This window comes from Pannonibacter sp. SL95 (assembly GCF_026672425.1).
Classification (GTDB): Bacteria; Pseudomonadota; Alphaproteobacteria; order Rhizobiales; family Stappiaceae; genus Pannonibacter.
In genome coordinates this window covers 1,505,405-1,963,027 of the sequence record NZ_JAPPRC010000003.1, presented here as the reverse complement: position 1 = coordinate 1,963,027, position 457,623 = coordinate 1,505,405, and the positions used below count along the sequence as shown (strand labels likewise).

Sequence of the window (457,623 nt, the reverse complement as noted above, 5' to 3'; positions counted from 1 at the left end):
AGGAGGGCTTCACCGGCGAAATGCGCGGTGAGATTGTCGCGGACGAGTTTGCCCATGGCCTTGCGGGTCTCGATGGTCCCGCTGGCATGATGCGGCTGGAGGAGCACGTTCGACAGCGACAGAAAACGCGGATTGAGATTGGGCTCGCCTTCGAAGACATCGAGGGCTGCCGAGCCGAGCTTGCCGGTCTCCAGCGCGTTGAGCAGAGCGTCCTCGTCGATGTTCGAGGCGCGGCTGATGTTGATCAACATGCCCTCCGGCCCAAGCGCCTCAATCACCGTCTGACCGACGATATGACGGGTCGCAGCCGATGCCGCGAGCGTCACGAACAAGAAGTCGGAGCGTGCAGCCAGCGCCACAGGATCGGCAATGAACTCCCAATCAGGCGCATACTCTTTCGCCGCAACATCGCTATAGGCGATCTCCATGTCGAAGCCGGCAAGGCGCTTGGCCACCTCGAAGCCGATCCGCCCCAGACCGAGCACCCCTGCCCTGCGCCCCCAGACCCGCCGCTTGAGCGGATACAGCCCCTTGGCTCCCCAGGACCCGTCCTTGACCCAGGTTTCCGCGCCAATCATTCCGCGCGACTGGACCAGCATCATCGCGACACCCAGATCGGCGACGTCGTTGGTCAGGACGTCGGGTGTATTTGTCACCCGGATCCCCCGTGCCCGGCAGGCGGCAAGATCAACCGCATCGAAGCCGACCCCGTAAACAGAAATGACTTCGAGCCTGGGGCATGCCTCGATGATTGCTGCGTTGGCGCCCAGCTCACCGCGCGTGGCGATGCCGCGAATCCCTGGGCCGACCTCTGCCAGAAACGCAGCCTTGTCAGCCGCTTCGAAGTAGCGGTGCATGTGGAAGTTCTGCTCCAGCGGCACCTGGTCCCATTCGGGATAGGGTCCAATCTGCAGGATGTCGGGCTTGGTCATGATGCCTCCTCAACGGCGCTTGACATTCATTTGTTATCGATAACATATACAAATCATCTTGCGCTTGTCGAGAGCGAAACTGAAGGGAGCACACCGTGGCACTGAACCTGTTCGACCTGAGGGGCAAGCGCGCCCTGATCACGGGATCCTCGCAAGGAATCGGCTTTGCCCTGGCCGAAGGCCTCAAGGCCGCCGGTGCCGAGATTGTCCTGAACGGTCGGAACGAGGAAAAACTGAAAGGCGCAACCCTCCGGATCGAGGGCGCCGAGCAGCTCGTATTCGACGCGACCGATTCGTCAGCCGTCCGCGCCGCGGTCGATGCCTATGAGGCGTCCGGCAAGGCAATTGATATCCTGGTCAACAACGCCGGCATGCAGCATCGCGCGCCACTGGAAGATTTCCCTGCAGACGCGTTCGAAAGGCTGCTGCAGACCAACATCGCCAGCGTCTTTCATGTCGGTCAGGCCGTTGCCCGCCACATGATCGGCCGGGGTCGCGGCAAGATCATCAACATTGCGAGCGTACAGACCGCCCTCGCCCGCCCCTCGATTGCCCCGTACACCGCCACAAAGGGTGCCGTCGGCAACCTGACAAAGGGCATGGCCACCGACTGGGCCAAATACGGTCTGAACTGCAACGCGATCGCACCGGGCTACTTCGACACCCCGCTGAATGCCGCTCTCGTTGCCGACCCGGCCTTCTCGGCCTGGCTGGAAAAACGCACGCCTGCCGGCCGCTGGGGCAAGGTCGAGGAGCTTCAGGGCGCTTGCATCTTCCTCGCCTCTGACGCCTCCAGCTTCGTCAACGGACATATCCTCTATGTCGACGGCGGCATCACGGCATCGCTATGAGCATGCGTCTGGTCATCATGGGCGTGGCAGGCTGCGGCAAGTCCACGGTTGGCGCGGCCCTGTCCGAACAACTCCGCATTCCCTATCGGGACGGCGACGATCTTCACAGTGCCGATGCCGTCGGGAAGATGCGGGCCGGCATACCGCTAAACGATGACGACCGCTGGCCCTGGCTCGACCGGATAGCAGGAGTGCTGAACCGGGAAGCGCCACTGATCATCGGCTGCTCGGCGCTCAGGCGCGCCTACCGCGACCGGATCCGCTCTGCAGCCGGCGGCCCCGTGACCTTCATCCATCTGGCCGGCGACCGTGACCTCATCGCGGCCCGCATGGCATCACGCAGTGGTCACTACATGCCTTTGTCATTGCTCGACAGCCAGTTCGCGACGCTGGAACGTCCCGGCCCGGACGAGGCCATCGAAATCTCGATCGATCAACCGATGGACGCGGTTGTCGCGAAAATCCTGTCCAACCTCGGAGACGTAAGGCCATGAGTGACAAGATCGCCCTGATCGGGGCCGGCGCCATGGGCGGCGCTATCGGAGCCCGCCTCGTTTCGACCGGGACAGATCTCATCGTTTACGATCGCGATCCGGAAAAGATGGCCGCCCTCGTTGCCAGGGGAGCTTCGGCCGCCTCGTCTGCGGCTTACGCTGCGAGCGAGGCAAAGGCTGCGATCCTCTCGCTCAATTCGGCAGCCATCGTCCGCGCCGCCGTGCTCGGGCCGCAGGGCGTTGCCGAGGGCGCCAGACCGGGCACGCTGATCATCGACATGTCCTCGATCGACCCGGAAACGACAAAGGCACTCTCGGCGGAGTGCGCTGTGCGCGGGCTGCGCTGGGTGGACAGTCCGCTCTCCGGTGGTATCCCGAAGGCCGCCATTGGCCAGTTGACCCTGATGCAAGGCGGTGCGGCAGCCGACGTTGAGGACGCCCAGGCCATCCTGTCGGATCTTGCCGGCAACCAGACCCGCATGGGCGGCCCAGGCGCAGGCCAGACGACCAAGATGATCAATCAGGTGCTCTGCGGCCTTGGTTTTCTCGCAGTGGCCGAAGCGACTGCATTGGCGGAAGCCGCGGGCGTTGATGTGGACAAGATCCCGATGGCCCTCAAGGGCGGCCGCGCTGACAGCGCGCTGCTGCAGGAGTACATGCCGCGCTTTGCGGCCCGCGACTACCGGCGCACGGGACGCATCGACAACATGGTCAAGGATCTCAATGCCGCTCAGGACCTGGCGCGGCTGACCAACACCTCGATGCCGCTGACAGCGATTTGCGCCGAGGTCCACCGCATGCTGACGGCCGCAGGCCTCGGCGGCGAGGACCAGGCCGCATTGATGGAATTCTTCAAGGGACCCAACAAGGAGCTTGCCCCATGATTACCCGTTATGCCCTTTTCGAAGGCCAGATCCGCGATGGCCAGTCCGAGGCTTTCCGCGCGGCCGTCCTCGCCGAAATCCTGCCGAAGTGGCAGGCCTTTCCCGGCGCGCTCTCCGTCCGCGTCACCTTTGCCGAAAGCCGGGATGACGGTGCACCAGAATACCCGATGATCCTGGCGATCAACTACCCCGATCTCGCCAGCGTGGAGGCCGCCCTTGCTAGCCCCGCAAGAACCGAAGCACGCGCCGCGACCGAAGCTGTCCTGTCACGGTTCTTTACGGGCAAGATCCATCACCATGTGACGACCGCGCACGAGTACGGCGCGTCTTGAGTGCGTCTGCGCGAGACTGGATTCTTCCCCTGGATATCGATAACAATGGGGTATGAGCACCTCTCGTAAAGCCCCCACCATGGCCGACGTCGCGCGCGTTGCGGGCGTCTCGCCCATGACGGTGAGCCGCGCCTTCAAGCGGGATGCGTCCGTCAGCGACGCAACCCGCAGCGCGATCCTCGAAGCCGCCGATGCCCTCGGCTATGTCTTCGACAGCACGGCCTCGAACCTGCGTTCACAGCGCACGGATTTCGTGGCCGTGACCATTCCCTCGATCAACAACGCCAACTTCGCCGATACGGTCCGCGGCCTGTCAGAGGGACTGAAAGAGCGAGGACTGCAGATCCTGCTCGGCTACACGGACTACGATGTCAGGGAGGAAGAGCGGCTGGTCGAGCAACTGCTGCGCCGCCGTCCTGAAGCGATTGTCGTGACCGGTGGCCACCATACCCCGCGCACCCGCCGCCTGCTTGAGAACTCAGGCATTCCGGTCGTCGAAACCTGGGACCTGCCGGTTGCACCTGTCGGTCACGTCGTCGGCTTCTCCAACGCTGCCGCGGTCCATGCAATGGTGGATCACTTCGTTTCGCTGGCCATCACGCGGATCGCCTTCATCGGCGGCGACGCCGACCGCGACACCCGTGGCACGGACCGCCGCGCGGGTTTCATCTCGGCTATGCGCGCCCATGGCCTGGATGCTGGTCGGTTGATTGCTGCGGGCACACCGCCGATTTCGATGAAGGAAGGAGCCGACGCCATGGGCCGCCTCCTCGACACCATGCCGGATACACAGGCCGTCATCTGCGTGTCCGACCTGTCGGCGTTCGGCGCCCTTACGGAATGTCAGCGGCGCGGGGTCAGCGTCCCCGGCCAGATCGCTGTGGCAGGCTTCGGCAACTACGAAATTGCCGGGATTTGCGTTCCGTCTCTGACCACGATCAACCCGTTCCCAGACGAGATCGGCAAACGCACAGCCTCGCTGATCCTCGATGTGCTTGATGGCAAGCAGACTGGCTCCGCTGCCATTGCGATCAAGCCCGTCCTGATCCGGCGCCAATCCAGCCCGTAAATCAGTCGGATCGCGAAACCCCTGTGGCCTCCCGTGCGTCGCAGCGAGAAAACCCTCTGCACTCGCGACGCGTGAGATCATTCCGCCCGCTGGTTCCTGGCAACAGTCGGACCTTGCCAGACCTTGTCCAGTTTCAAGGATGCGGCGTGCCGGATGATCGCAGCCGTGCAGAATGCCTGTGCACCGCGTACCCGATCGGCTCCTTGCCGTTGCCCGGCAAATGTTCGTCAGCGCCCCATATGGCCTGATAGGTGTCGAACGCCCCCCGGCTCCGTTCCAGAACCCATGTCAGGACGAGCAGCGCCAGCCACCAGAGCCCCAAGACCAGCCACATCCATCGCGGTCCATTGGCCTGCCAAAGACCTGTCAGAACTGCAGGAACCGAGAGCCCGAGAGCCAGGAAGCCGCCAGTCTTGTGCACCGCTTCGAAGATCAGCCGGCGCGGCGTCATATCGAAGTGATCGCCTCTCAGGCTTCCATCTGCCGCCGGTGCGGTTGGTCCACCCTTGCTGCCGCGCAGCCAGGCGGACGAAAACTGTGTCACGCTGAGGCAAATGACGCTCCAGCCAAATGCATGGTGAAGCCATGCCAGGTGCGTCAGGCTGGCAACGGGGCCATCGACCGAAAGGATCAGCCAAAGACCGGCCAACATCAACAGTCCTGCCGACATGTGGGCAAGCCGATGGGCATGCCACCAGCGGCGATCATCCAGCTTGCGCGGCCAATCCTGACCGGGAAAGACCTTGAAGTAGCGAGCCGCCAGCACGCCGACGGGCACCAGCACACCCCATGCAACCACCATCGTGCGGGCATGCCACGACACATGCAGGCCCACGTCGTGGATGCGGGCTGGGTCGATGGGGCCAAGCAGCCATTCGATCATCCCTTTACCGCTCCCGCCGTCATGCCGGTAATGATCTGGCGGCTGGCGAGCAGCGTGAAGATGATGGGTGGCACGGCCAGCAACATCCCGGTTGCCATGATCACCCCCCAGTCGATGTCGTATTCCGTCAGGCGATTGACGATCGTCACCGGTACCGTTCGCGTGCTGCGATCCGTCAGTGCGTTGCCCAGCAAAAACTCATTCCAGGCGATGCGGAACGTGAAGATGGCAGCCGCAGCAAGGCCCGGCCGTATGAGCGGCAGCACCACCAGGAAGAAAATGGCGAAGGGCCCTGCCCCATCGATCCTGGCGGCCTCTTCCAGCTGCAAGGGCACCTGCCGGATGAAGCTTTGCAGGATCCAGATCACGAAGGGCAGGTTCATGGCCACGTAGACCAGCACAACGCCGGACAGCGTGCCATCGAGGCCGAACTGATAGGTCCAGATGCCGAACACGGGCACAAGCAGCACCGCCGGCGGGATCATGCGCAAGATCAGCGTGGAGAAGGACACGACATCGCGGCCGAAAAACCGGAAGCGGACCAGGGCATAGGCCGCCATGCAGCCGATCACCAGTGTCAGCGCGGTTGCCGTGATGGAGACAACCAGAGAGTTGCCCAAGGCACGGCCAAAGGTCTTGTCACACCGGCTGAGATGCTCGGGCGTATACCACAAAACATTGCAAAGCACGGTCTCGTAGTTGCGCAAGGTCGGCAGGAACAGGAGGCTGGAGGTCTCGGACATGATGTCGACATTCAGTCGCAAGGACGTGACCAGCATCAGCATGATCGGCCCTGTCGACATGAGGACCAGAATGACCAGCAGCACGAAAAAGGTCGGAGAAGTCTTGTCGCGGGTCATGCTGCCTGCCTCCGGTTACGCAGTTCCGTGATCTTCGAATAGACAAACATGATCGCCGTCAGGGCCATCAGCAGGACCAGGAGCAGGTTGGACATGGCTGCTGCCGCGCCGAGCTCCCGGAACTCGGAGGCCGTTCGGGAAATACGCAAGGCCAGGATTTCGGTCGACAGGCCCGGCCCGCCATTGGTCAGCACCAGGATCACTTCCAGCACCTTGAACGCATCGATCAGCCGCAGCAGGGCTGTCACGATCAGAACCGGCATCATCAGCGGCAGCTTGACATGGAGGATAGTTTGCCAGGGAGTCGCCCCGTCCACACGCGCCGCTTCCATGGTCGACGAGGGCAGAGACTGCAGGGCAGCCAGCGACAGGATGAAAATAAACGGAGTCCACTGCCAGACGTCTGCGATGACAACGGAAACGAACGCCCAACCGGGATCGGACAGCCAGGGGACCGGATCGAGACCGGCTGCCTTGAGGGTGCGATTAAAGATCCCAACTGTCGGGTGGTACATGTAGCGCCACATCAGGCCGACAACGATCGGCGCGATCATCATCGGCAGGATGAACAGGGTGCGCAGCACCGACATGCCACGGATGTTGCGGTCCAGCAGCATGGCAAGCCCCACCCCCAGAACCAGCTCGATGCTGACCACTGTCGCTGCAAAGGCCAGCGTCACCGCGAAGCTCTCGTGAAACTGCGCATCCGAGAAAAGCCGCACATAATTGGCAAGCCCGACGAATTCGGCATCGCCAATTCTCTGGCTGGGATTCCAGTTGAGAAAGCTCGCCCACACCATGTATCCGACCGGATAGATCAGCGCGACGCAGAGGATAAGGGCGGCAGGCAGCAGGAAAAGATAAGGCGTTGCCCTGTTTAAGGTACTGGCGTTCATGGAAGATCCCTTGCAACGCAACGTGGCGTCAATGCAGGTCCAGCGTTGTTCGCCGCTCCGCCCGCAAGCAGAGCGGCGAACAACTGCAGGTCATTCGGACCAGGTGTAGTAACCAGCATCTTTCATGATCGTGCGCGTGCGCTCGGCGACACCATCCAGTGCTTCCTTGGGATCAAGACCCTCGGTCAGCACCTTGGACAGCTGGGTTCCCAGATCAGCATTGATCTTGCCCCAGACCGGAATGATCGGGCGCCAGTCGGGATCCGCGTTCTGAACAGCGACGCCGAACTCGCCCATCCATGGCATCTTCGCAAAAACTTCCGAGTCGCTGTGCGTGGAGTAGCGGATCGGGTTTCCGCCAGCGAGGGCGATCTTCTTGTCCGTTGCCGCCGACGTCAGCCACTGCATCAGCAGGAACGCCGCCTCCTTGTTCTTGGCGTTTTTCGGAATGGCAATGCCGAAGCCGCCCGTCTGGCTGGCCTGGCGCACGCCGGCCGGATGCGGTGCCCACGCGACCTTGCCGACGACCTGGCTGCGCGATGGGTCATTCACCTGGCCGGCGATGGCCGTGGTGTCGAGATACATCGCCGACTTGCCCTGCAGGAAGGACGCCAGCGCCTCCGCCTGACCGAAGGACTTGGCGCCTTCCGGACCGCAATCGACGATCTTCTTCAACGTCTCGGCAGCCTTGATGCCTGCCTCGCTGTTCATGACCGGGTTCCAGGCATCGTCGAAGATCTTGCCGCCAAGCGGTGCAAGGTGCAGCAGGAAGGCGTGGCTGGCGTGCTGGCCGCTGGCCGCCCGGCTGGCAAGGCCGCCCATGCCCGGCTCAAGCTGGGGAATGAGACAGGCCAACTCGATCATGTCGTCATAGGTCTTGGGCACCGGAAGCCCGTGCTTTTCGAAAATATCGGTGCGATAGCCAAGTGCGGATGTCTCGGCCCCAAAAGGAAGTCCGAACAGGGAACCGGTCTTGCCGGGCAGATAGCCTTTCTCGCCGCCGGCAACACCGATATTCTGCATGTAACCGTCAATGATATCGGATGCATCCCATTTGGGATCAGCCAGCTTTGGGTTCATGAAGTACTTTGCGAGGTTTTCCAGCTGGTCCGCGAAAACGTAATCCGCCTTGGAAAAAACCACATAGGAAATCAGATCGTAGTCGCCCTCTGCTTTGGTCAGCTCAAGCGTCTGCTTTTCCCGCATCTTCAGGTATTCAAGCTGGTCGACTTCCACCTCGATCCCGGTCTCCTTCGTGAAGTCCGGAAGAACTTTCATCACGGCATCGTAGTGCGGATGCGCAGGAAAGTTCACCACAAGTGTGGTGCCTTCATAAGGCTTGTAAGGATTGGCGGCAGCCGCGGCGGCCGACAGCAGCAATGCGGCAATTGCTGCAGTTGTCTTTCTCATATGCTCCTCCCTGTGTGATCCCAAGTGGTATCAAGCCTCAATGCGCCTCCTCTCCGGCCCACCATGATGGTGGCCGGGGCGCATGAGCATTCCGGTGCTGTGATGCTGCGCGTCACCGCTGCCGCGAATTCAAAGTCGTTCGCCAGTGCCCCGGTCGAACAGCAGGACCTCTTCCGGTGCAACCTGCAGCGTCAGGTCTTCGCCAGCACTGAAGCGTCTGCCTGACGGCAATTCGGCCAGCACTTCCGTTCCGTCCTGCAGGCGGGTGGCCAGCACCGTCTGGGCACCAAGATATTCGGCGACCACCACGCGCACCTTGAGCGGAACTCCCCCTTCCCGCTGGACATGAATGGACGATGGACGCACGCCGATGATGATCTCCCGGCCCTTTGCAGCCGCGGCAATGGCCGCAGGCACCGGCACACGCAGCCCCTCGCAGACCGCGTGCACTGCTCCGCCGACGTCCTGCAGGTCTGCGGGGATGAAATTCATGGTCGGGCTTCCCATGAACCCGGCCACGAATAAATTGGCCGGCTTCTTGAACAGCTCCTCCGGCGTGCCCTGCTGCTGGATCCGGCCCTCGTTCATCACCACGATCCGGTCGCCAAGCGTCATGGCCTCGACCTGATCATGGGTGACGTAGACCATGTTCTTGCGAAGCTGGCCGCGCATTTCAGCCAGTTCCGTGCGCATCTTGCCGCGGAGTTTTGCATCGAGATTCGAGAGCGGTTCATCGAACAGGAACGTGGACGCATCGCGAACGAGTGCTCTCCCCATGGCAACGCGCTGGCGCTGTCCGCCCGACAATTCGGCAGGCTTTCGCTGCAGCAGATGACCGATGTTCAGCATCTGAGCCACCCGCTGCACCCGCGTCTCGATTTCTGCCGCAGGGACCTTCGCAAGACGCAGGGCAAAGGACATGTTGCGCGCAATGTTCATATGCGGGTAAAGCGCATAGTCCTGAAAGACCATGGCAATATCCCGGTCTCTTGGCTCAAGACGACTGACAGGACGACCGTCAAAATAGATCTCGCCGCCGCTTATTGACTCAAGGCCCGCCAGCATTCGCAAGGTTGTTGATTTGCCACATCCTGACGGCCCGACCAGAACCGTGAATTCTCCATCTTCCAGATGCAGATCCAGTGGCGGCACAACTTCAAGCGTACCATAGCGCTTGGTCACGCCATCAAGCGTAATCTTTGGCACCTGTATTCCTCCCCAATTCGTCTTCCAGTCTTAAGTGGAGACCGGGGTGGAGGTGAAGCCGGTTGGTGTGTAAAACTACGTTAGCGATAACGTTCCTTTTGGGAAAAATACCAGTGAGCCGAAGATCAGATCTCACGCGTCTGGAAGACATTGCCCGCCGTGCGGGCGTGTCCACGATGACGGTCAGCCGAGCCCTACGTGGCGTAGAAGGCGTGTCATCGGCCAAAAGGGCCGAGATAGAGGAAATTGCTAAGGCGCTGAAATACCTGCCCAATCTGCCTGCCAAGGCGATGGCCGAAGCAAACTCCGGCCTTGTCGGCATCTCTTTCCCGACGCTCTTCAACGAGGTGTTTGCGGACATGCTGCAGGGCATGCGCAGCGTGTTCGAGCGTCAGTCGATCGCAACCATCGTCAGCACGTCGGACTACAGCACCACGCAGGAGCTGGATTGGGCCGAGCGCCTGGTCGCCTGGCGCCCCGCCGGCATGGTGCTGACCGGCAGCCACCATGCAGACGAATTGATCGGTCTGTTGTCGGGAACCGGAATCCCCGTCGTCGAGATTTGGGACTGGAGGCCGGACCCGATCGACATGTGCGTCGGTCTCGATCACCAGGACATCGGGCTGACGCTGGGCCGCAAGCTGAAAGCTGCCGGCTATCGCGCACCCGGCTTTGTTGGCTGCCCTGAAGGACTGGATCCGCGCGCCGAAGCGCGCCTGAGAGGCCTGATGCAGGCCTTTGATCAGGAGATACCTGCCGGACGCTCGGCGTCGCGCAATGCATTCCAGCTGGGATATGACGGTTGCGCCGAACTGCTCTCCAGCAGTCCCGACATTGACCTCATTTTCGGTCTCAACGATCACGTGGCCTATGGTGCCTGGATGCATTTGCAATCACAGGGCATCAATGTGCCAGCACAGATCGGGCTTGTCGGCTTCAACGACCTGGGTTTGCTGAATGTGCTGCCGGTCAAACTCACGACCATGCGCACGCCGCGCGAACAGATTGGAGTCCTGGCCGCGAAGGCAATTGTTGCGCGATGCGCAGGCGTGACGTCACCCGTGAGGCTGAAGCTCGAGGCCGAGTTTGTTCAAGGTTCCACCACGCGATAGCGGCTGCGTGGGTCCCAGCAATCCCGCCCTGGCCGAAATGCTGCGCTTTCACCGATGACCTGAAAACAAAACGGCGGCCCACCAGGGGCCGCCGCCGACTTGCGCTCAAGGCAAGCGCGGTCATTCCCACTCGATGGTGCCCGGGGGCTTCGAGGTGATGTCGTAGGTCACGCGGTTGATGCCTTCGACCTCGTTGATGATGCGGGTCGCGGTCTCGCTGAGGAACTCGTGGCTGAAGGGGTAGTAGTCCGCCGTCATGCCATCGACCGAGGTCACGGCGCGGAGCGCGCAGGCGAAGTCATAGGTCCGCCCGTCGCCCATCACGCCGACCGTGCGCACCGGCAGGATCGCGACGAAAGCCTGCCAGATCTCGTCATAGAGACCGTGCTTGCGGATCTGGTCGATATAGACCGAATCCGCCTTGCGCAGGATGGCGAGCTTCTCGCGGGTGATCTCGCCCGGGCAGCGGATGGCAAGGCCCGGCCCCGGGAACGGGTGGCGGCCGATGAACTTCTCCGGCAGCCCCAGCTCGCGGCCGAGGGCGCGAACCTCGTCCTTGAACAGCTCGCGCAGCGGCTCGACCAGCTTCAGGCCCATCTTTTCCGGCAGGCCGCCGACATTGTGATGGCTCTTGATCGTCACCGACGGGCCGCCCGAGAAGCTGACGCTCTCGATGACGTCCGGGTAGAGCGTCCCTTGCGCCAGGAACTCGGCGCCATCAATCGAGTTGGCGTGCTTCTGGAACACGTCAATGAACAACTTGCCGATGGTCTTGCGCTTCACTTCCGGGTCGGACACGCCTTCCAGCGCGCCGAGGAACAGCTCCTGCTCATCCGCATGGATCAGGCGAATGTTGTAGTTGTCCCGGAACATGGTGACGACTTCTTCCGCCTCACCCTGGCGCAGAAGACCGTGATCGACGAAGACGCAAGTCAGCTGGTCGCCGATGGCCTCATGGATCAGCACGGCCGCAACCGAGCTGTCGACGCCGCCGGAGAGGCCGCAGATCACCTTTTTGTCGCCAACCTGGGCGCGGATCTTGGCAATCGCGTCCTCGCGGTAGGCGCCCATTGTCCAGTCGCCGGTGAAGCCGGCCAGACGGACGAAATTCTCGTAAAGCTTCTTACCATTCGGCGTGTGGTGAACTTCCGGATGGAACTGCACCGCATAGAAATTGCGCGAGGTATCGGCCGTGATGGCATAGGGCGCGTTCGGTGACACGCCATAGACCTCGAAGCCCGGCGCGATCTTGCTGACGTGATCGCCGTGGCTCATCCACACCTGCTCGCGCTCACCCTCGAACCAGCCATCAAGCAGCGGCAGCTTGTCGCCGGCCGGCGTGACAAAGGCACGGCCGAATTCTGCTGTCCCGCCACCGCCGGAGATCTTGCCGCCTTCGACCATACCGCCGAGGTCCTGCATCATGGTCTGCTGGCCATAGCAGATGCCGAGGATCGGCACACCGAGCGTGTAGACCGACTGCGGCGGACGGGGCGAGCCCGCGCGGGTGACGGAATCCGGCCCGCCCGAGAAGATCACTGCCTTCGGGGCGAACGCGGCGAGAAAGGCGTCGGTGACCTTCTGATACGGATGGATTTCGCAGTAGACATTCAGCTCGCGCAGACGCCGGGCGATGAGCTGCGTCACCTGGGAGCCAAAGTCGATGATGAGGAGGCGATCATGCTGTGTCATGGGCAGCTTCTACTCTGACATCTGACGGATTTGAACCGGATTCTTTGGGCGCAGCTGGTTCGTTTTGCGCTCGCATGCGACATCGCGGCGGGGTGACGCGGAAGCTGGATCAGGCACCGTCCTTGGTCTGCAGCGCTCCAAGCAGGCTGGCAAGGCGGATGCGGTCCGGAGCGCCAAGCCCCTTGAAGATCTCGGTCTCAAGCGGTCCAAGCCGGCCGCCGATGCCCTCGGCAAGATCGCGCCCGGCCTTCGTTGCCTTCAGCACCACAAGGCGGCGATCCTGCCGGTTCTCGGACTTCTTAAGCAGCTTGCGATCGGTGAGCCGCGTGGCCGCGCGGCTGATCGCCACCGCGTCCAGCCCGGTGCGCGCGCCAAGATCGCGCACGGAACCCTCGCCCGCCTCGATCAGCGCCGACAGCACCAGCCATTCCGGCAGCGCGATGCCGTGCTCGTTCTGCAGCGCCTTGACCAGCCGCCGCTCGACAAGCCGCGCGGCGGCCAGGATCTTCAGCGGCAGGAAGTTGTCGAGCCCGATCGCCGGCTCGCTGTCGAACAGGCTGACCTGTGCGGGAGCGGTTGCGGCTTGTGCCGCCTTGTTGCCTCTGGCTGCCATGGGTCTCTCCTGCCGTCCTGTGACGGCGCCGCAGGATCTTGGGGCCGTGTGCATCGCCAGTCATCCTGCCGGGTGACACATCGGACATGCCCCGTCATATCAATTTCACTTCAAGTGAAAAGATCGGCAGGCAAGGTTAAAGCCGCTCCTCCACAGGTTTCCGTTGCAGCCAGCCGCGTCACCACCCCGCGGCCGGCAGCGGCTTTTGACCCGGGCCCCCGGACTGGGTAAGCTTAACCCATGTTCGGCAAGGATGATTCGGATTGCATTTCAGTTGAAAGCATCCGCCAACCGGGGCTCGCAGCCGCATCACCGCCGCCAGCATCCGCGGATGTTGGCCGACAGGGCGGCAAGAGGCCCACGCAGAGGGGAAACGGTCCTCCGCCATGACGACGGCCGACGATACCATGTCTACACCGGCAACGGTCGCCGCAGCCGCAGCGGCCGCCCGAATGGATCTGTCACGCCCGGCAGGCTCGGGCGACACGCCGGCCGGTGATGCCGGCGCACCCTCTCTGATGCCGCCGGTGCCAAGCCTCGAGAACGCGCGCCGGTCGCAGGAGGAGGTGGAAGACGCCTTCGCGCAGGCGACCGCGGCAATGCGCGCGGGCCAACTTGAAGAGGCGGCCGCCCAGTTCCGGAAAATCCTGTTCACGCACCCCGACCACGGCCGGGCCAGGGCCAATCTCGGCAACTGCCAGTTCCTGCTGGGCGATCTGGCCAATGCGGAAAGCTCGTTCCGTGCCGTGCTCACCGACACGCCGGAGAACCACAACGCCCTTTACGGTCTTGCCTCGATCCTGATCCAGCAGGGCAACCTCGAAGAAGCGCAAGGCTTTGCCGGGCGGCTGTGTTCGCTGATGCCGGACAGCGCCCCGGCCCAGACCCTGCTGGGCGATGCCGCCTCTTCGGATCCGCGTCCAGGTACGGCGATTGCTGCCTATCGGGCGGCGCTGCGGATTGATCCCGCTTACGCCCCTGCCCTCATCGGCCTGTCCCGCCTCCTGCTGAAGCGCAATCGTCTGGATGAAGCGCGCGATCTGGCCGAACGGGCCCTTACTGAGGATGCGCAATCGGTCGCCGCCTTCGTCTGTCTTGGTGATGCCCTGGCCGCGCTGGGTGAGCTTTCCCCCGCGCGCGAGGCCTATGACGCCGCGCTTGGACTTAGCCCCGGCGACACGGACATCAAGGTCCGCCTGTCGCTGCTGGCGCGCAAGTCTGGCGACCTGAAGGCGGCGCTCCGCCACGCCGATGATGCATGGACCGAACGGGCTGACGACCGCGAGGCCGGCAATGCCATTGGCGCGGCCCTCGCCGCCCTCGGCGAACGGCTGGCCGCACGCGAGGTCCTCACTGCCATGGCCAACGGCCGCCCGGTTCCTGACTGGGTGCGCGACGTGATCGAGAAACATCGCACCGTGCCGATGCCCGACCTCGTCTGGTCGCCACATGCGCCGCTTCAATCGCCCTCAGCCCAGCCTGCCGCGATCCAGACCGCAGCGGACGCTGCGCTCGCCGGATCGGCTGAAGACAGTGATTACGCCACTGCAGAGGATCCGCAGACGCCCAATGACAGTGCTGATCAGCAACGCGTCTCCGGCGCTGAGCCCGAGAGCCAGATCGGCTGATCATCGTTTGCGAAAACAAAACACCGTGCGGTCTTGCGACAGCACGGTGTTTCAGTTTGCGGATTGTTCGTCCGTCAGGCGCGTCAGCTTACGCGGGTGACGACGGACAGGAAGAAGCCGTCGGTGTCCGTCGAGGCCGGGGTCAGCATCAGATGGCCTTCAGGGCTGACATGCACCGGCTTCGGCTTGCCCGGCAGGGCGGCCGCGAAGGCGTCTGCCGCCGACTTGCGGGCAAAGCGCGTGTCACGAGCCAGAAACGCTTCGATCTGGTCGCGGTTCTCGGCGTCAAGGATGGAGCACGTGGCATAGACAAGGCGTCCGCCGGGCTTCACGAAGCGCGCCGCTGCATCCAGCACCCGCGCCTGTTCCTCGATCCGGTCAGCCAGTGCCTTTTCGCTGAGCCGCCACTTGGAATCCGGCCGCCGCCGCCACACACCGGTGCCGGTGCAAGGCGCATCGACAAAGACCAGATCCATCTGCCCATCCAGATCCTCCAGCGATCCGGTCTGCGGATCACGCACCTGCACGTTGCGCGCGCCCGCACGCGCCAGGCGCTCGTGGATGGGCGCCAGCCGCAGCCGGTCGTTGTCATAGGCGTAGATCTGGCCACGGTTTTCCATCAGCGCGGCCAGAGCCAGCGTCTTGCCGCCGCCGCCAGCACAGTAATCGAGCACCTGTTCGCCCGGCTTTGCCCCGGCCACCAGGGCTGCGATCTGGCTTGCCTCGTCCTGCAGTTCGAACCAGCCCTTGCGATAGCCTTCCTCGGCCTGCACATGCGGCAGACGCGCCGCACCCGGCTTCGGCTCGACCCTGAGGCCGAAGGGCGACAGCGCCGTTTCCTTCAGCTCGATATGGGCGAGGCGCTTGAGGACCTTGTCACGCGACGCCTTGAGCGTGTTGGCGCGCATGTCGATGGGGGCCCGGCGTGCCAGTGCCTTGCCTTCGGCGACGGCGTTGCCGCCAAGCGCTGCGGCAAAGGCCGGCCAAAGCCATTCCGGGACGTCGGCGGCAATGGCATCGGGCGCCGCGTCCGCCCGCGGCGTGGTCAGCGCGGCCTTTTCGGCTTCGCTCAACGCCTCCGGCGCATGCCGGTCGTCAGCCATCACCTCTTCCAGCCGCGCCAGACCCTGCTGCCAGTTGAGCGCGTAGGTCGCCAGCGCCAGCGCACGGGCACTGCTGTCCTGCATCTGCCAGCCGAGGCTCTGCTTGTGCCGCAGGGCATCGAACACCAGGTTGCCGATGATCGTACGATCTCCGGACCCGGCAAAACGGTGGGCGTTGCCCCAGTCCTTCAGCGCGTCCTGCACCGGACGGCGGCGGCTTTCCACCTCGCCCAGCACTTCGATGGCCGCGGCGATCCGTCCACCATCTTTCATGTCATTGCTCCAGTGTTTCAGGCGGGCACCACGGCGCCCGACCCGGTCACCTGTGGCTCTACCCGTCAGATATTTGTCGGATAGTTCGGGCTTTCACGCGTGATTGTCACGTCATGGGCATGGCTTTCCCGCAGGCCAGCGCCGGAAATGCGCACGAACCGCGCCTTTTCCTGGAACTCGGGCAGCGTCTTTGCGCCCACATAGCCCATCGCCGCGCGCAGGCCACCGGCCAGCTGATGCAGCACGCTGGACAGCGGGCCCTTGTAGGGAACCTGACCCTCGATACCTTCGGGCACCAGCTTCAGCGAGTCACGCACTTCCGCCTGGAAGTAGCGGTCCGCCGAGCCACGGGCCATCGCACCAACCGAGCCCATGCCGCGGTAGGACTTGTAGGACCGGCCCTGGTGCAGATAAACCTCGCCCGGGCTTTCCTCGGTGCCAGCCAGCAGCGAGCCGATCATGGCACCGGCAGCGCCTGCCGCCAGCGCCTTCGCCAGATCGCCGGAATACTTGATCCCGCCATCGGCAATGATCGGCACGTCATGCTTGGCCGCCTCATCGCAGGCCTCGAGAATGGCAGTGAGCTGCGGCACGCCGACACCGGCGACGATACGGGTGGTGCAGATCGAGCCCGGCCCGATGCCGACCTTGACCGCGTCCGCGCCGGAATCGATCAACGCCTTGGTCGCCTCGCGCGTCGCGACGTTGCCGGCCAGCACCTGCACGGTGTTCGACATCTTCTTCACTTCGTTGACCATCGCCAGCACGCGGGCCGAATGGCCATGGGCGGTGTCAACGACCAGAAGGTCCACGCCGGCATCGATCAGGCGCTCGGCGCGCTGCATGCCTTCATCGCCCACCGAGGTGGCGGCGGCAACGCGCAGGCGGCCCTGGTCGTCCTTCGAGGCGTTCGGGTTCAGCTGTGCCTTTTCGATGTCCTTGACGGTGACGAGACCGACGCAGTTCAGCGCATCGTCCACCACCAGCAGCTTCTCGATGCGGTGCTGATGCAGCAGACGCTTGGCTTCGTCCTGGCTCACCGTGTCGCGCACCGTGATCAGGTTCTCGCGGGTCATCAGCTCATAGACGCGCTGATCCGGGTTAGTGGCAAAGCGCACGTCACGGTTGGTCAGAACCCCAACCAGACGGCCAGTCACCTGACCCCCGGCCCCGCCGTTTTCCACGACCGGAATGCCGGAAATGCCATAGGCCTTCATCAGGTCCAGCGCATCCTTCAAGGTCGCGTCCGGGCCGATGACGACCGGGTTCACCACCATGCCGCTTTCGAACTTCTTCACCTGGCGCACTTGCTCGGCCTGCTGGTCAAGGCTGAGGTTGCGGTGAATGACGCCAATGCCGCCGGCCTGCGCCATGGCAATGGCAAGGCGCGCCTCGGTGACGGTATCCATGGCGGAGGACAGGATCGGCAGGTTCAGCTCCAGCGAGCGCGTCACGCGGGTGCGCAGGTCGGTCTGGGCCGGCATCACCTCGGAATGACCGGGGATCAGCAGCACGTCGTCAAAGGTGAGCGCTTCAGCGCCGGTTGCCGGAACGAAAAAAGTGGCCATTGCCAATTCCCCTGTTGAGAAAGCCCGAAATCCGCCACCCCATGGCGGGGATGGCGGCGACGAATAGTGCTTCGGCGATGCCGGAGAAGTTGGCGCGGGTGAATAACACGCAGGTGACACCTTGAAAAGATCAAAGCGTCCACAGGCTGTTTTTGCAGTTAAGCCGGGGACAGCCCCTCACCGCCTCAGTCGTCGCTGTCGTGCGACTGGCCAAAGACGCTGCCCGGTGCCCGCCGGCCGCGAAATCCCTTCGCGACAACATAGAGTTCCGGGCTTTCCTTGCGGCTGGCCGGCGGCTTGATATGCGCCACCGACGTGAAATCCTGCTTGAGAAGCGACAGCAACTGGTTCTCCGTGCCGCCGCGAAACACCTTGGCCAGGAAAGCGCCGCCAGGGGCAAGGTTCTCCAGTGCGAACTGGATCGCCACCTCGAACAGGTGAGTCGTGCGCAGATGATCGGTCTGCCGGTGCCCCGTGGTGGGCGCCGCCATGTCCGACAGCACCACATCCGGCTTCTGGCCGCCAAGCGCGGCCAGCAGGGCATCCGGCGCGTCCTCGTCGAGGAAGTCCTTCTTCAGGAAGGTCACGCCGGGGATATGGTCCATGTCGAGATAGTCGATGCCGACCACGATCGGTTCATCCGGTGACGACCCGACCCGGTCGACCGCGATCTGGCACCAGCCACCCGGTGCCGCGCCAAGGTCAACGACGCGCGCGCCCGGCTTCAGCAGGCTCAGCTTGTCGTCGATCTCGATCAGCTTGTAGGCCGCGCGCGAGCGGTAGCCGTCCATCTTCGACCGGCGGACATAGGGGTCATTGAGGTGGCGCTCCAGCCAGCGCGTCGACGAGACCGTGCGCTTGGCCGCCGTCTTGACGCGCACATGCAGGCCGCGTTCACCCGATCCGCGTTTGCCCTCGCTCATGTCGTTCCTTTCTGTCCCCGCGGGGACCGGCTGCCGCGCGACCAGACGCCGTCCGCAGCCATCAGTTCTGTCAGAATACCTTCCCGCAGGCCCCGGTCCGCCACCCGCAGGCGCGAACAGGTCCAGCGGCGGCGGATCGCCTCGAGAATGGCGCAGCCCGCCAACACCAGATCGGCCCGGTCCGCCCCGATGCAGGGGTTGCCGATCCGCTCTTCGTAGGACATGCCGCGCAGCTTCTCGATCATCGCCGACACGTCCTCATCAGCCAGCCACGCACCGTCGACCCGGCGCCGGTCATAGCGCCGCAAGCCGAAATGCACGCCCGCCAGCGTCGTCACCGTGCCGGATGTGCCCAGCATATGCACCTGACCGGCCTCGATCGCCTCGCTCAGCGCCGTGCCGACCGCAAAACCGGCCAGATGTTCGGACACGTCATCGACCATGTCCTCGAAGATCTCGTGCGTCACATGCATGCCGCCGTGGCGTTCCGCCAGATTGACGACGCCCACCGGCAGCGATGTCCAGGCGCGGATGAACCGCGTCAGGGCGTAGCCACGCGCATTGCCCCGGTTGCGCAGGTCCAGCCAGACGATTTCGGAGGAGCCGCCGCCGATGTCGAACAGCAACACGCCTTCGGCATCCCGGTCGACCAGCGTCGCGCAGCCAGCAACCGCCAGCCGGGCTTCGGTCTCGCGGTTGACGATTTCCAGCGCCAGCCCGGTTTCCCGCTGCACCCGGTCGATGAAGTCCGGCCCGTTGCCCGCCGCCCGGCAGGCCTCGGTGGCAATGAGACGAAACCGCGACACGCCGCGCTCGACCAGCTTGCGCTGGCAATTGTCGAGCGCGTCGATCGCCCGGTCCATGGCCGCATCGGACAGCAGCCCGCTCGCCCCCACGCCTTCGCCGAGCCGGACGATGCGGGAAAACGCATCGACCACCTTGAAGCCGCGCTCTTCCGGCCGGGCGATCAGCAGGCGGCAATTGTTGGTGCCGAGGTCCAGCGCCGCATAGAGCTGATTGTCCGGCGCCCGCGCCGGCGCACCCGGAGCACGCGCCTCGCGCTGGGGCTGACGCTCGCCGCCGCGTCCATTTGCGTCACCTGCAACCGCTGACGCGGTCCGGCGGTCTGCGTGCCCCCGCGCGGCTGGCTCGGTTGCCGAACCGCCATCGCCCGGTCCACGTACGACTGAGCCATGGGCATGACCAGTATGCAGACCCGCGCCCTCTGCCGCCTTGCCAACGGCACCATCGGGTGCATCATTGCGAAAATGTCCGCTCGGTCGCCCGCGCGCCCGTCTGCGGCGGCCGCGGCTCGCAGAAGCACCGCCTGTCCCGTCACCATGACCGGCCGCGGTCCGCGTATCCCCGCTTCCCTCCCGCGCGGCAAGCCCCACACCAGATGCGGCCGCCAGATTTGCCGCATCAGAGGCCCCCTGCATCAAAGCCCGGTCACCGCTCCCGGCAGCCCCGCCTGCTCCAGCTCCCGCGCTGGCACTCGCACCGGCGCTCGCACTACCACTCGCACCGGCACTCGTACTGGCACCTTGGCTCGCGCTGCCTCCAAACGAAAACGCGCCGCCACGGCCCTTACCCTGGCGACGTCCCTTGCCCTTTCTGGGGGCGTGCTGATTGGGCCCTTGCAGCGCGCGTCCGCTTGCGCCGAAACCAGAGCCATTTGACTTGCCCGCATTGGCGAGACCGGAACCGGAGCTGCCTGCGCCGGTCCCGTCAGCTGCGGACGGGCCCGAACCGCTGTTCCCGGCCAGGGGCTCGCCCTGCATGTCGGCCCGGCGCTCAGCCCGGTTGGGGCGATTGCGCCGTTTGCCCTTCTTGTGCGCCGGACGCGGCGCCGAAGACGTTTCCGCCTGCGGTCTTGGTGCTTGCGCACCGGATTCGCCTCCCCGTCCACCGCCTGCCGGGCCCTTGCCCTGCCGGCGGCGTTTCTTGGTGCGCGGCCGCCCGATGGCAGCTGCGGGAGGCGACGCCGCGCCAGCCTGCCCCCGTGCTGTGCCGGGGGCGTTCTGACCCGAGTCGTCCACTTCGATGTCCTTTTCGCGCTGCCTCTGCGGCAAACCGCCGGGCGCGCCTGATCGTGATGTTGGACAAAGTGTATCAGGTTGCCCCCGCGCACGCAAAGGACACCTGTCGGCCTACCCGCCGCCGCCAAGGCGCCGGATCCCCTTGCATTCACGCCGCCTTCGAACACTGTCATCACGCAGTCATCCACAGGCGACAAAACTTTTTGCAAGAGCCTGTTGATCCCGCCCGAACCTGCAGCTATAAGCCCCTCACATCGCGGCGCGGACAGCAGCCGCAGCGTCTACTGGGGAATAGGTTAACGGTAGACCCACGGACTCTGACTCCGTTAGTCCTGGTTCGAATCCAGGTTCCCCAGCCAAAAACTTCCAAGCAAACACAGGCAGACGTACGGTACTCCCCCTTGGGGACGTCCCCACACTCAAATGTTCTGTTGCCCTAGCGCGTGTGCGGCGGGCATCCCGGCGATCCAAGCCGTCCCCGCATCAAATCATTGAAACTGCAGCCGCCCGCTCGGCAAAAGCTCCTCCCGCTCCGCCTGGCTCAGGCAGAGATCATCCGCAATGTGCTCGGCCACATCCGCCACACGGGTTTCTCCAACCGCCGCCAGCCGCAGCACCGGACGCATGGGGGACTCGTAATCGGGGCTGGTCATTCTCAGCTCCCAAGAAACGGTCAAATGTCCGGGTGATGCTCAACGTTTGCCGCGACATAGTACCAGTCGACATCGAGCTCGACGGCTCTTGCCCGGCAAGCTGCAATAGCGTGAGGCGTCATTCGTTCCTCTACCAAAGGAGCCGTATCAATCACCATCATGACTGGAATCATTTCACCGGATCTCGCTTTCACCTCGGCTCTATGCGCAGCAAGCTTGTCGATATCGGACCTGACTTCGCCGGGGCCAAGGCGGGATCGGGCCCGTTCGCTGGCCTTCACTTCGATGGCGGCGAGCATGTGCCGCAATGTCTGGCTGCAGTTGCGGCGACGCAAGTCTCCCCGGATGGCGTCAGTGAACAGCACGACATCGGGGATCGGCTCAAAGCCCCCTCGAAAGCCCTCCGCCTTGCGTTGATCGAGGGCCTGGAACAACCGGGAAACAGGATTGTCGACCCACTGCTTGACGTTCATGCCGAGTTGTCCGGCGGGAACACCAGCCAGACGAAAACAGTGATAAATCACGGCTTGGTAATGTAGCTCGCCAGCCAGAACACTTCGGCATTCCGACACGATCCAAGGCCACGCCGCGGCAATTGCCGCCCTCGCGTCCTCCAGTGTGCAGAGCCGAAGCGCGTCAGAGGTTCTAGCTATCACGATCTAGCCTGCCGCCCCCGCCGTGCCTTCGGTGCCTTGTCGCGCTCGGCACGGATGCGGGCGAGGAGGTGTTCGGCGGGTTCGTCGCTTTCGTCCTGGGGGACCAGTTCGCCGCGGAAGGCTTTGGCCAGGATCGCCTCGTCCAGCCGGCCCACCAGCTCCAGCGCGCGCTTTGCCTCTTTCGCCAATCGGTCGATCTTGGCGAAGGCGGATTCGATGCGGCGGACGATTTCGTGTTGTTCTTCGAGGGTGGGGAGCGCTAGCTTAATTGTGCGCACCATCGACACATTCAGCGTTTTCCTCGCAACCTCACGTGCATCGCCTGAAAAGCTTTCTTGGCAGTCACTTGCCTGCAAACGCAACGCAAGCCACTCTGGCCTCACGATGTTCTGATTTGGCCGGATTCGTGCGACTGCACGGGCAATATTAGTTGGCTCGGTCATTCCTTCAACAAGCGCGATGCGACCAATTGTTCCAACTACTGAAAGCAGAATATCTCCGTTCTGAATCCGGGCATTTGCAAATTGCTTATCGATTGAAGGCTCAATCTTGCGCAGTTGAGCCCAACTCACCCGGCTATCAATCAGATCACAGACTCTTACGAGAGGAACGCCTGCATCTCTAATCGTGCCCGGTTGAAGGACACCATATCTGATCGGTGCTTCTGGCGAGATCAGTTCGGCGAGTACTATCGTCCTACCTTTGGAATTTGCAAACGCCTTGCTGAGCACGGCCTGTTTGTAGCGGGAGACGAGGGTTTCGATGCGGGCGAATTCGGTGCGGGCGCGGGCGGAATTCGCGTTCAGCGCATCCAGCTTCGCCACGATGCGCTTTTGCTCGGCCAAGGGTGGGAGGGGAAAACCAAATCTTCCAAGATTGGCGGAGGAGAGATTGGGTTGTGCTACGCCGTTTGAATAGACTTCGATTGAGGACTTAACGAGCGGGCTTCGAAAATAGTAGTCGACGAACTTGCAGTCGGTAAGCTGGCTAGGCCTGACGATCACCAGTGATGAGGCAATAGCAGCAGCATCGATTTTCGGAACGAACGCATGTTTTCCGAGAGAACCCCGAAGACAAAACAGAAAATCTCCGCTTTTGACTTTCCCCGACCCCAAGCGGTCGTAGTTTGTCTGGGGAATGTAGTTCATTTCCTCCCAATCGATGTGGCCATTGTTAAGATGCCCGGCGCTTATGAACGGGACGCCACTTGCCACAAAGGTGCTTCGCCCGGAGTAATTCTTCCCGCGATCTCCGTTCTCGAAGTCACAGAAGTCGTCCAGCGTCGCTCCAACCCACCCCCTCGGCAGCGCACTCATTCCGCCGTCTCCGGTAGCTCGTCGCCCAGTTCCGCCATCAGCGCCTCGATCTCCAGCGTCGCGGCCTGCAGATGGCCCAAAATGGCGGCGGCGATGTCGTCGGGTTCGATGAGGCCTTCTTCCGCCTCTTCCTCTGCCTCGCGCAGCCAGGCGATATCGAGATTGTCGCCACGGGCGGCGATGGCCTCGCGTTTAAACTCCCGCCAGCGGCCGGCTTCGCCTTCGTCCGGCCCGCGCTCCTTCCCGTATGGGTCCTTGCCAAAGGCCAGTTCGAAGCCTTCGAAATGGGCTTCCGTCAGCGGCGTGGTCTTGCCGAATTTCGGCATCTGGGCGCGCAGGTCATAGATCCAGACGGATTTGGTATTGCCGCTCTCGGTCTTGGCCCTCGTCAGGAAGATGACATTGGTCTTGACGCCCTGCGCGTAGAAGATGCCGGTCGGCAGGCGCAGGATGGTGTGCAGGTCGCACCAGTCCATCATCATCCGGCGCAGTTCGCGCCCGCGCCCGTCTTCGAACAGGACATTATCCGGCACAACAATCGCCGCGCGGCCACCGGGCTGAAGTGCACGGATGCAGTGTTCGACAAAGGGAAGCTGGTAGGAGGAGACGTTTGCGGTGACCGAGAGGTCATCGCGGGTTGGCGCGCCGCCGGCCGGGCCAAAGGGCGGATTGGTGAGGATGAGATTGGCGCGGCCCAGACCCTTGCCCTTGTCGGAGAGCGTATCGCCGAGATCGACATGGTCGCCGTCGATATCGTGCAGATAAAGGTTCATCAGCAGCAGGCGCAGCGTGCCCGGCACGTTTTCCATGCCGTGGATGGCGCGGCGCTTCTGGAACTCCTGTTCCTTTTCGCCAAGCGCCAGATAGTCGTCGGTGCGCGCCTTCATGTAGCGATCGGCAGCAATCAGAAAGCCACCGGTGCCGGCGGCCGGATCCTGGATGACTTCGCCGGGCTTTGGCTGCATCAGGCGGACCAGAAGCTCGATCAGCACGCGGGGGGTAAAATACTGACCGGCGCCGCGCTTGGTTTCTTCCGCGTTCTTCTGCAGCAGGCCTTCATAGAGATCGCCGAACTGGTCGCGTTCTTCGGAAAACCAGTCGAGCTCGTCGATGGCAGTGACCAGCGTCGTCAGGTTCTGCGGCTCGCGCAGGAAGGTGGAGGCGTTGTCGAAGATCTTTTGCACCATCTCCGGCAGGGGTCGGGCATCGGCATAACGCCTGCGCTCTTCCGGGCTGGCGCCTTCGCCGGGGGGCGAGAGAAGACCATCGTCTTCGCCCAGGCGTGAGCTGGCGGCGCCGAGGGTGACGAGAACCTTGCGGTAATGTTCGAGCTTCGCCAGTCCGTTTGCCGCGACCAGATCTGCCCAGCGCATGCCCTTGGGCAGGCTGCCCGTCTCGCGGTTGCGCTCGGCCATCATCTTCAGAAACAGCAGATAGGTCAGCTCGGTGACATATTGCTGATAGGTGATGCCGTCCTTGCGCAGGACCGTGCAGAGGCGCCAGAGTTTCTGGACAATGGCATTGGCGTTCATGGCGTGATTCTCTGGCAATGCGGGATCATGTCTGCGCTTGTACCGGTCCGGGGGATGAGGTCAACGGCCCCTGCCCCCGCCTGTCCCCCGGGGCTCAGGCGGCGGGTGACGTCCAGATGGCCTCGTTGAAGGCATGCAGCACCTCGTCCAGCTCGCCGTCGAACTCCTGCGCGATGCGCTTGAAGCCGCCCTTGTCGGCAAAGGCGCCTTGGTCGAGCAGGGTCGGATCCGCCACAGGCTTGTCCTTCAGGGCGCGGCCGATGCGGCGCAGCCATTCCTTCTGCTTTTGCGTCCAGGGCCGCGAGGCCTCAATCTTGACGAGCGCGTTGTCAACGCGGGTGGCATAGGGGATGAGCGGATCGCCCAAAGCTGCCTGACGGACGAAGCCGATAATATGGGCGGCGATATCAGAGTTGCGGGCGCGGCCGTAAGCGGCGCGCAGCATGGCTTCGGAATAGTTCTTCTCGTCGAGCAGGCCTGCCAGTTCAGACAGTTCCTTGCGGGTCAGATCACGCGGGCGCTGGGTGACGGCAATCAGCGCCGGGACCTGGTTCATGTTCTCGCGGACGAAGCGTTCGAAGCCGGTGATGTAATCCTCCGGCGTCGTGTTCTTGCCAAAAATCTCCTCGATGCGCAGCAGCTCATCCTCATGGGTGGAGATGACCACGCCATCGTTCTTGCCCGTGAAGAGCGGGCGGCGCTCGAGCAGCTCGACGGCGCGGGGATGGGCGGCCAGCCACTCTTGCAACTCGGCACCGGGCCGGGTGGAGAGACGCTGCAGAGCCATGTCGGGGCTCTCGCCCGTGTGGCGTTCGAAACTTTCCCGGTTCTCGGCATCCATGCGCTTCACGAGACTTCGCATGCGCACGATGACCTGCGCTGCGACCCAGCTCTTGTCTTCGTCCGTTTCCGCATTTTGCAGATCCGTGACGAGCTGGCTGAGGGCGATATCCGGCTTGACCACGACCGGGCGCATGTCGCTCATCTCCTGCAGCTCGGCATAGAGATCGACGGCATCGAAGATGCGGAAATGCTCCTTGCCGATATCCGGGCAAAGCCGCGTGGCGCGACCGATCATCTGGTCATAGAGGATGCGGCTCTTGACCCGGCGGACGAAGACGAGATTGCAGATCGACGGCACGTCGACGCCTGTGGTGAGCAGGTCGACGGTGACGACATATTTCGGATAGGGGTCGTTCTTGAACTTCAGTATCAGGTCGTCGGCCTTGTCGACCGTGCCAGTGATCTTCGTCACCATGCCATGCGGCACAGCGTCAGCGCCGTATTCGTCCTGCAATGCCTCGATCAGCAGGCGCACGATGTCATCGGCATGGGCATCGCGCGCGGCGAAGATCAGCGTCTTTCCGGGTTTCGACGGCGGGATCTCGGTGGCAATCGCCCGGCAGACGACCCGGTTGAAGGGTTCCGAATAGACGCGTCGGTTGAAGTCGGCGAGGTCGTAATCAAGCGAGACTTCATCCGGCAATTCGAAGAGATCGATCTGGCCTGTCTTGCGGTCGATGATCTCGACCTCCTCGCCACCCTCAAAATGGATGCCGGCTTCCGACAGAGCTGTGGTGATGCGCTTCGGCGGCAGGTGATCATTGAGGTAACCTTCGACCACGGCCTGGCGATAGCCGTAATGGAAGACCGGGTGGCCGAAGATCTCACGGGTGTGGAGCGCGGGGGTCGCCGTCAGCGCCACCTTCACGGCGTCGAAGTAATCAAGGATCTGGCGATAGGCCGACTGGTAGTCATCGATGTTGCGGAAGCCGATATCGCTTTCGCGCAGCTCCGCATCCAGCGTATAGCCGCGATGGGCCTCATCCACGATGATGCAATCGAAGGTGCCGGGTGTCGGGCGCTTGGCCGGATCCGGCTCATTGAGGATGCGGGCGATCAGCGACTGGACGGTCGCAACCTGCACCTGGTCCTCGTCCTCCGGCAGTTTCTGCTCCAGCCCGGCAACCTTGTAGATCTGGGCGAAGTTCAGCATGCCCTCGATCTCGGTGGTTTCGAGCGCGTCGCTTGTCTGCCGGCCGAGCGCCTTGCGGTCAACGAGGAAGAGGATGCGACGGAAGCGCTTGTGTTTGAGCAAGCGATACATCAGCGCGATTGCCGTCCGTGTCTTGCCGGTGCCAGTCGCCATGGAAACCAGAATGTCGCGCTGCCCAGCAACCACGGCATTCTCGATCGCCGCAATCGCCTCTTCCTGATAAGGGCGCATTCGTCCCTTGCCGAAACTCTCTTCGGCCAGCCCCTGGGCGGCGGTGTCGGCATCGGTGGTGAGTTTATCAATCAGGTCCTTGGGCGAGAACCAGCTCGTCATCGGGACGGCGTGGTTGGTCTCGCGCCTGATATCACGGTACCAGATGCCGGATTTCGTCAGCCACTGGCGCACATAGGGCCGTCCATTGGTGCCAAAGACGAAAGGCACGCGGAAGGGCTCATCCAGACCGTGCTTCCAGGGGCCGTCAGGATGCGCCTCTTCCGGGCTGAGCTCAATGGTGCGGGCATAGCGCTCGGCCTGCTGGAGGGCGGAAGGCACATCGACGCTTTCGCGCTTGGCCTCGATGACACCAACGCAGGTGAGGCCGACGAAGAGGGCATAATCCGCCCGGCCACCTTCTGCGGGCCATTCGGCGATGGCCAGGTTGCGGCCTTCCTCCGGTCGGGCTCCCCTCTGATAGGTCAGGCGGTCGCTGTCGGCTTCCCATCCGGCATCGACAAGCTGCACGTCGATCAGCCGGCGGGTCTGGCGCTCATCGAGCTCCAGGCTGCTCGCCGCTTTCAGACCCGCCTGCTTGAACTCGATCTGCAACTGCTCAGGCTGGGCCTCCGCTGCCTTCTGCAGTTCGGCAAGCTTGCGAGCGAGTGCGGCCTGATTAGCCTCCATCTGGACGGCGGCCTGCTCCCAGACAGCACTGTTGGCTGACGCCTGGCGAGCGAGCTCTTCGGCAGCGGCGCGGGCCTTTGCGAGGTCTTCCGTCGAGGCATGGGCGGCTGCCAGTTCCAGCTCCGCCTCGCGCACCTTTGCGCGCAAGGCTGCCAATTCCTCCTGCGTCGCCTGATCGATATCGGCGGAGGATCGCGGCGGAACGAAGGGTCCCGGCTTGAAGTTTGGATCCCGGCCATAGGTGCGGCGGTACCAGACGCCCAGTGCGCGGCAGAACTTCAGCGCCGCCAGCGCCTCCGCCGGCGTCCCGGCAAGGCTGTGCGTCGCCTCGTTGCCGCTCTTGCGGACGGCGTGGAAGATGTCGGTGACTTCGCGCGGCAGGAGCTGTTGCGTGCTCAGCCGCCGCAGCAGGTCATGGGTCGTCTCCCGCGCCGCCGCGTCATGGACGCCAGACAGCGCGGCGATCTCCTTGACCATGTACTCGCCGAACTGCCGGCTCTTGATCAGCGAGGTATTGGCGTCCTCGGAGAAAAACCGCTCCGCCAAGGTACCCAGGCGATGCAACTCCGGGCTGAGCTGCTGCAGATGACCGAAATTTGCCGACACGTCCCCACCCGGATGTCCACCACACCACCGCGACCATGCCACACGTTATGGGAGCAGGCAAACACGGGATGCAAGCTGTGTTGCCCTGGTTGCTGCGCCCCTGAAGACCGCAACACCCGGCAACGGTTGCCACTGCCGCAAGAGACCATGCGGACCTGAGGGCTCGTGCCCGCGTTCAGGCCTTTTTCCATCAATGATCCGCAGACCAGACAGCCAGCGCGACCCGTCCTCCCGGCTCCGCCCGGACGCGCCCCACTGACTTGACAAGTGGTAAATCAAAATTTAAAACGTTTTAGAAACTTGCTTTGCAAACCTGAAACGTTTGCATTTCGAAAAACCGGTCAAGGACGACACGTCCACAGGCCTGGGGAGGATCGGACGTGCGTCGGCGCAGCACCTTGAAGGAGATCGCATCCGCGCTGGACCTGTCGATTGCGACCGTGTCCCGGTCTCTGGCTGGCTATGAGGACATTTCCGAGAAGACCCGCGAGCGCGTGCAGCAGAAGGCGCGCGAGATGGGCTACGTTCCGAATGTTGCCGGTCGCATGCTGGTGTCGGGCCGCAGCGGCTTTGTCGGTCTTGTCCTGAAGGTGCGCGGCCCGGACTTCGTCGACGCCTATCTGGGCGCGACCGTGACCGGGCTCTCCGAGGCGCTTGTCGCCAAGGGCACGGACCTGATGATTGCCACAGCCCCCGAGGGCCAGGACGAGCTGGAAGTCCTGCAGCGCCTGGTCCAGTCCGGACGGGTCGATGGCATCATCCTCACCCGCATCGCCGAGGACGACGCCCGCATCCGCTTCCTGCAGGAACGCAACCTGCCTTTCGTCGCGCTCGGACGGACACTCGCCCCCTTGCAACCCCATGCCTGGATCGATGTGGCAGGTGAGGACGCGTTCGGCGAAGCCTTCCAGCTTCTCTACGATCTCGGCCATCGCCACTTTGGCCTGGTCACCATCACTGACCAGATGACCTTCGCCCGCAACCGCGAGGCGGGCCTTGCCCGTGCAATGGCCGCAACCGGGGACCCATCCGTGCGCCTGACCAGCATCGCTGCGCCACGCTTCGATGCGGAGGGGCACCGCCGCGGCATTGCTGGGCTTCTGACGGGACCGGACCGCCCGACGGCGGTGATCGGCCTGTTCGATGAACTGGCGCTGGCGGTGGTGCAGGCCGCCTCGCATCTCGGGCTGTCGATCCCGGACGACCTGTCGCTGATCGGCTTCGACAACGTGCCGGCCGCCGCCTACGCGGTCCCGGGCCTAACCACCTTCGAACCGGGCAACCGGGACATCGGCCGCATCGCGGCCGCCACGCTTCTGGATCTCATCGAGGTCCGCCCCAAAGCCCCGCCCACCTTGCTGCGCAACGCCAGCCTGGTGCTGCGAGGCAGTCACGGCCCTGCGCCGCAAAAATAAGAACACGGCATTGCGAATTCATGGAACCGGGAGGAAAAACATGAGGACGTGGAAGACCTATCTCTTGCTGACAGCCGCACTGACGCTGGCAACAAGCCCCGCAAAGGCAGATCTCCTGTTCTGGTCGACCCAGGCCAAGCCGGTCGAGGAAACCCAGAAGATGCGCGACAACGTGCTCGGCGGCTTCGGCGAGACGGTTGACTATCAGGCCAGCGACGGCGGACCGTGGCTGACCCGCATCCAGGCCGAGACCCAGGCCGGCTCCGGCACCATTGCGGTTCTTGGCGGTCTGCACGGTGACTTCACCTCGATCAGCGCGAACCTTGCTGACCTTGGGGCCGTCGATCTGGGAGGAACGGCGGTCAACCCGAACTTCATGACGCTGGGCAAGCTCGGTTCAGGCGAACAGAAATACCTGCCGTGGATGCAGGCGACCTACATCATGGCCGCCAACAAGAAGGCCCTGCCCTATCTGCCGGCGGGGGCTGACCTGAATGCCCTGACCTACGATCAGCTGATCGCCTGGAGCAAGGCCGTTGCCGAGGCGACCGGAGGCCCGAAGTTCGGCTTTCCCGCCGGGCCGAAGGGCCTGAAGCACCGCTTTTTCCAGGGCTATCTCCTGCCCTCCTTCGCCGCCTCGACCGTGACCAAGTTCCGCTCGGCCGAAGCCGAACAGGCCTGGACCAAGTTCAAGGAACTGTGGAGCTACACCAACCCTGCATCGACCGGCTACGGCTTCCTGCAGGAACAGCTCCTGACCGAGGAAGTCTGGATCGCCTTTGACCACACGGCCCGGCTCGCCGACGCATTTAATCAGAAGCCGGATGACTTCGTCGCCTTCCCGGCGCCCGCCGGTCCCGCTGGCCGCGGCTTCATGCCCGTGGTTGCCGGCATTGCCATCCCCTCGACAGCGCCGGACATGGAAAAGGCCAAGGCCCTTGTTGCCTACATGCTGAAGCCGGAAACACAGATCGCAACGCTCCGGGCCACCAACTTTTTCCCCGTCGTGGACGTGACCCTTCCCGATGACATGCCGGCCTCGGTCAAGGCCTCCGGTGCCGCCATCGCAGCCATGACGGGTGCGGCGGACGCAAAACCAGCCCTGCTGCCGATGGGGCTTGGCGAAGCCGGTGGCAAGTTCAACCAGGTCTACGTGGACACGTTCGAGCGGATTGTCCTCGCCAACCAGGACGTCCGGACCGTGCTGGACAGCCAGGCCGAGGCGCTTCGGGCGATCATGAAGGAAACCGGGGCGCCCTGCTGGGCACCGGACAAGCCGTCCGAAGGCGCCTGCCCGGTCGACTGAGACATCGACGACGTCGGCTGCGTCCTCCGGCTTTCATCCCTGTCTTCAGCCGGGCCGCAAACCCATGCGGTCCGGCTGACAATCCCCTGCGGTGAAGGACCCTGACCATGGGCTCGACACGCCTGCCCTATCTCCTGTTGCTGCCCTCCGTGCTGTTCCTGGGGGTATTCTTCCTCTATCCGTTCCTGCTGGTTGCCTGGGAGGCCTTCAACCGGGACGGGACCCCGACGCTTGCCCATTTCCAGACCATGGCCAGCCACTGGAAATTCGGCACCGCCCTGACCAACACGCTGCTGCTGGCCGCTGTTGTCGTGCCGATCCAGCTCGGACTGGCGCTGGCCATGGCCGTGCTCGTCACCCGCATGACGCGCGGCCGTGACATGGCGCTCTATGTCTTCACCATCCCGCTTGGCATTTCGGACCTCGCAGCCGGCATCATCTGGCTCGCGATCTTCGAGCAGACCGGGTTCCTCAACTCGATGCTGCAGGCCGTCGGGGCTGTGGATGGACCGCGCATCTGGCTCGGCTACCAGGACAAGGCCACGATCTTCCTCGCCGTTGTCCTCGCCGAGGTCTGGCGCGCCACGGCGATCATGCTGGTGATCCTCGTCGCCGGAATGGGCCTCATCCCGAAGGAGTACAAGGAAGCGGCCGAAGTCTTTGGCGCCTCGCCGTGGCAGCGCTTCACCCGCGTCACCCTGCCTCTGCTGCGGCCCAGCCTGCAGACCGCGCTGATCCTGCGCACGATCCTCGCACTGGAAGTCTTTGCCGTGGTCTCGGCGCTCGGTGGCACCAACCTGCCGGTGCTGATGGGTGAGACCTATGTCTGGCAGTTTGATCTGCAGGACAGGCATGTGGCCGCTGCTTACGCCATGGTGATCCTCGGCATCTCGATTGCCTTCACGCTGATCATCCTGCGCGTCCTGCATGTCCCCAAGGAGGCCCGTACATGACAAGCGAACCGGCCCATCGCCGCCGCGCCCGGCAACTGACCATGGCTCTGGTGATCCTTCTGGGCGCCTGGGTTCTGGTGCCGATCTACCTGCTCGTGGTCAACTCGCTGTCCTCGCCCGCCGAGGTCAACGGGTTCCCCAAAAGCTTCTTCCCCTCGTTCGACACCGGCAGCCTCGGCTTCTTCCTGGGCTTTGCCGGCGTGACCCGGGCCCTGCTGAACTCGGTTCTGGTCGCCGCCCTCACCATGGTACTGTCGATCGGCCTTGGCGCGCCGGCGGGCTATGCCCTGTCGCGCTTCGAGTTCCCGGGCAAGAGCTCCTATCGCCTCCTGGTGCTGATGACGCGCGCGTTCCCGCTGCCGCTGCTGGCGCTGCCGCTGGCGGTGCTGTTTATCCGCACAGGCCTCGATGACAGCATCCTTGGCCTCGCCCTCGTGCACACGTCGCTGGCACTCCCCTTCGCGATCCTGATCACCTATTCCCTGTTCTCCGGCATCCCGCTCGAACTGGAAGAGGCAGCCTGGACGCTGGGCTGCACCCGGCTGCAGGCGTTTCGCAAGGTGATCCTGCCGCTGGTCCTGCCGGGGATCACGGCGTCAGCAATCTTTGCCTTCGTCATCTCCTGGAACGAGGTCTTTGCCGCGTCCGTGCTGACGATCCAGAACCGGACGTTGACCGCCTTCCTGCTGCAATCCCTCGACGTGTCGCCGATGCCCCTGAAGTTCGCAGGCGGCTTCGTCCTGGTGCTGCCGGCGCTCATCTTCATCTTCGCCGTTCGTCGCTACCTCTTCGCCATGTGGGGCATTGCCAACCGCTGAAGCCATTCCGGCAAAAGCGGAACGCCATTTGGGGCCCGGGTCGCGTGAAACCAATGAGTGAGATGTTACCGGCTGCAACGCCGGTCCCAGAAAAGGGTACAAATCGATGGCCGTCATCGAGATCAAATCTGTCGCCAAGTCCTTTGGCAGCTTCACCGCGCTGCACTCGGTCGATCTGGCCATCGCAGACCGCGAGTTCATGGTGCTGCTCGGCGCCTCGGGCTGTGGCAAGACCACCTTGCTGCGCATGATCGCCGGCCTCGAAACACCGAGCGAAGGCGAGATCTGGATTGGCGGCCGCCGCGTCGATCACCTGCCACCGCGCGAGCGCGGCATCGCCATGGTGTTCCAGAACTACGCCGTGTTTCCGCATCTGACGGTCTACGAGAACATCGCCTTCGGCCTGCGAATGAAGAAGCTGCCCCAGGCCGAAGTGGACCGCCGCGTCACGCGCACGGCCGAACTGATGCATATCGAGCAACTGTTGAAACACTACTCGGGACAGCTGTCCGGCGGCCAGCGCCAGCGTGTTGCAGTGGCCCGGGCGCTGGCCATGGAACCGGACGTCATCCTGATGGACGAGCCGTTGTCCAACCTTGATGCGCTCTTGCGGCTGGAGATGCGTGCAGAGCTGAAGGGTGTTCTGGCCGCCTCCAAGACCACGACCATCTATGTCACCCATGACCAGGTCGAGGCGATGAGCCTCGCCGACCGTATCTCCGTGATGCACCAGGGCCGCATCATCCAGTCCGCATCCCCGATTGAGGTGTATCGTGACCCGGCCGCCCGCTTCGTCGGCTCGTTCATCGGCAACCCGCCGATGAATTTCCTGCCCGCCCGGCGGGTGGGACCGGGCGACTGGCAGGTCGCCGGGCTTGCCCTGTCCGGGCCTTCGACCGACGCGGACGAGGCAGACTTCGCCATACGGCCGGAAGATCTGAGCCTGGCGGACGTGGGGCTGCCCGCCGAGGTGCGCGTCGTCGAGCCGCTTGGTCCCCATGTCCTGGTCACCTGCGACGTTGCCGGTCACGCCTTCCGTGCCATCCTCGACAACGAGACCCGGGCTGCCCCCGGCGACCGTCTGTCGCTTGCCCCGCTCCCCGGTCGCGCCCGCTGGTTCGATCGCACCACCCAACGCGCCCTGTCCGCCTGAGGCTCCCATGACCCCGAATGACATCCGCTCCGCCGCTGCCGAAATCCTGCGCGAGAACGACCGCGGCACCTACACGGTCCCGACAAAGGGGCTCTATCCGTTCCAGTGGAACTGGGACAGCTGCCTCACCGCCCTCGGGCTCGCCCAGCTCGACGAAGATCGGGCCTGGACCGAAATCGAGACGCTGTTTGCCCATCAGTGGCCGGACGGAATGGTGCCGCACATCGTCTTCCACGTGTACGACGACGGCTATTTCCCCGGCCCTGATGTCTGGGCCACCGGGCGGCCAACCCCGACCTCCGGCATCACCCAGCCGCCCGTCGCCGGATTTGCCCTGCGCCGCCTGTTGGAGACCGCAACCGACGGCGAGGCTGCCAAACGGCGCGCGCGCGCCCTGCTCGGCGCCGTTGATCGCTGGCATGCCTGGTTCTACGAAATGCGCGATCCGGCGGGCGAAGGCCTGGTGGCGATCATCCATCCCTGGGAATCAGGCCGTGACAACTCGATCGACTGGGACGACGCCTTCGAGCGGGTGCCCCGGGACGGCATCGCCCCCTACACACGCCGCGATACCCAGCATGCGGACCCGGAACATCGCCCGACCAATGCGCAGTACGACCGATACCTCTGGCTCGTCGAGCGCTTCCGGTCGCTCGGCTGGGACAACACGAAGCTGCACGACGCCTCGCCGTTCCAGGTGGTCGACCCCGGATTCAATGCCATCCTGATCCGCTCCTGTGCCGACCTTGCCTGGCTCGCCGACTGGCTCGATGAGCCCGAGATCGCCCGCGTGAACCGGGAGCGTGCCTCCCGCGGTCTTGCCGCACTCGAAGCCCTGTGGAGCACCGGACATGGCCAGTACGTGTGCCGCGACCGCCGCACCGGGGCGCTGATCGACAGCCCGTCCGTCGGCGGGCTGTTGCCAGCCTTTGCCCCGATATCACCAGCCCGGGCCAAGGCCATCGCGACCCGGATCGAGGCGCTCGCCGCCAGCACGCGGTATCTTGTTCCAAGCCATGATCCGGCCGATCCCCGGTTTTCAGCCAAGCGCTATTGGCGCGGCCCGACCTGGCTGATCGTCAACTACATGATCGCCGATGGCCTGACGCGCGCCGGCGAATGGGAGACCGCCAACGCGATCCGCAGTGCCTCCATCGACCTCATCACCACCGGCGGCTTTGCCGAATACTACGATCCACACACTGGCGAACCCTGCGGTGGTGGCCGTTTCACCTGGACTGCCGCCATGGTCCTTGAATTCCTCAAGTCGGCCGAGCCACAGCCATGACGTCCGAGCCCGCAACCACCAGCGCGCCGTTCCATGTGGCCGTGGTCATGGCCCATCCCGATGACGCGGAGATCTATCTCGGTGGCACCATCCTCGCATGGCGCCAGATGGGGGCACGCGTGCACATCATCATCGCGACCGACGGAGCCAAGGGCGGACAACTGCCCCCGGCAGACCTGGCGCGCCGTCGGGCCGACGAGGCGCGTGCCGGTGCAGATGTCCTTGGTGCGTCGCTGACCCTTGCCGGACATGGCGATGGCGGCCTGTCCAGCAACACTGTTCTGGTGGCGCATCTGCGCTCGATCCTGATCGATCTTGCGCCGGACCTTGTGGTCACCCATGCGGAGAATGACTACCACGCTGACCACCGCGCGCTGGCGTCGGCTATCCGCGCAGCCGCAAGCTTTTCAATGCCTGTGGCCTTCTGCGACACCATGATGGGCACCGGATTCGTGCCGACGCACTATGTCGATACCTCACGCTTCGCGGACGCAAAAAGCACCGCGATCCGTTGTCACGTGACGCAGGATCCAGACCGCTTCGTTGTCTCCACTGCCCTCCAGTCCCGCTTCCGCTCGGCTCAGTGTGGCCAGCCGGAAGGCCATGCAGAAGCCCTGCGCTTCGAGCCTGCCTATCCTTTCGCCGACATCCGCAACCTGCTGCCGCCCGCTCCCGGCCTCAAGCCCGTCCGGTCCCGCGGCCCCGTCTGAAAGCGTCGTTCTGTACGCTGCTGCTCCGTTGCATCAGCTGCCGGCACAATGAAATCACGTGCCGGCGATCGCCGTTCCGGCGTCACCCAAAGTTCATATGAAGGTCAAATAGAATTCATATGAAAATCCTACACCGTCCAAAGCGGTCCTGACCACCCGTTGCTGCAGCCCTGTGTCACTCGCCGGGCAGTCGCAAGGCACAAGGCTGGACCGATCAGATCCGGGTGATGGCGGGCGGATGTTTGGGCAACAACAGATGACAGGCCGACAGGCGGAAATCGTGGACCTCGTCAGGGCGAACGGTTTCGTGCCGGTCGAACGTCTTGCGAGCCAGTTCGCCGTCACAGCCCAGACCGTTCGCCGCGATATCAATCACCTGTGCAAGCTCGGCCTGTTGCGCCGGACCCATGGCGGCGTCGAGCCGCCGGTTGTGAATGGCAATGCGCATTACAGCGCCCGCCGCATTCTCAACCTGCCGGCCAAACGCGCAATTGCCAACATCGTGGCCGGTCTTGTCCCGGATGGCGCTTCACTGGCGTTCTCGATCGGAACCACCGCCGAGATCGTCATGCATGCGCTGGGCGGCCATGTCGGCCTGCGTGTCTTCACCAACAACCTCAACGTCGCCTATGCCGCGACCGACATGGCTGGCTGCGAAGTATCCGTCGCTGGCGGACGGTTGCGTCAGGGCGATCGTGACGTGCTTGGCCCGGCGGCGGAAGAGTTCTTCGCCAGCTACAAGGTCGACTTCGGCATCCTCGGGGTTGCGGGCATCGAGCATGATGGAACTGTCCTCGATTTCAGCGAAGACGAAGCCGGCGTCCGCCAGGCGATCATGGCGAACTGCCGCCATCCCATCCTTGTGCTTGATCACAGCAAGATCGGCCGCAGCGCCCATGTCCGGGGCGGGCATTTGCGTCAGGCGCACACGATTGTCTCCGACCGCCCTCTACCCGACACGCTGCTTGCCCTGCTCGACGGGAGCAGGACCGTAACGCTTTGCCCGACTTCGGAGGCAGCATGCCAGATGTGATGCCCCTTGCGGCACCCGGAACCAGTTCCCCGGCTCCGGCGGCGCGCGCAGCCGCATCCGGCGGCCAGTCGATCCGTCTTGCCGGTGTCACCAAGACCTGGGGCGCTACAACGGCCGTCGACAATATCGACCTCGACGTTCCTGCCGGGTCCTTCACCGTCCTGCTCGGCCCATCGGGCTGCGGCAAGTCCACCACCTTGCGCATGATCGCCGGGCTGGAGCCGATTGCGTCGGGACAGTTGCTGTTCGGCGTCCGCGACGTCACACGACTGCCGGCCGCTCAGCGCGACATTTCCATGGTGTTTCAATCCTACGCCCTGTTCCCGCATCTGAGCGTGGCGGAGAACATCACGTTCGGGCTGAAGGTACGCCGCGTTTCCCGCGCCGAGCGCGACGCGCGGCTGAAGCGCGTCGCCGCGCTCCTTGGCTTGTCGGGCCTCATCCACCGCAAGCCGTCGGAACTCTCCGGCGGACAGCAGCAGCGGGTGGCCCTTGGCCGCGCAATCATCGCCGAGCGACCGATCTGCCTGATGGACGAACCGCTGTCGAACCTCGATGCCAAGCTCCGGCACGAGATGCGCGTCGAGATCCGCGCCCTGCAGCAGCAACTCGGCTTCACCATGGTCTATGTCACCCATGACCAGGTCGAGGCCATCACCATGGCCGACCAGGTTGTGCTGATGAACAGCGGCCGGATCGAACAGGTTGCCAGCCCGCGCGAGATTTATGCCCGGCCGGCCAGCCCCTTCGCCGCCCGCTTCATCGGCACACCGCCAATGAACATTCTCGACCTGGATGCCATGACCGGCGGCATGGCGACGGGACTGCTGCTCGGCATCCGGCCGGAAGCTGTCGAACGCGCCAGCGCCGACCGGCCAGCAACCCTGAGCGGTACCGTTTCGGCAATCGAGTTTCTGGGGGCAGACACCCTGGTCGACTGCACGGTCGGGACGCAGACCCTGCAGCTCCGGCTCGCTGGCGGCGCCGATATCGAGCGCGGCGAACTGCTGGCTCTGCATCTGCCGCAGCATGAACTGCATCTCTTCGATGCAGCGACCGGACTTCGCCAGGACCACAGGCTTCACGAAATCGGGCCGCTTCTGCGGCTCTGACGCATGTCTCCTCAGGGAGGCTTCCTGACCCGGCGCCAGCCAGGCAGGTTCAATCAAGGGAAGGCAGCCATGTTCAAGACTTCGCTTCTGAAAGCCGTCGCCGCTGCGGCACTCACGATGAGCACCTGGGCTTCGGCACAGGCCGTCGAACTGCAGTTCTACTTTCCGGTCGCTGTGGGTGGTGGCGCCGCCGAGGTGATCCAGGGCCTCACCAATGAGTATGTCGCCGCCAATCCGGGCGTGAAGATCGATGCCGTCTATGCCGGCTCGTACCAGGACACCATCACCAAGGTGATCACCGCCTCGCGTGGTGGCAATGCCCCGCAGCTGTCGGTGGCCCTGTCTGCCGACATGTTCACCCTGATCGACGAGGAACTGATCGTTCCCTTCGACGACTACATCAAGACCGACGCCGACAAGGCATGGCTGAACGGCTTCTATCCCGCCTTCATGGAAAACAGCCAGACCGGCGGCAAGACCTACGGCATCCCCTTCCAGCGCTCCACGCCTGTGATGTACTGGAACAAGGAAGCCTTCAAGGAAGCCGGCCTGGATCCGGAAGTTGCTCCGGCGACCTGGGAAGAGCTGGTCTCCTTCGGCCAGAAGCTGACCAAGAAGGACGCCAACGGCAACGTCACCCAGTGGGGTGTGCGCATTCCGACCTCCGGTTTCCCCTACTGGCTGTTCCAGGGCCTGACCACCCCGAACGACGTCATCCTCGCCAACAGCGATGGCAACAAGACCAACTTCGACGACCCGAAGGTCATCGAAGCGGCCCAGTATCTCGTCGACCTGTCGACCAAGCATGGCGTGATGGAGCCGGGTATCGTTGAATGGGGCGCAACGCCGAAGGCCTTCTTCGAACGCCAGGCTGCCATCATGTGGACCACCACCGGCAACCTGACCAACGTCCGCAAGAACGCCCCGTTCGAGTTCGGCGTCGCCATGCTGCCGGCCAACAAGCGTCGCGGCGCACCGACCGGCGGCGGCAACTTCTACCTCTTCAAGGGCTCTTCCGACGAGCAGCTGGCCGCCGCGGTTGATTTCGTGAAGTGGATTTCGGCTCCGGAGCAGGCTGCAAAGTGGACGATTGCTACCGGCTACGTCGCCCCGCGTGCCGATGCCTGGGAAACCGCCGCCATGCAGGCCTATGCCGCCGACTTCCCGGCTGTGACGGTTGCCCGCGACCAGCTCGCCCACGCGGTGGCTGAACTGGCGACCTACCAGAACCAGCGCGTCACCGGCTTCCTCAACGACGCCCTGGCCGCTGCCATCACTGGCCAGAAGGATGTCGCGACCGCTCTGAAGGAAGCACAGGCCCAGGCCGACGCCGTCCTCGCAGACTACCGCTGATCACACAGGCGGCGGGGCCACAGCCCCGCCGCCACTTCACGCAACACCAATCTCGATCGACCGATCAGGACAGGATGACAGGGTGACAGCGCGCTTGCTTCAGACCCGCGAATGGATCCACGGCTGGCTGCTCGTGCTGCCGGCCATGGTGTTCCTGTTCGCCTTCACCCACATCCCGGCCATCGCCACGATCTGGCACAGCTTTTTCTCGACCCCGCGCGGCCGGCGCCCATCCCGTTTCATTGGCGTTGAAAATTACGAGAAGATGCTCGCCGATCCGGTGTTCTGGAAGGTACTCGGCAACAATCTGTGGTTTGCTCTTGGAACCATCCCGACATCGGTCGCCATCGCCCTGGTGATGGCGCTCTGGGTGAACGACAGGCTATCCGGCCGCTCCTTCGTCCGCATGGCGTATTTCACCCCGACAGTGCTGCCTCTGATTGCCGTCGCCAACATCTGGCTGTTTTTCTACACGCCCGGCTTCGGTCTGTTCGATCAGATCACTGGCGCCCTGTTCGGCTGGCCGCAAAGCAATCTGCTTGGCAGCCCGGCCTCGGCGCTCAATGCGGTCATTGTCGTCACGGTCTGGAAGGAAGCAGGCTTCTTCATGATCTTCTATCTGGCCGCGCTGCAGTCAATTCCGGTGTCGCTGCGCGAGGCGGCTCTGATCGAAGGGGCCTCACGCTGGACGATCTTCTGGCGCATCACCTTCCCGCTGCTGATGCCAACCACGCTGTTCGTGTCGATCAATGCGGTGATCAATTCCTTCCGCCTGATCGACCACATCTTCCTCCTCACAGATGGCGGACCGGATTACGCCTCGACCGTGCTGCTGTTCTACATCTACGAGACCGCTTTCGAATACTGGGAGACCGGGTACGGGGCGACGCTGACCGTTGCACTTCTCTTCATGATGGCACTCCTCGCCATCGGCCAGTTTTTCTTCCTCGACCGCCGGATCCACTACAAATGACAAGAGCGGGCTTCGATCTGGACCGGTTCCTCAACACAGTCGGCGCCTGGACGCTGGCGGTGGTGTGGGCGCTGCCACTTCTCTATGCCATCTGGACGGCGTTCCATCCCTCGGCCTACGAGGCCCGGTTCGACCTGTTTGCCCCCCTGACCCTGGAGAACTTTGCCAAGGCCTGGAGTGCAGCCCCGTTTGCCCGGTACTTCCTCAACACCTTCGTGCTTGTCACCCTGATCCTGACTGGCCAGTTGATCCTGTGCACGCTCGCCGCCTATGCCTTCGCCCGTTTCGCCTTTCCCGGGCGCTCGATCCTGTTCAGCCTGGTGTTGCTGCAGCTTCTGGTGATGCCGGACATCCTCATCGTCGAGAATTACAAGACAATGGGGCACCTGGGCCTCGTCGACACGATCACCGCCATCGCCCTGCCCTACATCGCGTCCGGTTTTGGCATTTTCCTGCTGCGCCAGACCTTCATGACCATCCCGCGCGAGCTGGATGATGCCGCAAGGATCGAGGGCGTCGGCGTGCTCGGCCTGCTGTGGCGGGTGTACGTGCCCCTCGCCAAGCCGACCTACCTGGCTTTCGGCCTCGTCTCCGTGTCCCACCACTGGAACAACTTCCTCTGGCCGCTGATCATCACCAATTCGGTCGAGACCCGTCCGGTAACCGTTGGCCTCAGCGTCTTCTCTGCCATCGATTCCGGCGTCGAATGGGCAACGATCAATGCCGCGACCCTGATGACCTCCGGCCCGCTTCTGATCGCCTTTCTCCTGTTCCAGCGCCAGTTCGTCCAGAGCTTCATGCGCGCCGGAATCAAATAATCCGCCGGCCTGCCAGCCAGCTGTGTCGGGAAGATTTAAGCATTTTTCGATAGCCTTGATCTCCTGAAGCAGCTGGAGCTGCGGAAAACAAGGTCAGGCTGGCGAAGGCTGCAGTCCCGTGTCTACTCCCCAGAACAGCCGCAGCATCAATCTCCTCCTTGGCAAGCTGGCTCCCTTCCTTAAACTGGGCGCGGCCTCCGGCGGGGCGGCCCTGCTTGCCTTCCTCACCCAGACGCTTCTGGCGCGAAGCCTCGGCCCGGATGACTTTGGCCGGTTTTCCGCCGGCCTCAGCCTGGTCACGATCATGGCGCCGCTCGCCTGTTTCGGCATCGGCAGCTTCTGGCTGTCCGTCTTCGGCAAGGAAGGCTGGGGGGCCGAGCGCTGGCTGGGCGCATCGCTGACTTATGTCCGCCTGTCAGCCGGGCTGGTGCTCGCCGCCCTCGCCGTCTGGGCGCTGTACGGCCCCCATGACAGCACCACGACGCTGGTCATCCTTGTGCTGCTGATCTTCGTCCTCAGCCAGATCGTGATGGAACTGGTGGGCGTCCTGTTCCAGCTGGAGGAAAACTATTCGGCTTTTGCGCTGTGGCAGGTGCTGCCCCATGCGATCCGCATCGGACTGCTCGCCCTTTTGCTGCTGCTGCCGGTGTTTGCCGCCGACCTTCACAGTGCGCTTGCGGCCTTCTTCCTCGCCGCCGCAGCGATCCTTGTTGTCGGCTTTGCACTCATGCGCCGCCGGCTCTCAGGTCAACTCGCGCTGAAGGGGCACGGCGAGCGCCCGTCGACCGCGTCGTTCGCACCGCTCAAGGCACGTCTCGCCGATGTGGTCCGCGCCTCGATGCCCTTCGGTCTCGGCGGCTTTGCCTATCTCGTCTACACCCAGCTCAACGTCGTGCTGGTCAAATATCTCGGGTCCGACGCCGATGCAGCCTATTACGCCATCGCCTTCATGGTCATGAATGCCTTCCTGCTGCTGCCCAACATGGCCTTCGAGAAGATCCTCGTGCCGCGCATCCACCGCTGGTACCATCAGGATCTGCCGCGGCTGAAACAGGTGCTGCGGCTCTCGGCTGGTCTGGTTCTGGTCACATCTGCGCTGGGAATCGCCGTGCTCTGGCTCAGCGCCGATCTCATCGCGCGATTTTTCTTTGGCGCCGGCTCCGCCCCGCTCGCCGGCGCGCTACTGATCCTGATGTGGTCGATCCCGCTGCGCTCGCTCAGCCTGTGTTTCGGCTCGGTGCTCTTCGTCGGCCGCTTCATCAAGTTGCGCCTCTGGATTGTGCTGATCACCCTGTTTGTCGATATCGCGCTCTGTATGGTATTGATCCCGAACGCTGCGACAAGCGATGGGGCGAGCGCAGCCGCCATGGCCATGGTGTGTGCAGAGGCGGTCATGTGCCTCCTCTTCCTGGCCGGCATGCGGTATGCGATCAGACACGGGGAACGGGCGGCTTGAGCACCAACGGGCACGGCAGGGTCAGCGTCATCATCCCCTGCTACAATTGCGCTGCAACAATCACGGCTGCCCTGGATTCCATTGTCAATCAGACGCTTGCTGCATTCGAGGTGCTTTGCATCGATGATTGCAGCAAGGATGACACGGTCGCGGTGATCACCCGCTATGCCGCCCGGCTGGCTGCTGAGAGGCCAGATGCCCCGCGCATTGTCCTGCACCGGATGGCACAGAACGGCGGCCCCAGTCCGGCCCGTAATGCCGGCTGGTCCATGGCCGCCGGCGACTATGTCGCCTTCCTTGATTCGGATGATGTCTGGCATCCGCGCAAGCTCGAAGCTCAGATGCAGGTGATGCTGGGCACTGGCTGTTTCGGCTCCTCGCACGCCCGCAAGGTCGACCTCGCCCCGGTGCAGGATTTGCAAACCAACGCGCGTCTGGCCGCGCTGCAGCCAGTCCCGATGACGCTCGGCAGCCTTCTCTATCGCAGCCGCATCATCACCTCCTCGGTGATCCTGCGCAACACGCCCGACTACCGCTTTCCCGAGGACATGCGCTACTGCGAGGACTTCAAGCTCTGGTGCCAGATCCTCTCGGACGAGCAGACGTTCATGCTTCTCGATGTGCCGCTCTCCGGCATCGTCGGCGGTCATGAGGCCACCCCCGGCCTCAGCGCCGCCGTGGTGAAGATGGAGAAGGGCAAGCTCTCGGTCTTTCGCGGGCTCTACCGGGACGGCCGGATCAGCTGGTTCCAGTTCGTCACGGCCATCGCCTTCTCGAACCTGAAATTCGTGATCCGGCGCCTCCAGAGCCTGTTCTGACCTCCGCTTTCCCCTTGCTAACCGCTCAGGCCGTCGGCTCGAACAGCTCCGTCAGTTCAAAGCGGGTCACATCGACCAGTCCCAGATCGGAAATCCTGAGCTCCGGGATCACCACCAGCGCCAGCAGCGAATGCTGCATGTAGGCGTTGTTGAGCTTGCAGCCGCAGACCGCCATCGCCTCCACCATCGCCGCCGCCTTAGCCGCCACCTCCATGGCAGGACGGTCCGACATCAGTCCCGCAATCGGCAGCTCCACCAGCGCCAGCTCCTTGCCGTCCTTCCACACCGTGATGCCGCCGCCGACCTCACCAAGACGATTGGCCGCCTTGGCCATCATCTCGCGGCTGGTGCCGACGACGATCATGTGGTGGCTGTCATGGGCAACGGTCGAGGCAATGGCCATGTCGCCCTGGTAGCCGAAGCCGGAGACGAAGCCGTTCACCACCTTGCCGGTCGCCTGATGCCGCTCGACCAGCGCGATCTGGCAGACACCGTTCTCACCCTCCACCAGCCCGCCGATCACGGGCAGCTCCGCCGTCAGCGCCTTGGTCGGCGCCTGGTTCTCGACCACGCCGATCACCTTGGCCTTGACCGCATTGGCGCCCTTGGGCGCGGCGATGGCAAAGTCGGACGCGGCCAGCACCTTGCCGAGGCGCACCGTTTCGCGTGCGGACTGCGGCCAGTCGTAATGCGGGCAGGCAACGAGCATTTCGCCGTGTTCGGCCACCAGCTGACCCCGCGCGTAGACCGCCTCGATCGGCAGCTCGGTGAGGCTCGAGGTCAGGATCACGTCGGCGCGGCGGCCCGGCGCGATGGAGCCCAGCTCCCGCTCCAGCCCGAAATGCGTCGCCGTGTTGATCGTCGCCATCTGCAGCGCGATCACCGGGTCGCAGCCGCAGGCAATCGCATGGCGGACCACCCGGTTCATGTGGCCCTCGTTCACCAGCGTGCCGGAATGGCAGTCGTCGGTGCACAGGATGAAATTGCGCGGATCGAGACCCTTCCGCGTCACCGCCGTGATCTGGCTTTCCACGTCATACCAGGCCGAGCCCAGCCGCATCATCGAGCGCATGCCCTGGCGCACGCGAGCCACCGCATCGCTCTCCGCCGTGCCCTCATGGTCATCGGCCGGGCCGCCGGCGACATAGGCATGGAACGGGATGCCCCGGTCCGGGCTGGCGTAGTGGCCGCCAACCGTCTTGCCTGCTGCCATGGTCGCGGCCATCTCGGCCAGCATCTGGGGATCGCCGTGGATGACGCCGGGATAATTCATCATCTCGCCGAGGCCGATGATGCCGGGCCAGGCCATTGCCTCGGCCACATCCGCAGCCGACACGGCAAAGCCGGTCGTCTCGAGCCCCGGAGCCGAGGGCGCGCAGGAGGGCATCTGGGTGTAGATGTTGATCGGCTGCAGCAGGGCCTCGTCATGCATCATGCGCACGCCCGCCAGCCCCAGCACGTTGGCAATCTCGTGCGGGTCGTGGAAGATCGTCGTCGTGCCATGCGGGGCGACGGCGGCGGCGAATTCTGCCGGTGTCAGCATGCCGCTCTCGATGTGCATGTGGCCGTCACACAGGCCGGGGATCAGGTAGCGCCCCTCCGCCTCGACGATCTTTGTCCCTTCACCGATGCAATGCGAGGCGTCCGGCCCGACATAGGCAAAGCGCCCCTCGGCAATCGCCACCTGCCAGCCGTCGAGGATCTCGCGGCTCTGCACATTGACGAGCCGCCCCCCGCGGATCACCAGATCTGCCGCCGCCCGGCCCGCCGCAACCGCGACAAGGCGCGGGGCAACTTCGGCCCAGGATTTCGTCCGGTTCTCGGCGGCGGCATGGGTCACGGCAACAGGCTCCAGTCTCGGGCACGAAGGGCAAAAATGATCGGGTAAGGTTTCCGACCAGCCCCGGACTGTCAAGCTCTTAACCTGCCGGCGCCTCGGCGGCGGGAGGAGCTCGCCGGGTGAGATGACCATAGATGGCCAACCCGAGCAAACTTGCCGCCCCGCATCCAACGCCAAGCAGCATCCATCCGGTACCGGAGTTGGCTCCGGAGGCAACCAGCGGCCCCATCGCCCCTCCCAACGCCCCGCCAAACCCCCAGGACATGTTGAACAGCGCGAAATAGGTCGCAACCGCACGCCCGTCCGCATGACGGCCGACCAGGATTTCCGATCCGGCCAGAACGGCAATTTCCGCGCAGGTGAACAAGCCGACCAGAACCAGCAACGCAATCAGACCCGGGATCACCCCAACCAGTGCCATGGCAGCTCCGCCAACGGCCAGCGACAACACCAGCAGTCCGAGCACCCCCGTAAAGCGCATCAGGGGCGGGACTGCAAACAGGATCAGAAATCCAAGCGCGCCATTGACCACCAGCACGGAACCGGCCCAGCCCGCAGAACCGCCGCGCAGGGTCGCCTCAAGCGGAAAGGCCGCGAACAGCTGCGCAAACAGTGCCCACCAGGGCATAAGCGCCAGGCACAGGACGAGGAAGGCACGATCACCAAAAACCGTCCGGTAGCTCCCGGCCACATCCTGCCGCGCATAACTGCGAAGTTCCTGAGCCCGCTCCAGCGCGGCCGCGCCAGCAAGAGCGATGAACAGCAGACCACTCAGAACCAGCGGCAGCGATAAATCAAGGACCGCAAGCCCGGCCCCGGCGAGCGGACCGGCGACACACCCCAGGTTGAGCGCCTGTGCATTCACGACAATCAGCCGGTCGCGCCGCTCGGCCGGCTGCGCGCCGATGATGCCGTAGGCGCCGGCCTCGTAGACTGAGGTCCCGAGCCCGAGTGCGACCGAGAAAACCATTGCCCCGGTTGCGCTTGGCGCAAAGGCAAGGCCCAGAAAGCCCAGACCGCGAAGCACCAGTCCGCCAACCACAGCCGGCCACAGGCCGAACCGGTCCGCCAGTGGCGCGACCACCACCGGCGTGACGCGTGCTGCAAGGAAGTACAGCGCGAGCACCGCGCCGACATCCGTCGGTGACATGCCAAGTGTCGTTGCGCAATGCAGGGCAAGCAGAGGCATGGCCATGAAATGCGAGGCGTTCATAAGCCCCTGCAGTCCGATCAGCCGCCAGAGCGCTGGCGTCAGAGCTGACAGATCAGATGGTTCTTTTCCCATTCCACTGTGCCTCCACGTGTCCTTCAGGCAGGCGCAAACGGTCTCCCGTCAGGCGGCGAGCCTCCTGGGGGCGGTCAGGGACAGGACCGCGTCGCTGATGCGCCGCGCCTCCACCAGACAGTCGGCAATCACCATGTACTCGAATGCCTGGTCCAGCGCCGGCTCGATGGTCAGCGGGATCGCGCCCGTTGCCATCCCCGGCCGAAGCAGAAGTCCTGCGTCCGACAGGACCGCGAACAGATCACAGCCCTCCTCGATCTTGCCCCGATTGTAGGTCTTGATGTGCTTCGAATGCAAAACCTGCGTCCCGAACAGTCGCTTGGCGATCTCGAAGACATGGCTGCATCCCCCGCAGCGACCGTTGAATTCATTGACGAATATCTGCCCCTCTGCCACGAGGCCGTCGACGTTCATGCGCCCGCGATGTCCCATCTGGGCGGCAAGCCGCACAAGGCGGGCACTTTCATCAAGAAACCGGATGCGGTGATGGGTTGCGTAGTCTCCGGGGATCTCAAATCCAACCCAGAGCGGCTCCATGTTCATGGTGCCATCATTGAGCAGAAAACACCGCCCTTGCGCGTCGATCAGATATTCGCTGTAGAGCACATGGTCTGTGTCGACATATCTTTCGACAACAGCGGGCTCATGGATGCGGCTTGCGACAGTCTCAAGGATCGCCTCTGCATCCTGTGCGTTGCCATAGCGCAGCACGGTCGATGAGCCCAGCGTCTTTCCACCGCTGCGAGGTCCATGAACGATCAGGTTCCCAAAACCGCCGGAGTGACGGTTGAGCTTGACGATGAAGTCGGCCCCCTGGGACACAAAGTGCCGCATTGCCCGTTTGAGATCGGTCTCGTTTTCGCAGACCCGTCCCTCCGGCAGCGATACACCAAGTCCGGCTGCGAGCTTCCGGAACGTCGTCTTCTCGTTCAGCAGGGTCGCGCCGCCCTCCCGGAAGAAAGCGTCCTCGAGGTCGACCCCGATGGCCTGAGCGAACTCGGCGACATAGTTGTCGGGAAAATAGGCGAGGACACTGCTTGGCTTGCGACCTTCTGGCAGTGCGGCAACAACCTTCCGGCAGGATGCGATGAAATCCGGCGCGAACAGGATATCCTGCCGCAGGAAAGCAAGGGGAGCGCCCGTTTTCGGCGTCAACACCGTGAGATCTTCCGCGCGGCAGCCGTTCAGTTCAGCCCAGTAGGCCTTGAGCTGTTCCGTCGGCTCGGATGGCAGAACCAGCACGTCGCCAGGATCTGCCAACCACATCATCCGCTGGTTGCACAGAATGATCTCCGATTGCTCATGCCGGGAGTACCCGGACACGTCAGCGACCTGATGCTCGCTGTCAACATTGGCAATAATCAGCTTCGGCATGGGAAAGCTCCTTCGGTGCAGGTTGATAAGGACATGAGGTCACAGGCAGGCGTCGCTCAGACGCTCCGGCGGGGCGGGCGCGTGGCAATCCAGATGGACGCAAGGACAAGGGCGATGCCGAGGATCTGCGCCGGCGAGAGCGCTTCCCCGAGCAGCAGATAGGCAAGCGGCGCGGCCACAATCGGCTGGATCAGAAGGACAATCGAGCTTGAGGTCACAGGCAGCGTCTTCAGCGCAACCGTCACCAGCCCCTGCCCCAGCACCTGCCCGACCAGCACCAGCACCACAAGCAAGCCGATGCTGCGGGCATCGGGTGGCACGATCTGCTCCTGCCACAGCAGTGTCGGCGCGAGGCAGACCGTGCTTCCGGCCGTAACGGCCACCATGATCTGCAAGGTCGATGCGCCTGCCTGCTTGAGGCGGCGGACGGTTACCAGATACGCGCCGTAAAGAAGGCCTGCGAGCAAGGCGATCGCATCACCGGCAACACTGCCCCCTCCCGAGACCACCGATAGCCCGACCAGAAGCACAGTTCCCGACAGGGCAACCGGCAGCGACCACCAGAAATTGGCTCCAGGGCGGTCAGACAGTCCAAGCAATCCGAACACACCGATGAAGAACGGCGCGCAGTTCGTGAAAAGGGTCGCAACGGACGCGTTGGTCAGACGGATTGCGGCATGCATCGCCAACAGATCCGCCGCAAAAAGGCCTGCCGCCAGCGCGTAAAGCCAGAGGGCCGGCCGGCCAGCCGCTTGCCGCGGCTGGCCGTGCACCTGAGAGGCACCACCCCCACCCGCCTCCGTCACCAGCATCAGGGCGGTGAAGATCGGAGCAGCCATTGCCACCCGGTAGAACGCCGAGACATCGGCCGGAAGCGGCAAGGCTTTGACCACAACAGGCGCCAGACCCAGGCAGATCCCGCCTGCGGCAAGCACCACATAGGCTTGCGGCACGCTAAAGGTGGGGCCGCCGGAAACGCTGGCAGTCACGGTCCAGGGTCTAGGCAAAGGGGTCATGGCGGTCTCGCTTGGCTTCGAAGCGGGCCAGAAAACGCCCCTTGTCAACGATGGCCCGGGTGTGTGTTCCCGATGCAATGACCCCCTCGCCGTCCCTCGCCTCGATTGAGAACGTGAGGATCTTGTCCTCGATGCGGATCAGCTCCGCTTCGAGCGTCACGTTCCAGCCCTTTGGCGTCGGGGCGAGGTGGCGCATGTCATGGCCGTAGCCAAGCGTCATCTGGCCGGCCTGCAACGTGCCCTCGATCGCACGCATCGCGGCCAGTTCCCCGAGCCACAACAGCACGGGGGTTGCCAGGACCGGGACATCGTTGCGCCAGTTCGTTGCCAGATCGCTGTCTTGCACCTGATGGACGAGAACGCCTTTGTTGCGCGACTTAAGCGGCACGAACGACATGGTAAACCTCCTCTGCGGAATGGGTCTGCTGCAGGCCGGACATCGCGTTCGCAAGTGCGCGCGCAAGTCGGTCGACCAACGTGTCGAGAACCGCCTTCGGGGTGTTGAACGGAGGAGCAACGAGGATGGCATCCCCCCGCGAGCCCGCTATGAGGCCGGACACCGGATAGACGATGAGATCCTCGGCGAAGGCGCTGCGCACAACAGCATCCGCCAGCCGGGTCTCGGCCGGCCAGGGATCAAAACTGATGTCATCACGCACCAGTTCCAGCCCCCACAGCATACCTTGGCCCCGCACCTCTGCGACGTAGGGCAAGTCCTCGGCCATGTCGCGCAACCGCTCGCCGAGATAGGCCCCCATCGTTGCCGCCCTCGGGACCAGCCCCTCGTCCTCCAGCACGTCAAGGACGGCATTGGCTGCGGCCGCGGCAACCGGATGGTTCGAGTGGGTCTGTCCAAGCGCGAAGCTTGCCCGCTTCGAGGTCAGAACACCTGCAATGCGCGCATTGGCAAGAATGCCTGAAATGGCCAGGTACCCGGCATTGAGGCCCTTTCCAAGGCACACGATGTCCGCTTTCACGCTGCCATGGTCCATGCCAAGCCAGCGCCCTGTCCGTCCGAGGCCGGTCAGGACCTCATCTCCAATCAGAAGGACATCGTGCCGGTCACAGATGGCACGCATGGCCGACAGATAGCCAGCCGGGGGAACGATTGCGCCGCCCGATGCGCCCACGATGGGTTCAAGGATAACAGCTGCGACATTGCTTGCTCCAAGGCGGAGAATCTCGTCCTCGACGGCCTGCGCGCAGGCAAGGCCATGCCCTTCTGCGTCCTGACCGGGACCGGCCCGCAGCGGATACGGCGTTGGCAGGGTCGGTTCACCAGGCAAGGCGCCCCCGGCCCGGCGGCGCGGCCAATGGCCGGACAGCGCCAGTGCGCCCGTCGTGGACCCGTGGTAGGAGATCTTGCGGCTCAGAATGCGCGTCTTGGACGGCTGGCCCGTCTCCCGCCAAAACTGCTGCGCCAGGCGAATGGCTGTCTCGACAGCTTCCGAACCGCTGTTGACGAAGAACGCCGCCGCATAGCCAAGCTTTGCGCAAAGCCGGTCCGCCAACTGCAAGGCGGGCGCATTGGCGAACTGGGTGCGGTACAGGAAGCTCGCCGTTTCCATTTGCCGCCGGACCGCATCGATGACATGCGGGTGACCGTGTCCGATCGAACAGGCAATTGCACCGGATGATCCGTCAATCCATTCACGGCCATGCGCATCCCGGATGAAGGGACCGCTGGCAGTCTGGGCAACCGGATAGGTTGCTCCGACCATGGGCATCAATAGCGTCATGACTTCCTCCCTCAGTTCCAATGGTGGATGGCAGCACCGGCGGTAAATCCGGCCCCGGCGGCGGCAAAAAGCACCCGGTCCCCGCGTGACAGCCGGTTCTGGCGGATCGCCTCGTGCAGGGCGATCGGGATGGTCGCACCAACGGTGTTGGCATAGCGGTCCATGGTCAGCTGGAAGCGGTCGAAGGGGATCCCGGACCGTTTCGCGATATCCGCCAGCAGGCTGCGCGAGGGCTGGTGCGGAACGACCACGTCGACATCGCTCGGCTCAAGACCATTCCGGCTGAGCACACGCCCGATGCAGGCCGGCACGGCTTCGGAGGCGGCCCTGTAGACGCCGGGGCCGTCCATTTCGAACCGGTCGGTCTGGCCCTTGATCGTGAACGCCTCCCGATCCCGTCCATCCGTGAACAACTCGGCATCGAACCCCGCATTCCGCCCGGCCGGTGCCGCCTCGATCAGCACGGCTCCCGCGCCGTCTCCGAAGAACACACAGTCCCTGCGCTGCCAGTCGGTGGCGCGCGAAAACACGTCAGCTCCGACCACCATCGCGCGCTTGAACGGCCCTGCGGCCAGCATCGCGGCCGCAGCCGTGAGCCCAAACAGGAAACCGGAACAGACAGCCGACACATCAAATGCCACGGCATTGGCAAGACCCGACTTCTGCTGGGCAAAGCAGGCCGTCGCCGGTGCCCGGCGATCCGGACTTGCCGTGGCAAGGATGAGAAGATCGACACTTCCCGCATCGACACCCGCCTCATCAAGCGACGATGCAACAGCTGCGGCAGCCAGGTCGGAGGTCTGGATCCCGTCACGGGCGATATGGCGGTGCCGGATCCCAAGGGTGTCCGCCACCCAGTCCGGATCAATGGCCGGATTGTACCTTTGCTGGATGTCTTCGTTGGAAACGATCAGATCGGGAAGGCAGATCCCGGTCGACAACACTCGAAAGCTCGGTTTCATCTCGCATCTCCCTGTAACGCTGTTCCGCTGCGGCAACGGCTTGCATCAATCCATCCTGAATTGTAACATCCGATCAATTGCACCCTTTAGGTTGCACCATTGTTGCGCCGCTGTTCGGGGGAACGGAAATGAGTTCGATTCATCGCTGCGATAAGCGGCCGTCATCGGGGATCGAAAATGGGCCTGGTAAATGTCGACGTAGACCTGCTGCGCACGCTGCTCGTCGTTGCGGACCTGAGGAACTTCACATCGGCCGGTGAGAAACTGCACCGGACACAATCCGCGATCAGTCTTCAGATCAAACGCCTCGAGCAGATCGTCGGGGAGCGGATTTTCGACCGGGGCAGTGGCAAGGACATCCGCCTCACCAAGACCGGCGAGCTGGTCCGGTCATACGCTGCCGAGATCCTCAGGCTGAACGACGCCCTGGTTCAGGAGATCCAGTCAGGTTCCCAGCCGACGGTCATGCGGATCGGCATGCCGGATGATTACGCGGATGTGCTTCTTCCGAAGGTAATCGCCGAACTGGCCCGTCGAAACGAAAAGATCGAGATGCAGATCATCACCGACCTCTCGACAAGGCTCGGGTCACTTGTTGACACCGGCCACCTCGATCTTGCCTTCATGACCCGGGACGCTGGCATTGCCGGGCTCAGCCTGCTCGAGGAGCGGCTCAGTTGGGTCTGCGCACCGCAGGCACGGCTGGCTGACGACAATCCGCTTCCCTTGGCCCTGTTTCCCGAAGGGTGCGGCGTGCGGCGCAACGCGCTTGATGCGCTCGATGCGGTCGGCAAGCGATGGCATATCGCCTACTGTTCGGCAAATTTCTCGACGCTGAAGACGGCAATCCTCGCCGAACAGGCCATTGGCGTCCTGCCGACCCGCGCAATTCCGGACACGATGATCCCCCTCGGGCCTGACGACGGCCTGCCGGAGCTGCGGAATTCGGAATTGCTTGTACAGGTCAGCTCACAGGCAACGCCAACGGTGCTGCGGCTGTCGTCACACCTGTTGCGCGCGTTCGAGGTCGAACTGACAACGGGCGAGGTCGCCCATGTGCCGATGCCCCGGCCGGAACAAGCCGCGCCCAACCGGCATTGACGCGGCTTATGCAGAGGCGAAGGAGAACTCATTTCTATCTCTGATGAGATTGCGACACCGTCATGGCCATCGGATCGGGAGCTTTCCAACCGGCCCCCGCCGCAACTCCGCAAAGGAAGGGACAGGCCATGCGGTTCGAGTTCAGCACGCAGCAGCAGATGATGTTCGACCGGTTCGCAGAGCTCGGTCGCCATGCAGCAGCTAGCGCCAGTCAGCACGACGCCGCCGGCAGTTTTGATCGTGGCACCTGGCAGCGTCTCGCCGACGCCGGGCTCTGGCGCATCCCCGTTCCCGTGGCACTTGGCGGACTGGGTGGCACCTGGGCCGACTGTGCCGCGGCCATGGAGGGCGTTGCGACCACGGCCGAAGACCTCGGGTTTCTGGTCACGATGCTTGGGCACATCGGGTCCCTTCGCATCATCCTTGAGGACGGCACTCCGGCCCAGCAGGCCCGCTGGCTCGAACCGATCATGCGCGGCGATGTCGGGGTCACCGCCATGACGGAGGCGACCGGCGGCTCGGACCTCGCCCGCATGCGGGTAGCCGCGACGCCGGATGGATCCGGTTGGCGGCTTGATGGCGAAAAAGTTCATATCACCAACGCGCCGATTGCGGCCCTCGGCATGATTGCCGGCCGCATCCCCTCCCTTGGCGCCAAGCGGGATATCACGCTTTTCTTCGTTGATCTGGATCAGGAGGGCATCACGATCGGCAAGACCGAGGACAATCTCGGGATCAGGACGAGCCCCACCGCCAACATCCGCTTCGACGGGGCAAGGCTTGATCCGATCAACATCGTCGGCAAGCCCGGTGATGGCCTGAGTGCCCTCTATCGCATCATCGCCTTCGAACGGGCACTCTATGGCATCATGGCAGCCGGTCTGATCGAGAACATGATTGCCAAGGCCATGGCGCGAGTTGAAGCACGCATGGCCTTCAACCGGCCACTGGCAGACTACCAGTATGTGCAAGGGCGGATTTCCGACATGAAGATCGCCTCGGTCGTCTGCCGCCTGCTGACCTATGCGGGCCTTGAGAAGCTCTCTGCCGGCAGCGAGGATGCCTCCATCGTCTGTTCGGTCGGCAAGTTCCTGGCTGGCGAGAAACTGCTTGAAGCAGCCGAGCACCTTGTGCAGCTGCATGGCCATCTGGGCTACATGAACAATGACCTGAGCCGTCATCTGCGCGATGCTGTCGGCATGCGCATTGCCGGGGGCACCAGCGACATTCAGCGGATCAACATCTTCAACCAGATGCGTCAGCAGCATGCGCGGCGGTGGGTCAATGATACCCCACAGACCGTTGCCGCGGAATGAGCGGTTGCGATGGGCCGGCCATCCAGCCTGTCGCCAACGCTGCCAGGCCGCATCGGCATCGCTGTGGCGTGAAGATCGGACAGGGACTTGATCTGGCGCAAGGCTAGAGCCGGACGCTCAAGCTAGCGTTCTGGTTGTCCGGCCTTGCGCACAACAGCAGGTCCAAAGGACACGCTCTTTCCTCGATCCAAGGAAGAAAGACAAATGTCAGCGACACCCAATCCGGTGACCATGAAGGCCGCCGTCGTGCGGGCCTTCGGCGCCCCGCTTGATGTCTGCGAGGTCGCCCGTCCCGTCGCTGTGCCCGGCAAGATCGTCGTCAAGGTGATGGCCAGCGGCGTCTGCCACACCGACCTTCACGCCGCCGACGGCGACTGGCCGGTGAAACCCAATCCTCCCTTCATTCCCGGCCATGAAGGCGTCGGCATCGTCTGCGAGGTCGGGGCCGGCGTGAAGGGCATCAAGGAAGGCGACCGGGTCGGCATGCCTTGGCTGCACTCCGCCTGCGGCCATTGCAAGCACTGCGTCGGCGGCTGGGAAACCCTCTGCAACGAGCAGCAGAACACCGGCTACAGCGTCAACGGCGGCTTTGCCGAGTATGTGCTGGCTGACCCCGGCTATGTCGGGCATCTGCCGGCCGGGCTCGATTTCGCGCCCGCTGCGCCCGTGCTCTGCGCCGGCGTGACCGTCTACAAGGGCCTGAAAGAAACCGACACGCGCCCGGGCGAGACCGTCGCCATCATTGGCATCGGCGGGCTTGGCCACATGGCCGTGCAATATGCCAAGGCCATGGGCCTGCATGTGGTCGCCGTCGACATCCACGAGGACAAGCTGACCCTTGCCCGCAATCTGGGTGCCGACCACACCATCAACGCCCTGACCACGGACCCGATTGCCGAGATGCAGAAACTGGGCGGGGCCGAGGGCGTGCTGGTCACAGCCGTCTCGACCAAGTCCTTTGCACAGGGCTTCGGCATGTTGGCCCGGCGCGGCACCATGAGCCTCGTCGGCCTGCCGCCCGGAGACTTCCCGCTGCCGATCTTCGACACGGTGCTCAACGCCAAGACCATTCGCGGCTCCATCGTCGGCACGCGCAATGACCTGACCGAAAGCCTCGCCTTTGCGGCCGAGGGCAAGGTCAAGGCGCATTTTTCCGAAGACCGGCTCGAGAACATCAACGCCATCTTTGACCGCATGCGCGCTGGCGCAATCGACGGCCGGGTGGTTCTCCGCATCAACTGATTTCATTGCAAAAGAAAAAGCGCGGCAGATCCCTGCCGCGCCTTTTTTATGTCCCGTGCAAACGCCTGATCCCCTAGATCCCCAGATACGCCTCACGGATGCGGGGATCTGCAATCAATTCGGCGGCCGGTCCCGACATGGTGATGCGGCCGGTCTCCATCACATAGCCCCGGTCGGCGATGGAGAGCGCGGCAAAAGCGTTCTGCTCCACCAGGAGCACCGTCACATCCAGGCTCTTCAGCGACTTCACCACCTCCAGGATCTGGTCGACCAGGATCGGGGCCAGCCCCATGCTGGGCTCATCCAGCAACACGCAGGTGGGACGTGCCATCAGCGCCCGGGCAATCGCCAGCATCTGCTGCTGGCCGCCGGACAGGCCGCCGGCCGAGAGATTGCGCTTTTCCTTCAGCACCGGGAACATGGCAAAGGCATCGGCCATGTCCTTGTCAACGCGCGCATCGGCGAACAGATAGGCGCCAAGCCGCAGGTTTTCCTCCACCGACAGGTTGGTGAAGATCTGCCGGCCCTCCGGCGACTGGGCGAGCCCCAGCCCGACGCGTCGGTGCGCCGGCAGTTTCGAGATGTCGTCGCCCCGGAACATGAGAGAGCCGCCCGATGCGGGCTGCACGCCCGAAAGGCAGCGCAACAGCGTCGTCTTGCCCGCGCCATTGGCCCCGATCACCGAGACGATCTCGCCGGATTTCACCTCCAGATCGACCCCGTGCAGCACCTCGATGCGCCCGTATTTGCTGCGCAGTCCTTCAACCGAGAGCATTGGCCGCCTCCTTGCCGCCATGGGCCCCAAGATAGGCCTCGATCACCTTGGGATCACGGGCCACCACCTCAGGCTTGCCTTCCGTGATCTTCACGCCGTGATCGAGCACGACGATGTGGTCGGAAATCTTCATCACCAGCTTCATGTCATGCTCGACCAGCAGGATGGCGACGCCCTCCTTCGCCACAGCCGCGATGAGATGATCGATTTCCTCGGTCTCGACCGCGTTGCACCCGGCGGCCGGCTCGTCCAGCAGCAGGAGGCGCGGCTTGCAGGCGAGCGCCCGGGCAATTTCCAGCCGCTTCAGCGCACCATAGGACAGCTGCGATGCGATCAGCTCCGCGCCGCGCTCCAGCCCGACCCGCGCCAGCAACTTGCGCGCAGCGGCTTCCGTCTCCCGGTTGCGCCGCAGGGAAGATGGCAGAGCCAGCATGTCGGCAACGAGATGGCGGCCTTCCGACAGGTGGAACCCGGCCATCACGTTGTCCAGCACGCTCATCTGCTGGAACACCTGCAGGTTCTGGAAGGTGCGGGACAGGCCGCGCGCGGCCAGCGCCTGCGGCGGCAGGCCGGTAACGGTTTCCCCTGCCAGCCGTACACTGCCACGAGCGGGCAGGTAGACGCCGGAGATCATGTTGAACAGCGTCGTCTTGCCCGCGCCATTGGGGCCAATCACGGAGACGATCTCGCCTTCCGCCACTGCGAAGCTCACCGCATCCACGGCCTTCACGCCGCCAAAGTCGATGCCGAGGCCTTCGATCTCAAGAAGTTTCATCCTTGCCTCCGGCTGAAGCGCTTGATCAGGCTCGGCACCAGACCTTCCCGCAGGAAGATCATCACCAGCATCATGATGAGGCCGAGCACGATGTGCTCGTAGTCATGGAACACGGTCAGGCCCTGCGGCAGGGCCGTAAGGATGGACGCGCCCGTGATCGCCCCGAACACCGACCCCGCACCGCCCAGCACCGTCATCGTGACCATCTGCACCGAATGCAGGAAGCCGGCGATGTCGGGCGAGACGAACTTGTTCATCATCGCCAGCAACGATCCAGAGATCGAGGCATAGACAGCGGAAATGACGAAGGCCATCAGCTTGAAATGGGCAACGTCCACCCCGACCGTCCGCGCGGCGATCTCGCTGTCATGCAGCGCCCGGAGCGCGCGGCCCGTCGAGCTGGTGTGCAGGTTCAGCGCCAGCAGTGCCCCCAGCAGCAGCACGAGCCCGGAGAACCAGTACCAGACCTGCGCTGCCGGAACGGACAGGCCAAGCGACTTCAGGAGGTCCCGCAAGCCGAGATCCTCGACCTGCATGCCATCCGGCCCGCCGGTCAGCCAGGATTCATTCGACAGCACCATGAAGATGAGAATGCCGAAGCCGAGGGTGGCGACTGCCAGATAATGCCCTTTCAGCCGCAGGATCGGACGGCCGACCAGATAGGCCAGTGCGCCGGAGATGATGGCCCCGAGCAGCATGGCGACGACCGGCGGCAGGCCCAGATGCACCGGCGCAAGGGCACAGGCATAGGCGCCGATGCCGCAGAAGCCGGCGTGTCCCAGGCTGATCTGGCCGGCATAGCCGATCAGGATGACGAGGCCGGTGACGGCCAGGCCATTGATGAACATCAGCGTCCCGACCCGGTAGTAGAACGAGGAGGGAAAGAACAGCGGTGCAACCAGCACCAGCGCCACCAGCGCCAGCAGCGTGATCGACTTGGGAGACAGGTTCTTCATGGCTCAGACCCGGTTGACCGCGGCCCGGCCGAACAGGCCACTGGGCATGACAAACAGCACCGCAAGGATGACGATGAAGGCCGCCGCATCCTTGTAGGTGGAGGAGATGTAGCCGGCGGTCAGCGCCTCGATCAGGCCGACGACAAGACCACCGACGAGGGCCCCGAACGGATTGCCCATGCCGCCGAGCATGGCTGCGGCAAAACCCTTGAGGGCCAGCGCAATGCCGATGTCGTAGCTCGTCAGCGTAATCGGCGTGACGAGCACGCCCGCCACAGCGCCGATGGCCGCAGACAGGGCGAAGCTCAGCGTCATGATGAAATTGGTGTTGATGCCGACGAGCCGCGCTGCCAGCCGGTTGTTGGCAGTCGCCAGCACCGCCTTGCCCGTCAGGGTGCGGGTGAAGAAGAGATAGAGACCGGTGAAGATCACCGCGGCGCCGAAGATCACCCAGACGCTCTGCGGCAGGATCGTCGCCCCCAGGATCTCGATGGGCACGTCGCCGGAGAAGCTCTCGAAGCGGTGCAGCTGCTTGTCGAAGACGATCTGGGCCACACCGCGCAGGAAGATCGATGCGCCGATGGTGATGATGATGATCGTCACAACGGAGGCGTTGCGCGCCGGCTCGATGGCGAACTTGTTCAGCGCCACGCCAACCAGCGCGGTGATCACCACGGCCAGGATGGCAGCGGCCGGCAGCGGCACGCCGGCAGCCGACAGGAACACGGTCGACATGCCGCCCAGCATGACGAACTCGCCTTGCGAGAAGTTCACCACGTCAGAGGCGTTGTAGATGATGGTGAAGCCGAGCGCGACCAGCGCATAGACTGCGCCGACCGTCAGGCCGGAAAAGACGAACTGCAGAAGATCGGACATGGATCGGTCCCGTCGGGCAGGCACAAGGGCCTGCCGCATGGTTCGGTGAACGCGGATCGAAAGATGGAAGCGAGCCCGGGGATCCGGCGGCCTTGCCAGATCCCCGCGGTCCTGATTACTCGACGATGGTCCAGTCGCCGTCCTTGATTTCCAGCATGCGGAACGCGGACAGGTCGAGGCCCATGTGGTCGTCAGCGGTCATGTTGACGATGCCGCCGGTGCCAACATAGCCCTTGGTCTTCTCGATCTCGTCGCGGATCGCCGCCGGCTCTGCCGAACCTGCCCGCTCGATGGCCTCAGTCAGGATCATGAAGGCGTCATAGGCATGGCCGCCAAAGGTGGAGACCTGCGCACCGGTGGCCTTCTGATAGGCATCGCGGTAGCCGACGACGACCGGCTTCTGCGGGTCATTGTCCGGCAGCTTGTCGGCCACCAGCAGCGCTGCGGCCGGGAGACGGACGCCTTCAGCGGCAGCCCCTGCCAGTTCAATGAAGCTCTTCGAAGCAACGCCATGCGACTGGTACAGCGGCACCTGGATGTTCAGCTGGCGGAAGTTGCGGGTGACGATGGCCGGGCCCTGGCCGAAGCCCGGGTTGACGACAGCCTGCAGCCCGGCGACGCCAGCGATCTTGGTCAGCTGCGGCGTCATGTCGGCGTCCTTCGGGCCGTAGCTTTCGTCCGCCACGATCTCCATGCCGAACTCCGGTGCCAGCTTCAGGCACTGTTCACGCATCGACATCTCGAAACCGCCGGTGCCGGAAATGAGGCCGATCTTGGTCAGGCCGCGCGCCTTCAGGTCGCCGAAGATCTTGGCGCAGGCCATCTTGTCGGTGTGCGGGGTCTTGAAAACCCACTTCTTTACCGGATCGATGATCACCACGGCGCCGGCCAGCGAGATGAACGGAACTTCCGCCTCTTCCATCACCGGGATCATCGACATGGTCGTGCCGGTCGTGGTGCCGCCGATGACGGCCACGACTTCATCGTCTTCAATGAGACGGGTCGCAAAGGTGCGGGCGTTGTTGGCGTCGCCCGCGTCATCATACATGACGAGCTCGATCTTCTCGCCCTTGATGCCGCCCTTGGCGTTGATCTCGTCGACCAGCATTTTCAGGGTCTTGGCTTCCGGATCGCCCAGGAAAGACGCCGGGCCGGTCTGGGACAGGGATGCGCCGATCTTGATGTCGGCAAGGGCCGGCGAACTCGCCAGACCTATAAGCGCCAGCGCAGCCGTCGCCTGCTTCAGGCTCGTCAGAAACGTCATGATTTTCCTCCCATCGCAATGTCGTCTAGGCAGATCCGAAAGGGCTGCTCCCCTGCCCGGCTCGTCCGGTCATCAGACCGGCACGCCGCCCTGGCCAGCACGTCCCGTGGCATGAAGCCACCGGGGCGGATCCGGTCCTCACTCCGGGCCCGCAGGCTGTCGTCTCTCTCCCCGTTCTTGCTGCGCCATCGGGCGCTTCAGTTATATTGACCGACCGGTTGGTTTATGCAACATCTTTCTTCAACGACCAAGGTCGCATTCCAGATGTTGCGGCACTTGGCGCTCAGACGGCCTGTTCCTGCTTGCCGGAAGGTCACAGGCACGTCAGCCTGCCGGGGGACCCATCCTGACCGGCAGTCCGAGGGAGGATCGACATGACAGGTGATGTTGCAGGCGAAACGCCTGTGCTGGTGGACCGCCGCGGCGGCGTCCTGGTGCTGACGCTGAACCGGCCCGACCGGCTCAATTCCTTCAACGAGGCCCAGCACCTCGCCCTGCGCGCCGGCTTCGAGACCGCGCGCGACGATGCGGATGTGCGGGCCGTGCTGCTCACCGGTGCCGGCCGCGGCTTCTGCGCCGGCCAGGATCTGGGTGACCGCGATCCGGCCAAGATGACCGGAGCACCGGATCTCGGCGAGACCATCGAACGCTTCTACAACCCGCTGATCCGGCTCATCCGCAGCCTTGAAAAGCCGGTCGTCTGCGCCGTCAACGGCGTGGCCGCAGGCGCTGGAGCCAACATCGCGCTGGCCTGCGATATCGTGCTGGCGGCCCGCTCGGCCAAGTTCATTCAGGCCTTCGCCAAGATCGGCCTCGTGCCCGATTCGGGCGGCACCTGGTCCCTGCCCCATCTCCTCGGCGAAGCCCGGGCCAAGGGCCTGGCGCTCACCGGCCAGCCGCTGCCGGCCGAGACGGCGCTGGCCTGGGGCCTGATCTGGCAGGTCTGCGATGATGATCAGCTGATGGGCGAAGCGATGGCACTGGCCGAGACGCTGGCTAGCGGCCCGACGGTCGGCCTTGGCCTGACCAAACAGGCCATCCAGGCAGCGGCCACCAACAGCCTCGACGCGCAGCTCGATCTGGAACGCGACCTGCAGCGGCAGGCAGGGCGTACCCCCGACTACGCGGAAGGCGTTGCCGCCTTCCTCGCCAAGCGTCCGCCCGTCTACAGCGGGAGGCGCTGAGATGACGGCCTCCCTGACGCCCCAGCAGCTGGCTGAAGCCAGTGCCGCCGCCATGTGGAACGGCGACAACGCCAGCGCCGGCCTCGGCATGGTCCTTACCCACATCGCCCCCGGCGAGGCCACGCTCAGCATGACGCTGACCGACGCCATGACCAACGGCCACAAGACCGGCCACGGCGGCTTCATCTTCGCGCTGGCCGATTCGGCCTTTGCCTTTGCCTGCAACAGCCACAACCAGCGCGCTGTCGCCCAGCACTGCTCGATCACCTACATCGCCCCGGCCTTTGCCGGCGACGTTCTGACGGCCACCGCCCGGGAGATCTCGCGCGCCGGCCGCTCCGGCATCTACGACGTGCAGGTCACGAACCAGACCGGCGCGATCCTGGCCGAATTCCGCGGCCATTCGCGGACGGTGAAGGGCACCCACGTGCCGCTCGCCGGGGAGACCGATACGGGCCTGGCCGGCTGAGACCCAGCCCAGACCGCCAGCCCAACAAGAACACTGTTTTCGGGAGGAAACACCATGGAAGACCTGAGCCCGCGCCCCGGGGATCTCGAGCCGATCGAAACCGCGTCCCGCGATGAAATCTCCGCGCTGCAGCTGACGCGTCTGAAGACGACGCTCGCCCATGCCTATGCCAATTCCCCGTTCTACCGGGCGAAGTTTGACGCCCATGGCGTGCATCCGGACGACCTGAAGACCCTCGCCGACCTGTCGAAGTTCCCCTTCACGGTGAAGACGGACCTGCGCGACACCTATCCCTTCGGCATGTTCGCCGTGCCGCAGAAGGACATCGTCCGCATCCACGCCTCCTCCGGCACCACCGGCAAGCCGACCGTCGTGGGCTACACCAAGAAGGACATCGACACCTGGGCCGGCGTCGTTGCCCGCTCGATCCGCGCCTCTGGCGGCCGACCCGGCGACATCGTGCATGTGGCCTATGGCTACGGCCTCTTCACCGGCGGTCTCGGCGCCCATTACGGTGCGGAAAAGCTCGGCTGCACCGTCGTGCCGATTTCCGGCGGCATGACCGAGCGCCAGATCACGCTGATCGAGGATTTCAAGCCGCGCATCATCATGGTGACGCCGTCCTACATGCTCTCGATCCTTGACGAGTTCCGCCGCGCCGGCATCGACCCGCGCGAGACCTCGCTCGCCGTCGGCATCTTCGGCGCCGAACCCTGGACCAACGCCATGCGTCAGGAAATCGAGCAGGCCTTCGACATGCACGCGGTCGACATCTACGGCCTGTCCGAGGTGATGGGACCGGGCGTTGCCAATGAATGCGTCGAGACCAAGGACGGGCTGCACATCTGGGAGGATCACTTCTATCCCGAGATCATCGACCCGGTGACCGGCGAGGTCCTGCCCGACGGCAGCGAGGGCGAGCTGGTGTTCACATCGCTCACCAAGGAAGCCCTGCCGATCATCCGCTATCGCACCCGCGACCTGACCCGCCTGCTGCCGGGCACCGCGCGCTCCATGCGGCGGATGGAAAAGATCACTGGCCGCTCCGACGACATGATCATCCTGCGCGGCGTCAACGTGTTCCCGACCCAGGTCGAGGAACAGATCCTGAAATGCAAGGGCCTCGCCCCGCATTTCCAGATCGAGCTGACGCGCTCCGGCCGCATGGACGCCATGACTGTGAAAGTCGAAGCCGCGCTGGACCACACCAGCAGCGAGGCCCGCGCTCACGCTGCCAAGGAACTGGCGCATCACATCAAGAGCGTGATCGGCGTCAGCACAAGGATCGATGTCGGCGATCCCGGCAGCGTCGAGCGCTCGGCCGGCAAGGCCCGCCGCGTCATCGACAACCGGCCGAAAGGCTGAAGCTCCCGCACTTTGTCCCCGCATGGACGCATTTGACCTTCCCCGGCAATGCGGCTATGCGGGGCCTCGTTGCACCGTGAAGGACAACCGGATATGGCACGCACCCGCGCCGCAGACTATGACGACAAACGCAAGGCGATCCTGGACCGCTCAGCCAGCCTGTTTGCGGAGATGGGCGTCGACCGGGCGTCGATGTCGGCCATCGCCAGCGCCTGCGGCGTGTCGAAGGCGCTGCTGTATCACTATTATTCCAGCAAGGAAGACATCCTGTTCGACGTGATCCATTCGCATCTGGAGGATCTCGACGAAACCCTGGCCGAAGCGGATGACACCACGCTGGCGCCGGAGGCGCGCCTGCGCGCGCTGGTGCACAAGACGCTGGAAGCCTACCGGGATGCCAACGACACCCACAAGGTCCAGCTTTCGGGCCTGCCCTTGCTGCCGCCCGACAAGGCTGACCGGATCAAGGAGCTGGAACGGCGGATCGTGCGGCGGTATTCGGACGCCCTGCTGGCAGTCAATCCGGATCTCAACACCGGCCGCCCGCTCCTGAAGCCGGTGACCATGTCCCTGCTTGGCATGCTGAACTGGGTCTACATGTGGTTCCGCCCCGGCGGCCCGGTTTCCCGCGAAGACTATGCCGATCTCGCCACAACGCTGATCCTGGAAGGCGTCAAGGCGGTCAAATAAGCGTCCATCCGCCCAACCAGCCAACGTCCCCCAACGCCGTCCAGCCCATCTCCCACGCCGTCCCGGCCTTGAGCCGGGACCAGTCAGGCTGGCATCGCGACATCCCACCAGGTCCCGGCTCAAGGCCGGGACAGCGCGGAGGATGTATCGAGCGCCCGTAGACGCTCGACCTGCCTATCAGGCGGCCATCGGCCAGACCTTCGCCACCATGGTCAGCACGTCATACTGGGCCACCACTTCGCTGCGCTGGTTGGTCACCGTGGTATCCCACCGCACCTCACCATAGTCAGCGCCCTCACGCGGGTTGATTTCCTTGCAGGTGAGCGAGACCTGCAGCGTGTCGCCCGGATAGACCGGGGTCAGGAAGCGCAGTGCGTCGACGCCGTAGTTGGCCAGCACCGGACCCGGATCGGGCTGCACGAACAGGCCCGCCGCCGCCGAGACGATGTAGTAGCCATGCGCGACGCGTCCTTCGAAGAACGGATTGGCCTTGGCCGCCGCCTCGTCCATGTGGGCGTAGAACGTATCACCGGTGAACTCGGCGAAATGCTCGATGTCCTCCAGCGTCACGGTGCGGGTGCCGGTCACAAGCGTGTCGCCGATCTCCAGTTCAGCCAGGGACTTGCGGAACGGATGCACGTTGCCCGTCCGCGTGGCGGATCCGCGCACCCACTTGCCCGCCACTGCGGTCAGCATGTCCGGAGACCCCTGCACCGCCGTGCGCTGCAGGTAATGATGCACGCCGCGCAGGCCGCCCATTTCCTCCCCGCCACCGGCGCGGCCGGGGCCGCCGTGGATCATCTGCGGCAACGGCGAGCCATGACCCGTCGAGGACTTGGCCGTGGTCCGGTTGCCGATCAGCACGCGGCCATGCCAGGGCGCCAGGCCCAGCACCGCCTCACGGGCGAAGTCGCCATCATTGGTGAAGACGGACGAGACCAGACTGCCCTCACCGCGCGCAGCCAGTTCGATGGCCTCATCGGTGCTGCGATAGGGCATCACAGTGGCCACCGGACCAAAGGCCTCGACGGAATGCAGGATGGCTGCGTCCAGGGGACGCCCGCAGTACAGCAGCACCGGCGACTGGAACGCGCCCTTGTCCGGGTCACCGGCAATCGGATCAACCGCGTCCGGTGTGCCATAGGCCAGCTCGGCCTCGCGGCAGAGATCCTTGACCCGGCCCCGCACTTCCTCGCGCTGCGACAGGCTGGCCAGCGGCCCCATGCGCACGCCCTCGGCGCGCGGATCGCCGATCGTGGTCTTGGCGAGCTTCTCGCCAATCGCCTTGATCACCGCTTCCGACAAGGCTTCCGGCACGATGACGCGGCGGATGGCCGTGCATTTCTGGCCCGACTTCACGGTCATCTCGCGCACGACCTCGCGCACGAACAGGTCGAACTCCTCCGTGCCCGGCACCGCATCCGGGCCAAGCACCGACGCGTTCAGACTGTCGGCCTCCATGGTGAAGCGCACCGAATTGGCGATGATCTCGGGATGCGACCGCAGCATCCGGCCGGTTGACGCCGAGCCGGTGAAGGTCACGACATCCTGCGCCGTGACATGGTCCAGCATCGAGCCGACCGAACCGGAGACCAGCTGCAACGCGCCTTCGGGCAGCAAGCCGCTGTCGATGATGCGCCGGACCATCAACTCGGTGAGGTAAGCGGTCTGGCTCGCCGGCTTGACGATGGCCGGCATGCCCGCAAGCCAGGTCGGTGCGAGCTTTTCCAGCATGCCCCAGCACGGGAAGTTGTAGGCGTTGATGTGCACCGCCACGCCCTCGAGCGGGCTGAGAATGTGCTGGCCAGCAAAGCTGCCGTCCTTGGACAGGACCTCTGGTTCGCCATCGATCAGCAGACGCGTGTTGGGCAGCTGGCGGCGGCCGATCGAGGAATAGGCAAACAGCGTGCCGATGCCGCCTTCGATGTCGACCCAGCCATCGGTCCGGGTGGCGCCGGTGGCGCTCGACAGGGCGTAGAACTCTTCCTTCACCTCCATGAGGTGCTTGGCGAGTTCTTTCAGAAGACCGGCGCGCTGGTGATAGGTCATTGCGCGCAGGGCCTTGCCACCGGTTTCCCGGCCGTAGGCCAGCATTGCAGCGGTATCGAGACCGGCGGCATCAATGACGGCCACCGGTGCCCCGGTCGAGGCATCGGCCAGCACCTGGCCCTTGCCGGTCCCGGACACCCAGGCGCCGCAAGCATAGCTTTGGAGGCGGCGCGGCGCATCGCTCATAAGGGTCATGTCGTCTCTCTCTTGCAATTCGATGGTCAATCGGCGGCCCGCGCCTGACCGAGGTCCGTGAACAGATCGGCCACGTCCTGCTGCCAGCGGGCCGCGAGCGCCTCGTTGGGGGTATGGCGCAGGCCAAGACGGGCCAGCGCCTCAAACCGGCTGGACCGCGCCGCACCAAAGCTGGCGGCGACGCGCGGGTGCCAATAGGCATAGGCCGTCTGGATCGCGGCCATTGCTCCGGGCTCTCCCGCCAGCGCCTTCAGCGCCGCAATGCCTGAGGTCGCGTGACGGGTCTCGATGGCCAGGATCTCCCGCATCACCTCGGCCAGCGGCTGGTAGGACGCGCGCGCCAGCTCCTCGATCTGCAGCAGGCTCGCCTTGCCCATCAGCACGTTCATGACGACGCTGTCGGTCCAGTCGGTGATCGGGGAGTGGAACACCGACAGGCGCATGTCGCCGCCCTGGCGGGTCTGTCCGATATCGGCATCGCGGGGCATGCGCGCGGCCCAGGGGTGCTGCGCGGCATAACGCCGGGTGTCGGCACCAAAGTCGCCCATGACTGCCAGAACCTTGGCCGCATTCTCGAATTTTTCCGCGACAATGCGCGCAGCCGCCGCCCGCTGGGACAGGCCCGGCGCCTCGTTGATCCGGTCGGCAAAGCCCGCAGCCCCCGCCAGCTCGCTGTCGACGAAGCTCGCCATCAACCGCATCAGCTCGGCCCGGTAGCGCGCAGGCACATTGGCCGGCGACGTCAGCTTGCCACCCTTGGCCAGATAATCGGCCAGTTCCATGTCTTCGCTCATGCTGCCCTCCTCCCGAGGTCCAAGGCCGGATCGCTCACTGGTCGTAATCCACGACCACATGGTCGCTGACGGGGTAGCACTGGCAGGTCAGCACGTAGCCGCGCCGCACCTCGTAGTCTTCCAGCGCATAGTTCGCCTCCATCTCCACCTCACCCTCGGTGACAAGGGCACGGCAGGTGGAGCAGACCCCCGCCTTGCAGGCGTAAGGCGCATCAAGGCTTGCCCCGAGTGCAGCATCGAGCAGGCTCTGGCCCTTGCGCGGCATTTCGATCACCCGCGTTGCGCCGTCGACGGTAATGGTGGCGTGGCAGATGTCACCGGCGGCGCGAGCAGCATCAGCTGCTTCCGCGCGCTGCTTCGCCCGTCCCGGCTGGCCGGAGGCAAACAGCTCGAACTTGATCCGGTCCTCAGGCAGCCCGTTCTCCTTAAGCGCGGCCGAGACAGCCAGCATCATCGGTTCGGGACCGCAGATGAAGGCCATGTCCGCCTTGGCCACGTTGACCCAGGTGCCGAACAGCGTCTTGCACTTCTGCGCATCCAGCCGGCCGGAAAACAGGTCGATGTCCTGCGACTCGCTCTCCAGGATATGGATGATGTTGAGCCGGCCAAGATAGGTGTTCTTGAGATCCTCAAGCTCCTCGCGGAACATGATCGCGTTGATCGACCGGTTGCCGTAAACGAGCGTGAAGTCCGACTTCGGCTCCTCCGCCAGCACCGTCTTCAGGATCCCCAGCACCGGCGTGATGCCCGAACCGCCGGCAAAGCCGAGATAGGATTTCGGCCGCGCGGGCTCGATCGGCGCATGGAACGTGCCCATCGGCGGCATGGCCTCAAGCACAGTTCCGGCCGTCAGCTCGTCATTGACCCAGGAGGAGAAGGCCCCGCCATCGACCCGCTTGATGCCAACCTTCAAGGCCCCCTCACCGCGCGCGGCGCAGATGGAATAGGAGCGGCGCAGCTCCTCCCCGTCAAAGTCGCGGCGGAAGGTGAGATATTGCCCGGCAAGGAAATCGAAGGCCGCGCGATCCTCCTCACGCGGCACCAGCGTCAGCACCACGGCGTCGCGCGTTTCGCGCCGCACCTCGGTCACGCTCAGGGGATAGAACTGCGCCATGTCGCGCTCCTCCTAAAGTCCGCTCGTCAGGCCTGTTGCACGGGGCCCGGCTGAGCCGGTCAGATGCACTTGAAGTAATCGAAGGGTTCCAGGCAGTCGCGGCAGCGGTATCCGGCCTTGCAGGGCGTGGAGCCGAAGCGGCTGACCATTTCCGTGTTGGACGAACCGCAGCGCGGGCAGCCAACGACCGGGTTCGACAGCACGCCGCCGCCACAGGACGAGCCTGCCACCGGCGGGGCAATGCCGTAATCCGTCAGCTTGGCCCGCCCCTCGGCGCTGATCCAGTCCGTGGTCCAGGCCGGGGACAGCTGGCGCTCGAGGCGGAGATCGGCGATGCCGTGATCGCGCAGCGCCCTCTCGATCTCGAAGTTGATGACGCTGGTCGCCGGGCAGCCCGAATAGGTCGGCGTCACCTTGACCACCAGCGTCCCGTCCTGCCAGCTGACATCGCGGATGATGCCGAGATCGACCAGCGAGATGACCGGGATTTCCGGATCCGGCACGTCAGACAGCCAGCTCCAGATCTCCTCGACAGCAGGATGAAACGGCGCTGTTGTCATCGCTGCCTCACCAGGTCGCGGTCGGATAGGCCCGCTGCAGGAACTGCATTTCGGCCAGGATGTAGCCCAGGTGTTCGCTGTGCAGCCCGCGCTTGCCGCCCTTGTGCATGTAGCCGGAGGCCGGCTTGGCAAGGGTTGCCTGCGTCAAGGTTGCCTCCACATGAGCGTGCCAGGCGGCCGAGACGGGTTCAAGGTCAGGGGCAAGCCCTGCCTCGCAAAGCGCGGCATCAACCTCGTCCACGATCAGCATCTCGCCCGTGTAAGGCCACAGGTCGTTCAGTGCGGCCTGCATGCGGGCATGGCTTTCCGGCGTGCCGTCGCCGAGCGAGATCACCAGATCGGCGCTGCGGGCGATGTGATAGGACACTTCCTTCAGCGCCTTTTCGGCAATCTCGGCCACGCGGCTGTCGCTGGAGGCGGTCAGCCCCTGCAGCATCGGATAGTGCCAGGCGTCGAACAAATACTGCCGCATCAGGGTGTGGCCGAAGTCGCCGTTCGGGCGTTCAGCAATCAGCAGGTTGCGATAGGCACCCTGATCACGGCGGTAGGCCAGTTCGTCAGCCGAACGGCCCTTGCCCTCAACCTCGGCGGCAAGGCCCAGCCAGAGCTGGGTCTGGCCAACCAGATCCAGCGCGATGTTGGCAAGGCCGATGTCCTCTTCCAGCACCGGCGCATGGCCGATCCATTCCGAGGTGCGCTGCGCCAGGACAAGGCAGGTGTCGCCCATCCTGAGGCACAGATCGAAAAGCGGCAGGTCGCTCATCACATCGCTCCGACTTCTTCGGGAATGTCAAAGAAGGTCGGGTGGCGATAGGCCTTGCTGTTCGAGGGATCGAACAGCGGGCCCTTGTCGCCCGGCGCGCTGGCGGCGATGTGGCGGGTTTCCACCACCCAGATGCTGACGCCCTCGTTGCGGCGGGTGTAGACGTCCCGCGCGGCCATGATCGCCTTTTCGGCGTCCGGCGCATGCAGGCTGCCGACGTGACGGTGCGACAGGCCATGCTGTCCGCGGATGAAGACTTCCCAGAGCGGCCATTCGTTCATGGACGTTTCTCCCTCGTATGCGCGTCGGTTCAGGCTGCGGCTTTTGCGGCATTCTTCTTGCGGGCATGGGCCAGCAGGCCTTCCCGGTACCAGGCACCGTCGTCCCAGGCCTTGACCCGGGCGGCGAGCCGTTCCTTGTTGCAAGGACCGTTGCCCTTGATCACTTCGTAAAATTCGGTCCAGTCGATCTCGCCGAAGTCGTAGCCGCCCTTTTCCTCGTTCCACTTCAGGTCCGGATCGGGGATCTTCAGGCCAAGGTATTCGGCCTGCGGCACGGTCTGGTCGACGAACTTCTGGCGCAGCTCATCATTGGAATTGATCTTGATCTTCCAGGCCATGGACTGGGCGGAATGCACCGAGTCCGCGTCGGACGGGCCGAACATCATCAGCGCCGGCCACCACCAGCGATTGATCGAATCCTGCGCCATTTCCAACTGTTCCGGCGTACCCTGCCGGCACATCTTCACCAGCGCGTCATAGCCCTGGCGCTGATGGAAGCTCTCTTCCTTGCAGATGCGGATCATCGCCCGGCTGTAGGGACCGAAGGAGCAGCGCTGCAGCGGCACCTGATTCATGATCGCCGCGCCATCCACCAGCCAGCCGATCATGCCGACATCGGCCCAGTTCAGCGTCGGATAGTTGAAGATCGAGGAATACTTGGCCTTGCCCGAATGCAGCTGCTCCAGCAGCTCGTCACGCGACACGCCAAGCGTCTCGGCAGCGCAGTAGAGATAGAGGCCATGACCGGCCTCGTCCTGCACCTTGGCCAGCAGGATCGCCTTGCGCTCCAACGTCGGCGCGCGGCTGATCCAGTTGGCTTCCGGCAGCTGGCCGACGATTTCCGAATGGGCATGCTGCGAGATCTGCCGGATCAGCGTCTTGCGGTAGCCTTCCGGCATCCATTCCTTCGGCTCGATCTTGATGCCCGCGTCGATCCGCTGCTGGAAGGCGCGCTCATTGGCGTCCATCTCATCCAGTGTCTTCACGCTGTTGGCGTCGGTCTTCACCATCTGTGCGTACATGTGCGTCCTCCAGAAGCCTGAATTGACCTTGCGGGGCCGGACTGGCCCCCTTTGCTCACACCCGTTCGAGGATCAGGGCGATGCCCTGCCCGACACCGATACACATGGTGCAGAGCGCATAGCGTCCCTGCACGCGCTGCAACTGATAGGCGGCCGTCGTCACCAGCCGCGCGCCGCTCATGCCGAGCGGATGGCCAAGCGCAATGGCCCCGCCATTCGGATTGACATCGGGCGCATCGTCGGCAAGTCCAAGCTGGCGCAGCACCGCCAGCGCCTGCGCCGCGAAGGCCTCATTCAGCTCGATCACGTCCATCTGGTCCAGCGTCAGACCCGCCTTGGCCAGAACCCGGCGCACCGCCGGCACCGGACCGATGCCCATGACACGCGGCTCGACACCGGCCGCAGCCATCGCGACAACCCGCGCCATCGGCGTCAGACCGTGACGGGCCACCGCTGCTTCGCTCGCCAGCATCAGCGCGGCGGCGCCATCATTGACGCCGGAGGCATTGCCCGCCGTCACGGTCAGCTCCGGACCATTGACGCCCTTGAGCTTGGCAAGCTGCTCGGCCGTCGTGCCCGGGCGCGGATGCTCATCAACGGCAACCATGACGGTCTCGCCCTTGCCCCGTTTCACCTCGACCGGCGCAATCTCCTGCGCAAAGAGCCCCTGATCCTGCGCACTGGCCCAGCGGGCCTGGCTGCGGGCCGCAAAAGCGTCCTGATCCACGCGGGCGATGTTGAAATCCGCCGCAACATTGTCCGCCGTTTCCGGCATGGAGTCGATGCCGTAAGCCGCCTTCATCTTCGGATTGACGAAGCGCCAGCCGATGGTGGTGTCGTAAATTGCGGAACTGCGGGAAAAGGCCGTGTCAGCCTTTGGCATCACGAAAGGCGCCCGCGACATGCTCTCGACGCCGCCAGCCAGCACGAAATCATAGTCGCCAGCCCGGATGCCACGCGCGGCCATGCCGACCGCATCCATGCCTGAGCCGCAGAGACGGTTGACCGTGGTGCCAGGCACCGACACCGGCAGCCCGGCCAGGAGCCCGGCCATGCGGGCAACGTTGCGATTGTCTTCGCCGGCCTGGTTGGCACAGCCGTAAATGATGTCCTCGACCGCACTCCAGTCGAGACCCGGGTGGCGCGACACAAGGGCGGCCAGCGGCGCGGCGGCCAGATCGTCGGCGCGGACGGACGACAGCGCCCCGCCATAGCGGCCAATCGGCGTGCGGACTGCGTCGCAGATAAAGGCGTCGGACATCCACTTCCTCCCTCAGAAGCGTCCCCAGAAACTGTCATGCGGGCCTGTTCAGACCGGCAGGCGTTCGAGAGCTGAGCCTCACCCCCAATTCATCGACCGCACGGTCACCATATGCATTCTCGCATCACACCGCAACAGCTATTTTCGGAATTCTTGTGACACGTTGCGGTATGACTGTGCTCCTTGAACGAAAAATCCGTACCGGCCTCCACCAAAGGCCCCCCTCCAAATGAACGAGGCCCGCAGACTTGAACCGGCCGTTCAGTCCACCCATCTTAAGCTTGTGGTTTCCAAGGTCAGAAACCTCCCGGACAGGCGATCCCGCTCCCCGCAACCCTCGGCGGGATTGCCTGCCTCCCTTTTCCCAAGTCTCGCTCTCAAGAAAAATACGCCGACGGCAACCCATGCCGACGCGCGTCGCGGCACGGCACGGCAGACCTGAATCAACCGGTCTTCACGTCAGGATGAGACGTCCGCAAGCCGCGCCTGCCGCTCCAGCACCTCAGGCGGTGTTGCCGTCAGCGCGCCGCCAAGGCCGGCAAAGCTGGCGACATGCGCATCAGCGGCGGCACTCAGCGCCAGATAGGTTCGGGCAAACAGGGCCCTCGCCCGCTCGCCGGCCCAGTCGTCCGGCAACGCAGGCCGTGCAAGCCCCGGATCACGCAAGGCCAGGGCACGGAAGCCATGCACCAGCAACAGCCTTGCCGACAGGGCACTCAGCCCGTCTGTCAGTCGCTCCCCTTGGGCGAGCAGCTGAGCCAGTGGCGAGAACCGGGCCATGAACGCTTCATATCCCGCTTCCAGCTCGCCAAGGTTCCAGACCCTGCGCACGGCCGCGCGCAGCGCCGCGCCATCCGTCAGATCACCTGGCGAAACCGCAAGCCGGGCCCATCCGGCGGGCACTGGTCGCTCCCCGATGGCCAGCGCCAGCCCGTCGCCCAGCCGAACGAAACCTGCCGCTTCCAGCCCGGCGTCGACAGCGGCGGCATCGCCTTCCCCACCGCGCAGGGCCAGCGTAAACCCGAGCTCACCTGCCCCTGCCGACAGCGTATAAAGCCGCGCGGCAGCGGCACTGAACTCGGCCCGCGCCGCATCGGTAAGGCCATAATAGCCAAGCCGCCCGACCCGGGTGCCCTCAAGCCGTCCGGTGGCGACAAGCCGCGAGGCGGCCGTGCGCACCAGCGTTTCACTGATCCCGACACGGGCGCAGGCCTCGATCACGTTGCCGACCCACAACGATCCACCGCGCGGCACCACCACATCGCCATACAGCGTGACGATGAAGGCCCCGGCGCGCAAAGGCCGCCGGCCGGCAAACTCCTCGACCAGACGGTCGACCGCGGCCACCGCCGAGCCCGGGGCGCCAGACGGGATTTGGGGCGTTGTGTTCATCTGCATCGGCTCGGGCATGGCAACGGAGATCCGGTCATTTGCCCTTTCCTAGCCGCAGTTGGCCTCCCCGTCCATGACCCCATCACGCGGAACATCCCGCTAACTTCGCCTTAAGACTTGTGGAACACAGTGAGAACGAGTAATCTGCGTTCATGATTTGTACCGCCTCCCGCCACGGGGATTCGCCATGCTGACCCGCAAGCAACACGAACTGCTCATGTTCATCCATGAGCGCCTGAAGGAAAGCGGCGTTCCGCCCTCCTTCGACGAGATGAAGGACGCGCTCGACCTCAGGTCGAAGTCGGGCATTCACCGGCTGATCACCGCGCTTGAGGAGCGTGGCTTCATCCGCCGCCTGCCCAACCGCGCCCGTGCCATGGAAGTGGTTCGCCTGCCGGACTCCATGTCTCCGGGCCTCGCCGCCCCGCGCGGCAAGGGCTTTGCCCCGTCCGTGATCGAGGGGTCGCTCGGCAAGACCCAGCCTCCCGCGCCCGCCCGTTCCGAGCCGGAGCCGGCCAGCGGCATCACCAGCATTCCGGTCATGGGCCGGATCGCGGCCGGTGTGCCGATCGAGGCGATCCAGACCCACAGCCACACGATTTCCGTACCCCAGGACATGCTGGGCCGCGGCGAGCATTTCGCGCTGGAAGTGCGCGGCGACTCGATGATCGAGGCCGGCATTCTCGACGGCGACACGGTGCTGATCCGGCGGACCGATGCGGCCGAGAGCGGTGACATTGTCGTCGCCCTGGTCGATGACGAGGAAGCCACCTTGAAGCGCCTGCGCAAGAAGGGCGCCTCCATCGCGCTGGAAGCGGCCAACCCGGCCTACGAGACCCGTATCTTCGGCCCCGGCCGTGTGCGGGTCCAGGGCAAGCTGGTGGCACTGTTCCGCCAGTACTGACAACCAGTACTGACCGAGAGGGGTTTGCGGCAAGGCGCAGGTGTTCTGTGCCTGCGTGAACTTGATGACAAACCTCTACCCTCCCGAAGTCATCCCGGCCAAGCGTAGCGCCGAGCCGGGACCGGAGATTCGGGGCCTTTATTCTTCAATGCGTTCCCCCCCGGAGAAACCTTGGCTCTCCGGTCCCGGATCTCCGCTTCGCTGCGTCCGGGATGACGATAAAGGGTTTGTCGGCAGTCTGGCGCAGGTGTTCTGCGCCGGTGCGTCTTCCGGCTCTACCCGTTACCTGACCCTGAACGGTTCCGGCCGTTCAGAACGGCTGATGCTTGCCCGGCGTGCTGGCAACCAGCTGATTGTTTTCCGGCTGACTTTGGCCAGCCAACCGACTTGTGTTCCGGCAGACGTTGCCTCCGTCCCCTCCAGCGCGCCACAGCTGGATTTCTGCCGGGCACCGGACGCTGAGAGGGAAGCGCAACCCCCGCCCCGCTTCCCTCTCAGCGTCTTCTTTCTTCGCCCTCCGGGGCATGGCTGATGGTCAGCGGCTGCTTTCGGCCAGCGGCTCTGCTGGGGCGTCCTCGGCTGTCTCTCCGGCAGCCTCTGCGGCAGTCTCTGCGGCCGCCGGTGCCAGCTGCCATGGGCGCTGACCCGGTGGACGGGTTGGCAAGGCGCGCGTGATGACCGTGCGGCCAGCCTGGTGGTCCAGCCACAGCGCAACACCACCGAACCCTCGCGCGCTGGCGTCATACACCCTTGCCGCCTTGCAGCCGGGCGGTGCCGCCAGTCCGGTCACGACGATATCGGCGCGCAGGCAATCGCTGTCGAGCCCGGTCCCCTTGCGGGTCAGGGCGATCTTCAGGGGGCGGATGGTGGGTTCCGCCGCGGGGCCTTCGCCCGGAGCCGGAGGTGGCGGATAGGCCGCAATCACACAGCCCTCGCCATCACAGCGCGTCTGGGCAGCGCTGTCCTTATGGCTGGCAAACTGCCGCTCCGGGATTCCCTCGGCGGTCAGCCAGAGCTCGGCTGCAAAGCCGATCCGCCCGCCGGAAATGCGCAGCACGCCGTCGGCGTCCCTTGCAGCCACCTGCGTGCCCTTGTCCCCCACATAGAGATCCGGCGGCCGGTACAGGCCCCAGACCATCAGCCCGGCCAGCGCCGGCACCACCGCCAGCCCGCGCCGCCAGCCCTCGGCGAGGAACAGCCAGAACACCGCCGCGCTCATCAGTGCCCCGGCGAGCGCAGGCACCTGACCTATGACGCCGTCGCTGTCGCTGAGCCCGGCCGTGAACCGGGCCGCCTCAAGCATCAGCCAGATGCCTTCGCCCATGACGATCAGCGCCGGGGCCGCAAGCCCCAGCGGCTGCAGCAAAAACGCGGCGACGCCTGCCGGCATGACGATCATGGACACAGCCGGCATCGCCAGAAGGTTGCCGAGCAATCCGTAGGGCGACAGCCGGTCGAAGTGATAGGCCGCGATCACCCCGGTCGCCAGGCCCGCCACCAGCGAGGTCGCCGAGACGCCCAGCACCCAGGCTCCGGCCGCCCGGCAGGCAGACATGACAAGCCCATGGTCCGGGCGCTTGCGGCGGCGGCTCAGCCGTTGCCGCGACCAGCGGCCATAATCATCATAGGCGGCGATCAGGCAGATGACGGCAGCAAAGGACATCTGGAACCCGGGCGCGAAGATTTCCTCCGGCCTCAGCGCGAGGAGCCCGAGCGCTGCCAGGGCCACACTGCGCAGGCTGAGGCCGCGCCGCCCGGTCATCAGCCCGATGAACACCATCGCGATCATCAGATAGGACCGTTGCGTCGGCACGCTTGCCCCCGACAGAAGCAGGTAGCATGTCGCCGCCAACAATGCCGCCGCCGCAGCAATGCGTGACAGCGGCAGGCGCAGGGCCAGAACCGGGAAGGCGGCAAGCACGGCCAGCACCAGCCAGTACATGCCGCCGGCAAACAGCACCATGTGCAGGCCGGAAATCGACAGCACATGCGACAGCCCGGCCTCGCGCAGGTCCGCATCTGCCTGTTCGGAAATCTCCCCGCGCAGCCCCACCAGAAGCGCTGCCGCTATGGCGCTTTCATCGCCAGCCCCCAGCGCCACATCGGCCTCGCGCGCCACCTCCAGCCGCAGCCGCTCCACCGCCGCCAGAAACGTCAGCCACGGCCCCGGCGGTCCGAGATCCACCCGTTCCGGCGCCCCGAACACGAACCCCGTCGCCCCGATGCCCCGGTAATAAGCCGCAAAGGCAAAGTCATAGCCGCCCGGTCGCAGCGGCCCGGACGGCGGGATCAGCCGCGCGCGCAGCCGCACCCCGTCCCCCGGCATCAGACCGGCGCCGCTTTCCCCCCGCAACGACAGGCGCACCCGCGCCGAGCATTGCCTGACGGCCAAGTCCTTCGGCATCCACAAGCCCCACAACCAGCTGGCTGCCCGTGCCCGTCGCCACCCGGTCCAGCACGCGGCCGGTCACCGTCACCGAGCGCGCCTCGGCGAGCACCGGCGCGGCAACGCTGGCCGTGCGCAGCGCACCCGCCGCCAGACCGCACAGTACTGCGGCGGTCAGCAACAGCGCCGCCGTCAGCCGCCCGCGCCAGTGCGCCAGCACTGCCAGCGCTAGCCCCCCGCCTGCAAGCAGCAGCACGACCGCCAGAACGGGTTCCGCCGGCAGCAGGAAATAGACCGCTATACCGGCGGCAAAGGCAAAGGCGACATGCAGCAGCCGGTGATCCTCGGCAATGCGTCCACCTGTTTTCGCTGGGGCGGCCCCAGCCTGTGCGGTGCCCGGCGGGCCCGGCTTCCTCTGCCACAGCGCGCGGAGCCGGCGCAACGCGGCGCCCTGTCCGCCACCTTGCGCAGGCAAGGATTGCGCTTGTCCCGATCTCAAAAAAGATGACGCGCGGGTGACGCGACCGTTATGCGCTGCGTCTTCGCCCGCCTCCGTCTCCGGTTCGCTCCCGTCCCCGCGCTGCATGGCAGCCCTCGCAGCGGCCCGGTTTGCCCGCCCGCGAGCCTGTGCTAAACACCGCAGCAGTCTCGCGCTGGCCTCCGGGCCCACGCCTCACCTTGACAGAGAACGATCCCCAAGACCATGGCCGACCAGATCATCACCCGTTTCGCGCCCTCGCCCACCGGCTACCTGCACATCGGCGGCGCCCGCACGGCCCTTTTCAACTGGCTTTTTTCGCAGCGCCATGGCGGCAAGATGCTGCTGCGCATCGAGGATACCGACCGCGCCCGCTCCACCACGGCAGCGGTGGATGCCATTCTCGATGGCCTGACCTGGCTCGGCCTGTCCTGGGACGGGGAACCGGTGTCGCAGTTTGGCCGCGTCGCGCGCCATCAGGAAGTGGTCGCCGAGATGCTGGCCCGCGGCACGGCCTACAAGTGCTACTGCACGCCGCAGGAACTGGACGAGATGCGCGAGAAGGCCCGCGCCGAAGGGCGCCCGCCGCGCTATGACGGCCGCTGGCGCGACCGCGACGCCTCGGAAGCCCCCGCAGGCGTCGCCCCGGCCATCCGTCTGCGCGCGCCGCTCGACGGCGAGACGGTGATCGATGATCAGGTGCAGGGCCGCGTCGTGTTCCCGAACAAGGACCTTGATGATCTCGTGCTGCTGCGCTCCGACGGCGTGCCCACCTACATGCTGGCCGTGGTGGTCGACGACCACGACATGGGCGTCACCCACATCATCCGCGGCGATGACCACCTGACCAACGCCGCCCGCCAGAAGCTCATCTACGAGGCCATGGGCTGGGATGTTCCGGTGATGGCGCATATCCCGCTGATCCACGGTCCGGACGGGGCCAAGCTGTCCAAGCGGCACGGCGCGCTCGGGGCGGAAGCCTACCGCGCCATGGGCTATCTCCCGGCCGCCATGCGCAACTACCTTGCCCGCCTCGGCTGGAGCCACGGCGACAGCGAGATCATGTCGACCGAAGAGATGGTGTCGTGGTTCGGGCTTGATTCGGTCGGCAAGTCGCCGTCCCGCTTCGACTTCAAGAAGCTGGAAAACCTCAACGGCCACTACATGCGCGCAACGCCCGATGCGGAGCTGCTCGTTCACTGGAAAGCCTGCCTTGCCCATGTCGAGGGCGGCGAGAGCGTGCTGAACTGGATGGCCCTGCCCGGCAACGAGGCCAAGGTGCTTGCCGCCCTGCCCGGCCTCAAGGAACGCGCCAAGACCCTGGTCGAGCTGACCGACAGCGCGTCCTATCTCTGGCGCGCGCGTCCGCTGGACCTTGAGGACAAGGCCGCAGCGCTGCTCGACGCCGAGGGCAAGGCGATTCTCGCCGGTCTTCTGCCACTTCTGACCGCCGATGCGGAATGGTCGCTGGCGAGCACCGAAGCCATCGTGAAGGCCTATGCCGAGACCGCGGGCCTGAAGCTCGGCAAGGTGGCCCAGCCGCTGCGCGCCGCCCTGACCGGCCGCTCCACCTCTCCGGGCATCTATGATGTGCTGGTCGTCCTGGGCAAGGATGAGGCATTGGGCCGCATCGCCGATCAGGCGGCCTGAGCATCCGCATACTTTCGTATACATTGCCTTCAGGCTGTGGCGCGTTTGCGCCGCAGCCGACCCGAAAGCGGTGCAGCATGCGCTTGCGGCCCCCCCTCAAATGGGATACGCAATCCGAGGCTATTTCTCTGGCCGCTCAGGCATCGGCACAGTTTCTAAGGGCTTGCCAGGCGCAACCCGGCGTCACGATGCAGCGGCAGTTCCAGACTAGGGGGTTACCTGCATGGGCGACACGACAGCCAATCTGACCATCGGTGGCAACAGCCGCGACTACAAGGTGCTCGACGGCTCGATCGGCCCGTCGGTCGTGGACATCTCGTCCCTGTACAAGGACACGGGGATGTTCACCTACGATCCGGGCTTCACGTCCACGGCATCGTGCGAATCGAAGATCACCTACATCGACGGCGACGAGGGCACCCTGCTCTATCGCGGTTATCCGATCGAGCAGCTCGCCGATCACGGTGATTTCCTCGAATCCTGCTACCTGCTGCTCTACGGCGAACTGCCGACCCGGGCGCAGAAGGACGACTTCGTCAGCCGTGTGACCCGTCACACGATGATCCACGAGCAGATGAGCCGCTTCTTCTCCGGCTTCCGCCGCGACGCGCACCCAATGGCGGTGATGGTCGGCGTGGTCGGCGCCCTGTCGGCCTTCTATCACGACTCGACCGACATCTCCGATCCGCAGCAGCGCATGATCGCTTCGCTGCGCATGATCGCCAAGATGCCGACGATCGCGGCCATGGCCTACAAGTACCACATCGGCCAGCCCTTCGTTTACCCGAAGAACGATCTCGATTATTCGGCAAACTTCCTGCACATGTGCTTCGCGGTGCCTTGCGAGGAGTACAAGGTGAACCCGGTTCTGGCCCGCGCCATGGACCGCATCTTCATCCTGCACGCCGACCACGAGCAGAACGCCTCGACCTCGACCGTGCGTCTGGCCGGCTCGTCGGGCGCCAACCCGTTCGCCTGCATCGCGGCTGGCATCGCCTGCCTGTGGGGCCCGGCGCATGGCGGCGCCAATGAGGCCGCGCTCAACATGCTGACCGAAATCGGCACCGTTGACCGCATCCCGGAATATGTCGCCCGTGCCAAGGACAAGAACGATCCGTTCCGTCTGATGGGCTTCGGTCACCGGGTCTACAAGAACTACGACCCGCGCGCCCGCATCATGCAGAAGACGACGCATGAAGTGCTGGCCGAACTCGGCATCAAGGACGATCCGCTGCTCGACGTCGCCATGGAGCTGGAGCGCATTGCGCTCAACGATTCCTACTTCATCGAGAAGAAGCTCTATCCGAACATCGACTTCTACTCGGGCATCACCCTGCGCGCCCTCGGCTTCCCGCCGCACATGTTCACCGTTCTGTTCGCTCTTGCCCGCACCGTGGGCTGGATCGCGCAGTGGAAGGAAATGGTGGAAGATCCGGGCCAGCGCATCGGCCGCCCGCGCCAGCTCTACACCGGCGCCCCGAAGCGGGATTACATCCCGGTCGAACAGCGCCGCTGACGCTTCACCAGTCAAGAAAAGGGCACCCCACCGGGTGCCCTTTTTGTTTGGAACCACCTCTACAGTCATCCCGGACGACAGCGAAGCGGAGATCCGGGACCGGAGAGCCAAGGCCTCTCCGACACGCACTCGTTGACCAATCGATACCTCAACTCTCCGGTCCCGGCTCGGCGCTCCGCTTGGCCGGGATGACGTCGGTCAGGTCGAGGTTTGCCATCAAGCGCAGGGCACCCCTCCGGATGCCTTTTTTGCTTGGCCATCGCTGTTCTCCGCCTCAGCCCATGCTGCGTGTTCCAGCGTGCCGCGCGCGGCCTCGCTGCCCCCGATCAAACTCTCCGCGCTGTCCCGGCCTTGTGCCGGGACCTGTCAGGGACGCGAAGTCCAGCCGCCCGCAATGCTGCCGTGCAGGCTGAACAGGTCCCGGCACAAGGCCGGGACGGCGCAGCGCGAGCGGATCGAGGCCGGGTCCTCGGCACAATGTCCCCGGCAGGCAGGATTTGCCGTCTGCCCGCCCCCTTCCGCAGGAAAACCGGAGGCTGCAGGCAGTCTCACGGCACCCCGTCCCGGACAGTCCCCGCCCGGACCGGCCAGACACGTGCTGGCACGAACTTTGCTTACCAATGGTTGCGGCACTTTGAACCACCTCCGGCCGGGCAATTCCTGCCGGGCGGACGCGCCAAGGGAGACAGCCATGGATGTCACATCAACCCAACGACCGGCCACCGTACGGCAGCTGCGGCCGGCAGCCACGCCAGCGGCGACGTTCAACGGGACCGCGCAGGACGCACCCTCCACGACGACACCCCCGACCGCCCAGCGGACGCGGATCGAGCACTACGAAGACGTCACGCATCTAGCCCCCAAGGGCGACGGCCGCGAGCTGATGAAGCGGCTCTATCCGCCCGCACAGCGCCAGGAAATGGCCAATGAACTGATCGAGATGACACGGGCTGATGCAAAGCATCGACAGGATCGCATCAATTTCCTTGAGCAGCACATTGACTATTTAAACAAAAGAAATTCCGGAAAATCAGCGATACTGTCCATTCAAGAAAAAAACAGAAACGAACAAATCGTTTCCGACTACCGTGAACAGTTGCACCGCTTCAATAGTTATAAGATCGAGAATGACGCTGGTCGCTCAGCAATACTAAGAACGGCAGCAATGATCCTAGACACAAGCTATGAAAAAATTGAAAGTCTAGTGTGAACGCCATGAAAATGCGCGCGCCACTTGCGTAGCGCGCGCATCGGATATTCAGACTACGATACTCCCAACATCATAATAATTACCATCAGAACCATAAATATACTCGACATGATCTTGACTTGCATAAAACCCCTTCAAAACGACCCCGTTGTCATTAACTTCATCAGCCCAATCGACAACTGAAACGACAATCATGTCATCACCAATACGTAGCAAAACAAGATCTGACAACTTTGTATTGACAAAAAAACCGAATCTCCGACACCGCTTTTATCTGTAATTTCTATTGCGCCATACTCCTCTGTATAGAATTTGTCAGCTCCAAGACCACCTTCGATTACTTGATCTGAATTCTGGGCGCGAATGATATCATTATCTGGCCCACCGTCGCATTTGTCATACTGACCGCCAAGATAGATTTTATCTGCACCTCGGCCACCAGATACAATGCTTCCTGCGCCAATCCCAGAATAGATTGTATCGTTTCCATGGTCACCGCTTAAATAGTCCGATCCCACGGAGTTCCGCTCATCGATGAGATCATTACCGACGCCACCATAAATAGTATCATCGCCCCGACCACCGATGAGGGTGTCATCGCCCTCATCACCAAAAATGCGGTCATTTCCATTCCCGCCATTTACGTAGTCATTCCCGTCACCGGCAACGATGTAATCCCCACCTGTCGTCTCGTCTCCCCCGATGATGAAATCATCACCACCGTACGCATAGATCGAGTCGGAAAAGTCCGTCCCGAAAAGCCGATCGATCGATTGAGTCCCGTGGATGACAGCCATGATAACCTCCTGAAGCATCAGAAAAATTGCTGATGTGCATTTAACGACCGGAGATTGCAGAAAGCTGCGTACACTTGCAAGTGTCTGGTTTACAATCTATCAGTGCGTTTCGCCCCCCACCTTCACAGCCCCGATCACAGCCCTCAGGCCAACTATCCCCATCATGCCGCGCTGTTCCAGCATACCGAGCAAGCCCCCTCTGCCCCCGATCAAACTCTCCGCGCTGTCCCGGCCTTGTGCCGGGACCTGTCAGGGACGCAAAGTCCAGCCGCCCGCAATGATGCCGTGCCAACTGAACAGGTCCCGGCACAAGGCCGGGACAGCAGCAACGCAAGCGGATCGAGGCCGCGACAGCGCGATGGCGCGGATCGAGGCCGTAACCCTGGATCATGGGCAGCGGCTGCGCCTCACCACATCCCCGCCCCAGCTGTCACGGCAACGCCGAGCACTGCCATCAGGCCAACCGTCTCCATCATGCCGCGTCTTGCGCCGAAGACGAGGCCGAGGGCCAGGGCGCTGAGGAGGGCTGCGGCGGGATCAAGGCTCGACGGGTCGACGCGGACGAAGTGAAGCCAACCCTCCGACACCCGCGTTGCGGAGGCGAACAGCACGTTGAGCCCGAACCAGACGGCGACATAGGCGATGACACCGACCACGGCCGCCGTGATCCCGGTGAGCGCCGCGGCGAGCGCTGCATTGCGGCGCAGGCCCTCGACGAAGGGCGCGCCGGCAAAGATCCACAGGAACGACGGTGCGAAGGTCACCCAGGTGGCCATCAGCGCGCCGAGAGTCGCCGCCAGCAGGGCGGGCAGCGCGCCGCCGTCCTTCAGGGCCGCCAGGAAGGCGACGAACTGGTTGACCAGGATGGTCGGTCCCGGCGTCGTCTCGGCAAGGCCAAGCCCGTCGATCATCTGGCGCGGCGTTGCCCAGCCCATGTCGACGCCCGCCTGCGCCAGGTAGGCCAGAACCGCATAGGCCCCGCCAAATGTGATCACCGCAAGCTTGGAGAAGAACAGGCCGATGGCGACCAGCACATGGTCCGGCCCAAGCAGCAGCACGGCGGCCAGCACCGGCGCCCACCAGGCGGCAAGGCAGGCCAGCGCGGTGCGCAGGGCACCGGCCACGGCGCCCGCAGGCGGGGCAGCAACCGGCGCCACCGCAAGACCACCCGGCTGTCCCATCAGCTGCGGCGCAACCCGGGCCGCCAGCGCGCCGGCCACACCGGCCCCGAGGATGATCAGCGGAAACGGCAGGTCGAACAGCAAGATCAACAGAAACGCCGCCACGGCCAGGCCATAGGGCAGCGGCCCCTTCAGGCCGCGTTTGGCGATCTTGATCAGGGCCTGGATGACAATCGCCAGCACCGCTGCCTTGATGCCGAAGAAGACCCCATCCACCAGCGTCGTGCCTGTGCCGAGCACATAGAGGAACGACAGCGCCAGCATGATCAGGCTGCCCGGCAGGATGAACAGGATGCCGGCCGCCAGGCCGCCGCGCACGCCGTGGGTCAGCCAGCCGATGTAGGTTGCAAGCTGCTGTGCCTCGGGTCCTGGCAACAGCATGCAATAGTTGAGCGCATGCAGGTAGCGCGGCTCGTCGAGCCACTTCTTCTCGCCCACGACGATCCTGTGCATCATCGCGATCTGCCCCGCAGCCCCGCCAAAGGACAGGAAACCGATCCGGGCAAAGGTCAGAACGAGCTCACGGAAGGTCGGGGTCATAGCAAAGGCAATCCTGATGCTAGCACAAGGTGTCACGGACCATAGAAGCGGCAGCGTGACAGGTCGATAACGTAAACCGGCTGGATGCCAGATATGCGCCTCGGCCGGCAATTCCCTCGACGCGTCACGGCTCTGTCACCTAAACCGGCTATCACACCTCCAAAGTCATTCGAATGAATTGGAGGCCTTGATGGCGCGTGAAACGTGGCAGTCGATCCGGGACCGGCTGGCAGCCGACATCCTCTCCGGCGTGCTGGCACCTGGCGCGCAACTGCCGACCGAGCCGGAGCTCTGCGCCCAGTTCGGTGCCGGACGCCATTCGGTCCGCCGGGCCATTTCCGCTCTTGCAGTCGAGGGCAAGCTGCGCGTCGAACAAGGCCGCGGCACCTTCGTCGAAAGCGCGCCTCTCATCAACTACCAGATCGGCCGCCGCACCCGCTTTCGTCAGAACCTTCTGAGCCAGGGCGTAACGCCGGCCGGCGAACAGGTGACCGACGACGTGATCGCGGCCCCGCGCCGCGTTGCCGAGGCACTGGAGCTGACCGAGAACACGCCCGTGCATCGCCTGATGCGCCGCGGTCTTGCCGACGGCGTGCCGATCAGCCTCGGCGTCGCCTGGCATCCCTTCGACCTCTTTCCCGACATGGCAGAGCAGCGCCGCGCCGGCCGCTCCGTGACCGACATCTACCGCGCGCACGGCATCACCGACTACCTGCGCAAGAGCACCACCATCTACGCCCGCCGTCCGACAGCGGAAGAGGCGCGACTGCTCAAGCAGCATCCCGACCAGCCCGTGCTGGTCGTGACCAAGACGGACGTTGATCTTGCCGGACGGCCGATCGGCTATTCCCAGGCCATCTGGTCCGCCGACCGGGTGCAATTCTCCTTTGATCTTCCCGACGAAGCCGAACCCCGGAGTCCTGACCAGGATGACTGAGACCACAACCACTCATGAGGCCACCAGCGGCCACAGCGCCTTTCTCACCGCGCTCTCCCATGGCGATGCGGAAAGCGTGAAGCGCTTCGCCGAAGGCCTGCTGACGCAGCTCGGAGCCGTCGAGGTCCTGCGCAGCCGCACCGGCCTGGTCATGCTGCCGTTCCGCGACACGGTGAAAGGCACCGATTTCCACCTCGGCGAGGTGCTCGTCGCCGAAGCTGAGGTCCGCCTCACCGACCACGACGCCACCGGCTACGGCATGGTCACGGGCCGCGATCTGGAATGGGCGATGGCCATGGCGCTGATTGATGCCGCAGCGGCAGCTGGCCTCGCGCCCAAGGCCATCGACGCCTTCGTCACCGGGCTGGAAGCGGCCAATGCCGACCGCGACCGGGCGCGCCTGTGCGCCGTCGAGGCCACCCGCGTCGACATGGAAACCTTCTGATCTTCATCCTCGTCACGGAGACCCGCTCATGGGTGCCCTGCCCCCCAGTTCCCACGCCCTGATCACCGCGCCCTTGCGCGGCGCGGACGAAATCCGCGACAACACCGCCTTCGAGGCGATCCTCTGGGCGCTGAGCCGTCCCGGCGAGATCCGCCATCTGCCCGAACCCGGTCCGCGCACCATTCTGCTCGCCCTCGTCGACCGCGAGTGCCGCGTCCATGCGGATGACGCGGTCATCGGTGAGCTGGCCGCCTGGACCGGCGCGACCCTGACGCCGCTGGCGGACGCCGACCACGTCTTCCTGTCGCTGGAGACGGGTGCCGACATCGTGCGCCTCGCCGCCCTGAAGGTCGGCTCCGCGCTCTATCCCGATGACGCGGCCACCGTCGTCGTCGAGGCCCGGCTTGGCCGTGCCGAGGGCGACGGCCAGCGCCTCAGCCTGTCGGGTCCGGGCATCGAGACCACCCGCGAGATCGCCGTCGCCGGCCTGCCGGCGGGTTTCTTCGCCCTGCGCGACCGGCTCTGCCGCTACCCGCTCGGCTTTGACCTCTTCATCGTCGATGGCAGCGATGTCATCGGCCTGCCCCGCTCGACCCGGATCGAGGTGCTCTGATGGCCTATGTCGCAACCCGTGGCGGGGAAAAAGCCATTGACCAGTCCGAGCGCCTCTACCGCGCCGACATGGGCACCATCGACGCCGGGCGAGTTGCGGAAATCCGCAGCGCCCTGCCCTGGCTGATCGACCGGGTGATGGGCGAGGCCTCGCTCTACGAGGCCGATCTCGCGGCACTGGCGCTGGCCCAGTCCGGCGGCGACCTCTACGAGGCGGTGCTGCTGCTGCGCGCCTGGCGCACCACCCAGCCGCGCCTCACCATCGCGGAGCCGGTGACGCAGGACAAGCTCTTCACCCACCGCCGCATCTCCGCCGCCTTCAAGGACATCCCCGGTGGCCAGATCCTCGGGCCTACGCTCGACTATTCGCACCGGTTGCTCGCCACCGGCGTGCTCGAGGGCCGACCCTTCGTGCCCGCTCCGGTCGAACCGGCCAGCACGCCCGCCCCGGCTGAGCAGCCCTCGCTGGCCGCCTGGCAGAAGGCGCAAGGCCTCGTCGCCGATCCGGCGCGCGAGGATGTCGCCCTCGACGACATTCCCGACCTGACGCGTGAGCCGCTGCTGTTCCCGGCCAAGCGCGCCCACACGCTGCAGAGCCTCGCCCGCGCCGACACCGGCGGCGTGCTGGCGCTCGGCTATTCCGCCATGCGCGGCTATGGCAACGCCCATCCGACTGTCAACGAGCTGCGCCTGGCTGAGGCCGAAGTGGTCGTCCGCCATCCGCGCGGCACCATGTTCAGCGCCGGCCGGGTCAAGGTCTCGCAGGCGGAAGTGACCTCCAAGGGCCGCTCCGGCCAGCTCGATCTCGGCTTCTGCGCCACCTTCGGCTGGAACGAGATCAAGGTCATCGCCGGCGCTACGCTCGATCTCAACGCGCCAGATGCGCCGCAGAACTCGCCGGTCAACGAGGAGTTCTTCCTCTACCACACCGAGCCGGTCGAGGCCTCGGGCTTCTGCATCCACTTCAAGCTCCCCCACTATGTCACCTTCCAGTCGGCGCTGGATGCCCTGCGCGACGCCAAGGCGAAGGCCGCAGCCCCGGACGCGGCGTCCACCGCGCCCGCCCCTGCCCGCCAGCCGGCCGTGACCGAAGAGGTTCCCGCATGACCAGCCTTGCCAGCCTGACAAAGCCCTGGGAGGCCTTCTCCTACGGGTTCCTCGATGCCTCGGCCAAGCGCGAGCTGCGCCGCAAGATGCTGAAGGCGGTCGCCGTGCCCGGCTGCCAGATGCCCTACGCCAGCCGCGAGGTACCGATTGCCCGCGGCTGGGGCACCGGCGGCCTGCAGGTGACCCTGACGCTGCTGAAGCCCACCTCCGTGGTCAAGGTCATCGACCAGGGCGCCGACGACAGCGTCAACGCCGCCTCGATCCGCAAGTTCCTCTCCCGCGTCTCCGGCGCCGGCGAGACCTGGGACACGGGCGAGGCGACCATCCTGCAGTCGCGCCACCGGGTGCCGGAGGAAGTGCTGCGCGAGGATCAGATCCTCGTGCTGCAGGTGCCCAACCCGGAACCCTTGCGTCCTGTCGAGCCCAACATGTCGGTCGCCCGCCAGATGCACGCCGATGCCGACTACGGCCGGCTCTGGCTGACGCTCTACGAGCAGATGGTCCGCTCCGGCCGCATCATGCAGGGCGCGGCCTACCCGAGCCTCGTCAACGGCCGCCATGTGATGACGCCCTCGCCGATCCCGCGCTGGGACGTGCCGAAGCTGCACATGGCAAGGCACCTCACGTTCCTCTCGGCCGGCCGCGAGAAGCGCCTCTATGCCGTGCCGCCCTACACCCGGGTCGAGCCGCTGGTCTTCTCCGACGTGCCCTACAAGGTCGAGGAGCACCACGACCTCACCTGCCACCGCTCCGGCCTCACCGGCTATTTCATGAACGAGATCCCGCAGGACGACGGCTCGTCCAGCTTCGAGGTCTCCGACAGCCACTTCGGCATCAAGGCCATCCGCCGCAGCGAGGGCGAGGCCCTGGCCGCCATCGACACCTGGTACAAGAACGGAGAGCTCCAGCCATGACCGCCCAAAGCCCCGCGCCGCGCGGCGAGGCCGCTCCGCGCCAGCTGCCGCAGCTGATGACGACACCGCCGCTTCTCACCATGCGCGGCATCACCCGCCGCTTCGGCAAGGTCACCGCGCTCGAGGACGTGGATGCCACTGTCTATCCGGGCGAGGTGCTCGGCATCGTCGGCGAGAGCGGCTCCGGCAAGTCGACGCTCTTGCGCATGATGAACCTCGAGGACACGCCCGACACCGGCACCTACGAGCTGGACCTGCCGGGCCTTGGCGGCAACCTGTTCGGCCTCGACCGTTTCGAGCGGCGCATGCTCTGCGCCCGCAACATCGGCATCGTCTACCAGAACCCGCATCTCGGCCTGCTGATGCGCCATTCCTCCTCCGGCAACGTGGCCGAACGCCTGCTCATCGCCGGCGAGCGCAGCTTCAAGGTGCTGCGCGACAAGGCCCGCGAGGCGCTGGACGCGTCCGAGTTCCCGCTGGAGCGCATGGATGCACGGCCGATCGAACTGTCGGGCGGCATGCAGCAGCGCGTCCAGCTCGCCAAGGCCATCGCGCTGGAGCCGGCGCTCCTGCTGCTCGACGAGCCGACCACCGGGCTTGACGTCTCCGTCCAGGCCCTCGTCCTCGACACGCTGAAGCGGCTGCAGCGCGACCGCTCCATCACCATGGTCATCGTCTCGCACGATCTCGGCGTCATTCACACCATGGCCGACCGGGTCATGGTCATGCGCCGCGGCCGGGTGGTCGAGCAGGGACTGGTCGACCAGGTCTTCCAGGACCCGCAGCACGAATACACCCAGCAGCTTGTCCACGCGAAACTTTGACAGCTAAGGATCACGCTCGCATGACCCCGGTTCTCGACGTGGAAGGCCTGTCGAAGCGCTTCCACATGTATCACCTCGACCAGGACCTGCACGCCTTCAGCGGCATTTCCTTCCGTCTTCACGCCGGCGAATTCCTGCTGCTGCGCGGCGAGAACGGCGTCGGCAAGTCCACCCTCCTGCGCACCCTCTACCGCAGTTACCTGCCCCAGGACGGTCACGTCTGGTACCAGGCCGCAGAGGGCCGCATTGACCTGGCCACCGCTGCCGACGTGGACATCACCTTGCTGCGCCGCCGCGAAATCGGCTTCGTCACCCAGTTCCTCGTTGCCCGTCCGCGTGTTGCGGCCGACGAGATCGTGGCCGAACCGCTGCGCCGGGCCGGCGTGGCTCAGGCCGAAGCCCTTGACGAAGCCCGCCGCTGGCTCGGCGAGTTCGGCGTCAAGCGCGACCTCTGGCGCGCCTATCCCACCACCTTCTCCGGCGGCGAGCAGCAGAAGGTGAACCTCGCCCGCGCGCTGATCCTGCCGCAGAAGCTCCTGCTGCTCGACGAGCCGACCGCCTCGCTCGACGCCGGTGCCCGTGCGGCGCTCGTCCGCCGCCTCGCCGATCTCAAGTCCGCCGGGGTCGCCATGATCGGCGTCTTCCACCATCCCGGCGACGTGGCCGACCTCATCGACCGGGAAATCCTCCTGACCACCCAGCGCCTGCCGGATGAAGCTGGCGCTGAAACCCAAGCCGCCCCCAAAGCCGCACCTGGAGACCTTGAGCATGTGGCTGTCTGATTTTCGCATCGTCACCCCGACCGAGGTGATCGAGCACGGTTCGCTGCGCATCGAGGACGGGCACATCGCCGAGCTGCGCGAGGGCCCCGTCGCCGGTGCCAGCCTTCAGGGCAACGGCCTCCTGCTCCTGCCGGGCTTCGTCGACATGCACGGCGACATGGTCGAGCGCGAGGTCGAGCCGCGGCCCAACGTACCGATGCCGCTGGAACTGGGCCTGCGCGACCTCGACCGGCGCCTGGCCGGCGCCGGCTTCACGACGGCCTATGCCGCCGTGTCCTTTAGCCCCATGTCGACCTATGGCCACCTGCGCAGCTACGAGCATACCAGCGCGATCATCCGCAAGCTCAAGGCCATGCGCGGCAGCCTCAACGTCGACCACCGCGTCCACGCCCGCTTCGAGATCACCTTCCCCAAGGCGCTGGACGTCATCGGCGAGCTGATTTCGGAAGGCACAGTCGACCTCATCTCCCTGACCGACCACACCCCCGGTCAGGGCCAGTACCGCGACATCGAGCGCCACGTGCAGAAGATGGCCCGCGAGAAGGGCATGAGCCGCGAGGAGGCCGCCGAGGCGGTCGCCCGCCGCATCGAGGAACGCACCCAGCCGGCCGACGTGCTGGCCGCCACCCTCTCGGCCATTTCCGACCTGTGCCGCAGCCATGGCGTGGCGCTGGCCAGCCATGACGACGACACGCTGGCCAAGGTCGCACTGATGCAGGGCCTCGGCGTCGTCATCAGCGAGTTCCCGGTGACGATCGAGGCCGCCCAGGAGGCCCGCCGCCTCGGGCTCGCCACCGCCATGGGCGCCCCCAACGCCCTGCGCGGCCAGTCCTACTCCGGCAACCTGTCGGCCCGGGAGGCCCATGCGGCCGGTGTACTCGACATGCTGGCCTCGGACTACCATCCCTCCGCCATGCTGCCGGCGCTTCTGGAACTGGCGAAGACCGATCCCGCCGGCCTGCCCGGCGCGGTGCGCCTCGCCACCCGCAACCCGGCAGATTCCCTGGGTCTGACCGACCGCGGCAGCCTCGAGACCGGCCGCCTTGCCGATCTTGTCATTGCGGATGAAACGGGTATCGGCCATGTCTGTGCCACCCTGCGTCAGGGCCGGTTCATCTACTCCGACGGCTCCCTCGGCAGCACCCTGCGCGCCGCCTGACCAGCCGCGGCTTGATCTGCCAACGCAAATGCTCACCCAGCCCCCTTCTGGGCTGGGCAATCGCTGGTTAGGCCAGACGGTTTCACCCTGCCGGAGCCTCTCGGCTCCCCTCCCCCTCGTGGGGAGGGGTTTGGGGGTGGGGGAGCGGACTTAAATCCAGGGTAAATACGTTGCTGATTGGGCTTACTTCGGACGCTTTGCGACCCAACGTCTGCCCGTGCCCCCCCACCCCTTACCCCTCCCCACGAGGGGGAGGGGAGCTGAGAGGCCTCGAAAACCGTCTGGCCGCACATGCGACAGCCCCCGGTAAGGGCAGCGAGTAGCCCCTCCCCGCACCCGACCAGCCTCCCGCTCAGCCGCCCTTGGCCGACCGAGCCCGGCGCTGGGTCCAGCGCACCAGTGTGTCGAACTGCACCTCCATCCGCGTCTCGCCGGAGAGCCCGTGCCGGGCGCAGATTTCCAGATAATCCGCCATCACCCGCGACAGCCCGAGACGCCGCACCACAGCCCAGACGGTCGCCCGCGTCAGGTAGAAGTCGATCAGCTCGCGCGCGGTGAAGGCACGCGACCAGGGCCAGCGCCGGCTGTGCGCCGTCAGGAAGCCGTCGAGGCCGGAGAGTTCCGTGTGGCTCGGCTCCTTGCGCAGCTCGCGGGCTTCCAGCTCCACCCGGCTCGGATAATGCTCGCTGACATAGGCCTCGAAGTCGTCGAAGATCTGCGCCGGCCGCCGCCGGTTGCGCACCAGTGCCAGCACGCCGCCCGGCGCCAGGATCCGCGCCGCCTCGGCATAGAATTTCGGCCGGTCGAACCAGTGCACTGCCGAACAGGCGACCACCAGCGAGGCAAAGCCCGATGGCAGCGCCAGCTGCTCGGCCGGCGCTGCGATGATCTGCACCTGCGGCGTTGTGCGGAACCGGCGCATCAGCACCCGGCGCATGTCCTCGCCCGGTTCGCTGGCGATCACGCTCCAGCCCTCGCCGAGACCGGTCAGCAGGTTCTCTGTCGAGTTGCCCGGTCCTGCCCCCACGTCGACGGCCACCCGAAGACCCTGCCGCGTCGGACAGGTCTGGCCCAGATGCGCAAACACATCGCAAGGATAGCCGGGACGGTTGGCCTCATAGAATTCGGCCAGTCCCTCGAATTGGTCGGCAGTCTCGATCATTGCCTTTTCCTGACGGCATGGCAGGCATGGGGCGGGCGCGTCGGAGTACGGGGCAGCCAGCGCAAAATTGGTTCGAATGACTTTGCGCGAAGCACATGACAGTTCCGCGACCCATCGATGAACTTTCCATGGCATCGGCTGCTTTCCACCGATGTGTTCAAAGTTCTAACCCATTGTTTTTTATGAGTTGAGACCACTGGACGGTCAGCATCCCAGGGGTTCTCCCACGATCCGGAGGACCTTTCCGGCCCGCGGGGCAAAAAGGCGTCACCGCTGCGTCACAAAATCCGGATCGAAAATTCATTCGGATGACGCGGCGCTGTAACAGAGCCCGGGCACTGTTCCCGTCATGGAACAGAACATTCTTTCCCTCTCTGGCCTCGGCCGCTCCTTCGGCGCCACCCGCGCCGTCGACAACGTCACGCTCACCATCGCCCCGGGCCAGTTCGTCGGGGTGATCGGACGCTCAGGTGCAGGCAAGTCCACGCTGCTGCGCCTCATCAACCGGCTGATTGACCCGACCGAGGGGAGCATTCATTTCGGCGGTCTCAACGTCGGTGCGCTGAAGGGCAAGGCCCTGCGCGACTGGCGGCGCGACTGCGCCATGATCTTCCAGCAGTTCAATCTGGTCGAACGCCTCGACGTTCTGACCAATGTGCTGGTCGGCCGCCTTTCGGCCCATGGTTTTCTCAGTTCCATGGCGATGCAGTTCTCCGACGAGGAACGCACCCTCGCCATTCACGCGCTGGACCGCCTCGATCTCGCTCCGCAGGCACTGCAGCGCGCCGGCACCTTGTCAGGCGGCCAGCAGCAGCGCGTCGCCATTGCCCGTGCCCTGGTCCAGAACCCGCGCATCCTGCTCGCCGACGAGCCGATCGCCAGCCTCGATCCGGGCAATGCCACCCGCGTGATGGACGCCCTGCGCACCATCAACCGTGAGGATGGCATCACCATCCTGGTCAACCTGCACACCCTCGACACCGCCCGCAACTACTGCGACCGCATCATCGCCATGCGCGCCGGCCGGGTGATGTTCGACGGCGCGCCGCGCCTGCTCACCGGTGACGTGATGCGCAGCATCTACGGCAGTGAAGAGCTGGAAGACTTCTCCGAATCCGTGACATCGACGAGCCTGAAGCTCGCGGTGCCGGCCTGATCTCACCTTCTCTGACCTCTCAAGGGAGACTGACATGCGTATCATTGCAGCCGCCACCATGCTTGCCCTCGGCCTCGGCGCCACCGCCGCCCATGCCGAGGACTGGAAGAAGGACTACAAGGTCGTCAAGTTCGGCATCCTGTCCGGCGAAAACGAAAGCGACCGCATCGCCCGCTACACCCCCTTCAAGGACTACCTGAAGAAGACGGTCGGCGTGGACGTGGAGATCTTCACCGCCGGCAACTACGACGGCGTCATCCAGGCTCTGGCCGCAAACCAGATCGAATTCGCCTTCCTCGGCTCCTCCGCCTATGCGGCCGCCTACACCGAGTCCGAAGGCGGCATGGTGCCGCTGCTCACCCAGCAGCAGGAAGACGGCTCCACCGGCTATTTCTCGGTTGTCGTCGTGCGCTGCGACAGCCCCTACAAGAAGGTCGAGGACCTGAAGGGCAAGACGCTCGCCTTCGCCGATCCGGACAGCACCTCCGGCTACAACGTTCCCTACTTCAACCTCGACAAGCAGGGCTTCAAGCCGACCGAATTCTTCGGCGCGATCCCCTTCTCGGGCAGCCATGAAGCCGGTGTCGCCGGTGTCGCCAACGGCCAGTTCGACGCCGCCGCCACCTACATCAACAACGAGATCAACGGCATTCCGCAGCGCATGGAAGCCAAGGGCATGATCAAGAAGGGCGAGATCTGCTGGATCTGGCAGTCCCCGGAAATCACCTCCGGCCCCTTCACCGCCCGCGCCAACCTGCCGGAAGGCTTGATCACCGCCATGAAGGACGCCGTCAAGAACGTCCCGACCGCCGACCCGGTCGCCTTCAAGGAAATGTCGGGCGCCGAAAAGTCGACCGCCAAGGGCTATGTCGAGGTGAACCACGACCGCTACCAGTGGATCATCGACATGCGCGACTGGTTCAAGAAGCAGCGCCGCGGCTGATCGCACTATGCCCCGAGCCCGGCTCTGCCGGGCTCAAGTCGACAAGATTGGGGCCGGCTATGCCGGGCTCAGGTTGATGACACCCCCTCCTCCGTCATCCCGGACGTAGCGAAGCGGAGATCCGGGACCGGAGAGGCAAGGTCTATCCGGGGCAACTCCGTGAAATATGGAAGGCCCCGGCTCTCCGGTCCCGGCTCGGCGCTGCGCTTGGCCGGGATGACTGCGGTGCGGTCGAGGCTTGTCTTCACCCTGTGCCCGGCTCTGCCGCGCCTTAGCCTGTCAGGCAACAGCCAGCAACGGAAACATCCATGACTTTGGTACCCCCGTCGGTGCTCGCCTTCGAGCGGGACTATGCCGCACAGCGCAACCGGTCGCGGTTGACCTTCCTCGGCGTGACGCTGATCTTCCTGGTGCTGTTCCTAGTCACCGCCAATTTCTCTGATTTCTTCAAGGTGAGCCAGATCACCCTGTCCGACGGCAGCCGCGCCGAGCGCTGGGTGCTGCTCGCGGGCCTGCCGCGCCTGGGTGAATATCTCTGGAAGACCATCCCGGCCCTGTCACTCGACAGCCTTGGCGCGGATCTCGCAAGCTGGTTCTGGCGCTGGAAAGTGTGGCTCTGGCTGCTGCTGGAGACCATCCTGATCGCCTTCATGGCCACCGTGCTCGGCCTCGTTGGCGGCTTCCTGCTGTCCTTCCTGGCCGCCCGCAACCTGACGCCCGGACCGGTCACGCTGTGGATCTCGCGCCGCGCGCTGGAGATTGCCCGCACGGTTCCGGAACTGGTCTTCGCGCTGATCTTCGTCTTCTGCTTTGGTGCAGGTCCGCTCGCCGGCGTCCTCGCCATCGCGCTGCACACGGTCGGCTCCCTCGGCAAGCTCTATTCCGAGGTGAACGAAAATGCCGACATGCGCCCGCTGGAGGGCGTCAAAGCCTCGGGCGGCAGCTGGTTCGACCAGATCCGCTACGGCATCGTGCCGCAGATCATGCCCAACATCATCAGCTACACGTTGCTGCGTTTCGAGATCAACGTCCGCTCGTCCTCGATCATCGGCTATGTCGGTGCCGGCGGTCTCGGCCAGGAGTTCCGCACCGCGCTTTCCTACCAGGAATACACCGATCTCTCCGCCCTGTTCCTGATCATCCTCGTCACGGTCACCGTGATCGACTGGGTGTCGGAGAAGATCCGCCATCATATCATTGGCCTTGAAAGGACTGCGTGATGCCCTCGGTCAAAGCTCAGCCCGTCTCCCCCGCCGACATCGCCGCGGCCAAGGCGCGTCTGCCGCATGCCTTCCGCGCACCGCTGTCCCAGCGCCTGGCAAGGCTGGCCTTCTGGGCCGCCTTCACCGCCCTGTTCGCCTGGTGCCTCTATGACTTCAACGCCGCTCCCGAGCGGCTCTGGAACGGCATCCTGCGCCTCGGCAAGGTGCTGTCCTTCATGTTCCCGCCGCACATCTGGACCTCCTGGAAGGAAATCTCCGAGATCCTCACCGGCCTCGCCCAGACCCTGTCGATGGCCTTCCTCGGATCGCTGCTCGGCGCGCTCATCGCCTTTCCGCTGTCCTTCCTCGGCGCCAAGAACATCAACCGCATCCCGTTCCTGCGCTTCGGTGTGCGGCGTGGCTTCGACATCATCCGGGCCTTCGAGACGCTGATCCTCGCCCTGATCTTCATCCGCGCCTTCGGCCTCGGTCCGCTCGCCGGCGTGCTGGCGATCGCGGTCGGCGAGATCGGCGTCCTCGCCAAGCTCTATGCCGAGGCGATCGAGAACACCTCGAAGAAGCCGGTGGAAGGGGTGATCGCCTCGGGCGGCTCGCCGCTGCAGTCGATCCGCTTCGGCATCCTGCCGCAGGTGTTGCCGGTGCTGCTGTCGATCACGCTGTACAACTTCGAATCCAACGTGCGATCGGGTACGATCCTCGGCATCGTCGGTGCCGGCGGCATCGGCTTCCTGCTCTCCGACCGCATCGGCGCCTACCGCTGGGACGAGGCCTGGTCGATCATCTTCCTGATCATCGCCATGGTCTATGTCATCGACGCCTTGTCCGCCTACATCCGCACCCGTTTCATCGGCAAATACGACGGTACACGATAATGAAAATGCTCTCCGAAGCCCCCAGCATCCACGAGACCGCCACTGTCGTCGATTGTGAAATCGGCAAGTGGACCGAGATCATGGCGCATGTCTCGCTGCGCGAATCCAGCGTGGGTGACTATTCCTACATCGTGAAGGGCGGCAACATCGTCTGGTCCACCATCGGCAAGTTCTGCTCCATTGCCGAAGGCGTACGCATCAATCCGGGCAACCACGCCACCTGGCGCGCCAGCCAGCATCATTTCACCTACCGCGCCGCCCAGTATGGCCTTGGCGAGGATGACGCCGAATTCTTCCAGTGGCGCAAGGATCACTGGGTCACCATCGGCCATGATGTCTGGATCGGCCACGGTGTCACCATCCTCGCCGGTGTGACGGTGGGCAACGGGGCGGTCATCGGTGCCGGCGCGGTTGTGTCGAAGGATGTCGAGCCCTATACCATCGTTGGCGGCGTTCCGGCCCGTCCGATCAAGCGGCGATTCTCTGAAGCCCAGGCGGACGCCCTTCAGGCCATCGCCTGGTGGGACTGGAGCCACGACGCCCTCAGGGCAGTCCTGCCCGACATCCGCATGCTGTCCATCGACGAATTCATCGAAAAGTACCGTGTCTGAAACTGGCTCCCCTGACGGCTCCCCATCGGCGGAGCCCCTTGAACGAAGCGGCAAGGGCGACACCCTTGCCCTTCTCGGCCGGATCGCGGCCGGCATCGCCATCGGAACCCTCGGCGGTGCCATCTTCTATCTTCTGCACATGCCGCTGCCCTGGACGCTGGGCTCGATGATCTTCACGATGGTCGCAGCCGTCGCAAAGGCACCGATCCGCGCGCCCTTGCGCCTGCGCCCGGCGCTTGTCACCGTCATCGGCGTGATGCTGGGTTCGGGCTTTTCACCCGACCTCATCGGCCACCTCGACGACTGGGCCATTTCCCTCGGCTTCCTCGCGCTCTATCTCGCCATCGCCGGCCTGCTCGCCGTGCCGTTCTACCAGCGCTTTGGCGGCTTTGACCGGGTCACCGCCTTCTGTTCCGGCATGCCGGGCGGCCTGATGGAAATGGTCACGCTTGGCGCGGATCTCGGCGGCGACGAGCGCAAGATCATCCTTGCCCACGCCGCCCGCATCGTCGTCACCATCTGCCTCGTGTCCTTCTGGTTCCGCATCGTCGAGGGCCAGTCGGTCGGCACGATCATGGCGAAGACCAATCCGCTCGCACTGGAGGACATCGCCCTCCTGACGCTCTGCGGCGTCATCGGCGCGGTCGGTGCAACCCGTCTGAAACTGCCAGCTGCCACGCTGATGGGGCCGATGCTGCTCAGCGCCCTGGTCCATATCACCGGGCTCACCGCCAGCGCACCACCTGCTCTGCTGATCATCATCGCGCAAGTGCTGATGGGCACCATCATGGGCTGCCGCTTCCTCGGCGCCGGCAGCCGCGAGGTGGCACAGGCGCTGGCCCTGAGCTTCGGCGCGACCGTGATGACCCTCGGTCTGACCCTGGTCTTTGCCGCCCTCTTCGCCGGCATCATGATGCAGACACCGGCGCAGATCGTGCTCGCCTATGCGCCCGGCGGCCTCACCGAAATGAGCCTCATCGCCCTCGCGATGAAGGCCGAAGTCGCCTATGTGGCCAGCCACCACATCGCCCGTATCGTCCTTTTGATCGCCTTCGCACCGCTGATCCTGACGCTTCTGGAAAAGCGGCGGACCAACCGCACCGCAGGCGCCGATCAGACTGACGCGGCCAAAGGCGCGCCGGGCGAATAATCCCGGCAACCGGCCCCAAGTGACGGTGGAACCCTATCCTTCGTCGCTCCTGCGAAGGCAGGAGCGACGACTGGAACAATCCTGTAATGCCGCCTCAGCGCCCTCGCGCGGCCAGATGCTGCACCAGCCCCCGCACTGTCGCCTCATCAGTGCGCTTGGGCGCATCGGCCAGGAACCCGAGCGCCCGCTCGCCCTCGGTGCCGGTCAGGTCGGGGGCCGAGCAGGAGGAATGCACCTCGCGCACGCCCAGCCGGTCGAGGATCGCATCCACATTGGCCCGCGAGATGCCCGAGCCCGGCAGGATGGAAATGCGGTTGCCGGCATGGGCGACAATCCGCTCCAGAACGGCAAGCCCCGCCTCGGCCGTCCGCGCCGCACCGGACGTCAGGATCCGGTCAAAGCCCAGCTCCACCGCCAGATCGACCGCGCCCTCCGGATCATTCACCGCCGCCAGATCAAAGGCCCGGTGCAGCGTCAGCCCGAGGCCGCGCCCACGGGCATGGTCCGCCAGCTCCGCCAGCACAGGCCGGTCCAGCTGACCGGAGGCATCATTGGCGCCGATGACCACACCCGCAAGGCCGAAGCCCGCCACCGTGTCCATGTCGGACTTCAGCGCCCGCACATCCGCCGGGGTGTAGCGGAACGGCCCGGGATGGACGCGCAGGAGCGGCCACACCGGGATCGGCTGCTCGGCGGCCAGCGCCATCAGCCCCGGGGCCGGCGTCAGTCCGCCGATGGCAAGAGCCGCGCAGAGTTCGGCGCGCCCTGCCCCGCCCCGCACGGCCGCCAGCAAGCCTTCCGGACCGTCGACACAGACTTCAAGCAGCACCTCAGGCAGCACATCAGACATCACGCATCTCCGACAGGTGGGTCAGGCCGAGCATCGCCGCGCCGATCAGGCCGGGCTCGGGGGAAAGTTCGGCCGGCACCAGCAGCGGCGCGTCGCTGCGCCACAGGATGCGGGCCCTCAGGCGCTCGTCCAGCGCGGCAACGAGAGGCCGGCACCCCGAAAGCCCGCCGCCGACCGGCAGCACCGAGGCGCCGACCGTGTTGACCATCATGGCTAGCGGTCCGGACACAAGATCGAGATAGAGGTCAATGGCTTCGCTGGCCTTGGCCTCGCTTAGCCAGCCATCCGGCGGTGATCTCGTGGCTGGCCAGCGCCGCGCCGCCGACAAAGCGGTGGAGGCGTTCCAGCCCGCGCGCACCGCCCACCGTGTCAACGCAGCCGATCTGGCCGCAGCCGCAGTCGAACACCGGCAGACCTGCGGCTTCCAGGCGTCCGCGCAATGCCGGCACGCAGCCAAACACCGGTCCATGCCCCCATTCGCCGCCATAGCCGCCGGGCCCGGAAACGATGCGCCGGTTGATCGCCAGCCCGCCGCCGACGCCGGAGCCGAGGATCACGCCGAACACCACGTCATGGCCCCGCCCGGCCCCCTGGCTTGCTTCCGCCAGGGCAAAGCAATCCGCATCATTGGCGATAAAGACCGGCCGCCCCAGCCGGGCGGAGAGTTCGCCCGAAAGATTGCGCCCATGGATCGCGGGGATGTTGGCGCAGGTCATGATCCCCGTCCGCGCATCAACCACCCCGGCAATCGAGATCGCGACAGCCGCTGCCTCAGTGGCTTGCGACCGCTCCATGTCGGCAATCCCCTGCCCGAGCGTTGCCGCGAACAGGTCAAGGTCTTCAAGCGGCGTCGCCAGCCGCGTCGCAACCGGACGGTCGGAGGGCGCGTGAAAGGGTGCGCCCTTGATGGCACTTGCACCGATATCAAAACAGGCCAGCATGGATTTGCTCATTGTGACAGACATGTTCTTCCGGTTGTGATTGACGCCCCGCCCGGGACCCGTCAAAAAAGCGTATGAGTTCCAAAGACAAGTCCTCGACCAACATCACCATCGCGGATGTCGCCGCGCTTGCCGGGGTGTCGCGTGCCATCGCCTCACGCGCGCTGTCACCGGAAGACCGCCCCGTGTCGGCCGAGAAGAAGGCAAAGGTACTGGCTGCGGCCGAACAGCTCGGTTTCAAGCCGAATCTGATTGCCCGCAGCCTCAAGTCGCGCACGCTTAATCTGGTCGCGGTCATCGTCAATCACATTCACGACTTTTCCGATCTTGTCCTCTTTGATCGCCTCATCGCGGCCATCCAGGACACCGGCAAGCAGGTTGTGTTGCTGCGCGTTGGCTCGCTCGACCGGGTCGAGGAGTTCCTGCGCAATGGCGTTGCCTGGCATGTGGACGCCGCGCTGGTCTTCTCCGACTTCGCCAATGCCGCAACCGTCCGCACCATGTTCCGCACCAACCGGATCGTGATGCTCAACGGCATGCGCGATGACACGGCCCCCTCGATTGTCGCCGACGAGGCAACGCCGATTGCCGCAGCCGTTGCCCATGCCAGGGCACGTGGCAAGAGCCGGGCCGTGCTCGTCACGGGTCGCCAGACCTCGCCGGTGGAACAGGCGCGCATCGCCGCCTACCGCGCTGCCTTCGCCGCCCAGGGCCTCACCCTGAGTGCCGAACACGCCGGCGATTATTCCTATGAAAGTGGCCGCAGCCTCTCTGCCGCCGTCCTGCGCGATGGACCGGAAGCCGCGATCTTCGCCACCGCCGACGCCATGGCCATGGGTGTCATCGATGCCGGCCGGGCGGAGATCGCCCGCAAGCCGGGTGACTGGGCCTTCTACGGCTTTGATGCGCTGCCGCTCGCCCGCTCGGAAGCCTATCCGATCTCGTCCATCGGCTATGACCTTGATGCCTACATCGCCCGGGTGATCGACCATCTCCGGCAACCCGAGCTGTTCGAGGCGCCGGCAGGTGTCATCACCATCCCCGGCAGCTTCATGCCGCATCCCTCCTGCGGCGGCCCCGCCGCCTTCGAGCGCTGGCCGGCAGAAGGCTGAACGTCCTCTGGCGGACTGGCGGGAGGCAAGCCTCGCTCTCACCTGCGTCATCCCGGCCAAGCGATGCGCCGAGCCGGGACCGGAGAGCCGAGGTCTGAGCTGTTCATTGTACCGAAAGTCGAGGAACAGTGACGCTCCGGTCCCGGATCTCCGCTTCGCTTGGCCGGGATGACGGTATCAGCTGCTTGAAACTGAGGCTGCCGGCACCATCGCACCGGCAGCCTTGCCTGTTACCAGAGCGGCGTCAGGGCCGGCGGGTTGGATTCCTCACCCCACCACTTCTTGTAATTCGCCTCATAGGCACCCGACTGGATGTAGTCGGAGACGAACATGTCCAGCCAGCGGGTGAAATGCGGGTCGCCCTTGGCGACCGCAATGCCGATCGGGTCATTGGAATAGAGCCCCGGCAGCGTCACCAGATTGTCGGAGGTGGTGGCGAGATAGTCGAGCAGCGAGGAGTCCTCGATGGCCGCCTGAACGCGCTTCTGCTGCAGGAGCAGGACGCCGTCCGGCGAGAACGTGTCGGTGTAGACCAGCTCGGCGCCCGGCACTTTGGCCTTCATGAAGGTCTCGCCGGTCGAACCGCGACCGACCACGACCTTCTTGCCGTTGAGGTCATCGAGCGAGGCAATGCCCGCGTCCTTTTGCACGATGACGCGCAGGCCGGCCCGGTTGTAAGGGATCGAGAAGTCGACGGTCTTGGCGCGCTCCAGCGTCGCCGAGGTGTTGGCGACCGCCACGTCAATCTGGCCGGACACCAGCATCGAGATGCGGGCATCGCCCGACACGTCGACGAATTCCACCGGCACACCCAGCTTCTCGGCAAGACGCGTCGCCACGTCCACGTCATAGCCGACGGGATTGTTCTGCGCGTCGCGGAAGCCGATCGGCTCACCGCCCAGCGACACGCCGACGCGCACGACGCCGCGCGAGCGGATCTCGTCGATCTTGCCGGCGCTCGCTGCACCGGTGAACACAAGGGTTGCTGCGAGCGCGGCGCCCGCCAGTTTCATCAGTCTCAACATCAGTCACGACCCTCCAGGTTGTGGTTATGGTTATGCAGTCAGATGTTCCGCCTCGCGGTGCTCGGGCTCCGCAAGGCCGGGATGCCACAGCCAGTACTTGATCGGCTCGTGGCAATTCAGGGCGACAACCCGGTGGTTGCCGTGAATGTCGATGGCATGGATGACCAGCGCGCCGATGAAGCCGCCGGTCAGGTCGCGCACGTCGGCCACCGCAAGGTCGACGGCCTCGGTCAGCGACAGGCCCATGCGCAGGCCGAGGACGATGCTGCGCGAGGTGCCGGCGCGCATGGTCATCTCGCCGGTGTGGGTGCAGGCGGCCGCGCCATAGCGGCTGTCCGCATAGAAGCCGGCCCCCGGGATCGGGCTGTCACCCAGCCGGCCCGGATATTTCCACGCCCAGCCGGAGGTCGACGTCACAGCATGGGCACCACCAGCTGCATCGCGGGCCAGGAACACCGTCGTGTCGCGCACGCGTTCGGGATCGGTGATCGTGTGGTTGAGCGGCACCAGCGGGATGTTCGGGAACTTCGCCTGATCCTCGGGCGAGAGCTCCTGTTCCAGTCGTTCCCACCAGACCCGCTTGCTGTCGGGAAACAGCGCGTCGTCGCGGACAAAGCCGCATTCATCAGCAAAGCGGCGGGCGCCGGCCCCGGTCAGCATCACATGCGGCAGGCGGCGCATCACCTCACGGGCGAGCGCTGCCACCGGGATCGTGCTCGGCACGGCGCCCACGCAGCCCACCTCGCGGGTGGTGCCGTCCATCACGCCGGCATCGCATTCCATCTCGCCGATCATGTTCGGCCAGCCGCCGTAACCGACACTGCGCACCTTCGGTTCGCGTTCGACTTCGGCAATGCCCTCGATCATGGCGTCGATGCCATAGGTTCCGGCCTTCAGCGCGGCCACCGTCTTGGCAAAGCCGGGCCAGGCCTCGGAATTGGCGATGAGGATCATCAGAGGGCTTCCCCTTGCAGTTTGGACAGGAACTGGGCAACGCGCGGCAGCGACCGCCCCCGTTCGGAAAAGAAATCGGCCGTGGGCATGTCGGCGATGAGTTCGCCCTTCTCGAGAAAGACGATCCGGTGCGAGATCGAGCGGGCGAAGGCAATCTCGTGGGTAACGAACAGCATCGTCGTGCCCGTGGTCGCCAGCACCTTGAGGATGTCCAGCACCTCCGCCGTCATCTCCGGATCGAGCGCGCTGGTCACCTCGTCGAGGAGCAGATAGCGCGGCTGCATCGCGAGCGCCCGGCAGATGCCGACCCGCTGGCGCTGGCCGCCCGACAGCTGCGCCGGATAGGCATCGGCCCGGTGCGCGAGGCCGACCCGGTCGAGCAGCGCGCGCGCTTCCGCGATCACCTCGGCCTTGGGCCGCTTCAGCACCTCGACGGGGGCAAGCGCGATGTTCTCCACCGCCGTCATGTGCGGATAGAGGTTGAACTGCTGGAACACGGTCGCCGACCGGCGGCGCGCTTCCGCCAGCTCCTTTGGCTTGGCCACATCGAAGCCATCGACCGTGATCGCCCCGGCCTCGAATTTTTCAAGACCGTTGATGCAGCGGATCAGGGTCGACTTGCCCGAGCCGCTGGCGCCCAGAACCGAGACCACTTCGCCCGGATTGAGCGTGAGATTGACCCCGTCGAGCACCTTGTGGGTGCCGAAGGATTTGCACAGGCCGTTGACGGAGAGCATCAGACCCCCTTCCAGTCCGTATGCGCCCGCAGCCGCCGTTCCAGCCGGGACCCGGCATAGGCGACCGCCTTGGCGGTGAGGTAATAGAGCGCGCCCACGACAGCCCAGACGATGAAGGGCTTCAGCGTGCGCAGGTTGAGGATGTTGCCGACCTTGGTCAGGTCGATGACGCCGATGACGGAGATGAGCGAGGTCACCTGCAGCTGGTTGACCAGCAGGCCCGTCAGCGGCCCGATCGCAAAGGCAAGTGCCTGCGGCGCGATCACCCGTCTCAGGATGGTCCAGCGTGTCAGGCCGAACACCCGCGCCGCCTCGATCTGCTCGCGTGAGATCGCCTCGATGGCCGAAACCGCAATCACGTAGACGAAGGCCGCGGTATTGCCGGAAAGGGTGATCAACGCAGCCTGCGACGGCGTCAGGTTGATCTTCATCAGCACCGGCAGACCGAAGAACACCAGGAACAGCTGCACCAGCACCGGCGAGTTCTTCAGGAGTTCGGCAAGCCCATGCACCAGCTGGCGCAGCACAGGCACCCGGTAGTAGCGCACCACCGCAAAGCCGAGCCCGAGCGCGCCGCCGATCAGCGTCGAGGCCACGAACAGCCAAAGCGTCACCGACAGGCCCTGCAGCAGCAAGACGATGTCATAGGGGGTAAACTCGGTGTAGCGCATCACGCCACCTCCCCGGCCGTATGGCGGTTGACATGGCGGTGCACCGCGCCGAACAGGCCGGAGACCGCATAGGTCAGGCAGGCATAGGCCACCAGCAGCGCCGCATAGACCTCGAAGGGCCGGAACGTCTCGGCCGCCACGATCTTCGCCGAGCCGGTCAGCTCGTTCAGCGTGATCGTCGACAGCACCGACGAGGTCAGCACCAGATTGACGCAGACCGCCCCGAGCGGGCGGATCGAGGTCCTGAGTGCGATGGGCAGGATCACCTTGGTGAAGATCTTGCGCCGGGTAAGACCGCTGACCTCTGCCGCCTCCAGGATACCCGGCTCGATGGCCAGGATGCCCGCGCGGATCACATCCGACGTGTAGGCGCCGCCGGCAATCGACAGGGCGATGATCCCGGTCGGCGCGGCCTCGATGTAGATCCCGACTTCCGGCAGCCCGAAATAGAAGAAGAACAGCTGCACGATGAAGGGGATGTTGCGGAACACGTCGACATAGATCGCCGACAGGCGCCGGGCCAGCGGCGACGCAGCCGTGCGGCAGGCGGCCACGACAATGCCAAGCACGATGCTGCCCGCCAGTGCGCCGAGGCAGACCACCGTTGTCAGCCACAGCCCCTCCAGGAGGAACGGCACATGCTTGGCCAGGATCGAAAGGTCGAAGCCCAAGGGCGCCTCCCAGGTGAAAGTGAAACCGGTTTCATTTAGACGTGCAAAGTGCCTCCTGTCAACGGTCAGCTTCGTGTCCGCACCGGACTGGAAACCGGCACTCCTGCCCTTGCGTCGCTGCCGGATCCGGGGCACAAAAAGCGCCCTGTGATGACCACAAGTGAACACCCCTCGCCCGAAGAGGGGGACCCTGCTTTCTGGATGGACCTGACCGATGATCCTGTGTTGCGGTGAAGCGCTGATGGACATGCTGCCGAGAGAGATCGGCTGCGAAGGAACTGCATTCCTGCCCGTGCCCGGCGGCGCGATCTTCAACACGGCGCTGGCGCTCGGCCGGCTCGGCACACCGGCCGGCTTCCTCTATGGCGTCTCGACCGACCTGTTCGGCGAGCAGCTCCTCGCCCATCTCGCCGCCTCGAACGTTGCCACCGACCTGACGATCCGCTCGCCGCGCCCGACGACCCTCGCCTTCGTGCGGCTGAAGGACGGCAACGCCACCTACACCTTCTACGACGAGAACTCCGCCGGCCGCATGATCACGGCCGCCGACCTGCCGGCCCTGCCGGCTGCCGTCTCGACGCTCTATTTCGGCGGCATCAGCCTGATCGGCGAGCCCTGCGGCACGGCCCTGGAAGCGCTGCTGATGCGCGAGGCCGGTTCGCGGGTGATCGCGCTTGACCCCAACATCCGCCCCGGTTTCATTACCGATGAAACGGCCTATCGTGCGCGTCTGTCACGCATTTTCGCCAAGGCCGACATCCTGAAGCTCAGCGAGGAAGACCTCGAGTGGTACGCCCCCGGCTCCGATTTCGACACGATGGCGAAATCCTGGATCGCCGGCGGTATCAAGGTCGTCCTGAAGACCCTCGGCAAGGACGGCGCCCGCGCCCTGACGGCGACGCAGGACATCACCGTTCCGGCCCGCAAGGTCGAGGTCGTGGACACGGTCGGTGCCGGTGACACGTTCAACGCCGGCTTCCTGTCCTCGCTCGCCGAAGCCGGTGTGCTCACCAAGACGGGTGTCGGCGCCTTGAGCGACGCAGTCCTCACCGCCGCCCTCATCCGCGCCACATCCGTCGCCGCCGTCACCGTCTCCCGCGCCGGCGCCAACCCGCCCTGGGCCCACGAGCTGTAAGGCGGGACTGGTCTACGTGCTGTCGCGGTGGTTTTGACGGCATGCCCTCAGGACGCGCCTCAGCTTTATGACAGACCTCTCCATCGTCATCCCGGGCGCAGCGAAGCGGAGACCCGGGACCGGAGAGCCAATGTCTCTCGGGAGGGGAAGTCCCAGAACCATGGACGCGTCGGCTCTCCGGTCCCGGCTCGGCGCTTCGCTTGGCCGGGATGACGATCGAGGGTTTGTGCCCCTACCGCGTCACCCTAGGCCCGCGCGTCTTCCAGGATCATGTCCGCGCCCTTCTCCGCCACCATCATCACGGGAGCGTTGATGTTGCCGGAGGTGATGTTGGGAAACACAGACGCATCGACCACGCGCAGGCCCGGCACGCCATGCACCCGCAGCCGGTGATCGACAACAGCGCTGGACGGGTCCGGCCCCATCACCGCCGTGCCGCAGGGGTGGTAGATCGAGCCGCAATTGGCGCGGAAATGCTCCAGCAGTTCCTGGTCGCTCTGCGCCTCGACCGAAGGGCTCATCTCCGCCTCGGTGATGGCGGCAAGCGAGGGGGCCTGCATCAGCCGGCGCACGAACTGGCTTCCCTCCACCGCCTCGCGGCAGTCTTCCTCGGTTGAGAGGTAATTGCCCTGGATCACCGGCGACAGGTCGTCGAGCCCGCCATTGATGCGAAGATCCACCCGCCCCCGGCTGGTCGGCCGGCAGGAGTTGAAGGCGACGAGAAAGCCCGGATAGGGTTCCGGTGCCAGCCCCTTCTTCGGGTCCTCAGGAATGCGGTAGGACAGCGGATTGAAGTAGAGCTGCAGGTTCGGCCGCAGCGCATCCGGCCGCGAGCGAAAGAACCCGCCCGCCTGATTGACGCTGCCGGCAAACGGCCCCTTGCGCGTCAACGCCCAGCGCAGGGCCAGCGCCGCCTGGCCGAAGATCGACCCGAACGGCCCGTTCAGCGTCGGCACGCGGGAGCGGAAATAGAAGCTGGCGCACAGATGATCCTGCAGGTTGGCGCCAACGCCCGGCAGATCGCGTCGCGTGGGTAAGCCCAGCGCCTGAAGCCGGGCCGCCGCGCCGAGCCCGGAGCGCTGCAGCAGCACCGGTGTGGCGATGGCTCCCGTTGCCAGGATCACGTCGCGCCGCGCCAGGAGCAGCCGTTGCCCCGCCTCGTCATGCCCTGCCCCCTCAGCGCGCACCACCAGTCCCCGCGCCCGGCCCTCGGCGTCGAGCACGACTTCCAGCGCGCGCGTCCTCGTAAACACAGTGAGGTTCTTACGCCGCCGCGCCGGCTTCAGGTACTCCACGCCGGAGGACGACCGCAGGCCCGCCCGGGTGTTCACGTCGTAGATCCCCGCCCCTTCCAGGCTTGCGCCGTTGAAGTCGGGCGTCGCCGGCAGCTGCAACTCGGCGCAGGCGGAGAGGAAGCGATCCGCGGTCGGATGAGTCTCCCCCCGCATCGGCGTCACATGGATCGGGCCGTCGCCGCCATGGAAGGGGCTTTCGCCCAGCGCGTGGGTTTCCAGCTTGCGGAAATAGGGCAGCACATCGTCATGGCCCCAGCCGGGGTTGCCGGCCGCCCGCCAGTCGTCGAAATCCTCCCGCGCGCCCCGTACGAAGATCATCGCGTTGATCGCCCCGGAGCCGCCCAGCACCTTGCCGCGCGGCACATAGACCTGCCGGTTGCCCAGCGCCGCCTCCGGCTCGCTGCGATACATCCAGTTGACCGCCGGATTGTAGTAGCTCTTGGCATAGCCGACCGGGATCTTCAGCCAGAACGAGCGGTCCTCGCCGCCCGCCTCCACCAGCGCCACCGTGTAGCGCCCGCATTCGCTCAGCCGCGCCGCCAGGATCGCCCCGGCGGAGCCTGCCCCTGCGATGACAAAGTCGAACTCCTCCCGGCCGGCAGCGGCCAGGTCAGCGCGGGAAGTCTCGGTCATGGTCGGTCTCAGCCCTTGGCGGGAGCGAACTGTTTCACGTCCGCCGGTGTGTCGCCCATCTGCAGGTGCAGCCGTGTGCCCGTATAGGGCGTGTGGCGTGCAATCACCTCCCGGTTCAGCTCGATGCCGAGCCCCGGCTCGCGGCTGGGGATGAGATAGCCATCCTCCAGCGTGAGCTTGGTCTTCAGCACCTCGGCATGGAACCCGGAGAAATCGAGGATCGCCTCGTGGATCAGGAAGTTCGGCAGGGTCGCAGCCAGCTGGATCGAGGCTGCCGCCCCCACGGGACCGTTGTAGAGATGCGGCGCGACCTCGGCATACTGCGCCTCGGCCATGCCGGCGATCTTCTTGGCCTCCAGCAGGCCGCCCACCCGGGCAACGTTCATTTGCAGGATCGAGGCCGCCTTCAGCTCCAGCACCCGGTGAAACTCGTATTTGGTGGTCAGCCGCTCACCCGTCGCAACCGGTATGGAGGTCGCCCGCGCCACCTCGGCCATGGCCGCTTCCTGTCCCGGCGGCACCGGCTCCTCGAACCACAGCGGATCAAAGCGCTCCAGCCGCTTGGCGAGCCGGATCGCCGAGGACGGCACCATCTGGCCATGGGTGCCGAACAGGAGATCAGCCGAGGCACCGACCGCCTCGCGCACCTTGGCGCAGAAGGTCTCGCAGCGCTCCATCACCCCCAGCGACAGATGGTGACCGGAATAGGCGGTGTAGGGCCCAGCCGGATCGAACTTCACGCCCGTGAAGCCCTGCCGCACCATCTCCGCCGCGCAGTCCGCCGCCAGATCCGGGTCGTTGTAGTCGTACTCGCCGGCCGCGTTCTTCGGATAGAGATAGGTATAGGCGCGCAGCCGCTCATGCACCTGCCCGCCCAGGAGATCCATCACCGGCCGGCCGGCGGCCTTGCCAATGATGTCCCAGCAGGCAATCTCCAGCCCCGAGACGATGCCCATCATCGTCGGGTCGGGGCGCTGGGTGAAGCCGCTGGAATAGGCCGAGCGCCAGAAACGCTCGATCCGGTGCGGATCATGCCCTTCCAGATGCCGCACGAACACATCCTCGATCACCGGCACCAGGGCACTGGGATGGAAGGCCGTCGCATAGATCTCGCCCACGCCCTCGATCCCGCAGGCAGTCTTCAGCGTCACGAAGATCCAGTACATCCCGCCCAGATGCGGCGGAGGCACGGCGACGACATCGGTGGTGAGCGAAACGAGCTTCATGGGCGCACCTGGCTTGAGGGAGCGTGAGAACAAATTGAGAACATGTCAGGGTGCCAGCACCACGAGCCGGGTCTGGGTGAACTCCAGCAGCCCGTGCTTGCCGTCGTCGCCGCCCAGACCCGAGCGCTTCCAGCCGGCGTGGTAGCCCTGGTAGGGATCGGCCGGGAAGCGGTTCACGTAGAGCTCGCCCGCCTCCATGCTGTTGGCGATCTGCATCACCTTGCGGTGGTCATTGCTGAAGAGCACCGAGCTCAGGCCGAACTGGTGATCGTTCGCGAGACGCAGGGCCTCGTCGAGGTCGCTCACCCGCACCACCGCCAGCACCGGACCGAACACCTCTTCCCGGATGATCTCCATCTCCTGCCGGCAGCCGGTCAGCAGCGTCGGCGGATAGAACCAGCCCGGCCCTTCCGGCATCACGCCGCCGGCCGCAAGGCTCGCCCCTTCGGCCACCGCCCGCTCGACCATGGCATGGATCTCGGCCCGGGCCTTCTCGCTCGCCACCGGCCCCATCGCGTCGGGCTCTTGCGCCCGGTCGGCAAAGCGCCGCGCGCGGAAGGCCTCCGTCAGCGCCGCGACCAGCGCGTCATGCAGGGCATCGACCACATAGACACGGGCCGCCGCCGTGCAGACCTGGCCGCAATGGTTGGTCTTGTTGGCCACCAGCCGGCGGGCGACATCGGCCACATCCGCATCTGGCCCCACCAGCACCGGCGTCTTGCCGCCCAGCTCCAGCGACGTCTTGGCGATGTTGGCCTTGGCATAGTCCATCACCGCCCGCCCGGCCGAGACGCTGCCCGTCAGCGTGATCATGCCGACCGCCTCGGCCTGCGACAGCCGCCCGGCCCCGGCATGGTCCATGGTCAGGATGTTGATCACCCCGTCCGGCAGTCCGGCCGCCTGAATGGCCTCGCTCAGCGCCAGTGCCGACAGCGGCGTCGTGTTCGACGGGCGCACCACCACGCTGTTGCCGGCCATCAGCGCCGGCGCCACCTTGCGCAGCAGCGTGTAGATCGGAAAATTGAACGGGATCAGGCAGACAACGACGCCGATGGGTGCGCGCATCAACAGGAGCGTCTCGCCGGGCGTATCGGAGGGGATGATCTCGCCCTCGATGCGCCGCGCCCATTCGCTGTGATAGCGGGTGATCTCGGCGCCATAGACGGCCTCGCCCGTGGCATCGCTGAGGCTCTTGCCGGTCTCGGCCGCCAGCACCGCGCCAATCGTCTGGGCCCGCGCCTCGATCTCGGCCGCAAGACGACGCAGCGCCGCCCCCCGGTCACAGGCGGCAAGCCCCGCCCAGCCCGGCTGCGCGGCCTTTGCCGCCGCGACCGCCGCGTCGATCTCGTCCGCCTCCGCCAGCGCCACCTCACCGATGACCGCGCCGGTGGCCGGCGACAGCACGGGCTGGCTGCGTCGGCCTGCCGGCTTCACGTTTCTGCCGCCGATGAAGAACGCGCCAACCGTCATCTGCCTCGCCTCATGCCGTTCAGGTTCGGAACCTTCAGGATCCTGTGCCCGGCGCACTGCCACCGCAGCCCCCGAGCCTCTCTAGCTAGGAGCGCCGGACGCCTCTCGGCAAATGCCGGTTGGTCATGGAAGCATGCGGAAAACTGATGCTTGGCCGACTACCCTGATCATCCCCCGATCACTTGAGCCCGCGAACAAAAACGGGCAGCCAAAGCCGCCCGTGAGCTTGATGACAAACCTCGACCTCTACCGCCGTCATCCCGGCCAAGCGAAGCGCCGAGCCGGGACCGGAGAGCCGAAGCCTCGAATATTCAACGAGTTAATCCCGGAGAGACCTTGGCTCTCCGGTCCCGGATCTCCGCTTCGCTCTCGTCCGGGATGACGACAGAGGGTTTGTCAGCAGTTGGACGGGCAGCCAAAGCCGCCCGTCCAACCGCCGCAAGACCCGGCAGTTCAATCGTAATCGTCACCCGTTTGCCGGGCCGGAATGCCGTCAGAACATGATGTTCGGCAGCATCGTGCCAATCGTTGGCATCGCCCAGATCAGCGCCATGGCGAGGATCTGCAGCAGGATGAAAGGCACCACGCCCTGATAGATCATGCCCGTGGTCACTTCCTTGGGCGCTGCCCCGCGCAGGTAGAACAGGGAGAAGCCGAAGGGCGGGGTCAGGAACGAGCTTTGCAGGTTCACCGCAATCAGCACCGCCAGCCACAAGGGATCATGCCCCATCAGGATCAGCGGCGGAATCAGCAGCGGCAGCAGGATCACCGCGATCTCGACAAAGTCGAGGAAGAAGCCGAGCACGAAAATGAAGGCCATGGCGAACACCAGCGCTCCCGTCGCCCCGCCCGGCATCGCTTCCAGGATCTGCGCCACCCGGTGTTCACCGCCAAGGCCGACAAAGACCAGCGAGAAGAACGAGGCCATCAGGATGGTGGCGAAGATCATCGAGGTGACGACCATCGTCTGGGTCAGTGCCGGGATCAGCGTCTTGGCCCGGAACGACTGTTTCAGCGACACCAGCACCGCCACCAGCCCGACCAGCGCCAGCCCGGCGTAGATCGCCGCCAGCGTATACTCGAGCGCCCCGGCATCCGACCGCTGCAGCCGCACCGGATAAAGTCCCGCCGCAACCACCAGCACGAACAGCGCCACCGTCCCGCCCAGCACAAGGCCCTTCGGAGCCCCCTGCTTGTAGCCGGCGAGCAGGATCGCACCGATGGAGCCCACCGCCGCCGCCTCGTTCGGCGAGGCGATGCCGAACAGCACCGCGCCCAGCACGGCGACGATCAGCAGCACCGCCGGCAGGATCGCCCCCGCGACCTCGCGCCGTGACGGCCGCCGGTCGAGCGCCTTCATAGCCGGCGCGTCTCCCGGCACGAGCCAGGCCACCACCAGCACATAGACGATGTAAAGCACCACCAGCAGCAATCCAGGAAGCAGCGCGGCGGCAAACATTTCACCGACCGACAGGGATTCGATCGAGAACTTGCCCTGCTTGTACTGCGCCTGCTGGAAGGCCGAGGACATCACGTCCGCCAGAATGATCAGCAGCGTCGAGGGCGGAATGATTTGGCCGAGCGTACCGGAGGCACAGATAAGGCCGGACGACAGGCGCGGGTTGTAGCCATTGCGCAGCATCGCAGGCAGCGCGATCATGCCCATCGCCACCACCGTCGCCCCGACGATGCCGGTCGAGGCGGCCAGCAGCGCGCCGACCAGCACGACCGACACGCCGAGCCCCCCGCGCATGGTGCCGAACAGCCGGCCCATGGTCTCCAGAAGGTCTTCCGCGATCCGGCTCTTTTCCAGGATCACGCCCATCAGCACGAACAGCGGAATGGCGGTCAGCACGGGATTGGTCAGAACGGCAAAAAACCGCTGCCCCAGCGCGCCCATCAGGCCAAGCGAGAAATCCCCGCTGAAATAGCCGATGAGGGCAAACAGCGTCGCAACGCCGGAAATGGTGAAGGCAACCGGATAGCCGAGCAGGATGAACCCGATCAGCGCGGCAAACATCAGAATATCAAGCGGCATCACTTGGCGCCTTCTGAAACGCGGCCCGAAAGACGCAGACAATCACGCAGAAACGCCGAAAGGCCCTGCAGCAGCAGCAGCACGCAGAAGACCGGGATCAGGCTTTTCAGGAGGAACGAGGCCGGAATGCCGCCGACCGAGATCGGCCCTTCCAGAATGGCCCAGGAGCGGGCCACCGTCGGCCAGGAATAGATCAGCAGCACCACCAGCGACCCGCCCAGCAGCACCACATGGCCGAACAGGTCGATCATCGCCTGGGCCTGCCGGGACGCCTTGGCGTAATAGATGTCGACGCGCACATGGCCGTTGACCATCAGCGTGTAGCCGGCCCCCAGCATGAACACGCTGGCATGCAGGTAAAGGACGCCCTCGTTGAGGAAGATCGACGAATAGCCGAAGACATAGCGCAGCAGCACGATCACGAACTGCAAGAGCACCATCGCCAGCGCAAACCAGATCGTCACCGCGCCCACCGCCCGGCTCACCCGGTCAAGCGCATTCGCAAATTGTTCCATTCCCCCGCCCCCTGTTGCGGTCTTTTCTTGTCCGGACGTCCGGTCCCGTCATCCCCGCGCAGGCGGGGATCCAGTACTCCCGGCGCTTGCTTTGTTCCCCATTCATCGCGAGCGCCCTGGTTACTGGATCCCGGTCTTGCCGCCTTGCGGCAAACCGGGATGACAGCAAAGACAAACCCCGGCGCGAGCACCCCCGCGCCGGGGCCGTTCAGTCTCAGCCGTAGTTATACGTCAGGCCGCGGGCGTTCATCTGGCCGGCGTCCGCATAGGGCATGTACTCGGTCATCAGCGCGCGGTAGGCAAGGAAGCTCTCGGTGATGCGCTTCACCAGCTCGTCGCTGTTGTCACGCAGCTCACTGACCACCTCACCCATGGCATTGCCCATGGCGACCACGATCTCGTCCGGCAGCTTGTGCACGGTCACGCCATGCTTGTCCTTCAGCTCGCGCAGCGCCATGGCATGCTTGGTGTTGTACTCGGTCAGCACCGGGTTGTAGAGGCTCTGCGAGGCGAAGGTGACCACCTGCTTCAGGTCATCCGGCAGCGCTTCCCAGGCCTTGATGTTGATGGCGCATTCCTCGGCCGAGGACGGCTCGCCAACACCCGGCGCGTAGTAGTTCTTGGCCACCTGCTGCAGACCCAGCGCACTGTCCGACCACGGACCGATGAACTCGCCCGCATCCAGCGCGCCTGACTGCAGCGCCTGGAACATCGCCGGACCGGACATGGCTTCCACCGCCATGCCAAGCTTGGCGCAGACTTCCGAGTTGAGGCCGGTGGTGCGGTACTTGAGGCCCTTCAGGTCGTCGACCGTCTTGATCTCCTTGCGGAACCAGCCGAACCACTGCGGACCCGAGTTGCCGCACAGGAACGGCTTCAGGCCGAAGCGGCCGTACATCTCGTCATAGAGCGCCTGACCACCGCCCTGCTGCATCCAGCCGATCTGCTCGATGGCGGTCAGACCCAGCGGCTGCGAGCCGAACAGCAGGATGCCCTTGGACTTGGAGCCCCAGTAGGCCGGCACCGCGTGATAGATCTCGGCCGTGCCTTCGGCGACAGCATCAAACACGCCCGGTCCCGGGACGATTTCACCGGCGGCGAAAAGTTCCACCTGCAACCGGCCACCCGACAGGGCGGTGATGCGGTCGGCAAGCGCCTGGGCAGCAACGCCCGGCCCCGGCAGGTTCTTCGGCCAGGCGCTGACCATGCGCCACTTGATGACGTCCTGCGCGATGGCCGGAGCGGCAAGCGCCGCCGTACCCGCTGCTGCCGCCGCACCGATACCTGCGGTCTTCAGGAAATCACGTCTCTTCATCGTCAGACCTCCGCTCTGTTGGTTTGTCATGATGTGCCTGTTCCGCTTGTTCTTCAGTCTTTCAGGATGGCCGGCAGGTTCAGGCCATTTTCGCGCGCGCAGTCGAGCGCGATCTCGTAGCCGGCATCGGCGTGACGCATCACGCCGGTGGCCGGATCATTCCACAGCACATTGGCGATGCGCCGGTCAGCCGCTTCCGTGCCGTCACAGCAGATCACCATGCCGGAGTGCTGCGAGAAGCCCATGCCCACGCCGCCGCCGTGGTGCAGCGACACCCAGGTCGCCCCAGACGCGGTGTTGAGAAGGGCGTTCAGCAGCGGCCAGTCGGACACGGCGTCCGATCCGTCCTTCATCGCTTCCGTCTCGCGGTTCGGCGAGGCGACGGAGCCGGAATCAAGGTGGTCGCGGCCGATGACGATCGGCGCCTTCAGCTCGCCCTTGCGCACCATCTCGTTGAACGCCAGACCCAGCTTGTGGCGCAGGCCCAGGCCCACCCAGCAGATACGCGCCGGCAGGCCCTGGAAGGCAATGCGCTCGCGCGCCATGTCCAGCCAGTTGTGCAAATGCGCGTCGTCCGGGATCAGCTCCTTCACCTTCTGGTCGGTGCGGTAGATGTCTTCCGGGTCACCCGACAGCGCGCACCAGCGGAACGGACCGATGCCACGGCAGAACAGCGGCCGGATGTAGGCCGGCACGAAGCCCGGGAAGGCAAAGGCGTTCTCCAGGCCCTCGTCCTTGGCCACCTGACGGATGTTGTTGCCATAGTCGAGCGTCGGCACGCCGGCGTTCCAGAAGTCGACCATCGCCTGAACATGCACGCGCATCGACGCGCGGGCGGCCTTCTCCACCGCCTTCGGATCGCTCTCTTGCTTGGCGCGCCATTCGCCGACGGTCCAGCCGGAGGGCAGATAGCCGTGGATCGGGTCATGCGCCGAGGTCTGGTCGGTGACGATGTCCGGGCGCGGGCCACCGGCGTTCATGCGCTTGACCAGTTCGGGGAAAACGTCGGCCGCGTTGCCGATCAGCGCCACGGATTTCGCCTCGCCCGCCTTGGTCCAGCGGTCGATCATCGCCAGCGCCTCGTCCAGCGTATGCGCCTTTTCATCGACATAGCGGGTGCGGATGCGGAAGTCGGCGCGGGTCTCGTCGCATTCGACGGCCAGGCAGCAGGCGCCGGCCATCACGGCCGCCAGCGGCTGCGCGCCGCCCATGCCGCCAAGGCCACCGGTCAGGATCCATTTGCCCTTGAGGTCACCGCCGTAATGCTGGCGGCCCGCCTCGGCAAAGGTCTCATAGGTGCCCTGCACGATGCCTTGCGTGCCGATGTAGATCCACGACCCGGCAGTCATCTGGCCGTACATGGCCAGGCCTTTCTTGTCGAGTTCGTTGAAATGGTCCCAGGTTGCCCAATGCGGCACCAGGTTGGAGTTGGCAATCAGCACGCGCGGGGCATCCGCATGGGTGCGGAACACGCCGACCGGCTTGCCCGACTGGACCAGCAGCGTCTCGTTGTCTTCCAGCGACTTCAGCGCCGCAACGATGCGGTCGAAGTCGTCCCAGGTGCGCGCCGCGCGGCCGATGCCACCATAAACCACCAGCGCATGCGGGTTCTCGGCCACATCCGGGTGCAGGTTGTTCATCAGCATGCGCAGCGGCGCTTCCGTCAGCCAGCTCTTGGCGTTCAGCGTCGTGCCGGTGGGCGGGAAGATGTCGCGCTGATTATGGCGGGGATTGGTCATGTTTCCTCTCCGAAGCAACGTTTCATGTGCAGTGAATTGACGTCCGGCCCTGTGCTTAGGTGCGCCAGGTTCCGGAGGCCACGGTCTCGAGAATGGATGTGAGGACGGCCTGCAGCCGCGCGGCCTTGGTCAGGCTGTAGGCATAGGGCGGCAGCTCGGTTTCCAGATGCGTCGCCTGCGCCAGCTCCATCTGGATGGAGTGATAGCCTTCCGCCGGCCGGCCATAGTGCCGGGTCGTCCAGCCGCCCTTGAAGCGGCCATTGACCACCGTGCTGTAGCCCTCCGCCGCCTGGCAGATGCCGGCCACCGCCTCGCCCAGACCGGGCGCGCAGGACGTGCCCTCCACCGTACCGATGTTGAAATCCGGCAGCGTGCCGTCAAACAGGAACGGGATGTTGGAGCGGATCGAGTGGCAATCGTAGAGCACGGCAAACCCGTGGATCGCATGCACCCGCCGCAGTTCGGCTTCCAGCGCCGCATGATAGGGCGCATGGAAGGCCAGCCGCCGCCGCTCGATCTCGGCCGCATCCGGGGCATCCAGCCAGATGTTTTCGCCATCGAAATCGGTCAGCGGCACCAGCCCGGTGGTGTTCTGCCCCGGATAGAGGCTTGCCCCGTCCGGCGGCCGGTTGGCGTCGATGACAAAGCGGTGGAAGGTCGCAGCCACGGTCGTCGCCCCCGGCAGCAGCCCGTCATAAAGCCGGTCCACATGCCAGTCGGTATCGCTGAGCACCAGCCCGCGCGCGTTCAGCTTCGCCCGGATGCCGGCGGGAACATGCGTGCCCGAATGCGGCAGCCCCAGCACCACCGGACTGTCGCCCCGCGTCACCGTCACCGGCCCACTCTGATCGTCACGCGTCATTTCAACCATCCACCCGACTTCCTTTTCCGGCCTCAACGCACGTCGTTCGCCCTGTCCAGGCTGATCCCAAAAACTCTGCCGTCATCCCCGCCCGCTCCCGTCATCCCCGCGAAGGCGGGGATCCAGTACCCCCGGTCTTCGTCATCATCACCGCCGGGATTACCGGCTCCCGGTCCCGCCGCTAAGCGCCAAACCGGGATGACACGCTTGAACTCGCCGCAGCCCCCTCTCCCCCCTTGAGGGGGAGATGTCTGCGCCAGCAGACAGAGGGGGGTGGCGACGCTCTGGCAGACACCGAGCCAGATGTGCCCCCGAACGGCCGACCTCTCCCGTCATCCCCGCGAAGGCGGGGATCCAGTACCCCCTGTCTTCATCGCAATCAGTCCCCGGGTTACTGGATCCCGGTCTTGCCGCCACGCGGCAAACCGGGATGACACCCGAGAAACCTCACCTCAGACCTTGAACGACCCGATCTCCGCCGCCGCCGCAAACGCTCCGGAGCGCACCAGCGCAGATGCCGCCTCGATGTCGGGGGCGAGATACCGGTCTTCCTTCAGCGCCGCCGCCACTGCGCGCAGGCGTGCGATCACCGACTGAAGCCGCCCAGAGGTCTTGAGCGGCGCGCGGAACTCGATGCCCTGCGCCGCACACAGCGCCTCGACACCGAGGATCACCGACAGGTTGGCATTCATCCGCAGCAGCCGGCGCGCGCCATGGGCGGCCATCGACACATGGTCTTCCTGATTGGCCGAGGTCGGCGTCGAATCCGTCGAGCACGGCGTTGCCAGGTGCTTGTTTTCGCTCATCAAGGCGGCCGTCGTGACTTCCGCGATCATGTAGCCGGAGTTGAGGCCCGGATCGGGGGTCAGGAACGGCGGCAGGTCGTGGCTCAGCGTCGGATCGACCATCAGCGCCACGCGCCGCTGCGCGATCGCACCGATTTCAGCCACCGCCAGCGCGATCTGGTCGGCGGCAAAGGCCACCGGCTCGGCGTGGAAATTGCCGCCCGAAACGATGCGGCCCTCGCCCAGCACCAGCGGGTTGTCGGTGACCGCGTTGGCCTCGATTTCCAGCGTCGAGCCGGCAAAGCGCAACAGGTCGACAGCCGCCCCCAGCACCTGCGGCTGGCAGCGGATGCAATAGGGGTCCTGCACGCGCGTGTCGCCCTCGCGGTGGCTCTCGCGGATTTCCGAGCCCTCCATGATGGCGCGCATCAGGTCGGCGACCTCGATCTGACCGCGATGGCCGCGCAGGGTATGGATTTCCGGCTGCAGCGGCGCGGTCGATCCCATGATGGCATCGGTCGAGAGCGTCGAGATCACCAGCGAGGCCGCCGCATTGGTCCAGGCCTCGAACAGGCCGATCAGTGCCAGCGCGGTGGAAAACTGCGTGCCGTTGATGAGCGCCAGCCCCTCCTTGGGGCCAAGCACAACCGGGGTCAGACCCGCCATCTTCAGCGCGTCGCCGCCCGCCAGCCGCTCGCCGCCATAGATCGCCTCGCCGGCACCGATCATCACCGCCGTCATGTGGGCGAGCGGGGCCAAATCGCCGGACGCACCCACGGAGCCTTGAGAGGGAACGACCGGCGTCACGCCAGCTTCGAGCATCGCCTCAATGAGCGCGATCACCTCCCAGCGCACGCCCGACGCGCCGCGCCCGAGGCTCAGGAGCTTCAGCACCATCATCAGCCGCGTTGCGGCGCGGTCCAGCGGCTCGCCCACGCCGCAGCAATGCGACAGGATCAGGTTGCGCTGCAGCGTCGCCGTGTCCTTCGGCGCAATCTTCACCGAGGCGAGCTTGCCAAAGCCGGTGTTGACGCCATAGACGCCGACATCGCCATTGGCCGCCGCCGCAACATGGGCCGCCGCCAGATCGACCGCCGGACGCGCCGAGGGATCAAGGCGGACCGCGCGCCCATCGCGCCAGATCTGTTCAAGGTCGGCCAGTGTGGCGCGGCCGGGCTGGAGAACAACGGTCATTGCGAACCTCCGAAAACTCGGGCGTGAAGGGGATTGAAGCCGAAGCGGTAGACAAGCTCCGCCGGCGTCTCGACGTTCCAGATGGCAAGGTCGGCGCGCAGGCCCTCGGAGATGCGGCCGCAGTCATCAAGGCCAAGGGCTTTCGCCGCGTTCACGGTCACGCCGCGCAGCGCTTCCTCGACGGTCAGCCGGAAGAAGGTGCAGCCCATGTTCATGGTCAGGAGCAGCGAAGTCAGCGGCGAGGTGCCGGGATTGCAGTCGGTTGCCAGCGCCATCGGCACCTCATGCGCCCGGAAGGCAGCAACCGGGGGAACCTGCGTCTCGCGAATGGCGTAGAATGCGCCGGGCAGCAGCACGGCCACGGTGCCGGAGGCCGCCAGCGCGGCCGCGTCCGCGTCGGTTGCATATTCCACGTGGTCGGCCGACAGGGCACCGTAGCGGGCGGCGAGCTGGGTGCCGCCGATGCGCGACAGCTGTTCGGCATGAAGCTTCACCGGCAAACCAAGACGCTTCGCCGCGTCAAACACCCGAGTCATGTCCTCGACCGAAAAGGCGATGCCCTCGCAGAACCCGTCGACCGCATCAACGAGGCCCTCGGCCGCCGCAGCTTCCAGACCCGGCAGGCAGACCTCGATCAGATAGGCCTCCGTCCGGCCCTTGTACTCGGCCGGCACCGCGTGGGCGCCGAGGTAGGTGGTCCGGACGCGCACCTTGCGCTCCTGGCCCAGCCTCCGGGCCGCCCGCAGCATCTTCAACTCGGTCTCGATCTCCAGTCCGTAGCCGGACTTGATCTCGATTGTAGTCATCCCCTCGCTGATCAGCGCATCAAGGCGCGGTAGCGCGGAGGCGACGAGGTCGGACTCGCTGGCCTCGCGGGTCGAGCGGACCGAGGAGACGATGCCGCCCCCTGCCCTTGCCACTTCCTCGTAGGTCGCGCCGTCAAGACGCATCTCGAACTCGCGCGCCCGGTGTCCGCCATGGACGATATGGGTGTGGCAATCGATGAGACCGGGGGTCACCAGACGGCCGTCCAGATCGAGGCGCGGAAGGGTCGCAAATTCTCCCGGAATGGCGTCGCTTTGTCCGACGAAGGCGATGGTTTGTCCGTCCACGACCACAGCGCCGTTTTCGATCAGGCCATAGCCCGTCGGCCCCGCCAGGGTGGCAAGCGTCGCGTTGGTCAGGATGATCGGCTGATCAAGTTCCATCTTGGTTTCCTCCCGAGATGGGCGTATTTTGTCTGCACATATTAATCGTGTCAATCGAGGAAGGCGGCGAAAGAATGAGCAGCGCAAACGCAGGCGACCTGGCGAATTCCCCCGCAGCACCGGCAGCAACGGCAACGTTCCTGTGGGCAAAAGAGGCATTGCTGCCTCAGGGCTGGGCAGCGGATGTCACCGTGGAGCTCAGCGCCGATGGCCGGATTTCAGCTGTCCGGCCAGGGACTTCCGTGCCCGCAGGGGCAACCCGGACCGACCTCCTCCTGCCCGCGCCGGGCAATCTCCATTCCCACGCCTTCCAGCGCGCCATGGCCGGTCTGACCGAGCGGCGCGGCCCCGACCCGCGCGACAGTTTCTGGACCTGGCGGCAGCTGATGTTCCGCTTCCTCGACCAGCTGACGCCCGAGGATGTCGAGGCGATTGCCGCCTTCGTGCAGATGGAAATGCTGGAAGCCGGCTACGCCACCAACGTGGAGTTCCACTACCTGCACCACCAGCCGGGCGGCGCGCCCTACGCCAGTCTTGGCGAGATGTCAGAACGCATCGCCGCTGCCGCGTCGCAAACGGGGATCGGGCTCACGCTGCTGCCGGTATTCTACCAGTATGGCGGCTGCGACAAGCGCGCGCTTGGCCCGGGTCAGGTCCGTTTCGGCAATGATATCAGCCGCTTCTCTGATCTCGTCGACGCTGCCGAAAAGGCGCTTTCACACCTTCCGGCGGACGCCCGGATCGGCGTTGCCCCGCACAGCCTGCGCGCCGTTGCCGCGGAAGATCTCGCCCGCGCGGCAAGCCTTCGCCCGGATGCTCCCCTGCACATGCACCTCGCCGAACAGGTGGCGGAAGTGGAGGAAGTGCTCGCCCATCGCGGCGCCCGGCCCGTCGACTGGCTTCTCGGCAATGCCGAAGTCGACCGGCGCTGGTGCCTGATCCACTGCACGCAAATGCTTGAAAACGAAACACTTTCCCTCGCTGCCACCGGCGCGGTCGCGGGCCTGTGCCCGATCACCGAATCAAGCCTCGGCGACGGCATTTTCGACGGCGTCCGCTATCTCGGCGCCGGCGGCGTGATCGGCGTCGGCTCGGACAGCAACATCCGCATTTCACTGTCCGAGGAACTGCGCACCCTCGAATACTCCCAGCGCCTGCGCGATCGCTCCCGCGCGGTCCTGGCGACCTCCGACAAATCCACTGGCCGCGTGCTGTTTGAGGCCGTCGTCAAGGGCGGTGCACAGGCTGCCGGTCGTCCTTCGGGCGCGATCGAAGCCGGCCAACTTGCTGATCTTGTTGCACTTGATGGCCAATCCGTGCATCTGGCAGGCCGTCAGGGCGACACTGCACTTGACGCATGGGCATTTGCAGCCGATGACCGCCTCGTGCGCGATGTCTGGTCTGCAGGCCGTCATGTCGTGCGTGAGGGGCGGCACATTCGTCACGAGACCATCACGGCCAACTACATCCGTACGGTGTCGCGGCTGAAGGACGCGTGAAACGGCGGCCTCCGCCAACCTGCTGAAACAAAAGAAAAAAGAGACGCGACCGCATGGCAAAGCCCCTCTCGGGTCCTGTGACCTGGCAGACCATCCAGGCTGAGGCCCTGCGCCGCATTCGCGACCGCGAATGGAAACCCGGCGCGCAGATCCCGCATGAGGCCCAGCTTGCGGCCGAATTCGGATGTGCCCGGGCGACGGTCAACCGGGCCCTGAGGGAACTGGCGGAACTCGGTCTGCTGGAACGCCGCCGCAAGGCCGGCACACGTGTTCCGCTCAACCCGGTGCGGCGGGCAACCTTCCAGATCCCGATTATCCGTCACGATGTGGAAGGCAGAGGCGCCTCGCACAGCTATCAGCGGCTGCAGCAGGCCATCGAACCGGTCCCGGCGAGCATTCAAGGTCAGCTCGACCTGCCACCGGACTGCAAGTTCCTACATGTGACGGCACTGCATCTGGCCGATGGCGCTGCCTTCTGCCATGAGGACCGCTGGATTAATCCTGCCGTTCCCGGTCTCGAAAGTGCTGACTTTTCAAAGGTCAGCCCCAATGAGTGGCTGGTCCAGAACGCCGCCTTCTCGGGCGGTGGCATCGAGTTTTTCGCCACGGAGGCCGATGCTGCCATGTCGGCACTGTTTGGCTGCCCGCAAGGAGCAGCTCTCTTCGTCATGGACCGCACCACCTGGGCCGGCCCCCTCGCAATCACCGCCGTCCGCCTGACCTATGCTCCCGGTCATCGGATGACGACGGCGATCTGAGACCACACGAGGTCAGAACTGCACCGGCACTCTCCGTCCGTCGGAGATCTGGCACTGGCCGACGCCGCCACCGTCAATCCCGGCTTCCGGATTGGCGAGCCGGAAGTCACAGGTCATCGAATGCCCCCGGTTGCCGTTCAGGACGGCCTGGGCGTCCGAGCGATAGCTGGTCGACGAATCGGACCCATCACGGAACTGCGTTGACCAGCCATGCTTGGTCTTCTTCGAGCTGTCCCAAATGATGTCAGAGCTGGAAGAATTCGTCTTCTCGATGTTCTGGACCACGCGGCCAGTGAAAACCTCGCCGTCGCTGGTCATGGCCGTCGCCGTGATCTGATTGACGTCATCGAAAATGTCATTCCCCTGCTGCAGGGTCAGATGCAACGTCCCCTGCGACACGCCACCCGGCGACAGGATCGGGGCTGGCGCCTGGCGGACGGTCGGGGCACAGGCCGCGGCCAGCAGGCCGGCCACGACGACCTTGGCGGCAATGGTGACCACGGCACGTGATCCCTGCGCCTGCGCACAGATCTGCAAGCTGTTCATCAGATACTTCCTCTTTCAATCCTGACGAGAAGACAAAATGCTGCGATGCCTGACCTGCGAACGGTCAGCTTCGAACTGGGTGCGAAAAGCAAAAAGGGTGATTCCGACCAGAGTTGCCGAGACGAGGGTCAACAATCCGATCTGAAGCGACATGCTGCTGCGTCCAAGCGGATCGCCGATCGTCGCAATCACCGAGACCGGAAGCTGGCCAAGCAGCGACCAGACCAGCGCCGCAAGCGCAAAGCCAATGGCGCGCCGCCGGGTTTGGCGCACGAGCGGCATAAATGGAAAGCCGGGATCCCCGCTCAGGGCAGCCAGTTCGCGAAGGTCGGCAAGGGCCTGCAACCAGAGCCCGAACAACACCAGAATGATCCCGGCAATCGCCTGCACCTGCCAGTCGTCGAGCCCGGCCACCGGAAAAGCCGCACGATCTGCGATCACCGTCGCCAGGGATGACGGCGCAACCAGCGACCAAAGCAACAGCGCAAACGTCAGGCCGACAAGAAAGCCGGACGCAGCCGTCAACCCGACCTGGGCACGGATCGCCCTTTGGATCATACGCTTGCGTGCAAAATTTTTCATTTTTTGCTTTCTTCTTTTATTGTTAAACGATAATTTCTTCGCAATCGATATCCGAGGAAACTGAAATGATCAAGACCCTTGCAGCATGCCTCCTGGCCAGCACCCTTTGCGCCTGTTCTTCGTTGACCGCTGCCGGATTGCGCACAGTGGCCGGACTGGATCCGGTGGCGACAGACCCAGCCCGACTGACGGCGGCGATTGGCGTGAATGATGCGTTCCGGCTGCGGACCGGCGATGCAAAGCTCGCCATCCGCTATCAAGGCGAGGCAGCGCAACAGCCCTTAGTATCCGAGGAGTTTGCTCTTGTGATGATCCCGGCCGTCGGCATGTCGGATCTGAAACCTGGGCCGAACGAGATCATCTATCTCGCCCGAATCGCCGAGGCTGACCTTGCCCGCGCCCGCGACGCGCAGGCCCGCATCAAGGCGGCGAAGCAGACCGGCAATGGCAAAGGCGAGTTGACGGTTAGCGTGTCGAGCGGGTGCCTGACGCGGCCGATGCCGGCGAAGGTTCCGGTGCGCACGTTCCTTCAGGACGTGGCCAGCAGCAAGTTTGTTCAGCTGACGCAGACGGACAACGTGCTCGACCTGCTGTCGGCGGAGGATGCCAACAAACTGCGACAGGAATTCCCCGCCTGTTCAACGCCGCAGGGCTGAGCCCCGAACCACCAGGCGAATGGCGCGGCCAGACGATTGGCATAAAAAAGTCCCGGCCACAGGCCGGGACTTTCAGACACATTGCGCAGGACAGGGACCAAGGCCCTGAAGGGCACTGGCTTCAGATCTGGACGCGATCCCCTGCGACCCAGACGGCCCCGAGCGCCAGATCATCGGTCAGATGAACCAGATCAGCGGCAAGTCCCGGAGCAAGGCTGCCCAGACGGCCGCTGGCCGAAATGCAGGCCGCCGGACGGCTTGTTGCCATTGCCAGAGCAAGCTCCAGCGGGGCACCAACAGTTTCAACCAGATAACGGATCGAGCGAGGCAGACAGATGTCTGCGCCGGCCAGTGTTCCGTCTTCCAGCGTCAAACGGCCGTTCGAGCGCAGGATGCGGCGGCCGCCGAGCATGAATTCGGTGACGTCCGTTCCGGCGGCAGCCATCGCATCCGAGACGAGATAGAGGCCATCGCCCCTCTTTGCCGCCAGAGCAATCCGCAGACCTTCCGGAGCAACATGCACGCCATCCGTGATGATGCCGGCGTAGACGTCGCTGTCCAGCGTCGCCCCGACCATGCCAGGTTCCCGGTTGCCGAGCTGGCTCATCGCATTGAAGAGATGGGTGACACAGCGCGCGCCGGCGGCAAAGGCAGCTTTGGCCTCGGCTGCCGTGCTGTCGGTATGCCCAAGGCTGACGATGACGCCCGCCTGGGCCAGGGCCGCAATCTGTTCAAGAGTGACAGACTGGGGAGCGAGCGTGACCAGAAGCACCGGAAGCTCGGCCGCGGCCTTGCACAGGAGTTCCAGATCCGCCGCCCCCATCGGGCGGATCAATCCGGGGTCATGCGCGCCCTTCCGCCGTGCATCGAGATGCGGGCCTTCAAGGTGCAAACCAAGGAAACCGGGGACATTTTCCCGGGCAGCGGCTATGCCGGCAGCAATCACGGCGGCCGTCGCCTCAGGCGTGTCGGTGATCAGGGTCGGCAGGATACCGGTCGCACCGAGACGGATATGCGCGGCGCAGATCCGCCGGATCCGCGCGACGTCCGCTGACCCGTCCAGCATGATGCCGTCGCCGCCGTTGACCTGAAGATCGAGAAAGCCGGGAGACAGGGTGCCCCCGGCGAGCTCAACGACCTCGCCGCCAAACGCCAGAGCCTCCGCCGAGCCGGCATCGACAATGGCTTGGATGGTCCCGTCTTCAACCAGAAGGGCTTTGCCGCGATGAAGGTGCCGGCCATCAAACAGCCGGGCACCTTGAAAGACCTGACGCATCAGACCGTCTCCGTTACCTTCTTCAGGTGCGGCGGAACATCGGGGTTGAAGCCGCGGCGCCGCGACAGCTGCTCGATGAACTTGTAGAAGCTGACGCCCAGCACCAGGGGGGCAACGATCGGATGCAGCCCGGAGACCGACGGCAAGGTCGTGGCACCTGGAACCTCCAGACCGGTCACGAAGACATCAGCCCCCTGCCCGACCAGACGTTCGACCGTGGCCTTGACATGCGGCAGCGCGGCATCGTCAACGCCGAGTGCCAAGACCGGGAACCGGCCACCGACGATGGCCGCAGGGCCGTGCAGGACTTCAGCCGCGCTGTAGGATTCCGCGTGCAAGCCACTGGTTTCCTTGAATTTCAGAGCCATTTCATTGGACATGGCAAAGCCCGGGCCACGGCCCAGAACATAGAGCGACTGGGCCCGGACGAGCCGGTCCGACAGAGCGGTCCAGTCCTGCTCCAGTGCCTTTGCAAAGGCCTCCGGCAGACCAGCAACCGCAGCCCGCAGCGCCTCGTCCTCGAGCCATTCGGCCAGAAGGGCGAGACCGGCCACGACCGAGTTGACGAAGGTCTTGGTGGCGGCAACGCTCTGCTCGGGACCCGCGCTCAGCGGCAGCGTATGGGCGCTGACACCGGCCATCGGCGAGGCGGAATTGTTGGTCAGCGCGATGGTGAGTGCACCGCCCTCGCCGGCCAGCCGCATCATCTCGACAATGTCCGGGCTCTTGCCGGACTGGGAAACGCCAATGCAGGCAGCGCCCTTCAGTTTCAGCGTCCGGCCATAGATCGAGGCGATGGACGGGCCGACGGAAGCAACCGGAACACCGGCTGTCAGCTCGACGGCATATTTGAAATAGGTCGAGGCGTGATCGGACGAACCGCGGGCAACGCTGACGATCGTGTGCGGATCAAGGCCGCGCATCGCGGCAGCAGCGGCGGCCAGAGGCGCGCGGGCCTCCGACAGGAAACGCGCGGCCGCCTCAGGAATCTCGGCAACTTCGGTGGCCATGTGCGTTGTCGTAGTCATGTTCAGTCCTTGTCGGTCGGTGCCCGCGGCGTATCCGGGGCAAGCTGGAGTTCAACGGCGAAATCGTAGGCATCGCCGCGATAAAGCGAGCGCGTGAATTCCACCACCCGCCCGGATGGCAGGTAGGAAATGCGCTCGATCCGCAGTCCGGCCGCTCCGGCCGGCAGGTGGAGAAGATCCGCGTCAGCGGGGGAAAGGTTGGTGGCCGACAGCCGCTGCACGGCGCGAACGGGGCGGCGGCCGAGTTCGGCAAGCACTGCATAGAGCGACTTCTCGACCCGGAACGGATCGGGCAGGATCGCGGTCGACAGAACCGCGCGCTCGATGGCGAGCGGCACACCATCGGTCTGGCGCACACGCTCAAGGCGGGAGACCCGCTCCTGGGCGCTGAGGCCGAGGGCCATCACCTCTTCCGGCGTCGGCGCGTGAATGCCGCGCGACAGGAAAACCGATTCCACGGTCTTGCCCCGACGGGCCATATCTTCGGAGAAGGACGTCAGCAGCGAAAGCGCCTGTTCGAGGCGCTCGACCTTGGGGGCAACAAAGGTGCCTGAGCCGCGCTTCTGGACCAGATGTCCCTGAGCCACCAGAGCCTGCACCGCCTTGCGCACGGTGACACGGCTGAGCCCCGTCTTGGTCGCCATGTCACGCTCCGGCGGAAGACTGTCGCCAGGCTTCAGGAGGCCGGAGGCGATCGCCTCGGCAATGCGCCGGTGCAACGCGACATAGAGCGGACCAGCGTCATCAAAGCCTTCGGAGGAAAACAGGTCATCCATGCCGACCCCCTCCACGAACCGGACCAGACAGTCCGGCTTCGAACCGGCGGCGCGCCATGAAGACAGCGCCCTCGACAGAGCCGCCGATCGCAGTGCGCTGCGGCCAGCGGCCGGCCAGGCGCTCAGCATGAACCGGACCCAGCCCCCCCAGGAATACAACGGGCAGGCTGTCGCCGGCCTGTAGCAATTCGATGGTGCGTGTCACTTCCGCAACAGCGTCTGCCAGCACGCTGGATGCTGCCGCATCGCCAGCCTCAGCGGCCGACAGGATTCGCGGCGCAAGCCGGGCAAACTCAGCTGGCCGCATGGTTGGCGCCGCGCCGACCAGCTGCGTCGGACCGCCAAATTCGGCAAGAACCTCAGACAGAAACGGCGTCATTTCCGTAAAGCCGTCAACAGCCCGCAGGCCCATGGCCAGAAGCCTGCGCCCCATCCAGGCGCCAGAGGCTTCATCGCCGAGAAGAAAGCCCCAGCCGCCGACTTCGCGGATCTCGCCCTGACGCTGAACGGCGAAGATGGAGCCGGTACCGATGGCAGCCATGACTCCATCCTCATCGCCGAGCGCGCCCTTGAAGGCGGTTATCCCGTCATTGACCACATGCACGGATGCAAAGGGCAGACGCGCGACGAGGCGATTAACCGCTTCGCGCACGTTGCCGCCGGCCAGGCCGAGTACGGCATGAAGATGATCAAGCGGAACCGACGCGCCAGCCGCGCTGCGTGCCGCGGTCAGGATGCTGTCGAGCGCACCGTCCGGGTCAGACACGATGTTGGATGGCCCCGACGCCGCCGACCCGGTGACCTGGCCGTCGATATCAGCAACCAGCGCCCGGCATCCGGTGCCGCCGCCGTCAATCCCCAGAAAGAGCGTCATTGTTCCTCCCTTTGCCGGAATGATACCAAACACATACCAAATGAAAAGCCCCCATATGAAAACCAGTCCATTTTCTGCGAAATTCCATGAATCGAATTTGCCACTTTACAATTGGTATTCTTTTGGCATTATCACGCTAGGGAGGACAAGATGACGATCCGACGGACCGAGACACGGCACGCAGAGGCTGGCCGTCTGCACTCAGCCAACGCAACGGAAGCGGTGGACGCTATCCTTGCCGCGCAGGCTGTTGCACTTCAGGCAATTGCACCCCAGCGGGCGATGATTGCAGCATCGGGCCTTGCCATGGCCGACTCCATCGCAGCCGGCCATCGCGTCATTTATGTCGGCGCAGGCAGCTCGGGGTTGATGGCCCTTGCGGATTGTCTCGAAATTCCCGGAACCTTCGGCGTCGCCCGGCACCAGGTCGTCATGCTCTTTGCAGGCGGGGCAGCAGCCCTCCTCGACATGCTTGGCGCCGTCGAGGACGATGCCTCGCTTGCCGATGCAGATGTCGAGCGGGTTGGTCCGCGAGCGGGCGACCTTGTCATCGCCGTGTCTGCATCCGGTTCCACGCCCTATACCCTGGCCGTTTGCGAAAGAGCCAAGGCACGCGGCGCGAAAATCGTCGGCGTCGCGAGCGTTGATGGCTCGCCCCTGCTTGGCCTCGCGGACTATCCGGTGTTCCTGGATACCGGGCCGGAAATCCTGGCGGGCTCGACCCGCCTTGGTGCGGCAACGGCCCAGAAGGCGACACTCAACATGATTTCCACCCTCGCCGGCGTCCGCCTCGGACACGTGCACGAGGGGCGAATGGTCAATGTGGTGGCCGACAACGCCAAGCTGGTGGAACGCGCCGCCGGAATGGTGGCCGATTTTGCCGGCACCGACATTGACGCAGCAAAGGCCGCGCTCGGCCAGACGAGCGGAGCGGTCAAGCCTGCAATCCTGATCGCCTGTGGCGCCACTGCGGCACAGGCCAACAAGCTTCTCGCGGACACCGGGGGTCATGTGGGACCTGCCCTCGATGCCCTGCGACAAGGCGCATAAGCATCAACCAGAGGGCCAAAAAGGCCCATAAACGGGAGCAGTTAGATGAAACTCGTGAAATTTCAGGGCGCACTTCTCGCCGGCACCCTGCTTGCCGGTGCAGCTCATGCAGCCGATGTCACGCTGACGATTGAAAGCTGGCGCAACGATGATCTGACCGTCTGGCAGCAGACGCTGATCCCCGCTTTCGAAGCTAAGAACCCGGGCATCAAGGTCGTGTTCGCACCGACCGCCCCGTCCGAATACAACGCAATCCTGAACTCCAAGCTCGACGCAGGCAGCGCCGGTGACCTGATCACGTGCCGTCCGTTCGACGCCTCCCTGACCCTGTTCGAAAAGGGCAAGCTGGCCGACCTGACGGCCATGGACGCGATGAAGAACTTCTCGGCCGTCGCGAAGTCCGGCTGGTCGACCGACGATGGTGCCAAGACCTACTGCGTGCCGATGGCTTCGGTCATCCACGGCTTCATCTACAACAAGGACGCCTTCAAGGAAGTCGGCATCGAAGTCCCGACCACCGAAGCTGAGTTCTTTGCCGCCCTCGACAAGATCAAGGCGAACGGCAAGTACATCCCGATGTCCATGGGCACCGCCGACCAGTGGGAAGCTGCCACCATGGCTTACCAGAACATCGGCCCGAACTACTGGAAGGGCGAAGCCGGCCGTGCCGAGCTGATCGCCGGCGCCGCCAAGCTGACGGACGAGCCGTGGGTTGCCCCGTTCCGCTCCATCGCCAAGTGGGGCCAGTATCTGGGTGACGGCTACGAAGCCCAGACCTATCCGGACAGCCAGAACCTGTTCACCCTCGGCCGCGCTGCCATCTATCCGGCCGGTTCCTGGGAAATCGCAGGCTTCAAGCAGCAGGCCGGTTTTGAACTCGGCGCCTTCTACCCGCCGGTCCCGAACGCTGGTGACCAGTGCTACATCTCTGACCACACCGACATCGCGCTTGGCATGAACGCCAGCACGAAGCACCCGGAAGAAACCAAGAAGTTCCTGGAATGGGTTGGTTCGCCGGAATTCGCAGAACTGTACGCGAACGCCCTGCCGGGCTTCTTCTCCCTGTCGAACGCCAAGTTCGAACTGAAGGAGCCGCTGGCCCAGGAATTCGTCAGCTGGCGTGAGACCTGCAAGCCGACGATCCGCTCGACCTACCAGATCCTGTCGCGCGGCACCCCGAACCTGGAAAACGAAACCTGGAATGCCTCCGCGAACGTCATTCGCGGCGCTGAGACCCCGGAAGCAGCCGCAGAGCGCCTGCAGAAGGGCCTTGCAAGCTGGTACGCTCCGCAGAAGTAATCGGACGACCAGTTGAGCAATGGATCATGGCGCGCCCTGCCCGCCATGATCCCATGTGCACAGACACATAATTTTATAGTGTAAAAACACTCAAGTCTTCGCACAATCCCCATCGCACCAATGGGGGAGACCCGATCCGGGCCTCCCCCAAGCGCAGAGGCTATTCCCATGACCGACATCCCCCTTGCTGGCAAGAAGCCGTTCCGCTGGCACATCGGCGTGTTTCTGGCCCCGGCCGTGATCATCTACACCGCGATCATGATCCTGCCGCTGTTTGCCACACTGAACATGGCCATGTTCAACATCAGCCCGGACGGGGTGACCCAGTTCGTTGGCCTTGCCAACTTCATGACCCTGTTCGGCGATCCCCGCTGGGCGGATGCGTTCTGGAATGCGCTGGCCAACAATGCCTGGTTCTTTGTCATTCACATGCTGGTGCAGAACCCCATCGGCGTGCTTCTGGCAGCCTTGCTGTCCTCGCCGAAGCTGCGGATGGCAGCGTTCTACCGCACCGCAATCTTCATCCCGACCATCCTGTCCTTCGTGATTGTCGGCTTTGTCTGGAAGCTGATCCTGTCGCCGATCTGGGGCATCGCTCCCGGAATGCTCGACGCCGTCGGCCTGAAGTCGCTTTATGCGCCGTGGCTGGGTTCGGAAGACTACGCCCTGACAACCCTGGCGCTGGTGTCGGTCTGGCAGTTCATCGGCATTCCGATGATGCTGATCTATGCCGCATTGCTTACCATTCCGGACGAGATCCTGGAAGCGGCCGAGATGGACGGCGTCACCGGAACGCAGCAGTTCTGGAAGATCAAGCTGCCGCTCATCCTGCCCTCGATCGGTATCATCTCGATCCTGACCTTCGTCGGCAACTTCAACGCGTTCGACCTGATCTACGTGGCCCAGGGCGCGCTGGCAGGTCCGAACTTTGCGACCGACATCCTCGGCACGTTCCTCTATCGCACGTTCTTCGGTTTCCAGCTGCAGCTGGGTGATCCGCACATGGGCGCGACGATCGCAACGGCGATGTTCGTGATCATTCTCGTTGGTGTCTGCTTCTACCTGTTCACCATCCAGACGCGGCTGCGCCGCTACCAGTTCTGAGGGAGACCCCCATGTCCAAGGCTCGTTCCGCGCTGGGACGCACGGTTGCCGCCCATTCGGTGCTGGGGCTCTACACCCTGATCGCGCTGTTCCCGGTGTTTGTCGTCGTCATCAACTCCTTCAAGTCGCGCAAGGCGATCTTCGGCGACCCGCTCGCCATTCCGACGCCGTCGACCTTCGATCCTGTCGGCTACACCACCGTTCTGGCGCAAGGGGATTTCTTCCTCTATTTCCAGAACAGCCTTGTCGTGACCATAGCCTCGCTGTTCTTCGTGCTGCTGTTTGGTGCCATGGCGGCTTTCGCCCTGTCGGAATACCGCTTCCGCGGCAACACGCTGATGGGCCTCTATCTTGCCATCGGCATCATGATCCCGATCCGGCTTGGCACTGTCGCCATCCTGCAGATGATGGTGGCCTCGGGCCTCGTGAACACGCTGACCGCCCTGATCCTGGTCTACACGGCGCAAGGGCTGCCGCTTGCGATCTTTATCCTGTCGGAATTCATGCGTGGCATTTCCGACGACCTGAAGAACGCCGGACGCATCGACGGGCTCAGCGAATACAAGATCTTCCTGACCCTCGTGCTGCCGCTCGTCCGACCGGCGATGGCAACGGTGGCGGTGTTCTCGATGATCCCGATCTGGAACGACCTGTGGTTCCCGCTGATCCTTGCCCCCTCCGAGGCGACCAAGACTGTCACGCTCGGAAGCCAGGTGTTCATCGGCCAGTTCGTGACCAACTGGAACGCTGTTCTGGCCGCCCTGTCGCTGGCGATCCTGCCGGTTCTGGTGCTCTATCTGGTCTTCTCGCGTCAGCTCATCCGTGGCATCACCGCAGGAGCCGTCAAATGATCCGGACCCTTGTCGTTGGCCTTGGCAACATGGGACGGAGCCACGCGCTCGCCTATCACGCCGACCCCTCGTTCGAGATTGTTGGCCTGGTGAGCCGCACGCGGCCGGGCAACCTGCCGGACGAGCTGGCTGCCTATCCGCACCACACGGACTTTTCTACTGCTCTTGAGGCGCTGAAGCCGGATCTGGTCTGCATCGCGACCTATTCCGACACCCATGCCGACTACGCCTGCGCCGCCATGGATGCGGGCGCGCATGTCTTCGTCGAAAAGCCGCTTGCGACCAATGTGGCCGATGCCGAGCGGGTTGTCGCCAAGGCACAGGAGACCGGACGCAAGCTCGTGGTCGGCTACATCCTGCGCCATCACCCGAGCTGGCAGCGGCTCATCACTGAGGCCAGGGCCCTTGGCGGTCCTTACGTGTTCCGCCTCAACCTCAACCAGCAGTCTTCCGGTCCGACCTGGGAGGTGCACAAGGCCTTGATGCAGACGACGCCGCCGATCGTCGACTGCGGCGTGCATTATGTCGACGTGATGTGCCAGATCACCGACGCGGCACCCGTTGAAGTGCGTGGCATGGGCCTCAGGCTCAGCGACGAAATTGCGGCCGACATGTACAATTACGGCCACTTCCAGGTGCTGTTCGCCGATGGAAGCCTTGGCTGGTACGAGGCAGGCTGGGGCCCGATGATGTCGGACACAGCTTTCTTCGTGAAGGACGTGGTCAGCCCCAAGGGCGCTGTGTCGATCCGCATGCCGGATACGGTCCGCTCCGACGACATTGACGCGCATACGCAGACCTCGAAGCTCCGCGTTCACAAGGCCGGCCAGGGCCACCAGGACCTCGATATGGCCGACGAGCCGGGACACGACGCACTCTGCGCCCGCGAACAGGCCTATGTCGCACGTGCAATCACCGAAAACCTCGACCTCACCCGGCACATGTCCGATGCCGTGCGCTCCCTCGCCGTGTGCCTCGCGGCAGATGAGAGCGTGCGTTCCGGCCAGCCGGTCAAGCTTTAAGCAGGAGACATCATGGGCGCGCTGTCCCTTTCCAAGATCACCAAGTCCTTCGGCAATGTGGATGTCATCAAGGGCGTCGACCTGACCGTCAACGATGGCGAGTTCTGCGTCTTCGTCGGTCCGTCCGGCTGCGGCAAGTCCACGCTGCTGCGCATCATCGCCGGTCTCGAAGACGCCAGCAGCGGCTCGATCCGGATCGATGACGCCGACATCACCAACGCCCCGCCGTCGAAGCGCGAGATCGCCATGGTGTTCCAGAGCTACGCGCTCTACCCGCACCTGACCGTCAAGGGCAACATGGCGCTGGCGCTGAAGCAAGCCGGAGCGTCGAAGGGCGAAATCGAAACGGCCGTCGAGCGCGCGTCGTCCATGCTGTCGCTGGACAAGCTGCTGGAACGCCGGCCGGCGGAACTGTCGGGTGGCCAGCGCCAACGCGTCGCCATCGGCCGTGCCGTGGTGCGCACACCCAAGCTCTTCCTGTTCGACGAGCCGCTGTCGAACCTCGACGCCGCGCTGCGCGTCAACACCCGCATCGAGATCGCGCGCCTGCACCGCGACCTCAAGGCAACCATGATCTATGTGACGCATGATCAGGTGGAAGCCATGACGCTGGCCGACCGCATCGTCGTGCTGAACGCCGGTCGCATCGAGCAGGTCGGGGCGCCGATGGAGCTCTACAACGACCCGGACAACGTGTTTGTCGCCGGCTTCATCGGCTCGCCGCAGATGAACTTCCTGAAGGGCGCCCAGCTCGGTGGCCGCGGTGAAACCCTCGGCATCCGGCCCGAACACCTCGGCATCAGCCGCAGCGAAGGACAGATCCCGGGCACGATCAGCCATGTGGAGCACCTGGGCGGCGAAACGCTGGTCTATGTGCGCAATGTCGAGCACGGCCTCGTCACTGTGCGCCTCTTCGGCGAACACAAGTTCAGCGTTGATGAAACGGTGTTCGTGACGCCGGAGCCCAGCCGCTGCTATCACTTCGACGCCAACGGCCAGCGCATCCGCTGAACTGAAGGAAGGCACAGAACGAAAAACGGCGGGCCCTGCCCGCCGTTTCTGATGTCAGGTGTTGACGCGGATCAGCGCAGGCGCAGACCGGCCTCGTCAGCGGCAAAGAGGAATGCCTTGTCGGCCTCAAAGCGCAGGCCAACGCTGTCTCCGATCCGGGCGATGGCATCGTCGCGCTGTTCGACGACGATCTTCTCGCCCGTCGATGCGACGAGGTGGATGTAGGACACACCGCCAAGCGCCTCGATCATGTCGACGCGGTGACTGGCTCCGTCCTGCAGCAAAAGGTGCTGCGGACGCACGCCCAGGACAACGTTCCCGGCATGCGCCGACACGTTTGGCCCCTGCACCTGTGAATCAGAGATGCCCGGAGCCAGCAGCGTTCCATCCGCGTTCATCCGTGCCGCCACAAAGTTCATCGCCGGCGAGCCGATGAAGCCGGCGACAAAACGGTTGTCCGGATCATGATAGAGATCGAGCGGCTTGCCGACCTGCTCGACGCGGCCGGCCCTCAGCACGACGATCTTGTCGGCAAGGGTCATGGCCTCGACCTGGTCATGCGTCACGTAGATCATGGTGGCGCCGATCTCGCGGTGCAGCCGGGCAATCTCGACGCGCATCTCCACGCGCAGTTCCGCATCAAGGTTCGACAGCGGCTCGTCAAACAGGAAGACCTCCGGTCCGCGCACGATCGCGCGGCCGATGGCGACGCGCTGACGCTGGCCGCCGGACAGGGCCTTCGGCTTGCGGGCGAGCAACGGTTCCAGCTTCAGGATGCGGGCTGCCTCGGCGACCTTGCTGTCGATCTCGCTCTTCGGATGGCCGGTCATCTTCAGGCCGAAGCCCATGTTTTCAGCCACCGTCATGTGCGGATAGAGCGCATAGGTCTGGAACACCATGGCAACCCCGCGCTCGGACGGGTCGGCATTGGTGACATCACGGCTGCCGATCCGCACGGACCCGGACGTCGTCGCCTCGAGGCCGGCGACCATGCGCAGGAGCGTGGACTTGCCGCAGCCGGACGGTCCGACGAACACGCAGAATTCTCCGTGATCCACCGTGAGATCCACGCCGCGGATGACTTCCACTTCGCCGAAACGCTTGATTACATTGCTGAGCACCACGCCGGACATGCTGTTCCTCCCCTAGTCGGTTCTTACTGTTCAGGAAAGCGCCAGGCCTGCGCATCGGCGGCGATGGCTGCTGCCACCTCGCGCAGGCGCGGGACAAAGGCTTCCAGATCTTCCAATGAGTTACGCTGCGTCGTTGATGTGATCGACATCGCCCCGATGGCCCGGCCAGAGGCGGACAGGATCGGCGCCGCAACACAGATGATGCCGGGTTCGTGCTCCTCCCGGTCAAAGGCAAAGCCGCGCTGGCGGATGGCCTTCAGCTCCGCCATGAGCGCCTCGCGCGAAGCCAGCGTGCCCGGTGTGAAGGCGTGGAACGACTGGCGGGCCAGAGCTTGCTCCAGCCTGTCCTCTGGCAAATAGGCGAGCATCGCCTTGCCGACACCGGTGCAATAGGCCGGGCCGACCTTGCCGGCCTGGCTGAACATGTCGACCGGACGCGCCGCGTTGCGCTTGTCGACATAGAGCACCTGCCCCTGGTCCAGCTGCGCCAGATGCAGCGTCTCGCCCAGCTCTTCCGACAGCCGGTCCAGCCAGGGCCGGGCGATGGGGGCAAGCGAACTCTGCGCCCAGGCGGCATGTGCCAGCCGCACGAGCCGCACGCCCAGGGAATAGACCTGCGCCTCCGGGTCATACGCCAACATGCCCTGGTTGGTGAGGGTCTGAAGGAAGCGGTACAGGGTCGCCTTCGGATAGCCCCCCTGCCCGAGCAGCTCGGTGAACCGCACAGGGCGCCCATGCCGGGCAACCATGTCCAGCACATCCAGGGCCTTGCCGACGGTTCCGTCGCCTTTTTCCTCGCTCATTCCGTTTCTCCGGTCTCGCGCCTTGACAGTCCTAGCGCTTCACAGCATAGTTTTCAATATGCAAGACTAAGTTCCATTATTTGGAACAAACTTGCAAGCCCGATCTGCGAAAGATCCGCAGCGAACATCGTGACACCATTGGGAGGAGAACATGGTTCATAAGATGCTTGGCGGGGCCGCGCTTGCGGTTGCCGTCCTCATGTCCGGTTCGGCCATGGCCGAAAAGCGGACGCTGGTGTTCAACACCGACACGTCGGACCCGGCCCCGAAGGCCGCCATGGAAGAGCTGATCACGCTGTTCGAAGCGGAAAATCCGGATGTCGACGTTGTGGTCAACATGTTCGACCACGAAGGCTACAAGACCGCGATCCGCAACTTCCTGACCGCTGACGCGCCGGACGTTGCCAACTGGTACGCTGGCAACCGCATGGCCCCCTTCGTCAAGGCCGGCCAGTTCACCGACGTCAGCGACGTCTGGGCTGCAAACGGCCTCACCGACAAGCTGTCCTCGTCGCTCGGCTCCATGACCATCGACGGCAAGCAGTGGGGCGTGCCCTACACCTATTATCAGTGGGGCATTTACTACAACAAGGACCTGTACAAGAAGGTCGGCGTCGAGGTTCCGAAGACCTGGGACGAGTTCATTGCCAACTGCGCCAAGTTCAAGGCCGCAGGCATCGATTGTGTGACCACCGGCTCCAAGGCGCTGTGGCCGATCGCCGGCATCTTCGACTACCTGAACCTGCGCACCAACGGCTATGACTTCCATATGCAGCTCACCAATGGTGAGGTTCCGTGGACCGATGACCGGGTGAAGGCCACCTTCAAGGAATGGGAAAAGCTGGTCGGGCCGGGCTACATGACCGCCAACCACGCCGCGCTGGAATGGCAGGATGCCGCCGCGCTCATGGTCCAGGGCAAGGCCGCCAACTACGTGATGGGCAACTTCGCCGTCGCCGTGTTCAAGGACGGCGGGATGACCAATGACAGCCTCGGCTTCATGGTGTTCCCGGAAATCACCCCGGGCCTGCCGAAGGCCGAAGAAGCCCCGACCGACACCTTCCACATTCCGGTTGGCGCAAAGAACGTGGCTGATGCCAAGAAGTTCCTGGCGTTCGCAGCCCGCGCCGACGTGCAGACGGCCCTGAACAAGACCCTCGGCCAGCTTCCGGTGAACAAGGAATCCAGCGTGGACGCGAACGATCCGTTCCTGACCGCTGGCTTCGAGACCGTCTCGGGCGCTGCCGGCGTGGCGCAGTTCTTCGACCGCGACGCACCGGCCGAAATGGCCAAGGCCGGTATGGAAGGCTTCCAGGAGTTCACCATCAAGCCGGACCGGCTCGATGCAATCCTGGAGCGTCTCGAGAAGATGCGCCAGCGCGTCTACAAGTAACCGGCTGATCCGGACAGGGCCACCCCACCACCCTGTTCGGATTGTCTGCCCCGTTCTGCGCGCAAGACCTGCTGCAATCGACGTCTTGCGCGCGGCAACCGGCCGAGGATCCCATGCCGACCTTCTTCAAAATGCACCAGCGCCGTCTGGCGCCCTGGCTGTTTCTGGCCCCCGGCGCCCTGTTCTTCCTGTTCTACGTCATCGCCCCGATCTTTGAATCGATGGCCCTGTCCCTCTACGACTGGGATGGCCTTGGCGAGGCGACCTGGATCGGGTTCGGCAACTATGTCGAGCTGATCGGCGACGAAGCCTTCTACATTTCGCTCAAGAACAACGTCCTCTGGCTTGTTCTCTACATGCTGGCCATTCCGTTCGGCCTGATGATCGCGATCTTCCTGAACCAGACCGTCTGGGGCATCCGGGCCTACAAGTCGCTGTTCTTCTTTCCTTTCGTGATCAGCCAGGTCGTTGTCGGCCTGATGTTCTCGTGGTTCTACGCGCCGAATTTCGGGCTGCTTTACACGATCATCGAGGCGATCACTGGCCAGGGCGTCGCGATCCTGGCGGACGAGCGCTACGTCACGTACGGCATCATCGCTGCCGGGCTGTGGCCGCAGATCGCCTATGTGATGATCCTGTACCTGACCGGTCTCAACAACGTGGCGCCGGACCAGATCGAGGCAGCGCGGCTTGACGGCGCCAAGGGCTGGAAGATGCTCTGGTACGTCATCCTGCCGCAGCTGCGCCCGGCGACATTCATCGCCGTTGTCGTCACCGTCATCGGCGCGCTGCGGTCGTTCGACCTCGTCTCGATCATGACCGACGGCGGCCCCTACGGTTCTTCGCGTGTGCTGTCGTTCTACATGTATGAGCAGGCGCTGTCGGAATACGGCTACCGGATGGGCTATGGCGCTGCCATCGCCGTTGTCCTCTTCGCCATCATGATGGTCTTCATCACCGGCTTCATCTGGAAGATGTGGCGCGACGAGAAGGATCACTGAGCATGTTTCCCCGTCCCATCCAGCAATCCAGCCGCCAGACGCAGATCCTCTACCAGGTTGCCTTGCCGATCGCGCTGGTCGTCTGGCTGCTGCCCCTGCTCGGCGTTGCCGTGACCTCGCTGCGTCCCTCGTCTGATCTGGCCGCCGGCAACTATTTCGGCCTGCCCTCGGCCATCGCCTTCGACAATTATGCGGCCGTGTTCCGCAATTCGCCGATCGCCAGCTACATCCTGAACAGCTTCAAGGTGACGATCCCGACCGTGATCGGAGCCGTGGCTCTCTCCTGCATGACCGGCTTCGCGCTTGCGGTTTACAAGTTCCGCGGCAACGTGCTGATCTTCTTCCTGTTCGTTGCAGGCAACTTCGTGCCGTTCCAGATCCTGATGGTTCCGGTGCGAGACCTGACGTTGCAGATGGGGCTCTATGACACGACGCTGGGCCTTGCCCTGTTCCACATCGCCTTCCAGACCGGCTTCTGCACCCTGTTCATGCGCAACTTCATCCGCGCCCTGCCCTATGAGCTGATCGAGGCCGCACGGGTGGAAGGCGTCAGTGAAATCCGGATCTTCTGGTACGTGGTGCTGCCGCTGATGCGCCCCGCCATTGCTGCCCTGTCGGTTCTGATCTTCACCTTCATCTGGAACGACTATTTCTGGGCAACGGTCCTGACCACCGGTGCGGCGACGCAGCCAGTGACAGCTGGCCTCTACTCGCTCAATGGCCAGTGGGTCGCTGCCTGGCATCTGGTGTCAGCCGGCTCGATCATCGCCGCCATGCCACCGGTCCTGATGTTCTTCCTGATGCAGAAGCACTTCATTGCCGGGCTGACACTCGGGGCTGTGAAATGACCCACTGGCGCATCGACACGCCGCAGCAGACCCTTGTCCTTTCGAGCGAGGGAGGGATTCCTGCCGCGCTCTATTGGGGACCGCCGCTGCCGGCGGACGAGGATCTCGATCAGTTCGCGCTGGCTGCCCGCGCGGATTTGACCGGCGGCATGCTTGATCGCCTGCCGGATCTGACCCTGTGCCCGATGCCGGCCGATGACTGGCAGGGGCAACCGGGACTGGTCGTGTCGGATGCCGGCGGCACCCCGCGCGCACCGCGCTTCAGGTTTGACCACGCCCAGCCGTCGGCCAATGGATTGCAGCTCATCAGCCGCGATGCCGACCTCACGCTGACCCACGAGATCAGGACGGAACCGACAGGTGTCCTGGTGCTGAAGAGCACGCTGACCTCGGAGCGGCCGGTCCGCGTGACCTGGCTCGCAGCGCCCGTGCTGCCCCTTCCTTCAGGCGCGCAGGACAGCATTGATTTCTCCGGCCGCTGGATCGGCGAGATGCAGCCGGAGCGCATGGCGATCCGGACCGGCATCCGTCTGCGCGAGAGCCGGACAGGCCGCTCCGGGCAGGAGCATCCCCCGTTTGCCCTGGTGGCAGAAGCGGGATGCCGCAACACATCCGGCGACGTGAGGGCCTTCAGCTATGCCTGGTCCGGCGGACATCGCCAGATCATCGAGGAACTGCAGGATGGCCGGCGGCAGATCCAGTTTGGTCATGCCAGCGGGGCGGAGCTTGTGGCAGGAACGCGCTTCGAAAGTGCAGAGCTCATCGTCAGTGTCTCGACCTGCGGTCTGAACGGCGTTGCCGTGACCATGCAGCGGGATGTCCGCGACCGGGTTGTCCGCTGGCCCACTCCGCTGGCGAACCGCCCACGTCCCGTGCACTACAATTGCTGGGAAGCTGTCTATTTCGATCACAAGCTCGAAACCCTCACCGACATGGCCGCACGCGCTGCGGCGCTCGGTGCAGAGCGCTTCGTTCTCGATGATGGCTGGTTCGGACGCCGCGATGACGACACGACAAGTCTCGGCGACTGGCTGGTCGATCGGCGCAAATGGCCGGACGGGCTGGCGCCTCTGATCAGCGCTGTCGAAGCACAGGGGATGCGGTTTGGCCTGTGGGTCGAACCGGAAATGATCAGCGAGGACAGCGATCTCTACCGCGCCCATCCGGACTGGATCCTTGGCCCGGCCGATCAGACGCGCGGGCGCAACCAGCTGGTGCTCGACATGGGGCGGGCGGACGTTCGCGACCACCTGTTTGCCCGACTGTCCGCATTGCTGAGCGAGCACCGGATCGACTACCTGAAATGGGACCACAACCGCCTGCTGCCCGTTGTCGATGCGGCACAGACACGAGGCATCTACGATCTGCTGGCGCGGCTGCGCGCCGCCCATCCGGGCGTTGAAATCGAGAGCTGTGCCTCGGGCGGCGGCCGGATCGATGCCGGCATTCTTGCCCAGACCCAACGCGTCTGGCTGTCGGACAGCAACGACGCGCTGGAGCGGATCCGGATCCAGCATGATGCGGCCCTGTTCCTGCCGCTCGCCGTGACAGGCAGCCATGTCGGACCGCGCCGCTGCCATACGTCTGGCCGCATGCTGAGCATGAGCCTCAGGGCCAGAACGGCCGCGCAGCGGCACATGGGGTTCGAAATGGATCTCACCGAGCTCACCGGGGATGAGGCCGAATGCCTGCGATCGGTGACCGCGTGGTGGAAGGCCAACCGGGACTGGCTGACCTTCGCCGACATCCTGCGGCTCGACAGCGCGGATCCGGCCGTGATCGCAGAACAGCAGCTGGCCCGTGATGGCAGCCGCTTCGTGGTGTTCGCTGGACAGACCGGGACGTCTCGCCAGGCGTTGCCGCGCCCGCTGCCGCTGACCGGGCTCGATCCCGCCGACCGCTACCGGATCAGCCTCCTCAACCCGGAGGATATCCCGCCGCAATCGCGGGGGCCGAACGCGCTCAAAGAGACGCCGCTGGTTTTGTCCGGCGCCGCCTTGATGCAACAGGGCGTGAGCCTGCCGGTTGCCTGGCCTGGAACCCTCTACATGCTGGAAGGCGAGCGCCTCTGAGGCGCATCTTTCGCAAGGATTGATAACTGGAGTAGATTTGATGCAGACCCTTCCTGTTTTCCCCGATCTGTCTGGTGCCTCGGTCTTCATCACCGGCGGCGGATCAGGAATTGGCGCGTCGCTGACAGAGGCATTTCTGAAGCAGGGTGCCAAGGTTGCCTTCGTGCAGCGGTCCGATGCATCGGCTTTTTGCGACGAGATGCAGCAGAAGACGTCAAACCGTCCGCTGTTTCTGCCGTGCGACATCACCGATATCGCAGCGCTTCAGGGCGCGATCGCGCAGGCCTCCGAGGCGCATGGGCCGGTGACAATCCTCGTCAACAACGCCGCCAATGACCAGCGTCACGCCACGCTGGACGTGACCGAGGACTATTGGAACTGGTCGATGGCAATCAACCTGAAGGCCTATTTCTTCGCAATTCAGGCCGTGGTTCCGGGGATGAAGGCAGCCGGAGGTGGATCGATCATCAACTTCTCGTCGATCAGCTACATGATGGGCAATGCCGGCTACCCGATCTACACCACGGCCAATTCCGGCATCAACGGGATGACGCGCAGTCTGGCGCGTGAGTTCGGCCCCGACCGCATCCGTGTCAACGCCCTCGCCCCTGGCTGGGTGCTGACCCAGAAGCAGAAGGACATGTGGGTGACACCGGAAGGCCTTGCCGCGCATCTCGAGCGCCAGTGCCTGAAGGACACCATTGACCCGGAGGACATCGCCGGTGGCTGCCTGTTCCTGGCCTCGGCGGCATCGAAGATGATGACCGGTCAGGCGCTGGTCATCGACGGCGGTGTGGCGGTGACGGGATGACGGACAGACAGGATCCGGCCCCAACCGGAAGCGCCAATGTGGAGTGGATCGCCGTCGACTGGGGCACAACCCATCTGCGCGCCTGGTCGATGCAAGGCGATCAGGTCCTTCGCGAAGCCGCATCGGACGATGGCATGGCGAGCCTGAGCCGTGACGGGTTCGAACCGGCGCTGCTGAAGCTGGTCGGCGGCTGGCTTTCGTCCGGCAAGGTCACACCGGTCATCGCCTGTGGCATGGTTGGCAGCCGGCAGGGGTGGATCGAGGCTCCCTATGTGGCGGTGCCCTGCCCGCCGCTGAGCGCCGCCCATGTGGTGCGCGGGGTCAGCCACGATCCCAGGATCACGGTCTGGGTGGTGCCGGGCCTGCGCCAGGATGCGCCGGCGGACGTGATGCGCGGTGAGGAGACACAGATAGCTGGCCTTCTGGTTGCCGACCCTGACCTCTCGGGCACAGTCTGCCTGCCGGGAACCCACACCAAATGGGCCAACGTGCGCGCCGGCAAGGTGCTGGAGTTCTCGACCTTCATGACAGGCGAGCTCTATGCCTTGATCAGCGGCCACTCGGTGCTGCGCCATGGTCTTGGCTCGACCTCCGACTGGCATCAGCCGAGCTTTGAAGCGGCAGTCGAGGAGGCGTTGCAGGCACCGGCAGGCCTTGCCGCCGGGCTGTTCCGCCTGCGGGCTGAAGGCCTGCTGCACGCAATGCCCGCCGAGGCGGCGCGGGCACGGCTGTCCGGTCTGCTCATTGGCAATGAACTGGCTGCACTCCGGTCCAGGCTCGACGGTCCGGTCACCCTCGTGGGTGCCCCCGGCCTCAGCGCGCTCTATGCGGCGGCGCTTGTCATTGCGGGCTACGAACCGCGCATCGTCGACGGAGCCAACCTGACACTTGCCGGACTGTCGCTGGCGAGGGAGTCCATTCTCGAAGACATCCGGAGACCCGCGTGATGCGTCCGCTTATTGCCATTCTGCGCGGCCTGACGCCAGCTGAAAGCCTGCCTGTGTGCGAACGGTTGATCGCCGCCGGCTTCACCCGCATCGAAGTGCCGCTGAACTCGCCGCAGCCCTTCGACAGCATCGCTGCGATGGTCAAGCATTTCGGCGACAGCGCCCTGATCGGGGCGGGCACGGTGCTGGAGGTGGCTGATGTGCAGCGTCTTGCCGATGTCGGCGGGCGGCTTGTCGTGTCGCCCAACTGCGACCCGGATGTGATCCGCGCCACCAAGGCCGCAAGGCTACTGTCCTTTCCCGGCGTGATGACACCGAGCGAATGCTTTGCCGCGCTGAAAGCCGGAGCGGACGGCCTGAAACTCTTCCCCGCCGGACTGCTTGGCCCCGAAGGCGTCAAGGCGATCCGGGCTGTCCTGCCGAAGGAGACGCAGCTCTATGCGGTTGGCGGCGCTGGTCCGGACAATTTCGCCAAGTGGATGAAGGTCGGCATCACCGGTTTCGGGATCGGGACATCGCTGTATGTTCCAGGCCTCGACATTGCCGAAATCGAACAGCGTGCCAGAGACATGGTGATCGCCTTCGATGCCGCGAAGACCCAGGAGCCCGCATGACATCCGTTTTCGATGCAACCGTCTGTGAACTGGGTGAAGGTCCGCTGTGGCATCCGCTGCGCCAGCAGCTCTACTGGTTCGATATCACCGGCCAAACGCTCTACACACAGACAGACGACGAGACAAAGGCCGTGCGCTTCGACACTTTCGTGTCGGCGGCCGGATGGATCGACGCGAACCGGCTGATGATCGCCAGCGCGCGCGAGCTGTTTATCCATGACCTCAATTCCGGGACCAACACCCATGTCTGCCCGCTGGAGGCCGACAATGCCGTGACGCGCTCGAATGATGGTCGTGCCGATCCTCAAGGAGGTTTCTGGATTGGCACCATGGGCTGCAACGCCGAACAGGATGCCGGTGCGATCTATCGCTGGTATCGCGGCGAGTTGCGGCAACTGTTTGCGCCGATAACGATCTCAAACGCGATCAGCTTTGCCCCGGACGGCCGCACCGCCTTCTTCACCGATTCCGCCGTCGCCAAGGTCATGCGCGTGACCCTTGACGCGGATGGCTGGCCCAATTCGGCACCGGAGATATTCCTTGATCTGGCTCCCGCCGGCCGCGAGCCGGACGGCGCGGTGATCGACCGCGATGGCCTCATGTGGCTGGCCGAATGGGGCTCGTCACGGGTTGCCGCCTATGCGCCAGACGGATCGCTGGTGCGGACCGTTCCGGTTGATGCGCCGCACTCCACCTGCCCGGCCTTTGGTGGCCCAGACCTGACAACCCTTTTCTGCACGTCGGCCCGCCAGGGCCTGACCGCATCGGGCCGCGCTGCGGCTCCGCTTTCCGGCATGACCTTCACCGCCGCCAATGTCGCGCGCGGCCAGCAAGAGCATCAGGTGATCCTGTGACCGACAACCTTCTACGCCGCCTTGGCGTTTGCTACTATCCCGAACACTGGCCCGAAACCCAGTGGTCCGAAGATGCGGCCCGCATGGCCGCCGTTGGCCTGACTTATGTGCGCATCGGCGAGTTCGCCTGGAGCCGGATCGAACCGGAGCCCGGACAGCTGGACTGGGACTGGCTGGACCGCTCGATCGCCGTCCTGGGTCAGGCTGGACTGAAGGTGGTGCTCGGCACGCCGACCGCCACGCCGCCGCGCTGGATGGTGACGAAACACCCGGACATGCTGGCCGTCGATGCTGAGGGCCGTCCACGCGGCTTCGGATCGCGCCGGCATTACTGCTTCTCGCATGAAGGCTACAAGGCTGAATGCGCCCGCATCGTCACCCTGCTTGCCGAGCGCTATGGCAACAACCCGCATGTCGCGGCCTGGCAAACGGACAATGAATACGGCTGCCACGACACCACAGTATCCTATTCGGCAGCTGCGCTGACCGCATTCCGCAACTGGCTGGCGCGCAAGTATCAGTCGCCGCAGGCGCTGAACCGGGCCTGGGGCAACGTGTTCTGGTCGATGGACTATGCCAGTTTCGAGGACGTCGGCCTGCCGAACCTGACCGTCACCGAGCCGAACCCGGCGCACGTGATGGACTTCCGCCGCTTCTCGTCCGATCAGGTGGTGCTGTTCAACCGGCTGCAGGTCGACATCCTGCGCCGTTACACCGATGCGCCAATTACCCATAACTACATGGGCCGGATCGTCGACTTCGATCATTTCGACGTCGGCGCTGACCTCGATATTGCCAGCTGGGACAGCTATCCGCTGGGCTTCCTGTCCGACCGGATGGAGGTCGACGACACGTTCAAGCGGCGCTTCCTGCGCCAGGGGCATCCCGATTTTCAGGCGTTCCACCACGATCTTTACCGCAGTGTCGGGCACGGCCGCTGGTGGGTAATGGAACAGCAGCCGGGCCCTGTGAACTGGGCGCCCTACAATCCCGATCCCCTGCCCGGCATGGCACGGCTCTGGGCCTGGGAGGCCTTTGCCCATGGTGCGGAGGCCGTTTGCTATTTCCGCTGGCGGCAGGCCCCGTTTGCGCAGGAACAGATGCATGCCGGGATGCTGCGTCCCGACAGCGCCCCTGCCCCGGCGTTCCATGCTGCCGAACAGGTGGCTGCCGAGCTGAAGGCCATGCCGACGACCGACATCAAAAAGGCACCCGTGGCACTGGTGTTCGATTACCCGAGCGCCTGGGCCTGGCAGATCCAGCCGCAAGGCAAGGACTTTGACTATTTCCGGCTGGCTTTCGCGATGTATCGCGGTCTGCGTCAGCTCGGGTTGTCGGTCGACATCGTTCCGGCCAGCACGACGGATTTTGCCGGATACCGGCTTGTCCTTGTGCCCGGTCTCTTCACCCTGCCGGAGACGCTCGCCAACGCGCTTGTGGCCAGCGGCGCCGACGTCGTGGCAGGACCAAGGACGAACTCCAAGACGGCTGACTTCGCGATCCCCGTGCCGCTGCCTCCGGCCCTGCCCGGGCTCGATTGCCGGATCTCGCGGGTCGAAAGCCTGCCGCCCTTCGCCCCGGTTCCGCTGGAAGGGGGAGGTTCGTTCCTTGGCTGGCGCGAGAAACTGGAGGGGAGCGCGGAGGTCGTCGTACGGGCGAGCGACGGCGAAGCGGCCGTGGTCCACGGCGGCTGCTTCACCTATCTCGCTGGCTGGCCGGATGAAGTGGCTCTGAACCGGGTACTTACCGAGGCAACCGCGCGGGCCGGGATAACGACGACGGTGATGCCGGAGGGCCTGCGCCAGCGCGATACGCAGACGCACAGGTTCTACTTCAACTACAATCCGGATCCTGTTGTTTTCAATGGCATGGAACTGCCGGCGGGCGGTGTCGCCTGGCAGGCGTTGCCGGACTGAAACTCAGGATCCGGCAGGCACCATCTTGCGCAATATGGCGAGGTCGCGGGCAAGACGCTCCCGCGCCTCGCGGATCGCGGGCGTGTCCAGCGCGCCCTCCCTTCCTGCCTGTTCCAGCAGGAAATCGGCCGAGCGCAGCACATCGCGCCATCGCGGATTGACCGGCAAAGTCTCGAGCATGAGATACTTGTCGAGCGTGCGCGTCTGCAGTGACGACTTGTCGAGACTGACGCGCCAGATGCCGCTGACCTCGGCGAAGTCGACCTTGCCCTTGCCGGTGAGCTGCTTCCAGAGGGTGAGCACCTCCCCCATCACCGCCACGATCTGGCCTCGGTACGGATCAGGATTGACGACATCGATGTCATCGGGAACCGGACTGGCGAGGGCTGGCAGCGAACTGTCGACGGCATCACGAATGGAAGTGACCAGTCCCGGCGCTTCACGGCCGGCCTCACTGATCAGCAATGCAAAACCACCGCCGGCATCCGGCAGCAGCGCAAAGGCGTTGAGAACCAGGCGCCGCCCCTCGACCTCGGCTTCGACCCGGCGGGTGTCATCATCGCCAGTCAGGCCCGAAAGGGCCGCCAGTGCCGGGCCCGGAAGAAGATCAGCAAGGGCCGTCTGACCGCTGACCGCAGACTCCCCGAGCCAATATTCGGCGGCCGGGTTGGAGAAGGTCACGATGCCCTTCGGGTTGGCGCAGATGAGCCCGTCCTCGAGCGCCTCGAGCAGCTGCCCCATCCGGCGCTGCGACAGACGAAGCGCGTCCTCCACCTGGATCCGCCGCTCGATTTCCTGCTTGAGCTCGCTGTTCTCCTCCGCGCGGCGCTTGGCGCGCGAGGCCTCCAGCAACGTGGCAATCCGGCTGACCAGCTCGTCCTTGACGAAGGGCTTGACGACATAGTCGTTCGCGCCGACCTCGAAACCGGCGATCATGTCGCGGGTGCGCCCGCGCGCCGTCAGCAGGATGATCGGCAGATCAAGCAAGGAGTGCCGGCGGCGCAGATGGCGAGCGACATCGAGCCCGCTCATGCCACTCATCATGACATCGAGCACCACCAGGTCCGGCTGATATTCTTCCACCAGCCGCAGCGCCTCCGGCCCGTTGTCGCAGTCGATCACCCGGTAGCCGCGAGGCAACAGGACGTTGCGCAGGACCTGCAGGTTGATCGGTTCGTCATCGACGAGAAGGATGCAGGGAGCCGCGCTGTCGCCTTCGGCCACAGGACCGCTCGCCAGTCCGTCGCCACTGGCAATGACCTCGTGCAGCTCGGAGCGCAGTGCAGGCACCGCCGGTCGGGTGGAGGCCGGAAGGCTGACTGTGAAGGTGGAGCCTTCGCCAAGCGTGCTTGTCACGTCAATGGTGCCGGCCATCAGGACCGCCAGATTGCGCGCGATCGTCAGACCGAGGCCCATTCCCTCCTGCAACGATGCGCGGGTGCCAGATCCGGTGATCTGCTCCAGCGGATGGAAGATCCGCTCAAGACTGTCCGGCGAGATGCCAGGACCAAAGTCCCGGATCGCAATATCGACCCGGTTTCCGTCAACCAATTCGCGCATGCGGGCGGTGATCTCGATGCGGCCTTCACCGCCGTACTTGACGGCATTGGTGATCAGGTTGAACAGGATCTGCTCAAAACGGACGGGGTCGGCGAGAACGGCAGGAACGTCGCTCTCGACATCGACGCGCAAGGTCACCGGTTCTCCGGCCAGCATCGGCCGCGCCAGTTGCAGCACGTTTCGCAGGCTCTGCGCCACGTCGAGTGATTGCAGGTCAAGGCGCATGCGGCCTTCGCGGATCCGGTAGATGTCGAGAAGATCGTCGACCAGCCGGGACAGACGCCGGGCGCTGAGGGCGATCAGATGCAGCTGGCTTTTCTGGGCCGGGGCAAACTCGCCCATCGCACCGGCACCAAGCGTCTCGGAAATGCCGATGATGCCGTTCAGCGGCGTTCGCAGCTCGTGCGAGGTCGCCGCCAGGAAGCGATCCTTCATCCGGTCCGCTTCCTCGAGCTCGGCGTTCTTTTCCTCGATCTGGCTCAGATGCTGTTCGAGCTGGGCGTTCTTCTGGCTGATCAGTTCGAGCTGGTCACGCAAGGAGCGGCGCATCTGGCTGACCGCACGTGACAGATCGGCATACTCGAGCGGTTTCGCATACTCGGGCAGCGGCTCCTCAAGGGCACCATTGGCAACCGCCGTTGCCGAGCGGGCAAGGCGGCGGATCGGACTTGTCATCGAGCGTGACAAGGCGAGCGCGGCCGGGACCAGCGCGGCAATGGCCGCGATGCCGATGATCAGAAGCGCGTCACGCAGGCGCCGGGATGTGGCGAACGCGCGCGCCTGCTCGGACTCAGCCACGACCAGCCAGCCAGGCGCCGGATCGGTCAGACGCTTCCAGGCCGACAGGGTCGGAACCCCGATCAGGCCCTTTTCCAGCGTTTCGATGCCCTGCGGCGCGCGCATCTGCTCCGGGACAACCACCGGGCTCGCCGTGCTGATGCCCGCCCCCCGTGTGGCTGCGATCACCTCGCCGGTCGAGGAGATCAAGGTCATCACATTGCTGGCCTGCATCAGCCGGGCCAGTCCCTCGGACGGCAGGCGGAAGAAGATCGTGGCATTGGATGTGGTGTGCAGGCGGACATTCATGCCGAGATAGGCAACGAACTGACCGGTCAGCGGATCACGCGAAAAATCTGAAAACATCAGCGCGCGCGATTGCGGATTTACGCGCAAACGCCGGTAAAGATCGGCCAGCGGCCCGCTCATGCCATTCAGGTCATGCCCAAGGTAACTGTCCTTGGCGACCGAATAGACGATCCGTCCGCGGGTGTTGACCAGATAGAGATTGTCGAATTCGGAACCGGCGATGAACTCGGCAAACGAGGGGTGAAAACGCTTGTGGGCGTTCGCGTATTCCAGCGCCTCGCGCAACAGGATGTCCTCACCGACCGGGGCCGGCGGCGGGATGATCGTGGAGCCACCCGGCTCGACACCAAAGAGGAGACGCAAGCGGGCGCCCGACTGGGATTCGGTTGCCGCAAGCTGGCCGAAGGCAAAGGAAAACCCGTAGAAATCGCCAACCGCATAGCGGACATTTGCCGACTGACCGATGCTCTCCGCCTCGCGCCGGGCGAAGGTCAGATACTGCAGGACCTCGCTGCCCTTGGCATCGCGGGCGAAGGCAACCTGGCGATAGGTCTCTTCCGTGATGTTGCGGTTCACCAGATTGAAAAAGACCCACCCCCCCAGCGCCAGCGGCAGCACGGAGGCCAGGATCAGGGTGATCATGACGCGGGTCTGGAAGCCCTGCGGCAGAAAGGTCATTTGGGGTCCGGGTCACGCTTGGGGATCGGGCAGTATGTGAGCCTATACCATCGCCGATATGACAGCGCAGCCGCCGCACACCTCGTTTTGCCAGGCATAGATCTGCCCCTCACATTGACAACGTCGATGATAGCTCCGCATCTCATTGAAAAATATCAGCTTTCGACAACCGTTCGCGCGCCGCCACATCCCTCCATCCGGCGATTTTGACGAACTTTACGAATTTTCGGGTGGCGTTGCCCCCCTCTGGCTGACGCAAGATGCGCCTGCTGCATCGCTGGCGAGGAGCGGTGTCGGGGGTGCAAAGGACGAATGTCCGGCAGCCTGCTTCCGATCCGAGGCAGCGTTATCAAGTCGCGGGCATCATGAGGGTGCCCGCTTGGGAGGATTACAATGATCAAGTCTCGTCTGGCTGGCGTCTTCATGTCCGCCACGCTTCTGGGCTCTGCATCCGGCGCCGCCCTGGCCGCCGATGCCGTGCTGACCGCCCTGCCGGTCCAGCGCACCGCCTGGGTGGAAAACTACAACCCGTTCAACGAATCGACCCGCCTGCCCTCGATCCAGGACTTCGTCTACGAGCCGCTGGTCATCTTCAACTCGCTGAAGAGCGGCGAGCCGAACTATCGCCTCGCAACCGGCTATGAATTCTCCGACGACCTGAAGTCGCTGACTTTCAAGCTGCGCGACGGCGTGACCTGGTCCGATGGTGAGGCGTTCAACGCCGACGACGTCGCCTTCACCTTCAACATGGTGCTGAAGACAAAGGCGCTCGACACCCGTTCGATGGCAAAGCTTGTCGACAGCGTCGAAGTCATCGACCCGCTGACCGTGAAGTTCAACCTGAAGAACCCGAACAGCCAGGCTGCGATCGATATCGTCCGCGTTCCCGTCGTTGCCGAGCACATCTGGTCCAAGGTTGCCGATCCGGTCGCCTTCACCAATCCGAAGCCGGTCGGCACCGGTCCGCTGACCGACTTCCGCCGCTTCACCGAGCAGGAATACCTGCAGTGCCGCAACGCCAAGTACTGGGACGCCGCCACCCTGAAGGTGGACTGCATGCGCTTCCCGCAGATCGCCAACAACGATCAGGCTCTGGCTGCTGCTGCCCGTGGTGACCTCGACTGGATGGGCTCGTTCCTGCCGGACATCGAGAACACCTACGTCGCCAAGGACCCGGCCAACCACAAGTACTGGCTGCCGGCTGGCTCCTTCGTGATGTTCAACGTCAACCCGGAATCGCCGAACGAAGGCAACCGCGCCGCCTTCTCCGACGTGAACTTCCGCCGCGCCCTGTCGATGGCGCTGGACCGTGAAGCCATGGTCGAGATCGCCGGCTACGGCTACCCGACCATCAACCAGTATCCGTCGGGCCTCGGCCGCGCCTACCACGCCTGGAACAACCCGGCCGTGGACGAGAAGTTCGGCAAGTACATGCAGAACGACCCGGAAGCCGCCAAGTCCCTGCTGGCCGAACATGGCTACAAGGACACCAACGGCGACGGCTTCGTCGAAGCCCCGAACGGCAAGCCGATCAGCTTCGACATCATCGTCCCGAACGGCTGGACCGACTGGGTGAACGCCGCGCAGATCGCTGTCGAAGGGCTGAACGCCGTTGGCATCAAGGCCTCGGTCGGCACGCCGGAACAGGCCGTGTGGAACGAAGCCCTGATCAAGGGCACCTACGACATGGCGATGAACTCGGTCTTCGTCGGCCCGACGCCCTACACGCACATGGACTCCGTGCTGCATGAGCGCAACCAGGGTGTGACCCGCTTCGGTGCCGGCCGCTTCAAGAACGCCGAAATCTCGGCCGCTCTCGATGGCTTCACCAAGACCACCGACCAGGCCAAGCAGAAGGAACTGATCAACCAGGTCCAGATGATCGCCGGTGAAAACCTGCCGGTCATCCCGGTGTTCAACAACCCGCGCTGGTACCAGTACAACACCAAGCGCTTCACCGGCTTCTTCAGCGCCGAGAACCCGGTTGCGAACCCGGTTGTCCATGACAACCAGCCGGAGCGTCTGCTGCACCTCCTCTCCCTGCGTCCGGTCAACTGACCTGATGCGACTGCGGGGCGGCCTGATCGGCCGCCCCTTTTTCCGCGCGACCGGAGGCACGCGCTCCTGCGCCCGGCAGCCAACCGGTCCCGCACTTCCCGGATCATCGGCTGGCCCCCTTCGCTCCCGGCAGACACCGGGGCGTGATTGCGTATTGGACTAGGCTCATGAATTTTCTGCTGAAACGGCTGGCCTTCTACCTGGTGGCTTTCCTGGTGGCCGCGACCTTCAACTTTATGATCCCGCGCATGATGCCGGGTGATCCGACGGACATCATGCTCTCGCATGCCGATGGCACGATCCCGCCCGAGGCCCGCGAAGCGCTGAAGGCGACGTTCGGCTTCATCGATGAGCCGCTGCATATCCAGTACGGCAACTATCTCTCCAGCATCTTCACCTGGGATTTCGGCACCTCGGTCAAGTTCTTCCCGCTGCCCGTAACCGACGTGCTGCTGACGGCCCTGCCCTGGACGCTGCTGCTGACCGGCAGCGCGCTGGCCGTTTCCTTCTCCATCGGCACGCTGCTGGGGATCCTGGCAGCCTGGCGCCGTGGTCAGGGCGTGGACATGGTGCTGTCGCCGCTCGCCCTTGCCATGCAGTCGATCCCGGCCATGGTGGTGGCCCTGACGACGCTCTACATCTTTGCCATCGGCAACCAGATCCTGCCGACCGGCTATGCCTACAATCCGGCGCTGGACCCAGGTTTCACGAGTGAATTCATAACGTCCGTCGCCACCCACGCGATCCTTCCGGTGCTGACTCTGAGCCTCGTCTTCACCGGCGGATATCTCGTCACGATGCGCAACAACATGATCGGCCAGCTTGGCGAAGACCATGTGCATATGGCCGAGGCCAAGGGATTGTCGGATGCGCGTGTGCGTTACGCCTACGCTGCCCGCAATGCGCTGCTGCCCTCGGTGACCGCGCTCGCCCTCTCCTTCGGCGCGCTGTTCGGCGGTTCGCTGGTGACGGAGGTGGTGTTCAACTATCCGGGCGTCGGCAACCTGCTCTATCTCGGCATCCTGGCGCGTGATTTCCCGCTGATCCAGGGCCAGCTCCTGATCATGACACTGGCCATGCTGACCGCCAACTTCACGGTCGACATCGCCTATATCTTCCTTGACCCGCGCCTTCGGAAAGCCTGATGACCGGTTTCCTCTCCTCCTTCCTGCGCAACCGCAAGGCAGCCTTTGGCCTCTCCATCGTGCTGCTCTATGTCGCCGTCGCGCTGCTGGCCCCGGTGATCGCGGGCTATGATCCGCTCGCCCGCGTCGCCCGCCCGCACCAGCCGCCCTCCTGGGATCACTGGCTGGGCACCACCCGCATGGGCCGCGACGTGTTCGCCCAACTCGTCTGGGGCACCCGGACGTCGCTGATGGTCGGCCTCGTCGCCGGTCTGATCGTCACGATCAACGGCACGATCATCGGCATCACGGCCGCCTACTTCGGCGGGGTCGTCGATGAAGTTCTCAACTTCATGACCAACGTGGTTCTTGTGCTGCCGCAGCTGCCGCTGCTGCTCGTTCTGGCCGCCTTCCTCGGTCAGGTCAGCCCCTGGTCGATCGCGCTGATCATTGGCCTGACCTCCTGGGCCTGGGGCGCGCGTGTAACCCGGGCGCAGGGCATGACGCTGAAGACGCGAGACTATATCGAGGCCTCGCGCATGCTCGGCGAACCGGCCTGGCGCATGATCCTCGTCGAGATGCTGCCGAACCTTCTGTCGATCATCTGCTTCAACTTCATCGGCTCGATCATCTTCACGATCATCACCCAGGCAACGCTCGAGTTCCTCGGCCTTGGCAACCCGCTGAACCTGTCCTGGGGCACGATGCTCTACAACGCCCAGACGTCCTCCGCGATCACGGTCGGCGCCTGGTGGGAAGTTGCAGCCCCGTGCCTTGCCATCGTCTTCATCGGCGTTGGTCTGTCGATGATGAACTTCGGCGTCGACGAGATTTCCAACCCGCGCCTGCGCACCCTCGGAACGATCGGCAAGGCGCTGAAACTGCAGCGCGAGCTGGATCGTGCCCGGCTGAAGGAGGCCGCCCAATGACCGCGCTGATCGACGTCCGCAACCTCAAGGTCGACTACCTGACCCAGACGGGTGCCTTCACCGCCGTGAAAGGCGTGTCGTTCCAGATCGCCCCGGGGGAGATCCTCGGGCTCGCCGGCGAAAGCGGTTGCGGCAAGAGCACCATCGCCTTCGCCCTGATGCGCCTGCACAAGCCGCCGGCCTTCATCTCGGATGGATCCATCCATTTTGACGGTCAGGACGTGCTGGCGCTGAGCGATGCGGACCTCAGGGCCTTCCGCTGGTCGAAGGCCGCCATGGTCTTCCAGAGCGCTATGAACTCGCTCAACCCGGTGCTGACCGTGTTGCAGCAGTTCAACGACATGCTGAAAGCCCACGGCGTGACCGACAAGGCGGCCATTCGCGCCCGCGCCGAGGAGATGCTGGCGATGGTCGGCATCGCCGCTGACCGGCTCGACAGCTACCCGCACCAGCTGTCAGGCGGCATGCGCCAGCGTGTTGTGCTGGCACTGGCGCTGACCTTGCGTCCGCGCCTGGTCATCATGGACGAGCCGACAACGGCGCTTGATGTGATCGTGCAGCGGGAAATCCTGCAACAGGTGGTGGCGCTCAAGGAAAAGCTTGGCTTCTCCGTGCTGTTCATCACCCATGATCTGGCACTGATGGCACAGATCGCCGACCGGATCGCCGTCATGCTGCGCGGCGAGATCGTCGAGATCGGCGAAACGGCGCAGATGGTCAATGACCCGCGCCACGACTACACGCGCGCCCTGTGGGAGGCCATGCCGATCCTGAGCGCCCAACCCGAAAAGGGGCTGGCCCATGGCTGACACCTCCCCCATCCTGTCGCTGGAGAAGGTCTCCAAGACCTTCATCACCAAGCCCGTGTTTGGCCCGGCACGCCGGGTCGAGGCCCTGCGCCGCGTTTCACTGACCATCCAGCCCGGCAAGGCGCTGGCGCTCGTCGGCGAAAGCGGCTCAGGCAAGAGCACGGTTGGCCGTCTGATCGTGCGCCACTATGCCCCGACCGATGGACGCATCCTGTTCGAGGGACAGGACATCGAGCAGAACCACAGCCGGGCACTGGAGAAGGCCTATCAGCGCTCGGTGCAGATGGTGTTCCAGGACCCGTTCTCGGCGCTCAATCCGGCCCACACCATCCGTCACCACCTGATCCGACCGCTGCGGCTGCACCAGCCGGACCGCGATCCGGAACAGGCGATGCTGGAGCTTCTCGGCGACGTCGAACTCGATCCGAAGTCGACGCCGGACAAGTACCCGCACGAGCTCTCGGGCGGACAGCGTCAGCGCGTCAATTTCGCCCGTGCACTTGCCGTCAATGCCCGCCTGATCGTTGCAGACGAGCCGACGTCGATGCTCGACGTCTCGATCCGCAAGTCGGTGCTCGGCCTGATGCGGCGGTTGAAGGACGAGCGCGGACTGGCGCTCCTCTACATCACCCATGACATCGCGACCGCACAGTATCTGGCGGAGGAAACTGCCGTGATGTTCCGCGGCCAGATCGTCGAGCAGGGCCCGACGGCCGAGGTCGTCGGTGCGCCGCGCCATGCCTACACCCAGCTTCTGCGCGCTGCCGTTCCCGATCCGGCGGTGCGTCTGGGCAGCGACAACACCGGCTTCGCAGAACGTTCCGCCAAGGTTCGGACCGATGCGGCCCGCGATGTGGTTGAAATGGCAATGGCCGGTAACGGCCACTTCTTTGCCCTTCACTGAGAGCTAAGCGCGATGTCCGACCTGCTGGTTCCTCTCTACGCCCTGCCCACGCCCCCAGCCTTGCCGGAGGGCCTGGTCGTGCGCCCCGCCCTGCCGCCGGAACACCATGTAGTGACGGCCTTTGTCGGCAAGCACTTCAGCCCCGGCTGGGTCAGCGAATGCACCGTTGCCCTGGCCGCAAGACCCGCCCGCATCCTCATTGCCATCGAGAATGGCGAACTGGCCGGCTTTGCTTGCCACGATGTCACCGCGCGCGGCTTCTTTGGTCCCACCGGTGTCGATCCTGCAAAGCAGGGACGCGGCATCGGCCGGCACCTGCTTCTGCGCGCCCTTGATGCGCTGAAGTCGGACGGCTTTGCCTATGCCATCATCGGCGCGGCCGGGCCGGTCGATTTCTACGTCAAGACCTGCGGCGCCATCGAGATCCCCAATTCCACGCCCGGCATCTATCGCGGCCTGCTGCGCTGATGCACCCACCGGTCCGCCCCCGGACCAGTAACGTCAAACATCGACGCCCAACCCATTTCCCGACGCCATCAGCGGGATGGCTCAGCCAGACCCCGCGTGCAGACTTCCAGGACAGCCATGACCAAGTACCATCTTGATGTGATCTGGACCGATACCGCCAACGACGGCCGGGAGCTGGCCGTGACCCTGACCAACCTCTCCGACAGCCCCCTGTCGGATTTCTCGGTTGGCTACACCTCGATCACCCGCACCGTTCGCCCGTCGGTCTGCCAGAACGGCACCATGACCCGGCGCCAGGCCAACTACCATGAATACGCCCCTCCGGCCGGTCTGACGCTGGCACCTGGCGAAAGCTGGCGCTTCGTCGAGACCTCGCTCAGCCGCAAGGCGCTGCATTCCAACGACGGCCCGAAGAGCGCCTTCGTCATCTTCGCTGACGGCTCCGCCGAACAGGTTTCGGTCGCCGACATGCAGATCGCCGGTTTTGAGGCAGCACGCGCGGAACGCTCCAACTTCACGCTTGGCGTCCTGCCGCAGCCGGCCAGCGTCGCCGTTGCGTCCTGGATGGCCAAGGCACCGGTTCACCTGAAGCTTGAAGGCGGTTCGGTCGCCGAGAAGCGCGTGGTTGGCGGCGTCAATGCCCTCGCCCGCCGTCTCTTCACCCTGCGCGCCAATCCCTTCGTGTTTGTGGCACCGGAAGGTGCGGCCGTGCTGCGCCTGGCCGCAAACGCCGCTCTCGCCGAGGAAGCCTATCAGATCGATTTCAACGGCTCAGACATTGTCCTGACCTATGGCACCGATCTTGGCCTGCGCCACGGTCTCGTGACACTGGCACAGGGCATGATGGCCGCGCGTGAGGACGCAGACCGCTTCGCCTTCCCGCATACCGGCCGGATCGAGGATGCACCGCGTCACGTCTGGCGCGGGTCGCATCTCGATGTATCGCGGCAGGTCTATCCGCTCGCCGACATCCTGCGCTTTGTCGACATCCTGGCCTGGCACAAGCTCAACCGCCTGCACTGGCACCTCACGGACGATGAAGGCTGGCGCCTCGAGATCAAGCGCCTGCCGCAGCTGACCGAAATCGGCGCACACACGGGCCTGAACCGGCCCGTCCTGCCGCAGCTCGGCCATGGTCCCTTCGAGCATGGCACGTTCTACACGCAGGATCAGGCCCGCGCCGTGGTCGCCCATGGCCGCTCGGTCGGCGTGGAAGTGATGCCGGAAATCGATCTGCCGGGCCATTGCGCCGCCGCGATCGCCTCGCTGCCGGATCTGGTTGATCCTGATGAGCCGGAAAGCTACTGGTCGATCCAGGGTTACGGCAACAACGCCCTCAACCCCGCCCTCGACGCCACCTGGACCTTCACCCAGACGGTTCTGGAAGAACTGCTGGCTGTGTTCCCGTTCGAAGTCATCCACGTTGGCGGCGACGAAGTGGCCCCCGAAGCCTGGCTGCAGTCGCCGAAGGCACAAGAACTTATGGCGCGCGAGCGCATCAACGGCACCGATGGCCTGCAGGCACACTACCTGAAGCGCGTGCATGCCTTCCTCTCCGCCCATGGCCGCATCACAGGTGGCTGGGAAGAGGTCGCCCATGGCGGCGGCGTCTCGCCGGATCGCAGCCTGCTGTTCGCATGGACGTTGCGCGAGAAGACCGCAGAACTCGCAGCCCTCGGCTATGACGTCGTGTCGTCCCCCGGCCAGACCTACTATCTCGACATGGTCCAGTCGGGTGACTGGAACGAGGCGGGTGCAAGCTGGGCCGGGATCACCCCGGTCGAAACCTCCTACGGCTACGAAGCGCAGGGCGATGATCCGCATCTGGCGGTCAAGCTCAAGGGCATTCAGGCCTGCATCTGGAGCGAGCACATCACCTCGCGCGAACGCTTCAACCATCAGGTCTTCCCGCGGCTTCCGGCCATCGCGGAAGCGGCGTGGAGCCCGGAAAGGGTGAAGGACTTTGCCCGGTTCAGCGCCATCGTCCCCCTGATGCCGAAGGCCTGACACGCATGGACGTTTCCGTCTGGACCTATGCCTGGGACATGCTCGACCTCGGGGTCGAGCATGTGACCGGCGAATTGGCGTCGCTTGCCGGCGCCAACCATGTCAGCCTTGCCACCTCCTATCACGCGGGTCGCTTCATCCAGCCACGGTCGAACCGGCGGAAGATCTACTTCCCCGAGGACGGCACGGTCTATTATGCACCTGATGCCGCGCTCTGGAATGACGCGGAGATCGCGCCCCGGCAGGCGGCCATCACCCGTGACACCGACCTCGTCGCGCGCCTGTCGGCCGCACAGGATGCCGCCGGTCTCGGCCTGTCCGCATGGACGGTGTGCCTGCACAACACCCGTCTGGCCAGCCTCTACCCCGGCCACGCCCTTACCACGGCCTTCGGTGACCGGCTGGCGTTCGGACTGTGCCCGTCGAGCCCGGCGGCGCGGTTCTATGCCCGCACCATGGTGCATGAGATCACTCACCGGTTCCGTCCGGCGCGGATCGAGCTGGAAACGCCCGGCTTCCTCGAAGTGGAGCACGGCTTCCACCATGAGAAGGACGGGGTCAGCCTGACGGCGGACGAAGCCTATCTGCTCTCGGTCTGCTTCTGCCGCTACTGCCTTGGCCGGGCTGAGGCAGCCGGTGTCGATGGCGAGGCGGCACGCAAGGCCGTTGTCGACATCATCTGCGCGGCCTGCGACCGGGATACGCCGGTCAGCCGTTTTCCCGAGTTCCCGGAAAAGGGCATTGACGCCTTCGCCTCCGTTCCCGCGCTGCATGACTATCTGGTCTGGCGGCAGGATCCGGTGATGAGCCTCATCACCGAGATGCGGCAGCTTGCGCATCCGGACAGCCAGGTGCTCCTTGTCGACGGTCCGGCGGCCTGGCGCGGCGGCGTCGATTTCGATCGCCTTGCCTCGGCCTGCGATGGCATGATCCTGTGCCTCTATGGCCAGACGCCGCAGGAGACCGGCGCTGCTGTGAGCGCCATGCGCAACCGTCTCGGCGCGGATGCCAAACTGATCCTTGGCCTGTCCGCGTTCCAGTCCACCGTACCGTCTGCAGAAGCCCTGTGCCATGCCGCCATCGCCGGTGCGACGGCCGGAGCCGACGGGCTCAACTTCTACAACTATGGCCTCGTCACCCGTCCGCGTCTTGGCTGGATGGGCGAGGCCACCGCAGCCTTCCGGGCCGCCCGGATGAGCTGATGCGGCAGCGAGGCCAGCCCGAATGCCCGGGCTGGCCCGTTCTGCCCTTTGAGACCAAAGCCGGGATCAGCGATCCAGCGCCCGGTCCAGGTGGGTATAGCCGCCATCGGGATAGAGCCATTGGCCCGTGATGTGGCTGGCCCTGTGCGACAACAGAAAGACGACCGTATCGGCGATTTCCCGCGCGGTGGTCATGCGGTGTCCCAGCGGGATGCGCGCGGCAATCCGGGCCTCCTCGGCGGCGGGATCCGGGAAGGTCTGCAGCCAGTTGGCGTAGAGTGGTGTCATCACTTCGGCCGGCAGAACCGCGTTGACGCGCACGCCATCGCTTGCAAGCGCCGCAGCCCATTCCCGCGTCAGACCAAGCTGCGCCGCCTTTGCCGCGACATAGGCCGATGTGTCGCCCTGCCCCGTCACCGCCGTTTTCGATGACACATTCACCACCGCCCCTCGCGTTGCCTTGAGGTCCGCGACCGCCAGATGCATCAGGGTGTAGTAATGCACCAGGTTACGATCCAGCGAGGCGCGGAAGGCGTCGGGCCCCGCATCCAGCCCGACACTGTCATTGGCCCCGGCATTGTTGACGAGACCATCAATGCGGCCAAACCGCCTGCGCACCGCATCGACCGCCTGACGGCAGGCGTCGTCCGACGACAGTTCCGCCTTGAAGAACCAGGCGTCAGGCACGAGCGCCTGCAGCCTTTCCAGAAAGGCCGGATCCGGATCCCTGCGGGCGAGGATGACCGGAACGGCCCCCTCTTCGGCCAGCACCTCGCTGACGGCGGCGCCAATGCCTGACGCTCCGCCCGTGACAATCACGATCTTGCCGGTCAGTCCAAGGTCCATCAGTTGCCTCCGAAGCGATACGCCTCGATCGAGGATGGTTTCATTTCAATCGAAAAGCCAGGCAACTTCGGCGGCATGTAGGCCGCATCGCGGATGACGCAGGGATCGATGAAATGCTCGTGCAGGTGATCGACATACTCAATCACACGGCCCTCGCGGGTGCCGGCAATGCAGAGATAGTCGATCATCGACAGGTGCTGGACATATTCGCAAAGGCCGACACCACCGGCATGCGGACAAACCTTCAGCCCGTGCTTGGCTGCCATCAGCATCACGGCAAGGATCTCGTTGACGCCGCCAAGACGGCAGCTGTCGATCTGCACAACGTCGATGGCCCCGCGCATGATGAGCTGCTTGAAGATGATGCGGTTCTGGCACATCTCGCCGGTTGCCACCTCGATCGGCGCGACGCCTTCGCGGATCTTGCGATGGCCTTCGATGTCGTCCGGGCTGGTCGGCTCCTCAATGAACCATGGCTTGGCAAAGGCGAGCTTGCCGACCCAGTCAATGGCCTGATCCACTTCCCAGACCTGGTTGGCATCGATCATCAGGTTGATGTCCGGGCCGACCGTTTCACGCGCGATGGTCAGCCGGCGGATGTCGTCCTGAAGATCACGCCCGACCTTCATCTTGATGTAGCGGAAGCCGGCATCGATAGCCTCGCGGCAAAGACGGGCGAGTTTTTCGTCATCATAGCCGAGCCAACCGGCCGAGGTGGTGTAGCAGGGATAGCCTTCACGCTCGAGGATCGCCCGCCGCTCGGCCTTGCCTTCCGCCTGCCGGGTCAGGAACTCCAGCGCCCATTCCGGCGTGATGCAGTCGGTCAGATAACGGAAGTCGATGCAGCGCACGAGCTCTTGCGGGCTCATGTCGGCGATGAGTGCCCAGACCGGCTTGCCTTCGATCTTGGCATAGAGGTCCCAGACCGCGTTGACGACAGCTCCCGTGGCGAGGTGAATGGCGCCCTTGTCGGGACCGATCCAGCGCAGCTGGCTGTCGGAGGTGATGTGCCGCCAGAAGCGGCCCATGTCGGCGGCAACCCAGTCCATGTCGAGCCCCACGACCAGCGGCCGCAAGGCATTGATGGCGGCAACGCAGATCTCGTTGCCGCGTCCGATGGTAAAGGTCAGGCCATGACCTTCGTGCGGTCCGTCCGTTTCCAGAACCACATAGGCGGCGGAATAGTCCGGATCGGGGTTCATGGCGTCGGACCCGTCCAGATGCTGGCTCGTCGGGAAGCGCAGATCGGCAGTGCGAAGCCCGGTGATCTTGGTCATGTGCGGATAACCTTCTGCGTCTGTGTGCCGAGACCGGCAATGCCGAGGCGGATCGTTTCGCCGCCCTTGAGGTAGACGGGTGGCTTCTGGCCGAGACCGACCCCCGGAGGCGTGCCGGTGGAGATGACATCGCCGGGCTGCAGCGACATGAAGCGGCTGAGGTAGGACACGATCTCGGCGACGCCGAAAATCATCGTGGCGGTCGAGCCGTCCTGGTAGCGCTTGCCGTCGACATCAAGCCACATGGCGAGGTTGCCGACATCCCCTGCTTCATCAGGGGTTACAAGCCAGGGCCCGGTCGGGCCGAACGTGTCGCAGCCTTTGCCCTTGTCCCAGGTGCCACCGCGCTCGATCTGGTATTCGCGTTCGGAGACATCGTTGATGACGCAATAGCCGGCGACATGGCCGAGGGCATCCGCTTCCTCGATGTACTTGCCGCCCTTGCCGATGACGACGCCAAGTTCAACTTCCCAGTCGGTCTTCTGCGATCCGCGCGGGATCTCGATGGCATCATCGGGACCGACGATCGCCGAGGTCCACTTGTTGAAGACGATGGGTTCGGCTGGAATGGCAGCGCCGGTTTCTGCTGCGTGATCGGCGTAATTGAGGCCGATGCAGATGAACTTGCCGATCCGGCCAACGCAGGGCCCAAGCCGCAGATCGGCCTGCGGCGTGCCGGCGACCAGCGGCAGATCGTCAGGGTCAAGGGCCGCCAGACGGGCAAGGCTCTCGGGCAGCAGAACGGACCCGGCGATATCGTCAACATGGGCCGAGAGGTCGCGTACGCGGCCATTGGCGTCAAGCAGGCCGGGACGCTCCTGGCCGGACGGGCCATAACGCAGCAATTTCATGGGAAGTCTCCGTGGAAGGAATGCGGGGCCAGACGCGCGCCCGGCCCCGCATCTGGATCAGTCGTAGAGGACAGCCGCGATTTCCGGGCTGTCGATGTTGGACTTGTCGTAGAAGTAGAAACCGGTATCGATGGTCGGGACGATTGGCTCGCCCTTGGCTGCCATCACGGCGGCCTTCACGGTCTCATAGCCGATGCCGACCGGGTTCTGCGTGATCGCGCCGGCCATCAGTCCATCGCGGATCGCCTGCTTCTGCGCTGCGCCCGAGTCGTAGCCGATGATGACAACCTTCTTGCCGCTTTCGCGTGCACCGTTGGCCACACCGATTGCGGAACCCTCGTTCGACCCGAAGATGCCCTTCAGGTTCGGGTGAGCCTGCAGCAGCGTCTTGGTGATCTCGGTCGACTTCAGATGATCGCCGCCGCCGTATTCGATGGCCACGATCTGGATCTTGGGCTTGTTGGCAGCGATCCACTCGACAAAACCGTCGCGGCGATCAACGCCGGTGCGGCTCGTTTGGTCATGGACGACCAGCGCGACCTCGCCTTCATCCCCGATGAGCGCTGCCATCTTCTCGGCGGCAAGCGCAGCGGCAGCCTTGTTGTCAGTGGCGGCGGTGGCGGCCGGAATGTCGCTGTCGACGCCCGAGTCAAACGCGATCACCGGGATCTTGGCAGCTTCCGCCTGCTTCAGCAGCGGGATCGCTGCCTGGCTGTCCAGCGCGGCGAAACCGATGGCGGCCGGCTTCTTGGCGAGGGCTGCAGACAGCATGTCGATCTGGCGGTCGACCATGGTCTCGTTGTCCGGGCCTTCAAAGGTCACCTCGACGCCGAACTCCGCGGCGGCCTTGTCGGCACCGGCCTTCACGGCCTGCCAGAACTGGTGCTGGAAGCCCTTGGACACCAGCGGGATGTACATCTTGTCCTGGGCCAGGGAAAAGCCTGTGCTGGCCAGCAGGGCTGCGGCACTCAGCGTGCCAAGGATCATGCGACGGGTAATCATGCTTTCCTCCACTCAAGTTGATGGGTTCAACGGGCCATTCGGCCTTCTTGTGGTTGGGTTCAGCCGCGTTGGCGGCGAAGCTGGTCGGCGTAGACGGCCAGGATGATGATCGCGCCGGTGACGACGGTCTGCCATTCGGGGGCGACGGACAGGATGCGCAGGCCGTTGGTCAGCACGGACATGATCAGGGCACCGATCAGGGTGCCGAGCACCGTGCCCCGGCCACCAGCAAGGGACGTTCCCCCGATGACGACCGCCGCAATCGCGTCAAGCTCGTAGCCAAGGCCGAGCGCGGGCTGGGCCGAGTTGAGGCGGGACGAGATCAGGATCCCGGCGATGCCGCAGATGCCACCGGCGAGCGCATAGACGGCCATCTTCCAGGCATTGGTGTTGACGCCGGACAGGCGCACGGCTTCCTCATTGGAACCAAGCGCATAGGTGTATCGGCCGAGAACCGTGCGCGAGAGCACGAAGGCCATGGCGAGAGCGACGAGGAACAGCACCAGCACACCATTGGGCACCGGAAGCGCAGGAATGACCAGGCCGATCAGCGATCCTTGCGAGATCTCGGTATAGCCCGGGGTGTCATTGAAATAGATCGGCTTGGCCCCGGTGATGATCAGCGACAGGCCCTTGAGGACCAGCATCATCCCGAGCGTTGCGATGAAGGGCGGGATCTTCATGCGCGCAACGAACGTCCCCGAGGCCAAGCCCACCAGCGCACCGGCCCCAATGGCGGCCAGCAGCCCAAGCGGCAACGGCAGACCGCCCCATGTGAGCACCACGCCGGCAACGACCGCGCAGAAAGTCATCAGCGTGCCGATGGACAGGTCGATCCCGCCCGTCAGGATCACGGCCGTTGCGGCAACGGCGAGCACCCCGTTGACCGAAGTTGCCTGCAGGATCGCCATGATGTTGGAGACCTGGAAGAAGTTGGGCGAGGCCAATGAGAAGCCGATCACCAGCGCGATCAGGCTGGCAAAGGCCAGAAGCTTTTGCTGGGCACCGCCGGCAAGGCGCGCTCCGCTGGAGAGCTGCGATGCCGTGCTGGCGGTCTTGTCTGTGGTCGCGTTCACGCGGTTTCCTCCTGACGCGTGGCCTGCCGCAGACCGCTGCGGTCGGTGGCAAGCTGCATGATCTGTTCCTGGGTGGTGTCTGCCCCGCCGGGCAGGAAGCCGGTCAGCTGGCCCTCGCACATCACCGCGATGCGGTGCGACACGCGCAGCACCTCTGGCAGTTCAGACGAGATGACGATGATCGCCTTTCCGTCGGCCGCCAGATCGGCAAGGAGCCTGTAGATTTCCGACTTGGCCCCGATGTCGATGCCGCGGGTCGGTTCGTCGAAGATCAGGATGTCGCAATCGCGCAGCAGCCACTTGGCAATGACCACCTTCTGCTGGTTGCCGCCGGACAGGAGCCTGACCTCCTGGTGTTCGGATGGCGTCCGGATGCCAAGGCGGGCAATGAAATCCCGCGCGACCCGGTGCATGCGACCATCGTCCAGCCGGCCAACGCCGTTGGCAAACGCCGGCAAGCTGGCAAGAGCGATGTTGTCGGCGACGTTCATGCCGAGAGCCAGACCGAAATGCTTGCGGTCTTCCGACAGGTAGCCGATGCCGGCCTTGACCGCATCGGCAGGCGAGCGGATGTCAGCCTTGTGCCCACGCACCAGGATGTCGCCGCTCTCGCGCGGATCAGCTCCAAAGATGGCACGGGCAACCTCCGTGCGCCCCGCCCCCATCAGGCCGGCAAAACCGAGGATCTCGCCCTTCCGGAGCGAGAAACTGACAGTGCGGATCTCCCGTCCCCGGTTGAGGTCGATCACCTCAAGCGCGGTTTCTGCCCTTGTCAGATCCGGGACAACGACGGCCTCGTCACTCAAGGCGCGGCCAACCATCATCTCGATGATGCGGCTGATCGGCGTGTCTTGCGCCTCGACGGTTCCCACATACTCCCCGTCGCGCATTACCGTGACGCGGTCGGAGATGCGCTTGATTTCGTCCATCTTGTGGCTGATGTAGACGATGCCGACGCCTTCGGACTTCAGTTTCTCGATCATGGCGAAGAGTTCGCCGATCTCGCCATCCGTCAGCGCCGCCGTCGGCTCGTCCATGATCAGCACCTTCGAGCGGGCTGACAGGGCCTTCGCGATCTCGACCATCTGCTGGCGGGCGATCGACAGGCCGTCGACTGGCCGGCGCGGATCGATGTCGATGTTGAGCGCCGCAAACAGCTCGCGCGCCTCACGGTTCTGCCGCGCTTCATCGATGCGGCCAAAGGACAGGCGCGGTTCCCGGCCGATGAAAATGTTCTGGGCCACCGTCAGGTCCTTCATCAGGGCAAGTTCCTGATGGATGATGCCGATGCCATGATCTTGTGCCGCCCGGGGGGAGCCGAACATCACCTCACGGCCTTCAACGAGGATGCGGCCACTGTCCGGCTGGTAGACCCCTGACAGGATCTTCATTAGCGTCGACTTGCCCGCGCCATTCTCGCCCATGAGGGCGTGCACTTCGCCGGCCCGAAGATCAAAGCCGACGCCCTTCAGCGCATGCACGCCGGGAAAGCGCTTCTCGATCCGCTCCATGTTGACGAGATCACGCATGGCTTCCTCCCTGCAGAACGCCGGGCTCAAGCCCATAAAACCGCGCAGCGGTTCCTCCCAGCACCTCATCCCTGTCTTCGTCCGACATCCCTTCGAGCAACCGATCCGTCACCTCTTCCCAGAAGGCGTGACTGGCCGCGAGCGTGACGACAGGCCAGTCCGAGCCCCACATCAGGCGGCGGGGCCCGAACCACGCCAGCAACTGGTCAACGACCGGCTGCAGCGTCTCAAGGGCGAGCGCCGGGCTCGAAAGCCGGCTCGGGCACATCTCGGTCAGGAGACCTGACAGCTTGCAGTGAATGCGCTCATCCCGCGCCAGATCGGCCATGTTTTCGGACCAGTCCTGCGCGATCGCGTTGACCAGATCCGGCTTGGCAGCATGATCGATCACCAGGGGCAACTCCGGATAACGGGCTGCAAAGCGCCTCAATGCGGGCAAATGCTGCGCCTTCACCAGCGCATCAAAGCGCAGACCAAGCGCTTGCAGGGCCAGGATCGCCTCGGATGCCGGCGCCGTGTTGATCCAGTCCAGGTCCGGGATGTCCTGCAGCATCGGGCGCACGCCCTTGAAGCGCGGATTGCGGGCGAGAGCAGCCAGACGGTCAGCGGCCTGCGGCTCGGTCAGATCAACCCAGCCGACGACCCCGGCGATCTGCGGCGCAGTTTGCGCCAGTCCGAGCAGGAAATGCGTTTCCGCCTCGCTTGGCGCGGCCTGGACCAGCACGACACGCCGGCCAGAATTGAGCGCCGCCAGCTCGGTCGGCAGGAACTCGCGCCGGAGCGGATCCAGTTCAGGTCCGCCAGTTTCGAGCCAGCCGTAGTCACCTCGCGCCGGCTGCCAGAAATGGCAATGTGCGTCTATCCGTTCCATCAGCGGCCTCCCGTCCGCGTCGTGGGATCTGGTGCAAGAGGCCGGTCTGGCCGCACTGCTCTCAGATCGTCACGCCGCCATCGACGGAAACCGCCTGTCCGGTGACAAACCGGCTTTCATCGCTGAGCAGATAGACAATCAACGGCGTGATGTCGTCGACCGTGGCCAGACGCCCCATGGGCTGGCGGGCGATGAAGTCCTTCTCCGCCTGAACCGGATCGGCGGCCGATGCAATGCGCCCGCGCAGCGACGGCGTATCGACAGTGCCCGGGCAAAGCGCGTTGCAGCGAATGCCCTGCTTCACGAAATCGGCAGCAACCGCCTTGGTGAGACCAATGACAGCCGCCTTGGTCGCACCATAGGCCGTGCGGTTGATGAAGCCTTTGATGGATGAAGCCATCGACGACATGTTGAGGATCGACGCGGTGCCGGAGATCTCGGCCCGCTTCAACATGCCGGGCAGGAATGCGCGGGTCATGCGCACCATCGAGGTGACATTGACATCAAGCGCCTGCTGCCACTGCGCATCGGTCAGATCCAGGATCGTGCCGTGATGAACCATGCCGGCGCAATTGAACAGGCCGTCGATCTCGCCAAGCTCGGCAGCCAACGCTGCAATGGCAGCAGCATCAGTCACATCCAGCGCCAGTGTCTCGATGCCGGTAAGGCCGGTCAGCAGGCTGGCGTCGCGGTCGGTCGCGATGACCCGCGCCCCTTCGCTTGCCAGAACCAGAGCCGCCGCGCGGCCCATGCCCTGCCCTGCGGCCGTAATCAGCACGGTCTTGCCTGCAAGGCGCTTGCCGCTTTGCTGCATCGTCTTCCTCCCATGAGCAACACGTTCCACGCATTCAGTGGTCCGTGTTTTTCCATCCCTATCGTTCCGCTGACGAACGGTGTTGCCGTTGCGGACTGTTTATATACGAATATTCTATTCATAAATGAACCAACATGCAAGTCTGTCGTCTCGCGATTTGACAAGCCGCCGGTCCTCGCGCACACCCCATTGGGATTGCAGGCAAAACGCAGCACGATGGGTAAGGGCGCGGCAGGCCGGCTCCTGGAGAACGGGCATGAGTGATGTGGATGTGAGCGGTGATCGCTACCGGGCCCCGGCGCTGGACAAGGGGCTCGACATTCTCGAGCTGCTGTCAGAACAGCCGAGCGGCCTGACACGGGCGGAGATCGTCAAGGCGATGGGGCGCAGCCCCTCCGAGATCTACCGTATGCTCGAACGGCTGGTGGCGCGCGACTATGTCGTGCGGTCCTCTGGCGGCGACCGCTACTTCCTGTCGATGAAGCTGTTTGTCCTGGCCAACCGGCATCCGCCGCTGCGCCGGCTGGTCGCGCAGGCGACGCCCAAGCTCGACGTATTCAGCCGCGACAGCCGGCAGTCCTGCCATCTGGTGGTGCCGGAACGGGCTGCCGCAGTTGTGGTCGCCCAGGCGAGCCCGATGGACAGTTGGGAGTTCCGCGTGCGCGTCGGCGCAAGGCTGGATCTGCTGGATACAGGCTCCGGACATGCCCTGCTTGCCTTCCAGAGCCCTGAACGGCGGGCCGAGACGCTCGGCTCGTTGTCTGACCCGGATGCCCACAAGCGCCTCGCCGCGATGACTGCCGAACTCGACCAGGTCAGGGCCGCCGGCTTCCGCATCGGTGACAGCGGTCAGTTACTGGGCGTGCGGGATATTTCCGTTCCAGTGCTCGACCCCAATGGCGACGCCATCGCTGTCCTCACCTGCCCCTATCTCGGCCGGCCGGCTGGCGAAGCCTGCGACACCATCGAGGAGGCGCTCGCCAGGCTGCAGGGCGTTGCGCGGGAACTGTCGCTGAGCTGAACAGGACAGCGGCGGTCGGGAGCCGATCGTCCCCGCCGCTGTTTTCTGCGCGCACGGGCCGCGTTCAGCCGAAAATGACGCCCTTGCGGATGACGAAATTGCCATAGGGGCGAAGTTCGCTGGTGAGAACAATCGCATAGGCCTTCTTCGCCCGCTCATAGAAGGCAAAGCGTTCAAGCGAGCCCATGTCCGCCTTTTCCGCGGCAAACAGCGGCTGCGCCTCGGCCACGACGGGCGGCACGGCAACCGGATCGTCCACCACCTGCATCGTCAGGACGGGTTCGGTGCCGAAGGTGTCGACTGGCAGAAGCGTCAGGATGGCCTCGACCGCTCGGACCGCAGAACAGTCAATCCGCAACGACCGGCCATGAACGCTGTGCCGTGCCACGGAATCAGCCGGAAAATTGGCATCAACCACGACAATCTCGTCGCCATGCCCCATGGCCGCCAGAACCATCAGCAATTCCGCGCTGATCAGCGGATCGATTCCCTTGAGCATTTTAAATCCTCCCGTGCCCGGCACCCGTCCGGGGGCCGCTTCGGCGCCGAGAGTAATGCCCGCGTCCTCGTTGTAAATGGCAAGCCGAAGGGTCAGGCACCCGCAGTGGTCAGAAATCGGCGAGCGCCGTGCTTTCACCCTGCATCAGCAGATCGATTGCTTGCATCAGGGCCGCATATTGCTCCTGAGACAGCTTGCCGGTGAAGTGCTCCACCACCGCATCGATCGGCGCCCGCGCTTCGGCAACAATGCGCGCTCCCTCGCGGCTGAGACAGATCTCGACCGCGCGGCCATCGCCCGTGACAGGGGCGTGCCGCTCGACGAGGCCGCGGGCCTCCAGCGTGCGCAGCAAGCGCGAGATGGTCGGCCGGGTTACGCCGACATAGTCGGCAAGGTCGGAGGGCATGCGCAGCCCCTCCTCCCCCACGCCGGTCAGAACGCACCACATCAGGCGCGTCAGACCATAGGGGGCAAGCACGGCTTCGATCCGAACCTGAATGACCCGCGACAAGCGCGAGACACGGTACCCGAGCCTGTGATGCAGTCGGTAGGGGCTGCGTGGTTCCATGTCGCCTCGGCTCCGGTGGCGGCGGCCGGACTCATTCCGCCCGCCGCCAGCCAGAAATGCAGCACGGCTCATGCGCGAGCGGCAAGCGCGGCATGAGCCGCAGCAGCATAACCGCTGCGGGACGACGGCGCATAGCTGCGGGTGGCCAGTTCGACAGCCTGCCCGGTCTGTGCCGATTCCTGTGCCGCCAGCCCCATGGCAACGGCCCACCATCCATCGGACAGCGCCACTTCGACATGACCGAGGCCGAGAACGGCCTTCTGGAACCGCTGATGCTGGTAGAACGTCGACCCGTTGTGATCACCGGCCTCCAGCAGCGCCGGATCCACCGGGATCTCGACCATGCGCGGCCCCTTTGGATCGCGCGGCGAGACAATCACCTGGGCAATCGGAGGCTCGCCAAGATGTTCGGGCCAGAACCGGCCGGGACCGGGCACCAGACACTCGATCTTGCCCGTCGGGCCGACAGCCGAGATCTCTTCCTGATAGCGCGACCCTTCAGCAAACATGCAAAGTTCGAGCATCGCGCGGGCGCCGGATGCAAAGTCGACAATCACATAGGCATTGTCCCAGATATCGGAACGCTCGCCGCCGTAGACTTCGTCCAGATGATTGACCGTCTGCCCACCCGACGCCATCACGCGGACCGGATCCGACTTCAGGATGTGGCGCATCAGGTCGAAGAAGTGGCAGCACTTCTCCACCAGCGTGCCCCCGGTGTTGCGGTTGAGACGGTTCCAGTCGCCGACCTTTTCGAGGAAGGGAAAGCGATGCTCGCGGATCGACAGCATCTTGATGCCGCCAGTTGCGGCCTCGGCTTCCTCGATCATGCGCGCCACGGGCGGCATGTAGCGATACTCCATCGCGACCCATATCGGCGCGGGATAGGCCGCACGCAGGGCTGCAAGGCGCGGTGCATCTTCCGGCGCCGTAAACAGCGGCTTCTCGACCAGCACCGGCAATGGCCGCATCGACGCAATCGCCTCAAGCTGGGCCAGATGCAGATAGTTGGGGCTGGCGATGAGAAGGCAATTCACCTCGGCCACATCGAGCAGATCCGCGATCGAATCGACCATCTTCGCACCGGGCACGGCCTCGGCGGCCAGCGCACGCATGCCGGCATCCGGCTCATAGATGGCCGCGACGCCGGTGTCCGGCAGGAGAGCGATGTTGCGCAGGTGTTCCTGCCCCATCATGCCGCAGCCGATGATTCCGTAATTCAGCTTCACCTGAAGAGTTCCCCTATTTGAGACGGGCCACGTAGCGGGCCACGTTGTGATCGAACCAGGTGCGGGAGACTTCCGCCCGCGTTCCGTCCTGGGCCTGGCTGATTCGAAGGATGTGCGGCACCGGAGCGCCGACCGGCTTGCCAAACAGCGCCGGGGCAAAATCCGGCACGTGGTCGAGACCGACCTGATCCTCTGCCCGGGTGATCCACAGGCCCAGGCGGGTCCGGTAGTAGAGGTAGAGCGATTCCGAGAGATCCTCTGGCTCGATACTCTCGACATACGAGCCGTCGAGCCAGATTTCCTCGACCGCCGCTACCTGGCCAGACAGCCGGCGCAGACGGCGAATGCGGTGCCCCTCGCCGGCCTTGCCGAAGGCAGGCAAATAGTCGGGCTTGGGCAGACGCTCGACAGACAGCACCTCGGCGGTCGGCAGACCGCCACCGGCGAGCAGCTCAAGCCGGAACATCGCGTAAAGGCTCTTCGGGTCGCTGACGGCCTTGATGTAGTTGCCCGATCCCTGGATGCGCTCAAGCAGTCCACGCGCCTGCAGCTCTGCCAGCGCCTTGCGCAAGGTGCCAACGGCAATCCCCATTTCCTGCGCCATGTCGCGCTCTGGCGACAGGCGTTCACCATCAATGAGACGCCCGGCCGCGATGTCACGAACCAGCAGTTCGGTCACCTGGAGATAGATCGGAAGACTGCCCTTTGGCTGATTCATCGCTCTGATTTCACGTCGCTTTTGCCAGAGGACTGCGGCAGGTCCGCGCAGCCCACAAAAAATTGATACACTATTGATTTACATCAAGGCGGGTGATACGCAAGAAGAAAGTTCGACGCCGATGGGGGAATTTCGATGACCGTGGTGCCCGTCACATCTGCTGATCTCGACGCCAGTGAGGTGTCCTGGTTTGCAGCGCTGTGCTCTGATGACTATGAATACCTCGGCGTTCCGGACGGCCGCCTGCGGTCCAGCTTCGAGCATTGTTCCTCGATCGTGCGGAAGGCAGAAAGCCTCGGCTTTCGCAACATCCTGTGCCCGTCGTCCTACCAGGTCGGCCAGGATACGCTGAGTTTCGTCGCCGGCTGCGCGCCGATCACCGACCGCATCAACATGCTGGCCGCAATCCGCTGCGGCGAGATGCAGCCGATCATGCTGGCGCGGACCGTCGCGACCCTCGACCATATGCTGAAAGGCCGGCTGACGCTCAACGTCATCAGCTCAGACTTCCCCGGCGAGGTCGCAGACAGCGCCTACCGCTACAAGCGCAGCCACGAGGTCGTGGAAATCCTGCGACAGGCCTGGACGCGTGACACCATCGACTACGATGGCGAGGTCTACCAGTTCAAGGGCGTAACGACGGATCCGGCGCGGCCCTACCAGCAGAACGGTGGCCCCCTGCTCTATTTCGGCGGCTATTCGCCCGACGCGCTGGAACTCTGCGGCGCACAATGCGACGTCTATCTGATGTGGCCGGAGACCAAGGACCAGCTCGCCGCCCGCATGAAGGCTGTGCATGAGCGCGCCGCCGCCCATGGCCGCACCCTCGACTACGGTTTGCGCGTGCACATGATCGTCCGCGACACGGAAGCCGAAGCGCGCGAGTATGCCGAGCATCTCGTCTCCAAGCTGGACGATGAATACGGCAAGCTGATCCGCGACCGCGCCCACGATTCCATCTCGCTTGGCGTCGCCCACCAGGCCCGCGCCCGCGAACTGGCCGACCAGTTTGGCTACATCGAACCGAACCTGTGGACCGGGATTGGCCGGGCCCGTTCAGGCTGCGGCGCAGCCCTCGTCGGGTCAACCGACCAGATCCTGAGCCAGATCGAGGAATACCGGAAGATGGGCATCCGTGCCTTCATCTTCTCCGGCTACCCGCATCTCGACGAGGCCGACCACTTCGGGACCAAGGTCCTGCCCCACCTCAAGACCTGCTCGCTGCCGCATGCCTATGGCCGCGTGCCGAACGAGACCCCGGCGACACCGCTGGGCGCTGGAGACCGCCGCTGATGGACCGCATTTCGCTTAGCCCCGATCTCAGCTTCAGCCGCATTGTCTACGGCATGTGGCGGATCGGCGATGACGCAGACACATCCCCGGCCCATGTGCAGGCCAAGGTCGAGGCCTGTCTCGCCCAGGGCATCACCACGATGGACCAGGCCGACATCTATGGCGGCTACACGGCAGAAGCCATTCTCGGGGCGGCACTCAAGTCTGCCCCCACGCTTCGCGACCGGATCGAGCTGGTGACCAAATGCGACATCGTCGCCCCGGTCGGCCGCCATTCTGCCGCGCGGGTCAAGCACTACGACACCAGTGCAGCGCATATCACCGCGTCGGCCGAGATGTCCTTGCGCGAGATGGCGACGGACCGGATCGACCTGCTGCTGATCCATCGCCCGGATCCGCTGATGGACGCTGAAGACACTGGCCGCGCCCTCGATGCGCTCGTCGCGTCCGGCAAGGTGCGCAGTGTTGGCGTATCGAATTTCCGGCCTTGGGATTTCTCGCTGCTGCAGTCGGCGATGAGCACACGGCTCGTCACCAACCAGATCGAGATCAGCCTGACAGAGCCGGCCCCCTTCACAAATGGGGATCTCGCCTATCTGCAGGAACGTAAGGTTCCGGTGATGGCGTGGTCGCCGCTGGGCGGCGGCAGCCTGTTCTCCGGCGCCAATGCACCGCTGCTGGCCGCACTGGAGCGTATCGCAGCCGACTATGAGGTCGACGTGACGGCCGTCGCGGTCGCCTGGCTGCTGCGGCATCCGGCACAGATCATTCCGGTCATGGGCACCAATCGCCTCGACCGGATCGCCCGCTTCCATGAAGCGATGAAGGTCGTCATGGACCGCCAGACCTGGTTCGAACTCTACACGCTGGCGATCGGAAAAGAGGTGCCGTGATGATGGCTGCAAATGACAGACACGCCCATGGCGAAACCCTGTTCAGCCCTGATGCCAGCAACGCTAGGGCGTTCCGCTCGGCGCTGGGGAGCTTCACGACGGGCGTGACCGTGGTCACGGCCATGGGCGCAGAAGGTCCGATGGGCATGACGGTGAACAGCTTTACCTCCGTGTCCCTCGACCCGCCGCTGGTGCTTTGGTCGCCCGCCAAGAGCTCGTCGAAACACGACGCCTTCGCCGCCGTCGATCATTACGCGATCCACGTGCTGAGCGCAGAGCAGGACGGCCTCAGCGCCTGCTTCACCCGCGGCGGCACCGCCTTCGAGGGCCTGGAATGGCAGCTCAATGCCGAAGGTGCGCCGGTCATCCCCGGCACCCTGTCGCGGTTCGAATGCCGCCGCTTTGCCCTGCATGACGCAGGTGACCATTCGCTGATCATCGGCCGGGTGCTGCGCGTCGCGCACCGCGAGGGTGATCCGCTCTGCTTCTCGCGCGGCATGTACGGGCATTTCGCGCGCAAGGCCTGAGAATTTGTTTGGCACGGACCCGGGAGGAGAACCGGTCCGTGGAGGAGGAAAGACATGGGAGTGCTTTTGGCGGCCGCCAGACTGCTCGGCCAGGCCAATGCCGCAGCGCTTGCGCTGGGGCGATGGCTGGGCGCGATCTGCGTCGGGGCAATGGTCGTGATCATCCTGGTGCAGGTAGTCTACCGCTATGGATTGCAGAACGCGCTGTCCTGGACCGAGGAAGCCTCACGTTTCCTGATGCTCTGGATGACCGGCCTGATGGCACCGACCGCGTTCCGGCGCGGCGGTTTTGTCGGCATCGACATGCTGGTCATGCTGATGCCGCGCGTTATGGCCGCACTGCTCTCGCTGGTGCTCCTGATCCTGACGGCGATCATTCTCTGGGTCGGCATGCGCATCGGCTGGGCGGAAGTCACCGGAATTGGAGGGCGATTTGCCCTGCCCTCGGTCTCGGTCCCTGTTTCTTTCGACCTGTCGCAATGGATGAGCATCCCGCGCGGCTGGATGATGGCCTCGCTCGCCGTTGGCATGACCGCCATGTTCATCGTCAATATCGAACTGATCCTGCGCAGCCTTATTGCACTCCTGGGACGCGGCCGCGACCTGCAGCCGATTGCCATGGCAACCTCGCTGGGAGCTGAATGATGCTGACCCTGTTCCTGCCGCTGTTCCTTGTCTTCCTGCTGCTTGGCTTGCCAATCGTCTTTGGCCTCGTCGCCGCCCCCGGGATCCTGCTTTGGCTGAACGGTCAGGAGCGCGACATCGTCCTGCTCTACCGCAACGTCTACAATGGCATGGACAGCTTCCCGCTGATGGCGATCCCGTTCTTCATGCTCGCGGGCGAGCTGATGAACCGGGCTGGCATCACGCTGCGGCTGGTCGAGTTTGCGCAGGCCATGATCGGCCATCTGCGCGGCGGCCTTGCGCATGTGAACATCCTGTCCTCGATGCTGTTTGCCGGCCTGTCGGGCTCCGCCGTGGCGGATGTCTCGGCCCTCGGCTCAATGTTGATCCCGGCGATGGAAAAGCAGGGCTACACCCGCCGCTTTGCCGCAGCCGTCACCGCCGCCTCCTCGATCATCGGCCCAATCATCCCGCCGTCCGGCATCATGATCATCTATGCCTATGTGATGGGCGAGAGCGTCGCCGCGCTGTTCCTCGCCGGCATTGTTCCGGGCATTCTCATCGGCCTTGCGCTGATGGGCATTGTCTGGTGGGTCGCCGACAAGGAGAACCTGCCGCTGGCCACGCGCCGCGCCAGCTGGGGTGAGCGGGGCCAGGCGAGCCTCAAGGCCTTCTGGCCGCTCCTGACCCCCGTCATCATCATGGGCGGCATTCTCGGCGGCATCTTCACGCCGACCGAAGCGTCCGCAATCGCCGTCGGCTATGCCTTCTTCATCGGGCTGTTCGTGCTGCGCACGCTGAAGCTGAACGAAATCCCGGATGTCCTGACCCGCGCGGGCATGACATCGGCGGTCGTCCTGCTGCTCGTCGGCGCCGCCATGGCGTTCAAGACCGTGGCCAGCCTGTCGCATACGCCGGAAATGCTGGCCGACATCATCCTCGGGCTCAGCGAGAACCCGCTGGTGCTGCTGTTCCTGATCAACATCCTGTTGTTCATCGTCGGCATGTTCCTGGATGCCGGCCCGGCCATCATCATCCTTGGCCCGATCCTCGGTCCGATCTTTACCCAGATGGGCGTCGATTCCGTCCATTTCGCCATCATCATGGCGGTGAACCTGACGGTCGGCCTGCTGACCCCACCCATGGGCCTGGTGCTGTTTGTCACCTCGTCCGTCTCGGGCCTTCGCGTCGAGACAATCGCCCGCGCGACATTGCCGTTCCTGGCTGCGGAAATCGCCGTGATCTTCCTGATCACCTATTTCCCGGCCCTTTGCCTCACGATCCCGCGCCTTGCCGGATTTGTGGACTGACTTCAGACGAAAGGGAGGACTGAAGGAATGTTGAAGACCATGCTGAAGACCGTGCTTCTGGCCAGCACGCTGTGCGTCGCCGGAATGGCCCATGCCGCAGACATCACCCTGCGCGCCACGGCCAACTCGAACGAAAACGATGAGGACTATGACGGCCTGATCGTGTTCAAGAACTACATCGAGAATGCCTCGAACGGTGCCATCGCGGTGGAACTGTTCGTGGGCACGCAGCTCTGCGCCACCGGGGAGGAGTGCCTGCAGGGCGTGGCTGACGGATCAATCGACGTCTACATCTCGACGTCGGGTGGCGCTGCTGGCCTGTTCCCCTACATCCAGGTTCTGGATCTGCCGTATCTGATGAGTGATGACCGGGTGGCTGAAGAAGTGCTGTCCGGTAACTTCACCCGCGAGCTGCGCGCCAAGGCTCTCGCCGACAGCGACAACAAGATCCGCCTGATGACCATCGGCAACACCGGTGGCTGGCGCAACTACGCCAACACGAAGAAGACGGTGAAGACGCCGGATGACCTGAAAGGTCTGAAGATGCGCACCGTTCCGGCCGCCCTGCCTCAGCAGGTCGCGACCTCCGTCGGCGCGGCTCCGACGCCGATTCCGTGGCCGGAACTCTTCACCTCGCTGCAGACAGGCGTGGTCGAAGGCACCGCCAACGGCATCACCGATATCATGTCGATGAAGTTCCCGGACGCTGGCCTCAAGTACCTGACCCTCGACGGGCACAGCTACATGGGCGCGTTCTGGTGGATGTCCAACGACCGCTTCCAGAGCCTCACCCCGGCCCAGAAGCAGATCGTCGTCGATGGCTTTGCCGCCCTGCAGCAGGCAACCTTCGCCTCGCCGAAGCGCAAGGAAATCGCCGCCTACCAGAACTTCATCAAGGCTGGCGGTGAAGTCTATGTGCCGACGACCGAGGAAAAGGCCGCCTTCAAGGGAGCCGTTGCACCAGTGTTCGACTGGTTCAAGGGCAATGTGAAGGATGGCGGCGAGATCTTCGCCAAGTTCCAGGCGGCCGTTGCCGAAGCTGAAGCGAAGGTTGCAGCTGAACGCGCTGCCGATCTGAACTAATGTGCTCATGGAGGTGGCGCACTGCGCCGCCTCCCCCTTCCTGCCGCTCGTCAAGAGCCCATCCTTGACCGAAAGTCCGTGATGACCGCGCCCGATCCGGCCAATGGCGAGGCTCCAACCCCGCCAGCCGCCTCCTCTGCCCAGAACGATCCGATCACGTCAGCCGCCTTCTGGCGCATCCGCTTTCCGGGCCTGTCGATCTCCATCCTGATCGCGCTTGCCTCCGCCTTCCTGTCGGATCATTACGGCGCGCCGGCCATGCTGCTGGCCATCCTGATCGGGCTTGCCCTGCACTTTCTGGCCGAAGACCCGCGCATGGGGCCGGGGCTGGAATTCGCTGCCAAGGCGTTGCTGCGCGCAGGCATTGCGTTGCTGGGCCTGCGCATCAGCCTGACCATGTTCGCCGACCTCGGCCTGCCGATGCTTGGTGTCCTTGTCGCGGCCGTGGTCCTGACCATCGGCTTCGGCATTCTCGCTGCACGGCTGACCGGCCATTCCGCTTCCTTCGGCACCCTTACCGGAGGTGCTGTCGCGATCTGTGGCGCCTCGGCAGCCATGGCCATCGCAGCCGTGCTGCCACGGCGCAATCCGCAGGACGCGGAGCGCGACATGGTCTTTGCCGTCTTCGGCGTGACGATGCTGTCGACCCTTGCGATGATCGGCTATCCGATCCTTGCCTCAGCGCTGGATCTGGGTCCGGCGATCACTGGCGTCTTCCTCGGCGCAACAATCCATGACGTTGCCCAGGTGGTCGGTGCCGGTTTCTCTGTGTCGCAGGAGACTGGCGACATGGCGGTGCTGGTCAAGCTGATCCGGGTTACCCTGCTGGCACCCGTGGTCCTGGTCATCGCCCTCGCCTATCGGCGCGGCGGCAGCATCGAGGGTTCGGCTCGCCCGCCGCTGCTGCCGAGTTTCGTCATCGTCTTTCTCGCGCTGGTGGCCGTCAACTCAGTCGTGACCATTCCGCCCGTCGTTGCCGAGGCCGCCAACGCGACATCCCGCTGGGCACTGCTGGCCGCCATTGCCGCCGTTGGCGTCAAGACATCCCTGCCGAATGTGCTGAAGGTTGGTCGCAAGGCCATCGCGCTGCTGATCGCCGAAACAGTCTTTCTCGCGGTCCTGATCCTGATCGCTGTCGAAGTTCTCCCGCTGGCTCGACTGGATCAATGAAAAATCCCCGGTTCGCACAGGGCCCAGACTGGTGACAGAGCCGTCACTTCTCCGTCGTCATTCCGGACGAAGCGAAGCGCAGATCCGGAACCGGAGAGCCACCGTCTCTCCGACATCAACTCATGGGATATTGATGCCTCGGCTCGCCGGTCCCGGCTCGGCGCTGCGCTTGGCCGGGATGACGGCGGTGAGGTGGAGGTTTTCACCAAGCAAAACGGCCCGGTTTGCACCGGGCCGCTTTGTTGTCAGTTTCGATTTTTGTCCATCACACCACGGCGAGATCCCGGCTCAGACCCGACAGGATCTCGCAGCCGGTGGCGGTCACCACGGCGACTTCCTCGAGGCGGATGCCGAAGCGGCCCGGCAGGTAGATGCCGGGTTCGATGGTGAAGACCATGCCTTCTTCGAGAACAAGCTCGTTGGCGCTGGTGATATAGGGCTGCTCGTGCACTTCCGTTCCAAGGCCGTGGCCGGTCCGGTGAGTGAAGAAATCGCCGTAGCCGGCATCGGTAATGACCTGACGCGCGGCCAGATCGACACTGCGGGCTGAAACACCTGGCCGTGCGGCCGACATGGCGGCACGGACGGCAGCATCCACGACCCAGTGCACATCGCGATAGCCGGCCGGCGGCTCGCCGAAGCTGACCATCCGGGTGATGTCCGAATTGTAGCCATTCTTCATGCCACCGATATCGACCAGGACGATGTCGCCCCGCTTCAGGGTGGCAGAGCCCGTGTGATGGTGCGGATAGGCACTGTTCGGGCCAATTGCCAGAATGGCGAAGGTCGGTCGGGCGCCGTGCGCAGCAAAGGTCTCCTGCACAACGGCAGCGAGTTCGCTCTCGCTGATGCCCTCGGCCAACGCATCGCGCACCGCGACCTGCGCGATATCGGCGATCCGGGCATTGTCCTTGAGCAACGCGATTTCATCGGCCGTCTTGATCATGCGCAGCCCACCGACCGTTTCGGAGGCAAAGCTGCGGCCACACCCGGCCAGCGCATCAGTCAGCATGAGCGCGTGGTCGGCCCGCATGGTCTCATCAAGACCGAAACGGCGCGCCTTGGGAGCGGCAAAGCCAAGCGCTTCGGCCAGAGCCTTGGCGGGACCGACATCATCCTTCCATTCGAAGAACGGAAGGTCCGTATGCTGGCGGCTGTCGTCGGCGTTGAGCGCCGGCATCAGGAAGCAGGCGTTCTCAAGGCCAATCAGGCACAGCGAAGGCCGCTCGTCGGCCGCCGGGGCGAAGCCCAGCAGCCAGCGCAGGTGCGCGCCCGGCGCAAGGGCCACCAGATCAGTGCCGTTGGCTTCCATCTTCTGGCGCAGACGCGCCAGACGCTCAGCTACGTAGGACTTTGCGGCATCGTGAGCCATTCAGGCCTCCATCGGCACGCGGGCCATGGCCTCCAGGAGCGTCGCGCGATGCTCGGCGACAAGGGCCTCCAGCTTGGCCACCCGCTCGGGGGTGAAATGTCCCTCAACGTCCAGGATGTTGACGGTGCCCACGACCTTCTCGCCGTCGGAGACGGGGATGTTCATGGCCGAGTGGCAACCGAGCTGATTGATGAGGGCGTGATCGAAGAAATAGATCGCGAATTCCGGCGTCGTGTTGGCGACGAAGCTCCTTGCTCCGTCGATCACGATCTCAGTCCAGCCGTCTGACCGCATCGGCTTGGTGCCGGAGGTCGGATAGTCGGCCGGGTGGGACGTGTAGGCACGGCGGCTGAGGCCGGCCTTGCGGTCCAGAACGGTGACGGTGAACAGGCGGGCGCCCACGGCGGTGCGCGCAGCCTCGTGCAAGGCTGCAAAGACGGTATCGGGGGACGTGATCATGTTCGAATTCCGGGGCGTTGGGGGCAGGAAAGGACCGGAGGGCAGCAGGGCCGCCCTCCGGGTGGTCTCGTCATGGGGCTGTGCTTAGTTTTTGGTGACGAGACGGTAGTAAACGAAGTCAGAAGTCGCGCCGTTGACGTAACCCTGAACCTTTTCGCTCATGGCGACTTGCTTGACCGCCTGGAACATGATGACGAACGGGGCTTCGGCCTGCATGGCCTGCTGCAGCTCGACATACATGAGCAGACGCTGTTCCGGCGACTTCTCGGTCAGAGCGGCCATCGTCTTTTCGTTGATTTCCTTCGGCGGCATGAACGCATTGCGCCAGGTCGTCGTGGAGGCGTACTTGTCGTCCGCATTGTTGGCGTTGTAGGCGAAGGCCTTGGCGTTGGAATGCGGATCCATGAAGTCCGGACCCCAGTAGAGCAGCATGCCCTGGTGGGTACGGGCGCGGTACTTGGTGATCACCTGGGCGCCAGTGCCCGGGATGATCTCGAAGTTGATGCCGGCCGGCGCGAAGGACGCCTGCAGGGCCTGCGCGATGTCCGTGAACGGGCTCGAGTTGATCACGTCGAGCTGGATCGTCAGCGGAAGCTTGACGCCGCCGTCGGCCAGGATCTTCTTCGCCTTTTCAAGGTCGTACTTGAACGGCTTCTCGGTCAGAGCGCCCGGGAACCCTTCCGGCCAGAAGGCCTGGTGCACCTTCATCTGACCCTTCAGGAACGTGCCGGCCATGCCGTCATAGTCGACGAGATAGCGGGATGCTTCCCACAGGGCCTTGTTGGTCAGGGCTTCGGTCTTCTGGTTGAACGAGAACCAGTGCACGGCAGCCTGCGGATAGGTCTCGACCTTGACGCCCTGCTTTTCAGCAAGACCGGACACCTGGTCCGGGGTCAGGTTCTTGGCCATGTCGGCATCACCCGATTCCAGCAGGAGGCGCTGGGTCGCAGCTTCAGCAACGTGGCGGATGACGACCTGCTTCATGGCCGGTGCGCCGTCCCAGTAATCCGGGTTCGCTTCCAGCGACAGCATCTCGGACGGCTTGTAGGCGCGCAGCTTGAACGGGCCGGTGCCGGCAGAGTTCTTGTTCAGCCAGGCGTTGCCAAGGTCGCCGTTCTCCTGGTTCGCCATGACCGTTTCCATGTCGACCACGGAAGCGACGCGGGCAGCAAGGACGTTCAGCACGAAGAGCGGCGAGAAGTCGCCGGCATAGCGCACGCTGATCTTGTTGCCGTCCACGGTCACCATCTGCTCGATGTTGTCCGGGGTCCAGCCGAGGTTCGCCAGGATGAAGGCCGGAGCCTTGTTCAGGACAAGGACGCGCTTCCAGGATCCAACCACGTCAGCACCGCGCAGCGGATTGCCGGAGTGGAACTTGACACCGTCACGCAGGGTGAAGGTGATGGTCTTGTTGTCAGCGTCGATGACCCAGTCGCTGGCCAGACCCGGCATCAGCTGGGTGGTGTCGGCGGCGTCGTAATGGACGAGCTGGTTGTAGACGTTGACGACATATTCGCCCGAGGAGAACTCGTAAGCGGTCGCCGGGTCGATGGTGACGATGTCATCGATGTTCTGTGCCACGACGAGCGCGGTGGCCGGCGTTGCGGCCTGGGCCGGAAGCGCGGTCAGGGCTGTCAGGGACAACAGACCAGCGGCGAGCGCGGTTCTGAAAAGCTTCATGGTCCTCTCCTGAAAGAAGGCAGGTTTCTTGGCCGCAGGTTTTCCCCGCTACGGCTGGTCGGGGGTTCGGCCAATGAGGCGGGGGCGTGTTGCCTGTCCACAGAAGACGGACCGGCTTGTCACCGACATTGGCGAATGAGTGGGGCGTATCGCCCATGAAGTGGAAACTGTCGCCCGCGTTGAGCGTGAACATCGCCTCGCCGAGCGTCTGGCGCAGGGTGCCTTCGAGGACGACGATCAGCTCCTCGCCGGTATGCGCCGTCAGCTCGGAGGCATAACCGACCGGAATATGCACGATGACGGACGACAGCGTACCGCCCGGCAGCACCGTGTTGAGGCGCTCATAGGACAAAGACGCGTCAGCGAGAGAGAAAAGCTCCCTTTCGCCTGCCCTTGTGACACTATCAGCTGGCTTGGGCGTGGCGACGAACCAGTCGATCTCGACCCCGAGCGCATCGGCGATCGATGCCAGCGTCCCGAGAGAGGGAGTAGCCTTGCCGCGTTCGACCTGAGACAGGAAACCGACAGAGATCCCGGCGCGATCGGCCAGCTGCTGCAAGGTGAGATCCCCCTTGCGGCGCAGATCGCGAATCCGGCCGCCGAAATGCGGCGGTGTCCCGACCGGCAAACCGGTCTGGATCTCCTCGGCATCCTTCAGGGCTCTGCTCATGGCGACCTCCAAAATTTCTTTGACGCTAGTAAAAAAATTTTGGTAAGTCAAAAGAAGTTTAACTGGCAAGGAAAACTCCGTGAGCAACGCCACCCTGACCGGCAGCCGGGGCGCAGCGGCCGCCCTTCTGGCCCGCCTGAAGCCCATAGTCTGGTTCTTCGTGACGATTGCCCTGACGTTCCTGGGCCTGCTCGCCATCACCTTTGTCATCGGCCGCGTGGTGCCGATCGATCCGGTTCTGGCCGTGGTCGGTGACCGTGCGCCGAAGGAAGTCTATGACGCGGCGCGGCTGAAGATGGGGCTCGATGATCCGCTGATCGTCCAGTTTGCCCGCTATGTCGGCGATGTCGTCCAGGGCAACCTCGGCAAGGCGGTCATGACCTCCAATCCGGTGGTCCAGGATCTGGCCCGCGTCTTTCCCGCGACCCTTGAAATGGCAACCCTTGGCATCATCATCGGTGTCGTGATCGGTGTGCCGCTCGGTGTCTGTGCTGCCGCCCGCCAGGGCAGTGTCATTGACCAGATCATCCGCGTGATCGGCCTGGCCGGCTATGCCATCCCGGCGTTCTGGCTCGGCCTGGTCGGCTTGGTGCTGTTCTATGCCCAGCTGCAGTGGGTCGGCGGACCGGGACGCATCGACATCTTCCTCGACGGCCTCGTCACGCCGCATACCGGCCTGCTGCTGGTCGACAGCCTGATCGACGGCGACATGGACAGCTTCAAGAGCGCCTTTGCCCATATCATCCTGCCGTCGACGATCCTTGGCTTCTTCGCGCTGGCCTATATTGCCCGCATGACCCGCTCCTTCATGCTGGAGCAGCTGGGGCAGGAATTCATCACCACCGCCCGGGTCAAGGGCGCACCGGAATGGGTCGTGATCTGGCGCCATGCCTTCCGGCCGATCCGTGTGCAGCTCATCACCGTGATTGGCCTGTCGTATGCCGGTCTTCTTGAAGGCTCGGTGATGATCGAGACCGTGTTCTCCTGGCCCGGCATCGGCAACTACCTCACCAACGCGCTGCTCAACGCCGACATGAACGCGGTGCTGGGCGCAACGCTGGTGATCGGTGCCGTCTTCATCTGCATCAACAAGCTGTCTGATGCGCTGTATCTTCTCCTGGATCCGAGGGCCCGCGCATGAGCTCGACCCGCGACTGGCTGCTGGACGAAACGCCAGCCACCCGCCTGCAGGCCCAGCTGGGCCAGGGCTACCGCACCCTGCGCGCCCTGCTGCGCAATCCGCTCACCGTGGTTGGCCTGGTGATCATCATCGCCCTGCTGCTGACAGCTGCCTTTGCCCCCTGGATCGCGCCCTACAATCCGATCGAGGGCCAGCTGACCGCGCGTCTGCTGCCGCCGTCGGCCGAGCACTGGATGGGCACCGACGAACTCGGCCGCGACATCTTCAGCCGGGTCATCTACGGCGCGCGTATCACGCTGTTCATCGTGCTGCTGGTGGCCGTCATCTCCGCCCCGCTCGGGCTGGTGATCGGCGCGATCTCTGGCTACTTCGGTGGCGCGGTCGACCGGATCATGATGGGCATTACCGACATCTTCCTGTCGATGCCCCGCCTGATCCTGGCGCTTGCCTTTGTCGCCGCGCTTGGACCGGGCATCGAGAACGCCGTCATCGCCATCGCCATCACCGCCTGGCCGGTCTATGCCCGCCTTGCTCGTGCCGAAACGCTGACCGTGCGCAAGGCCGAGTTCATCGCCGCCGTGCGGATGCAGGGCGCCAGCCATGGCCGCATCATCCTGCGCCACATCCTGCCGCTGTGCATGTCCTCCACCATCGTCCGCGTCACGCTGGACATGGCCGGCATCATCCTGACTGCAGCAGGCCTCGGCTTCCTGGGTCTTGGCGCGCAGCCGCCGCTGCCCGAATGGGGCGCGATGATCTCGCGCGGCCGCGCCTTCATCCTGGACCAGTGGTGGGTCGCCACCATGCCGGGCTTTGCCATCGTCATCGTCAGCCTCGGCTTCTGCCTCTTCGGCGATGGCCTGCGCGACGTGCTTGATCCGCGTCAGCGGTCGAAGTGAGGGACCAGTCATGAGCACGCTTCTCGAGGTGCAGAACCTCAAGGTCCGCTTCCCGACCGAACGGGGCGAGGTCGAGGTGGTCAAGGGCATCAGCTTCTCGCTCGGCCGCGAACGTCTCGGCATCGTGGGTGAATCCGGCTCCGGCAAGTCCATGACCGGACGCTCCGTCATGGGCCTGATCGGCAAGCCTGGACGGGTCACCGCCGACCGGATGATGTTTGACGGCATTGACCTCACCAGAACCGACGAGGCCGGCTACCGGCGCCTGCGCGGGGCGCGCATGTCGATGGTGATGCAGGATCCGAAGTTCTCGCTGAACCCGGTGATGCGCATCGGTGAGCAGATCGGCGAGGCCCTCGCCTTCCACGCCCGCATGAGCGCAAAGGCCCGCAAGGCCAAGGTGCTGGAAGCGCTGGAAGCCGTGCGCATCAACGATCCCGAGCGCGTCTACAATCTCTATCCGCATGAAGTCTCCGGCGGCATGGGCCAGCGCGTGATGATCGCCATGATGGTGTTTCTCGAGCCAGACCTGATGATCGCCGATGAGCCAACCTCGGCGCTGGATGTTTCTGTCCGGGCGCAGGTGCTGGAAATCATGGATGACCTCGTCCGCCGGCGCGGCATGGGCCTGATGCTGATCAGCCACGACCTCAACATGGTCTCGCACTGGTGCGACCGGATCCTCGTCATGTTCAACGGCCAGATCGTCGAGGAATGCGCCGCCGGCAAGCTGCACGAGGCAAAACATCCCTATACGCAGGGGCTGGTTGCCTCCCTGCCCCGCCTCAACGAGACCCGCGAGCGCCTGCCGGTGCTCGACCGCGCCGCGCTGGAGAAACTGGCATGATCGACGTCGACAGCCTCAACGTCTTTTATGGCTCGACCGCCGTCGTCAAGGACGTGAGCTTCTCCGTGGCCACTGGCGAGAGCTTCGCGCTCGTCGGCGAATCCGGTTCGGGCAAGTCCACCATCCTGAAGGCCCTGGCCGGTCAGGTGGACAGCTGGTCCGGCAGCATCGCGCTTGGCAACATGCCGCTCGGCCACAAGCGCACCAAGGCGATGATGCGCCACGTGCAGATGGTGTTCCAGGACCACTATGGCTCGCTGCATCCGCGCAAGACCGTCGATGACGCCCTGACCGAACCACTTGCCATCCATGGGATCGGCGCAAAGGACGAACGCGTCCTGTCGATGCTTGATGCGGTGGGTCTGGCGCGCAAGTTCCGCTTCCGCCTGCCGCACCAGCTCTCCGGTGGCCAGCGCCAGCGCGTTGCCATCGCGCGTGCGCTGATGCTCGAGCCGGAACTGCTGCTGCTCGACGAGCCGACCTCGGCGCTCGACGTGTCGGTGCAGGCGGAGATCCTGAACCTGCTGAAGTCGCTCCGCGAGGAGCGAGGCCTCACCTATCTGCTCGTCACCCATGACCTGCCGGTTGTCTCGTTCCTCTGCGACCGGCTCGGCGTGCTGCGGCATGGCAAGTTGGAAGAAGTCGCCCCGGTCTCGGCGCTGAAGGCTGGTGCGCTGACAAGCGACTACGGCCGCGAGCTGGTGGAACGCAGTCAGGTTTTCTGATCAGGTTTCCTGATCAGGCTTTCCGGGCTGCCTGCCGGGCCGGCGCCGCATTGGCGGCGGCCTGAAACTCGGAGCGGTAACGGGACGGCGTGACCGTCATGATCCTGCGGAAATGCAGGCGGAACGTTTCCGGGGCCTTGAAGCCGCAGGCCGCCGCAATGGCGTCGATGCCCTCGCCGCTGGTCTCCAGCAGGCTGCAGGCGCGGCGCACCCGCGCCCGGATCAGCCAGTCCTGCGGCGCAAGGCCCGTGGCATCGCGGAAGCGGCGGTTGAGGGTGCGCAGGCTGCAGCAGGCGGCCTCCGCCAGCCGCGCCAGATCCCAGTCCTGATCAATCTCCCGCTCGATCCGTTCGAGCAGCGGGGCCAGCGAGCCCTGCGGATGACGGGCGACGGGACGCGGCACGAACTGGGCCTGCCCGCCCTCGCGCTGTGCCGGCACCACCAGGCTGCGCGCCAGGGCATTGGCCGCCTGCCAGCCGAAATCGCGCCGCACCAGGGCCAGCGACAGGTCGATGCCGGCGGCCGATCCCGCAGCCGTCAACACGTTGCCATCCTCGACATAGAGCACATCCTCGACAATCTCGGAGGCCGGTGCGAGGGCGCGAAGATCCGCGATGTAGTGCCAGTGGGTCGTCGCCCGGCGCCCGTCGAGAAGACCGGCTGCTGCCAGAAGGAACGCGCCGCTGCAGAATGTGACGAGGCGCGTGCCCCGCACCTGCGCCCGCTGCAGCTGGCGCTTCAGCCCGGCCGGCAGGCGGTGATCGCGCCCCGGCCAGCCCGGCACGAGGATGATGTCCGCGTCGTCAAGAAGGCTCGCCGGAGCCGTCGCCCGGACGCTGACGCCGCCGCTCGCCGACACGGTGTCCAGTTCGACCGCAACCGCGGCAAACCGGTACCAGGGGCCGTCGATCTCCGGCTTCTTTGCAGCGAAGATCTCGGTGCAGATGGAGAACTCGAACAGGCTGAGGCCTTCGTAGACGAGCGCGACGGCCAGCGGCGGCAGCGATCCGGCCCCCGCAAGTGCTCCCGCACCGCCAGCCCCAGCGAGGCCCGCGACCGGGGCCGAAACCTCAGCCGAAACCTGAGCCGTGCCGGCTGGCACGACAGGGGCGACTGGAGCGACAGGCGTGTGATCAGTCATGGCGAGGCTCCCGGACAGGTTGGCACGATCCTACTGCATCTTGGCATTCCGGCCAATGGCCCGATTGCCATCCATGCGGCACCTTGCCTGCATCGACGATCCGATCCAGAGGAGTTCCAGATGTCCAGCTCTGTCAGCGCCACGCCAGCCGCCGCCTCCGACGCCGCCATCGCCCATTTTTCCGCCAAGCTTGGCTTCGAGACCGACTGCTGGGACACGCATCACGCTCTTTCGACCGGCACGGCCGATTTCGTGCTGCTGGATGTGCGCGGTCCTGCGCTCTACGCGGCGGGGCATATTCCGGGCGCGCTGCATCTGCCGCATGGCAAGATCACCGCGCGGCGGATGGCCGAGTATCCGCCGGAGACCCTGTTTGTCGTCTACTGCGCGGGTCCCCATTGCAACGGCTCGACTAAGGCCGCCCTTGCGCTGGCGCGGTTGGGTCGGCCGGTGAAGGAAATGATCGGCGGTGTGACCGGCTGGCTCGACGAAGGCTTCGCGCTGTCCGAGGGCATGGAACCCGGCGCGCTCGCTGGCAGCAAGGACTGAACAAGCCTCACGCCTGCGCCAATGCTACGCCTGTACTGGCGCGGGCGGCCCGTAGAGCGCGGCCTCAAGCTCGGCTGCGGCTTGCCGGAGCGCGCCAAGGATTTCGGCCTGTGCGCCGCCGAGGCGTCCGGATGGGCCGAAGATGGAGAGGCCCGTGACCATGCGGCCGCTGCGGCTGCGGACTGGGACTGCGAGGGCGAACAGCCCCTCCTCGCGCTCGCCGCGATTGAGCGCAAAGCCCTGCTTGCGGATGACAGCGATTTCCTGCCGCAGGCGCTGTTCATCGGTGACCGTCGCTGCGGTAAAGCGCTGACGGGCGTGGCCGGCGAGATACCGGTCAAGCTCCGTCTCGCCGAGATGGGCAAGCCAGAGCTTGCCATGGGCAGTGCACCAGGCCTCCAGCTCCACCCCGACCCGGACATCGACCGCCAGCGCCCGGCGCGGCTGCGCCTTGGCGATGCAGGTGACTTTCGCCCCGTTGAAGCTGGTTGCCATGGAGCCCTCCCCCAGACGGTCGGTCAGACCGTTCAGCAGGGGCTGCGCCAGACGCGCCAGCATCTGCGCGTCGCGGACCCGGTCACCCAGATCGGCAAACAGGAAACTCAATCGGTAATGCCCCCGGCTTTCGGCAACGAGCGCGCCGACCTGTTCCAGCGTGCGCAGGAACCGGTGCGCGGTGACGCCGTTCAGATCCAAATCCCGCGCCAGATCCGCCGCCGTGATCACCGGCCGTTCGGGCGAAAACAGATGCAGGATCTCGAAGGCCTTCACGACCGAACCGTTGATCTGAGGTGCCATGAGCGCTGTCCAATCCTGCAAAGTTCGGGAGCCGATTGACCTGCACAGGTCGAGTATTCAATAATAGATATTGAAATTTCAAATATAGCAATAGATGCGAGATCGCAAGATGCTGACGAGCAAGAACGCGCAGAACGGGACCGAGGACAGCGGCGAAAGCCTGACGGCAGGCGGGGCCTTGCTGGTGCGGCTGAAGGCACTGGGCGTCGACTATATCTTCGCCAACTCGGGCACCGACTTTCCGCCGATCATCGAGGGCCTGGCGGAAGCCGAGGCCAAGGAAATCGACCTGCCGCAGGGCCTTGTGATCCCGCATGAAGCCGCAGCCATGGCCATGGCACACGGCTATTATCTGGCGACCGGCCGCACCCAGGCGGTGATGGCGCACACCAATGTGGGCCTTGCCAACTGCGCCATCGGTGCGATCAATGCCGCCGCCGAGCACATTCCCGTGCTGCTGTTTTCCGGCCGCACGCCGACCACCGAAAAAGGCCGCTTCGGCGCCCGCACCGTGCCGATTGGCTGGGGCCAGGAAATGCACGACCAGACGGCACTGGTGCGCGAGGCCTGCAAATGGGACTACGAACTGCGCTTCCCCGAACAGGTGAGCGAGATCGTCGACCGGGCCAAGGCGATTGCCGAGACAGCCCCGCGCGGCCCGGTCTACATCAGCCTGCCGCGCGAGATCCTGTGCGAGCCCTGCGACCGTGCCGGCCTGGAAGCCCCGGCCCTGATGCGCGCGCCGGCGCAGGGCATCGACGCCGCCGCCCTTGACGCGGCCGCCGGGCTGATTGCCAATGCCAAGAACCCGGTGATCTTCGCACAGCGCGGCACCGGCGGGGTTGCGGGCTATCAGGCGCTTGCCCGGCTTGCGACAGACTGGGGCATTCCGGTCTGCCAATACTGGGCCGTGCGCCTGGCCCTGTCGCTGGACCATCCGATGGCGGCCGGTGCCGATCCCGCCCCGCTGCTGGCCGAGGCGGATGTGATCCTTGTCCTCGACAGCCTGGCGCCCTGGTCGCCGGACATTCACAAGCTGAAGCCGGGTGCCAAGGTGATCCAGCTCGGTCAGGATCCGCTCTACAGCCGCTTCCCGGTGCGCAACTTCCCGTGCGATCTGGCGCTGGCCTGTGATGTGGAGCCGGGTCTTCTGGCGCTGGAAGCCAGGCTGGCAGACCGGCTTGAGGGCCACAAGCCCGAGGCTGAGGCCCGTTTCGACCGCTGGAGCCGCCGCAATGGCGAGCAGCGCCGCGCCGTCATCGCCCGTGCCGAGGCCGGTGGGCAGGACCCGATGACCAAGGAGTTTGTCAGCCTGACGTTGTCACGGGCACTGGCCGGGCGGGACGCTGCGGTCCTGTCGGAACTGGGGTGCCCGCTGGCGCCCATGTCGCTGGATCATCCCAAGGCCTGGTACCAAGAGCCGCATTCCGGCGGGCTTGGCTGGAGTTTTCCGGCAGCTCTCGGCATGAAACTCGGCAACAGCGACCGGACCGTCGTCGCGACCATGGGCGATGGCTCCTACATCTTCGCCAATCCGGTCGCCTGTCATCAGATCGCCGAAGCGCTGGAGCTGCCGGTGCTGGTGCTGATCGTCAACAATGCGGAATGGGGGGCGGTGCGCCAGTCGGTGCTGGGGCTTTATCCGGGCGGTCATGCGGCGCGGTCCAACCGGATGCCGCTGACACAGCTGTCACCGGTACCGGATTTCGTCAAGGTCGCCGAGGCGAGCCGGGCGTTTGCCCGCAAGGTCGAACATGCCGCCGATCTTGAGCCGGCGATCCGCGCGGCGCTGGATCACATGGAGAGCACCGGGACGATGGCGCTGCTGGATGTTCGCGTCCGCCCATAAGGCGGATCAGCAGCGCCCCTGCCGCTTGAGAGACTGAAAGCCTGTCCGCAGTGTCCCTGCGGACAGGCCTGTTGCGAGGTCAGCGCAGTTTGGCGGCCTCGATTTCCCGCTGCCATTCGCGCCACATGGCCACCACCAGCGCCATCAGCACCGGCCCGACGAAGAGGCCGACGATGCCCATCGTCTTCACGCCGCCGATGAGGCCAAAGAACGTCGGCAGGAACGGCAGCTTCACCGGCCCGCCGACGAGGAGCGGACGGACCGTCTTGTCGACAATGAAGAGCTCGATCGTGCCCCAGAGGAACAACGCAATACCGGCAAAAGCGGATCCACTGGCAACCAGATAGATCGACACCAGGGTGAAGCAGAGCGGCGCACCGCCCGGAATAAGCGCCATGAACCCGGTGATGACACCGAGCGTGACCGGAGACGGCACGCCGGCAATGGCATAGGCAACACCAAGAATGATGCCTTCACCAATGGCAATCAGGGTCATGCCGGTGACCGTGGAACTGATCGTGGTCGGCACCACGCGCGACAGCCGGTCCCAGCGCTCCGGCAGGATGCGCTGGCCGACGCGGTCGATCTGGGCCGCGATCTTCTCGCCGTCACGGTAGAAAATGAAAAGCGCGATGAGCATGAAGATCAGCGTCAGCGCCAGATGGAACACCAGCGTGCCGGCGGTCAGGATGCCACGGTAGATGGAGCCGAAATTGGCGCCGGAAATGATCTGCACCAGCTCGCTGATCGCGCCGGGATGGCCGATGTGCTTGTCCCACTGCGCCGTCAGCCACTCGCCCACCCGCGGCAGGCCGGCGATCCAGGCCGGCACCGGTGCGCCATTCTGGTTGGTGGCGAAGGCCCAGTCGATCCAGATCTGCAGCTCGGCGAAGGCATAGAGCATCGCGTACATGATCGGCAGAACGATGAAGCCGATGATCAGCGCCACCATCAGCGAGGCAACCCCGATCCGCCCGACGGGCAGCACGCGCTCGACGCGGACCAGCAGCGGCCAGCTGGCAAAGGCAATGATCGTGGCGGCGAGAACCGGCACGATGAAACCGTGGAAGAACCAGACCGAGGCAGCCAGGATGATCAGCAGCAACCAGCGCGCGGCAGCATGATCCGTGATCAGCGGACGCCGGGGGCGAACCGCCACGACCTCGACTTCAACGGTGCTTTCCGTGACCTTCTGTTCCATCCATGGCCCCTGAAACTGGCGCCTTGCGTGGCGCCGATGCTGGCACGTGTTGTCTCGTCCGGGAGCCGGCGCTCAGCCGCTCCCTGCCCATTCCTAACAGACTGCGGTGGAAATTGCCTCCCGGCGGTGTCGGAATCATGACGTGAACGCGAGAAAAATATCAAGGAACTGAAAGATCTGTGACCGAAGTCCGGCAGCGTCCTGAAAGCCTGCGGCAGAGCCCCGCATGACCGCGACCGGCCGCCATGCCGGAGCAGACATCAGCGCCGTTCACAGGCATGTGGAGCCTGCTGCTTTCCTTGCCGACAGCGCCGCAAAAGCAGGTAATCTCACCCTCTGCTGCCGGGTCCGGCCCCACGCTCTGACCCGGCCTTGTCCTCTTCAGGAAACCAACCAGACCGCGATGACCGACTATTTCGCTCCCACAGGCGGCCTGCCGCCCCAGACCGCCCTCCACACCGGCCGTGCCGTCTTCACCGAAAGCTATGCGGTGATCCCGCGCGGCGTGTTCTCGGATATCGTCACCTCCTACCTGCCCGGCTGGGCGGGTCTGCGCTGCTGGATCATCGCCCGGCCGATGACCGGTTTTTCGGAAACCTTCAGCCAGTATGTGGTGGAGCTGCTGCCGGGTGGCGGTTCGGACAGCCCGGAGCCGGACCCGCTGGCCGAAGGCGTCCTGTTCCTCACCCATGGCACCTTGACCCTGACCATTGCCGGCACACGGCATGTGCTGGCCCCCGGCGGCTATGCCTATCTGCCGGCCGGCTGCCCCTGGACTGCCAGCAATGAGGGTGAGGCTCCGGCGCGGTTCCACTGGGTGCGCAAGCGTTACGAGGCAGCGCCCGGCATCGACCACCCGACCGCTTTCGTGACCAATGAAAAGGATATCGCGCCAACCGCGATGCCTGACACCAACGGCGCCTGGGCGACAACCCGCTTCGTCGACCCGTCGGACCTGCGCCATGACATGCATGTCAACATCGTCACCTTCCAGCCCGGCGGGCTGATCCCGTTTGAGGAAACGCACATCATGGAGCACGGGCTCTACGTGCTGGAAGGCAAGGCCGTGTACCGGCTGAACCGGGACTGGGTGGAAGTGGAAGCGGGCGACTTCATGTGGCTGCGCGCCTATTGCCCGCAAGCCTGCTACGCTGGCGGCCCCTCGCCGTTCCGCTATCTGCTCTACAAGGACGTCAACCGCCATGTCCGCCTCGGCGGCGTTCTGGGCCGCTGAGCCATGCGCCTGATCCACACCGAGCCATTGACGGCCGCCGCCTTCGCCCCGTTCGGTGATGTGCTGGAGGCATTGGGCGATCCTGACCGGATCATCAACCAGGGCCTGTGCGGCCGCTACCACGACCGCGCCCGGCTTGATTTCGGCCCTGACGGCCGCGCCGGCCTCTCGCTGTTCAAGGCAGAACCGCGCGCGCTGCCCTACCAGCTCGACCTTGTCGAGCGCCACCCGGACGGCAGCCAGGCCTTCATCCCGATGAGCCTGACGTCCTTTCTGGTGATCGTGGCGCCGGACGACGACGGGCGCCCGGGAGCGCCGCGCGCGTTCCTGACCGAGCCCGGCCAGGGCATCAACCTGCACCGGGGCACCTGGCACGGCGTGCTCACCCCACTGGAGGCGCCGGGGCTGTTTGCGGTGGTGGACCGGATCGGATCGACACCCAACCTGCAGGAACACTGGTTCGAGACGCCCTGGACCGTTGTCGGCGCGCCCTGACACCTGAGACCAACTATCGGCGAGCTTGTTTCATCGAGAGTTGGTCAAGCCCGTGCGGCGTTTGAGCGTTTTCAGGGCGTGATACGTCCGCATTTCAGCGCTTTTGTCCAAGGCACCCCGGTAGCGCCAATGGCAACGCGGCCCCAAGTGCCGTCATGAAGTTGCCTGGGCGGGCTTCCGAAAGCTGCTGGAGACGGCAAAATTCCCGGGAAAAAAGCGGCTGCCTTGGAACATGGTTAGAAAATCATCACCGCAGTTGTTTGGAATTGAATGATCCGCCCTTGAGCAACAAGGTGATTTCGCCCGGACTTGCTTACCAAAGCCTCAATTTAAGCAAGGATTAAAGTCTTGTTTGAATTGCATTAAGTTAGACTTTTAACGAGCTTTTCAACCAGTCAGGCGAGTATTTCCTCAAGAAGCGCGGAACAACTTAATCAAAAGCGCTTCCGGGAAGCAGGTTGTAGGGACCTGCAAGTCAAACGGGGAGAGCTGACATGGCTCGTTTTGAAATGCACTCGGCCGACATGGCCATCATGGGCGAGGCTCCTGCCACCGCCGACATCCTGTTCCAGATGGGCCTCGACAGCGCCTGCGGCCGCTCCGGCAAGACCGACCTGATCTCGGCGCACAAGTGGTTCAACCTGGCTGCCATGAAGGGCAACATGGAAGCGGCGCGCTACCGCAAGGAAATCTCCGGCGAAATGTCGGCCGCTGACATTGCTGAAGCTCAGCGCTCTGCCCGCGAATGGCTGAAGCTGCATTGATCGCCCGCGCTGACCACGCCTTCAGAGGCGAGATGTCCGCGGCCCGATCCACCCCGCTGCCGGCGCGCACCTGATCCAAGACGATCCGCCGGCAGCATTTTTCAAGACGTTCAGGCCTGCCCGAGAGCGCGGCCACATTTGTTGGGCGATATTGCAATCAGCCCTGTTTTCCGCAAACGCAACGCCCGGATTCGCCAAGGCATCGCCCCATCTCATGATGGGCCTCACCTGAGCAAAGGCTCACGCGCCGCCAGTGCCCTGCGCCCTTCAGCGGCATTGTCCCTGCGACACCACCCAATCCACAAGCTCCACGCCCTACGCGATAGGCGTTTTGCCGGCCGACCGAGCAGCGATGTCGCCCGCGCCCAGCGCGGCAACCGTGCCGAGGCTTTGAGAAAACGTCGGCTCAGCGAGGGCAGAATCGGAGCGGGGATGTGGGGACTAGCACAAGCGGTCTCGGGTCTAACGCCCCGATGAAGCGGGCAGTCGAGATCCGCTGCGATGTCACCATTGATCGGCCCCGCAATGCGACCCATCGCGGCAAAAACAGTGGACACCGAACCCGAGAAAATCTCGAGATCCGTTTAAAAACAACAATTTGCAAGGAAGGTTGATGGCGGAGAGGATGGGATTCGAACCCACGAGACGCTTTTGACGCCTACTCCCTTAGCAGGGGAGCGCCTTCGACCACTCGGCCACCTCTCCGACGGCTTCCGTTTACGCGGCATGCTCCCGCAGATCAAGGGCTTTCTGGTGCCTGTGGATGAATTAGCTGCCTCCGGAATCCATGCAATCGCAGTCCCCATCGGCGAGCGTTGTTTCGATCCGCGCTCCCGTGAGGGAGCGACCTTCCATCACCGCCGAAACCCGGGCGTCCGGGTGGTTTCGATCCGCGCTCCCGTGAGGGAGCGACCTCACGCGTCTGCCTCACGTTCTCAAGGCGCAGCGTTTCGATCCGCGCTCCCGTGAGGGAGCGACAGCCCCTGCCCCAACTCGTCCGCCGCGCTTGGGCCGTTTCGATCCGCGCTCCCGTGAGGGAGCGACCATCCTTTGAGCGAAGGATACAAGCACGACGGCGGTTTCGATCCGCGCTCCCGTGAGGGAGCGACGCGGCCACAACCGGAGGCCAGACGACGATGCTTGTTTCGATCCGCGCTCCCGTGAGGGAGCGACCGCCGCGGTGATTACGTCGGTTAGCCTGCCCTGCCAGTTTCGATCCGCGCTCCCGTGAGGGAGCGACTGTAATCTTCCATGGGCTTGTTGCCTGCGGCGCGGTTTCGATCCGCGCTCCCGTGAGGGAGCGACCGATTGAGGCGCTGCGCGTCGCACGCCTGAACTGTTTCGATCCGCGCTCCCGTGAGGGAGCGACATATCAAGCTGTCGCTCGACGACGGACGACGCAAGTTTCGATCCGCGCTCCCGTGAGGGAGCGACGTCCTCGACGGCAGAACTGGCGGCAGGCCTCGTCGTTTCGATCCGCGCTCCCGTGAGGGAGCGACGCGCCGCACCCTAGTCTCGAAGATCAAGGTCATGTTTCGATCCGCGCTCCCGTGAGGGAGCGACCCTGCGCAACCTGATCAAAGGCGAAGGCGATTGGTTTCGATCCGCGCTCCCGTGAGGGAGCGACGACCATGACGGATCGCTTGGTGATCTTTCGGCAGTTTCGATCCGCGCTCCCGTGAGGGAGCGACATCCGGTCCTCTTCGAAGCCGCTGATCGGGTGCAAGTTTCGATCCGCGCTCCCGTGAGGGAGCGACCCCGCCAGTCACAGGTGCCGGGAACGAAAGAGGCGTTTCGATCCGCGCTCCCGTGAGGGAGCGACGGATATGGTCGTAACAGCTTGCTGGGCAAATGAAAATCGGCTCTCGAGCGCGAGGCGTCATGCAGATCTGGGGCGTTGCCGGCGGAATGAGCGTACCGGCCGGGAATTTTTGCATGTTTTCAAAGAGCTGGCGCAAGCGCGAACCGGAGCGGGGTTTCAGGCACGCTTCAGGTTCGCGCGAATGCGCCCCGGTTACGACTGAGACGGCCTGTGCGGCATATGGGGGCCGCAGACCCTGCGCGCCTTGCCGGTGTGCAACACTTGAGGCAAGGCCGACCTGCTTTTATCGGACCTGTCCTAAACAATCAGCGGTCCATTGAGATCGACCGCTGGCTTGGCGCCCACATGCTCGACCCGGCGTTGCCAGTTCGAACCCAGATAGTAATAGCGCAGGCTGTCGGTTTCCAGCGCGATGATCCCTTCCAGGCGGGCCTTCAGCTGTGTCCACTGGGCTGGGTCGACCTCGATTTCAAAGACCGAAAACTGCACACGCTGGCCGAAGTCCTGGCAGGCCCTGGCCACACGGCGCAGGCGGCCGGCGCCGCCCGGGCTGGAGGTGCTGACATCATAGGTCACGAGAACAAGCATCGGCTCACTTCCAGAACCAGGGGGGATAGGCCTCAAGATCGCCGCGCAGGTGCCGGGACAGGAGTTGCGCTTGCAGATAGGGCACGAGCCCGAGTGGCGCCTTTTCGTCCAGGAAGGGATGCTGACGCTCCTCGCGCTTGCGCTCCTGCCACGCGGTGAGAACGAGCTTGCGCGCGTCATCTGTGAGAAGCACTGCGCCACCGTCGCGCGGTTCAAAGTCCTTTGCCCTCAACTGACGCCGGTTGAACAGCGACAGGGCCAGCCGGTCCGCCAGCACGGGGCGCAGCTCCTCCATCAGATCGAGGGCCAGGCTCGGGCGGCCCGGGCGGTCATTTCCTCAAGACATAAGGCCTGCGCACAGAGCTGCACCTCGTCGGCCCGGTGCAGCTTGGCCTTGCCGCGCTTGTATTCGACTGGATAGGCGGTCTCGCCTTGCGGCGAGGCGCGGAACTCCACCACATCGGCAACGCCGGCGATGTTCAGCCGCCGGCTGGCGATGGCCAGTGCCGACACCCGGCGCACGCCGCGCGAAAACCGGCTGCCAGGCTTGTCGGCCACCGCATGCAGCACATGACCCTCGGCGGTGAAACGGTTGTCCGCCCACAGCCGCTCGAGATGGATCAAGGCCGCCTGCCTCAGGCAATAGACGGCATGCTGCAGGGCGGAGAGCGGGATGGGCTCGCCGTCCTGTGGCAGCTCACTCCCCTCCCCGCCTGTCATGGGTTACAGCCGTTCGATCAGTTCCACACCGGCCGGCAGGTTGTCGCGGTCGATGGTGACGATGTAGTCGGAGAAGTGGCGGGCCGGCGGGATGTTGCCAAGCCGCTGGTCATCGACAGCTCGGAACTCGCCGTCGACATTGCGCCCGATCCGGACGCGGTCAAACAAGGCATGGGCCGGGGCCTTGCCGAGCGCGCAGTCGTGCTTGAAGACGATAAGCTTGCGGGTTGCCATCTCGCCGCGGGCTGCCGAGCGATCATGCTCGAACATGGTCTCCAGCGCTTCGAACAGAAGCTCCTTGTCGGCCTCGGAAAAGCCTGTCCGCTCGGCGAGCTTTGCGGAGATGAAGCCGTGCGCACGGTACAGGCCATAAGGCACGATGTGCTTGCGGCCCATGGTGCGGATATCCCCCTTGGTTTCGTCTTCGGTGGTGGCCGCCATGCGGGTGATGGTGATTTCCGCCGGCATGATCTGTTCGACGGACGAGGCGAAGGTGAGTTGGACCGGCCCGCGCACCTGGCCGCAGTTTGCCCCCTTGGTCGACATCACCGCACCGAAGGTCCGCACATCGAAGAAGTTGGCGCACATCCAGTCGCTGAGCTTGCGCGCTTCCGCATCCTCCTTGGGCAGGCGGCTGTAGCCGTCCTTCTTGTCCGGCTGAACGGCATTGGCCGTCCACGCCCGGCGCTGCTTCTGGTCAAGGATCGCGCGTTCCGTTACGAAGATCTCGTAACGCTGGCCAAGGTCCTCAAGCGGCTTGTCTGTTGCCGGTGGCTCGTCGCCCTTGGCGAAGGACACGTAGTTGCGGATCTTGCGCTTCAAGCTGACGTCGGAAACAAGACCGAAGTTCGTTTCCGGGTCCATCCGCGGCAGGTTGCCGGCATCCGGATCACCGTTCGGGTTGCCGTTGACGACTTCGAACAGGAGGACAAAATCATAGCGATTGGCAAGCGTGGTCATTGGGCAACCTCTTCCTGAGCAGCGACGTCCTTGGTCGACTTGAAGAATTCATTGCGCTGGTGGTAGTAGCCGAGGCCGAAGAGGGCCTGTTCCTGCGGTGCCAGGGCAATCGGGAATGGATCAGCACCGGGCTGCATCAACTCCATGATCGAGCTGACGTGCTTCTCAAGCACGACCTTGTAGCCCGGCTTCTGCTTGGCAAGCTTGGAGAGATGGGGTGCCGATCCCTTGTCGAGAAGGGCAAACACCTTCTGTGGCTGGGCGGCGGCAGCGCCGTAGAACTTGTCCTTGATGCTGGCGTTGACGTTGCCAAGCGCGGCCTGCTGGATCTGTTCATAGACAGCGAACAGACGCCCCAACAGATAGCCTTTGTTCGTGTTTTCCGGATCGAATGCCACAGGGGCCTCCTTCTCTGGGTGAAGCCTGAAATTGCGAATGACCAAGGCACGCAAAATGGCAACGCGCATGGCATTGACATCGCCGTCCGCGCGCAGCCGCACCAGGACGGATGACAGAAGCGTCTGGGGATAGGGCGTGCCGGCGAGGATGGAACGCATCCACTCCCCGGCGAGCGTCGGCGGCACATTCTCGCGCTTTCCCAGAACGGCCACTTCCAGCAGATACCGCCACAAGGCGAGACTGGTTGTCCGCGGGGGCGGATCGATCTGCATTTCGGATGCAAACATGGCGTAGCGCTCAGCCACCGCGCCAAAATCATCTTCCAGATAGAAGCGCACCGATAGCCGTGCTGCATTCGGCGAGAGGCCGAGAACGTAGAAGCGGACGCCCTTGGCGAGTTGCGGCCGGACCAGCGCAATCGGCTCGCCCGACCGGAGGCGGCTCAAGGCGGCGCCAACCTCGGCAGACTGCTTGGTGAGATCGACCTCCGGGATGTCGGCGAACCATTCCTGGCTTACGGCATCGACGATGGCCATGTCGTCGGCACTGAGATCCGGATCGACGGCCTCCGACCAGAACACGGTGGAGGCGTCGCCAATCTGGACGGAGTGGCCGCTGTCCCGGCGCAAGAGCTCATTGAGAGCACCGCCATAGCGGGCGGCGGCGGCCACGGACATCGGCGCGTTGAGCCCCTGTTCGTGGCCGTAGGATTCAAACGAGGCCTGGTTGAAGGACACCAGCGACGCCCCGGATGACTGGGCGCCCCAGACGCCCTTGATCGAGGGATGCAGAACCGCAATCGGTGCCGTCTCGCCGGAGACGAGGCAGATGCCGAGCGTTGCATCCGCCGCCGCATTCATCCGGGCCCACAAGGCCTTGGCGGCCGGGCGGTCATGCAGGTAACGGCTGCGGCGCTCGCTTTCCAGCGCGAAGACCACATTCTGGTCCTTCATCGCCTCTTGCCAGCGCCGAGCGACGAAGTCCGCAGGTGTCCAGCGCTCTAGGAACAGGCGCAAGGCGACAAGCCCTGCGTCGTCGGCATCCTTCAGTTCGGTCAAGTGCCGCTCGACAAAGGCTGCGTGTTCCTCTGCAAGGCGCTTGCCCTCACCCGCTGTCACGCCAAGCACATAGGCCGTCTTGTCCCAGAGAAAGTTGGGCGCGACACCGGAGGTCCGCTTAATTGCCTGAGGAACGGCGACCGTGCGCGGCAGCGGCTTCTTGCCTGTCACATCGCGAAGGTCGTGGACGTCGACAGGAGTTCCATCATCGTTGAGCGAGATGACATAAGAGATTTTTTCCGGCGAGTAGCCAAGCGGCGGCAGGTGGCCGTCCGCCTCCATGCGCTCGCCCAGACGGCTGAGGGCCTGAAGAATGGTCATCGGCGGATCTCCAGTGAGCCCGGCTGTGGCACCACGATCACGCCATTCTCCAGCATGGCGCGGAAGAACAGGGACGGACGGTCGGGCCGGGAGTGGTCGATATCCCACAGCATGAAGCCGAGGTCGCGGGTCTCGGCGATAGCCTTGGGAAGAGGCTCGCCGTCACTGATCAGCCGGAAATCGGCGGCAAACTCGCGGGTGCCGAGGCACGGCTGGTGGAAGCACTGGCCGCGTTCGGCACGACGGTTGAACATCTCGATATGCTTGCCTTCGGTGTCATCGGTCCCGGCGCGCGCCGTGCGCTCGAAATGCGCCTCGATGACATAGGCGACATCGACCAGAACCGTGGAGGCGCGCTGCTGCCTGTCCTCATCGACCAGGAGTGCCAGATCCTCGAGACTGCCCCGGTTCATCGCCGTCTTGATCTTGCCGGCCGGAGCCTTGCTGCCGACCTCGTTGCGGCGGATCGACTGGAAGCGGATCGGCTGCAGCACATGGATGCGGTCAATGACCCAGCGGATCGCCGGCTTCCAGTGGATTGCCTCCAGGATGCCGCGCGCCGCCGAGGGTGTCAGCGTATCGTAAGATACGCGCTCGGCCTTCATCTCGGGCCTCGTGAAGCAGGCGCGCGGGCCTGAGACCAACAGTTTCACGCCGTAGGGCATGGATAGACGACCTCCCTAAATGATGCTGTCGGCAACGCCGAGCTTGCCTATTTCTTCCCACCACAGCCCCACCTCCGGCGTGTAGAGCCTGCTCGCTTCCGTCAGCACGACGAACTGGTCCGCCCTGAGGTGAGCGGCGCGGACGGAGGCGGCGCCGTTGGCGATCAGGTCCGTCCGCACCTTCGGGAGCACCTGCACCAGATAACGCTGCAGCTCGCGGGCAATCTGGCCGGAGGGTACGGACTCGACGTCCAGCTGGCCGATCCAGTGGCGGGCGTGATCGTCGTAAGGGATGATCACCGGCAGCATGCCGCTATCGATCATCCGAAACTCCTTCGCAATCGTGCGATAGGCGATGTTGGTGCCGGACTTGTCCATCCGTGCCATCGCCAGGATGCCCTTGGCATCAAGACCGCTCTTGCCTTCATTGGCACCGCGCTGCCAGTAGACTTCCTGGAAGTAGTCCCGGATCGCCTCCGGGCTGAAGAGATCGGTGTGCCTGCGCTCGATACTGGCAAAGGCCGCCGCGAATTGCGCCAGTTCCTCGGGCGGCTGCGCGACCTCTGGCTTGAAGATGAGAACATGGCTGTCGTCCGGCGCCCGCGAGCCTTCGCGGTTGCAGCGGCCGGCGGCCTGCAGCACCTGATCCAGCCCCGCTTCGGCGCGATAGACACGCGGAAAATCGACATCGACCCCGGCTTCGATCAGGCTCGTGGCGACCACGCGGCAAGGGCCGTCGCCTTGCAGCTTTTCCCGAACACGCGCAAGCAGCGCCTGCCGGTGGGCCGCGCATTGGCGGGTCGACAGGTGAACGAGCCCCTCCAGCCCAGCCGCCCTTGCGGAAGAGAACAGCTCAAGTGCATGCTTGCGGCTGTTGACGATGACGAGGGCCCTGGAATGGTCCGCGAGATCCCGCACAAGATCGTCGTCGCTCAGAACGCCTGCCCGCCGGATGATCGTGCGCCTGAGCTCCCGCGCCAGCCGGGCAGGATCAGGGGCGAGTTCCCGGTTGTCCAGCTCCAGCCCCATCAGGCTGCCCGCCGGAAAGTCGTGCCGGTCCAGCGCGGGCTGTGTTGCCGTGCAGAGCACGATGGTGCAGCCGTAATTGCGCGCCAGCTCGTCTAGCGCCAGGACGGATGGCTTCAGGTAAGGCAGCGGCAGGGTCTGCGCCTCGTCAAGGATGATGATGCTGCGGGCGATGTTGTGCAGCTTGCGGCAACGCCCCGGCCGGTTGGCAAAGAGGCTTTCAAACAGCTGCACGTTGGTGGTCACCACCACCGGCGCGGCCCAGTCCTCCATGGCCAGTTTCAGCTTGTCGCGCTGGCCAAGCGCCTTGAGGCCCTCCTCCTCGATGGCCGAGTGATGCTCGAGGATCATCTCGTCGCCCAGCACACGGCGGAAGATCGCCGCCGTCTGGTCGATGATCGAGGTAAAGGGGATGGCATAAATGATGCGCCGGTGGTCATGCTGCGCAGCGTGATCCAGCGCGAAGCCGAGCGAGGCCAGCGTCTTGCCGCCGCCGGTCGGAACATTGAGCGTGAAGACACCGGCTGGCTCGGCTGCCCGCCCGCGCACATGGGCGAGGATCTCGCCGCGTAAGGACGTCAGCTTGCCGGATGCGGCGGCTTTCGAGGCCATTTCCCGGTCAAACCGCGCCCGCAGCTCTGGCAGCACATCTTGCAGGGCCGGCCAGTTCCGGTCGGCAGTGAGCCCCTTCAGCTGGTTGTAATAGGTCTCCGTGTCCTTGAAATCCGCATCGACGAGGCAGGAGAACAGCATCCGGCCCATAAACGCGATCTGGAAGGCCGCGGCGGCGGCCGGGTTGGTGCTTGCCTTTCTGGGGTCCATGCGGAACCCCGGCGGAAACAGAGCGCTGAAATCAGCGCTGAGTTCGTCTTGCCAGACCGGATCGAGCCGGGTGTCATCCCACCGCTCCAGCCGTTCCTGAAGTGCACCAGAACTTGTTTCCTGCACACTGCGCGTCCGGTCGGGAAGTCCCGCATGGTGTCCTGCGACCGCGTGGGCGAGCAATTCCAGCGCGACGCGGTCAACCCAAACGGCTGCGCTTGGAGCCGCCCGCAGGAGGACACCGGCGCCATCCGTCGAATGGTCCGGCCCCTTGCCCCCGCGCCGCAGCGGCTCCCGGATATAGGCGAGAAACTCGGGATTATACTTGCCAAGGTCATGCAGCAGGCCGGCCAGATAAGCTGGCCTCTCGCCGCCAAAGTCCGCCGCGAACTTCGATGCCAGCCCCGCAGTCTGCACGGAATGATCGGGAAGCGTCTGCCAGAGTGCTTCGTCAGCATCTGGCGCTGAATGGGCGTAGTAAGGCATGCGTCTCAATCAGAGGTTTGCATGCCTCAGTTAGATCTCCGATTCGGCCCCACCGCAAGCGAGGCTTCGCATTTTTGCATACTATAGTTGTAATTACGGACAAGCAGATGCCTGCTTTACCGGTCTCAAGGCAGCGGGTCACCAGGCCGGCTATCAGCCAAAAGGTTTGAAGAAGGGGACATCTCAGCCCTGACCTCTCCAACGGTGCAGGCAACCTCTTGCTGCGGATACGGGTCACGAATGACGGTATCGGACCTTCGTGAGGTGCAAGATCTGTCAACGACACGACGTCGCTCGGGCCGAGCCTGCCCATCCAGCGGAAGGTGGGCAGCCAGCGCCCTGACGAAAGCGTCAGTATTGCGAGACGGTCGGCTTTACCGGTTTGGCAGGGATGGGCAAGCCGCACGCCCCAGTCCATCAGGCTGCAGATGCCGTCGCCGCCCGGATCGTCATGTAATTGACGATCGCAGATACAGCCCCGGCGACCAGACCCAGAATGATCACCCCTACGGGCAGCGAGACAACGATCGTGCCAAGGAGGCGCTGCCAGAGCACCGCGAAAGTGATGAGGACACCCAGCGCGAAGAACCCGTTCTTGACGGTCATCCAGAGGAAGGTCGGATAGAATGGCGGCTTGGAACCCTTGACCGTGGAGTAAGCCACCGCCGTCAGGATCATCGCGAGACTGACCGCCAGCGGAACGGCCGACCCGAACACCGTGTGCTCGTCATTGGTGATCGCGTCGACAGTCAAGGCCAGAGGGCCCTGACCGGACAAGAGATACCACTGGATTGCGCCATTGATCACGGCGTTGATGGCGCCAGACAGAAGTGCCCCCTTGAGGATGGCGGCGTGGCCATGAGCCGCCTGCGCAACAGATGTCATTCCGGTCTCCATCCAGGACAGATCCTTGATCACTTGCGGCCGATCGCCATGACCTGCTCAAGCGTCGGGAACAAAACCGTGCGGCAGCGGTCGAGACCCGCCTCGCGCTGCAGATAGTTGGCACGGGCGATCTTGACGCGCGCCTGGCGATCCTGCAGCTCGCTGTCGGACACATGGCCACGGGCGTTAAGCTGCCCGGCGCGTTCCAGTGATTTTTCGGCATAGGCGGCCCAGGCCTTCATTGCCTCGACCTCGTCAGGTCCCTTCTCGCAGCCCGCATCCCATCCCTTGCGGAACGTTGCATAGAGCTGTTCGACCGTGACCGGCACACCGGCAAAATGCTCCGCCATCAGGGTCATTGCTGCGTATTCGGCGCTGACATATTCGAGGCTCTTCTGCGCCACGATCAGCTGCTTGCGGTTCCAGGCATCCTTGAGCTGGGCGATCTCGAAGTCGATGAGCGGCACCGCGTTCTTGCGGAAGAGGTCTTCCGTCTGCTGAAGGATCGCCTGATCGCGCTCCAGTTCCGCCTGCACGGTCTCGACCTGGATCCGGGCCATCATGGTCTGGTAGCCGTAGGAGCGGCCCTGATCGACAAACATCATGACCGCAAGCTGTTCGTTGGTCAGCGGGGTGTCCGCCTGTGCCGGCAAGGACAAGCTGATCCATCCGCCCAGCACTGCCGCCACAGCGAGTGCGCGTTTCATGCGTCGCATTGCTTAGTTCTCCTGACTGGCAGTTCAGCGGACAGCAGCCCCCTGCCCGAGCCGATGATTGTGGAGTGCGCCAGTTTGGATCCGGCGCAATCCGCCCTCATGCGTTGCTGTCGAGGTGGCGGCACGTCGCCGGCTCAACGGCCAAAAAGACGGACGACACTGCCGCCGCCGTGCACGTTGATCGTCTGGCCGCTGACCCACTGGGCGGCCGGAGAACACAGCCAGAGCATCGCATTGGCGATATCCTGCGGACGCCCCGGATGGCCGATCAGATTGTCGGGATGCATCATCCGTTCCTGCATCTCGGGCGTGATACCGGCGTCTGCATAGCCGGCGGTGATCACCGTTCCGATCAGGATCGAATTGACACGGACCTTCTTGTTCAACAAGTGCGCCAGCGACACCATCATCTGGTTCAGTGCCGCCTTGGCCGTGGCGTAGGGCAGGATGTCATAGGCCGGGACAGCGGACGAGAACGACCCGGAGTTGGTGATCGACGCGTTCTGGGCCTTTTCCAGATACGGCAGGCAAGCCATGCTCATGCGATAGGCGCTGATCGTGTTCAGCTTGTAGGAGCGAACGAATTCGTCCTCCGGGATCGCGGCCGGATCATCCTGGCGGCCGCCCCAGCCAACATTGTTGACCAGCGTCGAGATGCCGCCGAACTCCTTCACCGTCGCCGCGACCACCGCGTCAATTGCGTCCTTGTCGGTCACGTCGCATGCCATGCCACGGCAGACCTGACCGGTTTCCCTGGCAATTCCTGCTGCGGTCTCTGCGGCGAGCTCGCCATTCAGGTCGGCGATCATGACCTTGGCCCCGGCTGCGCACAAAGTCCGGGCAATCCCGGCACCAATGTTCTGGGCCCCGCCGGTGATAATGACCGTGTGGCCGTCCATGCGAAATTCTGCAAACGGATCAAAGCTCATGACATGTCCTCACAGATAAACGAAAAACTCACGCCGATCAGTCCAGCTCCTGCACACCGCCACCGGATACAGTCAGGATCTGTCCACTGATCCAGGCCGACGCGGGCGAGCAGAGAAACAGTGCTGCATAGGCGATGTCGGACGGCTCGCCGAGGCGCTTCAGCGGCGTGTGCTTGAGCATCGCCTTTTCGATGTCGGGCGTCAGAACCGTTGCGAGCGCATCCGTTCGGATCGCGCCCGGTGCAATGCCGTTGCAGCGGATGCCTTTCGGGCCGAGGTCAAAGGCAATGTTGCGGGTCAGATGGCTGATCGCCGCCTTCGACGAGGCATAGGATGCCATGCGCTGGTTCTTGTTCTCGGCCGACATCGACGAAATGTTGAGCACCGAGCCACCGCCTGCGGCCTCCATATGCGGAACAGCCAGCTGCGTCAGGCGGAAGGGAGCAAACACGTTGAGTTCATAGGCCCAATGAAAGTCCCTCATCGGCATGTCGAAGGGCTTCGGTCCGCCCCCGCCGGCATTGTTGACCAGGATCGTCAGCCCGCCGAAGGTGTCGACAGCCGTCTTGACCGCCGCCTCGAGATCAGCCTCCTGCGTCACATTGCAGGCTACACCGACTGCCCGACCGCCGCTGGCGGTAATCGCGCTGGCGACGGCGTCTGCCGTCTCCTGGTTGAGGTCGCTGACAACGACTGCAGCGCCTGCTGCGGCGAACAATTCGGCAATGCCGCGCCCGATACCTGCGCCGGCTCCGGTCACAAGAGCCGTCTGGCCCTCAAGAGAAAACTTAGTCGGATCAAACATTTCCGCCTCCACCTGCGAGTGTGGGCGGATGTTACAGCCTCGACATCAATCTCCGGAAGGGAGGACCTGCCCATTTTGGGCACCGTTGGAAACGATTGCATCCAGGTCACAGTAAAGTCGGGCGACCCGCTCAAGTGCGCGGTTGTCGAGTTCGGACAGTTCATTCCGCGCGGCTGCAACCCCGCCCGTGACAGCGAGCTTCCAGGACCCGTCTACGTTCCGTTTGATCCACCCCTTGCCTTCAAGTTGCGCAAGTTTTCGCCTGACCGTCTCGCGTGGAATTCCGGTGATGTCGGCCAGACGCGAAGCACCGATGCTCTTTCGCTCATCGGGAACAGACGCCGGGTCTAGCCCGACTTCCTGGGCCGTACGCAGCGCTTGCATGTGCATCTGGCCGACAACGGCGATGATGATCATCGCCTGCAGATCACCGCGAAAGCTGCGGCTGATATCGGAAAGGTGTTCGACGAAAAACTCGACAAACCTGTATTGATAGGCGCGATATTCGGCCCGTAATATGGAGCAAACAGCTTCACTTCGATCAAGATGGCCAGTTGGTATTTTGTTTTCCAATTGACCTATCTCCACGTCTACCGTCGAACAACAGGTCGCGTGCCGAAGCAAGCGACCGAGACACCTCACTCTTACTAAATTTTGAGTGCATCGCAAACGCACAACACGTTCGGCGGTGGTTCACACTCCAAGGCCGTTAGCCTTAGCCTTCACTCTTGAAACATCAACGCAAGGATACCGCGCCACAGGCTGCCAACAACCAGTCGCGTGCTTCCTTGCTGACCCGCGCTTCGAGGGTTGACCAGACCCTGGCATGATAGGTGTCGAGCCAGTCGATCTCCGCGCTGGTCAGGCTGGCGAGATCGAGCATGTCGGTCTGGATCGGCGCGAGGGTCAGGGTCTGGAACTCGAGGAAGCCGTCTTCGGCCTCGCGGATCTCGAACAGGTTCTCGATGCGGATGCCGTAGTCGCCTGCCACGTAGTGCCCCGGCTCGATGGACAGGACCATGCCGGGCTGCAGGTCGACCGGGTTGAAGGGCCGGCCGATGCGCTGCGGCTGTTCATGCACGGACAGGCGGTGGCCTATGCCGTGGCCGGTGCCGTGGTCATAGTCGAGACCGAGGTCCCAGAGCGGCCGGCGGCAGATCGCGTCGAGGTGATGCCCCTGCGTGCCCTTGGGAAAGCGGGCCGTGGCGAGCGCATGAAACGCCCGGAACACGGCGGTATAGGCGCGGCGGTACTGGGGCGAGACCGGGCCGAAGGCATAGCTGCGGGTGGCGTCGGTCGTTCCGGTCAGATACTGGCCGCCGCTATCAAGCAGGTACGTCCCCTCCGGCGCGATGCGTCCCTGACTGGCTGGATCGGCGGAATAGTGGCACATGGCGGCATTGCTGCCTGCGGCGGAAATCGTGCGGAAGCTCTCGGAGAGAAATCCCGGTTGTTGCTGACGGAAGGCGAGGATGGCGTCTTCTGCCTCCAGTTCCGTGATCGGATGACCCGCCTTTGCCCGCTCCGGCACCATCCGGGCCAGCCAGGCGCCGAACTCGGCCCAGGCCGCCCCATCGGCGACGTGACAATCGCGCAGGCCTTCCAGTTCGGTCTGGTTCTTGACGGCCTTTTCCAGGGTCACGGCGCTGGGCCGTGCGATCACGCTTGCGCCGGCCTCCTTGATCAGGAGCGAGACGGCGACCGGCGAGAAGTCCGGATCGATGGCAATCCGGTCTGCGGGGCTAAGGCGCTCGCGCAGGAGCGGCAAAAACGCCGGCATCGGATGCACATGGAGCCAGTCCGGAAGACTATCGGCAAGACCTTCCTCGAACTTCGTCCGATCAACGAACCAGTTGGCCTTGCCGTCCCGGCCAAGGGTCAGGAAGGACTGTGGCATGGGATTGAAGCGAACATCGTCACCGCGGACATTGAGGAACCAGGCAATGTTGTCCGGCTGGGTTTCAACGTGATGACTGGCTCCGAACCGGGCCATTTCGCCCAGCAGCCAGTCGCGCTTTTCCAGCGGTGAGCGGCCGGCGAACTGCAGCGGAAAGCTCGAAATGCGGCCCTGCGGCGGTGCTGGCTGGTTGGTCCAGATCTTGTCGACGAGATTGCCCTCGGTCACGACCATCCGGACGGCGACGTGTGTCAGCGCGGTTTCATAGCGGGCCAGCCAGGCGGGTGGCAGCAGCATTGCGTCATAGCCGACGCGCCAGCCGGGCGATGCGAAATCCGCCAGCCAGTGTTCTGGTGGCTGGGTGTGCAGGTGCAGCCGCTCGATGCCATGGCCGCCGCACTGCCGCGCGGCCTGCACGGTGTAGCGACCATCGACAAACAGGGCGGTCCGGTCCTGTGTCACGATGGCAACGCCCGCCGATCCGGTAAACCCGGTCAGGTAGGCCAGCCGCTCGTCATGCGGGGCGATGTATTCGCCCTGGTGCGCATCGAAGCGGGGCACGATCAAGGCATCGAGCCCGCAATTGTTCATCTCCTGGCGCAGGGCGGCAAGGCGGGCGGCAATGGAGGGCAAGTCAAAGACGTTCATTTGCAATCTCTTCGATGTGATGACAGGCGGCCGCACCGCCGGTGGCAAGCGGTCGCAGCGCCGGCACTTCGGCCGAACAACGGGGCGAGCGGTGCGGGCAGCGGACGTGGAAGGCACAGCCGCCGGGCACGTCCAGCGGCGAAGGGAGCTCCCCTTCCAGGTGGGTGCGGTTGCCGCGCTCGGCGGGATCGAGCGACGGAGCCGCCGACAGCAGCGCGCGGGAGTATGGATGCACCGGATCCTTGAACAGCGTCTCGCTGTCGCCAATCTCGACGATCCGGCCGAGATAGATCACCGCCACCCGGTGCGAGATATGGCGCACCAGACGCAGGTCATGCGCCACGAACAGGATCGTCAGATCGAGCCGCGCCTGCAGGTCCAGAAGCAGGTTGACGATCTGCGCCTGGACCGAGACATCCAGTGCCGAGACGAGTTCGTCGGCGATCAGGATCTCGGGTTCGACGGCAAGGGCGCGAGCAATGGCGATCCGCTGGCGCTGGCCACCAGAAAACGCGTGCGGCAGCTTTTGGGCGGCATCCTTCGGTAGGCGGACGAGATCGAGAAGCTCGGCCACACGGGCGGGAATATCGCCGGCCGGGCAGATCCGGTGCACCCTGAGCGCTTCGGCCAGGATCTCGCCGGTGGTCATGCGCGGGTTCAGGGACGAATACGGGTCCTGGAACATCATCTGGACACGGCGGTTGAAGCGCCGGTCATGACGCTGGTCCGGAGCGAAGATGTCCTGGCCGTGAAAGTGGATCGAGCCGCCGGTCGGCGCGTTGAGCCGGACGATGCAGCGCGCCAGTGTCGACTTGCCACACCCGGATTCGCCCACGACGCCAAGCGTTTCCCCGCGCCGCAGGGCCAGTGTGACGCCGTTGAGGGCGTTGACCTGACGGACAGGCGCACGCCGGATGAGATCGACAAGGCTGCGTGCGACGGGGAAGGACAGGCGCAGGTCGCGGATTTCAAGCACGGGATCACTCATGCCGCAGTCGCTCCCTCGGCCGGACGGATTTCACAGCGGAAACAGGCCGCCCTGCGGCCATCGCCGAAGCTGGCAAGATCAGGGCGGCTGACGGCGCAGGACACGTCGCTGACCGGGCAACGCGGCTCGAAGGCACAGCCGGGCGGCAGGTGCAGCAGGCCGGGCGGGGTTCCCGGGATCGTGTAGAGCCGGCTGCGCGGCGCAACATCCTGTGGCACGGAGCGCATCAGGCCAATGGTATAGGGATGGAGCGGTGCCCGCAGCACATCGCGCACGCTGCCCTCTTCCACCACCCGGCCAGCATACATGACCGCGACCCGGTCGCAGGTCTGCGCCACCACGCCAAGATCATGGGTGACCAGAATGACGCCCATGTCGAAGTCACGGGCGAGCGCCAGAATGAGGTCGAGAATCTGGGCCTGAATCGTGACATCAAGCGCGGTTGTCGGCTCGTCGGCGAGAAGCAGGCGGGGCCGCACGGCAAGGGCAATCGCGATCATCACCCGCTGCCGCATGCCGCCGGAAAACTGATGCGGGTAATTGTCGAGGCGGGACGCCGCCGCCGGGATGCCGACCATGTCCAGCATCTCGATGGCCCGCGCCTTGCGCTCGCTGCGCGACAGGGACGTATGGGCCTTGAGGCTTTCCGTGATCTGCAGGCCGACCGGCAGCAGCGGGTTGAGCGCGGTCATCGGCTCCTGGAAGATCATGGCGATCTCCCTGCCCCGCACGCGGCGCAAGGCAGGTTCATTGAGCGCGAGAAGATCCTGTCCCTTCCAGCGGACCGCCCCCTCGATCTGGCCGTAGCGGCGGGTGAGACCCAGGATCGAGCGCAGCGTCACGCTCTTGCCGGAGCCGCTTTCGCCGACCAGACCGAGCACTTCGCCGGGAGCAACCGTGAAGCTGACATCGCGCACGGCGGGCAGCGTGGCGGCCCCGACCGGGAACGTGACCGAGAGGTTGGAGACCTCGAGCCGGAGTGTTGCATCGTGTGTCATGATCATCCCCGCGGCCGCAGAAGATCGGCAAGTCCATCGCCGATGAGGGAAAAGCCGAAGCCTGTCAGCACGATGGCAATGCCCGGCATCAGGCTGAGCCACCAGGCGGTGGTGACGAAATTGCGCCCTTCGGCAATCAGCACGCCCCATTCGGCCTGTGGCGGCTGGGCACCGAGACCGAGATAGCCGAGGGAGCTGCCGAGCAGGATCGCGAGCGCCATGTCGGTCATCCAGTAGACGATGACAGGGGTGATCGCGTTGGGAAGCAGGTGGCGGAAGATGATGCGCAGGTCGGAATAGCCCATGACGATGCCGGCTGCGGCGTAGTCGCTGGTTTTCTGCGAGATGATCTCGGCCCGCATCAGCCGGGCATAGTAGACCCAGCCGACCAGCGTGATGGCGATATACATGTTGACGAGGCCGGGCCCCAGCACCGCGACCACGGCAATGACAAGGACGAGGAACGGTAAAGTGATGATCGCATCGACAAACCGGCCGAAGATGATGTCGGCCAGGCCGCGGTAGTAGCCGACCAGCGCCCCGACCACGACGCCGATGACGAGGGCAAAGACGGTGGCGAGCACTGCCATCTGCATGTTGACCGAATAGGCCCAGATGACGCGTGAGAAGGCATCACGGCCAAGCATGTCGGTGCCGAAGGGATGCGGGAGGCTCGGCGGCTGGCGCATGGCCGCAACATTTATCGCGTTGGGATCATGCGGGGCAAAAAAGCCGGGGAACAGGGCCAGCAGCGTCGAAAGGGCAATGATGCCGACACCAACCATCAGCCCGGGTTTGGTGAGGGCAGCGCGCAGAAGCTCGCGGCTGCGGCTTGATCGTGTCGGCGGAACGGGAGCGGAAACAGGGGAAGCCGGTGTCATGACAGGCGCAGTCTCGGATCAAGCCGGCTCTGGATCAGGTCGGTCATCAGGAAGACCAGCGTGACCAGCACGGCGAAGGTAAGGGTGAGGCCCTGGATCAGGGCATAGTCGCGGCCAAAGATGGCATCGAGCATCAGCCGCCCGACGCCCGGGACGCCGAAGACGGTCTCGGTGACAAGCGTTCCGCTCATCAGGTTGCCGATGGACAGGCCCAGCAGCGTGATCGTGGAGATGAGGGCATTGCGCAGCACGTGACGCCCAAGGACAAGACGCAGCGGCAGGCCCTTGGCACGAGCGAACTGCACATATTCCGCATCGAGCACCTCGATGATGGCGGCGCGCAGGTTCCGCATCAGGATGGCGGAGGTGTAGAGCGCCACGGTCATGGCTGGCAGGAACAGGTGATAAAGGTTTTCGGCCAGCCCCTTGCCATAACCGCCGACCGGAAAGAGCCGCAGCTGTGCGGCCAGAAACGTCAGCAGCAACAGGCCGATGTAGAACACTGGCATCGACAGCCCGACCTGGAACACGGCGCGAATGACGGTGTCTGGCCAGCGGCCACGATTGAGGGCGGCGGCGAAGGCGAGCGGTCCGGCAATCAGCACGGCCAGCGACACGGAATAGACCGTGAGAAAGATCGTTGCCGGAAGGCGCGACAGGATCACGTCCCAGACCGGAGCCCGCAGCATCAGGGAGGTGCCGAGATTGCCGCTGAGAACCGAGCTGACGAACAGCATGAACTGTGTGGCCAGCGGCGCGTTGAGGCCGAGCCGTTCCCGGAAAGCTGCCAGCTCGGCATCGGAAGCCTTGTCGCCAAGCAGGGCAATTGCCGGATCGCCCGGCAAGAGCCGGACCAGCAGGAAAATGATGACCATGACCAGAAGAAAGGTGGGCACCAGCAGCAGAAGCCGGTTCAGGAGATATCGAAGGGGAGCCATTGACGTTCCATGGATGGGGTCGGACGAGGAGCACCCGGCCGGGTCCGGCGGACCGGGACCGGCCGGGTGCAAGCTGACCCTCAGCGCTGCAGGGATGCTTCCTCGAAGACATTGGCCCCGAGCGGCGTCTGCACGTAGCCAGTCACTTTCGCCGACAGGGCGACGGCAAAGGGCGTCTCGTACATGAACAGGAGCGGTGCCTCTTCCGCGTAGATTTCCTGCATTCGGCGGAAGTGGGCGGCGCGGCGTTCGGGATCCATCTCGGCGGCTGCCGTGTCATAGAGTTCGTTGAACTCCTTGTTTTCCCAGCCCGTGCCGACCGCCTTTGCCGTGGGCGTATGGCCAAGCCAGCCAACGACCTGGCTCGGGTCGGCGATGTCATCCACCCAGCCGTAGGTGTGGATGTCGAACTCGCCGGAGCGGTTCTTGGCGCCGCGCGTCGGGCTGTCGACCTGTTCGGCAACGAGCTCGACGCCAACGGCGGTCCACATCTGCTGCAGGGCGGCAAACACGGTGGCATCATCCGCCGAGCCTGCCAGGGTGGTGAGCTTGATCTTGGTGCCGGCGGCAAAGCCGCCCTCCTGCATCAGTTCCATCGCCTTGACCGGGTCATAGCCGTAGAGCGGGTCGGTCTTGACGGCCATGGGGGTTGAGGAGGACATCAGCGGCGACGTCATCGGCGCGCCTGCGCCATGCAAGACGAGACTGACCAGCGCTTCCTTGTTGGTCGCATAATTCAGTGCCTGCCGCACCCGCTTGTCGGCCAGCGGATTGGGCGTCCCGTCAGCCCGCGTGGCACGGGTGTTGATCGGCGAGTAGATGATGCGGGTGGAGGGGAACAGCTCCATCTGCAGGTTGGGATCGGTGCCAAGCTCGGCAATGCGGGCAAAGGGGATGAACTCCGCGATGTCCACTTCACCGGCCTGAAGCTTGAGGATGCGGGTGGCGTCATCCGGGATGATCTGGAACTCGACGCCTTCAAGATAGGGCAAAGGCTTCCCGTCCGCACCGGACTTCCAGTAATAGGGATTGGCCTTGAACGACATCGAGGCGCCCTGCTCGAAACCGCTGAGGTAGAACGGACCTGATCCCGCCCCCGGACCGCCGGCTGCAAACAGGGCCGCCGACTTCTCCTGATCGGTTGCGCCGGGTGCCTTTTCAAAGGCTGCGCGTGAGACGATGGCCGTGTTGAAGGTGGCCAGCATCGACAGGATGGTCGGGTCCGGCCGCGACAGGGTGATCGTCACCTTGGCCCCCTCCCCGGTCACGCCGGAGATCGCGCCGAGCAGCCCGGCCCAGGGCGACAGGTCAGGATTGCGGGCCCGATCCAGCGAGAACACCACATCGGCAGCGGTGACCGGGCTTCCATCCGAAAAACGAATGCCATCGCGCAAGGTGATGTCGATCGTCTTGCCATCGCTGGACTGGCTGAAGCTTGCCGCCAGTGCACCCGTGAGGCCGGATCCGTCCCGCGCGCGCTCCAAAAGCGTGCTGTACAGGCTGCCGACCATCCAGATGTCCGGATTGCGTTCGGCATAAATCGGATCGACCAGCTTTGAGCCGTCGTAGCGCGCAAACTTCAGAGTGCCGCCACGCTCTTGCGCCGCAAGCGGTCCCGTTAGGGCGAGCGCGAGCGTTGCCGCAACCGCAGCTGCAAACAGAGTTTTCTTCATGTGTTCTCCTCCCAGAGTGTCTCGTTCGAGACGAGGGGAACACTAGGCGAGCTCGCTGCAAAATTGAAGTGAAAATTATAGTCACACTAACATAATTTTGGATCTCACCGTTATGCGCTGCGTCCACAGCGCTTCTAGACAAAGGGCAAATATCTGTTTTTTATATGGTTTTGGAAAAGAAGAGCCAAAACCCATGTCGTTGGCATTTGCAGCCGCGCTTCAATCGGCCTATACCGGTCGTGAACCGGATGCGCGGCCTGCGCCTTTGCGAGAGGAACACTGACAGTGCCTGCAGACCCAGCAGCAACAGCGTCACAGCAGCCCGGCGCCGGCCCGGAATTTGGCAAGGCGATCCGCAAGCGGCGCAAGGCGCTGGGCAAGACCCTGGAAGTGGTAGCGCAGGAAACACAGCTGACGATCGGCTTCCTGTCTCAGGTGGAGCGCGGGGTCAGCAGCCCTTCGCTCTCGTCCTTCATGCGCATCGCCTCGGCGCTGCAGACGACGATGGAAGACTTGCTCAGCATGCCTGAGCCGTTCTGCGAGTTCTCGCCAAGGGATGGCCGTTCGACCTACCGGCTTGGCGATGCTGGCAAGCTTTACGAAAAGCTCGGCCCGGGATTTCATGGCGCGCTGAATTATCCCAGCATCATCCACCGCGTGCCCGGGCATGTCTCGGAACGGATGTGCCACGAGGGTGAGGCCTTCCTGTACCTGCTGGAGGGACAGCTGGAGTATCACCTCGGCGATCAGGTCTATCTGATGGGTCCTGGGGACAGCATCCACCACGACACACGCACGCTGCATTTCTCCAAGGTCCTCGGCGACCAGGAATCGGTCGAACTCTGGGTCAGTTCACGCCCGCCGCGGGCCACGATCAGCGGACGGTCGGCAGCGCAGAAGAAAGGTCCAGGCCGCTCGGCAAAACAGCAAGGCGGCTCCTGACATCTCGCACCAGTGACTTCCCTTTCGCAAAGGAACGGTTGCCGGGGCCCTGCCCGATGCGCCAGACTGTGCGCACGGGAGGACCAGACGGAATGCCGGCAGAGTTTGTAGCCCTCGCCTGTCACACGCCCGGCATGAGTGCCGTCCGGGCGAGCAGCTGTCAGGCGTTTCCAAGGCACATGCATGACGAGTTCGGCATCGGTGTCATCCTGTCGGGGGCACAGCGGTCCGCCAGTGGACGCGGACCGGTGGAAGCCGGCCCCGGCTCTCTCATCACCGTCAACCCGGGCGAGATCCATGACGGGATCCCGCTGAGCGAATCCGGGCGACGCTGGCACATGCTGTATCTGGCGCCAGCTCTCGTGGCGGACCTTGCCGACGATCTGCAGCAGGACCGGGTTGCCGGCTCCGGGACGGGGCAGGAGTTCACCCTGCCGGTGCTGCAGGACCAGAGGGTTGCCAGCACTTTCCTCACCCTGTTTGCGAAGGTGACGGGATCAACCGCAAGGCAAGACCGCCTCGCGGTCGAAGCCGCCTTGCTGCAGCTCGCGGCGCGGCTTGTCGACAGCCGAGCCAAGACGGTGCAAGCCAGTGGTCCGGCGACCTTGATGCGAGCCGTGGAGCGGATCGACAGCGATCCTGCTGATCCGGTCAGCCTTGTCGAACTGGCGCAGATGGCGGGCCTGTCGCGGTTTCAGTTCCTGCGCGCCTTTTGCAGGCAGACCGGTCTGACGCCGCATGCCTATCAGGTGCAACGGCGCATCCAGCTGGCCCGCAGGCTGATCCTCTCGGGCGAACCGCTGGCAACCGCCGCCAGCAGTGCCGGATTTGCCGACCAGAGCCACATGACCCGGCTGTTCCGCCGCACGCTCGGTTACACGCCCGGTGCTTTGGCCACTGCGTTTGGCGGCTGAATCTGTTGCAGCTGCAAGCCTGGACGCCAGACAGTCACTGCAATTTCGTTCAAGATCCGAGCAGACCAGACGGTCATAACTGGCTGAAGCTGATCTGCCCCTCGAAGGAGCACCCATGTCCCCGGAATTTCTTCTGACCACACTGATCGTTGTCGCCTCCCCCGGAACCGGCGTGGTTGTCACCCTGGCGGCTGGACTGTCGTCCGGCTGGCGCGGAGCGCTGGCAGCGGCGTTCGGATGCACCCTCGGCATCATTCCGCACATGATCGCCGCGATCACGGGTCTTGCCACCCTGTTGCACACGAGCCCACTGGCGTTCGAGATCGTGAAATACGCCGGGATTTCCTATCTCCTGTGGATGGCCTGGACCAGCCTGAAGGCCGACGGTCCGCTGCAGATCGACGAAAACGCAAGATCGCCGGGCGCACTGCGGCTGATCGTCAATGCGGTCGCACTCAACCTGCTCAATCCAAAACTGCCGCTGTTCTTCGTTGCCTTCCTGCCGCAGTTCATTGCACCGGACAGTGCCGACGCGCTGAGCCAGCTGTTGCAGCTCTCGGGTGTGTTCATGGCGATGACCTTCGTGATCTTCGCCATTTACGGTGTCTTTGCCGCAAGCCTGCGCCAGAAACTCGTCCAGCAGCCAAGCATCATGCGCTGGCTGCGGCGCGGCTTCGCTGCGGCCTTCGTCGGCCTTGGCGCAAAGCTGGCCGGCAGCTCGCTCTAGAGCGAAGGCCCCGCTATTCGGCCTGCAGCACGAGATGGGATACCGACGGCGCAAACAGGGCATCGACGGCGGCGGCCGATGCCCCCAGAGCCACCGCACGGGTTCCAGATGTGCCTACATGAATGCGCCGTGCCCCCGGTGCGCTCGGGGCAAGCCGGGGATGTAGCGGCTCGGCCCGCTGCAGCAGCGTCTCGATGAAGGCCGGGCGGACGATGCCGCCCAGAATGATTGCCTCCGGATCGAGCATCATCTCGATGATGTTGATGGCCTGCCGCAGATAAGGGGCGACGTCGTCCATCCAGGCCAGCAGCGCCGGATCCTGCGCCTCGAACAGCTGATCGATCCGGATGAGGGACGCCGCCAGCGTCGGATCAAGGCCAAGACGCTCGCACAAGGCGTGCAGGGACAGATAGCGTTCCAGACAGCCCCGGCTGCCACAGGAACAGGCAAGGCCGCGCGGCTGCACCTGGATATGGCCGATTTCGCCCGCGTTCTTGCTTGGACCCGGGTAGATCGCGCCATTGAGCACAAAGCCCGCCCCAAGACCGATGCCGAACTGGATGAAGGCGAAATTGCCATAGGCCCGGCCGAGGCCATAGACATGCTCGCCGAGCGCTGCCGCCGAGGCATCGTTCTGCAGCACGACCGGCAGGTTCAGCTCCTGTGACAGCGTCTTCAGGTTTTCCGGCAGGCCGAACTCGGTGAAGGTTGTGGCATCGGATGATGACGACAGATGTGCCAGCTCGTCCGCGTCCGCGGCAAAGGGACCGGGCGCGGCAAGGCCGACGCCGAACAGCCGGCTGGCCTCGTCCGGATGCGCCTTGCGAAAGTCTTCGGCCAGCTTGAGCACCAGCGCATTGGCCGAACTCGTCGACGGGGCAACGAGATGCCCGGTGCCTGACCAGACCACCTGCCCCATGAGGTCACAGGCAATCGCGGTCACCGCAAGCCGGTCGACATGAAAGCCGAGGCTGAAGGCGTGGCTGGCGCGGATCTGCACGTTCATGCCGGGATGCCCGCGCCCGGAGGCCTTGCCGGCATGCATCTCGACAATGCCCTCGGCATCAAGCTCCGCCACGATATTCTGTACCGTCTGGCGGGAAAGCGATGTGATGTCAGCGATTTCCGACCGGCCGATGGGTCCGCGCGTGCGAATGATTTCCAGCACGACACGATGATTGTGCGTCTTGGCACGGGTCAGATTGGTTCCGCGCGTGCGGAAGGAAGTGGCCATGCCTGGATCCAGTGCTCGGTTCCAATTTCTGGTTCTGTTTAGCCGTCACCTTCCGCAGGCGCCAGCACGGATTGCGGCTTTCGGGCCGCAAATCACGACATGCAGCCATCGATACGACATTTCAGGTGTTGCGCAAAGGCGGGTTGATTATCCCATTTATTTTTTCAAACAATTTGACAAATAAAATACGCCGGCTAGGATGCGCCTGCTCATTTGCTAAGAACCGGAGGGCAAACCAGAATGAGACGACTGCTTATCCTTGGCACCGCAGCGGCGGCGCTCCTGATGAATTCCGCGGCCTTTGCCGAGACCACGCTCAACGCGCTGTTCATGAGCCAGGCCGCCTACAGCGAAGCCGACATCAAGGCGATGACGGCCGAGTTCGAGAAGGCCAATCCGGGCATCAAGGTGGCGATGGAGTTCGTTCCCTATGAAGCCCTGCACGACAAGATCGTGGCAGCTGCCGGCGCCGGCGCAGATGGCTATGATGTCGTGCTGTTCGACGTGATCTGGCCGGCCGAGTTCGCCACCCGCGGCTTCCTGAAGGATGTGACCGACAAGATCCCGGCCGACGCGACCGCCAAGATCTTCGACGGCGCCTGGACCACGGTGGAATACTCCGGCAAGCGCTATGGCATGCCATGGATCCTCGACACCAAGTATCTCTTCTACAACGAAGACATGCTGAAGCAGGCCGGCATTGCCAACCCGCCGAAGACCTGGGCCGAACTCGCCACCCAGGCCAAGGCAATCAAGGACAAGGGTATTGTCCAGTATCCGCTGGTCTGGAGCTGGTCGCAGGCCGAAGCCATGATCTGCGACTTCACCACACTGACGGCCGCCAATGACGGCAAGTTCTTCGTCGAGGGCAAGCCCGCATTCACCGCAGGTGGCGCCAAGGATGCGCTCTCCTACATGAAGCAGACGCTGGACGACGGCCTCACCAACCCGGCCTCGCGCGAGTATCTGGAAGAAGACGTCCGCCGCGTCTTCTCCAACGGCGAAGCTGCCTTTGCCCTGAACTGGACCTACATGAACGCGCTCGCCAACAACCCGGCCGAGAGCAAGGTCGCGGGCAAGGTGAAGGTCACCTCCGCGCCGGGCGTTGATGGCAAGTCGGTTGCCTCGGGCGTCAATGGCTCGATGGGCCTCGGCATTCCGGCCAACAGCCCGCATGCGGACGAAGCCTGGAAGTACATCTCGCACCTGACCAACCAGTCGGTGCAGGAGAGCTACTCCAAGCTCAGCCTGCCGATCTGGAAGGCCTCCTATGACAATCCGAAGGTTGCCGAAGGTCAGGAAGGCCTGATCGCTGCCGCCAAGCAGTCGATTGCCGTGATGTATCCGCGCCCGCTCGTGCCGGCTTACACGGAAGTCTCCGACATCCTGCAGAAGAACCTGCACAAGGTGCTTCTGGGCGAGACGAGCGTCGATGACGCCCTGACCGCAGCAGCGCAGCGCGTCGAGCGCATCCGCTGAGTGTGCCGTAGACCAAGGGAAGACTGACAGATGTTTGGCCGGCGCCAGATACGTGAAAAATGGATGTTGCTGGTGCCGGCCATGGCGGTGCTCGGGGTGATTACCCTGGCGCCGCTGGTCAACACGCTCTGGCTCAGTTTCACCGATGCAAAGATCACGGCGATTGCAACGCCGGTGAACCTGATCGGACTGGAAAACTACGTCTACGCCCTAACGGACACGGATTTTCAGGATGCGCTTTGGCGCACCCTGTATTTTACCGGGGTCTCCGTCGGGCTGGAGGTGGCGCTCGGCATTGCCATCGCGCTGCTTTTGAACCAGGAATTCCGCGGCCGCACGCTGCTGCGGGCTCTGATCATCCTGCCCTGGGCGGTGCCGACGATCGTCAATGCGGTCGCCTGGCGGCTGATCTACCACCCCGAATATGGCGCGCTGAACTCGCTCCTGTTCCAGCTTGGCTTCATCTCGAGCTACCAGAGCTGGATCGGCAGCCCGGCCCTTGCCCTCAACATGGTCATCCTCGCCGACGTCTGGAAGAATTTTCCGCTGGTGGTCTATGTGGCGCTCGCCGCATTGCAGACCGTGCCGGGGGATCTCCTGAAGGCTGCGGCCATCGAGGGGGCCGGACCCTGGAAGCGGTTCTGCGCAATCACCCTGCCCTGGATCGCCGGACCGCTGCTGGTGGTGGTCGTGCTGCGCACCATCGAGGCCTTCCGCGTCTTTGACATCGTCTATGCGATGACGGGCGGGGGACCTGCCGACAGCACCAAGACCGCGAGCTTCTACGTCTACCAGGAATACTTCAACTACCTGCGCAGCGGCAGCGGCGCGTCCTATGCCGTGCTCATTGCCGGCATCAGCGCGGTGCTCATCCTTGCCTATTACGCCGCCGCCCGCCGCCAGGACCAGGGAGGACGGGCATGAGACGCAAGCCCCTGCACTCCGTACTTCTTTATCTCGCAGCCCTTGCGGTCGCCCTGTTCACCACCGCTCCGCTCATCTGGCTCGCCCTCATGAGCATCAGCGCCCCGGCGGACCTGACCGAAGTGCCCTTGCGCTGGATCCCCTCCGAGGTCGACTTCAGCCGCTATCAGGCCCTGTTCGACCTGGAGAGCGGCGCGGGCGAACGCTTCCTTAGCGCCTTGCGCAACTCGGTTCTCGTGGCCGGGGCTGCAACCGCGCTGGCCCTGCTGCTGGCCGTACCCGCGGCCTATTCCTTCTCGCGCCGCCGCGCGCCGATGGTGCTGCTCTTTGCGTTCCTGGCAACGATCATGATGCCGCCGATCACCTATGTCCTGCCGCTCTACACCGCCTTTTCGGGGCTTGGGCTCCTGAACAGCAAGGTGACGCTGGTGATCGTCTACACGGCCATGCTGCTGCCCTTCGCCATCTGGCTGATGAAGGCCAACATCGACGTGTTGCCGGTTGAGGTGGAACAGGCGGCCTTCATGGAGGGGGCGTCGACAAGCTTCACCCTGCGCGTTGTGGTGCTGCCGCTGGCGCTGCCGGCCATTGCGGCGACGGCCATGCTGTCGTTCCTCGTCGCCTGGGATGAGTTCTTCTACGCCCTCATCTTCACCAACGACCTGACGGCAAAGACCTTGCCGGTGGCCATCGCCGACTTCGCAGCCGGCCGCGTCACCGACTATGGCGTCATTGCCTCGGTCGGGGTCATGGCCACGCTGCCCCCCGCCCTCCTCGCCATCTGCTTCCAGAAGTTCATCGTCTCGGGACTTGTCGCCGGCTCCGTCAAGGGCTGAGTGGCAAGCGCTTCGCGCACCGGGGCTCCGGATCGAAAGGTCAAACACTGCCATGTCGGCACATTCCATCCTGTCCGTCGAACGGCTCGAAAAGCGCTACGGCGACGTGCATGTCCTCAAGGACATCAATGTCGCCATGCAGCCGGGCGACTTCCTCGTCCTTGTCGGCCCGTCGGGCTGCGGCAAGTCCACCCTGCTTGGCTGCATCGCCGGCCTGTCGGACGTCACCTCCGGCACCATCCGCATCGCCGGCGAGGACCGCACCCACGCGGAACCGGCCAGCCGCGACATCGCCATGGTGTTCCAGTCCTACGCCCTATTCCCGAACATGACGGTCGGCCGCAACATCGGCTTCGGCCTCGAGGTGCGCAAGGTCTCTGACGGCGAAAGGGACGCCAAGGTGCGCGAGGTTGCCGAGATGCTGAAGATCAGCCATCTCCTCGAGCGCAAGCCGGCGGAACTCTCCGGCGGCCAGCGCCAGCGTGTTGCCATGGGACGCGCGCTGGTGCGCGAGCCGAAGCTGTTCCTGTTCGACGAGCCGCTGTCCAATCTCGATGCCAAGCTGCGTGTCACCATGCGCACCGAGATCAAGCGCATGCACCAGGCCACCGGCGCCTCGATCATCTATGTCACTCACGACCAGATCGAGGCGATGACGCTCGCCACCCGCATCGTCGTCATGAAGGACGGCGTAGTGCAGCAGATCGGCACGCCCAAGGAGATCTACGACACGCCGGTCAACACCTTCGTCGCTGACTTCATGGGCGCTCCGGCCATGAACCTGATGCCGGCCAAGGTCAGCCGGCAGGACGGCGCGATCCGCATCGAGATCGCAACGGCAGGCGGCCAGCCGCTGGTGCTCACCGATTACGGCAACGCACCAACGCTTTTGCCCGAGAACCCTGCGGACCTGATTGTCGGCCTGCGCCCAGAGGCCATCACCGACAACGACCAGGCGGATGGCCGCCAGATCCAGCGCGCCGACTGCCTGCTGGATGTGGTTGAGCCCGCCGGTGCCGATACCTACGCCGTGATTACCCTGGGCGGAACGGAAGCGATCGCGCGCCTGTCGGGCGATGCCACGGTCACCGCCGGCGAGATCGTGCCCCTTTCCTTCAATCTCTCGAAGATCTCCTACTTCGACCCGCACTCTGGAAAACGTCTATGAGCCTCGCCCTCGGACTGGCCGCCGACATCGGCGGCACCAACACGCGTCTTGCGCTGGTCGAAAACGGCCGCGTGCGCGAGGACACGATCGTGCGTTACAGCAACGCCGATTACGAGACGCCGGAAGCGGCCATCGGTGCCTATCTGTCAGAGACCGGAACCCCCCGCTGCGGTTCGGCCGTGCTGGCGATTGCCGCGCCGATTTCCGGCACCCGCATCGAGATGACCAACCACAGCTGGGTCTTCGAAGCGTCCTCGCTGTCGCGCCTCCTCGGTGATGCCCGCGTGGAGTTCCTCAACGATTTCGAGGCGCTCGCCCATTCGCTGGAAAACCTCAACGAGGGCCGGCTCGTGCCGGTGCAGATCCCGGCCGAGAGCCCCCCGGCCAATGGCACCCGCGTGGTCGTTGGCGCAGGAACTGGCTTCAATGCAGCTGCGCTCTATCCGCCCCGTGATGGCGGTCGGGGCACGGTTGGAACCGGTGAATGCGGACACATGACCATGCCGGTCGAAACGGCCCGGCACCTGTCCTTGCGCGACTACCTTGCCCGTGGCCGTGGCCGGGCGTCGGTGGAGCGTGCGCTGTCAGGCTCGGGTCTGCGCGAAGTTTACGAATGGCATTGCCTTGAGGCGGGACAGTCGCCGGGTCCGCTGTCGCCGGCCGAAATCGCTGCGGCCGCGCGGGCCGGAACCGATCCGATCTCGGTTGCCACCGCGAGAGCCTGGATGGACATCCTCGGCCGGGTCGCTGGCGACATCGCCCTTGTGTTCATGGCCCTGGGCGGCGTCTATCTGACCGGAGGCGTTGCCCGCAGCCTGCAGCCGTTCCTGTCGGAGCCAGAGTTCCTCGCCGCCTTCCGCGCCAAGGGCCGGCAGACCGGATTGGTATCCGCCATCCCGGTTTATTTGCTCGATGACGACTTCGCCGCCCTCGCCGGCTGCGCCGCACGCATGTAAGGCAAGATCAGGCCACACAATCTTCGGTAAGTCAGTCAGGAATTCGCACAACTTTCGAACCCTGCCTGACTGTCATTGCCTAATTTCGTTGCTTGACTTCGAGCTGGGCATCATTACGCTGGCAACAAATACCGGTATACCCGGATGGCATTTGCGCCCCGAAACCTCACCAGAACTGGTGTTGGTTCCGGGGCGTTTTTCGTTTCTGAGGGGAAACGATGCGTCAGCGCTTCGAGATCGGCATCCTGTTTTCACGCTCCGGCGGCTACGTCCTCGTTTCGGACGCCTGCCGCGCTGGCGCCATGGCCGCCATTGCGGACATCAACGCCGACCCGGATTTCGGCATTGAACTCGTTCCCGTCGAGCGCGATCCAGGCGGCAGCACCGACCGCTATGCCCCCCTGTGCGAGGATATCTTCCGCTCGTCCTCGGCACGGCATGTTGTCGGCTGCGTCACCTCCTGGAGCCGCAAGGAGGTGATTCCCGTCCTTGAAAAGCACGGCGCCACGCTCTGGTATGGCTGCCCCTATGAGGGCTATGAGGCGAGCGACCACGTCTTCTACACCCACGCCTGCCCCAACCAGCATCTGGTGCCCCTGCTTGGTTTTGCTGTGCCCCGGTTTGGCGCGCGCGGCTATCTGGTCGGCTCCAACTACATCTGGGGCTGGGAGATGAACCGCGTCGCCCGCGAGCTGCTGCGCGATGCCGGCGGCGAGGCGCTCGGCGAACGCTGCCTGGCCCTGGGCGACGAGGACGTCAGCCGGCTGATTCAGGAGATCGAGGCGCTGCGGCCCTCCTTCGTGCTCAACAACCTGATTGGCCCCTCATCCTATGCCTTCCTGAAGGCCATGGCCGAGCTGGGGCGGATCGATCCGGCCTTCCGTCCGGAGGTCTGCCCGGTGCTTTCCTGCAACCTGACGGAATGCGAGACATCGCGGCTGGACGGGGCAGCCGACGGTCAGATTTCGGCCGGGCCCTATTTTGCCCGCCCGGCTGAACGGCTCGGCTGGCCCGCCTCCGGAACCAGCCGGTCGGCGACCTCGTTCGAGGCGGCCACCTACATGTCGGTGCGCATGCTGGCCGAAGGCATCCGCGCCACCGGCCGGGCCGATCCGGACGCCTCCGCCTTTGTCGGCCGTCCCGTTGCCTCGCCTTTCGGCATGGTCGAGATCGATCCGGTCACCCGCCATACCGCATTGCCGGTCATCATCGGGCGCATGCAGGGCAGCGATGTCGAGGCGCTCGACGTGACGAGCCGCATCCTGCCGGATCCCTATCTCACCCGCTATGACCGGGCCCAGACGTTTCCGCGGCCCGCGCTGAAGGTGGTGATGTCATGAGGCGCAGCTTCCGCATCCCCGATCTCGGCGGCGCCGAGGCCTACATCCTGCACCGGCCGCATCCGACAGTCGCTGCCATCGAGCGCCAGCTGAAGGTGATCGGCATTCGCACGATCGAGGCCTGGCCGGACCTGCCGCCAGCTGCGACAGCGGCTGACTTTGTCTTCTTTGACGCCGACCTTGGCCACGACGAGCAGTTCCCATGGGCGGCCGGCCAATCGCCCATGCCCCTGATCGCGCTGATCGGCTCCGAAGCGCCCGGCCGTGTCGAATGGGCGCTGTCGCAGAATGCCGACGCGCATCTGCTGAAGCCCGTTGGCAACGCCGGCGTCTATTCCGCGCTGCTGATCGCGCGCAACGCCTTCGAGGCACGCAAGGCGCTGGCGGCCGAGGTCGCTGACCTGCGCCAGCGCGTCGGCGAGCGCCGCAGCATCGTGCGCGCCGTCGGCATTCTCATCGCCCGTGGCACCAGCGAGGACCGTGCCTATGACCAGCTCCGCCATCTGGCGATGACCTGGCAGGTCAGCATGGAAGACGCCGCTGCCCGTATCGTTTCCTGGTCGGAAGAAGAAGATGTCACACAGTCCAACCGCCTCACCTGAGACGGCTCCCGCAGCGCCGGCGCGCCGTCCTGGTTTGGTGGCCCGCCTTGCCCGCCGCCCGCTTGCCGTTGCAGGCCTTGCCTGTGTCGTGCTGATCGTGCTCGGCGCGGTGCTTGCGCCCTATGCCACGCCCTACTCACCCGACGAGCAGATGTTCGACGGCCTGACGCTGGAGGGCTCGCCGCTGCCACCGGACACCCGTTTCTGGCTTGGCACGGACCTGCTCGGGCGCGATCTGCTGACGCGCATCCTCTACGGCGCGCGCACGTCGCTGGTGATCGGGCTGGTCGCCAATGGCATTGCGCTCACCATCGGCACACTGGTTGGCGTCACCGCCGGCTATTTTGGCGGCTGGATCGGCAGCCTGCTGATGCGCTTCACCGACCTGATGATGGCCTTTCCGGCCCTGCTGCTCGCCATCTGTCTCGCCGCCGTGTTCCAGCCCAGCCTGTGGATCGTGGCACTGGTCATCGCACTGGTGAACTGGGTGCAGACCGCGCGCATCATCTACACCGAGACCAGTGCGCTGGCCCGGCGTGAGCTCATCGACGCCGAGCGCACACTTGGTGCCTCGACCGCCCGCATCCTGTTTCGCCATATCCTGCCGCATCTGGTGCCCACGATCATCGTCTGGGGCACGCTCGGCATCTCCACCACGGTGCTGCTGGAAGCAACGCTCAGCTATCTCGGCATCGGTGTGCAGCCGCCAACCCCGTCCTGGGGCAACATCATCTTCGAGAACCAGACCTACTTCCAGACGGCGCCCTGGCTGGTGTTCTTCCCCGGCGCAGCCATCCTGATGCTGGCCCTTGGCTTCAACCTGGTCGGCGATGCCCTGCGCGATATCCTCGACCCGACGCAGCGGGGGCGTGACTGATGCTGACCTATCTCGCCCGCCGCCTGATCCAGGCCGCGCTGATCCTGCTCGGTGTCTCGGTCATCACCTTCGCCCTGCTCTATCTGCTGCCCGCCGACCCGGTGCGCCAGATCGCCGGCCGCAGCGCAACGGCTGAAACCGTGGAGAACATCCGCCGCCAGCTCGGGCTCGATCAGCCCTTCCTTGTCCAGTACTGGCGCTATCTCACCGGCCTGCTTCAGGGAGATCTCGGTCGGTCCTACCTGCAGCGCTCCGAGGTCAGCGAGCTGATCGCCGCACGCCTCCCCGCCAGCCTGCTGCTGATGGCCGGGGCCATCGTCTGCGAACTGCTGATCGGCCTTACCATGGGCCTGATCGCCGCCGTCCGGCGCGGCACGGCGCTGGACCAGGGGCTGATGATCGCGTCCTTTGTCGGCGTGTCGGCACCGCAGTTCGTCGTCGGCCTGCTGCTGCTGTACTTCTTTGCGGTCCAGCTCGGCTGGTTCCCCATCGGCGGCTACGGCACGTTCCAGCATCTCGTCCTGCCCTCGGTCGCCCTCGGCATCCTCGGCGCCGGCTGGTACTCGCGCATGATGCGGTCCTCGATGATCGACGTGCTGCGCCAGGACTATATCCGCACCGCAAGAGCCAAGGGCCTGTCGCGCCTGACGGTGCTGATGCGCCATGCCTTGCCGAACGCCATCCTGCCGGTGATCGCCATGATCGGCATCGACATCGGCATGTTCATGTCGGGCATCGTCGTCATCGAAAGCGTGTTCGGCTGGCCCGGCATCGGCCAGCTCGCCTGGCAGGCGATCCAGCGCGTCGACATCCCGATCATCATGGGGGTCACGCTGGTTTCGGCCTGCGCCATCGTCCTCGGCAATCTGCTCGCGGACCTCGTCACCCCCTTCATCGATCCCCGCATCCGGCTTCGTTGAGCCGGGACAAACAAAACCAGAGGAGACAGGGAATGAAGCGATTTCTGAAATCCACCGTCGCCGGTGTGGCACTTGCCGCGCTGATGTCGAGCCTGCCCGTTGTGGCCGCCGAGACCGGCCTTGACCCGAACGCCAAGCAGGGCGGCGGCATCGTCATCACCTACAAGGACGACGTGGCAACGCTCGATCCGGCCATCGGGTACGACTGGCAGAACTGGTCGATGATCAAGAGCCTGTTCGATGGCCTGATGGACTATGAGCCGGGCACCACCAACCTGCGCCCCGGCCTTGCGGAAAGCTACGAAGCCTCAGCCGATGGCATGACCTATGTGTTCAAGCTGCGCCAGGGCGTGAAGTTCCACAATGGCCGCGTGATGACCGCCGAGGACGTCAAATATTCCCTCGACCGCGTCACCAACCCGAAGACGCAGAGCCCGGGTGCCGGTTTCTTCGGCTCCATCAAGGGCTATGACGCGATCTCGTCCGGCTCGGCCGAGACACTTGCGGGCGTGACGGTTGTCGACCCGCAGACGGTGAAGATCGAGCTGAGCCGCCCGGATGCAACCTTCCTGCATGTCATGGCGCTGAACTTTGCCTCCGTCGTGGCCAAGGAAGCCGTCGACGCCGCCGGGGCCGACTTCGGTCGCAAGCCGGTGGGCACGGGCGCGTTCAAGCTTGCCGAATGGACGCTTGGCCAGCGTGTCGTGTTCGAGCGCAACAAGGACTTCTGGCGTCCGGGCCTGCCCTATCTAGACCAGATCACCTTCGAGATCGGCCAGGAGCCGATCGTTGCCCTGTTGCGTCTGCAGAAGGGCGAAGTCGATGTGCCGGGTGACGGCATTCCGCCAGCCAAGTTTGCCGAGGTGATGGCCGATCCGGCCCAGAAGGCCCGCGTCATCGAAGGCGGTCAGCTGCACACCGGCTACATCACCATGAATGTGACCATCGCTCCGTTCGACAAGGTCGAGGTGCGCCAGGCGGTCAACATGGCGATCAACAAGAAGCGCATCACCCAGATCATCAACAACCGCGCCGTTCCGGCCAACCAGCCGCTGCCGCCGTCGATGCCGGGCTATGACAAGTCCTACGAGGGCTATGCCTTCGATCAGGCCAAGGCCAAGGAGCTTCTGGCCAGCGCCGGACTGAAGGACGGGTTCGAGACCGAGCTGTTCGTCATGAACACCGACCCGAACCCGCGCATCGCCCAGGCAATCCAGCAGGATCTGGCCGCCATCGGCATCAAGGCCTCGATCCAGTCGCTCGCCCAGGCCAACGTGATCGCGGCCGGCGGCGAAAAGGATCAGGCACCGATGATCTGGTCCGGCGGCATGGCCTGGATCGCCGACTTCCCGGATCCGTCCAACTTCTACGGCCCGATCCTTGGCTGCGCCGGCGCGGTCCAGGGCGGCTGGAACTGGTCCTGGTACTGCAACGAGGATCTCGACAAGCTGGCCGCACAGGCAGATTCCATGGCCGATCCCGCCAAGGCCGCAGAGCGCAACGCCCTGTGGAGCCAGATCTACGGCAAGGTGATGGCCGACGCCCCCTGGGTTCCGGTGTTCAACGAACAGCGCTTCACGATGAAGTCGGAGCGCATGGGCGGCGCGGATGCGCTCTACGTCGACCCGGTCTCGATCCCCGTCAACTACGACTATGTGTATGTGACCGATGTGCAATAAGTGCAATTACACCATCCACGGCGCGCAGCATCACTTTGGCTGGGACAACTCGCTTGTCCCGGCCGCCCGCGTCGAACCGGGATCGACGATCCTGTTCCACTGCCATGACAGTTCGGCGGGCCAGCTTGGCCCGTCGAGCACCCTTGACGATCTCGGCCGCCTCGACTTCGGCAAGATCAACCCGGTCTCCGGCCCCATCTACGTTGAAGGGGCAGAACCGGGCGATGCGCTGAAGGTGACCATCGACAGCTTCAAGCCCTCCGGCTTCGGCTGGACCGCAAACATTCCGGGCTTCGGGCTGCTGGCGGACCAGTTCAAGGACCCGGCGCTGCATATCTGGAAATACAATCCGGAAACGCTGGAACCGGCGCTGTTCGGCAACCATGGCCGGGTGCCGCTGAAGCCGTTCTGCGGCACCATCGGCAACGCACCGGCGGAAGCTGGCCTCCACTCGGTCGTGCCACCGCGCCGGGTCGGCGGCAATCTCGACATCCGTGATCTGGCGGCCGGTACCGAGCTGTATCTGCCGATCGAAGTGGCCGGCGCGCTGTTCTCCGTCGGCGACACCCATGCAGCCCAGGGGGATGGCGAAGTCTGCGGAACCGCCATCGAAAGCCCGATGGACGTGGTGCTGAAGCTCGATCTGGTGAAAGGCGCCAACCTCAAGACGCCGCGCTTCACGACGCCGGGGCCGGTCACGCGCCACCTCGATGCCAAGGGCTACGAGGTGACGACCGGCATCGGTCCCGATCTCATGGAGGGCGCAAGGGCAGCCGTGTCGAACATGATCGACCTCCTGTCCGCACGCTACAACATGAACCCGGTCGACGCCTACATGCTGGTCTCGACCTGCGGCGACCTCAGGATCAGCGAGATCGTCGACATGCCGAACTGGGTCGTGTCGTTCTACTTCCCCCGGTGCGTGCTCGAATGACCGCTCCGGCTCCCTCCAGCCTATCCTCTGGCGCTCCGGCGCCAGAGGCATCCCCGGTCCCGGTGCTCAGCCTGCGCAACCTGACCATCAGCGCCCGCAGTGCTGGTGGAATGCTCCCGCTGGTCAGCGACCTGAGCTTTGACCTTGCGCGCGGGGAAACCCTTTGCATCGCCGGGGAATCCGGGTCCGGCAAGTCGATGACATCGCTGGCGATCATGGGCCTGCTGCCGAAACCGGCCGTGTCGATCACCGCAGGTTCCATCGCTTTCGGGACAACCGATCTTGCCACCGCACCGGAACGGGTGATGGAGCGGCTGCGCGGCGACCGGATCGCCATGATCTTCCAGGAGCCGATGACCTCGCTCAACCCGGTCCTGACCATCGGCCGGCAGCTGACCGAAGCCATCGAGACCCACACGGACCTGTCCCGCCGGGCGGCGCGGACGCGGGCGGTCGAGGCGCTGTCTGCCGTGCGCATTCCCCAGGCCGAGCGGCGCCTCAGCCAGTATCCGCATGAATTGTCCGGCGGCATGCGCCAGCGCGTCATGATCGCCATGGCGCTGGCCCTGCGCCCCGATGTTCTCATTGCCGACGAGCCGACAACGGCGCTGGATGTCACCGTGCAGGGCGAGATTCTCGAACTCCTGCGCGATCTGAAACGCGACTTCGGCACCAGCATCATCCTGATCACCCATGACATGGGCGTCGTTGCCGAAATGGCCGACCGCGTCATCGTCATGCAGCGTGGCAAGATGGTTGAAACCGGTGCGACGACCGACCTGTTTGCCACGCCAAAAGCCGACTATACGAGAGCGTTGCTGGCCGCCGTGCCGCGCATGGGCGCAGGGCAAGCGGCGGCAGCGGCCGCTGGCCTTCCGGTTCAGCCTGCAGCACCGCAGCCCCCTTTGCTGGTCGTGGAAGACCTGAAGGTCGGGTTTGATCTGAAGGGTGGCCTGCTGGGGCGCAAGACCCACCGTGTGCATGCGGTGGAAGGCGTCAGCTTCACGATCCGGCGCGGCGAAACCTTCTCCCTCGTCGGCGAATCCGGCTGCGGCAAGTCGACGATTGCCAAGGCGCTGACCGGGCTTGTCCCCTTCGAGGGCAAGGTCACGCTGGACGGCAAACGCATCGACGGCTTGAGCGGCGCGGCGCGAAAGGCCGTACAGCGCGACATCCAGATGATCTTCCAGGACCCCTATGCCTCGCTTGATCCGCGCATGCGCGTGGGCGACCTGGTGGCCGAACCGATGCTGATCCACGGCATTGGCACAGCGCGCGAGCGGCAGGACATGGTGACGCATCTGTTCGAGCGGGTCGGCCTCGACCCGTCTCATGCGGAGCGCTACCCGCATGAATTCTCTGGCGGCCAACGCCAGCGCATCTGCATCGCGCGGGCTCTGTCACTGAAGCCGAAGCTGATCATTGCCGACGAGAGCATTGCCGCCCTCGATGTCTCGGTCCAGGCCAAGGTGCTGCAGCTGCTGAAGGATCTGCAGGACGAGTTCCACCTGTCCTATCTGTTCATTTCCCATGACATGGCTGTTGTGGAGAATATCTCGGACCGCCTTGCCGTGATGTATCTCGGCCAGATGATGGAAACCGGCAGCCGGGACCAGGTGTTCTCAAGCCCGCATCACCCCTACACCCAGCGCCTGATTGCCGCCGTGCCGCAGCCCGATCCGGCCGCCAAACGGCATGCTTTCCCGCGTCTGGCAGGCGAAATTCCGAGCCCGGTCTATCCGGTCGGCCAAGGCCCGAAGCGGCTGGCGCTCCTGGACATTGGCGCGGGTCACATGGTGGCCAGCCGGGAGTGACCGCGTGTCGCCCGGCCGTTTGCCCCACTCCTGCGGTGTTTCGTGACCGCCGCAGGAGACCACATCGGACCGCACAAAAATAATTAATAATTCTTTACAACGCCGGAATGTTGGAATTTAATATTCCAAACTGGATCGACGGACGGCAGGCCTGCCGCCGCGAACCAGCCTGAGACCAACGACCGGAAAGGCATGGACCTGACTGGCGTTGCCGGGGGAGCCGGGTTGGGAGAAGCGGGAGATGAACAAGGCTGATGTCCTGTTCGTGTTCGATGTCGGCGGCGTGCTGATCGAGCTCGATCCGGCTGCGCGGGACGCGGCCCTTGTCGCCGGTCGCAAGGCCGGTGCGGGACGTCCCGATTTCACCTCCCTGCCCCGCGACCTGATGCGCGACTTCCGGCTCGGCCTGGTCGACGAGCCTGCCTATCTGGCGGCACTGTCGGCCCACTTTGAGGTTTCACCCCAAACGATCCTGGCCGCCGAAGACGCCTACATCGCAGGCGTCAATCCCGAAATGGTCGGGTTTGTCCGCGTTCTGAAACGGCATTTCCGCGTTGTCTGCCTGTCGAACACGCAGGCCATCCACTGGCGGCGGGTGTCGCACACATTGCTCGGACCTGACCTGTTCCATGCGGATTACCTGTCGCATGTACTTCATCAGGAAAAGCCGGATCCGGCGATCTACCGGAGCCTGGTCGAGGCGGAAGCAGCTCAAGACCGCCGGATCATCTTCATCGACGACACTGCCGAAAACATCGACGCGGCACGGGACCTGGGCTGGACCGATTCACTGCTGCATGTCTCGCCCGGCGACACGATTGCTGCCGTCGCCGACCTGCTGGGCCTGCCGGACGAGGCCGACCCCGCCGACGAGCCGGCCGCCGGCACCCGCCACTGATCAAACGACACATGAAGGGCCGCTTGGCCGGAGCAAGACGAGATGGCGCAACTCTCCCTCAGGGGCATCAGGAAGCGGTTCAAGGCACTGGAGGTGCTGCATGGCATTGATCTGGAAATCAGCCACGGCGAACTGATCGTGTTCGTCGGGCCTTCGGGCTGCGGCAAGTCGACCCTGCTCCGGCTGATTGCCGGGCTTGACCCGATCAGCGACGGCGACTTCCTGCTCAATGGCCGCCGCATGAATGATGTGGCGCCCTCCCGGCGCGGCATCGCCATGGTGTTCCAGTCCTATGCGCTCTATCCGCACATGGATGTCTACGAGAACATGGCCTTCGGCGCGCGGCTGATGGGCCTGACCAAGGCCGAGGTTGAAGCGCGCATTGCCGATGCCGCCCGCATGCTGCGGCTGGAACCCTTGATGCAGCGCAAGCCGCGCGAACTCTCCGGTGGCCAGCGCCAGCGCGTCGCCATTGGCCGGGCCCTGGTGCGCAAACCCGAGTTGCTGCTGCTGGACGAGCCCCTGTCGAACCTCGATGCGGCACTGCGCTCCGACGTGCGGCTCGAGATCGCCAAGCTGCACCGCGACATCGGCGGCACCACGATCTATGTCACGCATGATCAGGTCGAGGCGATGACCCTCGCTGACCGCATCGTCGTCATGAACCAGGGGCGGATCGAACAGTTCGGCACGCCGCGCGAGCTTTACGAGACCCCGGCCAACACCTTTGTTGCCACCTTCATCGGCTCGCCGCGCATGGCGCTGCTGCCGGTGACGCGGGATGGCTCGCAGCTTGGTCTTGCGGGCTCCGGCGCGGTGGACGCGGGCATGCAAATTGCTGGCGATGAGCGCGAGCTGACGCTGGGTGTGCGGCCGGACGGATTGATCCTGCGTCCCGCCAATGCCGCCACGGGCCTGGCAGCCAAGGTCGTCTACACCGAGTATCTCGGCGACAACGCCTATGTTTACGCGCGCCTGAGCGAAGGCACGCTGGTGAGCATCCGTTGCAGCCCCGACACGCGTCCGGCCCCGGAGGAGGATGTCCGCATCGATCTCGTCCCCGGCAAGGCGCATGTCTTCAACCGAACCTCAGGCGAGCGCCTGCCCGCCTGAACCTGACGCCTGCTCGCACGCCAGAGAGCCGGCCTCCCCAAGAACCAAAGCAAGCAAGAGAGGAACAGATGAGAAAGACATTCATCCGCACCACAGCCGCGCTCGGCGCCCTGCTGATGGCCCTGCCCGTCATGGCTCAGGAACTGACGTTCTGGAGCTGGCGCCAGGAAGACAAGGCCCAGTACGAAAAGTTCATCGACACCTTCGAAGCACAGAACCCGGGCATCACCGTCAAGTTCGAAGCCTTCGAGGCGGCGAACTACAACACCATCCTGTCGACGGCGCTGGCCGGCGGGACCGGTCCGGACCTGTTCATGTCGCGCGCCTATGGCGGCCTTGAGACTGTCGCAAGCGCCGGCCACCTGATGGCGCTCGACACCACGAAGATCCCGGCGCTGGCGAACTTCACGCCGGCGGCGCTGAACGCCCAGACGATGCGCTCCGACAAGACGCTCTACGGCGTGCCCTTTGCCAGCCAGACCATGCTGGTGATCTACAACAAGGAGCTCTTCGACAAGAACGGCATTGCCGAGCCCAAGACCTACGACGAACTGAAGGCTGCTGCCGAGAAGCTCAAGGCCGCAGGCCTGATGCCCTTCGCCAACGGCACAGCAACGGCCTGGCAGAACGAGACGATCGTCTCCGCGCTCGGCTCCTCGATCATGGGCAAGGGCTTCTATGAAGACCTGATGGCCGGCAAGGCAGACTTCACCGATCCGCGCTATATCGAGGCGCTGGCGAAGCTCAAGGAAATGTCGGCCTATTTCCCGGACGGCTTCATCGGCCTCGACTACCCGTCGTCGCAGCAGCTCTTCACCTCGGGCATGGCGGGCATGTTTGCCGGTGGCTCGTTCGAGCTGGCCAATTTCGCCAAGCAGAACCCGAACCTGAAGCTTGGCGTCTTCGCCGCACCGGGCAAGACCGTCGAGGATGACGCGCTCGTCGGCCTGTTCATTGACGGCGGCTACGCGGCCAATGCCAAGACCAAGCATCCGGAAGCGGCACTGAAGTTCCTGAACTACGTTGCCTCGAAGGAATATGGCCAGGCTTTCGCCAATGGCCTGCGCAACATCTCGACCGTTCCGGGCGTCACCTTCGATGACCCGCTGCTGGCCGAGGTTGCAGAGCTCAACAAGAACGCGATCCCCTACATCATGCTGGTGCATTTCCGCTTCGGCGAACCGTCCGGCTCGGTGCTGCTGCAGGGTGAAGTGCAGAAGCTTCTCGCCGACAAGGCGACCCCGGACGAGGTCGGCAAGGCACTGACCACGGGTCTGGCCAACTGGTACGCCCCGTTCAAGAAGTAATCCGTCATGGCTCCGGGCGGCATTTCGCCCGGAGCCGCCTCTCCGGCACCCCTTCCCCACGAGACCCTCAAGATGTTCGGATCGCCGCTCACCGGCCGCAGGCTCTGGATCGCCGCCCTGATCGTGCCGCCTCTGGCCTTCGTTGCCCTGTTTGTCGTCTATCCGATCCTGTCGGCCTTCGCCTACGCGTTCTTCGAATGGAAGGGGCTGGCGCGGGGCGAGTTCGTCTGGTTCGCCAACTTCCACAAGGTGCTGTTCCAGGAGCCCTATGCCACCTGGACCATCAACGCCTTCCTGCACAACGTCTTCGTGTTCTTCGCGCTGATGGTGCTGCAGAACGGGATCGGCTTCGTGCTGGCCTATTGCCTGTGGCGCGAGCTGCCTGGCGCGCGGTTTCACCGCATCGCCGTGTTCCTGCCGGTGGTGCTGTCGACGATCATCGTCGGCTTCCTGTTCAAGCTGTTCCTGCACCCGCTCTTCGGCGTCGTGAACATTTCACTGCGCGCCGTCGGCCTCGGCGGGCTCGCCATGCCCTGGCTCGGCGATGATTCCACCGCGCTGATGGCGCTGATCATCGCCAATGCCTGGCACATGGTCGGTTTCCCCACCCTCGTGTTCCTCGCCGGCATGCAGCGCATTCCAGGCGAGATCCTCGATGCGGTGCGGATGGAAACCCAGAGCGAGTGGGTGAAGGTGTCGAAGATAGTCTGGCCGCTGGTCGCGCCCAGCGCCACGGTGGTCTTTACCCTGCTCTTCGTCGGCGCCTTCAACTGGTTCGAGCTGCCCTATGTCATGGCCGGGCTTGATGGCTCGCCGCATGGCGCCACGGATGTGCTGGGCCTCTATTTCTACCGCACCGCCTTCGGCAACCAGTCCGGCGGCGCGCAGGACTTCGGCACCGGCAGCGCGCTTGCCGTGCTCATCTTCCTCTTCATCGCCGTGGTGGCCGGCTTCCTCACCATGTATCTGCGCAAACGGGAGATCCAGCTATGAGCGCCTCTGCCATGGCCTATAGCGACCGCAGCGGTCTCGTCGGACGTCTGGGCCGCGACGGGCTGATCCAGATCATCCTGATCGCCAACACGTTCATCATGCTGGCGCCGATCGTCCTGATGATCTTTTCGGCCTTCAAGACCAATCCGCAGATCTTCCAGACGCCGTTTGCCCTGCCCGATTTCACGAACCTGTCGAACATCGCCAAGATCTGGACCGAAACGAACTTCCTGCGCTACCTAATCAACTCGGCCATCGTCACCGGAACGTCGCTGCTGCTCATCCTGACGCTCGGCACGATGGCGGCCTATGCGATCGCGCGCTACCAGTTCACAGGCTCCGGTTTCGTGCTGATGTTCTTCGTCGCCGGGCTCACCCTGCCGCTGAAACTCGCGATCATTCCGTTGTTCGTGCTGATGCGGGACCTTGGCGTGCTCAACACGCAGGCTGCACTGGTCATCATTTATGTCGCCATGGGCCTGCCGACGACGGTCTTCATCATGACGGGCTTCATCCGCACCCTGCCGAACGAGCTGGAGGATGCCGCGCGCATGGACGGGGCCAGCGAAGCCCGCATCATGTGGTCGATCATGCTGCCTTTGGTCAGGCCAGCGATGGTGATCGCCGGGATCCAGAACGTGGTGCCGATCTGGAATGACTTCTTCTTCCCGCTGATCTTCATCCAGTCGGATCACCTGAAGACCCTGCCGCAGGGGCTGACCACCTTCATGGGCGAATACACCACCGACTGGGGCGTGCTCTTTGCCGGGCTGACCCTGTCGGCTGCCCCGATCATCCTCATCTACATCATCCTGTCGCGCCAGTTCATCAACGGCATGACCGCCGGCGCGGTGAAATGACCGGGAAAAGGGCTCCGCGTCATTGACACGGAGCCCAGGGTTCAGAACACCGAAGGCGTCTTTCTGAAGGATCAGATGCCCATGCCCGCCCTCGACCGACTTCGCGCCGAACGCCTGATGGCTGACGCAGGCTTTGATGCCCTGCTGCTGCTGTCGCCAGAGAGCTTCCGCCATGCGACAGGTGCTCCTGCCGGCGTTGGCACAATGTGGCGCAGGGCTGGCGCGGTGGCGGTGCTCGTTCCTGCCGATGCGTCCATTCCCGAAATGGCGGTGGCAAGCGACCTGTTTGCACCGGCCTTCCGGGCAGCAAGCCCGATCGCCGATCTCAGAACCACCCCGCTCTGGGTCGAGACGACGGACCTTGATGCAGATGCCGAGGGAGACCTTGCAGCCCGCGTTGCATTCGCCAACCGGATCGCAGGACGCAGTGCTCACTTCACCCGCCCGACGACGTTTGACGCCAGTCTGTGCTACCAGCACGTCATTGCCGCGCTGGCCGAACGCGGCATCGGCCCGGGCAGCCGCATCTCGGTCGAATTGTCCGCCATTTCCGCCAGAGACCTTCCCGACCTTCAGGCTGTGTTCAAGGACTACCGTCTGGAAGACGGCAGCGACATCGCCGCGCGGCTGAAAATGATCAAGACGCCCGACGAAATCAGCTGGCTGCGGCAGGCGGTCGAACTCTCTGAACGTGGCATTTCGGCCATGCGCGACAATGCGAGAACCGGCATGAGCCGCCGGGAGATCGCAGCGCTCTGGATCGATGCGGTCAAGGCAGCAAGCCCCGGTGCAGCGCTCACCGGCACCTGGGACTATGTCTCCGTGGGCAAGGACCCGTGGGGCGGCGAAGCAACCGCGACGGAAGGCGATATCGTCAAGGTCGACGTCGGGTGCCTGATCAACGGCTATACGTCCGACACTGGCCGCACCTTTGTCTTCGGCGCACCATCGGATGATGCGCGGCGTGCGCATGAAGCGCTGGCCGCAGGCTTTGCCGCCGGCGAAGCGCTGCTTCGGCCTGGCACCCCGCTGAAAGAGATCCACCGGGCCGCAACCGCTGCAATCCATGCCGCCGGATTCCCCGAGTTCAGCCGTGGGCATTTCGGTCATGGACTGGGTGCCAGCCTTGGCAGCGAGGAATGGCCGTTCATTGCCGCCGACAGCGACGTGATCGCCGAACCAGGCATGGTGCTCGCCTTCGAATGCCCCTGGTATCTCACCGGTCTCGGCGGGTTCATCCTCGAAAACCAGTATCTGATCACCAAAACCGGGGCGGAGAACATGAACCGCCTGCCGACAGATCTCATCACAATCGGCCGGTGAGCCTCCCGAACACCAGAGCGTTGCCCTTGCTCTTGCGCGTCAGGTTTGCAAGGCTGGAACCTTGCCGGTTTGTGACACAGGGGCCCCTGGCCGACTAACGCTGCAACAGACAGCCCTGCCGGCGGGGCCGAAAGGCCCGGGAGGGATGAGACATGCACACTGCCAGCCGCGTCACCGATGCGGAGCCCCTGAGCAATCTTGACCGGATCCTGCGCGAAGCTTCCATTCTGGTCGTCGACGACGAACCGGGCATGCGGCACTTTCTGGACCGGACCTTGCGCCCGCGCTGCCGCTCGGTGGAACTGGCCTCAGACACGCAAGAGGCCGCCACCCTGCTGGAAGGGGCGCATTTCGATGTGGTGATCCTCGACAACATCCTGTCGGGCAAGCGCGGCGTCGACTGGCTGGCGGAGCAGAACGACACGGGCTTTTTTCCCGCTGCAATCCTGATCACGGCTTATGCAGATCTGGAGACGGCGATCCAGGCACTGCAGGCGGGCGCGGCCGACTTCGTGCTGAAACCGTTCCGCTCGAACCAGATCCTCAATGCGGTGGCGCGCTGCGTCGAGCGCTCGCGACTGCAGCGGGAAAACACGGTCCTGCGGCATGAGCTGCGCGCAAGTTCCGACCTGATCCTGTTGCGCGACAAGCTGATCGGCAACTCCCTTCCCATCCGCGAGGTCCGGGCGACGCTGGCCCGGGTTGCTCCCCTACCCTCGACCGTGCTGCTGACGGGGGAATCCGGCACCGGCAAGGAAGTCGCCGCACGGATGCTGCATGACCTGTCGGAACGGGCGGACAAGCCCTTCGTACCGGTGAACTGCGCGGCGATCCCCGCCGACATGGTGGAGAGCGAACTGTTCGGCCACGTCAAGGGCGCCTTCACCGGCGCATCCGGCGCGCGTGAAGGTCTGTTCCAGCATGCCCGCGGCGGAACGCTGTTTCTCGACGAGATCGGCGAGTTGCCACTGGCCACGCAAAGCAAGCTCCTGCGGGTGCTGGAGGACCGGAAGGTCCGCCCGCTGGGTACGGAGCGCGAGATCCCGGTCGACATCCGGCTGGTCTTTGCCACCAACGTGGATCTGGCGCGGGCCGTCGCGGACGGACGCTTCCGCGCCGACCTGTTCTACCGGCTGAACATCGTCGCCATCCACATGCCGCCGCTGAAGGATCGTGGCACGGATGTACAGGATCTCGCAGACCTGTTCATGGCAAAGCTGTCGCAGCAGCTTGGCATGCCCCCCGTTGCAATTACCTCCGAGGTGCGGGCCGCGCTTGCCGCCTATTCCTGGCCAGGCAATGTGCGGGAGCTGCGCAATCTCATCGAGCGCAGCCTGATCCTGGGTCGCTTCGCCCCGGATTTTCTGGCACAGGCGACGCAGGGGCTGCCCAGCAGCGCATCATCCGCCAACACAGCCGCCAACACAGCGGCCGACACGGCCGACGACGAGACCCTGGCCGGCATGGAACGCCGCCTGATCCTGTCGACGCTGGCAGCCTGTGGCGGCGACCGGGATGCCGCCGCCGCGAAGCTTGGCATCTCGCGCAAGACCATCGACCGGCGCTGTCAGGACTGGCATGTCAGCTGACCCCACCTCCGATGCTGCGTCCCCAAAGGGATCTGCGCCTCGACCGAGCCGGTCGATCCGCTACCGGCTGCTCGCCATTGCCCTGCTGCCGACGCTGGTGCTGCTGCCCCTGGTGGCCGGCGCGCTCATGCTGCGCTGGAGTGGCAAGTTTGACGAGTTGCTGATCGCCAAGGTCAGCAGTGACCTGACCGTGGCGCGGCAGTATCTCGGCCGCATCCTGGAAACCACCGGCGAGCGGGTGACGGCTCTTGGCCAGTCCGCACGCTTTCAGGACCAGGCCGGCACCGGCACCCTGCCCGCGCTGCTGAGCCGGGCCAAGGGCGAGCTGCGGCTCGATTTTCTCTACGTCATCGACGATCTCGGGACGCTCATTGCCGCAAGCGCGCCGGATCTTGCAGCACCGCCCACCGGGTCCCCCGTTGTGCGCACGGCGCTCAACGGCCTGCCGCGCACAGCCATCGACATATTGGGGGCAGACGATCTTGCCGCACTCGGCGACGGGCTCGCCGCCCGGGCAAGGATCGAACTCGTACCGACCCCGAATGCCGCACCAAGCGAGCGGACGGTCGAGGATCGCGGCATGGTCATCCAGAGCGCGACGCCGGTGCTGTTGCCCGGTGGACGGCAGGGCGCGCTTGTTGGCGGGTTGTTGCTGAACCAGAACCTGCCCTTCATCGACACGATCAACGATCTTGTCTACCAGGAGGGCAGCCTGCCGCAGGGCAGCGAAGGCACCGCGACCCTGTTCCTCGGCGATGTGCGCATCAGCACCAATGTGCGCCTGTTCGAGGGGCGGCGGGCGCTTGGCACAAGGGTGTCTGATGCGGTTCAGCGCACCGTGCTGGGTGAAGGGCAAGTGTGGCGGGCCAGCGCCTTCGTGGTCAACGACTGGTACATCTCCGCCTATGAGCCGATCCTTGACAGCCGGGGCGCCCGCGTCGGCATGCTCTATGTCGGTTTCCTGCAGGCGCCCTTCACGGCGGCCAAGCAAAGCACACTGATCCTTGCCCTTGTTGCCGTCGGGTTGATCCTGGCCATCTCTGTTCCGGTCTTCCTGCGTTGGGCACATGCGATCTTCCGGCCGCTGGAACGGATGACGGGCACGATCGCCAAGGTGGAAGCCGGCGATCTAGGTGCAAGGACGGGCGTTACCGCCAGCGAGGACGAGATCGGCCGCGTCGCCGGCCACCTTGATCATCTGCTCGACCTCGTCCAGGAGCGCGACCGCGATCTCAGGCGCTGGAACGACGAGCTGAACCAGCGGGTCGCCGACCGCACGCGGGACCTTGAGGACGCCAACAGGGCGCTGGAGGCAACGACGCGGCAGCTGATCCTGTCCGAAAAGCTCGCTGCCATCGGCGAAATCACGGCGGGGGTTGCGCATGAAATCAACAATCCGGTCGCGGTGATCCAAGGAAACCTTGATGTCCTGCGCGAGGTGATGGGCGCGCGCGCCGACGATGCGGCGACCGAATTCCGCCTGCTTGACGAGCAGGTGCACCGGATCAACCAGATCGTCACCCGCCTGCTGCAATTTGCCAGACCGGAGGAATATGCCGGCTGGACCGAGCGGACCTATCCCGCAGACGCCATCCATGACTGTCTGCCCCTGGTACAGCACCTCCTCAGCAAGGCCGAGATCGAGGTCGTCATCGACTGCCAGACAACGCGGCAAGTGCTGATGAACCGGACAGAGCTGCAGCAGGTGCTGATCAACCTCATCGTCAACGCCCTGCATGCCATGCCGGACGGCGGAAAGCTGACCCTTGCCTGCCGCGATACCGATGAAAAGGACGAGCCACAGGTCGAGATTTCCGTTCAGGACACCGGCGGGGGCATTCCGGACGACATACGAGAGCGGATCTTCGATCCCTTCTTCACCACCCGCGCCGCCCAGGGGCCGGACAACCGGCCAAAGGGGACAGGCCTCGGCCTGTCGATCTGCCAGACCCTCCTCGGCCGCCAAGGTGGCAACATCCGGCTGGATCGCAGCGATGCATCGGGAACGAGGTTCGTGATCCTCTTGCCCGAAGCAAGATGAGCATTTTTACGGACAACTTGTCGCACCAAGACGGACAAACTGTCTGACGGCGGGCGAACATGCTTACCAAATGATTGATAAGTCACGTGTCCTAGACTTGGCACGATCCTCGCAAATGCTTTGCCGGGAAGAGGACAAGGTTCGCCGATGGAGCCCGCCGGGAGGAAACGGGCGGCTCCGGATGGCACGACGAAGACGTGGCTGCGCGCGAACCGGAACTCCTGCCCACTCACCCCGTCAGGGGCTCACGGGAGGAACCACATGTCGACAACGGCAGATACATTTAGCGGCGCTGGCGAGCCAGGGCTGCTCGACCGCGAACGCATCATCGCAAAACCCGGCTTCAATCGCTGGTTGGTCCCGCCGGCGGCGCTTGCCATCCATCTTTGCATTGGCATGGCCTACGGCTTCAGCGTGTTCTGGCTGCCGCTGACCCGTGCCATTGGCATCGACAAGTCCGTCAGCTGCAACGGCATGAGCCTGATGGGCGCCCTGTTCACCACCAGCTGCGACTGGCGCGTGGCCGACCTCGGCTGGATCTACACCCTGTTCTTCGTCCTTCTGGGCAGCTCGGCCGCGATCTGGGGTGGCTGGCTGGAAAAGGCCGGCCCGCGCAAGGCCGGTGTCGTCTCGGCCCTGTGCTGGTGTGGCGGCATCCTGCTGGCTGCCATCGGTGTTGCGACGCATCAGCTGTGGCTGATGTGGCTCGGCGCGGGCGTCATCGGTGGCGTCGGTCTTGGCCTTGGCTACATTTCGCCGGTGTCCACGCTGATCAAGTGGTTCCCCGACCGGCGCGGCATGGCAACCGGCATGGCGATCATGGGCTTTGGCGGCGGCGCGATGATCGGTGCGCCGCTGGCGGACCGGCTGATGCGCACATTCGCGACGCCGGAAAGCGTCGGCGTTTGGGAAACCTTCGTGGTCATGGCGGCGATCTATTTCGTCTTCATGATGGCCGGTGCCTTCGGCTACCGCCTGCCGCCGGCCGGCTGGCGTCCCGAGGGCTGGACCCCGCCGCAGAACAAGACGACGTCCATGATCACCCAGCACCACGTCCACCTGCGCGACGCACACAAGACGCCGCAGTTCTGGATGATCTGGATCGTCCTGTGCATGAACGTCTCCGCCGGCATCGGCGTGATCGGCATGGCATCCCCGATGCTGCAGGAGATCTTCTCCGGCAAACTCATCGGCCTGCCGGAGCTGACCTTCACCGACCTGTCGACGGAGCAGAAGGCAGCCATCGCGGCCATCGCAGCCGGCTTCACCGGGCTCCTGTCGCTGTTCAACATTGCGGGGCGGTTCTTCTGGGCTTCGCTCTCGGACAAGATCGGACGCAAGAACACCTACTTCACGTTCTTCATTCTCGGCATCGTTCTCTACGCCCTCGCCCCGACGGCGGCGCAGATGGGCAGCCAGCTGCTGTTCGTGTCGATCTTCTGCATCATCCTGTCGATGTACGGCGGCGGCTTCGCAACGATCCCGGCCTATCTCGCCGACATCTTCGGCACCCAGTTCGTCGGTGCGATCCACGGCCGTCTGCTGACCGCCTGGGCGACTGCGGGCATCCTCGGACCGGTCGTCGTGAACTACATCCGTGAAGCCCAGATCGCGGCCGGCATCCCCCGCGCCCAGGTCTATGACTTCACCATGTACATCCTGTGCGGCATGCTGGTGGTTGGCCTGATCGCCAATGCGCTTGTCCGGCCATTGGACAAGAAGTGGTTCATGTCCAATGAAGAGGTTGCCAGCCTGCAGGCCAAGGCCCGTTCGGCCGACGCCAGCATTACCCATGGCTCCTTCGGCATCGGCAAGGGCGGGCTCGACCTTCCCGCCGCCATCGCCTGGGCCGTGGTCGGCGTGCCGATCCTCTGGGGCGTCTGGATCACGCTGGAAAAGACAGCAGTGCTTTTCAAAGGCTAAGCTGACGGAATCAGCAATCTGGAAGGGACCGGTGACCTATCATCGGCCCCTCTCCCGTCCCTGACGGCCAGACAACCGGTGCCCAGATGATCGACAAGCTGGAAATGTTCATTGCGCTCGCCAACGAGAAGCACTTCGGCCGCGCGGCCGAGGTGATCGGCGTGACGCAACCGACCCTGTCCTCGGCCATGAAACAGCTCGAGGACCAGCTTGGCGTGCAGCTGATCCATCGTGGCTCGCGCTATCAGGGACTGACGCCGGAAGGCGAGCGGGCGCTGGACTGGGCTCTCAGGATCGTGGCTGACGCGAGAGCCCTGAAGGCGGACATGCGGACGGCACGGTCAGGTCTGTCGGGCAACCTGAGGCTCGGCGTCATTCCGACGGCGCTGCCGATGGTGGTGGATCTGGTAGCTCCTTTCACGGAGAAGCACCCGAAGGTGCGCGTCTCGATCCTGTCGCGGACATCGGCCGAGATCCTCGAGCAGATCGAACGGCTGGAACTGGACGCTGGCATCACTTACCTCGACACGGCGCCGTCGCGCCGCGTTGAGGTCCGCCCGCTGTATCTGGAGACGTATTGTCTCCTGATGCGGGCCGACACGCCGCTGGCACAGAGACCATGCCTGACCTGGACCGAAGTTGGGCAGCAGCCGCTGTGCCTGTTGTCGAGCGACATGCAGAACCGGCGCATCGTTGACCGGCATCTGACCGCCGCGGGCGCCGCCTCCGCGCCGATGGTGGAATCCAATTCCATCATCGTGCTGGTCTCACATGTACAGACCGGCCGGTGGATGTCGGTGGTTCCGGCCAAGCTTGCCGATCACTTCGTGACCCAGCGTGAACTCGCCGCCGTTCCCATTGTCGCTGGTGCGCCAGAGGATGCCCCAGAGGACGCGCCAAAATCCGGCCAGCAGGTCGGCCTGGTGGTCGCCCAGCGGGATCCGCATACGCCGATGCTGCAGGCTCTGATCGATCTGGCCGAAGCGATGGCCCGCAAACGCGCCGGGTCCGGCACAGCTTGATGATGGACGGCACGATAGAGCGAACCTATCGGCCAACGATTTGACGAAATTGAACAAAGCGACGCACAGGCTCAAAGTGCAGTCTGGAGAGGAGACGCTTATGTCGGCACATTTTTCAGCCGACACGATTCGTGCGACCACGCGCGAGATCGTGACGGCACATGAACCCCTCGAAGGCCCGCTGCTTCCCATCTTGCACGCTGTGCAGGAGGCCTTCGGTTTTGTCCCTCAGGAAGCGCTGCCGGTGATCGCAGACGGGCTCAACCTGTCGCGCGCCGAAGTGCATGGTGTCATGAGCTTCTATCATGATTTCCGGGCAGAGCCTGCCGGCCGTCACGTCCTGAAGGTCTGCCGGGCCGAGGCCTGCCAGTCCATGGGCATGGACGCACTGGCCGACAAACTCAAGCGCCGGCTCGGGATCGACTGGCACGGCACCACCACCGACGGCGCGGTAACGCTGGAGCCGGTCTATTGCCTCGGTCTTTGCGCCCAGTCGCCGGCCGCGATGCTGGACGGCGAGCTGTTCGCCCGCCTGGACGACGACGGCGTCGACGAGATGCTGGGAGGGATCGGCAAATGAGCGTGGACCGTCTTCGTTCCCCGCGATGCAGCGGCCCTGGCGGTCGGCGCCGACAAGGTGGCGGCGGCCATCGAGCGCGAAGCGTCTGCCCGCAATCTCGATGTCACCATCATCCGCAATGGCTCGCGCGGCATGCTCTGGCTGGAAACGCTGGTCGAGGTGCGCACCGACAAGGGCCGCGTCGCCTATGGCCCGGTGAAGGCCTCCGACGTGCCGTCCCTGTTCGACGCAGGCTTCCTGACGGGTGGTGACCACAGGCTCGCCCACGGCGTGACCGCCGAGATCCCCTTCCTGAAGGGCCAGACCCGGCTGACCTTTGCCCGTTGCGGCGTCACCGATCCGCTGTCGCTCGAGGACTACCGCCACTACAAGGGCCTGAAGGGTCTGGAAGCCGCCGTTGCAATGACCCCGGCCGAGATCGTGAAGCAGGTCACTGACAGCGGCCTGCGTGGCCGCGGCGGTGCGGGCTTCCCGACCGGCATCAAGTGGAAGACCGTCGCCGACGCGAAGGCAGACCAGAAATACATCGTCTGCAACGCCGACGAAGGCGACAGCGGCACCTTCGCCGACCGGATGATCATGGAAGGCGATCCCTTCGTGCTGATCGAGGGCATGGCGATTGCCGCCATCGCGGTCGGCGCGACCAGGGGCTACATCTACACCCGCTCCGAATATCCCCACGCCATCGCCATCATGCAGGACGCGATCGCGATCGCCCGGCGCGAAGGCATCCTGGGCGAGTCCGTGCTGGGCTCCTCCCATGCCTTCGACATGGAAGTGCGCGTCGGCGCGGGCGCTTACGTCTGCGGCGAGGAAACCTCGCTGCTCAACAGCCTGGAAGGCAAGCGCGGCATCGTCCGCGCCAAGCCGCCGCTTCCCGCGCTGGAGGGCCTCTTCGGCAAGCCGACGGTCGTCAACAACGTCATGTCGCTGGCCTCTGTTCCGGTCATCATGGACCGGGGCGCGCAGTTCTACCGCGACTTCGGTGTTGGCCGCTCGCATGGCACGATCCCGATCCAGCTGGCCGGCAACCTGAAGCACGGCGGCCTTTACGAGACCGCCTTCGGGCTGACGCTGGGAGAGCTCGTCAACGACATTGGCGGCGGCACAATCTCCGGCCGCCCGGTGAAGGCCGTGCAGGTCGGCGGGCCGCTCGGGGCCTATTTCCCCCCGGCCCTCTTCGACACGATCTTCGACTACGAGGCCTTTGCCGCCGCCGGCGGTCTCATCGGCCATGCGGGCGTTGTCGTCTTCGACGACACGGTGGACATGCTGGCCCAGGCTCGCTTCGCCATGGAGTTCTGCGCCATCGAATCCTGCGGCAAGTGCACGCCCTGCCGCATCGGCGCCGTGCGCGGCGTCGAGACGGTGGACCGGATCGCCCGCGGTGACGCCGCGGCCATCCCGCTGCTCGAAAGCCTTTGCAGCACGATGAAGTCCGGCTCGCTCTGCGCCCTCGGCGGGTTCACCCCCTACCCGGTCATGAGCGCCCTCACCCACTTCCCCGCTGACTTTGACAGAATGAAGGAGGCCGCAGAATGAAGGACTCCCGTTTGCTTGACCGCGACTTCGGCACCCCGGCCGCCCGGTCCGAAAAGATGATCACCCTGACCGTCGACGGTTTCGAGGTCAGCGTGCCGGAAGGCACATCCGTGATGCGGGCGGCGTCGGAGGCCGGCATTTCCGTGCCCAAGCTCTGCGCCACCGACATGCTGGATGCCTTCGGCTCCTGCCGCCTCTGCCTTGTCGAGATCGAAGGCCGTGCGGGCACGCCCGCCTCCTGCACCACGCCGGTCGCGCCCGGCATGGTCGTCCACACCCAGACTGGCAAGCTCAAGGACCTGCGCAAGGGCGTGATGGAGCTTTACATCTCCGATCACCCGCTCGACTGCCTGACCTGCGCGGCCAATGGCGACTGCGAGCTTCAGGATATGGCCGGGGCCCTGGGCCTGCGTGATGTGCGCTATGAGGCCGTGGACACCCATTTCCGCGCCCGCAACGCCGCGGCAACGTCAATCCGCAGTGGCTGGCCAAGGACGAGAGCAACCCGTATTTCACTTATGACCCGTCGAAATGCATCGTCTGCTCGCGCTGCGTGCGCGCCTGCGAGGAAGTCCAGGGCACCTTCGCCCTGACCATCGAAGGCCGCGGCTTCGACAGCCGGGTTTCGGCCGGCATGATGGGCGACACGTTCCTCTCCTCCGACTGCGTGTCCTGCGGCGCCTGCGTGCAGGCCTGCCCGACGGCGACGCTGCAGGAAAAGAGCGTGATCGAGATCGGCACGCCGGAGCGGGCCGTGGTCACCACCTGCGCCTATTGCGGCGTCGGCTGTTCCTTCAAGGCGGAAATGCGCGGCGACGAGCTGGTGCGCATGGTGCCCTACAAGGACGGCAAGGCGAACCGGGGCCACAGCTGCGTCAAGGGCCGCTTCGCCTGGGGCTATGCCCAGCACAAGGACCGGATCCTGAAGCCGATGATCCGCGAGGCGATCACCGATCCCTGGCGCGAAGTCTCCTGGGACGAGGCGCTGAGCTTTGCCGCCGGCCGGATGAAGGCGATCCAGGCCAAACATGGCCGCCAGTCGGTCGGTGTCATCACCTCCTCCCGTTGCACCAACGAGGAGACCTACCTCGTCCAGAAGCTGACGCGCGCGGTCTTCCGCAACAACAACACCGACACCTGCGCCCGCGTCTGCCATTCGCCCACCGGCTATGGCCTTGGCCAGACCTTCGGCACCTCGGCCGGCACGCAGGACTTCGACAGCGTCGAGCACACCGACGTGGTCATCGTCATGGGCGCGAACCCGACGGACGGACACCCGGTGTTCGCCAGCCGCCTGAAGAAGCGTCTGCGCAAGGGGGCCAAGCTGATCGTGATCGATCCGCGCCGCATCGATCTGGTGCAGTCGCCGCATATCAAGGCTGCGCATCACCTGCAGCTGAAGCCGGGCACCAATGTCGCCGTCATCTCGGCGATCGCGCACACGATCGTCACCGAGGGCCTCTTCGACGAAGCCTTCATCCGCGAACGCTGCGACTGGGACGAGTTCCAGGACTATGCCGAGTTCATCGCCGATCCGCGCCACAGCCCGGAAGCGACGGCTGACCTTACCGGCGTGCCGGCCGAGGAGCTGCGGGCAGCCGCAAGGCTCTATGCCCGTGGCGGCAACGGGGCGATCTATTACGGCCTCGGCGTGACCGAGCATTCGCAAGGGTCCACCACGGTCATCGGCATTGCCAACCTTGCCATGATGACCGGCAACATCGGCCGCAAGGGCGTCGGCGTGAACCCGCTGCGCGGTCAGAACAACGTGCAGGGCTCCTGCGACATGGGCTCGTTCCCGCACGAGCTGCCCGGCTACCGCCATGTGAAGAACGATCATGTGCGCGAGATTTTCGAGAGCCTGTGGGGCGTGGAACTGGACAAGGAACCGGGCCTGCGCATCCCCAACATGCTGGACGCGGCCGTCGAAGGCACGTTCAAGGGCCTCTACTGCCAGGGCGAGGACATTCTCCAGTCCGATCCGGACACCAAGCACGTCGCGGCCGGTCTTGCCGCCATGGACTGCGTCATCGTGCATGACCTGTTCCTGAACGAGACCGCCAACTACGCCCATGTGTTCCTGCCGGGCTCGACCTTCCTGGAAAAGGACGGCACCTTCACCAATGCCGAACGCCGCATCAACCGCGTGCGCAAGGTGATGGCGCCGAAGAACGGCTATGCCGACTGGGAGATCACCCAGATGCTGGCCAATGCCATGGGGGCGAACTGGACCTATCGGCATCCGTCTGAGATCATGGCGGAAATCTCGCTGACGACGCCGTCCTTCGCCGGCGTCAGCTACGAGCGGCTGGAGGAACTGGGCTCGGTGCAGTGGCCCTGCAACGAGAAGAACCCGGAAGGCACGCCCTTGATGCACATCGACGGCTTCGTGCGTGGCAAGGGCAAGTTCATCCGCACCGAATATGTCGCAACGGACGAGCGCACCGGCCCGCGCTTCCCGCTGTTGCTCACCACCGGCCGCATTCTCAGCCAGTACAATGTGGGTGCGCAGACACGGCGCACGGCCAACACCGTCTGGCACGAGGAAGACGTGTTGGAGATCCATCCGCATGACGCGGAAAACCGCGGCCTCAAGGACGGCGACTGGGTGCGGCTGGCCAGCCGCTCCGGCGAGACGACCTTGCGCGCGAAGATCACCGAGCGCGTGTCTCCGGGCGTGGTCTACACCACCTTCCACCACCCGACGACCCAGGCGAACGTCATCACCACGGACTTCTCCGACTGGGCGACCAACTGTCCGGAGTACAAGGTGACGGCGGTGCAGGTGGCTCCCTCCAACGGGCCGAGCGCCTGGCAGGAGGACTATGCGGCACAGGCCGAACTGTCGCGGCGCATCCTGCCGGCGGCGGAGTGATCGGCATGGGCACAGGAGCCTGGACCGCGCCATGAGCCTCGCCACCGCAGCGCCCCGGCTGCGCCTGCGCGTGCGGGCGGGAACGGCCCGGCAGGAGGACGCCCTCCTGCCGGCGGAAGTGCCCGTGGCGATCGGCTACAACGGCACGACGCAGGCCGTGATGATGGCAACACCTGCGGACCTCACCGACTTTGCGCTCGGCTTCTCGCTGAGCGAGGGCATCGCAACGCCTGAAGACATCCGCGAGATCGAGTCTGTCGACACCGAGGCAGGCATCGACCTCAGGATCTGGCTGAAGGACGAGGCCGGCAGCAGGCTCATGGCGCGGCGGCGCAGCATGACCGGCCCCGTCGGCTGCGGCCTTTGCGGTCTCGACAGCCTCGAAGAGGCGAAACGGCATCTGGACCCCGTTCCGCCCAGTCCGCTGCGCCTGAGCCGCCAGGACATTGCCGAGGCGATGACGTCGCTGACGCAGCACCAGCCGCTGCATGACATGACGCGCGCTGTGCATGCCGCCGGCTTCTGGCAGGACGGCAAGGGGCTCGTCTGTGTGCGTGAGGATGTCGGGCGGCACAATGCGCTCGACAAGCTCATCGGTGCGCTGGTCGGCGCTGGGACCGTGATCCCGGGCGAGCCGGTCAATGGCGCGGTCGTCCTCACCTCGCGCATCTCGCTCGACATGGTGCAGAAGTGCGCTGCCCTCGGCGCGCCCGCCATCCTGGCCGTCTCGGCGCCGACATTGGCGGCCATCGAGGCGGCGGAGGCTGCAGACATCACGCTCGTTGCCCTTGCCCGCGGCGAGGGCTTCGATCTTTACACCCACCCCGGGCGGATCACTCTCGATCCGGCCCCCCATCCCCTCGCAGAGACCGCCGATGTCCCCTGACAAGCTCGTCTATATGGCCAACCAGATCGCAAGGTTCATGGAAACCAAGCCGCATGCCGAGGGCCTTGCCGGTTTGGCCTCGCATATCAATGATTTCTGGGAACCGCGCATGCGAAAGCAGTTCTTCGAGATCCTGGAAACCGGCGGCGACGGCTTCCGCCCGCTCGTCCTTGAGGCGGCAGAGCAGATCCGCCGGCCAGCCTGATCAGGATAATAAAAAGCCCCGGAAGCAAAGAGCTTCCGGGGCAGCTGTGAACGAAGACCGGCTTCCTGAGGGTGGGCAGAAACCGGCCCGCACAGAAACGTGAACCAGACCTCGCGCCGCTTCAGACGAAGCTGCGGATGGTCTGGAGGGCGCCATCGAGTGCCTTGCCCTCCTCGTCCTTCAGCGCCGCCTCGCGTAGCCGGCGCGTCCAGTCGGCCGCATCCGGCCGGCCTTCGACCATCCGGGCACCGTCCAGCACCTTGTCGAACTTGCTGAGCCCGCGCGCGTGGGTGTCGGAGTACCCCTTCACCAGCCGGCGGCAGCGGATCACCTCCACGGCAAGGTCATAGTCGCGCGGGGCGAGCGCCAAGGCCCGGTCGAGCCAGGCCGCCAGATGCGCCATCTCCTGCGCATGGCGCAGGGTGCGCCGGCGCCAGCCTTTCAGGCCGCCCAGAATGTAGAGCTGCAGGAAGGCGGTGAGACTGTCGGACCGCAGCCGCTTGCCCTTGTCGAACAGCCGCCCGAGCAGCGCCATCCGGTCGGGACTGGCGGCCCAGCGGGCGCCCATGCGCGCCGGGAACAGCGAAACGATTTCCTCTGCGCGTGGATGCAGGAACTCGGTCACCTGCAGCAGGTTGCCCGACTTGGCGCCCATTTCCCTGGCGATACGCTCGTGCCGACCCGCACGCGTCTTGGCATCGGCAACCCGGATGATGTCATCATAGGCCATGGCATTGGCGACGTATTTCGCCGCCTCCCGGGTCAGATCATGCGGCGGCCGGTCGACCGCAGCAACCCGGCCCAGCCGGTCGAGATATTCAGCCCCATAGGCGATGTCCTGGAAATCGACCACCTTGCGCAGACCAGCTTCGGCCATCGCCCAGGCAGGTTCGGGCAGACGGCGGATACGGTCGAGCAGCGCCTGATAGGCTTCGACCTGACGCTTAGGACCGCGGAGGCCAGGTGCGGCCGTGGGGGCTGGAGCGACCTCTTCCAGCAAGGTGCCCTGCGCCGCCGCAAAGCCGGCATTGAAGGCGCGGAGCGAGCCCTCCACACCCTTGCCGCTGCGCCGGATCGCGTCTTCAAAGGCCTCGCGCGGGAACGGCAGCGCGCCGCTGCCGGCCAGCGCCCCGAACAGGCTGGCGGAGATGACAGATCCGTTCTTGACCGCGAGCGTGTCGAAGTCGGCGTGGATGAAGCGCTGCGCCGCGATGTCGGCCGCCGCCATCACCTCCTCGCTGGAGGCAATGCCGTCGCCGGGCACCATCTTCTCGCTCACCGCCAGCGCCCGGTGCGTGGAGGCAATGAGGGTGGTGCGGTCCGGCGTGACGAAACCGCGCTGGATTGAGCGGCCGGCTTCCATCATCTCGGCCGCGATCATGATGTCGACATCGCCTGCTGCCGGCATCAGGGAGAACACCGGACTGGCCTCGCCCTTCGGTGCCATCTCGACGTAGTAGACGGTGGCACCCGTGCGCTGCGCGACGCCGGCAACGCTGGTGGCCTGCGCGTCATAGCCGTTCGAGCGCGCCACATCCTCGATCCAGCTGGTGAGCACGCCGCCGCCCTGCCCGCCGACGGCCAGTGCCGCCAGCTTGATGATGCCGCCGAGACGCGGATCGGCCGCGCGCCGTTCGAGAAGACCGGCCATGGTCATGATTGCACCCCTCCAAAATCAAGCCGCCGCGCCGTGCGCCGACGGATCAGCCAGCCGATGACGGCAGAGCGGACACCGGCCCACCAGGCCTCGAAGCCACCCGGGTTGTGCACCACGTCGGCACGGTAGAAGCTCGGGCAGAGAATGGCGGCATCTGCCACCTCGCCGCAGTTGCCGCAGCCGACACAGCTCTGGTCGATCGAGGCCACAGGATCATCGCGCAAGGGATCATCCAGCCGCTTCAGCGACAACGACGGGCAGCCCGATAGACGGATGCAGGCGTGATCGCCGGTGCAGACCTCCTCGTCGACACCGAACTTCGGCGCCTCGACACGGCGGCCGGCCTTGATCGCCTTCGCGACCAGCGGCTTTTCGCGCCGCTGCCGGTTCAGCATGCATTCCGACGAGGCAACGATGACCTTCGGTCCCTTCTCCGGCGTCGTCAGCGCTTCGCGGATCGTATCGCGCATGCGCGCCACGTCATAAGTGCGGTCGATCTCGCGCACCCAGTTGATGCCGATGCCCTTCAGGGCACGGGAGATCGGGTTCTTCGTCGACTTGGTGTCGTTGTCGGCGCGCGAGGACATGATGTCCTGACCACCCGTTGCGGCCGAGTAATAGTTGTCGACGACGATGGCCACGCCATCCGACTTGTTGAAGGCTATGTTGGTGAAGGACGACGACAGGCCGTTGTGCCAGAAGCCGCCATCGCCAATGATCGCAATCGGCCGCTTGGCGCCGCCACCGTCAAAGGCACCGTTGGCCGCCGGTCCAAGGCCGTAGCCCATGGTTGCCCCACCGATCTCGAAGGGCGGCAGCGAGGCAAACAGATGGCAGCCGATGTCGGCGGCAATCTGGTGCTTGCCGAGCTCCTTCTCCACCAGCTTCATCGCGGCAAAGATCGGCCGTTCCGGGCAGCCCGTGCAGAAGCCAGGCGGGCGGATCGGCACGGTCTTCGACAAGTCAGGGATCTCCGGCCGTTCCTGGTTCGGCGCGCGGACGGCCGCAGGCAGGGTCTGCGGTGCGACCTTGCGCAGGAAGGCCTCGATGGCATCGAGCATGACGGTGCCATTGTAGTCCCCGGCCAGCGGAAACAGGCCCTTGCCATGCAGGGCAACGCTCGCCCCAGCGCGGTAGAGATAAGAGCCAAGCTGGGTTTCGATGAACTCCGGCTGGCCTTCCTCCACCACGAGGACATGCTCCTTGCCCGCACAGAACTCGAGGAATTCACCGGACAGCAGCGGATAGGTGACGTTGAGCACGTAGATCGGAATGTCCGACTGGCCATGGATATCAGCCAGACCGAGACGCTGCAGGGTACGGACGACACCATTGAACATGCCGCCCTGCACGACGATGCCAAGGCGCGGGCCATCCGGGCCTGCAGCGGGGCCGAAGAACTCGTTCAGCTTGCGCTCACGGATGAATCGCTCTGCGGCCGGCCAGCGGTTCTTCACCTTGTCCTGCTCATGGGCAAAGGACATCGGTGGCAGCACGACGCGGGCAAAGTCGGAGCGCGGATTGGCCACCGCATCCTTGACCGTGAAGGCCGGCGGGCGATTGTCGCGGCAGGTAAAGCTGCCGGTCACATGGCACGAGCGGATACGCACCATGAGCATGACCGGGGTATTGGAAGCCTCTGATAAATCAAAGCCATCCGATACCATCTTTACAATTGAAGTGAGATTGGGGCGCGGGTCGAGCAGCCAGAACTGCGACTTCATCGCGAAGGCATGGGTGCGCTCCTGCATGATGCTGGAGCCCTCGCCATAGTCCTCGCCGACGATGACCATTGCTCCGCCCGTCACGCCGGAGGATGCAAGATTGGCAAGCGCGTCGGAGGCGACATTGACGCCGACGGAGCCCTTGAAGGTCACGGCACCACGGATCGGGTAATGCACGGAAGCGGCCAGCATCGCCCCGGCGGCGGCCTCGTTGGCATTGGCCTCGAAGCGCACGCCAAGCTCCGACAGCAGCTCCTCCGCGTCGGCCAGCACGTCCATCAGATGCGAGATCGGCGCGCCCTGATAGCCGCCAACATAACCGACGCCGGATTCCAGCAAGGCCTTGGTGATGGCCAGAATGCCTTCACCGGTGAAGACCTCGCCCTCCCCAAGGCGCAGATGCTCGACTTCGGCCTTGAAACTGCGTTCGGCCATTTCCCTCTCCTCCTCACCATTCCGGCCCAGGGGCCTGGCGAAAGACAAAGCTTTCCCGTTCCCGCCGGAAGCACCGGCAGGCTCCATCACCCGTTGCGCTCGTCGCGTCCTAGATTTCGTGCTTGCGGATATTCGTCAGCATCTTCTGCAAGGTCGCCACGAAGGCGCGTTGCTCCTCGTCTGGTATGCCCTTGAACAGCCGCGCGGCCGAGGCCGCCATATGCGGCCACAGCGTCTCGAAGGTGGCGCGCCCGGCATCCGTCAGGAACACCCGTACGGCGCGGCTGTCGCTGGCGTCGGCTTCGCGCCGGATCAGCCCCTCGGTCTGCAACTGATCCAGAGCACGGCTCAACGTCGACTGCTCGACGACCGTATAGACGGCAAGCTCGCGGATCAGCGGTCCCTCGACCACCGACAGCACTGCCAGTGTCCGCATCTTCGGCGTTGTCAGGCCGACATCTGCCATTTCCTCCCGGATCATCGCGTTGTACCGGCCCATGATCCGGTTCATCAGATAGGGGGCAAAATTGGTCAGGCCAATCTCGCCAAGCCTTGCATGGGTTTCGGTGTCTTCACTCATGCACCAAGCCTCTTTGCGGCGTTGAACCCGGATCCTCCTCCAAGACCCGGCCCAGGATGGGTCGAAGCACCGATATGGATAAGTCCTTTGACCCTGCCAAGACCATTGGTCGAATGGGCAAGAGGCCGCCAGATGAAGAACTGGTCGATGCCGCAATGGCCGCCGTAAGGATCACCGCCGACGAGATTGACGTTCATCGCTTCAAGGTCCTTGGGCGAATAGGCGCGGCGGGCGAGCCGGATCGCGGCAAAGTCGCGGATGTGACTGGCAAGAATGGCCTCGATCCGGTCGGCAAAGGCCTCGCGCGTGGCCACATCCCAGCTTCTGCCGCCGATCTTGCCGGCAGCATCGCCCTTGATCGACCGCGGTGCATCCGGGATCTGCAGCCAGAGAACCGCCTTGCCGTCGGGCGCGCGCGAAGGATCCAGCGCACTCGGTTGCCCGACACAGATCGTCGGCACCTCCGGCAACATGCCACGCTCGGCCTCGTTGGCGGACTTGGACACGGCATCAATGCCGTCGCTGAGATGGATCAGGGCCACTTTTTCAAGCCCCTCGGCCATCCAGTCTGGCGCGCGGTCAAGCGCATAATGCAGCTGGAAATCGCCGCGGCCATGCCGAAACGTCTTTGCAGCGCCTGCATCCTCGGGCGGCGCATCCGACCCCAGAAGGCGTCCATAGAGTTGACCCGGCGCGACGCTGGCGAGCACGGACGGTGCAGCGATTTCCTCGCCCGTGGTCAGGCGGACGCCGGTAACGCGGCCATCTCGCACCAGAATGCGTTCGACATCGGCACCGCTCCGCGTGACCCCGCCGCGTTCCTCGATCAGCCGGCGAAAGGCGTTCACCGCCGCCCCTGCCCCGCCCCGGACCAAAGGTGCACCTGCAGCCTCGAGCGCGAAGGCGATGACCTGGCCCATCTTGGCCGAATAGGCGCTTTCCGGCGTCAGGCCACAGTGCAGCACCCACGGCGCCCACAGCGCCTGCACCAGCGGGCTTTGGTAGCTGGTTTCGAGCCAGCCGCGTGCCGGCGCCAAAGCCTCGCCCATCCAGGCCGCAAGCCCGCGCAAGCCCCGCCGGCGAACCTGGCCGAACATCAGGCGGGCAGTGGCAAAGGACCACAGATCACCGCCCAGCAGCGAAAACAGGAACGGCGCCTCGGCACCGATCGCTCCGACATCGCGTCCATGCTGGTCACCGTCGCCGGACGCCAGGGCGTTGAACGCTGCAATGTTGCGGGCCTGATCGGTCGACAGCACCAGCGCCGACCCATCCGGCCGCAGCACGGCTGTCGGATGCGGCGTGTGGCAGTACTCCATGCCATGGCGGGCGAGATCCGGAGCAAGCAGCGCCCCGGCTGGCGACGTCATGAACAGGACGAATGTGGCGGCCATCACATCATGGCTGAAGCCCGGCAATGTGACCTCGCCGGTGCGCATGCAGCCGCCGAAGTCTGCCTCGCGCTCGAGCACGAGCACGCGGCGGCCTTTTGCGGACAGCATCGCCGCTGCGACCAGGCCATTGATGCCCGAGCCGATGATGATGTGATCGACCGCCATCGGATCAGCCCCGCGGGACCAGCGCCAGGGCGCGGATCGGCGATCCCGTGCCATTCTTGATCTTCAGGGGCGCCGCAATGAGGATCGCGCCCTTCGGCGGCAGCTTGTCCAGATTGGCAAGGCTCGCCAGACCATAGCGATTGTGCTTGTGCAGGAGGTTATGCGCCGGGAACGGCGGCGTCATGCCACCGGCCTGCCCTGCATCGGTGCCGATGCACTGGCTGCCCCAGCCGACAATGCCCTTGCCGATCAGGTATTCGATGGTCTCCGCCGTCGGTCCGGGCGTGTGCGGTCCGGTCTCGTTGGCATTGAGGAACAGGGCCTCGTCATGCGCGCGGACGTCCCAGTCGGAGCGCAGCACGACCCATTCGCCGGCCCCAATCGCCCCGTGACGGGCCTCCCAGGCCTTCACGTGCTCGACAGTCAGCAGGAAATCCGGGTCAGCGGCGCATTCAGCCGAGAAATCCAGCACATTGACCGGCGCCACGAGCTTTTGGACAGGAAGCGTATCGGTGTAGCCGTCCGAATAGTCCTTGCCGGTGATCCAGTGATGCGGCGCATCGAAATGGGTGCCGGAATGCTCGCCCAGTTCCAGCCAGTTCCAGGCCCAGAACGGACCGTTATGATCGTACTCGCTGATGCGGTGGATCTTGATCGGCGGCGTGTCCTTGGCGAAGTCCGGCGGCAGCTTGATGAGGGGCGTCTCTGGCCCCAGCACGCCGGAACAATCCACCACTTCGACCCCTCCCGAGGCGAGCAATTGCCCGAGGTCCGCAAGCATAGCTCCAGCTGTCATGTCTCTCTCCCTAGAACGAGGTCCTCCAACCTCTGAAATCACTCTAGACAGAATTAAATGCAAATGCAAATATCCTTCTGTCATTGGGAGGTGGCAAAATGTCAGACAGTTTCGACGCGGTGCTGATCGGTGCGGGCCACAATGCCCTGGCCGCCGCATTTCATCTGGCCAGGCGCGGCTGGAAGGTCGCCGTCTATGAACAGGCCAAGATGGCCGGCGGCGCGGTCAAGACCCAGGAACTGACCCTGCCCGGCTTCCGCCATGACTGGGCCGCGATGAACCTGTCGCTTTTCGCTGGAAGCGCCTTTTTCAAGACACACGCATCCGACCTGACCGCCCAGGGCGCCGCCTTCGTGCCGGTCAACCGTCCGTTCGCCTCGGCGTTTTCAGGCGGCAAATGGTGCGGCGTTGCAACTGACATCGCGGAAACAACGCGCAACATCGCCCGTTTTTCAGCCCGCGATGCAGAGACGTGGCAGCGGCTGGTCAACGGCTTTGCCAAAGAGGCCCCACATCTGTTCGGCCTGCTCGGCAGCCGGATGAATTTAAGTGCATTTGCATATTTTATTCTCAAAACGCTGCGCGGCAAGGGCGTGGCCGGGTCGCTCGATCTTGCACAGTTCCTGCTGAAGTCGCCGCGTGCCTATCTCACCGAGACCTTCGAGGCGCCGGAAGTGCGCGCCATGCTGGGTGCCTGGGGCATGCATCTCGACTTTGCTCCTGACGTCGCCGGGGGCGCGCTGTTTCCCTACCTCGAGGGCATGGCTGGCCAGGCCTTCGGCATGGCCATCGGCCAGGGCGGCGCTGACACGATCATCCGTGCCATGGTCAAGGGGATCGAGGCCCATGGCGGGCGTGTCGAGACGGGTATCGCAGTCGCGCGAATCCTGAAGGACGGTGACAAGGCCAGCGGCATTGAACTGGCGGACGGCCGGCGTATAGCGGCCAGACATGTGATTGCCGGTGTTGCCCCGTCAGCCCTTGCCCGCCTCACCGGCGGGACAGAGCCGGCTTTCGACAAGGCAATGCAGGACTTCCGGCACGCGCCCGGGACCATGATGATCCATCTGGCCCTGGACAGCCTGCCCGACTGGGCGGCTGGCGACGCGCTGAAGTCCTATGCCTATGTGCATCTTGCCCCGAGCCTCGACCAGATGGCCCGGACTTATCAAGAAGCCGAGGCAGGACTGCTGCCCAGCGAGCCGATCCTCGTCGTCGGTCAGCCGACCGTATTTGACCCCTCCCGCGCACCGGCGGGCAAGCATGTGCTGTGGGTTCAGGTCCGCATGGCACCCGGCACGATCCTTGGGGATGCAGCGGGCGAAATCACGGCGACAAGCTGGCCCGAGGCAGCCGACCCCTTCACTGAGCGCGCCCTGACGCTGCTCGACGGCTATGCCCCCGGCATCCGGTCAAAGATCCTCGGCCGCCACGTTGTCACCCCGACGGACCTCGAAAAGGACAACCCGAACCTTGTCGGCGGCGATCAGGTCTGCGGATCGCATCACATCGCCCAGAATTTCCTGTTTCGCCCGGCCCGCGGCCACACGGACGGGTCGACACCAATCAAGAACCTCCACCTCACCGGGGCAGCCGTCTGGCCCGGCGCGGGCACGGGGGCAGGCTCAGGCTTCCTGCTGGGCCAGAAACTCGCTGGCAAATAACAAACAATCAGAGGGAACAGAAACATGGAACTGACACGCCGTACTCTCCTGCAAGGGGCCGCCGCCGGCGCGCTGCTTGCTGTCTCGGGCCTGCCCACATTCGCCGCCATCGACGAGTTGGTCATTGCCTACAACGTCAACCTGCCGAGCTGGGATCCGACCGTCGGCCCGTCCGCCGTCAACCCGACCATCCAGGGCCTGTACCAGTCGGTTTTCGACCAGTTCATCCTGCAGCAGCCGGACCTGAAACCCGCACCCGGCATCCTGACCGAGTGGGGCTGGAACGAGGACAAGACCCAGGTCTGGATGATGGTGCGCGAAGGCGTGACCTGGCATGACGGCTCGCCGCTGACGGCCGAGGATGTGGCCTGGTCGCTCGCCCGTGCTGCCAACCCGGACACCGGCAACCCGATCAACTTCATCTGGAGCACGCTGACCAACCACCGCACCGAAGGCAACATCGTCACGGCCGACGTGAAGCAGTTCGACCCGACCATCTTCAAGTGGATGTATTTCCTCACCGGCTATGTCATGCCGAAGGCCTACTTCGAAAAGGTCGGCGCGGAAGGGTTTGAAGCCGCTCCGATCGGCAGCGGCCCCTACATGGTCGACAAGTTCGAGCGCAACGCCTTCGTCCGCCTGAAGGCTTATCCGAACTACTGGGGCACCAAGCCGGAGTTCGAGACGGTAACGATCAAGTTCGTCACCGACGCCACTGCCCGTGTCGCGGAAGTGGAATCGGGCTCCGCCCATGTCACGCTCGAAATGCCCTACGAGGAGTACGACCGGCTCAAGGGCAAGCTCAACGGCGTTGCCGCGCCGATCTCCGACATCGGCATGATCTTCCTCAACGACGTCGACGTGATGAAGGATCCCAACGTCCGCAAGGCCGCTGCCCATGCCATCGACAAGCAGACGATCATCGACCGGCTGATGTCAGGCTATGGCGTCAAGCTCGATACCCTGCAGACGCCGCAATACGACGCCTTTGATCCCTCGATCACGGTCGCCTATGACCCGGCGAAGGCCGTCGAGCTTCTGGCCGCGTCCGGCTACTCGAAGGACAAGCCGGTCAAGTTCAAGATCCAGACCACAAAGGGCTTCAAGCCGAAGGACTACGAGGTCATCCAGGCCATTGTCGGTCTGTGGCGCAAGGTCGGCATCGAGGCAGAAATCGAAGTCTACGAAATCGCCAAGCATTACGAGCTGCGCGCTGCAGACACCCTCGCCCCGGCCGCCTTCTACAACTGGGGCAATTCGGTCGGTGACCCGACCACCTCGACCGGCTTTGCCATGTTTGGCCCGTCGCCGCACTCGCTCTGGGATGGCGAAGACCTGATGGCCAAGATCGCGCCGCTGTGGGGCGAGAAGGACGAAGGCAAGCGCATCCTCGGCTGGCAGGAGGTCGACCGGAGCATTGCAGAAGACGCGCTGGTGATCCCGCTGCTGCAGTATGTGCAGCCGATCCTGTCGGCCAAGGGTGTCACTGTCACGCCGCATGCTTCCGGCGCCTTGTTGCCGCAGCTGATGAAGCGCGGCTAACCCTGCGCCACGAGGTTCGGCCGGCACGAGGAGAGCCGGCCGGACCTGTCACTTCGCGCTGGGGGACACGGGCGCATGCAGATTTTTCGGACGCTACTCTTGCGGCTGGCGACGACGGCGGTGACGCTTGTCGGAGCTGCCGTCATCGTTTTCTTTGTCATCCGCGTGGTGCCAGGCAATCCGATTGCCATGATGCTGCCGCCGGGGGCAACAGAGGACGACATCCGCCGGCTTACGGCTCTCTACGGTTTTGACAAGTCGATCCCGGAACAATTCGTCATCTGGGCTGGCGGTGTGCTGAGCGGTGACTTCGGCATGTCGATCACGGCGCGCCAGCCGGTGCTGGACCTCGTTCTTGGCCGACTGCCAGCGACGCTGGAGCTGTCGCTGATGGCCCTGGTCATCGCCGTGTTCATTGGCGGTGTCAGCGCCCTGACCGGAACGCGCGAGCGCGGCACCCGGATCGAAGCCGCCATTGACGTATCGAACGGCATGGCGCTGTCGGTGCCGGACTTTCTCTGGGGCCTGATCCTGGTGCTTGTGTTCGGCGTTGCATTCCCGATCTTCCATATCTCCGGACGGATCACGCCGTCGCTCGACCTGCCCTTCTCGACCGATTTCTATCTCATCGAAAGCGTCATCCGGCTGCGCTTCGACCTGTGGCTGGATCTTGTCAGCCACATGTTGCTGCCGGCCCTGGCGCTGGCGATCCCGCTGGCGGCGATCATCAGCCAGCTGCTGAAGCAGAGCCTCAAGGAAACGATGCACCTCGACTATGTCACCCTGTCGCGGACCAAGGGCTATGGCGAGACGCATGTGATCACGCGCGAGGCCCTGCCCAATGCGATCCTGCCGACGCTGACCCTGGTCGGCGTGCAGTTCACCTTCCTGATCGGCGGTACCGTCATCATCGAGCGGCTGTTTTCCTATGAAGGGCTCGGCAACATGGCCATCGACGCGGTGATCAACCGCGACCTGCCGCTGATCCAGGGCATCGTGCTGCTGTTTGCCTTGATCTTCACCGGCGTGAATCTCGCCGTTGACCTCCTCTATGCCGTCCTGAACCCGAGGCTGCGCCATGCTTGACGGACGTTCCCTGATCAAACGGCGGGCCGGAGCGCGGCTGTGGCTTGCCGGACTGTGGCTGGGCGGACTGTTCGCCGCCGCCCTCGCCGCGCCCCTGATCGCGCCGCAAGACCCGCTGGCGCAAGACCTGTTCCTCGGCCGGATGCCGCCCTTCTGGATGGCCGGCGCGGAACCGGGCTACTATCTCGGCACGGACAGCCTTGGCCGCGATGTGCTGTCACGCATTTTGTACGGTGCCCGCATCGCTTTCCTCGTGGCAATCGTCGCTGGCAGCCTGACCTGTCTCATCGGCGCTGGCCTCGGCCTTGCCGCCGGCTTCCTGCGTGGCTGGGTCGACCTTGCCGTGTCGCGCCTGATCGACATCTGGATGGCGTTTCCGCCGGTGCTGTTCGCGATCCTCCTGATCGCCGTGATGGGACCGGGGCTGTTCTCGATCGTCCTCGCCATCGTCGTCATCGACTGGACGCGCTTTGCCCGGGTGGTCCGGGCCGAGGCGATGGCACAGGGGGCGATGGATTATGTCGCCTCAGCCGAGGTCGCCGGCCGCAGCCGGTTGTCGACGATGATCGTCGAGATCCTGCCCAACGTGCTGCCGACGATCGTCGTGCTGCTGACGCTAGAAATGGGCATTGCCGTGATCGTCGAGGCGATCCTCTCCTTCGTCAACCTGTCGATCTCCACGGATGATCCGACCTGGGGCGGCATGATCGCCGAAGGGCGCACGTCGATCCATCAGGCCTGGTGGGTGATCGTGTTCCCGCTCATCACCCTGTTTCTCACCGTCCTGTCCTTCTCCCAGCTGGGCGAAGGCCTCAAGGACCGTTTCGATCCGGTGCTGCGATGAGCTTTCTGACACTTGAGGGCCTTTCGGCGCGGCTGAAAGGCACGGACCATCGGCTGTTGCGCAAGGTCTCGCTGTCCGTGGCGGCTGGAGAAGTGCGCGGCCTCGTGGGCGAGAGCGGCGCTGGCAAGTCGATGATCGGCAAAGCCATCCTCGGCATCCTGCCGCGTTCGGTCGAGATCGTGGCCGGCTCGATCGTGCTGGACGGGGTGGATCTTCAGTCCCTCTCCCCGCGCGAACGCCGGCGGAAGATCGGGGCAAGTTGCGCCCTCATTCCGCAGGATCCGCTCACCGCGCTCAATCCATCACGCCGCATCGCACCGCAGATCACGGATCGGCTGGTGGACATCCTCGGCTGGGACCGCAAACGCGCCGAAGACCGGGCGCTGGAGCTGCTGGGCGAGGTCCATATCGCCGAGCCTGAACGGGTGCTGCGCTCCTATCCGCATGAGCTTTCCGGCGGCATGCGCCAGCGCATCCTGATCGCCTCCGCCTTTGCCGCCGAACCGAAGCTGATCGTCGCCGACGAGCCGACGACGGCGCTGGACGTGACCGTGCAGAAGCAGATCCTGAAGCTGATCGGCGAGATGCAGCGCCGGCATGGAACGGCGCTGCTGTTCGTCACCCATGACCTCGGCGTGGTGTCAAAGGTCTGCCAGACGCTGAGCGTGCTCTATGGCGGCATGGTGGTGGAGGACAGCGACGTGCGCTCCTTCTTCGCAGCCCCCGGTCACGCCTATTCGCGGGCCTTGCTGGCCGCAAGCCCGAAATACACCGACCCGGACGGCAGCCTGACCCCGGTGCCCGACGCCGTCATCGAGGCCGTTCGGCAGGAAGTCGCGGCCGCAGACAGGACATGGTCCCATGGCTGATCTTTATGAACTGACAGACGTGCGGCTTGCCTTGCCGGACATGACGCGCAAGCCCTTCCTGGGGGCAGCGCCCCGAACCGAGATCCTGAAGGGACTCAGTTTCTCCATCGGCCGCGGGGAGATCCTTGGCATCGTCGGCGGATCAGGATCCGGCAAGTCGACGCTCGGACGCTGTCTTGTGCGCCTGCTCGAGCCGACCGGCGGACAGATCCGCTTTGACGGCGTGGACATCACGCATCTGGATGCCAGCCAGCTCAGACCGTTGCGGCGACGCTTCCAGATGATCTTCCAGGATCCGATGTCTTCGCTGAACCCACGCCACAAGGTGGGGCAGCTGATCAGCGCGCCGCTGCGCCTGCATGGTGCCCACCAGCCGGATCGCGCCGCCATCCTGGCACTGGAGCAGGTCGGCCTGCCGCGCAGCTTTGCTGACCGCTATCCGCATGAACTGTCCGGAGGCCAGCGCCAGCGGGTCGGCATTGCCCGGGCAATTGCACTGAAGCCGGAATTCATTCTGGCCGATGAAATCGTCTCAGGCCTCGATGTCTCATCGCAGGCGCAGGTGCTGAACCTGCTTGATGAGCTGGTGCGCGATCTCGGACTTACCCTCGCCTTCATCAGCCATGACCTGTCGGTGATCCGCAGGCTCTGCAGCCGGGTGCTGGTGCTCTACAAGGGCGAAATCGTCGAGAACGCAGCGACAGCAGACGTCTTCGCAGCCCCGAAGGCCGACTACACCCGTGCCCTGCTCGACGCGATTCCCCTGCCCGACCCGGATCAGGTCTGGGCTTGATGGGAAAGAAACTTCAACTCGAGTTCGTCATTCCGGACAAGGTGAGCGCAAAGCGAACCGCAGATCCGGAATCCAGCACATCAGCGCGAGCGTAAGCGAGCACCATAACTCGCCAGACCCAGATGCGTACTGGCGCGCTTCGCGCGGCTGACTTCTGGATCCCGGCTCGGCGCTTCGCTGCGCTCAGCTGGGCCGGGATGACGGTCGAGCACAAACAAAAAACGCCGCCCTCAGGGCGGCGCTTTCATTTCACAGCATATGATCAGGTCAGGCGACGGCGCGGGCCAGGGCGCAGCGGGACCACAGGTCGTTCAGCGCACCGACCAGATGATCGATGTCCGCATCGCTATGGAACGGCGTCGGCGTGATGCGCAGCCGCTCCGTGCCCTTGGGGACGGTCGGATAATTGATCGGCTGAACATAGATGCCGTAGTTGTCCAGCAGGATGTCCGAGATCCACTTGCACTTGGCGGCGTTGCCGACCATCACCGGCACGATGTGGCTCGGGTTGTCCATGTGCGGGATGCCGCGGCGGTCCAGAAGGCTGCGCACGCGGGCGACACGATCCTGGTGCTGCTGGCGCTCGAGCGAGCTGGCCTTGAGATGGCGGATCGCCGCCGTGGCACCGGCGGCAAGTGCCGGCGGCAGCGCGGTGGTGAAGATGAAGCCAGAGGCAAAGGAGCGGACGAAATCGCACAGGTCCTTCGAGCCGGTGATGTAGCCGCCCATGACACCAAAGGCCTTGCCGAGCGTGCCTTCGATGACATCGATCCGGTGCATCAGGCCTTCGCGCTCGGCAATACCGCCGCCGCGCGGACCATAGAGGCCGACAGCATGGACTTCATCGAGATAGGTCAGTGCGCCGTGCTTTTCGGCCACATCACAGATCTCGGCGATCGGGGCAATGTCGCCGTCCATCGAATAGACGCTTTCAAAGGCGACCAGCTTGGGGCGTGACGGGTCATCGGCCGACAGAAGACGGTCGAGATGCTCGGGGCTGTTGTGCTTGAACACGCGCTTGTCAGCGCGGCTGTGACGGATGCCCTCGATCATCGAGGCATGGTTGAGCGCGTCCGAGTAGACGATGCAGCCCGGGATCTGGGCCGCGAGGGTGCCGAGGGCAGCCCAGTTCGACACATAGCCCGAGGTGAAGATCAGGGCGCTGTCCTTGCCATGCAGGTCGGCGAGCTCACGCTCCAGCGCGACATGCGAATGGTTGGTGCCGGAAATGTTGCGGGTGCCACCAGCACCGGCGCCGCAGCGGTCGATCGCCTCCTTCATGGCAGCGACCACATCGGGATGCTGGCCCATGCCGAGATAATCGTTCGAACACCAGACCGTCACATCATGCGACGAGCCATCCGCGCGGTAGCGAGTCGCACGCGGGAAGTTGCCGGAATGGCGTTCGAGATCGGCGAACACCCGGTAGTTACCGGCCTCCCGCAAGCCATCCAGCGCTTGCGCGAAGAAGCTGTCGAAGTTCATGCCCTCAATCCCTCTCATTCACCACTGCGGGTACTGCCGTCCTGTGCCCAATTACCGACACTTGTCAGCCCCGCACCATGATTTCGATCAAACCGCTGACCATCATCCTGGTGCGGTCTGCGCCGCGATCCGGGCCGTGCCTGCGCGTGCAAGCCCTTGCGCGCCTATCTCGCCACATTGGTTACCGCATGCGTCCGATCCAACACATAGTGTAAAACGCCGCAGGCTGTCATTATTCTAATTTCGAGTTTCCGAATTCTTTTTGCCCGTTTCCGCCAGAAATCCCGCGCCGGGACACCATGCGCGCCCCTTCCAGAGGGGCGAGGCAACCGAAACCAGCCTGCCAATCGCCTCAAAAACCCACGAACCTTCCCAGTCCGACCTCGTCTCTGGAACCTTTGGCGATCCACGGCGTTGATGTTTCGAGGCGCCCCGCGTTCACGAAAGAATGAAGCGGTGGCGGCACTGCCTGCGAATTGTACCGATACGCAAGGGAAGATCATGGTTTTCTTCCTGAATTTTAGATTCGCGCAGGGATGCGCTGAATAAAAATGGTTAAAACTTTAAGCATCAGGCGGACAAAATGTGATGTCCGCTACAGGTTTCTTAGGAACTTTGGTGTAATGATGGTCTCCGCCGGACAACAACGAGGCAGAGAGCCCAAAATGAGGCTCGGCAGCTGATCAAGCTGCAACCAGCTGCCCACCGGCAAGTCAGACGTGAATGTCATGCCGTGGGAGGCACAAATGACTGGTCGTCGCAGAATCGCCGCTCTCGCGGCAACAGCAATGCTTTTGATCATGGCAGGCCCGGCTTGCGCGGGGCTTGTCGAAGAGCGCCATATGCTGCCGGATGACAACCTGGCGGTTACCGTCGCAAGCGCCGCTCCTGTGGCCGAGGCGGGCGAGGATCTCTCCATCTGGGTTGGTGAGGTCGAACTGGATGGACGCTCAGCCATCTGGGTCGAACTGATCGATGCCGAGGGCGAGGTGATCTACAACGCCGAGATCGGGCAGAACGAGACGCATCTGCTGCCGGATGGACGTGCGATCATGGTCACCGCCCTTACGTCAGACACGCAGACTGCAAAGGTCGACACGTCGCGCGTGCCCAGCGAGACGTCTATCCTCGTGACACGCCGGGTGGTCGACGATCAGGGCGACAAATCCACCGTTGAGTTCATCGAGGAAACCCCGCGCGACCGCCAGCCCAGGCTGATCGAAGTCGCGAGGGTTGGCGAGGCCATCTGGGCAACGCTGGTGTCTTTGTTCACTGGTGCTGCAGAAACCGTGCGGACAGCCTGGTCGTGGCTGGTCGAGACGCTGCAAGCCTGATCCTGTCTGTCCTCCCGCCCCCTGCTCCGCTTGAAGTGGCCGCAGCCAGCCTTGGCTGCGGCCTTCTTGGTGTCGGTGGAATGCCCCTCGACAAAACTGCTGCCCCGCCTGATCCGGCGCCAACCGAGGCGCGTAAGATCCGAAAACGCAAGGACATTCCCCGCCGCATCCCGCAGGCCGGGCTCGTTCGGCCCGCTCAGAAGGACCCTATATGCGCATTGCGATCATCGGCTCCGGTATCTCCGGCAACAGCGCCGCCTACGCCCTGTGCGACCAGCACGACGTGGTCCTTTATGAAAAGCGGCTCCGGCCCGGCGGACACAGCGCGACAGTCGATATCGACTATGACGGCCTGCCGATGGCAGTGGACACGGGGTTCATTGTTTACAATGAGCTGAACTATCCGAACCTCACTGCCCTGTTCGCGCATCTCGGCGTCAAGACCGAAGCCAGTGACATGAGCTTTGCCCTGTCGGTTGATGGCGGAGCCCGCGAATGGGCCGGCACCAACCTCGACACGATCTTCGCCCAGCGCTCCAACCTTGCCTCGCCGCGCTTCCTCTGGATGCTGCGCGAGATTCTCCGCTTCAACAGGATCTGCACCAGGGACCGGGCAGCTGGTCTCGTCAGCGGCCTGTCGCTGGGCGACTACATGGCCCTGCGCAAGTTCTCTAGGGCCTTCATCGACGACTATCTCGTGCCGATGGGCGCTGCGATCTGGTCGACCCCGCCAAGCGAGATGCTGTCCTTCCCGGCGGAATCCTTCATTTCGTTCTTCGAAAACCACCGGCTGATCAACTTCGACCGTCCGATCTGGCGCACGGTGTCCGGCGGCAGCCGTAACTATGTCCAGCGCCTCATCGATCCGTTGAAGGGCAATGTCCGGCTCGGCACGCCGGTCGCTGGCATCCGCCGCGCCGATGGCAAGGTCCACGTCCGTGACGCTTCGGGCCACACGGACGTGTTCGATCATGTCATCCTCGCCAGCCACACCGACCAGACGCTGGCCATGCTGGAAGACCCGACCGACGATGAGCGGCGGATCCTCGGGGCGATCCGCTACCGCCCGAATGCCGTCTATCTCCACCGCGATCTCGATCTGATGCCGAAGCGCCGGCGGGTCTGGGCCTCGTGGAACTACATGGCGCGCACCGATGCTACGGCAGGCACGGACGTCAGCGTCAGCTACTGGATGAACCGGCTGCAGAATCTCGACATGAACCGCCCGCTGTTCGTGACGCTCAATCCGCCGCAGGCGCCGCGCGACGACCTGACCTTTGCCCGTTTCACCTATGATCACCCGCAGTTCAACGGCGCTGCCCTCGCAGCGCAGAAGGACATCGGAACCATTCAGGGCAAGGCAAACACTTGGTTCTGCGGCGCGTGGCAGGGCCATGGATTCCATGAGGATGGACTGGTGTCCGGTCTCAAGGTTGCCCGCGCACTGGGTGCGGCCTTGCCTTGGAACACGGTTGCAGGCACCCTTGGATCTGATCGGAACGGGCTGCCGGCGTCGGTGGCCGAGGCCGCGGAATAAGGCGGGCACTGCGCCATGGCAGAGAAGTCCGAGACCTTGCGGGTGGATAACGGTCCGCCCCCCCTCGCTCCGGTGACGCTCTACACCGGTAAGGTCATGCACGCCCGCATAAAGCCGGTGCCGCATCGCTTCAGCTATTCCGTCTTCTCCATGCTGATTGATCTTGACCAGCTGGCAGCGGCTGGCGGCTCGTCAACGCTGTTTTCGGTCGGCCGGTTCAACCTGTTGTCCTTCCACGAGCGCGATCATGGTCCGCGTGACGGATCGTCCCTGCGCCGTCATGTCGACAAGCTTCTGGCCGAAGCAGGACTTGCGCGCCCATCCCGCGTGCTGCTGCTCGCCTATCCACGTCTCCTCGGCTATGTGTTCAATCCGCTCGCGGTCTATTACGCCTATGACGCGGATGGTGAGCTGTCAGCGGTCGTCTACGAAGTGCGCAACACCTTCGGCGACCTTCACACGTATGTCGCGCCGGTGCGCGAGGGCCAACTCAGCCCGGCTGGCCTGCGGCAGGATCAGGTGAAGAGCTTCTACGTCTCTCCCTTCCTCGACATGCAGCAGCATTATCATTTTCGCCTGCTGCCTCCCGGCCGCGCTGTCCGGATCCGGATCCTCGAGACAGATCCCGAGGGACCGATCCTGTCGGCCACCTTCACGGGAGACGGACAGCCAGCGACCAGCGCGGCAATCGCCAGCGCCTGCCTGCGTTTTCCGCTGATGACGCTGAAGGTCATCGCTGGCATTCACTATGAGGCCCTGAAGCTGTGGCTTAAGGGCATTCGTTTTCATTCCCGCCCCCGCCCGCAAGACGCCAGCCCGGCGTCAAGCGCAAAGCCTGGGCCTGTTTCACCTGCTGTTTCCCGCCCCGAACCCTTCGGGCATGCCTGATGGAGGTTCCGATGACCTATGTTGCCAAGCCCCCCTTTGCCGCCACGGCGCTTCCACACGCAGTTCGTGTCACGCCCGACAATGCGCGAGAGGTTCTGGCCGGCCTGCCCCGTTTCGTCCGCATGGGCATGCGCATCGTGCTGGCCCTCGAATATGGCCGCCTGACCATCACCACGCCGGACGGCCGCTGCTTCCTGATCGAAGGCAAGCATCCGGGGCCGGATGGCACCCTGACCGTGCATGACTGGCGCTTTGTCCGGATGGCCGTCGAAGGCGGCGATGTTGGCGTCGGCGAGGCTTTCATGCTCGGCTACTGGTCGAGCCCGGACGTCACCACTTTCCTCGAACTGTTCTGCGTCAACCGGGACGCGACCGTGCGCAAGCTGCAGGGAAGCCCGCTCTTCCGCCTCGCGGTCACCGTCCGGCACTGGTTCAACCGCAACACGCGCAAGGGCTCGCAGCGCAACATCTCGGCGCATTACGACCTGGGCAATGCCTTCTACCGGGAGTGGCTCGATCCCTCGATGACCTATTCGTCAGGCCTCTATGAAGGCCGTGCGGCGACGCTCGAGGAAGCGCAGGCGCAGAAATACAAGGCACTGGCAGAAGCTGCCGACATCCGGCCCGGGCACAAGGTGCTCGAGATCGGCTGCGGCTGGGGCGGTTTTGCCGAGTATGCCGCACGCGAGGTTGGCGCCCATGTGAAGGCCCTCACCATCTCGCGCGAGCAGTTCGACTATGCCCGCGAGCGGATGTTCAAGGCGGGCCTCAACGAGAAGGTCGAGGTTGCATTCCAGGATTACCGCGACGAGCGCGGCGTCTATGACCGCATTGCCTCGATCGAGATGTTCGAGGCGGTTGGCCGCGAATACTGGCCGACCTATTTCGAGAAGGTGGCAACCTGCCTGAAGCCCGGCGGCATGGCCGGACTGCAGATTATCACCATTCAGGACCGGATGTTTGCCGACTATGCCCGGCGGCCGGACTTCATCCAGCGGTACATCTTCCCAGGTGGCATGCTTCCGCCTCCCGGCAAGCTGACCGAAATCGGCGGCAAGACCGGCCTCAGCCTCAAGGCGCAGAAGATCTTCGGCGAAGACTATGCCCGGACCCTCGCCGAGTGGCGTGACCGTTTCCGGGAGGCCTGGCCGCGCATCTCTCCGCTCGGCTTTGACGAGCGCTTCAAGCGGCTCTGGGAGTTTTACTTCCATTACTGCGAAGCGGGCTTCCGGGCCGGCAACATCGACGTGCGCCAGATGGTCTATGTGAAGGCCGGATAAGTTTGCCTGTACGGGGATTTGCGGCGCTCCACCGCAGTCCCCGGCTTGCGGTGCACTCCTCAGCCCGCTAACAGTTGCAGGAGTTCCGAACCTCACGGGAGCGTCCAAACATCATGCGTCTTGCCACCACACTCGCCTGCCTTGCCAGCGGCCTTCTCGCCGCGCTTGTCACCCTTCCGGCCACCGAGGGTCACGCCTCCGGCCTGCCCGATCTGAAGGGGCGCGAGATCGTCGTGGTGACGGAAAACGCCTATCCGCCGCTGCAGTTCATCGACAAGAGCGGTCAGGCTGTTGGCTGGGAGTATGACGCCATGGCCGAGATCGCCAAGCGTCTCAACGCCAAGATCAGCTACCAGAACTCCAGCTGGGACGCGATGATCCCGGCCGTTTCGGCCGGCGAGTATGATCTCGGCATGACCGGCATCACCATCCGCGATGACCGCAAGGACAAGGTCGACTTCTCCGATCCTTACATGCGCTCGGAAATGATCATGCTGGTGCGCGCGGACGAAAGCCGTTTCACCGATGCCAAGAGCTTTGCGGCCAACCCGGATCTGCTGATGGCAGCACAGCCGGGCACGACCCCGTTCTACGTTGGCGTCTATGAAGTGCTGGATGGCAATGAAGCCAACCCGCGCATCAAGAAGTTCGAGACCTTTGGTGCCGGTGTTGCTGCGCTCAAGGCTGGCGACGTCGACCTCGTCCTCACCGATGGCACGGCCGGTCCCGGTTATGTTTCCACCTCGAACGGCACTTTGAAAATCATCGGCGAAAAGCTCGGAGCCGAAGACTTCGGCTTCATCTTCAAGAAGGGGTCTGATCTGGTCGCCCCGATCAACGCGGCCATTGCCGCAATGAAGGCCGATGGCACCATCGCCGCGCTCGATAAGAAGTGGTTCCTCGACTACAAGATGGGCCAGTAACCGTCGTCAAGCGATCTGCCGGGCGGCCTGCCATGCGGGCCGCCCTTTTCATGTGGCGGGTCAACGGCGTCCAATACGTTTCGCGGTTGCACCGCAGCTCGTCCGGAGCACTTCACGTCATGGGCCCTTCGCGCAAGACATCGACATCCGATTTTCCCTGGTGGCTGGTCGTGCTGGCCCTTGCGGCGGCCTATGCCTTCGGCCAGACCCTCACCAGCGAAGTCCATGCCCAGGTGCTGGCCGTGCTGTCACAGGGGATCGGCATCACGCTGCTGGTCACTGTTAGCGCCTTTGCCGGCGCATCGCTGCTGGGTTTGCTGCTGGCCCTTGGCGGGCTGTCCCGTTTCCTCGTTATCCGGCAGGCCGCAAAACTCTACATCGAGATCATTCGCGGCGTCCCGATCATCGTTCTGCTGCTCTACGTCGCCTTCGCCGGTGTTCCGCTGGTCGTCGAGGGCTGGAACATGCTGACAGGCGCCCTCGGCCTCGACCCGATCCGGACGCGCGACATCTCGCTGCTCTGGCGCGCAGTCATTGCGCTCATTCTCGCCTATTCCGCCTTTCTTGCCGAAGTGTTCCGGGCCGGCATCGTTGCCGTTGACCCGGGTCAGATCGAGGCTGCCAAGGCTCTGGGCTTGGGCGGCTGGCTGCGCTTTCGCCTGATCGTCGCGCCACAGGCCTTCCGCACCATCCTGCCGCCCTATGGCAATGACTTCATCGCCATGGTGAAGGACTCCTCGCTGGTATCCGTGCTCGGCGTGACCGACGTGACCCAGCTGGGCAAGGTCACGGCGGTGGGCAATTTTCGGTATTTCGAGACCTACAATCTCGTCGCCCTGATCTATCTGACCCTCACCGTCACGCTGTCGCTGGCGTTAACGCGGCTGGAACGGCACCTCAACCGCCGAAACCAGGGCTGACCACGCCTCGGAGTCCATGTCCGGCTGCACCCGCCCGGACATGAGCATGGTCTGTCAGCGCAAGTGTCTCGTCCGGGCAAACCCGACAGGGCGCGGTCATTCCCCCACTCTGGCATCTCCCTGGCAACCGCAGTGCCCGGCACCGCGGTCCGATCGGCGCGTCTGGCGCCGGCCCCAAGCGGAGAACCCGACGTGTTTCATCATCGCCCCGTCCTGACTGGCCTTGCCCTTGGCCTTGGATTAAGCGTGCTCGCCTTGCCCTCCTTCGCTGCCGATCTGGCCGAACCGGTGCCATCGCAATCGTCTGATATGAGTGCAGACCTGGACGCTGCCGGCCCTCAGTCAGACTGGACCGTCACGGTCGGAGGCGGCGGTCTTTATGCCCCCGCCTTCCTCGGCTCGGGCAAGATGAAGGCAACACCCCTGCCCTATGTGGCCGTGAACTGGCGCGATACGGTCCTCCTGGACCCGAAGGGCCTGACCGTCAATGCTCTCAACTCCTATGGCCTGCGCGCTGGTCCCGTGCTGCGGTACTCGCTGGGGCGTGACACCAAGGACGACCGCAAGGCCCTGAACGGCCTCGGCGATCTGGCCCCGACCCTCGACGCCGGTGGCTTCATCGCCTATCAGCCATTGCCCTGGCTCGAGGCAGCCGTCGAACTCCGCCGCAGCGTCATGAAGCTGTCGGACAGCCGCGACAAGAGCCTGAACCGCTTCGGCCTCAACCAGAAGATCAAGGCCGCCGAGGGCTGGACCGGCGACTTCACCGTTGGCGTGAAAGCCCCTCCGTTGCTCGGTCATCGGCTGATGCTCGGCGCTGAAGCCAAGGCGACCTGGTTCGACGAGAGTTACATGCGCGCCGTGTTCGGTGTGACGAGCGCACAGGCGGGCCGCAGTGGTCTCAAGGCATATCGTCCCTCCGGCGGCATCGCCAGCATCGGGCTTGCCGCTGATGCCACCTACCTGATCACGGACAAAACCGCCGTTACCCTGATCGGATCCTATGATCGGCTGATCGGCGATGCTGCGAAGTCGCCGATCATCGCCAATGGTCGCGGCTCCAAGGATCAGTTTTCCGTCGGCGCATTTGTCACGTACCGCTTCGGCGGTTGAAGGCGACCGGCAATGTTTGCTGCAAGTGTCCGTCCGGGCCCGTCCGGACGCATCTGGCGGATGGACATGACAAGCAATGCCTGCTCCCGTCCACGTCACCCCTGACGTGCTCCACAAGGCTATGCCCCACCCGGCCTTGACGGGATCAGACAGCGCATGCGCAGATCGCCCTGCGCATGCGCGCCCTTTCAGGCAACATGGGCTGCGATCAGTCCAACGGCCTTGGCTGAAATCCGGGACGGTCTTGCGGAGCATCAATCCTGTTTACGAATGACATCTTCATCATCGCGATTGGACTTGCCACGCATCTCGTCTTCGTGATCGCGCTGCTGCTCACCCGCCGCGAGCCGCGCAAGGACCATTCGCTGGCGATCTCAGCGTTCCTCGGCATCGTCCTGCTGATGGCCGTCGGCGACCTTACGGAAGTGATGTACAGCATTGGCGGGTGGACATTTCCGGGCGTCAATCACGTCGTGGCGGTGATGATGCCACTGCTGCTGCTCGAAGGCCCGGCGCTGTATTTCTATGCCCGCGCGCTGGCGAGCAAGGATCCCGTCCGGCTGACCCGCAAGGATCTTTGGCACCTGGCCCCCTTCGGCGCCATGCAGCTGATGACGATCATCCTGTACAGCACAGCCTTGCCACACACGATGCAAGGGCCGACGCTGCACGACATCGGCACGGATCTGTCCGGTCCGCTGCCGCCGGAACGGATCATCACCATGCTGGTCTATCTGCCGGTGATGACCCTCTATGTCGCGATGAGCATTCGCGAACTTGCCCGGCACGAACGGCAGAAACTGGACTACTTCTCCAATCTGGAAGGCAGCAGCCTGCGCTGGCTGCACTGGAACATCCCGCTGATGGGGTTGTCCTGGGGCATCAACCTGGTCCTGCTCGGCGACAATCTGCTGTTCAACCAGCTGAACCCCTCGCCGCTGGTCAGCGTGCTGATCTTTGCTGCCTGGATCTATCCCTTGAGCTTTATGGCGCTGTGGCAGCAGCCGATCTACGCCCCGACCCGCCGCAGCCCCGCCGTCGAGGCGGAAATGGACGCCAGCGTCGCCCTGCCCCCGCCTGTCAGCATCGCCGCGCCGCCGTCTGAAGGCGCAGTCGCGACGGTTTCTTCCGAGGCACGGTATCAACGCTCGGCCCTCGATGGCGAGCGGATGAAGCGGATCGCGGCAAAGATCGAGCGGGCAATGGAGACGGACCGGCTCTACCGCAACCACGCGCTCAATCTGCGCAACCTGTCCGACCACCTGAAGGTCTCGGAAAACTATCTGTCGCAGGTGCTCAACGACTATATCGGTAGCAATTTCTATGAGTATGTGAACCGCTGGCGCGTCAAGGAAGCCTGTGATCTCCTGACCAACACGACCATCCGCATCATCGACATCGGCGAGGACGTCGGCTTCAATGCCCGCTCGACCTTCAATGCCGCCTTTCGCAAGGAAATGGGTCAGACGCCGTCCGACTACCGCACCGCCGCCATGCGCGGCCAGGTCCCCGAACAGGCTTCCGTCCTCCGCTCTCCTCGAACCGAAGCCCCAGGCGACGCCTGAGCACCACAAGCCAGGAACTGCATGCCGTCAGAGCGGCTTCCTGGCCCATCCCGTGGCACGTGCAACGAGCGGGAAGTAGAGCCGATACGGCAGCAGCCGCAGGAACTTGAGCTGGCGGACAAAGGCGCGCGGAAACGCAATCTCGAAGGCCTTGCCCTTCAGTCCTTCGGCAATGGCCCGGGCAGCATCGTCGACCTGCATCAGATGTGGCATCGGGAAGGGATTGTCGGCCGTCGCCGGGGTATCGACGAAGCCGGGTGAGACCAACTGGATCCTGATCCCTGCCCGATCCAGATCGAACTTCAGGCTCTCCGTCATGTTGATGAGACCAGCCTTGGTGGCACCATAGGCGGCCGACGTCGGCAGACCGCTGTATCCGGCAACCGAAGCGACGACAGCAATCTGCCCCTTGCGCCGGGCGGTCATGGCCGCGATGACCGGCAGGAGCACATTGACCGTGCCCTTGAGATTGACATCGATGGTTCGGGAATAGGCGTCCGCCGATCCGGCCAGTCCGTCCTGCGGCAGATAGATCCCGGCATTGGCGACAAGCAGGGCAACTGGCGCAACATCGGCTTCGATGCGGGCTGCAAGCGCTGCCATGGCGGACGCATCTGTCACGTCGCCCGGCATGGCAACAACACGTCCGGCCCGTCCCTCAGCCTCGCGCACCAAGGCGTCCAGCGCATCAGCGGAACGGGCTGTGGCGACGACCGTCCAGCCGGCAGCGGCCAGCTCAAGGGCAAGCGCCCGCCCGATGCCGGAGCTGGCTCCGGTGATCCAGGCGGCGCCATCGGCGGGGCTGGCCACAAAATGTGTCATGGTGAAAACTCCTGCGTTTGTCTGGATTTACGCAGGAGTGAACGCGCTGGATCGGCTTCAGGTCCGAATGAACGGCTGCAGCAGGCGGCCAACCGGTCCAGTCAGGCGAAGATGGCCCTCGGTCACCGCGAAACAGATGCAATCCTCATCGCGGTCTGCAACCGGCTTGTGATCGATGTGATCATCTGCAATCGCGATGTCGCCACGCACATAATGACCGTCAGCATCAGCAAAGCCGCCCTGCAGCACGAGGGTCAGTTCGGTGCCGTCATGGGTATGCGAGGGAACGGCGCGGCCGGCCCTGATCCAAAGAAGACTGGCGGAGCAACCGTCAATCTCACCCATGCGGAACTCCTTGACGCCAGGCATCAGGCCACGCCAGGCGATCCCGTCCAGGGACGGACGACCCAGCATGCGCCGCAGGCTGGCAGGCAGGCGCGGATCAAACGATTCTTCCGGCTGCGGCGCACGCAGCTGCGGTGCCGGCAAGCCGAAGATCGCAGCAAGGCGCGCATCCCGGTTCGAGACTGCCACCGGTGCAGTCTGTTCCAGTTCCAGTCCGCCAAGCGCTTCCAGCTGCCGGACGTAAGGCCGGTTGCGGTCAGTCAGTTCAAGGTGCGCGCTGACGAGAACCCGCGCCGGCTCGGCCAGGGTTCCGGCAACATAGCCCGCAAGCAATTCATCAAGACCGGTCGTTTGTTCCATCGAGATGCCCAAAGAGATGCCCAAAGTTTTTTATGTCCTTGTGCGCTGTTATGCGCCAAGCATTTGATCGGTGTTACGCACGCAGACACAGACCGGATCACACCCTTGTGTTTGTCTCAAAACTCTAAAGAAGCCCAGGGATCACGACAAGCCGCGGCTGGGGCAGAAGCGTGCGCTGTCCGTTTCCATTTTGGCGAAGATGCCGATAACGGAACCTGACCGCGACTTGATCCTCGTGCCAAGGGCGTTTAGCGTCCGCAGCAGGACGCCTACCCTGTTTTCAGCAAGATCGGATCCCTTTCCATGACCCGCCCCGCTTCTGTCGTTGATTGCATCGGCAATACGCCGCTGATCCGCCTGAACCGCCTGTCAGACGAAACCGGTTGCGAAATCCTGGGCAAGGCCGAGTTCATGAACCCGGGCCAGTCCGTCAAGGACCGCGCCGGCAAGCAGATGATTCTCGAAGCCGAAGCCCGTGGCGACCTGAAGCCCGGTGGCCTGATCGTCGAAGGCACCGCAGGCAACACAGGCATCGGCCTGGCGCTTGTGGCCAGCGCCCGCGGCTATCGCACCGTCATCGTCATGCCGGACAGCCAGAGCCAGGAAAAGAAGGACATGCTGCGGCTCGCCGGTGCGCAGCTCGTCGAGGTGCCGGTGAAGCCCTTCTCCGACCCGAACAACTATCAGCATGTCGCCCGGCGCCTTGCTGAACAGCTGGCCGCACAGGAACCCAATGGCGTGCTGTTTGCCGACCAGTGGAACAACCTCGACAACCGCAAGGCACATTACGTCGGCACCGGACCGGAGATCTGGCGCGACACGGAAGGCAAGGTCGACGCCTTCATCTGTGCGGTCGGCACCGGCGGCACCCTGGCCGGCACGTCCGGCTATCTCCGGGAGCAGAAGGCAGACATCGTCATCGGCTGCGCTGATCCGCATGGCGCTGGCATGTATTCGCTCTTCACCACCGGAAAGGCTGAAATGTCGCCGGGCGGGTCCGTCTCGGAGGGCATCGGCCTTGGCCGCGTGACGCCGATCATCGCGACGGCAAAAGTCGACAAGGCCTACATGATCCCGGACGAAGAGGCGCTGCCGCTGCTGTTTGATCTGGCCGAACACGAGGGCCTGTTGCTGGGTGGGTCCAGCGCCATCAACATTGCCGGCGCCCGGCGGCTGGCACGGGACCTGGGGCGTGGGCATACCATCGTGACGATCCTGTGCGACCACGGCTCGCGCTACCAGTCGAAGCTCTACAATCCGGACTTCCTGCGCAGCAAGTCGCTGCCGGTTCCGTCCTGGCTTGAGCCGAGGGCAGCTATCGCAGCGCCCTTCGCCTGATGACAGCGCCGCTCGCGGACGTCGCTCAGGCCGCTCTGTCAGGGGGCACCCCAAGCGCCACCACCTTTGCCGGTTCCCTCGTCCGCGACGCGACGCTGGTCGACGTGATCCTCAACAACCTCGGCATCATCGCCGGCATCACGGCGCTGCTGTATCTCATCGCCGGCATCTGTGCGGTGCGAGAGGTCATGAACAGCCGCTCGGCTCAAGGCTCGATCGCCTGGCTGCTGTCGCTGTTCTTCCTGCCGTTCCCGACTGCGTTTCTCTATCTGGTGTTCGGCTGGAAGCAATTTGACGACTACGCCGACGTGCAGCGCAAGATGGGCAGGTTCGAGCGCAGCCTGCGCGCGGCCGAGCTCGGGCTCGGCGACCGGGACGCCACTTCCGACTGGCCTGTCCTGTCGAAGATTGCCAACCTCCCCTTCCTGTCCGGCAACGCCTGCGAACTGCTGATCGATGGCGACGCAACCTTCTCATCGATCCTGAAAGGGATCTCTGAGGCGAAGGATGTGGTTCTGGTCCAGTTCTTCATCATTCGCGATGATGTGCTGGGCCGCACCTTGGCCGACCTTCTGATCGACAAGGTCAGGAGCGGCGTGCGCGTCTATCTGCTCTATGACGAGATCGGCTCCAAGGACCTGCCGAAGTCCTACATTCGCCGTTTGCGCCGCGGCGGCATTGCCGTTTCCGGCTTCAACGAGACGCACCATTACCTGCGCCTTCTTGGCCCGATGCGGATCAATTACCGCAACCACCGCAAGGTCGTGGTGGTCGACAACCGCCATGCCTGGGTCGGCGGACACAATGTCGGCGATGAATATCTCGGCCGCGACCCGGCGTTCGGACACTGGCGCGACACACATGTGAAAGTGTCCGGCCCGGCAGCGCTGGCCTGCACGCTCTCCTTTGCCGAAGACTGGCATTGGGGCAGCGGCCAGGCGCTGGACATCGTCTCGCCGGGCCCGTTTGAACCGCAGGGCGACGAGCCGGTGCTGGTCATGCCGACGGGACCGGCCGATCCGCTGGAAGACTGTTCCATCGCCTTTACCGAGGTGATCTCCCGCGCCCGCCAGCGGCTGTGGATCGTCAGTCCCTATTTCGTCCCCGGTCCGGAAATCCAGACCGCGCTCTATGCGGCCGCGATGCGGGGTGTCGATGTGCGGGTACTGCTGCCGGAAAAGGCAGACCATCGCCTCGTCTGGCTGGCAAGCCACGCCCATGCTGACGACCTCGTCAATCATGGCATCAAGGTCTATCGCTATCTCGACGGCTTCCTGCACCAGAAGGTCGTGCTGGTGGACGACGAGCTGGCGTCCGTCGGAACGGTGAATTTCGACAATCGCTCGTTCCACATCAACTTCGAGATCACCCTGTGGTTCACCCACAAACCCTTCATCGGGCAAATCGCGAAGATGCTCGAGGCCGATTTCCGGCTGGCGCGTCGCACCGCGCCTGATGACCTCGATCAACGCCCCTATCTGTTCCGTGTGCTGGCGCAGAGCGCCAGGTTGCTGTCGCCCATCCTTTAGCCGGAAACAGTCCGTTTCGGCGCAGTGGCGCAGATCCGCGCGCCGAGATATATCTGATCCATTCAAGCTGCAGCGGAGCGCCGTGCGATGTCGTTTGTGCCCGATTTTGCCGTTCTCGCCAGCTTCACGCTGGCCGCCATCGTTCTGATCATCACACCAGGCCCCGACATGACGCTGCAGCTGTCCAAGACGCTGGTGCATGGCCGTGTCGCCGGCTGGGTGTGCTTTGCCGGCGCCGTTGCCGGCATCGTGGTTCACACGGTTCTGGCCGCCATTGGCGTCTCGGTGCTGCTGGCAACCTCCCCGTCGGCCTTCCTGGTGCTCAAGGTTCTGGGTGCGGGGTATCTGGTCTGGCTCGCGTTCGACGCGATCCGCAACGGTTCGGCCCTGTCGCTAGAGGAAGGCACTGCGCCGCACGTGCCCTTGCGCAAGCTCTTTGCCCAGGCAGTCCTGACCAACCTTCTCAATCCGAAGGTCGTGCTGTTCTTCGTGACGTTCCTGCCGCAGTTCGTCAGCGCGAGCGATCCGGCCGCAACCGGCAAGCTGTTCTTCCTCGGTCTTTATTTCGTGATCCTGTCGCTGCCGTTCGGGATCGGCATGGTGGCGAGCGCCGGAGCGATCTCCCGGGCACTGAAGCGGTCACCCCGCGCGGTGCGGGCCTTTGACTGGCTGTTCGCCGGCGTCATGGGCACCTTTGCCGTGAAACTGCTGGCCGCTCGCGCCGCAGTCTGAGGCTTGCCCGGCTGGTTGCGCTTCCGGCTGGCCATGTTAACGTCGCATCCCCCGCCGCTTCGGTTCATGAGTTGAGGAGCACAGCATGACGGAACCCCTGTTCCGCGATGACGCGTATCTGCGCAGTTGCGAGGCCCGGGTGATCGAGGTCACCGGCGACGGCGCCATCGTCCTGGACCGCAGCGTCTTCTACGCCACCAGCGGCGGCCAGCCGGGCGACACCGGGCATCTGGAACGCGCCGACGGCAGCCGCATTGAGATCGCCGCGACCGTCTATGCGGACGGCAAGACCGGACACAGGCACCTGCCAGCACCCGGTTCGTTCATGCCCGAACCCGGTGAGCTGGTTGTTGCCCATGTGGATTGGGCCCGGCGCTACAGGCTGATGCGCATGCACACGGCGCTGCACATCATCTGCGCTGTCCTGAAGACCAAGATCACCGGCTGCCAGATCGGCGAAGAGGAAAGCCGGATCGACCTCGACATGCCGGAACCACCGGAGCGCGAGGCCATCGAGGCAGACATCCGCGCCGCCGTTGCGCGTGACATGGAGATCTCGACGTCGTGGATCACTGACGCCGAGCTCGACGCCAATCCGGGCCTCATCAAGTCGATGAGCGTCTCGCCGCCGCGCGGATCGGGCCAGGTCCGGCTTGTGCGCATCGGCGAGGACTTCGACCTGCAGCCCTGCGGCGGTACCCATGTCAGCCGCACCAACGAGGTCGGCCGGATAGACATTACAAAGATGGAAAAGAAGGGCAAGCTGAACCGGCGGATCCGGATCCAGCTCGCCGATTGACCCCCTTCGCCATCAGCCCCTTTCCACTCTGGAGTTTCCCGATGACCTCCCCGCTCGTTTCGACCGAATGGCTTGCCGCCCACATGTCCGCGCCGGATGTGCTGGTTCTGGATGCCAGCCTGCATCTGCCAGGCTCGGGCCGCGATGCCAACGCCGAGTATCTCGCTGAACATATTCCGGGGGCGGTACGCTTCGACATCGAGGCGATCAGCGACACAGCCAATCCGTTGCCGCACATGATGCCGGCACCGCATGTGTTTTCGTCGATGATGCGCAAACTTGGCGTGGGCGACGGCATGACCCTGGTGGTCTATGACAGTGTCGGCCTGTTCTCGGCCGCGCGCGGCTGGTGGATGCTCAAGACCATGGGCGCCCCACGGGTCTTTGTGCTGGATGGCGGACTGCCGAAATGGAAGGCGGAAGGGCGGCCTCTCGAGGATGGCGCGGTGCGCCGGCCGGAGCGGCATTTCACCGCCCGGATGAACAATGGCGCCGTTGTTGACCTTGCAGAGATGCGCCAGATCGTGGACAGCGGCCTGCGACAGGTGGTCGACGCGCGCTCGGCCGAACGTTTTGCCGGAACGGCTCCCGAGCCGCGTGCCGGGCTGAAGTCCGGGCATATGCCCGGCGCGTTCAATGCGCCGATCGGCCGCCTGCTCAACGGGGATGGAACAGTGAAGGATGCCGATGGGCTGCGGGCCGTTTTCGCAGATGCGGGGGTGGACCTGTCACGGCCTGTGACGACGTCCTGCGGCTCTGGCGTGACAGCGGCTGCCATCACGCTGGCTCTCACGATTCTCGGCCACAAGGACCTGAGCCTCTATGACGGCTCATGGTCGGAATGGGGCGCCCTTGATGACGCCCCTGTCGTGACAGGTTGAAGTCAGGCGTCACATCAATGTGAGGACGGCGACCGGTTCGGCCTTGGCATTGAGCAGGATCAGCTTGCCACGCTCGCTCCGGTAGTCGACCGTCGCATTGATGGCTTCGACAAACTTGCGCTCCTGATCCATGATGGCGGGAGGGCAAGCCTTGCGGGTCACGGCAAGCGGCCCAATCTTCAGCACGCCTGCGCCCTGGCGAACCTGACCGAACATCGTGTTGCAGCCGGTGGACCCAGACACCGTGCCTGCATCCTCGATTTCGAGCACGGTTTGTGCCGTATCGATCACGCCTTTCCCGCCGATATCCTCAGCAAGCCATTTGCCTACGAGGTCAACCGGCAGAGCCGCATCTTGCGCTCTTGCGGAAAACACCAGGGCCAGAAAAAGCGCAAGTGCGACGGGCAGGCTGAGACCGACGAGCCGGGTCAACGTGCTGCCGCCCGCGCTGCGCGCCTCACAGCGGCTGCGAGCAAGGGGCTGACGCGGCATGGCGCGCGCTGCGAAATTCTCATCGCGAATGCCGGGTTCGAAGTCATGGTTGGACATCAAGATGGGGCCTCCTGGTCTTTTATCGTCGCCAGATCGAAGCAACGCTTACCAGCCAAGCCCATAACGTTACGTGAATCTGGTGAAATAAAGACAGGCAGGACCCGAACCTCGGCCCTCGCTCACCCGAGCCTGACCAGAAGATCCGCCCGCGTGCCTTTCAGATGCCGGGTCGTATGGATTTCGAGCGCCTCGACCAGACCGTCCACCGGATGGCGCGCAGCCAGCGTCTCGCGTGTCGACGTTGCAATTCTCCGGCGCGCCACGCCGAAGACGTCGCACATCGCGCCACGGTTCACCAGATGAGCGACCGCGCCATGCCGGCGCGCACTGACGTAGCCATTGAGATGCAGCGTGATGGCCTCGGCGACCTTGTCGGCGATGTCGCTCGCATGACCGCAAGCAATCAGATGGCCACGCGCGCGCTGCCCCCCGGACACGGCAAAGCAGCACTCGCCCGGCGCAACGCGGCGGTCACGCGCCAACCCCACGTCATGCAGCATCGCTGCAGAAAACATAAGGCTGCGATCGAATGTAAGGCCACGCTGCTGCCCCAGCAGAACGCCGTAGTAGTATGTCCTCCAACAATGCTCGGTCAGAGCCTCCGGCTGGACAGCAGCGGCCAGTGCAACACTGTCTCGGACCAGCTGCGTATCGGGCGGGCTCAGGGTGTCGATGTCCACGGCCTCCGGGGTCATGAGACCAAGCTGGCTGCGCAGCCAGTCACCGCTTTCAAGGGCTGCGGTCCAGATCATGTTCAACGCCAGCTGCCCCTTTTCGAGCGTTGATGTCTGGCCACGATCCCGTGGTGCTACCCTCTCACTCCAGGCCAGGGTGCCCATTGCGGTCTTGCGCATGTCGACTGAACTCCCGCAGTTGATTTTTGTACCATATCGAACATAATAAACGCAGGCAATGTTTTTTATTCGAAACGGTACATAATGACCCAGACCCGCCGTGGCCGGCCGCGCAAGTTCGAGGAAACCGAAGTGCTGGAGCGGGCCTTGGCCCTGTTCTGGCGTCAGGGCTACAGCGGCACGTCTCTGGATGACCTGTCGGCGGCGACAGGGCTTAATCGGCCGAGCCTTTATGCTGCCTTCGGCAACAAGAAGGACATTTTTACGGCGGCGCTGCGCCGCTTTCAGGGGAAGGTGACCGAGGCAGCCTTGCAGCGGCTGGCGCAGGCGGAAGGCCGCAAGGCGCGCGTGCTTGCCATTCTTGAAACAGCGCTGGACATCTACACCGGCGATGACAGCAACCAGTCGCTTGGCTGCTTCGTGATCAGCACGGTCCCGGCCGAAGCGCTGCAGGACGCGGACATGATGCTGGAACTGTCCAGGATGCAGCGGCAAATGGACAAGGGGCTTTGCAACGTGCTTGCGGAAGGCGCCGAGCCGGATCAGGCCACAAGGGATCTGGCGACGATGCTGGCCACGGTCCTCTTTGGCCTCAGCGCCCGGGCGCGGGCAGGAACGCCGCGGACCGAGCTTACCCGCCTTGCGCATCTCGCCGTCGATCAGCTGGTTGCCGACGCCCCGTAGCGGTCCCATGCCCTGGATCAGTCAACGCGCGAGGCGCAGCGCCAGGTACAGCCAGCCCGTTCTCATCGTCACCTCTTCCCATAGACAAAGGGCGCGGAGTATTCCTCCGCGCCCCCAGACTGCTTACAAACCTTGACCTCACCGTCGTCATCCCGGCCAAGCGCAGCGCCGAGCCGGGACCGGAGAGACGAGGCCTCTATATTCCAATCTGTTACCCCCGGAGAGACCTTGGCTCTCCGGTCCCGGATCTCCGCTTCGCTGCGTCCGGGATGACGATCGAGGGGTTGCCATCAAGCTCAAGGGCGCGGAGTGTTCCTCCGCGCCCTCGAGCAGGACTGGCCTGGTTGCACCCCTCAGTGATGCAGGATCTGGCTCAGGAACAGCTTGGTGCGCTCATGCTGCGGGTTCAGGAAGAAGGCCTCCGGCTCGTTCTGTTCGACGATCTGGCCCGCATCCATGAAGATGACGCGGTTGGCGACCTTGCGAGCAAAGCCCATCTCGTGCGTCACGCAGAGCATGGTCATGCCTTCTTCTGCAAGGTTGACCATCACGTCGAGCACTTCCTTGATCATTTCCGGGTCGAGCGCCGAGGTCGGCTCATCGAACAGCATGATCTTCGGGCTCATGCAGAGTGCGCGGGCGATGGCCACACGCTGCTGCTGGCCACCGGACAGCTGACCGGGGTACTTGTGCGCCTGCTCCGGGATCTTCACGCGCTTCAGATAGTGCATGGCGATCTCTTCCGCCTGCTTCTTCGGCATCTTGCGCACCCAGATCGGCGCCAGCGTGCAGTTTTCCAGAATCGTCAGATGCGGGAACAGGTTGAAGTGCTGGAAGCACATGCCAACCTCACGGCGGATCTCGTCGATCTTCTTGAGGTCGTTGGTCAGTTCGATGCCGTCGACAACGATCTTGCCCTGCTGGTGCTCTTCCAGGCGGTTGATGCAGCGGATCATCGTCGATTTGCCCGACCCGGACGGGCCGCAGATGACGATACGCTCGCCGCGCATGACCTTCAGGTTGATGTCGCGCAGCACATGGAAGTCGCCATACCACTTGTTCATGCCGACGATCTCAACCGCCACGTCGGTGTCAGACACCTTCATCTTGCTGCGGTCGACCGCGATTTCGAGATCGGAGACTGCGTTCTCAGTCATGAAGTTACTCCAGAATACGTCTTTGCGAGAGGCGGCGCGGGCAATCCGCGCCTGCCGGTCGGCTGAAGCTAGCGCTTGTGTCCGGTATGCAGGCGGTTCTCCATATAGATGGAGTAGCGCGACATGCCGAAGCAGAAGGTGAAGAAGATCATCGCGGCAAACAGGTAGCCTGTGTGCCCTGTGACCGGCGTCGCCCAGGTCGGATCCGAGAAGGACGACTGGATCTGTCCCAGCAAGTCGAACATGCCGACGATCAGAACCAGGGTGGTGTCCTTGAACAGCCCGATGAAGGTGTTGACGATGCCCGGAATCACCAGCTTCAGCGCCTGCGGCAGGATGATGAGACGCATCATCTGCCAGAAGCCGAGACCCAGTGCCATGGCACCCTCATACTGACCTTTCGGGATCGCCTGGAGACCGCCGCGCACCACTTCCGCCATGTAGGCGGCCGAGAACAGCGTCACACCGATCAGCACGCGCAGGAGCCGGTCGAAGGTGATGCCATCGGGCAGGAACAGCGGCAGCATCACCGAAGACATGAACAGAACGGTGATCAGGGGAACGCCGCGCCAGAACTCGATGAAGATCACCGAGAACATCTTGACGATCGGCAACTTCGACCGGCGTCCCAAGGCCAACAGGATGCCAAGAGGCAGCGATGCCGTGATGCCCGTCACCGCGATGACCAGCGTGACCAGCAGGCCGCCCCAGATGCGCGTCTCGACGATCGGCAGCACGACCTGATCACCGATGGTGAGACCGGTCAGCAGGAAATACGCGACGATCGGGAACGCGACCAGGAACAGGGCTGCGTTGATCCGCTTGTAGGGAACCTTCGGGATGGCCAGCGGCACGAGCAGCAGGGCAAACAGCGCGAAGACGATGTTCACACGCCAGACTTCTTCGGCTGGGTAGCGGCCGTAGATGAACTGGGGGAAATACGCCCGCACGAAAGCCCAGCAGGCACCGACGTGCTCGCCGGAGCCTTCAGGCGCCAGACACGCCTTGCGGTCCTCGCCGGTCCACACCGCATCGATCAGGGCAAACTGCACCAGTGGTGCCAGCAGCAACCAGGCAATGTAGAGGCCGATGAGCGTCAGCACCGTGTTTCCAATCGAGGAAAACAGGTTCTGCCGCATCCAGCCAATGGCACCGGAGGTGGAGACCGGAGCGGCAAGCTTCGGGGCTTCCTCGGTCCGGATCTGGAAGACAGGAGTTTGAGCCATGGTGTTCATCCTTACCGCTCCACCAGCGCCATTTTCTGGTTGTACCAGTTCATGAAAGCCGAGGTGATGAGGCTGAGCGACAGATAGATCGTCATCCAGACCGCAATGATCTCAACAGCCTGTCCGGTCTGGTTGAGCACGGTTCCGCCCATCGAGACGAGATCGGGGAAACCGATCGCAACCGCGAGGGAGGAGTTCTTGGTCAGGTTCAGATACTGGCTGGTCAGCGGCGGAATGATCACGCGCATGGCCTGGGGCACGATCACGAGACGCAAGGTCGGCGACGGCCGCAGCCCGAGGGCGTGCGACGCCTCCGTCTGGCCATGGTTGACTGCCTGGATGCCGGCGCGGACGATTTCGGCGATGAACGAAGAGGTGTAAATCGTCAGCGCCAGTGTCAGGGCCAGGAACTCCGGGATCAGCGTCATGCCGGTCCCGAGCGTGAAGCCCTGGCGCAGCAGCGGCCCGCTGTCGACGAACACCGGATGCTCGAGCGTGATCGGCATCCCCGTAGCAAAGAAGGCCACGACAGGCAGGCCGATGATCAGGCCGAGCGCTGTGAGGAACACCGGAAACTGCTGGCCGGTTGCTTCCTGCCGGCGCCGCGCCCAGCCCTTGATGACGAAGGACACGACCAGCGCGGCAATCAGGGCAAAGCCGACCGTCGATGCGCCCGGCGCATAGATCGGCTCCGGCAGCCAGAGACCGGCGACATTGAGGTGGAAGGTGTCGAACAGCGACCACTTGCTGCGCTTGTCCGGAATCGCACGCAGAACGGCGAAGTACCAGAAGAAGATCTGCAACAGCAGCGGAATGTTGCGCAGGATTTCGACGTACCAATACGCCAGCTTGCCGATCACCCAGTTCTTGGACAGGCGGGCGACGCCGACGACGAAGCCCAGCAGGGTCGCAAGAATGATGCCGATGACAGCGACCAGCAGCGTGTTAAGGAATCCGACCATCAGCGCATCGCCGTAAGTCGAGGATTCCGTGTATTCGATCAGGCTCTGGGATGTGCCAAAGCCTGCCGTTCTGTCCATGAACCCGAAGCCGGAGGCGATATTCTGGCGCTGCAGGTTGGTGATCGTGTTGCTGACGATGGTCCAGCCTGCAAACACGATGACTGCCAGCAGCAGCACCTGGAAAAATATGCCTCGCACACGCGGGTCGTTGACCAGCGACACCCTTGTATCGGATGACGCCCCGTCGTTATCCCGAATTGTCATATTCCCTCGCCAAACCTGTACCGCACCGACGCGTGATTGAAGTCCGCGTCCGTCATGCAGCAGACCGTTTCATTTTCCCCGTCGACGCGGAAACGGTCATGTGTCCCCTGAGACAGCCCTGTTTTTGCTTTTCGGGTCTGCCTTTATGACGCTCGTCCCGACCGGCCAGTAAAAGCCGGCCGGGACGGCGATGCGGAGCCCGGATCAACAGGAGATCCGGTTTAGCTGCCAGCTGGTCTTAGCGGACCGGCGGAGCGTACTGGATGCCGCCCTTCGACCACAGCGCGTTCAGGCCGCGTGCGATGCCGAGCGGGGTGTCCGGACCGATGTTGCGGTCGAAGGCTTCGCCGTAGTTGCCGACGCCCTTGACGATGTTGACGACCCAGTCGTTCGAGACGCCGAGGCCTTCGCCAAATGCACCTTCAACGCCGAGGAGACGCTTGATTTCCGGGTTTTCGGACTTCTTCATCTCTTCAACATTGGCCTGGGTGATGCCCAGCTCTTCGGCGTTGACCATTGCGTAGAGCGACCACTTCACGAGGTCGAACCACTGATCGTCGCCATGGCGGACGACCGGGCCGAGCGGCTCCTTGGAGATGATTTCCGGCAGAACAATGTGGTCACCCGGGTTCGTCAGCTTCAGGCGCTCTGCATAGAGGCCCGAGGCGTCGGTGGTGAACACGTCGCAGCGGCCGGCGTCATAGGCCTTGACCACTTCGTCGGCCTTTTCGAAGGCGACGATTTCATACGGCATGTTGTTGGTGCGGAAGTAGTCGGCGACGTTCAGCTCGGTGGTGGTACCGGTCTGGGTGCAGACAGAAGCGCCCGACAGTTCGAGAGCGCCGGCAACGCCGAGCGACTTGCGAACCATGAAGCCCTGGCCGTCATAATAGGTGACGCCGGTGAAGTTCAGGCCGAGCGAGGTGTCGCGCGAAACGGTCCAGGTGGTGTTGCGCGACAGCATGTCGATTTCGCCGGACTGCAGCGCGGTGAAGCGCTCCTTGGCGTTCAGCGGGGAGTACTTGACCTTGCTGGCATCGCCAAACACGGCAGCGGCAACGGCACGGCAGATATCGACGTCGAGGCCGGTCCAGTTGCCCTGCGCGTCCGGGTTGGAGAAGCCCGGCAGACCCTGGCTCACACCGCACTGGATGAAGCCCTTGGCCTTGACGTCGTCAAGGGTGCCGGCGGACGCGGAGGTCGCGGCAACGCCCATCGCGGCGCCGAGCAGAAGCGGAACGAGATTAGCTTTCATGGATTTGCAGCCTTTATTGTTACCCATCTGTATTTTTTCATCGGTCTTGCCGCCGCAACCACGTCACGCCCGCCGCCGGACCCCCTGCCCGGCCGTAACCGGACCCCGGTCCTCCCGACAACACTTTGCGCTGCCAGACGAGGGACATGATTGAGCGCCAATCCAATGGTGTCCATTCGATGGCATTTGACGGGGCGGGTCAAGGGGTTGCAGGTTGGTCTGAGGAATATTTCCATTGCCGATTCCCCCCTTTCGGACAGAAACGCAACTGCGACGGTGAACATGAGCAAGAAAACGGCACCAACTGATCAAAAGCCAGACACAATTCTCGTCCATGCCGGGCGCCACCCGGACGAGTTCCATGGCTTCGTCAATCCGCCGGTGGTGCATGCCTCGACGGTCCTGTTTCCCGATACCGCCCACATGGCGCCCGGGGCACAGAAGTACAATTACGCAAGGCGCGGCAACCCGACGACAGATGCCCTTGAGGAAGCTTTGACGGCTCTGGAGGGCGCTGCCGGGACGAAACTGGCGACATCCGGCCTGAATGCGGTGTCGATTGCCTGTCTGTCCTGCATCAAGGCCGGTGATCACTTCTTGGTCGCCGATACGGTCTATGGGCCGACGCGGCACTTCTGCGACACGGTTCTTCCGCGATATGGCATCTCGGTGGAATATTTCCGTCCAGACCTTGGAGCGGGAATCAGATCCCTGTTCAAGCCCAACACAGCCGCCATCTACACCGAAGCGCCCGGATCCCTGACGTTCGAGATGCAGGATATTCCCGCAATCGTCGCTGCGGCGAAAGAAATCGGTGCCTTTGTCCTGATGGACAACACCTGGGCAACGCCGCTCTATTTCAAGCCGATCGCGCATGGTGTGGATCTCTCGATCCAGGCCGGCACCAAGTACATTGTCGGCCATTCCGACGTGACCATCGGCACCATTGCTGCAAGCGAGCGCGCCCTTCCCGGCCTGATCGAGCTGCACGGGGCCATGGGCGTGCACATCGCACCGGACGATGTCTATCTGGCGCTGCGTGGCCTCAGGACGATGTCGGTCCGGCTGGAGCGGCATTACCGGACCACGCTGACCGTGATCGACTGGCTCAGCAGCCAGCCAAAGGTGGCCGCGATCCGCTATCCGGCCCTGCGGCAGGATCCAGGTCATGCGCTCTGGTCGCGGGATTTTTCGGGAGCCAGCGGCCTGTTCGCCTTTGATTTTTCTTCGGACGTCACCAAGGGCCAGGCGAGTGCCTTCCTCGACGGTCTGCGCCTGTTCGGGCTCGGCTATTCCTGGGGCGGGTTCGAAAGCCTTGCCATTCCGGTGAAACTGGCCGGCATCCGCAGCGCCGGCACACCCATGCCCGGCGGCGAGAGCATCCGGCTCAATATCGGCCTGGAAGACCCGGAGGATCTGATTGCCGATCTCGCCCGCGGCTTTGCTGCCATGGATGCCTGATCAGCCAAAAAAGGCGGGCTGATTCAGCCCGCCCAACCTTCATCCGGTTGTTCAGAAACCACCGTCAGATCGCTGGATCCTGGCGCTTTTCCTTGAAGATGAGCCAGAGATTGCGGAAGTAGATGATCAGCCCCAGCGCCTGTCCGGCAATGAACACCGGGTCCTGCCGCTGGACTGCATAGACGAGCAGCAGCGAACCGCCACCGATCGAGAAAAACCAGAAGGCGATCGGCACAATCGAGCGGCCGACCCGCTCGGAGGCGATCCACTGCACGATGAAGCGCATCGAGAACAGGAACTGGGCGACGAAACCCAGGATGACCCAGAAGTCGAGCTGCTTGACGAACACATCATGCAGCCATTGAGCCAGTTCAGTCATGTCAGGCGTTCCATGCGGGGGAAGACATAGGGTTTCAGGCTTCTGGCGCCGAAGCGATGGCGGAGACAACCGGAATTGCCTTTCGGCGGCGGCGCAGCCACCAGACGCCGAAGAGATCCAGCGCACCGATCAGCGCCCGGTCAAAAATGCCGTATTTCGAGGTCCCATGCCGGCGCTGCCGATCCAGTACATCGACATGCACGACGCCGTAGCCCTCGCGGATGACCAGCGCCGGAAGAAACCGGTGCCAGCTGTCAAAATAAGGCAGCTGCAGGAAAACCTCGCGCCTGAGCGCCTTCAGGCCACAGCCGCTGTCGCGGGTGTTGTCCTTGAGCAGCGCACCACGCAGCTTGTTGGCAAGCTTCGACGCCAGACGCTTGGCCCGGCTTGCCTTCCGTCCGACCCGCTGGCCCGCAGCCAGGGCTACGGCCGGGCCTCCAGCCTCCAGCGCCTTCAGCAGCTCGGGAATGTAGGCCGGGTTGTTTTCCCCGTCGCCGTCAATGGTCGCAACCACCGTGCCCCGGGCTTGCAAAACGCCCGTGCGCACGGCGCAGCTCTGGCCGCAGGCCTGAGCATGACGGAGCGGGCGCAGCCAGGCATGGGTCGACGCGTAGGCGGCCAGCACCTGATCGGTCCCGTCGCTGGAGCCGTCATCGACGACGATGACCTCAAAGGCCCATCCGTCCAGCGCGGCAGAAATTTCGTCCAGCAGGATTGGCAGGTTGTCGCGCTCGTCCTTGGCGGGAACAACGACGGTCACGTCAAGCGCACCGGTCATGTCGGTGTTGGTCATATCGGTCATTGTGGTCACTCCCCGCCCTTGGCCGGGCGCAGGGCCGAGCTCCGGCCAAGCAGGGCGCGCCACAGAGCGCGCAGGCTGAGCGCGGCGGAGCGCTGGTTGAGGATGGGAACGATGCTGCCATTGGGCGCCAGCGTAAAGCCCAACCGGCGCCGTGCCATCCAGCGGGCGCAGAACAGCGTCACAGTCATGCCGAGCAAGGTTCCGGCGATCACATCCGAGGGGTAATGCGCGCCAACCATGATGCGGCTGAAGGCAGCCCAGAAAGCCGCGACGATGATCAGCCAGCGCCAGGTCGGAAAGATCAGTGCCAGCGCTGTCGCCAGCGCCGCAACCGTGGTCGAATGCCCGGACGGAAAACTGGTGTAGGCACCATTGAAGACGAACGGATCGAAGGCAATCGGACCGACCTGTTCATAGAGCTTCGGGCGGGCGCGCCCGAGGATCCACTTGAAGATCAGCGACAGGATGCCGGTCAGCGCGACGGTGTAGAAAATAAAAGCTGCGTAGGTCCAGGTCATGGCCATGGCCATCCGGGCCCGTCCTGCGAGGCGGCTCAAGTCAGCAAAGGCGAGATAGCCAAGGCAGAACAGACCGGTTGACCACAGGATCCAGTTTGCCTTGCCAAGATCCGTGATGGCCGCAAACGCCTCCCGGTATCCCGGTGGCAGGGAGCGCAGCCACGGATAGGTCGGGATATCGGCAAGCACCACGGCGATGCCAACCGTCAGAAGCAGGATCGCCAGAAAGTCCTGGGGCCGCTGGCCGGCGGGCAAGGGGTCATGCAGGCGTTCGGCCCTGCGGCGGCGGTTGGCGATGACTGTCCTGACCCTGCGCCAGTTTCCCAGAAACCGCTCGCGGACCGCGACAAGCCGCCGCTTCCAGCCTGGACCACCAGTGTCCATGCCGCCCGTTTCAAAACCGTCCGTCATTGTGCTGCAGGTCCTGCCACGTAAAGCCCAAGGTCAAGGGTGCGACCGCCATTGATGTTGACGCCCTCTACCCTGCCGCGCAGTTCCGGCACAAGTCCGCTCGCCGCCGCTGCAGTGAGAAAGCTCTCTTCCTGTAGCTTCTCGATCACGGCAATGCGGCAAGTCTTGGGCTGCGCAGCCAGGAAGGCCGCCGCTTCATTGCCCGGGATCAGCCGGGTCCCTGTGCCTTGCAGGAAGACAAAGCTCGGCTCACTGAAGCCGCTGGAGGCCACCTCAGGCGCTGCGCAAGGCGTCTTTTCGGCAATCGCGGCCACCAGGCGCGGCGAGACCCAGATTGTCTCCAGCGCCGGTCCGGAGAAGCCCCAGACGCCCCCCGTCATGAGCAGCATGGCGAAGACCGCCCGCGGCAAGGCGACGAGTGACTCACCATGCGCCAGCCGGGCGGCAGACCAAACGGCCAGGAGCGCCGCAAAGCCGCACAGCACCACACCCGGAGGCGACGGCCAGAGGCCAAGCGCAAAGGGACCGGCCAGCACCGCGCCGAAAATCGCCAGAGGCAGCAGCGCGACCAGTGCCGCCCCTGTCCAGCGCAAGGCCCGTCCGGCATTGGCCCCAGCACCATCGACAAGCGCAGCAGCCGTGACAAGCGCCAGAGCCGGCAACAACGGCATCGTGTAATGCGGCAGCTTGGTCGCCACCAGCTCGAAGACAATCCAGGAGGGCAAGAACCATGCGGTCGCAAACAGCACCAACGGGCTCTTGCGTTCGCGCCAAATCGCCGGCGCTGCAAACACCAGGAACCCCGGCAGCGGCCAGAACACGGCGAGCATCGCCGCCAGATGGGTGAGCGGCGGAGCGCCATGGCTTTCCTGTCCCTCGGAGACCTTGCCAAGCAGGTCGCGGCCAACCGCTTCCTGGAAAAAGCCGCCCTCGGTCGCAATCCAGATGGCAACAAACCACGGCAGGATGAGCAAGAGCATCCAGGGCACGCCAAACACCGGCGCAGACGCCCGGAACCAGCTGGCACTGCGGGTCAGCAACATAAGTCCGGCGACGGTCAGGCCGACAACCATGAGGATCACCGGCCCCTTGACCAGTACGCCCCCGGCAATCGCCGTCCAGAACACCAGCGCAAGTCCCCAGCGCGGAACAGGGCTGCTGGCCAGGAACAGCCGCGCCAATGCACCTTGCGCCAGGACGATCATCGCAAAGAGTGTTGCGTCCGTCTTGCCAAGCCGCGCCTCGACGCCAAGGATCAAGGCCGAAAGCACCAGCAATCCGGCAACAAAGGCGACAGGTGGTCCGGCAAATGCCCGCGCCATCCAGTACGTCAGCAGCACCACCGAAAGACCGGCGATCAGGGAAGGCAGACGGTAGACCCAGAGCGGAGCGTCCGCGCCATAGCCGGTCGCCTTGGCCGAGACCACCTGCAGCCAGTAGATGCCGATGGGCTTCTTGTAGCGCGGCTCTTCTTGCAGGCGGATGTCGACGTAGTTGCCGGTCTCCAGCATCTGTTTCGAGGCTTGGGTAAACCGGGGCTCATCACGGTCGAGCGGAGGAACGGTCCATTGTCCGGGTACGAACATCGCCAGCGCCAGCACCAGCAACACAAGCGGCGCAATCAGGTCGTGCCCGAGCAGCCTCAGCCAGACCGGCCGCTTAACGGCGGCAGAGACGGCGGATTCGGGAGAAAGGCCTGTTGTCTGAGTGTTCGGGTCGATTGTCGTGCTCATGGTCTGCCTGACGCATCCTGACTGGCGCGGCGGGCTCCCCCTGCCCCGACACACCAGCGTGTTCAAGCGCGTTTCCTACAGGAGTGCAGGCGAAAGGGAAACGGGAGACTTCAATGGGACAGTGAAGGTGGGTCGTGCCCGGTCCCGTTCTGCCCTCCCCTGACCTGCCGATCCGGTCTGGACCGGCCGGATTGCATGTTTTTCCCGGAAAAGCCGTCTGTCCGGCTTGGCCCGGCGCCCGTTCTGGCCTAAGCCGGGCGGGTTCCCGTTCGTCGATTGAAGAGACACCCCATGCAGACGCGCCGCCGGTTTCTTGTCAGCCTCGCCCTCTGTGTTGCCCTTGCAGGCTGTGCCGGACTTGAGCCCACGAAGCTTGGCCCCAAGACAGTGATCGAGCCTGTGCCTGTCGATGAACCTGCGATGCTCGCCAGGCTCAATGCCTATCGGGCAAGCAAGGGCCTTGCGCCCGTTGCACTGGATGCCCGCTTGACCGCCGTGTCGTCCGACATGGCACGCTATATTGCCGAGCGCGATAGCATGAAAACGCGCCAGCACAGCGCGGAAGGGCTCTCGGGCCGCCTCGATGCAGCCGGTTATCGGAACTACGCAGGCGCGGAAAACCTTGGCGCGGGCTATGCCACACAGGACGCCGCCTTTGCCGGCTGGCAAGGCTCTGCCGGGCATGACCGCAACCTGCTCAATCCCTATGTGACGAAGATGGGCCTTGCCCGGGTCAACCGGTCCGACGGAACCTGGCGGAACTTCTGGGTCATGACCCTGTCGCGGCCCGAAGCTGACGGCCGGCCGGTGCTGGTCAACCGCTAAAAACAAAAAGCCCGGCGCTCAGGCCGGGCCTTTCACGGTCAGGACCCGCGCTGTCAGGCAGCAACGCCCTGAATTGCGGAGAGCTTCCAGTCACCGCCGCGCTTGCGGGCAAACGTCCAGATCTCGGTGCTTTCGCCCGGAACCTCGGCGTTGCCCTCGACAACCGCACCGGTTTCACGGTCCAGCATCACGTCGATGCTCTCGTAGCGCATGGCAACCGTTGCGTAGTCGGTGCCGTCCTCATGCCAGGCTTCGGCCAGATCGCCCTGCAGCAGCTTCACCTCGGTCACCTGATTGCGGCGCCCCTGCGTTGCCAGTTCGCCAAGCTCCTCGGCAAGGTAGGACATCGCTTCCGGCGTCGCCAGACGGCGCAAGGCGGCAAAGTCCTCACGGCCATAGGCTTCCTGGACTTCCGTAAGCATGGCTTCGAACCGGTCGAAGTCTTCCGGCGCGATCTCGATCGGCTCGCCGACAACCTGCATCGCCGGCTGTGCCGCGGCGCCTGCCGAGCCACCGGAGAACAGGCCACCGGCCAGACCCGACAGTCCGCCAGTCATGGCCGAGCCGGCTTGGCCTGCAGGACCGTCTGTGCCGCGTGCAGAGCCGAGACCAGCCCCGGCGGACGGAGCCGAGTAGGCATGAGCCGGGGTGGGCTGACGCCGGCTGGCAAGGAAACGCATGACCAGCATGACAATCAGGGCAATCACGCCAAGCTGAAGCAGCAGACCGAAGAACCCTGCCATGCCGCCAAGACCCTGCCCCATCAGCATGCCGATCAGCCCGCCCACCAGCAGGCCACCGATCATCGACCGGCCGAAGCTGCCGAAGAAACCGGGCTTCTGCTGCGCTGCCGGCGACTGGGCCGCCTGCGGCGCGCCCGGGCGCGCCGGCTGGTTGACGCCCGGCGCAGCCGTGCCAGGGTTCGGGGTCATCGAGCGCTCGATCGGGGCTGCCGTGCCGGGTGCGGTCGGCGTTGCCGGGGTCGACTGGAACGTACGGGACCCACGGCTGCCAAAGCCGCCCCCGCTGCCAGCGCGGCGCGCCTCAGCGAAGTCGGCAGCAACAAGCAGGGCAGCGAGCCCAAGAATCGCGGCGGCTGTCGAACGGGCAAAACGGCTGGACACGGACGGCATTTCCTTCTCTGGTTGAACCTGCGGATGAGCTGATGTCATCCTTTGTCCCCGCATATGGGGTTTCCCGTAGCCAGTTGAAAGACTTGCCAGAGCGCTCTGCGGCAGATTTTTGCACGCGAGCGCGCCACAAAGAAAAAAGGCGGACCCGAAGGTCCGCCATGAAGTCAGGTTTCCAGAGACCCCAAGAGGGGAACCGGCGAGAGCCGGTGAGAACGCCGCTCCAAAAGTGGAGTTTCAATCTCATCTTTTTTCTAGGCTGTGGCTGCGAACCTGTCAAGCGCCCCCGCTGACACCCGAGGCGCATTCAGAATGGAAAGGGACGTTCGGCAAATTCGGCTTCCGTTGCAGCATGTTGCCGGAGCCCAAGGCGCAGGGGTTCCTCAAAAAGACGGGAGCTGCCAAATCGTGGCTGCCAGTCCACAAGGTCTGGACTGACGACCTTGGCACAGGACAGGCCGATATCCTCCCGGGACAGATCAATGAAATAGGCCCTCACGCCCCTTTGCATCAGACTGCGCTCAAGATCGCCTGGCGCAAAGTCGGGCGGAAGACTGGTCAGCGCTGCAGTGTCAGGCAGGACGTGAAAGGCCTGACGGATGTCCTGGTTGATGGCGAGATCAAGTGCCAATGGCAACTTCACGCCTGTCTGGGCGGGCGAAGCCTGCACCGCCAGCCGCAGCTCCTGCATCCGCTCCCCTTGCAGAAGCTCCAGAACAGCCGATGCGACCGTCCCGGCCGCGCTCGCCCCGGACGCAAAGCCAGCTGCCCCCATTTTCCCCTCCCCGATCCACGACAGCGCGACCACGACGTGATGATCAAAGGCGGCAGGAGCCCAATAGACGCGCGTGATGCGAGATCGCGCAGTGATCCACCCTGCACAAATTTCAGGCAAAACCTCCTGCCACACCCCCTGCTGCAGAGGGGTTATCCCCAGCCGGTTGTACCAGCACAGGCCAATGGCATCGCGCTCGACCGCCTCGCTGAGCGCACGTGCGCGAGCCCCATCCAGATCAGTCCAGACCGCTGCCCCGACCGACGATGCGATCGGCAGATCCGGAAGGCCACACCACGCTCCCTCCCCGACGATGTGTCCGAGCGCCGGGACCTGAACCGGAGCACCGCCACACAGTGGTTCAGCAATAAGCCGACGCTCGGAGAGCCCGTTCCAGTCGATACCGGCATCGGTCCAGTGCTGCTCCAGCAAAGGGTGGCGCCCCGCGAGCCGCCGCTCCTGTGCCGGACTGAAGCGCAGCAACGGCCCGGCGGGAATATCGACAAGTCCTTCTTCTCTCGAAACAATTTTCGGATCCCCTGCCCCACGCGACAGGAGGCTGAGCCGCTCGGCCATTTCGCCAAGGCAGGATTTGAGCGCCTTGTGCCGGTCAAATCCCTGCCCGCCGCTCACCAGCGTCGCGAGCGTCCTGGCGGCTTCGACACGCCAGGACTGGTCTGCCCCAGCTGGAGCTGCAGCGGATCGCAGGGGATCCAGAATGGCGGTTGCCAGATGAACCCCGCCGTCCGCAGCAAGAAACCGGATATCGAGCGGCCAGGCTGAAAGCAGAGGCGAAAATGGCTCGAACTCTTGTGCAGATGAGCCAGCAGCACCGGCATCGCCGGCGCCGGCATCGCCTCCATCCCTCAGGCCCAGGGCCTCCAAGATTTGCACCATTGCTGGCGCGTCATCGCTCCCTGGCGCGGATTGCGTGGCCCGTGGATGCATGCTCGAAACCACCGCAGGAAACGTCTCGTTAACCTTTTCCACAGCCCTGGACCGTCCGTCAGTTGCACAGGTGGCGAGCCTGCCAGCCCCTCTTGCCGAGCGCAATCGCCGCGATGAATGTGGAGTGGCTCGGGACGGAACCGCAACGACGCGGCACGGCACCCCGATCAGACGATCCGAAGACAACTAACCAGTCACCGGCCTAAGCGGCCCGGAGATACGGCAGGCTGCAGCACGAAAACCGTGTTGCCGGCACAGGGTTCTGCATGCCCATGGCCCGGTCTCCGCCACACACAGAGGTTCGACATGCGTCAGGAAACCACCCGCGAAACTCTCGTAAACTTTGGTGCCCTCATCGGTCAGCTGGTGAACGAAGGTCAGGCCCAGCAGGCCGCAGCGCTCATCGAGGCAGAAGCCTCCGGCACGACCGTCCTGGCCGACGGTGTCGACAGTGTGCATCTCGTAGTCCCGGCAGACATCGACGCAGCCCGCGTCGCTGCCAGCGATGAAGCCTATTTCGCCGAGATCGGCCGCAAGGCTCTCGGCTTCTGCTTCTACGAAGTTGACCCGGCCTGACTTTTAGTCGGCACCCTACAGGCCCTGCTCGGGAGAGCGGGGCCACCGTTCCAAAGCGAAGGAAGACGATCATGGCTCGCTTTCCGATGCCGGCCAGCAGAGTCGCTGCGTTGGGCCGCGTGCTGGCAGAAGCAGGCAGCGACCCGACCAAGCGCCGCGCACTGCAGGAAAACCCAAAGTCCGTTCTGGCTGCGGCCGGCGTCCCGGAAGAAGTCATTGCCTTGTTTGACTTCACAGTGGTTTGCGACACTGCACAGACGCGGCATGTCGTTCTGCCCTACCGCTATAACGCAGCCAAACTCGACCAGACAGATGAAGCCTACTTGAGCGGAATTGCGGGAATGGCTTTGGATTCAGCTGAAGCTCTCGCTGTCAGATTCAGCTAATTCGGCAAGAGCGCGACTGATGGCGGCAGCGATCTTGTCAGAACCGGCGCAAGCCCAGCGTTTCGCGTAACGTGTCGAGAGCACTGTCAAATGCGGCGCGAATGGCTGGTGTCTGGAAAAGATTGACCTGGTTTAACCAGGCGGTCAGCTCGGCTGAATGCGTCGACGGGTCCTGTCGGCCAAACTGCGCGGACATGCGCTGCAAAAGCAACGCACGCGTGGCGGCTGCCTCCTCGAACAAACCGGCATTTTGCTGAGCAGCAAATTTGGTCGTCAGGACGTGAATGTTGTCAATAGGTCCCCGCCGGGCAAATTCGGCAGCCCTATCAAAGTCGCCAGAGGCGAAAAAGACATTCGCCAGATATCCGTAAACAATCCGCGGCGTCGTCGTCAGCCCGTCAAAAGCGCGCAAGGCAAGGTCAGTGGCATTGCGCTGGTCGCCGATGTAGGCGAGCGCCTCGGACGCTGAAATCACATTCATCGGGTCAAGCGGATTGAGCTCGAGCGCTTGGCGGAAGGCACGGGCCGCGTCATCCGGACGCTTGGATTGGATAAGTGTCCAGCCGTTCATGCGATGGTTGATCACCTGCCAGGGATCAAGAGCCACCGCCTTCTCCGACAGGCCAAGCAATTCGTCCTGATCCATCATCCCGCTGCCGGGATGGGGATAGCACAGCGCCTGTTTCATCAGGATCGAGCAGCGGCCGGCGTAGATCAGGCTGAAATTGCCATGCGACTTCTCGAGCTCTGCCAGGATCTGCAGTGCCTTCCTGTCCGAGGCAAGGTTGAAGTCCCAGATCAAGGCTTCCGCCTGGCACCAACGGGAAAATGCCGATCGTCCTGGACGCTGCCGAAGTCGGCCGATGATGTGGCCATAAACACGGCTGACCGTCCGGTACACCGCCTCGACACGCTCGGAAGGTGACTTTGCCAACGTCAGATCAATGACTTCGTTGAACGCAATCTGCCCGCTGCTGCGGTTTTCCAGCTGGACATAGATGCGGTTGAGCATCCGGTCGCGGCGGAAACGCAGAAGGAAGCTGCCGAGTTCGCCGCCATCAACCCGCACCGGCGCTGTGCCATCCTCGCCCATCCAGTAGGCCGCCTCATACATTTCGAAGCAGCGATAAGCGGAGAGCCCAGCGACGATCTCGTCACGCAGTGACAAGGCCATATGGTCGGTATCGCGTTCGAATGCGAGGCTGGCAATCGACAGCACCGGCAGCAGGATATCGCGCCGCAAGGCTGGAAAGTCGACGACCGAATTCGCCCAATCCGCCGACGCGGGATCGCTCCGCCCCTCGCCAGCTCGGCGTTCATTGGCCTCTCGCGGATCCAGGTTCGTCGGTTGCAAGCGATCTGCGACCGGAGCGTCAGCTGTCGTGCCACTCGCCGCATCCGCATCGTCAATCAGGCGCAGCGTTGCTTCATCGGGTTCCTGATCCAGCAGGTTCCTAAGCTCGCGGCGGCAATCGCGCAGTTGCTGCAAAGCCCGTTCCCGTCGGCCCAGCGACAGGAAATGCCTGATGAGCACCTGATGCGCAAACTCGTTCGCCGGATCAAGTTTCAGCAGAAAACCTGCGATGACTTCCCGCTGACCGGCTGCGCCATTGCCGCCGATGGCCTGCAACTCCTCCAGCGCATTGATGGCCTTCTCGACAACGCCGGCCCGGACCCTCTCCTGCTCAAGACCGAGCCAGTCAGCAAAGGCTGGGTCAATTGCATCGAATCCAGACAGGAAATCACCGCCCCACAGTTCCCGCAGCTGATCCTCGTCCAGTGAAATCTGGCCGGACAGCGACTGATGGAGCACGTCGAGATCCGTGCTGATGGCCTCGCCCAGCAGAGTGATGCCCGTCATCGACGCATCAATGAGCCGGACACCGCTGGTTGTTTCTGCCTGACGCACATGCGCCACCGCCTGGCGCAGCGAAACCGCCGCCTTCGCCCGGTCGCCCTCGCTCCACAGCAGCGCAGCCACTTCCGATCGGGTCGCGGTAAATCCGGGACGGCGCAACAGAAAAGCGATCAATGCCAGCGACTTGCGCGTCTTGAACGGCAGCACGACGTCCCCGGGCGCGACAAGTCGCACCGGGCCAAGTGTCTGCAGATAAAGTCGTCCAGGTGTAGCCACCGCTCCTGTTTGCCCCATCGTCTCCGGTCTCGTTCAGGTCCGAACCGGGCTGCACCAGCTTGACTTTGCGTGAGCTTGACTCAGCATCATATCCAGTCACCGTATCACGCAAGTTTCACGCTGCGAACGGAAGATCGCCGCGCAGGATGCAGATGGCGACGCCCGAGCAGGTCGTTACCATGCGGTCCAGTGAGGCCCAGTAGTAAAACGGTAGGATCCAGATGTCGAAAGCTGCCGATATCCAACAGTCCCAGCGTCCGGACGCCCTTGAGGGCCAGGATGGCGAACTCACCAACGAGTCGCTCAAGCGCATGATCTATTTCACGCGCCGCGAAGCAGAGAAGGATGGCCGCACGTTCTGTGCCTACTTGCTCAGCCTCGCGTTGAAGGCACTCGACGAAGAATCCGACGAGATCAACGCCGCAATCAAATCGAAGTTCGCTCCGCAGGATCGGGTCCGCGACATCTCGGCAAACTGAAAAGTTCGCACAACGCGGCCCTTTCGCACGTGTTCTATAACATGCGCTGTGAAGGGGCCGCAGCGCTGACGGCCGACCTGCGCCGCAGGACATGCGTCATCAACCCGCCGGGGTCCCTGCAATCCCACCCTGATTTTCCGAATGTTTCTGATCCGGTCTATCGGTCAGACTTGCCGCACCGGGTAGGAAGTTTTCGCCTGGCGTCATTTCTGCTGCATGCGCGCGGCATCCCGGACATCAGTCCAGGCACAGGTTTCGTTGGCAGTGCCCCATCGGAAGTCCAAGGCTGTATCTCCAGCGATACTTGCACAGGCGGGTGTATCAATCTGGATTGAAACACCCCTTCGAATCAGCGACAGCGATTGCCGACGGCGGCACATCCCTCTGTTTTTCCTGGAAGTTTACGGCGCAGCATGGCGGAAGCTGTGGAAAACATATCCCGCTTCTTCAACGACAGTGGATCAAATCGCGGCATGTGATCATCCGCCAGGATGAAAAGTCCATCGTCGGCGTCTTCGCCATACGGATTTGCTTCCGATTGTTTCTGCGCACTTGCGGGCAATTCAAAGCCGGTCGCACACCAGCGATCCGCCCGTGCGGCACTGGCAACCTCTGGCAGCCTCAGGCAGCCGCTGGCAGTTTTCACTCAGGACATTGATGATGGCGACCCCGGCAGGATTCGAACCTGCGACCATTCGCTTAGAAGGCGAGTGCTCTATCCAGCTGAGCTACGGGGCCATGCGATCAAGTTGAGACCGGCGGTCTCAAACGAATACGGCCCCGGTAGACACCGGGGCTTCGGTTTTCAAGGCCGGCAAAACCAGCCGGCGGAACCTGTCAGTGCGTCCAGGGCGCAGAGCGGTCGAAGCGGAAGTTGTCCGAATAGGACGAGCCCCGCACCACGCGATCCTTCGGCTGCTCGACGCGGTGGGCAAGGCCAACGCGCTTGGCATAGGCAACCGCATCCTCGGCGCTTTCAAAATACAACCGCACCTGCTGCTTCATGTCGGAAGATGAGGTGTAGCCCATCAGGGGCTCCACGGTCCGGGCAACTTCCGGCTCATATTCGAGCACCCAGCGATGGGTTTTAGCCTTGCCGGACTGCATGGCCGTCTTGGCCGGACGATAGATGCGCGCAACCATGTCGCGTGTCCTGATATTGCCTGAGTGACTAGCGTCGGTTTGCCGTTACGCCGAGGGACAAGGAATACCTCGCCTTGCGCGCGCTTCGAAAACCAGCCCCGTTTTCCGCGTGTTTGCGGCCAATGTCAACATCGTCCGCCGGGATCGAACAACTCTGATCGGTCGATACGCGGCCTGCGGCACGAAGCATGGCTGACCCGGCGCGACCACCGTGCAGCCGCGCGAGCGACCGCTGACACGAGCCCTTTCTGCAATCCGGTCAAGACGCCGTTAGCGACAAGGGCAATTACAATCGTCCTTGCACCCCCGATTGCTTTTCGCTTGAGCAGTTTGGATTTATTCTGATCCCATAATTAATCGACCGGACTGTTGCCACCCGCTCCCAAATCAGACGTCAACAGCAACCGGTGCCCCAGGATCCGACGCCCAAGATGATATCTCTGCGCATGAGCCAGTATCAGCATGAGCACAGCATGCCCACAAATGCGCGGCTCATCCGCCTCCGGCAAGCCGTCGAGGACAAGGGCCTGTCCGACATGTGGGACATGATCCTCAGCATCGATTATCAGGCTGCACAAGCGGCTGATCTGATGCCGGAGACGCTGGAACAGTTTCTCGACGTGATCGAACTGCTGGTCCGGGCGTTTTCCTACAACGATTGATCGGCAACATTTCCGAAACCTGCAAGAAAACCCGCACAACAGCGTGTTTCGTTGATTTGTGGCAAAAGACATTTCCTCTGGCTCAAGAATGCGGCATGCTGTGCGAGATCATCATGATCCGGCCGGAGAATAGTCTTTTGGCCAGAACAATGTGCAATCGATTTCATGCTGGCCCGTCCAAACTACATGTTCGCTGATCTCGGACTTGATGCTGTCGACAAGGGTCTGGCCGACCCGCGCCTCGCGCGGTTCCTCGAAGATACCCGAGCGGCCGGAGGTATTGCCGATAACCGGTTGCGGCTGCACATGCCCTATTTGAGCCTCTGCTCAGATGCCGCCACTCCGTCTTCTCCTCCCCCGATCTTTTATGTCGGACAGGATTGCTCGCAGCGCCTGTTGTTCGGTGATGAATGGACCCGCAGCCCGGACGCAAGCCTGCGGACACCGGACGCCGAACTCGAGGCAGCGGCTGCCGATGGTTATCGCATCGCCCTTGAACGGGGGGCCTACTATGGCTACGCGAGGACCAGATTGCATCTCAATGGCAGTCCGGTGGAAGTTGCCTTTGAACGGCTGATCGTCGCCCTGCGTCCCCGGGTCGGTGCACCGACCCGGTTCTGCGCCTATTATGGTCTCATTCAGTCGATTGAGCGCTGAGTCCACGCGCCAGCGTGACGAGGTCTGCCCGGCTGGACCAGACAAGCCAGTCATCGGGCCGGATATGTGCCGGCGGCACGATCCAGTGCGTCCCGCGCGGGGCAAAGCGCCGATAGCCGACCCGGAGCCCGAACCCCTTCAGGGCATTGGCTTCTGCCATCAGGCCGTAGAGCCAGTCCGGCTGCCACTTCAGCAAGGCAACGAGAAAGCCCATCTGGGTCAGCTTTTCCGCAAGTCCCCTGCCCCGCAGGTCCCGGCGAAGCCAGAGGTTGCCGTGGTAGACAATGCGGCCGCGCAGTTCGAAGGCTTCGGCAGCATGGAACTCGCCGAGACGCGTGTCGCCTCCCGCAGGATCAACAAAGATGCGGCGCTGCTGCTGTTGCCAGAATGCGGCCAGCGGCCGATCCCTGAGCTCATCCATCTTTGCCGCCTGCAGCGAAGCAATGCCTCCGGCAGCGTCCTTCACGCCAATCCAGAAGGCATTGCCCGCGTGCAAGTCGAAGAAGCGGGCCGAAAAGTCTTCCATCAGGTAGCGATCTTCGCTCGCCAGCGCCGCGGCTTCGAACACCCTGAAGTCCGCGCTTTCCTCAATCGTCAGGCCAAATCCGCGCAGCTCGCCGGTCAAGCGCCCCAATGCGTCCGCGATCACCAGGGTGGATGTGTCGAGAGTGTCCAAAACCATCTACGTCCCCAACATGTTAGCCCGCGCGATCTTGCGCGGCGGGTTAACAGTGGAACGGACGCGGCCGGGTGGAAACAAAAAGCAAGCGACCTACGCTGCGTTGCAGGGCAATTGTTGTGCCGTCAAATGCCAGGCAGTTTCTGGGCGCTCAAACGGCCAGGCACGTCAACTCCGCTGTGGATCGACCAAAATAAAAAAGGCACCCGCCGGGTGCCTGAAAACGCGGTCGCATCGCCGACCAGTCGCCACTAAGTGCTTGAATTGATGGTCGGGGCAGCAAGATTCGAACTTGCGACCCTCTGCTCCCAAAGCAGATGCGCTACCAGGCTGCGCTATACCCCGATACCTTGATTTGTGTGGGTTTCCACTGTTTCGGGCCTGAAGTCAATGCGGTCTCAGGCGAAAACCCGGACCGTCCAGACAATTCCGGGAAACTGCATTGATGGGCGATCGAAACTCCGCCACACGTCGTCAGGTGTGAGATGGCGTGAACTCAGTCAGCGCGCCCGGATGCTCGGAGCCTTCACGGCTTGACCGGCAGCGAGCCCCAACCGCTCCGATGTCCCCGCCAGCACTTCCAGCACATATTGCGCCGGTGCACCGGATGCGACGATCTTCTCGGAAAGCGGCACCGTGTCCTTGGCGATCGACACGATTCGCCCGTCAGCAGCAATGAAGATCATGTCGAGCGAAAGATAGGTGTTCTTCATCCAGAAATAGCGCTCGCCCTCGCCATCGAAGACGAAGAGCATGCCAGCGTCCGTCGCCATGTCCTTGCGGTTCATCAGACCGACAGACCGCTGGGCCTCAGTCGCCGCCACTTCGGCCTTGAAGGTCACGTCTCCGGCAGCGGTGCTGATCACAACCATTTCGGTCGGCAGCGTTTCTGCGCGAGCGGCCCGGGCCGCAAGGACGCCGAACAGGACGATGACGCCAATCAGCGCCGCGCGCGCGACTATTCCAGCAGCTTCACGCCAAGAAGCCGCCGCAGCAGGCATGCTACGAACGGGCGGGACGCCGGATGGCGCCGTGAAGCGGGTTATACGCATGACAAAGTCCCCCTGGACAACGCAAACTCAACGCATCGGGTCGCCTGTTCTCGGCGTCCCCCCAGCCAGCGCCCCGCTTCTGCGAGCACTCCGGCCGGGTTGTGGCCCCTCTGCCAAGCCGGCACTACACGCCGGGCTCAAGGCAAATGGGTCCTGTGGCTCGCAGCAGACTGCAAACCCCTCATTCCGGTTTTTGACCGGTCAAACTCAATTCAGATCAACGTCCCGCTGATGGATAGATCAGTGAGAGGACGGGATATGTGTTCCCGCGCCAACGGGACGGATCTCGGCGGCCATGCGGCCTTTCGGTCCCATCCCGAACCGCACAAGCACATCCTGGCCCGGACGGAGCTCGGTGATCCCGAAGCGACGCAGCGTCTCCATGTGAATGAAGATGTCCTCAGAGCCTTCGCCCTGTGTCAGGAAGCCGAAGCCCTTGACCCGGTTGAACCACTTCACCGAGGCCCGCTCGAAGCCAGTCTCGGGAACGACCTGCACATGGGTGCGGGACGGTGGCAGCTGGGACGGATGCACCGCGGTGGATTCGTCCATCGACAGGATCCGGAAGGCCTGCAAGCCACGCGGCTTGTCGAGAACCTCGCAGATGACCCGCGCGCCCTCATAGGCGGTCTGGAAACCGTCGCGGCGAAGGCACGTGACGTGGAGCAGGATGTCAGCCATGCCATTGTCTGGCACGATGAACCCATATCCCTTGGCGATGTCGAACCACTTGATGGTTCCCGCAACCTCGATCAGATCGACGGCGACGTCGTCAGCCATCGCCTCGAGCAATCGGGGATCCTGTGCCGCTTTTCCCCCCATCGTCAAACGCCCCATCATCTACGCCGCATCCGTCAGCAGGTGTGTGGCTCGAACGACTCACGCCCCTGCTGATTCCTAATAAAAGGATAACACCGGCCAGCACCTCCACCAGAGGAATTTGTTAACTAACCACAGATCGGTCTGCTGCGATGCATTACCCGGCCAGGGCCAACGGCCCGAAAGCCTCCGCAAGGGGAACCCTGATCAAGAGGTGAGCCAGATGGTCCAGCGGCGTCGGCTCCCGATTGACAATGATGAGCTCCGCACCGGCGTCGGCGGCCAGTTCCGGCAAGGACGCAGCGGGGTGAACGGCGAGCGAAGATCCCAGCACCAGAAAGGCATCGCATCCCCGCGCTGCCGCGATGGCTGCCTCGAGCCGGCCTCTCGGCATCTGTTCCCCGAAGCTGACGACCGCCGCCTTCAGCAAGCCGCCGCACGCGGGACATCTCGGGCTGCGCCCTGCTTCGATTGTCTCACGCTGATCGGGAATGCCGGCGGGCGTTCTGCAGTCAAGGCAATGGGCGTAGGTGCCATTTCCATGCAGTTCGATCAGTTGGTCCGCAGGAATTCCTGAGCGACGATGAAGTCCGTCGATGTTCTGCGTCACCACTGTGGCGAGCTGACCGCTGCGGGCAAGCCGGGCAAGGGCCAGGTGCGCGGCATTGGGAACTGCCGACGTGAACTCCGCATGGAACCTGAGACGCCGCCGCCAGTCTTCGAGGCGCGATGCCTTGTCGGAAACAAAGGCCTGGTATTGAATGGGTGTGCTGGTCGCCCATATGCCTGAGGGCGAGCGGTAATCCGGAATTCCCGATTCGGTCGAGATCCCGGCACCGGTCAGCACAACCACACGCTCGTTTCGGGCAAATACCTCGGCCAGCACGGCGCTGGCCACCACCACATCCTCGATCTGTCTGCTGTCGGATCGGCTCATCATCGCTCCATCGCTCGCGCACGCTGATCTGGCCCGCATGTCGTCAGACAGTGTTTGCCCGGTGGAACCGTGATGCAAGGCTTCCGAACCAGATGCTCTGAAAGGACACCATGCGCTACCTGCACACGATGGTCCGTGTCACGGACGTTGACGCTTCGCTCGATTTCTATTGCAACAAGATGGGCATGACCGAAGTCCGCCGGATGGAGCATCAGGCCGGCCGCTTCACGCTCATCTTCCTCGCCGCGCGTGACGACGTGGAAAACGGTCGCGCCAACGCCGCCCCCCTCCTCGAACTCACCTACAACTGGGATCCGGAGACCTATTCCGGCGGCCGCAACTTCGGCCACCTCGCCTATGAAGTCGACGACATCTACGCCTTCTGCGCTGACCTGATGGCCAAGGGCGTCACCATCAACCGCCCCCCGCGCGATGGCCGCATGGCCTTTGTGAAGTCTCCGGACGGCATTTCCATTGAGCTGCTGCAGAAGGGTGAAGCCAAGGCGCCCGCAGAGCCGTGGGCGTCGATGGCCAACACCGGCACCTGGTAAGGTTTGGCTCTAAGCCGTTCAATCCATGAGAGGAGTTCGGCCACGGCCGGACTCCTCAGGTTTTCCGCCAAAGCATCAGGATCGCGCAGGAGAAAAAATTCGAGCCTGTGGAAAACCCTGCAAATACCCCCTTGCAGCCTCCGATCATTCTGCCTATAAGCCTCCTCACACGACGCGGCCCACACGGACTGCACCGAGTAAGCGCCCATCGTCTAGCGGTTAGGACGTCGCCCTTTCACGGCGAAAACAGGGGTTCGATTCCCCTTGGGCGTACCACTCACCTGGTACAAAAGACCTTTCGTGTATTTCCCAAAAAAATAGCTAGAAACGATGTAGCCGAACGATTGCGTTCGGACGCTCATCATGGTCCCGAGCCCTGTTCAGGCCGGCGCCAGATCGCTTCTGCTCCGGATAAAAACGCCGGCCCAGGCTCGTGGCTTGATGGTCTCGAGCCGCCTCAGTCGTCACCCACACTGTCCGCTGGCCCCAAACGGGCAACCAGACGCTCAAGCTGATCCATCAAAGTCTCAAGCTCCGCCTCACCGCAGCGCTGCTCCAGCCTCGCGTAGATCGCAGCGCTTTCGGGGCGAATCTCTTCGATCAGCTCAAGCCCATGAGTCGCAATCCGCACCAGGGTTCGGCGGCCATCCTCTTCGTCCTTGCGCAACAGAATCAGCTGGCGCTTTTCCAGAAGGCGGATCATCCGGGTCAGGCTCGGCGCAAGGATCAGAGCCTTGGCTGCCAGCTGTGTCGCGTCCATCTCGCCTTCCTCGGCCAGCACGCGCATGACGCGCCACTGCTGCTCGGTCAGGTCATGCCGCGTCAGCATCGGACGAAAGTGCGCCATCACGCTCTCCCTGGCCCGCAACAAGGCGATCGGAAGTGAACGGCGTGTTGTCCGCAAGTGCCCTGCGGCAACCTTGTTCTCCGGCTCCTGATCCCCGTTTCCGTCCGATCCCATGCAATCCTCGCTGTTGCGGCACCTGAGGAGCGCCCCTCGACGCCTTCAGTGTTGCCTATAAAACATTTGACGGCCACGCGGGTTTATATTTAACATGTTAATTACCAACAGGGATAACGGCCATGCCACATTTGACAATCCAGTATGCCGGCCCGGTCGAGGCTGCCGTGGACATGACGGCAGCCTGCCGAGAGCTGCATGCTGCCATGCTTTCAACCGGCTTGTTTGAACTCGGCGCAGTGAGGGTGCGGGCCCTGAAGGCAGACCATGCCGCCATTGGCGACCTTCTGCCCCAGAACGGCTTTGTCGATCTGGTCCTGCGCATCGGCGTGGGTCGCAGCGCTGATGAAAAGAAGATCGGCGGCGACGCGATCTTTGCCGCGGCCGGCGCGATCTTCGCCCCGCTGCTTGCCGAGCCACATTTCGCCCTGTCCCTCGAAATCATCGAAATCGATCCGGCCCTGAGCTGGAAGCGCAACACCATGCACCCGCGTCTGCGGAACGCCGAGAAGGACCGTCCATGAGCGACCTGCAAAAGAACCTGGCCCGTGCCGAAGACTATCTCGCCCGCTTTGCCCGCGATGGCGTGCTGAACCATATCGGCGGCGTCTCGGTCGCAGCCGACAGCGGCGAGTCCTTCGAGACCCGCTCTCCGGCCGATGGCCGGCTGCTTGCCAAGGTCGCCAAGGGCGGAGCCTCCGACATCGACAAGGCAGCCAAGGCTGCCAAGGCGGCGTTCAAGAGCTGGGCCGCCCTCTCCGGCGCCGACCGGCGCAAGATCCTGCACAAGATCGCTGACGGCATCGTTGCGCGCGCAGACGAGATTGCCTTCACCGAATGCATGGACACCGGCCAAGCGCTGCGCTTCATGTCGAAGGCAGCGCTGCGCGGAGCGGAAAACTTCCGCTTCTATGCTGACAAGGCCCCGGAAGCCCGCGACGGCCAGTCGATCCAGGCGCCGGGACAGGTGAACATCACCACCCGCCATCCGATCGGACCAGTCGGCGTGATCACGCCGTGGAACACGCCCTTTATGTTGTCCACGTGGAAGATCGCACCGGCATTGGCTGCCGGCTGCACCGTCGTCCACAAGCCGGCGGAATTTTCGCCGCTGACCGCCCGTCTGCTGGTCGAGATCGCCGAGGAGGCCGGACTGCCGAAGGGCGTCTGGAACCTCGTCAACGGCTTCGGCGAGGACGCCGGCAAGGCGCTCACCATGCACCCGGACATCAAGGCCATCGCCTTTGTCGGCGAAAGCCGCACCGGCTCGATGATCATGCGCCAGGGCTCCGACACGCTGAAGCGCGTTCACTTTGAACTCGGCGGCAAGAACCCGGTCGTGGTCTTCGCCGATGCCGATCTGGAGCGGGCAGCTGACGCCGCCGTCTTCATGATCTATTCGCTGAACGGCGAGCGCTGCACCTCCTCCTCCCGCCTGCTGGTTGAGGAGAGCATCCATGACGCCTTCGTCGCCAAGGTCGCCGAGAAGGCCGCCCGCATCAAGGTCGGCCATCCGCTCGATCCGGACACGGTCATCGGACCGCTGATCCACGAGGTGCACGAGAAGAAGGTTCTGTCCTACTTCGACATCGCCCGGGAAGACGGGGCCACCATTGCCGTCGGCGGCCAGAAGCTCGGCGGTGAGTTCGCCAGCGGGCATTATGTCAGCCCGACGCTGTTCACCGGCGCAAACCAGTCCATGCGCATCGCGCAGGAGGAAATCTTCGGCCCGGTCCTGACGGCGATCCCGTTCAAGACCGAAGAGGAAGCCCTCGCCATTGCCAATGACGTCGAATACGGCCTCACCGGCTACATCTGGACCAATGACGTCACCCGCGCCTTCCGATTCTCGGAAAGCCTGGAGGCGGGGATGATCTGGGTGAACTCTGAGAACGTCCGCCATCTGCCGACGCCCTTCGGCGGTGTCAAGAATTCCGGCATCGGCCGCGACGGCGGTGACTGGTCCTTCGATTTCTACATGGAAACCAAGAACATCGCGTTTGCGACGCACGCCCACGCCATCCCCAAGCTCGGCGGCTGATCCCCGCTAAACCCAGACCAGAACAATCCGGCAAAGTTCCGGGAGGACCCGATGCCCATTCCTGCCCCCAATCTCTATCCGCCCTTCAACATCGTGCGGCTGAGCCACGTGGAGTTCACCGTGCGCGATCTGGCTGCATCCCGCGCCTTCTACGTCGACATCCTCGGCCTTCAGGTCACCGACGAGACCGACAGCGAGATCTACCTGCGTGCCATGGAAGAGCGCGGGCACCACTGCATCATCCTGAAGAAGGGCGAGACGGCGACCGCCAACCTGCTCGGTTTCAAGCTCTTTGACGAGGATGACCTTGCCAAGGCCGAGCAATTCTTCAAGGCCAAGGGTCTGCCGGTGGAGTGGGTCGAGCGGCCCTACCAGTCGCGCACGCTGCGCACGCAGGATCCGCACGGCATTCCGCTGGAATTCTACACCCGCATGGACCGGCTGCCACCGATCCATCAGAAATACGCCCTCTACAAGGGCGTGAAACCGCTGCGAATCGACCACTTCAACTGTTTCACCCCGAGCGTGGACGAGAGCGTCGCCTTCTACAACGAGATCGGCTTCCGGGTGACGGAATACACCGAGGACGAGGTATCGAAGAAGCTGTGGGCCGCCTGGACGCACCGCAAGGGCGGCGTGCATGACATCGCCTTCACCAACGGCCGTGGCCCGCGTCTGCATCACACCGCCTTCTGGGTGCCGACGCCGCTCAACATCATCGACCTGCTCGACCTGATGGCCACCTCCGGCTATCTCGCCAACATCGAGCGCGGTCCGGGCCGGCATGGCATTTCCAACGCCTTCTTCCTCTACATCCGCGACCCGGATGGCCACCGCATCGAGATCTATTGCTCTGACTACCAGACGGTCGATCCGGACCTGGAGCCGATCAAGTGGGACCTGAAGGACCCGCAGCGCCAGACGCTCTGGGGGGCGCCTGCGCCTAAGTCCTGGTTCGAGGAAGGCAGCCTCTTTGCCGGCGTCGAGCCCGTTGCCGCCAGGCTGGACGCCCAGCCGATCGTGGCCCCGTGAGGAGATGACGACATGACCATCGCCCTGCCCTCATCCCGACTCGTCGGCTTTCACAAGAATGGCCAACGCCGCTACGGTCTGGTCAACGGCGATGGTGTCGTCGACCTCAGCGCACGGTTCGGAGCCCGCTGGCCGACACTGCGCAGCGTGCTCGCCGACGGCGCGCTTTCGCGGCTGGTTGACGAGGCCTCCAGCCTGCCGGCGGACCTGGCTCTCGACGGTCTCAGCTTCGATCTCCCCGTCACCGACGCAGACAAGTACATCTGCGTCGGCGTCAACTTCCCCGACCGCAACGAAGAGTACAAGGACGGCCAGGCCGCGCCGTCGAACCCGTCCCTGTTCGTGCGCTTCTCCTCGTCCTTCACCGGCCACAACGCACCGCTGATCCGCCCGCCGGAATCGCATCAGCTCGACTACGAGGGCGAGATCGTCATCGTCATCGGCAAGCCGGGCCGCCGGATCGCCGAGAAGGATGCACTCTCCCACATCGCCGGCCTCAGCCTTGCCAACGAAGGCACGCTGCGCGACTGGGTCCGCCACGCCAAGTTCAACGTGACGCAGGGCAAGAACTTCGACCGCTCCGGGTCGCTTGGCCCCTGGTTCGTGCCCTTCACCGGCGAGGAGCAGATTGCCGACATCGCGCTGGAAACCCGGGTGAACGGCGAGCTGCGCCAGTCGGACCGCACCAGCCGGATGATCTTCTCCTTCCGAAAGATCATCGCCTATATCTCGACCTTCGCCACGCTGCTGCCGGGCGATGTCATCCTGACCGGGACGCCGACGGGCGCCGGCGCGCGCTTTGATCCGCCGATCTGGCTGAAGCCGGGCGATGTGATCGAGGTCAGCGCCGACGGGCTCGGCACCCTGACCAACACTGTTGCCGACGAGGTGATCTGATGCTGAGTGCCGCCGAAATCGCCGCCGCCGCCGCCGCCCTCGATGAGGCCGAGCGCAGCCGGGTGCAGACCGGGCTCCTGTCCCTGAAGCATCCCGGCATGACCATGGACGACGCCTACGCGGTCCAGGCCGCCTGGGTGAAGCGCAAGCTGGCGGCCGGGCGCAAGGTCACCGGCTGGAAGATCGGCCTCACCTCCAAGGCGATGCAGTATGCGCTCAACATCGACATCCCGGATTCGGGCGTGCTGTTCGACGACATGGCCTTCGAGGATGGCTCGGTCATCCCCGAGGACCGTTTCATCCAGCCGCGGGTCGAGGCGGAGATCGCCTTCATCCTGAAGGCCCCGCTGAAGGGACCGCATGTCACCGTCTTCGACGTGCTGAACGCGACCGACTACATCACGCCCTCGCTGGAAATTCTCGACACGCGCATCGTCCGGGTCGATCCTCAGACGAAGCAGACCCGCACCATCGTCGACACGATTTCCGATAATGCCGCCAACGCTGGCTACGTGCTGGGTGGCCGGCCGATGCGGCCCGATGCGGTCGACATGCGCTGGATGGGGGCGATTGTCTCCCGGAATGGCGAAGTGGAAGAAACCGGCCTCGGCGCCGGCGTTCTCAACAACCCGGCCCGCGGCATCGCGTGGCTGGCCAACCGTCTGGCGCAGTATGGCATGGGTCTGTCGGCCGGAGAGGTGGTGCTGGCCGGATCCTTCATCCGTCCGGTCGAAGCCCCGCACGGCTCATCGATCCATGCAGATTTCGGACCTTTTGGCAGCGTGAGTTGCCATTTCCGCTGAAAAGCCGCGCTTTGTGATGTGCACGACGGACAGGCCGCATCATTAGACCGATGATGCGGCCTGCTTGTATGAGGACGCGACCCGTGGCAGAGATTTGTCTACCGTTGCGTCGATCATTGTCCGCCGGAGGAACACGAAGATGCTTGCGCGCGCCCTTGCCGTTCTGGTCGTCCTGATCGCCGGAATTTCGCCGGCGCTTGCCAAACGCGTTGCTCTCGTCATGGGCAATGGTGACTACGCCCATGCGGTCACCTTGCCCAATCCCGCCAATGATGCGCGCGCCATGACGGCGAAGCTGCAGCAGCTCGGCTTTGAAGTCGTCTCGGGCTATGACCTCGATTATCAGGGCATGCGCCGCACGGTCGCCGATTTCGCCAAGACCGCCCGCGGCGCGGACATCGCACTCCTGTTCTACGCCGGGCATGGCATGCAGGTCGGCGGCGTCAATTACCTGATTCCGATCGACGCCAAGTTTGCCGATGAAACCGCGCTCGACTTCGAGACCATCTCTGCGGATTTCGTGCTGCGCCAGATGTCGAATGACGTGAAGGTGCGCATGGTGTTCCTCGACGCCTGCCGCGACAATCCGCTGGCACGCACCCTCGCACGCAGCATGAGCCCCAGCCGGTCGGCTGCTGTTGGCGTCGGTCTTGCCGAAATCAAGGTTGAAGACACCGGAGCCGAGGGCTCGGTCATTGCCTTCGCCACGTCGCCCGGCGACGTGGCGCTGGATGGCTCGGGCTCAAACTCGCCTTTCACCTCCGCCTTGTTGCGCCACATCGATGCCCCGGATACCCCGATCCAGAACGTCATGACCCGCGTCACTGGCGACGTTTACCGCGAAACCGGCGAGCGCCAGCGTCCCTGGGTCAATGCATCGCTGATCGGGGAAGTGTTTCTGAACCGGTCGACGGGAGCTGCTGCTACGGCAACGGCAGAAACACCTGCGAACGGATCCACTCCAGCGCCGACCGACGTGTCCGGCACGGTTCCGGCCGCCGCCAGCCAGATCGCCTGGGAACGCGAAAAGGCGCTCTGGGATGCGGCGCAGGCAGCTGGCACGGTTGGCGATTACTCTGCTTATCTGGCGGCCTACCCGAACGGGACCTTCGCCGAAGTCGCCCGCAACCAGGTCACCCGGCTGTCCGGCGGAACCAACCCGTCTGAGGCCACGACGGTTGATCGAAATGCTCCGGCCTCCACTACCGAAGACACCGCCTCCACCGCAGCCGGGACGCAGGTCGCGGCCCTGACAGAGGGCAACAGTGCATCTCGAACCGCGCCCGCCGAAGGAGCGGCCGTGTCCAACGAGATCACCGCTGCCGAACTGGGATGGAGCCAGATGCGCCGGCGCGAGGTGCAGCTGCGCCTGAACCTTGCCGGCCATGACGTCGGCAAGCCCGATGGATCCTTCGGCAACCGCACGCGCACGGGTATCCGCGCCTGGCAGACGGCTGCCGGCCAGCCGGCAACCGGCAGTCTGAGCGAGGCGCAGTATCAGATGCTCGTTGCCCAGACGCAGGCCGCCTTTGCGGTGGTTGCTGAAAGGCTGAAGGAGCAGCAGGCGCTGCGCCGCGATGCGCGCAGCGCCCAGCGTGTGCCGCTTACGAACCGGGGCCGGAACGCCTGCCCCCAGCCGAACAGGGTGGCGGCGGTGTCGACGGCGCGGCCGGCGCAGCCTTCATCGGCGGTGTGCTCGGCGGCGTCCTCGGCGGAGCCCTTGGCCGCTGAAAGAAGCACTCAAGCTCGGGACATCGCCGTCGGGCGGGCTGTCACAGTCTCGCCGGCGGCGATCTCTGCATCTTCCGGGACCAGCGACAGCTTTGGCCCGGACGCATCCAGCCATAGCCGCGTGTCATCCAGCGTCAGCACGATTGTCTCGCTGGTCAGGCCGCGCAATTGCCCCCGCCAGAGGTGACGCTGGGCCCAGGTGCCAGGCAATTCATCGCCAACCGGGCCAGTGAAGGCCAGCCGGACACCAGCCTCCTTGGCGATTCCTTCGATCCGGCTTGCGGTGTTCACCGTCGTGCCCATGACCGTGAAGGACCGGCGGGTTTCCCCGCCAATGTCGCCGACCAGTGCCGGACCAGCGTTGATCGCAATGCGCAGGTCAAGGTCCGGCTGCCCGGTACGGCGGCGCAGTTCCGGGAGCATGTCAATGACCGCCAGCGCGCAGCCAACAGCACGCGCTTCCGGGTCGGTCACATCGTTCGGCGCATTCCAGACGGCCATCACCGCGTCGCCGATGTACTTGTCGATGTAGCCTTCCGAGCGGGTGATCTCGGTGCCGATGGCATCGAAGACGGTATTCACCACCTTCACCACCTCCCGGTCGGGCAGGCGTTCGGACATCCGGGTGAAGCCGACGATATCGATGAAGGCAACCACGACCTTGCGCGTCTCACCGCCAAGGTCCGACAGCCGTTCCTCCTCCGCCATCGCGCGGATCACCTGCGGCGACAGGTAATGGCCGAACAGCCGGACCAGTTCACGCTCGCGCCGCTTCAGCACGGCGACCTGGGCGACCCCCGCCACCATCAGTGCGATAAAACCAGCCGTCGGCGCAGCGCCTGCAGGCAGTGTCCAGCCGGACATCAAAACCGCAAAGGCAAGTCCAAGGCCTGTGAGCACCAGCCCGGCGACCACCAGCGGCAGGCTCGGCAGCGGCAGATTAAGACCGGCCAATGCACCGGCAACGGCAAAGACAAAGATCAGCGCTCCGACCAGCGGCAGCGGCGCTTCCGTAACCGTGCGGGCCACAAGCGGCGATCCGATCAGATCCGCGAGAATGAACACACCGCTCGTTGCCGTGCGAACGGGCGGGCGTCCGGCCGGTCCGGCGCTCTCGCCCACTGGCGTTTCGCGCGGCAGAAACCGGTCGAGATAAAGATGCTCATCCTCGTTCGGCAAGGTCGAGCCGAACAGGATGACACGGCCCTCGGCAAACTGCTTGAGCCTTTCGGCCCCATCCGGCGCATCCATCAGCTCCAGCACATCCAGCAGCGACAGATAGGGCACCGACGTCGCCAGCCTTGCGCCCGGCAGCGGCAGATACGGCTCGCTCACCGATGCGCCGGCATGGCTTAGCATCACGTCGACAAACGCGGGCGAGGCAGCAAGCGGCAACTGCGGCCGGTGCCGCCGCACCACACCGTCATTGTCGGTCAGGATCTCGGTCGAGCGCACGCCGTCACTTCCGGCAGCCGCAGATATCGAGCGATGCGGAATGCCGGTCGATGTCCGGGCGACGACCACCCTGCCCCGGTTCTCATAAAGGAAACGCAGGAACTGCCGGTCATAACCCTTGAGGCGGGCCTCACCCGTCTGCGGATCGGCAAAGGCATCGGCGGAAAAGGCGAAAACGAAATCGAGCCCGATGGCCTTCGCCCCGGCATCAAACAGCGCGGTCCCTGCCTTGGCGAAGGCCTGCGACATGAACACACGCGGGATCGCTTCAAGACGTTTCGACGTCAGGGACGCTTGGTCAAGACCAACAACGGCGACAGGAAACCGGTCCTGCGGCAGGTCTGTGACCAGCGCGCGCACCTGCAGCAACCGGTCACTGATCCAGCCCTCCCAGAGGGCGCGCGTCGCGCCAATGCCAGCCAGAACGCCAGCGATGACCGCGATGACAATCACCGCGGCCTTCAGTCGCCTGCGCTCCCTGGCAGCAGACGCTGCCCGCGCGGCTTCGCTCATTTCACAACGACAACCGCCGTTTCCCGGCCCACTTCAAGCGGATCCAGCGTGAACTGACGGATTTCGGACTCGCCCGTTCCGGCGCGCGGCTTGAAGATCAGCTCGATCGGCACGCCGTTGGCATCCGTGGTCTTGCCATTGACCGCCGCCGCCAGCTCCGGCATCTCCGCCAGCACCTTGTCGTCCAGCTTGTATTCCTGAGGCGTACCGCCATCGACGGACACGAAAACGCTGTCATAGCGCTGCTTGAGGTCTTCGCCGAACCGCAGCATCAGGGAAGCTGCAACCTTGTTCTCCGGGATCAGGCCGCGCATCGTCACCGCCAGCCCCTTGCCGCCGTCCGTGCCGGAATTCCCAGCTTCCTGCTTGAGGCAGTTGCCCGGACGCAGTTCCTTTTCCTCGCCTTCGACGATCATCAGCCCCGTTGCCGTCGCCGTGACGCTGCCACCGGTGATGCGGACTTCCCGGCAGGCGGTGTAATCGAGCAGGTCCACATGGCCACCGGTGCCCAGCGCGATCTCGTCGCCCGGCATCAGTTCGGCAAATGCAGAGGCGTCAACGCCTTCCGAGCGGTCCAGCACCATCGCCACCGGATCCGCAGCCAGTGCCGTCGTCGCCGCTCCGCTCACCAGGGCGGTCAGCAGCACAAGGCGCCGGGCTGCGGCGGCTCCGCGGCCTGCAAGGTCAGGGATACTCAAGGTGTGACGGGCCATCTCATGCTCCTTAAGTGTTTCAGTCAGCCCTTGCGCCAGGCACAGGGTCGAATCTCGTTGTCATGTGCCAACCTAGCGGCAAATCCGTTCCGAACTGTGGCGACAATCACATGATATCTGGGTTTTTCGGTGCCTCGCTTGCCCAGATCGACAAGCAGGGAGGCAACCCGCTCCAGCTTTCCGGCCTGACCGGCACTTCCGCCGGCGAAACGACGAGAGCCCGAACAAGCCGGGCTCTCCAAACTCAGCGCACCCCTGACCAGCGTCAGTTGCGATAGGATTCCTGCGGCAGCCGCTGCCCAGGATGGGAACCCTGGAACTCCGGCCCCGGAATGGACGGCTGCGAAGGGCGATATCCGCCTTGCGGCTGATACGGCTCGGGACGGTACGGTTCCGGCCGGTACACGGGCGGGCGGTACTCCGGCGGCCTGTACTGGGGCGGCCGGTAATGCGGCGGACGGTAGACCGGCGGACGGTAGACAGGCGGGCGATAGACCGGGGGCGGAACAACGATCACCGGAGGCGGCACGACCACCGGCGGGGGCGGATAGTAACCGCCGTTGACCGGAATGAGGTAACGGCCGCTGACAAAGCCACGGTAGCCGCCATAGAACACGGAGCACCAGGCATTGCAGGCCCCGACTTCCACGAGGGCACCACGCGGAATGACCAGGATGGGGGTATAGCCAGTCCCAGGCCCTGCGCGCATGTTGAGGTCAGCTGACGACTGCGCGGTCCAGGCAAGGGCCGCGCCGGACGACAGAAGTCCTCCGATCAGAACAGCATTAAATAAAAGCCTGCGCATTTCACCACCTTGCTCGAACGGGGTGAGGGATAAAAAATACTTCACAATCCATGACGCCACGCGCCAAAGAAAACAAGACGACAGAAGGCTTGCCTCTGCTTCACGTCTGTTTCACGCAAGCTAGAAAGGCAATTGGGCGTTATTGTGTCGCAGCCCCGCCTCTCAACCTGCTTGCCCCTCATAGGCGAGGATCGCGCCGGCGAGGTCCTCGAGCGCAGCGCCAACGGACTTGAATAGGGTGATCTCGGTGTCCGACGTGCGGCCCGGCGCGGTGCCGCGCGTCAGGTCATAAAGATCACCGGCAATGGCCTCCGCAGTCAGGACACCCGACTGCAGCGGAATGACGATGTCGCCGCCCTCCTTCATGGCTCCCGCCCGCGTATCGACATAAACCCGTGCCCGGCGAATGGCGCTGTCATCGCTTTCCCGCATGGTCGGCTTGTAGGCGCCAACCAGATCGACGTGACACCCCTCGGGCAACCAGTCGCCGAGAATGATCGGAGTCTGCGACATGGTCGCTGCACTGACGATATCCGCCGTGCGCACGGCCGCTTCCAGATCGGCGGCAGCAACCACCTCGACATCAAGGCAGGCGCGCAGGTCAGCCGCCACGTCCTCGGCGGCGGCAAGACGACGGCCCCAGATCGTCACCTTCCGGATCGGCCGCATCACGCAATGGGCCTCCGCGAGCGGCCGCGACAGGCTGCCCGTTCCCGCGATCACGAGATGGCCGGCATCCTTGCGGGCCAGATAATCGGCGGCCAGCGCCGAGGCTGCCGCCGTCCGGCGTCCCGTCAGCACGGCGCCATCGATGAGCGCAAGACCAGCCCCGGTGCGCGCATCCGAGAGAATGTACTGACCTGAAATGGAGGGCAGTCCGCGCGTCGCATTGCCCGGCACGACCGTCACCAGCTTGACCCCGAGATACTGCCCCGGCGTCCAGGCCGGCATCAGCAACAGCGTCGCGTCCACCTCATCCGGCACACCCATCGTGTGGTGGTGGCGCACCGGCATCTCGCAGCCAGCCTTGAACATCGCCCTGAGCGCCTCGACCAGCGCCTTGTAGGGCAGTGCAGCCGCCGTCTCGATGTCGTTCATTACCCGCATGGCCTGGCTCCCGCCCAACTGTCTTCAAAGGTCTGGCCAGACTAGACAGGACGGAACCGATTTCAAGGCCAGCCCCTGCAGTTTCTACTGGTACTGAGCGTATCCCGGGACTACGGTTTTTGGCATTGCCCTCCTTCCGGACTGCCCTCTCGCCATGACCATCCTGACAAGCGTTGATCAACTCGAAGCGATCTACGGCCAGACCGGCCCCACCTCCACCGTCAAGGAAAGCCCGCGCCTGACGCCGATGTATCGCCGGATGATGGAGGCAGCGCCCTTCTGCGCGCTGGCCACCAGCGGCCCCGAAGGGCTCGACTGTTCGCCGCGGGGGGACAAGGGCATGTGCGTCGTCATCGAGAACGACACGACGCTGATCATGCCCGACCGGCGCGGCAACAACCGCATCGATTCGCTGCGCAACATCGTGCGTGACCCGCGCGTGGCGCTGATGTTCCTGATCCCCGGCTCCGGCAATGCGCTGCGTGTCAACGGCAAGGCCGTTGTCAGTGTCGATCCGGCCCTGCTGGCCCGCCTTGCGATGGAGGGCAAGGAACCGCGCTCGGCCATCATCATCACCATCGAGACCATCTACTTCCAGTGTGCCCGCGCCATCATCCGCGCCGGCCTTTGGGACGAGGCTGCAAAGGTTGACCCGAAGACATTGCCGACGCCTGGCGACATCCTCGCCGACCTGTCGAATGGCACGATTGGCGGCAAGCCTTACGATGAGGAATGGCCAACCCGCGCAGCCGCTTCCATGTGGTGAGGCCGACCATGTCGCTTGAGCCTCTGCTGGCCGCCGGACCTGTGGTCTACACCCACGCCTTTGCCGCCATAGCTGCTGCCGTTCTGGGCGTTGTTCAGTTCGCAGCTCCCAAGGGCACCCTGCCCCACCGCTCTCTCGGATATCTCTGGGCGTTCCTGATGCTGTGGGTCGCCGGCTCCAGCCTGTTCATCCACGGCATCCGCATGATCGGCCCGTTTAGCCCGATCCATATCCTCTCGGTGATCACGCTCATCGGCGTCCCGATGGCGGTCTGGGCCGCGCGCAACGGACGGATCACAACCCATGCCAAGGCCATGAAGGGATACATGCTCTGGGCGCTGCTGGTCGCCGGGATCTTCACGTTCTACCCCGGCCGGTTGATGTATCAGGTCGTGTTCGGACCCAACTAAACTGGTACCGCGCCGAACCAGACCCTATATTCTGGACGACAGCCCCATCTGGGCCCTCGTCCCAAGCTCTTGCCATCCAAGGTGTTTTGCCCCATGTCCGACAACCCGCTGCTTTCTGCCTGGTCCACGCCGTTCGGCCTACCTCCGTTCGCTGACATACGGCCGCAGGATTATGTCGCTGCCTTCGACACGGCCATGGCGGAGGCCCGGGCTGACATCGATGCCATTGCCGGACAGGCCGACGCACCGACCTTCGACAACACGATCGGCGCCATGGAGACGAGCGGCGAGGCGCTGACCAGGGTCTCGCGGACGTTCTACAATCTCACCGGTGCACACACGAACCCGGAGCTGCAGGCGATCGAGCGCGAGATGGCGCCGAAGCTCGCTAGGCACGGCTCTGAAACGCTGCTGAACCCGAAGCTCGCCGCGCGCGTGTTTGCGCTTTGGGACCAGCGCGCCGGGCTTGACCTCACCCCGGAACAGGCCCGGGTGCTGGAGCGCTACCAGCTGATGTTCACCCGCGCCGGGGCCGGCCTCGACGAGGCGGCCAAGACCCGCATGGCCGAGATCAGCCAGCGGCTGGCGACCCTTGGCACCCAGTTTGCGCAGAACGTGCTCAAGGACGAATCCGACTATCAGCTCGTGCTCGAGACCGAGGCGGACCGCGCCGGCTTGCCGGATTTCCTGCTCGCGGCCGCCGCAGCCGCCGCGAAGGAGCGCGGGCTGGAAGGCAAACACGTCATCACCCTGTCGCGCTCCTCGATCGAGCCCTTCCTGCAGTTCTCCACCAACCGCGCCTTGCGGGAGGAGGCGTTCAAGGCCTGGTCCGCGCGTGGCGAGGCAGAGGGTCCGACCGACAACCGCGGCGTCATTGCCGAGACGCTGGCCCTCAGGGCCGAACGCGCCCGCCTTCTCGGCTATCCGAGCTACGCCGCCTACAAGCTTGATGATGCCATGGCCAAGACGCCGGATGCGGTGCGTGGCCTGCTGACCCGCGTCTGGGGTCCGGCCGTGGAGCGCGCGCGCGAAGAGGCCGGGAAGCTCGCAGAGGTCGCCCGGGCAGAAGGCAACAACGCCGCCATCGCCCCCTGGGACTGGCGTCATTATGCCGAGAAGGTGCGCAAGCGCGATCATGACCTCGATGAAACCGAGCTGAAGCCCTATCTGCGGCTGGACAAGATCATCGAAGCCGCCTTCGACACCGCGACCCGCCTGTTCGGCCTGCGCTTTGAGGAAAAGCACGGGCTGCCCGTCTATCATCCGGACGTGCGCGTCTTCGAGGTGAGCGATGCCCGGGGCAATCACGTCGGCCTGTTCCTCGGCGACTATTTTGCCCGCCCCTCCAAGCGCTCCGGCGCCTGGATGAGCGCCTTCCGCGCGCAGCACAAGCTGGACGGCGAGGTCCGCCCGATCATCGTCAACGTGATGAATTTCTCGAAGGGCGCGGACGACGAACCGGCGCTCCTCACCTTCGATGACGCCCGCACCCTGTTCCACGAATTCGGTCACGGCCTGCACGGGCTCCTGTCCGACGTCACCTATCCGATGATCTCCGGCACCAGCGTGGCGCGGGACTTCGTCGAGCTGCCCTCGCAGCTCTACGAGCACTGGCTGAGCCAGCCGGAGGTGCTGTCGCGCTTTGCCGTGCATTACAAGACGGGCGAGCCGATGCCGAAGGCCCTGCTCGACAAGGTGCTCGGCGCGCGCAACTTCAACCAGGGTTTCGCCACGGTCGAATACACGGCCTGCGCGCTGATCGACCTCGCCCTGCACGAGATGCCGGATCCGTCCGGCCTCGACGTGACCGCCTATGAGGCGTCAGCCCTCAAGGATCTCGGCATGCCGTCGGAGATCACCATGCGCCACCGGCTGCCGCATTTCGCCCATGCCTTTGCGGGCGAAGGCTATTCGTCCGGCTACTACAGCTACATGTGGTCGGAGGTGATGGACGCGGACGCCTTCAGCGCCTTCGAGGAAACCGGCAACGTGTTCGATCAGGCAACGGCGGAAAAGCTCTACCGCCACATCTATTCCGCCGGCGGCCGCCAGGACCCGGACGCCGCCTACAAGGCCTTCCGTGGCCGGGGCCCGGACATCAACGCCCTTCTGGAAAAGCGCGGCCTCAAGGCCGCGTGAGCTTGAAAAAACCTCGACCTCTCCGTCGTCATCCCGGCCAAGCGCAGCGCCGAGCCGGGACCGGAGAGTCGAGGCCTCTAAAATTCAATGAGTGAAACCCGGAGAGACCTGCGCTCCCCGGTCCCGGGTCTCCGCTTCGCTGCGCCCGGGATGACGATCGAGGGTTTCTCATCAGTCGGTGCGGCCTCACGGCCGCGTGAGGCAGCGGGGTCGCCGCGAACCTCTCCTCTCCGCAACGGTCATCCCCGCCTTGTGCGGGGATCCATACGATCGGACCTTCAGACCGAAAGCTGACGACGACCTTCGTGCGGGGCGCGATCCCCGCACAAGGCGGGGATGACCTCTGAGATCGAAGCCGGCGAAGTCCTCTCGCCGGCGTCTGTCGAGAGCTGTGGTGCTCAGCCGGCGTCCTTGCCCGACACGCCGGACGAGGCGAAGGTCGCCATGCCGGCGTGCACGCTGGCAGCAGCCTTGACGATGCCGGCGGCCAGCGCCGCACCGGTGCCCTCGCCGAGGCGCATGCCGAAATCGAACAGCGCGGTCTTGTTCATGGCGGCAAGGGCCCGGCGGTGCGCTTACTCGGCCGAGACATGGCCGAACAGGCAGTGGTCGAGCGCGCCCGGGTCCATCTTGTACAGCACGGCCGCGGCCGCCGTGGTGACGAAGCCGTCGACGATGACCGGCGTGCGCTGCAGACGCGCGGCAAGGATTGCACCGGCCATGGCGGCAATCTCGCGCCCGCCGACCTTGCGCAGCACTTCCAGCGGATCATTGGCGGCGCTGCCGAGCCGTGCGACGGCCTTTTCCACGGCGACGCGCTTGCGCTCCAGGCCCGCGTCGTCCACGCCGGTTCCGGGTCCGACCCAGTCGGCCGCCGTGCCGCCGAAGAGACCGTTGAACACAGCTGCGGCGATGGTGGTGTTGCCGATGCCCATCTCGCCAAGGCAGAGCAGGTCCGTGCCGCCAGCCACCGCTTCCATGCCATAAGCCATGGTGGCGGCGCAGTTGGGCTCGTCCAGCGCATCCTCGTCATCGATGGACGGCGTCGGCATGTCGATGGCGAGATCGAAGACCTTGAGGCCGAGATCATTGGCGATGCAGATCTGGTTGATCGCCGCCCCGCCGGCGGCAAAGTTTTCCAGCATCTGCCGGGTCACGCTCTGCGGGAAGGCGGAGACGCCCTTGTCGGCAATGCCGTGATTGGTGGCAAAGATCGCCACCAGCGGCCGGGTGATCTTCGGCGGCGCCTTGCCCGACCAGGCTGCGAGCCATTCAGCGATCTCTTCCAGCTTGCCAAGCGAGCCGGCCGGCTTGGTCAGCTCGGCATCGCGGGCGCGCACGGCAGCAACAGCCGCCTCATCCGGACCGGGCATCTGGGCGACCAGATTGCGGATGTCGTCAAACGGCAGGGCAGATTCGGAAAGGGACATCGCGGCTAGGCTCCGGACGGGCTGGGATCATGGGCGCTCACCCGATTGGCGGCGCGGGGTCAGCCGTTCTATAACCCTCGACAGACAAAAGACAACCAGGACAGGCGACAGTTCCATGCAGCAGAACGACACGGGCGGCGGCTTCCGCGTCCCCCCGGCTCTGGCTCGGCTGGCCGCAGACACGGCCGCCTGCCTGCGCTTCTTTACGAGGCTGCCGGTGCCAAAGGTGGGACCGCTGGATGATCCGGCAGCGGCGCCGGACTTCCGGGTGATCGCACGCGCCATGCCGCTGGCTGGCGCCGTGCTGGCAACCGGCCCGGCCCTGCTCTGGCTGGTGCTGCAAATGACCGCCCTGCCGCCGATGGCCAGCGCGGGGCTGGTTCTGGCCAGCCTGATTGCGCTGACCGGGGCGCTGCACGAGGACGGCCTCGGTGACATCGCCGATGGGTTCTTCGGCGGCGCAAGCCCGGAGCGGCGGCTGGAGATCATGAAGGACAGCCGCATCGGCGCCTTCGCCGCCATTGCGCTGGCGCTGTCACTGATCCTGAAGGTGGCGCTGCTCGCTGTGCTGCCGGAACGCTTTGGCTGGGCAGGCAGTGCCTTGCTGCTGGTGGGCGTCGAGGCGCTGTCGCGCTGTCTCGCCCTCTGGCAGTGGTCGACCTTGCCGGCCGCCCGGCCCGACGGACTCGCGGCCCGCTTCGGAGTTCCGGGCATGGACGCGGTGCTGAACGGCTTGGGCCTCACGGCTCTCGTCTTGCTTCCGCTCGTCTTTGTGCTTCCGGTTTTGTCCCTTGTCTGCGGACTTGCCGCCGGCGCACTGGCAGCGCATGCTACGGGCCGGTTGGCGTTTGCAAAGATCGGCGGCTTCACCGGCGACGTCATCGGCGCCGTGCAGCAACTTTCAGCGCTGGCGTTCCTGTTGGGAGTTCTGGTGCTGGCATGACACGACTGAATAGGTATCTCGTCCGGTTCGCAGCCATTGCCATGACTGGAGCACTGCTTGCCGGCTGCGGCAGCCGGCCTGTCACAGGTGCCTTTGCCCCGAACACAACCGCTGCCGAAGGAACTTCCATCGAAGAGCTGCTGGTCGTGACAACGCGCAGCCAGTCCGAGGCACCGGGCACCCTGTTTTCCGGCGAGCGGGCCAACCAGCGCGACTTTGCGGAAGTTGCCATTTCCATCCCCCCGAACCACGCGTCCGGCCAGATCGAATGGCCAGACAGCATGCCTGGCGACCCGGCTCGCCACATGGTCACGCGCAAGGCCAGCTATCTGAACGGCGATGACGGCTTCCGCGCCGCCGTCCGCCGCGAACTGGCCGCCCGCCAGCCCAAGGATCGGCAGGTGTTCCTGTTCATCCACGGCTACAACACCCTGTTTGCCGAGGGCGTCTACCGCTTTGCCCAGGTGATGCATGATTCCGATGCGCCCGGCGTGCCGGTGCTGTTCACCTGGGCCTCGCGCGGCGAACTCACCGACTATGTCTATGATCTCAACAGTGCCGCCGTGGCCCGCGACGAGCTGGAGCAGACGCTGGAGGATCTGGCCAACAGTGGCGCCCGCGAGGTCAACGTGCTCGCCCATTCGATGGGCACCTGGCTGATGATGGAGACCCTGCGCCAGATGCCACCGGAGCGGCGCAAGAAGCTGTCACAGAAGCTGAAGCGCATCGTGCTGGCCGCCCCGGACATCGATGTCGACGTGTTCAAGGACCAGATGCGCCGCATCGGCCGTCTCGACCCACCGATCATCCTGCTGCTGTCAAAGGACGACCGCGCACTCGACGTCTCCAGCCTCATCGCCGGGGGCAAGGACCGGGTGGGCCGCTATGATGGCGACAAGGAACTGGCGGCACTTGGCGCGGTGGTCATAGACCTGACCAATCTGGAAGGGCCGGATTCGGCGCGTCATTCCAAGTTTGCCGCCTTCGCTGCCATCGGCCCGCGCCTGACCGAGGTGTTGCAAAAGGACAAGCTGACCGTCTCTGGCAATGAAGCGGCCGGTAGCCTGGGCGCCGCCGGCAAGGACCTCGGCTCCTTTGTCAGCAGCACCGTGCAAGTCGCTGTCACCCTGCCCGTGACCCTTGTCACCGCTCCCATCCTGCTGGTGACCGGGGGCCGCTGAACGGCTCCCGCCTCGCCGCCCCCTTGTGTTCCACACGGATCCCCTTACATGGCAAGCATGGAAAGTCCCTGTGTCCGCATCTGTGTCATGGATCCTGTCTCCGGCCTCTGCCGGGGCTGTGCCCGCACGCTCGACGAAATCGTCGCCTGGGGCACGATGACGCCGGACAGACGCCGCACAATCATGCGCGAGCTTGACCAGAGAATGGCGAGGGTCGCAGCCGTGGAGACCAGCCAATGAATGCCAAGGCGCTTCTGCGCGGTCTGGTCGTCGGCGCGCTGCTGGTCGCCATGGCAGGCGGTCTGCTGGCCTACTTCTTCGATATCGGCCCCATCGACGAGACCTTCACCGCCGATGATGAGGGGCCACGCATCGTCGCCCTGTCGGCGATTGCCTTTGTCATGCTGGCCAGCCTCGTGTTCGGCCCCCCGCGCCTGCGCGAGGTCCTCACGGCTGTCGCCACCTGGGGCACGCTCGCCCTGGTCCTGGTTGCCGGATACACCTACCGCTTTGAGCTTGCCGGCGTCGGCTACCGTGTTCTGGGGGCTCTCGCCCCCGGCATGGCCGTCAGCCAGGGTGATGGCAGCGTCATGGTGGTGCGCGACCCGAGCGGCCACTTCCAGATCGAGGCAGCGGCCAACGGCGCGCAAATCCGGTTTCTGGTCGATACCGGCGCGTCCGCCGTGGTCCTGACCCACGACGACGCGGCCCGCGCCGGGATCGACGTCAGCGCGCTGGTCTACAGTGTGCCGGTCTCCACTGCCAACGGCCGCACTATGGTTGCCCCGGCCAGGATCGAGGATCTGCGCCTGGCCGATATCCGGCTCGGCGATGTCCGCAGCTTCATCGCCCAGCCGGGAAGCCTCGAAACCAGCCTTCTGGGCATGAGCGCGCTGTCCCGCCTGCGCAGCTGGACCGTCGAGGGCGACCGCCTGGTCCTCAATCCCTGAGTTTGTTGCCTATTCAAACAGGCTGAGGGCAAAGCGCGCTGCAACGATCAGCAGGAAGATGCCAAATCCAAGCTCAAGGCGGCGCTTGGGCCATGCATGGGCCATGCGCACCCCGATTGGCGCGGCAAGCGTCGACACCGGGATGATGAGCGCGATCCCCGGCAGGCTGACGTAGCCCAGCGAAAACGGCGGCAGATGCTCCGCACCCCAGCCTGCCCAGATCATCCCGATCACACCCGGCACCGAAATGAGCACGCCAACACCGGCAGAGGTCGCGACCGCCTGATGGATCGGCCGCCCGTACAGCGTCATGAAGGTGTTGTTCATCACGCCGCCGCCAATCCCCATCAGGGTCGACAGGAAACCGATCAGGGCACCGCACAGCGGACGGATCGGAAAGCCCGGGATGTCGTCGCCAAGACGCCAGCTCGCCCGGTTGAACAGCATCCGCAGACCGACAAGAAGCGCGATCACGGCAAAGATGCCCTTCAGGCCATCACCGGAGACATGCGCGGCCACGATGGCGGCAAGAGCGACACCCAGCGGCAACGGAATCAGCCAGCTTTTCAGCAACGCCTCATCAACCGCCCCTCGGGCGCGATGCGACAGATACGACCGCAGTGACGTCGGCACGATGATCCCGAGCGACGTGGCAACGGACACATGCATGCGGACGCTTTCATCGACACCGAGCAGCACCAGGAACTGATAGAGGACAGGAACAAGCACCGCGCCTCCTCCAATTCCAAAGAGGCCCGCCAGCAGGCCGGCAATGCCTCCGGCTGCCATGAGCGCCAGCACAAGACCAAGGGTTTCGAAGGACAGCAGATCAGGGGTCATGAAAATGCACTCTGGCCCGGACGGGCAATTGGCAGGACGTTGCCCCTTGCTGCCATAGGCAACCCGTCCTGTCACGTGGCTTGACGGCTGGGTGCAAAGCCTGACCGCCAGCACGAGAGGTAAGGCATTGGCCACGGTTGCGACGGTTTGCCCCTACCCGTCCGGTCGACTTCGGCTAAGATCGCCGCATCTTGCCGGGCATCAGATCCCGCCTCTGACCGGCCATTGCCAGAACCGGACACCCTGCCATGATCAAGCTTCAGCACCCAGCTCCGTCGGCCACCGTTCCCCTGTTTCGCATCTGCCTGGCCATGGGCGGGATCAACGGTGCATTGGGGGTCGCTCTGTCGGCGCTGGCTGCGCATGTCGATACGACCGGTCTTCTGGCGACGGCGGCGGACATGCTGATGTTCCATGCCCCGGCGTTCCTCGCCCTGGCTGCCCTGGCGCAGGTTCGCCGCGTGCCGCTGTTGCCGCTGGCACTTGCGCTGATCGGCATCGGCCTCATGCTGTTTTGCGGCGATCTGGCGAGCCGCGCCTTGCGCGATGCGCGCCTGTTCCCGATGGCCGCGCCGACCGGAGGAATGCTGCTGATTGTCGGCTGGGCGGCAACGGCCTTGTCGGCTGTGCTCGTTCGTCCGCGCATGACGGAATAATTGCCGTATTGCTGCGGCGCAAGATGGAGTAAAGAGGCGCCAATCGGCAGCGCCCCTCCTCCCCTCGCGCGCCATTCCGAGGACTGATCTTGGACCAGAGTGCTCCTGTATCGACCGCCCAAGCCGACTCAAGTGTTGGCAACTGGCCGGCGGACTTTATTCCCCCATTCCCCTTCCGCCATGAGCGGACCCCGCCGATCCTTGAACTGATGGGCCTTGCCCGCCGCAACTTCCTGTCGATCTGGACGAAGGGCAACTTTTCGTCGCGCATGATGACGCAGCAGGTACTGCGGCGGATGATGGTCATCTGCAACAGCCCTGACGTGGTGCAGGAAGCCTTCCAGGCCCACCATGTCGAACTGCAGCGCAAGAGCCCGCAGATGCGGCATGCGCTGGCGCCGCTGATTGGCGACGGACTGTTCATTTCCGACAGCGAGACCTGGGCGCGCCGGCGCAAGGTTGTCGCGCCGATCATCCATGGCTCGCGTGTCCCGGGCTTTGCCCCGATCATGATCGACACGATCGAGGAACAGCGCAGCGCCTGGGCCGCCCGTGGCGAGGGCGCCGAAATCGATGCCCTGGCCGACATGGCGCATCTAACGGCGGAGATCATCTGCCGGACCATATTCGGCCGTCAGCTCGGCAAGAACTACGCCCATGAGGTCGTCGAGGGCTTTTCCGAGTACCAGCGCCACATCGACCAGGTCGACCTGCCGGCCATGCTGGGTCTGCCGGAGTGGCTGCCCCGCTTCCGCAAGCCGGCCGTGCGCCAAGCCACCAAGCGGATCCTCGGCGTTCTGGACGAGATCATAGACAGCTATCAGACGCTGAAGGACAACGGCGAAGCGTCGGTGATCGGCGGCCTGCTCGAGGCGCGCGACGAGGACGGCAAGCCGCTAACGCGCGAGGCCATCCGCAACGAGGCGGCCGTGATCTTCATGGCCGGTCACGAGACGACGGCCAACACGCTGGCCTGGACCTGGTATCTCCTGTCCCAGTCCCCGCGCGTGCGCGCCCGGCTGCACGAGGAGCTCGACACGGTTCTGGCCGGTGCAACGCCGACCTTCCGTGATGTCGCCCGCCTGCCCTATACCAAGGCAATCATTGAGGAATCGCTCCGCCTGTACCCACCGGTGCCGATCCTTGCGCGTGAAGCGATGGCCGAAGTGCAGGTCGGCGGCCGCAAGCTGCCGAAGGGCACGATCCTGATGGTCGTTCCGTGGCTCCTGCACCGCAATCCGCTGCTTTGGGAAGACGCGGACGCGTTCAACCCGGACCGGTTCCTGCCCGGAGCTGCAGCCCGCCCGTCCAAATATGGCTATGTGCCGTTCTCGATCGGACCTCGCATCTGCGCCGGCCTGCAGTTTGGCATGACCGAGGCAATCCTCAGCCTTGCCATTCTGGCTCAGGGCTTTGACCTGCAGCTGAAGCCGGGAACCGATGTGCAGCCGATCTGCCGCCTGACCCTGAGGCCGGGTGACAGCCTGCCCATGACACTGGTCCGCCGCACGCCGGTCTGATCCGGATCAGCGGCCCGCAGACAACGAAAAGATGCCGTGTCCTAGAGCTTCAGCACCGACACGGCATCTTCACTGGCATGAATGAACTCCTGGGCGCTCGGCTGGCGCTGGACCAGCAGGATGAACAGCAGGTCTGTCAGCGTCAGCTGCGCGTCACGGGATGTGATGGCCGAGGACCGCACACGTTCTTCATCCGCCACCGTATGCAGCCTGATATCAGCCAGCTCTGACAGCGGATTGGGTGTCAGCCCCGTCAGCGTGATCACCGTCGCCCCGCGCTGGCGTCCTAGCCGGGCAATCTTCAGCGTCTCATGGCTTGTGCCGGAGTAAGACAGCGCAAAGAGGACATCGCGGGCGTCCAGCGTCGATACATTGGCGATCTGCACATGGCTGTCGCTGTCGTGGATGACGACGCGGCCGATCTTCAGCAGCTTGTAGGAAAAGTCCCGCGCCACCAGCGAAGATGCCCCGACACCAGCCATGAAGATCCGCCGTGCACCGTCGAGGGCTTCCAGCGCCCGGCCAATCGTCAGCTCGTCATTGGCCGCCACCGTCTGCTGCATCGACATGACCTTGCTGGCGATCAGCTTCTGCAGGATCGTGAGATAGCCGTCGCCGACCTCGATCGTCGAATGGATCATGCCGGGAGGCACCTGCCATTCCTGCGCCTTGGCCTTGCTCACCGCCAGCTTCAGCTCCTGATAGCCGGCATAGCCAAGCTTCTGGCTGAACTTCACCACGCTTGACTGGCTGCGTCCGGTCGCCTCCGCGAGCGCGGCCGAAGACATCGCGAGCATCTCGTCTGGCCGTTCAACGATGAACTCGCCAATCTGCCGGTCGGCCGAGGTCATGGACCCGAGCTTGGCAGTGATGATCTTGAGCACGGACATGCGCGCGAACCCTTTTCTCGCGGAGGACGGCTGGCCTGGAGAAGCGGAACAGAGCCCACGTTGCCCCGGCCCGGATTGCCGCAACGAAACCCGCATAGCAGATTGGAATTTATTATTCCAAATTTTTTACAGAAATGGAATGATGCACGCACTTCCTCGGGGAAGATTCTGCAAGTGCGAAACCGGGCGGCGTGATGAGCGACAAGGCACAGTTATTCCTGGGTGTGGACGGCGGAGGTACGGGCTGCCGCGCGCGCATCGTTGATGCGGGCGGCCAGGTTCTCGGCGAAGGCAAGTCCGGGCCGGCCACCACCCGCATTGGCATCGCCGAAGCCTGGGCCTCGATCGAGACAGCGGCACGGGCGGCAGCGGATCAGGCGGGCCTTGGCCCATCTGACCTGTCCCGCATGGATGCCGGCATCGGTCTGGCGGGTCTCAGCCGGCGCGGCGCACTGGAGGCACTCAACGCCCTGCCCAATCCCTTCAACAGCCGGCGCTTCATCAGCGACGCAGCCGCCGCCTGCCTCGGGGCTCACTCCGGCCAGGATGGTGCCATCGTCATCGTCGGCACCGGCTCCATCGGCGTGGGCTTCCTTGCGGGCGTCCACGTGCGCGTCGGCGGCTATGGCTTTCCCGTCTCGGATGAGGGCAGCGGCGCGGACCTCGGGCTCAAGGCCCTGCAGCAGGCGCTCCGGGCCTATGATGGCCGCATCGAGGAAACACCGCTGCTGGCCACCCTGCTCGCCCGCTTCAACCGCGATCCGATGGAGATCATCGGCTGGATGGACAAGGCAAGCGCCACCGATTACGCGACGCTTGCGCCAGACGTCCTCACCCATGCCGATCAGGGGGATGCCGCCGCCCGTGCGATCATCCGGTCTGGCGCGGAAGCCGTTGACGGACTTGCGCGTGCCCTTTTCGCCCGGGGCGCAGATCAACTCACCCTGCTCGGCGGCCTTGGCAAGCCGCTGGAGCCCTGGATTGCCCCCGATGTCCGCCGCCGCCTGAAGCCGGCCGACGGCGACGCGGTTTCCGGCGCGCTTTTCCTCGCCCGGTCCCCGGCAGCGCTCACGCTCTGACCCCACTCCGCACTGCCTTTCCATTCCCGTTCCATTCCCGCTCCGGCCGGTTCAAGCCGGTACAGGCGGAGAGCTGTGGACGCCCGAGTCAATCGGAATAGTAAATTCCATTCATGTTTGACATCAGGAATATTTAATTCTAACTTCTTAACACCCCTTAAGACCCAAGAGGCCCGGATGGAACAGGTGCTCATTTCCGAACTGGAGAAGCTGGTTTCGGAATCCCGCAATCCGCGCACGATGCAGATCGACCTGCTGCCCACAGCCGAGCTTCTGGCGGCCATCAATGCCGAGGACCGGGTCGTACCGGAGGCCGTTGCCCGCGAGCTGCCCGCCATCACCCGCGCCGTCGACCGGATCGTCGAGGCGTTTCAGGCGGGCGGGCGCCTGATCTACATCGGTGCCGGCACCAGCGGCCGGCTTGGTGTGCTCGACGCCTCCGAATGCCCGCCCACCTTTTCGGTGCCCGAAGGCATGGTCGTCGGCCTGATTGCCGGCGGCGACCATGCCCTCAGGCATCCGGTCGAAGGCGCTGAAGATGATCCGGCAGCCGGCCGCGCCATGCTGCAATCGGTTGGAGCCTCGGCAAGGGACGTGATCGTCGGCATCGCGGTCAGCGGCCGCACCCCGTTCGTGATCGGTGCGCTGGACCACGCCAGAGAGCTTGGCGCGACCACCGTGTCCCTCACCTGCAATCCCAATTCCACTATCGCCGGCATGGCCGACATCGCGATCTCGCCCGTCGTCGGCCCGGAGATCCTGACCGGTTCGACCCGCATGAAGTCCGGCACCGCGCAGAAGCTGGTGCTCAACATGCTGACCACCGCCAGCATGATCCGCATCGGCAAGAGCTACCAGAACCTGATGGTGGATCTGAATGTCAGCAACAAGAAGCTCCATGCCCGCGCCTCGCGCATCGTCATGGAAGCAACCGGCTGCACGCTCGAGGAGGCCCGCACCTATCTCGATGCGACGGAAAACGACGTGAAACTGGCGATCCTGATTGCACTGACGGGATTGAGCCTCGACGATGCCCGCATGGCGCTGGCGCGCGCCGGCGGGTTCTTGCGCCGCGCCATCAACGAAACCGGGGTCAACCCGGAGGGGTAAGCCGACCGAACGGCATGGAAGTCAACCGACCGCGAGACCAGGGAGGTCCATCGTGAAGCTGAAGACTGCAGGGAAGATCATTTCCAGCATCGCGCTGGCCGCGATGCTGGGCACCACCGCCTTTGCCACCGCCGCCAGCTCCGCCACCTTGCGCATGGCCTGGTCGCAGGATGCCACGGGCCTTGACCCGCACAAGCAGACCGCCTTTTCCTCGATCCGCCTGCTCGAGCTCATCTATGAGCCGCTGGTTCGTCTCGACGACAAGCTGGAGATCGTGCCGGCGCTAGCCGACAGCTGGGCCTTTGCCGACAACGGCACCAAGCTCACCTTCAAGCTGAACCCGAATGCGAAGTTCCACAACGGCGCCAAGGTCACCCCGGCCGACGTGAAGGCCTCGTTCGAGCGCCTCCTGGACGAGAAGACCGGTGCGGCGGCCCGCGCCAACTTCCTGTCGATCGCCAGCATCGACACGCCGGACGACGCGACCGTCGTCTTCAACCTGTCGCAGCCGGACGTTCCGCTTCTGGCCGCGATGGCCGGCATCAACGCTGCCGTCGTCCCCGCAAGCGAGATCGCTGCCGGTTCCATCGGCACCACTGCCATCGGCTCGGGCCCGTTCAAACTCGACAAGTGGGAACCCAACGCCAAGGAAATCCTGTCCACCAACAAGGACTGGGCTGGCGGCAAGGTCGCCTATGACGGCATCGACATCTCCGTGCTGCCGGACGAGACCGCCATCCTCGCCTCGCTGCGCGCCAAGCAGATCGATTTTGCCCTGATCAACGACCCGCTCGTTGCCACGCTGGTGCCAAACGAGGCAAGCCTGACGCTGAACCGCACGCCGGTGCTTGCCTATCACGTGCTGCAGCTCAACCCGTCGCGCGCGCCGATGAACGAGCTGAAGGTGCGCCAGGCTATTTCCTGCGCCGTCAACCGCCAGGAAGTGCTGGACACGGCCCTCCTTGGCGAAGGCCGCATCACCGGTCCGCTGACCATGCCGGCCTACCAGTCCGACCCGGAGACGTTCTTCTGCTACAAGCAGGACATCGCCAAGGCAAAGGCCCTGATGGCAGAAGCCGGCAAGGCGGACGGCTTCTCGGCCACCGTGATCGTCGCCACCGGCGAGCCGCCCACCGCGGCCTCCGAGGCGCAGGTGCTGCAGGCACAGCTGAAGGAAATCGGCATCAATCTCGACATCAAGATGATGGAGCTGAATGTCTATGTCGACACCTGGCTGAAGGGTGATTTCGACATGGCCGTGGCCCTGAACGGTGGCCGTTCCGACCCCTACACCATGTACAACCGCTACTGGACCAAGGCCGGAAACCTGCAGAAGGTCGCCAACTACATCGATGACACGCTCGACAGCCTGATGCAGCAGGGCCGCGTCGAGACCGATCTTGCCAAGCGCAAGGTGATCTTTGCCGAGTTCGAGAAGCACCTGACCGAAATGGCGCCGTGGATCTGGCTCTACACCGGCTACACCTACACCGGTCAGCAGAAGACCGTGGACGGCTTCGTGTCCTCGCCGACCGGTTCGCTCTTCGGCCTGACCACGGTCACCCTGAAGCCGTAAGCCGCACGACGATCAAGACGAGGACGGACTGTCCATGAACTACCTGACCCGAAGGCTCCTGACCTTCCCCCTGGTGATGTTCGGGGTCTCCGTCCTCGTCTTCGTCGCAATCCGTCTCGTGCCGGGCGATGCCATCACGGCCATGCTCGGCACGGAAGCCGGCCTGCTCACGCCCGAACAGAAGGCGGCCCTCGCCAGCTATTTCGGCCTCGACCAGAGCTGGTGGGTCCAGTACGCCCGCTGGATCGCCGGGGTCTTCTCAGGCGATCTCGGCCTCTCGGTCACCTATGGCAAGCCGGTCCTGGACGTCATCCTCGACCGGTTCCCCCTGACGCTGCAGCTGGCCCTGATGGCCATGGTCATTGCCCTTGGCACCGGTCTGCCGCTCGGCGTCTTCGCCGCCACCCGCAATGGCAAGGCGGCCGACCTCGGCGTCCGCATTCTCGCGATGATCGGCCAGTCGACCCCCAGTTTCGTTGTCGGCCTGCTGCTGATCTATTTCCTCTCGGTTGGCTTTGGCGTATTGCCCGCCATGGGCCAGTTCGTGCCGCTGTGGCAGGATCCGCTGACCAATCTCGGCCAGATGATCCTTCCCGCCATCACGCTCGGCTTTGCCTTCACCGCCTCCGTCACACGCATCTCGCGCTCGGCCATGCTGGACGTGTTGTCGGATGACTATGTCCGCACCGCGCGGGCCAAGGGCGCCCCGGCGCGCCGTGTCATCTGGCGTCACGCCCTGCCCAATGCCCTGATCCCGGTCGTGACCCTGAGCGGTGTCGAGTTCGGCTACCTGCTCGGCGGCGCGGTGCTGGTGGAACAGATCTACGCCCTGCCCGGCCTTGGCCGGCTGGTGCTGGAAGCGATCCTGCAGCGTGACTATGCGCTGGTCCAGGGCACCGTCCTGTTCATCGCCTTCAACTTCCTTCTCGTCAATCTGCTCGTCGATCTCGCCTATGTGGCGCTCGACCCGCGCATCCGCCTCGGGGGCAATTGATGTCACTCGTCCGGGCGCTGCTGCGCCACCCCAGCGGCCGCATCGGTGGCTGCATCATCCTCCTTTTCCTGCTGGCAGCCCTGCTCGGCCAGCTCGGCTTGACCCCGCATGATCCGCTGCAGCAGATGCGGCTCGACCGCCTCAAGCCGCCGAGCCTCACCCATGTCATGGGCACGGACCTGTTCGGCCGCGATGTCGCCAGCCGCGTCATGCTGGCCATCGGCCAATCCTTCATCGTCGGCTTCCTCGCGGTCGGCATCGCCGCGACGCTGGGCACCGTGCTGGGCCTCACCGCCGCCTGGTTTGGCCGCCTGTGGGATGGTGTGGTGATGCGCTCGATGGACGTGCTCCTCGCCTTCCCGGCGATCCTGCTCGCGCTTCTCATCATCGCCGTCGCCGGCCCCGGCACCTGGACCAGCGTCACCGCCATCGCCATCGTCTACACGCCGATCTTCACCCGTGTGGTGCGTGGTCCGGCGCTGTCCATCAAGACGCGCGAGTTCGTCGACGCCGCCCGCACCTTCGGCTCCAGCCGCCGCTACATCCTGACCCGCCACCTGATGCTGAACCTGGTCGCGCCCCTGACCGTGCAGGTCACGCTGGCGCTGGCCTGGTCGCTACTCACCGAAGCGGGCCTCAGCTTCCTCGGCCTCGGCACCCAGCCGCCAGCCGCTTCGCTCGGGCTGATGCTGGCCGATGCCCGCAACCTCATGGAAATGGCGCCCTGGCTGCTCATCTTCCCGGGCCTCACCATCATGATCGGCATTCTCGGCTTCAATCTCACCGGCGACGCCCTGCGCGACATTCTCGATCCCAAGACCCGGAGGGCCATGGCATGACCTCGCTTCTCCGCGTCTCGAACCTGCGCGTCGCCTTTGGCAAGCCGCCGGTGCAGAAGGAAATCGTCCACGGGGTCAGCTTCGACATCCCGGCCGGCCAGACCCTGGCCATCGTCGGCGAAAGCGGCTCGGGCAAGTCCGTCACCGCGCTCTCCGTCAACCGGCTCGTCGACTACGGCGGCGGGCGCATCACCTCCGGCGAAATCCTCTACACCCGGGCCGACGGGTCGGTACTTGATCTGGTGACGGCACCGGAGACCACACTGGAAAAGATCCGCGGCGCCGAGATCAGCATGATCTTCCAGGAGCCGATGACCTCGCTCAACCCGGTTCTGACCATCGGCACGCAGGTGGAAGAGGCCTTCCGCCTGCACCGGGGCCTCACGGGGGCGCAGGCCCGAAAGGCGGCGAAGGACGCGCTCGACCGGGTGCGGATTTCGGATGCCGAGCGGCGGCTGTCCTACTGCCCGCACCAGTTCTCCGGCGGCATGCTGCAACGGGTGATGATCGCGATAGCGCTTGCCTGTAATCCGCGCCTGCTCATTGCCGACGAGCCAACGACAGCGCTCGACGTGACGGTTCAGGCCCAGATCATGGCGCTCTTGGCCGAGCTGAAGCGCGAGACCGGGATGGGCATGATCTTCATCACCCATGACCTTGGTCTTGTTGCCGGAATCGCCGATCAGGTGCTCGTCATGCAGGGCGGCGAAGCGGTCGAACAGGGGCCGCTCGACGCCGTTCTCGACAATCCGCAGCATCCCTACACCCGCCATCTGCTCAGCGCCGTGCCGCATTTCACCTCCGGCAGATCGGTCCGCACGGATCACGACCGCAGCGCCGCAGCTGGGAAGCCGGTTCCCGCGCTAAATGTTCAGGATCTCGTGGTGCGCTTCCCGATGCGCGGCGGCTTCCTGAAGCCCTCCCCCGGCGCGGTCCACGCCGTCGACGGCGTCGATTTCGACCTGATGCCCGGCGAGACGCTGGCGGTGGTCGGCGAAAGCGGTTGCGGCAAATCCACGACCGCCCGTGCGATCCTTGGTCTGGTGCAGCCGACCCGCGGCACCCTGGCGGTCCACGGCAAGGACGGCACCGCTGGCCATGTGGTGCAGATGGTGTTCCAGAACCCCTATGCCTCGCTCAACCCGCGCCTCAGCATCGAGAGCATTCTGGCCGAACCCGTCACCGCAGCCGGTCACCGGGTCGATGCGGCCGTGCGCCAGCGCATGGCGATGTTGCTCGACCGGGTCGGTCTGCCGCAGGACAGTCTGAAACGCTACCCGCATGAATTCTCCGGCGGCCAGCGCCAGCGCCTTTGCATTGCCCGGGCCCTGATGCTGAACCCCTCCGTCGTCGTCCTTGACGAAGCCGTCTCGGCGCTGGATGTGTCCGTTCAGGCCAAGGTGCTGGAATTGCTCATTGATCTGCAGCGCGAGTTCGGCCTCTCCTATCTCTTCGTTTCCCATGACATGGCCGTGGTCGAGCGCATCGCGCACCGGGTGGCCGTGCTCTATGCGGGACAGGTGGTGGAGATCGGCCGGGCGGCGGATGTGCTGGGCACGCCCCGCCATTCCTACACCCGCCGCCTGATCGACGCGGTGCCGCACATCGACCGACGCCGGCTGGACTATGCGCTCGACACGCGGCAGGTGCCCTCGCTGGTCCGGCCGCGCGGCTTCGAGCCGTCGCCCGTCGCCTGGGTCAGCCATGGCCCGGATCATCTGTCCCGAACCGAAGCCTGAGCCACCGGAGGTCGTTTCGCCATGACAAGAACAGTCAGCCTCCCGGACCTGTTTGAAAGCGCGTTCCAGCCCGTTGGAGAGGCCGTCCGGAGTGGCCGCATTCCGGGCGCGGTGCTGGGCGTCGTGGATGCGGACGGCACCCGGCTGACCCGCGCCATCGGCAAGGCGCAGGTGATCCCGTCAGCCCGGCCGATGACCACCGAGACCTGGTTTGATCTCGCCTCGCTGACCAAGGTAATCTTCACGACGCGGCGCATCCTGGAACTGGCGGAGGCCGGTGAGATCGATCTGGACGCGCCGCTGACCACGCTGCTGCCGGACCTGTGTCAGTCCGACATGACCGCCTGGCAGCGGAAAGTGACGTTCCGCCAATGCCTTGGACATCAGACGCCGTTTCCGGCCGTCGAACCGGTCTACACCTACGGCTCCGATCCGGCGCGCCTGCGCGCCTTCGTGATGCAGCGGGACTGGCGTGCCGGACCTCCGGTCTATTCCGACATCAACTTCATCCTGCTCGGCATCGTGCTGGAACGGCTGGCGGGCGCGCGGATCCGCGACCTCGACCCAGGCCCGGGCTTTGCCTGGTCCGCGCCGGAGGCCACATCCGCGGCAACCGAATATTGCCACTGGCGCGAGCGTTTCCTCGTCGGCGAGGTGCATGACGAGAACTGCTCCGCCCTGCAAGGGGCTGGACACGCAGGGCTTTTTGGCACGGTCGATGCGGTGCTTGGCTTTGCCCACGACCGGCTTTCTGGCGACAAGACCGGCGATCCGGTCACCCGGCTGATGCGTCAGCCCCTGTCACCCACCCGCACCCACGGCTGGGAGCGGCCCTATCCGGGCTGGTCCGGCGGCGACAGGGCCAACACCAGCGTCATCGGCCACACGGGCTTCACCGGCACCGGGCTCTGGATCGACTTTCTCACCGGCCGGGCCATCACCCTGCTCACCAACCGGGTCCATCCCTCACGCCATTTCGACAGCGGAATCATGGCCTTGCGCCGCGCTGTCGGTGATCGTTTCTTCTGCAATGAGGAGCAGTCCTGATGCTCGACCAACCGCAATGGGCCGTGGGCCTGATGACCGGCACCGTGCTGGATGGCAACATCGACGTGGCCCTGTTGAAGACCAATGGCGAGACCATCGAGGCCTTCGGTGCCTACACGCTGAGCCCCTACCCGGACAGCACCCGCCGGCTTCTTGAACGGACGCTGGACGAGGCGCGGGCGTGGAATTTCGAGGGGCCGGAACCGGCCATCTTCCGCGAGGCGGAGGAGGTCCTGACCCGGGGCCAGTCGGCGGCCGTGCGTGCGCTTGTCGAGGCCAATGGCTTGACCATGCAGGACATTGCCGCTGTCGGCTTCCACGGCCAGACGGTGCTGCACCGCGCGCCGCAGGCCGGACGGATCGGTGCGACACGCCAGCTTGGCGACGGTCACCTGATGGCCGATCTCCTCGGCACGCGGGTGGTCTATGACTTCCGCAGCGCCGATGTCGCAGCAGCCGGCCAGGGCGCGCCGCTGTCGGCCGGCTACCATGCCGCGCTTCTGAAGGATCTGGGCTCGGACGGGACAACGGCGGTGCTCAATCTGGGCGGCGTTGCCAATGTCACCTGGAGCGACGGCAAGGGCCAGGTGGTGGCCTTCGACACCGGTCCGGCCAATGCACCGCTCACTGATTTCATCCGCCAGCATGGTCTGGGCGAGATGGACCGCGACGGGCTGATCGCCCGTTCGGGACAGGTCGACGAGGCGCGGCTGGCAAAGCTTCTGACCCATCCCTACATGACCGCTCCCTACCCGAAGTCCTTGGATCGCTTCGACTTTACCGCAGCGATGGCCGACGGGCTGACGATCGAGAACGGCGCGGCAACGCTCGCAGCCTTCACGGCAGCAGCGGTCGGCAAGGCGCTGGATCTCCTGCCGGTGCGCCCGGAAAGACTCATCGTCTGCGGTGGCGGCCGGCGCAATCCGGTGATCATGGAACGCCTGGCCGAGCGCGCCGGCGTGACGGCAGTTCCGGCCGAAACCGTCGGCTGGCGCGGCGACGCCATCGAGGCCGAATGCTTCGCCTTCCTCGCCCTGCGCACCCTGCGCGGCCTGCCGATCAGCTTCCCCACCACCACCGGCGTCCCCGCCCCAATGCCCGGCGGCCGCATCGCGGACCCGAAGCCTCTGGCGGCGTGAAGGTCCTGATTTTCAAGGTGAATGTTACCTCTCCCCCCTTGAGGGGGAGATGTCCGCGAAGCGGACAGAGGGAGGTGACGGCCTATCAGCTGGCACAGCGCTTGCCGAACTTCCCATTACCCCCCTCTGCCCCCTGACGGGGGCATCTCCCCCTCAAGGGGGGAGAGGGGCGGGCCGCCCCCGATCACAGCTTCTTCTGCAGGAAGAGACGGCGGCGGCCGGGCGGGAAGTCGGGTAATTCGCCAAAGATCTCATAGCCTTGCCGCCGATATGCTGTCTCGGCGGCCGGGTTGAAGGTATCGATGAAGGCACCATGGCAGCCGCGCCGGCGGGCCTCGTCCTCGACGGCAGTGAGCATTTTCCCCGCCATCTGCTGGCCGCGCAGGTCTGGCGAGACGAACAGCCACTGCACGTAAAGCCAGCCCCAGGCGGTGTAGCCGGACACCCCGGCCTTCAGGGTTCCCGCCTCGTCCCGCACCAGCACCACGACCGGACGGCGGCCGGACGGGCCGACATCGGCGTCGTTGAAGGCGGTGAGTTCACGGCCGATGGCCTCGACATCTGCCGGATCGGCGCTGTCGGTGACGGTGAGGGAAAGGGTCATTTCAGGGCAGTCCAGGAGGGTCTGGCGACGCCGGAACGGCACGCGCCAACTTGCGCCAAAACCATGCCAAAACACGGCGATTCTGTCGCCCTTTTCCGACAAAGGGTGACACTCGATTTGATACAGGTTGCGACGGTCGCCGGGCTTGTCGGCAGACAATTTCTTGAGTAGAAAACTCATAATATTTTCCGACCCTCGCGCCCGTCAAAGGACCTCCCTCCCCATGCTCGACACGCCCACTGCAACTCCGGTCACAACTCCGGCCCCTACCCCGTCCGGCGACCCGATCCTCGAACGCCACCGCCACGAGCTGCGCCGCCGTGTGCTGACCGTCTCGGCCGTCGAGCGGCTGACACCGAACATGCTGCGCCTGACACTGTCCGGTCCAGACATGGCGGACTTCGTCTCCCTGTCACCCGGCGACCACGTCAAGATCTTCGTGCCGGACGGCACCGGCGGCGAGGCCATGCGTGACTACACCCCGCGCCGCTACGACACGGCCCGGCAGGAGCTGGTGCTGGACTTCGCCCTGCATGAGGCGGGCCCGGCGACCGCCTGGGCGCTGTCAGTGAAGGTGGGCGACGAAGCGAAGATCGGCGGGCCGCGTGGCTCGCTGGTCATTTCCGGGCCGATCCGCCACTGGCTGCTGATCGGCGATGAGACCGCCCTGCCCTCGATCGGCCGCCGCATCGAGGAAATGGCCGCCGGCGTTACAGTAACCAGCCTCGTCGCCGTGCCCTCGGCAGCCGACGAGCAGCCGCTGGAGACGGCCGCCGACCACACCGCCCTGTGGCTCCACCGCGGCGATCCGACCGACCCGGCCCCGTTCCTGGAAAGGCTGAAAGCGATGCACCTGCCGGAGGCGACCTTCGTCTGGATTGCCGCCGAGGCCGGCGTCGCCCGGGCGGTGCGTGACCATTTCCTGATCAGCCGCTCCCACCCCACCGCCTGGCTCCGCGCCGCCGGCTACTGGGTCGCCGGCGAACCGGACGGACAGGCGAAGGATCTGTAAGGAGAGGTGGCCGGAAGGGTAGCCGCTGCTGCGCGGTCCTTCGCGCGGGACACCACGACCGTCACCCCGTGCGAGAGCGCAGCGGAGACCCGGGGCCTACTCGTTCGCAGAGCCATGGTTACACCTATTAGCCAGATCAACGGCATCTGCGCGGCGGCATGGGAACGCATTGCACATTAGCAAGGCTCTGGAAATGAGTAGGCCCCGGCTCTCGCGTTGCTCGGCCGGGGTGACACAGGCGGTGCTTTCAGAAACAAAACAGCCCGCGCGGGTGCGCGGGCTGTTTCATGTCGGATGAACAGATCAGAACGGGCTGTCCGGATAGTAGAAACGGGCCGCGTTGTCCCTGTTGATCAGGGTCGAGCCGATGATGAAGCGGCCGTAGACCGGGGCGTCGGAGACGAAGCGCAGGGCCGTCATCTCGATGGCGGAGGAAATCAGCGCCGGCGGATAGGTGACGTTGACCGGGATCTGCTTGTCGCCGTCCATGATGCGCTTGATGATCTCCTTCATGCCGGCGCCGCCGACAACCCACATCTCGTCCTGACGCTTGGCCTGGGCGATGGCCTCGAGCACGCCGATGGCCATGTCGTCATCGGCAGCCCAGACCGCATCGATCTGGCTGTACTTGGACAGGTAGTCCTGCATCACCTGGAAGGCGTCGTCGCGGTTCCAGTTGCCGTGCTGCTTGTCGAGGATCTCGATGCCGGAGCCTTCAAGCGCCGTCTCGAAGGCGGCGACGCGCTCGTTGTCGAGGGTGGTCGGGATGCCGCGCAGGACGACGATCTTGGCACCGCTCTTCAGGTTGGCGCGGAAATACTCGCCTGCCACCTTGCCGAAAGCGGTGTTGTCGCCGGCGACATAAAGATCCTCGATGCCCTCGACCGACAGGCCGCGGTCAACGACGGTGACCCACTTGCCGGCGTCCTTGACGGCCTTGACCGGACCGGTCAGCGGCTCGCTCTCGAAGGGCAGCACGACGAGGCCGTCGATGTTGCGGGTGGCGAGCATGTCCTCCAGATCGTCCACCTGCTTGCCCGCCTCCCCTGCGGTCGCCAGCACGAAGTCGAGCTGCGGATAGGTCTCCTCCAGCCGGTTGATGGTCTGCTGGGCGTGCCAGTTGAGGCCGCCCATGAAGCCATGCGTGGCCGAGGGGATCGACACGCCGATGGTGTAGGTCTTGCCCTCCGCCTGCGCGGCACTGCCGAGACCGAGGGTCATCAGGACGGCCGCGACTCCGGCCAGGATTGTCTTGTGGTTCATGGCAAAGCTCCTCCCTTGCTTTATCACCGCCCTTCGGCGGATCCCTTGCCCCGCTGCAGAACCACAGCGAGGACGATGATGACCCCCTGGATCGCGCCGTTGAGATAGGGCGAGACCAGGTCGGCCAGATTGAGAATGTTGTCGATGAGGCTGAGAATGATGACGCCCACGACCGTGCCCCAGACGCGGCCGTAGCCGCCCTTGAGGGCCGTGCCGCCGATGATCACGGCGGCAATCGCCTCCAGCTCCCACAGGAGGCCGGTCGAGCCCGAGGCCGAGCCAAGGCGCGGCACATAGAGAATGGTGGCAAGGCCCACCAGAAGGCCGAGCACCACATAGGTCATCAGCTGCACCTGGGCGACGTTGACGGCCGAGTAGCGCGCAACCTTTTCATTGGAACCGATTGCTTCGCAGTAACGGCCGAAGCGCATGTGGCGCATGGCGATTTCGCCGAGGATGCCCACCAGCGCAAAGACCAGGATCGGCCAGGCGATGCCGAAAAGACCGTCGTAATAGACAGGCCGGTAGAACTGGCGGGCGGCGAAGTCGAGGCTGAGCGTGCCGCCATCGGCGATCCAGGTCACCAGCGAGCGGAAGATGCCCATGGTGCCGAGGGTGACGATGAAGGGCTCGATGCCGGCCCGGGTGATGAGGAGGCCATTGCCGAGCCCGGCGAGAAGACCGACGGCGATGGCAACCGCCATGCCGGCCAGCACCAGCGGCACACCGACACCGAGCACCGGCACCAGCGCGTTCATGGCGAGGATCATCATGCCGGCGATGAAGGCCGCCATGGAGCCGACGGACAGGTCGAGCCCGCCGGAGGTGATGACGAAGGTCATGCCGACGGCGATCATGCCGATGAAGGCGGACCGGGCGAGCACGTTGGTGATATTGCCGGCCGACAGGAAATTGTCGTTGAGCAGTGCCCCGGCGATCACCAGGACGATGAGCGCCGCCAGCGGCCCGAGCGCCGACAGGCTGAAGCGGGCAAAACCGGGCGAACGGGCGGCCTGAGGGGCGTGGGTGACGTCAGACATGAACAGGCTCGCTGGCTGGCTCGCTGGAGCGGGAGGCGGATGTGCCCATGATGAGCCGCACCACGGCGGTCTCGCTGATGCCCTCGCCCGCGAGTTCGCCTGCAACGCGGCCCTGCCGCATCACGAGCACCCGGTCGGACAGGCCGAGGATTTCGGGCATGTCGGAGGAAATGACGATGACGCTGCGCCCCTCGCGGGCGAGCCGGTCGATGAAGGCGTAGATCTGGCTCTTGGTGCCGATGTCGATGCCGCGCGTCGGCTCGTCGATCAGGATCACCTCGGGGCCGGGCAGCAGGGTCTTGGCGAGCAGGAGCTTCTGCTGGTTGCCGCCAGAGAGGTTGCCCACCTTCATGTCCCGGCGCGGGGCGCGAATGTCGAAGTCGCGGATGGCCGCGTCGAGGGCGACCTCCTCACGGTCCCGCGACACCAGCAGCGACCCGAAGCGCTCGAGCGCGGACAAGGTGAGGTTCTCGCGCAAGCTCTTGCCGAGCAGCAACCCGCGCTCCTTGCGGTCCTCGGTGAGATAGGCAATGCCGTGAGCGGTGGCATAGCGGGGCGTCGACAGCGACACGGGCTGCCCGTTGCGCCGGACCGTGCCGAAATGGGAGCGCAGGCCAGCGATGCCTTCAGCAAGCTCGGTGCGGCCGGAGCCGACGAGGCCGGCAATGCCCAGGACCTCGCCCCGGCGCAGGCTCAGGCTGACGTCGCTCACCAGCGGCGGCACGCTGAAGCGCTCCAGCTCCAGCACCACATCGCCGAAGGTGCTGCGGCGCGGCGGGAAGATGTCAGACAGGTCGCGGCCGACCATGGCGGTGGCCATGCCATCCTCGGTGAGCTCGCCCCGGACAGCCCGGCGGACGACGGCACCGTCGCGCAGCACCGTGATGCGGTCGGCGAGATGACTGACCTCGTCGAGACGATGCGAGGTGTAGAGGATCGCGGTTCCCGCTGCCCTGAGGCGCTCGATCTGGCGGAACAGCACGGCCACCTCGCGGTGAGTGAGCACGGCCGAGGGCTCGTCCATGATGAGGACGCGGGCCTTGCGCGACAGGGCCTTGGCGATCTCGACCATCTGGCGGTCACTGACGGGCAGGTCCCGGATGCGGGCGTCCGGACTGACCGCGCAGTCAAGGTCGGCCAGCAGGCGGGCTGTGTCGGCGCGCATGGCGGCATGGTCAAGGAAGAAGCCGCCGCGCTCGCGCCCGAGCCAGATGTTCTGGGCGACGGTCAGGTCCGGCGCGAGGTTGAACTCCTGATGGATGACGACGACGCCGCGCGCCTCCGCCTCCGCGCCGCCGGAAAAGTTCGTTTCATGTCCATCAAGACAAACGGAACCCGATGACGGCGCGAGATAACCGCCGAGGATCTTCATGATCGTCGACTTGCCGGCGCCGTTCTCGCCGATGAGGGCATGAACCTCGCCAGCGCGAAGGTCGAAGTCGATGCCGTGCAGGATCTCGATCGGGCCGAAGCTCTTGCGCACGCCGGACAAGGCCAGAACCGGAGCCAGCACCGGAGCTGGAGCCTGGTCCGGGGCCGGGGCGGCAGCCGCGCTCACAGCGACACCCAGGCGGCGTTGCGCTTCGACGAGGCAACGGCGGCAGCGATGAAGCGCATGCCCTTGAGGCCATCGTCCAGCGTCGGATAGGTGACGGCGGGGTCGGGCACGGTCCCAGTCCCTGATCCGGCCCCGGCGTGGCGGGCGTGGATGGCCCGCGCGGCCTCGAGGTAGAGCGTGGCGAAGGCCTCGAGATACCCTTCCGGGTGGTCGAGCTGGCACGCGGGTGACGCGGGCTGCGGGGGTAAGCACGCCCGCCCCGCCCCGGGTGATGAGCCGCTTCTGCTCGCCGAAGGGCGTGAACCAGAGGCGGTTCGGCTCTTCCTGGCTCCATTCCAGTCCGCCGCGGTCGCCATAGACGCGCAGGCGCAGGCCATTCTCGTTGCCCGGTGCCACCTGGCTGGCCCAGAGCATGCCGCGCGCACCCGAGGCATAGCGCAGCAGGATGTGGGCGTTGTCATCGAGCGGACGGCCGGGCACGAAGCTGGAAAGATCCGCCGAGAGGGCCGCAGGATCCTCGCCGGTGACAAAGGCGGCGAGGTTGAAGGCATGGGTGCCAATGTCGCCGAGCGCGCCGCCCTGGCCGGAGCGAGCCGGGTCGGTGCGCCACTCGGCCTGCCGGGAGCCGGTCGCCTCCACCCGCTCGGTGAGCCAGTCCTGGGCATATTCGACCTGGACGAGGCGCAGCTGGCCAATTTCGCCGCCCGCAACCATGGCGCGAGCCTGCCGTACCATCGGATAGCCGGTGTAATTGTGCGTGAGGATGAAGAGCGCGCCGGACTTTTCCGCCGCCCGTGCAAGCTGCTTTGCCTCGGCCATGGTCGCGGTCAGCGGCTTGTCGCAGATGACGTGGATGCCGCGGCGCAGGAAGGCAATCGCCGGTTCTGCGTGGAGGTGATTGGGCGTGACGATCGCCACCGCCTCGATGCCGTCCTTGAGCCGGGCCTCGCGCTTCGCCATCTCCTCGAAGCTCGTATAGGTGCGGGCCGGATCGAGGCCTAGCTCGGCGCCGGAGGCGCGGGCCCGGTCTGGCGCCGACGAGAGCGCGCCGGCGACCAGCGTGAAGGCGCCATCAAGGCGCGCGGCCATGCGGTGCACGGCGCCGATGAAGGCCCCCTGCCCGCCGCCCACCATACCAAGCCGGATCGGACGCATCAACGGCCCTCCAGTCCGAGGATACGGCGGTTCGCGGCCCGGTCGGTGCCGGCGGCGGCGAAATCGTCGAAGGCCCGCTCCGTGACGCGGATGATGTGATCGCGCACGAAGGCGGCTCCCTCGCGGGCGCCGTCCTCGGGATGCTTGAGGCAGCATTCCCACTCGACGACGGCCCAGCCGGGGAAATCCATCGCGGCGAGTTTGGAGAAGATCGCACCGAAGTCGATCTGGCCATCGCCGAGGCTGCGGAAGCGGCCGGCGCGGTTGACCCAGGACTGGTAGCCGCCATAGACGCCCTTGCGGCCGGTCGGATTGAACTCCGCATCCTTGACGTGGAACATGCGGATGCGTTCGCCGTAGATGTCGAGGTGGTCGAGATAGTCGAGCGCCTGCAGCACGTAATGCGACGGATCGTAGAGCATGCAGGCGCGGGCATGGCCGCCGACCCGATCGAGGAACATCTCGTAGGTGTCGCCGTCGAACAGGTCCTCGCCCGGGTGGATCTCGTAGGCGATGTCGACGCCGCAGTCCTCGGCATGGTCGAGGATCGGCCGCCAGCGGCGGGCGAGCTCGTCAAAGGCTTCCTCGATGAGCCCCGCCGGGCGCTGCGGCCAGGGATAGACATAGGGCCAGGCGAGCGCGCCGGAGAAGGAGGCCATCGCCGAAAGCCCGAGGTGACGCGAGGCGGTGAGCGTCTTCTTCACCTGCTCCACGGCCCATTCGGTGCGCGCCGCCGGCCGGCCGCGCAGGGCCTCCGGCGCGAAGGCGTCGAACAGCGTGTCATAGGCCGGATGCACGGCGACCAGCTGGCCCTGCAGATGGGTGGAGAACTCCGTCACCTCGACGCCGTTGTCGCGCGCCTGGCCGGCCCAGTCGTCGCAATAGCCCTTCGAGGCAGCGGCCTTGTCGAGGTCGATCAGCCGGGCATCGAGCGTCGGCACCTGGACGCCGGCATAGCCGCAGTCCGCCGCCCAGCGGGTGATCGCACCCCATGAATTGAATGGCGCGGCATCGCCCGCGAACTGGGCGAGAAAGAGGCCCGGCCCCTTGAGTGTCCGCATCTGCTCCTCCCTGAGCGATTGCGTGCTGTGCACTGCACAATGTAATCGTTTGCATGAACGGTATTATGCAAATGTAATCGTTTGCAAGGACAATTTTTACGCAATTTTTTTGATTGAGCCCACCCCGCAGGCGTCGTAAGACAGGATCATGAGAACAAACAGGCCGAAAATCAGTGACGTAGCCCGTGTTGCCGGGGTTTCGACTGCTACGGTGAGCCGCGTGCTGAGCAATCCGGATCTCGTCAGCTCGGACACACGCGAGGCCGTGCAGGAGGCGATCCGTGCAACCGGATATCGGCTGAACCTCGCCGCCCGCAACCTGCGGCATAGACGCACCGGCAGCATCGTGGCGCTGGTGCCGAACCTCGCCAACCCGTTCTTCTCCGAAATCCTGTCCGGCATTGCCGCCGTGCTGGGGGAAGCCGGCTACAATTTGCTGGTTGCCGACACCTGCCGAACCAGCGCGCAGGCGCTGATCGATTATGCTGAGCCCGGCCGGGCCGACGGCCTGATCGCGCTGGACGGACGGCTGCCAGCGGAGGAGCTGAAGGGCAAGGTGCCGGTGGTGGTGGCCTGCGAATGGATCCCGGGACTGGCCGCGCCGCGTGTGAAGATCGACAACCGGGCGGCGGCCGGACTGGCCATTGATCATCTGGTCGCGCTTGGACACCGGCGCATCGGCCATGTCAGCGGGCCGCGCGGCAACGTGCTGACCGAGGCGCGTATTGCAGGCACGCAGGACGCGCTCGCCGCGCAAGGGCTGCTACTGGCCCCTGCCGACCTGCACATCGGCGATTTCAGCCTCAGTTCCGGCCGCGAGGCGGCGGTGACCTGGCTGGCGCAACCGGCAGCGACCCGGCCGACGGCGATGTTCTTCGCCTCCGATCCGATGGCCTGCGGCTTCATCGGCGAGGTGCAGCGGCACGGGCTGAAGGTGCCGGAGGATGTCTCGGTCGTCGGCTTCGACGACATCGAGCTGGTGGCGCACATGTCGCCTCCGCTGACCACGATCCGCCAGCCGCGCCATGACATCGGGCGGCTGGCCGCCGAACGGTTGCTCGCCCGGCTGAAGGGCGAGACGGCGATGGACGACACGCTGCTGCCGGTTGACCTGGTGGTGCGCGGCAGCACGGCGGCGCCTGCTGCGTAAATCGATCTTCCCTTCCCTTACGACACGGCTTTTCAGCTGCAAGCAAAGGGCGTAGCCTTCCCTTTGCGTTAAGGGAACTACCCTTGGGAGGAGATACGCATGACCAATTCTGTCCGGACAGGCCGTCGCGGCCTGGCCTTTGCCTTTTTGCTGGCCGCAGCCGCGGCGCTGATCCTGCCGGCGGGTCCCGCCGCCGCGGCCGATGCCAAGGGCGAATGGGCCCGCCCAACCGGAACCTCACGCATCAAGATCGCCCCCTGCGGCGATGCCATCTGCGGCACGCTGGTGTGGCTTAAGGATCCGCGCAACGACGACAAGAACCCCGACGCATCCAAGCGCAGCCGCCCGCTGCTGGGCAGCCAGACGGTGCTGGGCATGAAGCCCACGGGCAAGGACGGCCAGTGGAAGGGCAAGGTCTACAACGCGGAAGACGGCGAGACCTACACCGGCTTCATCCAGATGGACGGCAATGACAAGCTGAAGCTGGAAGGCTGCGTCATGGGTGGTCTGCTGTGCAAGGGCGAGACCTGGACGCGGGTGAAGTAACCACGCCGGACAAGCTAGCGGACCGGTCGCAGCTGACCGGTCCGGACCACCCTGCCCGCGCCTGATCCTGCACAGGACAGGCGCTGTTTTTTCACCGGTGCGAACAGGTTTTCCGGTCGCTGGCAGGGCGAAAAAACATCCCGCAGACCGGGCAAATATTTCGATCAAAAATTGAATTCTTGCGGAATTTCCAAAATAGACAAAACCGCAGATTGACATTCTCGCCAAATTCTTCTATCTAAGTGTTGTCGATATTTGTTTGCCGGTCTTAAGTTATTACGCGAGTGGCACCGCGTTCTGAACTATCTCCCTTTCAAAATCGCTATCCCAATCCGTGGCGCGTCTGCGCCCCGGCACTCCCAATGCTATGAAAGGGTTCATCATGACCACTGGCACAGTTAAATGGTTCAACGCCACCAAGGGTTTCGGTTTCATCGAGCCGGACAACGGCGGCCCGGATGCCTTCGTGCATATCTCGGCAGTTGAGCGCTCCGGCCTGCGCGAAATCGTCGAAGGCCAGAAAGTCAGCTACGACATGGAGCGCGACAACAAGTCGGGCAAGATGTCGGCCTGCAACATTCAGGCAGCCTGATACGGAGACTGCTTTCCATTGACCACGGATGTACTGGCACTGTTGAAAGCATGACACCGATAAAGGTCAGGCCACAAGCCTGGCCTTTTTTATTACCTCTGATCGCAAAACCCTGTGCGAGGTGGACCACGATGACTGAAAAGCAAAGCAAGCTCCGCCAACAGGCCGAGATCGCCTTCGCCAAGGCCCAGAATGGAACCCAGACTGGCGCGCAGGCAGCGACCCAGGCCAATGTCCGCGTCAAAAGCCGCGCTGTCGAGGAAATCGACCTGATGGTGCAGGCCCGCAACGAGAAGACGATGGCTCTGAAACAGGCCCGCATCGCCAAGGAAGCGGAAGACCAAGCCAGGACTGCGGCCACGGCCGCTGCCAAGAAACACGCGAAGCCCTGAGTTTCGCTTGCCCCAACTCCGGATCCGGATATTCCCATTGAAGAAAACCAGAAGCAGCGACTTTTCCGACCGCAGCGTTGCGGCCGCCGACGCACGCCTGAAGCTCGTCGAGGCCCATCGCGCCGCCCGGGAAGCTGCTGAACCGACCCGCCTCGAGCGCCAGGCCGAGCGGCTGGCTGTCGCCACCGCGCGCGATCAACGCCGCGCCGAACGCGACGCCGCCAAGCGCGCCGCACAGGAACAGGCCGACGCGGAAGCGGCAGCCCTTTCGGCAGCCGCAGAAGCTGCCTCGCGCGAAGAAGCCGAAGCCCGGGAAAAGGCCAAGCTGGACCTGGCCTCGCGGGTCATGGAAGATGAAGCGGCCCGCAAGGCCGAACGCGACCGGCGCTACGCCAACCGCAAGGCGCGCCAGCGCTGATTATCGATGTACGACGGTGCGCCATGGGCGCGCCGTCCCATCCAAGCGATCCGCCTCAGCGGGCGCGCTGGTTGAAGAGGACGCTCTGCGCATCCTTGTTGTCGGCCAGCTGCAACTTCTCGCGCTCCTCACGGCCAACTGCCAGACCACGCTGGACGGCAGGACGGGCCTCAAGCCGGGCCTTCCAGGCCTTCACATTCGGAAATTCCTCGAGATCCATGCCCTGGCGTTCCCAGCCCTGGGCCCAGCCGATGATCGCCATGTCGGCGATTGTGTACTGGCCGGCGGCGACATAGTCGCGGCCCTCAAGGCGCTTGTTGAGAACGCCATAGAGACGGTGCGTCTCGTTGAGATAGCGCGTCATGGCGTATTCGATCTTTTCCGGCGCGTAGATCCGGAAATGATGGTTCTGACCCAGCATCGGGCCAAAGCCGCCCATCTGCCACATCAGCCATTCCTCGACCTCGACCCGGCCACGCTCGTCCGCCGGATAGAACTGGCCGAACTTGCGGCCGAGATACTGCAGGATCGCACCAGATTCGAATACGGAGATCGGCGCGCCGCCCGGCCCTTCCGGATCGACAATCGCCGGCATGCGGTTGTTCGGCGCGATGGCGAGAAACTCGGGCTTGAACTGGTCACCCTTGCCGATGTCGACCAGCTTGAGGTCATAGGGCACGCCCAGTTCCTCAAGCAGGATGGAGATCTTCCAGCCGTTCGGCGTCGGCCAGTAGTGCAGTTCGATCGGCTGGGTCTGGGTGACGGACATGCAAGGCTCCGCTGGTCGTGAGGACCAGCCGGGGTGCCGATCCATTCATCGTAGATGACCGATAAATTAGGCCGGCATCCGGTCAAGTTCAAGCGGCGACCGCACGGAACGGCTCAGAGCATTTTCTTGAAGCCAAAGTGGCTCTGCTCGAAACCGAGCCGCTCGTAGAAGCGGTGGGCATCCTTGCGCAGCTTGTTCGAGGTGAGCTGGACCATGCAGCAGCCTTCTGCCCTCGCCAGCGCCTCGGCGTGCTGCATCATCCGCGCACCAATCCCCTGCCCGCGCAGATCCGCCCGGGTATGGACGCTTTCGACAATCGCGCGGGGCTGTCCGCGAAAGCCGAGGCCGAGGCTGAAAGTGAGCTGATACGTGGCAGCAACGCTGCCATCCCGGGCATCGAGCACGACATAAAGCGCAGTCTCGGGCGCAGCAACAATCCGCTCGAAGGCCGGACGATAGACGGCAACGTCGTCCACCTCCATGCCGACGCGGGCACCGACGGCTCCGGCCTGCATCAGAGCTAGGATTTCGGGCAAATGCGCCTCGGTTGCCGGAACGATCGGATAATCCTCACTGACCATGATGCTCTCTGGATGCCTCGTGTCGGTCCACCCCAGTGCTGAAGCGGTGCGGACTGGTGTCACAGCTCAGTGACAGAATGACGACGACGGCACCAGCTCGGCGACACCGAAGGTGGTGACCCGGTGGGCGTCGTCCTTCCAGGGATGCGGCCAGCCGGCGGCAATGGCCCGCGGCGCGGCGGCAAGATCCTGAACTGGCAACCTGGGGAACCGGGCGAGAACATCGCTGCTTGCCAGGGACAGGGCACCGTCACCGGCCTCCCAGACGAGGAGGCAGATCTCGCGCGGCGGCGTCGGCGGACGCCAGGACGGGCCAACAATGCGTGCGCCGGGGAACAGCGCCCGCAGATTACCCGCCGTGTAGTCATCATCACCGATGAGGGTCGCCCGGTCCGGCCCAAGTTCGGCGAGATCCGGCACCAGCGCATCATAGGGCTTCATGTGCCGGCAAACCCCGCCGCAGAAGGCCCGCTCGGGTGCGACGAGGCCAGGAACGCGGATCAGGAACGCCAGAACGGCCAAGGCCAGCAACACCATGCCCAAACGCCGGAAGCGCTGCGGCTCGGACACACCAATGCGCGCGAACAACCAGACCGGCAGCAGCAGCAGCACCGGGTGCATGTGCCGTTCCTTCACATAGGTCGCCCCGCTGACCAGGATGGCGACGGCAGCAATCGCGATGGCAAAGAGCACCGTGCGGCCGCACAGCCGTGCAACCGCCGCGCGGGCGGACAACGGGTCGCCGCCTTCCGGTCGGCCCGGGGCAACTTCGCGCCAGAACAGGGCCAGCACCAGCACGAGGAACGGCATGGAAAAGCCGAAGAGGCTCCAGCCAAGACGCGCAAGGCCGAGCGCGGACCGGGCCGCGTGGCTTGTTGCCTCTCCTGTCACCAGAACCGCCGTGCTGGCCCCGACGAGGCCACGTGGCTGATCGAGCAGCCAGATGAGATAGGGCGCGTAGCAGAGCGCGGCGACACAGGCCGAGAGCGCAAGGCCTTTCGCTGACAGACGGCTGCGCCAGAACCGGTCGCTGATGACCGCCAGCGCCAGGGCCGCGGCGAAAAGCAGGAAAGAATGCTTCGACAAGAGCCCCGCCCCGATGGCGAGCCCGAGCAGCAGATAGGCGGCAGTGCCGCCGCGCAGCAGCGCCCGGACCAGCGCCAGCGTGGTCGCGGCGCAGGCCAGCACAAGAACCAGCGTGTGCGTGACGCCCTCGTGCAGGTTCCAGCCGAACTGGTACAGCGCGGAGAAGGACAGGACGCAGAAGGCTGCGGTGAGGGGCGGCATGGCCAGACGCGCCAGAGCCAGAAGGCAGGCGCAGGCGGCCAGGACCAGCCCGTATTTCAGGATCAGGAAGGACCAGATCGTCGGTCCGGTCAGCTGCTGCAGCGGCCAGAGCAGCCACTCGTACAACGGCGGCTGGCGCAGGCTGTAGCCGGCCTCAAGGGTCTGGAGAAACACGTTCTCCATCATGTCATCGGTGCCGATGACAGAGGATGACAGGCCGCGCAGCAGAAGATGGGCCAGCGCCCAGACAAGGACGAGCGTCAGGACGGCCATGGGCCGGGTCAGCCAGGATCCGCCTGCAGCGGTCACGTCTGCCTCTGGCACGGAGGCAGGGCCAATCCCGTTGCGACGGGACGGCTCATGGCTGTCGTTCGGGCGGACAGCAGTCATCAGGTCTCAAACGCAGCCAACGCTGCGCCCTCTCCCAGCCCCACAGGTGTTCCTGATGATCCGTCTTGCCCCCGACGGACCATTGTTGTCGTCAGGGCCCGGCCGTGACGGCCGGGCCCTGACGGTTCATTCGATGCCGATCTTGGCCTTCAGCAGGTCGTTGACGGCCTGCGGATTGGCCTTGCCCTGGCTTGCCTTCATCACCTGGCCGACGAACCAGCCGAGCAGGGTCGGCTTTTCGCGGGCCTGGGCGACCTTGTCCGGGTTGGCGGCGATGATCTCGTCAACCACGGCCTCGATGGCGCCGAGGTCGGTGACCTGCTTCATGCCGCGCGCTTCGACGAGGGCAGCCGGATCGCCGCCTTCGGTCCAGACAATCTCGAACAGATCCTTGGCGATCTTGCCGGAGATGGTGTCGGACTTGATGAGGTCGATGATGCCGCCGAGCTGGGCGGCGGACACCGGGCTGGTCTCCAGCGTCAGGCCTTCCTTGTTGAGGCGGCCGAACAGTTCGTTGATGACCCAGTTGGCGGCAAGCTTGGCATCCCGGCCCTTGGCAACCTGCTCGAAGAAGTCGGCAGAAACCTTTTCAGCCACGAGAACATCCGCGTCATAGGGCGTCAGGCCATAGTCGGCGACGAAGCGTGCCTTCTTGTCGTCCGGAAGCTCCGGCAGATGCGCAGCCAGTTCGTCGACATACTCTTGCGTGAACTCGAGCGGCAAGAGGTCCGGATCGGGGAAGTAACGGTAATCATGCGCCTCTTCCTTGGAGCGCATGGACCGGGTTTCGCCCTTCACCGCGTCGTAGAGACGGGTTTCCTGGTCGATGGAACCGCCATCCTCGAGGATCGCGATCTGGCGGCGGGCTTCATACTCGATGGCCTGACCGACAAAGCGGATGGAGTTGACGTTCTTGATCTCGCAGCGCGTGCCGAAGCCTTCGCCCGGACGGCGGACGGAGACGTTCACGTCGGCACGCATGGAGCCCTGGTCCATGTTGCCATCGCAGGTGCCCAGATAGCGCAGGATGATGCGCAGTTTGGTGAGATAGGCCTTGGCCTCGTCCGAGGAGCGCAGGTCCGGCTTGGAGACGATCTCCATCAGCGCGACGCCCGAACGGTTGAGGTCGACGAAGGACATGGTCGGATGCTGGTCATGCAGCGACTTGCCCGCGTCCTGCTCCAGATGGAGACGCTCGACACCGACAACCACCTGCTCGTCCGGCATGTCGAGGACGATCTTGCCCTCGCCGACGATCGGCTGCTTGAACTGGGAGATCTGGTAGCCCTGCGGCAGGTCCGGATAGAAATAGTTCTTCCGGTCGAACACGGACTTGAGGTTGATCTGGGCCTTCAGACCCAGTCCGGTGCGGATGGCCTGGGCGACGCATTCCTCGTTGATGACCGGCAGCATGCCCGGCATGGCCGCATCAACGAGGCTGACGTTGGAATTGGGATCCTTGCCGAATTCGGTCGAGGCACCGGAGAACAGCTTGGCGGCGGAGGTGACCTGGGCATGGACTTCCATGCCGATCACGACTTCCCAGTCGCCGGTTGCTCCCTTGATGAATTTTTTCGGATCGGGCGTACGTGCCTCGACAATCGTCATCTCGTCTCAAATCCTGTTCACATGCCAATCGGAACTTGCCAGTCACGGCATCCAGGCCGAAACGGGCAAGCCAGAGTTATCCACTCGGATCCGGGCCACGGCACGGGCCCGGTCCGGAGGAGGCCGTCCGGGCAGGCGCGGTCTTCTGTTGCCTAGACGGGAATTGCCTCCCCTGCAAGAGGGGGAAAGGGCATGGCGGCGAAATCACGTTGCGCGGCCGGGGGCATCGGCGTCAAGCGGCCGGAGGATGGGGCGACTGGCCGCTGCGCAGGATGAAACCGATCAGCACGGCAACCGCCTGATACAGCTCGGCCGGGATTTCCTCGTCAAGCTCCAGCCCGGACAAGGCCTCGGCGAGAATGGCATCGGCCTCGATCGGCACCCCGGCCTCGCGGGCGGCCGCGACGATGCGCTCGGCAACCGCGCCGCGTCCCTTGGCCGTCACGGTGGGGGCACCCTGCCGGTCATATTTCAGCGCCACGGCCAGACGCGGGGCCGCAACGGGGCCTTGTCGGGAAGGTGGCAGCTTGAGGCTCATGACAGGGTATCCGCCAGCTGGCCGCGCGAGGACGGAGCCTTGAGGATCTGCAGGCCGGCAAGGTCCAGTCCCTCCTCCGCCATTAGCGCCGACAGGGTTTCCTGCAAGCCCTGAAGCGCGGTGACGGTTTCCGGCTGCTCCGCCCGCAGCACCACGGCAATGGAACGGCCGCGCAGGCTGACGGCGGCCTCGACGGGCCCGGTCGAGGGCAGCGCCAGGGCAAACCGCAGCCGCCACTCGGCAGGACCGGCCGCCGATCCACCCTGCCCGCCGCCTTCCCGGCCAATGGCAAGCGAAAGCAGGCGGGTCTCGCCGCCAACCAGCAGCGGCACGTTGAGCGTGAGATCGGCACCCTTGCCCGCTGGCTGCGGCAGGGGCGCACTCTCGGCGGAACCGGCAGCCCGGCCCCCGCCCTGCTGGCGGACGATATCCTGCAGCAGCGTGTCATCCAGCGCCCTCGCAAGACGGGCGAGCGTGCCTTGGGTCTGTGCCTGTTCGCCGGTGCTGCGCGCCAGCTGCGTTGCCTCGCCTGGCGTCAGGCGCTCGCCGGTCGCCTGCGGGTCCGGCCGGGGCGTGGCGGAGCCACCGGGCTTAGCGGCAGAGGGCGTTGAGGCGCTCATCTGGTCATCGGCGACGAGGCCGGCGAGGGTCAGGAACAGATTGCGCAGGCCATCGGCCGGGCCACGGGTGGCTGTGCCCGGTTGCGCGCCGCGCGGCACCAGGAGCCCGGCGACGGCCTCAACCGCGTTGCGCAGGGCGGCCGGATCGGTGGCGGCCTCGACCGGCAAGCGCAGCGCGCGCAAGGTCTCGGTGAGCGGACGCAACCGGTCGGGCAGGCTCGCCGCATCGGGGCTGTCGAGCAAGGTCAGCACCTGCCCCATGGCCTGTTCCAGCTTTTGGCCTAGCAGGAAGGCGGGGCAAGGATGCCAGACGCGCGGTGTCTGCTGCCGGATTGGCAGCCGGGAGGCCAGAGGACGGCGTGCTGGCGGAGACGGCAGCGGTCCGAGGCGCGGCTGCAGCTGCTGCGCCTGCGGCCGGTTCCGCGCGAGGGGCCGACGCGGGTGCAGGACCGGGCGCGGCCGGGCCGTTGCCAGCGGCCGTGGCGGCTCCGGAGGTTGCGGGCGCTGGCTGGGCGCTGGTCGTCTGGGCGGCACCGGCCGAGAGGCTTGCGGGCGTGGGCACCGGGGCGGCGGACGATGCTGCCGCAGCCGACGGACCTGCAGGGACAGGCGCGGTGGCGGCGGGTTGCGCCTGCGACGCAGCTGGCGAGCTGCCGGGCAACGGCGTTGCCTGTGGTCCTGCCACGGTCGCGGCCCCGGCCACTGCCCCCGAAGGCAGCGGCGCGGCGAGGCCAGAGGATTGGGCCGCGCCCGGTGCGGATGGCACAGAGGTGGGCGGCTGCGAAACCGGTGGGCTTGAGTGCGTCGCTGCGGGTGATACGGCAGCCGGGCTTGCCGCTGTCGCAACAGAAGCGGCGGTCGCCGGGCCGGCAGAGACGCTGGCTGGAGCCGTGGACGGCACGGGCTGCCCCTGCCCCGAGCTGGCGGGTGGCGGGATAGGCGCGGTCGAGGGGGAAGCGCTGGAGGGCAAGGCTGGCGATCCGGAGCCTGCGGCACCGGACGGCGTCACTGAAGCACCGGATGCGGGCGCTCCGGAGGGCACGGACGCTGGAACAGGTGCGGTGGACGCGGCTCCGCCTACACTGGGAGCAGCAGATGCGCCGCCTGCGACCGGTGCTGACTGTGGTGCAGCAGTAGAACCGGTCACCGCACCGCCAGGCGTGCTTATAGGGGAAGTTATTGGGGCACTGTTCGGGGCATTGGCACTCGCAGGGCCAGCCGGTGCTGGCGTGGCGGGTGCGGGTTGGCCGGGTGCTGACGACGGCGGCTGAGAGCTGGTTGGAGCGCTGGCCGCGAGACTGGCGAGGGCGGTCGCAACGCTTTGGCGTGTCACGAGGGCAGCCTGACCACCGGAGGCAGCTGAAGCGCCTGCCGGAGGCGCAGCTGGTGGCGAGCTGGTGGCGGGGGCAGTAGGGGATGGCGGAACGCCGGCTCCGAGCAGCGGCGTGGGCAGCGGTGCGGAACCAGCGGGCGGCCGGGGCAAGGCGGACGGCGTGTCGGCCAGCGAATCTGCTGGCGATGCAGGAGATCCACCGAGAAAGGCGGCGAGCTGGCCCGGATTGACGGGACCAGCGGTGCCGGAGGGGCGTTGCGCCAGGGCATTTGCATCCACGCTGACGGTCAGCCGCAGTTGCGGTGTGGTTTCAGCGATCTCGATCCGGACAGGCGTTCCGGGGGGCAGCGGCGTGTCTGTGGCAACGGTGAGCGATCCGCCGGGCACCGAGAGGCGCATGGGCTCGCCGGCTGGCGAGGGCATAACCCGGCCGCCGAGGACCGTGCCCTTTGGCAGGGCCGACAGCGCCGCCGACGCATCGGACGACGCAGGCTGGGCCGTCGCTGGCCCGGCTGCGGATCCGGATGCTGGTGACCTCAAGTCCACTGCCACGGCCTGCCCCTTCCTGCGATCCAGTCACGAACCGACCAATCCTGCGTTGCCGTATTGTTTGCCGGGTCTTGATCAGGGTCAAGGCATGACACCGGCAAAGCAGCCATCGTGGTGCCATGGGACCCTGCAAATCCCGCAGGGCAAAGGAGACGTTGCACATGAGCTGGATGGATCGGCTGAACGAACGGGCCGAACTGATGGGCCGCATGATGCGGACGATTGGAGCCATGCAGGGCGCGCATGGGCATGTGGGCGCATCTGAAATCCGCCTCGCCGCCTCGCGCTGCATGGGCTGTGACCGCTCGGAGGATTGCCGTCACTGGCTCGACGCGCATCAGGACGGCGCCGAAGCTGCACCGGAGCTCTGCCCGAACCAGGACCTGTTCAAGACCTGGCAATCGCGCGGCTGACCCGGGGCGGTATCAGCTGCGCGGACGCAGGATGCCGCGCAGCATGTAGATCAGTGCGCCCGCAATCCCTGCACCGAGGAAGCGGAACGGAAACGCTGCCAAAGCGCCAACTTCCGGGGCAAACTGCGGCGCGCCGGACATGCGCATGGCCGCGTCGATCACCAATGACAGACAGGCCGCGCCAAAGGCGGCGACGCCGATCTTCACCCTGGCATCGGCATACCAGCCAAGCGCGGCGCCGATCAGCAGGGCCACGGGATTGAGGAGGCCAGCGAGGCCGATCAGGCTCGCCCAAGTGTCTTCTGTTCCAGTCATGTCCCCTCAATAGCCCTTCCCCGGCTTTTTGGCGAGTATCTGCGGCAGCTTGCGGCGTTTTCTCACAGGTTCGACTGCCCTTGCCCGTCTGGACCGGCTGTGGCAAGACTGAGGGGCACATTCAGGAGTTTTTATGCGCAGCACGTCCGAGGCCTGATCAGGCCCGGTCCACAGATCGGGCAACATGAACGCGGGCGCTCGCTTGCGAGTGCGGCGCTGCGCCCATTTTCCTGCGCATTCGGAATGATGCATCCATGGACATTTCTAAGTCGGAACAGCGAGTGCTGCACTTGCTGGCTCAGGGCGGCCATATTCTCATCGACCGTGATGACACCGGCCGGCTGTCGCACGCCTGTGTCGTCACTCGTGAAGGGTGGCACTGGAACGGCTGCCCCTTGCCCCTGTTCCAGAAACTCAAACGCCGCCGCCTCGTTGCCTCGCGCAATGGCGGCCCCTACCGGATCACCGGCCTCGGACTGACCCGCGTCCGCAGCCAGCTGAACAACCGCTAGGCAAACAGACAAGGCCGGAGCGATGCTCCGGCCTTGGGGAACTGGCCTTGTGGTCAACGACGGCGACTTGGTCCCTGATCCGATCTCTGCATATACAGGACGTCATCCCCGCCTTGTGCGGGGATCCAGCCGACGAGGTTCAGCGCCAAAAATGCGTCCCGGACCATGGCGAGGCTACATGGATCCCCGCACGAGGCGGGGATGACCGCTGAGGGACGGACTTGCGGACGGACCGATGTCCTCAAGGCCGGAGCGTATCTCAGGCCTCAGACTGACACGAGTTCGCAGCCAGCTGAACAACCGCTAGGCAAACAGACAAGGCCGGAGCGATGCTCCGGCCCTGGTGTTGGTCGCAAAGAAGGCTTTTTTCTCTGTCGTCATGGTCGGGTTGGTCCCGACCATCTTCAAATCATTGATTTGCGTAGATCCTCGGCACAAGGCCGAGGATGACGATGGTGAGGCTGCATGGATCCCCGCACGAGGCGGGGATGACCGTTGAGAGAAGGACGTGGCGTCTGCCGATATCATCCCGGCAGCGGCGGTTCTCAGGCGGCCTTGGCGGTTTCCTCCGGCTCGCGTTCGGCTTCGCCGAGCTGGCGGCGCATTTCGAGGATGACCTCGTCCGGCTGCAGCTCGTAGGGCGTCAGGAACAGGCCCATGGCGCGGAAGGCACGGCCAACGGCGACGGACGAGGTGAAGAACACCAGCAGCGGCGCGATGATGAGCGGCACGGCGATCGGCATCAGCCAGTACTGCAGGTCCGGCGTGTATTCGACGGCAAAGGCCAGCGCGGCGATCCCGCCGGCACTCATCCACCAGGTGGCCATGAAGCTGGAGCCGAAGGACAGCGAGCCATCGGCCCGGTCGGCCGCCGGCCAGCCGGAATCCCCGCCGAACATGATCTGCATCACCGAGCGGCTCTGGAACATCATGTGGATCGGCGCCAGCAGCGAGGTGATCACCAGTTCCAAGACGGCGCTCAGCGTCACCATCACCGGACCGCCGAAGTATTTCGCATCGCCGCGGATGAGCGCACGCACGAGCAGGATGGCCTTGGGCAGGATCAGGAGCGCGACGACGCCGAAGAGCAACGCCAGCGCCGTGGTGGTCTCCGGATGCGGGAACACCGGGAACGGTGAGCGCGCATCGAAGTAGACCGGCGGCGGGGCAAAATGCGGCGCGGCGAGCGAGGCAACGATGAAGGCGAGCCAGATCGGCGACGAAAGATAGGCAAAGATGCCCTGGACGATGGAAATGCGGCTCCACATCCGGAAGTGCGGCGCGGTGATCAGGCGCGCATGCTGCAGGTTGCCCTGACACCAGCGCCGGTCACGCTTGGCATAGGCGACCACGTTGGCCGGGGCTTCCTCAAAGGAATGGCCAAGATCCGGATCCACACGGACGGTCCAGTTGTCGCGCGCCAAAAGCGCCGCTTCGACCGTGTCGTGGCTGAGGATGTGTCCGCCAAAGGGCGGCTTGCCCGACAGCGAAGCCATGCCACAGGACTCGGCGAAAGCGCGGACACGGATGAGCGCGTTGTGGCCCCAGAACGGGCCTTCCGTGCCCTGGAGGGCCGCCACGCCGCGTGTGAAGACGGGCGAGTAGAACGCGGCGGAGAACTGCAGCACACGGCCGAACAGGGTGTTGAGGCCGATCACCTGCGGCAGCGACTGCAGCAGACCGAGCTTCGGATCGGCCTCCATCCGGCGCACCATTTCAATGATCGTGTCGCCGCGCATCAGGCTGTCGGCGTCGAGCACGAGCATGAACTCGTAGGCTCCGCCAGAGGTGCGGATGAAGTCGGCGATATTGCCGGCCTTGCGGCCGATGTTCTGGGTGCGGTTGCGGTAGTAGAGCCGTCCGCCGGCCTTGAGCTGGATCAGCGCGGCGCGATAGGCCTCCTCCTCCGCCGCGACGCTGGCAGCGCGCGTGCTGTCGGACAGGACATGAAAGTCAAAGAGGTCACCGTAGCCGGCCTGCTCGATCGAACGGTACATGGCCGCGATCCGGGCAAAGACGGGACCGGTGTCTTCGTTGTAGACCGGAACGAGGATGGCCGTGCGCTGGGTCGGGCGGCCGTTGAGCGTGGCGACCGGCGGCGGATTGAACAGCACGCCGAGAATGGCGGTACAGGCGCCCCAGGCGAGCCAGAAGGCTGTCAGCACGATGAGGCTGACGCGCAGGATATCGACCCAGTCAAAGCCATCGGACTGGACCACGGTGCCAAACATGGAAGCGGCGGCAACCGTCATGGTCGCCGCCAGCACGATGGCTCCGATCCGCCGGACGGCGACCGCGAAGCGGCCCTCCCCGGTTCCGATCATGTCAGCCTCCGACAGACGAGCGAGGACCGATCAGCCCGCGCAGGAAAGCCCGGAAGCTCGACGCGGACAGATCCATCCGCCCCTGCAGGTCATGCTCGGGCATGGCAAGGCCGACGCGCGGCTGCGGCAGCGGTGCGCAGGCAGCAACCTCGGCGATCAGGGCCGCATCGCCGCCCGACAAGAGGTCCTCGACAGACCCGGTCACCCCGATATGGACCATGGCCGAGGCCAGGGCGCCCATCAGCGAGGCGTCATCCAGATCCGGACGGTTGAGGCGCTGGCGCGCACACGCCAGGCCAGCAGCAAACGGATCGGCGGACTGGGCCATAACCACGTTGTCGTCCATCACAGAAGTCCCCAGGTCTTTCAGAACAACTGCACTCATACCGTTTGGTTCCATTGGTACATCCAGGTCTCTGTCACCGGCTTGCCGTTAAGCGCCAGCGACAGGGTCATTTCCGAGGGCCGGCTGCCGTCTTCGCGCAGCAGGTCAAAGATATAGCGCCAGCTTCCGCCTTCAACCTGCTGCAACACAGGGTTCTGGACGCTGGCATTCTGCACCCACAGGCGCGGCTCCAGCGCGGCGTCAGACCCCAGGCCCATCAGCGGCCCACCCTTGAACTCGACGACAAACTTGCGCAAGGCATCGTCGTAGTCCGACGCAGCCGTTCCGCCATGCCCGGCGCGCGTGTGAAGCACCTGCGCCAGGTCCGTCCCCGGCTCAGGCTCACGGCCCCAGTACATCCGGTATCTGAACCGGTATTCCGAGCCCGCTTCCGCACGGGTATCGGGGATCCAGAACGCGACGATGTTGTCGTGAATTTCTTTTTGCGATGGAATTTCCGCCAACATGACATGACCGCGCCCCCAGTCGTCAAGGGGCTCGATCCAAAGAGATGGCCGGCGCTGATAATGCGCTTCCATGTCCTGATAGCTGGCAAAGTCGCGATCCCTTTGCAGGATCCCGAAACCCTTCGGATTTTCTGCCGTGAAGAACGACAGGGCCAGATTGCGCGGGTTGACCAGCGGCCGCCACTGACGTTCGCCAGACTGCTGCAGGATCAGAAGACCGTCGCTGTCATGGACCTCGGGGCGGTAGTCATCGAAGCCGAGCTTGTCGTTCTCGCCGTAGAGATACATCGAGGTCAGCGGCGCAATGCCAAGGCGTTCGACCGCGCCGCGCAGGAAGATGCGCGCGTCGACCTCGACCTCGGTGTTGATGCCCGGCGTGATGCGGAACGAATAGGCGCCGGTGACGCGCTCGCTCTCCAGCTCGGCGAAGATCTTGATGAAATTCTGTCCCGGCTGCGGCCGCTCGATGAAGAAGCGGGTGAAGCGCGGAAACTCTTCCGGCCGGCCGGCGGCGGTGTCGATCGCCAGACCACGGGCGGACAGGCCGTAGATCGAGCCCTTGCCGAGCGCGCGGAAATAGCTCGAGCCAAGGAAGGCGATCAGCTCGTCACGGTAGTCGGGACGGTTGAGCGGATAATGCATCCGGAACCCGGCGACACCTGGAAGGTCGATGCCCTCATAGTCGGCAGCAACCAGCGGCTCGCGATATTCGAAATCCGCGCCGGTGAAGTGCATCTCGCGCAGCACCGGGCCGTCGATCTCGAACACCTGGACCGGCTTGGTGTAGAGGCCACCCGGATGGAAGGCCTGGACTTCGTAGCCAAGGTCATCATTGCGCCAGACGGCACGGTCCGAGCGGAAGCGGATCGCCCGGTGCTGGTCATAATCCAGCTGCGCGAACTTGTCCGGCAGGCCGATGACCGTTTCCTGATAGGCGTCGCGCGCCTTGGCCCGCATCCGCTCGACCATCTCGTCGAAGGAATAGGCAGGGGCTGCGGGTGCCGCAGGGGCCGGAGCCGGCGCGGCCGGCTGTTGCTGTGCTTTGGCTTGACCGGCAAGAAGTGGCAAGGCACCGGAAAAAGCGCCAAGGCACAGGGAACTGGTCACAAGAAACTTGCGTCGGTCGATCACGTCATCTGCCCGAAGGAGGTGTTACACCAGCGATGTAGGGGAGCCATGCGCATTCTTTCGACTGCATGGCTATGCGGCAATAATATGAGGGACTTAGGCCTCTCGTCCATCAAAATGCTGCAACGCGGCACACCGGGCCTCATTATTTTTGTCGCATGGTGAGAGTTGAACCATCAACCCGTTAACAAGCCGCCTTATCGCAACCTGTCAGGGTTTATTTAGGTGGCAATTGAGGCGGGATTTCGGGGACTGCGCCAAGATTGGATTAAACTTCGTTAATCCTTGCGGCAACTTCGCCGGCAATCGCCAAGGCCGAGGTGAGGCCGGGCGATTCGATGCCGGCAAGTACCACCAGTCCGGCGGCCCCATGGACCGCGGGACCATCGATCCGGAAGTCCTCGGCCGGATCGCCAGGACCGCCCAGCTTGGGACGGATGCCGGCGTAGTCCGGCTCCAGCGCGCCGGGCGGAAGACCGGGCCAGTACTGCCGGATCGACGCCTCGAACAAGTCCCGGCGGGCGGGGTTGACGCGATAGTCCTCGGTCTCGACCCATTCCACATCCGGGCCAAATCTGGCCTGGCCGCCAAGATCGAGTGTCAGGTGGATGCCGAGGCCACCGGGCTCGGGAACGGGATAGATCAGATGCGAAAACGGCGCCCGGCCTGACAGGCGGAAATAGTTGCCCTTGGCAAGACCGAAGCGGAGTTTTGGGTAGCCGGCCAAGCCCGGCAGAAGCTGACGCGTGCCCAGACCCGCCGACAGGACAAGCCGCTGACAGGTCAACCGATAGCCCCCCTCCCCGGCGATCTCGACGGCATAGCCACCGGGCACAGCTTCGATGGCGGCAACAGCGGTGTTGAGCACGACCTGACCACCGGCAGCCTCCAGATCGCCCTGGAGCGCGAGCATCAGTGCGTGGCTGTCAATGATCCCAGTCGATGGCGACAGGAGCGCTGAGCAGCAGTCAAGTTCCGGCTCCAGCGCAAGGGCCTCGGCCCGAGTGAGGCGCGTGAGATCCGGGACGCCATTGGCTGCGGCAGCGGCGGCGATGGCCGTCAGCCGCTCGTCTTGCGCGGCATTGGCGGCAACGATCAGCTTGCCGATCCGGCGATGAGCAACACCGCGCTCGGCGGCATAGGCGTAGAGCAGGTCGCGGCCCGCAACGCAGAGCCGCGCCTTGAGACTGTCCTTCGGGTAATAGATCCCCGCGTGGATGACCTCGGAATTGCGGGCGCTGGTTTCCGAGCCGATGAGGCCGTGGCGCTCCAGCACCATGACCTCATCGCCGGCAAGCGCCAGAGCCCGCGCGCTTGCAAGACCCACGACCCCGGCACCGATGACAAGCGTCTGCACATCAGTCATGGCCGGGGCCTTCGATCCTTGCTGTTACCACCAGCGGCTGGCGGTAAAACGGCCAGCCGCCTTCTCGATCACCTCGGCGACCTGGAACAGCGTCTCCTCGTCAAAGGGACGGCCGATCAGCTGCAGGCCGAGCGGAAGACCGGAGGCCGACAGGCCAGCGGGAACCGACAGGCCCGGCAGGCCGGCCATGTTCACCGTCACCGTGAAGATGTCGTTGAGGTACATGGCGACCGGATCGGTGATCTCGCCCGGCGCAAAGGCCGCGTCCGGGGTTGCCGGCGTCAGGATCGCATCGACGCCCGCTTCGAAGGCAAGGTCGAAGTCGCGCTTGATCAGGGTGCGGACCTTCTGCGCCTTGAGGTAGTAGGCGTCGTAATACCCTGCCGACAGCACGTAGGTGCCGATGAGAATGCGGCGCTGCACTTCCGAGCCGAAGCCGGCAGCGCGGGTGTTCTCGTACATGTCGACGATGTCATTGCCCGGCACGCGCAGGCCGTAGCGAACGCCGTCGTAACGGGCAAGGTTCGAGGACGCCTCGGCCGGGGCAACGATGTAATAGGCCGGCAGCGCGTATTTGGTGTGCGGCAGCGAGATGTTGACGATCTCGGCGCCGGCGTCCTTCAGCCAGGCAATGCCCTGCTGCCACAGCGCCTCGATCTCGGCCGGCATGCCATCAACGCGGTATTCGGCCGGAATGCCGATGCGCAGGCCCTTTACGGACTTGCCGAGCGCGGCTTCGTAGTCCGGCACCGGCAGGTCAACCGAGGTCGTGTCCTTCGGGTCGACGGAGGCCATGGACTTCAGGAGGATGGCGCAGTCGCGCACGGTCTTGGCGATCGGGCCGGCCTGGTCGAGCGACGAGGCGAAGGCAACGACGCCCCAGCGCGAGCAGCGGCCGTAGGTCGGCTTGATGCCGACGGTGCCGGTGAGCGCGGCCGGCTGGCGGATCGAACCACCGGTGTCGGTAGCAGTGGCCCCAAGGCAGAGGCTGGCGGCAACAGCGGCAGCCGAGCCGCCCGAGGAGCCGCCGGGAACCAGCGCCTGGTCAGACCCGGTCTTGCGCCACGGGTTGACCACGTTGCCATAGTAGGACGTCTCGTTCGACGAACCCATGGCGAACTCGTCCATGTTCAGCTTGCCGAGCATTACCGCGCCATCGGCCCACAGGTTGGACGTGACGGTCGATTCGTACTCGGGCTTGAAGCCGTCGAGGATGTGGCTGCAGGCCTGGGTGTGCACGCCCTTGGTGGCGAAGAGGTCCTTGATGCCCAGCGGCAGACCTTCGAGTGCGCCGCCCTCGCCCTTGGCAAGGCGCGCGTCGGAGGCCTTGGCCATGTCGCGGGCCTGGTCGCCGGTCACTGCAACATAGGCGTTGATCTTCGGATTGGCGGCCTCGATGGCGCCGAGGAAAGCCTCGGTCAGCTCGGCCGAGGAAAAGGACTTGGCCTTGAGGCCGTCGCGGGCGTCGGCCAGGGTCAGGTTGGTCAGATCGGTCATGGTTCGGTCCTCGCCCGCTTATTCGACAACTTTCGGGACAACGAAGAAGTTGTCCTCGGTGACCGGCGCGTTGGCGACGACCTTTTCCGGATAGCCGCCATCGGTGACGCCATCCGCGCGCTTCTTCATGGTCTGGGCGACGACAGAGGTCAGCGGCTCGATGCCGTCGATGTTGACCTCGTCCAGCTGCTCGACGAAGCCGAGGATGGCGTTGAGTTCGCCGGTCATGCGGGCCGCACTCGCCTCGTCGACCTTGATGCGCGCCAGACGCGCAACCCGCTTCACTGTCTGAATGTCTACGGACATGACAAGTTCCTGAAATTTGAGCCGTTTCCAGCCGGGATCCATGGCATCGCGACAATGCCTTGGCGCTGTTATTGGCGGCCTTCTCAGCAAAACACAAGCGGCCGCACAGGGTTGCGCGGCGGCATAACCACATTTACGGTATCAGGCATGACCGTAATCGAGACAGAACCCGCCCGGGGACGGCCCCGCCAGACCGCACTGACCACCCGCATCGTGACCGCAACATTAGAGGAGCTGGGGAGCCATGGCCCGGACAGGGCCTCGCTGGCGCGGATTGCCCGGGCCGCCGGCACCAGCCAGCAGGCCCTCGCGCGGCGCTGGGGCGCAAAGTCCGCGGTGCTGGCCGGCGCGCTGGACGCAGCCCTGGCCGTCCTTCCCGGCGCCTCGGTGCTGCGGGGCAGCAGCCATGGCGCCACGGCCGAGGACCTGACCCGGTGCCTCGCCACAAGCCTTGCCCCTCTGGCAAGCACACCGCTGGGCCGGGCCTACAGCATCGCCCTGACCGCCAGCGGCGATCATACAGCCTTGCGCACTGTGGCCCTTGAGCACGAGGCAAGACTGCGGCTGACCCTGCGCCAGATCCTGATCGCCACGCCCTTTGAAGCCGAGATGGACGCCCGCATCGCGCTGGCGCTTGGCTTCCTGCGACTGGCCGTCGCGACGCCGGAGCCTGCGCCGGACATGGACCAGCTGCGCCGCGTCGCTGAACTCATCCTTGGCCTGATCGCGCCGCGTGCACCGGTTGGCCCGGCCCAAGGCCAAGTGGCGGAAGACGGACTGCCCGGGCTGTGACTGGCGCTGCGCCCGCGTGGGTGGGGCCGAGTTGAACCATCCGGCATTCCGGTCTAAGAGGTTGCCGCTGTCCCGCAGGGACGATCAGACCACCACGACGGATCGGACGCACCGCATGTCGCTTGAAGAGCTTTTCCGCACCTATCGCGCTCCCGCAGAGGCCCTTCGTGCTGTGGATGGCCGCTTCGTCAACTTCCTTGGCGTTTCGACCGCGGCCAGCATCCTGCCGCAGGGCCCGGCCCTGTCCGGCAAGGTCTATGACGAGTTGCCGATCCCCGGCGACAGCGTGTTTGCCGGCGCTGCCGAATACCAGGCGCTGCTGACCGCCATCGATGCCTGCAAGGCACAGCCGAGCCTGACCGTCGCCGAGTTCGGCGCGGGCTGGGGCCCCTGGGTGTCGGCAGCCGGCGTCGTCGGCAAGCGTCTCGGCATCAAGGACATCCGCCTGATCGCCGTCGAGGCCGACAGCGAGAAATACAAGCTGATGCAGGCGCATCTGGCCTACAACGGCCTCGCCGGTCAGGACGGGGTGAGCATCGCGACCTATGAGGGCGCGGTCTGGCACACCGACACGACGCTGAATTTCCCCAAGAACATCGTCGCCGTCGATTTCGGTGGCCGCGTCAGCGAGACGAGCCACAGCACCGACTATCGTGGCATGGCCTACGAGACGACGGAAATCCGCGCCTATTCGCTGGAAAGCCTGCTGAAGGGCGAGCGGACCATCGACTACATGCATGTCGATGTGCAGGGCGCCGAATACGAGATCCTGTCCCGCGCGGGCGACCTGATGAACGAGAAGGTGAAGTACCTGTTCATCGGCACCCATTCGCGCCTCATCGACGGCCAGCTGCTGGAGCTGCTGCACAAGTGGGGCTGGGACATCCGCTTCGCCAACCCGTGCCAGTTCGTGTTCAACCGGTCGATCCCGACCATCGAGGGCATGACAGTGGCCGATGGCGAGATCTTTGCCGTCAACACCCGGCTGGCCGGCTGACGAAACCCGGCGAGCGCCCTGCCCTCACGGCAAGGTGATCAGATCCGCATGTCCCTGATTGCGGCAATTTGACGACAACGGCCGTCCTTGCCATTGCGCTGACGTCGATTCGCCCGTATGTTGAGTAATTACTATTTAGCTGCGAGGGAACATTTCCCTCGCGTCTCAACCCGCTTCGGGCGCCGCCAGTTCCCCGTGACTGCCCTCCTCCAGGGCAGCCGGTTGCGAACGGCGAGGGCCAGAGCAAACAGGAACGGATCCAGTTATGGTCAAGACCGTTGGTTCCCAGGCTCTTGTCGATCAGGAGCATAATGCCGTTCAGCTGCGCAAGGCGGCTGGCGAATGGCTGAAGTCGATGCGTGAGGCCCGCGGCCTGTCGCAGACCGAACTCGCCGAACTGGTCGGCGTGGACTACTATTCCTTCGTGTCGCAGATCGAGAACGGCCGTGGCCGCATCCCCGCCGGCCGTTTTGCCAAGTGGGCCGATGCCCTCGGCATGAAGCGCAAGGAATTCGTTTACCATATCCTGCGCTACTATGAGCCGGTGGTGTTCGAACTGCTGTTTGAAGACATCGAGCAACAGTCCGCCTGATTTTTCCGGGCAACTGCACTCCGCGCTTCGCAATCCCTTTCGGATCGGCCATAGTCTGGCTTGATCGAACCTGCAAACGGACCGCCGACGCATGTCGCTTCTGTTCTTCTCGCCCCGCTCCGCGCAGCCTGCCCCGTCGAACACGGGTGACTGGCGCCAGCAGGAGCTCGCCGAAATCTACCGCGTGCTGCACCTGCTGCAGCAGAACGGGCTCGGCGTGGATCTGGACCGGGGCGTAACGGATCGCAACGAGCCGTGGGCGGTGTTCTTCGACCCGACGGGCGACGACGTCTTCCTGCATCTGGCCCGGCTCTCCGGCGAATACATCATGGTCAGCGAGCCGCTGAACGTGAAGGTGAAGGCACGGAACTTCCGTCAGGCGGTCGACCAGTTCGAGGCGGCGATCAGCGGCAAGCTGCAGCAGAATCGCGAGCGTCCGGGCAATGTCGTCAGCCATCCGGCGGCGCAGTTGCTGTTCTCGCTGGTGGCCGTGTTCCTGGTCGTCAAGAGCAAGGCTGCCCAGGCCCATGAGGCTGACGACGATGCGTCGGGCTTCGATGACGTCAGCCACAGCCAGCTGGCCAAGATCCGCGCCGTTCTGACGCGGCTGCAGGAAAGCGTCGACAATCCGGTTCTGATGGCTGCCATGGTTGGCGCGATCGTTGTCACGGTTGGCGTTGTCCGCGAAGACTTCGACAAGCAGCTGGCCGGCGAAGAGGCACATACCGAAGCCCGCGCCGATGCGTCCGACAAGGTCTCCGACAAGATCACTCTGGCCGACGCCTCGGAGCGCGTGATCAATGACGTGGACAGCAAGATTGTTCACGGTGATGACGCGCAGGACGGCAAGGTTGCTGCCAGCGACGACGCACCGCGCCATCTGGCCGATCTGCAGGTTGCCCACCATGATCCGCGCATCGAACCGGCCAAGGTTCAGGACGCATCGACCGGTGAGCATGTCACGGTGACGCAGTCGTCGCAGGACGACGCAGCGCGTGGCCGGCCTGCCGAGGCTTCGACCAGCGGTACCGCCGAACGGCCGACGCTTGGGACCGAGACGGCCAAGTCATCCGGCTCGACGACGTCGAATGGCACGGCGGTCACCGACGTGGCAGATGGCATTGCCGCCTCGTCCATCGTCCTCGTGGCTGCAGCGCAGGCTTTCGAAAGCACCGTTCCCGCTGGCCTGCCCTTCGACAGCAAGTCGATGGTTGCAGTCACCATCGGGGCCAATGCCTCGCAGGTCCTGCCGATTGTTGCCAGCACCGACAGCGGCAACAGCGTTACAACATTTGACGGCGTGACCGCTGCCAGCGGCAATGCCGGCTTCGCGCTGCAGGACAACAGCAGCCTGCTGCTCAACTCCCTGCCGAGCGCCGATGCAAGCAAGCTTGTCCGCAGCATCGTGACGGCCTTCGATCAAGTGAATGTCTACAGCTACGGCACGAACTTCCTGTTTGTCGTCGACACGGACGTGGTGGTGAATGACGGCGACCAGATCGCTTTCGTCAACACCCAGGTCGCCGACAACATCACGATCTCGTTCATCGGCACCCGTGCGGCCTTTGATGCCGCCGGCGTGTTCATCGCCTGAACCGCGACTGGACCGAGACAGAACTGTAACCAGGCGCGTAATCGCGCCGGAGCCTCGAAGGCACCCGTCATTTCATTGCGGGTGCCTTTGGTGTTTCAAGGGCGCGGTTGACGGGCCTTCAACGACATCAGATAGGCAACGACATCGGCCTTTTCGTCGTCGAACAGGCGAAAGGTCGGCATCGGAAAATGGTCTTCGGTGAGGAAGCGGCGGAAATAGGCCTCGTCATGGTCGGGCAGCTGGACGATGACCTCGTAAGGCGGGGCGTCAAAGGCGGCAGGATCCTGATCAGGGCGGGGATGGCAATCCCGGCACCAGGTCTCGATCACCGCCTCCCCGCGACGCGCCGCCTCGTCTGCGGCCGCCGCAGAGGTGGACGGTCCCACGACACCCGACCACAGCAGCAGACCAGCCAGAAGCGCAAGGACCAGGCTGCGGCCTGAGACCGCTGGAGACGGACGCTGCTGCTGAGTCTGATTGTGAGCCATTGCCTGCATCTCCCTGTGGTGCCTTGAAAAACGCAACCTGGAACGAAATGCATGACACAGACGGCGGACCGTGCCCTTGATCCGGGTCAAGGGCACGTCGCGGAGCGTGACATCAGACGTCGAAGGCGGCGGGTCAGGTTGCCTTGCCGGCACGATTGCCGAACAGCCCCTGAACCACATAGGCAAGCACGGTGAGGCCAACGGCCCCCGCGACGCCGATCAGGATCAGCGCAATCACATCGACCGGTCCGCCGATGTCGGAAAAGCCGGAGTTGGTGACGAATTGCACGAACAGGATCGCGGCAACCGCGCCGATCGGTGCCAGCAGTTCCGCCCGGACCAGCTGGCTGGCGACGACCTTGCGGTCGCGCAGCAGCACGTAGAGGAATGACAGGGTGATGAGCACCGCCCCTGCGACCAGGGTCCAGAACAGGGTGGCGCCGAACATTTCCTCGAAAACGGCGAGGAGCATGCCAAAGGTCAGTTCTTTCATGATTGGCTCTCCGCTTCAGGCCCGGCCGCGCAACATGGCATTGTAGGTCGCCTTCAGGGCGACTTCCTTCATCAGCCAGGATACCCAGAGTTCCTCCAGGGGAGCGATCACGCCCGGGAAGGAGGGAACCAGATTGTCCTTGTAGTCGAACTCGACCAGCATGGCCCGGCCGATGCGGGTTATCAGCGGACAGGAGGTGTAGCCATCATAGCTGGTGGTGCCTTCCTTGCCGACGATGGCGGCGACGAGATGATCCTCGACCACCGGCACCTGCCATTTGACGCTGGCCGCCGTCTTGCCTTTCGGCACACCGGCGATGTCACCGACCGCAAACACCTCAGGGAAACGGACATGGCGCAGGCTGTGCTTGTTGACCTCGGCCCAGCCCTGCTTGACCCAGGGACCGTCCTGCCAGGGCAAGGGGCTGTTCAGCACCACATCCGGCGCCCGCATCGGCGGAATGATGTTGGTGAAGTCGTAGCCGATCTCCTTTGGCCCGTCGGGGGTCGTGAAGGTGGCGACCTTCCTGCCCGGGTCGATGGCTGTCATGACATGCTCGCGGCGCACCTCGATGCCCCGGTCCTCGAACAGCATGCGCACCTTTTCATGCACGATCGGCACCGAGAACAGCGCCTTGTTGTGGGCGGCATAGACCATCTCGAGCTTGCCACGGTTGCCCTTGCGCCGGGCAATGTCGTCGGTCAGGAACGCATATTTGAGTGGCGCACCGGCACATTTCATCTCGGTTGCCGGACGAGAGAACAGGCCGACACCGCCCTTGTCGGTAAAGCGGCTCATTTCGGCATAGGTCATGGCGGCATAGTCCGGTCCGGCATAGACCGAGCCGATGCCGTTCTTGCCGATGAGATCCATCGACATGCCTTCGATCTGGCCATAGTCGAGCGTCAGACCGGTGGCGAGGATGAGGAAATCATACTCGAGGTCCTTGCCGGAGGCCGTCGTCACCTTGCGGGACACAGGATCGATGTTGGCCGCCGCCTCCTCGACCAGCGTGACGCCAGAGGGCAGCCAGTCGGTGGTGGCGGTGACGGAATAGGACGCAGGCTTCAGACCGGCGGCAATGAGCGTGAAGCCCGGCTGGTAGAGGTGCTGCTTGCGGCCATCGACGATGGTGATGCTGGCACCGCTCAGCCGGTCGACCAGGCGATTGGCGAGAGCTGTACCTGCCGCGCCAGCGCCAAGGATCACGATCCGGGCCTTGGTCTGAACCGCTGAGGCGCGGGCCGGGCTTGCCAGTGATCCCAGCGCGCCGGCACCACCGGCGGCCATGAACACCTTCAGGAAGTTGCGCCGATCGAGGGAGAGCTTGTCGGTTTGGCGGGTCATGCGACGGCCCTCCCTTGCTGGCGGATGGCAACGGTCCCGTCCCGTCGGCCTGCTCTGTCTGTCATGTCGATCCTCCTCAGTCTGAACCTGGCTCCTGCCTTCCCTCCAAAAGGAGCAGTCCGCCGCGCACAGCGAACATGGAGCCATCATATGTTCATAGTTCATTGTATTCGAAAATATACAATTAACAAGCGCAAGGCGACATGCCGCAACGAAATCCCCATGAGACAGCCGCCCTGTCTGCACGCAGGGAGAGTATTGGGCGGCATCGGTCTCGACCATACCGGGAACTGCGCATGTCCCAGCCGGACCACAGGCATGGCAGGACCGCCAGGACGGGACCTGCGGGGACGACTTGGTCCCCGCCCGCGCAGACCCTGTCAGGGCTGGCAAGTCCGGCCTAGCCGACGATGTTGTGTTCGGGACCGAAGGGGAAGCCGGTGATGTTCTCGGCTCCGGTCTCGGTGAGAATCAGGATGTCGTGTTCGCGGTAGCCGCCTGCCCCGGACAAGCCTTCCGGGATCATGATCATCGGTTCCATCGACACGACCATGCCGGGCTCCAGCACCGTTTCCACGTCCTCGCGCAGCTCAACCGCCGCCTCGCGGCCGTAATAGTGGCTGAGCACGCCGAAGGAATGGCCGTAGCCGAAGCTGCGGTATTGCAGCAGGTCGTAGCGGCGGTAGATGTCGTTGAGGGTGGCGGCAATGTCGCAGCAGCGCGCGCCCGGCCGGATCAGCTCCAGTCCGGCGCGATGAACCTCGCAATTGATCTCCCACAGCCGCAGATGCGCGTCGGAGACGTGATTGCAGAAGAGCGTCCGCTCCAGTGCCGTGTAGTAGCCGAAGATCATCGGGAAGCAGTTGAGGCTGAGAATGTCGCCGGCCTGAACCACGCGGTTGGTCACCGGATTGTGGGCGCCATCCGTGTTGATGCCGGACTGGAACCAGACCCAGGTGTCCATCAGCTCGACGAAGGGGAAGGATGCGGCGATCGCCCGGACCATGGCCTGCGTGCCGGCAAGCGCCACCTCGTGCTCGGGAACCCCTGCCCGTACGGCCCCAGCCACCGCCGCGCCGCCGATGTCACAGATGCGCGTGCCTTCACGGATCAGCGCCTGTTCCTCAAGGCTCTTGATGGTGCGCATGCGCATGACCGCATCGCTGACATCGACCAGTTCCACCCCCGGCAGGGCGGCCTGAAGCTTGGCCATCAGGTCGAGGGACACGTGGTCGAACTCGATGCCGATGCGCGCCGGCTTGCGGCCTGAGGAGAACAGCGCCGCCTGCAGGGCGTGGAAGTAATTGTCCTTGTTCCAGTCGGTGTAGGTGAGCGCATCCCCCAGCACGCGCCGCCAGGGCTGGCCTCCGTCGATGCCGGCAGCGATCACCGTCGCGCGGTGCTCATCGACGACAAAGCCGTAGCGGCGGCCGAAGGAGCAGTAGAGGAAGCCGGAGAAGTAGCAGATGTTGTGGTAGCTGGTGAACACGCAGGCATCGAGCTTCAGCTCTTCCATCCGCCGCCGCAGACGGTCCTGCCGGCCCTGAAGCTCGCCTTCAGAAAAGGGCGACCAGCTCTTCTCACCATTTTCAAGCACTTGCAGTCGCGGCATGTCATCGTGATGCATGATACTTCTCCTCACAGTGCGCTGGTGGGCCTATTACCAGCCGGCCATAACGAAAAACGGGCCGGCTTCCAGTCAAGGAAGCCGGCCCGCCAGGCCCGATCTCGGTGCGAAAAGTCATGTCCGGTGGCAGGCCGATCGCCCGCAGTCCCGGCCCGGAACTGGCGTACCGCCCCGGGTCCACTTGGGAACATGTCCGTTTCGCTATGTCAGTCCACCGGCCCGCTGCACTGACTGCTGCGAGCCGGACAAGTTCGTCTCAGGCCGGCGTTACGCCGCGCAGGCGTTCCGAACGCCGGCGCAACAGCTCCAGCACGGTCAAGAGCACCACAGAGAGTACCACCATGATCGAGGCGACCGCCAGGATCGTCGGGGATATCTGCTCGCGCAGGCCGATGAACATCTGCCAGGGCAGCGTCTTCTGGCTGGCAGAGCCCAGGAACAGGACCACAACCACCTCGTCGAAGGAGGTGATGAAGGCAAACAGCGCGCCGGAGACGACCCCCGGCAGGATCAGCGGCATCTGCACCTTGAAGAAGGTGGTGATCGGCCCAGCGCCCATGCTGGCCGCCGCCCGCACCAGACTGTTGTCGAAGCCGACCAGCGTTGCCGTCACGGTGATGATGACGAAAGGCGTGCCGAGCACCGCATGGGCCATGACGACACCCCAGTAGGTGCCCTGCAGGCCGATGCGGGAGTAGAAGAAATACATGCCCGCTGCCGCGATGATCAGCGGCACGATCATCGGCGAGATCAGGATGGCCATGATCACCGAACGGAACGGCACATGCGGCTGCGACAGGCCGATGGCCGCAAGCGTGCCAAGAACCGTGGCCAGCAGGGTCGCCGTCGGCGCGATCATGAAGGAGTTCTGCAGCGCCTTCTGCCAGTCCGGATTGGTGAAGAAGTCCACATAATGCTTGGTCGAATAGCCGGCCGAATCCAGCGCCAGCATTTCAGGCGTGAAGGTGAAGAAGTCCTGGGCGTTGAAGGACAACGGGATGATCACCAGGATCGGGAACACCAGGAAAAAGAAGATGAGCCCGCAGATAACCCGGAACGTGTAGTGCCAGGTGCGTTGCAGCGGCGAGGCGTAGGAGGGCAAGGAAGACATCGGCGCGCTCCTATCCAAGCTTGACGTTATCGATGCCGACGACCTTGTCGTAGACATAGAAGAGGATGAGCACGGCCACCAGCAGCAGCGCGCCCAGCGCCGCCGCCAGACCCCAGTTGAGCGAACTGGAGATGTGATAGGCGATGCGGTTGGAAATGAAGATGCCGGACGTGCCGCCGACCAGCTCCGGCGTGATGTAGTAGCCGATGGCCAGGATGAAGACGAGCACCGCCCCTGCCCCGATGCCAGGCACGGACTGGGGGAAATAGACGCGCCAGAAGGCCGTCCAGTCATTGGCGCCGAGCGAGCGCGCGGCCCGCATGTAGGAGGGCGAGATCGTCTTCATCACCGAATAGAGCGGCAGGATCATGAAGGGCAGCAGGATATGCGTCATGGCGATGATCGTGCCGGTGGCATTGTTCATCATCACGAGGCGCGTGTCGTCACCAAGCAGTCCGATCCAGACCAGCAGGTCATTGATGACGCCCTGTTGCTGCAAAAGGACCTTCCAGGCCGAGGTGCGCACCAGGAGGCTGGTCCAGAACGGCAGCAGCACCAGGATCATCAGCATGTTCGACGTGCGCATCGGAAGCTGCGCCAAGAGGAAGGCAACCGGATAGCCGATCAGCGCGCAAAGCAGCGTGATCGCCAGGCTCATCATCAGCGTGCGGCCGAACAGCATCAGATAGACGCGCTCGCCCTCGGGGAGCATTTCAACGCCATCGATTGACTGGCGCGCATCGACGGCGGACAGGAAATAGCCCTTTGTCGTTGTGCCGGAATAGAGTTTCAGGGTTTGCCAGATGACAGGATCGCCCCAGGCGCTGTCAGCCGCGATCAGCTGTCCCTTCACGTCCGGACTCTCGATCTTCTCGACGGCACGGCCGGACTTGCGCATCAGGCTGGAAAAGCCGGATTGCTCATAATTGAGGCGCGTGCCAAGCCGGGTATGGGTCTTGTTGGCAACCGCCTCGCGCAGGTCCTTCAACGATTGCCGCATAGGCCGCCTCGCCCGGCAGTTCTTCCGCCTTCGGGTCCCAGTCGGACAGCGCCAAGACCGTGCGTGGCAGCGTCTGCGGCACGATCGAATTGTCCACCGAGCGCAGCAGCATGTCGACGATCGGCGCAGCGAACGTCAGGAGCACAAACGCCAGCAGCGGCAGGATCAGGATGAAGGCACGCAGTTTTTCCCGTCTGAGGGCGCGTGAAAGGCTCGCCTTGAGCGGCCGACCATCCTGGGTCAGCACGGGCGCATCAAGCTGGGTCATGTTTGTTCCGGCGCGAAGGAAACGGGGACCGGGCGCAGACACGCCCGGTCCGTCTCTCATGGCTTACTTTGCAAGCCAGACCTGGAAGGCCTCTTCGACCTCATCCTGGTTGTCAGCCCACCACTCGATGTTGTTGACCAGATAGTTCTTCTGGTTGGCCGGGTTGGTCGGCATGTGCGGCGCCATCTCGATGCCGAGGTCCGCGTGCTTGCCGACGAGCGGCTGCGACGAGGCGCGGGCCGGGCCATAGGAAATGTACTTGGCCTGGTCAGCGAGGCGCTGGGTGTCGGTGGCGAACTTGATGTATTCCTTGATCAAGGGCAGCTTGTCTTCCTTTACGGCTGCCGGAATGATCCAGCCGTCGAAGTCGAACACCTGCCAGTCCCACAGCATGGCGACCGGCTGCTTCTGCTCCTCGATCACCGAGAACAGGCGGCCGTTGTAGGTCGAGCCGATGACGGCTTCACCGTCAGCCAGACGCTGCGGGGTTTCCGCGCCGGCGGTCCACCAGATCACGTCCTTCTTGATGGTGTCGAGCTTGGCCAGCGCCTTCTGGATGCCTTCCGGCTTCGACATCACCGTGTAGAGGTCATCCTTGGCAACGCCGTCGCACAGGAGCGCCCATTCGATGTTCTTCTTCGGGCGCTTTTCCAGGCTGCGCTTGCCGGGGAACTTCTTGGTGTCGAAGATGTCGCAGAGGCTGGTCGGGACCGCGCCGTTCCAGTCCTTCACGTCGGTGCGGTAGCCGAAGGTGGTGGAGAAGACGATCTGCGGGATGAAGCACTTGTTGATCAGCGAGGGACCAAAGTCCTTGGTCGCCGTTGCCCCGTCCGGCGCGGCCGCCAGCCATTCATCGAAGTCGATTTCCATGGCCAGGCCTTCGTCGCACAGACGCTGGCTGTCCGGACCTTCCACGTCGACCACATCCCAGGTGACGTTGCCGGCCTCGTTCATGGCGCGCAGCTTGGCGACGGCCTCGTTGGAGGACTCGTCATTGATGATGTTGACGCCCGACTTCATCGCCATGAAGGGCTTGTGGTAGGCGTTGTTCTGCGAGGCCGAGTAGGCGCCGCCCCAGGACACGATGGTCAGGTCAGCGGCCTGTACCGAGATGGACGTCAGCGACAGCGCTGCCGTGGCCAGGAGTGTGGTTGCCAGTTTCATATCTGCTCCCCTTTCGAGCGTTGGACCGGGACCGGTCAAGTCGTCGTGCCGGAGATCTTCTGCCCCCGGTCACGCATTCCATTACGCAACGGCATCCAGTGCCTTGCAATCCCTCATTTCCCAACCGATCGGCACCATCGAGCCGGTCTCCAGCCGCCTGCGGTCGGAGCGGTTGCGAACCTTGACGATGAACTCGCTGTTGCCACAGACGGTCATGCGCACACGGATGTGGTCGCCGAGATAGATCAGCTCCTCGATGCGTCCCTGCAGCATGTTGTCCATCTGCCGCTCGGGCGCGAGTTCCACGCGCTCGGGCCGGAGCGACAGGGTGGTCGCATCCCCGGCGCCGGACACATTGACCTTGTCCGCCTTCAGCCGCGTGCCATCGGCAACAAGCACCTCGCAGGCCCCGTTCTCGACCGAGACGACCTTGCCGTTCAGCTTGTTGTTCTCGCCGATGAACTGGGCGACGAAGGAATTCTGCGGCTCCTCATAAAGGAGGTCCGGCGTCGACAGCTGCTGGATGATGCCGTCGTTAAACACGGCCACCCGGTCAGACATGGTCAGCGCTTCGGTCTGGTCATGGGTGACATAGACCACCGTGACGCCGAGATTTTCGTGGATGTGCTTGATCTCGTACTGCATCTGCTCGCGCAGCTGCTTGTCGAGTGCGCCGAGCGGTTCGTCCATCAGCACCAGCTCCGGATCGAACACCAGGGCACGGGCCACCGCCACGCGCTGCTGCTGACCACCGGACAGCTGCGCCGGGCGACGATTGCCGAGCTTGCCCAGCTCGACCATTTCCAGCGCCCGCTTCACCTTCACCGCCTGATCAGCCTTGCTCATGCCACGCACCTGCAGCGGAAAGGCGAGGTTTTCGGCCACGGTCATGTGCGGAAACAGGGCGTAGTTCTGGAACACCATGCCGATGCCGCGCTTGTGCGGCGGCACCTTGTTGATCGGCCGGCCGTTGAGAAAGATCTCGCCGTGGGTGGCCGGCTCGAACCCGGCCAGCATCATCAGGCAGGTGGTCTTGCCCGATCCCGACGGCCCCAGCATGGTGAGGAATTCACCGGGCGGGATGTCGAGATTGAGGTTTTTTACGACCAGCGATTCTCCGTCATAGCTTTTCTGGACATTCTCGTAGCGGACCGACGCGCCCCGGTTATTTGCCATCTGTTCCCCGACATGCAGTTCGTCCGGCTTTTATTGTGGTGACCTCGGGGGTCTATTACCGGAACGCACATTTCCCTCTGGCCCCCGCACGCAGGCATCGCACGGAGGCTCTTCCCCCTAAGGAAAGCAAAATTTTCGGGAATGAAAAAGCAGAAAATGCGGATTGAATGGATATTTTTTAGTCCATTTCGCACGTATTTTTTGCAGGAATGCCTAGACTTGGGAAAATATTTTCAAATCAAGACGCAACGGCAGTTTCCGGCCATCGCAGCGGACCTGGCGTCCGCACCCGCTTTCTTGCGGCTATGTCACAGGGTCGAAGACCTCAAGGGCGACCATCCCGGGCGCCAGCCTGACGCAAAGTCTCGCATCCGCCGCCAAGACCCGCGTGAGCAGTCGCGACACCTGAGCCCGAAAATGCGACATCGACGGCGAACGATGAAAAAACATGCATCAGGCGCACTGCGCAGCGCGATCGACCCGACAAGGACCCGCAGCCGCGCCTTGCCCGCCGACGCGCCCTGCGGCACAACCGCGACGGGGACCTCGTCAAATGGCCCGAGTGGAGGACTGTGACATGACCATGCGCCTGGGCGTCGACTGGGGCGGAACCAAGCTGGAGATCATCGCGCTGGACGAGGCCGGCCGTGAACTCTACCGCGAGCGGGTGGCGACACCGCGCGGCGACTATCACGGCTGCATCGAAGCCGTAGCCGGACTGGTTGCGCGGGCGGAGGCGGCAACGGGACAGACGGGAACGGTCGGCTTCGGCATCCCCGGTTCGATCTCGCCGGGGACCGGCCTCGTCAAGAACGCCAATTCCACCTGGCTGAACGGCAAGCCGCTGGACAAGGATCTGGAGGCCCGCCTCGCCCGGCCTGTGCGGGTGGAGAACGATGCCAATTGCCTGGCCGTGTCGGAGGCAACCGACGGCGCCGGAGCCGGCGCGCATGTGGTCCATGCCGTCATCATCGGCACGGGAAGCGGCTCGGGCATCGCCATCGACGGCAAGGCGCATCGCGGCGCCAACGGCATCGGCGGGGAATGGGGCAACATCCCGGTGCCGTGGATGACGGCGGAGGAATTCCCCGGCCCCGACTGCTGGACCGGCCACCGCGGCACGCTCGACCGCTGGATTTCCGGCAAGGGGCTGGAATGGGATTTTGCCCGCGCCAGTGGCCGTGACCTGGACGGACGCGGCATCATCGCCGCCATGCGCGCCGGCGACACCGAGGCCGAGGCTGCCTACCGGCGCTACGTTGCCCGCCTTGCCCGGGCCATGGCCATGGTCGCCAACATTCTTGACCCGGACGTGTTCGTGCTGGGCGGTGGCATGTCCAATGTAGACGAACTCTACCGCGACCTGCCGGACGCAATGCGGCCCTTCATCTTCTCCGACACCTATTCGGTGCCGATCGCCAAAGCCGCACACGGCGATTCGTCCGGCGTACGCGGGGCCGCGTGGCTGTGGAACGGGATGTGAGGGAGATCAAGGCGATAGAGGGTGGGATGTAGAGCCAGCATGCCTCCCACGGAGGTCACCCCGGCTCTCGCGATGCTCGGCCGGGGTGACCTCCGCAGGAGAGTTTGCTTCAGCTATAGAGAGTGCTTCCCTCCCCCGTCACACCACCACAGCCGTGCCCGGCACCGGCACCTGGACCGTTCCGGCCTTCGCGCCCATGGCCGAGACGAACGCGTCGGCGGTGGCGTCGATGATCGGGAACGAACCGTAGTGGCAGGGGATGATGGTGTCGAAATCGAAGAATCGGGTGCAGGCCAGGGCGGCGGCGCGGGCCCCCATGGTGAAGCGATCCCCGATGGGAACGAGACCGATCTTCGGCTGGTAGAGCTCGTGGATCAGGGCCATGTCACCGAAGATGTCGGTGTCGCCCATGTGCAGCAGCACCTTTTCCCCCGGCGCAGCCAGCACGATGCCATGCGGATTGCCCATGTAGGTGAGCCCCTCCCCGGCATGGCTGGTGGCGGAGGAATGCACCGCAGGGGTCAGGGCCACCTTGAAGGGACCGGTGTCGACCATGCCGCCCGCGTTCATCGGGTTGATGTTGGCAACGCCCTTGCTCATGAGCCACATGCAGATTTCATAGTTTGCCGTCACTTGCGCTCCGCTGGCGGTCGCAATCGCGATCGTGTCGCCGATGTGATCGTCGTGGCCATGGGTGAGGAGAATATGCGTAACGCCCTCGCTTGCCGCCTCGACGCTCGAGCCCGCCGGAAAGGCCGGGTTGCCGGTGAAGAACGGATCGATCAGGACGACGGCGTCCTTCAGGTCGATACGGAAGGCGGAATGGCCAAACCAGGTCAGTTTCATCGCATCAAGCTCCCTGTCGCGGGCCGGCCGGCCCGGTTTTCCGGGGGGGGAGTATAGAAGGCCGGACGCAGGCAACAAGCCATCAGGCCACAAGCTGTCTGGCGTGGCTGTCACGCCCCTGATACACGGGAAGCATGGCATCTGATCCGACCCTATCGCTTGAGGACTTTGTCGCCGTTGTCGCCCCCGGCAGCCGGCTCATCGGGCTCGACCTCGGCACCAAGACCATCGGTCTGGCGCTGTCCGACCTTGGCCGTGGCATTGCAACGCCGCTGGAGACGATCCGGCGGGAGAAGTTCACCCTCGACGCGGCGAAGCTTCTGGATATCTGCCAGACCCACAAGATCGGCGGCATGGTCATCGGCCTGCCGCTGAACATGGATGGCACCGAGGGCCCGCGCGTGCAGTCGACCCGGTCCTTTACCCGGAATCTGGCCGAGAAGACCGACCTGCCGATGACCCTGTGGGATGAGCGCCTGTCAACGGCGGCCGTGACGCGAACGCTGATCGAGGCCGATCGCAGCCGGGCGCGGCGGGCCGAGCTCGTCGACAAGATGGCGGCGGCCTATATCCTGCAGGGCTTTCTCGACCGGCTCGGCTATCTCCAGCTGAGCAGCACGGGCTCCGGACCCCGCTTTCCCATCTACGACGACGGCACAGAAGACTGAGCGCAGACCACCATGCAGATGATCCTCGACGCGCTTCTGCCGGTGATCCTGATCACGGCGCTGGGGCTGGGCCTTGCCCGCATCAACCTTGTCACGGGTGAGCAATGGCGCGGGATCGAGCGCCTGGCCTATTTCATCCTGTTCCCGGCGATCATTGTCGAGACCGTTGCCCGGGCCGATTTCAGCGAGATCCCGGCGCTGGGGCTGGGCGCCGCGCTGATCGGCGCGATCCTGATCGTTACAGTTGCGCTTCTGGCGGTGCGGCCGTTGCTGGCTGCCCGGTTCAAGGTGTCAGGCCCGGCCTTTACCTCGATCTACCAGGGCGTCGCGCGCTGGAACTCCTTTATCGCGCTGGCGCTGATTGGGGAGATGATCGGCGCGACCGGACTGGCGTTGCTGGCGGTGGCGATGATCGCCATGATCCCGATGCTCAACGTGCTGTCGGTGCTGATCCTGTCGCGCTACGCCGGAGGCTCTGCCCCGACGCTGAAGCGGATCGGGCTCGATCTCGTCCGCAATCCGTTCATCGTCTCGACGACGGCGGGACTTGTGCTGAACATTCTGGGCAATCCCCTGCCCGCGCCGGTGATGGACAGCGTGCACCAGATTGGCCTCGCCTCGCTGCCCATCGGCATCCTCTGCGTCGGTGCGAGCCTCGACCTGTCGGCCCTGCGCCGGCCAGGGGCTGCGCTGCTGATCGGCACCTTTGCCCGGCTTCTCGTCATGCCGGCGCTGGTCGCCGGGCTGTGCCATCTCATCGGCGTTACCGGCGATGCCCTGCTGGCCGGGGTCATCGCGACGGCTGTGCCCTCTGCCAGCGCGTCCTATCTCCTGGCCGCGCAGATGGGCGGTGACCACCGGCTGATGGCGGAAATCCTCACCGTGCAGACCGTCGCTGCGATCCTGACGATCCCCTTCTGCCTCGCCGTGCTTGTCTGAGGGATCGCCCCCAGAAAAGCGGGGCTGCAAGCTTGCGGCAGTCCTCGACTCCGCCTATAGCCATTGCCTCGATGAGCGCAAATGATCCCCATCGAGCCGGCCTCTTTCCCCATCGACATCTGTTGGGCATCGAAGGCCTTCAACCCCACGAAATCCTGGGGCTCCTGGACCGTGCGGACCAGGCCGTCGAGGTCTCCCGCCAGGTCGAGAAGATCCGTCCCGTGCTGCGGGGCAGAACACAGATCAACCTGTTCTTCGAGGCCTCGACCCGGACCCAGTCGTCCTTCGAGATCGCCGGAAAGCGCCTTGGCGCTGACGTGATGAACATGCAGGTCGCCGCCTCTTCCGTGAAGAAGGGCGAGACCCTGATCGACACGGCGGCGACGCTGAACGCCATGCATCCCGACATCCTCGTCGTGCGTCACCATGCGGCCGGCTGCGCGGTGCATCTGCTCGCCCGCAAGGTCGACTGTTCGGTGATCAATGCGGGCGACGGCCAGCACGAGCACCCGACGCAGGCCCTTCTGGATGCCCTGACGATCCGCCGCCACAAGGGCAAGATCGCAAGGCTCACCATCGCCATCTGCGGCGATATCCTGCATTCCCGCGTGGCGCGCTCGAACATCATCCTGCTCAACGCGCTGGGTGCAAGGGTGCGCGTTGTCGCCCCCTCCACCCTGCTGCCGAGCGGCATCGACCGCATGGGCGTGGAAGTGTTCCGCGACATGAAGGAAGGCCTCAAGGGCGCGGACATCGTGATGATGCTGCGGCTGCAGCGCGAGCGCATGAACGGTGCCTTCATTCCTTCGGTGCGCGAGTACTACCGCTTCTACGGCCTTGATGCCGAGAAGCTGGCCTATGCCAAGGACGACGCGCTGGTGATGCATCCAGGTCCGATGAACCGGGGCGTCGAGATCGATCCGGCAGTGGCTGACGGTCCGCAGAGCCTGATCCGCGAACAGGTGGAAATGGGCGTGGCCGTGCGCATGGCCGTGCTCGAGGCCCTCGCCGCGCATCTGCCGAACCATTAGGATAAAGAGCCGTGGCCGCTGACACGCCGAAACCCCTGGTCCTGACCAACGCACGGGTGATCGACCCGGCCCGTGGCATCGATGCGCCGGGCGCGGTCATCATTGCCGATGGCACGATCCTCGCTGCCGGTCCCGAAGCACTGAACCAGGGCACGCCCTATGGCGCCGAGGTGCGCGACTGCGATGGCGCGGTCGTGGCTCCCGGCCTCATCGACATGTGCGTGTCCGTTGGCGAACCCGGCCACGAACACCGCGAGACCTTTGCCAGCGCCAGCCAGGCGGCGGCGGCCGGCGGCGTCACCACCATCGTCACCATGCCCGAGACCGATCCGGTGATCGACGATCCGGCGCTGGTGGACTTCATCCTGCGCCGCGCCCGCGACACGGCCATTGTCAATGTCCGGCCGATGGCAGCCTTGACCAAGGGGCTTGCCGGCCAGGACATGACCGAGATCGGCCTGCTCAAGGAAGCTGGCGCCGTGGCCTTCACCAACGGCCACAAGTCGGTGCGCAACGCCCAGATCATGCGCCGCATCCTGACTTATGCGAAGGATTTCGGGGCCCTCGTCGTGCACCACACAGAGGACCCGGATCTGGCGGGAGGCTCGATGAACGCGGGTCTCAACGCCTCGTGGAAGGGGCTGTCGGGTGTGCCGCGCGAGGCCGAGATCATCATGCTGGAGCGCGACCTGCGCCTCGTGGCCATGTCGAAGGGCCGCTACCACGCCAATCTCGTCTCAACATCGGACGGGGCCGGCGTCGTGCGCATCGGCAAGGACCGGGGGCTGGACGTCACCGCAGGTGTGTCGATCAACCATCTGACGCAAAACGAGAACGACATCGGGCCCTACCGGACCTTCTTCAAGATGTCGCCGCCGCTGCGTGACGAGAACGACCGCATGGCAATGGTCGCCGCCGTCGCCGACGGCACCATCGACGTCATCTGCTCCAACCACGATCCGCAGGACGTGGAGACGAAGCGCCACCCCTGGGCGGAAGCCGAGGACGGGGCCATCGGGCTGGAGACGCTGCTCGCCGCGGCCTTGCGTCTGTATCATGCCGGCGACATCGAGCTGCTGCCGCTGCTTCGGGCCATGACGCTGAACCCTGCCAACCGGCTCGGGCTTGAGGCCGGACGGCTGACGGCCGGAGCCCCGGCGGATGTGATCGTGTTCGACGTCGACCGTCCGTGGGTGCTGGAAAAGAAGGCGATCCGCTCGCGTTCGAAGAACTCGCCCTTCGAGGACGCCCGTTTCTCCGGCCGCGTCCTCACCACAATCGTTGCAGGCCGCAAGGTCTACGACTACGCTTGAGCCACTAACGGAGAGCCTCACCCGTGCCGGATCCGATCAGCTGGGCCTATGCCTGGCCCTACTACGCCGCTGCGCTTGGCCTTGGTTACCTGCTGGGGTCGATCCCCTTTGGTCTGATCATCACGCGCATGGCGGGTCTTGGCGATATCCGCAAGATCGGCTCGGGCAACATCGGCACGACCAATGTGCTGCGCACCGGCAAGAAGTCGCTGGCGGCGGCAACGCTGCTGGGTGATGCGCTGAAGGGCACGGTCGCGGTGCTGCTTGTCTCGCATTTCTACGGGCAGGAAATGGCCATGGTCGCCGGGTTCGGTGCGTTTCTGGGCCATCTGTTCCCGGTCTGGCTGAAGTTCAAGGGCGGCAAGGGTGTGGCCACCTATCTGGGCATCCTGCTCGGCCTGTCCTGGCCGGCTGGCGTCGCCTTCGCCCTGATCTGGATCGCGGTTGCCTATCTCAGCCGCTATTCCTCGCTCTCCGCCCTGACGGCAAGCCTGGCGAGCCCCGTGCTGCTGGTGCTTCTGGACCAGTGGCAGCTGGCCGAACTTTTCGGCGTGCTGACGCTGATGCTGTGGGCCAAGCACCATGAGAACATCGGCCGCCTGCTCAAGGGTCAGGAATCGAAGATCGGCTCCAAGAGCAAGCCGGCGGCAGAGGGAGCTGATCCCGCGTCATGACGCCAGAGCCCGGCCGCGCCCGTCACCTCAGTGATATTCAGCGTCTCGCCTGGCTCCGTCTCATCCGCAGTGAAAACGTCGGCCCGGCCACGTTCCGCAGCCTGATCAATCATTTCGGCTCGGCCGAAAAAGCCCTTGAAGGGCTGCCGGACCTCTCCCGCCGGGGCGGCAAGGCCGCGATCCGCATCTGCAGCCGCGAGGAGGCCGAGGCGGAACTTGAGGCCCATGCCCGTGCAGGGGCAAGGCTGGTGGCGCTTGGCGAGGCCGACTATCCGCCGCATCTGCGCCATATCGACGGCCCGCCTCCCCTCCTGTCCCTGCGCGGCTCCGGTGCCACGCTTGCCCAGCCCAAGGCACTGGCCATCGTCGGGGCGCGCAATGCCTCGCTGGCGGGGCGCAAGTTTGCCGCACAGCTTGCCCGGGACCTGTCGAACGAAGGCTATGTCATCGTCTCCGGCCTTGCCCGGGGCATCGATGCCGCCGCCCATGAGGCCTCGCTGCAGGGCGGGACGGTGGCCGTGTTCGCCGGCGGGGTGAACGTGCTCTATCCGCCGGAGAACGCTGACCTGCTGCAGCGCCTGCTGGCCGCTGGCGGGTCGGCAATCAGCGAGATGCCCTTCGGCTGGAGCCCGCGCGGGCGCGACTTTCCCCGGCGCAACCGGGTCATTTCCGGCCTGTCGATTGCCGTGATCGTGGTGGAGGCAGCCAAGGGCTCGGGCTCGCTGCACACCGCCCGCTTCGCGCTGGAGCAGAACCGCGACATCCTCGCCGTGCCTGGATCGCCGCTCGATCCGCGCTGCGAGGGCTGCAATCATCTGATCCGCCAGGGCGCGACGCTGATCACCTCGACCGCTGATGTGCTGGAGAGCCTGTCGGGGCGCATTGCGCCGGACTTTGTACCCGATCTCGATCTGGACGAGCCGGGACATGGCGACGGACCGGTTGCGGAGGGCGCGCGGCCGACCGACCGGGCCCGGCTGATGGAAGCGCTTGGGCCGACGCCGGTCGGGATCGACGAGCTGATCCGCGACACGGGCTTGCCGGCGCGGACCGTTCTGGTGCTGCTGCTCGAGCTGGAACTGGCCGGCCGGCTGGAGCGCTCGCCCGGGCAGCGGGTGTCACTTCTGATGTGAACAAGCGTCCAATCCGCAGGAACTTCCGATCTCGCAGGGCTTGCGCCAGCCGCGTTCTCCCGAAAGGATCGAAAAAGGAGGGAGGTCATACGACTTGACCGTCCGGACGCAACAGTCCATTTGACACTCGGCCTGCGATCCCGGATCGTGCCGCAAAATTTTGTTCGTGCCGCTGCGCAATGCCTTAAGGCCCGCAGCTCTGGCGCGACCGTGCTCGAACGTTTGGGTCGCAATGAATATCGTTATCGTGGAATCGCCGGCCAAGGCCAAGACGATCAACAAGTATCTGGGCTCCGACTATCACGTCCTCGCCTCCTACGGCCACGTGCGCGACCTGCCGGCCAAGGATGGCTCGGTGCTGCCCGACGAGGACTTCGCGATGACCTGGGAGGTCGACGCCAAGTCGCAGAAGCGCCTGAACGAGATCGCCGCCGCCGTCAAAGGCGCCGACAGACTGATTCTCGCAACTGACCCGGATCGCGAAGGCGAGGCGATTTCGTGGCACGTTCTGGAAGTGCTGCAGAAGAAGAAGGTCCTCAAGGACATGCCGGTCGAGCGCGTTGTGTTCAACGCGATCACCAAGCAGTCGATCCTGGAGGCGATGAAGAACCCGCGTCCGATCGACACGCCGCTGGTCGATGCCTATCTCGCCCGCCGTGCGCTCGACTATCTCGTCGGCTTCACCCTGTCGCCGGTGCTGTGGCGCAAGCTGCCCGGTGCCCGCTCGGCCGGCCGCGTGCAGTCGGTGGCGCTGCGCCTCATCTGCGACCGCGAGATGGAGATCGAGACCTTCGTCAAGGAAGAGTACTGGTCGATCCTTGCCAACCTGAAGACGCCAAAGGGCGAAGCGCTGCAGGCTTCGGTCGTGGGCTTTGACGGCAAGAAGCTGACCCGCCTTGACATCAAGACCGAAGACCAGGCGCTGACGATCAAGCGCATGCTGGAAAGCGCCAGCTACCGGGTGGAGAGCGTCGTCTCCAAGCCGGCCAAGCGCAACCCGCAGCCGCCCTTCACCACCTCGACGCTGCAGCAGGAAGCCTCGCGCAAGCTCGGCTTTGCCGCCGCCCGCACCATGCAGGTGGCGCAGAAGCTCTATGAAGGCATCACCCTTGGCGGCGAGACCACAGGTCTCATCACCTATATGCGAACCGACGGCGTGCAGATCGCCGGCGAGGCGATTTCCGCCGCCCGCAAGGTGATCGCCAGCGACTTCGGCGACAATTATGTGCCCGAGAAGCCGCGCTTCTATTCCTCCAAGGCCAAGAACGCCCAGGAAGCGCACGAAGCCGTGCGCCCGACCGACCTGTTCCGCCGCCCGCGCGACGTGGCCCGGTTCCTCGATCCCGACCAGGCCCGGCTCTATGAGCTGATCTGGAAGCGCACCATGGCGAGCCAGATGGAATCAGCCGTGCTGGAGCGCACGACCATCGACATCGCGGCTTCCGGTGCGGGCAAGTCCGCCGCGCTGCGCGCCACCGGCTCGGTTGTCCGGTTCGACGGCTTCCTCGCTCTCTATCAGGAAGGCCGCGACGACGATGACGACGAGGCGGCAAACCGCCTGCCCGCCGTCGAGGATGGCGCACCGCTGAGCCTTGGGGCCGTTGAAGGCAAGCCGAGCCCGATCGAGGCGGAGCAGCATTTCACCATGCCGCCGCCGCGCTACACCGAAGCCAGCCTCGTCAAGAAGATGGAAGAGCTGGGCATCGGCCGCCCCTCCACTTACGCCTCGACGCTGCAGACCCTGCGCGACCGCGAGTATGTGGAACTCGACAAGAAGCAGCTGGTGCCGCAGGACAAGGGCCGCATCGTCACGGCGTTCCTGGAAAGCTTCTTCTCGCGCTATGTGGAGTTCGACTTCACCGCGAGCCTTGAAGAGCAGCTTGACCGCATCTCGGCCGGTGAACTGTCCTGGCGCGATGTTCTGGCCGCGTTCTGGCGTGATTTCTCCGCCGCCGTGGGTGAGACCAAGGATCTGCGCGTGTCGCAGGTCATCGACGCCCTGAACGAGCTGCTGGCCTCGCATATCTTCCCGGTCCGGGAAGACGGCAAGGATCCGCGCGCCTGCCCGACCTGTTCGACCGGCCAGCTGTCGCTGAAGGTCAGCCGCTTCGGTGCCTTCATCGGCTGCTCGAACTATCCCGAATGCAGCTACACGCGCCAGCTCGCCCGGGGCCAGGACGGCGAGGACGGGGAAGCGGCATCCGATGGCCCGAAGGTGCTCGGCACCGATCCGGACAGCGGACTGGACGTTTCCCTGCGCTCCGGCCGGTTCGGCCCCTATGTGCAGCTGGGCGAGGAAGTGAAGGGCGAGACCAAGCCGAAACGCTCCTCCCTGCCCAAGGGCTGGTCAGCCTCGGACCTGACGCTGGACAAGGCCTTGCAGCTGTTGAAGCTGCCGCGCGAGATCGGCCTGCATCCGGAAGACGGCAAGATGATCTCGGCCGGCATTGGCCGCTTCGGTCCCTTCATTGTCCATGAAGGAACCTATGCCAACCTTGCCTCGGCTGATGAGGTGTTCTCGGTCGGGATCAACCGCGCGGTCGATCTTCTGGCGGAAAAACGCTCCAAGGGCGCACGCGGGCGCTCCGCGCCGGCCGCGCTGAAGGAACTGGGTGATCATCCCGATGGCGGGCCGATTACGATCCGCGACGGCCGCTACGGTGCCTATGTCAACTGGGGCAAGGTGAATGCCACCCTGCCGAAGGGTAGCGACCCGATGGCCGTGACCGTGGAACAGGCGCTGGAGCTGATCAAGGCCAAGGGCGGCGCGACTGCAAAGAAGGCGCCGGCAAAGAAGGCCGCAGCCAAGAAGACCGCAGCTCCGAAGGCGGCAGCCACCAAGAAGGCGACGAAGGCGAAGGCCGACGCCGCAGACGGCGAAGCGGCGGAAGCAGCGCCGAAGAAGGCGGCCGCCAAGAAGACGACGACCGCAAAGAAGACGGCGACCACGCCGAAAGCCAAAGCAGGTGCCGCTGGCACCAAGAAGGACACTTGAGCACAAAACGCCCCAAGCCGCGCAAGGTCGCGGCCAAGACGCAGAAGACCCCCGGCGCCTTTCCCTCGCGCGAGGATATCCTCGCCTTTGTCGCTGAGAACCCCGGCAAGGCCGGCAAGCGCGAGGTTGCCCGCCACTTTGGCATAGTCGGCGCCGGCCGCATCGAGCTGAAACGCCTCCTCAAGGGCCTGGCCGAGGAAGGCCTGGTCGAGCGGCGCGAGAAGAAGCTGATCCGCCCGGGCGACCTGCCGCCGATCCTGGTCGTCTATCTGAACGCCCGCGACCGCGACGGCGAACTGCTGGGTGAGCCGGTCAACTGGGACGAGGAGGCAGGTCCGCCGCCGCAGGTGCTGGTCGTCACCCGCAAGGACGCCCCGCGTGGCACCCAGCCGGGCATCGGCGACCGCGCGCTCGTGCGCCTCGCCGATCTCGATCCGGGTCCGGAGGCGCGCTATGCCGCCCGGGTGCTGAAGGTGCTGGAAAAGCAGCAAGGCGCGATCCTCGGAATCCTGCGCCAGCGTGCAGCCCATCAGCCGCCGTATCTTGAGCCCATCGACCGCAAGCAACGCGAACTCGACATCGATCCGTCGGATCTGAAGGACGCCGCCGAGGGCGATCTCGTCAGCGTCGAGATCACCCGCACGGGCCGTTATGGCTCGCCGCGCGCCAAGATCCTGCGCCGCTTCGGCTCGATGAACTCCGAAATGGCCGTGTCGGAAATCGCCCTGCACAGCCATAACATCCCGCATGTCTTCCCGGCGGTGGTCGAGGTGGAGGCCGAACGGGCCGAGCCGGTCACCCTTGGCAAGCGCGAAGACTGGCGCAAGATCCCGCTGATCACCATCGATCCGGCCGACGCCAAGGATCACGACGACGCGGTCTATGCCGAACCGGACCAGGACCCGGCCAACGAAGGCGGGCATGTGGTGTTCGTCGGCATTGCCGATGTTGCCCATTACGTCCGGCCGGGCACCGCGCTCGACCGCGAGGCGCATCTGCGCGGCAACTCGGTCTATTTCCCGGACCGGGTGATCCCGATGCTGCCGGAACGCATCTCCAACGAGCTGTGCTCGCTGAAGGAGAATGTCGACCGTCCGGCGCTCGGCCTGCGCATGGTGTTCGACAAGACCGGCCGCAAGATCGCGCATTCCTTCCATCGGGTGCTGATGCGCTCGGCCGCCAAGCTGTCCTACCAACAGGCGCAGGCGGCCATCGACGGACGGCCGGACGACAAGACCGGACCGCTGCTGGAGCCGATCCTGAAGCCGCTGTGGGCGGCCTATGCCTGCCTCTGCCTTGGCCGCGATGCCCGTGAGCCACTGGATCTCGACCTGCCGGAACGCAAGATCAAGCTGAAGCCGGATGGCACTGTCGATCACGTCTATGTTCCGGACCGCCTTGATGCGCACAAGCTCATCGAGGAATGCATGATCCAGGCGAACGTGGCTGCCGCCGAAACGCTGGAGAAGAAGAAGATCCCCCTGCTCTACCGCATCCATGATGCGTCGAGCCCGGAGAAGCTGCAGTCGCTGAAGGAGTTCCTCTCCACGCTCAGCATGAAGCTGCCGTCCGCGGGGGGCCTGAGACCGGCGACCTTCAATGGCATCCTCGCCCGGGTGAAGGACACGCCGCAGGCGCATCTGGTCAATGAGGTGATCCTGCGCTCGCAGGCGCAGGCCGAATACTCGCCGATGAACATCGGCCATTTCGGCCTGAACCTGCGCCGCTATGCGCATTTCACCTCGCCGATCCGCCGCTATGCCGACCTGATCGTGCATCGGGGCCTAATCCGGGCGCTGGGGCTGGGCAGCGACGGCCTGCCGGAGGAAATCGAGGGCCGCCTCGAGGCCATTGGCGCGGAAGTGTCTGCCGCCGAGCGCCGCGCGATGCTGGCCGAACGCGAGACGATCGACCGGCTGATCGCCCTGTGGATGAGCGAGCGCGTCGGCTCCCGCTTCCATGGCCGCATCTCCGGCGTGGTGAAGTCGGGGCTTTTCATACGCCTGGATGACACGGGGGCAGACGGGTTCATCCCCGCCTCGACCATCGGTCTCGACTATTACCGGTATGACGAAGGGTCGCACGCCCTGATCGGAGACAGGACGGGCGAACGGCACCAGCTTGGTGATAGGGTGGAAGTTGAATTGGTCGAAGCAGCCCCCTTCGCCGGTGCCTTGCGGTTCGCCTTGCTGAGCGAGGGACACAAGGACGGCAGGAGGCCCGGACGCGCACCGCGCGCCGCCATCGGCCGCAACCGCAAGAGCGTGCAGGCTGCCCGGCCGCCGCGCAAGAGGACCCCGAGATCATGAGCGTGAACTACATCCAGGCCGATGGCATTGCAGTGCCCGCCGACGCGCCGCGCGCCAAGCCGCAGCGCAACGTCGCCGAAGCCATGCTGCGCGGCATGATGTGCCGCTGCCCGGCCTGCGGCAAGGGCAAGCTGTTCAACGGCTTCCTGACGGTCAGCCCGGCCTGCAGCGCCTGTGGCACGGAACTGCACCACCACCGCGCCGATGACGCCCCGCCCTATTTCACCATCACCATCGTCGGCCACATCATCATCCCGGCCATGCTGGCCGTCGAGTTCATGTACCGTCCGGAAATCTGGATCCACATGAGCCTGTGGCTGACCCTGACGGTGATCCTGTCGCTCGGCTTCCTTCGCCCGGTCAAGGGCGCGCTCGTCGGGCTGCAATGGGCGCTGTACATGCACGGCTTCGACCCGGACGCGGACGACGACCTTCCGGTCCAGATGCCGGGTGCCGAGGCAGCCGCGAGCCCCAGATGACAGCACCCGGCGTCGACGACCTCCTGAAAGAGGCGAAGGCAAACAAGCTGCACCCGACAATCCGTCCCCGTGATGCGGCGACGCTGCTGATTCTGGATCGCAGCGGGGCGAAGGTGCGCGTGCTGATGGGCCGGCGCCACATGGGCCATGTGTTCATGCCCGGCATGTTCGTGTTTCCCGGCGGCCGCGTCGATCCGACCGATTCCCGTGTGCCTGTCGTTGCGGACTATCATCCGGAGGTCGCGGCAAAGCTGGCGGCCCGGCCCAAGGGCAAGCTGTCCCTGACCCGGCTGAAGGCCTTCACGGTCGCCGCCGTGCGCGAAACCTATGAGGAGGCGGGCATCTTCATCGGACGGCGCACCGGCCAGTCCTGGCGTGCTCCGGGCGATCTGATGGCCTTTGCCGAGCGTGGCATCGAGCTGGATCTGTCACCCTTCCGCATGATTGCGCGGGCCATCACCCCGCCCGGCCGCCCGCGTCGCTTCGACACCCGGTTTCTCGCCGTGTTTTCCGATGCCATCGCCGACCGGCTGCCCGAAGCGGCCGGCCCTTCCGGCGAACTGGAGGACGTGGCCTGGCTGACGCTCGAGGAAACGCGCGGGCTTGACCTGCCGGTGATCACACAGACCATTCTCGGTGATCTGGGGACCCGGCTTGCCGAGGACCCGGAGCTGTCTCCGGCGACACCGGTGCCTTTCTATTTCCAGCGTGGCCAGGGGTTCCAGCGCGATCTCCTTTAACCTCTGCCGGGGATTTTTGCCGCAGTCTCGCGCCAGAGCTTGACTTTGGCCGGCTTATGAGTAGTTTGCGCCCTGATTTCGTACTCTCTAAGCGAACTCAACGGGCGCCAGATTCTGGCAGCATCGAACGTTTGCCGGACAAACAAGAACAGGATCGAAGGCCATGGCCAAGGCGACCACCATCAAGATCAAGCTGCTTTCCACCGCTGACACCGGTTTCTTCTATGTGACCAAGAAGAACTCCCGTACCATGACTGAGAAGATGTCTCAGCGTAAGTACGACCCGATCGCGAAGAAGCACGTCGAATTCAAGGAAACCAAGATCAAGTAAGTCTTGATCGCTGGTTCCAGACATCAAAGGCGCCCACGGGGCGCCTTTTTTGTTTTTGTGAAACTGGATGCGATCCGCCTCCTCGCCCATCCCATCCCCCGTGCCGACCCGACAACAATCGCTGCACATGCGGCCAACACCGAAGGCGGCGGGCACACCGCCTCCTCTCGTCGCTCCTGCGAAGGCAGGAGCCTAGTAATCGGGGCGTTTGACGTCCGGCACTGCAGAAACCAACGCAGTCATGTGGTTACTGGGCTCCTGCCTGCGCAGGAGCGACGAAGGGTGAGAGTTTTTGTGGGGGTGAAGGCGTCAGACGAGGCAAAAAGCGAAGGCGGGCACAACGCACCCTCTCGTCGCTCCTGCGAAGGCAGGAGCCTAGTAATCGGGGCGCTTGACGTCCGGCACTGCAGAAACCAATGCAGTCATGTGGCTACTGGGCTCCTGCCTGCGCAGGAGCGACGAAGGGTGCAGGGCTTTGGACGGTTTGGATCCCCGCACGGCGGCGGGGATGACGTCAGCGGGTGAATTGGCACCTGTGCCAACCGGGAATAGCCGCGTCACACGAGGCAATCAAAGAAGGCGGCCGGCGGGACGCTGACTACGAGGAGGCCACTCATCGGACAGCATCCCACCGGCCTTTTCCCCACGGACCCAGGAGATGCGGCGGACCCAGGCACTCCGTAGGGTTTAGTGACAAACGCAAATGACTGAGGCAACGAATGACTTCGGAACTCTCGGCAATCATCTGGACCGTCAATTCACCCCGCCACGTTAGCCAAGCGCAGCCGGGAATCAACACAAGAGCACAGCCGCACCACAACTGTCGCGCGACTTAGTAAATCTGTAACCTTAACGGGGATGGGACAGGACGCGGCTTGACTGGCCTTTGGCCAGTTTCTGGCAGCTCAGGCGTCGCCGAGGTAGGAGCGGACGGTTTCGAGGAACTTGGCGACCGAGATCGGCTTGGAGATATAAGCCTCGCAGCCGCCCTGGCGGATCCGTTCCTCATCCCCCTTCATGGCAAAGGCGGTGACGGCGATGACCGGAATCATGCTGAGGTCGTCGTCTTCCTTGATCCACTTGGTGACCTCGAGCCCGGAAACCTCCGGAAGCTGGATGTCCATCAGGATCAGGTCGGGCCGGTGGGTACGGGCGAGATTCAGCGCCTCGATGCCCGTCCGGGTCTGCAGGGTATTGTACCCATGCGCCTCCAGAAGGTCATGAAACAGCTTCATGTTCAGCTCGTTGTCTTCCACGATCAGAACGGTCTTTGCCATGAATGCTGCCTTTGCCGGATTGGGACCGGAGTTCTGGGAAGGGCCTCCCTGCCGGCACGCCTTGAGGACAGGCATGCACAAGACCCTCGCTTGAGTTAGGTAGATGGTAGCGCGGAATCGTTTCAGAAAGGCAAAAATGCAATGACAAGTCGACAAATCAAGACGATGACCTTTGAAAAGGCAGAGGAAATCGCGACCGACGTGTTGCTGCACCTGATACGGGAGCCGGAACTCATTGGCCGCTTTCTCGCCGTCTCGGGTATTGGTCCGGAATCGATTCGAAGCGCGGCCGCCGAGCCCGGTTTTCTGGCCGGAGTTCTGGAATTCATGATGGGAGATGAGCCGCTGCTGCTGGCTTATTGTGAGAATTCCGGATTGCGCCCGACGATGATCGCCGCCGCCCGGTTTGCGCTCGTGGGGGATGAGGCGGATCATGTCTGAGCTGCATGCCCCTGCCCGCGAGGTGCTGGACCAGATCCGCGCCCTGCCCGCGTCCAGCGGACGTCCACTGGTCATTTGTGACGTCGACGAGGTCGTCTTTCACATGATCGCGCATCTGGAAACCTTCCTGGCCGAACGGGACATGGGCTTCCTGCGCTACGCCTACCAGCTGACCGGCAACATCGCCCGCAAGGACAGCGACACGCCGATCGGACAGGACGAGGTGCGCCGCCTGCTGCTCGAGTTCTTCGCCGAGGTGAGCGACCGGCAGACCCCGGTGGACGGGGCCGCGGCGGCGCTGGAGCGTCTCTCGGCCGACTGCGAGGTGGTTTTCCTCACCAACCTGCCCGGCAGCGCCAACAAGCCCGCGCGCGAACGCCTGCTCGCCAGCCACGGCATGCCCTATCCGGTGGTGACAAATTCCGGCCCCAAGGGTGGCGCCGCAGCGGCACTGTCCGCCGGGCGCGGCCGGCCGGTGGTCTTCATCGATGACAGCCCGCAGAACCTCAAGTCTGTCCATCTGTGCCTGCCGGAGACCCGGCTGGTGCATTTCATTGCCGATGCCCGCTTCCGCGCCGCTGTGGATCCCCTGCCGATGGCAGGCCTGCTGACAGGAGACTGGCAGGAGACAACCCGGCACATCCTCTCTATCCTCGAGCGGAGCTGAGAGGACCGGCAAACCCCTGACGGCAGCCGGAGACGACCATGACCGATGCCGGACCGACGACGGCAAGCGCTGCCGCCAGCCCCTTGCGCGGCCTCTGCCGCGACTGCGGCCATCGCTCTCCCACCCCGCGCGGCCGCTGCCCCCACTGCGGCAGCCCGCGGCTTGTCCGTCATGCGGAGCTGGACCAGCTCGCCATTGCCCATGTCGACTGCGATGCGTTCTTTGCGTCGGTCGAAAAGCGGGACAACCCGGCGCTGGCCGATCTGCCGGTGATCGTCGGCGGTGGCACGCGCGGGGTGGTGTCCACCTGCTGCTACATTGCCCGCATCCACGGGGTGCGCTCGGCCATGCCGATGTTCAAGGCGCTGGAGGCCTGCCCGCAGGCGGTGGTGATCAAGCCGGATCTGGCGAAATATTCCGCCGTTGGCCGCCAGATCCGCGAGCGCATGCTGGCGTTGACCCCACTGGTCGAGCCGCTGTCGATTGACGAGGCCTTCCTTGACCTCTCGGGAACCGAACGGCTGCACCACGCAAGCCCGGCCGAGGTCATGGCCCGGTTTGCCCGCGAGGTGGAGCGTGACATCGGTGTCACGGTGTCGGTTGGCCTTGCCCCCAACAAGTTCCTCGCCAAGATCGCGTCCGAACTGGACAAGCCGCGCGGATTTGCCGTGATCGGCAAGGCCGAAGCGAGGGACTTCCTGAAGGACAGGTCTGTCAGCGTCATCTGGGGCGTCGGCAAGGTGTTCCAGGCCAGGCTTGCCGCCGACGGGCTGACGACGATCGGCCAGTTGCAGCAGATGGACCCATCTGACCTGATCCGGCGCTATGGCACCATGGGTATCCGGCTGGCCAAGCTCTGCCAGGGCGAGGACGACCGTTCTGTCACGCCCAGCCGTCCGGCGAAGAGCGTCAGCGCGGAGACAACCTTCAACACGGACCTTATTTCCCTTGGAGACCTGCGGCCGGTGCTGCGCGACCTGTCCGAAACCGTGGCGCGGCGGCTGAAGGCATCCGATCTTGCCGGTCGGACGGTGACGCTGAAACTGAAGACGTCGCGGTTCCGCCTGATCACGCGGTCGCGCCAGCTGGCCGATCCGACCCATCTGGCCGACCGCATCTTCCGCCTCGGCGATGAACTGCTGGCGGATGTGGCCACCGGCGAGGCCTTCCGGCTCATCGGCATCGGTGTCAGTGACTTAAGCTCCGGGGCGACAGCCGATCCGGCGGACCTGGTCGACGAGGATGCGGAGCGGCGCGCGAAGGCCGAGCGGGCGATGGACAAGGTGCGAGAGAAATTCGGCAAGGCCGCCGTCGAGACCGGGCTGGTGCACGCGGCAAAGACGCGGGGACGGACCTGAGGCACCAGTCTGCCTGCAATCGGTGCCGTCTCCCGCCGTGGTCATCCCCGCGCCTGTGCGGGGATCCACACAAGCCAGCGCCCCGGCAAACGAAGGTGCTTCGGGTCCGTCAAGGCCGAATGGATCCCCGCACAAGGCGGGGATGACGGCTGAGGGGTGTTTCTGTCGTAGCTAAAGCTTGCGGACCGGAGCTGCCAAGGCGGGGAGCGAACGCGCTAGAGAGAGCCTCGATCCTCGTCCTTACTGGCAGTCGGTCATCGGGTAGACGACGAGATCCTTCAGCTGGCCTTCGATCTTGAAGTCGCCGTAGTCGAGCACGAGGCGGCGGGTGACGCCGTTTTCGTAGAGCAGGAAACTGATCTGATAGACCGGAGTTGCCTCGCCGCCCTGGTCGAGGGTCGGATCGAAATAGGCAATGGTCACCGGCCAGCGGCTTGGCGCACCGATGCGGCCAACGGCCTCGGCATTGTCCTCGCCGGCAACGTCCGCGCCCTGCTGCAAGGCACCGATGACGGCCGACGTGGCATAGACCTTGTCGCCGGTCTCGGCGCCATCGAACACCTCGGCCTCGAAGAAGGCATCGCCCTTCGAGGCGGCCTCGATCATGGCCTTCAGATGCGAAATCGGGAAATAGACGTCGCCGTTGATGTCGACCTTCTTTTCCTCCGGCTTGACGAGGCCGATCTTCAGCTTGTCCTTGGACCCCTGCGCCGTTCCGCGGGTCTCCTCGCTGAGATCCTGGTCAATGAAGGTCTGGGACAGGAACTGGTAGCGGCCGGACTGCGGCTCCTCAAAGGAAGACGTGCGCAGATCCGTCACCTGCGAGGTGCCGCCCTCATCCTCGAAGCGGCTGACAAACCGGAAGGTGACGCTGTAGCCGTCACAGGAATTGCCGGAGAATTCGTAGACCATGCGCCCGCTGAGAGCGGCAATGCCGGTTCCGTCAGCCGCGTCGCCCAGCTTCATGTCGTAGATGGCCCGATGCGGCACCAGCGGAACGCCGGCGGCAAGCACGCTGGACGCCCCCGGAAACAACACCCCTGCCCCCAGGGCTGCGGCGACGGACAGCGCACGGAAGGACGCTGCAAATGCGGACATGGACTGGCTCCCAGGATCGGGCCGGATACGCGGCCAACTACCCTACTTCCCTAGCACATTCCCCGGCGGACGTGGCAAGTCCGATCGGATTAACCCCAGCCGGCGAAGCAACACACGGTGAAAGCGGCCGCACATGCCTCGAACTGCCCGCGCGGCAGACCGGACGGCGACGGTTTTGGCCTTGCCCGGCTTCCGGATTCCGGGCATCAAGACCACGGTTTCCGCCCCCCGGTTGCCCTTCGGGCTCCAGCCTTTGAACAGGATGATCTCATGTCTGAATCGATTGAAGCGCGCCTCGCCGCCCTTGGCGTTTCCCTGCCGACCCCGGCCGCCCCGCAGGCCAACTATGTACCGGTCGTGCGCACCGGCAACCTGCTGTTCGTCTCCGGCCAGATCCCGATCGGCCCGAACGGCATCGAGTTCGTCGGCAAGGTCGGCCAGGAGTTCGGCATCGACGAAGGCCGCGCTTGCGCCCGCCTGTGCGGCATCAACATCATCGCCCAGACCAAGGCTGCCATCGGCGACCTCGAAAAGGTCGTGCGCATCGTCAAGCTGGTCGGCATGGTCAACTCCACGCCGGACTTCACCGACCAGCCGAAGGTGATCAACGGCTGCTCCGACTTCCTCGTCGACGTGTTCGGCGACAAGGGCCGTCATGCCCGCTCGGCCGTCTCCGTTGCCTCGCTGCCCTTCGGCGTGGCCGTGGAAATCGAAGCGGTCATCGAAGTCGCCTGATCGACCACCCGGACAGCGGCGATCCTCGCCGCTGTCCCCCGCTTGTCCCTGCCCCGCCGCCCCATCGGATCCCCGTCATGACCGACTATTCCTGGATCGTTTCCCGCCCGATCGCCCATCGCGGCTTCCATACGGCTTCGGCCGGCATCATGGAAAACAGCCCGACCGCCATCGCCGAGGCCCTCTCCCGCAACTACGCCATCGAGGTGGACCTGCAGGAAACCGCCGACGGCCGCGCCATTGTCTTCCATGATGACGACCTGGACCGGCTGGCCGATGCCAGCGGCCCCGTGATCGCCCGCAAGGCCGACGAGCTGGTGGGCATCCGCATGAAGTCCGGTTCCGACCGGCTGTGGCTGTTCGAGGAGCTGCTGGAGCAGGTCGCCGGCCGTGTCACGCTGGTGGTCGAGGTCAAGTCGCTGCACCGCGCCGACGCCCAGGCGGCCTTCGTGCACCGGATCTGCGACATCGTGCGCGGCTACAGGGGCCCGCTGGTGCTGAAGTCCTTCGATCCGGACATGCTGTCGGTGATGCGCGCCTATGCGCCCGAGATCCCGCGCGGCATCGTTGCCGATCGCACACCGAACGAGGGCGAATACCGCAAGCTGACGCGCATGGACCGCTTCATCATGCGCCACCTGCTGCATTTCCCGCGCACCCGGCCGCACTTCATTTCCTACCACTACAAGGACCTGCCGATGGCTGGCCCGAGCCTGCTGCGCAAGGTCTTCGGCCTGCCGATCATGACCTGGACGCTGCGCAACCCGGCCGACAAGGCCCGCGCGCTCGCCCATGCCGACCAGATCATCTTCGAAGGCTTCGAGGCGGATCAGGTCTGAGGCGAGGAGCCGACGACACAGTTGCCGCGCTGTCCTGGGTGCGGGTCCAGAGCATCCAACACCCTCTCCGCGCTGTCCCGGCCTTGAGCCGGGACCTGTTCTTGCGGGGTTGCGGCTCGAGCGGTCGAAAGCGCGGACGGGCCTGACAGGTCCTGGCTCAAGGCCGGGACGGCGCGGAAAATGGCACGGCCTGGACGATCAAAGCCCCCTTGCAGCCACAGGTCAGTGATCTACCTTCTGACAGGAACTGACATCCTGCCGCTGAGCCGTGGCTCTCCCGCCCGGCCAATCAAAGGGTCCAATCCTCATGAGCGCCACACCGCCCCCGGCTGACGGCTGCAATGCTGCAGTTTCCGACATCGAGGGCAGCGGCGCGAAGAGCACCGGCCCGATGGTGACCGAGGCGCGGCTGCGCATCCTGAACAGCTTGTCGGAGATCGGGGCCGAGGTCTGGGACGGGCTCGCCAACCCGTCTTATGCCCTCAATGGCGATGGCAGTCTGAGCCCGCGCGCGCGGCTCGATGGCGCGGACGCTGAACCCTACAATCCCTTTCTCGCGCACGGCTTTCTGGAGGCCCTGGAGGCGTCCGGCTGTGTCGGCGGGCGCACAGGCTGGATCCCGCGTCATCTGGTGCTGGAGGACACGGACGGGACGGCGATCGGCGCCGTGCCGGCCTATCTCAAGACCCATTCGCAGGGCGAGTATGTCTTTGACCACGGCTGGGCAGATGCGTTTCACCGGGCCGGCGGCAGCTACTATCCGAAGCTGCAGGTCTCCGTGCCCTTCACCCCGGCAACCGGACGACGCTTTCTGACTTCGCCGCTGCATGACCGCGACAGCCTGACGGCGGCACTGGCCGAAGGCCTGGTGGAGGTGTGCAAGCTGTCGGAGGCCTCCTCCGTCCATGCCACGTTCCTGACCGAACCGGAATGGGACTTGCTGGGAACCGAGGGCTACCTGCAGCGCACGGATCAGCAGTTCCATTGGCTCAACCGGGATTATGCCAGCTTCGAGGCCTTTCTGGAGGATCTCGCCTCCCGCAAGCGCAAGACGATCCGCAAGGAGCGGCGCGAGGCGCTGGAAAACGGCATCTCCATCGAGTGGCTGACCGGCAGCGACATCACGGAAGCGCATTGGGACGCGTTCTTCGCCTTCTACATGGACACAGGCTCGCGCAAGTGGGGCCGGCCCTATCTCAACCGGACGTTCTTTTCGCTCATCGGCGAGCGGATGGCCGGGCGCATCCTGCTGGTGATGGCCAAGCGCGACGGGCGCTACATTGCCGGAGCAATCAACTTCATCGGCTCTGACACACTCTATGGCCGCAACTGGGGCTGCATCGAGCATCACCCCTGCCTGCATTTCGAGGTCTGCTACTATCAGGCCATCGACTTTGCCATCGCGAAAGGCCTGAAGGTTGTCGAAGCCGGGGCGCAGGGCGAACACAAGCTGGCGCGCGGCTACCTGCCGACGCTGACCCGGTCGGCCCACTGGATCGCTCATCCGGGCCTCCGGCACGCCGTTGCCGACTATCTGGAGCGGGAGCGGGCAGCGGTGGCGACGGAGGCCGAGATGCTCGCAGACCTCGCCCCTTTCAGAAAAACATGAAGCAATTCATTTACCTGGCGAACAGAACGCCGCAACCGATTCGAATGACTCGTCTTTGTGCCGCAATCAAACGTCGCTATCAGCTTCCTGTTGCAGTCCGGCCGGACGTGACGCTAGGCTGAACCGCAACACCTTCTCCCCTGTCACCGGAGCACTTGATGTCCGCACCCGCCAACACCGCCTATGATGCCGGCAACATCTTCGCCAAGATCCTGCGCGGCGAACTGCCGAGCCATACCGTCTATGAAGATGCCAAGACGCTCGTCATCATGGACATCATGCCGCGCGGTGACGGCCATGTGCTGGTGATCCCGAAGGCGCCCTCGCGCAACATTCTGGACATCGCCGAGGAAGACCTGTTTGCGGCCATGGCGACCGTCAAGAAGATGGCCCATGCCGTGATCAAGGCCTTCGACGCTGATGGCACGACAATCCAGCAATTCTCTGAGTCGGCCGGCGGCCAGGTGGTGTTCCACACCCACTTCCACGTGATCCCGCGCTTCAAGGGCGTGGCGCTCGCCCCGCATGCCAGCGGCATGGCGGACAACGCCGTGCTCGCCGTCAACGCCCAGAAGATCCGCGCCGCTCTGGCCTGACGGTAGCCCGGGCGCCCACTGCCCCAAAGACCGGTGGCTCAGGCTCCGATGAGGAGCCAGCCGCCGATGAGCACGAATTCCGCTGCAATCACACCGAGGATAACCTGCTGCCGCAGGATGAGGAACGCGACAAATCCCGTTGCCGCGGCCGCAATGCGCAAGCCCATCGGCGTTGCCTCCAGCGCGCCACTCGGGAACAGGATCAGCTTGGAAATCACACCCGCCACCAGCGCCGTGGCGATGGCGCGGACAAAGACCAAGAGCTCGCTGTCCTCGCGCATGCGGCCAGCGGCAAGGACACCCAGCCAGCGCCAGATGTCGGTCGCCAGCCAGCCAGCAACAACGATCATCACATAGGGCCAGAAATCGGCGATCACGTCGGCGCTCATGGTTCACGCCCCCAGCCCAGATGCCGGGCGAGCTTCGTGCCGCCATAGGCAAGGCAGCCGCCGACGATGCCGGTGAGAAGCAGATCCATCTCCGGCGCGACCAGGGCAAAGACGGGCCCGAGGCCAAGTCCGACGATCATCGCGGCCTTGTCGACCGACAGGCGGGCGGCCGTCCAGAGCGAACAGAGGAAATAGACCGGGGTCAGCAGGAACAGGCCGCCGGCGACCATCGGCGGTGTCTCCTCCACCAGAACATAGGAAATGCCGGTGATGATCGAGACGGAACTGGTCAGGGTACAGGCAAAGCCGAGGAAGAACGGCAGACGCGCCGGACGCGGCAGGTCCGGCAGGTTGCGCATGGCAAAGACCCAGGCAGTGATCGCCACGAAATGCGAGGCAAACAGCAGATGCCAGCGCTTCGTGCGGCCCTCAACCCGCAAGATGGGCACCAGCGCCATTGTCATGGGCATGAGACGCACCGAGGCCAGCGCCACCGCAATGGACGCAGGGACCAGCCCGACGCCGCTGGCCATGGCCCCGGTCAGGACCACGATGGAGGGCAAAGCCCAGACCAGCGCGGACATCAGGAGGGTCTCGGTCAGGGTGAGGCCGCTCTCCCGCGCAAGGCCGGCATAGCCGATGAAGGCAGCAACAAGGATGAACCCCGGGATCGACACAGCCGCCCGCGCGCCGCGCAGCGCCCAAATGCGGGAGCCCGCTTCGGGTGTGGGGGGCGTGAACGGCTCGGGCAGAGAGGCTTGCGAGGTCATGGGGCCGTGCGACTGAAGGGCATGAGGCTTCTCGACCGACGCAGCAGATAGGGCAGCTGGCCGGTGGAATCCGGAAGCGAAATTCAAGCCTAGCATCGCCCCCCTGCCCCTGCCACCCTTCAGGAGGGAACAGCAGGTATGCGTTTGGGGGAGAAAAGGGCGAACAAGAGTTTTCCTGTGCCGGGACCTGTCAAGCTGGCAGGGCAGCCGGATCACTGATGGCGCAGACAGGATTGGACGGAGGTCCCGGCTCAAGGCCGGGACGGCGCGGTGTTCGACCGGTACGCTTTACGCAACAAAAAACCCGGCCGTTTCCGGCCGGGCTTCTGATGTCTGCCGCAATCACCTCAGTCCGCGAGCGGGACTTTCGGGACGAGGCTCTTTTTCGGGCGGGCCGGCGGAGCCTTGGCTTCGACCACAGGCTCGAGCTTCTTGGCCGCAGGCTTGCGCTTGCGCTTCGGCTTGGCAGCAGCCTTCGGCGCTTCCGGGCGCTCCGGCTTGTCCTCGACCGTCTCCAGCAGCAGGCCGGCCTTGTCCTCGCTGACCGAGACCTTGACCGTGCCGCCCTTCTTCAGCTTGCCGAACAGCACCTCGTCGGCCAGCGGCCGCTTGATGTGCTCCTGGATGACACGGCCGAGGGGACGCGCACCCATCTGGGTGTCGTAGCCCTTGTCGGCGAGCCAGGCGATGGCATCCGGGGTCAGTTCGAAGGTCACGCCGCGGTCGGCCAGCTGGGCCTCCAGCTGCATCACGAACTTCTCGACCACCTGGTGGATTACCTCGATCGGCAGATTGTCGAAGGGGATGATCGCGTCGAGGCGGTTGCGGAACTCCGGCGTGAACAGGCGGTTGATCGCTTCGCGGTCATCGCCTTCGCGCTTGGCCTGATTGAAGCCAACCGGAGCCTTGGCCATGTCGGCCGCGCCCGCGTTGGTGGTCATGATCAGGATGACATTGCGGAAGTCGACCTGCTTGCCGTTGTGGTCAGTCAGCTTGCCGTGGTCCATCACCTGCAACAGGATGTTGTAGAGATCCGGATGTGCCTTCTCGATCTCGTCGAGAAGCAGCACGCAATGCGGATGCTGGTCGATGCCATCGGTGAGCAGGCCGCCCTGGTCAAAGCCGACATAGCCCGGAGGCGCGCCGATCAGGCGGCTGACCGTGTGACGCTCCATATACTCGGACATGTCGAAGCGCAGCAGCTCGACACCCAGCGACGACGCCAGCTGACGGGCGACTTCGGTCTTGCCGACGCCGGTCGGCCCGGAGAACAGGTAGCTGCCGATCGGCTTGTTCGGCTCGCGCAGGCCGGCACGGGCCAGCTTGATGGCGCTCGCCAGCGTCTCGATGGCCTTGTCCTGGCCGTAGACGACCCGCTTCAGATCCTCCGACAGCTTCGACAGCACCTCGGCGTCGTCCTTGGACACGGACTTCGGCGGGATGCGGGCCATCGTGGCAATCGTGGTCTCGATTTCCTTGACGCCGATGGTCTTGCGGCGGCGGCCTTCCGGCAGCAGCATCTGCGACGCGCCGGTCTCGTCCAGAACGTCGATGGCCTTGTCCGGCAGCTTGCGGTCGTTGATGTACTTGGCCGACAGCTCCACCGCCGTCTTGATGGCGTCGTTGGTGTACTTGACCTTGTGGAAGTCCTCGAAATAGGGCTTCAGGCCCTTGAGGATCTCGATGGCATCGGGCACCGACGGCTCGTTGACGTCGATCTTCTGGAACCGGCGCACCAGCGCGCGGTCCTTTTCGAAGAACTGGCGGTATTCCTTGTAGGTGGTCGAGCCGATACAGCGGATCGCGCCTGAGGCCAGCGCCGGCTTCAGCAGGTTCGAGGCATCCATCGCCCCGCCCGAGGTCGCGCCTGCGCCGATCACCGTGTGGATCTCGTCGATGAACATCACCGCGCCGGGATACTCCTCGATTTCCTTGACGACCTGCTTCAGCCGCTCTTCGAAATCACCGCGGTAACGGGTGCCGGCGAGCAGCGTCCCCATGTCCAGCGCGAAGATGGTCGCATCCTGCAGCACTTCCGGCACGTCCTTGCGGATGATGCGCAGGGCAAGGCCCTCGGCGATTGCCGTCTTGCCCACGCCCGGATCACCCACGAACAGCGGGTTGTTCTTGGAGCGGCGGCACAGGATCTGGATGGTGCGGGAAATCTCGCTGTCGCGTCCGATCAGCGGGTCGATCTTGCCGACCTTGGCCTTCTCGTTGAGATTGACGCAATAGGCTTCCAGCGCATCGGTCTTCTTTTTCGGCTTGGTCTCGACGTCCTCAGGCATGGCGGCTTCGTCCTCGACCCCCTGCACGGGCCGGGGCTCCGACAGACCGGGGCGCTTGGCAATGCCGTGCGAGATGTAGTTCACAGCGTCGTAGCGGGTCATGTCCTGCTCCTGCAGGAAATAGGCCGCATGGCTTTCGCGCTCGGCGAAGATCGCCACGAGCACGTTCGCGCCGGTCACTTCTTCCCGGCCGGAAGACTGCACATGAATCACCGCGCGCTGGATCACCCGCTGGAATCCGGCCGTGGGTTTGGAATCCTCGTCGCCATCGGTGACAAGGTTCTCGAGTTCGGTCTCGATGTAGTCGACGAGATTGCGCTTGAGAACGTCAAGGTCGACATTGCAGGCGCGCATCACGGCGGCCGCGTCCTGATCATCGATCAGGGCGAGCAACAGATGCTCCAGCGTCGCGTATTCCTGCTGTCGCTCGTTGGCAAAGGCGAGCGCCTGATGCAGGGCCTTTTCAAGGCTTCGGGAGAATGACGGCACGTGCTTGTCCCCTTATTTCTTCTCCATCACGCATTGCAGCGGATGTTGATGTTTGCGGGCGAAATCCATCACCTGGGTCACTTTCGTTTCGGCCACCTCATATGTGAAGACACCGCATTCGCCGACGCCATGGTGATGGACGTGCAGCATGATCCTGGTCGCCTCTTCCCGGTTCTTCTGGAAGAAGCGTTCAACCACATGGATGACGAACTCCATCGGCGTGTAATCGTCGTTGAGCAACAGCACCCGATAGAGATTGGGCCGTTTTGTGACCGTTCTCGTCTTCGTGACGACAACCGTCCCGCCCTCTCCGTCATCGTCCTGGCGCGATCCGCTTGCCATGCCTGAACCCGTCTGCCTCTTGTCCAGCGCTTCCGCTGAGGCCGCCCTGCCAATCCGGAACGCGAATTGTCCCCGTTTGGCCGGCGCCATCACCGGAAGCGGTGTGCCCTGTCCGGCTCCAAACGCGGGAGCGGGACGTGAAATCTGTGTCAGTCTAGCCCGGCGAGTGTAACCAAGCTCTTCACTGCCACGTGTCTTTGCCGACGTTCTGCACGCCGACGCTGAACCGCAGCTTGCATCCGCCAACACCGTTAATCCTTACCCGCCCCGATGGAAGGCGCAATGGTCTGTTTCACCGAGCCCGCCTCATTTCGAGGCAGGAGACACGATGTCGCTGGAGAACATGTAGGACCGTTCTTGCAATATGGAAGATCAACCCTGAGTGAAGCTGTCGACGAGCCCCCGGCCACGCCCCCTTCCCGGCCGCCGGCTGCGGCGCCCCATGATGCTGCAGCGCAAAACAAAACACCCGGGAACCTGTTGGTTCCCGGGTGCCTGAAACAGTCGGCTGACGCGCGCTGGCGCGATGCCGGATAACTTACTTGACGGCCTTGCCGAACACGCCTTCGTACGGCTTGTACATGTCCTTGGCCAGGTCGGTGTACATCTCGCCGATCTTGGTGAACTGGCTGACTGCGCCCTCGTAGGCGGTCTTGAAGTACTCGGTCTGAGCCTCGAACGCCTTGTCGAGCGACTTGGCGGAGACGATCTTCTCGACGGCCGCGGTGCCTTCCTCGAAGGACTTCTTCTGGTAGTCAGCAACCTCGGCAGCGATCGCCTGCAGGCTCTTGGTCAGGCCGCCCGCGGTCTGCAGGGCCTGGTCCATGTGTTCCTTGCCGAATTTCTGCATGTCTTCGAGATTGTTGATCATGTCCTGCCCTCGATGTTGCGGCTCCGCAGAGGGAGCACAGTTAGGCCTCGGAGCGGCCGAGCTGCACAATAATCACGCACCGCACAAAAAAGTCAATGAATTTTTTGCACTGCAATATAACCGATAGGGTCACCACGTAGGCACATCTGACTAAGGTTCACGAGAGTTTAAAATGAACCGGCGTTTTACTCATTCGTAACCGCGTTCGCCGCACACTGACAAAAGTAGGGCGCACGAAGCAGGTGCGCGCCGTCGGGGGACGGCGCCGCCAACAAGCTTCGTGTCTGTGGGTTTGCCCCCAGAACGGGGACGGCGAGAGTTCGGACGGTATGCGTAGGTATCTGGCAGCATTCTCTATTGGTCGATTTGCACGAAAGATTGCTCAGGTTGCGGCTCTGTCCGCCTGTGTGGTGGCGGGAGCAGCCGCTGCACAGGAAGGGCCGAAATATTCCGGCATCGTCGTCGACGCCAAGACAGGCGAAGTGCTCTATTCGGCAGCCGCCGATGAGCTGCGCTATCCGGCCAGCCTGACCAAGATGATGACACTTTATGTGGTGTTCGAGGATCTGGAAGCAGGCCGCCTGAAGCTGGACACGCCGCTGCGCGTGTCGGCGCGTGCTGCGGCACAGCCGCCCTCAAAGCTGGGCCTGAAGCCTGGCTCGACCATCTCGGTACGCGACGCAATCCTGGCCCTTGTCACCAAGTCTGCCAATGACGTTGCGCTGGTGGTTGCCGAGAATGTTGGCGGCACCGAAGGCCGCTTTGCCGACCGCATGACCCGGACCGCACGCCAGATCGGCATGTCCAAGTCGACCTTCAAGAACCCGCATGGCCTGCCCAACCCGGGCCAGCGCACGACGGCGCGTGACATGGCCCTGCTCGGCCGCGCGCTGAACGAGCGGTTCCCGGCCTATTTCGATTTCTTCAAGACCCGCGCCTTCAACTACCGTGGCCGCACACATGGCAACCACAATCGCCTGCTGGGCGCGGTTCCGGGCGTCAACGGCATCAAGACCGGCTACATCCGCGCCTCGGGCTTCAACCTTGTCACCTCCGTCGAACGCGACGGCCGGCATATCGTTGCCGTTGTGATGGGTGGGGCAACGGGCCGCTCGCGCGATGCGCAGATGGTCAAGCTGATCAACCAGTACATGAAGAACGCCAGCACCGGCCGCCGTACTGCGCCGCAGATCGTGTCCAAGTCCGGACCGCTGGCAATCGCAGCAATGGCGGAGAACAAGCCGGCCGCGCCGCTGAAGGTCAGCGCACCGCTGAAGGCTCCGGTGCCGAATTCCAAACCCGAGGTCGCTGCCGCACCGGTCGTGGTTGCGGAAGCCAAGGTTTCCGCTCCGAAGGAAGCCCCCCGCAGCGCGCCGGTTCCGCCGGCCCCGATCGCAGAAGTTCCGGCCGCCAAGGCCCCGGCCGTGCAGCAGGTCAAGACCGTCGCCATTCCGGTTCCCGCCCCGGCGCAGGAGGCAGCATCGGCGCCCGTCACCACCGGTTCGATCCCGAACCCGCGCTTTGCTGCTGCCTTTGACGCTGTCGCCGTGTCGCCTGTCGAAACGGTTCCGGCCCCTGAAACCGAGACGGCCTCCGTTCAACCGGCCCAGCCGGCGGCACGTGCCGTGACCAGGTCCGACGACACCACGGTGACCGTCGCCACCAACAATGCGGCTGAAGCTGCGCCCGGCTGGCAGGTCCAGATCGGGGCGGCTGAATCCGAAACCGCGGCCATCGGGCTGCTGAAGAAGGCCAAGGATGCGACCGGGTCCGTGCTGCGCAAGCATGACCCGCACACCGAGCCGGTCAGCAGCAATGGCCAGACCCTGTTCCGGGCCCGGTTTGTCGGGTTCGACGACAAGAACGCTGCCCTTTCCGCGTGCAAGACGCTGAAAAAGGCAAAGTTCAACTGCTACGCCGTCTATCAGTAACCGCGTTAGGGGTGGTTCAATGTCCTCCGAGAAGCTTGTCTTTAGCCTCGTTGAGTTTCGCCGCCAGGAAGGTGCTCCCACCTTGGTCGGGGTGGAGCCGCTTCATAAGCCGTCGGTGCGCGGCTCGGATTTCCGCTTCGCTGGCGCCGGGCGCAAGCCCCAGGATCTGGTGGGCCTCCTGATCTGTCATGGAGCCCGCGCTCGCCGCTCCGCCATGCCGGTCTGCACCATCCGCCTCGAAGTCTACACGCCAGCCGGCAAGCCGGCGATCGAGGTAAGCTTCGGCTAAGGCCCTGCTGTCCGGGTCTGTGGCGGCCTCCCGCCACAGACCTTTCAATTCCTGCGGTGACAGGCTGTCGAGATCGCGCCCGCTGTAGGATCCGGCCAGGACCGTTCCGGTCATGCGGCCGCTGTCATGCTCCAGAACCATTTCGATCAAGGCGGTGCGCACCTGCGAGCGCTGCCCGGCCGTGCGGGACCTGCGCCCTGGCAACGATCCCCAGCCGCCCCAGCTGCCCGTGCCGCCCCTGAGGCCGAGCAAAGTTGCCCCGAACAGGGCCGCCGGTACGGCCAGCCCCAGCCGTCCCGTGACACCCAGCACCACTGCAAGCAGGATGAGGGCCACGCCACCGGTGGTTTTCAGGTTCTTCGCTAGGTTCGCCGGATTGGCCGCGACGAAGCGCTTGCCGAAGTAGAGATAGGCGAGAAACAGCCCGACACCGGCAATCAGATAGACCATCACGTATCCATTCGTTGCAGCAGCAGACGCGCGCCGCCCTCGCCGCGCGCGTCCAGCGCCCGAAGCCCGGCAAGGCCCGCACTGGCATAGGCAGCCACGGCCCGCAGCAAGGCCCGCAGCTCCGACGCCGCACTGGCATCGAAGCGAAGATGGACCCCGCCGGTCAGCCGGGCGATCTCGGCAAAGGCAGTTGCGGCAGTCGCGTCGCGCCCTTCCTGAAACAGGAAGACGGGAACGCCGAGCAACGCCAGCTCGCCGGCCCGGCTGCACAGGAGATCGATATCCTCCTCGACACAGTCGCCGACATAGACGAGTGCCTTCAGCCCTCCGGCCCCGGCCGTATCGCGCGCCAGGGACAGGACCTTGCGGATCTGGGTGTGGCCGCCCTGGCAGCTGACCTTCGCCATCATCCGCCCCAGCACCAGCGCGTCGGCAACCCAGGGCGAGGCCCGGCATTCATCGAAGCCACGGAAATAGACGAGCTTCACCTCGAGCCCGCCGGTGCGGGCGGCCTCGTCGAACATGTCGCCTTGCAGGGCCATCGCCTGGTCCCAGGCCGGCTGGCGGCTCAAGGTGGCATCAAGGGCGAACATCAGGCGTGCCGTGGCCGGCGTGGTCTGAACTGGTGGGGCGATCTGGCTCGCCTGTGTCAGGAAGCTGGCAATGTCGGCGGACGTCGACGCGGCGACCGGCCCGGTTGCCCGTCCCGGCTGCAGCTTAGCTTGCCCGGCGATCGGCTTGTCTTTCCCGTCCATCCGCCTCCCCCAAGAGAGCTGTCCTGGCAGCCCCAGCCCGCGTTGCAGCGGGCGATTCCTCCTGCCTAAGGTTGGAGCCGCCGGGGTCGATGGCAAGCCCCATCCCTGCCAGAACCCGACAAGGCCGGGAGAAGAAGGCGTCAGACGTCAGAGCAGGCCGAGTTCGGCCAGCTCGCGCCGCATCTCTTCCGGCAGTTCTGGCTCGCCGCCGGAACTGCCCCGCATGTCCGCCGGGGCTTCCTCTGCCTTGAGATAACGCCAGCCCTGGAACGGGCGGCGCGGCTGCATCTGGGTCAGGATCAGCCGAGGCTCAAGCACAAGGTCGCAGCGGTTGACGCCATCGGCATCCTTGAACGGACGGATGTCGACAAGATGTTGCCGCACCTGGATGTAACCCTTGATCACCCAATAGAGCGAACCGCCACCGAGAATCTCCTCGCGGCGGGTCGGGACCATGCGGGTGGTGTGGGTCTGCTCGCGCGGCAGGCCAGCGGCGGCGAGTTGATCCATGCGGAAATCGATCCAGGCCTGAAGGTCCTCGACGCTGTCCGCTCCGACACAGAGTTTGACGATGTGCAATGCCATGCCCATTTCCCTAACAAGTGGTTTACGCCGGGCAAAGCCCTTGCCCGGCCAGCTTCGGGCTTATGCACAGGCCCGCCGCCCCTCCCCCTTGCCTTTCAAAGGCGACGCAGCTTGATTGATCTCATGGATGTTTTCTTGACCGGCGGAACCGGCACCATTGGCAGCGCGATTCTTCGCCGTCTTCTGGCAGAGGGAAAGAGCGTTGCCGCCCTCGCGCGGTCCGAGGCCAGCGCCCGCTGGCTGGCGGACGCAGGCGCACGGCCGATCCCTGGCGACCTGGCCAATCCCGAAGCCTGGATCGCGACCGCGCTCGGCTGCCGTGGCATCATTCACACCGGCGCGAGCTTTGGTCCGGACATGGCCGGCGAGGAACGCCGCCTGGTGTCCTTGCTGCGCCGCAGCGTGCCTGAACTCGCCGAGCCGCCAAGGCTGGTCTACACGGGCGGCATCTGGGTCTATCCGGACAGCCCGCAGCAGCCCTTGAGCGAAAGCTCGGCCTTCGATCCGCTGCCCGCCTTCTCGCATCTGGGCGAATTGACCCGGTCGCTGCTGACCATCCCGCGCATGGGCGTGGCGGTGATCCATCCGGCGCTCGTTTCGGCTCCCGGACGTGGACCTCTGGCCGAAATGGCCGAGGCTGCGGTGAGCGGCCTGCCCTTCGCAACAAGGGCGACCGCCGACACCCGTTGGCCGCTGGTCGATGCTGATGACCTTGCCGATCTCTACCTGCGTGCGCTCGCCTCGTCCCAGTTCCGCCTCAGCCTGATTGGCGCGGGCGTTGCCGGAGCAGCCGTATCCGACATCGCGGCCTGCGTGGCAGCGGCGAGCGGCGCGCCGGTTAGCCTCGAGACGCTGCCTGCCCCGGACGGCGACCCGCGCCTCGACATGGCTGCCGGCTATGGGCGCTCGCAAGTGGTGTCCTCGGTCCGCGCCATGCGGATGCTGGGCTGGAAGCCGGTCTACACCACCCTCGAGGCACTGGTGGAGGTCGCTGTCGGCCCGATTCCGGCGGCACCGCGTGCAGCGGTCCAGACCGCCAAGATCGCGCAGCCGGTAGCCGGGTCGTCTGACTTGCAGGAACCCGCAGAGCCAGAGGCAGCGCACGCGGATCCGCATGAACTCACATCCGGACCGGACGCGGCGCGGCTCGATCAGCTCGACTGGGCCGAAGACGAACTGCCGCCCGTGCCGCTGCGCGCCCGTTCCGTTGAGGCCGATGTCGAGACGGCCGGCCCGTTTGAGGTCACCGATGGTGATGAGGCCCTGGCGGACAGCACAAGCGTCATGGATGACGGGACCACTCCGGATGCGGAACCCGTGCCGGAATTGCTGCGTGAGCCCGATCCGGACTATCTGATGGCCTACCCGTCCGACGAGTTTGTCCTGGAGGATGTGGAGGCAGGTCTCATCGAGGACGCCGATCCGGCCCTTGAGGCCTCCGAGACCCGGGAAACGAAACCGTAACGGCAACGCATTACGCTGGCACCAGGGTCACAAAGGGCCCTGGAGTCAGCTTTCATGCGCCGACACACTGTCACCTACCAGCTCGTTAGCCCACGCGTTGGCCCGCTCGTCGGCTTGGTCTGTGGCCTTCTCCTGCTGCTCCTCGCAGCAGCACCCGTTGCCGCCGAGACTCCGGTCCCGAACGTCATCACGCTTGGCCCCTATCAGTTCGTCAACACGGCTGGCTTTTCGACGGATGCTGCCGGCAAGCGGACCGAGATGCCTACCGACCTGGGATCTGTCGAGGTGTTCGTCGACATGACGCCCAATCGGGACACACTGATCCTCGGTTTCGAGAGCATGCGGCTGCAGTTGCAGCGTCTGCCGAAAGGGCTTGCGGCATTGGACTGGAGCAGCAGCAGCACCATCACGCTGCGCCGGGAGGACATCCTGACCCTCACAGGCAAGGCAACACTGGAAGCCGTCGAGACATTCGCAACCCGCCTCGACTGGCCCGGTATAGGACCTGCCACGCTGGTGATGTTCGAGGCCGGAGGCGGCAGCTTCGCGGGATTTCTGATCAGCAAGCCGGGTGGACGGACGGTGGTGCGCCAGATGGAAGCACATCGCTATTTCGCCAGCCGTCCGCGTGCAGCGCGCGGGCGATAAGACCGGCATTCGACGAGCCGTGAGAGGCCAAAGAAAAAGGGCGCGGATCGCTCCACGCCCTTTTTGAACTGGATATCTGGAGCCCGGTTCAGCGAACGACGGTGACGGCCGTTTTGGCAGTTTCAGCGTCGGCGAACAGCATGACCAGAGCCAGCATGCCCCCGAGTACGAGCACCGTCCAAGCGGTGACGCCCCAGCAGGACTTCTGTACGTTTTCGTCCATGAAAACCCTTGTGGTCCGTGCCGCCCCCGGCCCCCGAAGGGATCGAATATGGCGGCTTTGCGGCACCAGACTTAATGTCTTCCTAACGCCTTCGCAAGCGCAAAAAAGGGGGAGCTGATGCGCCGGCTATGCATTGCTTGCAATTGCCTCAACGAGATCAAAAGCTTGCGATTTTGCACAGCCCGTTGATAAGTCTGGACAGTCTGGATCGCTATTGAATCGGTTTAACTTTCGCGAAACGAGTAGGCCCATTTCATGACCGCACTTGCCCCACTCGACTGGCTCGCAATTGGCTGGTTTCTCGCTGCCTGGATCGGATTCAACATCCTTGTCGAGGTCTCGCCGCTGAAATCGCGTTCGCTGTCCATGCGCATGGAGGCCTACCGCTATGGCTGGATGCAGATGATGGCGAGCCGGCCGGTGCGCATCATGGACACGGCGATCCTGACGGGCCTGCAGCAGGGCACCGCCTTCTTCGCCTCGACCGCGCTTCTGGCCATCGGCGGCGCCTTCACGCTGCTCGATGCCGCCGACCGCATTGTCGAGATCGCCGGCGACCTGTCAGTGCCCGTGGAAGCCAACCGGGTGCTGTGGGAGGTGAAGGTGCTCGGCCTGATGCTGATCTTCGCCTATGCCTTCTTCAAGTTCAGTTGGGCCTACCGCCTGTTCAACTACGCCAGCATCGTCATGGGCTCGGTGCCCGATGCGACGACTGCGGACCGTGAGGCCCTCGCCCTGGCGGCGCATAAGGCCGGACGGCTCAACGCGCTGGCTGGCCGGCATTTCAACCGGGGCCAGCGCGCCTTCTTCTTTTCCATCGGCTTCATGGGCTGGTTTGCCGGCCCCTATGCGCTGGGGCTGACAACACTGGCCGTGCTGATCGTGCTGCTGCGGCGTCAGTTCGCGTCGAACGCTCTCGAGGCTGTCAGCAGTTCGGAGCACGCCTTGGCCGTGCCGATCAGCTCGACATCGGGCGAGAAGACCGACACCGGATCCTCGAACCCCTTCACGTAATAGGTCCCGTGCAGCTTGCCACGGCAGCCCATCAGATCGGCAATCGCCTCGGAGACCAGCACGTCGCGGTCCAGATGCTTGGCCAGATCGGCGATGCGGGAGGCCAGGTTCACCACCGGCCCGACGACGGTGAAGTCGAGGCGGGTCGCGCTGCCGACATTGCCGAAGAACACATCGCCAGCGTGGAGGGCGATGCCTGCACGGATCAGCGGGGCCTCCTCGCAGCAATTGTTATTGATCTCGGCAATTTTCAGAACCGCATCACGGGCCGCCAACAAGGCCCTCAGTGCCGCATCGCGGGCCTCCACCTCGTTGGTGTAGGGGAAGATGGCCATGACCTCGTCACCGATGAACTTCAGCACCTCACCGCCATGCGCTTCGACCGATTCCGCGATAGCGCCGAAGTAGTCGTTCAGCAGTGCGATCAACTCGTCGCCGGGAAGCTGGTTCGAGAGCTGGGTGAAGCCGCGCAGATCGGCAAAGGTGACGACCGCCGAGATATGCTCGCCCTCGCCGCGCTTGATCCTGCCATTGAGAACCTTGCTTCCCGCGCGCGCACCAACGTAGGTGTTGAGCACGGTCTCTGCCGTACGCCGTAGGGTGTTCAGCTCACAGATCAGGCCCAGCGGGCGGACGATCGTCTCAAAGACAGCGATATGCGCCGACGAGAAGCCCCCCGGGGCCTTGGTCGCCAGCGTCAGTGCCTTCTTGCTGCCGTCGCTGAAGGGCATCGGCAGCGCGATGTAGTCCGTGTATCCATCGGCGCGAAGGTCGGGAATGATCCCGTACTCCCATCCCTCCGGCTGCGGCGTGATCCGGACGCGAACGGCCCGGCCCTCGACATAGACGATCTTCAACGGGCTGTTGTTGTAGGACGCCTCAAGGTTTTCCGCCTCGAGATAGCGCCGCAGCGCGCGCTCGCCATCGGTCGTCCAGATCGCGCTTTCGGCCCGCACGTTGGGATGCAGCAGCGTGATTCCGGTGGTGATGCGGTCAACCGGCACCTTGGCATCGTTAAGCCGCCGGCCGAGCTCGCCGACCAGCATCAGACTGTCCTTGATGTCGATTGCGTCGGCCGACAGCCATTGCATCACGTCCGCTGCGATCAGCGGTGCCTCGAGCGACATGGGCCGGTTCCCTTCAGCTGTGTTCTTGTCCGCTAAGATAGGAGCGGAACCCCCGGCAAGGAAGACGCCCGAACGGGAAAACGTCTGTTCACCGGCAAAGAACAGTTACTTCTGCTCAGGTGCCTGAACTGGCCCAGGAAACAGCGCGCTGCTGCGGCCGCTGAGCCAGTAGGCCCCGAGGCCGATCCACTCGCGCACGCCAAGGTCGAGCCTTGTCAGTCCTTCCGATATGGCATCAAAGCCGAGCCAGAGATCCTGGCTGCCGCGGGTGCGCCAGTCGACCGGATAGGGAACGAGACCGGTCCAGCCTGCTTGCCGGAACACGCCGACAGCCCGGGGCATGTGCATGGCGGAGGTGACCAGCAGATAGGTCTCCCCGTCCTTCGGCCTGAGCAGGGCACGGGTTTCCATGGCGTTTTCCCAGGTGTTGCGGGACTTGTCTTCCAGCAGGACAAGCGCCGGATCGAGACCGAAGCCCTCGAAGATCCGACCGGCCGCCACGGCTTCCGTCGTCGTGTTGCCGAACAGAACGCCCTGCCCGCCGGAATGGACGATTCGCGCCTCAGGGTAACGCTGCGCCAGTTCCGGCACGACAGTCAGGCGCTCGCCGGCGGTGGTGATTGCCGGATAGGGCCGCGCCCCGGAGACGACGGTGTCGAGCGCACCGCCCAGAATGATGATTCCATCGACGCGTTCCGGCAGCGGGTCCGGCTGAGCGAAGCGGTTTTCCAGGGGCAGCAGCACAAGATTGGCCAGCGGAGAAAAGCCGGCGATGGCGAGACACAGCGTTGCAACAACCATCACCGCGCGGCCAAGCCGGCGTGTGCGGGAAAACAGCAGCGCCACCGCCCCGGCCAGCAGCATCAGGACGAGAAAATTGGATGGCCGAGCCACAATGAAGAACAGTTTCGACAGATTAAAAAACATGCTTCCTGGCCAAGTCTGCTATGTGGCACTGACACTTGCCCCGCCCGGAGCCTGCCCGTGACACTCGACCGCTTCTACCTGATTGTAAACTCGGCCGCCTGGATCGAACGTCTTTTGCCCATCGGACTGCGCCTCGTCCAGCTCCGGGTCAAGGATCTGCCGGACAGTGACATCGAAGCGCAAATAAGCAAGTCACTCACCCTGTGCAATCAGGCTGGCGCGACGCTGATTGTCAATGACCACTGGCGTCTGGCCCTGCGCTGCGGCGCTGCCTGGGTGCATCTCGGGCAGGAAGACCTGGACACGGCCGACATCGCCGCCCTCAAGGCCGCCGGGATCCGCATCGGCATTTCCACCCACACGCCCGAGGAGCTGGGCCGGGCCCTCGCCCTTGAGCCGGACTATATCGCCCTTGGACCGGTCTACGAGGCGCGTGGCAAGACCGTTGACTATCCGACGCAGGGATTGGAGGGCATCCGGACCTGGCGCCAGCGCGTCGCCTGCCCGCTGGTTGCCATCGGCGGCCTGACGCTGGAGACCGCCCCTGCCGCCTTTGCAGCAGGCGCGGATAGCGTTTGCGTCATCACCGACGTCCTGGCAGCCACCGATCCGGAAGCGCGCCTCAAGGCCTGGCTGGCCGCGCGCGAGACCTGGACGCGCGGATAAGACATCCGCATTTTCACCAGACAATCAGCGTCAGCCTGGCGGATTGCGTCCACTCGTGACCCACATCACAAGTCCCGCAACGCCCTCGGCCTAATGTGGTTTTGGCGGGACAGGGATCTCGTACCGAGGGCAAAACATGACGCTTTATCTTGAACTTGGCGGCCGCACCGCAATCCGGCGCGCTGTTCTGGCCACACAGGCCGGCGACCAGCCAGCGCCACAAGCAACCCTTGAGGATCTCACCGAGTTCCTCGTGTTCCTCTTCGGTGGCGCCCCGGTCTACGAGGGCCCGGCACTCCATCACACGGTCTCGGCAATTTGCCAGGGCCATTCCGGGTTTGACCGGCTGGCAGACGAGCTGACCGAGGCGCTGACCCGGTCGCCGGCAACAGCAGCGCTTGCCCGCGACGTCCGGCAGGTTCTGGAGCAGGTGCGCTGCCACGCCGTGCGCGGCCCGCATCCGGTCGCGTTATCGGCAGCTGTGGTTTCGCCTGCCCATCAGCACCGCTTCGCCTGACACAGACGCGCCGCCTGAATGAAAAACCCCGCAGACCGGAAGGGCTGCGGGGTTTTGACTGTCTGGCAAGACGGCTTGCGTCTTACTTCAGCTCGTCCACATTGGCGACGACCTTGCCGACGAGGCCGTACTCGATGCCCTCTTCCGGGCTCATCCAGTAGTCGCGGTCGGTGTCCTTCTCGATACGCTCGATCGGCTGACCGGTCGCATCGGCAAAGATCTTGTTCAGGCGATCGCGCATCTTGAGGATCTCGCGGGCCTGGATCTCGATGTCGGTTGCCATGCCGCCGGCACCACCGGACGGTTGATGCAGCAGGAAGCGGGTGTTCGGCGTGCAGAAGCGCAGTTCCTTCGGAACCGACACATAGATCAGCGCGCCGGCGCTCGCGACCCAGCCCATGCCGAGAATGCGCACATCCGGACGGATGAAACGAATGGTGTCATGGATCATGTCACCCGATTCGACGTGACCACCCGGCGACGACACGATCACCGTGATCGGATCATTCGAGACCTGTGCCAGCGCCAGCAGGCGGGAGCAGACGTCACGCGCCAGTTCCTGGGTGATCGGCCCGGTGATCAGCACGGTACGTGCATCGAAAAGATGCTTGTCGACCGGGATCGACTGCGGCGTCTTGGTCTTCTCGTCCTCGTCATCCTCGAGGCGAGCGGGCACCGACATGTAAAGATGGCTCATGCGCTGGGAAGCTCCCTTGTGACATCTCGCCGGCCCTGGCCGGCGCGGTTCCTTCTGGCCCATACTTATGCGAAGCGCTCGCGCGCCGCAAACACGGAAAGCCAGTTTAATGCGGCAACGGTTATCAACTGGGCAACGCGGCGCCCTTCGACAAGGACAAATCGACCCGCCGTCGTCATTCAGGCCGGGACTCCGTTGCCGGATAAGGGACTTGCGGAGCTGAGCAGACCTTCAGCGGACTGATCATCCGGCTGGTCAGCCAGACTGACACGGTTTCGCCCCTGCCGCTTGGCCCGATAGAGTGCGTGATCGGCGGCGGCGAGCAGACGGTCCAGATCGCGCTCCCGTCCTGATGAACTGGCAACGCCGATGCTGACCGTCATGCGACGGCCGCCGTCCTCGGCGAGCAGAGGCGACGCCTCGACAGCTGCACGCAGACGCTCGGCAAGGTCCAACGCCTCCCCGGAACGGCTGCGCAAGGCGATGGCGAATTCCTCCCCACCCATGCGTCCGAACACGGCTCCCGCAGGCAACAGGCCTTCGACCCGCCGGCAGAACGCGATCAGGATCTGATCGCCCACCGCATGGCCGTAGCGATCGTTGACCTCTTTGAAGTGATCGAGATCCATCACCAGCACGGCCTGTGGCGCAGACGCGACCGACAGACAGGCCGTCGCCCGGCGCAGGAACCCGGCACGATTGAGCACAGACGTCATCCAGTCCCGTTCGGCGCGCCGCCGGAGTTCCGACAGCAGCCATTCCCGGTACAGGACACCGATCCACAGGAGGCCCAGCGCAAAGGTCAGGATCGGGATCAGCAGGGTCAGCGTGAACAAGGGGCTGGGCTGGGTCAGATGCAGGTCCGGCGGATCCAGCACGACCAGCACGGCGCGCATGCCATGCGCGGCAGCGGCGACAGCCCAGAGCCCGCAAAAGCCAAGTCTGACCCGAAGCGAGGTCCGCTCAAGCCCCATGAACGCCCAGCTGGTCGCTGCGGCATAGGCACACAGCGGCACCGCGACGACGATGGTGCGCAGGATGACATCTTCGTAGATCAGCGGGATCTGGCAACTGACGAGCCACAGCGTGGCCGGGGCGAAGACAATCAGCCCTGCGGCACTGCGGCCGATCCGGACACCCGACAGCTCGCGTGCGGCAACGAACCCGAGCCCGCTGCCGATGCACATCAAGGCGTTGGAGAGGTCAATGGACATCCAGAACGGCAGGCTGCCGCGACCGGCGAGCAACGCAAAGCCCGGCGCGCGCACAAACAGGCTGGCCGCCCAGGTGCGCAGCCCTGCCCGTTCGCGCATGCTCGTCCACAGCGCGAGCAGCAGGAAGCCGGCGCCGAACGTCAGAAGGGCTATGATCGCGAACAGTGTGCGGGCGTCCGGAGACATGCCACCTCAAAGAGCCAGAACCGGTTGGACAGGACCGCCGGTGGAATTCACCGGCCAGTTGGTCGGGAGAGTACCGGGGAGGCTTTAACGGTGGCCTAAGCCGAACCGCGAGGTTTGAGGAATGTCCTTGCGCCTGCACGAGACCAGCGGGCGGTCCAAAATGGTCCGCACGATGCGCTCGTCGGATTCAGGAGGTGACGGCAAGCAGCTGCAGGCGGTCTGCGGAGCGTGCCGGCTCACGGGCTGCTGCAGCTGCGGCAATGCTGACCTGATCGCGCCCGTCGCGTTTGGCAGCATACAGGGCCGCATCGGCACGGCCAAGCAACGCGGACAAAGGTTCATCTGGCTCCGCACGGGCGAGGCCGACGCTGGCGGTGATCGTTGCAATGCCCCGGGCATCCGGCTCCCGGTTTCGGCGTCCCAGAAGGCCGCAGATGCTCGATGCCAGCCCTGCAACACGCCGGACGGCATCACCTGTCAGGAGAACCGCAAACTCATCGCCGCCCTGACGCCCGAACAAGGCCCCCTCCGGCAGCAAGTCACGCAGCTTGGCACCGAACAGCGCCAGAACCCGATCGCCCTCGCCATGGCCGAGTTCATCGTTGAGGGCCTTGAACCGATCGAGATCGATGGCGAGCAGAATGGCTTCCTCGCCCTCGCGCTGTGCCCGTTCCAGTGCCAGCTCTGCGCGGGTCTGGAACGCTTCGCGGTTCAGGGCACCGGTCAGGCTGTCCTCGTCGGCAAGGCGTCTGAGGTCCTTCAGCTGGGCCTCGAGGAACATGCCGACTGAAAACAGACCGCCAAGAAACACCGCAATCAGCTGGACGTAGATCGTTGCCGCCAGCGGCACGTTGCCGGTGCCCAGCACGACCGGTTCGGGCGACAGGACCGCCAGGCCGAGCCGCACGATCTGCACCAGCGCCATGGTCCCGATCAGGCCAGCCAGGGCGAGACAGACCTTGCGGTTGCCGACGACGCAGCGCGTGAATTCGAAGGCGATCCATGCGCTGCAAAGGGCCTGCAACAGGGTCACGGCCACAAGCCGGCGCTGGTCGTTTTCATAGATTCCCGGGATCAGGCACATGACGCCCCAGATGAGCGCCGGCGCCACAACGATCAGCGCAGACGTGGAGCGACGACCAAGGGCTCGGGTTGCCTTGATGCCGAGGCCGACACCGAACAGCAGCAGAGCATTGGCGAGCGCGATCGAAAGGAAATTCGGGACTGTGTCGCGAGCGGATAACAGCAGAAAGGCAGGCGCGCGCAGCATCAGGCTGTAGGCCCACAACAGCAGGCCCTGCTCCGCCCGTTCCCGCTGCCAGACAAGATAGAGGGCAACACCGACCATCAGGCTGAGCGGAGCCAGCGCAAAAAGTATGGTCAGGCTGTCGAGAACCATGGAGCACATCCCGATGAACGCCGGGGAACCAGAACAGCCGACATTTTCGGCAAGCCCGATTCGATGGCGCGCATCATGCATCAGGAGTCTTTACAGGCTCGTTAAATCTGCCGTCCGGAAAAACCCGATGAAGCTGCGGTCAGACGCCGCAGCCGCTTGAGGTCGGACGCGACGATCAGCTTGTGTGCAGGCGCCACCGGCAGCATGTAGATCCGGCCGACAATATTGTGCGTCTTGACCGAACTGGTGACCGTGTAGGTCGATCCGCGCGCTGACAGCCAGGTCATGACATCAAGGTGGCTGTCGCGCACCGTGAGGACCAGATCCGTATCGTCTGCGTGTTCGACCAGAAAGAAGTCGAGCTTGTCGCCAGCCCTGACACTGTCGCGGCGGCGGGCGGCCCGGCCGGAAATCGGCTGCACGCCAAACGGGGCCGACAGGACATCCCGCAGCCGCATGGCCAGCCCCAGCAACGGCGATGGCTCGGAGCGTATCAGGTTCCAGCCTTCCAGCACCGTCACGGGACGACCGGTTTCGGTGCTCCGCACATCAAAAAAATCGAGCTCAGCACGTGGTGCGATGAGATAGCTGATCGGATCTGGCATGGCAGCCTCCGCAAAAGGACCCGCACCCCTCATGCCGTCCAAGACACTGGATAGCAGCCATCCGGGGCCGCCGCCCCCGGACGCATCGCCGCAGAAAAGGGCATCCGGAACCATCATCCCGGATGCCGTCCGATCGTCTTGCTGAGTGTCGGCCATGCCGCCAGTGCCCCCTGGCGGCGTTACCGACCAGCCGATCCTACTTCGTCTTGTTGAACAGCTCGCGGCCGATCAGCATGCGGCGGATTTCGCTGGTGCCGGCGCCGATCTCGTAGAGCTTGGCATCGCGCAGCAGCCGGCCGGTCGGATAGTCGTTGATGTAGCCGTTGCCGCCCAGCAGCTGGATGGCGTCGAGCGCCACCTTCGTTGCCGTCTCGGCCGCGTAAAGGATCGCACCGGCGGCATCCTCGCGGGTGGTCTCACCGCGGTCACAGGCCTGCGCCACCGCATAGACATAGGCGCGGGTGGCGTTCATCGACACATACATGTCGGCGACCTTGCCCTGCACGAGCTGGAACGTGCCGATCGGCTGGCCGAACTGCTCGCGCTCGTGGATGTAGGGCATGACCACGTCCATGGCGGCCTGCATCAGGCCGACGCAGCCGGCGGCCAGCACAGCGCGCTCGTAGTCGAGGCCGGACATGAGCACATTCACGCCCTTGCCGATTTCGGCGAGCACGTTTTCCTCCGGCACCTCGCAATCCTCGAACACCAGTTCACCGGTTTCCGAGCCGCGCATGCCGAGCTTGTCGAGCTTCTGGGCGACCGAGAAGCCCTTGAAGTCCTTCTCGATCAGGAACGCGGTGATGCCGCGTGATCCGGCAGCCGGATCGGTCTTGGCATAGACGATCAGCGTGTCGGCGCAAGGACCGTTGGTGATCCACATCTTGCTGCCGTTGAGGACATAGCGGTCGCCCTTCTTGTCCGCCCGCAGCTTCATCGACACCACGTCGGAACCGGCACCCGGCTCGGACATGGCAAGCGCGCCGACATGCTCGCCGGAGATCAGCTTGCCAAGATAGCGCTGCTTCTGGTCGTCATTGCCCCAGCGGCGCAGCTGGTTGACGCAAAGGTTCGAATGCGCGCCGTAGGACAGGCCGATGGAGCCCGAAGCACGGCTGACTTCTTCCATGGCGATGCAGTGTTCGAGATAGCCAAGGCCAGCACCGCCCCATTCTTCCTCGACGGTGATGCCATGCAGGCCCAGCGCGCCCATTTTAGGCCACAGCTCGCGCGGGAACCAGTCCTCGCGGTCGATCCGGTTGGCGAGCGGCGCGATGCGGTCCTGCGAGAAGCTGCGCACGCTGTCGCGCAGCATGTCGGCGGTTTCGCCAAGATTGAAATTGAACCCCGGAATGTCATTGCGGATCATGGCGTTCCTCCCGTTTACTTTCACATGAGTTGAATTGTTGGGCACCGGACCTCAGTCCTCCATGCCCTCCATGCAGATCATCGAGAACAGGCCGGTGGCGACATGCACCTCGCCCTCGTCCAGCAAACCGAAGACATCCGCCTTGCAGATGGTCAGCGTCCGGCCCGGCTTGATCACGCGGCCCCGCGCCACCAGCGCCCGGCCCCGCCCCGGATTGAGCAGATTGATCTTGAATTCGGTCGAGAGCACGCCGGTGCCCTTGGGAAACAGCGACAGGGCGGCGTAGCCGGCGGCGCTGTCGGCGATGGATGTGGTCGATCCGGCGTGGAAGAAGCCGTGCTGCTGGGTCAGATGCGGCGCGAAGGGCAGCGTCAGGTCCATCTCGCCCGGAGCCAGGTGGCTGATCGTGGCGCCCAGATGGGCCATGTAGGGCTGGCGGACGAAACTCGCGCGCACGCGCGCCTCCCAGTCGGGATCGCGGGGTTGAAAGCCACTGGCACCGGTTTGCAACGCTGTTGTCATGCGCCCCCCTCTCCTGCCTCGTGCGCGACGCCCAGCGCCTCCATGCGCGCCCGGCAGCCGGCCTCAACCTCGTCCAGATCGGCCAGCGACATCTCGATGTCCTTCAGCTTGTCCAGAAGTTCGGCCCGGCGCAGCGCGATCTTGTCCATCAAGAGGCGCAATTGACCGGCCTCGCCCGGGGCCTTGCCGTACATGTCGATGATTTCGCGGATTTCGGAGAGGGCAAAGCCAAGCCGCTTCCCGCGCAGGATCAGCTTCAGACGGGTCCGGTCGGCCGGCCGGTACAGCCGCTGCCGTCCGCGCCGCTGCGGCGTGATCAGCCCTTGCGCCTCATAGAAGCGCAGCGTCCGGGTGGTGATCCCGAACTCCTGGGTCAGCTGTGTGATGGTGTAAAGCCGCTGCTGCATCATCCCCTCCGCAGGCATCATCTTCTGACTTTTACGTCAAAGTCAATTACATTGATATTTTTGTTATTTTTCAATTATTTGAACGAATTCTTCTCTTCCCCAGACTCACCACATGGCACACATCAATCACCTTCGTCATGCCATGACCTGATCATGGCATCCATGCCGTGACCTCACCTCACGACCAGCGTCAGAGAAGGACGCCATCGTCAGTATGTGCCCGCACGGTAAGGCAACGGCATGGATGCCATGGTCGAGCCATGGCATGACGAATATGGAGAGGGAAAGCAGCCCATCTGCTGCTGAAGGACTACTGCGAGGCCGTTCCGCAAGGCCCCAATCCTCACCACACAAAAAGCCTAACCGTATTCGTCATGCCATGACTTGATCATGGCATCCACGCCGTGACCTCACCTCACGACCAGCGTCAGCGAAGGACGCCATCGTCAGGCTGTGCCCGCACGGTAAGGCAACGGCATGGATGCCATGGTCGAGCCATGGCATGACGACGATGGAAAGTGAAAACAGCGTGTCTGCTGCTGAAGGGATGCAGCGGGGACGATAGGCAGCCGCCCTTGCCCTCACATCGGCAATCGGAACCAGAGCGCGGCGATGCCGAGGAAGGCGAAGAAGCCGATGACGTCGGTGACCATGGTCACGAAAACACTCGACGCAATGGCCGGGTCCACCTTGAAGCGGTGCAGCGTCATGGGGATCATGAGGCCGGCAAGGCCGGCGCAGAACATATTGATGATGATCGCCGACGCAATCACGATGCCGAGGCCGTGATTGAAGAACCAGAGCCCGGCCGTAGCTCCGATCAGGCAGGCAAGCAGCGAGCCGTTGAGGAAACTCACCATCACCTCGCGGCGCAAAACTCGCCAGATGTTGCGCGTGTCCAGTTCCTCGGTCGCGATGGCGCGCACGGCAATGGTCATCGTCTGGGTGCCGGCGTTGCCGCCAAGCGAGGCCACAATCGGCATCAGCACGGCGAGCGCAACCATCGCCTCGATGGTGCCTTCGAACTGCGAGATCACCGTGGCGGACAGAAGCCCGGTGCCCAGGTTGAACAGCAGCCAGACAATGCGCGAGCGGGCAATGGTCAGCACGCTGTCGGAGATTTCTTCATCACCGACACCGGCCAGCGCCTTCATGTCCTCGTCGGCCTCTTCCTGGATGACGTCAACGATGTCATCGACAGTCAGGACACCGACGAGACGGTTGCTGTCATCGACAACGGCGGTGGAGACAAGGTTGTAGCGCTCGAACAGGCGGGCGACCTCTTCCTGGTCTTCCTTCACCGGCACCGAATGCGGGTCTTCCTCCATGATCGAGGCGATCTTCTCCGCCCGCTGGGTGCGCAGGATCCGGTCGAGTGCCACGGAGCCGACCAGCCGGAAGCCGGGGTCCACCACATAGAGCTCGTAGAAGGTATCGGGGAGATCCTTGTCCTCGCGCAGATAATCAATCGCCTGCCCCACCGTCCAGAACGGCGGGACGGCGATGAAATCGGTCTGCATGCGGCGGCCGGCGGATTCTTCCGGGTAGTCCAGCGCCCGTTCCAGCTGCACGCGTTCCGACAGCGGCAGCTCGTCCAGAATGGCAGCCTGGTCCTCCTCGTCGAGGTCCTCCAGAATGTAGACGGCGTCGTCGGAATCAAGTTCGCCAAGGCCCTCGGCGATGTCCGCGGTCGGCAGGTCCTCGAGCAGGCGGACACGCACCGCCTCGTCCATTTCGGTGAGGGCGGCGTAGTCGAACAGGTCGCCCATGAGCTGCACGAAGGCCGCCCGGTCGCTGGCCGGCAGCGCATCCACGAGATCGGCCATGTCGGCCTCGTGCATGTCGCCGGCCAGGCGGCGCACCTCGTCCCGGTCCGCCGCCTCGACCGCCGCATGGACCGCCGCGATGAAGGCATCCGTCAGCCAGCCCGCGTCGTCATGCACGGGGATCTCGGCAGCCGCGTCAACGGCCTCGTCGCGAAGTTCGGGTTCGGCCATTTGCCCCTCCTGCCGGATCACTCGGAAGTCCTGCGCCAGCCGCGCACAGTTCAGCCCACAACTACCCGCGACCTGCTGCTTTGGCTATTGAAATCAGGGGCGGATTCACTGCCATGCGCGACGCGGAACGCCCGACAGCACGCCAGGCCAAGCGATGGGCTCACGGCACATCCGGACATCCCTTGGCAGTGGCGATCCCGCGCAGCGCCGCAAGATAGGCCTTGACCTCACCCACCAGCACCCGCTCGTCCTGCGACACACAGGTCCGGTTGCGGAAGAACGCCTGCCGGGCCCGGTCATCGCGCGGACAGACCCCGCCATCGGCGCGGATCTTTTCGCCAAGGTACCAGAGCTGGCTGCAGGTCATCTGCTGCAGCTCCTGCTCGGGCCGGCTGATGTTGCGCTGCTGTTCAGGCGAGGTGAAGCCGGTAAGGCAAAGGCCCAAAAGAGCAAGTGCAAGGCAACTCCTGATCCGACCGCGCATGGCAGCAGTCCCCTTTGCCTGGTCAACAGGCGCAGCACCGGCCGGCCACGCCTTGAGCACAAATGAAAAAGGCCCTTGCAGGCACCTCACAAGGAGGTATCGGCAAGAGCCTTTCATCAAGAAAATGGTGCGGTCGAGAAGACTCGAACTTCCACGGGTTGCCCCACAGCGACCTCAACGCTGCGCGTCTACCAATTCCGCCACGACCGCATTTTCTTGTCCCCGGCGCCTGTCAGCGTCGAGGCGCTCCATGTAGCAAATCGGTTTTTGCCGCGCAAGCGTCTTCTCGCCCTTTGCCGACAAATCGCTCACGGCGCCGCCAGCCTGTGGGTAACTTCATGAAGCACAACAAAAAAGGCGCGGAAACCCGCGCCCTCACTGGCCTTCTCGACCGGACCTTTGGCGTCAAAGTGGCCCGTCTGTCCGCATCGGCCGCACGTCGGGTGCGCGCAGGAGCACTTCGGTGATCGAAACGCCGATGCGCTCGCCCAGCAGAACCACCTGCCCCTTGGCCACCAGCGTCTTGTTGGCATAGATGCTGACGTCGTCTTCCTCGGCCACATCCAGATCGATCACCGCGCCACGTCCCATGCGCAGCAGCTGGTGCACGGGCATTGTCGTGGTACCCAGAACAACCGATATATCGATGCTGATGTCATCAAAGGTGGCCATCACGCCAATCCGCCTATAGAAACGTCGCTTCGAACCTTGGCCCGGACCTGCAGCCTCGAACCGTCTTCTGCCCAAGGGCCAAGCCAATCGAGACTGTAACGCCAAACCCGGCGTCAAAGCCATCGCAAAGCAGCCAGAACGCCATGCCGACAGCCACGCGCGAAGCCATCGTCCCCGAGTTTCTCCCCACTGAGGGCTCAAGACCCGTAGAATGGCTGATCTCGGACACGCCGGTTCCCTATGAAGAGGCCATGGCCTTCATGGAATCGCGCGTCACCGCAATTGCCGATGGCACGGCGGCGGAACTGGTCTGGCTGCTGGAACATCCCCCGCTCTACACCGCAGGCACCAGCGCCCGCCGGGAGGACCTCCTGACCCCGGACCGCTTTCCCGTCCACGACGCCGGCCGTGGCGGCCAGTACACCTACCATGGCCCCGGCCAGCGGGTGGCCTATGTGATGCTGGACCTCAAACGCCGCCGCCCGGACGTGCGCGCCTTCGTCGCCGCGCTGGAAGCCTGGGTGATCGGCACCCTGTGGCAACACCATATTCGCGGCGAGCGGCGCGAGGACCGGGTCGGCGTCTGGGTGCGCCGCCCGGACAAGGGCGCGGACCGGGAGGACAAGATTGCGGCCATCGGCATCCGCGTGCGCAAGTGGGTGACTTTCCACGGCATCAGCCTGAACGTCGATCCGGACCTGGAGCATTTCTCCGGCATCGTGCCCTGCGGCGTGCAGCAGCATGGCGTCACCAGTCTGGTGGATCTCGGACTGCCGGTGACCATGCCGGAAGTCGACAGCATCCTGCGGCAGGAATTCGAGGTCATATTCGGCGCAACACATTCGGTTGCCGGCTGAGTTTTGCGCAATTCACGCAAATAATAATCCAATAGAGGGAGAATACAGGTCCGTTACGTCAATTCCAGTTATCGAATTAAATCTGGCGCACGTCGTGCGCCGACCTTGAACAACTGAGACGTAACTGTCACAAATCCGTTATGTGCAGCCACTAGCTCTGCGGCACTCACTATTCCGTGAGCAAAATACCCAAGGAGCTGAACTCATGTCGACGCGTAACCGCAACATGAGCCGCCGCGACTTTTTGAAGTCGACCACCGTGGCTGCCGGCATTGCAGCCATTTCCCCGATGATCGTGTTCCGCGCCGAGGCTGCCGCAGGTCCGGGTGAACTCCTGATGTCCCCGGCCACGCCGAACCCGAATGGCGCCATCGAACGCCTGTTCCTGCTGAAGGGCGACCCGCTGGCTGGCCCGGTGACCCGCATCGTGACGGCAGAGGGCAATCCGGTCCCCGCCCCTGCGCTGGCCGCCGGCGACCGGCGCGTGCTGCGCCTGATGCATTTCAACGATCTGCACAACCACCTGACCGACCAGCACGCCAAGAAGGGCGACACGCACCGGCTGTCGCAGATGGTGCGCAAGCTGCGCGAGGCACGCGCCACCGCAGGCGAGCACGAAGTCGTCCTGTTCGTCTCCGTCGGTGATGACCACACCGGGTCCGTGTTCGACGAGCTGGTCGGCTGGAACCCGGAGGAGTTCGTTGCCGATCCGGCTTACCGCGCCTATTCCGCCGCCGGCCTCGACCTTGCCGTTCTCGGCAATCACGAGTTTGACCGCGGTGCGGAACTGCTGCGCATGGGCCTGAAGCGCGACGCCACCTTCCCGGTGCTCTCGGCCAACGTGCATGGCTCGGCCTTCATGAAGCGCGACGAGGACTATGTCTGCGCCGCCATCGCAGAAGCCAAGGGCCTGCGCATCGGCTTCATCGGCCTGACCACCGCCGTCGACACCCGCGTCGGCCAGCCGGCTGATCCGAAGCTTGCCGTCGCAAGCCCGGTCGAAGCCATCCGCAACGTGCTTCCGGCCGTGGCCGAAGTGAGCGACGTGGTCGTGATCCTGTCGCACTGCGGCTTCGGCTCCGGCTCGCACCGCTCCGGCAAGGCGGGTGCAGCCCGCATGATTGGTGAAGGCGACCTCGACATCGCCGCCGCCGCCGGCCCGCTCACCGACAAGCCCATCGTGCTGCTCGGTGGCCATTCGCACACCCGCCTCAACAGCGACGGCATCGACGCAGACAACGTGGTCGAGGGCGTGCTGATCACCCAGGCGGAAGCCAATGGCAAGTATCTGGGCGACATCGCCATGTCGATTGCCGCCGAGAATGGCCGCAAGGCGTGGTTCTCCTCCGTCGGCCTGCATCCGGTGAAGACCCGCGACGACCGGGTCAAGGCCGATGACCCGACCTACGCCAGCCTCGAACATGACGGCGACTATGACGCCGGCTTCGAGGCCGAGACCATCGCCCCGCTGCTGAAGGCGCTGGAATCCAAGCTCGCCGAGGAAATTGGCCAGGTGGCCGACGACACCCTGCTGTCGACCGAGCGCACCATCGCCGACCGCTACATCCGGGAAGTGGCCATAGCCAACTTCATGAACGACGCCCTCGTCGCACGCTCCGCCACCTTCTCCGGCGGCAAGATCGACATCGCGCTGTTCAATGCCTCCGGCCTGCAGACCGGCATCGCCAAGGGCCCGCTCACCTTCAAGGGCTGGTACGACGTCATGCCCTATGCCGACAACGTGCATGTGGCGACCATGACCGGCGCGCAGATCCGCGACATGCTGAACAACAACGCCAAGCGCTTCGTGCGTCCGGAGGAAGTGGCCGCCGGCAAGCTGGATCTCAGCCAGTTCATCTCGCGCGGCCTGCTGCACTTCTCCAGCGCCCTGCGCTACCGGGTGGAGTTCGGCACATCGGCAGCAGAGGCCAAGGCCGTCGACATCACCATCGCCGGCGCGCCGATCGACAGCGTTCTCGACAAGACCTTCAAGGTGGCCTTCAACACCTATGTCTCGCTGGGCGGCTTTGGCGAAGCGTGGAACGGCAAGCCGATCTCGGGCGGCGTTGCGGGCGACATCGCCAGCATGGACCTGCGCAAGCTGGACTATGACCACACCGGTCTCGTCTATCGCAACGAGATCATCGCGCATATCCGCGACCTCAAGGTGATCACCCCGGACAACGGCGCCCGCCTGGACGGCCGCCTCGTCACCGGCTGATCCCCTTCCGGCCGATCCGTGCCAGGGGGCCATCCCCCTGGCACATCTGTCCCTGACCTTTCTGTCTCCTTCGCATTGCGCAAGCCTGCCGCAAGGTTCCTCGTCATAAATACCGGGGCGAAAGCCATGAAGGCTGGGAGACAAGCCGGCAATGCCGGGCGTTCAGGGATGGCAGGGGCATGGATCTGGTCAATCCGACACCAAACCGCATTGAGTACATTCACGACGACAAGGCGCAGACCCGCGTTGGCATCTTCATCATCGGGATCGGTGCGCTGGCCTGTGTCGTGGGCAGCCTGGTTGCCGACAGTTTCTGGCCTGCCCTGCTCGTGGCCGTCATCGCCGGAACCTTGATCCTGCGCCTGCATCGTCAAAGTGCCCGCACCAAGGTCATCTTCGACAAGACAAACGACCGCTTGCTGCTGGAACATCGCACGCCCGGTGGCCGGCTGATGGGCAGCGAGCGTCTGCAGTTGTCGCATCTGGAAAATGTCGTGCTGGAACGCGCAGGCTTCCTGCACAATTTCATGTCGAAAAAGGTCTGGCAGCGCCCGGTGATGATCGTGGCCGGCCGGCGCATCCCTCTCACCTATGCCAGCTTCGAGACCGGCGGCGTCGCCGAGGACATCGCGGCGCAGCTGCGCGAGAAATTCGAACTGCCCCGTTCAGCGCGCTTCAGCGATGCGGTAGCTGCGACCGAAGCTGCTGCGGGCGGCAAGGCCCGCAAGACGCAGTCCGAAGAACCAGAAGATGGCGGCATGTCCGCGCTGGCAAAGCGGGCAAGAGCCATCCGTCAACGCAGCGCCGAGAGCGAAGCCTGACCAGATCCTCCTACGGCAGGCGCAACCTCCGGTAGGAAAATTCCGTAAATGCTCTGAAATGAACTAGGTGTTTTTCGCAATACAAACACTTGAAACCTTGCGTTCGCATCAGCGAAAGCACGCAAGGTTAAGATCCAGAGACACAGTCAATACTTTAATTACAAATGCAGACTAGCTTCAAAGGCAATGTGCCCCAACGGCACAATTCCTCCTGGAGCCCGAGATGTCCGCAGCCACAATGAAGCCGTCAGGTCGAAGCCTGATTACCAAGATCCTGGCCGCCGCAACGGCCGTCATCGTCCTGATTTTCGCAGGCTTCGCGCTGTACAATGACAGCGTCCAGCGCAGTCAGGTCGAAACGCGCGTCGAACAGAACCTCGGCCTGATCAGCAAGGCCATGTCCCGCAGCGTCTCGAACTGGCTGTCCGGCCGCCTCGCCCTGACCGCGCTGACGGTCGAGTCGCTGGGCTCACGCCCCAACGCCGAGATCACCAACGAGGACTTCAACAAGCCTGCGCTGACGCAGAACTTCGCGATGACGTATTTCGGCACGTCCGAAGGCGCCTTCCTGATGTGGCCTCTGGCTGACATGCCGGCCGGCTACGATGCACGCGTGCGCCCCTGGTACAAGGATGCCGTCGCCCAGAACGGCCTGACCATCACCGAACCTTATCTCGATGCCTCCTCCGGCTCGCTGACTGTGACGGTCGCCGCGCCGCGCAAGCTGGATGGCCAGGTTGCTGGCGTTATCGGGTCCGACTTTTCCATCGAAACCATCGAGACGATGCTGAAGGAGTCTGATCTTGGCGATCTTGGCTACCTGTTCATTGTCAACAAGGACGGCAAGGTTCTGATCCACCCAACCCGTGATGCGGTCGGCAAGAGCCTCTCCGAGCTATTTGACGGAACCAAGGTGGCCATGTCCGATCAGTTGCAGACAGTGGAAAGCCCGGATGGCAACCGCATCCTCTCCTTCGTCTCGATTTCCGGCCTGCCGGGCGTCGAGTGGTACGTCGGCATGTCGATCGACGAGGCAGTGGCCTATGCCGAAGTGGCGGAATTCCGCCAGTCGGCGATTATTGCGGTGGTTGCTGCCATCGTGATCATGCTCGGCATTCTGGGCACCCTGTTCCAGCGCCTGCTGGCCCGCCCGCTTGCCTCGATCACCTCGGCCATGAGCCGCATTGCCAATGGCGACCTGTCCGCCAGCATCCCGGGCCTTGATCGCAAGGACGAGATCGGCGCCATTGCCCAGGCCGTGCAGGTGTTCAAGGACAATGCCATCGAACGCGAACGGCTGCAGGAAGAACAGCGCCACGAAGAAGCGGCCAAGCAGCGCCGCGCCGAGGCTGTCGACCGCCTGATCAACCACTTCGCGCAGGATGTCAGCGGCTCCCTGACCACCGTGACCGGCGCAACGCAGGACGTGGTCTCCACCGCCCGCCAGCTCAGCCAGACCTCGGTTGCCAGCTCTGAAGGTGCCAACATCGCCGCCGCAGCGTCTGAAGAAGCGGCCGCCAACGTGCGCTCGGTTGCTGCTGCGTCGGAGGAACTCACCTCCTCCATCGCCGAGATCGCCCGCCGCGTCGCCCATTCCAGCGACATCGCCGCCAAGGCATCCTCGGCCGCCAACCAGACCAACGAGACGGTGCAGAGCCTCGTCCAGACGACCGAGAAGATCAGCCAGATCGTCAAGCTGATCAACGACATCGCCGCCCAGACCAACCTCCTCGCCCTGAACGCCACCATCGAGGCCGCCCGTGCCGGCGATGCCGGCAAGGGCTTTGCGGTCGTCGCGAGCGAAGTGAAGTCGCTCGCCAACCAGACCGCCTCGGCAACGGAAGAAATCGCCACCCAGATCCAGGCGATGCAGGCCGTCTCCAACCAGGCCGCCGTGGCGATCCAGAGCATCGGCGAGGTCATCGGCCAGATGAACTACATCTCGACCGAAATCTCTGCCGCCGTCACCCAGCAGAGCAGCGCCACCACCGAGATCTCCCGCTCGGTGCATGAAGTGGCCAGCGGCACACAGAACGTTTCCGAGACCCTCACCGGCGTGTCGCGCGGGGCCAACGAGACCGGCGACAGCGCGCAGACCCTGCTCTCGGTCGCAACCCAGCTGACCCAGCAGACCGACCGCCTGCGCCAGCGCATCGATGCCTTCTTCGGCGAAATCCGCGCCGCCTGACCGCATTTGAGGCTTTGAAACGAGAAACGGCGGCCCCCAATGGCCGCCGTTTTTGTGTCTGGAGGGGCAGGCTTCATGCGCCCCCCCACTGGCCGTCATCCCCGCCTTGTGCGGGGATCCATACGGGCTTGGCGTCTACTGAAGCCTCTCGGGCCGCCCCAAACTTGAATGGCAGATCCCCGCACAAGGCGGGGATGACCACTGCGATAGGGCGATAGGCCGTGCAACCGATTTTGGCTCAGATGGCCGCTATCCATACCTCCCCTCACCCCACCGCCATCTGGCGCCGAGCGAGGTGGTCTTCCATCAGGACGAGGAACGATCCAGCGAGGATGAGGGCGGCGCCGGGCCAGAGGTAGCCGTCGGGGATGAAGCCAAAGGCCAGCCAGCCGGTGAGGATGTTGAGTGGCAGCTTCAGATGGTCGAAGGGCTGGACGAAGGCCGCATCGGCGCGGGCATAGGCTAGCGTCAGGAGGTAGTTGGCCGCGACCGTGAAGAGGCCTGCGCCCAGCGCCAGATAGAGGCTGAGGCCCGTCGGCACGACGGCGCCATCGATCAGCGCCAGCGCGCCGTTGACCGGCGTCAGCAGCAGGAGAAGGTAGAGCGTCACCGTGTCGGCGGATTCGGCCCCGGTGAGGCGCTTGGTCACCAGCGAGGCCCCGCCCCAGAGCGCAGCAGCCAGCACCGGCAGCAACGCAGCAAGCTCGAACCGCTCGCTCCAGGGGGCAAGGATCACCATGCCGCCGGCAAAGCCAAGCAGCGTCGCCAGCCAGCGCAAGGGACCGACCTGTTCCTTCAGGAAGATCCGCGCGCCGAGGATGACGAAGAAGGGCGAGGTCATGATCAGCGCGATGGCCTGCCAGATCGGCACATGGGCCAGCCCGAAGACCCAGGCCTGCACGCCGCCGACAGCCAGAAGAATACGCAGCGCATGCAGCTTGGGTTGACGCGTCACGAGCGCCGCCCTGCCCCGCCTGAGGATCCAGGGCAGCGCGAACAGCAGCGCCACCAGATACTGCCAGAAGGCGGCGCTTGCGGCCGGCAGACCGAGCTGCATGGTTGCCGCCTGCAGGCAGACATTGACGAGGGCGAAGCTCGCCCCGGCCCCGATCATGCAGGCGGCGGCAGTGAGCGGCTTTGAAGGGAAAGACGAAGTCTGCACGGCACGGGCCATCCTGTGGCAATGGACCCGGGGCATAGCCAAGCGCAAGCCGGTGCCGACCGCAAGGCCGGCGCGCAGCGTGGACTGGCCAGGTTCTCTTTCATCCGGACTGTAACCGTCGGCTCCGGAGTTGCACCGGATCTGCTGTCCCTTCCAGCCTCAGCTGAAAGGCGCTCGCGGGCTGCAGCCTCGGGTCCATCCTCTCGGACAGTCCCGCAAGGCCATCACCGCCGGTGGGGAGTTTCACCCCGCCCCGAGGACCTGTTTCTGGTGTCAGGAGACTAAACCGCCATCCGGGACCGGCGCAAGCAGTGATTTTCAGTCATACTGAAAGCCAGGCGCGGATTTCATCCGGCAAACGGGCGATCAAGGCCGGGTGTTCAGCGGCCAGTTCCTCGTAGCCGCCATAGCCCCAGGTGACGCCGATGGCCCGCATGTCATTGGCATGCGCGCCGATGAGGTCATGCTTGCGGTCACCGATCATGACGCAGCTGGCGGCATCGCGCGATTCCTGCTCGATGAGGTGCGCAATCAGCTCGGCCTTGGCCGAGCGGGTGCCATCCAGTTCCGAGCCATAGACCTTGCGGAACTGTGGCATGAGCCCGAAATGCTCGACGATCTTGCCGGCATAGGCATGCGGCTTGGAGGTCGCGACATAGAGGGTGAGGCCCGCGCCTGTAAGCGCCTCAACCAGCGGCGCAATGCCGGCGATCAGCTCGTTCTCGTAAAGCCCGACGCTGGTGTAGCGCTCACGGTAGAGCGCCACGGCGCGGTCAAGCAGCGCCTTGTCATCCACGGTTTCGCCGTCCTGGCCCAGCAGGACAGCAAAACTCTCCCACAGCGGCGGACCGATGCACCAGCCCAGCTCCTCGGCCGCCGGGACCGGCGCGCCGAGTTTCTCAAGGGCATACTGGATCGAGCGGGTGATGCCGACAAAGGGATCGGTCAGCGTCCCGTCCAGATCGAACAGGACCGTGTCGATCCCCTTCGCGCCTCGCGTCATTCAAACTCCATGATCACGGCATCGACGGCGAGACTGTCGCCGGGCTTGGCCTTGATCTGGCTGATAACACAATCGCGTTCGGCGCGAAGCACGTTTTCCATCTTCATCGCCTCGACGATGGCAAGCGCCTCGCCGGCCTTCACGTCCTGGCCTTCGCTGACCATGACGGAGACGACGAGACCCGGCATCGGGCACAGGAGGAACTTCGAGGTGTCCGGCGGCAGCTTTTCCGGCATCAGGGCGTCAAGTTCCGCCGTGCGCGGGGTCATGGTCTTGGCAATGACGGAGAAGCCCTGCCAGTCGAGCCGGTAGCCGGAGGTGACGGGGCGCACCTGCACCACCACGCGGCGGTCCCCGATGGAGCCGCGCCACAGCCGGTCACCCGGCACCCAGTCCGAAGTGACGGTGACCACATCACCGCCGTCGACGGAGATATCCATTTCAAGCGGGGCGGCCGGATAGCCCTCGGCGATGCGGACCGGGATGTAGTCCTTGCCGATCTTCACGGTCCACTGCTCGCGCACGGCGCCCGTGTGCGGACGCAGCCGGCCCGGCAAATGATCCAGGCGTTCGCGGCGCAGGGTTTCCATGGTCAGCGCCACCGCCGCCAGGACCGATTTGGCCTCGGCATCCGGCACGGCCGGAGTAAAGCCGTCCGGATATTCCTCGACGATGAAGCCGGTCGACAACGTGCCGGCGCGCCAGCGCGGATGGCTCATCAGCGAGGTCAGGAACGGCACGTTGTGCTGGATGCCGTCGACATAGAAGGCGTCGAGCGCTTCCGACATGGCCTCGATCGCTTCCCCGCGCGTCGGCGCATGGGTGACGAGCTTGGCGATCATCGGGTCATAGAACATCGAGATTTCCGAGCCCTCGACGACGCCGGTGTCGTTGCGTACGGTCACCCCGTCCTCGACCTTCTCTTCCGGCGGGCTGTAGCGCACGAGACGGCCGATGGACGGCAGGAAGTTGCGATAGGGATCCTCGGCATAGATGCGGCTCTCGACCGCCCAGCCGTTCAGCTTCACATCGGCCTGCGCGATCGCCAGCTTCTCGCCATAGGCGACGCGGATCATCTGCTCGACGAGGTCAATGCCGGTGATGAGTTCGGTCACCGGATGCTCCACCTGCAGGCGGGTGTTCATCTCCAGGAAGAAGAAGCTCTTGTCCTGACCGGCGACGAATTCCACCGTGCCGGCGCTGTCGTAGTTGACGGCCTTGGCGAGCGCCACGGCCTGCTCGCCCATGGCGCGACGGGTGGCTTCATCGAGCAGCGGCGACGGGGCCTCCTCGATGACCTTCTGGTTGCGGCGCTGGATCGAGCATTCGCGCTCGCCGAGATAGATGACATTGCCGTGCTTGTCGCCCAGCACCTGGATCTCGATGTGGCGCGGGTTCTGGATAAACTTCTCGATGAAGACGCGGTCATCGCCGAAGGAGGAGGCCGCTTCCGACTTGGAGCGCGCGAAGCCTTCGTGCACCTCGCCGGCGTTCCAGGCAATGCGCATGCCCTTGCCGCCGCCGCCGGCCGAGGCCTTGATCATGACCGGGAAGCCGATCTCGGTGGCAATCTCCACCGCATGTTCCGGCGTCTCGATGACCCCGAGATAGCCCGGCACGGTGCTGACCTTGGCAGCGTTGGCGAATTTCTTCGATTCGATCTTGTCGCCCATGGCCTCAATGGCCTTGGGGTTCGGGCCGATGAAGACAATTCCGGCGTCCGCCAGGGCCTTCGGGAAGGCGGCGCGTTCGGACAGGAAGCCATAGCCCGGATGCACGGCCTCGGCGCCGGTCGCCTTGCAGGCGGCGATGATCTTGTCCATCAAGAGGTAAGATTCTGCCGCGGCAGCCGGCCCGATGTGTACGGCCTCATCGGCCATTTCCACGTGCAGCGCGTCCTTGTCCGCATCCGAGTAGACCGCAACGGTCTTGATCCCCATCCGCCGCGCGGTCTTGATGACACGGCATGCGATTTCGCCGCGGTTCGCGATCAGGATCTTGGAAAACATGCGCGTCTGCCCCCGCCTATTCATTGGCTCTGTGGTGTTGGGTGATCTGGTTGTAGGCGCTTGGCCACCTGCCGCGCAATATCACCAAAGGATGACATGACCGGGAAGGCAACCGGACAGATCGCACCACTTCAGCGCGTTCTTCACCCCTGATCAACCCTAAGGAAGCTGAGACATTTTTAGTAATTTCCAACTATTATCCACCCCGGTAATAAATACGGGGGGTGTTATGCGGGGAGTTTCACTGGCGGCACTGATGCTTGTGTCGACGTACGCCGCAACGGCAGCAAATGCGGAAGATCAATATTGGCGGCATGAAACCGTCAAGGGATTCGAAAAATACTATACCGTCACCGACGATGGATCGCATTTCATCATCTGGTGTGAACCCGCCCGCAAGCTGGCTGGCGCCACGCTCGACATCGACATCAAGGGCCAAGGCGCACCGGCGCGCGAGACGATCAAGATCGTTCTGGACCGCGCCGCCTTCGACATGACCGCCGACGCCCAGGGCTACGTCAAATCCGAATGCGCGGCCTGCGCCGATCGCTCGACGATGCTCTGGAAGAAGCTGGAAACCGCACGCAATCTTGCCGTCCGGTTTTCGGATGAGCGCTACTCGCAATTCTCCCTGCGCGGCGTTCGCGAGGTCCTGAAGAATTCTCCCTGCGCTCCGGCGCGGACATCCTGAGCAGGCCTGCGTCGCAATCTGGCCAGCCGCCGGCCTGTGACAGCTGGATTTTCGCCGGGCGCTGTCCTATGAGGCAGGCGGCCCGGCGGTTCTCCGCCGGAGCGGGCATGTGCCCGCCGACGCAGGAGCCCGACGCATGGACGTCATCTATCTCGAAGACCTCGCCTTCTTCGCCTATCACGGCCTTTATGAGGAAGAGAGCCGGCTTGGCCAGCGTTTCCATGTGGACCTCGCGTGCTGGATGGATCTTGGACCGGCCAGCCGCGAGGACGACTACGCCCTGACTGTCTGCTATGGCACCTTGACCAAAGTCGTCGAGGGCGTGGTCACCGGTTCCAGATTCAAGCTCATCGAACGTCTGGCCGGCGCGATCGCCGAGGCTGTCCTGGCCGCCGATCCGCGCATCGACAAGGTCCGTATCCGCGTGCACAAGCCGGGCGCTCCGCTGCCGATTTCATCCGGCCGCGCCAGTGTCGAAATCGAGCGCAGCCGCCCTGCTGAACAGCAGCCCGCCTGACCACACGAAGGTGATGCGCCGAGCCCCTTCTCAGGACATATTTCTGTCTTACGTTAGGGTGAAAGTCCGGGTGTAGCCCAGCCCGTCCGGCAGCCGCACAAGCACACGTCCCGCAGTGGAGCGCCCCATGCACATCGCAACAGCACGTTCGCCTTTTCGCATTTTCGCTGCCGCGCTGGCCTTCCTCGCCCTTACTCCCCTTGCCCAGGCGAGACCGGATCTCAGGCAGATGAGCTGCAAGGAGGCGCAGCAAACCCTCATCCGCAATGGCGCTGTGGTCTTCACCACTGGACGGAACACCTATGACCGCTTTGTCACCAGCCGTGCCTACTGCGACAGCTGGGAAGATGCCGTGCCAGCCTATCAGCAGACACGCGACAGCGCGCAGTGTCAGGTCGGGTTTCAATGCAAAGAACCGCTGTTCGGCCGCGGAAACAGGTTTTTCGACGATTAAAGATGACGCGGCATCGATATTTATTCGGATAAAGCAAGTTCCGCGCCGCAACAACCCGGAGACTTTGCCCCCTGCTCGTTAAGCACGATCAGACCGAAACAACCCCAAATCAAATCATGAAAATATGCAAAATCACACAGCAAAATTTCAAATCTGGACTGGTTAATCATTTGAGTAAATGCACTGCTTGAAAATACAATCAAGAGTATATGTCACTTAACCTAGAAAAGATGCAAATTTTCGAAATTTAACCGCTCATTTACAGGGGCGCTGCAAAATTCCCTTACGGCATAATCGGCCACTCGGGGGAATTGTAATGCGAATTTCTACACTCATACTTGTGGCAGCAGGCATCTCCGCAGTATCGGGCGCCGGCCTCGTGTTTGCACTGCAGCAGTCCGCACACGCCAACCATCACCTGGGAGAGGCAATCGAGAGCAAGTATCAGTCATACTTGCTGGCCGATGAACTGCGCCAGAGCTCGGATGACCTGACACGCCTTGCCCGGACTTATGTGGTGACAGGTGACGCGCAATTTGAGGCGCAGTACAACGCGATCCTCGACATCCGCAACGGCAAGAAGCCGACGCCTCAGGACTACCATCGCATCTATTGGGACTTTGTCGCGGCCGGCAACGCCAAGCCGCGCGCCGACGGATCGACCCAATCACTGCAGGACCGGATGATTGCCGCAGGCTTCACGGAAGCCGAAATGGCGCTGCTCGACGAAGCCAAGAAAAACTCCGATGGCCTCGTGGCGCTGGAAGTTGAGGCCATGAACTACATCAAGGGTCTCGACAAGGACGGCAAGCCGATCGCGACCGACGATCCGGCCAAGCCGATCAAGATGCTGCACAGTGCGCAGTACCACACCTTTAAGTCCAACATCATGAAGCCGGTCGACAAGTTCTACCAGCTGATGGAAGAGCGCACCAGTTCTGCGATCGACGAGGGCCAGGCCGAAAACAAAATGGCCAATCTGATCCTCGACATCTCGATTGCCGTCACCCTGGCAACGCTGTTCGGCCTGGTCGCCCTCGTCTACTTCGCCATGCTGCGCAGCATGAACCGGCTGGGCAACGACATGACCGCCATCGCCGGCGGTGCTATTGATACGCAGATCTCTGCACTGGGGCGCAGCGACGAGATCGGGGACATGGCGACCGCCCTCGAAAGCTTCCGCCAGTCCCTGATCGAAAAGCGGGCGATGGAAGGCCGTCAGGCCGAAGAGGCCGCCGCCGTCAATCAGCGCATCGCAGCCGAACGGCGCAACATCGCCATGTCCTTCAATGAACGCGTCGCCGGCATCTTTGGCGATCTGTCAGGCTCGGTGAAGGATCTTCAGGGCATCTCTGGCCAGCTCAAGCACTCGGCCAGCGCAACGGATGAACAGTCCCGCCGCTCGCTGGTGGCAACGTCCGAGGCTGGCTCCGCCGCCCAGACCGTGGCGTCTGCGACCACCGAGCTGACCTCGTCCCTGTCCGAGATCACCTCGCGCATCACCCATGTGAAGACCCGCATCGGCGCTGCAAGTTCAGTCTCGTCCGAGGCAAGCACCAATATGGAGCGGCTCGACAAGATGGCCGAGAGCATCGGCACCGTCATCGGCCTCATCCAGGACATTGCCGAACAGACCAATCTCCTGGCCCTCAACGCCACCATCGAGGCCGCCCGCGCCGGCGAATCCGGCAAGGGCTTCGCGGTTGTGGCAGCCGAAGTGAAGACGCTCGCCAACCAGACCGCCCGGGCAACCGACGACATCCGCACCCAGATCGAGGCGATCCAGAGCTCGACCACCAGCTCCGTCTCGTCGATCAACTCAATCAACGGCATCCTGACCGAAATGCAGGGCTTCGTCGAAGATCTCGCCTTCTCGATCGCCCAGCAGGAAGAGGCAACCGGCGAAATCGCCCGTGCCGCCCAGGTCTCGACCCACAACACCGACACCCTGACCCAGTCGGTCAACCAGGTCGGGTCGATGACCCAGGACAACAGCCGTCTCGCCGACAAGCTGCAGGACGAGGCCCAGACCCTCAACCAGCGCGCAAGCGTGCTGCAGAAAGCCATCGAAGCCTTCGTGTCCGAGACCTCCGTCAAGGCCGCCTGACGGCCTGTCAGACGCGTGCAGACATAAAAAAGGGCGGATCCCCGGATCCGCCCTTTTTCATTCAGCGTCGTGAAGCGCCCTGCCCGGCTTTGCCGCTCAGAGCGGGATGTTGTCGTGCTTCTTCAGCGGCATTGCCACTTTCTTGGCACGCAGCAGTGCCAGCGCGCGGGAGACGCGCTTGCGGGTCGAATGCGGCATGATCACCTCGTCAATGTAGCCGCGCTCGGCTGCAACGAAGGGATTGGCGAAGCGGGTCTCGTAGTCCTTGGTCCGCTTGGCGATCTTGTCCTTGTCGGCCAGTTCCGAGCGGTACAGGATCTCGACTGCGCCCTTGGCCCCCATCACCGCAATCTCGGCCGTCGGCCAGGCGTAGTTGATGTCGCCGCCGATGTGCTTGGAGCTCATCACGTCATAGGCCCCGCCATAGGCCTTGCGGGTGATGACGGTGACTTTCGGAACGGTCGCTTCGGCATAGGCAAACAGCAGCTTGGCGCCATGCTTGATCAACCCGCCATATTCCTGCGCCGTGCCCGGCAGGAAGCCCGGAACGTCGACGAAGGTGACGATCGGTATGTTGAAACAGTCGCAGAAGCGCACGAACCGCGCGGCCTTGCGGCTGGCGTCACTGTCCAGCACACCCGCAAGCACCATCGGCTGGTTGGCAATGATGCCCACCGTCCGGCCCTCGATGCGGCCGAAGCCAGTGATGATGTTCTTGGCAAATCCGGCCTGGATCTCGAAGAAGTCGCTCTCGTCGACGGTCTTCAGCACCAGTTCCTTCATGTCATAGGGCTTGTTCGGATTGTTCGGAATCAGCGTGTCGAGGCTGAGATCGAGCCGCGAGGGATCGTCGTGGCAATCGACTTCCGGCACATCGGCCGCGTTGTTCATCGGCAGGAAGTCGATGAGGCGGCGCATCTCCAGAAGCGCCTCGACATCATTGTCGAAGCCGCCATCGGCGATGGAGGACTTGGTGGTGTGGACGCTTGCCCCGCCCAATTCCTCGGCCGTCACCGTTTCATTGGTCACGGTCTTCACCACATCCGGCCCGGTCACGAACATGTAGGACGTGTCGCGCACCATGAAGATGAAGTCGGTCATCGCGGGCGAATAGACATCGCCGCCGGCGCAGGGGCCCATGATCAGCGAGATCTGCGGGATCACACCCGAGGCGATCACGTTGCGCTGGAACACCTCGCCATAGCCGGCCAGCGCGGCAACGCCTTCCTGGATGCGCGCGCCGCCAGCGTCGAACAGCCCGATGATCGGAGCCCGGTTCTGCAGCGCCATGTCCTGGATCTTGATGATTTTTTGGGCATGGGTTTCGGACAGCGATCCGCCAAAGACCGTGAAATCCTTGGAAAAGACATAGACAACACGGCCATTGACCGTGCCCCAGCCCGTGACGACGCCGTCCCCCGGGATATGCGCCTCGTCCATGCCGAAGTCGGTGCAGCGGTGCTGCTTGAACATGTCGAATTCCTCGAACGACCCTTCGTCGAGGAAAATGTCGATGCGCTCGCGTGCCGTCAGCTTGCCCCGCGCGTGCTGGGCGTCGATGCGCTTCAATCCGCCGCCGAGCCGCGCGGTTTCGCGCCGGTGTTCCAGTTCGGCCAGGATTTCCTTCATGGTGTGCCCCTTTGGCATGACGTGCTTTGCCATCGGTCTATCATGAGCGCGCAAAGCCCGGAAAGTCAGCACAAAGATGGACGCCGGGCTCCTACCGGGTGATGGACAGCCAAGCAAGCCCGACAATGTGCCTAAAGGTAAGGCAGCCAAGCCGGAAGATTGCGCTTTTGCAGTCTGATGGCATTTGCCATGCTTGCCTAAATGATCGGCAAACGACGACGGGGGAGAACATGGCCGCAGAACGGGTGGTGTTCAACGAAATGCTGGGACTGGATGGCACGGTCCGCCCGGCCTATGCCCGGCTTGCAGACTGGCTGGACAAGCAGCCGAAAGGCTTCCTGTCGCGCAAGAACCGCGAGGCCGAAACCATCTTCCGCCGCCTCGGCATCACCTTCGCCGTCTATGGCGCGCAGGCAGCGACCGAACGGCTCATTCCCTTTGACCCGATCCCGCGCATCCTCTCGGCTGGCGAGTGGCGGCGTCTTTCGGCCGGCATCGACCAGCGCGTGCGCGCGCTCAACGCCTTCCTGCATGACATCTACCACCGCCAGGAGATCATCCGCGCCGGCCGCATCCCCGCCGACCTGATCATCCAGAACGCAGCCTTCCTGCCCGAGATGGTCGGCTTCACCCCGGCCCGGCGCGTCTATTCTCATATCATTGGCACTGATCTCGTTCGCGTCGGCGAGAATGACTTTTATGTTCTGGAGGATAACACCCGCACGCCCTCCGGCGTCTCCTACATGCTGGAGAACCGCGAAACGATGATGCGGATGTTCCCGGACCTCTTCCAGATGCACCGGGTGGCGCCCATCGAGCACTACCCGGAACTTTTGCGCCAGACGCTGGAGAGCGTTGCGCCGGAGGGGGCGAACGGGGATCCGACCATCTGCATCCTGACGCCCGGCATCTACAACTCGGCCTATTTCGAGCACGCCTTCCTCGCCGACCAGATGGGTGTAGAGCTGGTCGAGGGCCGTGACCTCTTTGTCGACAATGGCAAGGTCTGGATGCGCACCACGCGCAAGCCGAAGCAGGTGGATGTCATCTACCGCCGCATCGACGATGCGTTCCTGGATCCCCTCACCTTCCGGCCGGATTCGATGCTGGGCGTGCCGGGCCTGTTCGACGCCTATCGCGCCGGCACGGTGACGATCTGCAATGCGCCGGGCACCGGCATTGCCGACGACAAGGCGATCTACGCCTATGTCCCGGACATCATCGAGTTCTACACCGGGCAAAAGCCGATCCTGAACAACGTGCCGACCTGGAACTGCTCACGGCCCGACGACCTTGCCTATGTGCTCGACAACCTGGCCGACATCGTCGTCAAGGAGGTGCATGGCTCGGGCGGCTACGGCATGCTGATCGGACCGACCGCCTCGAAACGGGAAATCGCCGCCTTCCGCGAGATCCTCAAGGCCAATCCGACCAACTACATCGCCCAGCCGACGCTGGCACTCTCGGCCTGCCCGACGCATGTGGCCTCGGGCGTTGCCCCGCGCCATGTCGATTTGCGCCCCTTCGTGCTGATCGGCGATCAGGTGCGCATCACGCCGGGAGGATTGACCCGCGTGGCGCTGAAGAATGGCTCCCTGGTGGTCAATTCCAGCCAGGGTGGCGGCACCAAGGATACCTGGGTTCTGGAGGACTGATCGCATGCTTGGCCGTACCGCCTCCTCCCTGTTCTGGATGTCGCGCTATCAGGAGCGCGCGCACAACACTGCCAAGCTGCTGGAAGCAGCCTGGCGCACGGCCATGCTGCCGCACCTCGGCACCGATCCTGCCGGCGACTGGCGGTCGGTGCTCGCCGGTGCCGGTTGCGAGGCCGCCTACAAGGAAAAGATCGGCGAGATCACCCAGCGCGGCGTCGTTCAGTTCATGCTGTTCGACAAGCGCAACCCCTCCTCGATCCATTCCGGCCTCGAGACCGCGCGCAACAATGCCCGCTCGGTCCGCACCGGCATCACCTCGGACATGTGGGAGGCGATCAACACCACCTGGATCGAGTTTGCCGACGTGAAGCCACAAACGGTCAGCCAGGACCGGCTGCCGGAGTTTCTGGCCTGGATCGGCCAGCGGACGCTGCTGTTCCGCGGCGCGCTGCTGGGAACGATCCTGCGCGATGACGGCTATTACTTCTCGCAGCTCGGTCATTTCGTCGAGCGCGCCGACCACACGGCTCGGGTTCTGGACACGCGCTACTGGATCTTCCTGCCGGACACCGACGTGGGCGGCAACGCGCATCATCACCAGTGGACGTCGATCCTGCGCGTCATGTCGGGCCTCAGAAGCTATCGCTTTGCCTATCCCGACCCGCGCATCAAGGGCGTGAATGTGGCAGACTTCCTCATCCTGCGCCGGGAAATGCCGCGCTCGCTCGCCCATTGCTACGACTGGATCAATGGTACAATGGCCGATCTCACCGCCTTCTACGGCGACGAGATGCCCAGCGCGGCACAGGCAGCCGTCATCCACGAACAGCTGCGCGGCGGATCGATGAAAGACATCTTCGAGAGCGGTCTGCATGAGTTTCTGACCGATTTCACCTTGCGCAACAACGCTTTCGCTGACCGGCTCGCGCGTGACTACAACTTCGCCTGAAATTGCGCCTGAGACGTCTTCCCAGACGGACCGAGGATAAACGACCATGCGCCTCACTGTTCGCCACACAACGCGCTACCGCTATGACACGCCGCTCGCCAACGCCATGCAGCAGCTGCGCCTGACGCCGCCGCATGGACCGGGCCAGCGGATCCTGTCCTGGTCCATCAATGCCCCCGGCATCGAGCGCGCCACGGCCTATCACGATGCGTTCGGCAATCTGGTGCACATGATCTCCTCCAGCCTGCCGATCGAGGAGGTCGAGATCACCGCCACCGGCGAAGTGGAAACGGCAGATCTCGCAGGGGTGATCGGACAGGAGGTCGCCGAGGCACCCGTCCGCGTCTTCACCCGCGTCACCCAGCTCACCGAGGCAAACCAGGCGATCCGCAAGCTCGCGCAGCTGATCACCCCTGCAGATCAGATTGCCGGCTGCCACGCGCTGATGCACGCCATCCGCGACAAGGTCGGTTACCGAATTGGCGTGACGGAGACACATGCCTCCGCCCAGGAGGCGCTCGCCACCGGCGAAGGCGTCTGCCAGGACCATGCGCATATCTTCATTGCCGCCGCCCGCGCCGCAGGTGTCCCGGCCCGCTACACATCCGGCTATCTGCATCTGGAGGCCGAGCAGGAATCTGAGGCCCATCACGCCTGGGCCGAGGCGTGGCTCGAGGGGCTTGGCTGGGTCGGTTTCGACATCTCCAACGGCTTGTGCCCGACGGATCGCTATATCCGCTTGACGGTTGGGCTGGACTCGCGTTCCGCTTCTCCGATCCGCGGCATCCGGTTTGGTGGCACCGAGGAGAACCTGCGCGTCGAGGTCGACGTCCTGCGCGCCGAGGGACAGCAACAGCAGCAATAGCCGCGCCTGAGTGGCCGCCGCTATCAGAGGCAGACGACACGTGACCTATTGCGTCGGATTGAAACTGGATCGGGGGCTCGTCTTTGCCGCCGACACCCGCACCAACGCGGGCGTGGACAACATCGCCTGCTTCAAGAAACTGCACACCTGGGAACTGCCGGGCGAGCGCGTCTTCTCGCTGATGACCGCTGGCAACCTTGCAGTCTCGCAGTCTGTCGTGTCGATCCTGTCGGAACAGATCGCTGCACCGACCCAGAACCCGGTCAACCTGATGACCGTGGAGACCATGTTCCAGGCAGCCCGGCTGGTTGGCCAGTCGGTGCGTGACGTGCGCGCCATTGATGGCGAGGCTTTGGCGGCCAATGCCGAGAGCTTCTTCGTCACGATGATCTTCGGCGGCCAGATCAAGGGCGAGGAGCCGCGCCTGTTCCAGATCTATTCGGCCGGCAACTTCATCGAGGCAACGAAGGACACGCCGTTCTTCCAGATCGGCGAGCACAAATACGGCAAGCCGATCCTCGACCGTGTCACCCGCTCGGACATGCGCCTGGGCGAGGCTGCCAAGCTGGTGCTGCTGTCCTTCGATTCGACCCTCCGGTCGAATCTCTCTGTTGGCATGCCGATCGATCTGCTGCTCTACAACACCGACAGCTACACGCTGAAGCGGCAGAAGCGCATCCACAAGGATGATCCGTATTTCCAGACCTTGTCCTCCGCCTGGTCCAACGCCCTGCGCAAGGCCTTCACGGAGATCGAGGAATTCGAGATCTGAACTTGGCACCAACAAAACCGGTCGCGGTATGTCCATTTCTGGTGACCAGAGCTGACGCCTGCGCGAAATGCAGCATTTGAATGCATTTCGCGCCTGTTCCCCGCAGTCCTTGCCTGCCTCTAAGCTGCCCTAGTTCGACAGGTCGTGCCAGGTCAGCGAGGAGACAAGCATGTTCATTCCTATGCAGCGGGACGACTGGAACCGTCGTTACGCCACCAGTGAGTTTATCTGGACCGAAGAAGCGAACACGTCCCTCAAGCTGGAATTGATAGGGATGACACCCGGTGTCGCGCTGGACCTTGCGGCCGGTGAAGGGCGCAACGCCGTTTGGCTTTGCGAACAGGGCTGGCAAGTCCATGCGGTCGACTTCTCGGAGGTCGCCTTAGAAAAGGCGGCGAAGCTGGCCGCGCAGCGCGGCGTTTCCCGGCAACTGACGACAGAAACCTCTGATCTGCTTAACTTCATTCCGCGCGAAAACGGTTTCGACCTCGTCATCATTTTCTACTTGCAGGTACCTATGGAGGAACTTCGGCAAGTGTTGAGGACCGCGGCGCGCGCCGTCGCGCCTGAGGGCACTCTGCTGTTGGTCGGACACGACAGCGACAATCTGCGCCACGGCACAGGCGGCCCTCAGGATCCAGAGGTACTCTACACCGCCGATGACGTTGCCGGAATTCTCGCCGGCACACTGTCGATCGAGAAGGCCAGCCGCATCGAACGCCCGGTCAGGCGCTCCGATGGCATGCGCGTTGCCATTGACTGCCTGGTCCGAGCATCGCGGTCAGAGCTTTCAAGCAGACGAAGCTAACCCCTTTTCCAGCGCAGACGGTCACGCTGCCAATGCTGGACATCTTTGGATTCAATCTGCTTCCGGCGCCAACCTGAAACGGACATGCAGGCATTCCGGCACCGGCACGAGCACGCCAGCCGAAGCGCAGCATAGATCAGCCTCGCACCAACCGCTGCGATCCCGGTTGGTCTGGCGCAAGAGCATGTAAGTTTGGATCGTGAGGGATCAGTTATGACCAAATACAGGGATTATGTTCTCTATTCGCTGTTTGTCGGAATAGGAGCCACCTTGGTTCTCGATCTATGGATTCTGTTCAGCGGCACATTCCTTGGCATGCGCGGGGCAAGCAACGCCATCCTCGGACGATGGTTTGCCCATCTGGCCGACGGCACGTTCCAGCATTCAACGATCATGCAGGCCCCTGAGTTCGCCAACGAGGTAATCATCGGCTGGCTGGGTCACTACATGGTCGGCATTCTGTTCGCCGGCCTGTTTCTGGCTGTCATGGGGCTGGACTGGGTTCGTCGGCCAACTCTCTTGCCGGCGCTGATCTTCGGCATCTCGACGATCATCGCGCCGTTCTTCCTGATGCAGCCAAGCATGGGGTTTGGCATCGCATCAAGCCTGTCGCCAGATCCGATGGGGGCACGCATTCGAAACCTTTGTACGCATTTCGCGTTTGGCGTCGGCCTCTATGTCTCGGCGACGGTCCTGTGCCAGATCCTGCGCCGGCGTTTTCTTGGCAGGTCCACGGCCCGGGCCTAAGCATTCAAGCAGCGACCTGCCGGAAAGCAGCTCTACTGGGGGCTGGAGGTCAAGATCAGCGCTGCCGCGTCATATTCCTTGCGCTTGTAGGCGCGGATGCGTTTTGCTTCCGCGTCTTCGCCCCAAAGTTCGGCATTCCAGTCCTCGTCGACATGCGCCGCGGACCACAGCGCCTCGGCCTCGTGCGCGCCACGTGCCAGCAATAGGGCAATAACCGCCGAGCCGGTGATCGAGGTCACCGTATGCAGGGCCGCGAGCTGGAGCGGGCTGAAGCCGTCCAGCGCCTTGCGATAGGCTGCAACCAGGGCCTCGTCCTGACCGACATGCATGACGCCTGCCCCAAGGCGGAACCGCGCGCCAAGCTCTGCGGCCGCTGCCTCCAGCAGCGGATCCCAGGTGAGGCGCTGACGCTCGGCCAGGCGCGCCGGGTCTTCGGCGCGGTAGCACAGGGCGTCATTGCCGGCATAGCGGGCGATCTCGTCCGCCACCTCGGCAAAACGCTGGCCGACGGCATCGATTGCCGCATTGGCGATGCGCGTCAACGGCATGAGACCGGGGTTGATGACGCTCTCCTGAGCGTCCCATTCCGCCGCTACCGCCTCGGCAAGCGCCTTGTTGGGCAGGGCCAGCAGCTTCTTGGCTGGCGTCTTCACCTGGCGCCCGTCGAGGGTCACTGCATGCCCGCCCTCGGTCTCGGTAATGCCGACACTCTGGTAGAAGCGCTTCGGCAGTTCGCGGCGCGCCAGTTCCTTGGCCCGTTCGACCGGGTCGTACTTGGCAAGATCCGAGTTGAGGTCTTCGAAGATGTCGCGCATCAGCTGTTCTCCAGAGCCCAGCCGAGACGCGCTGCCAGCGCTGCCTCAAGCTCGGCAAACGTATCAATGACCAGATCGGCGCCCGCAGCTGCCAGCGCAGCGCCGTCGTGATAGCCCCATGTCACCCCGACCGCATGCGCGCCCGCCGCCCGGGCCATCTGCATGTCGAAACTGGTGTCCCCGATCATCACCGTGCGGTCCCTGCCCGCACCGGTCTCGCCCATGGCCCTCAGGATCATGTCCGGATGCGGCTTGGACGGGCTGGTATCAGCGGTCTGGATGGTGATGAAACGGCCTTCGAGGTCATGGACCTTCAGCATGTGATCGACGCCGCGGCGTGCCTTGCCAGTGGCAAGCCCCATCAGCACGTCCCCGCGCTGGCCGATGCGATCGACAGCCTCGCGGGCACCGGGATAGAGCGGATCGAAATCCAGCCCTTGCGCCCGCCGCTGCTGCTTGGAGGCCCGATAGGCGGCAGCCATCCGGCCGACCTTGTCCTGGTGCTCCGGGCCGACGAGCTGGGCGAAGGCCCGCTCCAGCGACAGCCCGACAATCGACAGCGCCTCGCGCCGCCCCGGCATCGGCAGGCCCACATCGGCAAAGCCGACCTCAAGGCCGTGCAGGATGGTCTCCTGGCTGTCCACCAGCGTGCCGTCACAATCAAACAGGATGAGATACATTCACCTGCGATCCAAGCTTGCGGCCACAGGGCGGCCGGTCAGTCGATTTCGTCCTGTTCCTCGACGTAGTCGCCCACGTCAAAGCCAAGGAGGTTCCAGGTCTGCTGCATGTGCGGCGGCAGGGGAGCCGAGACGTCGATCTTCCCGTGGCCGGAGGGATGCGGGATGATGATCCGGCGTGCCAGCAGATGCAGGCGGTTCTGGATGCCGCCGGGCAGCTCCCAGTTCTCGATGTTGAAATACTTGTCATCCCCGATGATCGGATGATGGATATGCGCGGCATGGGCGCGCAGCTGGTGCGTGCGGCCCGTCACCGGCTTCATCGTCACCCAGCTGAGCTTCTGCGCCGACTGCTCGACCACATTGTAGAGCGAGACGGCGTGCTGCGCCTCGTCCTCGCCATGGCGGGCGATCTTCATGCGCTCTTCGCTCTCGTCGCGTGCCAGGAAGGTCGAGATGCGGCCCTGACGCGGCTTGGGAACGCCGGCCAGCATCGCCCAGTAGATCTTGCGGGTGTTGCGATGGCGGAAGTTCTTGGTCAGCTCCTGCGCCGCCAGACGCGTCTTGGCGACGAGGATGATGCCCGAAGTCTCGCGGTCGAGACGATGCACCAGACGCGGCTTGTTGCCCTTGCTGTCGGTGAAGGCATCGAGCATGCCATCAAGATGGCGCTTCAGGCCCGAGCCGCCCTGCACGGCCAGGCCGACCGGCTTGTTCAGCACCATCACCATGCTGTCCTCGAACAGCATCATGTCCTCGATGGCCTTGCGGTCATCGTCGATGAGCTTGCTGGACTTGGGACGGGCGTTCATCCGGTCATCGGCCTTCAGCTCGATGCCGAGCGGCGGCACACGCACGCTCTGGCCGGTGGCAAGGCGCGTCGCGCTGTCGGCGCGCTTGCCATCCACGCGCACCTGACCGGTGCGCAGGAGCTTCTGCAGATGACCAAATCCAAGCCCCGGGAAGTGGGTCTTGAACCAACGGTCGAGGCGCATGCCAGCCTCGTCGGCGGACACGGTTTTCAGTTCGATGCCGGACATATGGATCTCATCATGACGGGGCGGCTCTTGCGGCCCCTGCCGAAAGTCCTGCCTCAGTCCCGGATGTGGCGAGTGTCGCAGCCGGGCGCTTCAAAAGCCATGCCCGGCCGTGGTCTGCCACAGCCTTTTGTCGTTATGCCCCTCATAAGCGGGCTTCAGCAAATTGGCAAAGGAAATCCTCGGCGGCAGCGTCAGCCAACGGCCCGAGCCAGGCCAAGCCCGGCAAAAAGCGCAAGGATCGAGATCACCACCGAGGTCACCACATAGACGAGCGCCAGCCCCGTGTCTCCGCGCTCCCACAGAACGGAGACATCGAGGGAGAAGGCCGAGAATGTCGTGAACCCGCCGAGCACGCCCGTGGCAAAGAACAACCGGAGCCCGCTTGGAACACCGCCGCTCTGCTTCGCCAGCCAGCCGACAAACAGCCCCATGACCAGCGAGCCGACGATATTGACCGTCAGCGTCGCATAGGGAAAGCCTGTGCCCAGCAGGCGCGGCGCCAGCGTGTTGACGCCATGCCTGAGGCCAGCCCCAAGCGCTCCGCCCAGCATTACCAGAAGATAGTCCACGCCCTGCCCTCACTCACCGCGCCGCCGGCTCCCTCGCCAGGCAGCATCTCAATGCCACAGCAGGCGGTGAACGCAAGTGGTGCAGCCCCTCAATCGCGCCCGAGCCGGCTGAGGATCAACGCCTCAACCATCGGGATCAGCTCGGGATCGGCTCCGAGGAAGGGCTTTTCTTCCTCAAGGATCGCCAGGAACAGGCGCCGTCGCAGCCGTCGCACCACCTCCTCCGGCAATCGCTTCGATGCAATCGACGACTGGACAATCGCGACAAGGCGATCAGCGGCCGTCAGCCGCCCCCACAGATAGTCATGCTCGCGCCAGGACCGGTTGAAGAACGCGCCAAAGGTGTTGAGCGCTGAGCCCTTGAGCACGAAGCCATCGTCCAGCAGGGAACTGGCATCGCGCGGGCTGATCCGGTCCACCAGCGTCTCGTTCACCTCGGAAAAGTCGCTGCGCTGGAACACGGGCAGCGTGACCAGATCATAGAAGGCAAAGCCGACATAGGCGCGGGTCAGTTCATGGCGCAGCACCGGGATGAGATAGGTGTAGGTCATCACGGCAAAGACGTCGTCATGCAGACGGTCGAGATGGACGAGCCCCATGTGCCTGCCGACCTGGTCGATCACACTTTCGATCTGCGACGGGTCGATCTGTCCACCGCCGACGGCAAGTTCCGCCGCCGCTTCGGCGATGGCCATCGGATAGGTCTCTGCGGACCAGCAGCTTTGCAGCTTGTCGATCTGCTCATAGAGCTCGCGTTTCAGGGCATCGAGATCATCCGGCTTCTGCGTCGTCACTTCGTGGGCGCGCGACTGATAGAAGCTGTTGAGCTTGCGCACGACAAAGCGCAGACGCCGCACCCGGTAGTCGACATCCAGCTGCTTGAGGAAGGCAATGATGCGGTCCGAGCGGGTCTTGGACGGCGCTCCCGATCTCCCGTTGCCATGCCCGTCATCGCGGGCAGCGTCACGCAGGAGATCGCGGATGGCGTCCAGCACATCGCCTTCGGGCAGGATGACACCCGCCCTTGCCGAAAGCGCAACGAGCAGCCCCGAGATCCGCTCCGCCAGCGCCTGCAGTTTCAATGTCTGGTAGCCGAGATAGGCGTAACCGGCCTGACGGTGTGCGGCTTCGTTGGCGGCCGTGCGGCACTGCGTCAGTTCCTCGATGGTCAGCGGTGCATCACGGCCATCCGGCAGGATCCGCGCGACTTCGCGTTCGACCATCGGTTCGGTATCGGCAATCACTTCGGCCAGCCTGCGGGCGCGGCGGTTGCGCGCCTCGATAGCCCTCAGATCATCGCCAATCGGTTCATTGCGCGGGATATGCGCCAGCGAGGACAGGATCACGCGGAAGAAGCCCGGCACACTGTCGCCATCCGGCAGCTTGCCGCGGTCTGCCCCGGAGGGCACCGGGTCGACATAGACCAGCCGCCGCGCCACTTCCCGCGTCGCCGGCCGCTCGCCAATGGCGGCGATCACCGGCGCAAAGGGCTTGTTCATCACCACGCTGCCGTCCACGAAGGAGCGGCGCAACAGGTCATCTTCGGTGCCGCCAAGAATGCCGGTGAGAAACGCCATCCGCGTTTCCCAACGCTCGCCGCGCTCGGCCAGCACCTTGTCCATCTCGCCCACCGTCGCCGGCGGGAAGGCACCGGGAAAACTCGACGTCGCCCGCGCCGCAAACACATGCGCGGGGGCATAGGCCGGGGTGAACTGGCTGTCGAGCACGCCGGGCGTCCGGTGATGGCAGGAAAACTTGAGGATGCGCCGGTGTTCGCGCTCGTCGATATAGACGGGCTCATCGATGCGGATGCGCTGGCTGCGGCCGAAGTAATCCGTCAGCGTGACGAAAAGCTCCAATGTCTGGCCATTCGGCACAAGGCTCGCGCCCGGGCGCCAGTTCTTGTCCATCTCGCGGCAGGCATCCAGCATCCAGCCGATGTAGCGCTCGCCGGAGAACGGCGGGGTGAACCAGCGCGACTGGGTCAAGAGCCGCAGCTTCTCGCGTGTCTCGGTGCTGTTGATCTGGGCCTTGAGGCCGGATGTGATCATCCGGTCAAAGACGGGCGACATGCCACTCTTGAGAATGCGGGTCAGCCCGTCCTGCGGTTGCGCCAGCCGGGTCACGTCGG

The 457,623-nt window shown here is 64.4% G+C and carries 419 protein-coding genes, 6 tRNA genes, 6 pseudogenes, 1 CRISPR repeat array and 1 riboswitch (2 of these 433 only partly in view); of the genes and pseudogenes, 226 read left to right on the top strand and 205 right to left on the bottom strand.

From position 1 onward, the window contains the following. Positions 1-932, bottom strand: partial view of a 2-hydroxyacid dehydrogenase gene (locus OVA12_RS09900; RefSeq protein ID WP_268136772.1) — the 5' portion only. The gene continues 16 nt to the left of window position 1, outside the view; the window shows 932 of its 948 coding nt (coding positions 1-932); it begins with the start codon at positions 930-932; its stop codon lies beyond the left edge, outside the window. Positions 933-1,027: 95 nt separating this feature from the next. Here OVA12_RS09900 and OVA12_RS09895 point away from each other — a divergent pair, with 95 nt between their 5' ends. From OVA12_RS09895 to OVA12_RS09875, 5 genes are all read left to right on the top strand, one after another. Further along, positions 1,028-1,783, top strand: coding sequence for an SDR family oxidoreductase (locus OVA12_RS09895; protein ID WP_268136770.1), 756 nt, complete (start codon positions 1,028-1,030; stop codon positions 1,781-1,783). Next, positions 1,780-2,277, top strand: coding sequence for a gluconokinase (locus OVA12_RS09890; RefSeq protein WP_268136768.1), 498 nt, complete (start codon positions 1,780-1,782; stop codon positions 2,275-2,277). Before OVA12_RS09895 ends, OVA12_RS09890 begins: the two co-directional genes overlap by 4 nt. Further along, positions 2,274-3,161, top strand: a complete 888-nt coding sequence (locus OVA12_RS09885; protein WP_268136766.1) for an NAD(P)-dependent oxidoreductase — start codon at positions 2,274-2,276, stop codon at positions 3,159-3,161. The genes OVA12_RS09890 and OVA12_RS09885 overlap by 4 nt, the downstream gene beginning before the upstream one ends. Continuing rightward, positions 3,158-3,493, top strand: coding sequence for a hypothetical protein (locus OVA12_RS09880; protein ID WP_268136764.1), 336 nt, complete (start codon positions 3,158-3,160; stop codon positions 3,491-3,493). The genes OVA12_RS09885 and OVA12_RS09880 overlap by 4 nt, the downstream gene beginning before the upstream one ends. A gap of 79 nt (positions 3,494-3,572) precedes the next feature. Continuing rightward, entirely contained in the window at positions 3,573-4,562 is a 990-nt protein-coding gene (locus OVA12_RS09875; RefSeq protein ID WP_442793832.1) for a LacI family DNA-binding transcriptional regulator, read from the top strand. A gap of 133 nt (positions 4,563-4,695) precedes the next feature. Here OVA12_RS09875 and OVA12_RS09870 read toward each other — a convergent pair whose 3' ends face one another. The 5 genes from OVA12_RS09870 to OVA12_RS09850 form a co-directional block, all read right to left on the bottom strand. Further along, positions 4,696-5,445 carry a cytochrome b561 domain-containing protein gene (locus tag OVA12_RS09870; RefSeq protein WP_268136760.1) on the bottom strand — a complete coding sequence of 250 codons (750 nt, stop codon included), beginning with the start codon at positions 5,443-5,445 and terminating at the stop codon, positions 4,696-4,698. Further along, the gene (locus OVA12_RS09865; RefSeq protein WP_268136758.1) at positions 5,442-6,305 is read right to left on the bottom strand and encodes a carbohydrate ABC transporter permease; all 864 of its coding nucleotides are present in this window, start codon (positions 6,303-6,305) and stop codon (positions 5,442-5,444) included. Before OVA12_RS09865 ends, OVA12_RS09870 begins: the two co-directional genes overlap by 4 nt. Then, positions 6,302-7,201, bottom strand: coding sequence for a carbohydrate ABC transporter permease (locus OVA12_RS09860; protein ID WP_268136756.1), 900 nt, complete (start codon positions 7,199-7,201; stop codon positions 6,302-6,304). Before OVA12_RS09860 ends, OVA12_RS09865 begins: the two co-directional genes overlap by 4 nt. Before the next feature lie 90 nt (positions 7,202-7,291). Continuing rightward, positions 7,292-8,611, bottom strand: a complete 1,320-nt coding sequence (locus OVA12_RS09855) for an extracellular solute-binding protein (RefSeq protein ID WP_268136754.1) — start codon at positions 8,609-8,611, stop codon at positions 7,292-7,294. Between the two features lie 129 nt (positions 8,612-8,740). After that, complete coding sequence (locus OVA12_RS09850; RefSeq protein ID WP_268136752.1) at positions 8,741-9,817, bottom strand: ABC transporter ATP-binding protein; 1,077 nt, start codon at positions 9,815-9,817, stop codon at positions 8,741-8,743. 113 nt (positions 9,818-9,930) lie between these two features. On the opposite strand from OVA12_RS09850, the gene OVA12_RS09845 reads away from it, so the two are divergent. Next, positions 9,931-10,929, top strand: a complete 999-nt coding sequence (locus tag OVA12_RS09845) for a LacI family DNA-binding transcriptional regulator (protein ID WP_268136750.1) — start codon at positions 9,931-9,933, stop codon at positions 10,927-10,929. Positions 10,930-11,049: 120 nt separating this feature from the next. Here OVA12_RS09845 and guaA read toward each other — a convergent pair whose 3' ends face one another. After that, entirely contained in the window at positions 11,050-12,621 is a 1,572-nt protein-coding gene (gene guaA / locus OVA12_RS09840; RefSeq protein ID WP_268136748.1) for a glutamine-hydrolyzing GMP synthase, read from the bottom strand. A gap of 109 nt (positions 12,622-12,730) precedes the next feature. Further along, positions 12,731-13,234: a MarR family winged helix-turn-helix transcriptional regulator gene (locus tag OVA12_RS09835; protein WP_268136746.1), complete on the bottom strand. Its 504-nt coding sequence runs from the start codon at positions 13,232-13,234 to the stop codon at positions 12,731-12,733. 386 nt (positions 13,235-13,620) lie between these two features. Here OVA12_RS09835 and OVA12_RS09830 point away from each other — a divergent pair, with 386 nt between their 5' ends. Further along, entirely contained in the window at positions 13,621-14,862 is a 1,242-nt protein-coding gene (locus OVA12_RS09830; RefSeq protein ID WP_268136744.1) for a tetratricopeptide repeat protein, read from the top strand. Between the two features lie 83 nt (positions 14,863-14,945). On the opposite strand, the gene OVA12_RS09825 is transcribed toward OVA12_RS09830, so the two are convergent. From OVA12_RS09825 to OVA12_RS09810, 4 genes are all read right to left on the bottom strand, one after another. Continuing rightward, a complete protein-coding gene (locus OVA12_RS09825; RefSeq protein ID WP_268136742.1) occupies positions 14,946-16,238 on the bottom strand; it encodes an RsmB/NOP family class I SAM-dependent RNA methyltransferase in 1,293 nt (430 codons plus the stop codon). A gap of 65 nt (positions 16,239-16,303) precedes the next feature. Next, positions 16,304-17,806 (bottom strand): IMP dehydrogenase, encoded by a 1,503-nt coding sequence (guaB, locus tag OVA12_RS09820; protein WP_268136740.1) that lies wholly within the window; start codon positions 17,804-17,806, stop codon positions 16,304-16,306. A gap of 185 nt (positions 17,807-17,991) precedes the next feature. Beyond that, complete coding sequence (locus OVA12_RS09815) at positions 17,992-18,729, bottom strand: RlmE family RNA methyltransferase (protein ID WP_268136738.1); 738 nt, start codon at positions 18,727-18,729, stop codon at positions 17,992-17,994. Beyond that, positions 18,726-20,168 (bottom strand): Ppx/GppA phosphatase family protein, encoded by a 1,443-nt coding sequence (locus OVA12_RS09810; RefSeq protein ID WP_268136736.1) that lies wholly within the window; start codon positions 20,166-20,168, stop codon positions 18,726-18,728. The genes OVA12_RS09815 and OVA12_RS09810 overlap by 4 nt, the downstream gene beginning before the upstream one ends. Positions 20,169-21,053: 885 nt before the next feature. On the opposite strand from OVA12_RS09810, the gene OVA12_RS09805 reads away from it, so the two are divergent. Then, positions 21,054-21,127 (top strand) — tRNA-Gln (locus tag OVA12_RS09805). 129 nt (positions 21,128-21,256) lie between these two features. Here OVA12_RS09805 and OVA12_RS09800 read toward each other — a convergent pair. The 5 genes from OVA12_RS09800 to hsdR form a co-directional block, all read right to left on the bottom strand. Next, positions 21,257-21,421: a winged helix-turn-helix domain-containing protein gene (locus OVA12_RS09800; protein ID WP_268136734.1), complete on the bottom strand. Its 165-nt coding sequence runs from the start codon at positions 21,419-21,421 to the stop codon at positions 21,257-21,259. A gap of 20 nt (positions 21,422-21,441) precedes the next feature. Next, positions 21,442-21,894, bottom strand: a complete 453-nt coding sequence (locus OVA12_RS09795; RefSeq protein ID WP_268136732.1) for a hypothetical protein — start codon at positions 21,892-21,894, stop codon at positions 21,442-21,444. Positions 21,895-22,073: 179 nt separating this feature from the next. Then, a complete protein-coding gene (locus OVA12_RS09790) occupies positions 22,074-23,393 on the bottom strand; it encodes a restriction endonuclease subunit S (protein ID WP_268136730.1) in 1,320 nt (439 codons plus the stop codon). Further along, positions 23,390-24,925: a class I SAM-dependent DNA methyltransferase gene (locus OVA12_RS09785; protein ID WP_268136728.1), complete on the bottom strand. Its 1,536-nt coding sequence runs from the start codon at positions 24,923-24,925 to the stop codon at positions 23,390-23,392. The genes OVA12_RS09790 and OVA12_RS09785 overlap by 4 nt, the downstream gene beginning before the upstream one ends. A gap of 94 nt (positions 24,926-25,019) precedes the next feature. Next, the gene (gene hsdR / locus OVA12_RS09780) at positions 25,020-28,427 is read right to left on the bottom strand and encodes a type I restriction-modification system endonuclease (protein WP_268136726.1); all 3,408 of its coding nucleotides are present in this window, start codon (positions 28,425-28,427) and stop codon (positions 25,020-25,022) included. 380 nt (positions 28,428-28,807) lie between these two features. Here hsdR and OVA12_RS09775 point away from each other — a divergent pair, with 380 nt between their 5' ends. The 14 genes from OVA12_RS09775 (at position 28,808) to OVA12_RS09710 (ending at position 43,633) form a co-directional block, all read left to right on the top strand. Beyond that, on the top strand, positions 28,808-29,842 hold the full coding sequence (locus OVA12_RS09775) for a LacI family DNA-binding transcriptional regulator (RefSeq protein ID WP_268136724.1): 1,035 nt from the start codon (positions 28,808-28,810) through the stop codon (positions 29,840-29,842). Between the two features lie 40 nt (positions 29,843-29,882). Continuing rightward, positions 29,883-31,148, top strand: coding sequence for an ABC transporter substrate-binding protein (locus tag OVA12_RS09770; protein ID WP_268136722.1), 1,266 nt, complete (start codon positions 29,883-29,885; stop codon positions 31,146-31,148). A 107-nt stretch (positions 31,149-31,255) separates the two neighbouring features. Continuing rightward, positions 31,256-32,101: a carbohydrate ABC transporter permease gene (locus tag OVA12_RS09765; RefSeq protein WP_268136720.1), complete on the top strand. Its 846-nt coding sequence runs from the start codon at positions 31,256-31,258 to the stop codon at positions 32,099-32,101. After that, positions 32,098-32,919: a carbohydrate ABC transporter permease gene (locus OVA12_RS09760; RefSeq protein ID WP_442793831.1), complete on the top strand. Its 822-nt coding sequence runs from the start codon at positions 32,098-32,100 to the stop codon at positions 32,917-32,919. Before OVA12_RS09765 ends, OVA12_RS09760 begins: the two co-directional genes overlap by 4 nt. Before the next feature lie 106 nt (positions 32,920-33,025). Then, positions 33,026-34,072, top strand: a complete 1,047-nt coding sequence (locus tag OVA12_RS09755; protein ID WP_268136718.1) for an ABC transporter ATP-binding protein — start codon at positions 33,026-33,028, stop codon at positions 34,070-34,072. Positions 34,073-34,079: 7 nt separating this feature from the next. After that, positions 34,080-35,360: an amylo-alpha-1,6-glucosidase gene (locus tag OVA12_RS09750; RefSeq protein WP_268136716.1), complete on the top strand. Its 1,281-nt coding sequence runs from the start codon at positions 34,080-34,082 to the stop codon at positions 35,358-35,360. Then, entirely contained in the window at positions 35,357-36,070 is a 714-nt protein-coding gene (locus OVA12_RS09745) for a PIG-L deacetylase family protein (RefSeq protein ID WP_268136714.1), read from the top strand. Before OVA12_RS09750 ends, OVA12_RS09745 begins: the two co-directional genes overlap by 4 nt. Before the next feature lie 256 nt (positions 36,071-36,326). Next, positions 36,327-37,103 carry a DeoR/GlpR family DNA-binding transcription regulator gene (locus tag OVA12_RS09740; RefSeq protein ID WP_268136712.1) on the top strand — a complete coding sequence of 259 codons (777 nt, stop codon included), beginning with the start codon at positions 36,327-36,329 and terminating at the stop codon, positions 37,101-37,103. Next, positions 37,091-38,215, top strand: coding sequence for an ABC transporter ATP-binding protein (locus OVA12_RS09735; protein WP_268136710.1), 1,125 nt, complete (start codon positions 37,091-37,093; stop codon positions 38,213-38,215). Before OVA12_RS09740 ends, OVA12_RS09735 begins: the two co-directional genes overlap by 13 nt. A gap of 69 nt (positions 38,216-38,284) precedes the next feature. Continuing rightward, entirely contained in the window at positions 38,285-39,568 is a 1,284-nt protein-coding gene (locus OVA12_RS09730) for an ABC transporter substrate-binding protein (protein WP_268136708.1), read from the top strand. A gap of 145 nt (positions 39,569-39,713) precedes the next feature. Next, entirely contained in the window at positions 39,714-40,541 is an 828-nt protein-coding gene (locus OVA12_RS09725) for a carbohydrate ABC transporter permease (RefSeq protein WP_268137083.1), read from the top strand. Continuing rightward, positions 40,538-41,359 carry a carbohydrate ABC transporter permease gene (locus tag OVA12_RS09720; protein ID WP_268136706.1) on the top strand — a complete coding sequence of 274 codons (822 nt, stop codon included), beginning with the start codon at positions 40,538-40,540 and terminating at the stop codon, positions 41,357-41,359. The genes OVA12_RS09725 and OVA12_RS09720 overlap by 4 nt, the downstream gene beginning before the upstream one ends. 118 nt (positions 41,360-41,477) lie before the next feature. Further along, positions 41,478-42,815 carry an oligosaccharide flippase family protein gene (locus OVA12_RS09715; protein WP_268136704.1) on the top strand — a complete coding sequence of 446 codons (1,338 nt, stop codon included), beginning with the start codon at positions 41,478-41,480 and terminating at the stop codon, positions 42,813-42,815. Beyond that, the gene (locus OVA12_RS09710; protein WP_268136702.1) at positions 42,812-43,633 is read left to right on the top strand and encodes a glycosyltransferase family 2 protein; all 822 of its coding nucleotides are present in this window, start codon (positions 42,812-42,814) and stop codon (positions 43,631-43,633) included. The genes OVA12_RS09715 and OVA12_RS09710 overlap by 4 nt, the downstream gene beginning before the upstream one ends. Positions 43,634-43,658: 25 nt before the next feature. Here OVA12_RS09710 and OVA12_RS09705 read toward each other — a convergent pair whose 3' ends face one another. The 7 genes from OVA12_RS09705 to OVA12_RS09675 all read right to left on the bottom strand — a co-directional run bounded on the left by OVA12_RS09705 (position 43,659) and on the right by OVA12_RS09675 (position 51,849). Then, the gene (locus OVA12_RS09705) at positions 43,659-45,473 is read right to left on the bottom strand and encodes an adenine deaminase (RefSeq protein ID WP_268136700.1); all 1,815 of its coding nucleotides are present in this window, start codon (positions 45,471-45,473) and stop codon (positions 43,659-43,661) included. Positions 45,474-45,552: 79 nt separating this feature from the next. Next, a complete protein-coding gene (locus OVA12_RS09700; RefSeq protein ID WP_268136698.1) occupies positions 45,553-46,758 on the bottom strand; it encodes an MFS transporter in 1,206 nt (401 codons plus the stop codon). A 48-nt stretch (positions 46,759-46,806) separates the two neighbouring features. Next, the gene (locus tag OVA12_RS09695; protein WP_268136696.1) at positions 46,807-48,132 is read right to left on the bottom strand and encodes a hypothetical protein; all 1,326 of its coding nucleotides are present in this window, start codon (positions 48,130-48,132) and stop codon (positions 46,807-46,809) included. A 56-nt stretch (positions 48,133-48,188) separates the two neighbouring features. Then, positions 48,189-49,148 carry a DMT family transporter gene (locus tag OVA12_RS09690; protein WP_268136694.1) on the bottom strand — a complete coding sequence of 320 codons (960 nt, stop codon included), beginning with the start codon at positions 49,146-49,148 and terminating at the stop codon, positions 48,189-48,191. Next, positions 49,132-49,545, bottom strand: coding sequence for a thioesterase family protein (locus OVA12_RS09685; protein ID WP_106754985.1), 414 nt, complete (start codon positions 49,543-49,545; stop codon positions 49,132-49,134). The genes OVA12_RS09690 and OVA12_RS09685 overlap by 17 nt, the downstream gene beginning before the upstream one ends. Continuing rightward, positions 49,526-50,887: an aminotransferase family protein gene (locus OVA12_RS09680; RefSeq protein WP_268136692.1), complete on the bottom strand. Its 1,362-nt coding sequence runs from the start codon at positions 50,885-50,887 to the stop codon at positions 49,526-49,528. Before OVA12_RS09680 ends, OVA12_RS09685 begins: the two co-directional genes overlap by 20 nt. An 11-nt stretch (positions 50,888-50,898) precedes the next feature. Further along, complete coding sequence (locus OVA12_RS09675; RefSeq protein ID WP_268136690.1) at positions 50,899-51,849, bottom strand: 3-oxoacyl-ACP synthase III family protein; 951 nt, start codon at positions 51,847-51,849, stop codon at positions 50,899-50,901. Positions 51,850-52,026: 177 nt separating this feature from the next. On the opposite strand from OVA12_RS09675, the gene OVA12_RS09670 reads away from it, so the two are divergent. The 3 genes from OVA12_RS09670 to OVA12_RS09660 all read left to right on the top strand — a co-directional run bounded on the left by OVA12_RS09670 (position 52,027) and on the right by OVA12_RS09660 (position 55,508). Then, entirely contained in the window at positions 52,027-52,950 is a 924-nt protein-coding gene (locus OVA12_RS09670; RefSeq protein ID WP_268136688.1) for a LysR substrate-binding domain-containing protein, read from the top strand. A 128-nt stretch (positions 52,951-53,078) separates the two neighbouring features. Further along, positions 53,079-54,266 carry an acyl-CoA dehydrogenase family protein gene (locus OVA12_RS09665; RefSeq protein WP_268136686.1) on the top strand — a complete coding sequence of 396 codons (1,188 nt, stop codon included), beginning with the start codon at positions 53,079-53,081 and terminating at the stop codon, positions 54,264-54,266. Positions 54,267-54,470: 204 nt separating this feature from the next. Beyond that, positions 54,471-55,508, top strand: coding sequence for a zinc-dependent alcohol dehydrogenase (locus tag OVA12_RS09660; protein ID WP_268136684.1), 1,038 nt, complete (start codon positions 54,471-54,473; stop codon positions 55,506-55,508). Positions 55,509-55,581: 73 nt separating this feature from the next. On the opposite strand, the gene OVA12_RS09655 is transcribed toward OVA12_RS09660, so the two are convergent. The 5 genes from OVA12_RS09655 to OVA12_RS09635 form a co-directional block, all read right to left on the bottom strand. After that, entirely contained in the window at positions 55,582-56,283 is a 702-nt protein-coding gene (locus OVA12_RS09655) for an ABC transporter ATP-binding protein (RefSeq protein WP_106753237.1), read from the bottom strand. Beyond that, positions 56,270-57,058, bottom strand: a complete 789-nt coding sequence (locus tag OVA12_RS09650) for an ABC transporter ATP-binding protein (protein ID WP_268136682.1) — start codon at positions 57,056-57,058, stop codon at positions 56,270-56,272. Before OVA12_RS09650 ends, OVA12_RS09655 begins: the two co-directional genes overlap by 14 nt. Beyond that, entirely contained in the window at positions 57,055-58,014 is a 960-nt protein-coding gene (locus tag OVA12_RS09645) for a branched-chain amino acid ABC transporter permease (protein WP_268136680.1), read from the bottom strand. Before OVA12_RS09645 ends, OVA12_RS09650 begins: the two co-directional genes overlap by 4 nt. Before the next feature lie 3 nt (positions 58,015-58,017). Continuing rightward, on the bottom strand, positions 58,018-58,890 hold the full coding sequence (locus OVA12_RS09640) for a branched-chain amino acid ABC transporter permease (RefSeq protein WP_106753240.1): 873 nt from the start codon (positions 58,888-58,890) through the stop codon (positions 58,018-58,020). A 115-nt stretch (positions 58,891-59,005) separates the two neighbouring features. Continuing rightward, positions 59,006-60,154 (bottom strand): ABC transporter substrate-binding protein, encoded by a 1,149-nt coding sequence (locus OVA12_RS09635; RefSeq protein ID WP_268136677.1) that lies wholly within the window; start codon positions 60,152-60,154, stop codon positions 59,006-59,008. Positions 60,155-60,528: 374 nt separating this feature from the next. Here OVA12_RS09635 and paaG point away from each other — a divergent pair, with 374 nt between their 5' ends. The 4 genes from paaG to OVA12_RS09615 all read left to right on the top strand — a co-directional run bounded on the left by paaG (position 60,529) and on the right by OVA12_RS09615 (position 63,862). Continuing rightward, positions 60,529-61,338, top strand: a complete 810-nt coding sequence (gene paaG / locus OVA12_RS09630; protein ID WP_268136675.1) for a 2-(1,2-epoxy-1,2-dihydrophenyl)acetyl-CoA isomerase PaaG — start codon at positions 60,529-60,531, stop codon at positions 61,336-61,338. 1 nt (position 61,339) lies between these two features. Further along, positions 61,340-61,807 (top strand): hydroxyphenylacetyl-CoA thioesterase PaaI, encoded by a 468-nt coding sequence (gene paaI, locus OVA12_RS09625; RefSeq protein ID WP_268136673.1) that lies wholly within the window; start codon positions 61,340-61,342, stop codon positions 61,805-61,807. 54 nt (positions 61,808-61,861) lie between these two features. Next, positions 61,862-63,172 carry a phenylacetate--CoA ligase PaaK gene (gene paaK / locus OVA12_RS09620; protein WP_268136671.1) on the top strand — a complete coding sequence of 437 codons (1,311 nt, stop codon included), beginning with the start codon at positions 61,862-61,864 and terminating at the stop codon, positions 63,170-63,172. Positions 63,173-63,265: 93 nt separating this feature from the next. Then, positions 63,266-63,862, top strand: coding sequence for a TetR/AcrR family transcriptional regulator (locus OVA12_RS09615; RefSeq protein WP_268136669.1), 597 nt, complete (start codon positions 63,266-63,268; stop codon positions 63,860-63,862). 177 nt (positions 63,863-64,039) lie between these two features. Here the strand turns inward: OVA12_RS09615 and paaZ are convergent, their stop codons facing one another. The 9 genes from paaZ to OVA12_RS09570 all read right to left on the bottom strand — a co-directional run bounded on the left by paaZ (position 64,040) and on the right by OVA12_RS09570 (position 73,311). Further along, a complete protein-coding gene (gene paaZ, locus OVA12_RS09610) occupies positions 64,040-66,106 on the bottom strand; it encodes a phenylacetic acid degradation bifunctional protein PaaZ (RefSeq protein WP_268136667.1) in 2,067 nt (688 codons plus the stop codon). Between the two features lie 26 nt (positions 66,107-66,132). After that, positions 66,133-66,900: a Phenylacetic acid catabolic protein gene (locus tag OVA12_RS09605; protein ID WP_268136665.1), complete on the bottom strand. Its 768-nt coding sequence runs from the start codon at positions 66,898-66,900 to the stop codon at positions 66,133-66,135. Between the two features lie 34 nt (positions 66,901-66,934). Next, on the bottom strand, positions 66,935-68,014 hold the full coding sequence (gene paaE / locus OVA12_RS09600; RefSeq protein WP_268136662.1) for a 1,2-phenylacetyl-CoA epoxidase subunit PaaE: 1,080 nt from the start codon (positions 68,012-68,014) through the stop codon (positions 66,935-66,937). Between the two features lie 59 nt (positions 68,015-68,073). Further along, complete coding sequence (gene paaD, locus OVA12_RS09595) at positions 68,074-68,574, bottom strand: 1,2-phenylacetyl-CoA epoxidase subunit PaaD (protein WP_268136660.1); 501 nt, start codon at positions 68,572-68,574, stop codon at positions 68,074-68,076. Positions 68,575-68,581: 7 nt separating this feature from the next. Continuing rightward, positions 68,582-69,337, bottom strand: coding sequence for a 1,2-phenylacetyl-CoA epoxidase subunit PaaC (gene paaC / locus OVA12_RS09590; RefSeq protein ID WP_268136659.1), 756 nt, complete (start codon positions 69,335-69,337; stop codon positions 68,582-68,584). Further along, positions 69,337-69,618 (bottom strand): 1,2-phenylacetyl-CoA epoxidase subunit PaaB, encoded by a 282-nt coding sequence (gene paaB, locus OVA12_RS09585; RefSeq protein ID WP_106753251.1) that lies wholly within the window; start codon positions 69,616-69,618, stop codon positions 69,337-69,339. The genes paaC and paaB overlap by 1 nt, the downstream gene beginning before the upstream one ends. Before the next feature lie 29 nt (positions 69,619-69,647). Next, a complete protein-coding gene (paaA, locus tag OVA12_RS09580; protein ID WP_268136657.1) occupies positions 69,648-70,640 on the bottom strand; it encodes a 1,2-phenylacetyl-CoA epoxidase subunit PaaA in 993 nt (330 codons plus the stop codon). A 55-nt stretch (positions 70,641-70,695) separates the two neighbouring features. After that, positions 70,696-71,901, bottom strand: a complete 1,206-nt coding sequence (gene pcaF / locus OVA12_RS09575) for a 3-oxoadipyl-CoA thiolase (protein ID WP_268136655.1) — start codon at positions 71,899-71,901, stop codon at positions 70,696-70,698. 459 nt (positions 71,902-72,360) lie between these two features. Then, a complete protein-coding gene (locus tag OVA12_RS09570) occupies positions 72,361-73,311 on the bottom strand; it encodes a PaaX family transcriptional regulator C-terminal domain-containing protein (protein WP_268136653.1) in 951 nt (316 codons plus the stop codon). 169 nt (positions 73,312-73,480) lie between these two features. Between OVA12_RS09570 and lexA the strand changes: the two genes are divergently transcribed. Then, positions 73,481-74,197, top strand: coding sequence for a transcriptional repressor LexA (gene lexA, locus OVA12_RS09565; RefSeq protein ID WP_268136651.1), 717 nt, complete (start codon positions 73,481-73,483; stop codon positions 74,195-74,197). Positions 74,198-74,732: 535 nt separating this feature from the next. On the opposite strand, the gene OVA12_RS09560 is transcribed toward lexA, so the two are convergent. Together OVA12_RS09560 and OVA12_RS09555 are read right to left on the bottom strand one after the other, a co-directional pair. After that, complete coding sequence (locus tag OVA12_RS09560) at positions 74,733-76,523, bottom strand: ComEC/Rec2 family competence protein (protein WP_268136649.1); 1,791 nt, start codon at positions 76,521-76,523, stop codon at positions 74,733-74,735. Next, positions 76,450-77,058 carry a hypothetical protein gene (locus tag OVA12_RS09555; RefSeq protein ID WP_268136647.1) on the bottom strand — a complete coding sequence of 203 codons (609 nt, stop codon included), beginning with the start codon at positions 77,056-77,058 and terminating at the stop codon, positions 76,450-76,452. The genes OVA12_RS09560 and OVA12_RS09555 overlap by 74 nt, the downstream gene beginning before the upstream one ends. Positions 77,059-77,286: 228 nt before the next feature. Here OVA12_RS09555 and gltX point away from each other — a divergent pair, with 228 nt between their 5' ends. From gltX to OVA12_RS09540, 3 genes are all read left to right on the top strand, one after another. Continuing rightward, positions 77,287-78,711 (top strand): glutamate--tRNA ligase, encoded by a 1,425-nt coding sequence (gltX, locus tag OVA12_RS09550; RefSeq protein WP_268136645.1) that lies wholly within the window; start codon positions 77,287-77,289, stop codon positions 78,709-78,711. 223 nt (positions 78,712-78,934) lie between these two features. After that, positions 78,935-80,227: a citrate synthase gene (gene gltA, locus OVA12_RS09545; RefSeq protein ID WP_268136643.1), complete on the top strand. Its 1,293-nt coding sequence runs from the start codon at positions 78,935-78,937 to the stop codon at positions 80,225-80,227. Between the two features lie 691 nt (positions 80,228-80,918). Next, positions 80,919-81,437: a hypothetical protein gene (locus OVA12_RS09540; protein ID WP_268136641.1), complete on the top strand. Its 519-nt coding sequence runs from the start codon at positions 80,919-80,921 to the stop codon at positions 81,435-81,437. A 191-nt stretch (positions 81,438-81,628) separates the two neighbouring features. Here the strand turns inward: OVA12_RS09540 and OVA12_RS09535 are convergent, their stop codons facing one another. Together OVA12_RS09535 and chrA are read right to left on the bottom strand one after the other, a co-directional pair. After that, positions 81,629-82,234, bottom strand: coding sequence for a calcium-binding protein (locus tag OVA12_RS09535; protein WP_268136639.1), 606 nt, complete (start codon positions 82,232-82,234; stop codon positions 81,629-81,631). A 407-nt stretch (positions 82,235-82,641) separates the two neighbouring features. Beyond that, positions 82,642-83,955, bottom strand: coding sequence for a chromate efflux transporter (gene chrA / locus OVA12_RS09530; RefSeq protein ID WP_268136637.1), 1,314 nt, complete (start codon positions 83,953-83,955; stop codon positions 82,642-82,644). 190 nt (positions 83,956-84,145) lie between these two features. On the opposite strand from chrA, the gene phnF reads away from it, so the two are divergent. From phnF to OVA12_RS09490, 8 genes are read left to right on the top strand one after another with little or no spacing between them, the layout of a single operon-like run. Beyond that, positions 84,146-84,892 (top strand): phosphonate metabolism transcriptional regulator PhnF, encoded by a 747-nt coding sequence (phnF, locus tag OVA12_RS09525; protein ID WP_268136635.1) that lies wholly within the window; start codon positions 84,146-84,148, stop codon positions 84,890-84,892. Next, positions 84,885-85,337 (top strand): phosphonate C-P lyase system protein PhnG, encoded by a 453-nt coding sequence (locus tag OVA12_RS09520; RefSeq protein WP_268136633.1) that lies wholly within the window; start codon positions 84,885-84,887, stop codon positions 85,335-85,337. Before phnF ends, OVA12_RS09520 begins: the two co-directional genes overlap by 8 nt. 28 nt (positions 85,338-85,365) lie before the next feature. Further along, positions 85,366-85,950, top strand: a complete 585-nt coding sequence (gene phnH / locus OVA12_RS09515; RefSeq protein ID WP_268136631.1) for a phosphonate C-P lyase system protein PhnH — start codon at positions 85,366-85,368, stop codon at positions 85,948-85,950. Beyond that, positions 85,950-87,056, top strand: a complete 1,107-nt coding sequence (locus OVA12_RS09510; protein ID WP_268136629.1) for a carbon-phosphorus lyase complex subunit PhnI — start codon at positions 85,950-85,952, stop codon at positions 87,054-87,056. Before phnH ends, OVA12_RS09510 begins: the two co-directional genes overlap by 1 nt. Beyond that, positions 87,053-87,970 carry an alpha-D-ribose 1-methylphosphonate 5-phosphate C-P-lyase PhnJ gene (locus OVA12_RS09505; protein WP_268136627.1) on the top strand — a complete coding sequence of 306 codons (918 nt, stop codon included), beginning with the start codon at positions 87,053-87,055 and terminating at the stop codon, positions 87,968-87,970. The genes OVA12_RS09510 and OVA12_RS09505 overlap by 4 nt, the downstream gene beginning before the upstream one ends. Continuing rightward, positions 87,967-88,794: an ATP-binding cassette domain-containing protein gene (locus tag OVA12_RS09500; protein ID WP_268136625.1), complete on the top strand. Its 828-nt coding sequence runs from the start codon at positions 87,967-87,969 to the stop codon at positions 88,792-88,794. Before OVA12_RS09505 ends, OVA12_RS09500 begins: the two co-directional genes overlap by 4 nt. Before the next feature lie 20 nt (positions 88,795-88,814). Continuing rightward, positions 88,815-89,576, top strand: a complete 762-nt coding sequence (locus tag OVA12_RS09495; protein WP_268136623.1) for a phosphonate C-P lyase system protein PhnL — start codon at positions 88,815-88,817, stop codon at positions 89,574-89,576. Continuing rightward, complete coding sequence (locus OVA12_RS09490) at positions 89,563-90,735, top strand: alpha-D-ribose 1-methylphosphonate 5-triphosphate diphosphatase (RefSeq protein ID WP_268136621.1); 1,173 nt, start codon at positions 89,563-89,565, stop codon at positions 90,733-90,735. Before OVA12_RS09495 ends, OVA12_RS09490 begins: the two co-directional genes overlap by 14 nt. A gap of 352 nt (positions 90,736-91,087) precedes the next feature. Here the strand turns inward: OVA12_RS09490 and OVA12_RS09485 are convergent, their stop codons facing one another. Next, the gene (locus OVA12_RS09485; RefSeq protein ID WP_268136619.1) at positions 91,088-91,897 is read right to left on the bottom strand and encodes a class I SAM-dependent methyltransferase; all 810 of its coding nucleotides are present in this window, start codon (positions 91,895-91,897) and stop codon (positions 91,088-91,090) included. A gap of 349 nt (positions 91,898-92,246) precedes the next feature. Here OVA12_RS09485 and phnC point away from each other — a divergent pair, with 349 nt between their 5' ends. From phnC to OVA12_RS09455, 6 genes are all read left to right on the top strand, one after another. Continuing rightward, positions 92,247-93,053, top strand: coding sequence for a phosphonate ABC transporter ATP-binding protein (phnC, locus tag OVA12_RS09480; protein WP_268136617.1), 807 nt, complete (start codon positions 92,247-92,249; stop codon positions 93,051-93,053). Between the two features lie 34 nt (positions 93,054-93,087). Beyond that, a complete protein-coding gene (gene phnD, locus OVA12_RS09475; protein ID WP_268136615.1) occupies positions 93,088-93,996 on the top strand; it encodes a phosphonate ABC transporter substrate-binding protein in 909 nt (302 codons plus the stop codon). Positions 93,997-94,304: 308 nt separating this feature from the next. Then, complete coding sequence (gene phnE, locus OVA12_RS09470; protein ID WP_268136613.1) at positions 94,305-95,216, top strand: phosphonate ABC transporter, permease protein PhnE; 912 nt, start codon at positions 94,305-94,307, stop codon at positions 95,214-95,216. Further along, positions 95,216-96,091 carry a phosphonate ABC transporter, permease protein PhnE gene (gene phnE, locus OVA12_RS09465; RefSeq protein WP_268136610.1) on the top strand — a complete coding sequence of 292 codons (876 nt, stop codon included), beginning with the start codon at positions 95,216-95,218 and terminating at the stop codon, positions 96,089-96,091. The genes phnE (OVA12_RS09470) and phnE (OVA12_RS09465) overlap by 1 nt, the downstream gene beginning before the upstream one ends. Further along, on the top strand, positions 96,091-96,702 hold the full coding sequence (locus tag OVA12_RS09460; RefSeq protein WP_268136608.1) for a DapH/DapD/GlmU-related protein: 612 nt from the start codon (positions 96,091-96,093) through the stop codon (positions 96,700-96,702). The genes phnE (OVA12_RS09465) and OVA12_RS09460 overlap by 1 nt, the downstream gene beginning before the upstream one ends. After that, entirely contained in the window at positions 96,695-97,852 is a 1,158-nt protein-coding gene (locus tag OVA12_RS09455; RefSeq protein WP_268136606.1) for an AbrB family transcriptional regulator, read from the top strand. The genes OVA12_RS09460 and OVA12_RS09455 overlap by 8 nt, the downstream gene beginning before the upstream one ends. A 94-nt stretch (positions 97,853-97,946) precedes the next feature. Here OVA12_RS09455 and OVA12_RS09450 read toward each other — a convergent pair whose 3' ends face one another. Next, positions 97,947-98,702 carry a copper homeostasis protein CutC gene (locus OVA12_RS09450; protein ID WP_268136604.1) on the bottom strand — a complete coding sequence of 252 codons (756 nt, stop codon included), beginning with the start codon at positions 98,700-98,702 and terminating at the stop codon, positions 97,947-97,949. Further along, a pseudogene (locus tag OVA12_RS09445) lies at positions 98,695-99,643 on the bottom strand (ROK family protein). The gene OVA12_RS09450 and the pseudogene OVA12_RS09445 overlap by 8 nt, the downstream one beginning before the upstream one ends. Positions 99,644-99,717: 74 nt before the next feature. On the opposite strand from OVA12_RS09445, the gene OVA12_RS09440 reads away from it, so the two are divergent. After that, positions 99,718-100,755 carry a LacI family DNA-binding transcriptional regulator gene (locus tag OVA12_RS09440; protein WP_268136602.1) on the top strand — a complete coding sequence of 346 codons (1,038 nt, stop codon included), beginning with the start codon at positions 99,718-99,720 and terminating at the stop codon, positions 100,753-100,755. 230 nt (positions 100,756-100,985) lie between these two features. Here the strand turns inward: OVA12_RS09440 and OVA12_RS09435 are convergent, their stop codons facing one another. Genes OVA12_RS09435 through OVA12_RS09415 form a run of 5 tightly spaced genes read right to left on the bottom strand, consistent with a single transcriptional unit; the run spans position 100,986 to position 104,813 of the window. Next, positions 100,986-101,780 carry a transporter substrate-binding domain-containing protein gene (locus OVA12_RS09435; RefSeq protein ID WP_268136600.1) on the bottom strand — a complete coding sequence of 265 codons (795 nt, stop codon included), beginning with the start codon at positions 101,778-101,780 and terminating at the stop codon, positions 100,986-100,988. Positions 101,781-101,810: 30 nt separating this feature from the next. Next, on the bottom strand, positions 101,811-102,734 hold the full coding sequence (locus OVA12_RS09430; RefSeq protein WP_268136598.1) for an isoaspartyl peptidase/L-asparaginase: 924 nt from the start codon (positions 102,732-102,734) through the stop codon (positions 101,811-101,813). Next, positions 102,734-103,471 carry an amino acid ABC transporter ATP-binding protein gene (locus tag OVA12_RS09425; RefSeq protein WP_268136596.1) on the bottom strand — a complete coding sequence of 246 codons (738 nt, stop codon included), beginning with the start codon at positions 103,469-103,471 and terminating at the stop codon, positions 102,734-102,736. The genes OVA12_RS09430 and OVA12_RS09425 overlap by 1 nt, the downstream gene beginning before the upstream one ends. Beyond that, the gene (locus OVA12_RS09420) at positions 103,471-104,142 is read right to left on the bottom strand and encodes an amino acid ABC transporter permease (protein WP_268136594.1); all 672 of its coding nucleotides are present in this window, start codon (positions 104,140-104,142) and stop codon (positions 103,471-103,473) included. The genes OVA12_RS09425 and OVA12_RS09420 overlap by 1 nt, the downstream gene beginning before the upstream one ends. Further along, the gene (locus OVA12_RS09415; RefSeq protein ID WP_268136592.1) at positions 104,142-104,813 is read right to left on the bottom strand and encodes an amino acid ABC transporter permease; all 672 of its coding nucleotides are present in this window, start codon (positions 104,811-104,813) and stop codon (positions 104,142-104,144) included. The genes OVA12_RS09420 and OVA12_RS09415 overlap by 1 nt, the downstream gene beginning before the upstream one ends. Positions 104,814-105,027: 214 nt before the next feature. Here OVA12_RS09415 and OVA12_RS09410 point away from each other — a divergent pair, with 214 nt between their 5' ends. Continuing rightward, positions 105,028-105,948 carry a carbohydrate kinase family protein gene (locus tag OVA12_RS09410; protein WP_268136590.1) on the top strand — a complete coding sequence of 307 codons (921 nt, stop codon included), beginning with the start codon at positions 105,028-105,030 and terminating at the stop codon, positions 105,946-105,948. 245 nt (positions 105,949-106,193) lie between these two features. Here OVA12_RS09410 and OVA12_RS09405 read toward each other — a convergent pair whose 3' ends face one another. The 10 genes from OVA12_RS09405 to hutI form a co-directional block, all read right to left on the bottom strand. Next, a complete protein-coding gene (locus OVA12_RS09405; protein ID WP_268136588.1) occupies positions 106,194-107,876 on the bottom strand; it encodes a GMC family oxidoreductase in 1,683 nt (560 codons plus the stop codon). Between the two features lie 8 nt (positions 107,877-107,884). Further along, positions 107,885-109,102 (bottom strand): mandelate racemase/muconate lactonizing enzyme family protein, encoded by a 1,218-nt coding sequence (locus tag OVA12_RS09400; protein WP_268136586.1) that lies wholly within the window; start codon positions 109,100-109,102, stop codon positions 107,885-107,887. Between the two features lie 45 nt (positions 109,103-109,147). Next, a complete protein-coding gene (locus OVA12_RS09395) occupies positions 109,148-110,572 on the bottom strand; it encodes an aldehyde dehydrogenase family protein (RefSeq protein ID WP_268136584.1) in 1,425 nt (474 codons plus the stop codon). A gap of 493 nt (positions 110,573-111,065) precedes the next feature. Further along, the gene (locus OVA12_RS09390) at positions 111,066-112,610 is read right to left on the bottom strand and encodes a TRAP transporter large permease (RefSeq protein WP_268136582.1); all 1,545 of its coding nucleotides are present in this window, start codon (positions 112,608-112,610) and stop codon (positions 111,066-111,068) included. Continuing rightward, positions 112,610-113,125: a TRAP transporter small permease subunit gene (locus tag OVA12_RS09385; RefSeq protein WP_268136580.1), complete on the bottom strand. Its 516-nt coding sequence runs from the start codon at positions 113,123-113,125 to the stop codon at positions 112,610-112,612. The genes OVA12_RS09390 and OVA12_RS09385 overlap by 1 nt, the downstream gene beginning before the upstream one ends. 214 nt (positions 113,126-113,339) lie before the next feature. Further along, positions 113,340-114,440, bottom strand: coding sequence for a TRAP transporter substrate-binding protein (locus tag OVA12_RS09380; RefSeq protein ID WP_268136578.1), 1,101 nt, complete (start codon positions 114,438-114,440; stop codon positions 113,340-113,342). 53 nt (positions 114,441-114,493) lie between these two features. Continuing rightward, the gene (hutU, locus tag OVA12_RS09375) at positions 114,494-116,179 is read right to left on the bottom strand and encodes a urocanate hydratase (protein ID WP_268136576.1); all 1,686 of its coding nucleotides are present in this window, start codon (positions 116,177-116,179) and stop codon (positions 114,494-114,496) included. Positions 116,180-116,234: 55 nt separating this feature from the next. Next, on the bottom strand, positions 116,235-117,041 hold the full coding sequence (gene hutG, locus OVA12_RS09370) for an N-formylglutamate deformylase (protein WP_268136574.1): 807 nt from the start codon (positions 117,039-117,041) through the stop codon (positions 116,235-116,237). Positions 117,042-117,493: 452 nt separating this feature from the next. Continuing rightward, the gene (gene hutH / locus OVA12_RS09365; RefSeq protein ID WP_268136572.1) at positions 117,494-119,020 is read right to left on the bottom strand and encodes a histidine ammonia-lyase; all 1,527 of its coding nucleotides are present in this window, start codon (positions 119,018-119,020) and stop codon (positions 117,494-117,496) included. Continuing rightward, positions 119,017-120,228, bottom strand: coding sequence for an imidazolonepropionase (gene hutI / locus OVA12_RS09360; protein ID WP_268136570.1), 1,212 nt, complete (start codon positions 120,226-120,228; stop codon positions 119,017-119,019). Before hutI ends, hutH begins: the two co-directional genes overlap by 4 nt. A 74-nt stretch (positions 120,229-120,302) precedes the next feature. Here hutI and OVA12_RS09355 point away from each other — a divergent pair, with 74 nt between their 5' ends. Further along, positions 120,303-121,727: a formimidoylglutamate deiminase gene (locus tag OVA12_RS09355; protein ID WP_268136568.1), complete on the top strand. Its 1,425-nt coding sequence runs from the start codon at positions 120,303-120,305 to the stop codon at positions 121,725-121,727. A gap of 53 nt (positions 121,728-121,780) precedes the next feature. Continuing rightward, positions 121,781-122,485, top strand: coding sequence for a GntR family transcriptional regulator (locus OVA12_RS09350; protein WP_268136566.1), 705 nt, complete (start codon positions 121,781-121,783; stop codon positions 122,483-122,485). Positions 122,486-122,497: 12 nt separating this feature from the next. Here OVA12_RS09350 and OVA12_RS09345 read toward each other — a convergent pair whose 3' ends face one another. After that, positions 122,498-123,031, bottom strand: coding sequence for a hypothetical protein (locus OVA12_RS09345; protein WP_268136564.1), 534 nt, complete (start codon positions 123,029-123,031; stop codon positions 122,498-122,500). A 15-nt stretch (positions 123,032-123,046) separates the two neighbouring features. After that, entirely contained in the window at positions 123,047-123,511 is a 465-nt protein-coding gene (locus OVA12_RS09340; protein WP_268136562.1) for a hypothetical protein, read from the bottom strand. Positions 123,512-123,678: 167 nt separating this feature from the next. Here OVA12_RS09340 and OVA12_RS09335 point away from each other — a divergent pair, with 167 nt between their 5' ends. Beyond that, the gene (locus tag OVA12_RS09335) at positions 123,679-124,269 is read left to right on the top strand and encodes a hypothetical protein (protein ID WP_268136560.1); all 591 of its coding nucleotides are present in this window, start codon (positions 123,679-123,681) and stop codon (positions 124,267-124,269) included. A 121-nt stretch (positions 124,270-124,390) separates the two neighbouring features. Here the strand turns inward: OVA12_RS09335 and nagA are convergent, their stop codons facing one another. From nagA to OVA12_RS09315, 4 genes are read right to left on the bottom strand one after another with little or no spacing between them, the layout of a single operon-like run. Next, positions 124,391-125,545 (bottom strand): N-acetylglucosamine-6-phosphate deacetylase, encoded by a 1,155-nt coding sequence (nagA, locus tag OVA12_RS09330; RefSeq protein ID WP_268136558.1) that lies wholly within the window; start codon positions 125,543-125,545, stop codon positions 124,391-124,393. Continuing rightward, entirely contained in the window at positions 125,545-126,573 is a 1,029-nt protein-coding gene (locus OVA12_RS09325; RefSeq protein WP_268136556.1) for an SIS domain-containing protein, read from the bottom strand. The genes nagA and OVA12_RS09325 overlap by 1 nt, the downstream gene beginning before the upstream one ends. A 2-nt stretch (positions 126,574-126,575) precedes the next feature. Further along, positions 126,576-127,349, bottom strand: coding sequence for a GntR family transcriptional regulator (locus OVA12_RS09320; RefSeq protein WP_268136554.1), 774 nt, complete (start codon positions 127,347-127,349; stop codon positions 126,576-126,578). After that, entirely contained in the window at positions 127,342-128,223 is an 882-nt protein-coding gene (locus tag OVA12_RS09315; protein ID WP_268136552.1) for a BadF/BadG/BcrA/BcrD ATPase family protein, read from the bottom strand. The genes OVA12_RS09320 and OVA12_RS09315 overlap by 8 nt, the downstream gene beginning before the upstream one ends. A gap of 150 nt (positions 128,224-128,373) precedes the next feature. On the opposite strand from OVA12_RS09315, the gene OVA12_RS09310 reads away from it, so the two are divergent. The 6 genes from OVA12_RS09310 (at position 128,374) to OVA12_RS09285 (ending at position 134,560) form a co-directional block, all read left to right on the top strand. Next, entirely contained in the window at positions 128,374-129,273 is a 900-nt protein-coding gene (locus tag OVA12_RS09310) for an N-acetylmuramic acid 6-phosphate etherase (protein ID WP_268136550.1), read from the top strand. A 45-nt stretch (positions 129,274-129,318) separates the two neighbouring features. Then, a complete protein-coding gene (locus OVA12_RS09305; protein ID WP_268136548.1) occupies positions 129,319-130,572 on the top strand; it encodes an ABC transporter substrate-binding protein in 1,254 nt (417 codons plus the stop codon). A 168-nt stretch (positions 130,573-130,740) separates the two neighbouring features. Further along, a complete protein-coding gene (locus OVA12_RS09300; protein ID WP_268136546.1) occupies positions 130,741-131,676 on the top strand; it encodes a carbohydrate ABC transporter permease in 936 nt (311 codons plus the stop codon). An 11-nt stretch (positions 131,677-131,687) separates the two neighbouring features. Next, the gene (locus OVA12_RS09295; RefSeq protein WP_268136544.1) at positions 131,688-132,527 is read left to right on the top strand and encodes a carbohydrate ABC transporter permease; all 840 of its coding nucleotides are present in this window, start codon (positions 131,688-131,690) and stop codon (positions 132,525-132,527) included. Continuing rightward, on the top strand, positions 132,524-133,549 hold the full coding sequence (locus OVA12_RS09290; protein ID WP_268136542.1) for a Gfo/Idh/MocA family protein: 1,026 nt from the start codon (positions 132,524-132,526) through the stop codon (positions 133,547-133,549). The genes OVA12_RS09295 and OVA12_RS09290 overlap by 4 nt, the downstream gene beginning before the upstream one ends. A 12-nt stretch (positions 133,550-133,561) precedes the next feature. Further along, complete coding sequence (locus OVA12_RS09285; protein ID WP_268136540.1) at positions 133,562-134,560, top strand: ABC transporter ATP-binding protein; 999 nt, start codon at positions 133,562-133,564, stop codon at positions 134,558-134,560. Positions 134,561-134,631: 71 nt separating this feature from the next. Here the strand turns inward: OVA12_RS09285 and OVA12_RS09280 are convergent, their stop codons facing one another. Next, complete coding sequence (locus OVA12_RS09280) at positions 134,632-135,693, bottom strand: ABC transporter ATP-binding protein (protein ID WP_268136539.1); 1,062 nt, start codon at positions 135,691-135,693, stop codon at positions 134,632-134,634. Positions 135,694-135,716: 23 nt separating this feature from the next. Beyond that, entirely contained in the window at positions 135,717-136,496 is a 780-nt protein-coding gene (locus tag OVA12_RS09275) for an IclR family transcriptional regulator (RefSeq protein ID WP_268136537.1), read from the bottom strand. A gap of 151 nt (positions 136,497-136,647) precedes the next feature. Between OVA12_RS09275 and OVA12_RS09270 the strand changes: the two genes are divergently transcribed. From OVA12_RS09270 to OVA12_RS09230, 9 genes are all read left to right on the top strand, one after another. Next, positions 136,648-137,889: an ABC transporter substrate-binding protein gene (locus tag OVA12_RS09270; RefSeq protein WP_268136535.1), complete on the top strand. Its 1,242-nt coding sequence runs from the start codon at positions 136,648-136,650 to the stop codon at positions 137,887-137,889. 113 nt (positions 137,890-138,002) lie between these two features. Next, positions 138,003-138,890, top strand: a complete 888-nt coding sequence (locus OVA12_RS09265; RefSeq protein WP_268136533.1) for a carbohydrate ABC transporter permease — start codon at positions 138,003-138,005, stop codon at positions 138,888-138,890. A gap of 2 nt (positions 138,891-138,892) precedes the next feature. Continuing rightward, positions 138,893-139,738: a carbohydrate ABC transporter permease gene (locus OVA12_RS09260; protein ID WP_268136531.1), complete on the top strand. Its 846-nt coding sequence runs from the start codon at positions 138,893-138,895 to the stop codon at positions 139,736-139,738. After that, the gene (locus tag OVA12_RS09255) at positions 139,735-141,810 is read left to right on the top strand and encodes an alpha-galactosidase (RefSeq protein ID WP_268136529.1); all 2,076 of its coding nucleotides are present in this window, start codon (positions 139,735-139,737) and stop codon (positions 141,808-141,810) included. The genes OVA12_RS09260 and OVA12_RS09255 overlap by 4 nt, the downstream gene beginning before the upstream one ends. 40 nt (positions 141,811-141,850) lie before the next feature. After that, on the top strand, positions 141,851-142,621 hold the full coding sequence (locus tag OVA12_RS09250) for an SDR family NAD(P)-dependent oxidoreductase (protein WP_268136527.1): 771 nt from the start codon (positions 141,851-141,853) through the stop codon (positions 142,619-142,621). After that, entirely contained in the window at positions 142,618-143,568 is a 951-nt protein-coding gene (locus OVA12_RS09245; RefSeq protein WP_268136525.1) for a 2-dehydro-3-deoxygalactonokinase, read from the top strand. Before OVA12_RS09250 ends, OVA12_RS09245 begins: the two co-directional genes overlap by 4 nt. Next, positions 143,568-144,182, top strand: a complete 615-nt coding sequence (locus tag OVA12_RS09240) for a 2-dehydro-3-deoxy-6-phosphogalactonate aldolase (RefSeq protein WP_268137081.1) — start codon at positions 143,568-143,570, stop codon at positions 144,180-144,182. The genes OVA12_RS09245 and OVA12_RS09240 overlap by 1 nt, the downstream gene beginning before the upstream one ends. Further along, positions 144,179-145,036: an SMP-30/gluconolactonase/LRE family protein gene (locus OVA12_RS09235; RefSeq protein ID WP_268136523.1), complete on the top strand. Its 858-nt coding sequence runs from the start codon at positions 144,179-144,181 to the stop codon at positions 145,034-145,036. The genes OVA12_RS09240 and OVA12_RS09235 overlap by 4 nt, the downstream gene beginning before the upstream one ends. Then, positions 145,033-146,952, top strand: coding sequence for a beta-galactosidase (locus OVA12_RS09230; RefSeq protein WP_268136521.1), 1,920 nt, complete (start codon positions 145,033-145,035; stop codon positions 146,950-146,952). The genes OVA12_RS09235 and OVA12_RS09230 overlap by 4 nt, the downstream gene beginning before the upstream one ends. A 3-nt stretch (positions 146,953-146,955) precedes the next feature. Here the strand turns inward: OVA12_RS09230 and OVA12_RS09225 are convergent, their stop codons facing one another. Continuing rightward, the gene (locus tag OVA12_RS09225; protein ID WP_268136519.1) at positions 146,956-150,276 is read right to left on the bottom strand and encodes a response regulator; all 3,321 of its coding nucleotides are present in this window, start codon (positions 150,274-150,276) and stop codon (positions 146,956-146,958) included. A 393-nt stretch (positions 150,277-150,669) separates the two neighbouring features. Here OVA12_RS09225 and OVA12_RS09220 point away from each other — a divergent pair, with 393 nt between their 5' ends. The 8 genes from OVA12_RS09220 to OVA12_RS09185 all read left to right on the top strand — a co-directional run bounded on the left by OVA12_RS09220 (position 150,670) and on the right by OVA12_RS09185 (position 159,777). After that, entirely contained in the window at positions 150,670-152,334 is a 1,665-nt protein-coding gene (locus OVA12_RS09220; protein ID WP_442793830.1) for an ABC transporter substrate-binding protein, read from the top strand. Positions 152,335-152,501: 167 nt separating this feature from the next. Then, positions 152,502-153,479 carry an ABC transporter permease gene (locus OVA12_RS09215; protein ID WP_268136517.1) on the top strand — a complete coding sequence of 326 codons (978 nt, stop codon included), beginning with the start codon at positions 152,502-152,504 and terminating at the stop codon, positions 153,477-153,479. Then, on the top strand, positions 153,479-154,387 hold the full coding sequence (locus OVA12_RS09210) for an ABC transporter permease (RefSeq protein WP_268136515.1): 909 nt from the start codon (positions 153,479-153,481) through the stop codon (positions 154,385-154,387). Before OVA12_RS09215 ends, OVA12_RS09210 begins: the two co-directional genes overlap by 1 nt. Then, positions 154,384-155,196, top strand: a complete 813-nt coding sequence (locus tag OVA12_RS09205; protein WP_268136513.1) for an ABC transporter ATP-binding protein — start codon at positions 154,384-154,386, stop codon at positions 155,194-155,196. Before OVA12_RS09210 ends, OVA12_RS09205 begins: the two co-directional genes overlap by 4 nt. Further along, on the top strand, positions 155,189-156,100 hold the full coding sequence (locus OVA12_RS09200) for an ABC transporter ATP-binding protein (RefSeq protein ID WP_268136511.1): 912 nt from the start codon (positions 155,189-155,191) through the stop codon (positions 156,098-156,100). Before OVA12_RS09205 ends, OVA12_RS09200 begins: the two co-directional genes overlap by 8 nt. 12 nt (positions 156,101-156,112) lie before the next feature. After that, positions 156,113-156,568, top strand: a complete 456-nt coding sequence (locus OVA12_RS09195; protein WP_268136509.1) for a GNAT family N-acetyltransferase — start codon at positions 156,113-156,115, stop codon at positions 156,566-156,568. 117 nt (positions 156,569-156,685) lie between these two features. Then, a complete protein-coding gene (locus tag OVA12_RS09190; RefSeq protein WP_268136507.1) occupies positions 156,686-158,575 on the top strand; it encodes a beta-N-acetylhexosaminidase in 1,890 nt (629 codons plus the stop codon). A gap of 5 nt (positions 158,576-158,580) precedes the next feature. Next, complete coding sequence (locus OVA12_RS09185) at positions 158,581-159,777, top strand: hypothetical protein (RefSeq protein ID WP_268136505.1); 1,197 nt, start codon at positions 158,581-158,583, stop codon at positions 159,775-159,777. A gap of 66 nt (positions 159,778-159,843) precedes the next feature. Here OVA12_RS09185 and OVA12_RS09180 read toward each other — a convergent pair whose 3' ends face one another. The 8 genes from OVA12_RS09180 to OVA12_RS09145 all read right to left on the bottom strand — a co-directional run bounded on the left by OVA12_RS09180 (position 159,844) and on the right by OVA12_RS09145 (position 168,043). Beyond that, positions 159,844-160,623, bottom strand: a complete 780-nt coding sequence (locus OVA12_RS09180) for an SDR family oxidoreductase (RefSeq protein ID WP_268136503.1) — start codon at positions 160,621-160,623, stop codon at positions 159,844-159,846. Further along, positions 160,623-161,900: an L-fuconate dehydratase gene (locus OVA12_RS09175; RefSeq protein ID WP_268136501.1), complete on the bottom strand. Its 1,278-nt coding sequence runs from the start codon at positions 161,898-161,900 to the stop codon at positions 160,623-160,625. The genes OVA12_RS09180 and OVA12_RS09175 overlap by 1 nt, the downstream gene beginning before the upstream one ends. Then, positions 161,897-162,751, bottom strand: a complete 855-nt coding sequence (locus tag OVA12_RS09170; protein WP_268136498.1) for a fumarylacetoacetate hydrolase family protein — start codon at positions 162,749-162,751, stop codon at positions 161,897-161,899. Before OVA12_RS09170 ends, OVA12_RS09175 begins: the two co-directional genes overlap by 4 nt. Before the next feature lie 57 nt (positions 162,752-162,808). Further along, the gene (locus OVA12_RS09165; protein WP_268136496.1) at positions 162,809-163,753 is read right to left on the bottom strand and encodes an ABC transporter substrate-binding protein; all 945 of its coding nucleotides are present in this window, start codon (positions 163,751-163,753) and stop codon (positions 162,809-162,811) included. A 59-nt stretch (positions 163,754-163,812) separates the two neighbouring features. Beyond that, the gene (locus tag OVA12_RS09160; RefSeq protein WP_268136494.1) at positions 163,813-164,829 is read right to left on the bottom strand and encodes an ABC transporter permease; all 1,017 of its coding nucleotides are present in this window, start codon (positions 164,827-164,829) and stop codon (positions 163,813-163,815) included. Beyond that, positions 164,826-166,358: a sugar ABC transporter ATP-binding protein gene (locus OVA12_RS09155; protein WP_268136492.1), complete on the bottom strand. Its 1,533-nt coding sequence runs from the start codon at positions 166,356-166,358 to the stop codon at positions 164,826-164,828. Before OVA12_RS09155 ends, OVA12_RS09160 begins: the two co-directional genes overlap by 4 nt. Continuing rightward, positions 166,351-167,229, bottom strand: coding sequence for an amidohydrolase family protein (locus tag OVA12_RS09150; RefSeq protein WP_268136490.1), 879 nt, complete (start codon positions 167,227-167,229; stop codon positions 166,351-166,353). Before OVA12_RS09150 ends, OVA12_RS09155 begins: the two co-directional genes overlap by 8 nt. A 61-nt stretch (positions 167,230-167,290) precedes the next feature. Further along, positions 167,291-168,043, bottom strand: a complete 753-nt coding sequence (locus OVA12_RS09145) for an SDR family oxidoreductase (RefSeq protein WP_268136488.1) — start codon at positions 168,041-168,043, stop codon at positions 167,291-167,293. Between the two features lie 256 nt (positions 168,044-168,299). Between OVA12_RS09145 and OVA12_RS09140 the strand changes: the two genes are divergently transcribed. Then, positions 168,300-169,064: an IclR family transcriptional regulator gene (locus OVA12_RS09140; protein WP_268136486.1), complete on the top strand. Its 765-nt coding sequence runs from the start codon at positions 168,300-168,302 to the stop codon at positions 169,062-169,064. A gap of 64 nt (positions 169,065-169,128) precedes the next feature. Here OVA12_RS09140 and OVA12_RS09135 read toward each other — a convergent pair whose 3' ends face one another. From OVA12_RS09135 to OVA12_RS09120, 4 genes are all read right to left on the bottom strand, one after another. Further along, positions 169,129-169,563: an RbsD/FucU family protein gene (locus OVA12_RS09135; RefSeq protein WP_268136485.1), complete on the bottom strand. Its 435-nt coding sequence runs from the start codon at positions 169,561-169,563 to the stop codon at positions 169,129-169,131. A gap of 109 nt (positions 169,564-169,672) precedes the next feature. Beyond that, positions 169,673-170,131, bottom strand: a complete 459-nt coding sequence (locus OVA12_RS09130) for a MarR family winged helix-turn-helix transcriptional regulator (RefSeq protein ID WP_268136483.1) — start codon at positions 170,129-170,131, stop codon at positions 169,673-169,675. A 68-nt stretch (positions 170,132-170,199) separates the two neighbouring features. Then, positions 170,200-171,360: a Gfo/Idh/MocA family protein gene (locus OVA12_RS09125; RefSeq protein WP_268136481.1), complete on the bottom strand. Its 1,161-nt coding sequence runs from the start codon at positions 171,358-171,360 to the stop codon at positions 170,200-170,202. 13 nt (positions 171,361-171,373) lie between these two features. Then, positions 171,374-172,078, bottom strand: a complete 705-nt coding sequence (locus OVA12_RS09120; RefSeq protein WP_268136479.1) for a GntR family transcriptional regulator — start codon at positions 172,076-172,078, stop codon at positions 171,374-171,376. A gap of 135 nt (positions 172,079-172,213) precedes the next feature. On the opposite strand from OVA12_RS09120, the gene OVA12_RS09115 reads away from it, so the two are divergent. The 7 genes from OVA12_RS09115 (at position 172,214) to OVA12_RS09085 (ending at position 178,978) form a co-directional block, all read left to right on the top strand. After that, the gene (locus tag OVA12_RS09115) at positions 172,214-173,371 is read left to right on the top strand and encodes an LLM class flavin-dependent oxidoreductase (protein WP_268136477.1); all 1,158 of its coding nucleotides are present in this window, start codon (positions 172,214-172,216) and stop codon (positions 173,369-173,371) included. Then, on the top strand, positions 173,371-174,264 hold the full coding sequence (locus OVA12_RS09110; RefSeq protein WP_268136475.1) for an aldo/keto reductase: 894 nt from the start codon (positions 173,371-173,373) through the stop codon (positions 174,262-174,264). Before OVA12_RS09115 ends, OVA12_RS09110 begins: the two co-directional genes overlap by 1 nt. Continuing rightward, positions 174,264-174,791 carry a flavin reductase family protein gene (locus OVA12_RS09105; protein WP_268136473.1) on the top strand — a complete coding sequence of 176 codons (528 nt, stop codon included), beginning with the start codon at positions 174,264-174,266 and terminating at the stop codon, positions 174,789-174,791. The genes OVA12_RS09110 and OVA12_RS09105 overlap by 1 nt, the downstream gene beginning before the upstream one ends. Before the next feature lie 54 nt (positions 174,792-174,845). After that, the gene (locus OVA12_RS09100; RefSeq protein WP_268136471.1) at positions 174,846-175,436 is read left to right on the top strand and encodes a TRAP transporter small permease; all 591 of its coding nucleotides are present in this window, start codon (positions 174,846-174,848) and stop codon (positions 175,434-175,436) included. Further along, positions 175,436-176,725, top strand: coding sequence for a TRAP transporter large permease (locus OVA12_RS09095; protein ID WP_268136469.1), 1,290 nt, complete (start codon positions 175,436-175,438; stop codon positions 176,723-176,725). The genes OVA12_RS09100 and OVA12_RS09095 overlap by 1 nt, the downstream gene beginning before the upstream one ends. A gap of 27 nt (positions 176,726-176,752) precedes the next feature. Then, positions 176,753-177,808 (top strand): TRAP transporter substrate-binding protein, encoded by a 1,056-nt coding sequence (locus tag OVA12_RS09090; RefSeq protein ID WP_268136467.1) that lies wholly within the window; start codon positions 176,753-176,755, stop codon positions 177,806-177,808. An 81-nt stretch (positions 177,809-177,889) separates the two neighbouring features. Further along, positions 177,890-178,978: a YeiH family protein gene (locus OVA12_RS09085; RefSeq protein WP_268136465.1), complete on the top strand. Its 1,089-nt coding sequence runs from the start codon at positions 177,890-177,892 to the stop codon at positions 178,976-178,978. A 265-nt stretch (positions 178,979-179,243) separates the two neighbouring features. Here OVA12_RS09085 and OVA12_RS09080 read toward each other — a convergent pair whose 3' ends face one another. The 4 genes from OVA12_RS09080 to OVA12_RS09065 all read right to left on the bottom strand — a co-directional run bounded on the left by OVA12_RS09080 (position 179,244) and on the right by OVA12_RS09065 (position 183,228). After that, the gene (locus OVA12_RS09080) at positions 179,244-180,350 is read right to left on the bottom strand and encodes a M24 family metallopeptidase (RefSeq protein ID WP_268136463.1); all 1,107 of its coding nucleotides are present in this window, start codon (positions 180,348-180,350) and stop codon (positions 179,244-179,246) included. Then, a complete protein-coding gene (locus OVA12_RS09075) occupies positions 180,351-180,809 on the bottom strand; it encodes a GAF domain-containing protein (protein ID WP_268136461.1) in 459 nt (152 codons plus the stop codon). A gap of 84 nt (positions 180,810-180,893) precedes the next feature. Then, entirely contained in the window at positions 180,894-182,489 is a 1,596-nt protein-coding gene (locus OVA12_RS09070; RefSeq protein ID WP_268136459.1) for an ABC transporter substrate-binding protein, read from the bottom strand. Next, entirely contained in the window at positions 182,371-183,228 is an 858-nt protein-coding gene (locus OVA12_RS09065; RefSeq protein ID WP_268136457.1) for a helix-turn-helix domain-containing protein, read from the bottom strand. Before OVA12_RS09065 ends, OVA12_RS09070 begins: the two co-directional genes overlap by 119 nt. A gap of 10 nt (positions 183,229-183,238) precedes the next feature. Between OVA12_RS09065 and OVA12_RS09060 the strand changes: the two genes are divergently transcribed. Genes OVA12_RS09060 through OVA12_RS09045 form a run of 4 tightly spaced genes read left to right on the top strand, consistent with a single transcriptional unit; the run spans position 183,239 to position 186,771 of the window. Continuing rightward, entirely contained in the window at positions 183,239-184,300 is a 1,062-nt protein-coding gene (locus OVA12_RS09060) for an ABC transporter permease (RefSeq protein ID WP_442793829.1), read from the top strand. Beyond that, the gene (locus tag OVA12_RS09055) at positions 184,297-185,199 is read left to right on the top strand and encodes an ABC transporter permease (protein WP_268136455.1); all 903 of its coding nucleotides are present in this window, start codon (positions 184,297-184,299) and stop codon (positions 185,197-185,199) included. The genes OVA12_RS09060 and OVA12_RS09055 overlap by 4 nt, the downstream gene beginning before the upstream one ends. Before the next feature lie 10 nt (positions 185,200-185,209). After that, entirely contained in the window at positions 185,210-186,046 is an 837-nt protein-coding gene (locus OVA12_RS09050; RefSeq protein WP_268136453.1) for an ABC transporter ATP-binding protein, read from the top strand. Then, positions 186,043-186,771 carry an ABC transporter ATP-binding protein gene (locus OVA12_RS09045; RefSeq protein ID WP_268136451.1) on the top strand — a complete coding sequence of 243 codons (729 nt, stop codon included), beginning with the start codon at positions 186,043-186,045 and terminating at the stop codon, positions 186,769-186,771. The genes OVA12_RS09050 and OVA12_RS09045 overlap by 4 nt, the downstream gene beginning before the upstream one ends. A 13-nt stretch (positions 186,772-186,784) precedes the next feature. Here the strand turns inward: OVA12_RS09045 and OVA12_RS09040 are convergent, their stop codons facing one another. Then, entirely contained in the window at positions 186,785-187,912 is a 1,128-nt protein-coding gene (locus OVA12_RS09040; RefSeq protein WP_268136449.1) for a helix-turn-helix domain-containing protein, read from the bottom strand. Positions 187,913-188,032: 120 nt separating this feature from the next. Between OVA12_RS09040 and OVA12_RS09035 the strand changes: the two genes are divergently transcribed. After that, complete coding sequence (locus OVA12_RS09035) at positions 188,033-188,461, top strand: rhodanese-like domain-containing protein (RefSeq protein WP_268136447.1); 429 nt, start codon at positions 188,033-188,035, stop codon at positions 188,459-188,461. Between the two features lie 24 nt (positions 188,462-188,485). On the opposite strand, the gene OVA12_RS09030 is transcribed toward OVA12_RS09035, so the two are convergent. Then, positions 188,486-189,259, bottom strand: coding sequence for an IclR family transcriptional regulator (locus OVA12_RS09030; protein WP_268136445.1), 774 nt, complete (start codon positions 189,257-189,259; stop codon positions 188,486-188,488). Between the two features lie 109 nt (positions 189,260-189,368). On the opposite strand from OVA12_RS09030, the gene OVA12_RS09025 reads away from it, so the two are divergent. Further along, positions 189,369-191,108 carry a thiamine pyrophosphate-requiring protein gene (locus OVA12_RS09025; RefSeq protein ID WP_268136443.1) on the top strand — a complete coding sequence of 580 codons (1,740 nt, stop codon included), beginning with the start codon at positions 189,369-189,371 and terminating at the stop codon, positions 191,106-191,108. Between the two features lie 79 nt (positions 191,109-191,187). Here OVA12_RS09025 and OVA12_RS09020 read toward each other — a convergent pair whose 3' ends face one another. Next, complete coding sequence (locus OVA12_RS09020) at positions 191,188-192,309, bottom strand: AI-2E family transporter (RefSeq protein WP_268136441.1); 1,122 nt, start codon at positions 192,307-192,309, stop codon at positions 191,188-191,190. 403 nt (positions 192,310-192,712) lie between these two features. On the opposite strand from OVA12_RS09020, the gene OVA12_RS09015 reads away from it, so the two are divergent. The 3 genes from OVA12_RS09015 to OVA12_RS09005 all read left to right on the top strand — a co-directional run bounded on the left by OVA12_RS09015 (position 192,713) and on the right by OVA12_RS09005 (position 194,802). Beyond that, on the top strand, positions 192,713-193,543 hold the full coding sequence (locus OVA12_RS09015) for a bifunctional allantoicase/(S)-ureidoglycine aminohydrolase (protein ID WP_268136439.1): 831 nt from the start codon (positions 192,713-192,715) through the stop codon (positions 193,541-193,543). Positions 193,544-193,546: 3 nt separating this feature from the next. Continuing rightward, on the top strand, positions 193,547-194,038 hold the full coding sequence (locus OVA12_RS09010; RefSeq protein WP_268136437.1) for an ureidoglycolate lyase: 492 nt from the start codon (positions 193,547-193,549) through the stop codon (positions 194,036-194,038). A 524-nt stretch (positions 194,039-194,562) separates the two neighbouring features. After that, positions 194,563-194,802 (top strand): hypothetical protein, encoded by a 240-nt coding sequence (locus tag OVA12_RS09005; protein WP_442793854.1) that lies wholly within the window; start codon positions 194,563-194,565, stop codon positions 194,800-194,802. A gap of 614 nt (positions 194,803-195,416) precedes the next feature. Here OVA12_RS09005 and OVA12_RS09000 read toward each other — a convergent pair. The 19 genes and pseudogenes from OVA12_RS09000 to OVA12_RS08915 form a co-directional block, all read right to left on the bottom strand. Further along, positions 195,417-195,507, bottom strand: a tRNA-Ser gene (locus OVA12_RS09000). A gap of 112 nt (positions 195,508-195,619) precedes the next feature. Next, positions 195,620-196,624: direct repeats of the CRISPR family, unit length 31 nt; unit sequence GTTTCGATCCGCGCTCCCGTGAGGGAGCGAC. Positions 196,625-196,921: 297 nt separating this feature from the next. Continuing rightward, positions 196,922-197,212, bottom strand: coding sequence for a CRISPR-associated endonuclease Cas2 (gene cas2, locus OVA12_RS08995; RefSeq protein WP_268136433.1), 291 nt, complete (start codon positions 197,210-197,212; stop codon positions 196,922-196,924). A gap of 4 nt (positions 197,213-197,216) precedes the next feature. Beyond that, complete coding sequence (locus tag OVA12_RS23900) at positions 197,217-197,489, bottom strand: CRISPR-associated endonuclease Cas1 (RefSeq protein ID WP_326493898.1); 273 nt, start codon at positions 197,487-197,489, stop codon at positions 197,217-197,219. Between the two features lie 44 nt (positions 197,490-197,533). Continuing rightward, positions 197,534-197,932: pseudogene (cas4, locus tag OVA12_RS23895) on the bottom strand (CRISPR-associated protein Cas4); the annotation flags it as partial. A gap of 3 nt (positions 197,933-197,935) precedes the next feature. Further along, the gene (gene cas7c / locus OVA12_RS08985) at positions 197,936-198,892 is read right to left on the bottom strand and encodes a type I-C CRISPR-associated protein Cas7/Csd2 (RefSeq protein WP_268136430.1); all 957 of its coding nucleotides are present in this window, start codon (positions 198,890-198,892) and stop codon (positions 197,936-197,938) included. Then, positions 198,889-200,670 carry a type I-C CRISPR-associated protein Cas8c/Csd1 gene (gene cas8c / locus OVA12_RS08980; RefSeq protein WP_268136428.1) on the bottom strand — a complete coding sequence of 594 codons (1,782 nt, stop codon included), beginning with the start codon at positions 200,668-200,670 and terminating at the stop codon, positions 198,889-198,891. The genes cas7c and cas8c overlap by 4 nt, the downstream gene beginning before the upstream one ends. Next, positions 200,667-201,275, bottom strand: a complete 609-nt coding sequence (cas5c, locus tag OVA12_RS08975; RefSeq protein ID WP_442793828.1) for a type I-C CRISPR-associated protein Cas5c — start codon at positions 201,273-201,275, stop codon at positions 200,667-200,669. The genes cas8c and cas5c overlap by 4 nt, the downstream gene beginning before the upstream one ends. Before the next feature lie 75 nt (positions 201,276-201,350). Further along, a complete protein-coding gene (gene cas3 / locus OVA12_RS08970; RefSeq protein ID WP_268136424.1) occupies positions 201,351-203,669 on the bottom strand; it encodes a CRISPR-associated helicase Cas3' in 2,319 nt (772 codons plus the stop codon). Positions 203,670-204,086: 417 nt separating this feature from the next. Further along, positions 204,087-204,554, bottom strand: coding sequence for a hypothetical protein (locus tag OVA12_RS08965; RefSeq protein WP_268136422.1), 468 nt, complete (start codon positions 204,552-204,554; stop codon positions 204,087-204,089). Between the two features lie 29 nt (positions 204,555-204,583). After that, positions 204,584-205,270 carry a hypothetical protein gene (locus OVA12_RS08960; RefSeq protein ID WP_268136420.1) on the bottom strand — a complete coding sequence of 229 codons (687 nt, stop codon included), beginning with the start codon at positions 205,268-205,270 and terminating at the stop codon, positions 204,584-204,586. Between the two features lie 134 nt (positions 205,271-205,404). Further along, positions 205,405-206,199: an SDR family oxidoreductase gene (locus OVA12_RS08955; protein WP_268136418.1), complete on the bottom strand. Its 795-nt coding sequence runs from the start codon at positions 206,197-206,199 to the stop codon at positions 205,405-205,407. A gap of 37 nt (positions 206,200-206,236) precedes the next feature. Continuing rightward, positions 206,237-207,004 carry a 7-alpha-hydroxysteroid dehydrogenase gene (gene hdhA / locus OVA12_RS08950; protein ID WP_268136416.1) on the bottom strand — a complete coding sequence of 256 codons (768 nt, stop codon included), beginning with the start codon at positions 207,002-207,004 and terminating at the stop codon, positions 206,237-206,239. 45 nt (positions 207,005-207,049) lie between these two features. Then, complete coding sequence (locus OVA12_RS08945) at positions 207,050-207,577, bottom strand: hypothetical protein (RefSeq protein WP_268136414.1); 528 nt, start codon at positions 207,575-207,577, stop codon at positions 207,050-207,052. Positions 207,578-207,740: 163 nt separating this feature from the next. Then, on the bottom strand, positions 207,741-209,549 hold the full coding sequence (locus OVA12_RS08940) for an aminopeptidase P family protein (RefSeq protein WP_268136412.1): 1,809 nt from the start codon (positions 209,547-209,549) through the stop codon (positions 207,741-207,743). Next, positions 209,536-210,537 (bottom strand): ABC transporter ATP-binding protein, encoded by a 1,002-nt coding sequence (locus OVA12_RS08935; RefSeq protein ID WP_268136410.1) that lies wholly within the window; start codon positions 210,535-210,537, stop codon positions 209,536-209,538. The genes OVA12_RS08940 and OVA12_RS08935 overlap by 14 nt, the downstream gene beginning before the upstream one ends. Further along, positions 210,534-211,535: an ABC transporter ATP-binding protein gene (locus OVA12_RS08930; protein ID WP_268136408.1), complete on the bottom strand. Its 1,002-nt coding sequence runs from the start codon at positions 211,533-211,535 to the stop codon at positions 210,534-210,536. Before OVA12_RS08930 ends, OVA12_RS08935 begins: the two co-directional genes overlap by 4 nt. Before the next feature lie 2 nt (positions 211,536-211,537). Further along, entirely contained in the window at positions 211,538-212,416 is an 879-nt protein-coding gene (locus OVA12_RS08925) for an ABC transporter permease (protein WP_268136406.1), read from the bottom strand. Continuing rightward, positions 212,413-213,354 carry an ABC transporter permease gene (locus OVA12_RS08920; protein WP_268136404.1) on the bottom strand — a complete coding sequence of 314 codons (942 nt, stop codon included), beginning with the start codon at positions 213,352-213,354 and terminating at the stop codon, positions 212,413-212,415. The genes OVA12_RS08925 and OVA12_RS08920 overlap by 4 nt, the downstream gene beginning before the upstream one ends. An 80-nt stretch (positions 213,355-213,434) precedes the next feature. Continuing rightward, positions 213,435-215,027, bottom strand: a complete 1,593-nt coding sequence (locus tag OVA12_RS08915) for an ABC transporter substrate-binding protein (protein ID WP_268136402.1) — start codon at positions 215,025-215,027, stop codon at positions 213,435-213,437. A 285-nt stretch (positions 215,028-215,312) separates the two neighbouring features. Here OVA12_RS08915 and OVA12_RS08910 point away from each other — a divergent pair, with 285 nt between their 5' ends. From OVA12_RS08910 to OVA12_RS08900, 3 genes are all read left to right on the top strand, one after another. Continuing rightward, positions 215,313-215,969: a helix-turn-helix domain-containing protein gene (locus OVA12_RS08910; protein ID WP_268136400.1), complete on the top strand. Its 657-nt coding sequence runs from the start codon at positions 215,313-215,315 to the stop codon at positions 215,967-215,969. Positions 215,970-216,061: 92 nt separating this feature from the next. Then, on the top strand, positions 216,062-216,883 hold the full coding sequence (locus OVA12_RS08905) for an AraC family transcriptional regulator (RefSeq protein WP_268136398.1): 822 nt from the start codon (positions 216,062-216,064) through the stop codon (positions 216,881-216,883). 115 nt (positions 216,884-216,998) lie between these two features. Continuing rightward, entirely contained in the window at positions 216,999-217,610 is a 612-nt protein-coding gene (locus tag OVA12_RS08900; protein WP_268136396.1) for a LysE family translocator, read from the top strand. 13 nt (positions 217,611-217,623) lie between these two features. Here OVA12_RS08900 and OVA12_RS08895 read toward each other — a convergent pair whose 3' ends face one another. Beyond that, the gene (locus tag OVA12_RS08895) at positions 217,624-218,844 is read right to left on the bottom strand and encodes an ROK family transcriptional regulator (protein ID WP_268136394.1); all 1,221 of its coding nucleotides are present in this window, start codon (positions 218,842-218,844) and stop codon (positions 217,624-217,626) included. Between the two features lie 240 nt (positions 218,845-219,084). Here OVA12_RS08895 and OVA12_RS08890 point away from each other — a divergent pair, with 240 nt between their 5' ends. From OVA12_RS08890 to OVA12_RS08760, 27 genes and pseudogenes are all read left to right on the top strand, one after another. Continuing rightward, entirely contained in the window at positions 219,085-220,323 is a 1,239-nt protein-coding gene (locus tag OVA12_RS08890) for an extracellular solute-binding protein (protein ID WP_268136392.1), read from the top strand. Positions 220,324-220,353: 30 nt separating this feature from the next. Beyond that, on the top strand, positions 220,354-221,247 hold the full coding sequence (locus OVA12_RS08885; protein WP_268136390.1) for a carbohydrate ABC transporter permease: 894 nt from the start codon (positions 220,354-220,356) through the stop codon (positions 221,245-221,247). Further along, positions 221,244-222,083 carry a carbohydrate ABC transporter permease gene (locus OVA12_RS08880; protein ID WP_268136388.1) on the top strand — a complete coding sequence of 280 codons (840 nt, stop codon included), beginning with the start codon at positions 221,244-221,246 and terminating at the stop codon, positions 222,081-222,083. The genes OVA12_RS08885 and OVA12_RS08880 overlap by 4 nt, the downstream gene beginning before the upstream one ends. Before the next feature lie 52 nt (positions 222,084-222,135). After that, positions 222,136-223,251, top strand: coding sequence for an ABC transporter ATP-binding protein (locus OVA12_RS08875; RefSeq protein WP_268136386.1), 1,116 nt, complete (start codon positions 222,136-222,138; stop codon positions 223,249-223,251). After that, positions 223,248-224,207 (top strand): glucokinase, encoded by a 960-nt coding sequence (locus OVA12_RS08870; protein ID WP_268136384.1) that lies wholly within the window; start codon positions 223,248-223,250, stop codon positions 224,205-224,207. The genes OVA12_RS08875 and OVA12_RS08870 overlap by 4 nt, the downstream gene beginning before the upstream one ends. Before the next feature lie 218 nt (positions 224,208-224,425). Next, on the top strand, positions 224,426-225,547 hold the full coding sequence (locus OVA12_RS08865) for a transporter substrate-binding protein (RefSeq protein ID WP_268136383.1): 1,122 nt from the start codon (positions 224,426-224,428) through the stop codon (positions 225,545-225,547). Next, entirely contained in the window at positions 225,544-226,149 is a 606-nt protein-coding gene (locus OVA12_RS08860) for an ANTAR domain-containing response regulator (RefSeq protein WP_268136381.1), read from the top strand. The genes OVA12_RS08865 and OVA12_RS08860 overlap by 4 nt, the downstream gene beginning before the upstream one ends. Next, positions 226,121-227,026 (top strand): ABC transporter permease, encoded by a 906-nt coding sequence (locus tag OVA12_RS08855; protein ID WP_268136380.1) that lies wholly within the window; start codon positions 226,121-226,123, stop codon positions 227,024-227,026. Before OVA12_RS08860 ends, OVA12_RS08855 begins: the two co-directional genes overlap by 29 nt. After that, positions 227,026-227,946 carry an ABC transporter permease gene (locus tag OVA12_RS08850; protein ID WP_268136378.1) on the top strand — a complete coding sequence of 307 codons (921 nt, stop codon included), beginning with the start codon at positions 227,026-227,028 and terminating at the stop codon, positions 227,944-227,946. The genes OVA12_RS08855 and OVA12_RS08850 overlap by 1 nt, the downstream gene beginning before the upstream one ends. Positions 227,947-227,978: 32 nt before the next feature. Continuing rightward, positions 227,979-229,625: an ABC transporter substrate-binding protein gene (locus OVA12_RS08845; protein WP_268136376.1), complete on the top strand. Its 1,647-nt coding sequence runs from the start codon at positions 227,979-227,981 to the stop codon at positions 229,623-229,625. Beyond that, on the top strand, positions 229,615-230,559 hold the full coding sequence (locus tag OVA12_RS08840; protein ID WP_268136374.1) for an acetamidase/formamidase family protein: 945 nt from the start codon (positions 229,615-229,617) through the stop codon (positions 230,557-230,559). The genes OVA12_RS08845 and OVA12_RS08840 overlap by 11 nt, the downstream gene beginning before the upstream one ends. Next, positions 230,556-232,373 (top strand): ABC transporter ATP-binding protein, encoded by a 1,818-nt coding sequence (locus tag OVA12_RS08835; RefSeq protein ID WP_442793827.1) that lies wholly within the window; start codon positions 230,556-230,558, stop codon positions 232,371-232,373. The genes OVA12_RS08840 and OVA12_RS08835 overlap by 4 nt, the downstream gene beginning before the upstream one ends. A 241-nt stretch (positions 232,374-232,614) precedes the next feature. Further along, complete coding sequence (locus OVA12_RS08830) at positions 232,615-233,271, top strand: HAD-IA family hydrolase (protein ID WP_268136372.1); 657 nt, start codon at positions 232,615-232,617, stop codon at positions 233,269-233,271. A 42-nt stretch (positions 233,272-233,313) separates the two neighbouring features. Then, a complete protein-coding gene (locus OVA12_RS08825) occupies positions 233,314-234,384 on the top strand; it encodes an ABC transporter ATP-binding protein (RefSeq protein WP_268136370.1) in 1,071 nt (356 codons plus the stop codon). Positions 234,385-234,452: 68 nt separating this feature from the next. Then, complete coding sequence (locus OVA12_RS08820) at positions 234,453-235,691, top strand: extracellular solute-binding protein (RefSeq protein ID WP_268136368.1); 1,239 nt, start codon at positions 234,453-234,455, stop codon at positions 235,689-235,691. A 72-nt stretch (positions 235,692-235,763) separates the two neighbouring features. Further along, positions 235,764-236,684 (top strand): carbohydrate ABC transporter permease, encoded by a 921-nt coding sequence (locus OVA12_RS08815; protein ID WP_268136366.1) that lies wholly within the window; start codon positions 235,764-235,766, stop codon positions 236,682-236,684. Further along, a complete protein-coding gene (locus OVA12_RS08810; RefSeq protein ID WP_268136364.1) occupies positions 236,681-237,544 on the top strand; it encodes a carbohydrate ABC transporter permease in 864 nt (287 codons plus the stop codon). The genes OVA12_RS08815 and OVA12_RS08810 overlap by 4 nt, the downstream gene beginning before the upstream one ends. Before the next feature lie 81 nt (positions 237,545-237,625). Then, on the top strand, positions 237,626-238,867 hold the full coding sequence (locus OVA12_RS08805) for a M24 family metallopeptidase (protein WP_268136362.1): 1,242 nt from the start codon (positions 237,626-237,628) through the stop codon (positions 238,865-238,867). Between the two features lie 152 nt (positions 238,868-239,019). Then, positions 239,020-240,456: a sigma-54-dependent transcriptional regulator gene (locus OVA12_RS08800; protein ID WP_268136360.1), complete on the top strand. Its 1,437-nt coding sequence runs from the start codon at positions 239,020-239,022 to the stop codon at positions 240,454-240,456. After that, positions 240,446-242,497 carry a sensor histidine kinase gene (locus OVA12_RS08795; protein ID WP_268136358.1) on the top strand — a complete coding sequence of 684 codons (2,052 nt, stop codon included), beginning with the start codon at positions 240,446-240,448 and terminating at the stop codon, positions 242,495-242,497. Before OVA12_RS08800 ends, OVA12_RS08795 begins: the two co-directional genes overlap by 11 nt. 261 nt (positions 242,498-242,758) lie before the next feature. Continuing rightward, positions 242,759-244,420, top strand: a complete 1,662-nt coding sequence (locus OVA12_RS08790) for an OFA family MFS transporter (protein WP_268136356.1) — start codon at positions 242,759-242,761, stop codon at positions 244,418-244,420. 86 nt (positions 244,421-244,506) lie between these two features. Next, the gene (locus OVA12_RS08785; RefSeq protein ID WP_268136354.1) at positions 244,507-245,442 is read left to right on the top strand and encodes a LysR family transcriptional regulator; all 936 of its coding nucleotides are present in this window, start codon (positions 244,507-244,509) and stop codon (positions 245,440-245,442) included. A 100-nt stretch (positions 245,443-245,542) separates the two neighbouring features. Further along, complete coding sequence (locus OVA12_RS08780; protein WP_268136352.1) at positions 245,543-246,022, top strand: formate dehydrogenase subunit gamma; 480 nt, start codon at positions 245,543-245,545, stop codon at positions 246,020-246,022. 57 nt (positions 246,023-246,079) lie between these two features. Beyond that, the gene (locus tag OVA12_RS08775; RefSeq protein WP_268136350.1) at positions 246,080-247,564 is read left to right on the top strand and encodes a formate dehydrogenase beta subunit; all 1,485 of its coding nucleotides are present in this window, start codon (positions 246,080-246,082) and stop codon (positions 247,562-247,564) included. After that, positions 247,561-250,439 (top strand): annotated as a pseudogene (gene fdhF / locus OVA12_RS08770) (formate dehydrogenase subunit alpha). Before OVA12_RS08775 ends, fdhF begins: the two are co-directional and overlap by 4 nt. Positions 250,440-250,470: 31 nt before the next feature. Beyond that, positions 250,471-251,325, top strand: coding sequence for a formate dehydrogenase accessory sulfurtransferase FdhD (gene fdhD, locus OVA12_RS08765; protein WP_268136348.1), 855 nt, complete (start codon positions 250,471-250,473; stop codon positions 251,323-251,325). Continuing rightward, positions 251,315-251,530 carry a formate dehydrogenase subunit delta gene (locus OVA12_RS08760; RefSeq protein ID WP_268136346.1) on the top strand — a complete coding sequence of 72 codons (216 nt, stop codon included), beginning with the start codon at positions 251,315-251,317 and terminating at the stop codon, positions 251,528-251,530. Before fdhD ends, OVA12_RS08760 begins: the two co-directional genes overlap by 11 nt. 121 nt (positions 251,531-251,651) lie before the next feature. Here OVA12_RS08760 and OVA12_RS08755 read toward each other — a convergent pair whose 3' ends face one another. The 5 genes from OVA12_RS08755 to OVA12_RS08735 form a co-directional block, all read right to left on the bottom strand. Then, on the bottom strand, positions 251,652-253,187 hold the full coding sequence (locus OVA12_RS08755) for an indolepyruvate oxidoreductase subunit beta family protein (RefSeq protein ID WP_268136344.1): 1,536 nt from the start codon (positions 253,185-253,187) through the stop codon (positions 251,652-251,654). After that, entirely contained in the window at positions 253,184-255,346 is a 2,163-nt protein-coding gene (locus OVA12_RS08750; protein ID WP_268136342.1) for an indolepyruvate ferredoxin oxidoreductase subunit alpha, read from the bottom strand. Before OVA12_RS08750 ends, OVA12_RS08755 begins: the two co-directional genes overlap by 4 nt. A gap of 109 nt (positions 255,347-255,455) precedes the next feature. After that, a complete protein-coding gene (locus tag OVA12_RS08745; protein WP_268136340.1) occupies positions 255,456-255,926 on the bottom strand; it encodes a MarR family winged helix-turn-helix transcriptional regulator in 471 nt (156 codons plus the stop codon). Further along, entirely contained in the window at positions 255,923-257,485 is a 1,563-nt protein-coding gene (locus OVA12_RS08740) for a phytoene desaturase family protein (RefSeq protein WP_268137073.1), read from the bottom strand. Before OVA12_RS08740 ends, OVA12_RS08745 begins: the two co-directional genes overlap by 4 nt. Before the next feature lie 4 nt (positions 257,486-257,489). Then, entirely contained in the window at positions 257,490-258,281 is a 792-nt protein-coding gene (locus OVA12_RS08735; RefSeq protein ID WP_268136338.1) for a cyclase family protein, read from the bottom strand. Between the two features lie 98 nt (positions 258,282-258,379). On the opposite strand from OVA12_RS08735, the gene OVA12_RS08730 reads away from it, so the two are divergent. The 6 genes from OVA12_RS08730 (at position 258,380) to OVA12_RS08705 (ending at position 265,079) form a co-directional block, all read left to right on the top strand. Beyond that, a complete protein-coding gene (locus OVA12_RS08730; RefSeq protein ID WP_268136336.1) occupies positions 258,380-259,945 on the top strand; it encodes a phytoene desaturase family protein in 1,566 nt (521 codons plus the stop codon). A gap of 24 nt (positions 259,946-259,969) precedes the next feature. After that, a complete protein-coding gene (locus OVA12_RS08725) occupies positions 259,970-261,487 on the top strand; it encodes an ABC transporter substrate-binding protein (RefSeq protein WP_268136334.1) in 1,518 nt (505 codons plus the stop codon). A 75-nt stretch (positions 261,488-261,562) separates the two neighbouring features. Next, on the top strand, positions 261,563-262,573 hold the full coding sequence (locus OVA12_RS08720; protein ID WP_268136332.1) for an ABC transporter permease: 1,011 nt from the start codon (positions 261,563-261,565) through the stop codon (positions 262,571-262,573). Beyond that, a complete protein-coding gene (locus tag OVA12_RS08715; protein ID WP_268136330.1) occupies positions 262,566-263,417 on the top strand; it encodes an ABC transporter permease in 852 nt (283 codons plus the stop codon). Before OVA12_RS08720 ends, OVA12_RS08715 begins: the two co-directional genes overlap by 8 nt. Next, positions 263,414-264,286 carry an ABC transporter ATP-binding protein gene (locus OVA12_RS08710; protein ID WP_268136328.1) on the top strand — a complete coding sequence of 291 codons (873 nt, stop codon included), beginning with the start codon at positions 263,414-263,416 and terminating at the stop codon, positions 264,284-264,286. Before OVA12_RS08715 ends, OVA12_RS08710 begins: the two co-directional genes overlap by 4 nt. Beyond that, entirely contained in the window at positions 264,279-265,079 is an 801-nt protein-coding gene (locus OVA12_RS08705; protein ID WP_268136326.1) for an ATP-binding cassette domain-containing protein, read from the top strand. The genes OVA12_RS08710 and OVA12_RS08705 overlap by 8 nt, the downstream gene beginning before the upstream one ends. A gap of 267 nt (positions 265,080-265,346) precedes the next feature. Here the strand turns inward: OVA12_RS08705 and hemA are convergent, their stop codons facing one another. Beyond that, positions 265,347-266,564, bottom strand: a complete 1,218-nt coding sequence (gene hemA, locus OVA12_RS08700) for a 5-aminolevulinate synthase (protein WP_268136324.1) — start codon at positions 266,562-266,564, stop codon at positions 265,347-265,349. 788 nt (positions 266,565-267,352) lie between these two features. Between hemA and OVA12_RS08695 the strand changes: the two genes are divergently transcribed. The 8 genes from OVA12_RS08695 to OVA12_RS08660 all read left to right on the top strand — a co-directional run bounded on the left by OVA12_RS08695 (position 267,353) and on the right by OVA12_RS08660 (position 276,124). Then, the gene (locus OVA12_RS08695) at positions 267,353-267,898 is read left to right on the top strand and encodes a hypothetical protein (protein WP_268136322.1); all 546 of its coding nucleotides are present in this window, start codon (positions 267,353-267,355) and stop codon (positions 267,896-267,898) included. A gap of 211 nt (positions 267,899-268,109) precedes the next feature. Further along, on the top strand, positions 268,110-269,435 hold the full coding sequence (locus OVA12_RS08690) for an NAD(P)/FAD-dependent oxidoreductase (protein ID WP_268136320.1): 1,326 nt from the start codon (positions 268,110-268,112) through the stop codon (positions 269,433-269,435). Positions 269,436-269,450: 15 nt separating this feature from the next. Continuing rightward, positions 269,451-270,323 carry a DUF1365 domain-containing protein gene (locus OVA12_RS08685; RefSeq protein WP_268136318.1) on the top strand — a complete coding sequence of 291 codons (873 nt, stop codon included), beginning with the start codon at positions 269,451-269,453 and terminating at the stop codon, positions 270,321-270,323. Between the two features lie 11 nt (positions 270,324-270,334). Further along, positions 270,335-271,603: an SAM-dependent methyltransferase gene (locus OVA12_RS08680; protein WP_268136315.1), complete on the top strand. Its 1,269-nt coding sequence runs from the start codon at positions 270,335-270,337 to the stop codon at positions 271,601-271,603. A gap of 113 nt (positions 271,604-271,716) precedes the next feature. Further along, on the top strand, positions 271,717-272,526 hold the full coding sequence (locus OVA12_RS08675) for a transporter substrate-binding domain-containing protein (protein ID WP_326493896.1): 810 nt from the start codon (positions 271,717-271,719) through the stop codon (positions 272,524-272,526). Between the two features lie 119 nt (positions 272,527-272,645). Then, a complete protein-coding gene (locus tag OVA12_RS08670) occupies positions 272,646-273,446 on the top strand; it encodes an amino acid ABC transporter permease (protein WP_268136313.1) in 801 nt (266 codons plus the stop codon). A 192-nt stretch (positions 273,447-273,638) separates the two neighbouring features. Then, entirely contained in the window at positions 273,639-274,559 is a 921-nt protein-coding gene (locus tag OVA12_RS08665; protein WP_268136311.1) for a MipA/OmpV family protein, read from the top strand. A 317-nt stretch (positions 274,560-274,876) separates the two neighbouring features. After that, entirely contained in the window at positions 274,877-276,124 is a 1,248-nt protein-coding gene (locus OVA12_RS08660) for a helix-turn-helix domain-containing protein (RefSeq protein ID WP_268136309.1), read from the top strand. Positions 276,125-276,151: 27 nt separating this feature from the next. Here OVA12_RS08660 and OVA12_RS08655 read toward each other — a convergent pair whose 3' ends face one another. Further along, entirely contained in the window at positions 276,152-276,946 is a 795-nt protein-coding gene (locus OVA12_RS08655) for an SDR family NAD(P)-dependent oxidoreductase (RefSeq protein ID WP_268136307.1), read from the bottom strand. Between the two features lie 57 nt (positions 276,947-277,003). Continuing rightward, positions 277,004-277,651: a ChrR family anti-sigma-E factor gene (locus OVA12_RS08650; RefSeq protein WP_268136305.1), complete on the bottom strand. Its 648-nt coding sequence runs from the start codon at positions 277,649-277,651 to the stop codon at positions 277,004-277,006. 303 nt (positions 277,652-277,954) lie between these two features. Between OVA12_RS08650 and OVA12_RS08645 the strand changes: the two genes are divergently transcribed. The 5 genes from OVA12_RS08645 (at position 277,955) to sseA (ending at position 282,930) form a co-directional block, all read left to right on the top strand. Further along, entirely contained in the window at positions 277,955-278,989 is a 1,035-nt protein-coding gene (locus OVA12_RS08645) for a cysteine synthase A (RefSeq protein WP_268136303.1), read from the top strand. After that, positions 278,989-280,518 (top strand): cardiolipin synthase, encoded by a 1,530-nt coding sequence (gene cls, locus OVA12_RS08640; protein ID WP_268136301.1) that lies wholly within the window; start codon positions 278,989-278,991, stop codon positions 280,516-280,518. The genes OVA12_RS08645 and cls overlap by 1 nt, the downstream gene beginning before the upstream one ends. A gap of 87 nt (positions 280,519-280,605) precedes the next feature. Next, positions 280,606-281,250 carry a LysE family translocator gene (locus OVA12_RS08635; RefSeq protein ID WP_268136299.1) on the top strand — a complete coding sequence of 215 codons (645 nt, stop codon included), beginning with the start codon at positions 280,606-280,608 and terminating at the stop codon, positions 281,248-281,250. 85 nt (positions 281,251-281,335) lie between these two features. Further along, on the top strand, positions 281,336-282,049 hold the full coding sequence (locus tag OVA12_RS08630; protein WP_268136297.1) for an alanyl-tRNA editing protein: 714 nt from the start codon (positions 281,336-281,338) through the stop codon (positions 282,047-282,049). A gap of 41 nt (positions 282,050-282,090) precedes the next feature. Then, positions 282,091-282,930, top strand: coding sequence for a 3-mercaptopyruvate sulfurtransferase (gene sseA / locus OVA12_RS08625; protein ID WP_268136295.1), 840 nt, complete (start codon positions 282,091-282,093; stop codon positions 282,928-282,930). A 9-nt stretch (positions 282,931-282,939) separates the two neighbouring features. Here sseA and OVA12_RS08620 read toward each other — a convergent pair whose 3' ends face one another. Both OVA12_RS08620 and OVA12_RS08615 read right to left on the bottom strand, forming a co-directional pair. Then, positions 282,940-283,479 (bottom strand): META domain-containing protein, encoded by a 540-nt coding sequence (locus OVA12_RS08620; RefSeq protein ID WP_268136293.1) that lies wholly within the window; start codon positions 283,477-283,479, stop codon positions 282,940-282,942. Positions 283,480-283,601: 122 nt separating this feature from the next. Next, entirely contained in the window at positions 283,602-284,336 is a 735-nt protein-coding gene (locus tag OVA12_RS08615) for a phosphohydrolase (protein WP_268136291.1), read from the bottom strand. 84 nt (positions 284,337-284,420) lie between these two features. Here OVA12_RS08615 and OVA12_RS08610 point away from each other — a divergent pair, with 84 nt between their 5' ends. Then, positions 284,421-285,020 (top strand): TetR/AcrR family transcriptional regulator, encoded by a 600-nt coding sequence (locus OVA12_RS08610; protein ID WP_268136289.1) that lies wholly within the window; start codon positions 284,421-284,423, stop codon positions 285,018-285,020. 353 nt (positions 285,021-285,373) lie between these two features. Here OVA12_RS08610 and OVA12_RS08605 read toward each other — a convergent pair whose 3' ends face one another. The 4 genes from OVA12_RS08605 to OVA12_RS08590 form a co-directional block, all read right to left on the bottom strand. Then, entirely contained in the window at positions 285,374-286,177 is an 804-nt protein-coding gene (locus tag OVA12_RS08605; RefSeq protein ID WP_326493895.1) for an amino acid ABC transporter ATP-binding protein, read from the bottom strand. Positions 286,178-286,245: 68 nt separating this feature from the next. Further along, positions 286,246-287,403: an amino acid ABC transporter permease gene (locus OVA12_RS08600; protein WP_442793825.1), complete on the bottom strand. Its 1,158-nt coding sequence runs from the start codon at positions 287,401-287,403 to the stop codon at positions 286,246-286,248. 11 nt (positions 287,404-287,414) lie between these two features. Next, positions 287,415-288,629: an amino acid ABC transporter permease gene (locus OVA12_RS08595; RefSeq protein WP_268136287.1), complete on the bottom strand. Its 1,215-nt coding sequence runs from the start codon at positions 288,627-288,629 to the stop codon at positions 287,415-287,417. Between the two features lie 238 nt (positions 288,630-288,867). After that, entirely contained in the window at positions 288,868-289,884 is a 1,017-nt protein-coding gene (locus OVA12_RS08590) for an amino acid ABC transporter substrate-binding protein (protein ID WP_268136285.1), read from the bottom strand. Between the two features lie 282 nt (positions 289,885-290,166). Between OVA12_RS08590 and metC the strand changes: the two genes are divergently transcribed. Next, positions 290,167-291,345 carry a cystathionine beta-lyase gene (gene metC, locus OVA12_RS08585; protein WP_268136283.1) on the top strand — a complete coding sequence of 393 codons (1,179 nt, stop codon included), beginning with the start codon at positions 290,167-290,169 and terminating at the stop codon, positions 291,343-291,345. A 64-nt stretch (positions 291,346-291,409) separates the two neighbouring features. On the opposite strand, the gene OVA12_RS08580 is transcribed toward metC, so the two are convergent. Genes OVA12_RS08580 through OVA12_RS08565 form a run of 4 tightly spaced genes read right to left on the bottom strand, consistent with a single transcriptional unit; the run spans position 291,410 to position 295,188 of the window. Continuing rightward, positions 291,410-291,724 carry a lipid-A-disaccharide synthase N-terminal domain-containing protein gene (locus OVA12_RS08580; protein WP_268136281.1) on the bottom strand — a complete coding sequence of 105 codons (315 nt, stop codon included), beginning with the start codon at positions 291,722-291,724 and terminating at the stop codon, positions 291,410-291,412. Between the two features lie 34 nt (positions 291,725-291,758). Continuing rightward, positions 291,759-292,517 carry a glycosyltransferase family 2 protein gene (locus OVA12_RS08575; protein ID WP_268137067.1) on the bottom strand — a complete coding sequence of 253 codons (759 nt, stop codon included), beginning with the start codon at positions 292,515-292,517 and terminating at the stop codon, positions 291,759-291,761. A gap of 14 nt (positions 292,518-292,531) precedes the next feature. Then, positions 292,532-293,455 carry a phosphatase PAP2 family protein gene (locus OVA12_RS08570; protein ID WP_268136279.1) on the bottom strand — a complete coding sequence of 308 codons (924 nt, stop codon included), beginning with the start codon at positions 293,453-293,455 and terminating at the stop codon, positions 292,532-292,534. After that, the gene (locus tag OVA12_RS08565; protein ID WP_268136277.1) at positions 293,452-295,188 is read right to left on the bottom strand and encodes an ArnT family glycosyltransferase; all 1,737 of its coding nucleotides are present in this window, start codon (positions 295,186-295,188) and stop codon (positions 293,452-293,454) included. The genes OVA12_RS08570 and OVA12_RS08565 overlap by 4 nt, the downstream gene beginning before the upstream one ends. A gap of 291 nt (positions 295,189-295,479) precedes the next feature. Here OVA12_RS08565 and OVA12_RS08560 point away from each other — a divergent pair, with 291 nt between their 5' ends. Beyond that, positions 295,480-296,013 (top strand): CAP domain-containing protein, encoded by a 534-nt coding sequence (locus tag OVA12_RS08560; RefSeq protein ID WP_268136275.1) that lies wholly within the window; start codon positions 295,480-295,482, stop codon positions 296,011-296,013. A gap of 53 nt (positions 296,014-296,066) precedes the next feature. Here the strand turns inward: OVA12_RS08560 and OVA12_RS08555 are convergent, their stop codons facing one another. Beyond that, a complete protein-coding gene (locus OVA12_RS08555; RefSeq protein ID WP_268136273.1) occupies positions 296,067-297,146 on the bottom strand; it encodes a Tim44 domain-containing protein in 1,080 nt (359 codons plus the stop codon). 304 nt (positions 297,147-297,450) lie between these two features. Then, positions 297,451-298,815 carry a YcaO-like family protein gene (locus OVA12_RS08550; protein ID WP_268136271.1) on the bottom strand — a complete coding sequence of 455 codons (1,365 nt, stop codon included), beginning with the start codon at positions 298,813-298,815 and terminating at the stop codon, positions 297,451-297,453. 357 nt (positions 298,816-299,172) lie between these two features. On the opposite strand from OVA12_RS08550, the gene OVA12_RS08545 reads away from it, so the two are divergent. Together OVA12_RS08545 and OVA12_RS08540 are read left to right on the top strand one after the other, a co-directional pair. Beyond that, positions 299,173-299,442 (top strand): hypothetical protein, encoded by a 270-nt coding sequence (locus OVA12_RS08545; RefSeq protein ID WP_268136269.1) that lies wholly within the window; start codon positions 299,173-299,175, stop codon positions 299,440-299,442. Between the two features lie 71 nt (positions 299,443-299,513). Beyond that, a complete protein-coding gene (locus OVA12_RS08540; RefSeq protein ID WP_268136267.1) occupies positions 299,514-299,828 on the top strand; it encodes a hypothetical protein in 315 nt (104 codons plus the stop codon). A 37-nt stretch (positions 299,829-299,865) separates the two neighbouring features. Here OVA12_RS08540 and OVA12_RS08535 read toward each other — a convergent pair whose 3' ends face one another. Beyond that, complete coding sequence (locus tag OVA12_RS08535; RefSeq protein ID WP_268137065.1) at positions 299,866-301,689, bottom strand: bacterial transcriptional activator domain-containing protein; 1,824 nt, start codon at positions 301,687-301,689, stop codon at positions 299,866-299,868. A 494-nt stretch (positions 301,690-302,183) separates the two neighbouring features. On the opposite strand from OVA12_RS08535, the gene OVA12_RS08530 reads away from it, so the two are divergent. Further along, positions 302,184-302,441: a hypothetical protein gene (locus OVA12_RS08530; RefSeq protein ID WP_268136264.1), complete on the top strand. Its 258-nt coding sequence runs from the start codon at positions 302,184-302,186 to the stop codon at positions 302,439-302,441. A gap of 349 nt (positions 302,442-302,790) precedes the next feature. Here OVA12_RS08530 and OVA12_RS08525 read toward each other — a convergent pair whose 3' ends face one another. The 3 genes from OVA12_RS08525 to OVA12_RS08515 all read right to left on the bottom strand — a co-directional run bounded on the left by OVA12_RS08525 (position 302,791) and on the right by OVA12_RS08515 (position 303,584). Then, complete coding sequence (locus tag OVA12_RS08525) at positions 302,791-303,087, bottom strand: hypothetical protein (protein WP_268136262.1); 297 nt, start codon at positions 303,085-303,087, stop codon at positions 302,791-302,793. A 15-nt stretch (positions 303,088-303,102) separates the two neighbouring features. Then, a tRNA-Arg gene (locus OVA12_RS08520) sits at positions 303,103-303,179 on the bottom strand. Between the two features lie 99 nt (positions 303,180-303,278). Next, a complete protein-coding gene (locus OVA12_RS08515) occupies positions 303,279-303,584 on the bottom strand; it encodes an ETC complex I subunit (RefSeq protein ID WP_268136261.1) in 306 nt (101 codons plus the stop codon). Positions 303,585-304,057: 473 nt separating this feature from the next. On the opposite strand from OVA12_RS08515, the gene OVA12_RS08510 reads away from it, so the two are divergent. Together OVA12_RS08510 and OVA12_RS08505 are read left to right on the top strand one after the other, a co-directional pair. Continuing rightward, positions 304,058-304,246 carry a hypothetical protein gene (locus tag OVA12_RS08510; protein WP_268136259.1) on the top strand — a complete coding sequence of 63 codons (189 nt, stop codon included), beginning with the start codon at positions 304,058-304,060 and terminating at the stop codon, positions 304,244-304,246. A gap of 165 nt (positions 304,247-304,411) precedes the next feature. Beyond that, on the top strand, positions 304,412-304,903 hold the full coding sequence (locus OVA12_RS08505; protein WP_268136257.1) for a hypothetical protein: 492 nt from the start codon (positions 304,412-304,414) through the stop codon (positions 304,901-304,903). Here OVA12_RS08505 and OVA12_RS08500 read toward each other — a convergent pair. From OVA12_RS08500 to OVA12_RS08480, 5 genes are all read right to left on the bottom strand, one after another. Further along, positions 304,881-305,585 carry a hypothetical protein gene (locus OVA12_RS08500; RefSeq protein WP_268136255.1) on the bottom strand — a complete coding sequence of 235 codons (705 nt, stop codon included), beginning with the start codon at positions 305,583-305,585 and terminating at the stop codon, positions 304,881-304,883. The two genes, OVA12_RS08505 and OVA12_RS08500, sit on opposite strands and share 23 nt — an antisense overlap. Positions 305,586-305,850: 265 nt before the next feature. Next, positions 305,851-305,927, bottom strand: a tRNA-Pro gene (locus tag OVA12_RS08495). Between the two features lie 155 nt (positions 305,928-306,082). Then, positions 306,083-306,634, bottom strand: a complete 552-nt coding sequence (locus OVA12_RS08490; protein ID WP_268136253.1) for a DUF192 domain-containing protein — start codon at positions 306,632-306,634, stop codon at positions 306,083-306,085. 240 nt (positions 306,635-306,874) lie between these two features. After that, on the bottom strand, positions 306,875-307,456 hold the full coding sequence (locus tag OVA12_RS08485; RefSeq protein ID WP_326493902.1) for a cold-shock protein: 582 nt from the start codon (positions 307,454-307,456) through the stop codon (positions 306,875-306,877). Positions 307,457-307,610: 154 nt separating this feature from the next. Then, a complete protein-coding gene (locus OVA12_RS08480; protein WP_268136251.1) occupies positions 307,611-308,390 on the bottom strand; it encodes an SIR2 family NAD-dependent protein deacylase in 780 nt (259 codons plus the stop codon). 110 nt (positions 308,391-308,500) lie between these two features. Between OVA12_RS08480 and OVA12_RS08475 the strand changes: the two genes are divergently transcribed. Further along, complete coding sequence (locus OVA12_RS08475; protein WP_268136249.1) at positions 308,501-308,941, top strand: VOC family protein; 441 nt, start codon at positions 308,501-308,503, stop codon at positions 308,939-308,941. Positions 308,942-309,142: 201 nt separating this feature from the next. Next, positions 309,143-309,217: transfer RNA gene (locus OVA12_RS08470), tRNA-Glu, on the top strand. 181 nt (positions 309,218-309,398) lie between these two features. Here OVA12_RS08470 and hpaR read toward each other — a convergent pair. Beyond that, positions 309,399-309,902, bottom strand: coding sequence for a homoprotocatechuate degradation operon regulator HpaR (hpaR, locus tag OVA12_RS08465; protein WP_442793824.1), 504 nt, complete (start codon positions 309,900-309,902; stop codon positions 309,399-309,401). A gap of 122 nt (positions 309,903-310,024) precedes the next feature. On the opposite strand from hpaR, the gene OVA12_RS08460 reads away from it, so the two are divergent. From OVA12_RS08460 to OVA12_RS08435, 6 genes and pseudogenes are all read left to right on the top strand, one after another. Next, the gene (locus OVA12_RS08460; protein WP_268136247.1) at positions 310,025-310,426 is read left to right on the top strand and encodes a 5-carboxymethyl-2-hydroxymuconate isomerase; all 402 of its coding nucleotides are present in this window, start codon (positions 310,025-310,027) and stop codon (positions 310,424-310,426) included. Further along, entirely contained in the window at positions 310,423-311,943 is a 1,521-nt protein-coding gene (gene hpaE / locus OVA12_RS08455) for a 5-carboxymethyl-2-hydroxymuconate semialdehyde dehydrogenase (protein ID WP_268136245.1), read from the top strand. Before OVA12_RS08460 ends, hpaE begins: the two co-directional genes overlap by 4 nt. Before the next feature lie 51 nt (positions 311,944-311,994). Next, the gene (gene hpaD, locus OVA12_RS08450) at positions 311,995-312,975 is read left to right on the top strand and encodes a 3,4-dihydroxyphenylacetate 2,3-dioxygenase (protein ID WP_268136243.1); all 981 of its coding nucleotides are present in this window, start codon (positions 311,995-311,997) and stop codon (positions 312,973-312,975) included. Positions 312,976-312,987: 12 nt separating this feature from the next. Next, on the top strand, positions 312,988-313,872 hold the full coding sequence (locus tag OVA12_RS08445) for a fumarylacetoacetate hydrolase family protein (protein WP_268136241.1): 885 nt from the start codon (positions 312,988-312,990) through the stop codon (positions 313,870-313,872). Then, a complete protein-coding gene (gene hpaH, locus OVA12_RS08440; RefSeq protein WP_268136239.1) occupies positions 313,872-314,675 on the top strand; it encodes a 2-oxo-hept-4-ene-1,7-dioate hydratase in 804 nt (267 codons plus the stop codon). Before OVA12_RS08445 ends, hpaH begins: the two co-directional genes overlap by 1 nt. Before the next feature lie 139 nt (positions 314,676-314,814). Next, positions 314,815-316,122: pseudogene (locus OVA12_RS08435) on the top strand (caspase family protein); the annotation flags it as partial. 293 nt (positions 316,123-316,415) lie between these two features. Here OVA12_RS08435 and OVA12_RS08430 read toward each other — a convergent pair. The 4 genes from OVA12_RS08430 to OVA12_RS08415 all read right to left on the bottom strand — a co-directional run bounded on the left by OVA12_RS08430 (position 316,416) and on the right by OVA12_RS08415 (position 320,999). Then, positions 316,416-318,374, bottom strand: coding sequence for an adenylate/guanylate cyclase domain-containing protein (locus tag OVA12_RS08430; protein ID WP_268136237.1), 1,959 nt, complete (start codon positions 318,372-318,374; stop codon positions 316,416-316,418). Beyond that, entirely contained in the window at positions 318,371-319,087 is a 717-nt protein-coding gene (locus OVA12_RS08425) for a hypothetical protein (RefSeq protein ID WP_268136235.1), read from the bottom strand. The genes OVA12_RS08430 and OVA12_RS08425 overlap by 4 nt, the downstream gene beginning before the upstream one ends. Before the next feature lie 265 nt (positions 319,088-319,352). Further along, positions 319,353-319,796 carry an SH3 domain-containing protein gene (locus OVA12_RS08420; protein WP_268136233.1) on the bottom strand — a complete coding sequence of 148 codons (444 nt, stop codon included), beginning with the start codon at positions 319,794-319,796 and terminating at the stop codon, positions 319,353-319,355. 258 nt (positions 319,797-320,054) lie between these two features. Continuing rightward, positions 320,055-320,999, bottom strand: coding sequence for an ornithine cyclodeaminase family protein (locus OVA12_RS08415; RefSeq protein WP_268136231.1), 945 nt, complete (start codon positions 320,997-320,999; stop codon positions 320,055-320,057). A gap of 154 nt (positions 321,000-321,153) precedes the next feature. Between OVA12_RS08415 and OVA12_RS08410 the strand changes: the two genes are divergently transcribed. From OVA12_RS08410 to OVA12_RS08400, 3 genes are all read left to right on the top strand, one after another. Then, positions 321,154-321,765 (top strand): pyridoxamine 5'-phosphate oxidase family protein, encoded by a 612-nt coding sequence (locus tag OVA12_RS08410; protein ID WP_268136230.1) that lies wholly within the window; start codon positions 321,154-321,156, stop codon positions 321,763-321,765. Between the two features lie 8 nt (positions 321,766-321,773). Next, entirely contained in the window at positions 321,774-322,175 is a 402-nt protein-coding gene (locus tag OVA12_RS08405; protein WP_268136228.1) for a DUF2306 domain-containing protein, read from the top strand. A 93-nt stretch (positions 322,176-322,268) separates the two neighbouring features. Further along, positions 322,269-324,314 carry a M3 family metallopeptidase gene (locus OVA12_RS08400; protein ID WP_268136226.1) on the top strand — a complete coding sequence of 682 codons (2,046 nt, stop codon included), beginning with the start codon at positions 322,269-322,271 and terminating at the stop codon, positions 324,312-324,314. Between the two features lie 398 nt (positions 324,315-324,712). Here the strand turns inward: OVA12_RS08400 and cobT are convergent. Then, a pseudogene (cobT, locus tag OVA12_RS08395) lies at positions 324,713-325,744 on the bottom strand (nicotinate-nucleotide--dimethylbenzimidazole phosphoribosyltransferase). 115 nt (positions 325,745-325,859) lie between these two features. Here cobT and OVA12_RS08390 point away from each other — a divergent pair. From OVA12_RS08390 to OVA12_RS08375, 4 genes are read left to right on the top strand one after another with little or no spacing between them, the layout of a single operon-like run. After that, the gene (locus OVA12_RS08390) at positions 325,860-326,687 is read left to right on the top strand and encodes an adenosylcobinamide-GDP ribazoletransferase (protein ID WP_268136224.1); all 828 of its coding nucleotides are present in this window, start codon (positions 325,860-325,862) and stop codon (positions 326,685-326,687) included. Beyond that, positions 326,684-327,868: an alpha/beta hydrolase gene (locus OVA12_RS08385; RefSeq protein ID WP_268136222.1), complete on the top strand. Its 1,185-nt coding sequence runs from the start codon at positions 326,684-326,686 to the stop codon at positions 327,866-327,868. The genes OVA12_RS08390 and OVA12_RS08385 overlap by 4 nt, the downstream gene beginning before the upstream one ends. 48 nt (positions 327,869-327,916) lie before the next feature. Beyond that, positions 327,917-328,108, top strand: coding sequence for a DUF1289 domain-containing protein (locus OVA12_RS08380; protein ID WP_268136220.1), 192 nt, complete (start codon positions 327,917-327,919; stop codon positions 328,106-328,108). Then, positions 328,105-328,818: a retropepsin-like aspartic protease family protein gene (locus OVA12_RS08375; RefSeq protein ID WP_268136218.1), complete on the top strand. Its 714-nt coding sequence runs from the start codon at positions 328,105-328,107 to the stop codon at positions 328,816-328,818. Before OVA12_RS08380 ends, OVA12_RS08375 begins: the two co-directional genes overlap by 4 nt. Before the next feature lie 9 nt (positions 328,819-328,827). Here the strand turns inward: OVA12_RS08375 and OVA12_RS08370 are convergent, their stop codons facing one another. Continuing rightward, entirely contained in the window at positions 328,828-329,658 is an 831-nt protein-coding gene (locus OVA12_RS08370) for a sulfite exporter TauE/SafE family protein (RefSeq protein ID WP_268136217.1), read from the bottom strand. A gap of 248 nt (positions 329,659-329,906) precedes the next feature. Between OVA12_RS08370 and OVA12_RS08365 the strand changes: the two genes are divergently transcribed. Next, positions 329,907-330,314 carry a DUF423 domain-containing protein gene (locus OVA12_RS08365; protein ID WP_268136215.1) on the top strand — a complete coding sequence of 136 codons (408 nt, stop codon included), beginning with the start codon at positions 329,907-329,909 and terminating at the stop codon, positions 330,312-330,314. Between the two features lie 89 nt (positions 330,315-330,403). Further along, the gene (locus OVA12_RS08360) at positions 330,404-331,834 is read left to right on the top strand and encodes a cytochrome P450 (protein WP_268136213.1); all 1,431 of its coding nucleotides are present in this window, start codon (positions 330,404-330,406) and stop codon (positions 331,832-331,834) included. A 41-nt stretch (positions 331,835-331,875) separates the two neighbouring features. Here OVA12_RS08360 and OVA12_RS08355 read toward each other — a convergent pair whose 3' ends face one another. Next, the gene (locus OVA12_RS08355) at positions 331,876-332,724 is read right to left on the bottom strand and encodes a MurR/RpiR family transcriptional regulator (RefSeq protein ID WP_268136211.1); all 849 of its coding nucleotides are present in this window, start codon (positions 332,722-332,724) and stop codon (positions 331,876-331,878) included. 194 nt (positions 332,725-332,918) lie between these two features. Here OVA12_RS08355 and OVA12_RS08350 point away from each other — a divergent pair, with 194 nt between their 5' ends. From OVA12_RS08350 to OVA12_RS08315, 8 genes are all read left to right on the top strand, one after another. Next, a complete protein-coding gene (locus OVA12_RS08350) occupies positions 332,919-333,803 on the top strand; it encodes a BadF/BadG/BcrA/BcrD ATPase family protein (protein ID WP_268136209.1) in 885 nt (294 codons plus the stop codon). Positions 333,804-333,980: 177 nt separating this feature from the next. Further along, positions 333,981-334,913, top strand: coding sequence for an N-acetylmuramic acid 6-phosphate etherase (gene murQ, locus OVA12_RS08345; protein ID WP_268136207.1), 933 nt, complete (start codon positions 333,981-333,983; stop codon positions 334,911-334,913). 103 nt (positions 334,914-335,016) lie between these two features. Then, a complete protein-coding gene (locus OVA12_RS08340) occupies positions 335,017-336,489 on the top strand; it encodes an ABC transporter substrate-binding protein (protein ID WP_268137059.1) in 1,473 nt (490 codons plus the stop codon). 34 nt (positions 336,490-336,523) lie between these two features. Then, positions 336,524-337,483 carry an ABC transporter permease gene (locus OVA12_RS08335; RefSeq protein ID WP_268136205.1) on the top strand — a complete coding sequence of 320 codons (960 nt, stop codon included), beginning with the start codon at positions 336,524-336,526 and terminating at the stop codon, positions 337,481-337,483. Continuing rightward, positions 337,483-338,322 (top strand): ABC transporter permease, encoded by an 840-nt coding sequence (locus OVA12_RS08330; protein WP_161675769.1) that lies wholly within the window; start codon positions 337,483-337,485, stop codon positions 338,320-338,322. The genes OVA12_RS08335 and OVA12_RS08330 overlap by 1 nt, the downstream gene beginning before the upstream one ends. After that, positions 338,319-340,061 (top strand): ABC transporter ATP-binding protein, encoded by a 1,743-nt coding sequence (locus OVA12_RS08325; protein ID WP_268136202.1) that lies wholly within the window; start codon positions 338,319-338,321, stop codon positions 340,059-340,061. Before OVA12_RS08330 ends, OVA12_RS08325 begins: the two co-directional genes overlap by 4 nt. Positions 340,062-340,082: 21 nt before the next feature. Next, the gene (locus OVA12_RS08320) at positions 340,083-341,108 is read left to right on the top strand and encodes a serine hydrolase domain-containing protein (RefSeq protein WP_268136201.1); all 1,026 of its coding nucleotides are present in this window, start codon (positions 340,083-340,085) and stop codon (positions 341,106-341,108) included. Further along, a complete protein-coding gene (locus OVA12_RS08315; protein WP_268136199.1) occupies positions 341,108-342,247 on the top strand; it encodes an anhydro-N-acetylmuramic acid kinase in 1,140 nt (379 codons plus the stop codon). The genes OVA12_RS08320 and OVA12_RS08315 overlap by 1 nt, the downstream gene beginning before the upstream one ends. A gap of 184 nt (positions 342,248-342,431) precedes the next feature. On the opposite strand, the gene OVA12_RS08310 is transcribed toward OVA12_RS08315, so the two are convergent. Further along, positions 342,432-342,851, bottom strand: coding sequence for a GNAT family N-acetyltransferase (locus tag OVA12_RS08310; RefSeq protein WP_268136197.1), 420 nt, complete (start codon positions 342,849-342,851; stop codon positions 342,432-342,434). 223 nt (positions 342,852-343,074) lie between these two features. Here OVA12_RS08310 and OVA12_RS08305 point away from each other — a divergent pair, with 223 nt between their 5' ends. Further along, positions 343,075-343,863: a siderophore-interacting protein gene (locus OVA12_RS08305; RefSeq protein ID WP_268136195.1), complete on the top strand. Its 789-nt coding sequence runs from the start codon at positions 343,075-343,077 to the stop codon at positions 343,861-343,863. A 303-nt stretch (positions 343,864-344,166) separates the two neighbouring features. Here OVA12_RS08305 and OVA12_RS08300 read toward each other — a convergent pair whose 3' ends face one another. The 4 genes from OVA12_RS08300 to OVA12_RS08280 are packed head-to-tail and all read right to left on the bottom strand — an operon-like array spanning position 344,167 to position 349,940. Further along, positions 344,167-345,126 carry an ABC transporter substrate-binding protein gene (locus OVA12_RS08300; RefSeq protein ID WP_268136193.1) on the bottom strand — a complete coding sequence of 320 codons (960 nt, stop codon included), beginning with the start codon at positions 345,124-345,126 and terminating at the stop codon, positions 344,167-344,169. 23 nt (positions 345,127-345,149) lie between these two features. Then, positions 345,150-346,166, bottom strand: coding sequence for an ABC transporter permease (locus tag OVA12_RS08295; protein ID WP_268136191.1), 1,017 nt, complete (start codon positions 346,164-346,166; stop codon positions 345,150-345,152). Next, positions 346,159-348,879, bottom strand: a complete 2,721-nt coding sequence (locus OVA12_RS23980; RefSeq protein WP_442793823.1) for an ATP-binding cassette domain-containing protein — start codon at positions 348,877-348,879, stop codon at positions 346,159-346,161. Before OVA12_RS23980 ends, OVA12_RS08295 begins: the two co-directional genes overlap by 8 nt. Continuing rightward, positions 348,879-349,940 carry a sugar phosphate isomerase/epimerase family protein gene (locus tag OVA12_RS08280; RefSeq protein WP_268136189.1) on the bottom strand — a complete coding sequence of 354 codons (1,062 nt, stop codon included), beginning with the start codon at positions 349,938-349,940 and terminating at the stop codon, positions 348,879-348,881. The genes OVA12_RS23980 and OVA12_RS08280 overlap by 1 nt, the downstream gene beginning before the upstream one ends. A 148-nt stretch (positions 349,941-350,088) precedes the next feature. Between OVA12_RS08280 and OVA12_RS08275 the strand changes: the two genes are divergently transcribed. The 5 genes from OVA12_RS08275 (at position 350,089) to OVA12_RS08255 (ending at position 353,038) form a co-directional block, all read left to right on the top strand. Continuing rightward, positions 350,089-351,090, top strand: coding sequence for a LacI family DNA-binding transcriptional regulator (locus OVA12_RS08275; protein WP_268136187.1), 1,002 nt, complete (start codon positions 350,089-350,091; stop codon positions 351,088-351,090). A gap of 99 nt (positions 351,091-351,189) precedes the next feature. Beyond that, on the top strand, positions 351,190-351,636 hold the full coding sequence (locus tag OVA12_RS08270; protein WP_268136185.1) for a DUF2147 domain-containing protein: 447 nt from the start codon (positions 351,190-351,192) through the stop codon (positions 351,634-351,636). Between the two features lie 382 nt (positions 351,637-352,018). Further along, complete coding sequence (locus OVA12_RS08265) at positions 352,019-352,228, top strand: cold-shock protein (protein ID WP_268136183.1); 210 nt, start codon at positions 352,019-352,021, stop codon at positions 352,226-352,228. Between the two features lie 131 nt (positions 352,229-352,359). After that, positions 352,360-352,620 carry a hypothetical protein gene (locus OVA12_RS08260; protein ID WP_268136181.1) on the top strand — a complete coding sequence of 87 codons (261 nt, stop codon included), beginning with the start codon at positions 352,360-352,362 and terminating at the stop codon, positions 352,618-352,620. Positions 352,621-352,657: 37 nt separating this feature from the next. Next, positions 352,658-353,038, top strand: a complete 381-nt coding sequence (locus OVA12_RS08255) for a DUF6481 family protein (RefSeq protein WP_268136179.1) — start codon at positions 352,658-352,660, stop codon at positions 353,036-353,038. 55 nt (positions 353,039-353,093) lie between these two features. Here OVA12_RS08255 and OVA12_RS08250 read toward each other — a convergent pair whose 3' ends face one another. The 6 genes from OVA12_RS08250 to fliK all read right to left on the bottom strand — a co-directional run bounded on the left by OVA12_RS08250 (position 353,094) and on the right by fliK (position 359,092). After that, positions 353,094-353,807 carry a glutathione binding-like protein gene (locus OVA12_RS08250; RefSeq protein WP_268136177.1) on the bottom strand — a complete coding sequence of 238 codons (714 nt, stop codon included), beginning with the start codon at positions 353,805-353,807 and terminating at the stop codon, positions 353,094-353,096. Positions 353,808-353,920: 113 nt separating this feature from the next. Then, the gene (locus OVA12_RS08245) at positions 353,921-354,388 is read right to left on the bottom strand and encodes a GNAT family N-acetyltransferase (RefSeq protein WP_268136175.1); all 468 of its coding nucleotides are present in this window, start codon (positions 354,386-354,388) and stop codon (positions 353,921-353,923) included. A gap of 66 nt (positions 354,389-354,454) precedes the next feature. Continuing rightward, on the bottom strand, positions 354,455-356,065 hold the full coding sequence (locus OVA12_RS08240) for a glycosyltransferase family 39 protein (protein ID WP_268136173.1): 1,611 nt from the start codon (positions 356,063-356,065) through the stop codon (positions 354,455-354,457). Positions 356,066-356,191: 126 nt separating this feature from the next. Next, positions 356,192-357,673, bottom strand: a complete 1,482-nt coding sequence (gene gatB, locus OVA12_RS08235; RefSeq protein WP_268136171.1) for an Asp-tRNA(Asn)/Glu-tRNA(Gln) amidotransferase subunit GatB — start codon at positions 357,671-357,673, stop codon at positions 356,192-356,194. Between the two features lie 232 nt (positions 357,674-357,905). Further along, entirely contained in the window at positions 357,906-358,211 is a 306-nt protein-coding gene (locus tag OVA12_RS08230; RefSeq protein ID WP_268136169.1) for an EscU/YscU/HrcU family type III secretion system export apparatus switch protein, read from the bottom strand. After that, a complete protein-coding gene (gene fliK / locus OVA12_RS08225) occupies positions 358,208-359,092 on the bottom strand; it encodes a flagellar hook-length control protein FliK (protein WP_268136167.1) in 885 nt (294 codons plus the stop codon). The genes OVA12_RS08230 and fliK overlap by 4 nt, the downstream gene beginning before the upstream one ends. Before the next feature lie 98 nt (positions 359,093-359,190). Here fliK and OVA12_RS08220 point away from each other — a divergent pair, with 98 nt between their 5' ends. Together OVA12_RS08220 and OVA12_RS08215 are read left to right on the top strand one after the other, a co-directional pair. After that, entirely contained in the window at positions 359,191-360,102 is a 912-nt protein-coding gene (locus tag OVA12_RS08220; RefSeq protein WP_268136165.1) for a hypothetical protein, read from the top strand. A gap of 772 nt (positions 360,103-360,874) precedes the next feature. Then, complete coding sequence (locus OVA12_RS08215; RefSeq protein ID WP_268136163.1) at positions 360,875-361,126, top strand: DUF6455 family protein; 252 nt, start codon at positions 360,875-360,877, stop codon at positions 361,124-361,126. Positions 361,127-361,138: 12 nt separating this feature from the next. Here OVA12_RS08215 and OVA12_RS08210 read toward each other — a convergent pair whose 3' ends face one another. After that, positions 361,139-361,441: a phosphatidylglycerophosphatase gene (locus OVA12_RS08210; RefSeq protein ID WP_268136161.1), complete on the bottom strand. Its 303-nt coding sequence runs from the start codon at positions 361,439-361,441 to the stop codon at positions 361,139-361,141. 254 nt (positions 361,442-361,695) lie between these two features. Between OVA12_RS08210 and OVA12_RS08205 the strand changes: the two genes are divergently transcribed. Further along, complete coding sequence (locus tag OVA12_RS08205; RefSeq protein ID WP_268136159.1) at positions 361,696-361,953, top strand: YjhX family toxin; 258 nt, start codon at positions 361,696-361,698, stop codon at positions 361,951-361,953. Between the two features lie 545 nt (positions 361,954-362,498). Here the strand turns inward: OVA12_RS08205 and mdoH are convergent. The 6 genes from mdoH to gatC form a co-directional block, all read right to left on the bottom strand. Then, complete coding sequence (mdoH, locus tag OVA12_RS08200; protein WP_268136157.1) at positions 362,499-364,277, bottom strand: glucans biosynthesis glucosyltransferase MdoH; 1,779 nt, start codon at positions 364,275-364,277, stop codon at positions 362,499-362,501. A 1-nt stretch (position 364,278) separates the two neighbouring features. Next, entirely contained in the window at positions 364,279-364,623 is a 345-nt protein-coding gene (locus tag OVA12_RS08195) for a hypothetical protein (protein WP_268136155.1), read from the bottom strand. A 35-nt stretch (positions 364,624-364,658) separates the two neighbouring features. Then, complete coding sequence (locus OVA12_RS08190) at positions 364,659-366,260, bottom strand: glucan biosynthesis protein (RefSeq protein WP_268136154.1); 1,602 nt, start codon at positions 366,258-366,260, stop codon at positions 364,659-364,661. A 265-nt stretch (positions 366,261-366,525) separates the two neighbouring features. Continuing rightward, positions 366,526-367,623 carry an NAD(P)/FAD-dependent oxidoreductase gene (locus tag OVA12_RS08185; RefSeq protein ID WP_268136153.1) on the bottom strand — a complete coding sequence of 366 codons (1,098 nt, stop codon included), beginning with the start codon at positions 367,621-367,623 and terminating at the stop codon, positions 366,526-366,528. 24 nt (positions 367,624-367,647) lie between these two features. Then, on the bottom strand, positions 367,648-369,120 hold the full coding sequence (gatA, locus tag OVA12_RS08180) for an Asp-tRNA(Asn)/Glu-tRNA(Gln) amidotransferase subunit GatA (RefSeq protein ID WP_268136152.1): 1,473 nt from the start codon (positions 369,118-369,120) through the stop codon (positions 367,648-367,650). 18 nt (positions 369,121-369,138) lie between these two features. Beyond that, positions 369,139-369,426: an Asp-tRNA(Asn)/Glu-tRNA(Gln) amidotransferase subunit GatC gene (gene gatC / locus OVA12_RS08175; protein ID WP_268136151.1), complete on the bottom strand. Its 288-nt coding sequence runs from the start codon at positions 369,424-369,426 to the stop codon at positions 369,139-369,141. A 147-nt stretch (positions 369,427-369,573) separates the two neighbouring features. On the opposite strand from gatC, the gene OVA12_RS08170 reads away from it, so the two are divergent. From OVA12_RS08170 to OVA12_RS08155, 4 genes are all read left to right on the top strand, one after another. Then, entirely contained in the window at positions 369,574-370,218 is a 645-nt protein-coding gene (locus tag OVA12_RS08170; protein ID WP_268136150.1) for a TetR/AcrR family transcriptional regulator, read from the top strand. A gap of 115 nt (positions 370,219-370,333) precedes the next feature. Next, a complete protein-coding gene (locus OVA12_RS08165) occupies positions 370,334-371,215 on the top strand; it encodes an FkbM family methyltransferase (RefSeq protein ID WP_268136149.1) in 882 nt (293 codons plus the stop codon). Positions 371,216-371,480: 265 nt separating this feature from the next. Further along, positions 371,481-371,807: a helix-turn-helix domain-containing protein gene (locus OVA12_RS08160; RefSeq protein ID WP_268136148.1), complete on the top strand. Its 327-nt coding sequence runs from the start codon at positions 371,481-371,483 to the stop codon at positions 371,805-371,807. 91 nt (positions 371,808-371,898) lie between these two features. Beyond that, entirely contained in the window at positions 371,899-373,401 is a 1,503-nt protein-coding gene (locus OVA12_RS08155) for a hypothetical protein (protein ID WP_268136146.1), read from the top strand. Between the two features lie 95 nt (positions 373,402-373,496). On the opposite strand, the gene OVA12_RS08150 is transcribed toward OVA12_RS08155, so the two are convergent. From OVA12_RS08150 to OVA12_RS08115, 8 genes and pseudogenes are all read right to left on the bottom strand, one after another. Next, entirely contained in the window at positions 373,497-373,889 is a 393-nt protein-coding gene (locus OVA12_RS08150; RefSeq protein ID WP_268136144.1) for a c-type cytochrome, read from the bottom strand. Between the two features lie 133 nt (positions 373,890-374,022). Beyond that, on the bottom strand, positions 374,023-374,382 hold the full coding sequence (locus tag OVA12_RS08145) for a DUF5368 domain-containing protein (protein ID WP_268136142.1): 360 nt from the start codon (positions 374,380-374,382) through the stop codon (positions 374,023-374,025). Positions 374,383-374,397: 15 nt separating this feature from the next. Further along, positions 374,398-375,729 (bottom strand): NAD(P)/FAD-dependent oxidoreductase, encoded by a 1,332-nt coding sequence (locus OVA12_RS08140; protein ID WP_442793822.1) that lies wholly within the window; start codon positions 375,727-375,729, stop codon positions 374,398-374,400. A 400-nt stretch (positions 375,730-376,129) separates the two neighbouring features. Beyond that, positions 376,130-377,356, bottom strand: a complete 1,227-nt coding sequence (locus OVA12_RS08135; protein WP_268136140.1) for a M24 family metallopeptidase — start codon at positions 377,354-377,356, stop codon at positions 376,130-376,132. A 256-nt stretch (positions 377,357-377,612) separates the two neighbouring features. Further along, positions 377,613-378,467 carry an ABC transporter permease gene (locus OVA12_RS08130; protein WP_268136138.1) on the bottom strand — a complete coding sequence of 285 codons (855 nt, stop codon included), beginning with the start codon at positions 378,465-378,467 and terminating at the stop codon, positions 377,613-377,615. Between the two features lie 10 nt (positions 378,468-378,477). Then, positions 378,478-379,735: pseudogene (locus OVA12_RS08125) on the bottom strand (ABC transporter permease). A gap of 63 nt (positions 379,736-379,798) precedes the next feature. Beyond that, positions 379,799-380,899 carry an extracellular solute-binding protein gene (locus OVA12_RS08120; RefSeq protein WP_268136136.1) on the bottom strand — a complete coding sequence of 367 codons (1,101 nt, stop codon included), beginning with the start codon at positions 380,897-380,899 and terminating at the stop codon, positions 379,799-379,801. 81 nt (positions 380,900-380,980) lie between these two features. After that, positions 380,981-382,075, bottom strand: a complete 1,095-nt coding sequence (locus OVA12_RS08115; protein ID WP_268136134.1) for an ABC transporter ATP-binding protein — start codon at positions 382,073-382,075, stop codon at positions 380,981-380,983. 583 nt (positions 382,076-382,658) lie between these two features. On the opposite strand from OVA12_RS08115, the gene OVA12_RS08110 reads away from it, so the two are divergent. Then, entirely contained in the window at positions 382,659-383,558 is a 900-nt protein-coding gene (locus tag OVA12_RS08110) for an ROK family protein (RefSeq protein WP_268137053.1), read from the top strand. Positions 383,559-383,696: 138 nt separating this feature from the next. Here the strand turns inward: OVA12_RS08110 and OVA12_RS08105 are convergent, their stop codons facing one another. Beyond that, positions 383,697-384,404, bottom strand: coding sequence for a metal-dependent hydrolase (locus OVA12_RS08105; RefSeq protein ID WP_268136132.1), 708 nt, complete (start codon positions 384,402-384,404; stop codon positions 383,697-383,699). 134 nt (positions 384,405-384,538) lie between these two features. Here OVA12_RS08105 and ruvX point away from each other — a divergent pair, with 134 nt between their 5' ends. The 11 genes from ruvX to rpmG all read left to right on the top strand — a co-directional run bounded on the left by ruvX (position 384,539) and on the right by rpmG (position 397,016). After that, the gene (gene ruvX / locus OVA12_RS08100) at positions 384,539-385,072 is read left to right on the top strand and encodes a Holliday junction resolvase RuvX (RefSeq protein ID WP_268136130.1); all 534 of its coding nucleotides are present in this window, start codon (positions 384,539-384,541) and stop codon (positions 385,070-385,072) included. 12 nt (positions 385,073-385,084) lie between these two features. Beyond that, positions 385,085-386,011 carry an AEC family transporter gene (locus OVA12_RS08095; protein ID WP_268136128.1) on the top strand — a complete coding sequence of 309 codons (927 nt, stop codon included), beginning with the start codon at positions 385,085-385,087 and terminating at the stop codon, positions 386,009-386,011. Positions 386,012-386,082: 71 nt separating this feature from the next. Further along, complete coding sequence (locus tag OVA12_RS08090; protein WP_268136126.1) at positions 386,083-387,042, top strand: aspartate carbamoyltransferase catalytic subunit; 960 nt, start codon at positions 386,083-386,085, stop codon at positions 387,040-387,042. Positions 387,043-387,053: 11 nt separating this feature from the next. Next, entirely contained in the window at positions 387,054-388,355 is a 1,302-nt protein-coding gene (locus tag OVA12_RS08085) for a dihydroorotase (protein WP_268136124.1), read from the top strand. A 23-nt stretch (positions 388,356-388,378) separates the two neighbouring features. Next, positions 388,379-389,029: a glycerol-3-phosphate 1-O-acyltransferase PlsY gene (gene plsY / locus OVA12_RS08080; protein ID WP_268136122.1), complete on the top strand. Its 651-nt coding sequence runs from the start codon at positions 388,379-388,381 to the stop codon at positions 389,027-389,029. After that, positions 389,026-390,162: a DNA-processing protein DprA gene (gene dprA / locus OVA12_RS08075; RefSeq protein WP_268136120.1), complete on the top strand. Its 1,137-nt coding sequence runs from the start codon at positions 389,026-389,028 to the stop codon at positions 390,160-390,162. Before plsY ends, dprA begins: the two co-directional genes overlap by 4 nt. Positions 390,163-390,394: 232 nt before the next feature. After that, on the top strand, positions 390,395-393,157 hold the full coding sequence (gene topA, locus OVA12_RS08070) for a type I DNA topoisomerase (protein WP_268136118.1): 2,763 nt from the start codon (positions 390,395-390,397) through the stop codon (positions 393,155-393,157). Beyond that, positions 393,154-395,466, top strand: a complete 2,313-nt coding sequence (gene rnr, locus OVA12_RS08065; RefSeq protein ID WP_268136116.1) for a ribonuclease R — start codon at positions 393,154-393,156, stop codon at positions 395,464-395,466. Before topA ends, rnr begins: the two co-directional genes overlap by 4 nt. After that, positions 395,463-395,945: a DUF983 domain-containing protein gene (locus tag OVA12_RS08060; protein ID WP_268136114.1), complete on the top strand. Its 483-nt coding sequence runs from the start codon at positions 395,463-395,465 to the stop codon at positions 395,943-395,945. Before rnr ends, OVA12_RS08060 begins: the two co-directional genes overlap by 4 nt. Further along, entirely contained in the window at positions 395,942-396,685 is a 744-nt protein-coding gene (locus OVA12_RS08055) for an NUDIX hydrolase (protein ID WP_268136112.1), read from the top strand. Before OVA12_RS08060 ends, OVA12_RS08055 begins: the two co-directional genes overlap by 4 nt. 163 nt (positions 396,686-396,848) lie before the next feature. Further along, positions 396,849-397,016 carry a 50S ribosomal protein L33 gene (gene rpmG, locus OVA12_RS08050; RefSeq protein WP_268136110.1) on the top strand — a complete coding sequence of 56 codons (168 nt, stop codon included), beginning with the start codon at positions 396,849-396,851 and terminating at the stop codon, positions 397,014-397,016. Positions 397,017-397,921: 905 nt separating this feature from the next. Here the strand turns inward: rpmG and OVA12_RS08045 are convergent. Then, positions 397,922-398,293 carry a response regulator gene (locus OVA12_RS08045; RefSeq protein WP_268136108.1) on the bottom strand — a complete coding sequence of 124 codons (372 nt, stop codon included), beginning with the start codon at positions 398,291-398,293 and terminating at the stop codon, positions 397,922-397,924. 165 nt (positions 398,294-398,458) lie between these two features. On the opposite strand from OVA12_RS08045, the gene OVA12_RS08040 reads away from it, so the two are divergent. From OVA12_RS08040 to OVA12_RS08030, 3 genes are read left to right on the top strand one after another with little or no spacing between them, the layout of a single operon-like run. Continuing rightward, positions 398,459-398,734, top strand: a complete 276-nt coding sequence (locus OVA12_RS08040; RefSeq protein WP_268136106.1) for a DUF3572 domain-containing protein — start codon at positions 398,459-398,461, stop codon at positions 398,732-398,734. Continuing rightward, positions 398,727-399,401: a hypothetical protein gene (locus OVA12_RS08035; protein WP_268136104.1), complete on the top strand. Its 675-nt coding sequence runs from the start codon at positions 398,727-398,729 to the stop codon at positions 399,399-399,401. Before OVA12_RS08040 ends, OVA12_RS08035 begins: the two co-directional genes overlap by 8 nt. A 38-nt stretch (positions 399,402-399,439) precedes the next feature. Beyond that, positions 399,440-400,759, top strand: coding sequence for a DNA polymerase IV (locus OVA12_RS08030; protein ID WP_268136102.1), 1,320 nt, complete (start codon positions 399,440-399,442; stop codon positions 400,757-400,759). 240 nt (positions 400,760-400,999) lie between these two features. On the opposite strand, the gene OVA12_RS08025 is transcribed toward OVA12_RS08030, so the two are convergent. After that, positions 401,000-401,857 carry a cell envelope integrity EipB family protein gene (locus OVA12_RS08025; protein WP_268136100.1) on the bottom strand — a complete coding sequence of 286 codons (858 nt, stop codon included), beginning with the start codon at positions 401,855-401,857 and terminating at the stop codon, positions 401,000-401,002. A 270-nt stretch (positions 401,858-402,127) separates the two neighbouring features. On the opposite strand from OVA12_RS08025, the gene OVA12_RS08020 reads away from it, so the two are divergent. From OVA12_RS08020 to OVA12_RS08005, 4 genes are all read left to right on the top strand, one after another. Next, complete coding sequence (locus tag OVA12_RS08020) at positions 402,128-402,592, top strand: RidA family protein (RefSeq protein ID WP_268136098.1); 465 nt, start codon at positions 402,128-402,130, stop codon at positions 402,590-402,592. 77 nt (positions 402,593-402,669) lie between these two features. Next, the gene (locus OVA12_RS08015) at positions 402,670-403,431 is read left to right on the top strand and encodes a glycerophosphodiester phosphodiesterase family protein (RefSeq protein ID WP_268136096.1); all 762 of its coding nucleotides are present in this window, start codon (positions 402,670-402,672) and stop codon (positions 403,429-403,431) included. Between the two features lie 391 nt (positions 403,432-403,822). Further along, positions 403,823-405,040, top strand: coding sequence for a GNAT family N-acetyltransferase (locus OVA12_RS08010; protein ID WP_268137051.1), 1,218 nt, complete (start codon positions 403,823-403,825; stop codon positions 405,038-405,040). Positions 405,041-405,198: 158 nt separating this feature from the next. Further along, positions 405,199-405,636 carry an HIT family protein gene (locus OVA12_RS08005; RefSeq protein ID WP_268136094.1) on the top strand — a complete coding sequence of 146 codons (438 nt, stop codon included), beginning with the start codon at positions 405,199-405,201 and terminating at the stop codon, positions 405,634-405,636. 38 nt (positions 405,637-405,674) lie between these two features. On the opposite strand, the gene OVA12_RS08000 is transcribed toward OVA12_RS08005, so the two are convergent. The 5 genes from OVA12_RS08000 to OVA12_RS07980 all read right to left on the bottom strand — a co-directional run bounded on the left by OVA12_RS08000 (position 405,675) and on the right by OVA12_RS07980 (position 410,785). Then, on the bottom strand, positions 405,675-406,025 hold the full coding sequence (locus OVA12_RS08000; protein WP_268136092.1) for an AzlD domain-containing protein: 351 nt from the start codon (positions 406,023-406,025) through the stop codon (positions 405,675-405,677). Beyond that, positions 406,022-406,795, bottom strand: a complete 774-nt coding sequence (locus tag OVA12_RS07995) for an AzlC family ABC transporter permease (protein WP_268136090.1) — start codon at positions 406,793-406,795, stop codon at positions 406,022-406,024. The genes OVA12_RS08000 and OVA12_RS07995 overlap by 4 nt, the downstream gene beginning before the upstream one ends. A gap of 347 nt (positions 406,796-407,142) precedes the next feature. Continuing rightward, positions 407,143-409,572, bottom strand: coding sequence for an ATP-dependent Clp protease ATP-binding subunit ClpA (gene clpA, locus OVA12_RS07990; RefSeq protein ID WP_268136088.1), 2,430 nt, complete (start codon positions 409,570-409,572; stop codon positions 407,143-407,145). Between the two features lie 12 nt (positions 409,573-409,584). Beyond that, positions 409,585-409,914: an ATP-dependent Clp protease adapter ClpS gene (clpS, locus tag OVA12_RS07985; RefSeq protein WP_268136086.1), complete on the bottom strand. Its 330-nt coding sequence runs from the start codon at positions 409,912-409,914 to the stop codon at positions 409,585-409,587. A 538-nt stretch (positions 409,915-410,452) separates the two neighbouring features. Beyond that, on the bottom strand, positions 410,453-410,785 hold the full coding sequence (locus OVA12_RS07980) for a phasin family protein (RefSeq protein WP_268136084.1): 333 nt from the start codon (positions 410,783-410,785) through the stop codon (positions 410,453-410,455). Positions 410,786-411,195: 410 nt separating this feature from the next. On the opposite strand from OVA12_RS07980, the gene OVA12_RS07975 reads away from it, so the two are divergent. After that, positions 411,196-412,716, top strand: coding sequence for a serine hydrolase (locus OVA12_RS07975; RefSeq protein ID WP_268136082.1), 1,521 nt, complete (start codon positions 411,196-411,198; stop codon positions 412,714-412,716). 16 nt (positions 412,717-412,732) lie between these two features. Here the strand turns inward: OVA12_RS07975 and OVA12_RS07970 are convergent, their stop codons facing one another. From OVA12_RS07970 to OVA12_RS07960, 3 genes are all read right to left on the bottom strand, one after another. Next, complete coding sequence (locus OVA12_RS07970) at positions 412,733-413,455, bottom strand: DnaJ domain-containing protein (protein WP_268136080.1); 723 nt, start codon at positions 413,453-413,455, stop codon at positions 412,733-412,735. Further along, positions 413,455-414,210 (bottom strand): VWA domain-containing protein, encoded by a 756-nt coding sequence (locus OVA12_RS07965; RefSeq protein WP_268136078.1) that lies wholly within the window; start codon positions 414,208-414,210, stop codon positions 413,455-413,457. Before OVA12_RS07965 ends, OVA12_RS07970 begins: the two co-directional genes overlap by 1 nt. A gap of 147 nt (positions 414,211-414,357) precedes the next feature. Beyond that, on the bottom strand, positions 414,358-414,795 hold the full coding sequence (locus OVA12_RS07960) for a DUF1489 family protein (protein WP_268136076.1): 438 nt from the start codon (positions 414,793-414,795) through the stop codon (positions 414,358-414,360). Positions 414,796-414,918: 123 nt separating this feature from the next. On the opposite strand from OVA12_RS07960, the gene OVA12_RS07955 reads away from it, so the two are divergent. Both OVA12_RS07955 and OVA12_RS07950 read left to right on the top strand, forming a co-directional pair. Then, a complete protein-coding gene (locus OVA12_RS07955) occupies positions 414,919-416,259 on the top strand; it encodes an NAD-dependent epimerase/dehydratase family protein (protein WP_268136074.1) in 1,341 nt (446 codons plus the stop codon). 54 nt (positions 416,260-416,313) lie between these two features. Then, a complete protein-coding gene (locus tag OVA12_RS07950) occupies positions 416,314-416,907 on the top strand; it encodes a hypothetical protein (protein ID WP_268136072.1) in 594 nt (197 codons plus the stop codon). A gap of 88 nt (positions 416,908-416,995) precedes the next feature. On the opposite strand, the gene OVA12_RS07945 is transcribed toward OVA12_RS07950, so the two are convergent. Next, entirely contained in the window at positions 416,996-417,130 is a 135-nt protein-coding gene (locus OVA12_RS07945) for a hypothetical protein (protein ID WP_268136070.1), read from the bottom strand. Between the two features lie 255 nt (positions 417,131-417,385). On the opposite strand from OVA12_RS07945, the gene OVA12_RS07940 reads away from it, so the two are divergent. Beyond that, positions 417,386-418,144, top strand: a complete 759-nt coding sequence (locus tag OVA12_RS07940; protein WP_268136068.1) for a DUF599 domain-containing protein — start codon at positions 417,386-417,388, stop codon at positions 418,142-418,144. Here OVA12_RS07940 and OVA12_RS07935 read toward each other — a convergent pair. Further along, a complete protein-coding gene (locus tag OVA12_RS07935) occupies positions 418,027-419,271 on the bottom strand; it encodes an adenylate/guanylate cyclase domain-containing protein (protein WP_268136066.1) in 1,245 nt (414 codons plus the stop codon). The genes OVA12_RS07940 and OVA12_RS07935 overlap by 118 nt on opposite strands. 105 nt (positions 419,272-419,376) lie before the next feature. After that, on the bottom strand, positions 419,377-420,198 hold the full coding sequence (locus OVA12_RS07930; RefSeq protein ID WP_268136064.1) for a YdcF family protein: 822 nt from the start codon (positions 420,196-420,198) through the stop codon (positions 419,377-419,379). Between the two features lie 57 nt (positions 420,199-420,255). On the opposite strand from OVA12_RS07930, the gene OVA12_RS07925 reads away from it, so the two are divergent. Both OVA12_RS07925 and OVA12_RS07920 read left to right on the top strand, forming a co-directional pair. After that, positions 420,256-420,864, top strand: a complete 609-nt coding sequence (locus tag OVA12_RS07925; RefSeq protein ID WP_268136062.1) for a thiamine phosphate synthase — start codon at positions 420,256-420,258, stop codon at positions 420,862-420,864. 136 nt (positions 420,865-421,000) lie between these two features. Further along, entirely contained in the window at positions 421,001-421,381 is a 381-nt protein-coding gene (locus OVA12_RS07920) for a hypothetical protein (protein ID WP_268136060.1), read from the top strand. 82 nt (positions 421,382-421,463) lie between these two features. Here OVA12_RS07920 and OVA12_RS07915 read toward each other — a convergent pair whose 3' ends face one another. From OVA12_RS07915 to OVA12_RS07865, 11 genes are all read right to left on the bottom strand, one after another. Further along, complete coding sequence (locus tag OVA12_RS07915; RefSeq protein WP_268136058.1) at positions 421,464-422,078, bottom strand: ATP-dependent Clp protease proteolytic subunit; 615 nt, start codon at positions 422,076-422,078, stop codon at positions 421,464-421,466. 179 nt (positions 422,079-422,257) lie between these two features. Continuing rightward, on the bottom strand, positions 422,258-423,478 hold the full coding sequence (locus tag OVA12_RS07910; protein ID WP_268136056.1) for a GGDEF domain-containing protein: 1,221 nt from the start codon (positions 423,476-423,478) through the stop codon (positions 422,258-422,260). A gap of 187 nt (positions 423,479-423,665) precedes the next feature. Next, positions 423,666-424,877 (bottom strand): GGDEF domain-containing protein, encoded by a 1,212-nt coding sequence (locus tag OVA12_RS07905; RefSeq protein WP_268136054.1) that lies wholly within the window; start codon positions 424,875-424,877, stop codon positions 423,666-423,668. Positions 424,878-424,978: 101 nt separating this feature from the next. Continuing rightward, positions 424,979-425,482 (bottom strand): DUF2867 domain-containing protein, encoded by a 504-nt coding sequence (locus OVA12_RS07900; protein WP_268136052.1) that lies wholly within the window; start codon positions 425,480-425,482, stop codon positions 424,979-424,981. Positions 425,483-425,678: 196 nt separating this feature from the next. Next, positions 425,679-426,851 carry an isovaleryl-CoA dehydrogenase gene (locus OVA12_RS07895; protein WP_268136050.1) on the bottom strand — a complete coding sequence of 391 codons (1,173 nt, stop codon included), beginning with the start codon at positions 426,849-426,851 and terminating at the stop codon, positions 425,679-425,681. Between the two features lie 51 nt (positions 426,852-426,902). Beyond that, positions 426,903-427,373 carry a PaaI family thioesterase gene (locus OVA12_RS07890; protein WP_268136048.1) on the bottom strand — a complete coding sequence of 157 codons (471 nt, stop codon included), beginning with the start codon at positions 427,371-427,373 and terminating at the stop codon, positions 426,903-426,905. After that, entirely contained in the window at positions 427,370-427,780 is a 411-nt protein-coding gene (locus OVA12_RS07885; RefSeq protein WP_268136046.1) for a MerR family transcriptional regulator, read from the bottom strand. The genes OVA12_RS07890 and OVA12_RS07885 overlap by 4 nt, the downstream gene beginning before the upstream one ends. 581 nt (positions 427,781-428,361) lie before the next feature. Further along, positions 428,362-429,777 (bottom strand): magnesium transporter, encoded by a 1,416-nt coding sequence (gene mgtE / locus OVA12_RS07880; protein WP_268136044.1) that lies wholly within the window; start codon positions 429,775-429,777, stop codon positions 428,362-428,364. A gap of 160 nt (positions 429,778-429,937) precedes the next feature. Then, entirely contained in the window at positions 429,938-430,261 is a 324-nt protein-coding gene (locus OVA12_RS07875) for a YARHG domain-containing protein (protein ID WP_268136042.1), read from the bottom strand. Positions 430,262-430,386: 125 nt separating this feature from the next. After that, positions 430,387-430,471 (bottom strand) — tRNA-Leu (locus OVA12_RS07870). A gap of 195 nt (positions 430,472-430,666) precedes the next feature. Continuing rightward, positions 430,667-430,933, bottom strand: coding sequence for a FliM/FliN family flagellar motor switch protein (locus OVA12_RS07865; protein WP_268136040.1), 267 nt, complete (start codon positions 430,931-430,933; stop codon positions 430,667-430,669). Between the two features lie 143 nt (positions 430,934-431,076). On the opposite strand from OVA12_RS07865, the gene lipB reads away from it, so the two are divergent. The 4 genes from lipB (at position 431,077) to OVA12_RS07845 (ending at position 437,020) form a co-directional block, all read left to right on the top strand. Further along, the gene (gene lipB / locus OVA12_RS07860; RefSeq protein ID WP_268136038.1) at positions 431,077-431,790 is read left to right on the top strand and encodes a lipoyl(octanoyl) transferase LipB; all 714 of its coding nucleotides are present in this window, start codon (positions 431,077-431,079) and stop codon (positions 431,788-431,790) included. A 205-nt stretch (positions 431,791-431,995) separates the two neighbouring features. Then, on the top strand, positions 431,996-434,011 hold the full coding sequence (locus OVA12_RS07855) for a bifunctional metallophosphatase/5'-nucleotidase (RefSeq protein ID WP_268136036.1): 2,016 nt from the start codon (positions 431,996-431,998) through the stop codon (positions 434,009-434,011). 179 nt (positions 434,012-434,190) lie between these two features. After that, positions 434,191-434,832 (top strand): hypothetical protein, encoded by a 642-nt coding sequence (locus OVA12_RS07850; RefSeq protein ID WP_268136034.1) that lies wholly within the window; start codon positions 434,191-434,193, stop codon positions 434,830-434,832. 223 nt (positions 434,833-435,055) lie between these two features. Then, positions 435,056-437,020: a methyl-accepting chemotaxis protein gene (locus OVA12_RS07845; RefSeq protein ID WP_268136032.1), complete on the top strand. Its 1,965-nt coding sequence runs from the start codon at positions 435,056-435,058 to the stop codon at positions 437,018-437,020. A 265-nt stretch (positions 437,021-437,285) separates the two neighbouring features. Here OVA12_RS07845 and OVA12_RS07840 read toward each other — a convergent pair whose 3' ends face one another. From OVA12_RS07840 to OVA12_RS07830, 3 genes are all read right to left on the bottom strand, one after another. Continuing rightward, complete coding sequence (locus OVA12_RS07840; protein ID WP_268137049.1) at positions 437,286-438,134, bottom strand: DMT family transporter; 849 nt, start codon at positions 438,132-438,134, stop codon at positions 437,286-437,288. A 136-nt stretch (positions 438,135-438,270) separates the two neighbouring features. Continuing rightward, positions 438,271-438,447, bottom strand: a riboswitch (FMN riboswitch). Positions 438,448-438,504: 57 nt separating this feature from the next. Continuing rightward, on the bottom strand, positions 438,505-439,185 hold the full coding sequence (locus OVA12_RS07835) for an HAD hydrolase-like protein (RefSeq protein WP_268136030.1): 681 nt from the start codon (positions 439,183-439,185) through the stop codon (positions 438,505-438,507). Then, a complete protein-coding gene (locus OVA12_RS07830; protein ID WP_268136028.1) occupies positions 439,182-441,194 on the bottom strand; it encodes an acetyl-CoA carboxylase biotin carboxylase subunit in 2,013 nt (670 codons plus the stop codon). The genes OVA12_RS07835 and OVA12_RS07830 overlap by 4 nt, the downstream gene beginning before the upstream one ends. Positions 441,195-441,450: 256 nt before the next feature. On the opposite strand from OVA12_RS07830, the gene OVA12_RS07825 reads away from it, so the two are divergent. The 4 genes from OVA12_RS07825 to OVA12_RS07810 all read left to right on the top strand — a co-directional run bounded on the left by OVA12_RS07825 (position 441,451) and on the right by OVA12_RS07810 (position 444,963). Then, positions 441,451-441,885, top strand: coding sequence for a hypothetical protein (locus OVA12_RS07825; protein WP_268136026.1), 435 nt, complete (start codon positions 441,451-441,453; stop codon positions 441,883-441,885). A 136-nt stretch (positions 441,886-442,021) separates the two neighbouring features. Further along, entirely contained in the window at positions 442,022-442,402 is a 381-nt protein-coding gene (gene folB / locus OVA12_RS07820; RefSeq protein WP_268136025.1) for a dihydroneopterin aldolase, read from the top strand. Between the two features lie 115 nt (positions 442,403-442,517). Next, positions 442,518-442,856, top strand: a complete 339-nt coding sequence (locus OVA12_RS07815) for a hypothetical protein (protein WP_268136023.1) — start codon at positions 442,518-442,520, stop codon at positions 442,854-442,856. Between the two features lie 316 nt (positions 442,857-443,172). Then, the gene (locus OVA12_RS07810; RefSeq protein WP_268136021.1) at positions 443,173-444,963 is read left to right on the top strand and encodes a methyl-accepting chemotaxis protein; all 1,791 of its coding nucleotides are present in this window, start codon (positions 443,173-443,175) and stop codon (positions 444,961-444,963) included. Positions 444,964-445,059: 96 nt separating this feature from the next. On the opposite strand, the gene OVA12_RS07805 is transcribed toward OVA12_RS07810, so the two are convergent. Beyond that, positions 445,060-446,592, bottom strand: coding sequence for an acyl-CoA carboxylase subunit beta (locus OVA12_RS07805; RefSeq protein ID WP_268137047.1), 1,533 nt, complete (start codon positions 446,590-446,592; stop codon positions 445,060-445,062). A gap of 230 nt (positions 446,593-446,822) precedes the next feature. Here OVA12_RS07805 and OVA12_RS07800 point away from each other — a divergent pair, with 230 nt between their 5' ends. The 6 genes from OVA12_RS07800 to OVA12_RS07775 all read left to right on the top strand — a co-directional run bounded on the left by OVA12_RS07800 (position 446,823) and on the right by OVA12_RS07775 (position 452,388). Then, positions 446,823-448,247, top strand: coding sequence for a circularly permuted type 2 ATP-grasp protein (locus OVA12_RS07800; protein WP_268136019.1), 1,425 nt, complete (start codon positions 446,823-446,825; stop codon positions 448,245-448,247). A 4-nt stretch (positions 448,248-448,251) separates the two neighbouring features. Further along, on the top strand, positions 448,252-449,196 hold the full coding sequence (locus OVA12_RS07795) for an alpha-E domain-containing protein (RefSeq protein WP_268136017.1): 945 nt from the start codon (positions 448,252-448,254) through the stop codon (positions 449,194-449,196). 46 nt (positions 449,197-449,242) lie between these two features. Further along, positions 449,243-450,061 carry a transglutaminase family protein gene (locus OVA12_RS07790; protein ID WP_268136015.1) on the top strand — a complete coding sequence of 273 codons (819 nt, stop codon included), beginning with the start codon at positions 449,243-449,245 and terminating at the stop codon, positions 450,059-450,061. Between the two features lie 40 nt (positions 450,062-450,101). Then, entirely contained in the window at positions 450,102-450,833 is a 732-nt protein-coding gene (locus OVA12_RS07785) for a proteasome-type protease (protein ID WP_268136013.1), read from the top strand. Positions 450,834-451,002: 169 nt separating this feature from the next. Further along, positions 451,003-451,641, top strand: coding sequence for a class I SAM-dependent methyltransferase (locus OVA12_RS07780; protein WP_268136012.1), 639 nt, complete (start codon positions 451,003-451,005; stop codon positions 451,639-451,641). A gap of 213 nt (positions 451,642-451,854) precedes the next feature. After that, complete coding sequence (locus tag OVA12_RS07775) at positions 451,855-452,388, top strand: DUF2938 domain-containing protein (RefSeq protein WP_268136010.1); 534 nt, start codon at positions 451,855-451,857, stop codon at positions 452,386-452,388. Between the two features lie 32 nt (positions 452,389-452,420). Here OVA12_RS07775 and OVA12_RS07770 read toward each other — a convergent pair whose 3' ends face one another. From OVA12_RS07770 to OVA12_RS07750, 5 genes are all read right to left on the bottom strand, one after another. Then, entirely contained in the window at positions 452,421-453,203 is a 783-nt protein-coding gene (locus OVA12_RS07770; protein ID WP_268136008.1) for an ATP12 family chaperone protein, read from the bottom strand. Then, on the bottom strand, positions 453,203-453,883 hold the full coding sequence (locus OVA12_RS07765; RefSeq protein ID WP_268136006.1) for an HAD-IA family hydrolase: 681 nt from the start codon (positions 453,881-453,883) through the stop codon (positions 453,203-453,205). The genes OVA12_RS07770 and OVA12_RS07765 overlap by 1 nt, the downstream gene beginning before the upstream one ends. A 38-nt stretch (positions 453,884-453,921) precedes the next feature. Next, on the bottom strand, positions 453,922-454,923 hold the full coding sequence (locus OVA12_RS07760) for an RluA family pseudouridine synthase (RefSeq protein WP_268136004.1): 1,002 nt from the start codon (positions 454,921-454,923) through the stop codon (positions 453,922-453,924). Between the two features lie 191 nt (positions 454,924-455,114). Further along, complete coding sequence (crcB, locus tag OVA12_RS07755; protein ID WP_268136002.1) at positions 455,115-455,492, bottom strand: fluoride efflux transporter CrcB; 378 nt, start codon at positions 455,490-455,492, stop codon at positions 455,115-455,117. 89 nt (positions 455,493-455,581) lie between these two features. Then, positions 455,582-457,623, bottom strand: the 3' portion of a protein-coding gene (locus OVA12_RS07750) for a patatin-like protein (protein ID WP_268136000.1). 349 nt of this gene lie beyond the right edge of the window; the window shows 2,042 of its 2,391 coding nt (coding positions 350-2,391); its start codon lies off the right edge, out of view; it ends in the stop codon at positions 455,582-455,584.

Coding starts and splice junctions, on each gene's coding strand:
- OVA12_RS08865 (WP_268136383.1), top strand. CDS start 224,426: ATGCGTCAGCGCTTCGAGATCGGCATCCTGTTTTCACGCTCCGGCGGC.
- OVA12_RS09460 (WP_268136608.1), top strand. CDS start 96,091: ATGAAAATGCTCTCCGAAGCCCCCAGCATCCACGAGACCGCCACTGTC.
- OVA12_RS08925 (WP_268136406.1), bottom strand. CDS start 212,416: ATGACACCGGCTTCCCCTGTTTCCGCTCCCGTTCCGCCGACACGATCA.
- OVA12_RS09790 (WP_268136730.1), bottom strand. CDS start 23,393: ATGAGTGCGCTGCCGAGGGGGTGGGTTGGAGCGACGCTGGACGACTTC.
- OVA12_RS09025 (WP_268136443.1), top strand. CDS start 189,369: ATGCTGACGAGCAAGAACGCGCAGAACGGGACCGAGGACAGCGGCGAA.
- pcaF (WP_268136655.1), bottom strand. CDS start 71,901: ATGTCCGACGCCTTTATCTGCGACGCAGTCCGCACGCCGATTGGCCGC.
- OVA12_RS08145 (WP_268136142.1), bottom strand. CDS start 374,382: ATGAAAGAACTGACCTTTGGCATGCTCCTCGCCGTTTTCGAGGAAATG.
- OVA12_RS09095 (WP_268136469.1), top strand. CDS start 175,436: ATGCTGACCCTGTTCCTGCCGCTGTTCCTTGTCTTCCTGCTGCTTGGC.
- OVA12_RS08315 (WP_268136199.1), top strand. CDS start 341,108: ATGCTCGACCAACCGCAATGGGCCGTGGGCCTGATGACCGGCACCGTG.
- OVA12_RS07855 (WP_268136036.1), top strand. CDS start 431,996: ATGTCGACGCGTAACCGCAACATGAGCCGCCGCGACTTTTTGAAGTCG.
- OVA12_RS08575 (WP_268137067.1), bottom strand. CDS start 292,517: ATGACCAACACCGACATGACCGGTGCGCTTGACGTGACCGTCGTTGTT.
- OVA12_RS09670 (WP_268136688.1), top strand. CDS start 52,027: ATGGGCCTGGTAAATGTCGACGTAGACCTGCTGCGCACGCTGCTCGTC.
- OVA12_RS08815 (WP_268136366.1), top strand. CDS start 235,764: ATGTTCGGATCGCCGCTCACCGGCCGCAGGCTCTGGATCGCCGCCCTG.
- OVA12_RS08515 (WP_268136261.1), bottom strand. CDS start 303,584: ATGGTTGCGCGCATCTATCGTCCGGCCAAGACGGCCATGCAGTCCGGC.
- OVA12_RS08230 (WP_268136169.1), bottom strand. CDS start 358,211: ATGAGCCTCAAGCTGCCACCTTCCCGACAAGGCCCCGTTGCGGCCCCG.
- OVA12_RS08140 (WP_442793822.1), bottom strand. CDS start 375,729: ATGACCCGCCAAACCGACAAGCTCTCCCTCGATCGGCGCAACTTCCTG.
- OVA12_RS09425 (WP_268136596.1), bottom strand. CDS start 103,471: ATGCTCTCCGTCAACGGCCTGTGCAAATCCTTCGGCACCCACAAGGTG.
- OVA12_RS09890 (WP_268136768.1), top strand. CDS start 1,780: ATGAGCATGCGTCTGGTCATCATGGGCGTGGCAGGCTGCGGCAAGTCC.
- OVA12_RS09495 (WP_268136623.1), top strand. CDS start 88,815: ATGACCCCGGTTCTCGACGTGGAAGGCCTGTCGAAGCGCTTCCACATG.
- OVA12_RS07830 (WP_268136028.1), bottom strand. CDS start 441,194: ATGTTTTCCAAGATCCTGATCGCGAACCGCGGCGAAATCGCATGCCGT.
- OVA12_RS09440 (WP_268136602.1), top strand. CDS start 99,718: ATGAGTTCCAAAGACAAGTCCTCGACCAACATCACCATCGCGGATGTC.
- OVA12_RS09640 (WP_106753240.1), bottom strand. CDS start 58,890: ATGTCCGATCTTCTGCAGTTCGTCTTTTCCGGCCTGACGGTCGGCGCA.
- OVA12_RS09605 (WP_268136665.1), bottom strand. CDS start 66,900: ATGAGCGAAGACATGGAACTGGCCGATTATCTGGCCAAGGGTGGCAAG.
- hutI (WP_268136570.1), bottom strand. CDS start 120,228: ATGGAACTTGATCAGCCGATCATCCTGACCAACGCGACGCTTGCCACC.
- OVA12_RS09520 (WP_268136633.1), top strand. CDS start 84,885: ATGACTGAGACCACAACCACTCATGAGGCCACCAGCGGCCACAGCGCC.
- OVA12_RS08870 (WP_268136384.1), top strand. CDS start 223,248: ATGAGCCTCGCCCTCGGACTGGCCGCCGACATCGGCGGCACCAACACG.
- OVA12_RS09815 (WP_268136738.1), bottom strand. CDS start 18,729: ATGAGCGAGGGCAAACGCGGATCGGGTGAACGCGGCCTGCATGTGCGC.
- OVA12_RS08430 (WP_268136237.1), bottom strand. CDS start 318,374: ATGAGCGAAGCCGCGCGGGCAGCGTCTGCTGCCAGGGAGCGCAGGCGA.
- paaC (WP_268136659.1), bottom strand. CDS start 69,337: ATGAGCGACCTGCCGCTTTTCGATCTGTGCCTCAGGATGGGCGACACC.
- cls (WP_268136301.1), top strand. CDS start 278,989: ATGACAGCGCCGCTCGCGGACGTCGCTCAGGCCGCTCTGTCAGGGGGC.
- OVA12_RS09170 (WP_268136498.1), bottom strand. CDS start 162,751: ATGAAATTGCTGCGTTATGGCCCGTCCGGCCAGGAGCGTCCCGGCCTG.
- OVA12_RS09835 (WP_268136746.1), bottom strand. CDS start 13,234: ATGGCAGCCAGAGGCAACAAGGCGGCACAAGCCGCAACCGCTCCCGCA.
- OVA12_RS08695 (WP_268136322.1), top strand. CDS start 267,353: ATGCTTTTGATCATGGCAGGCCCGGCTTGCGCGGGGCTTGTCGAAGAG.
- OVA12_RS09410 (WP_268136590.1), top strand. CDS start 105,028: ATGATCCTGTGTTGCGGTGAAGCGCTGATGGACATGCTGCCGAGAGAG.
- OVA12_RS09085 (WP_268136465.1), top strand. CDS start 177,890: ATGACCGCGCCCGATCCGGCCAATGGCGAGGCTCCAACCCCGCCAGCC.
- OVA12_RS08750 (WP_268136342.1), bottom strand. CDS start 255,346: ATGGCCGAACGCAGTTTCAAGGCCGAAGTCGAGCATCTGCGCCTTGGG.
- OVA12_RS09270 (WP_268136535.1), top strand. CDS start 136,648: ATGGTTCATAAGATGCTTGGCGGGGCCGCGCTTGCGGTTGCCGTCCTC.
- OVA12_RS09235 (WP_268136523.1), top strand. CDS start 144,179: ATGACATCCGTTTTCGATGCAACCGTCTGTGAACTGGGTGAAGGTCCG.
- hpaE (WP_268136245.1), top strand. CDS start 310,423: ATGAGCGACCTGCAAAAGAACCTGGCCCGTGCCGAAGACTATCTCGCC.
- gatC (WP_268136151.1), bottom strand. CDS start 369,426: ATGTCCGTAGACATTCAGACAGTGAAGCGGGTTGCGCGTCTGGCGCGC.
- OVA12_RS09045 (WP_268136451.1), top strand. CDS start 186,043: ATGATCGACGTCGACAGCCTCAACGTCTTTTATGGCTCGACCGCCGTC.
- OVA12_RS09795 (WP_268136732.1), bottom strand. CDS start 21,894: ATGAACGTCAAGCAGTGGGTCGACAATCCTGTTTCCCGGTTGTTCCAG.
- OVA12_RS08540 (WP_268136267.1), top strand. CDS start 299,514: ATGGCTCGCTTTCCGATGCCGGCCAGCAGAGTCGCTGCGTTGGGCCGC.
- OVA12_RS09335 (WP_268136560.1), top strand. CDS start 123,679: ATGATCAAGACCCTTGCAGCATGCCTCCTGGCCAGCACCCTTTGCGCC.
- OVA12_RS09280 (WP_268136539.1), bottom strand. CDS start 135,693: ATGTCCGGCGTGGTGCTCAGCAATGTAATCAAGCGTTTCGGCGAAGTG.
- OVA12_RS09305 (WP_268136548.1), top strand. CDS start 129,319: ATGAAACTCGTGAAATTTCAGGGCGCACTTCTCGCCGGCACCCTGCTT.
- OVA12_RS09205 (WP_268136513.1), top strand. CDS start 154,384: ATGACCGCGCTGATCGACGTCCGCAACCTCAAGGTCGACTACCTGACC.
- folB (WP_268136025.1), top strand. CDS start 442,022: ATGGACGTCATCTATCTCGAAGACCTCGCCTTCTTCGCCTATCACGGC.
- OVA12_RS09165 (WP_268136496.1), bottom strand. CDS start 163,753: ATGATTACCCGTCGCATGATCCTTGGCACGCTGAGTGCCGCAGCCCTG.
- guaB (WP_268136740.1), bottom strand. CDS start 17,806: ATGGCCACTTTTTTCGTTCCGGCAACCGGCGCTGAAGCGCTCACCTTT.
- OVA12_RS09380 (WP_268136578.1), bottom strand. CDS start 114,440: ATGAAGAGACGTGATTTCCTGAAGACCGCAGGTATCGGTGCGGCGGCA.
- paaK (WP_268136671.1), top strand. CDS start 61,862: ATGGAAGACCTGAGCCCGCGCCCCGGGGATCTCGAGCCGATCGAAACC.
- OVA12_RS07845 (WP_268136032.1), top strand. CDS start 435,056: ATGTCCGCAGCCACAATGAAGCCGTCAGGTCGAAGCCTGATTACCAAG.
- OVA12_RS08595 (WP_268136287.1), bottom strand. CDS start 288,629: ATGACAATTCGGGATAACGACGGGGCGTCATCCGATACAAGGGTGTCG.
- OVA12_RS08390 (WP_268136224.1), top strand. CDS start 325,860: ATGCAGCAGAACGACACGGGCGGCGGCTTCCGCGTCCCCCCGGCTCTG.
- OVA12_RS09830 (WP_268136744.1), top strand. CDS start 13,621: ATGACGACGGCCGACGATACCATGTCTACACCGGCAACGGTCGCCGCA.
- OVA12_RS08185 (WP_268136153.1), bottom strand. CDS start 367,623: ATGACTGATGTGCAGACGCTTGTCATCGGTGCCGGGGTCGTGGGTCTT.
- OVA12_RS08170 (WP_268136150.1), top strand. CDS start 369,574: ATGACCGTAATCGAGACAGAACCCGCCCGGGGACGGCCCCGCCAGACC.
- OVA12_RS08620 (WP_268136293.1), bottom strand. CDS start 283,479: ATGTCCAACCATGACTTCGAACCCGGCATTCGCGATGAGAATTTCGCA.
- OVA12_RS07795 (WP_268136017.1), top strand. CDS start 448,252: ATGCTTGGCCGTACCGCCTCCTCCCTGTTCTGGATGTCGCGCTATCAG.
- OVA12_RS08685 (WP_268136318.1), top strand. CDS start 269,451: ATGGCAGAGAAGTCCGAGACCTTGCGGGTGGATAACGGTCCGCCCCCC.
- OVA12_RS08035 (WP_268136104.1), top strand. CDS start 398,727: ATGTCTGAGCTGCATGCCCCTGCCCGCGAGGTGCTGGACCAGATCCGC.
- OVA12_RS07995 (WP_268136090.1), bottom strand. CDS start 406,795: ATGACCTCGCAAGCCTCTCTGCCCGAGCCGTTCACGCCCCCCACACCC.
- paaE (WP_268136662.1), bottom strand. CDS start 68,014: ATGGCGCAGTTCTATCCCCTGAGCGTGACCGAGGTGCGGCGCGAAACG.
- OVA12_RS08845 (WP_268136376.1), top strand. CDS start 227,979: ATGAAGCGATTTCTGAAATCCACCGTCGCCGGTGTGGCACTTGCCGCG.
- OVA12_RS08900 (WP_268136396.1), top strand. CDS start 216,999: ATGTCCCCGGAATTTCTTCTGACCACACTGATCGTTGTCGCCTCCCCC.
- OVA12_RS09155 (WP_268136492.1), bottom strand. CDS start 166,358: ATGCGTGATCTCGTCAACATGGAGCGGATCGAGAAGCGCTTTCCCGGC.
- cas3 (WP_268136424.1), bottom strand. CDS start 203,669: ATGCCTTACTACGCCCATTCAGCGCCAGATGCTGACGAAGCACTCTGG.
- OVA12_RS08735 (WP_268136338.1), bottom strand. CDS start 258,281: ATGACAGCTGGAGCTATGCTTGCGGACCTCGGGCAATTGCTCGCCTCG.
- OVA12_RS09130 (WP_268136483.1), bottom strand. CDS start 170,131: ATGGAACCACGCAGCCCCTACCGACTGCATCACAGGCTCGGGTACCGT.
- OVA12_RS08400 (WP_268136226.1), top strand. CDS start 322,269: ATGTCCGACAACCCGCTGCTTTCTGCCTGGTCCACGCCGTTCGGCCTA.
- OVA12_RS08135 (WP_268136140.1), bottom strand. CDS start 377,356: ATGCATCACGATGACATGCCGCGACTGCAAGTGCTTGAAAATGGTGAG.
- paaG (WP_268136675.1), top strand. CDS start 60,529: ATGACAGGTGATGTTGCAGGCGAAACGCCTGTGCTGGTGGACCGCCGC.
- OVA12_RS09300 (WP_268136546.1), top strand. CDS start 130,741: ATGACCGACATCCCCCTTGCTGGCAAGAAGCCGTTCCGCTGGCACATC.
- OVA12_RS09660 (WP_268136684.1), top strand. CDS start 54,471: ATGTCAGCGACACCCAATCCGGTGACCATGAAGGCCGCCGTCGTGCGG.
- OVA12_RS07885 (WP_268136046.1), bottom strand. CDS start 427,780: ATGCAGCAGCGGCTTTACACCATCACACAGCTGACCCAGGAGTTCGGG.
- OVA12_RS07775 (WP_268136010.1), top strand. CDS start 451,855: ATGACCAAATACAGGGATTATGTTCTCTATTCGCTGTTTGTCGGAATA.
- OVA12_RS09700 (WP_268136698.1), bottom strand. CDS start 46,758: ATGGGAAAAGAACCATCTGATCTGTCAGCTCTGACGCCAGCGCTCTGG.
- OVA12_RS08490 (WP_268136253.1), bottom strand. CDS start 306,634: ATGCGTATAACCCGCTTCACGGCGCCATCCGGCGTCCCGCCCGTTCGT.
- OVA12_RS08485 (WP_326493902.1), bottom strand. CDS start 307,456: ATGGGGGGAAAAGCGGCACAGGATCCCCGATTGCTCGAGGCGATGGCT.
- OVA12_RS08325 (WP_268136202.1), top strand. CDS start 338,319: ATGACCTCGCTTCTCCGCGTCTCGAACCTGCGCGTCGCCTTTGGCAAG.
- OVA12_RS09030 (WP_268136445.1), bottom strand. CDS start 189,259: ATGGCACCTCAGATCAACGGTTCGGTCGTGAAGGCCTTCGAGATCCTG.
- OVA12_RS08040 (WP_268136106.1), top strand. CDS start 398,459: ATGACCTTTGAAAAGGCAGAGGAAATCGCGACCGACGTGTTGCTGCAC.
- OVA12_RS08210 (WP_268136161.1), bottom strand. CDS start 361,441: ATGACTGGAACAGAAGACACTTGGGCGAGCCTGATCGGCCTCGCTGGC.
- OVA12_RS09760 (WP_442793831.1), top strand. CDS start 32,098: ATGACAAGCGAACCGGCCCATCGCCGCCGCGCCCGGCAACTGACCATG.
- mdoH (WP_268136157.1), bottom strand. CDS start 364,277: ATGATCGGAACCGGGGAGGGCCGCTTCGCGGTCGCCGTCCGGCGGATC.
- OVA12_RS09880 (WP_268136764.1), top strand. CDS start 3,158: ATGATTACCCGTTATGCCCTTTTCGAAGGCCAGATCCGCGATGGCCAG.
- OVA12_RS08445 (WP_268136241.1), top strand. CDS start 312,988: ATGACCATCGCCCTGCCCTCATCCCGACTCGTCGGCTTTCACAAGAAT.
- phnC (WP_268136617.1), top strand. CDS start 92,247: ATGGAACAGAACATTCTTTCCCTCTCTGGCCTCGGCCGCTCCTTCGGC.
- OVA12_RS08680 (WP_268136315.1), top strand. CDS start 270,335: ATGACCTATGTTGCCAAGCCCCCCTTTGCCGCCACGGCGCTTCCACAC.
- OVA12_RS08715 (WP_268136330.1), top strand. CDS start 262,566: ATGCTTGACGGACGTTCCCTGATCAAACGGCGGGCCGGAGCGCGGCTG.
- OVA12_RS08155 (WP_268136146.1), top strand. CDS start 371,899: ATGTCGCTTCTGTTCTTCTCGCCCCGCTCCGCGCAGCCTGCCCCGTCG.
- OVA12_RS08550 (WP_268136271.1), bottom strand. CDS start 298,815: ATGGTGCAAATCTTGGAGGCCCTGGGCCTGAGGGATGGAGGCGATGCC.
- OVA12_RS07905 (WP_268136054.1), bottom strand. CDS start 424,877: ATGGTTCTCGACAGCCTGACCATACTTTTTGCGCTGGCTCCGCTCAGC.
- OVA12_RS09140 (WP_268136486.1), top strand. CDS start 168,300: ATGAGTGATGTGGATGTGAGCGGTGATCGCTACCGGGCCCCGGCGCTG.
- OVA12_RS07945 (WP_268136070.1), bottom strand. CDS start 417,130: ATGGACGAAAACGTACAGAAGTCCTGCTGGGGCGTCACCGCTTGGACG.
- OVA12_RS08535 (WP_268137065.1), bottom strand. CDS start 301,689: ATGACGGGCATCACTCTGCTGGGCGAGGCCATCAGCACGGATCTCGAC.
- OVA12_RS09180 (WP_268136503.1), bottom strand. CDS start 160,623: ATGGACCTTGGACTGACCGGCAAGATCGTGATTGTCACGGGCGGAGCG.
- phnF (WP_268136635.1), top strand. CDS start 84,146: ATGGCGCGTGAAACGTGGCAGTCGATCCGGGACCGGCTGGCAGCCGAC.
- hutG (WP_268136574.1), bottom strand. CDS start 117,041: ATGACGCGTGACGATCAGAGTGGGCCGGTGACGGTGACGCGGGGCGAC.
- OVA12_RS09295 (WP_268136544.1), top strand. CDS start 131,688: ATGTCCAAGGCTCGTTCCGCGCTGGGACGCACGGTTGCCGCCCATTCG.
- OVA12_RS08790 (WP_268136356.1), top strand. CDS start 242,759: ATGTCGACAACGGCAGATACATTTAGCGGCGCTGGCGAGCCAGGGCTG.
- OVA12_RS08260 (WP_268136181.1), top strand. CDS start 352,360: ATGACTGAAAAGCAAAGCAAGCTCCGCCAACAGGCCGAGATCGCCTTC.
- gltA (WP_268136643.1), top strand. CDS start 78,935: ATGGGCGACACGACAGCCAATCTGACCATCGGTGGCAACAGCCGCGAC.
- OVA12_RS08420 (WP_268136233.1), bottom strand. CDS start 319,796: ATGCGCGCAGGGCCTGGGACTGGCTATACCCCCATCCTGGTCATTCCG.
- phnE (WP_268136613.1), top strand. CDS start 94,305: ATGACTTTGGTACCCCCGTCGGTGCTCGCCTTCGAGCGGGACTATGCC.
- OVA12_RS08295 (WP_268136191.1), bottom strand. CDS start 346,166: ATGTCTGACGTCACCCACGCCCCTCAGGCCGCCCGTTCGCCCGGTTTT.
- OVA12_RS08370 (WP_268136217.1), bottom strand. CDS start 329,658: ATGACCCCTGATCTGCTGTCCTTCGAAACCCTTGGTCTTGTGCTGGCG.
- OVA12_RS08615 (WP_268136291.1), bottom strand. CDS start 284,336: ATGCGCAAGACCGCAATGGGCACCCTGGCCTGGAGTGAGAGGGTAGCA.
- OVA12_RS09685 (WP_106754985.1), bottom strand. CDS start 49,545: ATGTCGTTCGTGCCGCTTAAGTCGCGCAACAAAGGCGTTCTCGTCCAT.
- OVA12_RS08780 (WP_268136352.1), top strand. CDS start 245,543: ATGTCGGCACATTTTTCAGCCGACACGATTCGTGCGACCACGCGCGAG.
- OVA12_RS08110 (WP_268137053.1), top strand. CDS start 382,659: ATGCGCCTGGGCGTCGACTGGGGCGGAACCAAGCTGGAGATCATCGCG.
- OVA12_RS07940 (WP_268136068.1), top strand. CDS start 417,386: ATGACCGCACTTGCCCCACTCGACTGGCTCGCAATTGGCTGGTTTCTC.
- OVA12_RS09750 (WP_268136716.1), top strand. CDS start 34,080: ATGACCCCGAATGACATCCGCTCCGCCGCTGCCGAAATCCTGCGCGAG.
- OVA12_RS09385 (WP_268136580.1), bottom strand. CDS start 113,125: ATGGAACAATTTGCGAATGCGCTTGACCGGGTGAGCCGGGCGGTGGGC.
- OVA12_RS09020 (WP_268136441.1), bottom strand. CDS start 192,309: ATGGAACAGAAGGTCACGGAAAGCACCGTTGAAGTCGAGGTCGTGGCG.
- OVA12_RS09725 (WP_268137083.1), top strand. CDS start 39,714: ATGGTGTTCCTGTTCGCCTTCACCCACATCCCGGCCATCGCCACGATC.
- OVA12_RS07895 (WP_268136050.1), bottom strand. CDS start 426,851: ATGATCCGCAATGACATTCCGGGGTTCAATTTCAATCTTGGCGAAACC.
- OVA12_RS07970 (WP_268136080.1), bottom strand. CDS start 413,455: ATGGTCTATCTGATTGCCGGTGTCGGGCTGTTTCTCGCCTATCTCTAC.
- paaI (WP_268136673.1), top strand. CDS start 61,340: ATGACGGCCTCCCTGACGCCCCAGCAGCTGGCTGAAGCCAGTGCCGCC.
- gltX (WP_268136645.1), top strand. CDS start 77,287: ATGGCCGACCAGATCATCACCCGTTTCGCGCCCTCGCCCACCGGCTAC.
- OVA12_RS08880 (WP_268136388.1), top strand. CDS start 221,244: ATGAGACGCAAGCCCCTGCACTCCGTACTTCTTTATCTCGCAGCCCTT.
- OVA12_RS08710 (WP_268136328.1), top strand. CDS start 263,414: ATGAGCTTTCTGACACTTGAGGGCCTTTCGGCGCGGCTGAAAGGCACG.
- OVA12_RS08460 (WP_268136247.1), top strand. CDS start 310,025: ATGCCACATTTGACAATCCAGTATGCCGGCCCGGTCGAGGCTGCCGTG.
- OVA12_RS07890 (WP_268136048.1), bottom strand. CDS start 427,373: ATGACAACAGCGTTGCAAACCGGTGCCAGTGGCTTTCAACCCCGCGAT.
- OVA12_RS08605 (WP_326493895.1), bottom strand. CDS start 286,177: ATGACTGAGAACGCAGTCTCCGATCTCGAAATCGCGGTCGACCGCAGC.
- OVA12_RS07770 (WP_268136008.1), bottom strand. CDS start 453,203: ATGCGCGACATCTTCGAAGACCTCAACTCGGATCTTGCCAAGTACGAC.
- OVA12_RS08380 (WP_268136220.1), top strand. CDS start 327,917: ATGGCAAGCATGGAAAGTCCCTGTGTCCGCATCTGTGTCATGGATCCT.
- ruvX (WP_268136130.1), top strand. CDS start 384,539: ATGGCATCTGATCCGACCCTATCGCTTGAGGACTTTGTCGCCGTTGTC.
- OVA12_RS09570 (WP_268136653.1), bottom strand. CDS start 73,311: ATGCCCGAGCCGATGCAGATGAACACAACGCCCCAAATCCCGTCTGGC.
- OVA12_RS09225 (WP_268136519.1), bottom strand. CDS start 150,276: ATGACCTTTCTGCCGCAGGGCTTCCAGACCCGCGTCATGATCACCCTG.
- OVA12_RS08840 (WP_268136374.1), top strand. CDS start 229,615: ATGTGCAATAAGTGCAATTACACCATCCACGGCGCGCAGCATCACTTT.
- gatA (WP_268136152.1), bottom strand. CDS start 369,120: ATGACCGATCTGACCAACCTGACCCTGGCCGACGCCCGCGACGGCCTC.
- OVA12_RS09885 (WP_268136766.1), top strand. CDS start 2,274: ATGAGTGACAAGATCGCCCTGATCGGGGCCGGCGCCATGGGCGGCGCT.
- OVA12_RS08350 (WP_268136209.1), top strand. CDS start 332,919: ATGAGCGACAAGGCACAGTTATTCCTGGGTGTGGACGGCGGAGGTACG.
- OVA12_RS08300 (WP_268136193.1), bottom strand. CDS start 345,126: ATGAACCACAAGACAATCCTGGCCGGAGTCGCGGCCGTCCTGATGACC.
- OVA12_RS09200 (WP_268136511.1), top strand. CDS start 155,189: ATGGCTGACACCTCCCCCATCCTGTCGCTGGAGAAGGTCTCCAAGACC.
- OVA12_RS09665 (WP_268136686.1), top strand. CDS start 53,079: ATGCGGTTCGAGTTCAGCACGCAGCAGCAGATGATGTTCGACCGGTTC.
- OVA12_RS09310 (WP_268136550.1), top strand. CDS start 128,374: ATGACGATCCGACGGACCGAGACACGGCACGCAGAGGCTGGCCGTCTG.
- OVA12_RS09680 (WP_268136692.1), bottom strand. CDS start 50,887: ATGACGCTATTGATGCCCATGGTCGGAGCAACCTATCCGGTTGCCCAG.
- OVA12_RS08425 (WP_268136235.1), bottom strand. CDS start 319,087: ATGGCCCGTCACACCTTGAGTATCCCTGACCTTGCAGGCCGCGGAGCC.
- OVA12_RS07790 (WP_268136015.1), top strand. CDS start 449,243: ATGCGCCTCACTGTTCGCCACACAACGCGCTACCGCTATGACACGCCG.
- mgtE (WP_268136044.1), bottom strand. CDS start 429,777: ATGGCCGAACCCGAACTTCGCGACGAGGCCGTTGACGCGGCTGCCGAG.
- sseA (WP_268136295.1), top strand. CDS start 282,091: ATGACCTCCCCGCTCGTTTCGACCGAATGGCTTGCCGCCCACATGTCC.
- OVA12_RS08015 (WP_268136096.1), top strand. CDS start 402,670: ATGACCGACTATTCCTGGATCGTTTCCCGCCCGATCGCCCATCGCGGC.
- OVA12_RS09135 (WP_268136485.1), bottom strand. CDS start 169,563: ATGCTCAAGGGAATCGATCCGCTGATCAGCGCGGAATTGCTGATGGTT.
- OVA12_RS08675 (WP_326493896.1), top strand. CDS start 271,717: ATGCGTCTTGCCACCACACTCGCCTGCCTTGCCAGCGGCCTTCTCGCC.
- OVA12_RS09770 (WP_268136722.1), top strand. CDS start 29,883: ATGAGGACGTGGAAGACCTATCTCTTGCTGACAGCCGCACTGACGCTG.
- OVA12_RS09510 (WP_268136629.1), top strand. CDS start 85,950: ATGGCCTATGTCGCAACCCGTGGCGGGGAAAAAGCCATTGACCAGTCC.
- cas7c (WP_268136430.1), bottom strand. CDS start 198,892: ATGACCACGCTTGCCAATCGCTATGATTTTGTCCTCCTGTTCGAAGTC.
- OVA12_RS08890 (WP_268136392.1), top strand. CDS start 219,085: ATGAGACGACTGCTTATCCTTGGCACCGCAGCGGCGGCGCTCCTGATG.
- OVA12_RS08730 (WP_268136336.1), top strand. CDS start 258,380: ATGTCAGACAGTTTCGACGCGGTGCTGATCGGTGCGGGCCACAATGCC.
- OVA12_RS09420 (WP_268136594.1), bottom strand. CDS start 104,142: ATGCGCTACACCGAGTTTACCCCCTATGACATCGTCTTGCTGCTGCAG.
- OVA12_RS09285 (WP_268136540.1), top strand. CDS start 133,562: ATGGGCGCGCTGTCCCTTTCCAAGATCACCAAGTCCTTCGGCAATGTG.
- OVA12_RS07965 (WP_268136078.1), bottom strand. CDS start 414,210: ATGGACGGGAAAGACAAGCCGATCGCCGGGCAAGCTAAGCTGCAGCCG.
- OVA12_RS08415 (WP_268136231.1), bottom strand. CDS start 320,999: ATGCGGGTAATGAACGACATCGAGACGGCGGCTGCACTGCCCTACAAG.
- OVA12_RS08025 (WP_268136100.1), bottom strand. CDS start 401,857: ATGTCCGCATTTGCAGCGTCCTTCCGTGCGCTGTCCGTCGCCGCAGCC.
- OVA12_RS07935 (WP_268136066.1), bottom strand. CDS start 419,271: ATGTCGCTCGAGGCACCGCTGATCGCAGCGGACGTGATGCAATGGCTG.
- OVA12_RS09015 (WP_268136439.1), top strand. CDS start 192,713: ATGACCGACTATTTCGCTCCCACAGGCGGCCTGCCGCCCCAGACCGCC.
- OVA12_RS07900 (WP_268136052.1), bottom strand. CDS start 425,482: ATGCCAGATCCGATCAGCTATCTCATCGCACCACGTGCTGAGCTCGAT.
- clpS (WP_268136086.1), bottom strand. CDS start 409,914: ATGGCAAGCGGATCGCGCCAGGACGATGACGGAGAGGGCGGGACGGTT.
- OVA12_RS08205 (WP_268136159.1), top strand. CDS start 361,696: ATGGACATTTCTAAGTCGGAACAGCGAGTGCTGCACTTGCTGGCTCAG.
- OVA12_RS08245 (WP_268136175.1), bottom strand. CDS start 354,388: ATGGTCAGTGAGGATTATCCGATCGTTCCGGCAACCGAGGCGCATTTG.
- OVA12_RS07825 (WP_268136026.1), top strand. CDS start 441,451: ATGCTTGTGTCGACGTACGCCGCAACGGCAGCAAATGCGGAAGATCAA.
- OVA12_RS08935 (WP_268136410.1), bottom strand. CDS start 210,537: ATGAGTGATCCCGTGCTTGAAATCCGCGACCTGCGCCTGTCCTTCCCC.
- OVA12_RS08335 (WP_268136205.1), top strand. CDS start 336,524: ATGAACTACCTGACCCGAAGGCTCCTGACCTTCCCCCTGGTGATGTTC.
- OVA12_RS07840 (WP_268137049.1), bottom strand. CDS start 438,134: ATGATCGGGGCCGGGGCGAGCTTCGCCCTCGTCAATGTCTGCCTGCAG.
- OVA12_RS08270 (WP_268136185.1), top strand. CDS start 351,190: ATGACCAATTCTGTCCGGACAGGCCGTCGCGGCCTGGCCTTTGCCTTT.
- OVA12_RS08560 (WP_268136275.1), top strand. CDS start 295,480: ATGCAGACGCGCCGCCGGTTTCTTGTCAGCCTCGCCCTCTGTGTTGCC.
- hpaH (WP_268136239.1), top strand. CDS start 313,872: ATGCTGAGTGCCGCCGAAATCGCCGCCGCCGCCGCCGCCCTCGATGAG.
- OVA12_RS09435 (WP_268136600.1), bottom strand. CDS start 101,780: ATGTTGAGACTGATGAAACTGGCGGGCGCCGCGCTCGCAGCAACCCTT.
- OVA12_RS07910 (WP_268136056.1), bottom strand. CDS start 423,478: ATGTCTCCGGACGCCCGCACACTGTTCGCGATCATAGCCCTTCTGACG.
- OVA12_RS07920 (WP_268136060.1), top strand. CDS start 421,001: ATGACGCTTTATCTTGAACTTGGCGGCCGCACCGCAATCCGGCGCGCT.
- OVA12_RS08855 (WP_268136380.1), top strand. CDS start 226,121: ATGTCACACAGTCCAACCGCCTCACCTGAGACGGCTCCCGCAGCGCCG.
- OVA12_RS08760 (WP_268136346.1), top strand. CDS start 251,315: ATGTCCCCTGACAAGCTCGTCTATATGGCCAACCAGATCGCAAGGTTC.
- OVA12_RS08830 (WP_268136372.1), top strand. CDS start 232,615: ATGAACAAGGCTGATGTCCTGTTCGTGTTCGATGTCGGCGGCGTGCTG.
- OVA12_RS08280 (WP_268136189.1), bottom strand. CDS start 349,940: ATGCGGACACTCAAGGGGCCGGGCCTCTTTCTCGCCCAGTTCGCGGGC.
- OVA12_RS08410 (WP_268136230.1), top strand. CDS start 321,154: ATGACCATCCTGACAAGCGTTGATCAACTCGAAGCGATCTACGGCCAG.
- OVA12_RS08930 (WP_268136408.1), bottom strand. CDS start 211,535: ATGACACACGATGCAACACTCCGGCTCGAGGTCTCCAACCTCTCGGTC.
- OVA12_RS08480 (WP_268136251.1), bottom strand. CDS start 308,390: ATGAGCCGATCCGACAGCAGACAGATCGAGGATGTGGTGGTGGCCAGC.
- OVA12_RS08090 (WP_268136126.1), top strand. CDS start 386,083: ATGAGCGCAAATGATCCCCATCGAGCCGGCCTCTTTCCCCATCGACAT.
- OVA12_RS08960 (WP_268136420.1), bottom strand. CDS start 205,270: ATGCGACGCATGAAACGCGCACTCGCTGTGGCGGCAGTGCTGGGCGGA.
- OVA12_RS09290 (WP_268136542.1), top strand. CDS start 132,524: ATGATCCGGACCCTTGTCGTTGGCCTTGGCAACATGGGACGGAGCCAC.
- OVA12_RS08115 (WP_268136134.1), bottom strand. CDS start 382,075: ATGGCAAATAACCGGGGCGCGTCGGTCCGCTACGAGAATGTCCAGAAA.
- OVA12_RS08105 (WP_268136132.1), bottom strand. CDS start 384,404: ATGAAACTGACCTGGTTTGGCCATTCCGCCTTCCGTATCGACCTGAAG.
- OVA12_RS09650 (WP_268136682.1), bottom strand. CDS start 57,058: ATGAAACTTCTTGAGATCGAAGGCCTCGGCATCGACTTTGGCGGCGTG.
- OVA12_RS09870 (WP_268136760.1), bottom strand. CDS start 5,445: ATGATCGAATGGCTGCTTGGCCCCATCGACCCAGCCCGCATCCACGAC.
- OVA12_RS09615 (WP_268136669.1), top strand. CDS start 63,266: ATGGCACGCACCCGCGCCGCAGACTATGACGACAAACGCAAGGCGATC.
- OVA12_RS09645 (WP_268136680.1), bottom strand. CDS start 58,014: ATGAAGAACCTGTCTCCCAAGTCGATCACGCTGCTGGCGCTGGTGGCG.
- OVA12_RS08030 (WP_268136102.1), top strand. CDS start 399,440: ATGACCGATGCCGGACCGACGACGGCAAGCGCTGCCGCCAGCCCCTTG.
- OVA12_RS09450 (WP_268136604.1), bottom strand. CDS start 98,702: ATGTCTGATGTGCTGCCTGAGGTGCTGCTTGAAGTCTGTGTCGACGGT.
- OVA12_RS08905 (WP_268136398.1), top strand. CDS start 216,062: ATGCCGGCAGAGTTTGTAGCCCTCGCCTGTCACACGCCCGGCATGAGT.
- OVA12_RS09810 (WP_268136736.1), bottom strand. CDS start 20,168: ATGCAGGGGGCCTCTGATGCGGCAAATCTGGCGGCCGCATCTGGTGTG.
- OVA12_RS08690 (WP_268136320.1), top strand. CDS start 268,110: ATGCGCATTGCGATCATCGGCTCCGGTATCTCCGGCAACAGCGCCGCC.
- OVA12_RS09690 (WP_268136694.1), bottom strand. CDS start 49,148: ATGACCCCTTTGCCTAGACCCTGGACCGTGACTGCCAGCGTTTCCGGC.
- phnD (WP_268136615.1), top strand. CDS start 93,088: ATGCGTATCATTGCAGCCGCCACCATGCTTGCCCTCGGCCTCGGCGCC.
- OVA12_RS09215 (WP_268136517.1), top strand. CDS start 152,502: ATGAATTTTCTGCTGAAACGGCTGGCCTTCTACCTGGTGGCTTTCCTG.
- OVA12_RS09100 (WP_268136471.1), top strand. CDS start 174,846: ATGGGAGTGCTTTTGGCGGCCGCCAGACTGCTCGGCCAGGCCAATGCC.
- OVA12_RS07915 (WP_268136058.1), bottom strand. CDS start 422,078: ATGAGCCATCTTTACATGTCGGTGCCCGCTCGCCTCGAGGATGACGAG.
- OVA12_RS08385 (WP_268136222.1), top strand. CDS start 326,684: ATGACACGACTGAATAGGTATCTCGTCCGGTTCGCAGCCATTGCCATG.
- OVA12_RS08955 (WP_268136418.1), bottom strand. CDS start 206,199: ATGAGCTTTGATCCGTTTGCAGAATTTCGCATGGACGGCCACACGGTC.
- OVA12_RS08650 (WP_268136305.1), bottom strand. CDS start 277,651: ATGGAACAAACGACCGGTCTTGATGAATTGCTTGCGGGCTATGTTGCC.
- OVA12_RS08165 (WP_268136149.1), top strand. CDS start 370,334: ATGTCGCTTGAAGAGCTTTTCCGCACCTATCGCGCTCCCGCAGAGGCC.
- OVA12_RS09720 (WP_268136706.1), top strand. CDS start 40,538: ATGACAAGAGCGGGCTTCGATCTGGACCGGTTCCTCAACACAGTCGGC.
- OVA12_RS08340 (WP_268137059.1), top strand. CDS start 335,017: ATGCTGGGCACCACCGCCTTTGCCACCGCCGCCAGCTCCGCCACCTTG.
- OVA12_RS08060 (WP_268136114.1), top strand. CDS start 395,463: ATGAGCGTGAACTACATCCAGGCCGATGGCATTGCAGTGCCCGCCGAC.
- OVA12_RS08655 (WP_268136307.1), bottom strand. CDS start 276,946: ATGACACATTTTGTGGCCAGCCCCGCCGATGGCGCCGCCTGGATCACC.
- OVA12_RS09735 (WP_268136710.1), top strand. CDS start 37,091: ATGCCAGATGTGATGCCCCTTGCGGCACCCGGAACCAGTTCCCCGGCT.
- OVA12_RS07810 (WP_268136021.1), top strand. CDS start 443,173: ATGCGAATTTCTACACTCATACTTGTGGCAGCAGGCATCTCCGCAGTA.
- OVA12_RS07865 (WP_268136040.1), bottom strand. CDS start 430,933: ATGGCCACCTTTGATGACATCAGCATCGATATATCGGTTGTTCTGGGT.
- OVA12_RS08320 (WP_268136201.1), top strand. CDS start 340,083: ATGACAAGAACAGTCAGCCTCCCGGACCTGTTTGAAAGCGCGTTCCAG.
- OVA12_RS09430 (WP_268136598.1), bottom strand. CDS start 102,734: ATGATCCTCATCGCCAATTCCGAGGCCTGGCCCGGCTTTGCCAAGACG.
- OVA12_RS08965 (WP_268136422.1), bottom strand. CDS start 204,554: ATGACATCTGTTGCGCAGGCGGCTCATGGCCACGCCGCCATCCTCAAG.
- OVA12_RS08120 (WP_268136136.1), bottom strand. CDS start 380,899: ATGAAACTGGCAACCACACTCCTGGCCACGGCAGCGCTGTCGCTGACG.
- OVA12_RS07950 (WP_268136072.1), top strand. CDS start 416,314: ATGCGCCGACACACTGTCACCTACCAGCTCGTTAGCCCACGCGTTGGC.
- OVA12_RS08785 (WP_268136354.1), top strand. CDS start 244,507: ATGATCGACAAGCTGGAAATGTTCATTGCGCTCGCCAACGAGAAGCAC.
- OVA12_RS09875 (WP_442793832.1), top strand. CDS start 3,573: ATGGCCGACGTCGCGCGCGTTGCGGGCGTCTCGCCCATGACGGTGAGC.
- OVA12_RS08835 (WP_442793827.1), top strand. CDS start 230,556: ATGACCGCTCCGGCTCCCTCCAGCCTATCCTCTGGCGCTCCGGCGCCA.
- chrA (WP_268136637.1), bottom strand. CDS start 83,955: ATGACCCCGACCTTCCGTGAGCTCGTTCTGACCTTTGCCCGGATCGGT.
- OVA12_RS09275 (WP_268136537.1), bottom strand. CDS start 136,496: ATGAGCGAGGAAAAAGGCGACGGAACCGTCGGCAAGGCCCTGGATGTG.
- hutU (WP_268136576.1), bottom strand. CDS start 116,179: ATGACCAATCCCCGCCATAATCAGCGCGACATCTTCCCGCCCACCGGC.
- phnH (WP_268136631.1), top strand. CDS start 85,366: ATGGGTGCCCTGCCCCCCAGTTCCCACGCCCTGATCACCGCGCCCTTG.
- OVA12_RS08095 (WP_268136128.1), top strand. CDS start 385,085: ATGCAGATGATCCTCGACGCGCTTCTGCCGGTGATCCTGATCACGGCG.
- OVA12_RS09500 (WP_268136625.1), top strand. CDS start 87,967: ATGACCGCCCAAAGCCCCGCGCCGCGCGGCGAGGCCGCTCCGCGCCAG.
- OVA12_RS23980 (WP_442793823.1), bottom strand. CDS start 348,879: ATGCGTCCGATCCGGCTTGGTATGGTGGGCGGCGGGCAGGGGGCCTTC.
- cas2 (WP_268136433.1), bottom strand. CDS start 197,212: ATGCTTGTTCTCGTGACCTATGATGTCAGCACCTCCAGCCCGGGCGGC.
- OVA12_RS09320 (WP_268136554.1), bottom strand. CDS start 127,349: ATGGATGACCTGTTTTCCTCCGAAGGCTTTGATGACGCTGGTCCGCTC.
- OVA12_RS09145 (WP_268136488.1), bottom strand. CDS start 168,043: ATGCAGCAAAGCGGCAAGCGCCTTGCAGGCAAGACCGTGCTGATTACG.
- OVA12_RS09505 (WP_268136627.1), top strand. CDS start 87,053: ATGACCAGCCTTGCCAGCCTGACAAAGCCCTGGGAGGCCTTCTCCTAC.
- hpaD (WP_268136243.1), top strand. CDS start 311,995: ATGCCCATTCCTGCCCCCAATCTCTATCCGCCCTTCAACATCGTGCGG.
- OVA12_RS08805 (WP_268136362.1), top strand. CDS start 237,626: ATGCCCGCCCTCGACCGACTTCGCGCCGAACGCCTGATGGCTGACGCA.
- OVA12_RS08545 (WP_268136269.1), top strand. CDS start 299,173: ATGCGTCAGGAAACCACCCGCGAAACTCTCGTAAACTTTGGTGCCCTC.
- OVA12_RS08475 (WP_268136249.1), top strand. CDS start 308,501: ATGCGCTACCTGCACACGATGGTCCGTGTCACGGACGTTGACGCTTCG.
- OVA12_RS08645 (WP_268136303.1), top strand. CDS start 277,955: ATGACCCGCCCCGCTTCTGTCGTTGATTGCATCGGCAATACGCCGCTG.
- OVA12_RS09540 (WP_268136641.1), top strand. CDS start 80,919: ATGGATGTCACATCAACCCAACGACCGGCCACCGTACGGCAGCTGCGG.
- OVA12_RS08885 (WP_268136390.1), top strand. CDS start 220,354: ATGTTTGGCCGGCGCCAGATACGTGAAAAATGGATGTTGCTGGTGCCG.
- OVA12_RS08635 (WP_268136299.1), top strand. CDS start 280,606: ATGTCGTTTGTGCCCGATTTTGCCGTTCTCGCCAGCTTCACGCTGGCC.
- phnE (WP_268136610.1), top strand. CDS start 95,216: ATGCCCTCGGTCAAAGCTCAGCCCGTCTCCCCCGCCGACATCGCCGCG.
- OVA12_RS09405 (WP_268136588.1), bottom strand. CDS start 107,876: ATGACCGAGACTTCCCGCGCTGACCTGGCCGCTGCCGGCCGGGAGGAG.
- OVA12_RS07835 (WP_268136030.1), bottom strand. CDS start 439,185: ATGACGCGAGGCGCGAAGGGGATCGACACGGTCCTGTTCGATCTGGAC.
- OVA12_RS08130 (WP_268136138.1), bottom strand. CDS start 378,467: ATGTCTTCCTTGCCCTCCTACGCCTCGCCGCTGCAACGCACCTGGCAC.
- OVA12_RS09250 (WP_268136527.1), top strand. CDS start 141,851: ATGCAGACCCTTCCTGTTTTCCCCGATCTGTCTGGTGCCTCGGTCTTC.
- OVA12_RS08375 (WP_268136218.1), top strand. CDS start 328,105: ATGAATGCCAAGGCGCTTCTGCGCGGTCTGGTCGTCGGCGCGCTGCTG.
- OVA12_RS09535 (WP_268136639.1), bottom strand. CDS start 82,234: ATGGCTGTCATCCACGGGACTCAATCGATCGATCGGCTTTTCGGGACG.
- OVA12_RS09185 (WP_268136505.1), top strand. CDS start 158,581: ATGGACGTTTCCGTCTGGACCTATGCCTGGGACATGCTCGACCTCGGG.
- OVA12_RS08150 (WP_268136144.1), bottom strand. CDS start 373,889: ATGGCTCACAATCAGACTCAGCAGCAGCGTCCGTCTCCAGCGGTCTCA.
- gatB (WP_268136171.1), bottom strand. CDS start 357,673: ATGACGATTGTCGAGGCACGTACGCCCGATCCGAAAAAATTCATCAAG.
- OVA12_RS09260 (WP_268136531.1), top strand. CDS start 138,893: ATGTTTCCCCGTCCCATCCAGCAATCCAGCCGCCAGACGCAGATCCTC.
- topA (WP_268136118.1), top strand. CDS start 390,395: ATGAATATCGTTATCGTGGAATCGCCGGCCAAGGCCAAGACGATCAAC.
- OVA12_RS08875 (WP_268136386.1), top strand. CDS start 222,136: ATGTCGGCACATTCCATCCTGTCCGTCGAACGGCTCGAAAAGCGCTAC.
- rpmG (WP_268136110.1), top strand. CDS start 396,849: ATGGCCAAGGCGACCACCATCAAGATCAAGCTGCTTTCCACCGCTGAC.
- OVA12_RS09860 (WP_268136756.1), bottom strand. CDS start 7,201: ATGAACGCCAGTACCTTAAACAGGGCAACGCCTTATCTTTTCCTGCTG.
- OVA12_RS08795 (WP_268136358.1), top strand. CDS start 240,446: ATGTCAGCTGACCCCACCTCCGATGCTGCGTCCCCAAAGGGATCTGCG.
- OVA12_RS08565 (WP_268136277.1), bottom strand. CDS start 295,188: ATGAGCACGACAATCGACCCGAACACTCAGACAACAGGCCTTTCTCCC.
- OVA12_RS09395 (WP_268136584.1), bottom strand. CDS start 110,572: ATGACGGTTGGCGCGTTCTTCATCGGCGGCAGAAACGTGAAGCCGGCA.
- OVA12_RS08705 (WP_268136326.1), top strand. CDS start 264,279: ATGGCTGATCTTTATGAACTGACAGACGTGCGGCTTGCCTTGCCGGAC.
- OVA12_RS09635 (WP_268136677.1), bottom strand. CDS start 60,154: ATGACGTTTCTGACGAGCCTGAAGCAGGCGACGGCTGCGCTGGCGCTT.
- OVA12_RS08895 (WP_268136394.1), bottom strand. CDS start 218,844: ATGGCCACTTCCTTCCGCACGCGCGGAACCAATCTGACCCGTGCCAAG.
- OVA12_RS08820 (WP_268136368.1), top strand. CDS start 234,453: ATGAGAAAGACATTCATCCGCACCACAGCCGCGCTCGGCGCCCTGCTG.
- OVA12_RS09675 (WP_268136690.1), bottom strand. CDS start 51,849: ATGAAACCGAGCTTTCGAGTGTTGTCGACCGGGATCTGCCTTCCCGAT.
- OVA12_RS09315 (WP_268136552.1), bottom strand. CDS start 128,223: ATGACGCTCTTTCTGGGGATTGACGGCGGCGGCACCGGATGCCGGGCG.
- OVA12_RS09110 (WP_268136475.1), top strand. CDS start 173,371: ATGGACCGCATTTCGCTTAGCCCCGATCTCAGCTTCAGCCGCATTGTC.
- OVA12_RS08920 (WP_268136404.1), bottom strand. CDS start 213,354: ATGGCTCCCCTTCGATATCTCCTGAACCGGCTTCTGCTGCTGGTGCCC.
- OVA12_RS08670 (WP_268136313.1), top strand. CDS start 272,646: ATGGGCCCTTCGCGCAAGACATCGACATCCGATTTTCCCTGGTGGCTG.
- OVA12_RS08810 (WP_268136364.1), top strand. CDS start 236,681: ATGAGCGCCTCTGCCATGGCCTATAGCGACCGCAGCGGTCTCGTCGGA.
- OVA12_RS09785 (WP_268136728.1), bottom strand. CDS start 24,925: ATGAACGCCAATGCCATTGTCCAGAAACTCTGGCGCCTCTGCACGGTC.
- OVA12_RS07850 (WP_268136034.1), top strand. CDS start 434,191: ATGGATCTGGTCAATCCGACACCAAACCGCATTGAGTACATTCACGAC.
- OVA12_RS09190 (WP_268136507.1), top strand. CDS start 156,686: ATGACCAAGTACCATCTTGATGTGATCTGGACCGATACCGCCAACGAC.
- OVA12_RS07980 (WP_268136084.1), bottom strand. CDS start 410,785: ATGATCAACAATCTCGAAGACATGCAGAAATTCGGCAAGGAACACATG.
- OVA12_RS08275 (WP_268136187.1), top strand. CDS start 350,089: ATGAGAACAAACAGGCCGAAAATCAGTGACGTAGCCCGTGTTGCCGGG.
- OVA12_RS09195 (WP_268136509.1), top strand. CDS start 156,113: ATGTCCGACCTGCTGGTTCCTCTCTACGCCCTGCCCACGCCCCCAGCC.
- OVA12_RS08850 (WP_268136378.1), top strand. CDS start 227,026: ATGCTGACCTATCTCGCCCGCCGCCTGATCCAGGCCGCGCTGATCCTG.
- OVA12_RS08265 (WP_268136183.1), top strand. CDS start 352,019: ATGACCACTGGCACAGTTAAATGGTTCAACGCCACCAAGGGTTTCGGT.
- OVA12_RS09350 (WP_268136566.1), top strand. CDS start 121,781: ATGGCAAAGCCCCTCTCGGGTCCTGTGACCTGGCAGACCATCCAGGCT.
- OVA12_RS07930 (WP_268136064.1), bottom strand. CDS start 420,198: ATGTTTTTTAATCTGTCGAAACTGTTCTTCATTGTGGCTCGGCCATCC.
- fliK (WP_268136167.1), bottom strand. CDS start 359,092: ATGGGGCAGGTGCTGACCTTGCTCGACAGCCCCGATGCGGCGAGCCTG.
- cas5c (WP_442793828.1), bottom strand. CDS start 201,275: ATGAAGGCCGAGCGCGTATCTTACGATACGCTGACACCCTCGGCGGCG.
- OVA12_RS08755 (WP_268136344.1), bottom strand. CDS start 253,187: ATGACCATGGCCGGTCTTCTCGAACGGCGCGCGGCCGATCCGCGTCTC.
- OVA12_RS09120 (WP_268136479.1), bottom strand. CDS start 172,078: ATGAATCAGCCAAAGGGCAGTCTTCCGATCTATCTCCAGGTGACCGAA.
- OVA12_RS09825 (WP_268136742.1), bottom strand. CDS start 16,238: ATGAAAGATGGTGGACGGATCGCCGCGGCCATCGAAGTGCTGGGCGAG.
- OVA12_RS09245 (WP_268136525.1), top strand. CDS start 142,618: ATGACGGACAGACAGGATCCGGCCCCAACCGGAAGCGCCAATGTGGAG.
- OVA12_RS09080 (WP_268136463.1), bottom strand. CDS start 180,350: ATGGCTCACGATGCCGCAAAGTCCTACGTAGCTGAGCGTCTGGCGCGT.
- OVA12_RS09175 (WP_268136501.1), bottom strand. CDS start 161,900: ATGACCAAGATCACCGGGCTTCGCACTGCCGATCTGCGCTTCCCGACG.
- OVA12_RS07800 (WP_268136019.1), top strand. CDS start 446,823: ATGGCCGCAGAACGGGTGGTGTTCAACGAAATGCTGGGACTGGATGGC.
- OVA12_RS08240 (WP_268136173.1), bottom strand. CDS start 356,065: ATGACTGCTGTCCGCCCGAACGACAGCCATGAGCCGTCCCGTCGCAAC.
- OVA12_RS08570 (WP_268136279.1), bottom strand. CDS start 293,455: ATGACGGACGGTTTTGAAACGGGCGGCATGGACACTGGTGGTCCAGGC.
- OVA12_RS08740 (WP_268137073.1), bottom strand. CDS start 257,485: ATGGCGGTCGATCACATCATCATCGGCTCGGGCATCAATGGCCTGGTC.
- OVA12_RS08860 (WP_268136381.1), top strand. CDS start 225,544: ATGAGGCGCAGCTTCCGCATCCCCGATCTCGGCGGCGCCGAGGCCTAC.
- lexA (WP_268136651.1), top strand. CDS start 73,481: ATGCTGACCCGCAAGCAACACGAACTGCTCATGTTCATCCATGAGCGC.
- OVA12_RS09745 (WP_268136714.1), top strand. CDS start 35,357: ATGACGTCCGAGCCCGCAACCACCAGCGCGCCGTTCCATGTGGCCGTG.
- OVA12_RS09040 (WP_268136449.1), bottom strand. CDS start 187,912: ATGACTGATCACACGCCTGTCGCTCCAGTCGCCCCTGTCGTGCCAGCC.
- OVA12_RS09655 (WP_106753237.1), bottom strand. CDS start 56,283: ATGCTCTCGGTTGAAGGACTGCGCAGCAAATACGGGCGCATCGAGGTG.
- OVA12_RS09210 (WP_268136515.1), top strand. CDS start 153,479: ATGACCGGTTTCCTCTCCTCCTTCCTGCGCAACCGCAAGGCAGCCTTT.
- OVA12_RS07765 (WP_268136006.1), bottom strand. CDS start 453,883: ATGTATCTCATCCTGTTTGATTGTGACGGCACGCTGGTGGACAGCCAG.
- OVA12_RS09070 (WP_268136459.1), bottom strand. CDS start 182,489: ATGAAGCTTTTCAGAACCGCGCTCGCCGCTGGTCTGTTGTCCCTGACA.
- OVA12_RS09090 (WP_268136467.1), top strand. CDS start 176,753: ATGTTGAAGACCATGCTGAAGACCGTGCTTCTGGCCAGCACGCTGTGC.
- OVA12_RS08195 (WP_268136155.1), bottom strand. CDS start 364,623: ATGGACGACAACGTGGTTATGGCCCAGTCCGCCGATCCGTTTGCTGCT.
- paaA (WP_268136657.1), bottom strand. CDS start 70,640: ATGTACGCACAGATGGTGAAGACCGACGCCAACAGCGTGAAGACACTG.
- OVA12_RS07805 (WP_268137047.1), bottom strand. CDS start 446,592: ATGAAGGAAATCCTGGCCGAACTGGAACACCGGCGCGAAACCGCGCGG.
- paaB (WP_106753251.1), bottom strand. CDS start 69,618: ATGAACGAATGGCCGCTCTGGGAAGTCTTCATCCGCGGACAGCATGGC.
- OVA12_RS09055 (WP_268136455.1), top strand. CDS start 184,297: ATGAGCTCGACCCGCGACTGGCTGCTGGACGAAACGCCAGCCACCCGC.
- OVA12_RS07780 (WP_268136012.1), top strand. CDS start 451,003: ATGTTCATTCCTATGCAGCGGGACGACTGGAACCGTCGTTACGCCACC.
- OVA12_RS08020 (WP_268136098.1), top strand. CDS start 402,128: ATGTCTGAATCGATTGAAGCGCGCCTCGCCGCCCTTGGCGTTTCCCTG.
- OVA12_RS09355 (WP_268136568.1), top strand. CDS start 120,303: ATGAGCAGCGCAAACGCAGGCGACCTGGCGAATTCCCCCGCAGCACCG.
- OVA12_RS09255 (WP_268136529.1), top strand. CDS start 139,735: ATGACCCACTGGCGCATCGACACGCCGCAGCAGACCCTTGTCCTTTCG.
- OVA12_RS08720 (WP_268136332.1), top strand. CDS start 261,563: ATGCAGATTTTTCGGACGCTACTCTTGCGGCTGGCGACGACGGCGGTG.
- paaD (WP_268136660.1), bottom strand. CDS start 68,574: ATGACAACAGCGCCGTTTCATCCTGCTGTCGAGGAGATCTGGAGCTGG.
- OVA12_RS09855 (WP_268136754.1), bottom strand. CDS start 8,611: ATGAGAAAGACAACTGCAGCAATTGCCGCATTGCTGCTGTCGGCCGCC.
- hdhA (WP_268136416.1), bottom strand. CDS start 207,004: ATGTTTGATCCGACTAAGTTTTCTCTTGAGGGCCAGACGGCTCTTGTG.
- OVA12_RS07760 (WP_268136004.1), bottom strand. CDS start 454,923: ATGTCCGGCATCGAACTGAAAACCGTGTCCGCCGACGAGGCTGGCATG.
- OVA12_RS08215 (WP_268136163.1), top strand. CDS start 360,875: ATGAGCTGGATGGATCGGCTGAACGAACGGGCCGAACTGATGGGCCGC.
- OVA12_RS09390 (WP_268136582.1), bottom strand. CDS start 112,610: ATGCCGCTTGATATTCTGATGTTTGCCGCGCTGATCGGGTTCATCCTG.
- OVA12_RS09115 (WP_268136477.1), top strand. CDS start 172,214: ATGACCGTGGTGCCCGTCACATCTGCTGATCTCGACGCCAGTGAGGTG.
- OVA12_RS09800 (WP_268136734.1), bottom strand. CDS start 21,421: ATGACCAGCCCCGATTACGAGTCCCCCATGCGTCCGGTGCTGCGGCTG.
- OVA12_RS08000 (WP_268136092.1), bottom strand. CDS start 406,025: ATGAGCGCCGACGTGATCGCCGATTTCTGGCCCTATGTGATGATCGTT.
- lipB (WP_268136038.1), top strand. CDS start 431,077: ATGCCGACAGCCACGCGCGAAGCCATCGTCCCCGAGTTTCTCCCCACT.
- OVA12_RS08355 (WP_268136211.1), bottom strand. CDS start 332,724: ATGTCCGTGCTCAAGATCATCACTGCCAAGCTCGGGTCCATGACCTCG.
- OVA12_RS09005 (WP_442793854.1), top strand. CDS start 194,563: ATGGCCATCATGGGCGAGGCTCCTGCCACCGCCGACATCCTGTTCCAG.
- OVA12_RS08940 (WP_268136412.1), bottom strand. CDS start 209,549: ATGAACGTCTTTGACTTGCCCTCCATTGCCGCCCGCCTTGCCGCCCTG.
- OVA12_RS08800 (WP_268136360.1), top strand. CDS start 239,020: ATGCACACTGCCAGCCGCGTCACCGATGCGGAGCCCCTGAGCAATCTT.
- OVA12_RS08510 (WP_268136259.1), top strand. CDS start 304,058: ATGCCCACAAATGCGCGGCTCATCCGCCTCCGGCAAGCCGTCGAGGAC.
- OVA12_RS08250 (WP_268136177.1), bottom strand. CDS start 353,807: ATGTCCGTCACCCAGACCCAGCCGATCGAACTGCACTACTGGCCGACG.
- OVA12_RS08500 (WP_268136255.1), bottom strand. CDS start 305,585: ATGGTTTTGGACACTCTCGACACATCCACCCTGGTGATCGCGGACGCA.
- OVA12_RS08725 (WP_268136334.1), top strand. CDS start 259,970: ATGGAACTGACACGCCGTACTCTCCTGCAAGGGGCCGCCGCCGGCGCG.
- OVA12_RS08045 (WP_268136108.1), bottom strand. CDS start 398,293: ATGGCAAAGACCGTTCTGATCGTGGAAGACAACGAGCTGAACATGAAG.
- hpaR (WP_442793824.1), bottom strand. CDS start 309,902: ATGGGATCGGACGGAAACGGGGATCAGGAGCCGGAGAACAAGGTTGCC.
- OVA12_RS08055 (WP_268136112.1), top strand. CDS start 395,942: ATGACAGCACCCGGCGTCGACGACCTCCTGAAAGAGGCGAAGGCAAAC.
- OVA12_RS09220 (WP_442793830.1), top strand. CDS start 150,670: ATGATCAAGTCTCGTCTGGCTGGCGTCTTCATGTCCGCCACGCTTCTG.
- OVA12_RS08330 (WP_161675769.1), top strand. CDS start 337,483: ATGTCACTCGTCCGGGCGCTGCTGCGCCACCCCAGCGGCCGCATCGGT.
- OVA12_RS09075 (WP_268136461.1), bottom strand. CDS start 180,809: ATGATCACGTCCCCCGATACCGTCTTTGCAGCCTTGCACGAGGCTGCG.
- nagA (WP_268136558.1), bottom strand. CDS start 125,545: ATGCGTCAGGTCTTTCAAGGTGCCCGGCTGTTTGATGGCCGGCACCTT.
- OVA12_RS08825 (WP_268136370.1), top strand. CDS start 233,314: ATGGCGCAACTCTCCCTCAGGGGCATCAGGAAGCGGTTCAAGGCACTG.
- OVA12_RS08555 (WP_268136273.1), bottom strand. CDS start 297,146: ATGCCGTCCGTGTCCAGCCGTTTTGCCCGTTCGACAGCCGCCGCGATT.
- OVA12_RS07955 (WP_268136074.1), top strand. CDS start 414,919: ATGGATGTTTTCTTGACCGGCGGAACCGGCACCATTGGCAGCGCGATT.
- OVA12_RS08005 (WP_268136094.1), top strand. CDS start 405,199: ATGTCCGCACCCGCCAACACCGCCTATGATGCCGGCAACATCTTCGCC.
- cas8c (WP_268136428.1), bottom strand. CDS start 200,670: ATGACCATTCTTCAGGCCCTCAGCCGTCTGGGCGAGCGCATGGAGGCG.
- OVA12_RS07875 (WP_268136042.1), bottom strand. CDS start 430,261: ATGCGCGGTCGGATCAGGAGTTGCCTTGCACTTGCTCTTTTGGGCCTT.
- OVA12_RS09345 (WP_268136564.1), bottom strand. CDS start 123,031: ATGAACAGCTTGCAGATCTGTGCGCAGGCGCAGGGATCACGTGCCGTG.
- OVA12_RS08405 (WP_268136228.1), top strand. CDS start 321,774: ATGTCGCTTGAGCCTCTGCTGGCCGCCGGACCTGTGGTCTACACCCAC.
- OVA12_RS08580 (WP_268136281.1), bottom strand. CDS start 291,724: ATGACTGAACTGGCTCAATGGCTGCATGATGTGTTCGTCAAGCAGCTC.
- OVA12_RS09325 (WP_268136556.1), bottom strand. CDS start 126,573: ATGACTACGACAACGCACATGGCCACCGAAGTTGCCGAGATTCCTGAG.
- OVA12_RS09730 (WP_268136708.1), top strand. CDS start 38,285: ATGTTCAAGACTTCGCTTCTGAAAGCCGTCGCCGCTGCGGCACTCACG.
- OVA12_RS08010 (WP_268137051.1), top strand. CDS start 403,823: ATGGTGACCGAGGCGCGGCTGCGCATCCTGAACAGCTTGTCGGAGATC.
- OVA12_RS08160 (WP_268136148.1), top strand. CDS start 371,481: ATGGTCAAGACCGTTGGTTCCCAGGCTCTTGTCGATCAGGAGCATAAT.
- OVA12_RS07960 (WP_268136076.1), bottom strand. CDS start 414,795: ATGGCATTGCACATCGTCAAACTCTGTGTCGGAGCGGACAGCGTCGAG.
- OVA12_RS08600 (WP_442793825.1), bottom strand. CDS start 287,403: ATGGCTCAAACTCCTGTCTTCCAGATCCGGACCGAGGAAGCCCCGAAG.
- OVA12_RS09485 (WP_268136619.1), bottom strand. CDS start 91,897: ATGATCGAGACTGCCGACCAATTCGAGGGACTGGCCGAATTCTATGAG.
- OVA12_RS08630 (WP_268136297.1), top strand. CDS start 281,336: ATGACGGAACCCCTGTTCCGCGATGACGCGTATCTGCGCAGTTGCGAG.
- murQ (WP_268136207.1), top strand. CDS start 333,981: ATGGAACAGGTGCTCATTTCCGAACTGGAGAAGCTGGTTTCGGAATCC.
- guaA (WP_268136748.1), bottom strand. CDS start 12,621: ATGACACAGCATGATCGCCTCCTCATCATCGACTTTGGCTCCCAGGTG.
- paaZ (WP_268136667.1), bottom strand. CDS start 66,106: ATGACCCTTATGAGCGATGCGCCGCGCCGCCTCCAAAGCTATGCTTGC.
- OVA12_RS09865 (WP_268136758.1), bottom strand. CDS start 6,305: ATGACCCGCGACAAGACTTCTCCGACCTTTTTCGTGCTGCTGGTCATT.
- OVA12_RS08745 (WP_268136340.1), bottom strand. CDS start 255,926: ATGAGTGAAGACACCGAAACCCATGCAAGGCTTGGCGAGATTGGCCTG.
- hemA (WP_268136324.1), bottom strand. CDS start 266,564: ATGAACTTCGACAGCTTCTTCGCGCAAGCGCTGGATGGCTTGCGGGAG.
- OVA12_RS08310 (WP_268136197.1), bottom strand. CDS start 342,851: ATGACCCTTTCCCTCACCGTCACCGACAGCGCCGATCCGGCAGATGTC.
- OVA12_RS08530 (WP_268136264.1), top strand. CDS start 302,184: ATGTCGAAAGCTGCCGATATCCAACAGTCCCAGCGTCCGGACGCCCTT.
- OVA12_RS09240 (WP_268137081.1), top strand. CDS start 143,568: ATGCGTCCGCTTATTGCCATTCTGCGCGGCCTGACGCCAGCTGAAAGC.
- metC (WP_268136283.1), top strand. CDS start 290,167: ATGAGCAAGAAAACGGCACCAACTGATCAAAAGCCAGACACAATTCTC.
- OVA12_RS09695 (WP_268136696.1), bottom strand. CDS start 48,132: ATGCCGAAGCTGATTATTGCCAATGTTGACAGCGAGCATCAGGTCGCT.
- OVA12_RS09010 (WP_268136437.1), top strand. CDS start 193,547: ATGCGCCTGATCCACACCGAGCCATTGACGGCCGCCGCCTTCGCCCCG.
- OVA12_RS09265 (WP_268136533.1), top strand. CDS start 138,003: ATGCCGACCTTCTTCAAAATGCACCAGCGCCGTCTGGCGCCCTGGCTG.
- OVA12_RS09150 (WP_268136490.1), bottom strand. CDS start 167,229: ATGGAACGGATAGACGCACATTGCCATTTCTGGCAGCCGGCGCGAGGT.
- OVA12_RS08590 (WP_268136285.1), bottom strand. CDS start 289,884: ATGAAAGCTAATCTCGTTCCGCTTCTGCTCGGCGCCGCGATGGGCGTT.
- OVA12_RS08610 (WP_268136289.1), top strand. CDS start 284,421: ATGACCCAGACCCGCCGTGGCCGGCCGCGCAAGTTCGAGGAAACCGAA.
- fdhD (WP_268136348.1), top strand. CDS start 250,471: ATGAGCCTCGCCACCGCAGCGCCCCGGCTGCGCCTGCGCGTGCGGGCG.
- OVA12_RS09765 (WP_268136720.1), top strand. CDS start 31,256: ATGGGCTCGACACGCCTGCCCTATCTCCTGTTGCTGCCCTCCGTGCTG.
- OVA12_RS09105 (WP_268136473.1), top strand. CDS start 174,264: ATGATGGCTGCAAATGACAGACACGCCCATGGCGAAACCCTGTTCAGC.
- OVA12_RS08305 (WP_268136195.1), top strand. CDS start 343,075: ATGCTCGACACGCCCACTGCAACTCCGGTCACAACTCCGGCCCCTACC.
- dprA (WP_268136120.1), top strand. CDS start 389,026: ATGACGCCAGAGCCCGGCCGCGCCCGTCACCTCAGTGATATTCAGCGT.
- hutH (WP_268136572.1), bottom strand. CDS start 119,020: ATGACCGTTGTTCTCCAGCCCGGCCGCGCCACACTGGCCGACCTTGAA.
- OVA12_RS09740 (WP_268136712.1), top strand. CDS start 36,327: ATGACAGGCCGACAGGCGGAAATCGTGGACCTCGTCAGGGCGAACGGT.
- OVA12_RS09560 (WP_268136649.1), bottom strand. CDS start 76,523: ATGCCGGGGGACGGGGTGCGGCTGCGCGCGCGGCTGATCCCGCCGTCC.
- OVA12_RS09050 (WP_268136453.1), top strand. CDS start 185,210: ATGAGCACGCTTCTCGAGGTGCAGAACCTCAAGGTCCGCTTCCCGACC.
- OVA12_RS09035 (WP_268136447.1), top strand. CDS start 188,033: ATGTCCAGCTCTGTCAGCGCCACGCCAGCCGCCGCCTCCGACGCCGCC.
- OVA12_RS09400 (WP_268136586.1), bottom strand. CDS start 109,102: ATGAAGCTCGTTTCGCTCACCACCGATGTCGTCGCCGTGCCTCCGCCG.
- OVA12_RS09755 (WP_268136718.1), top strand. CDS start 33,026: ATGGCCGTCATCGAGATCAAATCTGTCGCCAAGTCCTTTGGCAGCTTC.
- OVA12_RS08505 (WP_268136257.1), top strand. CDS start 304,412: ATGCTGGCCCGTCCAAACTACATGTTCGCTGATCTCGGACTTGATGCT.
- OVA12_RS08365 (WP_268136215.1), top strand. CDS start 329,907: ATGATCAAGCTTCAGCACCCAGCTCCGTCGGCCACCGTTCCCCTGTTT.
- OVA12_RS09490 (WP_268136621.1), top strand. CDS start 89,563: ATGTGGCTGTCTGATTTTCGCATCGTCACCCCGACCGAGGTGATCGAG.
- OVA12_RS08915 (WP_268136402.1), bottom strand. CDS start 215,027: ATGAAGAAAACTCTGTTTGCAGCTGCGGTTGCGGCAACGCTCGCGCTC.